Origin of the sequence: Martinezella rhizogenes (genome assembly GCF_000799715.1) — a bacterium.
GTDB classification, from domain to species: Bacteria; Pseudomonadota; Alphaproteobacteria; order Rhizobiales; family Rhizobiaceae; genus Rhizobium; species Rhizobium rhizogenes_C.
On sequence record NZ_JUHG01000014.1, the window covers coordinates 167,868 to 551,963 of the forward strand.

Here is a 384,096-nt window from a genome sequence, read left to right on the forward strand (position 1 = left end):
TCGACGTCGACCATCAGGACTTTCATGCCGCGCGAATCTCCCAATCGACGGAAAGGCAGGTGGAAGGTGCCGTCGTTTCCCGTCGTGTTCAAGGGCGCAGGCCGCTCTTTTTTCCTGGCCGCGATCCATGTAAGCCTTGGGGTTACCAATGAACTTCGCGGGCGAGGGGGCCGATCATGCGTGTCATTTATTCGGAAGATCACAAGCTGAGGGACGCCAAGACCGAGCTGCATGACGGCCAGCTGGTGACGCCCTTCGAAGCGCCGTTCCGCGCCGAATGGATTCTGGCAGCGGTGAAGGAAGCGGGCTTTGCCGATGTCGTGGCGCCGGAGGCGCATGGGCTGGAGACAGCCCGCAAGGTCCATGATCCCGCCTATCTCGATTTTCTGGGCGCGGTCTGGGGTCGCTGGGTCGCGGCCGGCTACAAGGGCGAGGCGATCGCTAATTCCTTTCCGGTGCGCCGCACCAGCCAGCGCGTGCCGGAAAACATCGTCGGCATGATCGGCCACTATGCCAATGCCGCCGATACCTCGATCAGCAAGGGCTCCTATGAAGCGGCAATCGCCTCGATGCGCTGCGCGCTGACGGGCGCCGATTGGCTGCATGCCGGCCATCGCTTCGCCTTCGCGCTCTGCCGCCCGCCCGGTCATCACGCCGGCTTTGATCTTTTCGGCGGCTATTGCTTCATCAACAACGCCGCTGTCGCGGCGCAGCGGTTGCGCGATCATGGGGCGAAGAAGGTGGCTGTCCTCGATGTCGATTTCCATCATGGCAATGGCACGCAGGACATCTTCTACCGGCGCGGCGATGTCTTCACCGCTTCGCTGCACGGCGACCCCATCCACGCCTTTCCCTATTTCCTCGGCCATGCCGACGAGAAGGGTGAAGGCGAAGGGCTCGGCGCCAACCGCAATTATCCGATGCCGCGCGGCACGCCCTGGAACGTCTGGTCGGAAGCGCTTGCCGATGCGCTCGCCCGCATCAAGGCGTTCGGCGCGGAGGCGATCGTGCTGTCGCTGGGCGTCGACACTTTCGAGCGCGACCCGATCTCCTTCTTCAAGCTGACTTCCGACGATTTTACCCGCATCGGCCAGCTTGTTGCCGGCGCCGGTCTGCCGGTGGTCACCTGCATGGAGGGCGGCTATGGCGTGCCGGAGATCGGGCTGAATGTTGCCAATGTGTTGAAGGGCCTCGAAGCCTAAGATGTGCCTATCAGGGCTGCTGATCCAACCGATTAAAAGTTTGAATTTGCGCCGCCATCGCTTGCCGTCTACAAGCCGCGCAGGATGGAGGCGACCATGGACCAGAAGATGATCGAGAGCGGCACGGATGGTGGCGCGGTACTGATGCCGCATCCCGATGTGCCGGCGTCTTCGGGCGGCGTTGGCGCGGGCGTTCTCATGTGCCTGCTGTCCATGTGCTGCATCCAGTTTGGTGCGGCCCTGTCGTCCTCCGCTATTGCCACTTATGGGCCGTCCGGCGCGACATGGCTGCGGCTATCCTTCGCCGCGATCGCTCTGGCGATCATCGTCCGGCCGAAGGTCATGCGCTACAGCCGTGCGCAGTGGCTCGGCGCGCTGACGCTCGGCACGGTGTCCGCACTGATGACGCTTTCCTTCTTCTCGGCGATCGAACGCATCCCCTTGGGCCTCGCCGTCGCTATTGATTTCCTCGGGCCGCTGTTGGTGGCGACCCTCGGCTTTGGCCTGAGCCGCCAGCTTGCCTGGCCGCTGATCGCCGGTATCGGCGTGCTCCTGCTCGCCTATGACGGTGAGGGGTGGGTCGGCAATCTCTCGGGCATATTGTTTGCCTGTGGCGCGGGCACCGGCTGGGCCTGCTATATCCTGCTGACGAAGAAGGTCGGTAGCGTTTTTGCCGGCTTCGAGGGTCTGTCGATGTCGCTCATCATCGCCGCCATTGTCGCGACACCCTTCGGCTTTGCCGCAGCCGTTCCGCATTTGACCGGCTACGGCCTCATCGAAATGGCGGGCCTTGCGCTGCTCGTGCCGCTTTTGCCCTATGCGCTGGAAATGGTGGCGCTGCGACGCATGCCGACATCCTCCTTCGGCATCCTCATGAGCCTGGAACCGGCAATCGGCGCCTTCGCCGGCTTCGTCATCCTGACGCAGCCGCTGACCCCCTCGCAGATGTTCGGCACGGCGCTGGTCGTCGCTGCCAGCATTGGTGCGACGGTGTTTGTTGCCAAGGGTTAATTGGTAGCTGTCGTCTGGCAATCGGCTGTCGATATGCCGCACCTCTGGCACCCCCCTCTGTCACTGTCGTGACATCTCCCCCACAAGGGGGGAGATCGTTGGGAGGATGCCGCGTGTTCTGCTTAAAACAATCAGCTTCGATTTCAGCAGATCCGATGCCAGCTTGAGGCGAGAAATTCCTGCGAGTTACCAATCTCCCCCCTTGTGGGGGAGATGTCACGAAGTGACAGAGGGGGGCGAACACTCTCCGCAAACTCGAAGTGAGACTTTGCCTCATTCACCCTGCCGCGCCGGATCATCCATCGCCGGATTGTAGAACAGCGACAAGGTCAGGCTCTTGGCGATACGCTCGGCCGTTGCCATGAACCAGGCCTTGGCCTCGTCCGTCGAAGCTATGTCATCAAGCGTCTGAGAAAATAGTGTCAGCCATTCCGGAAACAGATCGGGCGCGATACCCTGGACGCCGACATGCGCCTGCACCGGCTTGCCGCCATAGGCGCCGTTCTTGAAGGCGATGGAGGACCAGAAGCGTTTCATCTTTTCCATATGCTCCGGCCAGCGGCCGGCAAGGCGGCCGTCGAAGACCGGGCCGAGCCGGGGATGCGCCTGGATGCGGCCGTAGAAGGTCTCGACCAGCCGGTCGATAAAGGCGGCGTCGATACCGATGCGCGTCATCTCGGCCTCCGCCCTTTCGCGGATGCCGGCCAGATGGGCGGCGCGGCCTTGTAGGTCATTGTCCATGTCATGCTCCTGGCCCCGTCGCACGCAACTTTTTCTGCGGCAATGGGCTTGTGTCGGCTCCTATGTACGCCATTTCCCCACGCAACCAAGACGTCATGTCGTCGTTGCGGCGATCTGTCAAAGTCGTCTCGTCGATTTCATCCCGAAATGGCATTCCCTTCTTCTGGATCATGCCTTTACGCTTGACCCACGCATTCGGCCACTTTAGATTAGAATAATTCTAAAGATGGAGATTTTGATGTTGCTCGGTTTCTTCCGCTCGCCGAAGCGGTCCTTTGCCTCTTTGTCCGAACAGGAAATTCTCGCAGTCGCCATTGCCGCCGAAGAGGACGACGCACGCATCTTTCTCGCCTATGCCGATATCCTAAGAGCCCAGTACCCCGACTCCGCCAAGGTGTTCGAGGATATGGCCGAGGTCGAGGATACCCATCGCAAGACGCTGATCGACATGCACCGCCGACGTTTCGGCGAGCGCATCCCGCTGATCCGGCGCGAACATGTCAGCGGCTTCTACGATCGCAAGCCCGACTGGCTGCGCAAGAACCTGTCGCTCGACGCTATCCGCCAGGAGGCGGAGGCGATGGAGCAGCAGGCCTATCATTTCTATGTCGAGGCGGCCAAGCAGATCTCCGATGCCTCGACGCGCCAGCTCCTTGGTGACCTCGCGCTCGCCGAGCAGGGACACGAAGAGGTCGCCCGCATGCTGGGCGACAAGCACACGCCGGAGAGCGTGAAGGTTGAGGAGGATGCACACGCTCACCGCCAGTTCGTGCTGACCTATGTGCAGCCGGGCCTTGCCGGCCTGATGGATGGTTCCGTCTCGACGCTGGCGCCGATCTTTGCGGCGGCCTTCGCAACCCAAAACACCTGGCAGACCTTCCTCGTCGGCCTGTCGGCCTCCGTCGGCGCCGGCATTTCCATGGGCTTCACGGAAGCCGCCCATGATGACGGCAAGATTTCCGGTCGCGGCTCGCCGATCAAGCGCGGGCTTGCCTGCGGCATCATGACGGCGCTCGGCGGTCTCGGCCATGCGCTACCCTATCTGATCCCGCATTTCTGGACGGCAACCATCATCGCCGCCATCGTCGTCTTCTTCGAGCTATGGGTGATCGCCTTCATCCAGAACAAATATATGGAGACGCCGTTCCTCCGAGCCGCCTTCCAGGTCGTGGTCGGCGGTTCGCTGGTGCTGGCGGCCGGCATATTGATCGGAAATGCCTGAGGCCGGTCGGGTCGTATATTCGCAATCACGAAATGTTAAAATTCGGAACGCTCCCCGCCGCCATCGGTTAGCTCCACGAGGCCGCTCTTGGCCTCGTTTGCAAAAATCCAAGGAGGATAGTCCAATGGCAAATCAAGGTGGAACCCACGAACAGCACGTCAAGGCGGGCCAGCAGAGCCACAAGAACATGGACAACACCACCAGGAATGCGTCGTCTTCCGGTTCTCGCGAGCAGCAGTCGAGCTCTTCGCGCGGCGGCACTCATGAGCAGCATGTCAAGGCTGGTCAACAGAGCCACAAGAACAGCTAGTTCGCCGACGACGATATCCATTTGTCCATGCCCAAGAGGCAGGGACCGTTCTGATGAAATTGCGGAAAGCAAAAAGGCCGGCACAGTGGCCGGCCTTTTGCATGAGTTTGGTTTTCGCGGCGCTTACTTGACCGAGCCGACCAGAATGTCGCTGCCGTTTTCGATGGTGACCCAGCGGCCGGCATTGAAGCTCGCCTGGCGCTTCAGGTAGGAATAGGGCGTCTTGTACCAGACCTTTACGTCGTCATCGAGATTGTCGAGAATGTAGTCGCCCTGCTTGGTGCGTAGCGTCAGCACGGCATGGCCTTCGCCGTCGGGCTTGCGAACAACGGTCATCAGGAGATTAGCGGCGGAAAAACCCTGCTGGATCAGAAGCTTGCGCTTCAGAAGCGCGAAATCCTCGCAGTCGCCCGCCGTCTTCGGATATTCCCAGTATTCTTCCTGACCGTAGACTTCCATGTCGGTAGCCGGGGTAATGGTTTTATTGACGCGCAGGTTCACCTGATTGACCAGCGTCCAGGTGGAGGCGGTGAGGTCGACGGGGCCGGTGTTGCGGGTCGGACCGCACTCGTCGGTGTGGCGCTCGCAAAATTCATAGTGCCCGATAGGCTGGGAGGTGACTGCGCCGATGGTCATCGATGCGGTCTTCTGCGGGGCCGGCATGGCCGACGATGACATGGCAACTATAGCCGCGAAGGCTACGAATACGCCCTTAATACGCACGCCCACTATCCTTGTATCGTCCCTGCATTTGTTAACAAATTGTTAATGTAGGGGGGTGCGTGAAGTCAATCGTTACTTAAGTGTTAACGCCGGAACCCGGTCATATGGTTAATTTCAGCACAATCAAAGGGATAGTTGCCACAATTGGATACGGCTTGTGGTTATCGATATGCAACGCGAATCCGACCCGGCGAGCGGACTGCTCACCGGGTTTGATCATCTCTATCTATCTGTTTTTATGAAATATTATGCAGCGCCAGCGTCTCTGCCGCGACCAGCATGCGCTCGATATCCTGCGGCCGGGACAGGCGATGATCGCCGTCGCGCACAAGTGTTAACACCACATCGTCGGCCGGCAGGTGCTCGACCAGTTTTAACGAATGGGCGAATGGCACGTCCTCGTCCTGCATGCCTTGCAGGATATGAACCGGGCAGCCGGTCTCGACGATGCCGGTCAAAACGCGATTGACGCGGCCATCCTCGATGAGGGCGCGGGTGAAGATGTTCGGTTCGGAACTATACTCCGAAGGCTCTTCGAAATAGCCGCGTTCGGCCAGCGACCTGCGCTCGGTGTCGGAAAGGTTCGGCTCGATAAGATCGATGGTGAAGTCCGGGGCGGGGGCGATCAGCACAAGGCCGTGGATGACGGGCGCCTTCTTCTGCTTGCGCAGTTCCTGGATCAGCCGGAGCGCGATCCAGCCGCCCATCGACGAGCCGACAAGGACGATACGCTTCGGCTTGGCGTGGTCGATGACGGCAAGCGCCTCCTCCAGCCAGCGCGAGATGGTGCCGTCGGTAAACTTGCCGCCGGATTGGCCGTGGCCCGAATAGTCGAAACGGATGCAGCCGAGCCCGAGCCGTTCGGCCAGCGCGTCAAGCTCCAGCGCCTTGGTGCCGCTCATGTCGGAGCGATAACCGGAGAGCCAGACGAAGGTGGCACCCTTCGCGCCCTTGCGAGCTTGGCGTTGCTGCATGGCGATCTGTCGATGATCATCGCCGGCGCCAACGGAAAGGAACGTCGGCTCAAGGCTGGCTAGTGCTTCGGACATCAAGAACTCCCGGAATTTTCCGCTCTTTAAAACAGATTCGCGCGCATGTGACCCCAAAAATTCTCTCGATTTTTACGAGCATCCTGTGCTATTCGAGCTTATTACTGTGTCCTTTGCGCATCTTGTGACTGCGCGACGTAGTAATGACGCGCGGGAGGTGATTTTTTCCTGGCGCCATGCTATTGACTTCAACACAGCTTTTACGACATTTCCGTCAGTTGCGCCGACGGGAGCGAGAAGCTGCAGCTATCCGTAACAATTCGTGGAGAATACGACCATTCGCAGACCCTTTAAAACTGATGCGCCCGTGAAGGATGGGCCGCGTTCCAACAGGGAAATTCGGGTTCTAAAAGTTCAGCTTATCGCTGCTGACGGCCAGAATTTGGGCGTCGTCCCGACCGACGAAGCATTGAGAATGGCAGAGGAGGCCGGTCTCGATCTCGTTGAGATTTCCCCCAATGCTGAAGCGCCTGTGTGCAAGATCCTCGATCTGGGCAAGCTGAAATATGCCAACCAGAAGAAGGCGGCCGAGGCACGCAAGAAGCAGAAGATCGTCGAAGTCAAAGAAATCAAGATGCGCCCGAACATCGACACCCATGACTATGAGGTGAAGATGAAGGCAATCGGTCGTTTCTTCGAAGAAGGCGACAAAGTGAAAGTGACCTTGAAGTTCCGTGGCCGCGAAATGGCTCACCAGGAACTCGGCATGAAGCTTCTCCAGCAGGTCAAGGAAGATACGGTTGAGATCGCCAAGGTCGAAGCCGAGCCCAAGCTCGAAGGCCGTCAGATGATGATGGTGCTTGCGCCGAAGTAAGGCGCTGGCAGGTTCAACAGGTCGGAGCCGTCCATTGGGCGGCTTTTTCCTTTTATGCCGTCAGATTGATGCTGTCATCGATCTGCAAAGATTCACGCGTCCGGCCCGTTGCACTCTAAGGCAACTGCGGTTATAAGCGCGCGTCCGAACTGACCGGCAGGGCATGCCGTGGCAGTTCAGAATGCTGGTGGGATGGTTCATCACCGTATCCACCGTTCAACAACAAACGCTCCGGCACCTTGTCGCAGCCCGGCCCAGCCGGATCTGTGGGAAGGGCTTTTGAACAAAGCGCGCCAGGAAGCATCGAAGGAGTAGCAAAATGCCCAAGATGAAGACGAAGTCCTCTGCCAAGAAGCGGTTCAAGATCACCGCGACCGGCAAGGTCAAGGCAGCCGCTGCTGGCAAGCGCCACGGCATGATCAAGCGTAGCAACAAGTTCATTCGCGACGCCCGCGGCACCATGGTTCTCGCAGAACCGGATGGTCGTAAGGTTATCAAGAACTACTTGCCGAACGGTCTCTAAGACTATTCGTAACGCTATAGACTAAGGAGATCATGAAATGGCACGCGTAAAAAGAGGCGTAACCTCGCACGCCAAGCATAAGAAGGTTCTGAAGCAGGCTCGTGGATTCTACGGCCGCCGCAAGAACACCATCCGGACCGCCAAGGCCGCTGTCGATCGTTCCAAGCAGTACGCTTATCGCGACCGCAAGGTTAACAAGCGCAACTTCCGCGCCCTCTGGATCCAGCGTATTAACGCTGCCGTCCGCGAACACGGCCTGACCTACGGCCGTTTCATCGACGGCCTCACCAAGGCTGGCATCGAAGTCGACCGTAAGGTTCTGTCCGACATGGCGATCCATGAGACGGAAGCTTTCGGCGCGCTCGTCGCTGCCTCGAAGAAGGCTCTTGATTACCTCAAGGAAGCCGGCACGAAGAACGAGTTCGAAGCAGCCGTTAACTAACGCCGCTTCGCACGTCTTTCGTAAATTCATTATGAAACCCGCGCTGGCGAAACCGGCGCGGGTTTTGTGTTTTGCAGCATACGCTTTTCCATCGTGTCAGGCGGTCCTGTCGGGCGGAACCCCGGGAAATGGATCGTGTATCGGGCGGCAAGTGCCAAGGTCCGCTTTCTTGGCGGCTTTTTGTCATTTGCCCGGTTGATTGGCCGCTTGCACATGGGTAGTGATCTGCAACGCTTCATCGTTGCCACAAGCATTCTGATGCGGGCGTTCTCCATTATTCCGCGGACTGAGCGGCGTTCCAAGCCCGCCGCCCGCAAGGCAGGACCAGATGACGGAACTCGTAACACTTGAAACCCAACTCATGGCCGAGGTGGCCGCAGCGACCGACGAGCAATCGATCGAAGCCGTCAGGGTGGCCGCGCTCGGCAAGAAGGGCTCGGTTTCGGAACTGCTGAAGACGCTGGGCTCTATGTCGCCGGAAGAGCGGCAGACGCGCGGTGCTGCGATCAACGCGCTGAAGAATTCGGTGTCTGACGCCATCAACGCCCGCAAGGGCGCGTTGAAGGATGCCGCCATCGACGCGAAGCTGAAGGCGGAGACCGTCGACGTCAGCCTGCCGGTGCGTTCCTCGCCCGCTGAACGCGGCCGCATCCATCCGATCAGCCAGATCGTCGATGAGATCACCGCGATCTTCGGCGACATGGGCTTCTCGATCGCCGAGGGACCGGATGTCGAGACTGACTATTATAATTTCACGGCGCTGAACTTCCCCGAAGGGCATCCGGCCCGCGAGATGCATGACACCTTCTTCTTCCAGCCGGACGAAAAGGGTGAGCGCAAGGTGCTGCGCACCCACACCTCGCCGGTGCAGATCCGCACCATGGAAGCGCAGAAGCCGCCGATCCGCATCATCATTCCCGGCAAGACCTATCGCCAGGACAGCGACGCCACGCATTCGCCGATGTTCCATCAGGTCGAGGGCCTGGTGATCGACAAGACGGCGAACGTCGGCAATATCCGCTGGGTGCTGGAAGAATTCTGCAAGACCTTCTTCGAGGTCGACAATGTGACGATGCGGTTCCGCCCGTCCTTCTTCCCCTTCACCGAGCCCTCCTTCGAGGTCGATATCCAGTGCGACCGCTCCGGCCCGATCGTCAAGTTCGGCGAGGGCACCGACTGGATGGAAATCCTCGGCTGCGGCATGGTGCATCCGAACGTGCTGCGCCATGGCGGCCTCGATCCGGATGAGTATCAGGGCTTTGCCTGGGGCATGGGCCTCGACCGCATCGCCATGCTGAAATACGGCATGCCCGACCTGCGCGACTTCTTCAACGCCGACGTCCGCTGGATGAACCATTACGGCTTCCGCCCGCTCGACATGCCGACGCTGTTCGGCGGTTTGAGCGCGTAAGCAAGGATCGATGACATGAAATTCACACTCTCCTGGCTGAAAGAGCACCTGGAAACGGACGCCACGCTCGACGAGATCTGCGCCCGCCTGACGATGATCGGGCTGGAGGTCGAGGATGTCGACGACAAGGCGGCTTTCAAGCCCTTCGTCATCGCCAAGGTTCTGTCCGCCGAAAAGCATCCGCAGGCCGATCGCCTGAAGGTGCTGATGGTCGATACTGGCACCGGTAAGCCGATCCAGGTCGTCTGCGGCGCGCCGAATGCGCGTGCGGGCCTCGTCGGTGCCTTCGCGGCGCCCGGCACCTATGTTCCTGGCATCGACGTGACGCTGGCGGTCGGCAACATCCGTGGCGTCGAAAGCCACGGCATGATGTGCTCCGAAAAGGAGCTGGAAATCTCCGACAGCCATGACGGCATCATCGACTTGCCCGATGACGCGCCCGTCGGCACCAGTTATGCCGCCTATGCCGGCCTCGACGATCCGATGATCGAGATCAACCTGACGCCGAACCGTCCCGATTGCACCGGGGTCTACGGCATCGCCCGCGATCTCGCCGCCTCCGGCCTCGGCACGCTGAAGCCGCGCGGCGTTCCGTCCTTCGCTGTCGAAGGCGAGACGCCTGTGGACGTGAAGATCGAATTGGACGACATGCGCCTCTGCCCCGGCTTCGCGCTTCGCCTAGTGCGCGGCGTCAAGAACGGCCCGAGCCCGAAATGGATGCAGCAGCGGCTGCAGGCGATCGGCCTTCGCCCGATCAGCGCGCTGGTCGACATCACCAATTATATGACCTTCGATCAGGGCCGGCCGATGCACGTCTTCGACGCCGCCAAGGTCAAAGGCAACCTCGTCGTTCGCCGCGCCAAGGACGGTGAGACCGTGCTGGCGCTCGATCAGCGCGAATACAAGCTTGGCCCGAACAATGTCGTCATCGCCGATGACAACGGCATCGAATCGATCGGCGGCATCATGGGCGGCGAGCATTCCGGCTGCGACGAGAACACCGTCGACGTGCTGATCGAATCCGCGCTCTGGGATCCGATGAACATCGCCAAGAGCGGCCGCGGCCTCGGCATCATCACCGATGCCCGCTACCGTTTCGAGCGCGGCGTCGATCCGGAATATATGGTTCCGGGCCTCGAGCGCACCACCGAGCTGGTACTCGCCTGCTGCGGCGGCACCGCCGCCAAGGCCAAGGTCGAGGGCTACAAGGGTTATGACGCCAAGATCGTCGATTTCCCCTTCTCCGAGGTCAAGCGCTTGACCGGCCTTGATGTCTCGACGGAAGAGGGCAGGTCGATCCTGACGAAGCTTGGCTTCTCGGTTTCCGGCTCCGGCGAGCGCGTCTCCGTCGCCGTTCCGCCCTGGCGCTCCGATGTCGACGGCAAGGCCGATCTGGTCGAAGAGATCATGCGTATCCATGGCGTCGACAATATCAAGCCGCAGCCGCTTAGCAGCCACGGCGCCGTCAACGGCAAGATCCTGACGACATTGCAGATCCGTACCCGTACCGCCAAGCGCGCGCTTGCCTCGCGCGGCATGCTGGAAGCCGTCACCTGGTCGTTCATCTCGGAAGATCAGGCCAAGCTCTTCGGCGGCGGCACCTCGGCGCTGAAGCTTGCGAACCCGATCGCCGCCGACATGTCCGACATGCGCCCGTCGCTGCTGCCGGGCCTGCTCTCGGCCGCCCAGCGCAATGCCGACAAGGGCTATGGCGACGTCGCGATCTTCGAAGTCTCCGGCACTTATGAGAACGACCGGCCGGAAGGCCAGCGCCGCGTTGCCGGCGGCATCCGTCGCGGCACGGCGACGCTCGCCGGTGCCGGCCGCATGTGGTCGAACGCCGCCAAGGGCGGCGGCAAGCCGGTCGATGTCTTCGACGCTAAGGCCGATGCGCTGGCGGTGCTCGAAGCCTGTGGTCTTCCAATGGGCAACATCCAGATCGAGCAGGGCGGTCCCGCCTGGTATCATCCGGGCCGCTCCGGCACGATCAAGATGGGTCCGAAGGTCGTGCTCGGCTATTTCGGCGAATTCCATCCGAAGACGCTGGAAGCCCTCGACGTCACCGGCGCGCTGGCCGGCTTCGAAGTCTATATCGACGCCATGCCGGAACCAAAGAAGAAGGCGACGCGCACCAAGCCCGCGTTGGAGCTTTCGCCCTTCCAGGCCGTCAAGCGCGACTTCGCCTTCGTGGTCGACAAGTCGGTGGAAGCCGGCGCCATTATCCGCGCCGCCACCGGCGCCGACCGCAAGCTGATCACCGGCGTCAACGTCTTCGATATTTTCGAGGGCGCATCGCTCGGCGAGGATAAGAAGTCGATCGCCATCGAGGTGCAGATCCAGCCGGCCGAGCGCACGCTGACCGATGAGGATTTCGAAGCGCTGACGCAGAAGATAGTCGCCAATGTGACGAAGACGACGGGTGGGGTTTTGCGGGGGTAAGACGCCCTATCCGTGATTGTTGAGTTCGCGGAGGGTGCGGCACCCCCCTCTGTCACTTTCGTGACATCTCCCCCACAAGGGGGGAGATTGGTAACTCGCAGCACACTTCTGCCTCAAGCAGACATCGAGTCTGCTGAAATTGCAGTCTATCGTCTTGCAAGGGACGAGCGGCAAACTCCCAACGATCTCCCCCCTTGTGGGGGAGATGTCACGAAGTGACAGAGGGGGGCATCAGAGGCTCGGCATAGACGGTGTATCCTTGAGATATCGGCTATGCCCACTCATCGATGCAAATGATAAACCTTATTCACCACGCTCCAGCGCCCGTCGATCTTCAGCAGTGATAGATAATCCGAAAACCGCATCCCGGCGAACTCGTCGACGACCTTGACGCTTGCCGCGTCTCCCTCGATGTCGATCAGCTCGATCTCCATCAGCGGTATTGTGTCGGGCGGCGCGCTGCCCTCCTCGACAATGGCTGCGATGAATTCGTCGCGGGTCATCCACTCCACCGCGCCCTGATAGTTGCCGATGATCGCCGCGCGTGGATGCAGCGCCTTGCGCAGCGCCGGCTCATTCGCGAATGCCATGCCATCGACATAGAGGTGAACAACCGCGCGGATTGCCTGCTCTTCCGACATCTCGTCATTCCTCGTTTGAGTATCCGGTAAAGTAACACGAACGGGCTGGGCTGGCAAAAAAGCGGCAGCACGATCTTGCTCAGTCCGCGTCTTTTTATTCCACGAAGACCCTGACACTCGCGGCGCGGCCGGCGGCGTCGATGACGGTCAGCGTCGAATAGCCGGCGCCGTCGGGCACCCATTGATTGGTGCGGCGGCGGGAGAGATCGGGCAGCGGCTTGCCGTTGGCGAGCCAGCGGAACGGCGCGCGGCCGCCCTGCAGCTTCAGCGCCAACGGCATGATCGAGCTGGCACCGCCATTGGCGCCGAGATCGACGCGCGCTCCCTCCGGCGGATAGACGATCTGTGGCGCCGGCTCGCGGGTCGAAGCCGACAGCAGGCCGGCCGCGGTGACGGAAAAGCGCCGCTGACTGATCGGCAGTTGGGTCGCGGAAATACGCACCGCGCCCATCGGGGGTGAGGGGAAGGGCGTGATAGCCACACCTGATTTGGCGAAGGCCTCGAACAGGATGGGTGCCGCAGAAACATAGCCCGCCAGTCCCGGTACGGCTCCGTTGTCGGGCCGGCCGACCCAGACGCCGAGCACATGCGCGCCATCATAACCGATCGACCAGGCATCACGATTGCCGTAGCTGGTGCCGGTCTTGTAGGCGATGCCGAGCTGCTTGCTGCCGCGCGGTGCAATGATGTCGGAGAGAATGTCGGTGATGTTCCAGGCCGCCACCGGCTCCATCAACGGCTGGTCCTCGATCGGCCCCGGCTGATCCTGAATGCCGTCGCCGATCCGCATCGGCTTGCCGCGATTGGCAAGGCCGGCATAGAGCTGCACCAGATCCTTGAGCGTGATGCCGACGCCGCCAAGGCCGATGGCAAGGCCCGGAGCCTCGTTCGGCGGCAGCACCGGCTTCACCTCGGCGCGACGGAAGCGCACCAGCAGCCGCGTTGGCCCGACAGCGTTGAGCAGGCGGATGGCGGGCACGTTGAGCGACAGTTGCAGCGCCTCGCGCACGCTGACATCACCCTGATAGGTCATGTCGAAATTGCGCGGACGATAGCCATAGAAGTCGGCGGGCCGATCCTCAATGATGGTTTCCTGGGCGACATACCCTTCTTCGAAAGCGAGACTGTAGATAAAGGGTTTCAGCGTCGAGCCGGGAGAGCGCAATACGCGGGTCATGTCGATCCAGCCGGAGCGGCTGGAATCGAAGTAATTGGCCGAGCCCACCTCGCCCACGATCTCGCCGGTCTTGACATCAGCCATGACCATGGCGACCGACACCTTCGGCCCAAGCCGCCGGGAGGCCTCGTCGGCGACGGCTTCCAGACCCTGCTGAACATCCCGGCGCAGCGTCGTGTGATGCTGGATGATATCAGGCTGCTTGCGCAGCGCGGTCTCAGCCAGATGCGCTGCATAGGCTGGCAATTGCCGCCGCCTGGCCGGAACCGGAACGAGGGCTGCCCGCTCCGCCTCGCCGTCGCCGACGACGTCGGCCACCGCCGCGCGGGCGAGCACACGCTTGCGCGCGGCTTCGGCGCTAGCGAGGTTGCGGTCGGGTCGGCGCTTTTCCGGCAGTTGCGGCAGGGCGACCAGCAGGGCCGCCTGCGCGATGCTCAGCTGTCGGGGCTCCTTGCCAAAATAGGCAAGGCTCGCGGCCCGCACGCCCTCCAGATTACCGCCATAGGGGGCATGCGTTAGGTAGAGGTCAAGAATCTGTTCTTTGCTGAGCCGCCGCTCGATCTGGATGGCGCGGGCGATCTGCAGTAGCTTGGCCGTCACCGATCGCTCGCTGCGCGGCTCGATCAGGCGCGCCACCTGCATGGAGAGCGTCGAGCCACCGGAGACGATGCGGCCGTGGGTGACGAGCTGGAGGAAGGCGCGGCCGAACGCCATCGGATCGACGCCGTGATGGTCGTAGAAGCGCCGGTCCTCATAGGCAACCAGCATGCGCAGGAATTGCGGATCGACGTCACCGACATCCGTCTTCAGCCGCCAGCGCCCCTCCGGCGTGGCGAAAGCGCGCAGCAACTCGCCATTGGCATCCAGCACCTCGGACGAGACGACACCGGCTCTGTCCAGCGGCGGCGGAAAGGCGCGGTCGGCGGCGACAAGGCCAAAGGTCAGCGCCGCCACCGAGAGGGTAGCTGCGCCAAGACCGATCGCAATTTTCCACCGCGCCTTCATGACCTCTTCTTATTGCTGTGCCGCCTGCACCTCCATGCGGCCCATCGCCGTGCGAGCCGAGAATTGCGGACGATACATGTCCTCGACGCTCGCGGCCGGATGGTCGTAGGTGCCGGGGGTAACGGCGCGCACCACATAGGCAAGGCTCAGATCGCGGCTGCCCCAGGATTCATCGAAGGCGGCAACGAAACGGTCGTTGCGGAACTCGACATGGGCCGGCTGCACCTCGCTCAGCCAATCGAAGTTCGATAGCTGCGCGCTGTTGACGATGCTCGGATTGTCGATCTCGAAACCGGCGGGCAGGAGATCAGTCACCAATATGCGCGACTGCCAGCTGTTGGCCCCGGTAACATGCAGCACCACGACATAGCGCTCGTTCTGCTGTGCCTCCGTAATATTCGCCTCCTCGCCATCGAGCGTGTAATATTTGCGCTCGATGGTGAAGCCGTTGCCGCCGGCCGGCAGTGGCGAAACCGGGGCTGCGACCGTGGTCACGGCGGCGGCCAAAGGCTGGCGGGTGGTGTTGGTGACGGTCAGCGGATGGCCGATCAGGGCGTCGCCGCTCATCTGCGCCATGTAGGTGCCGGTATGGGTCGCGCCGTTGACATCGAGCGTCAAGCCATCATCGCCATTCTGCAGCGCGCGGGCGGCAAGCAGCATCCAGGTCTGTTCCTGGGTGCTGGTATAGCGCTTGTTCTGCCATTCGTTGGCAACGACGGTCGACAGCTCCGGAACGATCGGAGGCACCGGGCGGCTTTCGGCCGCGAGCGCCAGCACGGCAGCACCATCACGCAGCGACGAGCCGTAATCAGAGCGGGCGAAGCTGACCTTGGTTACGAGCCCTTGCTGCGACATCTGCAGCGAGTCCACGAAGATGTTGCGCGAACGCTGGGCATCGCCGTAGAGCGCAAGGGCCGCCGCCAGATGCGCCTTGGACAACGGGGTCGGGAAGTCGTTCAGCATCGTATCGGCGTAGTAGCGTAGATCGCTGATCGAAGCCTTCTTGTTGCGGGCAAGCACATAGAGCGCATAGGCGATCTCGTTGCCGTTATCCTTGACGTTGGTGTTGGCGCTCAGCGCGTTCTGCAGGTTTTCCAATGCCTGCGCCATGGCCTGATCCGGCACGGTGTATTTCTGCTCGCGGGCACGCGTTAGGAAGTCCGTGACATAAGCGTCGAGCCAGAGATCGCCGGAACCCGGACCCCAGAGGCCGAAGCTGCCGGTGGAGGACTGGTAGGACATTTCGCGGTAAATCGCGTCCTGAACGCGCTGGCGAATTTCCTTGTCGTCGGCAAGGCCGTTCTTGATGGCCAGATCACTGAAATAGAGCAGCGGCATCGCGCTGCTGGCCGTCTGCTCGGCGCAGCCATAGGGATAGTGGCTGAGGCTCATCAGCAAGGCCGGCACATCGAAGGCGCCGGAGCGGCTGACATTGACGCTGACCGAAGCGCCGGGCAGCACGCTGTCGGCGAGCAGGTCGGCATTGACGGTCAGGCTCTTTCCGGGAGCCAGCGAGACGAGCCGCCGTTCGGTCACCGGCAATTGCGCCGGGCGAACGGGTAGATCGAGCGATTGATCGAGCGACAGTCCGGACGCGCCGGACAGGTTGATCGAAACCGTGCCGGCCCCCGGCTGTCCGCCGGTCAAGGGCAGGGTGATGTCGTATTTGCCGCCCGGCTGCAGATTGATCGTCTGCTGGGTGGCGCTGGCGTCGACGGTGACGGCCGCGTTGCCGGTAACCGCCAGTTTGTAGTCGCCGGCGGGTGCATCGGTATTGGCGATGTCGAGCCGCAGATTGGCCTTGTCCCCCGGAGCGAGGAACCTCGGCAGGCTGGCGGTAACGACAACCGGATCGCGGATGATGACGTCCTGCGTTGCATGCCCGACGCCTGCCTTCGACCAGGCAACCGCCATCAGGCGCGCCGTGCCGTTGAACTGCGGAATGTCGAAGCTGACATTGGCCTTGCCGTCGGCATCGAGTTTGACCGGGCCGGAGAAGAAGGCGACCAGCTTTTGTGTCGGCGGGCTCGCCCCCAGGCCGGCCTGTCCGCCGTCGCCGCCGGTGCGCAGCTTGCCGGTCGCACCGAGCGAGCCATCGATCAGACGACCGTAGATGTCGCGGATTTCAAGTCCGAGCTGGCGCTGGCCATAATACCACTCGTCCGGTGCCGGTGGCTCGTAGCGCGTCAGGTTGAGAATGCCGACATCGACGGCGGCAAGCGTCACATAGGCATCCTCGTTGGCGCCGGCTCCCGTCACCTGCACGGCAACGCTCAGAGGCTGGCGCGGCAGGACTTTTGGCGGCGCATCGAGCTTGACCTGCAGCTTGCGTTCGCCGGGATCGACTGCCGCCCATTTGATACCGATGGCGCGCATCGGCATGCGGCTTTCCTGCGCTTCGCCGGGACGAAAGAGGGTGGCGGTCAGATAGGTGCCGGCACCCCAATCGGCGGTGACGGGAATATCGACTTCGCCGCCGGTAGCGCCGATATCGGCATTGGCGACCGAAATCAGCGTTTCGGAACCCGCCGTCACCATCAACTGGCCGGCATAGCGCGAGGTCACCTTGAGCTTTGCCGTGTCGCCAATATGATAGCTGCTCTTGTCGAGCGAGACTTCCAGTGCATCCGGCGTTTCGGTCGAGGTCGAGGCGACGTACCAGCCGGCATTGAATTCGACGCTGGATTCCGGGCCGTTCGTATCGGCCGTGTCCACTTCCAGCCGGTAGCGGCCCCAGGTGACCGGCACGGAGATTTCCGCGCCGTCGGTGGTGGCGTTGACTGTGCCGGTGGCGACCTGCTTGGTCGAGGTGATGGGCTCGTATTTCCAGCTATTGCCGTCGCGATACCATTGATAGTCGCGCTCGACGCTGAGGAGCCTCCAGGTCAGGCCCTGCATGGCCTGCTTCTGGCCGTTCTGGTCGATTGCGATGACATGGAAGACGCCGAGGGAGTTCTCGCCGAGATCGCCGTCGAATTCCGGCTTGATGCCGATGCGCGGCCCGTCCGCCCTGACCGGCAGGGTCAGCGAGCGCTCGACGGCTCGGCCGCCGGCTTCCTGCATCCGCACGGTGATGTCGGCGTTGAGCAATTGCGTGGTCGAGGGCGTGTCGTTGACAGTGACGTCGAAGGTCGTCTTGCCGTCCTCATCCAGCGCCTGCAAGTCATCGAGCGGCAGCTGGGTGCTTTCGGCCTTGTTGTCGCTGCTGTCGCTATCGCTGTCGTCGCTGGCATTCTGCCCAGCACCCTCATCGGCAAGGCCGAACTGATAGCCCTTGTAGTCGTCGCTTTGGCGCGTCGGCTTCAGCGTTACGTCGCCTTCAAGGCTGAGGCCGGCGGCCGGTGCGCCATAGAGATAGCGTCCTTCGATATTGATCGGAGTCGGCTTGCCGACTTCGATCGCCTTGGCATCGCTCTTCATGTCGAATTCGGTGCGATCCGGCACGAAGTCGTCGACCAGGAAGGTCTGCGAGCCGATCGAGGAACCCTTCGGATCGGTATAGATATTCATCGTCCAGCTGCCGCGCATCGCCGTCTGTTGCAGTGGCAGGTCGACATTATAGCCGCCGAGCTTGCCGCCGTCGGTGACAACGCGGCGATCCTCGACACCGTCGGGGCGCAGGAAGACGAAGGTGAGTGGCAGGTTCTCTACCGCCACGGAGCTGATGTCACGCGCAAGTGCTGAGGCATGCACCGTCTCGCCGACGCGGTAGATGCCGCGTTCCGTCCAGGCGGTGAGGTCGATCGCGCCCGGTGCCGTGCGGCCCGCGACGCCGCGGTCGGAAAGATCGAAGCCGGCGCGGGTCATGTCGAGAAAGACGTAGTCCTGATCGCCGTTCTGGGCGGCAATGACGGCCGGCGTCATGCCCGCGGTGCCGCGCATCAGGCCGGCGCTGAAGATGGCGCGGCCATTCGCATCGGTCTTGGCGGTGCCGAGGATTTCGTTGTTCTTGGCAAGCAGCTGCAGCTCGACGCCGACGGTCGGCTTGGCGCTGCCGAGCGAGCGGGTGAAGACGTTCAGCCCGTCCGTGCCGGCATAGGTGGTGATGCCGATATCGGAAACCACGAACCATTGCGTCGCCTGCGAATCCCACTCCTGGCCGCTGCCGTTCGGTGCGACGGCGGTGAGCACGTAGACGCCGGGCTTACGCTGCGGCAGGGCTTCGTCGACCGGGAAGCTGGTGACGACATCCTTGTTGAGGTTCTGCTGGATCTCGATAGAACCCTGCCAGACCAGTTCGCCGCTGGTGTCCTGGATGGTCTGGGCGCCATAGCCGCTCATCTGCGTCAGGAATTGAGAATTGTTCAGCAGTTGCGCGATGTTGCGGTCGCCGATGCGGTAGAGCTTCAGATTGGCGGTGGTGGTGTTGACCGAAACGATCGGTATGCCGCGACGTGCGGTCGACGGCAGCACGAAATTGTCGCCGGTGAAGCGGATCGAAGCCGAGCGATCCTTGACGTAGACGTCGACATTGACCTGCGTGGCAAGATCCTCATCGACGGAGGAGGGCAGGCCGGGGCGCAGTGAAATCCTGTAGCGCTGGCCGAATTCGAGGCCCTCGACGCAAATCTGATTGTCCTTGGCGTCGACGCCCTTGGGCGCGGCACCATTGACGGTGACGAAAGGTGTGTAGTCGACGCCGCTCTTCACCAGCTTTTCTGAGAACTGCACGCAGGCGCGGGGCGAGGCATTGTCGTTATCCAGCGTGTTGCCGGAAACGCGGAAACCCTGGCGGGCGCGCAGATCGTCATAGGCGGCCTGGACTGCGGCGGAACTCGTGAGCGCGAGGCTCGCCTTGTAAGCGCTGAGCGCCTGGCGATAGTTCTGCGCATTTTTTAGCGACTCGGCCATGACGGCGAGCGCATCGGCGCGGCTCGAGGTCGTGCGGGAGAGCTGATAGCCATTGATGGCGGCGTAGGCAGCCTGTGTGGCGAGCGACGTGTCGTTGGTCGTCGTATTGGCGGCACGCGCCATCTCGACCCAGAGGTCGCCATTGTCTGGCGACAGCGACAATGCCCCCTGGAAAGCGTTCAACGCATTGTTGACATTGCCGGAGGTGATCTCGATGCGGCCGAGCGCGATCAAGCTCTCGACGCCCTGTCCCTTCAGGTTGGCGGCGAGCGTCAGCCGGCCTTTCGCATCGCTCGCGCTCTGGACGAAATCGTCGGAGAGGAAGGGAAGCGCGGGTGCCGCGCCGATATCCGGCTCGTTAGCGGCGGCCGTCTCGACGACCTTGCCGGCGATGGCGCCTGCCACTGTATTGAGCTGGTTGAAATCGGACTTCAGGAAGCACCACTTCACCTTTGGATTATAGGTGAAGGCCTTGCAGGATTTATCGCCGACGCAAGACGCCGAGCATTGGTCGAGCGTCACGTTCTGCTCGGTGCGCAGGTCGAAACCGTAGTAGTCGCCATCCTGCGTGGTGACCACTTGCCGCTTGGTGTCGGCAGCCCCCGCCGGCATCAAGGTGGTGAAAGTGGCGAGAAGAAAAGCGGAAAGCCCGATAAACGCGCGCATAGACATAAGTCCTCCCAACGCTGCCCGTTTTGATTGGCCGCACCATAAAATTTCGGGGTGGATTGTCAATCGAGAGTCGAGAAGTGAATGCGCGATTTACGACTATGACGATCTGTTTGGTGGGAATCTTGAGGGCGGCGAAATCGCTGTTTAGATCGTACTTTCCAACATTCCGATCCTAACCGCTTGCCTCGTACGGCCGTCGATGAAGCGAAAAAGAAAAAGACACCAGCCTGCAAGCCGATGCCTTTGTTGCGCCTATCGATTCCTCGACAAAGGCTCAGATATTCGTCATCGCCAGCGAGGCCTCGGTGTATCGTTTGCCGGCTATCTGTTCGAGCGGCATGATATCGCTCAGCGCCTCAACTTCGCCAGCCGAAAGCGTGATATCGGCGGCGGCCGCGTTCTGTTCGAGATGGTGCAGCTTGCGGGCGCCGGGGATTGGCACGATGTCGTCGCCCTGATGCAGGACCCAGACGAGCGCCAGCTGTGCTGCCGTCACGCCCTTGTCCTTGGCGAGGGATTCGAGCTTGGCGACGAGGGCGGCGTTGGCGTCGAAGTTCTCGCCCTGGAAACGCGGCAGGTTGCGGCGGAAATCGTCTGCTGAGAGATCGTCCACCTTGCCGATCGCACCGGTCAGGAAGCCACGGCCAAGCGGGCTATAGGGCACGAAGCCGATGCCGAGTTCGCGGCAGACGGCGAGCACCTCTTCTTCCGGGTCGCGGCTCCAGAGTGAATATTCGCTCTGCACGGCGGCGATCGGGTGGACCGCATGGGCGCGGCGGATGGTGGCGGCGCCGGCTTCGGAAAGGCCGAGCGCGCGCACCTTGCCCTCTTTCACCAGGTCTGTCATGGCGCCGACCGTGTCCTCGATCGGGACGTTCGGATCGACGCGGTGCTGGTAGAACAGGTCGATAACGTCAGTGCCGAGCCGTTTCAGCGAGGCCTCGGCCACCTCCTTCACATGTTTCGGCCGGCTGTCGACGCCGATCATCGATGCCAGGCCAGACTTGGTCGGATCGAGCTTGAAGCCAAATTTGGTGGCGATGACGACACGGTCGCGGACGGATTTCAGTGCCTGTCCCAGCAGGACCTCATTGTGGAAGGGACCGTAGGTCTCGGCGGTATCGAAGAAGGTGACGCCGAGATCGACGGCATGATGCAGCGTCTTCACCGATTCATTCTCGTCGGAAGCACCATAAGCGAAGCTCATGCCCATGCAGCCGAGGCCAACGGCGGAAACGGTGAGATCCTTGCCAAGCTTGCGGGTTTTCATTGTCATATTCCTCTTGGGCTTTGTTGCGATCGGGACCGACCAGGCTGGCCGTTCGTGTTGACGAGAGGAAGGTAGGCTTCTCGATAATGAATGAAAATCCGTGCAAATTATAACGGGCTGTTCTATTATTTAGATCAATGAACAGAACCCAGCTTTCTCAACTGGCGGTTCTCGCCGCTGTCGCCGCCCACCGCAGCTTCCGTGCCGCCGGCAAGGAACTGTCGATCGCGCCCTCCGCCGTCAGTCATGCCATCTCCAGCCTGGAAGAAAGCCTTGGCGTGCGGCTGCTTGCCCGCACCACTCGCAGTGTCCTGCCGACCGAGGAGGGCCGGACGCTGCTGGAGCGACTGGCGCCGGCTCTGGAGCAAATTGATATCGCGCTGGAGGATACGCTGGCCATGCGCGGCCGCCCGGCGGGCAATTTGCGCATCACCGCCCCGCGCTTCGCCTCCGATCTGCTGATGGCGCCGCGGCTCGGCGATTTCCTCAATACCTATCCCGACATCACGCTGGAGATCGCCAACGAGGATGGTTTCAGCGATATCGTCAGGGAAGGCTTCGATGCCGGCATCCGGCTGGAGGAGAGCGTGGAAGCGGATATGATCGCAGTGAAGGTGTCGCCGGACATCCGCACGGTCATCGCCGGCTCCCCAGCCTATTTCGAGAACAATCCGAAGCCGCTGCACCCTCGCGATCTCGTCCATCACCGCTGCATCAAGCGGCGTTTTACCGATGGTTCGATCTATCGCTGGGAGTTCGAGAAGGACGGCCGTGAGCTGATCGTCGCCGTCGACGGCCCCTTGATCGTCATCGAGGACCGGCTCGCGGTTCTGGCGGCGCTGAATGGCGCCGGCCTCTCCTATTTCTTCGACATAAGGGTGGCGCAGGAGCTGGCCGAGGGCCGCCTGATCCGTGTGCTCGAGGACTGGTGTCCGCCCTATTCCGGCTTCTGCATCTATTATCCCAGCCGACGCCAGATGCGCCCGGCGCTGAGAGCCTTCATCGATTTCTTCAAATATGCCGGGCCATGAGGTGAGCAGCGGGAAAATCCGCTGCTGACGGAATCGGGTGGCGGTTCGCGGTAAAAATCTCTGAACTGGCCGTATGAGCCGAGGACAAGGATTTCAGACGATGAAAAAGCCGGGATCGATGAAGGGCTTGGAGGAATTGGGCCGCGCCAGGCTATCGAAGAATTTCTTCTTTCGCGATTTCCTGCATTCGGAGATCGCCGATTTCTACCGCATTCCCAATATCCCCGACGATCCCGATCTGGCGATAGAGAGCGGCACTCGGCTCTGCGAAGAACTGCTGGAGCCGCTGGAAGCCACTTTCGGCCGGCTGCATATCCGCTCTGGCTATCGTGCACCTGATGTCAACGCCTTCGGCAACCGGAATGGGCTGAATTGCTCGACCAATCCTCACACCGCCGCGCATCACATCTGGGACATGCGCGATCTGGACGGCTGCATGGGCGCTGCCGTCTGTATCGTCGTGCCGTGGCTGATCGATCATTGTCGCGAGGAGGGCGATTGGCAAAAGCTGGCATGGTGGATCCACGATCACCTGCCCTACGCCTCGCTCTGCTTCTTCCCGAAATTATGGGCCTTCAACATCCAGTGGCATGAGCGGCCGATGCGGACCATCCAGAGCTATGTCAGCCCGCGCGGCATGCTGACCAAGAGGGGCATGGCGAACTGGGATGGCGATCATTCGGCTCTCTACGAAGGGCTGCCAAAGCTTAGAATTTGATGCGGTAACGAATGAGCCCATCGCTCTTGATGTAGCTGTCATAGAGCTTGCGGGCCGTGGCGTTGTCCTCTTCGGTGTGCCAATAGAGTCGCGCCCAGCCATTCCCCTTGCAAAGCGAAACGAGATCATCGAGCAGTGCCCGGCCGACACCCTGGCCTCGCACGCTTTCGTCGACGAACAGGTCTTCCAGATAGCATTCCGGCTCCCTGAGCCAGGTGCTCTCATGCGTCAGGCAAAGCGCGAAGCCCTTGACCTCACCATCGACCTCGGCAACGCGCATGAACATGGCGGACGCCGGATCGAATATCCGGCGCCATGTCATGTCGGTGATATCGGGCGCGAGGTCGACCCTGTAGAAGGCGAGATATCCGGCCCAGAGCTTGCGCCATCGGGTTTCGTCTTCAGGTCTGGCATCGCGCACGACTACGGTCATTGGTTCGTCCTTGCCTATTCGCCGGCCTTGTCGAGCAGGGCCACGGCCTCGTCGGAAAGCTTGAGCTTCGCCGAATTGATCAGCGCGTCAAGCTGGCCAAGGCTGGTGGCGCTGGCGATCGGGGCGGTGACGCCACGCTTGCGCAGGAGCCATGCGAGCGCGATTTCGGCCGGCTTGCCGCCGGTTTCGGCGGAAACCTTGTCGAGGGCTGCGAGAATGCGCAGGCCCTTGTCGTCGAGATAGGCCGCCACCCGGTTTTCGCGCGCCCGTCCCTCGGTATCGGCCTTGCTGCGGTATTTGCCGGTGAGGAAGCCGGCGGCGAGGCTGAAATAGGTGATGACGCCGATGTCTTGCCTGACGCAGAGATCGGCCAGCGGCCCTTCGAAGCTGTCGCGCGTGTAGAGGTTATATTCCGGCTGCAGCACGTCATAGCGTGGCAGACCTGCCTTGGCGGCGGCGTCGAGCGATGCCTGCAACTGCTCGGCATTGAGGTTGGAGCAGCCGACATGGCGGATCTTGCCCTGTTCCTTCAGCTTGGCATAGGCGCCAAGCGATTCTTCATGCGGCGTTTCCGGGTCAGGCCAGTGCGACAGATAGAGGTCGATATGGTCGGTCTGCAACCGCTTCAGCGACGCCTCGACCGCCTGGACGATATAATCCGCCTTCAGGCCCTTCTTGCCCGGCCCCATCTCCGAGCCGACCTTGGTAATGATGATGGCCTTGTCGCGGGCAACGCGGCCCTGCTTCAGCCACTTGCCGATGATCTCCTCGGAATCGCCGCCCTTGTTGCCTGGAACCCAGCTCGAATAGACATCGGCCGTGTCGATCGTGTTGAAACCGGCGTCGAAGAAGGCGTCGAGCAGGGCATGGGAGGTTTTCTCATCGGCCGTCCAGCCGAAGACATTGCCGCCGAAAACGATGGGGGCGACCAAAAGATCGGTTCGTCCAAGCTTGCGCAGGCCCATGATACATCTCCAAATCACTTGAGCGGGAAGCCGGCGTCAGAGGCGCCAGCGGGAAGGACAAGGCAGGCTACCGCCACGGCCAGCGAAATTCCACTAACGATTTCTTTATTCGACGCCGGATCGCCGGTAGTGGCTGGGCGGCAATTCGTTGTATTTCGACCAGACGCGTCGCATGTGCCGCGGCGAGGCGAAGCCGGATTTTTCCGCCACGCGCTCCATGTCCATCCGCGAATTGGTGAGCACGTCGCGGGCAAGGGTGACGCGCATCAGATTGACATAGGCGGTCACCGATAGGCCGGCATGTTCCTGAAACAGCCGGGAAATATGCCGCGCGCTCATTGCGCCGATGCCGGCAAGTTCGGATAGCGACCAATTATAGGCGGGGTCCGCCATGATTGCATCCTGCACGCGATGGATGGCGGGATGGACATGGTTGCGGCCGCTGAGCCAGGGCGAAAGCTGCGGATCGGCGCCGGTGCGGCGCATGTAGACGACCATATGGCGGGCGATCGTCAGCGCTGTCATCGGTGAAGTGAGTTTCGAGGCGATATGCAGCATCAGGTCCGTGCCGGTGGAAATGCCGGCGCTGGAATAGCGCTCGCGATCCTCGACATAGAGCCGGTTGTCTAGAACCCGCGCGGTCGGGGCATATTGCCGGACTTCTTCGATGCAGGCCGCATGCGTCGTACAGGCATGGCCCTCGAGAAGGCCGGCGCGGGCGGCGAGCACAGCGCCGGAGCAGATGGTAACGAGGGTGATGCCGGGGCGTATGGCCGTCTTCAGCCATGCGGCGAGGGTCGAGAGCTCCGGCTCGACATCATCCGCGTCCAGTGGCGCCGTGACGCTGCCGGAGACGACGACATAGGCGCCGTCGGGAATGCGATCCGGCAGCGGCGACAGTTCGGCAAGCGTCAGTCCGACCGATGTCGTCTGCGTCGGCCGAGTGGCGATAAAGCGATAGTCGAACAGGACATCCTCCTGTTCGACATTGGCGCGGCGCAGAACCTCCATCGGCCCGGCGACATCCATCAGCAGCGTGTAGGGCGGCAGGACGACATAGACCGGAATGATGCGACGATGGAGGTGTCTGTCGCCTTGGTTCATGCAGCACTCCTGAGCGCCGTCGAGGCAAGCGCGTCTTCGACCGTCGCGATGCGGGCGAAGCGGTCGGCCAAAACCAGCTCTGTTCGCTTCTTGATGTCCTCGACGCTGAAAACCGTGCCCGACGCATGCGTCATCGGGAAGGTCAGTGTCGCCTCGGTGACGTAATCGACGTCATAGCCGAGATCGGAGGCATGGCGCGTCGTCGTCTCGCAGCATTGCTCGGTGCGGATGCCGGAAACGATCAGCTTGCGGATGCCGTTTTCCACCAGCCAGACATCGAGGCCGGAGCCGACGAGCGCGGAATGGCGGTGCTTGTGGAAGATGGCGTCGGCCTTGAGCGTGATTTCCTCAAGCTTGCGGACATAGCCGCTCTTCAGGCTGAAATGTTCGTCGCCATCGCCTTCGACATGGAAGATCTGCACGACGGGAATGCCGCGCGCCTTCGCCCCGTCGATCAGCACCTGCAGGCGGTTGGTAAAAGCGGGCAGGTCGTCCGTTTGCCAATAGGGACGCTGGCGAAAGGATTCCTGGACATCGATAACCAGCAGGGCGGTGTCGGTATGGGACATTTTTGTATCTCCTGTGTTTGAAGGATAACCGAGATTAAACGCCAATAGATAGCCATGAAAGCCAAGCGCGGGACAAAATTAGGACAAATCCGGCCATTTATGCCTTCAGACTTTTCGAATGTTTTTGGTGTTGCGCCGCGCCAGGCCGTTGCACCACCCGTAACGGCCGAATAAGGTCTGCCCCGGTTTCATCCGAGCGGTAACGGCTCTCTCGTTTCGCTCCGTCCAATAATGTCATGAGGATCCTAGCCGAAAGCCGCGTCGCGTTTGACGCCCTGCGGACCGTCGCTTCGGGATCATGTTCCAGGAGGAAAATCATGTTGCGTTTCGGAATCTTGTCGACCGCGAAGATCGGCCGCGATCTGGTCGTGCCCGCCATTCAGGATGCGGAGAATTGCGTGGTGACGGCAGTTGCCAGCCGCGATCTCGACCGCGCCCGGCAGATGGCGGATCGCTTCTCCGTGCCACATGCCTTCGGCTCCTACGAAGAGATGCTGGCCTCCGATAAGATCGATGCCGTCTATATTCCGCTGCCGACGTCGCAGCATGTCGAGTGGACGATCAAGGCGGCGGACGCCGGCAAGCATGTGCTCTGCGAAAAGCCGATCGCGTTGAAGGCAGACGAGATCGACAGCCTAATCGCCGCCCGCGACCGCAACAAGGTGGTCATCACTGAAGCCTACATGGTCACCTATGCGCCGGTCTGGCGCAAGGTGCGCTCGCTTCTGGCCGACGGCGCCGTCGGCCGTCTGCGCCATATCCAGGGCGCCTTCACCTATTTCAACCGCGATGCCGGCAATATGCGCAACATCCCGGCGCTCGGCGGCGGCGGCCTGCCCGATATCGGCGTCTATCCGACGATATCAGCCCGTTTCGTTACCGGCCGCGAACCGCTGCGCATCCAGGCGGTCACCGAGCGCGACCCGGAATTCGGCACGGACATCTATTCCAGCGTCAAGGCCGATTTCGGCGACTTCGACATGAGCTTCTATATCTCGACGCAGATGGCCAACCGCCAGATCATGGTCTTCCATGGCACGGAAGGTTTCATCGAGGTGAAGTCGCCCTTCAACGCCGATCGCTACGGCGCCGAAGAGCTGGAACTGACCAATCGCAGCCACACGGAATCGCAGATCTTCCGCTTCCCCGACAGCCGCCAGTACAGGCGCGAGGCGGAAGCCTTCGCCTCGGCCGCGCTCGGCAAGGAGGCCGAAGTCGTGTCGCTCGAAAGCTCCAAGCTCAACCAGAAGGTCATCGACGCCATCTATCGCGCCAGCGAAAAGGATGGCTGGGAACCGGTCTGAGCAGCTTTCCTAGGGATTTTGGCGGTGGCGGAAGACGAAGCGCGAATAGCCGAAGAAGCTGAAAGCCGTCGCCGCCGCTGATGCCAGGATCAATGCGATGATCGGCCGAAGCGTCGGCGCGGACATGAGCAAGGCGCTATAAAGCGCATAGTTCAGCAGCGCCGAGGTCAGGCCGACCGATCCGTAACGAAAGCCCTCGGCGGCCAGTGACCGGTTCGAATGTCCGAAGGTGAAGTTGCGATTGAGCACCCAGGTGGCAAGAAGCGCGCTCGGGATGGAGATCGCGCGTCCGCCGAACGGGCCGATCGCAGTGAAGCGCAGCAGCAAGAGCAGCACGCCGGCGTCGACGACAAAGCCGACGCTGCCGGCGATCAGGAAGCGAAACAGCTTCTTCATGCGGCCTTGGCCCTCTTCCTGCGACTGACCGGCTTTTCAAGGTCTTCCATGGAAACTGTCCCTTCGGCGCGTTTCTTGCGGGCTGCCGGCTTGGTCAGGCTCATATAGTGGATGCGAAGCTGCTCGGCTCGGGCGCGGGCGACGGAATCGAGGATCAGCCCGGCCGTAAACAGCATGAAGGAAATCATCATCAGCGCCATGGAGAGCACCCAGGTCGGCATGCGCAAGACCAGGCCAGTCTCGAAATATTCGACGAAGACCGGGATCATGAAGCCGATGCTCATTTCCATGGAGATAGCGCCCAGAATGCCGAAGAAGACGAACGGCCGCGTTTCCTTCATCAGCATCGCGAACATCCAGAGGATCTTGCCACCGTCGCGGAAGGTCGAAAGTTTGGAATGCGAGCCCTCCGGCCGGCGGCCGTAATCGAGTTCCAGCTCGCTGACCGGCAGCTTCAGCCGCGAGGCATGCACCGACATTTCCGTCTCGATCTCGAAGCCGCCCGATACGGCCGGGAAGCTCTTGACGAAGCGGCGGGAGAAGGCGCGGTAGCCGGAGAAGATGTCGGTGAAATCCGGACCGAAGATCGTGCGGTAAAGCCAGTTGAAGATGCGGTTGCCGAAAGCATGGCCCTGGCGGCCCGCGTCGTCATGGACGCCACGGCGTGTGCCGACGACCATGTCGGAGCCTTCGGTCAGAAGCGTGCGGATCAGCTCTTCCGCATCGTCAGGCGCATAGGTGCCGTCGCCATCGGCCATGAGATAGATGTCGGCGTCGATATCGGCGAACATGCGGCGCACCACATGCCCCTTGCCCTGCCGGCGCTCGCGCACCACGGTTGCTCCCGCGAGCATGGCGTGTAGCGCCGTGGTGTCGGTGGAATTGTTGTCGTAGACATAAATGTCGGCCTGCGGCAGCGCCTTGCGAAAGCCGCGAACGACGTCGCCGATCGTGGCGGCTTCATTGTAGCAGGGCAGAAGGACGGCGATATTCAGCTTCTCGTTCCACATGGTCTCTGGCCAGTTCCTACGCGTGACTTTCACTTGGGGCCTAGAGCAATTCCAGGAAAAGTGTGCAGCGGTTTTCCGTCCGGAATTGCGTAAAAGCAAAAAGATAGAACGAGAACCTATCCTGTTGCGCGTTAATAAGACCCTAGGGCTGTGGGCGAAAAATGGCAGGTTGCGGCTTCCGGGGGAACATTCTCGTGATATTCGCGGCCGCATCGCCCCGCTTTACGCTTTCTTGATTGCCAGCGGTTAGCGTGGCGCCCCGGATGTCCTTCGAATACAGGGTTTTATCGAGATGGCGCAGACGCTGACAGTAACGCGCGGAGCGGCCGTTACGGCGCAAATGGAAGTATCGTCGCTCTGGTCACGGCCGAAGCTCGTCGCGCTGATCTACACTCTCTTTACCGTCATCGTGCTGCTGATCTTCAATCGCCACGCGATCGACTATGTCGGTCCCGACAATGACGACGCCATGCGCCTTGTCGAAGTGCGCGATTTCCTCGGCGGCCAGGGCTGGTTTGACATGATGCAGTACCGCCTCGGCCTTGCTGGCGGCACACTGATGCACTGGTCGCGCTTCATCGACCTGCCGATCGCCAGTCTGATTGCCTTTTTCCGGCTGTTTCTCGCGCCGGAAAGCGCCGAGGCGGCGGCGCTCACCGTCTGGCCGCTGATGCTGGTGCTGCCGTTGATGGCCTTCATGGGTCTTGCCGGTCGCCAGATCGCCGGCATCGAGGGCATGCATTTTTCGCTGATCCTGACGACGCTCTTCGTGCTGACGTCGCGCCGCTTCCTGCCCGGCTCGATCGATCATGACAATGTGCAACTCGGCCTCGTCGCGCTCTCCGTCGCCATGCTGGCCGACGAGAGCTACCGTCCGCGCAATTTCGCCATTGCCGCCATTGCCCTTGCCGTCGCGCTCGGCATCGGCGCGGAGACGACGCCCTTCGTCGCCGTCGCCTGCATGGCGGTCGCGGGTCTATGGGCCTGGGATGGCGAGCTTTTCGCGCCTGCCGCCCGTGCCTTCGCCCTGACGCTGACGATCGCCGTCAGCGCCGCATTCTTCGCGCTGGTGCCGCCGCATCTCTATTCCACGGTGACCTGCGACAACCTCTCTCTCGGCTTCTACAGCATCATCGCTGTCGGTGGTGCTAGCCTGCTGCTGTCGGCGCTGTTTGCCAGCCGCCTGTCGCGGCCGTGGCGCCTGGCGGTGCTGGCGGCCAATGGGGCTGCCGTCTTCGCAACGACCCTGGTGATCGCGCCGGAATGCCTGCGCAATCCGCTCGCCGATCTCGACCCGATGCTGGTGCAGCTCTGGTTGAGCAAGGTGAGCGAGGCACAGTCGATCTTCTCGCTGGCGCAACACCAGCCGGAAACGCTCGGCGCCTTCTACGTTACCGCCTTGCTGGCGATCCTGCTTTGTGTTTTCCGCATGTTGCGCGGCGAGCATGCCCGGCTGCACGCGGTTCTTTTGGCCCTGGTCGCCGTCAACTGGATCATCGCGCTGGTGCAGGTGCGTGGGGCGGAGTTTTCCAATCTGCTCGCCATTCCGCCGCTTGCAATCCTGCTGGCTGAGCTTCGCCGCATCTCCGCCGCCAACACCAGGAATGTCCGCGCGGCCTTGCTCTATATTGTCGCCACGCTGCTCGCCGTACCGGCCGTCTGGGCCGTTGGCGGTGAACTGGTCAAAAATGGGATCACGAAAAGCTTTGCCGCCGTTCCGGACGAAGCGAAAGACTGCTATTCGAAACAGGCATTCGCGCCGATCGCTGGTCTCGCCCCCGGTGTCATCGCCGCGCCGTCGAACATGGGCTCACCGCTCCTGCGCTTCACGCAGCACCGCACGCTTTCCGGTCCCTATCACCGCGATCCGGATGGTATGTTGACCGAGCTGCATATCGGCCTTGCTGAGCCGAAGGAAGCGGAAGCCTTCCTGCGCGGCGCGCATGTGACGCTGCTTGCCTTCTGTCCTGGGGATCCGCAGACAGAGGAGGTTTCGGAATTGAAGCCGGAGGGGCTCTACGCCCAGCTCGGTAAGGGCCAGGTGCCCGCCTATCTGGAAGCGTTCCCAACGGCGGTGAAGTCGGACGTGCGGTTCTTCCGGTTCAAGCCGCTGGATTGAAGGGGCCGCTCAGGCCCGGCGGCGATACTCCAGCACGTCGAGCGTGATGAGATAGCCGACAAAGCCGAGATTGTAGCCGCCAAGCGCGATGAACAATGTCGTCAGCGGCGGCGGAACCATCGAGATGGCGACGGCTGCCATGAAGGCGACGCTCACCAGGGCCGCGCCCAGGATCGAGACGATCGCCGAGCGCTGCAGGCCGGCGGCAATTCCAATGATCGTGGCGGTTACGAATATCATCGCTCCACCTCCTCTTTACCAAGAACCAGTTTGCACAGAATTGCACGGGGATGGCTAAGAAAGGCTTTGTGGACAGGGTTAACGTTTGATGAAGCTCTATGGATCCCTACGTCTTGCCGGATATCCCAAGGGACGCTGTAGAACTTTCGATCTCCGCATTTCCGGAAACTTCGGATAAAAGGACCGCATGAGCAGCTTCTTTGAGAATGATTCGCCGTCGAATCTCGCGGAATATTCCGTCTCGGAATTGTCCGGATCGATCAAGCGCACCGTCGAGAGCGCTTTCGATCAGGTGCGTCTGCGCGGGGAAATCTCCGGCTATCGCGGGCCGCATTCCTCTGGCCATGCCTATTTTTCGCTGAAGGATGACCGCGCCCGCATTGATGCAGTGATCTGGAAAGGCAGTTTTTCCAAGCTGAAATTCCGCCCCGAGGAAGGAATGGAAGTCATCGCCACCGGCAAGGTGACGACTTTCCCCGGCTCCTCGAAATACCAGATCGTCATCGAAACGCTGGAACCCGCCGGTGCCGGCGCGCTGATGGCGCTGCTCGAAGAGCGCAAGCGCAAGCTTGGCGCCGCAGGCCTGTTCGATGCCGAGCGCAAGCGCCGGCTTCCGTTCATGCCCAAGGTGATCGGTGTCGTCACCTCGCCAACCGGCGCGGTCATCCGCGATATCCTGCACCGCATCTCCGATCGTTTCCCCGTGCATGTGCTGGTCTGGCCGGTAAAGGTGCAAGGGGAGGGGTCTGGCGACGAGGTAGCGAACGCCATCCGTGGTTTCAACGAATTTGCGCCCGGCGGCCCGCTGCCACGTCCGGATGTGTTGATCGTCGCCCGTGGCGGCGGCAGCCTGGAGGATCTCTGGAGCTTCAACGACGAAGCGGTGGTGCGCGCCGCAGCTGCAAGTGAAATCCCGCTGATCTCCGCCGTCGGCCACGAGACCGACTGGACGCTGATCGACTATGCCGCCGATGTCCGCGCGCCGACACCGACCGGGGCTGCTGAAATGGCCGTGCCGGTCAGGGCCGATCTGGAAGCGCAGCTCGCAAGCTTTGCCGCCCGCCTGCAGGGAGGCGTGAGCAGGCAGATGGATCAGCGCCGGCAGACGGTGCGCGCGCTGCTGCGCGCTCTTCCCTCGCTCGACCAGCTTCTGGCCCTGCCGCGCCGCCGCTTCGATGAGGCAGCTTCCGGCCTGGGTCGCGGGCTCGAGCTGAATACGCTCAACAAACGCCGCACCTTTGAACGCGCCGCCTCGCATCTGCGACCCGATGTCCTGTCGAGCCGCATCGTCGAGCGGCGGCAGATGTTGAGCGAGCGGATGACCCGCGCCGAACGCACCATCGAGCGGATGATCGACCGCGCCCGCGCCCGCATTGGTCGCGCCGACGCCGTCTTCGCGACGCTCCCCTCGCGGCTGGAGACACAGACCGGCCGCGCCCGCGACCTGCTCGGCAATCTCTCCCGTCGCACCGATACGGCGATCCGCCATCAGCTCGTGCGGGCGCGTGGAGAATTGGCGGCGCAGGAACGGGTGCTGCAATCGCTGTCTTACAAGAACGTGCTGAAGCGTGGCTACGCCGTCGTGCGTGACGATGCCGACCGGCCGGTTTCGCTGGCCGCGGCGCTTGCCACCGGCGTGGCAATCTCGATCGAGTTTGCCGACGGCCGGGTGGGCGCGGTCACCGGAGACGGTCCAGCCACTCCATCGTCCACAACACCCCCGGCAGGTGCGCTGCCGCAAAAGAAGCGAACCGCGAAACCGGCTGATCCCACGGATCCGGCCAAGCAGGGCAGTCTGTTCTGAAGCATATCCTGCTCGTCCGCGTGCGTCAGGGCGGCTCTTGCCGCCCTCTAGCTCCGTCCTTGCTTACGCCCACTCGCCCTTGCGCATGACCGGCACGATGGAGCCGTCCGGCTTGATGCCGTCGATGTCGACCTTGTTCGAGCCGATCATCCAGTCGATGTGGATCAGGCTGGAATTGCCGCCCTGGGCGGTGATCTGTTCCTGGCTGAGCGTCGCGCCATCAACGAAACATTTCGAATAGCACTGGCCGAGCGCGATGTGGCAGGAGGCGTTTTCGTCGAACAGCGTGTTGTAGAACAGGATGCCGCTGGCCGAGATCGGCGAGGAGTGCGGCACCAGCGCCACTTCGCCGAGCCGGCGTGCGCCTTCGTCGGTGTCGAGCACCTTGTTCAGCACTTCCTCGCCGCGCGTCGCCTTGGCCTCGACAATGCGGCCGCCTTCGAAGCGAACCTGGATATTATCGATCAGCGTGCCCTGATGCGATAGCGGCTTGGTCGAGGAGACATGGCCTTCGACGCGCAGCGCATGCGGCGTCGTGAAGACCTCTTCCGTCGGGATGTTCGGATTGCAGGTGATACCGTTCTTGGCGGTTGAAGCGCCGCCATGCCACTCATGGCCATCGGCAAGGCCGACCTTCAGGTCGGTACCCGGCCCCTGGAAATGCAGCGTGGCGAAGCGCTGTCCGTTCATCCACTCCGACCGCTTGCGCAGGTTGGCATTGTGCTCGGCCCAGGCGGCGACCGGATCTTCGACATCGACGCGCGAAGCCGAGAAGATCGCCTTGGCAAGCTTGGCGACGGCAATCGCTTCCGGATCGTCCGGGAAGACCAGCTTGGCCCAGGAGGGGTTGGGGTAGGAGACGATGTTCCAGTTGATGTCGAAATTGGAGATCTTCTCCAGCGCCGGCTTATAGGCGGCCGAATTGGCGCGATTGGCGCGGGCTACCTTGGCCGGGTCCTGGCCGGAGAGCAGCATCGGATTGTCGCCGGAAATGGCGAGCCGCGCGGTATTGTTGGCGAAGGCCTTGCCCATGCCTTCATAGAGCCAGCTCGCCGCGCGATCGAAGCTCTCGTCATGGCCGTATTCGTAGCGGGCGAGCGTGGTTTCTTCGTCCGCGTAAAAGGTGGAGACGAGCCCTGCGCCGGCCTTATAGGCTTCGCGCGTGATCAGCCGCACCAGCGGCATCGCCGCGACCGGCGCGGTGATCAGCAGATCCTGGCCAGCCTGTAGCTGCAACCCGACCTTCACGGCCACTTCGGCAAGCTTTTCCAGTTTGGCGGTATCGACGGGATGATGGTTGGAGGCTGACGTCATGGTAAAACCTGCGTGCTTGATATCGGAAAACGGTCCTCAGACTTAGACCGGTTTGCGGCGAAAATGAAGGCGGTTTGTCTGCTGAAGCGAATGATCAGGCAATCAGCGGCGCGGCATTGGCCTTCAAAACCTTGAGCGCGTCCTGTGGGGTCAGCCGCACCTGCAAGCCACGTTGGCCGCCATTGATATAGACGTAGGCTTCCGTCATCGCCTGCGCCTCGATCGCAGTCGGCACGATCTTCTTCTGGCCGAAGGGGCTGATGCCGCCGACATGATAGCCTGTCAGCCGCTCGGCATCGGCGGGCTTCATCATGCCAGCCGATTTTCCGCCGAAAGCGGCGGCGAGCTTCTTCATGCTGACCTCGTGATCAGAAGGCACGACCACGCAAACCGGCTTGCCATCCACCTCCGCCATCAGCGTCTTCAACACCCGATGCGGCTCCTCGCCCAAGGCTTCCGCCGCCTGCATGCCGACCCGCTCGGCATTGGGATCGTAATCATAGGCGTGAACCGTGAAGGCGACTTTGGCCTGGGTCAGCACTTGCGTGGCGCGGGTGGTTTTGGACATGAGCTGGCCTCTAGGCAGCGGTGCCGAACGCACCCGCATAAATCTCTGGCTTAAAACCGATCAGCAATTTTCCATCCGCTTCCAGCACCGGACGCTTGATCATCGAAGGCTGAGCCAGCATCAGGGCGACGGCCTTGTCCCTGGTGAGGTCGGCGCGGTCTGCCTCGGGCAGAGCCCTGAAAGTGGTTCCGGCGCGGTTGAGCACGATGTCCCAGCCGGCTTCCGCCGTCCAGCGTTCCAGATGGTCCCTGTCGATGCCGACGGCTTTGTAATCATGGAAATCATAGGCGATGCCGTGGCTCTCGAGCCAGGTCCGCGCCTTCTTCATCGTGTCGCAATTCTTGATGCCGTAAATGGTGATGGTCATATCGGTTCCGTCTCTTGCTATAGGCTATCGCTTAGCACGCGAGCGGAGGTGGACGAAAGTCCGCAGGGCGGCACAACGGCTCGCTGTCCCGTTGCGGTCGCTATCGAAACCCCTATAAATATGCATCATGCATATTTGTGGCCCGGAACTTTGGCATGACCGTTGATAGAGAGACATTACGGCTGGAGAACATCTTTGGCGCCCTGAGCCTGGCTCTGGTCGACAAGATGGAAAAGGCCTTTGCCGATGAAACCGGCCTCGGTCCCAGCGCCATTGCGGCCATCATCCAGATCGGCACCGAGCCGGGGCTGACGATCGACACGCTGCGCCGGATGATTGCGCTTTCTCATTCCGCCACTGTGCGTCTGGTCGATCAGCTCGTCATCGAAAAACTGGTGCTGCGAGCCGGTGGCGTGGAGGGCGACAAGCGTGCCAAGTCGCTACAATTGACCGAGGCTGGCAGCGCTCTCTTCCATAAGAGCCTCGCCGCCCGCCGCGCTGTCATCCATCGCGCATTCGCAACATTGGATGCGGAAGAGACGCGAGAGCTGGGCCGGTTGGCGGAAAAGCTTCTGCCGACTTTGGTCGATCTCGGTGCGGACCAGGATGTGGTCTGCCGCGTCTGCGACCAGGGGGTCTGCGATCAGGAGCGTTGTCCGATCACCTTCATGAGCTGAAGCCCCCGATTCATTTGGCTTGACATTCATTTCATATGTATGCACGCTGCATACATATATTCGTATCAAGCGGAAAGATCTCTATTCCGCAAAGGATGCTCGGGAAACATCGCCTGCATCAATCTGATCGGAGGCATGACCATGACGGGAAATCGGACATTCCCCGAAGAGACGACATGGCTTGACCGGCCGCGTCTCGCCGCAGCGCTCGACACGATCCGTAATGTCGGCGAGCTTTTCCGCCAGGCGACCGTCATTGCCTTCACCATGCGGTGCAAGGTCATCGACGACCGCTGAGGCGCCTCAGTCTTCCAGCGTTCCGGGCTTGCGGGCCGCCGCACTCGGGCTGTCGCAGCCCATCTTCATCAGGTCGCCGCGGCGGCGGACCAGGCGGTCGGAGACGCGGGTGACGATGAGGCCGGCTTGCGGGGCATGAACGTCGATCGTCCCGTTCGGCATGCCGGGCGCGGTGATGATCGTCGCCAGCAGATCGCCTTCCTCGACGCGCTCGCCGATATTGCGATGGAAGAGCACGGTGCCGGCCTGCGGCGCGCGGATCATCTCGACATTGTCGAGCGGCACAGCCGGCCCCGTAAAGGCGGAGAGGGCAACGCTGTCGTCCCGGACCGCGCCACGGGCGGCAAGGAAGCGCCAGAGCCCTTCGGCATCTTTCTTCGCCATTTCCGGGTAGACATCGCGCGTACCGCGCAGCTCGACGGTGACCGACAGCTTGCCTGACAGTTGCGTTTTCTTCTCACCGGGCACCTCGTATTTCCAGGCAAAGCTGACGGCTTCCTCGAAGGCCGAACTTTCGCCGTCCGACAGGAGCACGGCGTCCATGTCCAGTGCCGCCGCCAGATCGGCGGCCTCCGGCCAGAAGGCATCGTCGATATAGGCGTATTGCAGGGATTCATCGTCGCAATGCAGGTCGATCACCAGATCGGCCCCGAGCGCCATGTGGATCAGCTGCCGCTTCAGCCGGTCGACGGCGGAATAACGCTCCAGGTTTGCGATCAGCAGATGCCGATCGCGCAACGAGATCAGCGGGAAATCGCGGTTGAAATTGGCGCGAGAGCCCAGGTCGAAGCGACCCTGCATCTCGCCGAAATGCGATTGTGCCGCACCGATCGGATTGGCGTGCGGGACGACGGTGATATCGCTCAGAAGCGCGCCGTCCGCTTCGGCCTGCCGCAGCTGCTCGCAAAGGAAATGGACAAGCGCCGTGCCCGGAAGCTCGCCGGCATGCAGTGCCGCCTGGATATAGATCTTCGAAGCATCCGGATTGCTGCCTTTGAAATGCAGCACCGGCAGCCGCCATGAGACCCCCGTGGTATCGCCCTCGAGAACGATTTCGGTGATGTTCATGCGCCTGTCTCCCAGCTGTGATTGTCGCAGGTCCATACCAAGCCGTGGCCGCCTCGCGCAATGATTATCGGGCGACAATGAGGGGGCAGGATCAAAGGCTCCGGCTTCGCGAAGCCTTCGGCGCTATGCGTTGCTGGTCTTGCGCAGGTAAAAGCAGATCGCAAGGCTGAGCAGGACGGCGCCGCCACCGAGGAAGAAGGGTGCCGTATAGCCGAAGTGATCGGCAAGCACGCCGGCGATCGGGCCGGTGCCTCCGAGCGCCACATCGAGGAACATCGAGTAGAGACCAAGCGCCACGCCGCGGTTCTGCGGTGGAATGCGCGCCATCGCCTCGTTGCCGAGTGCCGGGAAGACCGGCGCGAAGCCGGCGCCGGCAAGGGCCGCGCCGATGATCGCAACCGTGGGTGTGGGAGCGAGGGCAAGCGTCAGCAGGCCGACGATTTCCAGCACCAGCGAAATACGCGCCAGCGGCAGGCCGCCGAAACGGGCGACGGCTTGCGCCAGTCCGAGGCGGATACCCATGAAGGCGAGACCAAAGGCGCTCAATGCCAGCGAAGCTCCGTCCCAGCCGCGATTATGGAAAAACAGGGCGACGAAGGCCATGACGACGCCGAAGCCGCTGGAGGCCAGCGCCAGCGCCACGCCGTAAGGCAGGATGCGGCCGAGCACCTGGCCGGTACCGATGCCCTTTTCCCTGATGCCGGGCACGGGTGGCCGGGTCTGCGCCAGCATCAGGCCGGCAATCGCCAGGCCGATTGTCACAGCACCTATGGCGAAGAAACCGTATTGCCCCTCCAGCCAGGCGCCGAAGGGGGCCGCAAGCGCGATGCCGCCATAGGTGGCGATGCCGTTCCACGAGATGATGCGCACGGTTTCGCGCGAACCCATCAGGCCGATCGCCCAGGTGATCGCCGCCGTGCTGACCAGGCTTTCGCCGATACCGAGCGCCAGGCGTCCGGCAAGCAGCAGCGACAGGCTCGCCGCCGGAATATCCGTCACAAGCGCCGATGCCAGCGTCAGGGTGCCGCAAAGCCCATAGGCGAAAAAGCCGAGGAAGACCGACCTGCGTGGCCCATACTGGTCGCACAACCGGCCGACCTGCGCGCGGCTGACGATGGTCGCCACATATTGCGTGCTGATGGCGATGCCGGCCCAGACGACGCCGAAGCCGAGGCCGCTATCGACATGGGTCGGCAGCACGGCAAGCGGCAGGCCGATGGCCAGATAGCCAAAGAAGGTCAGCGCGACGATGGAGATAAGGGTCAGCGCCGAATTGGACTGGATGGTCTGAGAGGCAGTGTTCACGAGATATCGCCTGCGGGCACCGGCCAGGCGGTGTCCATGCTGTTTGCCACGACGGGTCGGGGTTCATACCGGATGGAAATGGCAGCGATGCCACTGCCAATTGGTATCAGGCAAAAGCGGGTCCGGTCAATGGAAGTGCTGCTATGCAGCAAAAGCCATTGACGGGATTAGGTGATTGTGTTGCCGGCGCTTCACATCGTCAAAACCACGCTTGCCGTCGTCCGCCCGGCCTCCAGATCGGCATGGGCGATGGCCGCATCCTTGAGCGTATATTCCGCGCCGATCGGATTGATCAGGCCGGCCTGCAGCTCTGTCATGAGGATCTCCGCGCCTTGCCGGTAGAGATCGGGATCGTTGGCATAGACCAGTACGCTCGGGCGCGAAAGCGCGATGGCGCGGGGAGCGGTAAGCTCCTCGATCTGGACCGGCGGAATGGGGCCTGCGGGCTGTCCGAGGCTGGCGACCATGCCGAAGGCGCGCACGGTGGCGAGCGTCTGCGACAGCATGGCGCCGCCGATGCCGTCTATGGCGAAATGCACGCCCCGGCGGTCGGCGATGCGGCGGGTTTCCTCCACCCAGTCCTCGGATGTGTGCAGCAGAACGGTATCGGCGCCGGCCTCATAGGCAAACTCCGCCTTGGCTTCCGAGCCGACGGTGGCGATAACGTTCGCGCCGAGCCGCTTGGCCCAGCGGGTGACGATCTGCCCGACGCCGCCGGCGGCCGCGTGCACCAGGATCCATTCGCCAGGCTGCACGGGATGGACTTTGTGCAGCAGCATCTGGGCGGTGAGCCCGCGCAGCATCGTGCTACCGGCAAGCCGCTCGCTGACGCCATCGGGCAGCTTTATCAGCCGCGAGGCGGGCAGGGTACGCATCTCGGCATAGCTGCCAAGCGGGTGGCCGACATAGGCGACGCGATCGCCGACCTTCAGGTCTTCGACGCCTGAGCCGATCGCGTCCACGATGCCCGCGCCTTCGAAGCCGAGAATGGTCTGGCCGGGTGGGCGTGGGTAAAGACCCGAGCGAATATAGATATCGACGAAATTGACGCCGGAAATGCTTTGGCGAATGCGGGCCAGGCCGGGACCCGGTTCGCTGATGGGGAGATCAACGAGCTGCATCGTCTCGGGGCCGCCGGGGCTGTTCATGGCAATGGCTAGGGGCATAGAAATAGTCTCCTTTCAGACGCAGTTTTGATCACAAAGCTGCGTCTGAATAAATTCGGTATGAGCTCACCATATCTGTGCAATAATGCACAGATGATCGATTGGCAGGACCTTCTTCATTTTGCCTCTCTGGCGCGGAGCGGCTCGCTCTCGGCGGCGGCACGCGAGCTTGGTGTTGACCATGCCACCGTCGGCCGGCGCATCGCCGCGCTGGAGCGCACACTCGACCTTCGCCTGATCGATCGCCGGCCGCGCACCTCGCCGCTGACGGCCGACGGCCGGGCGATTGCCGAGCTGGTGACCGGCATGGAAGAGAATGTCGAGGCGATCAGGCGTTATTCGAAAAGCGCCGTCGCAGGGCTTTCCGCCGCCGTCAAGATCAGCGCGCCGCCCTCCATCGCCTCCCATCTGATTGCCCCGAAGGCAGTTGGCTTTCGTGCCGAGCATCCAGACATCACGCTGACCATCGCCGGCGTGACGAGGCGCGCGGCGCTGGATCACGGCGAAGCCGACATCGCCGTGCGGATGACGCGCCCCGAGGAGAGCGATCTTCTGGTGCGGCGCATCGGCGTCATGCGGTTCGGGCTCTACGCGACGCCTGAGATTGCGGCAGCGCCGGAGGAGGGTTGGGTCTTCATCGGCTATGACGCGGCGCTGGAGCATCTGACGCAGCAGACCTGGCTGCGTAGCCTGCTGGCCGGCCGCCCAATCGTCTTCCGCGCCGGCGACATTTTCGGCCAGTTGGGAGCCGCACGCGCTGGTCTCGGCGTCGTGGCGCTTCCCGCTTTCCTGGGTGATGGCGAAACGGCCCTCACGCGTTTGCCAACGGCCATTCCATCGCCGACGCGCGACCTCTGGCTGGTGACCTACCCTGATCTCCGCCGCTCGCCCGCCATCCGGGCGGTAATGGATTTCGTCAGCGAAACGATCGGCAGAAGCTGCCCGCTTCGAGATGCGGACGCGGCCGGGTAGGGCGATGGTTCGCGCCTTTTGTTTTCCTGTTGCAGCCCATTGGCGAATCTCTACACATGGTCGGATTGACGGTTCCATGATCGGTGGTCGATGACGAAGCTCAGTGGCTGGCCCGCAATCAACAAAGCCGATGTTATTGCGGGCATATCGGTGGCCGGCCTGATGCTGCCGGAGGCTGTCGCCTATGCCGGCATTGCCGGCCTGCCGCCGCATCGGGCCATTCTCGCCGGTATCGCCGGCTGTCTCGTCTACGCGATCTTCGGGCGCAGTCGCTTCGCGATCGTCTCGCCGACATCGTCCTCCGCCGCCATTCTGGCCGCCACGCTGGCGATCGTGCCGGGAGACGCCACGGTCAAGGCTGGCCTTGCGACCGTCGCCGTCGCCCTTGCAGGCATTCTCTTCGTCATCGCCGCGGCGCTGCGCCTTGGTGGTATCACCGGCTTCATCTCGCGTCCGGTGCTGCGTGGTTTCGCGCTGGGACTGGCGATCACCATCATCCTGCATCAGCTGCCGATTCTCGTCGGCGCCTCCGTGCAGGGCTCCAATATCTTCAGCTATGCCTCGGCCCTGTTTGCGGCAATCCCACAATGGAATCCGGTGAGCGTCGCGGTCGGTGTCGTGGCGCTCGCCGCTCTGCTGCTGCTTAAGCGCCTGCCGGGCATTCCCGGCGCCTTCCTTGTGCTGGCGGCTGGCATTCTCAGCTCTTTCGTCTTCGACCTTGCCGGTTATGGCGTCAAGCTTGTCGGGACGATCGAGGTCCTGCCGCAGTGGCCGTCGCTGCCCGATGCTGGCTGGGTGGCCTATTCGCGGCTGGCGCAATTCACCGTGCCGCTTGTGCTTATCCTCTTTGCCGAATCCTGGGGGACGATGCGGGCCTTGGCGCTGCGCTATGGCGACACGCTTTCGGTCAATCGCGAACTGGGGGCGCTCGGCTTTGCCAATATCGCCAGCGCCGTCGTTCAGGGCATGCCGGTCGCCGCCGGTTTTTCCGCCGGTTTTGCCAGCGAAGCGGCGGGATCGAAGACGCGTGGTACGGCAGTCTTCGCCGCCATCGGGCTTGCCATCCTGATTGCCTGCGCCGGGCCACTGGTGGCGCGGTTGCCGGAGCCGGTGCTTGCCGCCGTGGTGATCGCGGCGTTGACGCACGCGCTCGATCCCAGCCCGATCCTGCGCCTCAGGCGGCTCCATCGCGATTTCTACGTTGCGCTCGGCGCCACGGCCGGCGTGCTGATTTTCGGCGTCCTTAACGGCATGCTGCTGGCGATCGCGCTGTCGCTAGCGGCGATGATGCATCGTCTGGCCTCGCCCTATATCGCCCGGCTCGGGCGGCTTGGAAGCAGCCACAATTTCGTTGACCTCAGCCGTCATCAGGAGGCATCGGAAACACCCGGCGTCGCCATCTGGCGCCCCGGCGAGCCGCTGTTTTTCGGCAATGCCGATACGATATTCGGTGAGATCCTCTCCCGTAGCCGGGGAGAGGCGGGGATCAGCGCTGTCGTCCTCAGCCTCGAGGAGAGCTCCGACCTCGACAGCACCGCACTCGATGCGCTGATGGAATTCGACGGCGCCATGCGCGTCGCCGGCATCCGCCTGCAATTCGCCCGTGTCCATGACCGCGTCCGCGATCTCATGATAACGGCCGGCATGGCGGAGGTCGACGGTCGTTGCAGCTTCAGCGTCGACGACGCGATTGCGGTGATCGGGCCGGCAGCAAAGAGCAGCGCGTCTCAGTCCGATAGCAGCCAGTAGCAAAGATGCTCGTGTTTGGCCTTGCCCCGCAGGCTGTTGACGAGCACGAAATCCCGGACGGTCCATGAGACCGGCCTTTCGAGCCTCACTTCCGGAATAAGGTGGCCCTGGTAGAGCAAGGTCATGTGCGGTTCGAATTTTTCTCCATGATCATTGGCAAATCCGGTGAGCTGCATGGCTTCATCCAGCTCGCGATGGAGTGCCTTCAGCTCCGCATTTCCTTCCCTGTTCCAGAGAACCAGCGGGCGATTGTCGCCACCTCCAAAGCTGACCGCCCGGTCAAACTCCACCTGGAAGGACCGTTTCCTGACGGTCGATGCTGCCTGCATCGCCGCAAACGCCGCTTCTTCTGGCAGGCCGCGATAGGAGCCGATCCTATAAAGCGAGATATGAGACAGATCCGGGCGTCGCGGCTTTGCCGAAAAGCCGTATTGTGTTCGCAAGTCGCTTGCGAGCTCGAAGCTCAGCGCAGCGGTGCCTGGATCGGGCAGGACTGCGAAATAAAGAGCCTCCACATGCGCTGGACCGGTTTCGGATTGCCCGTTTCGCGGTCGGCCGAGATTGAACGAAAGTTGCCCACTATTCTTCATGAGATTGCTTCAAAGCCATAGAGCCTTGCCTCGTCCTGTTTCCGTAAATTGCAAATATCCTACGATCGCCGCGTCGCAAGCTCAAGAACAAATAGAGAACAAATTAATCGACAATGGTGGAATGCGAGGCTAAGCTCTTTCCCACGCAAGAATCGGGTTGAACTTGGCCGTCCGAAGCACGATTCTCATGGCCAAGTGGAAACATGGAGATTCCGCCATGAGCGATGCACAGCAGTATTATCTGATCTTCGAAACCGCGGGCGGCTTCTGCGGGATCGCCTGGAACGATATCGGCGTCACGCGCTTCCAGCTGCCGACGAAAGACGCCGGCTCGACCGAGCGTCTTCTGCTGCGGCGTCTGTCCGATGCCCGGCCGGGCACGCCGACGCCGGAGATGGCTGACGCGGTCGGTGCCGTGAAGCGCTATTTCGCGGGCGAGGAAATCGATTTTTCCGGCGTGAAGCTGGATCTTGGCGAACAGGATGCCTTCTTCAACCAGATTTACGCCGCCGCGCGTGAAATCGCATGGGGCAATACAACGACCTATGGCGCGCTGGCAAAGCAGCTCGGCGCGGGACCGGAAGCCGCCCGCGATGTCGGTCAGGCCATGGCGCGGAACCCCGTGGCGCTGATCATCCCCTGCCATCGCGTGCTTGCCGCCGGCGGCAAGATCGGCGGCTTCTCGGCGCCCGGCGGCTCGACCGCCAAGGCCCGCATGCTGGAGCTTGAAGGCGTCCAGCTCGCGCCGCCGAAACCCGTGCAGCAGTCACTGGGGTTTTAGGTGGGAGGTCGAAGGTCGGGCATCAGCGCTCGGGCTGCGACCGTTCGATGCCCGGTATCCTGCCAATCTGCTCGGCGAGGAAATCGACTAATAGCCGGACCCGGGCAATTGCGGCGCGCTCGGGAACGATCAGCATGCTGAGCGGAACCGGTGGTAGTGCATAATCCGGCAGAATCGCCACGAGCCGGCCGCTCGCCAGGAGATCGTCGACGAGCCAGTGATGGGTGGGGGCGATGCCACGTCCGGCGACGAGGGCCTCGCGTGCCGCAAGTCCGTGGTCGACCCGGAACCGCCCGCCGAAAGGCACCAGGTGGCGTTTGCCATCAAGGCCTTCCAGAACAAGCGTATCGCTGCCCGCTATGTTCGACATCCGGATGCCCTCATGACCGGACAGGTCCTGCGGAATGGCAGGTGTCCCCCGCGCCGCCAGATAGGCGGGTGCGGCGGCCAGCAGGCGCCGGCTCTGGCCAAGCGCTCGCAGCTTCATGGTGCTGTCGGTAAGTGGACCGAGGCGCAACGCGATGTCCACGCCCTCCTCTACGAGATCAACGCGCTCGTCGGTGAGGCGGAGATCGACCGCGATCTCGGGATAGCGATCCTGAAAGGCGAAGATCAGCCGGCTGGCTTGCAGGACACCGAAGGCGGCCGTGCAGGATATCCGGATCGTGCCGGCCGGCGCGCCGCGCGTGCTGCGTGCCTCATCGCCGGCCTGTTCGACAAGGCGCAGGATCTGGATGCTGTCGGCATAGTAGCGGCTGCCTTCATCCGTCATGGTGACGCGCCGGGTGGTTCTCGAGAGCAGGGGGACGCCGACCGCCTCCTCGAGCTCCCGCAGATGCCGCGTCACCGTCGACTGGCCTATTCCGAGCTCGCGCGCCACCGCGGACAGGCTGGCGCGCTCCGCCACGCGGACGAAGGTTCGCATGCGCTCCAGCGTGATATCTGATTTATCCATTTTTCGGCATAATATTATACATTGTCGACATATAGCGGATCATTCCGGCGATGACTAGCTTGTGGGACCATCTTCCATCGTAAAGGATCACAGCTCATGAAAGTTCTGCTTGTTTTCGCCCATCCCGAGCCGCGCTCGCTCAACGGCGCGTTGCGCGACATCGCCATCAAGGAGTTGGAAGCCCAGGGCCATGAGGTGCGGGTGTCGGACCTCTATGCCGACGGCTGGAAATCAGAAGTCGACCGTGATGATTTTCCCTCTTTGGCGCCGGACGCTCGCCTTATAGCGGTCGCGGCGTCCAAGAGTGCATTTGATGCCGACACGCTGACCGACGATGTCAAAGCCGAGATTGAGAAGCTCCTCTGGGCGGATACGCTGATCCTGCAATTCCCTCTCTGGTGGTTCTCCTTGCCGGCCATCCTGAAGGGTTGGGTCGAGCGGGTCTTTGCCTACGGCTTCGCCTATGGCGTCGGCGAACACAGCGACAAGCGCTGGGGCGACCGTTACGGGGAAGGTACGCTTGTGGGCAAGCGCGCCATGCTGATCGTCACCGCCGGCGGCTGGGAGGAGCATTACGCTCCCCGCGGAGTTAATGGAGCAATCGACGACTTGCTGTTCCCGATCAATCACGGGATTCTCTACTACCCCGGCTACGATGTGTTGCCGCCATTCGTTGCCTACCGGGTCGATCGTCTCGACGAGAGCGGCTTCGAGGCCAATGCGGAGCGACTGCGTGAGCGGATGCGGACACTCGGAACGACGCCACCCATCCCCTATCGGCAACAGAATGGCGGCGACTATTTGATCCCGACCATGCAGCTCCGCCCGGAACTGGGCGAGGCCGCCGCGACCGGCTTAGCCATGCATTTGAAGGACGAGGCGGCGGCTGATTAGCCAGAGACCGATCCTTCTCGGCTGATGCCGCTCACTCAGGCATAACGATGCGGATCGGGCGGGTTCCGATTGGAGCGCCGGTTGCGCGATCGATGGTGACAGGATCGATCTCGTTCCCGGTCTCGGCATCGAGGAACCGGGTGACACCGTCCGCGTTGCGGTGTTTTCGCCCCCAGGCGCCGATCGCGAACAAGACCGGCAGGAAGTCGAGGCCCGCTTCGGTCAGTACGTACTCATCGCGCGGTGGGCGCTCCGAATAGCGCCGTTTCTCCAGCAGCCCATCCTCGGTCAGTGCCGCAAGCCGCCTGGTCAGGATGGTCGGCGCGATGCTGAGGCTCCTGCGGAATTCATCGAAGCGGGTGAGCCCGGTATGGGCATCCCGCAGGATCAGCATGCTCCATGCATCCCCCACCAATGCAAGGCTGCGGGCAATCAGACATGGCTGGTTTGAAAGATTCTGCATGTTAGTATCTTTTTGATAGTGACTTAGTTTCGAAATGATAGTAACTTAGTTTTCATCAATGTTCCACGACAAAAATGAAAGCTGAGACAAATGAGCAATAAAGAACGCGGCGTCGCCCTGGTCACGGGCGCTTCCTCCGGCATTGGGCTGGTGACCGCACGAGCGCTGCAGCGCAATGGCTACCGGGTATTCGGAACCAGCCGTAAGCCGATGGCCGACACCTCGGATGGCGTGATCATGCTGGTGTGCGACGTCACCGACGACAGGTCCGTGCAGAACGTGGTCGACGATGTCATCAGCCGCGCGGGACGGATCGATCTTCTCGTCAACAATGCCGGGATCGGACTGCTGGGCGGTGCCGAGGAGTCCTCCACTGCACAGGTAAAGGCTCTATTCGACGTGAATGTTTTCGGTGTCGTGCGCGTGACGAATGCTGTTCTGCCGGTCATGAGACGTCAGCGAAAGGGCAGGATCATCAACATGAGCTCCGTTCTCGGGCTCATCCCTGCTCCTTTTAATGCCTTCTATGCGTCCACCAAGCACGCGATCGAAGGCTATTCGGAATCGCTCGATCATGAGGTCCGCACGCAAGGCATCCGCATCGTACTGGTGGAGCCTGGTATCACCCGTACCTCCTTTGAAGAGAATCTTACTCGCGTGGATCAGCAACTTCCGGTATATGAAGCCGTTCGTGTCGATGCTGAGAAGCTGATGCGTGAGATCGTCGAGACGGGGGATGCGCCCGAGATTGTTGCCGACATCGTGGTCAAGGCGGCCAACGCGACGGTGCCGAAACGGCGCTATACCGCTGGAAAGGCGGCTGGCCAGATCCGCTTCATACGCCGCTTCTTGCCCGAGTCATTCGTCGACAAAAATCTTCGGAAATTCAACAAACTTCCCGCCTGAGCCGCTGGCGCCGAAACCTTAGAAAAAGAAAGTCAGTACCATGAAGGCATTCCTCATCGATCGCTATGCGAAAGGTGCTGCTCTGCGGGTTGGCGAAGTCCCCGAGCCGCAGTTGCTGGACAACGACGTCCTGATCCAGATCCATGCTTCCAGCGTCAACCCGCTGGATGCCAAGATCAGGGACGGCGAGTTCAAGCTCATCTTGCCATACAGCCTTCCGCTGATCCTCGGCAATGACGCGGCGGGCGTCGTGGTCCGGGTCGGGTCCAGGGTCCGTGGTTTCAAGCCGGGCGACGAAGTCTATGCGCGTCCCGCCAAGGACCGCATTGGCACCTTCGCGGAGTTCATCGCGATGAACGAGGCCGACGTCGCGATGAAGCCGAAAAACCTGACGATGGAGGAGGCGGCGTCGATGCCGCTCGTCGCCCTGACCGCCTGGCAGGCGCTTGTCGAGCGGGCAAAGCTGAAGAAGGGGCAGAAGGTTCTGATCCATGCCGGCTCGGGCGGCGTCGGGGTGATCGCCATCCAGCTTGCCAAGCATCTCGGCGCGACCGTGGCGACGACCACGAGCACCGCCAATGTCGATCTCGTCAAAAGCCTCGGAGCGGATGTCGTCGTCGACTACAAGAAGGACGATTTCGAAAATGTCCTGCAGGGCTATGACGTCGTGCTGAACAGTCTCGGCAAGGACACGCTGGAAAAATCACTGCGCGTTCTGAAGCCCGGCGGAAAGCTCATCTCGATCTCCGGTCCGCCGGATCCGGAATTTGCCAGGGAAAACGGTTTCGGCTGGCTGCTTCAGCAGGTCATGCGCTTGCTGAGCTTCAGCATCCGCAGGAAATCGAAACGTCATGACGTCAGCTATTCCTTCCTCTTCATGACGGCGAATGGCGGACAACTCGCGCAGATCGCATCGCTGATCGAGGCAGGGGCCATACGGCCCGTCATCGATCGGGTGTTCCCGTTCGAGAAGACCAACGAGGCGCTGGCTTACGTCGAGACCGGTCGCGCCAAGGGCAAGGTCGTGATTGCCGTGAAGTAAAGTGTGACGTAGCTGGAACGTTCCGGGACTTCGCTTTGGAGACCCGGAACGTCTCGCCGTCAGCACGGCGAGCGGTGACCTCCATGAACCTCCGGCGCCAGATTATTGGCGCAAATCGGCCATCTCGTATAGCGGCCGGATTTCGATCTCGCTCGGTCCCGGCATGGGGTTGGGGCAGCGCTTCACCCAAGCGATCGCCTCGTCCATGTCCTTGACCTCCCAGAGCCAGAAACCGGCGACCAGATCGCGGGTCGCGGCGAAAGGTCCGTCGATGACCGTGCGGCCGGGACCATCGAAGGCAACACGCTTGCCATGCGACGAGGGCTTGAGGCCGTCGGCGGCAACCAGGATGCCGGCATTGCGAAGCTCATCGTTAAACCTGCCCATCGCCGCCATCATCTCCATGGTCTCAGGCGTGGGGTTAAAACCCTTTTCGCTGTCGTCGGTAGCCTTCACCAGAACCATCACACGCATTGTCCGTCTCCTTGTTTGAATCGGCCTCATCGGCCTGGTATCGGAACGACGAACGGGGTTTTCGGAAACCGACATTGTATTGAAAATTTTTCGCGATCGGGGCCTCTATCGACGCTGTGTACCGGCGTGAGCAGCGATGGCCGCAATGATTTCGTCCCAATCCCCAGGATGAATTTCATGGCCGCCGCCCTCGAGACGAAGAAATTTCGCGCCTTCGACGGTTTCCGCCAGTAATTCCCCATGCTCGATCGGGAAGATCGGGTCCGCCGTACCGTGGACGATGAGAAACGGCGCGGCCAACTCGCTGAGCTTGTTCTTCCAGGTATCGCCACCTTTCAGCATGAAATGATTGGTCGCACTGACGAAGTTTCGAGCGCGCTTGACGTCACGTTCGACAAGATTGCGGGCACCTGCCTCGTCATGGGGGTGCGCCGTACCGGCAATCATCCGCGTATCCTTGACGATGAAGTCGATGACCTGAGCGCTGTCGGTCCAATCGATGCTCTCGCCCGCTGCCGCATGTTCCATATAGCTATCGCTGGTCTGCGGTAGGGCGGAGGTGTCAACGCCGATCGGCGTGGTGGAGATCAGCGTCAGCGTTCTTACCCGCGCTGGATGGGCAAGGGTGGCGATCTGCGCGATCATCCCGCCCAGCGACATGCCGACCAGATGGGCGCTGTCGATGCCGTAGGCGTCGAGCACGCGGATTGCATCCTCGGCCATGTCGTCCATCGTATAGGAAGAGCTGCGCGGCTCGTAGAAGGTTGAAAGGCCGGTGTCGCGATTGTCATAGCGGATGACATAGCGGCCTTGGGCTGCGAGCTGCCGGCAAAATGCCTCCGGCCACCACAGCATCGAGGCCATGGCGCCCATGACAAGCAGAATGGGCTGGTGGCTCGGGTTGCCAAAAACCTGCGTGGCAATCTCCACGCCGTCAGCCATGATGATGCGTTCATTCATCCGATGCTTCCTCCCCTTGCAAATATCCGATTGCATTTTGCAACTGGTTTTGTTATTGCATAACTGATCTTGTTTTGCAATCGGTTTCCCGGAGAGATTGACAATCGTTGAAGCTGCCCCATCAACCAAGTGACCGAGACAGAACCAAGTGAGGGTGGAGATGTTGAATCGTGCTGACTTCTATGACGCGGAATTAAAGCGGCATAACGGGCATTTGCGCGCCGCCGCCAGCGTTGGCGTGCGTGACCGCGTGCTCGATATCGGTTGCGGGGCGGGACAATCGACGCGTGAGGCCGCGCGTGTCGCGGTGGAAGGCGACGCGATCGGCGTGGATACGTCCGCGGAGATGCTCGAGGTTGCGCGGCAACGTTCCGAAGAAGCGGGGTTGCGAAATATTGCGTTTGAAGAGGGGGATGCCCAGCACCACGCATTTCCTACTGCCCACTTCGATCTCTGCATCAGCCGGTTTGGCGTGATGTTCTTTGCCGATCCGGCGGCGGCGTTTGCCAATGTCGCCCGCGCGATGCGTCAAGGTGCGCGTCTTGCATGGATGGTGTGGCAGGGTCAGGAGCGCAACGAGTGGTCTGGCGCCATTCGGCGAGCCTTGGCCCCGGGAACCGCGATTTCTGCGAATGCTCTCACGCCGTTTTCGCTTGGCGATCCGACCATCGCTACAAAACTTCTGAGTAGGGCCGGCTTTGTTTCGATCGATTTTATCGATGTGCGCGAACCGGTCTTCTATGGGCCGGACGTCGATGGGGCGTTTGACGCGCTCATGGAGCTCTATCTTGTGAAAGACGCGCTCGCGCGAACCGATGAAGCACCTGACAAGGCAATGCAGCGGCTGCGCGATCTACTGGAGACCCATATGACCCCGGAGGGCGTATTCTTTGACTCGCGCGCGTGGATTGTGACCGCTCAGCGCTGACAGGGTGGCTGACATCAGATGCCCCGGATGAGCCTGAATCGTTCCCGCTCGATTATTTTGGACGTGCTCTAACGCTTTGTTATTATCCTGCTTTGGAACCAATGACGCGCGAAACTGTTCATATATAACCTTGATACGACGCTGATGTCGTGCCCGGCCTGCTGGGTAAGCGGCGCTCTTGAGGAGTATCTCATCATGAAGATTTCGTCCGGATTTCGTTCAGTCACGGTTGCCGTCATCGCCGCCGCGGGAATTAGCTTTGCCAGCGCCGCGCATGCCGACAGCGGTACGATCCGTTTCGCCGTTTATAAGGCCGCCTTCTTCGTCGGCGGCTCCGGAGGCGAGGGCACGCTGACCTTCCATGGTCGCCGATACCCTGTCTCGATCGGCGGTATCTCGGGCGGCCTCGCCTTCGGGGCCTCCAAGACCTATTTCCAAGGCACCGTGCGCCACATTCGCCGCGCCCAGGATGTGACGGGGATTTACGGCGCAGCGGGCGGCGGCGGCGCGGTCGGCAAAGGGGCTCAGATGATCGTCATGACCAATGACAAGGGTGCCCAACTCGAACTCACAGGCAGGCAGGTAGGCCTGCAGGTCAACGCCGATATTAGCGGTATGAGCATCAGGGTGAAATAAGGGCGCCACGCCCTTCATTCTTCTTCCTCGGATGGGCCTGATTTGCTGAATTGAGCGATTGGGCACGTCCGGGAAAGGCACCCAGAGAGTGCCCTTCGCCCTCTATTCCCACTCGATCATGCCTGGCGGCCTCGGCGTCGCGGGCGCCTCCCCACCGGCGGTGGCGAACAGGTTTCGTAGTCGTCTCCCAAAACTGAGTGGGGAGCGCCACGACCAGAATGTTTCAACGCGTCACGGAAGCGCAGAAATGCTCCATCTCTTTGTTTTTACGCAATTCCGGACAGAAAACCGCAGCGCAGTTTTCCTGGAATTTCTCTAGATTTCCTTTTTCTTCGGCGTGAACATGGCTGACCATTCCTGCAGCGCGGCGGCGGCCGAGGCGTAGTCGAGCCTGGAGATTGCCTCACGTACGATTTCGAATTTTTCTCCACCCGCTTGGGAGCCGAGCATCTGTTCCAGCACCTCAAACACACGCCGAGCTTGCAGTTGGCGGCGTTCTATCAGGCTGTGCAATTCAATCGTCAGGCTCGCGACTGAAGCAATGTCCACGGCCGTATCTACGCGCGCAGTGGCGGTTGGCGCTGTCGGCAGGCCGAGACTGGCGATGGCCTCAAAGGCAGGGCGCAGCGCCTCGGCCAAGGACGTCAGCAAAGAGGGTTCGGGCGGTGGAACCGGACGGGCCAGTCGCTCCTCCAGGATCGAGGCCCGGGTCGCGACCTCGGCTAGCCCCAGCGTTGCGGAGACGCCTTTCAGCGTGTGCGCGAGGATACGACCCTGTTCGAAATCGCCATTCTCCATATGGCGGCGCAAGATGGGCACGACATCGGCAAACTTTCGGCCAAAATCGACGATCAGTTTGCGCAGCAGCGCCTCCCTGCTGTTCACCCTGACAAGGGCCGCCTCGAGATCAAAGGGCGGCAGTGCCGACGGCAGCCCGCCCAAAGACGGAATGACGATTTCTTGCGCGGACGCTGTATTGGCGAGTGGTTGCTCAGCCGTCACCAACGGCAGTCTGATCCAACGGCTCAACACGGTTAGCAGCTGTGTTGGATCGACAGGTTTGGATATGTGGTCGTTCATGCCCGCCGCCAGGCAGTTCTGGCGTTCGGCCTCGTAAGCATGCGCGGTCATGGCGATGATCGGCAGCGAACCATCCGGTAGGCAGGCGCGTATCTCTTGCGTTGCATCAATGCCACCAAGTTCCGGCATTTGGATATCCATCAGCACGGCATCATAGCGATTGCCTGCCTCCAGCACCTTTCGCACGGCGATCAAGCCGTTCTCGGCTGTATCGACTGTAAGCCCACCGTCGGTCAGGATGATCTGGGCCAATTCGAGATTGATCTCATTGTCCTCGACCAGCAGCACGCGCGCGCCCCGCAGCGCTGGAGCAATCATCGGCGTGTGCTCACTGGCGTTCCTGGACGGCACTTGGTTCGTATGGGCGAATATCCACATCAGCATGTCGAACAGGGAGGAGGCGTCGACCGGCTTGGACAGGAAGCCATCGATACCGAGCGTTTCGGCTTCACCGACCGCCTGCTCCCGTCCGTAGGCGGAGATCATGACGATGCGCGGCCAGTCTTCACTTGGCAGGATGGATTGAAGCACCTTGATTGCTTCCATGCCGTTCATGCCCGGCATCTTCCAGTCGAGCAGCACCAGATCGAAGGGGCGGTGTTCGGCAATGGCGCTGTTGATCGCTGCAAGCCCTTCCTGCGCGGAGGCCGCTAGTTCCGGGGTAATCGACCAGGTCTGGCAAAAGCCTTGAAGAATTTCCCGTGAACCCTCGTTGTCGTCGACCACCAAGACACGCAGATTGGCGAACGCGTCCGACTTTCGGTCGACTGTGGGCCGGTGGCTTTCACCTTCCTCCAGCACCACGGTGAAGGTGAAAGTACTGCCGTGGCCCTCTTTGCTCTCCACTGAAATGTCACCATCCATGAGAGTGACGAGTTGACGACTGATGGCAAGCCCCAGTCCCGTACCGCCGAAGCGTCGCGTGGTGGAACTGTCAGCCTGGGTAAAGCTATCGAACAGTCGCGAAATCTGTTCAGACGACATGCCGAGACCGGTATCGCGCACCGCGCCCTCAATCACGCAACGGCCATCCACGCGCTCGCGTAAGGTGAGTTCAAGGGTAACCTCACCGCTGCTGGTGAACTTTATGGCGTTGCTGACGAGGTTTAGCACCACCTGGCTCAGTCGCAACTCGTCGCCGCGCAACATGGCTGGGATCGCCGGGTCCACCTGCCAGCGGATGGCGATGCCTTTCTCCTGCGCCTTCAACGTGGAAATTTCCATGGCGCGTTCGATCATGGCCCGGGGGGCAAAAGACGTTTTTTCCAACGCCATCTTGCCGGCCTCAATCTTGGAGAAATCCAGGATGTCACTGAGCAGGCTCAGCAACCGGTCGCTCGCGCCGCGGATCTTGGTGATGTAATCGTGCTGCCGTGCTGTGAGTTCCGTTCGACCGAGAAGATGGCTGAAGCCGAGAATGGCATTCATCGGCGTACGGATCTCGTGGCTCATATTGGCCAGGAAGAGGCTCTTGGCCGCGTTGGCTTGCTCGGCCTCGTGGGTGCGGATTTCGAGCGTCTCGTTTTGCAAGGCGAGGGCACTGCCCATATTTTCGATGCGCTCGAAGGCGTTGACCAGCTTGTTGCTGAGCCAAACCAGCACGGTGGTCTGGAAAACAACGATGCCCGCATGCAGCACCACCCGGTTGATGTCCGCGTCATTGACGAAGACTGCGGCTGGTACGGTGAAATTCAGCATCAAATGGTGCAGGGCAATGGCGGTGGCCGCCAGCAACAGGCTACGTGCATCGAACCAGGCGATCACGAGGGCCAGCGTGGCGAAGAAATACATATGCATGTCCATCTGCCAGCTCAGGCCGGATGTCAGATAGACCAGTAGCGCCGGCTCGCCCATCATCGCAACTGAGCTCAGATGGCGTGTGACCGGAGCACTGCCCTTGAAATGCCAGGACAAATGCGTGGTGGCCGCAAGCAGCCCGGCCAGCAGAACCGGCATGAGAATGGGTTTGCCGACATAGAGCGCTATGGCGGCGACGAGCGGGACGTGAAGCCAGAGCAGCGGAACAAGAAATCGTCCGAAACCAGTGCGCAGACGAGCGATTTCATTCATCAGATTGCCCCCTTGCCACTATCGATGAGACCAAGACAGCTACGTTGCGTCGGCGCGTCGAGTACCAGCCAGGCGCCGGCAGCATAGAGCGCGGCGGCAAGGTCCTCCGGTTCGTCAAGGCGGCGTTCGCCCTCGGGCGCACGGCGCACGACGATGATATTGGGCAATGCGCCGCTTTCGATTATCCGCCCACCGGCAGTCGCGGCCAGGGAGACCATCCGGTCCTCCTTCCACCACGGCGGTCCGATGACAGTCATCTGGGCGTCGGGCGTCGGATTGCCGTAGGTCATGGCACCGATACCGAAGGCACTGACAAGCAGCAGTGCCAAAGCCGGCAACATCGCCATCAATCCACCGTTTTCGGAGCAAGTCCCAGATGTCATGAGTTATCCGTTGAGCGTCGATAAAGTAATCTAATAAACAACATTCTAAATAATACGAAGCTAAGCGAACGTCTATTGGATTGGATCAGATTTCGGGTAAGTTTATCGATCGAAGATTTGAAAATACCAGCTGATTGACAGTTTAGTCCTTTGGATTAGCCTTTTGGAGGCGATGATTTGACCGATACCGTGATGTCGCTCTCATCAAAAGCTGTTTCCGGGGTTTCGACGAGTTTTTCAGCCTCGATCAGAAGGTAGTCCATCTGTTTTCTGAGTTCGACGAATTGTGTGATCTGCGTGGCAAAGGACGGGTTCTTGCGCGGATCATAGAAGCTTGCGATTGTTTCGCCGCGCGTCCGTCGTGCCTCTTCCAGAGCTTCCTTCAGCATTTTCAATTTGTACTTTGCCGCAAAATATAGCTGCATCGTCCCGATCAATGGCAGAGTTTTGTGGAGCATCGGCATTCCTCCCGTCGATTGCGTAACGGCGTCGGCATATTCAAACGAATTTGCTCGGCCTGTTGCTTTGGGGAGATGACGCGCATGTCGCTAAAGAGCGACTTAACATCGGGATATTGGGCAGGGCTATCATTGAAGACATATTTTTTCAAAATCTAGAAGGGTTGAATCTTGGCCATATGGAAGGAAATCAGCCGTGTTCACGCAAATACCCGAAGAGGTTTTTGACCGACTTGCCATGAGCAGTTTGGCTCTTGGGTTTCGAGGACAATCACAGAAGCGCCGTCGTCCTTTGCTGACGATGACTCGCTCAATAGTTGATCGAGAGACTATCAGTGACCGCAAACGGATAGTTTGCTCAATGTTTCAGGAATGTGGAATTTTTGCGGATTTTTGTAACCAAACCTATTGTCATGAGCACCAAACTGGCGCCCCGGACGATGAAAGGAACAGTCACCGTTCAAGCTGGCAAGATGTGGTCACTGAAAAAGCCTGCTTTAAAAAGTGTCGTCGCTCTTGGGGAATGCCAGAGCGACAGTCGCTGGTCACGTTTCTGCTCAAGGCGCATGCGGATCAGATGGCGCATTTTGCCAAGGCGGATCCAGCCCACGTCGCTGCCTAGAACCTGTCGAGATTCAATAAGCCCTTCTCCTTCAGGAGAGAGGCTGGGATGGACATGCCGACACAGCTGAAGTCGAGACAATCTATCCCGACTTCATCATTCCCTTCGACTTTTCGAAAAGTATGCCTTGTAGAGAGGGATGACGAGGCTCGATAAGCAGCCGGTTTTTTCCCGACGGTCGCTCGAGATCCTCTGCATCCCCCGCTTAAATCAGCCTGCGGTGCTCGGCACCGGCGTGTTGAGCAGCTGCTGCTCCCACAGGAACGCGATGCCGCTACCGGCGACATGCTGCTTGAGCACGTCCGTCAATTCTGCGGCGTGTTCGGTCCGGGCCCAGTCTCGCTGCCATTCGGACGCCAACGCCAGCCAGGTCATCATGTTCGCGCCAGCCGCGATCATGCGCTGGATAGCGACCTCATGGGCCTCGACCGAAGTCCCGCCCGAAGCGTCGGTGATGACAGTCACATCCCAGCCTTCGCCGAGAGCCTGGATAACCGGCATCGCGACGCATATCTCGGTCCAAAGGCCCGCGATGATCAGCTGCTTGCGGCCCGTCGCCTTGACCGCGTCCACGACCTTCTGATCCTCCCAGGTGTTGATGAATGTCCGGTCGATCACCTCCTGGCCGGGGAACACGTCGGTAATTTGCGGAAAGAGGAGACCACCCCGATCGGCGATCACGCTCGTCAAGATGGTGGGAACACCGAATGCCTTGGCGGCCTTCGCCAGGGCGGTCGAATTGTTGACTACCGCCTGTGGGTCGTGGCTGTTCAGATTGGCGAGCTGGTAGGGTTGGTGGTCGATAAGAACGAGTACGGAGTCTTCGGGACGAAGAAGCGAAGCAAGGCCGTTACGAAAGGTCATTATTGTTACATCCTTTGCTGCCGTTGTGAGCGGCATTGGTTTTGCGGGAGACATGCGCCAGGGGCGACGTTGCCTGGAACCAGTATTGCTGTTCCTATTCGAGATGCGGTAGCACTCTTCCATGACAAGCTGTGTCGCGGAAAGGGGAACGCCAAATGGACATCGAAGAGCTACAGACGTTCGTGGAAGTTGCTGATGCTGGTGGAGTTTCGCCCGCTGCGCTCCGGCTCGGCGTCTCCAAGTCGATCGTCAGTCGCCGGCTCTTCCGGCTTGAAGCGGAACTTGGTGTCCAGCTTCTTGCACGGACCACCCGGGGCGCCGCCCTCACGGAAGCAGGGGCCACGTTCCGAGATTATGCAGCGAGAGTCTGCGCCGAGATCGACGTGGCCAAGGAAACGATCCTACCCGCCGGTGATCTTCGTGGCCGCTTACGGGTTGCCGTGCCGCTTTCTTTCGGCTCAACTCACTTCGCTCCCATCCTCGCGGAAATGGCTCGCCGCCACCCCCAGCTCCAAATCCACACATGCTACAGTGATCGTTTCGTCGATCTCATCACAGAGGGTTATGATTGTGCGATACGGGTTGGCTATCTTCAGGACTCCAACCTGATCGCAAGACGCGTCGGACCAATCTATGGGAAGTTCGTCGCGAGCCCGGACTACATCAAGGCGCATGGGTCGCCCGAGACGCCGGAGGAACTCGTCGCTCATGAGGCTCTCATGCAGGGTACCGAAGCCTGGCAACTCATGGATGGCGACAAGATCATCACGGTTCGCCCGCAGGGGCGCTTCAAGGCCGACAACGGCACAGCTCTAGTTGCCGCCGCGACAGCAGGACTCGGGATCGCCTATCTCCCCGATTGCCTCACCCATGAGTATGTAGCCTCTGGAGCGCTTGTGCCGGTCATGACACGTTATCCTCCACCTCCGGCGGGTGCCTATGTTATCCGCCCGCCAGGTCAGCATCCCGCACGGAAGATACGGGTCCTCACCGAATTGCTGATTGAGTATTGCGAACCGGCGCCGCACCTCGCGGGTGTCGATCGCTAAGACACGAACGGCGCGAGATCTACATCGGGCTGCGTAGTTGATACAGCGGTACGCTCGAGACAGCGCCATCGGCGACATGCCGCGCGTTAGTCGTGCAATATGGACAGTCCCGCGAGAAGCGGCGCGTAGGCGGCGAGCCTGCTGGAGACGAACTCCGTGAAGAGCCGGACGCGCTTCGTCTTGCGTGTTTCCCCCTGCGTGAGAAGCCAGACCGGTCCATACAGGTGTAGCTCGGTACCTGGCACCCTCTCCAATAGGGGATCGGCATCTCCGACGAAACACGGCAGCGCCGTGATGCCGATACCTTGCCGTACGGCAGCGATCTGCGCTGCGAAATCTGTGGTTCTGAAGGGAGCTCCCGTGGTGTGAACCTCTCCCTCGCGGGTCCAGTCCGGTACTCTATGACCGCTTATAGCTATCAACCTGCGATTTGGCTTGCCCGCACGCGACTCGGCCGGGCGATCGCGGGACATGTAGAAGCCGCCGAACAGCTCCGGTCCCTTCAGGCCGTGAAGATTGAGCGGCAGGGTTTTGCGGTCGTAGACGACGCGGATGGCCACGTCGGCCTCTCGGTTGGTCAGATTTGCCAGCTCGCCGGACGGCAGGATTTCCATCTCGATACCCGGATGCAGGCGCACGAAATCGGCGAAGTCCGGCATGAGCAGGTGTGCTGCAAGGGGTGGCGGCAGCGTCACGCGCAGAAGCCCACGCACGCTCTGGTCGCGGCCGAAGATGCGCGTCTCCAGCTGATGCGAGGATGCTTCCATCCGGATCGCGAGCTCGAGGACCTCCTCGCCCGCAGCCGTCAGGCGATAGCCCGAAGGCAGCTTTTCGAACATCTGCGCCCCGAGGCGTTCCTCGAGCTGTGCGATGCGTCGCAGCACGGTCGAATGATACACCCCGAGGCCCTTGGCGGCGGCCCGCACCGAGCCTCCGCGCGCCACGGCAAGAAAGTAGCGAATGTCATCCCAGTCGATCATGGTGCAATCCGGCACCACGCGGTGCGCCTTCCAGAGCGGAATCTACCGCATCGTACCGCAATACGGGCGGTCATCAAAGCGTATGTCGACGGGCACGGCCGAATTCCATACGGCGGACACCGATCGTCGCGGCTAGCGTCAGTCGTCCAGCCGGATCGATTTTGCACCACCGATGTGCGCGCTTCCGCACTCAATGCCTGACCCCGGCGAACCTATGTTGAGGTTCTCGGGGGCGTCCCCGAACGACCAAAGACAGAGTCTGATAGGAGAAGTCATGGGAAAGCTTGAAGGTAAGGTTGCAGTTATCACGGGTGGATCGAGCGGCATGGCGCTGGCCAGCGCCAAGCGGTTCGTTGAAGAAGGCGCCTATGTTTTCATCACGGGCCGGAGACAGGAGGCGCTGGACGAGGCCGTCAAGCTGATCGGCCGGAACGTGACCGGCGTGCGCGGCGACGCGGCCAATCTCGACGACCTCGACCGCCTGTTCGATACGGTCAAGCGGGAAAAGGGCAAGATCGACATCCTGTACGCGAGCGCCGGCACGGGCGAAGCCGTCCCACTGGGCGAGATTACCGAGCAGCATTTCGATGCGACCTTCGGCCTGAATACGCGCGGCACGCTGTTTACGGTTCAAAAGGCGTTGCCGCTGTTCAACGATGGCGGATCGATTTTCATGACCGGGTCGGTTGCTTCGATCAAAGGTTTTCCGGGTTACAGCGTGTATGCGGCGAGCAAGGCGACGTTGCACGCATTCGCACGCGGGTGGCTCAACGAATTGAAGGGCAGGAATATCCGGGTGAACGTGCTGCACCCGGGGCCGATCGCCACACCGATGCAGGATCAAGTCCTCACCGAGGAGGCAAAGCAGATGTTCGAATCCCTGATCCCGCGCGGAAAGATGGGTCGTCCTGAGGAAATTGCGGCGGTCGCGCTGTTTCTTGCTTCGGACGACTCGAGCTTCGTGAATGGGGTGGAGTTGTCTGTCGACGGCGGCTTCTCGGCCATCTGAATTCGCGCCGGATCGCCACACAACGAAACCGATAACCCGGCGCCGTTGAGGGCCGGGGAATCAATCTCAACACGGATCGGAGAAGTATTATGAGCTATGCGATTGTAGGATTCGGGAAGATAGGCCAGGCCCTGGCCCTCGCCTTCGCCCGTAAAAACATCGAGGTGGCCGTCGCGAGCCGGCGGCCGCCCGAGGCGTTGGCGCCGCAGGCTCGGGCGATTGGACCCACGGTCGTCGCCAAGTCGCTGCGGGATGCACTCGAGGCCGACACAATCATCTTGGCGGTCCCGTTCGGGGAGCATCGCGAGGTTGCGAAGGCCCTGCCGAGCTGGAAAGGCAAGACGGTCATCGATGCGACGAACGCGTTAGTTCCGCTTGAGGAGCTGGACGGCCTCCTGTCCTCCGCCTTCGTCGCGAAGGCGTTCACCGACGCCAAGCTCGTGAAAGGTTTCAATCACTTGATTGCGGCTACCTTGGCTACCGATCCGGTCGTCGAGGGTGGGCACCGGGTCGTCTTTCTGTCGAGCGACGACGAGGACGCGATCGCTCCCGTGGCGGCCTTGGCCAAACAACTCGGCTTCGCACCCGTCAAGCTGGGAAAGTTCAACGAGGGTGGCGCGCTGGTGCACGCACGCGGCCGCATTTGGGGCCAGCTCATCTTCCAGGATTTGTTCAAGAAGGAGCAGTAATCGATCCACGACCGTGTAATCGACGCCGAGAACTGGTCGCGCGCTAACCTCCTAGAGCAGCGCGTGACCGAATATTTGAAGGCTCCACGGGACCCCCCTTCATTCCCACTCGATCGTACCGGGTGGCTTCGACGTCACGTCATAAACAACGCGGTTGATGCCGCGGACTTCGTTGATGATGCGGGTTGCGGCGCGGCCGAGGAATTCCATGTCGTAGTGGTAGAAGTCGGCGGTCATGCCGTCGACGGAAGTGACGGCGCGCAGGGCGCAGACGAATTCATAGGTGCGGCCGTCGCCCATGACGCCGACGGTCTGGACCGGCAGCAACACAGCGAAGGCCTGCCAGATGGCGTCGTAGAGGCCAGCCTTGCGGATTTCGTCGAGATAGATGGCGTCGGCTTCGCGCAGGATCTCCAGCTTTTCGCGGGTGATGCCGCCGGGGCAGCGGATGGCAAGGCCGGGGCCGGGGAAGGGGTGGCGGCCGATGAAGCTGTCGGGCAGGCCGAGCTCCTTGCCGAGCGCGCGCACCTCATCCTTGAACAGTTCGCGCAGCGGCTCGACGAGCTGCATCTTCATGCGCTCCGGCAGGCCGCCGACATTGTGATGCGACTTGATGGTGACCGAGGGGCCGCCGGTGAAGGAAACGCTTTCGATGACATCGGGGTAGAGCGTGCCCTGGCCGAGGAAATCGGCGCCGCCGAGCTTCTTTGCCTCGTCTTCGAAAGTCTCGATGAAGAGACGGCCGATGATCTTGCGCTTTGTCTCGGGGTCGCTGACGCCTTCGAGCTCGCCAATGAAGCGCTCGGAAGCGTCGACATGCAGCAGATGCAGATTGTAATGCTCGCGGAACATGGCGACGACATTGGCCGCCTCGTCCTTGCGCATCAGGCCGTGGTCGACGAGGATGCAGGTCAGCTGGTCGCCGACCGCTTCGTGGATCAGCAGGGCCGCGACGGAGGAATCAACGCCGCCGGAGAGCGCGCAGATGACGCGCTTGTCGCCGATCTGGTCGCGGATCGCCTGCACCGCCTTGGCGCGGTAGGCCGACATCGACCAGTCGCCCTTGATCCCTGCGATGTTGTGAATGAAGTTGCCGATCAGCTTGGCGCCATCGGGCGTATGCACAACTTCCGGATGGAACTGTACGCCGTAGTATTTGCGCTTCTCGTCGGCGATGAAGGCATAGGGTGCGTTCGAGGACGTCGCGACGACTTCGAAACCATCGGGCAGCGCAGTGACGCGGTCGCCGTGGCTCATCCACACCTGATGACGCGAACCGGAGGACCAGAGGCCCTCGAACAGCGCGCAATCGGTGTTGACGTCGAGGAAGGCGCGGCCGAATTCACGGTGGTGGCCACTTTCGACCTTGCCGCCGAGCTGCATGCACATGGTTTGCTGGCCGTAGCAGATGCCGAACACCGGCACACCGCTGTCGAAAATGATCTGCGGCGCCCTGGGCGAGCCTTCGTCCACGGTCGAGGCCGGGCTGCCGGAAAGTATCACGGCCTTCGGCTGTAGCCGCTCAAAACCGGCTTCGGCGGACTGGAAGGGGACGATTTCGCAATAGACGCCCGCTTCGCGCACGCGCCGTGCGATGAGCTGCGTCACCTGGCTGCCAAAATCGACAATGAGAACGGTATCGGGCTGTGCTGTCTGGGTCATGGCGAGCCTTTAATGAAAAGCGCTTTCGCTGGCAATCGGGCAAATCGCGGCGAAGCCGAATTTATTGTCCCGATTGTCCTATCTTTTAGCTGCTTCCGGTCCTTTAGAACCAGAATACGCCGTCTTCAAGGGCGGTGAACAGACCGTCGACGGCATTGGAAAGCTTGCGGTCGATGATATGCAGATATTCCGTCCAGTCGGAAATGTGCTGCAGGTCGACCTTGCCGTCGGAAATGCCGCGCAGCCCGATCAGCGGCCGGCCAAAGGCCTGGCAGGCGCGCAACACGGCATAGGTCTCCATCTCCACCATATCGGCGGCGATCCGGCCATATGCCTCCGCGCCGGAAATGATGTTGCCGCCGGTCGAAAGGCTCGCCTCCGGAACGCCGGGAATGCGCAGCGGCAATTCGATGGTTGCGGGCAGGTCGAGAAAGGGCGTGCGGCCTTTTTCGAAACCGAGCGGTGACGCATCCATGTCGCGATAGGAAACGGAGGTCGCTTGATAGACTTCCGTCTGCTCCAGTCTGGCGGAGCCGGCCGAGCCCAGCGATACCACGAGGTCGGGGAGGTCGTCCTGTGCCTGGAGTTGGGCCAGCGTGCGCGTCAGGACAACGGCCGCCTCGACGGGGCCGACGCCGGTGATCAGCGGTTCGAAGCGGGATCGTAGGAAAGGTCCGTATTCGGCCTCGGCGGCCATCACGAACAGGATCGATTTTCCCGATACGCGCTTCAGTTCGAATGTCATCCGGTAATTCCCTCCCGGCCCCGGATAACCATCATCGTCCCGGTCATCGAGGCAATCAGCTTGGCTGGTCCGTCGCCGATGGCATAACCGCGCCCGTCGGCGACGATGATGGTATTGCCAGGCTTGGTCACTTCGCCGCGAAATAGAAAGCGCTCTCCGCGCCCCGGCGACATCAGATTGACCTTGAATTCGATGGTGAGGATCGAGGCTGTCGAGTCGATGAGGCTATAGGCCGCGAAACCGCAGGCCGAATCCAGTGCCGCCGAGATGATCCCGGCATGCAGGATGCCGTGCTGCTGCGTCAGCTTGACGTCGAATGGCAGCTCGATCTCGACCATGCCATGCTCGACGCGCGTCAGTTCAGCGCCGATGGTCGCCATCGCCGCCTGCCGCTCGAAACTCGTCCTGATGCGCGCCCGATAGTCGCCGCTGTTTTCCCCGGTCATGCTGTTCCCCTTCGCAGGTGCGAAGTTGGCATGGCAAGGTCGTTTGGACAAGGGTCATCCGATGGAAATCGATCTTGGGAAATGATGCATCTACGACATTGTTTTTCCATGATGCTCGGTTTTCGGTATGTTCATCGGAGAATTCGAGATGGAGCTTAGATGGCGACGATCCTGCAATCGACCAAAGCTTACGAAAGCTGGATGCGGGCGCAACTCGGCGCCGATCTGGTGGAAGCTGATCTCGCCAGGAAGTACAAGAAGATGAAAAGCGGTGGCTTCGTCTTCCTGCGCGCCACCTATTGGCGCTGGGCCGAAACCATCCTCGATATCTGCCCCGATCTTGCGGATGCTCCGCAAGTGCTGGCGATTGGCGACACGCATCTGGAGAATTTCGGCACCTGGCGCGACGAGGAGGGGCGGCTGGTCTGGGGCGTCAACGATTTCGACGATGCCGCCACCATGCCCTACGCGCTCGATCTGGTGCGGCTGGCGGCGAGCGCGATCCTGGCGCGTGACAATGCCGGCCCAACGCCGCGTGTCATCGCCGATGCCATCCTGGGCGGCTATCGGCGTGGCATGCAGAAGCCCTCGGCGGTCATTCTCGAGCGCGATTATAAGTGGTTGCGCAACGAGGTGATCTTGTCGAACACTGAGCGCAAGGCATTCTGGGACAAATTTCGCGATCTGCCGCCGACGACCAGACAGGTGCCGGAACCCTATCTCGACGCGCTGCGTCGGTCGTTGCCGGACCCGACACTGACCTTCGTCCCCAAGCCGCGCACCGCCGGCACCGGCAGCCTCGGCCGTCCGCGTTTCGTCGCCGATGTCGAATGGCGCGGCGGGCCGGTGCTGCGCGAGGTCAAGGCGTTGGCTCAATCCGCCTGGTCGCTCTGCCACAATCCATCGGACACGGCGATCCATACGGGCGTCATCGCCGCCGGCCGGACGCGTGCTCCCGATCCGCGCTATCATGTGACCGGCAAACTATTGGTTCGCCGCCTGTCGCCGAACAGCCGTAAGATCGAAGTCATCGGTGATGCGCGGATCCTGCTGTCACCCGATATGCTCGACCTGATGGGTTTTGAGATCGCCAATTGCCAGGCCGATGACGCCGCGCGTATTCCGGGAGTTTTGGCCGATCTCGACAAGCGTGGTGCTGATTGGCTTAGGGCATCCGCCAAGGCGGCCGCGGCGGCGATTGGCGTGGAGCAGGCGGAGTTTGCGAAGCGGTGGTGAGCTGGAGTCTCGGGTGCGAGTTTGCCGCGCAGCTTGAAACTCCTACCTCCGCACCTCTCAGCCACGCCCAATACGCACAATATGCTGATCCCAGGCCACATCACTGTGCTGCCCCAAAAACTCCCCGCGATAAGACGACACCGCAAACCCATGCGCCGCCGGCGCGATGCCGGCTGCATCCGCTACGCTCTCGACCTTCAGCACCGCCCCGGTCTTCGCGTCCAGCGTCACCGACGTGCCCTCGACCGGTGATGTCACGCCGACGAGGTTTTCGGCGCGGTTGACGGCGATGGCGCCGACATAGTTGCCGAGCGCACGGGTGGTGTCGTCGGGCAGGTGGACGAAGGTCAGATCTTCGCCCTTGGCGAAATGGCCGACGAGCGGCGGTAGGTCGTTGCGGCGGCCTTCATACTGGCAGGCGAACCAGACGCGGCCGGTGGCGTCGATATCGACATGCCGGGTGGAGACCTTTGCATATTGCGGCGGCAGGGCGTGCTTTTCGATCAGCCGGCCAGTTGCCGCGTCGATCAGCGTCAGTGACGGCTCCATATGGTCGAGGTTGAGCTTGGTGCGGCCGAAATCCGGATGCGTCTCGATGCCGCCATTGGCGACGATCAAAAGCTTGCCGTCGTCGGACACAGTCATGTCGTGCGGCCCGGTGCCGTAGGTCTCGTATTCGCCGATGCGGATGAAGCGGTTGCGGGCGTCGTAGATGCCGATCATGCCCTTGTTGTCGTCGAAGTCGTTCTCGCTGGCATAGAGCAGCTTGCCGTCAGGCGAAAACGTGCCGTGGCCGTAGAAATGCCGGCCCTCGCGCGCGGTGATGACGATCGGCTCGCCCTTGTTCGAGGGATCGAAGATCATCGCATAGGTGCCGGGGCGGCGGGCGAAGGCGACGGTCTTGCCGGTCGCCTTTGAAAAGGCCATGCCGTGGGCGCGGGCGGGCAGCGCCACCCGGTCGATGATCTCGCCGCGCTCGGTGACTGTCGCGACAGCAAAGGAGCCGTCAGCGGCGCGCATACCGGAGGCATAGACCGCGTCAGCCCGCTCCAGCGCCATCAGCGCGCCGGGTTTCAGGGCTGCCAGGAAGGTCAGCCCCGCCGCCTTGACGAAGGCCCTGCGGTCGATCAGCACGCTCCGCATCGCCATCAATCCCCGTCGGCGAAGGAGAAGCCGGCGGAAAGGCCGATCGCACCGCCGTAATTATCGCTGAAGCCGGTGGTGAGGTCGCGGGTCTCGGAAAGCAGCGTGTCGATCTTGGCACGATCGGCGTCGCTCGCGATCGCCGCTTCGATATCGGGATTGACGGTCGGCGCGGTGGCGATCAGCTTGTCGAGCAGTGCGTCGATCTTGCCGGCCATGTCGCGCTTGTCGGCGGGCAGGAGGTCGGCCATGCCGGCCTTTTCCCAGAGCGCCTTCAGCCCTTCGAGATTGCCGGTGAGCGAGGTCCAGGTGTTGCCAGAGCGCCAGTAGATTGCCATTTTCGGCCGTGCTGCCGCCGGGTCGCCCTTGTAGAAGGTTTCCAGCCGCTGGTCGCGGACGTTGGCGGCGCCATGGACGAGGATGCCGAGCAGTGCCGTCACCGCCTCCTTGTTGTCCATAAACTCTTCGCTGTCCTTGCCCGGATTCTTCCAGGATTTCTGCACGCCGTTCGGATCGTCCCATTCATCGGCGATTTCCTTGGCGGTATTCTCGATATTGCCGGCAACGGCGGCGCCATAGCGGCAGCGGAAGCCCTGCTTCTCGGAGCTGAGAACGCTGGAGCCATTGCCGTAAAGCACATATTCCAGCGCCGTCAGGCTCATCAGCGCCACGCTCTTGCCGGCGACGGCCTCGACGGTGGTGTCATGCTCGTCGGCCTTGGCAATCAGCGCCTGCACCTGCTTGAGGCCGACGCCCTTGCGGTCGGGATAGAAGAGGATGTGCTCGAAGCGGTTCTTCTCGATGATCGGCCCTGTCTGAACGATCTCGATGCGCGACCAGCTCTTGATCGTGTCGCCGAAAGCGGACTGCGCGGCTGAAAGGCTTGCGGCGGACGGATCGGCGCAGAGCGCCTTCATCGCCGTCGTCATCTTCGAGGCGCTGTCATGCACCGCGTGGTAGCCGGGGCGGATGACGTCGTCGATCGCCTTCCGCATCACTGCCGGCACGGCCGCCTCGTTCAGCCCGGCGCCGTTGGTCGTTGCCTCCTGAGCGCCGGCCGGCAACGCCGTAAGGCTGAGAAGGAGGCTTGCGGCAAGCGGCTTGGCAAGGGATGTCCAGGGGCGCATCAGAGAGACTCCAGAAAATTGATGAGAGCTTGCCTGTCGTCCTGCGGCAGGTTTGCGAAGGTATTGCGGGCTTTCTCCGCCTCTCCCCCATGCCAGAGGATGGCTTCGGTCAATGTTCGGGCGCGGCCGTCATGCAGGAAGGCTTGCCGGCCGCTCACCGTCTGCGTCAGGCCTATACCCCAGAGTGGCGGCGTGCGCCAATCGCGGCCGGATGCCACACCCACCGGCTGGCCGTCTGAGAGACTGTCGCCCATGTCGTGCAGCAGGAAATCGGAATAGGGCCAGATCAGCTGGAAGGCCTGGGCCTTGTCCTTGCCGTCGCTGCCCTTGAGGTCGTCGCGGGTGACGAATTTCGGCGTATGGCAGGCGGGACAGCCGGATTGATAGAACACGTCCTTGCCGTGCAGCACATCGGGAAAGCTCGCCTTGCGGCGGGCGGGTACGGCGAGGTTCTCGGAATAGAAGGTGACAAGATCGAGGATCGGCCCCGGCGCTTCCGTATCGCCGAGGCGCTTCTGCACGCCGGTCGGCATGGCGAGGCATTTCGGCTGCCTGACCGTGCAATCGCCTTGAGGGTTCGGCCGGTCGGGGGTGGAAATGCCGATATCGGCGGAGAAGGCGCTGGCCACCTGATCGCGCACGCTTGCATTCTGCGCCTTCCAGCCGAAACGGCCGAGCGCGAGTTCGCCGGTGCGGTGATCGCGGACGATGGCGGCACGGCCGCGAATGCCGTCACCGTCTTTGTCGTCCGGATCGGCATGGGCAAGGATATCGGCTTCCGGAATGGCTTCGATCAGGCCAAGGCCGATCATCGGCGGCGCGATGCGCGCCGAGATCGTCGTCGTTTCGTCGAGCGGGCCATAGGCAAGGTCGGCCACGATATAATGCGGCTTGCGCAGCGTAACGGTCTCGCCGCCCGAAAGGGTCACCGTCTCCTCGGTGTAGGTAACGGCAACCTTGCCCTCGGCGGCAAGGCCGGGCACGGCGAGATCCTGCAATTGAGCGCCATAGGTGGCGTCGGGGAAGTTGATCGCCTTGAAATCCCGAAGTGCCTGCTCCTCCTCCGGCGTGATCGCCGGCCGCGCCAGGCGCAGCACCATCGATGTGGCGGCGGCGCCTGCCGTCTCCGGCGGATGGCCGCGGCCGTCGCGGATATGACAGCTCTGGCAGGAACGGGCGTTGAACAACGGGCCTAGCCCGTCGGAGGCCTGCGTTGAGGAGGGGGCGGACACCCAGAGCTTGCGGAAAAGCGCATTGCCGAGATGGAAATTCTCTTCGCGCTCTAGGCCGAGACTGGCCGAGGGCTGCGAGAAGATATTGCGGCTGACGGGAGCGATCGTCGTGGTCGCGCCGCTCTCCATCGCCTCATAGGGCTCGGCCTTGGAGAAATCCGTGGTCGGCCGGGTGATGTCCTGCACCCGTTTCAGCAGTTCGGGCGAAAGATCGGTGCGGACGGCCGGAAAATTCAGAATTTCCGCAGCGGCCAGGTTAATGGAAAAAACCAAAAAACCCGCGACGAAGGCGGGCAGGAGGACGCGACGAGCCGGGATGCGGGTCATGAGTGTCGGAGCGGCAGCGCTTGAGACGCTGCCGCTCTCCCCTACTTACTTCTTGAAGACAGCGTTAGGATTATCCAGGCTGTCCGAACCTTCAAGCTTGATCGTGCCGAGATCGAGGGCGGCGACGACACGCTGAATGCTCTTCGTCTGGTCGAGCAGGCCGTCGATCGCCTTCTGGACGGTAGCGTTGCCGACCGTGTTGCCTTCGCCGATCATCTGGTCGTACTTCTCGACCGTTTCGCCGAGATGAACCATGGCCTTCATGGCATCGAGCGTGGCGTTGAGCTTGGTTTCGACTTCCTTGTCGAGCGCCTTGTCCTTGGCGGCGACCAGGTCGTGCAGCGACGCGCCCTTCAGCTTCTTGCCGTCGATGCGCGTATAGTTGCCGTTATAGGCGGCAGCGATACCGATGGCGTCGTTGTTGTGCGAGTTGTAGGTATTGTCCGAGAAGCAATCATGCTCTTCTTCCGGATCATGCAGCAGCAGGCCGAGCTTCATGCGCTCGCCGGCAAGTTCGCCATAGGAGAGCGAGCCCATGCCGGTCAGGATGGCGGCAAGGCCAGCCTTCGGATCGGCTTCGACATGCTTGGTGGCTTCGCCATCCGGCGTCCACTTTTCGGTCATTTCCTGCAGGTCGGAGACGAGCAGCGTCGAGGCAGACTTCAGATATTCGGCGCGGCGGTCGCAATTGCCGTGCGTGCAATTCTTCAGATCGTAGTCGGTGGCGGGACGTTCGCCGGCGCCGGGACCGGTGCCATGCAGGTCCTGGCCCCAGAGCAGGAATTCGATGGCGTGATAGCCGGTCGCGACATTGGCTTCGACGCCGCCGGCCTGATGCAGCGTGCCCGACAGGAATTCCGGCGTCAGATGCGAGGCGTCGACATCCTTGCCGTTGATCTTGATCGTCTTGTTGGCGATGACATTGGCGACATAAAGCGAATTCTCGTCGCTCTCGGTGCCGTAGGAGGCGTCGACATAGTCGATCAGGCCTTCGTCGAGCGGCCAGGAGTTCACCTTGCCTTCCCAATCGTCGACGATTGGATTGCCGAAGCGGTAGACTTCCGACTGCTGGTAGGGAACGCGCGCCTTGATCCAGGCGGCCTGGGCAGCCTTCAGCGTCTTGTCGCTGGGATTGGCGAGCAGGGCATCGATGGCCTTGTCCAGCACCTTCGCCGTGATCAGCGAGTCTTCATATTTGGCATGCGCGACTTCGGCGTAATGCTTGATGATGGCGGCCGGTTCAGGAGCCTTGGCGAGCGCCGGAAGGGCCGATGCAGCGACGGCTAGCGCCAAAGCGGCGGCTAAATTGATTTTCAATGTCATGTTCCCTCTCCTATGACGGCTGGGGCACCGTCAAAAACTTGGCGACTGGTGTCATGTATTAAAAATAAACTGGTGTCAAACGCTCTAGTTTGTGACGATTTTCGAAGATAGGAAATTACCGATTTAGGTCTCGCCAATGGAATAGATTTGCTTGAAAAAGCGGCAGATACAGTTCAAAAAATAGGCAAGTTGAGTCCAATCGAGTCTTCAAGCCCTCCATGCATCGCCATTTCAAGCATTTCATCCACCGTCATGAGCCGGAAGGCCACTGGCACGGACATCTGAAATCCGGCATCGGCGCGGTTACGGGCATGATCGCGGTTGGCGGTCTGACGATTGCAACCGGCATTCCGCTGCTGATCGCACCCTTCGGCGCGACGGCCGTCCTGATCTTCGGCCAGCCGAACAGCCCGCTGGCGCAACCGGCCAATGTCCTTGGCGGCTATCTTCTGGCGGCGCTGGTCGGCAGCCTTGCCATGGCGCTGTTTCCGGGTCTCTGGTGGGCGGCGGCCATCGCGGTTGGTCTGGCCATCGCCGGCATGCTGATGTTGCGGGTGACGCATCCGCCGGCGGGTGCCGTGCCGCTGGTGGCACTCGGCTCGCATCTGTCAGCCTGGACGCTGTTTATGGTGGTCGGCCTCGGCGGATTGCTGCTGATCGCCATCGCCGTGCTGCATCATCTCATCCCGCCGAAGCAGCAATATCCGCTGCGGGCGGAATAAACTTCCTTACTGCTTGCGCTGCAGGCGGCAGAAGAAGAAGCCGTCGGTGTCGGTCGATGCCGGTGTCAGCGTGATGGTCTTGCCATCCGACGAGAGCGGCTTCGGCGCTTCGTTACCGAACAGTTTTTCCCAGGAACTCAGCGCCTCGACCACCTCGAACTCCGGATTGTTGGCGGCGAAGCGGTTGACCTGCGTCTCGTTTTCGTCCGGCAGGACCGAGCAGGTGACATAGAGCAACGCGCCGCCGGGGCGAACGAATTCACCGGCCTGCGCCAGCGCTTCCTGCTGCTGGCTGATGCGCTCATCAAGGTTCTTCTGCGTCAGCCGCCATTTTGTATCGGGGCGCCGGCGCCAGGTGCCGGTGCCGGTGCAGGGCGCATCGACCAGCACCTTGTCGAATTTGCCGCGCAGGGCCAGCAGGGCGTTGCGTTCGTCGTGAACCTGGACATTGCGCGTGCCGGCGCGCTTCAATCGCTCGATGATCGGCGCCAGCCTCCGGCGATCGGTGTCATAGGCGTGGACCTGGCCCTTATTGTGCATTGCCGCCGACATGGCGAGCGTCTTGCCGCCGCCGCCAGCGCAATAATCGAGCACCTGGTCGCCCTCTTGGGGCAAGACGAGATCGGCAACGATTTGGGAGCCCTCATCCTGAACCTCGAACCAGCCCTTCTGGAAGGAGAGCTCGGCGGTGACGTTCGGCAGGCGCGATGCGCCTTCGCCGGCGGGAATGCGGATGCCGTTGCGGGCGATCTTCGAGGCCTGGGCTCCGGCGCGCTCGAGCGCCTTGACCGCCTTGTCGCGGCTGGACTTCAGCGCGTTGGCGCGCAGATCAAGCGTCGGCCGCTCGGCTAGCGCCTGTGCTTCGGCCAGCCAGCTATCGCCGAAAGCCTGCTGGAAGGAATGTTCGACCCATTCGGGGATATCGCCCTGGATATGGCGGGGGGCGTCGTCGAGCTTGCGGGCGGCAAACGCAGCCAGCGCCTCGGTGCTCGGTGCTTCCGGCGCGAATTTGTCGCCATCGAGTTCGGCGGCCAGCGCCTCGGGTGTCAGACCCCATTGGCGGAAGAGGACGGCATGGGCGAGTGCGGATGGGGTGTCGTCGCCCATCAACCAGGCATGTGACAGCCGCATGCGCAGGGCGTCATAGACGATATTGCCGATCGCGGCGCGGTCGCCGGACCCGGCGAAGCGATGGGCAAGTCCCCAATCCTTCAGGGCGTCGGCCACCGGTCGCTTGCGCGTTTCGATATCGGCAAGAACTTCGATGGCACCCTGCAGCCGGCCGCCCAAACGCATTCACTACTCTCCTGCTTGGCACACGGCTCCGAAAATCACGATCGATCGTCGGAAACGCTCATGTGCCTATCATGATGTCGCTGGCACCTCATCAATCCGCACGAATATATAGCACATGGCGGCAGATTATTGAGACGTCTCAACCGCGTGGTAGCCGCGATTGACGGAGAGAGCAAGCATTACGCCAAAACGCCGGATCGTTACCGGCGAATTCGCGGATTACCTGGAAGCGACGATTTCATAGCAGACCTTGGCCGTGCCGGAGGAAACCATGCCGATATCCTGTGCGGCTGCACGGGAGAGATCGAGTACCCGGCCCCGAATGAAAGGTCCGCGATCGTTGATGCGAACGACGACGCTGCGGCCGTTATTGCGGTTGGTGACCTTCAGGCGTGTGCCGAAAGCAAGCGAGCGATGAGCGGCAGTAAGACGTGCGGAACTCATGCGTTCCCCGGAAGCAGTCTTGGTGGTTCCGCCGTACCATGATGCGCCCCCGCATCCCGTTGCTGCAAATGCGTCCGTAGAGAGGATAGCAAAAGAGGCGGATATAGTTGCGGCGATCGCAATAGCACGATTGATTTTCTTCAAACCGATTTTTCCCTCAAGCAATTGAACTTGCGCCAGTAGGCGGCGAGGGCTTAAGCCGGGCCAAAAATGGCAAAAAAGTGCCACTGCCGATCACGGAGTGTTACAGTCTGTAACATTCGTGATTCATCGCGATTACTATGACAAGATGCCGGAAAATCGTTTCTTGGAAAAAAGCTAATGGAATCAGTTAAAAACAGAACAAATTTTCTCGACCCTCTGGTGTGATGCGAAAGATCACGAAAATCGGAAAAATAATTTTCCGACTTTGCCATAATCGCTGCCGCATTTGTGCAATTTTAGAGATCGTTAACCATAAATATGGAGAAAATTGAACTAGGCCGTGTGGCTTAGTAGGAATTTTCATGCGAAATGGCTGCGGTAACCAAGGCTTCGTTTAGCCGCGCCAGCGCCTGGAAGCCCAGAGTTCGGCGAGCGACATGCGGTATTCCGGGTAGCGGAAAAGGAAGCCGAGGGAGCGTAGTTTTGCGTTCGAAACGCGCTTGTTCTCGCCATAGAACGAACGCGCCATCGGGGTCAGTTCCGCCGTCTCGAAAGGCTGCTCCGGTGGTGGCTCGACGCCCATCAGGCGGGCTGCTTCGACAATGATATCCTGCGGCGCGGCCGGTTCGTCGTCGGTGACATTATAGATGCCGCCGAGATGGCGGTCGGAGAGGAACTTGGCGCAGGCGCCGATGTCCTCGACACGGATGCGATTGAACACCTGATTGACCTTGATCAGCCGTCGCGCCGTACCCTTTTCCAGATTGCAGAAGGCGTTGCGGCCGGGACCATAGATGCCGGCAAGCCGAAGCACGGCGACCGGAATGCCAAGCCGGACGCCGACGCGCAGCCAGCCGTCCTCCGCTTCGACGCGCTCGACCGAGCGGCTGGAAACCGGATGCAGCGACGTCTCCTCGTTGATCCACGCACCCTTATGATCGCCATAGACGCCGACCGTCGAAAGGTATCCAACCCATTCGAGCTTCGGCATCAGCGTGGCGACATCGAGATGCGCCAGTCTGAGCAGCGGATCGCCGGCCGTACCCGGAGCGATCGATTGAATAAGGTGCGTGGCGGATTTCATCGCCTCGGCAAGCGCCGGCTCGAGCGTCTCGCCGTCGAAGACGAAGGCTTCCACGCCTTGGCTGGCGAGTAGATCTGCCTTGTCCGCCGAGCGGGTCGTGCCGGTGATGCGGACACCGGAGCCGGCGAAGGTCTTGGCGATAGCGGTTCCCGAATAGCCGCAGCCGAAAATCATCACATGCATCACGCCACTCCCGCCAGTTTCCATTCGGCACGGACATCCGCGTCCGGCTCGTCGGTTCTTTCTGCCGCAAAAGCGAGGAATTCGCCAGCCGTCATCAGCCGCGACAGCGCCCAAACGGCCATACCGCGCACGACGGGCGAGGTGTCGCCGGAGAGACGACAGCAGGCGTCGATCAAGGTGCGATCATCGGAATTGCCGGCGGCGATCAGCACGTTGCGGACGAAGCGGTCGCGGCCGATGCGCTTGACTGGTGAGCCGCTGAAGAAGGCGCGGAAGGCGGCATCGTCGAGATCAAGCAGAAAGGCGATCGACGGTTCCTTCAGGTCTTCGCGGGCGACGAGCTTCATCTCCGATGCTGAGCTGGCGAACTTGTTCCAGGGGCAGGCGGCAAGACAATCGTCACAGCCATAGATGCGATTGCCGATCAACGGCCGGAGCAGTGGATCGATCGGCCCCTTATGCTCTATGGTGAGATAGGAGATGCAGCGGCGCGCGTCGAGCTGATAGGGCGCCGGAAAGGCCGCCGTCGGACAGACATCGAGACAGGCTCGGCAGGAGCCGCAATGGTCGATTTCGGCCTGGTCCGGCTCCAGATCGGCGGTGGTGAACATCGAGCCGAGAAACAGCCAGGAGCCATGCGTGCGGCTGACGAGATTGGTGTGCTTGCCCTGCCAGCCGAGCCCCGCAGCGGCGGCCAGGGGCTTTTCCATGACCGGTGCTGTATCGACAAAGACCTTGACGTCTTCCTGCGAGCGCGCCGCAAAGCGGGTGGCGATCTCCTTCAGCCGGCCCTTGATGACGTCATGATAGTCGCGGTTGCGAGCGTAGACGGAGATGGCCGCCTTATCCGGTTTCTCCAGAATGCCGCGTGGGTCTTCCTCGGGGCCGTAATTCAGGCCGAAGACAGCGATGGAGCGCACATCGCTCCAGAGCATGCGCGGATCGCCGCGGCGTTCGCGGGTCTCTTCCATCCACGCCATGGTGCCGTGGTAGCCCTGCTTGAGGAACTGGTCGAGCCTGCCGCTGGCTTCGGGAATGGCATCCGGACTGGTGATGCGACAGAGATCGAAGCCCTGAGCTCGTGCTTCGTCACGCAGAAAGGCGGTCAACGCCTGCCGCCGCCCGCTTTCCTTTTCCGCTGTACGGTCTTCGGGCATGGCGAGCCCTCGTCAGAAATCCAGATCGGCGTAGTGCGATACCGGGGTGATGGCGCGCACGCGCTCCGCCAGGATCGGGCGGAAGGACGGGCGCGATTTCATCCGCTGGTACCATTCTTTGACAACGGGCGATTCCGCCCAGTCGATTTCGCCGAGATAATCGAGAACGGAAATCGAGGCCGCCGCCGCGAGATCCGCATAGCTCATCCGGTCGCCGGCGAGCCATTGTCTGGAACCCGCGAGCCAGGAGAGATATTTCATGTGTTGGCGGATATTGCCGCGCGCCATGCGCATCAGCTTGGAATCGGGCGCACCGCCACCCTGATCGGCGGTCATCTGCAGCTTATAGACCCGCTCGCGCACCAACGGCCGCGTCACGTCCTGCTCCATCTTCTGCATGAACCATTCCGTCAGCCGGCGGATTTCGGCGCGCTGGAACGGATCTTCGGCCAGAAGCCGGCGGTCGCGCTTCAGCACGCCATGGGTCTCGTCGAGATATTCGGAAATCACGGTCGCGCCGCAGAGCGCCCGCATGCTGTCGTCAACATAGACCGGCAGGGTGCCGGCCGGGTTGAGCGCCAGGAAGTCGCGTCGCTTTTCCCACGTCTGTTCCTCGATCAGTTCCGTCTGATAGCCGTATTCGGTCAGGATCAGACGGACGAACCGTGACGGAGATGACATGGAGTGATGATACAGCGTCGGCATTGATACTCGGGCTTTTGTGATTGATGCTTATAGGCGGTTCGGGTTCGTCATGATTGCGACCCTAGTCATGCGTCATCGGTTGAAGCTATAGGAGCTTGGCCTAGTTAACACAAGCGAATCGGGCCGCCCCGCCGTTTGACAAAGGACACAATATGGCTGAACAAATTATTATCGCGCTGGTTTTGGGCCTCGTGGAAGGCCTTACGGAGTTTATTCCCGTCTCCTCCACGGGTCATTTGATATTGATTGGACATTTTCTCGGCTTCAAATCCGCAGGCACTTTCGAAGTTCTCATCCAGCTCGGTGCGATTCTCGCCATCTTGCTCGTCTATTTCAATCGCCTCGTCCAAATCGCCAAGGCCTTGCCGGTCAGCGTCAAGGCGCGGCATTTCGTGCTGGCCGTCCTCTTCGGTTTTCTGCCGGCGGCGGTCATCGGCGCGCTCGCGCATGATTTCATCAAGGGCGTGCTGTTCGAGACGCCTATCCTCATCTGTATCTCGCTGATTCTCGGCGGTATCGTCCTGCTCGTCATCGACAGGATCGAGTTCAAGCCGAAATATACCAGCGCCTACGATTTCTCGTGGCCGATGGCGATCAAGATCGGCTTCTTCCAGTGCCTGGCGATGATCCCCGGTACTTCGCGTTCCGGCTCAACGATCGTCGGTGCCCTGCTGCTCGGCGCGGATAAGCGCTCGGCCGCCGAGTTTTCCTTCTTCCTCGCCATGCCGACCATGGTCGGCGCCTTCACGCTGGATCTGTGGAAAAGCCGCAACGATCTCACCATGGCCGACGGCCAGCTGATCGTCATCGGTTTCGTCGCCGCCTTCATCACGGCGCTGTTCGTGGTCCGGGCATTGCTCGATTTCGTCTCGCGCCGCGGCTACGCCCCCTTCGCATGGTGGCGTATCGGCGTCGGCGCTCTCGGACTGATCGGCCTTGGCTACCAGCACATGATCGGCTGAAGCGGCCGGCAAGTCGACATAATGAAGACAATTGAGGCCGGTGAGAACCGGCCTTTTTCATGCTCGATCAGTTCGAGGATGAAGCGTCGATGGAGCCCGTCGTGCAGGGATCGACGCCATAGGTCGGCGTGCATTCACCCTTGACCGAAGCGATGCTGCCACGGGCCATGAACGAACCCGCGAGGATCACCAGTGCCGCGCACGCAAACAGAAGCGCGATAGACTTACCCATCGAAAAATGCCTTTCCGCAGAAGTAGAGCGCGCCACGACGTGGCTCCTTGGGTGAGCCTCTGGACGCGCGGTTGTGTTAGTCAGTGACGTGACCAATAGCAATAAATGTTCATGTTAAATTTGACGTTAATGCTACTATTTTTGAGGTGCGTCTTTTCGGCAACGCCAGGCTGTGAGTTAAGCCGGCGCGCGCGCTACCCAGAAGATCATCAGCAGAGCTGAAGAAACGAAAAACGCCGTCCGGTCGAAACCAGACGGCGCTCGAATGTCTCGAACGATGGAAGCGTCAGGCGGCCTTGCCGGAACCGGTGAACTGGCCCTGCGGGCGATAGCGCACCAGATAGGACGGCAGTACGGAGACGAGGAGCGTCGGCAGCAGGCCGATGCCCTTCAGCGTCCGTCCCTCGGCTTCGGCTTCCTTGGAGACGATATTGTCGCTCTTCAGCAGCGTGACCTGGTCGGAGGTGATCGGCGGCGTGATCAGCGGCACCAGCGACGCGACCGAGCCGATCAGCGAGGCCAGCCCGAAGGGGATGGAGACCAGCGGCTTCTTGCGATTGATAACCGCAAGCGTGGTCTCGAGACATTCGCGGAAAGACAGCACTTCCGGACCGCCGAGTTCGTAGATCGTGCCGGCCTTCAGCTTGCCGTCGACCCCACGGGCGACTGCCTCGGCAACATCCTCGACATAAACAGGCTGGAATTTCGTCTTGCCGCCGCCGATCAGCGGCAGGAAGGGTGCCGAGCGCGACATGTCGGCGAATTTGTTGAAGAAGCCGTCTTCCGGTCCGAAGACGATCGACGGCCGCAGGATAACAGCATCCGGCTTGATCGAGAGAATGGCGGCTTCGGCGCGGCCCTTGGTGCGGGCATAGGCCGAGGGCGAATTGGCGTTTGCGCCGAGAGCGGAGACATGCGTCAGCGAAGCGCCGACGCCGCGCGCGGCTTCAGCGATGGCCTTGGCGCCGAATTCCTGCACGGCGTCGAAGGTGTTGCGGCCGCTTTCAGCGAGAATGCCGACGCAGTTGACCACATGCTGCGCGCCTTCGACGGCGCGGTCGATGGAGTTGCGGTAGCGCAGGTTGGCCTGCACGATCGAAATCTGGCCAAGATTGCCCTGCGGCTGCAGGAAGCCCGCAAGATCGGGACGACGAACGGCAACACGGATGCGGTAGCCGCGCTTGGCGAGCGCGCGCACGACATGCCGCCCGATGAAGCCTGATCCTCCGAACACGGTTACGAGTGGCGGAAGGTTGGACAGGGTCATGGCAGGCTCCTCGAAAGGCTTAGATGGGGCTGATCTGGTTTCGTCTTAGCCGATCCGAGGGCCGAGGTGAAGTGCCATCGCGCCGCATCGTCGAGCTGCTTTTTGAATGCGTCAGACGCCTTCGACGACGACCATTTCCGCGTCCGCCACTTCCTGGCGGATTTTGGCGGCGATCTGGTATTCCGGCGAGTTGTAGCAATCGACGGCATGTTGCAGCGACGGGAATTCAATGACGACGTTGCGGCTGCGCGCCTGGCCTTCCAGCGGCGTGAAAGCACCGCCGCGCGCCAGGAAATTCGCGCCATATTGCTCGAAAGCCGGCTTGGCGGCGGCAACATAGTCCTTGTAGCGTTCGAGGTCGCGAACATCCACGCGAGCGATCCAGTATCCCTTTGCCATGTTCGGCCTCCTGTATCTTGGAATTAGAGTGCGGCATCCATTTCCGAGAGAATGGCCCGGGCAGCCTCCCTCGGGTCTGCGGCCTTGACGATCGGTCGTGCCACCACGAGATGGCTCGATCCGGCCCTGATGCCCTCGGCCGGCGTCATCACGCGCTTCTGGTCGCCCTTGTCGCTGCCCGCTGGGCGGATGCCGGGGGTGACCAGCGCCATATCCGGGCCGATGATCTTGCGCACGGCCGAGGCTTCCTCGGCCGAGCAGACGATGCCGCCCATGCCGGCGAGAAGCGCCTGTTCGGCGCGCTTCAGCACCAGCGTATGCGGGTCGTATTCGTATCCGGCGGCGATCAGGTCCTCCTCGTCCATCGAGGTCAGCACGGTGACACCGAGCAGGCAGAGGTCGGAGCCCTTGGCTGCCGCAACGGCCGCTTTCATCGCCTTCGGATAGGCGTGCAGCGTCAGCATCGACATGCCCATCTTGACGATGTTCTCGACGCCGGAGGCGACGGTGTTGTCGATATCGAGCAGCTTCATGTCGAGGAAGATCTTCTTGCCGTCCTTGGCAAGGTCGCGGGCAAATTCCAGCCCGCCGGCAAAGGCCAGCTGATAGCCGATCTTGTAATAGAGAATATCGTCGCCGAGGGCGCTAACGACCTTTTCGGCCTCCTGAAGGTTTGGAACATCCAGTCCAACGATCAAGCGGTCGCGCGCGGTCATCTCAAGCCCATCCCTGCCAATTTTCCATAGGCGTCCAGTCGCATGAGACGGCGCGCTTCGCAAGATCGAATGCGAAAAGATTGCCGCCGCCGGGCGGTTGATCGCCCTGGCGTGCGATCGGCTTGCCCTCGAGGTGGCATTTCAGCAGCGTGCCGACGCCGCCATGGCCGACAAAGGCGATGGGCACGCGTGGGTCATGCCGCGCCAGAACGGCGTCCACCTCGGAGACGATCCGCGTCTGCGCATCGATGGCGCGCTCCCATCCTTTGAAGCTCTCGTTGGGATGCGCGAAAAACCAGTCCGCCGCCTTTTCGAATTCCGGTGGGGCGAGAAAGCCGGTGGCGCTGCGGTCGTTCTCATGCGTGGCTTCGATGATCTCCACCGCTGCGCCGCTCGCCGTCGCCAGGGCCTCGGCGGTCTCGATCGCCTTGCGCTCGGCGCTGGAAACGATCAGGCCGAGCTTGCCGGCCCAGGGACGAGTCGCCGCCAGCTGTGCCCGCGCCGCGCCGATCTCGGACAGGCCCCATTCCGGTACGGGAACGTTGGGATCGATGCGGACCTGCGGGTGGGTGATATAGAGAGCGAACATCGGCGGCGTGATCCCATGCTGAATGGAAGGCTTCGGAGCCGAAATATGCTCTATCGGAAGGCAATGGCAAGATGGCGTTTGAAAGCCGAACTCAGCCGCGCCGATAGATCCAGAGCTGCGCCGGCGGGATGTTGCGGACGATGAAGTCGAAATGCTGGATGTGGTAGCGATCAGGCCGGGCGATGATCGGCGAGACCGGGCCGTAGGAAATCTGCACCACGGGCCGGCCGGGCGGCATGCGGTCCAGCAGGCTTTCGAGCAGGGCGACACGCTCCTTCATCGGGAAGTTCAGCAGCGGAATGCCGGAAATGACGGAATCGAATGTCTGGCCGCGCAACACGCCGAGCGTCGTGTCGAGATCGAAGGCATCGCCGTTGATGAAGTTGACGCCGGCATAACGGCGGACGAGGTGATTGTAGAAGTCGGTGGAATATTCGATGGCGACGAGATTCTGCGGCTCGACGCCGTGCGCTAGGATCGCCTTGGTGATCGCGCCGGTTCCGGGGCCGAGTTCCAGCACCGGCAGACCGGACTGCAGGTTGATGACGCTCGCCATCTTGCGGGCGGTGATCGAGGATGTCGGGACGATGGAACCGACGGTCTTCGGACCCTGCATCATGCCCTTGAAGAAACGGATTTCCTCGTCGAATTTCTTGCCAAGCCGTTCCTTGAGACGCAGCGCCATGCTCTCCCCCATCAGTTTCTGCAGTTGCGACTTACATATCGCTTGTTTCTAATCTTGCAATGCTGTGACGCAATAACAAAAGAAAATGTCGCAATCAACGCGCGTTAAAATAAAAGCGCCCTTCCCGTGTCCATGACAACGCGGGAAGGGCGCTTTGGTTTCGCTAGACGCGCATCGGCATCAAGACATAAAGGGCGTCGTCGCCGGCCGTATCGCGGATGAGCGTCGGCGAGCCGGCATCGGCAAGCAGGAAGATCGCGGCGTCGCCGGACAGCTGCGCGGTGATGTCGAGCAAGTATTTGGCATTGAAGCCGATTTCCATCGCATCGGTGTCATAGCCGACGGCGACTTCTTCCGTCGCACTTCCGGAGTCCGGATTGTTGACCGTCAGCAGCAGCTGACCGTCCGACAGCGCCAGCTTCACGGCGCGGCCACGCTCCGACGAGATGGTGGAGACGCGGTCGACGGCCTGCGCGAAGGACTGGCAATCGACGCGCATTTCCTTGTCGTTGTTGGTCGGGATGACGCGCTGATAATCGGGGAAGGTGCCGTCGATCAGTTTCGAGGTCATGACGATCGAGCCGATCGTCGTGCGGATCTTCGCGTCCGACACTTCGACGGTGACGATGACATCCGGGCTGTCGACTAGCTTCTGCAACTCGCCGACCGTCTTGCGCGGGATGATGATGCCCGGCATGCCTTCCGAACCGGAGGGCGCGCTGACATCGGCGCGCGCGAGACGGTGACCGTCGGTGGCAACTGCCCTGAGTTTCAGGTCGCCTTCGCTTTCGATCGTGTGGAAAAAGATGCCGTTCAGATAATAGCGCGTCTCTTCGGTGGATATCGCGAATTGCGTCCGGTCGATCAGCATCTTCAGGTCCGCTGCCTTCAGCTTGAAGGAATGGCTGAAGCTGCCGGCGGTGAGATCCGGGAAATCGGATTCCGGCAGGCATTGCAGCGAGAATTTCGAGCGTCCGGAGGCAACCGTCATCGAGCCGCCGTCGGGATTGGTGGCGAGAAGTACTTCCGAACCATCAGGCAGCTTACGCACGATGTCGTAGAGCAGATGCGCCGGAACGGTGGTGGCGCCGGCCTGCTCGACATTGGCGGGGGTCGCCTCGGTGATTTCCAGATCAAGGTCGGTCGCCTTCATGTCGAGGTTGGCGCCCTCGGCCTTCAGCAACACGTTGGACAGGATCGGGATCGTGTTGCGACGCTCGACCACGCGATGGACGTGGTTCAGCGACTTCAGGAGGTTCGACCGCTCAATTGTAATACGCATGGATGCTACCGCTTTCGACCGTGACTGCCCGGGCGGTCCGACTCGCCCGAAGGATATGGTTCCGAGCGGCCCCGAAGGGATCGCCCCGAAGATTGGACGGGCAAAATGACAGAACTCCGCATGCGAATGCAAGAGGCATCGGGATATGCAGCACGTCATTTCAGTAAATGATGGGCAAAGCTCACAGGATTTGCTGTGCACTTGCCGTTAGGCGGCACCTCGCCCATAAAGGCGATGAATCCAAGGCGAATTCAGGACAGGCATGAACGAAGAACATTCCAGCGGCGGAGCGCGCAGCTTCCGCTTGCATAACCACACGGTTCCCGCCCGTCCGCTCGAGCCGGCGCTCTATCTTGTCGCGACCCCGATCGGCAATCTCGGCGATATCACGCTCAGGGCACTGGAAACCCTGGCGGGCGCCGATGTGCTTGCCTGCGAGGATACGCGCGTCACCCGCGTCCTGCTCGATCGCTACGGCATCCAGAACAGGCCCTATGCCTATCATGAGTACAATGCCGATGAGGTCGGGCCGCGATTGCTGCAGGCGCTGGAAGCCGGCCGCTCGGTGGCGCTGGTCTCCGATGCCGGCACGCCGCTGGTCTCCGATCCCGGCTACCGGCTGGCGCAGCAGGCGATCGAGGCGGGATATCGGGTCGTGCCCATTCCCGGCGCTTCGGCGCCGCTTGCGGCACTCGTCGGCTCTGGCCTGCCCAACGACGCCTTCCTTTTCGCCGGCTTCCTGCCCACCAAGGACAAGGGCAAGCGCGACCGGCTGACGGAACTTGCCGCCGTCCCAGCCACGCTGATCTTCTTTGAATCGCCGCATCGCATCGCCGCGACACTTTCCGCCGCCGCCGATGTGCTCGGCGCGGAACGCCCGGCCGCCGTCGGCCGCGAACTGACCAAGACCTTCGAGGAATTCCGTCGCGGTACGCTCGCCGAACTCGCGGCATTTTATGAGACGGTCGATAACGTCAAGGGCGAGATCGTCTGGTTGGCCGGCCCACCGATGGAAGTCGTCACGCCGGAGGCCGATATCGAGGCCATGCTCCGCGATCTCTCCAAGACCTTGCCGACCGCTAAGGCTGCGGCGGAAGCCGCGCGCCTGACCGGCCTGCCGCGCAAGGACCTCTATCAGCGTCTGCTCGACATGAAGGGGCAGGCCGAGTGAAACGATATGGCCTGGCAATTGCGTCGGCAGAGGCTATGTCGTTCAGTTCTAGCGAACTAGAAGGTTCAAGCTTGGTTCAAAGACTATATTGAGCCTATGTTTTCAAGTTTTTGGGATTTGCCAATTCACTGAGGAATGGTCTTCGATGCCCGAAAAGAAGCCGTATATTATAGATGAGATAACCAAGAAGCAGGTATTTATATATCCTGCTGTAGGTTTGCTGGTTATTATTTTATCTGTATCACTTTTCGAACTTCCGGAGTGGCTAATCATATCATTATTAATTGGATATGCTGTTATGCTTCAGTCCTTGATAAAGGACAAATATTTTTCATCCAGTTGGGTGAAGCCCAAAGAAGATAACCAACCGAATAAAAATACCCGAGCTGATAGCGAGCAGAATGGTCGCCATAGCGAATGACGAATTTGATCCGCTATGATCGGTGAGACCGGTGGAAAGCTGAAGCGGCAAAAGGCCTGGCGGCGCGGCCATGTCTCCGAATATCTTGCCGCTGCATTCTTACTGCTCAAAGGCTATCGCATTCTCGCGATCCGCCACCGCACCAAGCTTGGCGAAATCGATATCATCGCCCGCAAGGGCGATCTCGCCGTCTTCGTCGAGGTCAAGGCCCGGCGCGGCGAGCAGGAGGCGGTCGACGCCGTCTCCTTTTCCGCGCAAAAACGCATCCGCGCCGCGAGCGACCTCTGGATCGCCCGCCAGCCGGACTTTGCGCTGCTATCGCAACGCTATGACATCGTCGCCATCCTGCCCGGCCGCTGGCCCCGGCATTTTCAGGATGCTTTTTGAGGCTGGTATCACGGAGCCGTCATAAAACGTGCCTATTGCCGGGCGATCCGCGCTGGTGCCACTCCAAAGCATAGGCGCCTTATCTCATCTCGACAGGCCTCGTCATGATCCACAGCACCGTTTCCGCCTTCGCCGTTCCTTCGCAAGAGAAGCGTCAGAGCTTCATTTCGCTGGAAAAGACCCTCGATATTCACGCCGCGACGCTGGCCTCGATTGCCTGCATGAACACGGTGCGCGTCAGTGGCGGGACCGGTCAGGGGCGGCCGCTTGCTTTCCCCTTCACCGTGGCGGCGTGGAATCTGGAGCGCTGCCTTTTCCCGATCGAATCCGCCGCCAAGCTGGAGGCGACCGCCGCACCGCTGGTGCTGCTCTCGGAAATGGATGAAGGCATGGCGCGCACCGGGCAGGGCGACCCGACCGCCATCGTCGCCGGCGAACTGGGCATGAACTACGCCTATGGCGTCGAATTCCTCGAACTCAGCCTCGGCTCCGAGATCGAACGTTCCTTCTGCAAGGACGATGTCAACGAGAAGGGTTTTCATGGCAACGCGCTGATGGCCTCGACGGAGCTGAAGGACGTCTTCCTGTTCCGCCTGCCGGGCGAGGCCGTCTGGTTCAAGGACAGCAACGAGCAGCCGCGCGTCGGCGAGCGCTGCGCCATTGGCGCTGTCGTCGAGACCGAAGCCGGTCCTTTTGTCGCCGTTTCTGTGCATCTCGAAAGTGTTGCCACCGTCGCCTATCGCGAGCGCCAGATGGCGGCGCTGATCGATGCCGTCGAGGCCTATGCCCCCGGCCTGCCGATCCTGATTGGCGGCGACCTCAACACCGGCAATCATACCGGCGGCGATTTCAGGACGGATACTCTTTTCGCGATGACGGAGGGTCGTGGCTTCGAATGCCATGGCGGGCCGCTCGACCAGACGAGCACGCGCCCGAGCCTCATCACCCGCTTTCCCGACCGCACCATGAAACTCGACTGGTTCCTGAGCCGTGGCCTGAAGATCGGTGAGAGCCATCTGGTCTCCTCGCTGAATGGAGACGGCAAGCCGTTGTCCGATCATGACATGATCGTCTGCACCATCGAGGGTTTTGCGGCCTAAGTCTCGCAACCGTTAAAATGCACCACTTTTCCTGAACCGCGCCGTTACCTTTTCCATGCCATGAAGGCCGAGACGCGCATGGAATTGGGGGATTGCATGGTCTTGAAATTGATGTTGGCGAGCATGGCGGCCTTCACTGCCCGTGCCGTACCGGTCGTCGCGGCATTGCCGCAGTCGAAAAACTTCGTCGCTGGTGCCGCCGGCGAGATGGAGATGAAACTATCGCCGATCGAACCGTCCTGGGTCGTGGCCGGCGCGCCCGTCGCCCGCCTTGCCGAGCACTCTCGCGGGCAGGACGACGCCGCGCTGACGGCGCTGTGGGATTGCACGGCGGGCGAGTTTCACTGGCATTTCGGTTGGGACGAAACGGTGATGATCCTCGAAGGCGAAGTGCATATCACCACCGAGGACGGCGTCGAACGCCTGCTTTGCGCCGGTGACGTCGCCTATTTTGCCGGGGGCACATGGGCGACATGGCGCATCGACCGCTATGTGCGCAAGGTCGCCTTCTGTCGCAAGCCTTTCCCGAAGTCGCTGACCATGGCCTACCGCCTGCGCAATCTTGTGCGGCAGGGCGGCGCGCAAGGGATCGCCGCCTGATCTCTTCAATAGCCGTTGCGTTTGATAGCCGGGCGACCTAAATCTGTCGGCGAATTCGAGCGAGGGCAAATCATGGCGAAGATCAAGAATGTTGCGGTCCAGATGGACCATGTGCAGGGCATCAGCATCGCGGGCGACTCGACGTTCGCCATGAGCCTGGAGGCCCAGAATCGCGGCTACAAGCTCTTCCACTACACGCCCGAGCGCCTCAGCATGCGCGACGGCACGATCTATGCCTCGGTCGAGCCGATGATCCTGCGCGACGTCAAGGGCGATCATTTCGAACTCGGCGAACCGGAGCGCGTCGATCTGTCGACCATGGACGTCGTGCTGCTGCGCCAGGATCCGCCCTTCGACATGGCTTACATCACTTCGACGCATCTGCTCGAGCGCATTCACCCGAAGACGCTCGTCGTCAACGATCCGGCCTGGGTGCGCAACTCCCCGGAAAAGATTTTCGTCACCGAATTCGCCGACCTGATGCCGAAGACGCTGATCACCCGCGATGCCGGCGAGATCCGCCGTTTCCGCGAGGAGATGGGCGACATCATCCTGAAGCCGCTCTACGGCAATGGCGGCGCTGGTGTCTTCCATTCGACCCGCGACGACCGCAACCTGTCTTCGCTGCTCGAAATGTTCGGCCAGCTCTTCCGCGAACCCTTCATCGCCCAGCAATATCTGCCGGATGTTCGCAAGGGCGACAAGCGCATTATCCTCGTCGACGGCGAGCCGGTCGGCGCCATCAACCGTGTTCCGGCCGAGCATGACAGCCGCTCCAACATGCATGTCGGCGGCCGCGCCGAGGCGACGGAGTTGACGGCGCGCGAACAGGAAATCTGCGCCCGCATCGGCCCATCGCTGAAGGCACGCGGCTTCCTTCTCGTCGGCATCGACGTCATCGGCGACTATATGACGGAGATCAACGTGACGTCGCCGACCGGCATCCGCGAGGTCAAGCGCTTTGGCGGCGCCGATATCGCCAGCCTGCTCTGGGATGCGATCGAGGCCAAACGCGCCTGATTCGGCTTTTCGTCTCAGTTTGTTCTTATATTACAACTTGCTGTCGTAACGGCTCGCGCGATAGTAGGTTTGTTCGTTTATTGTTCTTGTTATATTCCTTTTTCCATGCAAGATTGCAACCGCAGCCTACCAAGGGATTGGGTTGCTAGTGTAAAAAGCTTGCGGCACAGGGGATAAAGCATGGTGGCGCGTGTCAGCACGGTTGCATTTCAGGGTATTGAGGGCGTTCCCGTCGAAGTGCAGGTGATGATCGCGCCCGGCAAGGTGCTGATGCACATCGTCGGCCTGCCGGACAAGGCCGTTGCCGAAAGTCGAGAGCGCGTGCAGGCGGCTTTGCATGCCTCGGGTCTGGCGCTGCCGCCAAAGAAGGTGACGGTCAATCTTGCCCCCGCCGATCTTCCCAAAGAGGGCAGCCACTTCGATCTTCCGATCGCGCTCGGGCTGATGGCGGCGTTGGGCGCCATTCCCGCGGATGCGCTGTCCGCCTATGCCGTCCTAGGCGAACTCAACCTCGATGGCACGATCGCGCCGGTCGCCGGCGCGCTGCCGGCCGCAATCGCCGCCAATGCCATGGGCAAGGGGCTGATCTGCCCGGCTGAAAGCGGTCCCGAAGCCGCCTGGGCCGGTGCCGAGATCGATATTCTCGCGCCGCGCAGCCTGATCGCGCTCGCCAATCATTTTCGCGGTACCCAGGTCTTGTCGCGGCCAGAACCCGCCATCCGCGCCACTCCTGCCAATTTTCCCGATCTTGCCGATATCAAGGGGCAGGAGAGCGCCAAGCGGGCGCTGGAGGTGGCGGCGGCCGGTGGGCATAATCTGCTTTTCGTCGGGCCACCCGGTTCCGGCAAGTCTATGCTGGCCTCGCGTCTGCCGTCGATCCTGCCGCCGCTGTCGACGGCGGAACTGCTCGAAGTGTCGATGATCCATTCGGTCGCCGGTCAGCTTTCCGGCGGCAAGCTCTCCGATCGCCGGCCCTATCGCACGCCGCATCATTCCGCCACCATGGCCGCATTGGTCGGCGGCGGCCACCGCGCCAGGCCCGGCGAAGCCTCGCTTGCCCATCACGGTGTTCTCTTCCTTGATGAGCTGCCGGAGTTTTCGCCACAGGCGCTGGACGCGCTGCGCCAGCCGCTGGAAACGGGCGAATGCATCATCGCCCGCGCCAATCACCGCGTTTCCTATCCCGCCAGCATCCAGCTCATTGCGGCGATGAACCCTTGTCGCTGCGGCATGGCCGGAGAGCCGGGTCACACTTGTGCCCGTGGCCCGCGTTGCGTCTCCGATTATCAGGGCCGCATATCCGGGCCACTGCTCGACCGCATCGATATCCGCATCGACGTGCCTGCCGTCTCCGCCGCCGATCTCATCCGGCCCGCAACGGCCGAAAAGAGCGCCGATGTCGCGCTGCGCGTTGCTCGCGCCCGCGAACGGCAGCGCGAACGCTTCGAGGCGGCTGGCCTGAAAGGCATCTCCACCAACGCCCGCTGCTCGACATCGATGATCGAGATCATCGCCGAGCCGGACGCGGCCGGCCTGCAATTGTTGCGCGATGCGGCCGAGAAGATGAAGTTCTCCGCCCGTGGCTATCATCGTGTGCTGAAGGTGGCACGCACGCTCGCCGATCTTGACGACAAGCAGATGGTGGGGCGGATCCATCTCGCCGAGGCTATTTCCTACCGCATCGCCGGAGAACGGCTGACGGCGGCGGCGTGAGGGCAAGTAGCTGAAACGACAAAGGGCGCCGTAGCGCCCTTCGGGTATTTGACGATTGTAGCTGGCCGTGTCAGCCACCCAGTCCCTCGAACAGCACCGTCGAAAGATAACGTTCTGCAAAGGAGGGGATGATGACAACGATGGTCTTGCCTTCGTTTTCAGGCCGCTGGCCGACCTTGATCGCAGCCGTCAGCGCAGCGCCGGAGGAGATGCCGACCGGCACGCCCTCGAGCCTGGCAACCAGGCGGGCCAGCTGGAAAGCTTCGTCATTGGTGACGGTGACGACTTCGTCATAGACGTGCGTGTCGAGGATCTTCGGGGCGAAGCCGGCGCCGATGCCTTGGATCTTGTGCGGGCCGGGATTGCCGCCGGACAGAACCGGTGAGTCGGCAGGCTCGACGGCGATGACCTTGATATCGGGGTTGCGGGCCTTCAACACCTGGCCGACGCCGGTGATCGTGCCGCCGGTGCCGATGCCGGAGACGAAGATGTCGACGTTGCCGTTCGTGTCGTTCCAGATTTCCTCGGCCGTCGTCTTGCGATGGATTTCCGGGTTGGCCGGGTTTTCGAACTGCTGCGGGATGACAGCGTCCGGCAGCGTCGAGGCCAGTTCCTCGGCCTTGGCGATGGCGCCCTTCATGCCCTTTGCCCCTTCGGTCAGCACCAGCTCGGCGCCGAGCAGCGCCAGCATCTTGCGGCGCTCGATCGACATGGTTTCCGGCATGGTGAGGATCAGCTTGTAACCCTTGGCGGCGGCGGCAAAGGCGAGTGCGATGCCAGTATTGCCGGAGGTCGGCTCGATCAGCACGCTCCTGCCGGGGGTGATCTTGCCCTGGGCTTCCAGGCTCTCGATCATGGCGACGCCGATACGATCCTTGACCGAGGCGATCGGGTTGAAGAACTCGAGCTTTGCCAAGAGGTTGGCCTTGACGCCCTTCTCCTTGGCCAGCTTGTCGAGACGCACGAGCGGCGTATCGCCGATGGTCTCGGTGATCGAGCCATAGACGCGGCCGCGGCCTGGTTTGCGGGTGTCGGACATGGGTAGCTCTCCCTTTATTGGAATTGTGAAGGCACAATAGGATCAAACGGCGGCGGAAACCAGAGTGATCCCACTCTGGGCTCCAGCGCCACTTGGGAAAAGAATCTCCCAAATGACGTCCTTGGGGAAGGTTTTTTTAAGCTGCTCAGGTGGCGATGAAGGCTGCCATGACGGCGGGGATAGCCGCGGCGATGGAAAATGCGCCGCTATCGGTGAGCAAGGCTGTGTGTCATGGTGATCTTCCTCTAGAGACAAGTGGTTGCTCTAACGCAGCATTCCAGTCTTTTCAAGCGGTTGTGCTGGGCGCTCGAATACACTACCAAAGGCTTAACCGCCTGCCGAACCACGTTGTCGAAACCATGCTGCAAAGGCCGCCATGTCCTCCGCATTGCTCCTGATCGACCTTCAGAACGCCATCCTGACCGGTCTTGGCACGCCAGCGCGTCAGCCGGCGATCGACGCCGCTCTGGAGACAGTCGTGGCAAAGCTCGCCGCATTGAAGCGCGAGGCCCGCGCCGCCGGCATTCCCTCCTTCATCGTCCAGCATGATGGCCATGGGACCCATCGCCTGGCCAAGCGCGGCGAGGGCTGGCAGTTGCGCCGCGAAATTGCGCCGGAGGCCGGCGATGCCGTAGTTCACAAGGCGAGTTCGGATTCCTTCTTCGAGACGGATCTCGAGCAGCGCCTGCGCGCTCGCGGCATCACCCATCTCGTCATCGGCGGCTGCATGACGCAATTCTGCGTCGACACCACGGCCCGACGGGCCGTCTCCCTCGGCTTCGATGTGACCTTGATCAGCGACGGTCATACGACCGCCGATATGGGCCAGCTCTCGTTCGAGGCGATTGTCTCCCATCACAATATGCTGCTTGACGGCTTCGACGCCGGGCCGCATGAAATCAAGCTTGTCCCGACGGCCCAAATCGCCTTCTGACAATCTCCCAGCCGGAGCCCCGATGCCGCATCTGACCAGCATGATCGCCTTTTCCCTGATCGCCCTCGGCATGGTGCTGACGCCGGGGCCGAACATGATCTATTTGATATCGCGATCGATCTCGCAGGGGCCGGCAGCCGGGCTGATTTCGCTTGGCGGCGTCGCCTGCGGCTTTGTCTTCTACATGCTGTCCGCCGCCCTCGGCATTACCGCCTTCGTCTTTGCCGTGCCCTTTGCCTATGACGCGCTTCGTCTTGCAGGTGCCGCCTATCTCGTCTGGCTTGCCTGGAATGCGCTGAAGCCTGGTGGCCGCTCCGCCTTTCAGGTGCGCGAACTACCGAAGGACAGTAAGCGCCGGCTCTTCACTATGGGCTTGGTGACCAGCCTGTTGAACCCGAAAGTGGCAATCCTCTATCTGTCGCTTCTGCCGCAATTCATCGACCCCGCCGCCGGCAGCGTCTTCACCCAGTCTCTCGCCCTCGGTTTCACGCAGATCGTTATCAGCGTGACATTCAACGCCATCTTCGCGCTGACGGCCGGCTCCATCGCGATCTTCTTCGCCCAGCGTCCGGCCTTCATGCTGGTGCAGCGCTGGCTGATGGGTACTGTGCTGGCCGGCCTCGCCGTGCGCATGGCAGTCGAGGCGCAACGGTAATGCGGACGGTTCCGCAGAAACTCGTTGTGGGGCTGCTCTGCCTCGCCTCTTTCTGCGGTTCCGCGTCAATGGCTATGACGGCAGATGGGGCGACACAGACGATCGTCTTCCTGCGTCACGGCGAAAAGCCGGCGGCCGGCCTCGGTCAGCTCAGTTGCCAGGGGCTCAATCGCGCTCTGGCGCTGCCGCCGGTGCTCACCCGTCTCTTTGGCAAGCCGGCCGCGATCTTCGCGCCCGATCCGTCGAAGCAAAAGGACGATTCAGGCATTTCCTATGATTATGTCCAGCCGCTTGCGACCATCGAGCCGACCGCCATTGCTCTCGGCTTACCGGTCGACACCAGCTTTGGTTATGACGATGTCGACGGCCTGAAGGCGGCGTTGGAAAAGCCGGACTATCGCGGAAAGCTCGTCTTCGTCGCCTGGGAGCATAAGCAGATCGTCGATGTCGCCCGCGAGTTGATGGCCGACAATGGCGGTGATGCCAAGGTGGTGCCGAAATGGCATGGCAAGGATTTCGATGGGCTCTATGTCCTGCGCATTACGCGCAACGGCTCATCGTCAAATACCGCCTTCGAGCGGCTGACCGAAGGCCTCGATGGCCAATCGGAAAGCTGCCCTATCCCGGCGAAGTAGGATCAGAAAACCGGCCGCATGAAGCTGCGCTCATAGCTGAGGATGCAGCGCGTCTCTTCCGCATAGGCAAAGGCGGCTTGGCATTCGGCGTCCTCGGCCATGCGCTGCCGGTAGGTCTCGTAGTCGGCAAGGCTCGAGAAGCTGAAGAGCGCCAGCGCGATGTTGTTGGCGCCCTCATGCGGCATGAAATAGCCGTGATGCGTGCCGCCCAGCCGATTGACGAGTGGGATCCAGAGCTTGGCGTAATGTTCGAATTCAGCGAGCTTGTAGGGATCGATCGTATAGCGGAGATAGCAGGTGATCATTCGATGGTTCCCTTGGAAAGATCAGCGCTTTTAGGACGCGGCAGCGGGATCGTCCAGCCGAGGTTCATGCCTGCCGCAGCAGCCAGGATGATTACCGCGCCGATGATTTGCGCCACGCCAAGCACATGGCCGAAGGCGAAGCGGTCGACGACGATGGCGGCGATCGGGTAGATGAAGGACAGCGCGCCGGTCAGGTGGGTCGGCAGCTTCTGGATGGCGCCATACAGCAGCACATACATCAGTCCGGTATGGACTATGCCCATCGTCGCCAGAATGGACCATCCGCCGGCATCTTGCGGCAAGGCAGAGAAATCCGTGAAGGGTGCGAGCATCAGGATGCCGGTCGAGACCTGGATCAGCGCGATCAGATGGGGCGGCGTGCCTTTCAGCCATTTGGCGGCGATGGCCGCCAGCGCATAGAAGAAGGCGGCACTGAGCGAGAGCAGGATGCCGGTGAGATAGCTGCCCGCAGCGCCTGTCTGCGCGGATTTGCCTTCGACGATGACAATCATGCCGGCAAAGGCGAGGCCCAGCCAGAAAAGCTTGGTGAGCGTGATCTTCTCGCCGAGAAACAGCGCGCCGAGGCCGAGCAGCATGAAAGGCTGGGTGTTGTAGACGGTGGTGGCGATCGAGATGGAAGCATGCGAATAGGCGGCGAATAGCAGCAGCCAGTTGAGGACGATGGCGATGCCGCCGCCAACCGCGATTGCGAACGTCCGCAGGCTGAGGATGCCGGGACGCAGGAGGCCCATGGTGCCACAGATGACGAGAAGCGTCAGCGCGCCGATCAGGCAGCGCCAGAAAACGACGCCGGTGACAGGCTGCCCCGACATCAGCACGAACCAGCCGATCGTCCCCGAAATCAGCATTGCCGCCGTCATTTCCGCTGTGCCGCGTCTTATCTCGTTCATTGTCCGGGCTCCCCTTTGTTGAGCCTGATAATATTGCCGCCAGCGCGCATATGATATAGGTTTGATAAAGATTTTTGGCCTGTGGTCCTAATTATATGAGGTGATGATATGGGTTTGCCTAATACGGCTATGGAGCTCGATGCGATCGACCAGCGGATGCTGGAGGCGCTCGCGCGCAATGCCCGGATTTCGTTGAAGGAGCTGGCGGAAGCGGCGGGCTTGTCCTCGCCGAGTGCCGCCGAACGCGTGCGGCGGCTGGAGGAGCGCGGCGTCATCGCGGCGTTCACGGTGGATATCGCGCCGGAAGCAATCGGCTATCCCTTGCAGGCGATCGTCCGCATCCGGCCGCTGCCCGGCCAATTGCATGTGGTCGAGCGGATCATCCAGCAGACCCCGGAGTTCATCGAATGCGACAAGGTCACCGGCGACGACTGTTTCATCGGCCGCCTGGTGGTGCGCTCGATGGGCGACCTTGACGGTATCCTCGACAAGATTACCGAACGTGCCGAAACCAATACGGCAATGATCAAGGCAACTCCCGTCAAACGTCGGCTGCCGCCGCTTTCGCGCTAAAACTCTCCCATTACACGCCGGTCGAGCCGAAGCCGCCGGCGCCCCGCGCCGTGTCGCTGACTTCGGTGATTTCGGCGACACGGACTTGCGTGACCGGCGCGATCACCACCTGGGCGATGCGCATGCCGCGCGTGATCTCGAATGGTTCCTCGCCGAGGTTGATCAGCAGCACCTTCACTTCGCCGCGATAGTCGCTGTCAATCGTGCCGGGAGTGTTGAGGCAGGTGATGCCATGCTTGAAGGCGAGACCGGAACGTGGGCGGATCTGGGCCTCGAAACCCTCGGGGATCTCAAAGATGAAGCCGGTTGGAACCAGAGCTCGCTTGCCGGGAGCGATCGTCAGTGTCTCGCCGTCTTCGATGGCCGCGCGCAGGTCCATGCCGGCTGCGCCCTTGGTCTCATAGGCGGGTAGGTCGAGGCCCTGGCCATGGGCAAGGCGGATGAGGTTCAGCGTCGGGCGCGTATCGGTGTGAATGGTCATACGGCATTAGTTTGCGCGTGAGCGCCCAAGGTCAATTGCAATCCGGCCTCCGAAACGCTAGATACGCCGCAATTCACAGGATTCACACGCATGGCCGAAAGTCTCGCCGAGGCGGTCTCCCGCCGCCGCACATTCGCTATTATCGCTCACCCGGACGCGGGCAAGACGACGCTCACCGAAAAGCTGCTGCTGTTCGGCGGCGCCATTCAGCTTGCCGGTGAGGTCAAGGCGAAGAAGGATCGTATCCAGACGCGCTCCGACTGGATGAAGATCGAGCGCGAACGCGGCATCTCGGTCGTGACCTCGGTCATGACCTTCGAATATGAAGGCAATGTCTTCAACATTCTCGACACGCCCGGCCACGAAGACTTCGCCGACGACACCTATCGCACGCTGACAGCCGTCGACGCCGCCGTCATGGTCATCGATGCGGCCAAGGGTATCGAGCCTCGGACGCTGAAGCTGTTCGAAGTCTGCCGCATGCGCGACATTCCGATCATCACTTTCATCAACAAGATGGACCGCGAAAGCCGCGATCCCTTCGAGATTCTCGATGAAGTGGAAGAAAAGCTGGCGCTGGATACGGCGCCGATCACCTGGCCGATCGGCCGGGCAAAGAGCTTCTGCGGCTCCTATCATCTGGCCGACAACACCGTGCGCGGTTCCGACAGGGAAATCGAACCGACCCGTGTCAACGGCCCGCGGAGCGTCGCCGACAGGCTGCCGGAAAACGAGCGGCAAGCCTTCATCGACGAAACGGAGCTGGCGATCGAAGCCTGTCGTCCCTTCGACCGGGCATCTTTCCTTGAAGGGCACATGACGCCTGTCTTCTTCGGCTCGGCGCTGCGCAACTACGGTGTCCGCGATCTCATCAACGCGCTCGGCGAGTTCGCGCCGCCGCCGCGCGATCAGGTCGCCGATATCAGGACGGTTCACGCCACCGACGACAAGATGACGGCTTTCGTCTTCAAGATCCAGGCCAACATGGACCCGAACCATCGCGACCGCATCGCCTTTGCCCGCATCTGCTCCGGCAAGCTCGAGCGCGGCATGAAGGCGCGGCTGTCACGCACCGGCAAGCAGCTCGGCCTGACCGCGCCGCAATTTTTCTTCGCCTCGCAGCGCCAGCTCGCCGACACCGCCTATGCCGGCGACGTGGTCGGTATTCCGAACCACGGGACGCTCCGCATCGGCGACACGCTGACCGAGGGTGAATCCCTCGTGTTCCAGGGTGTACCGAACTTCTCGCCGGAAATCCTGCGCCGCGTCCGTCTCGAAGACGCGATGAAGGCAAAGAAGCTGAAGGAAGCCTTGCAGCAGATGGCGGAAGAAGGCGTCGTGCAGCTCTTCTCTCCGGAAGACGGCTCGCCCGCCATCGTCGGTGTCGTTGGCGCGCTGCAGCTCGACGTCTTGAAAGAGCGGTTGATGGGGGAATACGGCCTGCCGGTCTCCTTCGAAATGTCTCGCTTCTCCGTCTGCCGCTGGATCTCGGCGGAGCAGCCTGCCGACCTCGACAAGTTCCTCACCGCCCGTCGCGGCGACATCGCCCGCGACCTCGACGGCGACCCGGTCTTCCTCGCCCAGGACGGCTTCTCGCTGCGCTACGAGTCAGAACGTTATCCGGCTATCAAAATGGTCGCGATCAAGGAATATCACGCCTTCAAGGCGGCGTGATATTCGGGCATTTGTCAGCAAAGGCCACGGGCGGTCGGCTTGTGGCCTATCGCGGGTTCCGGAGCGGCCGCAAGAATTCTTCTGATATGGTGGCTAATTTTCCTTTTCGCTTGGCGGATTGGTCCCGGCGAGATTTCGGCGCATGCGCAGCAGATATTCGGCCCGATTGAACGGATCGGCGCCCGAACGCCGCCGCGACCGCTGTGGACCAGTCACTGGAGCATAGTGATCAAAGGAAGATTCCATGGTCCCTAGGCCGCTTGTCAGCCCTGGCACTTGTTGTTGGATGCTCTGGATCATCACGGACGCTATGGTGCCTTCCAGTCGGACAACATCGTTGGCCACCGTGGAATCCTTTGTTGATGCGCCGGATTTCGCAAGCAAGGTGAGCAAGCCGTTCAACGTCGCCGCGGGAGCTTCGATGTAAAAACGGTCGACCGGCTCACATACGACGGTTTGTGCGGCCGACAGAGCAGTTGCCAGCACCAGAGGTGTCAACTGCCGAAAATCAGCGGCAGTGCTCGTCGGCGAACTCTGCCGGGCCGCGGTCATAGCCACATGGCAATCAATAACCTGCCAGCCGCAGATGCCCTGTTTAAGCGTTTCAAATACGGTTTCCTCGACCGCCCGATAAAAGCTTGCGGGCATCTGACCTACGTCCACTTCCAGCGCGAAGCTGTTGCTCGCCCCTGCCGGCCGCGGTTCGACACGCAGCCCGACTGTCGCGATAAATGGATTTGGGTCCTTGAATATGATTTCGAGGCCAGTGCCAGTTCCAACGAGCCTCTCCACGCAGATGACCGTGCTTTCCTCAAAGGTCGCCTCGAGACCGAAGTCCGTCAGTAGGGTTGATTGGATGACTTCCTTTTGCACCTCGCCATAAAGTGACACGAAGACTTCGTTTACCTCCTCGTTCCTGCGCAGGTTGATCAAGGGGTCCTGTTCGGCCAGCTGGTTCAGTGCCAGCCAGAGCGCAGCATGATCGGAGGGCCGCCGGGCTAGGACGCGGGTTTCGAGGGTGGGCGGAGCAAAATTAGCATGAGCAACTGAAAGTAGGTCGGTTCCCACCGCGTCGCCGATCCGCGCGCCGCCGAGCCCGCTTATGCGGGCGATCTGCCCGGCGCGGACACTGGCAACGCTATGAATCCGGCCGGCCCCGAAAACATGGATTCCGGTCACCCTTGCCGGGCCTTTGGGCAAACGCAGATATTGCCGGAGCTGGATCGTGCCGGATGCCAGGCAGATATAAGACAGCTTTTCGCCGCCCCATCCACGCTCGATCTTGAAGATTTTTCCGACAACCGGACCGTCCGGGTCGAGGCGGCGATGGGGGAGCATCGTCGCAATGGCCGATGTCACGGCAGCCACGCCAACGCCGGTCGTCGCCGCTCCTGCGAATGCCGGATGCACCAGGCCTCTAGCGACCTGATCAGCCAAGGAGCGCTGAAACCTTTCGGTGGTCAGGCGATCAGGGGCCTGGACATAGTCGCCCAGCAGCGCGTCGTCATTTTCCGCCAGTGCTTCGCATAGGGCCGTGAAAAGCGGTTCACGTCCCAGGTCGAATGCCTCCACCCGAGCAAGCTTGCTGCCGGCATCGATGACGGACGACATGGCAATGGGCCGAACCGGCAATTGGGTGGCAATGGCCCCCAGCACGTCATCATAGCGCGCGCCGAGACGATCAACCTTGTTGATGAAGAACAGGAATGGAACGGCAAGACGTCGCAGCGCCCGCACCAGCACACGCGTCTGTGCTTGTACGCCTTCAACCGCCGAAACAACGACCACGGCGGCGTCCAGCAATCCAAGTACCCGCTCGACCTCGGCGATGAAGTCAGGGTGACCGGGCGTGTCGATCAGATTAACGACCGTATCGCCGATGGTAAAAGACACCACCGCGGCCCTGATCGTGATGCCACGTTGCCGTTCGAGTTCGAGACTATCCGTTTGCGTGCTGCCGGTATCGACACTGCCGAGCTTGTCGATGACGCCGGCGTCAAAAAGCAGTCGTTCGGTAAGGCTAGTCTTGCCTGCGTCTACATGGGCCAGGATGCCCAGATTCAAAGTGCGCATGAACCCTCAGCTTCTCAGAATTTCGAATGTGATTTTCGTGAGAAGTGAATCGGCGCATTGGAACCTCTACATGCTGATAGCTATGGCCTGATGCGGAACCCTCTGCGGTTTTACAGAGGCGCGGGCCAAACTCTAAAGGCGTATCCGAAGGTATGTCAACAAGGCCATAGTGCTGCGTTGATGGTGAACGCTATCCGTCATCAGGGAATATCACGCCGTCAAGGCGGCGTGATATTGGGGACTATGGAGCGGGAGCCCCTGGCTTCGGCTCTCAGATCGCGCTGGCCTTTGCGACGCCGTCAAGCTGCGTCAGTGCATCATCCGGCAAGTTGATCTCGGGTGCTTTCAGGTTCTCCCGCAGATGGGCGACGGACGAGGTGCCTGGGATGAGCAGGATGTTGGGTGCGCGGCGAAGCAACCAGGCGAGCGCGACCTGCATGGGGGTGGCGCCGAGGCGTTCGGCAACGTCGGAGAGGGTCGACGACTGCAACGGGCTGAACCCGCCGAGCGGGAAGAACGGCACATAGGCAGTGCCCTCGCGGGCAAGCGCGTCGATTAGGGCGTCATCATCGCGGTGCGCCAGATTGTAGAAGTTCTGCACGCAAACGATATCGCAGATCTTGCGGCCGTCGGCGATCTGCGTCGGCGTGACGTTGCTAAGCCCTATATGGCGCACCAGGCCCTTTTGCTGGAGCTCGGCAAGCACCGTCAGGGGCGCTTCCAGCGACCCTTCGACCGGACCATGCACATCCAGCATGCTGCGAAGATTGACGACCTCAAGCACGTCGAGGCCGAGATTGCGCAGGTTGTCATGCACGGCCTGCGTCAATTCCTCGCGCGACATCGCCGGGATCCATGACCCGTCCGTTCCTCGGCGGGCGCTGATCTTGGTGACGATGACAAGATCGTCAGGATAGGGGTGGAGCGCCTCGCGGATGATTTCATTGGTGACGTGCGGGCCGTAGAAGTCGCTGGTGTCGATATGGTTCACGCCGCTTGCAACAGCCTCCCTGAGGACGGCTACCGCCGCGTCGCGATCCCGAGGCGGTCCGAACACGCCGGGCCCGGCAAGCTGCATGGCTCCATAACCGAGCCGCTTCACGGTGCGATCGCCAAGGGTGAATGTTCCGGAGTGGTCGATGCTTGACATGGGATATCTCCTTTTTAGCTTCCCTTCAGAAATAGGCGTTGTTGGCTTGCGTGATAATCCGGTACAATCCGCACAGGCTGTGCGGAGTGACGAACAGTGAAGATCGATCTGCTGGACATGAGCGCATTCGTTGCCGTGGCGCGTGCCAAGGGCTTTCGCGAGGGCGCGCGCCTGAGCGGCAAAAGCCCCTCGGGCTTGAGCGAGGCGGTTCGCCGCCTTGAGGCCGAGCTTGGCGTACGTTTGCTCAATCGGACGACACGCAGCGTCGTGCCGACCGAGGCGGGAGAGCGATTGCTGGAAAGGCTCGGCCCCGCGCTGTCGGAGGTGGAGGCGGCGTTCGATGTGGTGAACGGTTTCCGTGACAAACCGGCGGGAACCTTGCGGTTGAACGTGCCGATCAGTGCTGCGCGGCTTGTGCTGCCTGACATCGTCCCGCGCTTTCTCGCCGCCTATCCCGATATCCAACTGGAGATCCTTGCGGAGGACAGCTTCGTCGATGTGCTCGCAGTGGGCTGCGATGCCGGCATCCGATATGACGAGAGGTTGGAGCAGGACATGATCGCCATACCGATCGGGCCGCGCACCCAGCGCTTCGCGACCGCCGCTTCGCGCTCATACCTCGACCGCCATGGCAGGCCGGAGCATCCGAGCGAGCTGATCGATCACGCCTGTCTTCGTGGTCGCTTTTCCAGCGGCCTGATGCCGCCCTGGGAATTCGAGCGCGATGGCGAAATCGTGCGGATCACGCCCGCAGGCCCGCTTGTCGTCAGCATCGGCGGCGCGACCGATCTTGTCGTGGACGCCGCGATCGGCGGCACCGGCATCGTGTATATTTTCGAGGAATGGTTGCGCCCGTATCTCGATAGCGGCGCGCTCGAGCCCGTGCTCGAACCATGGTGGCAGTCCTTTTCCGGGCCGTTTCTCTATTACCCCGGGCGGCGCCTTGTGCCCGCTCCGCTCAGGGCATTCATCGATTTCATAACCGTATCGGCCAAGCCGCCGAACATTCTCGCTCCGGAAAGGGGAAATCATGGTCCGCGAAAATGAGATCCGCGAAAACGAGGTGGCGATCGAACCGCCGGCCGCGAACGATGCCGGGCTTGTCTTCATCGGCCGCATCTCGACGCCATGGACGTCACGCATGGAAACACCGCGCCAGGGGCGGCATGACGGGCCGCTTTGCCGCATCGAGATATTCGAACCCTGGGTGCCGGCGCTGAAGGGCGTGGAGGCTTTCGAGCGGCTGGAAATTCTCTATTGGCTGGATCGCTCGCGCCGCGATCTCGTGCTGCAAAGCCCCGCCAGCAGCGGCAAGGTGCACGGTACGTTTTCGCTGCGCTCGCCGGTGCGGCCAAACCCGATCGGCACCTCCATCGTCAAGCTGGAAGCAGTGGAGGGAGCTGCCCTGCTCGTGCGCGGCCTCGATTGCCTCGACGGCACGCCGCTTCTGGACCTGAAGCCGGACCGGAGCCTGTTCAAGCCGATCGCGCCGCCGCAGCCTGGCGATTTCCAGACCGGCGACGAGGGAACGGCGCATTATTGCCAAAAGCGTGAAACTTAATCGACAGCGACCATGACGTCAGCCGGTTGCGTGCACTCCGACTGAGCCACAAGAAACCTTATTCCCCGCGCGGAAAGCGCTGGTTCTCCTCCAGCACATTGAGGTCCATATGGTTGCGCATGTAGCGTTCGGAGGCCTTTTGCAGCGGCTGGTAGTCCCAGGGATAATAGGCGCCGTTGCGCAGTGCCGCATAGACCACCCATCGCCGCGCCTGGCTTTCGCGCACGGCGGCGTCGAAGGCGGCGAGGTTCCAGCGCCGCATCGCCTGCGCGGTCAGCCGCGCCAGGATGTCCGCATGTGCAGGATCGTCGGCGAGATTGGTCAGTTCCTTCGGATCGGCTTCGAGATTGAAGAGCAAAGGCGGGTCCTTGTCGCAGAGCACCAGCTTGTAATGGCCATCACGCAGGCCGACGAGCGGCGCTTCGGAGCCTTCTGCCGCATATTCCATCGGAACCGGTCCACGGCTTCCCGTGCCAAGGGCGAGGGGAGCCAGGTCCTCACCATCGGTCCATTGGCGGAGCGAGGCGATATCGATGCCGGCAAGGCCAGCCAGCGTCGGCGTCACGTCGAGCGTCGAGACCGGTTGGTCGATGCGTCTTGCTTTCCATCCGGGGGCGGCAATCATCAGCGGCACGCGGGCCGAACCCTCGAAGAAATTCATCTTGAACCATAGCCCGCGTTCTCCAAGCATATCGCCATGGTCGGAGACGAAGAGCACGATGGTGTTGTCGGCCATGCGGCCGCGCTCCAGCGTATCGAGGATTTCGCCGATCTTCTCGTCGACATAGGAGATATTGGCGAAGTAGCCGCGCCGCGCCCGGCGGACTTGTTCGGGCGTGATGTCGAAGGCGGCGTGATCGCTCGCTTTCATCAAGCGTTGCGAATGCTGGTCCTGCTGGTCGAAGGGGATTTCGCCGATCTCGGGGTCGAGCGCCGGGCAGTCCTCGTAGAGATCCCAGAAGCGACGACGTGCGACATAGGGGTCGTGTGGATGGGTGAAGCTGACGGTCAGACACCAGGGCCGCTCGTCATGGCCGCGCGACAGGTCGAGCAGCTTGCGGGTGGCATGATAGGCGACCTCGTCGTCATATTCCATCTGGTTGGTGATCTCGGCGACGCCGGCGCCGGTGACCGAGCCGAGATTGTGATACCACCAGTCGATGCGTTCGCCGGGCTTGGTATAGTCCGGCGTCCAGCCGAAATCGGCCGGATAGATATCCGTGGTCAGTCGCTCCTCGAAGCCGTGCATCTGGTCCGGCCCGACGAAATGCATCTTGCCGGAAAGCGCCGTCTGATAGCCGGCAGCGCGCAGATGATGGGCGAAGGTCGGGATATCGGAGGCGAATTCGGCGGCATTGTCATAGACGCGGGTACGGCTCGGCAATTGCCCGGACATGAAGGAGGCTCGCGCCGGTGCGCAGAGCGGGCTTGCCGTATAGCTGTTGGCAAAGCGCACGGAGCGTTCCGCCAGCGCTCTCAGCACGGGTGCATGGAGAAAATCGGCCGGGCCGTCGGGAAACAGGGTTCCATTGAACTGATCGACCATCAGGATCAGGATATTCGGACGCGTCATGTTGGAATTCCTCGGGCGGGATTGGAGGCCGAAAGAGGTCTTGGCGATTCTCTCTTACTATTTGCTGATTTTATTGAACATCAGTAGCATCGCGCCTGTAAAGCTTGCTTTTTTCGATGGATGCCAAAAGGAATTTTTATGGCTGATCGGCCAGTGGATCTTGGATGGCTACGGATTTTCGTCGAGGTGGCACGTTCAGGCAGCCTGTCGTCCGCGGCGGCGAGCCTTGGATTGAGCCAGCCGGCTGTCAGCTATCAGATCCGGCGGATCGAGGAGCAGATAGGCGTCACCCTGTTTTATCGTCAGCATCGCGGTGTCGAACTGTCGCCGGAAGGTCGGCGCCTGTTGGAGATCGCCGAAAAGGCGGTCGGCGGCGTCGATTCCTTGGTGCGCAGTTTTCGCGCCGAAGCGGAACGCCCCATGGTGCGGCTCCGAACCGACTATGCCTTCTCAGCATTGTGGTTGATTCCGCGCATGCATCGGTTTCGTTTGGCCTATCCGGAGTTGGATATCCAGATCGTCGCGACGCAACGACAGGAGCGCGGTCCGTCGGGTGGCGGCGATGTCGCCGTCGTCTTCGGCACGCGTCAGGAGTTTGGCCCCGAAGCGGTGCTGCTATTGCCCGAGAAGGTGGCGCCGATCTGTGCGCAGGGCTTCGTCGACAAATACGGTCCCTTCATTGACCCGAGCAGTCTAGCGCGGGCAACGCTCATACATCTGGACACAGAGACACCGTCGCCCTGGTTCGACTGGAAGAGCTATTTCGCCGAGCTCGGCATCAGCCGCGACACTTACGCCGGCCGTGGCGATCTGCGGTTCAACACCTATTCGCTGGCGGTGCAGGCGGCGATCGGCGAGCAGGGGTTGGCGCTCGGCTGGATGGGGCTGGTGGATCAGTTGCTGGCCGGGCGCATGCTGGTAACCGCCGGTCCGATGCTGGAGGCACCGGATCGCGGTTACTGGCTTCTGCCGCCGAAGTCGCCGGGCATGCATGCCGCCCGGCTGACGGAGTGGCTGCTCACGGAACCAGCCGCAAAGTCACCTGATTGACCGGCGGCTTCGCCTCTTCCGTCAAGTCCTTCAGAAAATCATTGCACCAGCGTGCGACATCATATTCCAGCAAATGATCCATCATGCCCCGCCAACGCTGCTGCCGTTCTTCCAGCGACATGGTGAGCCCGCGCGCCATGGCATTGGCGGTTGCCTCGATGTCGTAGGGATTGACGAGCAACGCGCCTTTCAGCTCACGCGCGGCGCCGGCGAAACGCGATAGCACCAGCACGCCGGGATCATCCGGGTCCTGTGCTGCCACATATTCCTTGGCGACGAGGTTCATGCCGTCACGCAGCGGCGTCACCAGGCCGATCCTGCCCAACCGATAAAGGCCGGCCAGCACCGGGCGGCTGATCGAGCGGTTGATATAGCGGATCGGCACCCAGTCGACCGTGCCGATCGCGCCGTTGACGCGACCCGCCTGCTCCGCGACCGCCTGTTGCATCGCCTCGTATTCCGGCACCTCGGAGCGCGATTTCGGGGTAACCTGCAGATAGGTCACGCGGTTCTGATAGGCCGGATTATCGCCGATGAAGCGCTCGAAAGCCTCGATGCGTTGAGTGATCCCCTTGGAGTAATCGAGCCGGTCGACGCCGATGATCAGGTCGCGGCCCTCGATGCTCTGCCGGGCCTTGCGCACCATGCTGTGGCTTGCCGCCTTGCGGGCGAATTCCGCGAAGGCGGCGGTCTCGATGCCGATCGAATAGGCCCCGCCGCGAAACGCCCGGCCATGGGCGCTGTAGAGGCCGGGGCCGATCTCGTCGCCGATTTCCTCTCGCTTGAGGCAGCTGGCAAAGTTTTCGAGGTCGTGGTCGGTCTGGAATCCGAGAAGATCATAGGCAGAGAGACTGCGCATGATCTCCTGATGCACCGGCATGATGGCGAGCACGTCGGCCGGCGGCCATGGAATGTGCAGGAAGAAGCCGATGCGGTTCTTCAGGCCCATCTGTCTGAGCTCGGCGGCCAGCGGAATGAGATGATAATCATGCACCCAGATGACGTCGTCCGGCTGGACCAACGGCGCGAGGCGATGGGCAAAGAAGCGGTTGACGCGAAAATACCCGTCCATCTCCTTGCGGCCATATTCGGCAAGATCCAGCCGGTAATGACAGATCGGCCAGAGCACGCGGTTGGCGAAGCCCTGGTAATATTCCTCGACATCGGTCTGGGTGAGGTCGGTCAGGGCATAGGTGATATTGCCGTGGTCCGTCATCACCAGCGGCTCCGGCTCCTTGTCGCCACTGGAATTGCCGGACCAGCCCATCCAGATGCCGCCATGCTCTTCAAGTGCCGCCCGCAGGGCCACGGCCAGGCCCCCGGCGGCGTTGCCTTTTTTGTCGGGAACGGAGACGCGGTTGGAAATCACAATGAGACGGCTCACGGGCGGTCCTTTCAAGTCTAATACGGCAGGGTGGCAGCGAAGCTGCCTATGCCGCGAGGGACGCGAGTATCTCTCTCAAACGCGCGGGCGAGGAAATGGATGCACGCGCAACGGTCTTGCCGTTTGGCGGGCCGATGCGCACGGACTGGCCGCCAAGGCGGTTGGCGGCGGCAAACATGGTTTCGTCGGTAACATCGTCGCCGATCGTAAGCGGTTTTCGCCCGATAAAGGGCTGCTCGTCGAGAAAGGCTTCGACGGCATGTCCCTTGCTGGCGCGCGCCGGGCAGATCTCGACCACCGATTTGCCGTGCTGCAGAGTCCAGTCCGGGCCGGCCTCTTGCAGATAGCGCTGCATCGCCTCGGCAATCTCGGCCTCACGCTCTGGAGCCTGTCGATAATGAACCGCGACCGCGGCTCCCTTGTCTTCGACGAGCGCACCGGGCCAAGCTTCGGCCTCTGTCGCAATCGCAGCCTTCATCTCCTGAAAGGCATGCGGGATCAACGCACGCCGCATTCGTTCCGCCGCATCGCGCCGTTCAGCGCCGTGGAGGCCCGCGACCGGAAAATGGAAAGGAGCAAACAGGGGATCGACAAAGGCCACCGAACGGCCGGTCACCAGCGCCAGAGCGCCGCCGAGCTTACGGGACAGCGCGTGAAGGGCGAAGGGCAGGGACGGAGGAACGACAATCGCCTCCGGTGTTTCGGCGAGATCGAGCAACGTGCCGTCGATGTCGAGAAACAGCGCCCATTGGTCAGGATACAATGAGAGTGCGGTAAGCGCCGGTTCTTTCGTCGGCGCCGGTTCGGCTTCGCCCTGTTCGGGCTGTTCCTGGTAAGTCATACAGGGTTAGCTAAGGCGCTCTTCCCGTTCGGCAAGTAAAAAAACGACCAAACAGCGAAGTTAACGCCTGAAGCTACAGTCGGGAGCGGCGCAAAATCGGCAATTTCTAGACACAAAAAAGGGTCGCGCGAAGCGACCCTTCCATGAGTTTTGGCCCGTAACTGGCCTGAAGCGTAGACCGCTTCCGGAAGGCTCTGATCAGAGCGAGGGCTGCCTCGCTACACTCACAACCATTTCCATGCCTGATACGAGGACCGAAATCTCACTAGACATTGGATCACCTTCCTTTCGTTACGTTGATAATAAGCTTAACGTAGCTCAAATTTCACCGGATGCAAGAGTGCTGGGTGGAAGAAGTATTTCACTCTTCGTTTCGCATTGAAACGCGGTGACCCATTTGGTTTCGATGTGAACCGGGTGCTTCTCCCGGAGAGCGCCGTTCACAAAAGAAAAATGCTGCGACGCAAAAATGTGATCGGACGGTGCGTTAAATATCTGTCATCTTGATGATCGAAGCCTCCGGAAATTAACAGTTTATTACCCATTGCGCTGAACAATCGTCCTTAGATTTGACATTCTCCCGCGAGACAGGAAGCCAGCGGGAAATTGGAGCAAAAGACATATGTGTCGCTGGGCAGCCTATCGTGGAGACCCCCTCTATCTGGAGGAGCTTGTGTCTTCACCTGCCCACTCCCTGATCGAACAATCTCATTGCGCCACACGCGCCAAGACGGCGACCAACGGCGATGGTTTCGGTATCGCCTGGTATGGCGACAGGCCGGAGCCGGGCCGCTATCGCGACATCCTGCCGGCCTGGTCCGACTGCAATCTCAAGAGCTTGGCGCGGCAGATCCGCTCGCCGCTCTTTCTCGCCCATGTCCGCGCCGCGACCGGCGGCGGCACGCGGCGCGACAATTGCCACCCTTTCGTGCATGAAAACTGGGCCTTCCAGCACAACGGCCAGATTTCCAACTTCGATCGGTTGCGCCGGCCGATGGAAGCCATGCTCGACGATCCCCTGTTTCAGGCGCGTAGCGGTACGACGGATTCGGAACTGATGTTCCTGCTGGCATTACAGTTCGGCCTTGTGACCAACCCAGTTACGGCGATCTCTGAAATGATCAGCTTCATCGAAGGCCTGTCAGTCCACACGATCGGTTCGGCGCTGGTGCGCTTCACGGCTGCCTTTTCCGATGGGAAGTCGCTGCATGCGGTGCGCTATGCCACCGACCGCAAGGCGCCGACGCTCTATGCCTCACCTGTCGGGTCAGGCTATTGCCTGGTGTCCGAGCCGTTGAACGACGATGTCGATGCCTGGACGGAAATTCCGGATGGAAGCGCCGTTTTGATTGACGACATAGGCGTACACGTCACGCCCTTCCAGCCGGAAAAGAGCGCCTCGGCCGCGCCCAGGACGGCCACCGCTATCCCTGCCTGAACTGCTCGGCGATCAATGCCGCCAGTCGTGCCGCCACCTCGTCCTTGTCGAGATCAGGCCATTGCTCCACGCCGTCATGGCGGATGAGTTTTACGCGGTTACGCGTGCCGCCCATGATGCCGGTAGAAGGCGAGACATCGTTGGCGACGATGATGTCGGCGCCCTTACGTTCCAGTTTAGCCTTGGCGTTGCTCTCCACATCCTGCGTTTCCGCGGCAAAGCCGATGACGAGCTTCGGCCGCTGCGTGTGATGTCCCACGGTCTTCAGGATGTCGGGATTTTCGGTGAGCGCCAACGTCGGGATGGATTCGCCCGGATGCTTCTTGATTTTCTGGTCGGAGGCGGAAGCGACTTTCCAGTCGGCAACGGCGGCGACCATCACGGCGATATCGGCCGGAAGGGCTGAGAGCACGGCATCGCGCATCTCGTCCGCCCGCTCGACATGGACGACGTGCATGCCCGTTGGATCGGGAATCGTGACAGGGCCGGAAACGAGGGTGACATCGGCGCCAAGGGCCGCCAGCGCCGAGGCGATGGCATGGCCCTGCCGGCCCGACGAGCGGTTGGCGATATAGCGCACCGGGTCGATCGGCTCATGCGTTGGACCGGAGGTGACCACGGCTTTGCGGCCGGCAAGTGGCCTTGCACCATTATCCAGCCGCATCTCGACGGCCGCGACGATCTCCAGCGGCTCGGCCATGCGGCCAGCGCCGGCCTCCTTGCTTTCCGCCATCTCGCCGACCATCGGGCCGACAAAGCGGATGCCGTCGCCCCGCAATATCTCGACATTGCGCTTCGTTGCCGCATGCACCCACATTTTCGGGTTCATCGCGGGCGCCACAAGCACGGGCCGGTCGGTGGCGAGCAATATGGTCGAGGCAAGATCGTCCGCCAGCCCATTCGCCATCTTCGCCAGCAGATCGGCGGTCGCCGGCGCGATCAACACCAGGTCGCAGTCGCGTGCCAGCCTGATATGGCCGACATCCTGCTCGTCCTGCCGTGAGAATAGGTCGGTGAAGACATGGTCGGCCGCCAGCGCGCCGACGGCAAGCGGCGTGACGAATTGCTGGGCGCCTTCGGTCATGACCGGACGGACAGCAGCGCCGCGCTCGCGCAGCCGCCGGATGAGGTCGAGGCTCTTATAGGCCGCGATACCACCGGAAATGATCAGAAGAATGCGTTTTCCCGCGAGAACCATGACCCGAACCCGTCGCTTGTTTTTATGGCTGTGAGCCTAAGCCTTTGGCGCACAATAGGCAATCGCCGGCGCGACGATCCGCTTGCTTGGGCAGGGATCGTCGCGCCACAAAAGCGGTCAGGTCCGGGTGATCGACACGCCGCCATCGACCAGCGAGGCCGTGCCGGTGACAAAGCTCGCATCATCGGAGGCGAGGTAGAGGACCGAGTGGGCAATTTCTTCGGGGCGGGAGACTCGCTTCAGCGCATGCAGATTGGTCACGAAAGCCTGCTTGTCGGGTGTGTCGTTCATCTCGCGATACATGTCCGTGTCGACCGCGCCCGGCAGTATGGCATTGACACGCACATTCTGCGGGCCGAATTCGGCAGCGAGTGTCTGTGTCAGTCCGATCAGGCCGGATTTGCTGGCGGCGTAGGCAGCAACGCCTGGGAAGCCTACGGTGTGGCCGACGAAGGTCGAGGTGAAGACGACCGAGCCACCACCGTGCTTGATCATTTCACCGATCTGATGCTTGGCGGCCAGGAACGATGCGGTGAGGTTGATCGCCAGTGCTTCGGCAAAGCCTGCCTCTGAAACCTCGGTGCTGGGGCCGGCTTCACCGAGCGTGCCGGCATTGTTGAAGGCGATGTCGAGCCTGCCGTAGCGCTCGACCGCAAGCGCGACCAGCGCCTTGTGATAATCTTCCGAGCGGACATCGCCGGCCAATGCGGCTGCGTCACCGCCGGCGGCCTTGATATCCGCGACAAGGCTTTCCAGTTCGGCTCCACGGCGAGCGCCGACGATAACTTTGGCGCCTTCAGCGGCGAAGAGCTTTGCGGTGGCGCGGCCGATGCCGGAGCTGGCGCCGGTGACGATTGCGACTTTTCCATTCAAGCGGCTCATTGTCTTATCTCCTATGGGTGAGGACGTGTTCGTTGTTTCGTCCGATGCACGGAAGATGGTCTTTTTCGATCGTTCGGATTAGTCTTCAAATCATGGAACTCGAATTCGGGATTGCCGAACGATGCTCAAGATTGAAGGACTTACCGCTTTTGTAGCGATTGCCGAAGCGGGATCGATCAGCGAGGCCGCGCGCCGCCTGCGCCTGTCGAAATCCGTGGTCAGCGAGCGGCTGGCGGAGATGGAGAAGACGCTGGGTGCGACGCTGCTGCATCGCACGACGCGTAAGCTGACGCTGACGGAGGACGGCCTCGTATTTCTAGAGCGGGCGACGCGGATCGTGCGTGAGGTACGCGAGGCCGCGGCCGACCTCGCCGAACGGCGTGGCACGCTGGCCGGACCGCTGCGGATCGCTGCGCCCGTCACCTTCGGCCGCATGCATCTCGGCCCGGCGCTCTATCCCTTCCTGGCCGCCCATCCCGAGATCGAACTGACGCTTGATCTCGATGACCGCCGGGTGGATGCTGCTTCCGATGGATACGACGCGATCATCCGTCATGGGCTGATTGCCGATTCCCGTCTCGTCGCCTGGCCGCTAGCCCGCAGCCGCCGGCTTCTCGTCGCTTCGCCTGGCTATCTGAGGCAATACGGCATGCCTGCCTCGCCATCCGATCTCGAGAACCACAGGGGAATCTTCTATACCAATCGCGGTGTCGCCGATTGGCGTTTCCAGGGGCTGGAGGGTGCCGTCGTCGTCAGGGGGAAGCTGGCGCTCGGCATCAACAATGGCGATGTCTCCCGCGATGCGGCGATCGCGGGGCTGGGCATCGCGCTACTGCCGGCCTTCATCGCCGGTCCGTCCGTCAACGAGGGGCTGCTTGTCGAAATCGATGTCGGCTACCGGCCGGAACCCGAATTCGTCTTCATGGCGCATCCGGAGGGTCGCAATCCCTCCGCAAAGCTGCGCGCCATCGCCGATCACCTGAAAAAGGCATTCGGCGATCCACCCTATTGGGACCTTGTTGGATAGTCAGGCGATTAGGCTCATCAGATTGGCCGCGACCGGCGAGCGTTGCGCCTTCAGCACCGCGAGCCCGAGTCGTGCCACCAGCGGCGGTCCATCGATCGGGCGGTAGGTCACGCCATCGAGCTTGATCTGGGCGATCGATGCGGGAACGATGGAGACGCCGAGATTGGCGGCAACGAGATTGACGACCGAGGGGATCTGCGGCGCTTCCTGCGTCACCAAGAGCTCGAAGCCGGCGTCGCGGCAGGCGGCGGCGATATCGTCATAGAGGCTCAGCCCCACCATGCGCGGGAAGAGGATGAAGGGCTCGTGCGCAAGCGCTGCGATCGGCACGCGGTCCTTCGCGGCGAGGGGGTGATGGGCGGGCAGGGCGATCAGCATCGGCTCGTCGTCGAAGCGCTTGAGGCGGACATTGCGCGGATCTTCCAGGCCGGGACGGATGAAGGCGGCGTCGATCTCGCCGCGCATCAGCCGCTCTGTCAGCGCATTGGTGTTCATCTCCGTCAGCGACAGGCGCACCTGCGGCCAGCGGTTACGGAATTCGCGGATGGTCGAGGTGACGATCGTGTTGAAGGCGGAGGACGCGGTAAAGCCGAGCGACAGCCGGCCGATCTCACCGCGATTGGCGCGCTGGGCGGCAAGCTTTGCCTTCTCCGCCGCATCCACGGCCAGCTTGGCCTCGACGCGAAAAGCCTCGCCCGCCGCCGTCAGCTCCGCCCCATGCGGGACACGATGAAACAGCGCCGCGCCCACTTCGTTTTCGAGGTCGCGGATCTGCTGGCTGAGCGGCGGCTGGCCGATGCCAAGCTTGGCGGCGGCGCGAGTGAAGTTACCTTCCTCCGCCAGCGCCAGAAAATAGCGGATATGACGCAGCTCCATCGTTATCTCCAAAACATATTGAAATCGTCTGTTCCATATATTGGACTAATGATGTCGGCTTGGCTAGATTTGGGGGTAAGAAAGGTTGTGTGCCCTCATGTCTCGCGCCGTCCAGACGGAAGATCTTGTCATCTCCGAAGTTCCCTCCCGCCCCGAATTGAAACTTGTCGATACCGAGCCGCATTCCGAGGCCCGGCAATTCCTGACGCGCGGTACGCCCGCATTCAGGCGTGCGACCATCGCTCTGTTTCTCTCCGGTTTCGCGACATTCTCGCTGCTCTATTGCGTGCAGCCGCTGATGCCGATCTTCGCCGAGGATTTCGGCGTGACGCCGGCGGCAAGCTCGCTGTCGCTGTCGCTCTCGACCGGTTTTCTCGCCTTTGCGATCTTCTGCGCCGCCGCCGTGTCCGAAAGCCTCGGCCGCCGCAGCCTGATGTTCATTTCGCTGCTGGGCGCGGCTCTTTGCACCATTGCCTGCGCCGTTGCGCCAAACTGGCAGACATTGCTGGTGTTCCGTGCGCTGGAAGGATTCCTCCTCGGCGGCGTGCCTGCGGTCGCCATGACCTATCTCGCCGAAGAGATCGATCCGCGCGGCCTTGGCGGCGCCATGGGCCTCTATATCGCCGGCAACGCCTTCGGTGGCATGGCCGGCCGCGTGGTCACGGGTACGATCGCCGAACTCTTCACCTGGCGTCCGGCGCTTGCCGCCGTCGGCGTGCTCGGGCTGATCGCCGCCACCGGCTTCCTGTTCCTGCTGCCGCCGTCACGCAATTTCACCCAGCGCAAGGGCTTCGACGCCGCCTTCCATATCCGGGCCTGGGCCGGCCATTTCCGCAATCCGGCGCTGCCACTGCTCTTTGCCATCGGCTTCCTGGTTATGGGCTCCTTCGTCACGGTCTATAACTATGCCGGTTTCCGGCTGGTTGCCGATCCCTATGATCTCAACCAGACTGAACTTGGTCTGATCTTCACCGCCTATCTCTTCGGGATCGTCGCCTCCTGGGCGGCGGGTGTCCTGGGCGATCGCATCGGCCATTTCGTCGTGCTGCCCGCCGGCGTGCTGGTGACTGCGCTTGGCGCTGCCGTCACGCTCGCCACGCCGCTGCCGCTGGTCATTCTCGGCATCATCCTCGTGACCATCGGCTTCTTCGTCACCCATTCCGTTGCCAGCGCCCTGGTCGGTCGGCTGGCAAGTGGGGCCAAGGGCCACGCCTCGTCGCTCTATCTGCTGGCTTACTATTTGGGCTCCAGCATAGCCGGCTCGGTCGGCGGCTATTTCTGGCTTGCCGATGGCTGGTCGGCTGTGGTTGCCTTCATCCTCGCCATGCTGGCCGCCTGCCTCGTCAGCGCCTTTGCGGTGGCAAGACTGGCTCGCCGGTAGAGAACAGGGTTTAGAGGTTCACCATGATCCGCATCGATCATCTCGATCATCTGGTGCTGACGGTCGCCAGCATCGAGGAAAGCTGCACCTTCTACACTCGCGTCCTCGGCATGGGCGTGGAAACTTTTGGCGAGGGCCGCAAGGCGCTGACCTTCGGCAATCAGAAGATCAATCTGCATCGGGCAGGACATGAATTCGAGCCGAAGGCCAAGCGCCCGACGCCGGGGTCCGCCGATCTCTGCTTCATCAGCGAGACGCCGCTGGATGACGTGATTGCCCACCTGACAGCAGAGAGTGTCGGCATCGAAGAAGGCCCGGTCCATCGCACCGGCGCAACTGGCCCGATCCTCTCGGTCTATTTCCGCGATCCGGACGATAATCTGATCGAGGTTTCCAATTCCCTCGCTGCAAGCGACGGGCTCTAGGCCGTCTCCCAGTCTTCGAAGCGCAAATTTTTGACGCGCTGAAATTCCCGCACATTATGCGTTATCAGGATCAGATCGCGGGCCACCGCCTGACCCGCTATGAGTACGTCATAGGCGCCGATCGGTGTGCCGAGGATGGCAAGCACCGCCCGAATCTCCCCGGCCTTGCGCGCATCCTCCCTGTCGAAATCCAGTGTCTCGAATTGCAGGGCATCGACACGCGCAAGATTGTCGGCAACGCGTTGACCTTTATAGGCGCCGTAAAACAACTCGTGCGCAACGATCGCCGGAATGGCGAAATCCTGGGGTTTGTGTTTGCGGATCTCGGCTACGAAGCCGGAATGGCCCTTCATCACAGCGATGACGGCGTTGCTGTCGAGCAGATATTTCACTTGAAGATATCCAGCTCGGGGCGCTCTTGCTCGACCGGCTGTTCAGTCGCCGCCTCGGCAAAATCCTGATCGACGGGACCTGTGACCGCTTCCAGCCAGTCCCAATCCTCGACGATCGGCTCCAGAATGATCGCCTGTCCCTGCCGCCGAATGCGCACCGCATCCGTATCGAATCGGAATTCCTTCGGCAAACGCACGGCCTGCGAGCGGCCGGACCAGAAGATTTTTGCAGTGTCCATGCCATAGCTCCTTTTGAGATATAGCATTGATATATAGCAATTGGGCGATCATTTCAATATGACGTTTCTATCGCCCCGACTTCACCGCCAGCCAGATGACATGCCGCGCGCCGCTCTTGCCGTTGGCGCGGGTGTTGATCTCTTCGGCGGTAAAGCCGGTGTCGCGCAGCCGCCGGGTGAAATCCCGGTCGGGGCCGGATGACCAGACAGCAAGGATGCCGCCGGGGCGCAGCGCGTCGTGGGCGGCCTTCAGGCCCTTGAAGTCGTAGAGGCCGTCATTGGCCTCGTGGGTAATGCCATCGGGGCCGTTGTCAACATCGAGCAGAATAGCGTCGTAGGCTGCCTTGCTGGCACGGATGAGCGGACGGACATCGCCCTCGTGGATGGCGACGCGGGGATCGTCGAGGCAATTGTCGAAGACTGCGGCCATCGGCCCGCGTGCCCAGGCGACGACAGCCGGAACCAGCTCCGCAACGGTGACCTTGGCATCCCCGCCCAATTCACCAAGGGCGGCACGCAGGGTAAAGCCCATGCCGAGGCCGCCGATCAGGATATGCGGTGCGGCTCGGCCTTGGATTTTTTCGCAGGAAAGCGTGGCAAGCGCCCGCTCCGAGCCACTGAGACGACTGTTCATCAGCTCGTTGGAGCCGAGCATGATCGAAAACTCCTGGCCGCGCTGCTTCAGGCGCAGCTCACCGCCGCCATTGGGAATTTTCGCGGTATCAAGCAGGGTCCAGGGGATCACGGGCAACTCTCAGAGAGGGGAGGATTTGCCCGCGATCATAGACTGTCGGTGCCAGGAAAGACAGTCGCCCTCATCCGAGACGGATATAGGGCACATCTTTCTTCGCGACTTCATCCAGCGCCTCCTCATAGCCGGCATCGGCATAGCGCATGACGCCGAGCGCCGTGTCGTTGGTGAGCGCATGGTCGAGCCGCTCGTCGGCCTCGAGGGTGCCGTCGGCAACGACGGTGACGCCGCAGCTGGTCATATAGCCGGCATAGCCGCCGCCGCCGGAATGGACGACGACCAGATCGGCCATCGACGAGCACAGCATCATGGCGTCGATCAGCGGCCAGTCGGCGATGGCGTCGGAGCCATCCTTCATCCGCTCGGTCATGATGTTCGGATGCGCCATGGCGCCGGCGTCGAGATGGTCACGCGAGAAGGCGACCGGTCCCTTGAGTTCGCCGCTTGCCACCAGCTCGTTGACCCGGCGCGCGAGGTCCGTGCGTTCGCCGTGCCCGAGCCAGGCGATGCGCGCCGGCAGGCCCTCGAAGGGCACATGCTCGCGGGCAAGCCTGATCCAGTTGGTGATGATCTTGTTGTCCGGGAACATTTCGAGCAGCAGATCGTCGATGCGGGCGATATCGCTTTCCTCGCCCGACAGCGCCATCCAGCGGAAGGGGCCGATGGCACGGGCGAACAGAGGCCTGAGATAGGCTTCGGTGAAGATCGGGATATCGAAGGCATTGGCGACGCCGCCTTCCTTCGCCTGGGTGCGGATCAGATTGCCATTGTCGAAGACTTCAGAGCCTTGTCTCTGGAAATCCAGCATGGCTTTGACATGCTCGACGATCGAGGCGCGGCTCGCGGTCATCAACTGGCCCTGGCCGTCATCGCGCAGGTCCTTGACCTGGGCAAGGCTCATGCCCTTCGGCACATAGCCGTAGACCAGATCATGCGCCGAGGTCTGGTCGGTGACGATATCGGGCACGATGCCGCGCCGGGCGATTTCCGGATAGATCTCCGCCGCATTGCCGACGAGGCCGACCGAGAGCGCCCGCTTTTCCTTCACAGCCGCGTCGATCATCGCCAGCGCCGCATCGAGGTTTGGCGCGATTTCCTGGAGATAGCCGATCTCCTGACGCTTTTTCGCTCGCTCCGCATCGATATCGACGCAGAGGATAGCGGCCCCCGCCATGCGGCCCGCCAGCGGCTGTGCGCCGCCCATGCCGCCGAGACCGGCGGTCAGCACGAAACGGCCAAGGAGGTCGCCGCCGAAGCGGCGCTCGGCGATGCGCATGAAAATCTCATAGGTGCCCTGGATGACGCCCTGGCTGCCGATATATTGCCAGGCGCCGGCCGTCAGCCCGCCCCAGCAGATCAGGCCCTTGCGCTGCAGCTCGTAAAAGACTTCCGCCTTTGCCCATTGCCCGACGATGTTGCAATTGGCCATGATCACCAGCGGCGCCTTCGCATGGGTGCGAACGAGGCCGATCGGCTTGCCGGACTGGATCAGCAGCGTCTGATCCTCTTCCATCTCGGTCAACGCCTTGACGATGCCTTTGTGTGCCGCCCAGTTGCGCGCCGCCTTGCCGAGCGCTGCATAGACAATGAGATTGTCCGGGTCCTCGCCGACGGAGAGCACGTTTTCCAGCAGCCGCAGCAGCGCTTCCTGCCGCCAGCCCTTGGCGCGCAGCACCGGGCCGCCCGGAATGGGGAATTTCGGATGACGTGGATTGGCTTTCGGCATGGAATTCCCTTCCCTGATTATTGTTATTTCGGCGGCAGGCCTTCGACGAAGTCCAGCGCGGCAAGTAGCAGCCGTTTGCGCAGCATGTCGTTGCCGTAGGCTTCCGGTCCGGCGCGCACCCAGCCCTGCATCTTCCGTGGGCCTAACAGCATGGGCTTGATATCAGGCAGCTCCAGCGCCCAGGCGTCGTTGCCCTTGCCGAGGCGCACCAGCATTCCGTCTTCGCGCGCGCCGCAGAGCAGATGGCCGTTGAGCAGAAAGGCCCAGCCGCCGAACATCGCCTTTTCGCTGAGCCCGGGCCTTTGCCCAAGATCCTCTCTCAACAACTCCTCAAGACCTGCATCGCGGGCCATCTGCGCCTCCTGATGTCAGCTCTTCTTGCCGGCGAGCGCGTATTTGGCGATCTCGATGCCCATGGCCTTTTCGACCGAGGGATAGACCGAGGGATCGAGGACGCTGGCCGAGAGTGGGATGATGTCCATCGGCACATGCAGGATGAAGACATGCATGCCCTCATGCAGCTGTCCGACACTCAGGGGTTCGCCCTCCGGCGACAGCGTGGTGATGACCGAGGGGAATGTCGCCAGGCGCCTACCGTCGCTGTCTTCGACAGCCATGTATTCGTTCATCACATGCATGGTGACGGCTTTCTCTCCGGTGCCGACCGTGATGGTGCCGATATCGAAGGCTTCCTTGGTGTAGACGACATCCTTCTTGGCGATAATGCCCTCGGCAAGGATATGCCCGTCGGTCGTCTTGCAGATTGCGTCGATGACGGCGCTGCCGCCCTTCTTTTCGGCGTCGATGATCGCTTCGCCAAGCGCTAGCGCCATGGAAATGCCGCCGAGCGCCGCATGCGTGCGGATATAGGAGGCGCGCAACGGATTGCGGCAGGAGGCGATGAAGCCGCCGGACTGGTCGGAGGCGGCGCGCAGGATCGGCGAGATCTTCGCCGTCGCTCCCTTCACCACCAGCTCGATATAGCGGTTTTCGGCGCGGTTGCCGCCGACGGCGGTCTGGATCATCTGTTCGGGCGAACCGGCCATGCCGATCGAGCCCATGTCGCCGGTCGGATGCGCGCGGATGTCGCCGACTGCGTCCACGACCTTGGTGCCGAGAATGGCCGAGGGCAGCCAGCCGTTCAACGTCGAGGACTTGCCATTCTGACCGATGATCAGGCCGGAAAGCTTTTCGCCAAGTTCGTCCTGCAGCAGCTGCACGGCCTTCACATAGTCGATGCCCTGCATTTCCCAGGGGGTCGTGGAGGCCGGTGCCCCGATGGCCGCTGCCGTCGCGATCCAGTCATTGTCATCGAGCTCGTCGATCGACACCAGCTCCGGCTTGCCAACATTGACGGCGGCGTAGCCGAGCATGCGGCCATGATCGGCCCAGCCGCCGCCGCCGGCCGCATAAACCGAGCCGCCCTTGACGGCTGCTTCCACATCCTTGGCTACGAGTATGCGTCCCATCTGGCTACTCCTGGCTGGTTTTCTGTAAGGTCTTGTCCATGTCGCGCACCGCTTCGAACAATACGGCGGCGCCCATGGCGATATCGTCGTTTTCGGCCCATTCATCGGCGCAATGGCTGCGGCCTTCCTTGCAGGGCACGAAGATCATGGCGGCCGGCGCCACCTTGGCAACCCAGGCGGTGTCGTGCCCGGCACCGGACGCCATGCGGCGGTGCTTGGCCCCGACCGTTTCGCAGGCACGCTCCAGTGTCTCGAGCAGGCCGGCATCGCCCGGCGTCGGGAAATTGTCGGAGACGCGGACGGGCGGCTTGATCGTTACGCCATAAGCCGTAGCTATCTTTTGTACCGCACCCTCGATCCAGGCCAGGAATTGCTCCATGTCCCCACGGATCTCCGCGCGGCCGTCGATCAGCAGCACAACCTTGGACGGAACGACGTTGGCGGCGTTCGGCTCGATGCGGAATTCGCCGACGGTTGCGGCAAAATGGCCCGGCGTCTTCGCCTGCTCCGTCGCTCGCTGCCTGATGTCGAGCACCAGTTGCGAGGCGGCCACCAGCGCATCGGCGCGCCGTCCCATCGGCGTGGTGCCGGCATGGTCGGCGCGGCCTTCGACGGTGATTTCGATGCGGGTAATGCCGGCAATGGCGGTGACGATGCCGATATCCTTGTTCTCGGCTTCGAGGATAGGTCCTTGCTCGATATGAAGTTCGAGGAAGCCTGCAAGATCGGGCCGCTTCTGCGCGAGCAATGTCGCCGGGTCGCCGCCGACCTCGGCGATGCCTTGCGCGAGGTTGCGGTCGCCGCTCGTGCGCGTCAGCCAAGCCTCCGGCAATTGCCCGGTCATCCCGCGGCTGCCAATGCAGGAGACGCCGAAGATGCTGACTTCCTCGGCGAGGAAATCGACGATCTCCAGATCATGATCCAGCTGAATGTCCTGATCCTTCAGGGAACGTGCGACTTCCAGCGCCGCGATCGTGCCGGCAATGCCGTCGAAGCGGCCGCCATCCGGCACAGTATCGGAATGCGAGCCGATCAGGATCGTGCCGAGGCCGGGCTTTGCGCCAGCGCGCCGGCCGATCAGATTGCCGGCGGCGTCCATGCGGGTTTCCAGCCCCGCCGCCTTCATCCGTGCGTCAATGTAGGCGCGACCGTCCAGAAACAGCGGCGAGAAAGCACGGCGGGTCCAAAGGTGATCCGGTTCGGTGATCTTCGCCAGCGCGTCGATATCCTCGGCGATGCGATCGGCGTTGACGGGCAGGTTGCGCTTCGGTTGGTTCATCAGGCAGTCTCTCCAGCGATGCTCTGGCCAGCAATAATCTGGCGGGGAAGCGGGCGAACGAATTTGCCGCTGCCCGGCTCGGCCAGCACTTTGTTCTTGTCAGCAATCTGTTTGCCTCTGAGATAGGTGGCGGACACCGTCCAGGGCAGACGGATGCCATTATAAGGGCTCCAACCGACGATATTGTTACCGCTCGAAGCGGCGTCATAGATGGTTTCGCGCGGTTCCAGTACGACGATATCGGCGTCCTTGCCCGGCGTCAGGGCGCCCTTGATATGGTCGAGACGAAAGTGCTTAGCCGGATTCTCCGCCATCAGCTTCGCCGCCCAGGTCAGCGACACGCCGCGTTCCAGCGCGCCCTTGACGAAGAGCGGCACCATGACTTCCAGCCCCGGCACGCCGGAGGCATTGGCCAGCATGTCCGGATTGGTCTTGCGGTTTTCCGACCAGCTGACGTGGTCTGTCGAGACCAGCCAGACATTGCCTTCCGCCACCTTGCGCCACAGCGTTTCGACTTCGGCGCGTGGGCGGATCGGCGGATTGATCTTCGCCTTGCCGCCGAGGCGTTTGACGTCGTTTTCCTCGTCCAGCGTCAGGTAATGGATGCAGCATTCCACCGTCGCCTCGAAACCATCGCGGCGATAGGCGCGGGCGATGTCGTAGCCGCGACCGAGCGAGCAATGCACCACATGCGCGGGGCAACCGGTATTGGCGCCGGTCTCGAAGATCGTGTGCATGGCGAGCAGTTCGGTGATCGGCGGACGGGAAAGGCCGTGGGCGCGATAATCGGTGATGCCGCTGGCCTTTACCTGCTCCATGTAGGTTCGAACCGCCTCGTCATCCTCATTGTGCACGCCCGCCGTCAGACCGGTCGGGGCAATCGCCGCAAAGCAGGCGTCGAGCAAGGCGGGGGGAATGCGCGGGAAACGCTTCGGGTCGGTGCCGAAGGTTGAGAATTTGAAGGCGGCAACGCCGGCCTCGACCATCTCTCGAATACGCGCCGGGCCTTCTTCCGGGTCGATCGTGCCATAGAGCGCGAAGTCGACGCGGGCTTGTGGCGATGCATGATCGACCTTCTTCTTCACGGCTGCGGCCGAGCAAACGAGATTGCCTTCGTCATAGGGCATGTCGACAATGGTGGTGACGCCGCCGGCCGCTGCCGAGCGCGTCGACCAGATGAAGTCTTCCTGGTCCTTCTGGGAGAGCGAATGCACCTGCGCGTCGATAGCGCCGGGCAGGATCAGTGCTTTCCCGAGCAGATGCCGCTCACGCGCTTGCGGCGGCACGCCGATGCCGATCTCCGCGATCTTGCCGTCGCGCACGGCGACATAGCCCTGCTCCACGATACGAACCGGCAGAACCACGGTGCCCTGCAGAACGAGATCGAAGTCAGCCATATCCAGTTTCTCCGTTCAGATTGTCACCGTATCGCGATAAAGCCGCTCTTCGATCCGTTCCAGCGAGCCTAGTGCGAAGAAATCATCATAGGCGAGGATCGGCTGATGGGCGATCATCTCGGAGACGAAGGCTTCGGAGCCAAGCTCCTCCTCGATCGCCTCGACTTCGGCCGAAAGCGGCCGGTCGACCTCATAGAAGTCGGCATGCTTGCGCACGACGTCGTAGAGCATGCGAGCCACGCCTTCCGGTTTGTCGCCAAGAATGTCCATCGCCTGCGCCGAGAGCAGGGCCTCCAGCGCGGCGAGGCGCTTTAGCGCCCGCATCTGCCGATCGAAGCGCTCAATGACCAGCGGCAGGAAAGCGGCCTCGTCCTCCATGCCGCCGGCGACCACCAACGACTGGGCCGAGACCGGATTGGACATGGACAGCACGCGCGAAAAGATCTCGCCGGCAAGCTTGATGATCGGGCCGAAGCCGGTGGCGATCTTGCCCTCCGGCACCAGATTGACCGGCAGGCCGCGCCGCTGGCCGTTGCCAAGCAGGACGCAGTGGTTGAAGGCGTTTCGCGCCGCATGCGCCATGCAGATGACGGCGGCCTCGAGCAGGATAGTGACGTCGAGCGGCAGCGAGCCGCCGGAGGTCATCACGCGTCCATCGACGATGACGGGATTGTCGTCGGAGCGGCCGGTTGCCGCCAATATCTTGTGGCCGGCGGTCAGGAGATTCTCGATTACCGCGCCGTAGACCTGACCGATCATGCGCAGGCTCAACGGGTCCTGCACATGGGTTGCTACAGGCCAGGGCCATTCGTCGGAGGCGTTGCAGAGCCATGCGCCGATCAGGGCTTCCCGCGCGGTGCCAACATGGCGCACCGCATACCAGGGATCGCGCGAAGCGCCGAGCGCGCCTGCCGCCATCATGCTGGTTGCCAGCAGCACCCGGATCGAGGAGGCGGCATTACGGGTAGTTTCGGCGGCGGCGGCAAAACTCACGGCGTTGATGCTGAGCGAGGCCAGGCTGTCGCGCGGCAGCATCTTCACCGGATCGATGCCGGCTGCGGTGAAGGCCTCAGCTGCCTGCATGCGCCGGCCGCGATAGACGGCCTCACCGACCCCGGTCAGCACCGCGCCGATCTGGCCCATCAGGCCGATATCGGCGCAGCCGATCGAGCCGGTGCGGCGGACGACGGGGATAACATCCGTGTGCAGAAGCTGGAGATAGGCGTCGATCAGGCCCGGCGAGCAGCCGACCTTGCCGGTCAGCGCCGTATTGACGCGGATCGCCATGGCATTGCGCACGACGGACATGGAAAAGGGAGCTCCGGTGCCAAAATGATGCGCGCGCACCAGGCCGAGATTGAAGGTGTCGAGGTCTTCCGGCGACCACTCCACATCCTTCATCGCCCCGACGCCGGTGGTCGAGCCATAGACAGGCATGCCGGACTGGATGGTGCTTTCGAGAACTTCGCGCGCCGCCTGCACCCGCGCCATGCCGCTTTCCGATGCCGTGGGCATCGCGACGCCAGCGCCGATCCGCACCAGATCGCTGAACCCCAGGGGATGCCCGGTGAGTTCGATGCCGGCTTTCTGGCGCTCCATCTTCGCTGTTCTCCTTTTCCGCAAAACTATGCGATCACGATCGCGAATGGGATATCCCAAATAGCGAACACCTGTCATGACGCGTATAAAAAAGCACACGCAAAACATGCTACGGCACGGTCAAGGACACATTATAGCTGAAAGCGGGCGTGCGGGATTGACCAACAGGTTCCGCAACCGTTTTCATATCGAAACATCCGTCCAATCTCAGAAGATCATCAAGATGAAAATTCCGGAACTCGCTTTCACCACAACGAATTGGGATGAGGTTCCCGCCACCAGGCACGAGGGCGAAAGCGGCCATGCGCTCTGGCGGACATTGAATATCGGCGACATCCGCGTCCGGGTTGTCGAATACACGCCCGGCTATGTCGCCGACCACTGGTGCGATCGCGGTCACGTTATCTACGTGCTCGAGGGAGAATTGATCTCGGAGCTGAAGGACGGGCGGGTCTCGGTCCTGACGAAGGGCATGGGCTATCAGGTGTCCGATTTCGGCGACGCCGCGCATCGCTCGTCGACAAAGACAGGCGCCAAGCTGTTCATCGTCGACTAGTGCATAGGTTCAGGGCGACTTAAGCCGACAGCAAGCCGCAGCAGCCCCCAAGTCCGGGGCTGCTGAAACAGGTCAGCTCAGGTGCCAGGCCAGATAGAGCAGCGAGAGCGCGATGATCCAGAGCGCCAGGCGGCCCGACCGGCTGTGCTTGGCCTCCGCCTTGCCGATCGCCTCTGCGGTCTGCGGGTCGAAACGCACGCCGTTTTCACTCATATGCAGCAGTTCGTGGTGGAATTTCTCGGTCTTGGCGGCGATTTCGGGAATAGCCTCCGCAAGCTTCACGGCTGCTTTCAAACCGTCCTTGAGGTCGGTTACGATGCGCTTGGGTCCGAGATTGGTGCGGATCCAGTCGCCAACGACAGGCTCGGACGCCTTCCACATGTTGAAGCGCGGATTGAGCATGCGCGACACGCCCTCGACCACGACCATGGTCTTTTGCAGCATCACCAGCTCCGGCCGCGTCTCCATGTCGAAGAGTTCGGTCACTTCAAAGAGCAGCGTCAGCAGCTTGCCCATCGAGATCGTCTCGGCCGGCTGACCGTGGATCGGCTCGCCGATGGCGCGGATGGCCTGCGCGAAGCTCTCGGTATTATGATGCGCCGGCACGTAGCCGGCCTCGAAATGCACTTCGGCCACGCGGATATAGTCGCGGGTGATGAAGCCATAGAGAATTTCGGCGAGGAAGCGGCGTTCTTTCTTCCCGAGCCGTCCGACGATGCCCATGTCGACGGCAACGATCATGCCGGTCGCATCGACGAAGAGATTGCCGGGATGCATATCGGCATGGAAGAAGCCGTCGCGTAGCGTATGGCGCAGGAACGACTGGATCAGCGTGTCGGCAAGCGTATTGAGGTCGTGGCCAGCGGCCTTCAGGCCCTCGATGTCGGACATCTTGACGCCGTCGATCCACTCCATGGTGATGACGTCGCGGCCGGTGCGTTCCCAGTCGACCTTGGGGACGCGGAAGCCCGGATCTTTCTCGGTATTTTCGGCGATCTCGGAAAGGGCCGCCGCCTCGAGCCGCAGATCCATCTCGACCTTGGTCGTCTGTTCCAGTGTCTGCGTCACCTCGACCGGCCTCAGCCGGCGGCTGGACCGCAGGAAGCGCTCCTGCAGATGGGCGACGAGATACATCGCCTGGATATCATTGCCGAAGCGCTGGCGCACGCCGGGGCGGATCACCTTGACGGCCACACGCTTGCGGCCCTCCGGTGTTTCGACTTCCGCCGGATGCACCTGGGCGATGGAGGCGGCCGCAATTGGTTCGCTAAAGCTTACATATAGATCGTCGAGCTTGCGGCCGAGCGAACCCTCGATCGATGCCTTTGCCGCCGCTTGCGGAAAGAATGCCATGCGGTCCTGCAGCTGCGACAGATCGTTGGCCATGTCGACACCGACGACATCGGGCCGTGTCGCGAGGAACTGACCGATCTTCACATAGGAAGGCCCGAGACGCTCGACGGCCTTGGCGAGCCGGTCGCTGCGCGCCTGGCTCTTGGCGCGCTTGCGGGCAAACATGCCGACGAAGGATTTGGCAAGGCTGACGGACGGCGGCAGACCTTCCGAGGGAAGCGAAATAACGACGCCTTCGCGCACCAGCACCCAGCCGACCCGGAGAAGGCTGAAATATGCGTTGAAACCACTCATCGTGTCTCAAGATCTCGCGGGATGCCAACCGAAAACCGCATCATATTCTTCGGTATCATGCGTCAGAGCTTCCAGCCGGAGTGCAAGGCGGCAATGCCGCCGGTGTAATTGGTGAAGTTCACACGCGAAAAGCCGGCCTCGCGGATCATCGTCGCGAAATCCTGCTGGTTCGGGAATTTACGAATCGATTCCACCAGATATTGATAGGGCTCCGCGTCACCGGTGATCGCTTTGCCGAATTGCGGAATGGCATTGAAGGACCAGGCCTCGTAGACGCGATCGAGCAGCGGCAGGTCGACCTCGGAAAATTCCAGCACCAGCAGCCGGCCGCCGCGCTTCAGTACGCGGTGAGCTTCCTTCAGCGCCACATCGATGCGCGGCACGTTGCGGATGCCGAAGGCGATCGTATAGGCGTCGAAGGAGTTGGGCTCGAAAGGCAGTTCCTCGGCATTAGCCTCGATGAAGGTGAGGTTGTCGGTCAGCTTCTTCTTCGCCGCGCGCTCCGCGCCGACACCGAGCATCGAGCCGTTGATGTCGAGCACGGTCGCATGCGCCAGCCGGTTCGAAGCTTCGACGATACGAAAGGCGATGTCGCCCGTGCCGCCGGCGACATCGAGGACCTTGTAGCTCGGATCCTTGCGCGGGTTGAGCGCCGAGATCATCGCATCCTTCCAGGCCCGGTGCAGGCCCATGGACATGACGTCGTTCATGATGTCGTAGCGCTTGGCAACCTTGTGAAACACCTCGTTGACGAGGCCCTGCTTCTCGCCATCGGCGACCTCGCGGAAGCCATAGGATGTTTCCATGCCGCCATCGGCGGAGGTGCGGCTTTCTGCCATCAGCTCAACTCCAATACATAATTCAGCGGCGGACCATGGCGAAATCGCGTTTGCCACGCTATCTCATCAGCCAGATCACCGGCCGCGATGCCCTTGGGCTATAGCCCAGATCATAAGCGGTTGAAACATAAAGATGGATAGAGATGCCGGAATTACCAGAGGTCGAAACCGTCAGGCGCGGGCTTGCTCCTTCCATGGAAGGGGCGCTGCTTGCCGAGCTGGAACTGCGGCGCAGCGATCTGCGCTTTCCCTTTCCGGCCGAGTTTTCCCGCCTCGCCTCCGGCCGCGGCATCACGTCGCTGTCGCGCCGTGCAAAATATCTGCTGATCGATCTCGATGACGGCATGACGATCATCGCGCATCTCGGCATGTCCGGTTCGTTCCGCGTCGAAACCGGTGCGGTCGCCGAGACGCCGGGTGAATTCCATCATCCGCGCTCCAAGGACGAGAAGCACGATCACGTCATCTTCCATCTGACGGGTGCCAACGGACCCGCGCGCGTCATCTACAACGATCCCCGCCGCTTCGGCTTTATGGATATTGCCAGGCGCGCCGATCTCGCCAGCCACCCGTCTTTCCGCGATCTCGGCCCGGAGCCGACCGGCAATACACTGAGCGCCGATTATCTGGCCGGGCGCTTCTTGGGCAAGGCGCAGCCGTTGAAGAGCGCGCTGCTCGACCAGAAGAACATCGCCGGCCTTGGCAATATATATGTGTGCGAGGCCCTATGGCGCTCGCATCTGTCGCCGGTGCGCGCCGCCGGCACTTTGGTCACCAAGGCCGGCATCCCGAGCGAGGAATTGCTCCGGTTGGTCGAGGCGATCCGCGAGGTCATCGCCGATGCGATCGCCGCCGGCGGCTCGTCCTTGCGCGACCATATCCAGACGGATGGTTCGCTCGGCTATTTCCAGCATTCCTTTTCCGTCTACGATCGCGAGGCCAAGCCTTGCGGCACGCTCGGCTGCGGCGGTACGGTCGCCCGCATCGTCCAGGCGGGCCGCTCTTCTTTCTATTGCGCTTCCTGCCAGACCTAATCGACCAGAACGGATTGAACGGAGGAGAGACACATGGCCTATGAAACCCTCATCGTCGAAACGCATGGAGCAGTCGGTCTTATCCGGTTGAACCGGCCCCAGGCACTGAATGCGTTGAATTCGACGGTATTGGCCGAGTTGAAAGAGGCCTATGCCGCCTTTCATGCCGATGAAGCCATCGGCGCGATCGTGCTCACCGGCTCGGAAAAGGCCTTTGCCGCCGGCGCCGACATCAAGGAGATGCAGCCGCTCGACTTCGCCGATGTCTACAAGGGCGATTTCATCGGCGGCTGGGACGAGATCGCCAGAGCGCGCAAGCCCGTTATCGCCGCCGTCGGCGGCTTTGCGCTCGGCGGCGGCTGCGAACTCGCCATGATGTGCGATTTCATCATTGCCGCCGATACGGCGAAGTTCGGCCAGCCGGAGATCACGCTTGGCGTCATCCCCGGCATGGGCGGTTCGCAGCGTCTGACGCGCGCTGTCGGCAAGGCCAAGGCCATGGACATGGTTCTGACCGGCCGGATGATGGATGCGGTCGAAGCGGAGCGCTCTGGCCTGGTCTCCCGCATCGTGCCGGCCGACAAGCTGATCGATGAGGCGCTTGCCGCTGCCGCCAAGATCGCCTCGCTGTCGCGCCCCTCTGTGCTGATGGCCAAGGAGGCCGTCAACCGGGCGCTGGAGACGACGCTCCAAGAGGGGTTGCGCTTCGAGCGCCGGCTGTTCCACAGCCTGTTTGCGACCGAGGATCAGAAGGAAGGCATGGCGGCTTTCATCGAGAAGCGTAAACCCGTCTTCAAGAACAGATGAAGGCGAGATTCCGGAATTGCGCGGGTTCAGCAAGAATCCGCGTTGACGTCGTCGCGCATTCCGGCTATATGCCCGCCACAGTTTGGAAAGCCGATCTGGTTTTCCGCAATTGCTCCCGCATTGCTGGATGAAGTGGCCGCAGGGCCCGCGCTGCACTGACGGAGTTATGTTCGAATTCTAAGAGAGGCATACATGGCCAATACCAGCTCGGCGAAAAAAGCGACCCGCAAGATCGCCCGCCGCACCGAAGTCAACAAGGCTCGTCGCTCGCGCGTTCGCACTTTCGTCCGCCAGGTCGAAGAAGCTATCGCATCGGGTGACGCTACCCTGGCGAAGGAAGCTTTCCTCGCCGTGCAGCCGGAACTGGCTCGCGCAGCCACCAAGGGCGTCCTGCATGCCAACACCGCTTCTCGCAAGGTTTCGCGTCTTGCCAAGCGTGTAAAGGCGCTTTCGGCTCCGACCGCGTAATATTTCGTTAAAGATTCAGTCGTTAGACTTAAGCCCGGCCTTTGTGCCGGGCTTTTTGGATTCTGCCAAATCGCTTCATATTGCTAAAATGTAGCCGGCTGACCATGTCAATGACGTGACAGAAATATACATTTAAAAACAGTTGGTTACGGCAGGTTGTCCCAACGCCATGTGATCAGTGTGATAGGTTGCCGGCTCACGAGTGAGTCAAGGGATTTTTTATTTTTTTTGTTTTTAAACCCCAGGGAATCGCATTGAACGGGAATCTCCTTGATTCAAAAGCGATTCTTTTTTGACGGGCTTGTGACAGTCAAAAACGGCCTCCCGAGTCAATGGCCGCCTCTTAATTTTGTGTAAAATTCATCGTTGATATCCGGCCTCGATCCTGCCTAAATGGCTTTCAACAAGGGGCGCGGACATCACCTTCAACGGCTTCGGCGAACACTGCCACTAAAGGCGGCGTAGGTGGTTTTTGTCTCTTGTGACGGAGCGGTTCAGTTCCGTTTTTTCAAACAGTTGACGAGTTGAGATCGCAAGCGGCAACGCTGGCGAAATGAGAAAGCTTGTCTGTCCTTTGCAGTCTAAGTCCCAAGCGTGACTGTAGGGGAGGGGAGAAAAATTGACAGCCGTTTTGGCGCAGCCGGTAGGAATACGAGGACCGAACGACTGCTCCAGATAAAGATGCCAGGCCGAAAGCAACTCAAGCAGTCGTTTTCGCCAAGGCATTTGTGTCAGGTCCGTTTGGCTGGACCCGGCTGATGAACCGGTATGCGGCGAAGCTCACAACAACGAGCGCGACTGTTATGCCATGGCGTAGACCCAAGGGCGGCGGCGGAATTTCCGCCCTATAAAAAGAAACTGTGGAAGGCGGCATTATGCAAATAAATACGAGGACGGCGGGTGCGTTGGAAAATGGGGACAATGCACCGCAGGCGTTCAGTGCGGTTTGCCTTGAAGCGGCGGGGGAAAAAGGGGAGATGCAGCATAACGTATTGTTCGAGCGTGTCAGTGCACGCTTGAAGGCTCAGGTCGGTCCGGATGTTTATGCCAGTTGGTTTGCACGGCTTAAGCTTCATTCGGTATCGAAGAGCGTCGTTAGGCTGACCGTTCCGACAACATTTCTGAAGTCCTGGATCAACAATCGTTATCTTGATCTCATCACTAGCCTGTTTCAGGCGGAGGACGCGGAAGTCCTGAAGGTTGAAATTCTGGTTCGCACGGCGACCCGCCACGCTGCAAAGCCCAGCGTGGATGTGCAGGTTGTCGTTCCCGACTCGACCGCGGTAGCGCCAATCCGTCGCACGACGGCCCAGCCTGCCGGTCACGTCGTGGCGCATGCCGTGAGCGCGGCTGCCGCTGCCCGGCCCGCGACGATGGGCTCGCCGCTGTTCGGTTCGCCGCTCGATTCCCGCTTCACCTTCGACACCTATGTCGAGGGCAGCTCGAACCGGGTAAGCCTTGCCGCCGCCAAGACCATCGCGGAGGCTGGCTCCGGCGCGGTGCGGTTCAATCCGCTCTTCGTTCACTCGACAGTCGGTCTCGGCAAGACGCATCTTTTGCAGGCGATCGCCAACGCAGCCGTGCAGAACCCGCGCAACCTGCGTGTTGTCTATCTGACCGCGGAATATTTCATGTGGCGCTTCGCCACCGCCATTCGCGACAATGATGCGCTGACGCTGAAGGATTCGCTGCGCAACATCGACCTTCTGATCATTGACGACATGCAGTTCCTGCAGGGCAAGATGATCCAGCACGAGTTCTGCCATCTGCTCAATATGCTGCTCGACAGCGCCAAGCAGGTCGTCGTTGCCGCCGACCGTGCGCCTTGGGAGCTGGAATCGCTCGATCCGCGCGTGCGCTCACGTCTTCAGGGCGGCGTCGCCATCGAAGTCGAGGCGCCGGACTACGAGATGCGTCTCGAAATCCTCAAGCGCCGCCTGGAAGCTGCCCGCCTGGAAGATCCGTCGCTGGAAATCCCGGCTGAACTCCTCTCGCATGTCGCCCGCAACGTCACGGCAAGCGGTCGTGAGCTGGAAGGCGCGTTCAACCAGCTGATCTTCCGCCGCTCTTTCGAGCCGAACCTGACGGTCGAGCGCGTCGACGAATTGCTTGCCCATCTGGTCGGCTCCGGCGAACCGCGCCGTGTCCGTATCGAGGACATCCAGCGCATCGTCGCGCGTCACTACAATGTCTCGCGCCAGGAGCTGGTTTCTAACCGTCGCACCCGGGTTATCGTCAAGCCGCGCCAGATCGCGATGTATCTGGCAAAGACGCTGACACCGCGCTCCTTCCCGGAGATCGGTCGTCGCTTCGGCGGTCGTGACCACACGACGGTGCTACATGCGGTGCGCAAGATCGAGGAGCTGATTTCGGGCGATACCAAGCTGTCGCATGAGATCGAGCTGCTGAAGCGCCTGATCAACGAATAGTTCGCGATCCTCTTTGCGTTTTATCAACGGCCGGCTTCATCGCCGGCCGTTTTGCTTTATTCTATAAATATCTGAAATACTGAGTCGGATGCCCGGCTTCCGGCGGCCGGCGGCGCCAATGGGGAGCGTATCGATGGGCTTTGACAGAATTGCCGTTCTCGGTCTCGGCAAGGTCGGGCGGCTTGCCGCCACATTGCTTCATGAAAGCGGTTTTGTCGTCACCGGTGTCGATGCGCGTCTGCCTGCCGACACTCTGCCCTTTGCCTGCGAAACGGGCGATGTCTCCGATCCGGCGCTGATCGGCAACCTCTTTTCCCGCGTCGATGCGGTGCTCTCCTGCCTGCCCTTTCATCTGAACGCCGCGCTGGCGCAACTGGCCCATGACGCCGGTATCCACTATTTCGACCTGACAGAGGACGTGCCGACCACGAATGGCATCATAGAGCTTTCAAAGAGCGCTCGCGGGCTGATGGCACCGCAATGCGGCCTGGCGCCCGGTTTTATTGGCATCGTCGGCGCAAGCCTTGCCGATGGCTTCGATCGTTGCCGCTCGATCCGCATGCGCGTCGGTGCGCTGCCGCAGAATCCGACGGGCTTGCTGGGCTATGCCTTCAACTGGTCGCCGGAGGGCGTGGTCAACGAATATCTGAACGATTGCGAGGTCATCGAGGGTGGCGTGCGCAAGCTGGTTTCGCCGATGGAATGGCACGAGACGCTCTATGTCAACGGCGTCAAGCTCGAAGCCTTCACCACCTCGGGTGGTCTTGGCACCATGTGCGCCACTATGCTCGGCCGCGTGGAAAACCTCGACTACAAGACTATCCGCTATCCCGGCCACATGGAGCTGATGAATTTTTTCTTCCACGAGCTGCTGATGCGCGATCGCCGCAAGCTTGCCGGCGAGATCCTGACCGAGGCGAAGCCGCCAGTCGATGACGATGTCGTCTATGTCCATGTCTCTGCGGAAGGCACGATCAACGGCAATCTGCGCCGCAAGGAGTTCGTGCGCGCCTATTATCCGATCGAGATTGCCGGCGAGAGCCGCACCGCTATCTCCTGGACCACCTCGGCTTCGGTCGTCGCGGTCATCGAACTGGTGCGCGCCGGCCGGCTGCCCTCGACCGGCTTTCTGCATCAGGAGCATATTCCGCTCGACATGTTTCTGGAGACCAGGACCGGCAGCCTGTTCAAGGGCGGTGCCACCCATCTCGGGTGATACGCCTATACGGGCGGCGTTGTGCGCGAAACCTCGGAAAACAGCCAGGTGCGGAAGGCGACGATGGCTGGCCGCTCCAATGCCGCCGGCGGATAGACCAGATGGTAGGCTAGCGTGCTTGCAAGCCCAATGGGGAAGGGTGCGACGAGCGTTCCGTCAACCAGCTCCTGTTCGATGAAGGAGCGGCGCATCAGCGCTATGCCGAGCCCCGCTTTCATGGCGTGGTAGGCGCCCATGCCGTCGGTGAAGATCGGACCTCGTGTGGCGTCGACTTTCGTCGCGCCCGCCGCCTCCAGCCAGAGTTGCCAGTCGCGGCGATAGACGTCGTGGATCAAAGTAAGGCCAGCCAAAGTATCGGCTGTCGGTGACGGGCCAAGGGCGGCGGCAATCTCGGGGGTGCACACCGGCACGTATTGGTCATCGAGCAACCGCTCGCTCGCCAGACCCTCATAGGCGCCGAGCCCATGGCGAATGGCGATGTCGATGCCGTCGCGCTGGAAATCCATCGTCCGATACGAGGCGCTGATGCGCAGATCGATGTCGGGATGTGCCTGCTCGAAACGCAGGAGCCGCGGCACCAGCCAATGCGTGGCGAAGCCGGCCGTGCAGGTGACGGTCAGCACCGTATCGCGCGCCCGCATCGTCAATGCCGTCGTTGCTTCACGTATCAGGCGGAAGGCCGTGCGCATCGTCGCGAAATAATCGGCACCCTCGGCCGTCAATGCCAGGCTGCGCGCGCGGCGCTCGAAAAGCCGGACCCCGAGCGCGGTCTCGAGATCGCGCACCTGCAGGCTGACGGCGCCGGGTGTAACATGCAGCTCCCTGGCGGCGAGCGTCATGCTCAGATGTCGGGCCGAAGATTCGAAGGCGCGTAACGCCGAAAGGGAGGGCAGTTGATCCATAACGATTGAGTTCAGCTAAACTATTGAGTGAGAAAGACTCGCTTGCAAGAGCGCTCTGATCGCGAGATAATTCCATGAATTTCGAGAGTTGGCAAGAAAAGGCATGCAAGCCACAATCGAGAATAACTCAATAGCCTTATGACGGGAGAAATGTCATGGCGCAGAAATCGATGGGCGCGGCGGAGTGGGGCATGCTGCTGGGGTTATCGGTCCTCTGGGGCGGCTCCTTCCTATTCAATGGCATCCTGGTGCGCGAACTGCCACCCTTCACCATCGTCACCGCGCGTGTCGCCTTGGCGGCGGTCGCCCTGCATGTCATCGTCCGGATAACCGGGCAGGCGATGCCGCGCGACCGTCAGGCCTGGGCCGCCTTCTTCGGCATGGGCTTCCTCAACAATGTCATTCCCTTCCTGCTGATCGTCTGGGGCCAAACGCATATCGCCAGCGGCCTCGCCTCGATCCTCAATGCCACGACACCGCTTTTTGCGGTCGTGGTGGCGCATTTCCTGACGGCGGACGAGAAGATGACCCGCAATCGCCTGATCGGTGTTATCGTCGGTTTCGCCGGCGTGGCGCTGATGATCGGCCCATCGGTGCTGAGCAGTCTCGGTTCGAACGTGCTGGCGCAGCTTGCGGTGCTAGGCGCTGCCTTCACCTATTCGCTCGCCGGCATTTTCGGTCGGCGCTTCCGCCGCATGGGCCTGGCGCCGATCATCCCGGCGGCCGGGCAGGTGACGGCCTCGACCATCCTGCTGCTGCCGGTCGCCCTCTTCGTCGATCACCCGTGGACGCTGGCAATGCCCTCGACCGAAACTTGGGCGGCGCTGGCAGGCCTGGCGATCCTTTCGACGGCAATCGCCTATGTCCTGTTCTTCCGCATTCTGGCGACGGCGGGCGCCACCAACCTGATGCTGGTCACCTTCCTCATCCCCGTCAGCGCCATCCTGCTCGGCGCACTGTTTCTCGGTGAGCAATTGCAGCTGAAGCACTTCATCGGCATGGCAATGATCGCCGTCGGCCTTGCGGCAATCGACGGGCGGTTACTTACCCTCTCCTTGAGGGGGAGGGTCGGCACGTAGTGCCGGGGTGGGGTGATTCTTTGTTTAGGTGAGCTGCGAAATCGGTGAGGCCACCCCCACCCGCCGCTAAGCGGCGACCTCCCCCTCCCTCAAGGGGAGGGGATTAACGCGCCAGATCAGCAACCACGGAATCGAGGATGAGCATCCCCGCCGGCGTACAGCGCAGACGGGAGTTGCCGAGGCGCTCGATGAAGCCGTGTTCCAGCAGGAATTCCTCGCGCGCCTGATCCGGCTCACGGCCGGACAGCTGCTGCCAGCGGACGAGATCGATCCCCTCTTTCAGGCGCAAGCCCATCAGCAGCAATTCGTCGGCCTGTTCGTCGTCGCCGAGCATTTCCTGATCGGCTATGCCGTGGCCATCACGCTCGACCAGTTCCAGCCAGGTTTCCGGCTTGCGCTCGGTGGCGGTCGCGAGTTTCTTCGGGCCGAGGGTCAGGCGGCCATGGGCGCCCGGACCGATGCCGGCATAGTCGCCATAGCGCCAGTAGGTGAGGTTGTGGCGGCTCTCCGCGCCTGGACGGGCGTGGTTGGAGACTTCGTAGGCCGGCATGCCCTCGCGCTCGGTGATTTCCTGCGTCGCCTCGTAGAGCAGCGCCGACTGGTCGCCATCCGGGACGATCAGCTTGCCGGCCTTGTGCAGGCCGAAGAAGGGCGTGCCTTCCTCGATGGTGAGCTGATAGAGCGAGAGATGATCGACGGCATAGGAGATCGCTTCCTTCAGCTCACGCTCCCATTCCTCGACAGTCTGGTTCGGACGGGCATAGATGAGGTCGAAGGACATGCGCGGGAAGATGTCGCGCGCCAGCTTGATCGCCTTCAGCGCGTCGGCGACATTGTGCAGCCGGCCCAGGAATTTCAGATCGCGGTCGTTCAGCGCCTGCACGCCCATCGACACGCGGTTGACGCCGGCGGCGCGATAGCCGCGGAAGCGCTCGGCCTCGACGCTGGAGGGATTGGCCTCCATGGTGATCTCGATACCATCTGGCACATGCCAGTGCTTGGCGATGCCATCGAGAACGGCGGCGACCGTCTCGGGCTTCATCAGCGACGGTGTGCCGCCGCCGAGAAAAATGCTGGTCACCGTCTTCGGGCCGCCGATTGCCCGCATCGACGCCATCTCCTTCAGGAAAGCGGCTGTGAAGCGCTCCTGATCGACCGGCTGATGGCGGACATGGCTGTTGAAATCGCAATAGGGGCATTTGGCCGCGCAGAAGGGCCAATGCACATAGACGCCGAAGCCGGGTTCACCGGTATCGGGCAGCAATTGCGCCTCACGCGTCATGTCTTGCGGTTCCATGATGTCCACAGGCTTGAGCTTACGCCTCCAGACAGGTTTCGACAAAGAGCTTGAAGGCCCGGGCACGGTGCGAGAGCGCCTGCGGTTCGCCCGGCTTCCAGCCATGCTTCTCTTCGGCGCCCATCTCGCCGAAGGTCGTCTCATACCCCTTGGGCTGGAAGATGGGGTCATAGCCGAAGCCTTGGCTGCCGCGCGGCGGCCAGGCAACGGTGCCCTCGACCTCACCGCGGAAGAGCTCGGTATGTCCGTCCGGCCAGGCGAGGCAGAGCACACTGACGAAGCGTGCCGTGCGGCTTTCCGGTGTGGTGGCGCCTACCTTTTCGAGTGCGGTCTCGACCTTCTGCATCGCCATGACGAAATCGCGGGTACCGTCAGCCGTTTCCGCCCAGTTGGCGGTATAGACGCCGGGATCGCCACCGAGCGCGTCGATCACCAGACCGGAATCGTCGGACAAGGCCGGCAGGCCGGAGGCATTGGCCGAGGCCAGCGCCTTGATCGTCGCATTTTCCTCGAAGGTCGTGCCGGTCTCGTCCGGCTCGATGAAATTGAGGTCGGCGGCCGATGTGGCGGTAAAGCCGAACGAGCCGATGAGATCCTGAATTTCACGGATCTTGCCGGCATTGTGGCTGGCGACGACGATGGTCTTGGTATCGAGCTTGCGCATATCCTGTCCTGTCAGATGCCCCAGATCCGGGGTTCGGCGCATTCCAGGCTGTTGCCGGCCGGGTCGCGGAAATAGATCGAGCGGCCGCCGTTCGGCCAGTGAAAATCAGCTTCAATAGTGACGCTGGCGGCCTTCAGTCTCTCCGCCATCGCCTCGATATCGTTGCCGGCGATCCGGAAGCAGACGTGACCATGCCCCTTCGTGCCATGCGGCGGCACGGGCAGGGCACCCGGCTCCGGCGGCTTTAGCGTCTCGGCCGGATTGAAAATCAACAGCACACCCGGCCCACAGCGATAAAAGACATGTCGGTTACCGCCGCGCGAGATCTTCTCAAGCCCGAGGATGCCGCCATAAAAGGTCTCCACCGCGTCGAGATCATCGGCATAAAGAGCCGTTTCGAGAACACCTTCCAGCGACGGGTTCATCGGTTGGCCGCCTTTCCAGTCAGGTGATCGCCTGCTTCTGCAGCTCCACCAGCTCTGCGATGCCGTTCTTGGCGAGATGCATCAGGGTGGAAAATTCCTCTTCGCTGAAGGGCGTGCCTTCCGCGGTTCCCTGGATCTCGACGATGCCGCCCTTGCCGGTCATGACGAAGTTGGCGTCGGTCTCGGCGGATGAATCCTCGAGATAGTCGAGGTCGATCACCGGCTGGCTGGCGAAGATACCGCAGGAAATGGCGGCGATATGATCCTTGAGCACACGCTCGACCTTGATCATGTTGCGGCTTTCCATCCACTTCAGGCAGTCGTAGAGAGCGATCCAGGCGCCGGTAATCGAGGCTGTGCGCGTGCCGCCATCGGCCTGGATGACGTCGCAGTCGATGGTGATCTGACGTTCACCAAGCTCCTTCAGGTCAACGACGGCGCGCAGCGACCGGCCGATGAGACGCTGGATTTCCTGGGTGCGGCCGCCCTGCTTGCCGACGGCGGCTTCGCGCTTCATGCGTTCGCCCGTGGCGCGCGGTAGCATGCCGTACTCGGCGGTGACCCAGCCCTTGCCGCTGTTGCGCAGCCATGGCGGCGTCTTTTCTTCCAGGCTTGCCGTGCAGAGCACATGCGTATCGCCGAACTTGACCAGGCACGAGCCTTCCGCATGCTTGGAAAAATTGCGCTCGAACGATACCTTGCGCATCTGATCGGTTTTTCTGCCTGAAGGCCGCATTCTACTCTCCTGAACGTTTATCGACCGCTTCTACGATCCACCGGCGGCTTTTGCAAAGGAAAAGCAGGCTGAAAGGCCCGGATATGACGGTGTTGGCATTTTTCCCTTTTGCCAATGCTAACTGAATGATTATATTTTAACGGAGGTTCAACAGAAGGGGTCTGACAGCGAAATGGGGTTCACGACATCGTCGGTTACGGATGCCATTGCAGCGCTGGACGAACGCTCGAAAGAAATTTTCCGTCGCATCGTCGAAGGCTATCTTGAAAATGGCGAGCCGCTCGGCTCGCGCAATCTTTCGCGCCTGCTGCCGATGTCGCTGTCGCCGGCCTCCGTGCGCAACGTCATGAGCGATCTGGAAGAGCTTGGCCTGATCTATTCGCCGCATATCAGCGCCGGCCGCCTGCCGACGCAGGTGGGCCTGCGTTTCTTCGTCGATGCCTTCATGCAGGTCGGCGATCTCTCGGCCGAGGACCGCGCCACCATCGACCGGCAGGTGCGTGGCAGCAATCGCGACCAGCCGATGGAATCGGTGATGACCGAGGCGAGCCGCATGCTCTCGGGCATTTCGCGCGGTGCCGGGCTGGTGATCACCTCGAAGAACGACCCGATATTGAAGCATGTGGAATTCATCCGCCTGGAGCCGACCAAGGCGCTTGCCGTGCTCGTCGGCGATCATGACCAGGTGGAAAACCGCATTATTGAGCTGCCGGCCGGCATCACCTCGTCGCAGTTGACGGAAGCCGCGAATTTCCTCAACGCCCACATGACCGGCCAGACCCTGCCGGATCTGCGCAAGCAGTTGCTGACCCTCAAGGAGAGCGTGCGCCACGAACTTGATACGCTGTCGCATGAACTGGTCGAGCGCGGCATCGCCGTCTGGTCCGGTGGCGAGGATGAGGGCAAGCCGACGCAGTTGATTGTGCGCGGCCGCGCCAATCTGCTCGCCGAAGTGGGCGGCGCCGAGGATCTCGACCGGCTGCGCCTGCTGTTCGACGACCTTGAAAAGAAGGACAGCCTGATCGAGATCCTAAACCTGGCCGAAAGCGGGCCGGGCGTACGCATCTTCATCGGCTCGGAAAACAAGCTTTTCTCGCTCTCCGGCTCGTCGCTGATCGTCGCGCCCTATCGCGATGACGACGACCGCATCATCGGCGCCGTCGGCGTCATCGGTCCGACACGGCTGAATTATGCCCGCATCGTGCCGATGGTGGACTATACCGCCCAGCTGTTTTCAAGGATGTCCCGGCCTGGGCTTTAACGGAAAGCGCCTAGTCGGGAAGCAAGGTTCCCGATCCACCCATTTCCGCCGGCATGTCCTTTTGCTTTGGCAGGCCGTCCCTCAGGTGCAACACAGTGTTTTCGTAGTTGACATGAAACGCCGGCTGAAAGTCGAATGTCGGAATGATGGCGGCGTAGACGTCGGTTACACCCCACAAAGGATGCTCGGTCAGCAGATGACCGCCGCAGGTCGTGCACCATTTGCGCACACTCGTTTCGCTTCTCTGGTAACTGCCGACATGATCGGCACCCTTGGAGACGTGGACGGCGTTCGGTGGCCAGAGCGAGAAGGCGTTGATCGGCCCCGCCGACCATTCCCGGCAGGAGTCGCAATGGCAATAGCCCATTGCCACCGGTTCACCACTGACTGCGATTTCCACCGCGCCACAGAAACATTTGCCCGAATGGGATTTGTTGTTGGACATGGATCATACCTCCCGCTGCGTTGAAAAGGCACTAATTATACCGGGAAAGGACCGCAGAGAGTAGAGGCCTCAACGCGGGAGGCGTTCTCACCCGACTGGTATTCGTACAAATACGGCTGGATTGCCGGGAATCGGCTGTTCTTCGCGACAAAGCCTTGATTTTTTCCGGCCAAACCTCGATATCGGGCACATTCAAAAGACAAACAATTCGGAGACCGTCATGATCGACGAAACAACGAAAACCGGACCTGACGCCACGGCGGCCGACCTCGAGCAAGATGTCGCGGAAACCGTGGAAACGACGGCTGAATCTCAAGAGCCGGATCCGGTCGAGCTGCTGAAGGCCGAAAATAGCGATTTGCGCGATCGCTACCTGCGCCTTGCCGCCGACATGGACAATCTACGTCGTCGTACCGAGCGCGACGTCAAGGATGCCAAGTCCTATTCCGTCGCCGGCTTTGCCCGCGACATGCTTGCCGTGTCGGACAATCTGCGCCGCACGCTGGACGCCATTCCGGCGGAACTCCGCGACGATGCCGGCCTGAAGACGCTGATCGAAGGCGTGGAGATGACCGAGCGTTCCATGCTGTCGGCGCTGGAGCGCCATGGCGTGCGCCAGATCGAGCCGGTCGGCCAGAAGTTCGATCCCAACTTCCATCAGGCGATGTTCGAAGTGCCGAACCCGGAAGTGCCGAACAATACCGTCGTGCAGGTGGTGCAGGCCGGCTTTGTCATCGGCGAGCGTGTTCTGCGCCCGGCCATGGTCGGCGTCGCCAAGGGCGGCCCGAAGGTCGCCGAGATTTCCGAGCCGGGTGCCAACAGCCCGTTCGACGAAAAAGACGCCTGAGTTTCAAAAGACATATCAAAACAGCAAGGGCCGGATGATCTTCCATCATCCGGCCCTTGCTGTTTAGCGTTCTGAATTCCGCTCACGCGGCGTTGGATGCCTGTTCCTCGTTGAGGAAGGCGTAGATCGCCGAGGCGGAATCCGTGGCCCGCAGCTTGGCGACGAGATCCTGGTCGCGCAGGACGCGCGCAATGCGCGACAGCGCCTTGAGATGGTCAGCGCCGGCGCCCTCGGGGGCGAGCAGCAGGAAGACGAGATCGACGGGCTGGTCATCCAGCGCCTCGAAATCGACGGATGCTTCCAGGCGCGCGAAAATGCCGATGATGGACTTGATGCTATTGAGCTTGCCGTGCGGGATGGCAATGCCGTTGCCGACGCCGGTGGAGCCCAGGCGCTCGCGCTGCAGCACGACGTCGAAGATTTCGCGTTCGGGCAGTCCGGTCAACTTGGAGGCCTTGGCTGCCAGCTCCTGAAGCAGTTGTTTCTTGGAATTTGCCCTCAAGGCGGGGATGATCGCATCTTGGTGCAGCAAATCTGCCAATGCCATTCTCTTTATCCTTCGTGTCGCCGAGATCCGATGACGGAGGAGCGGCGGCGGCCTGACATGGTGCAGGGCCGCCACTCATCTTCTTTCCTCAGCTTTTGATATTGGCTGCGTCGATCCAGCCAATGTTGCCGTCCTGACGACGGTAAACGATGTTCAAATGTTCCTTGCCGGGGCTGCGGAAGAGCAGCAACGGCTCGTCGGTCATATCGAGCGCCATCACGGCGGTCGCGACCGACATGGTCTTTAGCTGTTTCGTGCTTTCGGCGACGATCGCCGGCGCGAAATCGGCCGCAATTTCCTCGTCGTCATCCGACATGCCGTCCATGACTGTATAGGCGACTTCGATATGCCCATTCCCATGGCTGCCGGCCTGATGATCCTTCAGTTTGCGCTTATAGCGGCGCAGGCGCTTCTCGATGCGTGCGGACGCCGCGTCAAACGCCAGTTGCGGGTCCATCGCTTCTCCGGCGGCATGCAGAACGACGCCACTGTCGAGATGAAGCTTGCAATCGGCTGCGAAGCGGGAACTGGATTTCTGTACCGTCACATGGCCTGAATACCCCCCGTCGAAGTATTTCGTCACGGCCATACCGATCTGGTCTTCAATCCGCTGGCGGAAGGAGTCACCAATTTCCATATGTTTACCGGAGACACGCACACTCATGGAGTTTCCCTTCTTGTCGTGGTTATTGCGCGTACCAGTTTACGCCAAGCCTCAAGCTCATCCAAGCACTTCACGCGGTCAAAGACAAATTGCGTTTATCAGGCGCCTTTTAGGATGATGGGGATAAGTTCATGACGGCGCCGTGCTGCACCGATTGCGGCGGGCTTCTAGCCCCGCCATATTGGAAAGTCAACTGCGTCTTAACGGTCCGTTAGGGAGTCTGCAATCTTGGCTTGAATTTGGACAATCGCTAAAAGTTGGCGACTTTCGCAATTGCACGCTTCTCCCGGCGGCGCTGCACGGACGAGGGGATGTTCATCGCCTCGCGGTATTTTGCAACTGTCCGGCGAGCTAGCTCTATGCCGCCCTTCTTCAGTGTGTCGACGATATCATCATCGGAAAGCACGGTCTCCGGACTTTCGCGCGAGATCAGCAGGCGGATCTTGTGACGCACCGCTTCGGCGGAATGGCTATCGCCGCCTTCGACGGCGCTGATCGAGACGGTGAAGAAATATTTGAGCTCGAACAGGCCGCGCGGCGTCAGCATGTATTTGTTCGAGGTCACGCGGCTCACGGTCGACTCGTGCATCTTGATGGCATCCGCCACGGTCTTCAGATTGAGCGGCCGCAGATGATCGACACCGTGTATCAGGAAAGCGTCCTGTTGCCGGACAATCTCGCTCGCCACCTTCATGATCGTCTTGGCGCGCTGATCCAGGCTGCGGGTCAGCCAATTGGCGTTCTGCAGACATTCCGACAGGAAGGCATGGTCCTGGCTCGTCTTGGTAACGGAGGCGAAATAGGACTGGTTGACGAGAACGCGGGGCAGCGTGTCGGGGTTGAGTTCCACCAGCCAGCTCCCGTCGGAGGCGGCGCGTACGACGATATCGGGCGTAATCGCCTCGGATATGCCGGTCTCGAAGCCGCTGCCGGGCTTGGGATTCAGCTGGCGGATTTCCCCCATCATGTCGAGCAGGTCTTCCTCGTCGACGCCGCAGAGACGCTTCAGTGTCGCGAAATCGCGGCGGGCAAGAAGCTCGAGGTTCTGGATCAGCCGTTCCATGGCCGGATCGAAACGATCCCTTTGCCGGAGCTGGATCGCCAGGCACTCGCTGAGGGAGCGGGCGAAGACACCGGGAGGGTCGAGCTGCTGCAATACGCCAAGCACGCGCTCGACATCACCCACTGTCGTGCCGAGGCGCTCCGCGATCTCGCGCAGGTCAACCTGCAGATAGCCGCAGTCGTCGAGTTGGTCGACAAAATGCTGGGCGATCAGCCGATCGGCCATGACGGGCAGGGAAAAGGGGATCTGTTCGTTGAGGTGGTCGCGCAGCGAGACCTGGCCGGCGACGAAATCGTCGAGATCGTAGCTTTCGCCGGCCTCGCCGCCAGGCATGGATTTCCACTGGCTCAAGAGCTCGGGCGCATCGGCGCGCTGCGGGGCGGCGTCGTCGACATTGCTGAAATTGGTGTCGAGCTCATCGTTCAGCCGGTCGGCATGACCGGTATTCTCGCTCTCGTACCAATCGCTCTTCAGGTCGCCGCTGTTGCGGTCGGAACTGTCGTCGCCACGGTTTTCGTCCGTGGCGTCGTAGCGCTCATCCTTGGTCCCGCGGTCGTTGTTGCTGCCTATATCCTCGTCATTTGACGTAAATTCGAGCAGTGGATTCTTTTCGACTTCCTGGGCGATGAACTGGGTGAGCTCAAAATGCGTCATCTGCAGCAACTGGATGGATTGCATCAGTTGCGGTGTCATCACCAGGCTTTGGCTTTGGCGCAGGAAAAGATTGGCCGATAATGCCATGGCGGACGCGGGACTCCCCTTGATCTTTTCGAAAGTCCGCGTTTTTTTAGAAAAAAAGCCGCAAACTTCCAACTGGCCCAAAAATTGCTTTTTTATTGGGTTTGGTCAAGCGGAACTGTCGCGGGAAGATGAATTTCCGGAGCGCTCAGCCGTTTGGCAACGCGAGAATACGCTCCGGTCCAGTCCTAGCCTATCAAAGGCTGAAATTATCGCCAAGATAGAGTTTGCGTACTTCTGGATTGCTGACGATATCGTTGGCCCTGCCATGCGTCAGCACTTCGCCGGCATGGATGATGTAGGCACGGTCGATCAGGCCAAGCGTTTCGCGGACGTTATGGTCCGTGATCAGTACGCCGATACCGCGCGCGGTCAGATGATGCACGAGATTCTGGATATCGGCGACCGAGATCGGGTCGACGCCGGCAAAGGGTTCGTCGAGCAGCATGAAGGTCGGATCGGTCGCCAGTGCGCGGGCAATTTCCAGACGCCGCCGCTCACCACCGGACAGCGCGATCGCCGGCACCGTGCGCAAATTGCGGATGTGGAATTCCTCAAGCAGTTCGTCGATCTTGTGTTCCCGCTTCTTCTTGTCCTTTTCGTGGACTTCGAGCACGGCGCGGATGTTCTCTTCCACCGTCAGGCCACGAAAGATCGAGGCTTCCTGTGGCAGATAACCGACGCCAAGACGGGCGCGACGATACATCGGCATCGAGGTGACATTGTTGCCGTCGATCTCGATGGTGCCCTCATCGACGGGCACCAGCCCTGTGATCATGTAGAAACAGGTCGTCTTGCCAGCGCCGTTCGGCCCCAGCAGGCCGACAGCCTCGCCACGCCGCACGACAAGCGAGACGCCGTTGACGACGCGGCGCCTACCGTAGGTTTTGGTGAGGCCACGCGCGATCAGGGTACCCTGATAACGCGCCTTATCGGCGGTCGGTGAACCGGATGCCGCGGTGGGCAACCCGGTCGTGCCGGGTAAGGGGGAGGTTGTCGATGTCGTCACGAGCTGGCCAGAATCAATTCTTTTTTTGCTGTTGCTGCTGCACTTGCTGCGACTTCGGATCGAGCTGAATCTGGACGCGGCCACCGCAGGCATCCAGTTGCGCTTCGCCCGTCGCCATGTGCACGGTCAGCTGGCAGCCGGTAAAAACATTCGGCCCATCGGTCAAAACGACCTTCTGGCCCTTGAGGACTGCAAGCTGGTTGGTCATGTCGAAGGAGCCGTCATCCGCTGTCGCCGTCTGTGTGCCGGAGACGAGGTAGACTTTGTTGGTGACCAGAATGTGGTCGATGTTGGCGTCGCCGGAGACCAGCGACTGGTTCTGTTCCTTGGCGGCTTTTGCGACCGGATTGTCGGCCGCCGTCTTGGCGTCGGCGTCGGTGGGCTGCTTCTTCTTGTAGAAGACAGTCATCTTGCCGGCCTGCATCGTCGTCGTGCCCTGGACAACCTTGACGTTGCCGGTAAAGACCGCCTGGCTCTCCGCGTCATGGATTTCCAGCTTGTCGCTTTCGATCTGAATCGGCTGATCGCTGGAAAGGGCGAGGCCGGGCATCTTGCTCGTCGTTGTCTGGGCGTCGGCTGCGGCTGCCGCAAAAAACGCCAGCGCACTGAGCGCGCACATAAGACCAGCCTTGCGCAGGTCGGAGTTAAAAAGTGAGTGTCGCCAATCGTTTGTCATGAACCGCCCGGCCGTTGTTCGCTAGCTTTGTTGTGGAGTGTGGTCGGATCAATATTCATCCGAACCTGCCCATCGAATTCGATTACGCTCCCCTTATCCGTCATCTTGATCGACTGCGCAACAACCGACATGCCGCCTCTGTAGATTGCAACCTGATCCTGGCTGGAGAGGTCGCCTTTCTTGACATCGAGGAAGGCGGTTCGAAATTCCGCGCGCAAACCATTGTCCATCAGGATGGTAAAGGGGTCGGTGAGTTTCAGTGTGTCGGCCTGGCGGTCGAAATCCGCGCTCTCCGCCGTCACATGCGCGATCACGTCGTTGTTGACCGGCATGGAGGCCTTGATGGACTTGAGCGTGATCATGTTCGGATTTTTGATATCCTGCAGAGCCTTCTCGGCGAGCATGGAATAATTGATGCCGTCCTTGTTGCGGCCGGCAATCGCCGGACGTTCCATCACGACCTTGCCGTCTTCTATCCTCGCACCCTCGATCTGGATATTTTCCGGCAGATAGGCGCGCACCAGCGAAACGGCGATGAAGATCAACGAGACGATCAGCGCGGCCAGCGGGAGGAATATCTTCAGCTTCCGCACGCGCGTGGAATGAAAGATCGCGTCCTTATACGCGTTCCTTTCCAGCTCGGAGCCGATTGCCTGGCCGGTGGTCTCGATAGTATTGAGCATGCAATAGGTCCGTGTTCTCTGATCCGGAAAACCACATTGGGTTATGCACAGACTGTGCCAACAAGCCCGCCGGATCGTTTCGCATTATTGCATTGGCTTGCCAATATGGATTTTTTTCTGCGCCTGATGAAATTTAGCAGAAAAACATAATGGGTGCCTGTTTCATCGGATCGGGTGGCGCCCTATCTGACGAAGCACTGGACAAAAGTCCCGATATATAATTTCGAAAAACGTGGCCAGCATACTCACGAAGGATTGCGCCCGTTTCAAGGTATCATATATCCGGTTGTAGCATGCCCAGTTTACAACAAGGGGAGAGATAAGGCGTCATGGACAGTTCTGCAATCGCAGACAGGCGGCAATTGCGCCGCAAGCTTGGTTTTTGGCGCATCATCGCCGTTCTTCTCCTGGTGGCACTTGGTTTTGCTCTGTATCGTTTCTTTGCTGCCGACTTGCCGGATGCACGCGGGCCGCAGATCGCCCGGGTCACTATTTCCGGCATCATCCGCGATGATGACGATCTTTTGGAGCGGCTGAAGAAGATCAAGGACAATGATCAGGTCAAGGCGCTGATCGTGTCGATCTCGTCGACCGGCGGCACGACCTATGGTGGCGAACGGATCTTCAAGGCCATCCGCGCCGTCGCCGCCAAGAAGCCTGTCGTCTCCGATATACGCACCGTGGCGGCGTCCGCCGGCTATATGATCGCCACTGCGGGCGACGACATCGTCGCGGGCGACACCTCGATCACCGGTTCGATCGGCGTCATCTTCCAGTATCCGCAGGCGAAAGACCTGCTCGACAAGCTCGGCGTCTCGCTGGAAGACATCAAGTCGTCGCCGATGAAGGCCGAGCCGTCGCCTTTTCATCCGCCGAGCGAAGATGCCAAAAACATGATCCGAAGCATGGTGATGGACAGCTACGGCTGGTTCGTCGATCTTGTCGCCGATCGCCGCAAGCTGCCGCGCGAGGAGGTGCTGAAGCTTGCCGACGGCAGCATTTTCACCGGTCGTCAGGCGTTGCAGAACAAGCTGATCGATACGCTCGGCGGCGAGGACGAAATCCGTGCCTATCTTGATACGCGCAAGGTCAAGAAAGACCTGCGGATCGTCGATTGGAAGGCCGAGGACAAAACTTCGTCCTTCTTTTGGCCGGCCGCTGCTTCCCGGTTGCTAAATCTCTTCGGTTATGATGATTTTGTGAAGGGAGAGGATCTCCAGAAAATAATGACCGAGAAGTTGTTTCTTGACGGCCTGCTTTCTGTTTGGCAGGGTGCAGCCAATTGATAAATCAATGATTTAAGGGGGCAAACCGTGATCAAGTCGGAATTGGTGCAGATTGTTGCGGCTCGTAACCCGCATCTCTATCACCGCGACGTCGAAAATATCGTCAACGCTGTCCTCGACGAGATCACAGATGCGCTCGCCGCCGGTAACCGGGTGGAGCTACGCGGCTTCGGCGCTTTCTCCGTCAAGAACCGTCCTTCGCGCTCCGGTCGCAACCCACGCACCGGCGACACCGTGTTCGTCGAGGAAAAATGGGTTCCGTTCTTCAAGACGGGCAAGGAGCTGCGTGAACGCCTCAATCCTGGCGCTGGCGACGAAGACGACGACGACAGCTAACAGTCGCTTCCGACCGAAATCCCCCATGGTTATCCATGGTGGACATCATCGTGCCGCAACCTGGCGGCACTTGAACTCAGCCCAGTCTTTCTTATTCTGCGGCTAGAGGCGATACGAGTGCGTTGCACGAAGGCGTCGGGATACAGGAGCGTGCGCAATGACCAAGAAGATCATCAATTTGCTGATATTGCTGCCGCTCGGCATCATCCTGATTGTCTTCTGCGTCGCCAACCGGCAAGCCTCCACGCTTGCTCTCAATCCGTTCAGGCCCGAGGACCAGGTGCTGTCGCTGCACGCACCGCTTTTCGTGCTGCTATTTGTCGCACTGATCCTCGGCATGGTGGTTGGCGCGGCAGTCACCTGGGTCAATCAGGGTAAATACCGCAAGCGTGCCCGCAATCAGTCGCGCGAAGCCGTGCGCTGGCAGGCGGAGGCAGATAAGCATCGCAGCCGCGCCGAGCAGATCGCCGGCCAACTTCCCTCGAAGTGATTATTCACTTCTGAGCTGCATGTCCTTGTAGTCGCCCTCCGGCGATGCGCCATCGCCGACGATTTCGAAGCCGATGGCGCGGTAGAAGGCGATAGCACGCGTATTTCTCACCAGGCATTTCAGCCGGTAGCGCCGCCTGGGCCATTCCGGCAGGGCGGAAAGCAATGCCCTGCCGGCGCCGCTGCCCTGAAACGCCGGCAGAATATAGAGCATATGGATGAAATTATCCGGTTCCCATAGCGTCAGGAAGCCGGCAATCATCCCATGCTCGTCCTCGCAGACGAGAATGCGCTCGCCTTGCGTATGCGCGGCGAAATCCTCCCGATGGAATCGCACGGGATCGACCCAGATAAAGGTCTGGCGGCGCACGCCGAGATAGATCTCGGCGAGACTGTCCGTGTCCTGCTCGCGTGCCGGTCGAATGGTCCAGTGGCTTGTCTCAGACATCATGAGCGATCTTCAAGAGAGCAGGGCGATGCCCGCAATCAGGCGCTGGCCTGGCCATTGATGGCGGCGGTGAAGTCGGTGAAAAACTGCTGCGCCAGTTTCTTGGCGCTGGAATCGACCAGCCGCGAACCGAGCTGGGCGATCTTGCCGCCAACCTGGGCTTTCGCCGCATATTGCAGGATCGTCTCGTCGCCGTCCTCCTTGAGAACCACATCCGCCCCGCCCTTGGCAAAACCGGCAATGCCGCCCTTTCCTTCTCCGGAGATCGTATAGCTCTCCGGCGCGTTAATGTTGGAGAGCGTCACTTCGCCATTGAAGGAGGCGGAGACCGGGCCGATCTTCAATTTCACCGTTGCTGTCAGCTGGGTCGGCGAAATTCTCTCCAGGCTCTGGCAGCCGGGAATGCATTGCTTGAGAATGTCAGGGTCGTTCAGCGCGGCCCACACCGCATCCCGCGGCGCGGCAATCCGTTCTTCGCCGGTCATATCCATGCGCAATCCTCCCAATCTGACATTTTGTCCCGGGATCATCGCAGATCGGAAAGCGCTTTGCCAAGTGGCGGCCAGATGCTATTTGCACGCACATATCAATTTTGAGACAAGCATGGTGAAACACAGGGAAAGCCGGCCCGGCCAGAGAGCCGCGGGCGGCGCGAGCGCAAAATCCCCAAGGGATGCCAGGCGTGACACGCCGATCAAGGCCGGCAAGCCACCGGCAAAGCCCGCACGCGATACCGGCCCAAGGCCGGCGGCGGTTGCGCGCGACCGTGGCGAGCGAATGGCGGAGCCGCGCGATACGGCGCCTGTTCTGGCAGCACCGGAACGCCCGATGATCGCCCGCAGCGGCGAGCGTCCGGTCGAGCGCGTGCCCGTCATCCTCGAATCGATGGGCGCCGGCGATTTCCACCTGATCGACACCGGCAACGGGCTGAAGCTCGAGCAATATGGTCCTTACCGCATCGTGCGGCCCGAGGCGCAGGCGCTGTGGCAGCCGTCGCTTCCTGCCCATATCTGGGACAATGCCGATTCGATCTTCACCGGTGACACTGATGAGGACGGCATGGGCCGCTGGCGGTTTCCGCGCGAGGTGCTCGGCGAAACCTGGCCACTGAAATTGCTCGGCGTCGATTTCCTTGGCCGCTTCACCGCCTTTCGCCATGTCGGCGTCTTCCCGGAGCAGATCGTCCACTGGGCCTGGATGAAACAGCAGGTCGAAGCTGCGAACCGGCCGCTGAAGGTGCTGAACCTCTTTGGCTATACCGGCGTTGCCTCGCTGGTCGCCGCCGCTGCCGGCGCCGAGGTCACCCATGTCGACGCCTCGAAGAAGGCGATCGGCTGGGCGCGGGAAAACCAGGCGCTCGGCCGCATGGAAAAGCTGCCGATCCGCTGGATCTGCGAAGACGCCATGAAGTTCATCCTGCGTGAGGAACGGCGTGGCAACACATACGACATCATCCTCACCGACCCGCCGAAATTCGGCCGTGGCCCGAACGGCGAGGTCTGGCATCTCTTCGAGCACCTGCCGTTGATGCTCGATATCTGCCGCGAGATCCTGTCGCCTAGGGCGCTTGGCCTGGTGCTGACGGCCTATTCCATCCGCGCCAGCTTCTATTCGATCCATGAGCTGATGCGCGAAACGATGCGCGGCGCTGGCGGCGTCGTCGAATCCGGCGAACTGGTCATCCGCGAGGCCGGCCTTGACGGCAAAACGCCGGGCAGGGCGCTTTCCACATCTCTCTTCAGCCGCTGGGTGCCGAAATGAACCAGGACTACAGAAACGACGGCCCCCGCAAGGTCGGACAGGTCAAGGAGGTCACCTCGCTTGCCAATCCGATCATCAAGGACATCAAGGCGCTGACCAACAAGAAGTCGCGTGAGGAAAGCGGTGCTTTCCTGGCGGAAGGCTTGAAGCTGGTCATCGATGCGCTCGAACTCGGCTGGACCATCCGCACGCTGGTTTACGCCAAGGCCGCCAAGGGCAAGCCGCTGGTCGAGCAAGTCGCCGCCAAGACCGTCGCCGCCGGCGGGCTGGTACTCGAAGTCAGCGAAAAGGTCATTGCCTCCATCACCCGTCGTGACAATCCGCAGATGGTAGTCGGCATCTTCGATCAGCGTTGGCGGCCGCTTAGGGACGTCAGGCCGAAAGCCGGCGAGACCTGGGTGGCGCTCGATCGTGTGCGCGATCCCGGCAATCTCGGCACCATCATCCGCACGGCCGATGCAGCCGGCGCGTCGGGCGTGATCCTTGTCGGCGAGACGACCGATCCCTTTTCGCTGGAAACCGTGCGCGCCACCATGGGCTCGGTCTTCGCCGTTCCCGTCGTCAAGGCGACGCCGGAAGAGTTTCTGGCTTGGAAGAAGACGGCCGGTGTCGCCGTCGTTGCCACGCATCTGGCCGGCGCGGTCGACTACCGCACGATCGATTACAAGAAGAAGCCCGTCGTGCTCCTGATGGGCAACGAGCAGTCCGGCCTGCCGGATGCCCTGGCGAAGGAGGCCGATGCGCTTGCCCGCATCCCGCAGGCCGGCCGCGCCGACAGCCTCAACCTGGCAGTGGCGACGGCGGTGATGCTGTTCGAAGCCCGCCGCCATCTTCTCACCCTCAGCGAGACACGATGACCGACAGCGAGATAAACAAACAGGCCGCCGCCAAGCCCGCATTGTTTTCCCGGCCCCTGCCGATCCTGATTTTCATCGTCATCGCCGTCATCCTTGATCAGGCCGTGAAGATCATGGTCGATCACTGGCTGCCGCTGCAGGAGATGGTGCCGGTCATTCCGATGCTGGCGCTCTACCGCACTTACAATCTCGGCGTCGCCTTCTCGATGCTGTCGGGCATGGATGGCTGGTTCATCGTCGGCATGCGGCTCGTCATCGTCGCCTTCGTGATCTGGCTGTGGCGGCGTACGCCCAGCCATCGCTGGCTCGCCCATCTCGGTTTTGCCCTGATCATCGCTGGCGCGCTCGGCAACCTGATCGACCGGTTTCTCTACGGCCATGTGATCGACTACGTTCTCTTCCACACGGAAACATGGTCCTTCGCGGTCTTCAATCTCGCCGACAGCTTCATCACCATTGGGGCCGGCTGCGTCATTCTGGACGAGCTTCTCTCGCCAAAAAAGGCAGACGCTTAAAATTCTAGCGAATCCCTGAAGGCATCGGGAAGAGTGCGCGTGTTAGCAAACGGGCATGAGCACTCTGGCAAACCTGCAGGAAAAGCTTGTCGCCGCCGTCACCGACGACCAAACCGGGCCGCGTGAACGGCCGGTCATCGACGCGCCTCGCCTGGACGCCGATCCGATCGGGATTTTGACGCCAGTTGAACAGGACATATCCGCTCCCCCCTTTTTTTCTCAATGGCTGCAACGCAATTGGCTGAACGGCGGCGGCCTGCTCGCCGGTGTGGCGCTGCTGTTGGTCGGCTATGCCGGAGGCCTGCTGGCGCTTGCCGGCCTGCTGGGCCTGATGGCCCTGGCAATCGTAGTTGCTGGCGTCGCTGCGAAGCGGAAGACCGGTCGCAAGACCATAGCCGACGTACCGCCGCTCAGCGAGCACGAGCATGACCGCCTGTGGGAGAGCAATGAGAGCACCAGCCTGTTCGCCACCATCCATGATGCGCTCGGCGATATCACGGTCACGCGCTGCATCGAGCGCCGCATCATCCATGCCAACGCGACGTTCCGCAGGCTGACCGGCAAGGCCAACCCGGAGGGCCTGACGCTGGAAGAAGCCGGGCTCGTCTTTCGCGCGGTCACGGCATCGCAGCGCCAGGACGCCGAGATTTCCACGCCGGAAGGCCCGCGCATCTTTGCCTGGCACGATGTCATGTTTCGCGATCCGGTCTCGGGCAGGCTCAGCATCCAAAGCGTCGCCCGTGACGTGACCGAGGAGCGGCAGGCCGCGCGCCTGCGCGAGGATGCACGGCTGAAGGCCGAGTACAATAGTGCAGCCAAATCGCGGCTGCTTGCCACCGTCAGCCACGAGATCCGCACGCCCCTGTCGGGCATTCTCGGCATGAACCATCTGCTGGCTCAGACGCCGCTGACGCTGGAGCAGGCCAATTACCTGACCGGCATCCGCCAGTCCGGCAATGCGCTGGTACAGCTGGTCGAAGATCTCCTGGATTTCTCGACGATCGAAGTCGGCCGCTTTCAGCTTCGACCGCGCGCCGAGGCGCTGCGGCCGCTGCTCGAAGGTGTCGTCGAAATGCTCGCCCATCGCGCCCACGAGAAGGGCATCGAGATTGCCGCTACGGTTTCGGCCGATGTTCCCGAGACCATGGAATTCGATCCGGCCCGGCTGCGTCAGGTCCTGTTCAACGTCATCGGCAATGCCGTGAAGTTCACCCAGGCGGGCGGCGTGCTCATTCGCGCCGGCCTTGATGGCGGCGATCTGTTGATCTCGGTCAGGGATAGTGGACCGGGCATGACCGGGGAGGAGCAGGCGCGCATCTTCGGCGAGTTCGAACAGGCCGGCAATGTGCTGGACAGAAGCGCCGGCACGGGGCTCGGGCTTGCGATCTCCGCCCGCATCCTGCGCGAATTCGGTGGCGCGCTGAGCGTCGCCAGCGAGCGGGGCGACGGCAGCGAATTCACCATCCGCTTTCCCGTGTCCCTGGTCACTGGTGAGGATGCGCCCGACAGGCGGGACGATCTGCTCAAGAGATCCCGCATCCTGCTGCTGGCGCCGGAAGGGGCGGCAAGTACGGCGATCGCTCAGACCATCCGCACGCTCGGTGGCCACTGCCGCCTGATCGGTCCGGACGACGTCGGAAACCTTTCCCAATCCGCGCCCGAGGGCGAAGACGGGCCATTGACGGATCTGATCGTCGATCATCGCATGGCGCCATGGTATTTCCGTGAGGGAAACGAATTGTCTGCCTCCGGCCTGCGCAAGATCTTCCTCGTCAATCCGGAGGAGCGCAACACGCATCCGCTTGATCTTTTCGACGCCTGGCTGATCCGGCCGCTGCGCGAGCAATCGCTGATCGATGTTTTGAGCGGCCGCATGCGCGGCATGGAGAAGCGGGATGCCCTGATCGACAATCCGCCCGGTTTCGGTCTGATAACGCCGGAAGCAACGGATATGTCCTTTAATGTCCTGCTCGGCGAGGACGATCCCGTTAATGCCATGCTGGTGCGTGCCATGCTCGCCAAGGCCGGACACAAGGTTCGCCTCGTCGAGGATTTCACCGGCCTGCTTGCCCGCATGGAAAAGGGCGAGAACCGGCCCGATATCATCGTCACCGATCTCACCATGCCCGGCGGCGACGGCGTGACGGTGCTTGCGCAATTGCGGGCGCAGGAGCGCCGGGCCGGTCTTTCGCCTCTGCCCGTGATCGTGCTGACCGCGGACAGCCGCGACGCCATACGTCGTCAGGTGCTGCTGGCTGGAGCCGATGCCGTCATTGTCAAGCCGGTCGATCCGCAGCGCCTCATCGGCACGGTGCAAAACCTGTCGAAGATCGCTCTCGAACGCGCCTGGACCGAATAATCTGATTGCGAATCAACGTTTCTCTTCCTTCGCTTATTTAAGTTAAATCTTACCCTAAAGCCGCGTGGCGCTATTCGATGAACGTCCCCGGAAGTTGGGGACTTCCCGCTTATTAGATATTTGCAACAGGCACGCTTCTTGCTTTTCGCGAGGCGCCATGTCACTTTCCTGTCGCAAGAATTTGCTTTATGGCGCTATATCAACCTGCAGAAGGGGGGAGGCGTCATGTCCATCGAAATTTTGAATCGCGAAGCTCAGGGCGAAATGGTTCAGTCTTCAAAGGCGACGATCGCACCGGTTGCAAGCGATGTGTTCGGTCGCATCGGAAATCTAGAAACCCGCCTTGCTCGCACGGCGCGGGAAATTGACGCCGCTCAGGCCGTTCGCTATCGCGTTTTCGTCGAGGAGATGAACGCGCAGTTGCCGGCTGACGCCATGCGTCGCCAGCGCGACGTCGATAGCTATGATTCGATCTGCGACCATTTGCTGGTGCTCGACCAGTCGCTGGAAGGCGATACGGAAGACCAGATCGTCGGCACCTACCGTCTGTTGCGGCAGGAAGTGGCCATGGCGAATGGCGGCTTTTACTCCTCGTCGGAATTCGACATCGGCGCGCTTATGGCCCGCCATCCCGACAAGCAGTTCATGGAACTCGGCCGCTCCTGCGTGCTGCCGGCCTATCGCAACAAGCGCACCGTCGAACTGCTGTGGCAGGGGAACTGGGCCTATGCGGTGAAGCATGGCATGGGCGCCATGTTCGGTTGCGCCTCTTTCCCCGGCGTTCGTCCGGAGCAGCATGCGCTGGCCCTGTCGTTCCTTTATCACAACGTCGTCGCCAAGGACGAATGGACCGTCGGCGCGTTGCCGTCGCTCGCGCGCACCATGGACCTGATGCCGGTCGAGGCTATCAATTCCAAGAAGGCGCTGATGGCGCTGCCGCCCTTGATCAAGGGTTACTTGCGCCTCGGCGCCATGGTCGGCTCCGACGCTGTCGTCGACCATGCCTTCAACACGACGGACGTGCTGATCGTCCTGCCGATCGCCAGCATTTCGGATCGCTACGTCAACTACTACGGTGCAGCGACCGGCCGGTTCGCGAGCTGATCGGCGCAAGCCTCACCCGCTCGGTAACCGCCGAACATCAGGGAATAGCGAAAATATCGATTTCATCCGTGATACCGCGGAGCGAGACGTGATGGGACACCGGCTTCAGGTCATGCATCGTCAGGAATTCGGCGGCGCGGGGATTGTCGAGTACCGAGCCGGTCGCGAATATTTCGCGCGATGTCGCCAAATGCTGCACGCGAGAGGCGATGTTGACCGTCTGTCCAAAATAGTCCTGCCGCTCGTTCAGACTGACCGCGATGCACGGCCCCTCGTGGATTCCGATTTTTAGAAGCAGGTCGTCGTTGCCGCGTTCGCTATTCAGCGTGATCATGGCCTCTCGCATCCGCATGGCCGCGACCAATGCCCGGTCCGGAGTGGGGAAGGTTGCCATGACAGCGTCGCCAATGGTTTTCACGACCGCGCCTGCTTCAGCGCCTACGATCTCGTGCAGGATGCTGAAATGGGTTCTGACCAGATCGAAAGCGGCGAGGTCGCCGACCCTTTCGTACAGCTCCGTCGAACCGCGCAGGTCGGTGAAGAGAAAGGTGAGGCTGGTGATCTTCAGCCGCTGGTTCACGTCGATCGTATCCGTGCGATAGATATCGCGGAAGGTCTGGTTGGAGAGCAGTTGCTTGGCGGTCAGGAATGGGCGGCGGCGGCTGAGAAGGGCATGAAGCGCGTCGTTGGCCACGCAGATTGATGGCAGCGCGCGGACCTCCGTGTGATTCTCCATCAGGATGCGTAGGGGTCCGGGGCGTAGGGTGATGGGTTCGCCGTGCCGATGCAGGCGGTCGAAGACGAGCGAAACGGTCTGCCGCTCTTTCGACGGCTCGCCTTTGACATCGAGGAATTGCGCCGCGTGGGTAACCGGCTCGAAGATGATGACGAACTCCGCCGGCAATTGCAGCGATACGACGGCTTTCTCTCCGGCGGGCAGCTCCAGCGACTCTAGTATGAACTCGTCGACCTTCGCCTCATAACCCTCATCTGGAAGATCGACACCGGAACCCCAATAGATCTGGCGAAAATATTCGAGGGGCGGCAGCTCGTGCGGATTGTGTGCTTCGATGTGGCGCACGCGGGGACTGATGGTAAAGGTGACCTCGACCATCTCATCGAGCGTCGGCTCATAGCCGGCCGCGCAAAGCGCGCAGCTATAGGTATCGCTCTGTACTGTTTTCAGCGAGGTATTGGCGTCCAGCACTCCACCGCAACCGGGGCAGAGAACATTCCACGATATCTCGAACAGGCCGAGGCGGGATGCATGCAGGAAGGCATTGATGGTTTGCTCTTCGTCGAAGTCGTTTTCGGCTGCGAAGGCAAGGGCGTTCACGCGGTTGAGCTTGCGGTCGGGTGCCTCAAGGACGAGCCGCTCGATAGCGTCGACAATATCTGGCCGCGCTGAATGGCGCAGCACTCCGAACAGGGACCGAGCCTCACTCATCCATCTATTCTACACCGAATTGAGGCGGCGGCCATCGTCTTTCTTTGACCGCCGGCCCTCCGATGTGGGTTCCCGGCTACGACCCAGCGCCATAGGCGGCAATCGCCGCCATATTGACGATGTCCGAATCCTTCGCGCCCATCGAGGTGATCTGCACCGGCTTGTCGAGGCCGACGAGCAGCGGGCCGATGACGGTGGAGCCACCGAGTTCCTGCAGCATCTTGGTGGAGATCGCGGCGGAGTGGAAGGCCGGCATGACAAGCACATTGGCGGGACCGGAGAGGCGGGAAAAGGGATACTGGCTCTCCATGATCTTGCGGTTCAGCGCGACGTCGGCGGCCATTTCGCCATCGAACTCGAAATTGACATAGCGCTTGTCGAGGATGCTGACGGCTTCTCGCACCCGCTCGGAGCGTTCGCCCGAGGGATGGCCGAAAGTGGAATAGGCGAGCATGGCGACGCGTGGTTCATAGCCCATGCGCCGGGCGAAGCCGGCGGCCTCCTCGGCGATGTCGGCCAGTTCCTCGGCCGTTGGCATGTCGTGCACGGCGGTATCAGCGACGATGACGGTGCGGCCGCGCGCAAGCACCAGCGACACGCCGACGACCCGGTGCCCCGGCTTGGCGTCAATGCAGCGGCGCACGTCCTCGAGTGCTGTCGAATAATTACGCGTCACTCCGGTCACCATGCCGTCGGCATCACCGAGCGCCACCATGCAGGCGGCGAAGTGATTGCGGTCGTTGTGGATCAGGCGCGTCACATCGCGGTGCAGATAGCCTTTGCGCTGCAGCCGGGCATAGAGATAGTCGATATAGGCATCCACCCGCTTGGAAATGCGGGCATTGACGATTTCGAGGCCGGGCCGGTTGAGATCGATCCCGGCGCGCTCGGCGGTAGCGTGGATCAGGTCCTCGCGACCGAGCAGGATGGCGGTGCCCAGCTCCTGGTTGGCATAGGATAGCGCGGCGCGCATGACCTGTTCTTCTTCCGCTTCGGCAAAGACGATGCGCTTTGGATGCCGGCGGACGCGTTCGTAAAGTTGCGCCAGCGTCGAGGCGATCGGGTCGCGCCGGGCCGAGAGTTCGCGCGCATAGGCGGCCATGTCGGGTATGGCGCGACGGGCGACGCCGCTCTCGATCGCCGCTTGCGCCACGGCAACCGGGATTGCCGAGATCAGACGCGGATCGAAGGGTACGGGGATGATGTATTGCGCGCCGAAGCGCGGTCTCGCACCCTGGTAGGCGGCGACCACATCGTCCGGTACGTCTTCGCGGGCGAGGTTCGCCAAGGCCCTGACAGCGGCAATCTTCATTTCATCGTTGATCGTCGAGGCGCGGACATCAAGCGCGCCGCGGAAGATGTAGGGGAAGCCGAGGACGTTGTTGACCTGGTTCGGATAGTCCGAGCGCCCGGTTGCCATGATGGCATCGTCGCGGATGCGGGCGACTTCCTCCGGCGTGATTTCCGGATCGGGATTGGCCATGGCGAAGATGATCGGCCTGTCGGCCATGGAACGGATCATCTCGGCGGAGAAGGCACCCTTCTGCGACAGGCCGAGAACGACATCGGCGCCCTGCATCGCTTCTTCCAGTGTCCGCTTGTCGGTTTTCACCGCATGCGCCGATTTCCACTGGTTCATGCCTTCGCTGCGGCCCTGATAGATCACGCCCTTGGTGTCGCAGAGCACGACGTTTTCCGGATTGAAGCCCATCGCCTTGATCAGCTCGACGCAGGCGATCGCTGCGGCACCCGCGCCATTGCAAACGAGCTTGGTGGTCTTGAGGTCACGGCCGGTCAGTTCCAGCGCGTTGATCAGGCCGGCGGCGGCGATGATGGCGGTGCCGTGCTGGTCGTCGTGGAAGACGGGGATATCCATCAGTTCGCGCAGGCGCTGTTCGATGATGAAGCAGTCGGGCGCCTTGATGTCCTCGAGGTTGATGCCGCCGAAGGAGGGGCCGAGATAGCGCACGCAATTGATGAACTCGTCGACATTTTCGGTGTCGATTTCGAGATCGATCGAATCGACGTCGGCAAAGCGCTTGAAGAGAACGGCCTTGCCTTCCATGACCGGCTTGGAGGCAAGCGCCCCCAGATTGCCAAGGCCGAGGATGGCAGTGCCGTTGGAGATGACGGCCACCATATTGCCGCGCGCCGTATAGTCGTAGGCTGTCGCCGGATCGGCGGCGATCGCCTTCACGGGAACGGCGACACCGGGCGAATAGGCGAGCGAAAGATCGCGCTGCGTCGCCATCGGTTTTGTCGGGTTGATCTCAAGCTTGCCGGGGCGGCCCTGCTTGTGGAAGTCGAGTGCTTCCTGATCGGTGATCCCCGTTCCCGGACGCGGCGTGCTGTTGGTGTCAGGCATGTTTCCTCCAAACCTCCTGTGGGCGACCGGTTCCTCTTGCCCGATAGCTGTTGTCTTCTATAGCGGCACGCGGATAGGGTGACACCTCATTTTTGGGAAAAACTGCACATCCGTGAATGAACGAATAATGACCAGCGTCGATGCTTTCTCGGCCGCCGAGCTTGCCTCGGAGGAAAGTCGTGCCTCCGCGACTCCGATGATGGAGCAATTTATCGAGATCAAGGCGAACAATCCCGGTTCGCTGTTGTTCTATCGCATGGGCGACTTCTACGAGCTGTTCTTCGAGGACGCCGTCGATGCCTCGCGGGCGCTTGGCATCACGCTCACCAAGCGCGGCCAGCATATGGGCCAGGATATTCCGATGTGCGGCGTGCCGGTGCATGCCGCCGATGATTATCTGCAAAAGCTGATCTCGCGGGGCTTCCGCGTTGCCGTCTGTGAGCAGATCGAGGATCCGGCCGAGGCGAAGAAGCGCGGTGGCAAGTCGGTGGTCCGGCGCGACGTCGTCCGTCTGGTAACGCCGGGGACGATTACCGAAGAAAAGCTGCTTTCGCCCTCGGAATCCAACTATCTGATGGCGCTCACCCGCATTCGCGGCGGCACGGAGCCGCAGCTGGCACTCGCCTGGATCGATATCTCGACCGGTGTCTTCCGGTTGGCGGAGACAGAGGCGTCGCGGCTGCTCGCCGATATCCTGCGCATCGATCCGCGCGAGTTGATCCTGCCGGACACGATGTTCCACGATCCGGATCTGAAGCCGGTTTTCGACGTGCTTGGCCGCGTGGCGGTGCCGCAGCCGGCGGTCCTCTTCGACAGCGCCAGTGCCGAGGGCCGTATTACCCGCTATTTCGGCGTTTCGACGCTGGATGGTTTCGGCACGTTCACCCGCGCCGAGCTTGCCGCCGCTTCGGCAGCGGTTGCCTATGTCGAAAAGACCCAGATCGCCGAGCGGCCGCCGCTTGGAATGCCGGAGCGCGAAAGTGGCGCCTCGACCCTGTTTATCGATCCAGCCACCCGTGCCAATCTGGAACTGGTGCGCACGCTTTCCGGCGACCGCAATGGTTCCCTTCTGAAGGCCATCGACCGCACGGTGACCGGCGGGGGTGCGCGCCTGCTGGCCGAGCGGCTGATGTCGCCGCTCACCGACCCCGCGCGCGTCAACGAAAGGTTGGATTCGATCGGCTTCCTCGTCGAAGAGCCGTCGCTTTGCAGCGATCTGCGCACGGCGCTGAAACATGTGCCCGACATGCCGCGCGCATTGTCGCGCCTGGCGCTCGACCGTGGCGGCCCGCGCGATCTCTGGGCGATCCGCCAGGGTCTCGGTGCCGCCGCCGATATAGCCCGTATGCTGGGCTCAGCACTTCTGCCGGAAGAGCTGGAAGCGGCCCTTGCCGGGCTTCGCTCTCTGCCCGCCGATCTTGAAGCTCTGCTTGCCGAAATGCTCGCCGATGAACTGCCCTTGCTGAAGCGCGACGGCGGTTTCCTGCGGGAGGGGGCGAATGTCGAGCTGGACGAGGTGCGGGCGCTTCGCGACCAGTCGCGCCGGGTCATCGCCGGGCTGCAACTGCAATATGCCGAGGAAACCGGCATCAAGTCGCTGAAGATCAAGCACAACAATGTGCTCGGTTATTTCATCGAGGTCACCGCCGGCAATGCCGGGCCGATGATCGACAGTGCCGAGGCCAAGGCGCGGTTCATCCACCGCCAGACCATGGCCAATGCCATGCGCTTCACCACGACTGAGCTTGCCGATCTTGAAAGCCGCATCGCCAATGCCGCCGACAAGGCGCTGACCATCGAGCTGGCAGCCTTCGACCGCATGGTTGCAGCCGTCGTCGCCGAGGCCGAGGCGATCAAGGCCGGCGCCCGCGCACTATCGGTGATCGATGTTGCCGCCGGGCTGGCATTGCTGGCAGAGGAGCAGGCCTATTGTCGGCCTGTGGTCGATGCCAGCCGGATGTTCGCCATCGAAGGCGGCCGCCATCCGGTGGTCGAGCAGGCGTTGCGCCGGCAGGCGGGCGGTCCCTTCGTCGCCAATAATTGCGACCTGTCACCGACATCAGATGGCAAGGACGGAGCGATCTGGCTGCTGACCGGCCCGAACATGGGCGGTAAATCGACCTTTCTGCGCCAGAACGCGCTGATCGCCATTCTCGCCCAGATGGGCTCCTTCGTGCCCGCTGCTTCCGCCCATATCGGCATTGTCGACCGGCTGTTCTCGCGCGTTGGCGCGTCCGACGATCTGGCGCGCGGCCGCTCCACCTTCATGGTCGAAATGGTCGAGACTGCGGCGATCCTCAATCAGGCGACCGACCGCTCGCTGGTCATTCTCGACGAGATCGGCCGTGGCACCGCCACGTTCGATGGTCTCTCGATTGCCTGGGCGTCGGTCGAGCATCTGCATGAGGCCAATCGTTGCCGAGGTCTGTTCGCCACGCATTTCCATGAGCTGACCGTGCTGTCGGAAAAGCTCGAGCGGCTCTCCAATGCCACCATGCGCGTCAAGGAATGGGACGGCGATGTCATCTTCCTGCATGAGGTCGGGCCGGGTGCGGCCGACCGTTCCTACGGCATCCAGGTGGCGCGGCTCGCCGGCCTGCCGGCCTCGGTGGTGGCGCGCGCCCGCGACGTTCTGACGCGTCTGGAGGATGCCGACCGCAAGAATCCGGCAAGCCAGCTCATCGATGATCTGCCGCTCTTCCAGGTCGCGGTTCGCCGCGAGGAGGCGGGCGGCAAGCGCGGGCCGTCCAAGGTCGAGGAGGCGCTGAAAGTGCTCGATCTTGACGATTTGACGCCGCGCGCAGCCCTCGATGCGCTATACGAACTGAAAAAGACCCTGAACAAGGCCGGCTGATAACAGGCGATTTCCAAGGATAATCCGATGCATATCGAACATCTTCTTGCCGAGGTCCGCGTTCTCGCCGACCGCTTTTCGCCGATTGCGGCGCGCGGCAAGATCTGCGGCGAGGGGGAGGCACCGGACTGTGAGTCCGACCGTGGGCTTCTCAACATCGCTTTGTCCTGCAGCCGGATTTCCGATATTACATCGGCAATCGCCAAGGCGGGCTATTGGGAATGCGAGCGCGAAATGGTGACGCAGATTGGTGCCCAATCGCGAAACATATTGCATAGCATAAACGAGTTGAGACGCTCGCTTGTGGTGCCGCAGCCCTAAAACCGCCGATTTCTGCGTCGACAGCCGTCATTCTTCGTCAACCTTGACCCGATAGAACTCCCCGAAAGCGCTGGTTCGGGAAATTTGGCTCCAAGCCGGATTATGGGATTCGGGCGTAGAATGCCTGTGTCAATCGCCGGGCAAAGAGGCTATAGCGCATGCAGACGAAAAGACAGGCGCGCCGGCAATTGGCCGCGGTCACTGAACAGGATTCCGGTCGGCCGAGCATGGTTAAGCATGACATCGATTTCTCCGTCGTTCTCGACGTCCCCGCGCTGAGAGCGGAATGCGAGACCCTCGCCAAACGTCATGAAGACAAGAAGGACGAGCGTTCGGCCCTTCTCGCTCTGCTGAAGAAGGCAAGCCAGGAAGGTCGTCAAAACGCGCGCCGCCTGCTCTCGGAGGAAGGCGGCGGGCTTGATTGCGCGCACCGGATTTCCTGGCTGCAAGATCAGATCATCACCGTTCTCTACGACTTCACGGTCAGCCACCTCTATCCGAAGCAGAAGGGCTGCTTCACTGTGACTGCCGTCGGCGGCTATGGCCGCGACACGCTGGCGCCGGGCTCGGACATCGACCTTCTCTTCCTTTTCCAGCCGAAGCCGGCGGAGGAGACGCACAAGGCGGTCGAGTTCATCCTCTATATGCTCTGGGACATGGGTTTCAAGGTCGGCCACGCCACGCGCACCGTCGAGGAGTGCATACGCGAGGCGAAGTCCGACATGACGATACGCACCGCCATCCTCGAGACGCGCTATATCTGCGGTAACGAGCCCCTGGCGCACGAACTGGAGACGCGGTTCGACAAGGAAATCGTCACCAATACCGGCCCGGAATTCATTGCCGCCAAGCTTGCCGAGCGCGACGAGCGCCACCGTAAGGCCGGCGACACCCGCTATCTGGTCGAGCCCAACGTCAAGGAAGGCAAGGGCGGCCTGCGCGATCTGCACACGCTGTTCTGGATCTCCAAATATTACTACCACGTCCGCGATCCGGTCGAACTGGTGAAGCTCGGCGTGCTCTCGAAGCAGGAATACCGCCTCTTCGAAAAGGCCGAGGATTTTCTCTGGGCCGTGCGTTGCCACATGCATTTCCTGACGGGAAAGGCCGAAGAGCGGCTGTCCTTCGACATCCAGCGGGAGATTGCCGAGGCGCTCGGCTATCACGCCCGGCCCGGTCTTTCCGCCGTCGAACGCTTCATGAAGCACTATTTCCTCGTCGCCAAGGATGTCGGCGATCTCACCCGCATCCTCTGCGCAGCACTTGAGGACCAGCAGGCCAAGGCGACGCCGGGGCTTACCGGCGTCATCAGCCGGTTTGCCCATCGCTCGCGCAAGATCCCCGGCACGATCGAGTTCGTCGAGGATCGCGGCCGCATCGCGCTTGCCAATCCAGACGTTTTTAAGCGCGATCCGGTAAGCCTGATCCGCCTGTTCTTCGTCGCCGATATCAACGGGCTGGAATTCCATCCCGATGCGCTGAAGCGCGTCACCCGTTCGCTCGGCCTGATCGACAATGATCTACGCGAGAACGAGGAGGCGAACCGGCTTTTCCTCTCTATCCTCACCTCCAAGCGCGATCCCGCACTGATTCTCCGCCGCATGAACGAAGCAGGCGTGCTTGGCCGCTTCATTCCGGAATTCGGCAAGATCGTCTCGATGATGCAGTTCAACATGTATCATCACTATACGGTGGACGAGCATCTGATCCGCGCCGTCGAGGTGCTGTCGGAGATCGACAAGGGCAAGGCGGAGGATATTCATCCGCTGACCAACAAGCTGATGCCAGGCATCGAGGACCGCGACGCGCTCTATGTCGCCGTGCTGCTGCACGACATCGCCAAGGGCCGCGAGGAGGATCACTCGGAAGCTGGCGCCAAGGTGGCGCGCAAGCTTTGCCCGCGCTTCGGCCTGTCGCCGAAGCAGACCGAGCTGGTCGTCTGGCTGATCGCGGAACACCTGACCATGTCGATGGTCGCCCAGACCCGCGACCTCACCGACCGCAAGACCATCATCGATTTCGCCGACCGGGTACAGTCGCTCGACCGGTTGAAGATGCTGCTGATCCTGACCGTCTGCGATATCCGCGCCGTCGGTCCCGGCGTCTGGAACGGCTGGAAGGGGCAGTTGCTGCGTACGCTCTATTACGAGACCGAACTGCTCTTGGCCGGTGGCTTCTCGGAAGTATCACGCAAGGAGCGGGCGGAAGCCGCCGCCAAGGCGCTCGAAGCCGCGCTGGATGATTGGGGTCAGAAAGCCCGCAAGGCCTATGTCAAGCTGCACTACCAGCCCTATCTCCTGTCCGTGCCGCTGGAAGATCAGATCCGCCATACGCGCTTCATCCGCCAGACCGACAAATCGGGCCAGGTTCTGGCAACCATGGTGCGCACCGACAGCTTCCACGCCATCACCGAAATTACCGTGCTGTCGCCCGACCATCCGCGCCTCCTGACCGTCATCGCCGGCGCCTGTGCCGCGGCCGGCGCCAACATCGTCGACGCGCAGATTTTCACGACGGCGGATGGCCGCGCGCTCGACACCATCCATGTCAGCCGTGAGTTCACCGATGATGCGGACGAACTGCGCCGCGCCGGGACTATCGGCAGGATGATCGAGGACGTGCTGGCTGGCCGAAAGCGCCTGCCGGAAGTCATCGCCACCCGCACGAAAAATCGCCGCAAGAACAAGGCTTTCGTCATCCCGCCATCGGTGACGATCTCCAACAGCCTGTCCAACAAGTTCACCGTCATCGAGGTCGAATGCCTCGACCGAACCGGTCTCTTGTCGGAAATCACATCGGTTCTTTCGGATCTGTCGCTCGACATCCACTCGGCGCGGATCACCACCTTCGGCGAGAAGGTCATCGATAGTTTCTACGTGACCGATCTCGTCGGGCAGAAGATCTCCAACGAAAACAAGCGAGCCAATATTACCGCGCGCCTGAAGCCGGTGATGGCGGGTGAAGAGGACGAGATGCGCGAGCGCATGCCGTCCGGCATGATCGCGCCCGCCTCCACGCGGTCGCTCAATGCCGAAAAGCCCAATACCGAAAAGAAAGCCGGTTCAGCCGCATGAGCCTCGTCAAGAAATTCATCACCGTCGGTGGCGCGACGCTCGGCAGCCGCATCTTCGGTTTCGCCCGCGAAACACTGATGGCCGCCGCCCTCGGTACGGGGCCGATGGCCGACGTCTTCTATGCCGCATTCCGCTTTCCGAACCTGTTCCGCCGTCTTTTCGCCGAGGGTGCCTTCAATGCCGCCTTCGTGCCGCTGTTTGCCAAGGAGATCGAGGCGAACGGTATCGAGGGCGCCAAGCGCTTTTCCGAGGAAGTCTTCGGCGTTCTCTTTTCCGTGCTGTTCCTGATCACCGTCGTCATGGAACTGTGCATGCCGCTGATCGTGCGCTGGATCATCGCACCGGGCTTTGCCGACGATCCGGACAAATTCTCGATCACGGTGCGCCTGGCGGCCGTGATGTTCCCCTATCTCATGTGCATGTCGCTGACGGCGATGATGAGCGGCATGCTGAATTCGCTGCATCATTTCTTTGCCGCCGCCGTTGCGCCCGTCTTCCTCAACGTGGTGATGATCGGAGCGCTGTTCTATTCGCTCTATTTCGGCGCCGTGCCGCTGGAAACCGCCTGGTACCTGTCCTGGGGCGTGCTCGCCGCCGGCATCCTGCAATTGCTCGTCGTCTATATCGGCGTGCGCTATGCCGGCATCAACATCGGCTTCCGCTGGCCGCACTTCACGCCGAATGTGAAGCGTCTGTTGATCCTCGCCATTCCCGCCGCCGTCACTGGCGGCATTACCCAGATCAACCAGATGATCGGCCAGGCGATCGCCTCCAGCCGCGAGGGCGCGATCGCCGCCCTGCAATATGCCGATCGCATCTATCAGCTGCCGCTCGGCGTCGTCGGCGTCGCCGTCGGTGTGGTGCTGCTGCCGGAGCTGGCGCGTTCCTTGAAGTCAGGCCATCTGAAGGAGGCCGGCAATCTGCAGAACCGCTCGATCGAGTTCGTGCTGTTCCTGACCTTGCCGGCCGCCATGGCGCTCTGGGTGCTCTCGGATGATATCATTCGCGTTCTCTACGAACGCCGTGCCTTCCATCAGGAAAATACCCTGATCGTCGGCTCGATTCTGGCGATCTACGGCCTCGGCCTGCCGGCCTTCGTGCTGATCAAGGCGTTGCAGCCGGGCTTCTATGCCCGCGAGGATACCAAGACCCCGATGCGCTTCTCCGGTGTCGCGGTCGCCACCAACTGCGCGATCGCGCTCAGCCTCTTCCCGTACATGGGCGCGCCCGGCATCGCCGTGGCCGAAGCGACGGCCGGCTGGATCAGCACGGTGCTATTGTTCACGACGCTGTTGCGTCGGGGTCATCTGACCTGGGAATGGGCGCTTGCCCGTCGCACCGCGCTGCTGCTCGTTTCAGCTGGCGTCATGACGGTCATGGTCGTCTATCTCCAGCATCGCTGGGAGCCATGGCTCGCCTCGGGCGCGTCGCTGTTGACCAAGGTCAGCACGCTCGGCCTTTTGATCGGAATTTCCATGCTGGTCTACTTCGCTGTCGCCTTCCTGATTGGCGGCGCCGACATCGGGATGATCCGCCGCAACATCAAACGCAAGCCGCGGACACCGGCGCCGGATGCGGAAGTGGTGAACGGGGAATAGGCATGCCCCTTCGCCCCGCTCCTGAGCTTGCCGAAGGGGCGGGGAGAAGGTGGGTTGGAGCGATCGAACGGAGTGAGATTGCGACAAGTCGGATGAGGGGCTTTCGCGGGTGTCGCCGCGAAAATAAGCTTTGCCGACTCCGCCATCGTTTCGGCTGGGCAGGATAGCCTGCCGACGCCGAGCTTTTGTGCCTGGCCCCTAACCCTAGCCCTCTCCCCGCAAGCGGGGCGAGGGGACGATTTCGCCAAACGCGGAGCCCATGCATGCCCCAATCCCTCTTCCTCATTACCCTCATCGTCGATGACTACGATCGCGCCAAGGCCTTCTATTGCGATTGCCTCGGCTTCGACTGCCTACAGGATGAAGTGCAGCCCGAGGGCAAGCGTTGGCTCGTGGTGAAGCCGAAGGGTGGTGATGGTGCGGCGTTGCTGCTGGCGCAAGCCGCCGATGACGGACAGCGGGCGGCCATCGGCAATCAGGCCGGCGGCCGTGTCGGCTTCTTCCTCAAGACCGACGATTTTGCCCGCGATCACGCCGCGATGGTCGCAAAAGGCGTCCGTTTTCTCGAGGAGCCGCGCCATGAGGCCTACGGCACTGTCGCGGTCTTTGCGGACCCCTACGGCAACACCTGGGATCTGATCCAGCATTCTTCCTGAGTTCCCGCCACATATCCTCTTGATCCCCGCCTGTCCGCCGTGCATAAGCCCGCCGAACACCAAGGGTCGAGCGCGAGCTTGCCCGGGCCCTCCACCAGCCTTTTGAGGACGACATGACTGAATTCAAGCCGCTCGTATTTTCCGGCGTCCAGCCGACCGGCAATCTCCATCTTGGCAACTATCTCGGCGCGATCCGCAAGTTCGTGGCGCTGCAGGAAAACAACGATTGCATGTATTGCGTTGTCGACATGCATGCGCTCACCGCCCAGCTCGTGCATGAGGACATGCAGAGCCAGACGCGGTCGATCACCGCTGCGTTTCTTGCCGCCGGCATCGATCCGGAAAAGCATATCGTCTTCAATCAGTCGACCGTGCCTCAGCATGCCGAACTCGCCTGGATCTTTAATTGCGTCGCCCGCATCGGCTGGATGAACCGCATGACGCAGTTCAAGGACAAGGCCGGCAAGGACCGTGAGCAGGCCTCCCTCGGCCTCTACGCCTATCCGAGCCTGATGGCCGCCGATATTCTCCTTTATCGCGCCACGCATGTGCCTGTCGGAGACGACCAGAAGCAGCATCTGGAACTGACCCGCGACATCGCCATGAAGTTCAACCTGGATTTCATGGAACACATACGCCGCTCGGGCTACGGCATCGACATCACGGTCGGCGACGAGCCGGTGCATGCCTATTTCCCGATGGTGGAGCCGCTGATCGACGGCCCGGCGCCGCGCGTCATGTCCTTGCGTGACGGCACCAAGAAGATGTCGAAGTCGGATGCCTCCGATCTATCGCGCATCAACCTGCTCGACGACGAAGAAAACATCTCGAAGAAGATCCGCAAGGCCAAGACCGATCCGGACGGTTTGCCGAGCGAGATCGCTGGCCTCTCCAACCGCCCGGAAGCCGACAATCTCGTCGGCATCTATGCCGCCCTTGCCGACAAGTCGAAGGCGGACGTGCTCTCGGAATTCGGCGGCCAGCAGTTCTCCGTCTTCAAGCCGGCCCTGGTCGATCTCGCCGTGCAAGTCCTCTCGCCGATCACCGGCGAGATGCGCCGCCTGATGGCTGATCCGGGTCATATCGATGGGATCCTGCGCGACGGCGGTGCCCGCGCTCGTGCCCGTGCAGATGTGACGATGAACCAGGTCCGCGATATCGTCGGCTTCATCTACTGACCATCTCATGACGGCAGCCCCCGTTGAAAAACGGGGGCTTGCAAAACGCCTCCTTCAGGTGGCAGAGTCGTCGCATGGTATCAAAACGTCTCTCACGGCTCGAAGGTCACCGCCGCAAGTTCATGGCGGTCATTGATGGCACGCCTGAATGCCAGCGAGCCGTCCATTATGCCGGTCGGCGGGCCAAGAATTCCAATGGCGGCCTTGTGCTTCTCTATGTGATCCCCGAGGGCGATTTCCAGCAATGGCTTGGAGTCGAGGAGATCATGCGTGCGGAAGCGCGCGAGGAGGCCGAGGCGACGACGGCGAAGGCGGCGCAGATCGTGCGCGAGAATATCGGCATCGATCCGGAGATCGTCATCCGCGAAGGCTCGGCCGCCGACGAGATCAATGCGATGATCGAGGAAGACAGGGATATAGCGCTTCTCGTTCTGGCCGCCGGCTCCGCCAAGGAAGGACCGGGACCGCTGGTGTCCTCGATCGCGGGACGCGCTGCCGCCTTTCCGATCCCGGTGACGGTGCTGCCGGATACGTTGACGAATGAGGAAATCGACGCGCTGAGTTGAGTTGGCAAGGGCTATTTCTTGAGGCCTGGTCTCTTGATTAGAGCGGTCAAAAAGCCTATCTTCTTTTGAAATATTCTAAAGTCGGCGCAGGGCTTTCGGCCCGCCGCATGGAGATCAAGATGTTCATTCAGACCGAAGCGACGCCGAACCCCGCGACCCTGAAATTCCTGCCGGGCAAGGTGGTGATGGAAAGCGGCACAGCCGAATTCCGCAGTGCCGACGAGGCGGAAGTCTCGCCGCTTGCCGCTCGCCTGTTCGATATTACTGGCGTCAGCGGCGTCTATTTCGGCTACGATTTCATCTCCGTCTCCAAGGACGACCAGGAATGGCAGCATCTGAAGCCAGCCATCCTCGGCTCGATCATGGAGCATTTCATGTCCGGCAAGCCGGTCATGGGTGCAACGTCGGTTCTCTCCGAAGCGCAGGATGCCAGTGGCGAGTTCTTCGATGAGGGTGACGAGACGATCGTGCTGACCATCAAGGAATTGCTGGAGACCCGTGTTCGTCCGGCCGTGGCCCAGGATGGCGGCGACATCACCTTCCGCGGCTTCCGGGATGGCAAGGTCTACCTCAACATGAAGGGATCCTGCGCCGGTTGCCCGTCGTCCACGGCGACGTTGAAGCATGGCATCCAGAACTTGCTGCGCCATTTCGTTCCGGAAGTTCAGGAAGTCGAAGCCGTCTAATCTTCGCATTTCGGAAAAATAAACATGATTGTACTGGCGCTCGACACGGCAGGTGTGGATTGCGCTGCCGCGGTGTATGATAGCGGCAGTGATTCTGTGATTGGGGAGGTCACGGAGACGATCGGGCGGGGGCATGCCGAGCATTTGATGGATGTTGTCGACGCGGCGCTGGCGAAAGCCGGAATAGCGCTTGCAGCGGTCGAACGCATCGTCGTGACCGTCGGCCCCGGTTCCTTCACCGGCATCCGCATCGGCGTTGCCGCCGCTCGCGGTTTCGCGCTCTCCCTCGATATTCCCGCCATCGGCGTCACGACCCTTGAGGTTATGGCTGCCAACGCGCGGGAGCAGAATCCGGGTCAATCGGTTCTGGCCGCCATCGACGCCAAGCGCGAGGAGATTTATCTCCAGTCCTTCGACGCCGATGGCTGTCCGCTGGATGAAGCCCGTGCCGTGACGATCGACGAAGCGCGGGCAATCGCCGGCGCCTTCGATGGTATCGTCACCGGCACGGCCGTCGCCCGGCTCAGCGAAGCGCCGCCCGCGGAGCGGCCCGACGCATTTCCGATTGCCGTCGTTGCCCGGCTGGGCGCTGCCAAACCTGTCAGCGACAAGCCGAAACCGCTTTATCTTCGCGGACCCGATGCCAGACCGCAGGCCGGGTACGCTGTTGCCAGGCTATAGACATGCTCGAATCCTATCTGACCTTGAAAGCCGAATATGAAATCGTCCCGATGCAGCTGCGGGATTGCGTCGAAGTGGCTGCCCTGCATGGCGAGCGGTTTGCGCGGGTCTGGGACGATGCCGAGTTCGAGAATCTGCTGTCGCAGGACACGACCTTCGGCTTCGTTGCCCGGCAGACCAACGCCATCCTGAAAAAGACGCTTCCGGGCTTCGTGCTGGCGCGGCATATGGCTGACGAGGCCGAGATCCTGACGATTGCCGTTAGCGCCAAGCTTGGCCGCACCGGCCTCGGGTGGCGGCTGATGCAGGCGGCGCTGCGCGAGGCGCGTAATCGCGGCGGCGAAACCATGTTTCTCGAGGTCGACGGCGTCAATCAGCCGGCCGTCGGGCTCTACCGCAAGCTCGGTTTCGAGACGGTCGGCGAGCGCAAGGCCTATTATGTCGATGAAAACGGCGCGAAATCGACGGCGCTTGTCATGCGGCGCGTTCTTCGCTAGTCCGTTGTCATAGACGAAGTGACCGAAGACCGTATTTGATGATCGATCCCGTAAAATCTCTGGAAGAGCTTTGCGCCGAGCGCGGCATGCGCATGACGGAGCAGCGCCGGGTCATTGCTCGTATCATCGAGGATTCCGGGGATCATCCCGATGTCGAGGAGCTGCACCGCCGCTCCGTCAAGGTGGATGCGAAGATCTCGATTTCGACGGTCTATCGCACGGTGAAGCTTTTCGAGGATGCCGGCCTTCTCGCCCGCCATGATTTCCGTGACGGCCGCTCGCGTTACGAGACCGTGCCGGAAGAGCATCATGATCACCTGATCGACCTGAAGAGCGGCGAGGTGATCGAGTTCCACTCGCCGGAGATCGAGGCGCTGCAGGAGCGCATTGCCCGCGAACATGGTTTCAAGCTCGTCGACCACCGGCTGGAGCTCTATGGTATCCCGCTGAAGAAGGACGAACGCTGAGGTGATGACTGCCGTGCCGGAGCGAATGATTTGGTGACCTGGCTGCGCGTCGGCTGTGCCGTCATCGTCATCTTTGCCGTCAGTCTCGTCATGCTGCCGCTGCAGATCCTCTGCCTGCGCTTCGACTGGAAGCTCAGGCGCTATCTGCCGCGCTACTGGCACCGTATCGTCTGCTATTGGCTCGGCGTCCGCATCCACATCGTCGGAAAACTGGAAAGCCGTCGGCCCTTGATGCTGGCCGCCAACCATTCGTCCTGGCTGGATATTCTCGTGCTGTCCGCCGTTGCCGACGTCGCCTTCATCGCCAAATCGGAAGTGCGGGACTGGCCAATCTTCGGCCAGTTCGCTGAATGGCAGAAGAGCGTCTTCATTGAGCGCGAGCAGAAGCGCAAAACCGGCGATCAGGTGAACGAAATCGCCGAGCGCATGGCCAATGGCGAGATCATGGTGCTGTTTCCCGAAGGCACGACCTCGGATGGCAACCGCCTGTTGGAGGTCAAATCCTCGCTGTTTGGCGCCGCTGCCGCCGCTCTGCCGAAAACACCGGATGCCGTCGTGCATGTGCAGCCGGTAGCTGTCGCCTATACCCGCATCCACGGCATCGCCATGGGCCGCTACTATCGCCCGATCGCCGCCTGGCCAGGTGATATCGAGCTGGTGCCGCACCTGAAGGATATCGTCGCCTGTGGCGCCATCGATGTCGATGTCTGCTTCGGCGAATCCGTGGAGTATCGCGCCGACACCAAGCGCAAGGACGTCAGCGCCACTGTCGCGCGGCGCATCCGCACCATGCTCGCAAGCCGGCTGCTAGGTCGCGAGATTGCCTGATATCCGGGCGATTTCAACTTTTTCATTTTCTCTTGGAGCAAAAGCCACTACATAGCGGCCATGACCAAGGACAGCTTAACTCTCGACGCCCCGGAGCCGAACGCCCTGCAGCTCGGCCCCCGTGATGGCTCCAACAGCCGCAAGGTTTTCATCAAGACCTACGGCTGTCAGATGAACGTCTATGACTCCTCGCGGATGAGCGATGCGCTTGCCCGCGACGGCTATGAGCCGACCGAGGACATGGAAGAGGCCGATCTGGTCCTGCTGAACACCTGTCATATCCGCGAGAAGGCCGCCGAAAAGGTCTATTCCGCGCTCGGTCGCCTGCGCGACATGAAAAAGCGCAAGGCCGCCGACGGTCGCGAGATGATGATCGGCGTCACCGGCTGCGTCGCCCAGGCCGAGGGCGAGGAAATTCTTCGTCGTGCGCCCGCCGTCGATGTCGTCATCGGCCCGCAGACCTATCACCGCCTGCCGGACGCGCTGCGCCGCGCCAAGGAAGGCCACCGGGTTGTGGATACGGAATATGCGCTTGAGGATAAGTTCGAACATCTGCCGACGCCCGAGAGATCGAAAATCCGCGCTCGCGGTGTTACCGCGTTCCTGACGGTGCAGGAAGGCTGCGACAAGTTCTGCACTTTTTGCGTTGTACCCTATACGCGCGGCTCCGAAGTCTCCCGTTCGGTCGCCCAGATCGTCGAAGAGGCTGAAAAACTTGTGGATGGCGGAGTGCGCGAAATCACGCTGCTTGGCCAGAATGTCAACGCCTGGCACGGCGCCGGACCTAATGGCGAGGCCTGGAGCCTTGGCGATCTGCTCTATCGGCTGTCGGACATTCCGGGTCTTGCCCGGCTGCGCTACACCACCAGCCACCCGCGCGACATGGACGACCGGCTGATATCGGCGCACCGCGACTTGCGCACACTGATGCCCTATCTGCACCTGCCGGTACAGTCCGGCTCCGACCGGATTCTGAAGGCGATGAACCGGCGGCATACAGCCGCCGAATATCTTGCCCTGATCGAGAAAATCCGCGCTGCAAGGCCGGATATCGCCATTTCCGGCGATTTCATCGTCGGTTTCCCGGGGGAGACAGAACAGGATTTTGCGGATACAATCTGTCTGGTGGAGGAGGTGAACTATGCGCAAGCCTTCTCGTTCAAATATTCGACCCGTCCGGGAACGCCCGGTGCGGAGCTGAAGGACCAGGTGCCGGAAGAGATCAAGGCGGAACGGCTTGAACGGTTGCAGGCGTTGCTATTGAAGCAGCAGCACGCTTTCGCGGATGCCTGTGTCGGCAAGGTGGTCGATGTGCTCCTGGAAAAGCCTGGCCGGATGCCGGGACAGTTGATAGGTCGCTCTCCCTGGCTTCAGTCTGTGAATATTGATGCAAAAGCATCGCAAATCGGTGACATTATAAACGTACGAATCACCGGGACCAGCACCAACAGCCTTTTTGCTGAATTGCTCTAGGTTTCGGACCGGCACAAGGAGCCACACCGCTTGAACGGACAGGAATTGGTTTCTTCATCATCGCGCCAGCCCCGCATCGCGAGCGACGCCAATCACTTCATCCTGACGTTCGAGAACAATCGGTTCGCCAGTGAACTTTTCGGACAGTTCGATCAGAACCTGAAGCTACTGGAGGAGCGTCTGGGTATAGACGCCCGCGCCCGCGGCAATTCCGTCGTCATCACCGGCGATGTCTCGGCCACCAACCAGGCGCGCCGCACCCTCGATTATCTCTATGACAAGCTGCAGAAAGGTGGGAATGTGGAGCGCTCCGACGTGGAAGGGGCAATCCGTATGGCGGTTGCCGCCGACGACCAGCTGACGTTGCCGACCATGGAGAAAAAAGCCAAGTTGACGATGGCGCAGATTTCGACGCGCAAGAAGACGATCATTGCGCGTACCCCGACACAGGATGCCTATATGCGGGCGCTGGAGCGTTCCGAGATGGTCTTCGGCGTCGGTCCCGCCGGCACCGGCAAGACTTATCTCGCCGTCGCCCACGCCTGCCAGCTTCTGGAGCGTGGCGCCGTCGAGAAGATCATCCTGTCCCGCCCGGCGGTCGAAGCCGGCGAGCGCCTCGGCTTCCTGCCCGGCGACATGAAGGACAAGGTCGATCCCTATCTCCGTCCGCTCTATGACGCGCTCTATGACATGATGCCGGCCGACAAGGTCGAGCGCGCCATCACCGCCGGCGTTATCGAAATCGCGCCGCTCGCCTTCATGCGCGGTCGTACGCTCGCCAACGCCGTCGTCATCCTCGACGAGGCGCAGAACACCACGGCGATGCAGATGAAGATGTTCCTGACTCGTCTCGGCGACAATGGACGAATGATCATCACCGGCGACCCGAGCCAGGTCGACCTGCCGCGCGGTGTCAAGTCCGGCCTGGTAGAGGCCCTGGATCTGCTGACCGGCGTCGAGGGTATCACCATCGTCCGCTTCAGGGACGTAGACGTCGTTCGCCATCCGCTGGTGGCGCGCATCGTCAGGGCCTATGATGCGACCTATGCCGTCCCCGCTGTGGGCGGTGGCGGTGAGGTCGATCCGCAGATCTGATGGCCGATCTCGATATACAGATCGGCGTCGAGGAGGGCGACTGGCCCTCCGAAGACGTCTTGCAGGCTTTGGCCGAGCGCGTTCTTGGCGCGGCGGCGGCTTATCTCAGAAAAAATGAGAAGCAGCCTTTTCCGAAGACGGCGCTGGAAGTGTCGCTCGTCTTTACCGACGATGCCTCCATCCGAGAGATCAATGCGGAGTGGCGCAAGCAGGACAAGGCGACCAATGTCTTGTCTTTCCCCGCTTTTCCGCTGGTTCCCGGCGGCAAGCCCGGCCCGATGCTCGGCGATATCATTGTCGCCAGGGAGACGGTTGAGCGCGAGGCGGTTGAGCTGGAAAAGAGTTTTGACGACCATCTGACGCATTTGATGGTGCATGGTTTCTTGCATCTCTTCGGCTACGACCATATGAATAATAGCGAAGCCGAAAGAATGGAGGGGCTGGAGACTCGCATTTTGGCGAAGCTTAGCCTATCTGATCCCTATGCGGGGCAGGACCCCATTTGACTTGAACCCTGTCTGATCAGGAACAATGAGCGACTTTACGACAAGACCGGCCTCCGAGGCCAAAGACGGCGCCGACTCCGCCTCCTCCGATGAGGCAGGCAGTAGTAGCAACGGCAAACGATCGCAATCTTCCTTCTGGGCACGCGCAGCGCGCATTCTACGTCCGGCTCAAGGGTCAGCACGACTGCGCGAGGATCTCGCCGACGCGTTGATTGCCGGCGCAACGGATGACGATGCCTTTTCACCGGACGAGCGGGCGATGCTGCACAACATCCTCCGCTTCCGCGAAGTGCGGGTCGAGGACGTCATGGTGCCGCGCGCCGATATCGAGGCGGTCGACCAGAACATCACCATCGGCGAGCTGATGATCCTCTTCGAGGAGAGCGGCCGCTCGCGCATGCCGGTCTATGCCGAAACGCTGGATGACCCGCGCGGCATGGTGCATATCCGCGACCTCCTGTCCTACGTCGCCAAGCAGGCGCGCAACAAGCGCCGCGCCGGTAATGGCAAGACTGCCGCCGCATCCGCATCGGCTACAAGCCCGGCCGAAAAGCCGGCGCGCTCGACCAAACCGAATTTCGACCTTTCACGCGTCGATCTCCAGAAGACGCTGGCGGAAGCCGGCATCATCAGGAAGATCCTGTTCGTGCCGCCCTCGATGCTTGCCTCGGATCTTCTGCGGCGCATGCAGGTCAACCGCACGCAGATGGCGCTCGTCATCGACGAATACGGCGGCACCGACGGCCTCGCATCGCATGAAGACATCGTCGAAATGGTCGTCGGCGATATCGATGACGAACATGACGACGACGAGGTGATGTTCAAGCGCGTCTCCGAAGACGTCTTTGTCGCCGATGCCCGTGTCGAACTGGAGGAGATCGCCGCGGCGATCGGCTCCGATTTCGATATCAGCGAGCAGGTGGACGAAGTGGATACGCTGGGCGGTCTGATCTTCTCCGCGCTCGGCCGCATCCCGGTGCGTGGCGAGGTCGTTCAGGCGCTGCCGGGCTTCGAGTTCCATATTCTCGATGCCGATCCGCGCCGCATCAAAAAGGTGCGCATCACCCGCAAGCGTCACGCCGCGCGTCGCCGTCCGGCCAAGGCGGACGGTGAGGGAAGCGGGCTCGACCGCGATCTGCCGTCGCCGGATGCTCTTTCCGAGGGATCTTCGGCCGAACGGAATGCCGCCAGCCAATAGAGCGGTTCAGCGCTTCATGGAATCGCTTCGCCGCTCTATTCTTTTGTTTGACGCAATTCCGGACGGAAAATGGCTACACACTTTTCCTGGAATTGTTTCAGGCGGCGCTTCAACAGGACAAATCGCTGCTTTTTTGAAAGACTGCGGCCAATTGATTCGCAGTTTTGACGGAGCGCGCGCATGGAACGGCTTTCGGGCAAGGTGATCCTCGTCTGGGGTTTCAAACGCGCATTGCTTGCCATTCTCGCCGGAGCCATCGGCGTCCTGGCGCTGCCGCCCTTCGGCTTCTTCGCGGCGATGTTCGTATCCTTCACATTGCTCGTCTGGCTGCTGGATGGTGCCGCTGCCGGCCCTGACAGCGGTTTTCTCGGCCGTCTGTGGCCTGCTTTTACCACCGGCTGGCTGTTCGGCTTCGGCTATTTCGTCGCCGGTCTCTGGTGGCTCGGCCATGCGCTTCTGATCGATGCCGATCAATTCGCCTGGGCACTGCCGCTGGCGATCCTCGGACTGCCTGCCTTCCTGGCGATTTTTTACGGTGTGGCGGCGGCGCTTTCCCGCCTGCTCTGGTCCGATGGCATGGGACGTATTGCCGCACTCGCCTTTAGTTTTGGTCTATTGGAATGGCTGCGCAGCTTCCTTTTCACCGGCTTTCCCTGGAATGCCATCGGTTATGGCGCCATGCCCATACCGATGATGATGCAATCGGTGCATGTAATCGGCGTGCTCGGCGTCACCGCGCTTGCGGTCTTCGTTTTCGCCGTCCCGGCCCTGCTCGGAACGCGTCAGGGCCGGATGTTGGGGATTGGGATTGCCGTACTCATCGCCGCGGAGCATTTCGGCTACGGCTACTACGCGCTCAACCTGCCGGTGCCGCCAGCGGTGGCCGGCAAGACGGCTCCGGTGGTGCGCATCGTGCAACCTGCGATCGACCAGGAAGCCAAGATGGATACGGCGGCCGATCGCAACGCCATCTTCGACAAGCACCTTTCGCTTTCAGTTCAGCCGCCGGCGAATGGCGGCAAGCGGCCCGATATCATTGTCTGGCCGGAAACCGCTATCCCTTTCATTCTGACCGATAATCAGGACGCGCTCACCCGCATTGCCGACCAGCTCGACGACGACCAGATCCTGATCACAGGCGCGGTTCGGGTCGAGGATATGGGGCCGGGTGTCGAGCCGCGTTATTACAATTCCGTCTATGTCATCGACGGTCGCGGCCAGATCATCGGCGCTTCCGACAAGACCCATCTCGTTCCTTTCGGCGAATATGTACCCTTCGAGAATATCCTCAGCTATCTCGGCATCCAGAATGTCGTCGAGCTGCCGGGCGGCTTCTCAGCCGCCGCGAGCCGGCAATTGCTGACGCTGCCTGATGGCATCAAGCTCTATCCGCTGATCTGCTATGAAATCATCTTTCCGAACGAGATGACGCCGGAAATCCGGCAAGCGGACGCCATTCTGAATGTCACGAACGATGCGTGGTTCGGAGATACGCCCGGTCCCTACCAGCATTTCCTGCAGGCGCGGGTGAGGGCGGTCGAGCAGGGGCTGCCGCTGATTCGCAGCGCCAATACCGGCGTTTCGGCCTATGTTGACGCTCACGGACGTTTGATTTCCGGTATCGATTTTAATGAGCAAGGATTCGTCGATGCCACTTTGAGTGGCGCAACCGTATCGCGAATCGACGATAGCGTACGAAAGGCCTATTTCTGGTTGATCATCGGCATACTCGGCATGATCGCTGTGATTTCACGCATGGGTTTTATTTCAAGGTCGAATTGACCAAAAAACCCTAAAATTGCATAGTGCTTGCCGTACGCCATTTTGTACGTAAACTAGAAGTCGGGTGGGCGTCGGCTGCAACGTGGCGTTAATAGGGGCGGTTAAGGGCACCGGGTGGCAGGACCTGTATTCAACCTATGTTAGGGTAAACTAATGATTGAGAATAAAAAGAAGCCGAACCCGATCGACATTCATGTCGGTAGCCGCATTCGCCTTCGCCGCACCATGTTGGGCATGAGCCAGGAAAAGCTCGGCGAGAGCCTCGGAATTACGTTCCAGCAGATCCAGAAATACGAAAAGGGCACCAACCGCGTTGGCGCCAGCCGCCTTCAGAATATTTCAAGCATTCTTAATGTCCCCGTTTCCTTCTTTTTCGAAGATGCTCCGGGCGATCACACGACGACCGCCGGCGGCTTGGCCGAGGCCTCCAGCTCCAACTATGTGGTTGATTTCCTGTCTTCCTCTGAAGGGCTACAGCTCAACCGCGCTTTCGTGAAGATTTCCGACGGCAAGGTCCGCCGCAAGGTGGTTGAACTCGTCAAGGCGCTCGCGGCCGAGGCCGACGCGGAGTAAGTATTTCGCGGCAGCGCCATAGCGATAAAGTCAAAAGGCGGTCATTTGGGCCGCCTTTTGCATGTTTGGCGGAAAAATTTATCGCCTTCGCCGGGATATAAAGATATATTTATGTCCTTCTGTGGCTTGTTTTTCGAGCCCGACACGAATATCAAAAGAGAAGATTTGTTCTTTGAGGGGAATCCCGCATGCGCGCGAATTATCTGTTTACCAGCGAGTCTGTTGCCGAAGGTCACCCGGATAAAGTTTGTGACCGTATCTCCGATGAAATCGTTGATCTGGTTTACCGCGAAGCCGCAAAGACCGGTATCAACCCGTGGGGCGTGCGCATTGCCTGCGAGACCCTTGCCACCACCAACCGTGTCGTCATCGCCGGCGAAGTTCGCCTGCCGCCGAGCCTGATGAAGAAGGACAAGGACGGCAACGACGTCATCAATCCCTCGAAGTTCAAGGCTGCCGCTCGCCGCGCCATCAAGGATATCGGCTACGAGCAGGACGGCTTCCACTGGAAGAAGGCGCGCATCGACGTACTCCTGCATTCGCAGTCCGCCGACATCGCCCAGGGCGTCGACAGCGCCTCCGACCAGCAGGGTGACGAGGGTGCTGGCGACCAGGGCATCATGTTTGGCTATGCCTGCCGCGAAACCCCGGATCTCATGCCGGCGCCGATCTACTATTCGCACAAGATCCTGCAATTGCTCGCGACCGCCCGCAAGAAGGGCGACGGCGACGTTGCCAAGCTCGGCCCGGATGCCAAGAGCCAGGTGACCGTCCGCTACGTCGACGGCAAGCCGTTCGAGGCAACCTCGATCGTGCTGTCCACCCAGCATCTCGATGAGAGCTGGGATTCGAACAAGGTTCGCGCCGTCGTCGAGCCCTACATCCGCGAAGCCCTCGGCGAGCTGAAGATTGCGTCGGATTGCAAGTGGTACATCAATCCGACCGGCAAGTTCGTCATCGGCGGTCCGGATGGTGATGCGGGCCTGACCGGCCGCAAGATCATCGTCGACACCTACGGCGGCGCTGCGCCGCATGGCGGCGGCGCCTTCTCCGGCAAGGACACGACCAAGGTCGACCGTTCCGCCGCCTATGCCGCGCGCTATCTGGCAAAGAACGTCGTTGCCGCCGGTCTCTCCGACCGTTGCACGATCCAGCTTTCCTATGCCATCGGCGTTGCCCAGCCGTTGTCGATCTATGTCGACCTGCACGGCACCGGCAACGGCGTTACCGAAGATCAGGTTGAAGAAGCGATCCGCAAGAACATGGATCTTTCGCCGACCGGTATTCGTCGCCATCTCGACCTCAACAAGCCGATCTACGCCAAGACCTCGGCCTATGGCCATTTCGGCCGCAAGGCCGGCCGTGACGGCTCGTTCTCCTGGGAGCGCACGGACCTCGTCAAGGCGCTGAAGGAATCGGTGAAGATCCGGGAAGCTGCATGATCGATACGGAGCGTCGCTCACGGGCGACGGAAGCATTCTTCGGCCGGCGCAAGGGTAAAGCCTTGCGCGGCCAGCAGGCCGAAAAGCTTGAAACACTGCTGCCGCGGTATCTCGTCGACCTTTCCACGCCTGCGCCTCGGCCGCTGAATGACCTGTTTCCGGCGCCGACCGAGCGTCTGCGCCTGGAAATCGGTTTCGGCGGCGGCGAGCACCTGATCCATAGGGCACTCGAGCATCCGACGACCGGCTTCATCGGCGTCGAGCCGTTCGTCAATTCCATGCAGAAGCTGCTAGCCAGCATCGACGAGACCGGCGCCAGCAATATCCGCGTCTATAACGACGATGCGACGCAACTGCTGGACTGGTTGCCGGACGCCTGTTTCGACCAGATCGATCTGCTCTATCCCGATCCCTGGCCGAAGAAGAAGCACTGGAAGCGTCGGTTTGTCTCGCAGGTGAACCTCGAACGTTTCCATCGCGTCCTGAAACCCGGCGCGCGCTTCTGCTTTGCCTCCGACATCGACACCTATGTCAACTGGACGCTGCAGCATTGCCACGCCCATGGCGGCTTCGAATGGACGGCCGAAAACGCCGCCGACTGGCTGACACCCTACGAGGGCTGGCCGAGCACGCGCTATGAGGCGAAAGCCCGGCGCGAGGGGCGGTCTTCCGCCTATCTGACATTCAAGAGAGTTTAAGCGGCCGTTTCGGGGTTGTTGGAGATTGATCTCCAGACATTCAGGCTTCTCGTGCCGCATCGGGCCTGACGCAGCCCTGCCGGGCTGCGTGCATCGAAGTCGCGGCGATTTCGCTCCGCCGCCTCGTCCTCCCGGCGCTTAATGCAGGCTGACCGTCTTCAACTCGTCCTCGGCTGCCTTGTAAAAGGTGCTGGACCGGTTGTCGGTCAGAAGGATCGGGGTGCCGTCGGCGCCGAAGAGCGCCCAGAGGTCGACATCGGGATCGATATCGGACGGCGCTTCAGGGAAGCAACGGGACACTTCTTCGGAGCGTATTTTTCGAATATAGGCAACCTCACCGCTGCCCAGATGGGCAAGTTCGGATTGGGTCAGGCGGGCAGTGGCTTCTCTCATAAGCATGTTCGTACCTCCAGTATGAGGGACCAACGGCAATCAGCCGTTGTCCTACTGTGAGACCGAAATGTTAATTTTCTTTACCATACGCGCCGGCTCCGGCCGAATGAGGTCGACGGAGAGCAGTCCGTTCTTCAAAACGGCGCCAAGCACCTGCATGCCGTCGGCCAAAACGAAGACGCGCTGGAACTGGCGAGCCGCAATGCCGCGATAGAGATAATCGCGTTCTTCCTGCTCCACCTGCCGGCCGCGGATGAGAAGCTGGTTTTCTTCCGTGGTGATGTCAAGCTCGTCCTCGGAGAAGCCGGCAACCGCAAGCGTGATGCGCAGGCGTTCGGGCTCGCCCGAAACACGATCGGGGCGCATGCGTTCGATATTGTAGGGGGGATAACCATCGCTGGCCTTGGAAATCCGCTCCAGCGTCTTTTCCATGGTATCGAAGCCCAGAAGAAGAGGGCTGGCAAAAGGCGTCGTCCGGCTCATCGTCAAGTCCTTGGTAGCAAGCGACCTTTCCGGACCTGATCTTCAGCACCCGGTTGCGGTTAATATGGGGGCATGAGGAGGGGAGTGCAAGACAGTCCGGTTTCGCACCTGCGAAATCAGTTTCGCTCTGGAAACGTCAGGCGCCATCCCATCCATGTGGCTGCTTGACAAAGCGCCGGCGGGCTCGCATCAAGTCCTGCCGATCTGCACCGGAGGGAAGCCACAGACATGACCGAGCCCAGAAAAATCATCATCGATACCGATCCCGGCCAGGATGACGCCGCCGCTATATTGCTCGCCTTCGGAAGCCGCAAGGAGCTCGACGTGCTCGGCATTACGACGGTCGCCGGCAATGTGCCGCTGGCGCTGACGAGCCGCAATGCCCGCATCGTCTGCGAGCTCTGCAATCGCCGCGACGTCAAGGTCTTTGCCGGCGCCGATGCGCCGATCAAGCGCAAGCTGGTCACTGCTGAGCATGTGCACGGCAAGACCGGCCTCGACGGTCCCGAACTGCCCGAACCGACCATGGTGCTCCAGCCGGGCCACGCCGTCGATTTCATCATCGAAACGCTGCGCAACGAGCCGGAGGGCACCGTCACGCTCTGCACGCTCGGCCCGCTCACCAATATCGCGCTTGCCTTCCAGAAGGCACCCGATGTCGTTGGCCGCGTGCGCGAGCTGGTGATGATGGGCGGCGGTTTCTTCGAGGGTGGCAACATCACGCCGGCCGCCGAGTTCAACATCTATGTCGACCCGGAAGCCGCCGACGTCGTCTTCCGCTCCGGCGTGCCCATCGTCATGATGCCGCTCGACGTTACCCATCAGCTTCTCACCCGCAAGGATCGCGTCGCGCGCATCGCCGCCATCGGCTCTGCGCCGGCCAAGGCCATGGTCGAGATGCTAGAATTTTTCGAACGTTTCGACATCGAGAAATACGGCTCCGACGGCGGTCCGCTGCACGACCCGACCGTTGTTGCCTATCTGCTGAAGCCAGAGCTCTTCAAGGGTCGTGACTGCAATGTCGAGATCGAAATCACCTCCGAACTGACGGTCGGCATGACCGTGGTCGATTGGTGGCACGTGACCGACCGCAAGCGTAACGCCAAGGTCATGCGCGACGTCGATGCCGACGGCTTCTTCGCGCTGCTGACGGAGCGTTTCGCGCGCATCTGACATTTGCGCGAACTAGTTCAATGCGAAAGGCCGCCGGGATGAACCGGCGGCCTTTCGCATTTCTCTTTAGTCGGATCAGAATTCTTCCCAGTCGTCCCGAGCCAGCGCATTGGCGCCTTGCGTCTGAGACTGCGCCCTTCGGGCCGGCGGGGCGGGACGCCGGGCAGGTGCGGGTGCGCGCATCTGCTGGGCCGTGGCACGCAGCGTTGCGGCATTGTCCTGCGTGCCATGCGACGTGCTGAAGCGGGCGACAAGCGCTCTCAGCGTCTGGGCTTCATCGTTCAGCGTCACGCTGGCGGCGGTGGTTTCCTCCACCATCGCCGCGTTCTGCTGCGTCACCTGGTCCATCTGGTTGACCGCCGAGTTGATTTCCTTCAGCCCGATTGCCTGCTCGCTGGCCGAAGCCGAGATCTGGCGGATGAGGCCGTTGATCTCCATCACCTGCTCGGCGATCTTGTGCAGCGCATTGCCGGTGTGGCCGACAAGATCGACACCTTCCTTCACCTGACCGGCCGAGGTGTTGATCAGGGTCTTGATTTCCTTGGCGGCGTTGGCGGATCTCTGCGCCAGTTCACGCACCTCCTGCGCCACGACCGCAAAGCCCCTGCCGGCGTCGCCGGCGCGGGCGGCTTCGACGCCGGCGTTCAGTGCCAGAAGGTTGGTCTGGAAGGCGATCTCGTCGATGACGCTGATGATGCGCGAGACCTCCTGCGACGATTGCTCGATGCCTCGCATGGAGGCGATCGCCTTTTGGACGATTTCGCCGGAGCGTCCGGCATCTTCCGACGCCGCATTGACGCTGCTGGCCGCCGTGCGGGCATTCTCGGCGCTGGAATTGACCTGGGCGGTCAGCTGGTTGAGCGCGGCCGCGGTCTCTTCCAGGCTTGCCGCCTGCTGTTCGGTGCGCCGGGCAAGGTCGGAGGCGCTGTTGCTGATTTCGCCGGTGCCATTGCCGATATTGCCGACGCTGAGGTTCATCGTGTGCACGGTCTCTTCGAGGCTGGCGAGGGCTTCGTTGAAATCCTGCTTCAGGCTGGCATATTCACCCGGAAACTCCTCGGCAATGCGATGGCCGAGATTGCCCCTGGAAAGCTCCGCCAGGCTCTGGCCGAGAATGGTGACGATGCGCCGCTGCAGCGCCACGCTTTCGCCGCGCTCAGTCTCCGAGCGAGAGCGCTCGCCTTCGGCGGCGCGGCGCTGGTCGTCGGCCTCTGTTTCCAATCGCTTCGCATCGGCAAGCCCAAAGCGGAAGCCCTCGAGCGCCTTGGCGACCGAGCCGATCTCGTCTGTGCCAGTCTGGCCCTCGACCGGTTCGCCATAGTTGCCGGCGCTGAGGCTGTTGACGCTGGCAACCAATCCGCCGAGCGGCTTCTGCACGAAGCTGCGGACTGCGGCATAGAGGGCCAGCATGACGGCGGTGAGCACCAGAATGCCGCCAATGATCATCATGTAGGTCTGATCACGCACGGGTGCTTCGATCGCGCTATGCGGCACATCGACGAGAACGACCCAGGTGGCGTTGAGGCCCGGCACGGCGAAGGGATAGACCACCCGGTCGAATGCCTCCCCACCGCTGTCGGCAAGGTTCTTCAACAGGCCCGCCGTCGACGAGGTCAGCGCGGCCTTGATGACGTCGGCGCCGTCGCCGTTATAATCCTTCATCAGCAATTCCTTGCTCGGCGCCACCAGCCACTTGTTGTCCTGGGAGACCAAGAGGACACGACCCGAGCCGAAGGGATGCAGGTTCTGCAGCTTGGTGGACAGCGATGCGAGTGAAATATCGACGCCGGAAACGCCGACCAGCTTGCCGCCGGACATGACCGGATAGGCGATCGAGCTCATGGTCGTCGGAACCTCGGTGCCCTCGGCCATATAGGGCGGCGTGATCGCGCCCTTGCCGCTGTCGGCGGCGAGCTTCCACCATGCGGCGGTGTAGTCGTTGTCGAAGGTGGAGTACTGGATGCCGCCGTCCTTGGTCTTCGACCAATAGGGCGTGAATGCACCCTTGTCGTTGACGCCTTCGTCCTTGTTGCCGGCAAGCTCCGTCGTCTTGCCGTCGAATGTGCCGAGCTGCTCGCAGAACCAGCTGCCGAAGGCGAAGGCGTTCTGCTCGACATTGGCCTTGAGGATATTGATGATGCCCTTGCGATCGAAGGTGTGGCCCTCGTGGCCACGGCCGATCACGGCGGCCATCGAGCGGGCGGCGCTGGCAAGTTCGCCGACATTGGCGGCGATCTCGTTGGAGATGGACTTGGCCTCGCTATTGGCCTGGTCCATCGTCAGCGTCTGGACGCGATCGCGTGTCTGGGAAATCAGCAGGAAATTGGAGACGAACAGAACGAGCGCAATCGCCAACCCTGTGACCAGGATGAGCTTGGCCGCAAGCGACTTCATACGAAAGATGGACATCATTTCCTCGGGAGCGATGCGCCGGATGCACATTATCCGGATGCAAGGTCGGCACAGGATGGCCCTGTCATGGGGCCGCCGGGAGGGCGTCTGCCGCCGTTTAACCAAGATACACGGCAGACGAGAGGAGAATGATGGTGAAGCGCAAAAATTTAATTAACTTGTCTCGCTGAAGCAGCCGTTTTCAGGCGGAATCGCCTGCAACCGGGATGCTCTCGGAATGATGGCTCTCAAAGACGCGCGGCGACTTCGCTTGCAACCGGAATGGCAGGCTGCGCGCCGGGCTTCAGGCAGGCGAGTGAACCGGCGACGGCGGCGCGGCGCAGGCTTGTATGGAAATCCAGACCCTGGTCGAGGCTGGCGGCGAAATAGCCGCAGAACGTATCGCCGGCGCCGACGGTATCGACCGGCTCGATGACGAGGCCCTTGGCGCGCGAAAGCTCGCCATCGCGAATGGCGATGACGCCGTCGCCGCCGAGCGTGACGATGAATGTCTGCCCGGTCTCGGCATGCAGGCGGATAAGGGCCGCCTCACGATCGCCGGCCGACATATTGTCCTGACCGGCCAGCAGCTCGAATTCGGTTTCGTTGGCGATGACGATGTCGGCGAGACGCCCGAGGCGCGCTGCTTCGGGAATGAGCGGTGCGAGATTGAGAACCGTGCGAACGCCCTTGGCCTTTGCGGCAGTCAGTGCCGTTTCGACGGCCGCGACCGGGATTTCGAATTGCAGCATCAGCGTATCGCTAGCACTCAGCGCGTCGACGACGGCGGTCGCATCTTCGGCCGTCTTCGTGCCGTTGGCGCCGGGGACGACGGCGATCATGTTCTCGCCGTCACCGCCGACCAGGATCAGTGCTGTGCCGGTCGGCTCGGAAACGTGAGCCACGGTGGAAAGGTCGGTGCCGGCAGCGTCGAGCAGGGCAAGGGCAGGCTCGGCGAAGCCATCATTGCCGACGGCGCCGGTCAGGCGCACTGTCGAACCGGCACGACGCGCCGCCAGCGCCTGATTGGCGCCCTTGCCGCCGGCGGCTGTGGAAAAGCCGTTGCCGGCCACCGTCTCGCCCGGCTTCGGCAGACGGTCGGTGGTGGCGATGAGGTCCATGTTTATGGAGCCGAAAATGGTGATCATGGGATGTCCTGCCCTGCTTGCTGGTCTTGCACACTCCCATCCAAGAATTGCTTCATCCTTTGGCAGGGCACGCATTGATTTGGCGCGACACTGCCCGAAGGGGTCAGTCCTCGTCAACCACTCTTAGCTTGAGTTGGCCGGTGCGATTGTCGATCGGTTTCGCCCGGTCCTCGACGGTGGGCTTTGCCGGCTCGGCGGCGGTCTCGAATTCCAGCGCTTCTATCCGCTCGCCACGCCGCGCCAGCTTGTCGGCGGAGGTGACGATCATGTCGACATCCTTCTGCGCCATGGCGAAATGCCCCTGCAGCTTGCGCACCCGCTCGTCGAGGCGCGAGAGATCGTCCATCAGATGCGCCACTTCACCCTGGATCACATGCGCCTGCTCGCGCATGCGCTGATCCTTCAGCACCGCCTGGATGACCTGGATCGACAGCATCAGCAGCGACGGCGAGACGATGACGATGCGCGAACGCTGTGCCTTCTGCACGATCGCTTCGAAATTCTCGTGAATTTCGGCAAAGATCGATTCAGAGGGAACGAAGAGGAAGGCGGTGTCCTGCGTCTCGCCCTGGATGAGATATTTCTCTGCGATATCGCGGATATGCACTTCGAGATCCCGGCGGAATTGCTGCGCGGCGACCTTGCCATGCTCTGCGCCTGTTGCGGTGGCGTTGCGGATGGCGTTCCAGGCTTCCAGCGGAAACTTGGCATCGATGACGAGCGGCGGTGAGCCGTTCGGCATGCGGATGGTGCAGTCCGGGCGCGAGCCGTTCGACAACGTTGGCTGGAAGGCATAAGCGCCCATCGGCAACCCATCGGCGATGATCGTCTCCATCCGCGCTTGGCCGAAGGCGCCGCGCGTCTGCTTGTTGGAGAGAATTGCTTGAAGCCCGACGACATCCTTGGCCAGCGACTGGATATTGGTCTGCGCCGCATCGATGACGGCCAGCCGCTCCTGCAGGCGGCGCAGGTTCTCATGGGTCGAGCGCGTCTGTTCGCCGATCGTCGCCGTCACCCGCTGCGACATGCCGTCCAGACGCTGACCAATGGCCTGATTGAGCTCCGCCTGTCGCGAGCCGAACACCTCGGTCATGGCGGCAAGCCGCCCCTGCATCTCCGCCTGCGCCCTGAGGATCGCCGCCATATTGTGCTCGGCATCCTCGGCCCGCAGCATATCCTCCTCCGACTGCCGCCTTCTGCCGTTGATGACAAGAACGATCACGATGATCAGAAGCAGGATGGTGAGGCCGGCCAGAGCCGGGACTGCGGGAATGGCTTGGCCGAGCAGGGTAAAGGACATGATATCGTATATACTCGTGGAACTCTTGCCGGCACCATAACAAAAACGCGAAGAATATCCAGATCAAAACGTGAACAAAATTTCGGGACATCTTTGTCGACCCGGAGCCGCAATCGTTGAAAAAACACGCTTCGACTGCCAACTAGATAATTCCATCGCACCAAAAGATGCGTTATGGGAAACGTCATGACGATCAAGCCACTCATCATTTTGCCCGATCCGCTGCTCCGCCAGGCCTCCAAGCCCATCGAGCGCGTCGATACCGAAATTCTGCGCCTTGCCGACGACATGCTGGACACCATGTACGACGCGCCGGGCATCGGCCTTGCCGCCGTCCAGATTGGCGTTGCCCGCCGCATGCTGGTGATCGACGTCGCGCGTGAAGGCGAGGACAAGCAGCCGCTGGTCTTCATCAATCCCGAGGTCGTCGCCTCGTCGGATGAGCGTTCGGTCTATGAGGAAGGCTGCCTCTCCATTCCGGATTATTACGCCGAAGTCGAACGCCCGGCCCGCGTCACGGTCAAGCATATCGATCGCGACGGCAAGGAACAGGTCATCGAAGCCGACGGTCTGCTCGCCACCTGCCTGCAGCACGAGATCGACCACCTGAACGGCGTGCTGTTCATTGATCATATCTCGCGTCTGAAACGCGAGATGGTGATCAAGAAGTTCACTAAGGCGGCCAAGTCGAAGGTGCTCTGAGCAGTTACCATTGAAAGATGCGCCTGATGTGCCTATGATATCATTGATATCAAATGGAGGTGCCGATGGCCGATATCTTAATCAGAGATGTATCCGAAAACTTGAAGCGAGAACTTAGCGACGAGGCGAAGCGAGCCGGTCGTAGCCTTTCGGAGGAAATTAAGGTTCAAGTTCGGAAGGGCCTCAATGTCACGCGATCGGAAAATAGTACGAAGGCTGCTTCCACGCTAAACCAGTTACGCTCCGCCTTTGCCGGCTTTGCACTAAGCGATGAGGAGCATCGCGAACTCATGTCTGTCACAGATGAGGCTCGCCGCAGAGAGGCGGAGCGCCGAGGTTCCGAATGATTGTTCTTGACACGAACGTGGTTTCGGAGATCACGAAGGCGAATTTATCTCCGAACATTGGCGAATGGTTTGAGCGGCAGGATATGGAGAGTCTCTATCTTTGCTCTCCGATTTTAATGGAATTGTCCTATGGGGCGGAAAAAGTGTTGCCGAGGGATCGTTCGGAACGATTTTTCGAAGGTTTCGACTATCTTATGAGGCATCAATTTGCGGGCCGCATTTTGCAGCTTGATCAAGACAGCGCGCTGCTGACGGGCCGCATTCGCGCCCGTCGCGAACGGATCGGCCACCAGATTTCCGTTCAGGATGCCATGATCGCTGCCGTCTGTTTAATCCATGGCGCGACACTGGCGACCCGGAACATAAAAGATTTCCAGGGGCTTGATATCAGGCTCGTAAACCCGTTTGAAGGCGGCTCAGCATGATCCCAAAAAGTGTGAAGCGGTTTTTGGACAGGATCATGCCAAACTAGATACCTCTTAGCCGGACGGATCGTATGTCGCTCAGCATCATCTTTATGGGAACGCCCGAATTTTCCGTGCCGACGTTGCGGTCGCTGATCGATGCGGGTCATAAGATCCGCGCCGTCTATACGCAGCCGCCGCGTCCCGGCGGGCGGCGTGGGCTCGATCTGCAAAAGTCGCCGGTACATCAGGCGGCGGAGCTGCTGGGTCTGCCGGTATTCACGCCGGTCAATTTCAAGGATCCGGACGAGCGCCAGCGTTTTCGCGAGCTCGATGCCGATGTCGCCGTGGTTGTCGCCTACGGCCTGCTGCTGCCCGAGGCGATCCTCACCGGCACGCGGCTCGGCTGCTACAATGGCCATGCCTCGCTATTGCCGCGCTGGCGTGGGGCCGCTCCCATCCAGCGGGCAATCATGGCCGGCGACAAGAAGACCGGCATGATGGTGATGAAGATGGATAAGGGCCTCGATACCGGCCCGGTCGCCCTGACCCGCGAAATTGAGATCAGCGACACCATGACTGCCGGCGAGCTGCATGACAAGCTCATGCTCACTGGCGCCAAGGCCATGGCCGAGGCAATGAACAAGCTAGAATATAACGAGCTGTCGCTGACCGAGCAGCCCGCCGAGGGCGTCGTCTACGCCGCCAAGATCGACAAGGGCGAGACCCGTATTGATTTCAGTAAGCCGGCCGCCGATGTTCACAATCATATTCGCGGCCTGTCGCCCTTTCCCGGCGCCTGGTTCGAAGCCGAGATCGCCGGCAAGCCGGAGCGTGTGAAGGTGCTTGGCTCCGAACTCGCCGAGGGCGAGGGCGCGTCTGGTGAAGCGCTGACCGATGATTTGGTGATTGCCTGCAACTCCGGTGCTATCAGGCTGACGAAGTTGCAGAAAGCCGGCGGCAAGCCACTGGCTGCGGCCGATTTCTTACGCGGCACGCCAATTGCGGCGGGCACGATACTGGCGACGGGATCGGTCTGATGCCGCGTTACCGCATGACCGTCGAATATGACGGTGTCCCCTATGTCGGTTGGCAACGTCAGAACAATGGTCCTTCCGTGCAGGGCGCGATCGAGCGCGCCATCCTGTCGTTGACGGGTGAGACGGTTTCCGTTCGCGGCGCTGGACGCACCGATTCCGGCGTGCATGCCGTGGGCCAGGTTACCCATGCCGACCTCTCCAAGGAATGGAAGCCGCACACGCTGCGCAATGCGCTGAATGCCCATCTGCGAAAAGCCGGAGACCGCGTTGCCATTCTGAATGTGACGGAAGTCAATGCCAGCTTCGACGCCCGTTTCTCGGCGATCCGCCGGCACTATCTCTATCGCATCATCGTCCGCCGCGCGCCGCTGGCGCTGGAGGCCGGGCGGGCCTGGTGGGTGGCGAAGGATATGGATCATCAGGTCATGCACGCGGCGGCACAGACCCTGGTCGGTCGGCATGATTTCACGACGTTCCGATCGGTACATTGCCAGGCGAACAGCCCTGTGCGCACGCTCGACCGGCTGGATGTGACCCGCAATGGCGAGCTGATCGAGATCCGCGCCACCGCGCAGAGCTTCCTGCACAACCAGATCCGCTCCTTTGCCGGAACGTTGAAGCTCGCAGGCGAGGGCAAGTGGACGCCGGACGATGTGCGGGCCGCATTGGACGCGCGTGACCGCAAGGCCTGCGGCCCAGTCGCGCCGCCTAACGGGCTTTATTTCATGCAGGTGGATTATCGCGATGATGCCGGTTCCGCGCCGCCGATCCTTGACGACGAATCCGACGATTCATGAGGTGCCCGTCCAGGTTTGTGTGGAGCGATACATTATGTCGCGCGCATACTTGTCACGACACAATCGATGGCTTATAGGCCTCCCCGGGAGGATCGACAGCCGAATGATATGAGGTTTGCGATGTCCAGTAATCCCAAAAGCATCAACACGCGCGCCGAACGCTCTCCCACCATTGAGATGAGCCGGCGGCAACTTCTTGGATCCGCAGCCGCCAGCGCCGCTGTTTTTAGCCTTCCCGCGCTGCCCAGCTGGGCTGCTCCTGCCGAGAGGGCAGTGGATGTCCTGCTGATTGGCGGCGGCATCATGAGCGCGACGCTCGGTGTTCTCCTGACCGAGCTGGAGCCTTCCTGGACGATCGAAATGATCGAGCGGCTCGACGATGTCGCATTGGAAAGCTCCAACGGCTGGAACAATGCCGGGACCGGCCATTCGGCTTTGGCCGAACTCAACTACACGCCCCAAGACGAGAACGGCACTGTCCATATCAGCAAGGCGGTCGAGATCAACGAATCCTTCCAGATCTCCCGCCAGTTCTTCGCCCATCAGGTGAATGTGGGCGTTCTGAAAAACCCGCGTTCATTTATCAATTCCACGCCCCATATGAGCTTTGTCTGGGGCGACAAGAATACGGACTTCCTGGAGAAGCGTCATCAGGCGCTGAAGGCAAGTCCGCTCTTTTCCGGCATGAAATTCTCGCGCGATCATGACGAGATCGCGAAATGGGTTCCGCTGATGATGGAAGGACGCGACCGCTCACAGAACATCGCGGCGACTTGGTGCCCACTGGGAACCGACGTGAATTTCGGCGAGATCACCCGGCAATATGTCACGCATCTCAAGAGCCAGCGGACCTTCCAGCTGCACACCTCTTCGGAAGTAAAGGAGATTGCGCGCAACGAGGACGGCACCTGGCGCGTCACCTATGCGGATACCAAGGACGGTTCCAGCAAGGGTGCGATCGACGCCAAGTTCCTGTTCGTCGGTGCCGGTGGCGCCGCCCTGCCGTTGCTCCAGATGTCGGGCATTCCCGAAGGCGACGACTATGCCGGTTTCCCGGTTGGTGGGTCGTTCCTCGTCTGCGATAATCCCGATGTGACAAGCCTGCATCTGGCAAAGGCCTATGGCCAGGCGTCAACCGGTGCGCCGCCCATGTCCGTGCCGCATCTCGACACGCGCATGCTGGACGGAAAGCGGGTGGTTCTGTTCGGACCCTTCGCCACCTTCTCCACCAAGTTCCTGAAAGAGGGATCTTATCTCGACCTCCCGGCTTCGGTGACGCTCGATAATATCTGGCCGATGATCCGGGTGGCCCTGGACGAGTTCAGCCTCGTGGAATACCTCGCAGGCCAGCTGATGCTGTCCGACGAGGACCGTCTGACGGCGCTGCGCGAATATTTCCCGAAGGCCGAAGCAAAGGATTGGCGCCTGTGGCAGGCCGGTCAGCGCGTCCAGATCATCAAGCGCGACGAGGAAAAAGGTGGCGTCCTGAAGCTCGGGACCGAAATCGTTGCATCGAAAGACGGCAGCATCGCCGCATTGCTCGGCGCTTCGCCCGGAGCATCCACCGCGCCGCCCATCATGCTCGATCTGCTCAAGAAGGTTTTTGCCGATCGGCTCGCGACGCCCGAATGGCAGGAAAAGATCCACAAGATCGTTCCGAGCTATGGCGTGAAACTGAACGAGACCCCGCAGGTGCTTGCCGAGGAATGGGCCGCGACGGCCGATCGGCTGCAACTGGCTATCGCCCCGCCGGCCATCGATCCGTCCGCGCTTGCAAAGCCCGACGGGACGAGCATCCCGAAGGGCGCAGTCAAGCAAGTTCCGGATATGGCGCTCTAACTTATTGTCTCTACGCAATCCCGAACGGAAAACCGCTACGCACTTTTCCTGGAATTGCTCTAATTGTGCTCCGGCACGCAAGACCGGCTCTGATATGTATGCGGAGCCGGTTTGCGGCCGAATGTTGGTGCGGATCGAACAGCTAGCCCGGCGGATAGACGCCGAGGAAACGCTGCAGGAAGTCGGTCAGCAGCATGGTCGGGATGAGCAGCACCAGCGTCAAGGTGCCGATGAAGAGCGGATGCGTGCCGCAGATCATCCTGAGGACGCGGGCAAGGGAAAAGACGATCGCCATCATCAGCGCCAGCCATAGAATGGCCACCAGCCCGCTGGAGCCGGGGATGAAGGCGAGCAGTGCGATCAGCAGCGCATTGAGATAGGATGTCGGCAGGGCGAGCCAGTTGACGACGACAACGACGGGCGCGAATTTGTCGCCGAAGCGAAAGATCATTAACAGCACGCCGGCGAGCACGACCGGTGTCAGCCAGCTTGCCGCCTCGACCAGCGCCAGGCGAAGGAAGAAGGCCATGCCGGTCGAGGTTTCCGGTGGCATGGCGGTGAGATAGGCCTGCCGCCACCAGAGCCATGAAATGCCGATCGACGGTAGGCTCCAGAGGATCGCCCAGAAGGATCGCAGCATTCCACGGTCCGATATGTCGAGATATTGGAAGCCGCGCGCGTCCATTCGCAGCAGAAGCCACAGGCCCGCCAGATAATATTGGACTTCCTTAAAGCTCGGCATTCGCAAACCAGCGCTGGATGAAGGTCCCGTAGATCTCGGTCAGGGTTTCAAGATCCGCTACGGCCACCCGCTCATCGACCATGTGCATGGTCTGGCCGACAAGGCCGAATTCCACCACTGGGCAATAGTCCTTGATATAGCGCGCATCCGAGGTGCCGCCGGTCGTCGAAAGCTTCGGCGTCTGGCCGGTGATGTTTTCGATCGCCGAGGAGAGCGACGCGATCAGTGCGTTGTTGCGCGTCAGGAAGACCTGGCTTGGACGTTCGGACCAGGTGATATCGTATTTAGTCGGCTTACGACCGGGGCGGAGTGTCTGGTCGGCCGCGGCGGCATCGAGACGCGCGAGGATTTCCGCCTTCAGGGCCTCGACGGTCCAGGTGTCGTTGAAGCGGATGTTGAAGGCGGCGGTCGCCTTGGCCGCGATGACGTTGGTGGCGGTATTGCCGACATCGATCGTCGTCACTTCGAGATTCGACGGCTGGAAGTTGTCGGTGCCGGCGTCGAAGGGCGGGTCGAGCAGCGCTTCGGTCAACTTGACGATGCTGCGCACCGGATTGTCGGCGAGGTGCGGGTAGGCGGCATGGCCCTGCACGCCGTGAACGGTGATGAAGCCGGAGATCGAGCCGCGACGGCCGATCTTGATCATGTCGCCGAGCTGATCGGGATTGGTCGGCTCCCCGACGAGCGAAGCGTCCCATTGCTCGCCGCGTTCGGCCGCCCATTGCAGCAGCTTGACCGTGCCGTTGATCGCCGGGCCTTCCTCGTCGCCGGTGATCAGGAAGGAGATGGAGCCGGCCGGTGGCCCATGCTTCTCGATATGGCGGGCGACGGCGGCGGCAAAGCAGGCGATGCCGCCCTTCATGTCGACCGCGCCGCGGCCAAACAGTTCGCCGCCGTCGATGTCGGCGGCAAAGGGCGGATGGCTCCAGGAATCGGCGTCGCCGACGGGCACGACGTCGGTGTGACCGGCGAACATCAGATGCGGCCCCTCGGTGCCGAGACGGGCATAGAGGTTCTCGATATCGGGCGTGCCCGCCTCGCTGGCCGTCATGCGCTCGACCTTGAAGCCGAGCGGCAGTAGCATGTCGGCGAGCGCGGTGAGCGCCCCGCCTTCGGCCGGCGTTACGGAAGCGCAGCGGATCAGGGTTTGCAAATTGGCGACGGGATCGGTGGCGGTCATCGGAGGCTACTTATCCGGGGAGAGATGGCAAGGCGATGGCGAGGCTATGGCAACTGATGGGCGATTATTGTCTGAAAATTGCCGCCGTAGTTCCAGCAGATCATATGGGGCTGTTAGCAAGCCGGGGAAGGGGAGCGCGACCCGGAAGGCGCGCTCCCGGAACCATATCAATCGCGCAGCAGCTCGTTGATACCGGTCTTGGAGCGGGTCTTTTCATCGACGCGCTTGACGATGACGGCGCAATAGAGACTCGGAGCCGGCTGGCCATTTGCCATGATATTGCCGTTCGGCAGCGCACCGGCAACGACGACGGAGTAGGGCGGCACTTCGCCATAGGTGATCTCGCCGGTGGCGCGATCGACGATCTTGGTCGACTTGCCGATGAAGACGCCCATGCCGAGGACCGAGCCTTCGCGGATGATGCAGCCTTCGACCACTTCCGAGCGGGCACCGATGAAGCAATTGTCCTCGATGATCGTTGGGCCGGCCTGCATTGGTTCCAGCACGCCACCGATGCCGACGCCGCCGGAAAGATGCACATGCTTGCCGATCTGTGCGCAGGAGCCGACGGTCGCCCAGGTGTCGACCATGGTGCCTTCGCCGACATAGGCGCCGAGATTGACGAAGGACGGCATCAGGATGGCGTTCGGAGCGATATAGGCGGAGCGGCGGACGACGGCGTTCGGCACGGCGCGGAAACCTGCTTCGCGGAAGCGGTTCTCGCCCCAGCCCTCGAACTTCGACGGCACCTTGTCCCACCAGGTCGAGCCGTCGGGGCCACCGTCGACGACCTGCATGTCGTTCAGACGGAAGGAGAGCAGCACGGCTTTCTTGAGCCACTGGTTGACGGTCCAGTTGCCGTCGGAACCACGCTCGGCCACGCGCACCTTGCCGCTGTCGAGCAGGTTCAGCGCCGTTTCAACAGCGTCGCGAACTTCGCCGCGCGTCGAGACGTTCACATTGTCGCGATTTTCAAAGGCCGCCTCGATGGCGTTTTCGAGAGAGGCGAGATCGGTGGCGCTCATGAGAATTCCTTAAACTTCAATGGCTATCGTTGCGATCGGAAGAGGGTCCGCAGATACGGTCGATTGGTCCTACAGCATAGGCCCGAAAAATGGAATGATTTTTCGGTGCGGATTAAGCTTGGATTCAAGGCGTTAGAGGGGCATATGCGATGCTCGGTTGCTTGCGCTGCGGTGTATGGTGACCCTTGAAGGATCGATCGAAAGGCATGGGAAATGAGCAAGGCGAAAAATGGCAGGCTGAGGCGCAAGGATGGGGTGTGGGATCCCTTGAAGACGAGTTCGGCCGACAAGCAGCGGGCTGAGTCCGTTCCGAAGACGCCGCAGTCGATGTCGCCTTCCTATCGTCTCGCCTATGCCGACGAGGATTTTCTCTGCCGCGAGGAGTTGCGGCCGATCCGCCTTCAGCTCGAACTCCTGAAGACCGAGATGTCTCTCACCGAGCGCGGTATCAAATCGACGGTGGTGATGTTCGGTGGCGCGCGTATTCCGGCGCCGGGCGCCAGCGCCTGGGCCGCGCGCAACGATGTGCAGCGCGCCAATCTCGAGGCAGCCTCCGTCTATTACGAGGAAGCGCGCAAGTTCGCCCGGCTATGCTCGCGCTATTCCGCCGGCTTCGATTTTCATGAGTATGTCGTGGTCACCGGCGGTGGCCCCGGCGTCATGGAAGCCGGCAATCGTGGTGCATCGGAAGAGGGTGCTCCCTCCATCGGCCTCAACATCGTACTGCCGCACGAACAGGCGCCGAATGTCTACGTGACGCCGGAGCTCAGCTTCAATTTCCACTATTTCGCGATCCGCAAGATGCATTTCATGGTGCGCGCCAAGGCGATCGCTGTGTTTCCGGGCGGGTTCGGCACGCTGGACGAGCTGTTCGAATGCCTGACGCTGATCCAGACCGGCCGCATGGAGCATTTGCCGCTGATCCTGTTTGGCGAAAAGTTCTGGCGCGACATCATCAACTTCGATGCACTCGCCGAATTTGGCACCATCGCGCCCGACGACGTCAAGCTGATCAGCTTCGTCGATACGGCAGAGGACGCCTGGAAGATCGTCTCGGATTTCTACGAGCACGACAACGGACACTGACAAGAAAAGCCCACCTTACGGCGGGCTTTTCATTCAACAATCAATCATACCCGATGGGATATTCAGAGCAGTGGGCGGTCCGGCATGTCGTCCAGTGAGATCACGCCGTCATGGTTGCGGTCCATGCGGTCGAAGAACTTGTTGGCGGCGTCTTCGGCTTCCTGTTTGCTGATCTGACCGTTTTCGTCCTTGTCGACGCGGTGGAACAGCATCATGCCACGCATAAGTCCGGCTTCATGCATGAAGCGGCCGTGATGTCCGTGACGGCGCGGGCCATTGTCACCCTTGTTGTCGTCGTTCTGAGCCTGGTCGCCTTTGGCCTGATCGTTCTGGGCCTGATTGTTGGCCTGATCGTCGTTGGTCTTTGCGTGTGCGGCCTTCCATTCCTTGATGCGCTCTTGGCGATAGGTGCGCACCTCGCCAGGGGTGATCTGGCCATCGTGATTGGTATCGATCTGATCGAAGATCTTGTCGACGCCGGCCTTGACCTCATCCTTGGTGACCTTCGTATCGCCAGGCTGGCCGAACTGCTTCAGCATGCGCACATAGGCGATCTCAGGCGAAAAGCGCGGACCATCGCGGCCGTCCTTGCCGTCGTGGCCGCGTTGCGCGGCAAAGCTACCTTGCGCGGCAGCACCGACCAGAAGAGCTGCGGAAAGGCCCGCCAGAAGAAGTTTTTTCCCGTTCATCGTTTTTCCTTTCGTGTCGAGGAATGGTCAAACGATACGGCTGGCGGTCGGAAACGACCAATTAAACATCTGTAAGGCGGATGAAACTTTCGTAACCCCGCCCTAATGAACGGTTAAATCAACGCCTTGAGGAAGGCCGTGAGATCGTCGGTCACATAGTCGATGTGCTCGTCCTCGCCGGTGGTCTTCTCCCACCATTCGACGACGGTGCCCTCGAGGTTTTGCGGCACGAGCAGGACCGTCTTCATGCCGAGCGCCTTCGGCACGGTCAAATTGCGCGGCAGGTCCTCGAACATGACGGCATTTCTCGTGTCCACCCGATTAAGGCTCATGAACTTGTCATAGGTGCTGCCGGCCGGTTTCGGCACGTAGTCGGCGGCGACGATATCGAAGATATCGTCGAAGTGATCGAGGATGCCGAGCGCGCCAGCGGTCGCCTGTGCATGGCTGACGCTGCCATTGGTGAAGATGAACTTGCGCCCCGGCAGCGCCTTGATGGCGGCGGCCAGCTCCGGCTGCGGCATCAGCGCCGAATAGTCGATCGCATGCGCCTTCTCCAGGAAGTCGTTGGGATCGATGCGATGATGGATCATCAGCCCCTGCAATGTCGTGCCGTGCTCGAGATAATACTGCTTTTGCAGCTTACGCGCCTCGTCCCGCTCCATCTGCAGGAGCGCGGAAACATAGGCCGTCATGTTCTTGTCGATCTGCGCGAACAGATCGACATGATGCGGGTAGAGCGTATTGTCGAGATCGAATACCCAGTCGCGGATATCGGAGAAATCGGCGGGCGTGGGCTGCGTCTTTGTCTGGGTCATGCCGGCCTTATGGCATGCGGTAGCACCCCAGGAAAAGCAAAATATGATTCCGGCATAGAGGGGCAAGATTGCGGACATTGCCGGGCATTTCAATGCAGGCTATGGTTTTGCAGATTGATTTTTGGGACTTTGCGCTAGTTGTCAGCTGGAAGAGGAGCCCCTGTTTCCCAAGATACAAGGGGTAGAATGCGCCCGGTAGGGCTTTTGTGGAGGGGAACAATATGAGTCAGGTGGAAAAGGCGGAAGAGTTCGCGCGGTTGCACAAGAAGGGCGATCCGCTGATCCTCTTCAACATATGGGATGCCGGTTCCGCCAAGGCGGTGACCGAGGCGGGCGCAAAGGCGCTGGCGACGGGAAGCTGGTCGGTCGCCGCGGCCAATGGTTTCGGTGACGGCGAGGCCGTGCCGCTGTCGCTGCTGGCGGTCACCACCCGCCTGATTTCGGTGACGAGCCACCTGCCGCTCTCCGTCGATTTCGAGGGCGGCTATGCCGCGGAACCCGACGCTGTTGCCACCAATGTCGAAAAGATCATGGATCACGGCGCCATCGGCATCAATTTCGAGGATCAGGTGATCGGCGGCCGCGGCGTTCACCCGATCGAGACGCAGGCGGCCCGCATCCGCGCCATCCGCGAGATGACCACGCGGCGGGAAATGCCGTTCTTCATCAACGCCCGCACCGATCTGTTCCTGCAGGAAAGCGATACAGCGCACCACCAGCTGCTGCTCGACGAGGCCTACCGCCGCGCCGATGCCTTTGCCGAAGCCGGCGCCAGTGGCTTTTTCGCGCCGGGGCTAGTCGATGCGGAGTTGATCGAAGCGCTCTGCGATCGCTCGCCCCTGCCGGTCAACATCATGGTGCGCCCGGCAACCCCTGACAATATCACCATGGCCGGCCTCGGCGTCAGCCGCATCAGCTACGGCCCAGCGCCCTACCGCACAGTGATGGGAATGCTGAAGAGCGAGGCCGAAGCCGTTTATCAGCACGACTGATCAGCCGGTCGGCGCTCCACATAGATGATTGCGAAGCATCCGTTTCCTATCAGGGAACGATCAGCGTGCCGGCGCCGTGCTCGGTGAAGATTTCGAGCAGCACGGAATGGGCGGTCTTGCCGTTGAGGATGACGACGCCCTGGACGCCGGCCTTGATGGCGTCGATGCAGGTCTCGACCTTCGGGATCATGCCGCCGGAAATCGTGCCGTCGGCGATCAGCGCATGCGCTTGGGCGACGGAGAGTTCCTTGATCAGCTGGCCCTGCTTGTCGAGCACGCCCGGAACGTCGGTAAGGAAGAGCAGGCGGGTGGCGCTGAGCGCACCCGCGATCGCGCCGGCAAAGGTGTCGGCATTGATGTTATAAGTGGCGCCGTCGCGGCCGGGAGCCACCGGGGCGATGACGGGGATCATTTCCGATTTCGCGAGCAGGTCGAGCAGGGTGCGGTCGACTTCGACCACTTCGCCGACGAAGCCGAGATCGAGCACGCGCTCGATGTTGGAATCCGGATCCTTGATGGTCTTGTGCGCCTTTTCGGCGAAGACCATGTTGCCGTCCTTGCCGCAAAGGCCGATCGCCCATTCGCCGGTCTGGTTGATCAGCGCGACGATTTCCTTGTTGATCGAGCCGGCAAGCACCATTTCGACGATCTCGACCGTCTTTTGGTCGGTGACGCGCAGCCCGCCTTCGAATTTCGATTCGATGCCCATCTTGGTCAGCATGGCGCCGATCTGCGGGCCGCCGCCGTGGACGACGATCGGGTTGACGCCCGATTGTTTCAGGAGTGCGATATCGGCGGCAAATGCTTTGCCAAGCTCGGCATTGCCCATGGCATGGCCACCGTATTTCACCACGATGGTCTTGTTTTCATAACGCTGCATGTAGGGCAGGGCCTTGGCAAGCAGGCTGGCCTGGAGTTCGCTTTGGGCTTCGGACATGGGGTACCCCGTGGAATTGTTCGCGGCCTTTTATCTCAAGTTTTTGACAGAGGGAATAATGATGACAAGATTAGTTTCTATTGCGTCACATCGCCTCTGTCGCGTTTTCTTTCCCGAGCGGGCCTGCCGGGGCCGAACGGGGGCCGCAAGACAGTGCAGGGAGAGGGATGGCGGATTGACAGGTGCATGGAAGAGTTGGAAGCTGACTCAATTCAGGCCGTTTGTCACGCCTATGTTAAAGGACTGAATGAGCAGGAGCTTGCCGAGCAATATGCGGTACCTTTGAATACCATGCGTACCTGGCTGCGCCGAAGCCTGATTAGACTGAGAGAGTGCTTGGACCGATGAGTTCGTCCGATCAAAGCAAGGGAGGCCGCTCCCGCGATGAAGTCCTGGCCGGAGAATATGTGCTCGGCGTGTTGTCATTGGAGGATCGGCAGAAGGTGGAGCGGCGCATGCGCAGCGATCGCCAGTTCGCCGCCATCGTCAGCCGCTGGGAGCAGAATCTTTCCGGCTTCAACGACGATTACGAGATGGTCGCGCCGGTGGCCCCGGTTTTCCCCAGGATTGAGAAACGCGTGTTTGTAAATGGCGCTTTCGGCGCCCATCTGTGGAATTCGTTATTGCTCTGGCGCTCGATCGGCTTTGGCGCGATGTTTCTCGTCGCCGGTGTCCTCGTGTTCACCGTCACCAACAATGCCTCGCAGCCGTCGCCGGGCAAGCAGCTCACCGCTGCCCTGACCGCGCAAAACAACCCGGTCAATCTGCTGACAAATTATGATGCTGCCAGCGGTCGATTGAAGGTGGCGCCGGTCGCCGCCGGCCAGCCTCAGGAAAAATCACTGGAACTCTGGCTGATCCGTGGCAGCGATCCGGCCGAGGCGCTTGGCATCCTGCCGCAGACCGGCGAGGGCGAGATCGTCTTGCCGTCAGAGCTTCACGGCAAGCTCACGGAAGGTGCGATCATCGCCGTCAGCGTCGAACCCTTTGGCGGCTCGCCCACCGGCAAGCCCACAGGGAACGTCATCGCCTCCGGCACGATCCATCTGCCCTGAAAGATTTTTTCCAGGATAAAGGCGCAGCCATTGCCTGAATGGCCGAACTGCGACTGCATCCCGTCCGAAATTCAGATCGCGATGCCGACCGTCAGCCTGATCGCCTGGCGCACATCCTCAAGGCCCTCGCCCTTTTCCGAGGAGGTAACTAGGATGCCGGGATAGGCGGCGGGGCGCTTGCGGATTTTTTCGGCGGTGTCGGCCAGCAGCTTCGGCAGGCCCGCTTCCTTGATCTTGTCGGTCTTGGTCAGCACGATCTGATAGGAAACGGCGGCCTTGTCGAGCAGGTTCAGGACATCCTCGTCGTTCTTCTTGATGCCGTGGCGGCTGTCGATCAGCACATAGACGCGCTTCAGCGTCGTGCGTCCGCGCAGATAGTCGAACACCAGTTTCGTCCAGGCATCCACCTGTTCCTTCGGGGCCTCGGCATAGCCGTAGCCGGGCATGTCCACCAGGGCCATCGGTGGCAGGTCGCCAGCCTCGCCGGAAAAACCGTCGGGAACGAAGTAGTTGAGTTCTTGCGTGCGGCCCGGCGTATTCGACGTGCGCGCCAGACCCTTGTGGCCGACTAGCGCATTGATCAGCGACGACTTGCCGACATTTGAGCGTCCGGCGAAGGCCACTTCCAAAGGCCCTTCCGGCGGCAGGAATTTCATCGCCGGCACGCCGCGAATGAAGATCCACGGGCGCCCGAAAAGCGGCTTGTCGTCTTTTATCGTCTGTTCTGCCATGCTGCTTCAGTCTTCCGGTTCAATTGGTTGACTGGCTTCGGGGTTTTGCCGCCGAAAGTCAAGTTTTGATCGGTATATGGGATGAGGCTCAAAAGAAAAGCCCCGCGAAAGCGGGGCTTTTTTCGTCATTTCGATGGTTCCGGTTTTCGTTTGAAGACGCCCTTCAGATTGTCGAAGAGTTCCACCTTCACGCCATGGCGCTTCATGATGAGCGCCTGCTGGATCACCGAGAGCGTGTTGTTCCAGGCCCAGTAGATCACCAGACCGGCCGGGAAGCTGGCCAGCATGAACATGAATACCAGCGGCATCCAGGTGAAGATCATCGCCTGGGTCGGGTCCGGCGGTGTCGGGTTCATGCGCATCTGCAGGAACATGGTGATGCCCATGATCAGCGGCCAGACGCCGAGATGCAGGATCGTCGGAGCCGTAAACGGCAGCAGGCCGAAGAGGTTGACGATCGAGGTCGGATCGGGAGCGGAGAGGTCCTGGATCCAGCCGAAGAATGGTGCGTGACGCATCTCGATGGTGATATAGATCACCTTGTAGAGCGAGAAGAAGATCGGGATCTGCAGGAGCACCGGCCAGCAGCCGGCGATCGGGTTGATCTTTTCTTCCTTGTAGAGCTGCATGGTTGCCTGTTGCAGCCCCATGCGGTCGTCGCCGAACTTGGCCTTCAGCTCTTCCATCTTCGGCTGCATGCGCTTCATGTTTGCCATCGAAGCGTATTGCTTGCTGGCGAGCGGGAAGAACAGCCCCTTGACGACGATGGTCGTGCACAGGATGGCGACGCCGAAGTTACCGAAGTAGCGGAAGAAGAAATCCATCAGCTTGAACATCGGCTTGGTGATGAAATAGAACCAGCCCCAGTCGATCAGGCGGTCGAATTTCGGGATCGAATAGCTCGTCTCGTAGCGGTCGATGACCGGCACTTCCTTGGCGCCGGCGAAGACGAGGCTCTTCAGTTCCTGCGACTGGCCGGGGGCGACGGTGACGGCATCCTGCTTGTAGTCGGCCTGATAGCGCGGCTGGCCATCGGCGAAATGCGAGAAGTGCGCGTCATAGGCTCCCGACTGCGGCGGCACGATCGTGGCAGCCCAGTATTTGTCGGTGATGCCGAGCCAGCCACCGGTCGCCTTCGCCGGATTGACGGCTTCTTTCTCGGCGGCGGTATACTTGGTCTCGATCAGGCCATCGTCGCCGATGACGCCGATGAAGCCTTCATGCAGGACGTATGCCGACGGCGTGGTCGGCTTGTTGTAGCGGGTCACGCGACCATAGCTCGACAATGACACCGGCGCCTGACCGCCATTGGCGATCTTGTCGGTGATCGTGAACATATAGCGTTCGTCGACCGAGATGGTGCGGGTGAAGATGACACCCTTGTCGTTGGTATAGGAGAGCGTCACCGGCGTGCTGTCGGTCAGCTTGTTGCCGCTCGCAAGCGTCCACAGGGTCGAGGGGCCGGGAACGGCACCAGTCGTGTCGCTGCCGACATAGCCGAGCTCGGTGAAATAGCCGTCCTTGGTGTCGGCCGGGCTGAACAGCGTGATGATCGGGCTGCTCTTGTCGACCGTGTCATGGTAGGCCTTGAGCTGCAGATCGTCGAAGCGGGCACCTTCCAGATTGATGGAGCCGGAGAGCGCGGGCGTGTCGATGATGACGCGCGAGGCGGCCGACTTGGCAACCGATTGGTCGTGGGTCAGCGTCGTCGGCGCACTCTGGCCGCTCGATGGCAGCGCGCCGTCGACGGCGGCGCCAGCGGCTGGAGCCTGCGTCGTCTGGGCCTGCTGCGTCTGCTGCTGCGCCTTGGCGACGAGATCGGCCTTACGCTGCGCCTCGAGGCGCGGGTTCATGTAGAAAAACTGCCAGGCGAGAACAATCAGCACAGACAGGGCAATTGCTATGAAGTAATTGCGTTTGTTTTCCATCATACTTTCCTGGAGCGGTCCGTCTCCGGCCGGCGGGGTTTCGGCCTGGTTTCGATCCGGTGGGCGAGTTCGCTCGCCAGTTTTTCGAAAGGTGCGGTCAGTACATCGCGCCGCGCGACAACCACATAGTCGTGTCCGGGCTGCATTGCAAACCCGGCATGAAGCCGCAGAGCCTCTTTCAGCCTGCGCCGCATGCGGTTGCGTTCCACCGCGTTGCCATGTTTTTTGGTAACGGTAAAACCGACGCGAGGTTCGGCGTCAGTGAGCTTGCGGTCCAGCACTTCGATGAGGAAGAGACTTCCCCTGCGTTTTTCGCCCTGGCGGACAGCAAGAAACTGCGGCCGGCTTTTCAGCCGCCCGACAGTCTGTTTTGATCGTTCATTCGTCAATTCGCCCGCCATCTTCTCGGGCATTCCGGCCCTTAGGCCGAAAGACGCTTGCGACCGCGGGCACGGCGGGCGGAAAGAACCTTGCGGCCGCCAGCGGTTGCCATGCGCGCACGGAAACCGTGGCGACGCTTGCGAACAAGCTTGGATGGTTGGTAAGTACGCTTCATTATTTAAACACCGCGGAGTGCGGCCCTTCTTGAGCTTTGCTTTAAAAGCAAGGAGCGTTGTTGATTATGACGAACGGACTTGGCCCGCAAAAGCAGGCTCCATGACCGGACGTGCGCGGCTTATACGGATCATGGCTCCGGAAGTCAATTATACCGCCGCAGATTCCTGAAAATCCGCCTCTTGGGGCAAAGTGCTGCTTGCCTCGCTGGCGCGCCGCGGCGTGCAGTTCCGGATAGATGGTAGTTTCGTATTTTATAATATTAAAAATGTTACTTTTAAATATATACTAAGTACACGAAAGTGTTTCTAAATTTATATTAAAAATAGCGCAATATAACATTAATGATTTTAGTGGATATTTAGGGGTAAGCGCGGAAAGCCCAAGTTTTTGAGGGGTGGTTTCCGCTTCCAGGAGGCATGTCGTTGAAGATTCGTGGCAAGATTAATCTGCTTGTGTGTGTGATGGCCAGTGCCGCGCTTTTGATCGGCGGCACCGCTCTTTATGCCGTGCATCAATATGAGCGGCAGATGCGGGTCTATGAGCAGGCGGCAAGCCGCGCCTATATGGGCGAGCATCTGAACCGTGTCGTGACCGCCGTCGTTATGGAAGCACGCGGTATCTATGCCTCCGCCACCGCCAAGGATGCCAAGGGCTTCGCCGATGGATTGATGAAGGATCTCGACGAAATCGACAGCACATTTACCGCCTGGTCGCCAAAGGTTCCTGAAGAACAGAAGGCGGAATTCGCCAAATTGCAGGGTCGGGCTCAGGAGTTCCGCACATTCCGGTCGGAGACCGTGAGGCTCGCTCTGTCGGACGGACCGGACGCCGCCAGCAAGCAGGGCAACAATGATGCCAACCGTGCCAACCGCAAGGCCTTCCAGGCCGAGATCGATACCGTCGTGCAGGCCGACAAGGCCGAGCTCGCGACGGTCGGCGCTGAAATCGACGCTTTCCACAAAACGGTCCTTTGGGCTGTGCTCGGCATCACGGTGTTGGGCATCGCCGCAGGTGCCGGTCTCGGCGCCTATATCGGTGCTGTGCATTTGAGCCGCCCGATCCGCAAGGTGACGGAAACCATCAAGCAAGTGGCGGACGGCAATTTTGATGTCGAGGTTCCCTTTGGCGGGCGCGCGGACGAAATCGGAGAGATGGCGGCCGCCGTCGATATCTTCAAGCAGAACGGCAAGGCCGTACGACGCATGAATGCCGAGGAAACGACGATGCGCGCCCGCAACGATGATCTGCAGTCCGACATGTCGATCGTCGTTGCGGCGGCGGCGGCCGGCGATTTCAGCCGTCGCATCGACAAGGACTACGAGGACGCCAACCTCAATCGCTTCGCCGGCAATATCAACGAACTCCTTGCAAGCGTCGATATCGGCACCAGCGAGGTCCGCCGCGTTATCGCGAGCCTTGCGGACGGCGATCTGACCCAGACCATGCAGGGTGAATTCCAGGGCGCCTTCGCCGAGCTGCAGCAGAACGTCAACGCCACGCTCATGACCCTGAAGAGCACCATGCGCGAGGTGCGCGAAACGACCGGTTCTATCAACGCCAATACCAGCGAACTGGGGCATGCCAGCGACGACCTGTCGCGGCGCACCGAACAGCAGGCCGCCGCCCTGGAAGAGACCTCGGCAGCGCTCGACGAGATCACCGCCGTGGTGCAAAGCTCCACCGAACGGGCGCGGGAAGCCAGCGTCATGGTGACGGAAGCCAAGGAAGACGCCGCCCGTTCCGGCACGGTGGTGCGCAATGCCGTCGACGCCATGGTACGTATCGAGCAGGCGTCGGGCGAGATCAGCCAGATCATCGGCGTCATCGACGAGATCGCCTTCCAGACCAACCTGCTGGCGTTGAATGCCGGTGTTGAAGCGGCCCGTGCCGGCGATGCCGGGAAGGGTTTCGCTGTTGTCGCTCAGGAAGTGCGTGAACTGGCGCAACGCTCGGCCACGGCCGCCAAGGATATCAAGGCGCTGATCAGCAAATCCGGCGGTGAGGTGCAGGTGGGCGTCAAGCTGGTTCAGGCGACCGGAGAGGCGCTGGCGGCTATCGAGTCGCGCGTCTTGAAGATCAACGATCATATTCATTCAATCGCAACGGCCGCCCGCGAACAGGCGACTGGGCTGACCGAGGTCAACAAGGCCGTCAACCAGATGGACGAGGTAACGCAGCGCAACGCCGCCATGGTCGAGGAAACCTCGGCCGCCACCCATCGTCTCTCGGCGGAAGCGGACGGCCTTGTTCGCCTTGTCGCCCGCTTTAAGGTCGACGCGGGTTCAGCATCCGCACCGGTGTCGGCACGCACCGAGACCCATCGCGCCGTGGCATCGCCGGCGCATCGCATGATCGGCAAGATCGCCAGCGCTTTCGGCGGCGGCTCGGCGGCGGCATAGGAGTTTTGATGCATCAGGGCAAGAGCTGGAAGGTCGCGCGAATGCGCCTCTTCCGCTCCTGCAGCGGCCTATCTCTTGCCGCCTGTGACGGAAGCGATTGGAAAACGCACCGCAATCCCCTATGATCTATTCTTGATATGTCGTCATTACAGCGCCGCGCGTCAAATATGATGCGCAAAGGACGCTGTAACACCTTAAGACTGCTGCATAATTCCTTAAATCGACTCCGATTTAAGGAATTATGCAGCAGATCGCTTTGCAGCAAAGCGGGACAGCGGAAATGGATAGTGGGCAGGATAGGGACCTCGGCGCGGCCAACAAGGCTGAGGCGCATGGTCTCGCCCGTTTCTGCCGGCCCACAGGCATTTTCGGCGGCCTATCAGGCAAGCTCCTGATCCTCACCGTCTTTTTCATCCTGCTCGCCGAGGTGCTGATCTTCGTGCCGTCGGTCGCCAATATGCGGCTGCGCTGGCTGGAAGACCGGCTGAACACCGCCGCGGCCGCCGCCACAGTCATCGACGGCCTGCAGCCATCCGAGCTGCCTCGCGCGCTTCAGAAGGAAACGCTGATGGCGACCGGCACGCGCGCCATCGTGCTGCGCAAGGACGGGACGTCGCGGCTGCTCGCGACCGCCGAGATGCCGGCCTCCGTCGATGAACAATATGATCTGAGCAATGTCTCGCTGCCGACCGCGATGCGCGATGCGCTGGACACGCTGCTGTTCGGCGGCAACCGGATTATCCGCGTCTTCGGCCCGGTCGGCGGCGATGCCGGCACCGGCATCGAGGTAGTGTTGAAGGACACGCGCTTGCGCAACGCCATGCTCGCCTATTCCGGCAGCGTCTTCCTGATGTCGATCCTGATTTCGCTGTTCACCGCGACGCTGATCTTTTTTGCCATCAACCGCATGATGATCCGCCCGATCCGTCGGCTGACAGACAGCATGCAAGCCTATTCCGACGATCCGGAGGATCCGAGCCGGGTGCTTACGCCGGACAAAGGGCGCGACGAGCTCGCCGTCGCCGGCCGTCATCTCGCCTCCATGCAGTCGCAACTGCAAAAGACGCTGAAGCAGCAGAAGAACCTCGCCGCGCTCGGCCTTGCCGTGTCGAAGATCAATCACGATATGCGCAACATCCTGTCGGCGGCACAACTGATGTCAGACCGGCTGGTCGATGTCGACGACCCCATGGTCAAGCGCTTCGCACCGAAGCTTTTGCGCACCATCGACCGTGCCGTCGGCTACACGACAGAGGTCCTCTCCTACGGCCAGACCTCCGAATCAGCGCCGCGCCGTCGGCGGGTGCTTCTGCATGAGCTGGTCGACGAGGTGCGCGATATCCTGGCGATCGATCCCGAGGGTGGCATCGAATTCCTCGAGCAGGTGAGCCAGGATCTGGTCGTCGATGCCGACAGCGAGCAACTGTTCCGTGTCATCCACAATCTCTGCCGCAACGCCCACCAGGCGCTGGTTGCCTTCGGTGATGCCGAACCCGACAGTGTTCGCCGCATTACAGTTTCGGCACATCGCATCGGCAGCGTCGTTGGCATCACCGTCGACGACACAGGCCCGGGCATGCCGCAGAAGGCGCGGGAAAACCTCTTCACCGCCTTCCGTGGCTCCGCGCGCTCCGGCGGCACTGGCCTTGGGCTGGCGATTGCCCGCGAACTGGTGCTGGCCCATGGCGGCACCATTGCGCTGGTGGAAAAACCTGCCGCCGGCACACAGTTCCGCATCGAAATACCGGACCGCCCGGTTTCGCTCGACGATTACCGCAGCCGCAGCGCCCACGAAAGCTGAGGTTTTTCAGCTTCTTCGCCTCCGTTTCTGTGAAAATCGCGATCTTTTTCAGAAACCCACTTGCATTCCCCGGAAGGACGCTTTAGAGAACCGCCACGCCAACGGTTTACTCCGTTTGGATACGCACCCGTAGCTCAGCTGGATAGAGCACCAGACTACGAATCTGGGGGTCGGGCGTTCGAATCGCTCCGGGTGCGCCATTTCTTTTTTCTCTACATTATGCCAGTGGCTTCCAAAGCATCCCCGATGTCATCGGGATGTATTGCTTATCCTTCGGCGGTCTTTCGCCACGGGCCTAATCCCGTTGCGGTCACGGCGAGACCAATGACCGTTGCCACTACGGGCACGAGCAGCGCCAATCGCAGGGCCTCGAGGCGCGCATCGGGCGCGGTTTCCGCGCCGAGCGCCAGAACACCGACGGCGCTTGCCGCCGACAGTCCGAGTGCCGCGCCGAATTGAAAGGCCGTGTTCACGAGGCCGCTGGCCAGGCCCTGCTCGCTTTCGTCGATCCCGTCCGTTGCCAGAATGGTCAGCGGACCGTAGGCGAGCGAGAATGCCAGGCCAAGCAGGATCATCGAGGGAAACATTGCCGCATAGGTCCAGTCGAGGCTCACCCGCAGGAACCAGGCGTAGGAAAATGCCGCCAGCAGCACCCCGCCGAAGATGACCTTGATATTGCCGAAGCGATTGACCAGCCATGGCGTTACTGTCGGAGCGAGGATAGCGTCGGCGCCGATGGCCAGTAGTGCAAGGCTTGTTTGCAGCGATGTCCAGCCCATCAGCTCCTGCAGGTAGAGCGACACCAGAAACTGGAAGCCGAAGAAGGAACCGGCGAAGAACAAGGCGCTGAGATTGGCGCGGACGAGCGAGCGCGAGCGCAGGATACCTAGCCTGACCAGCGGCATTGCGACCTTCCTCTGGATGGCGATAAAGGCAATCCAGAGGATTGCGCTCGCGGCAAAGGCGACAAGCGTCCAGTCCAGGCCGTCCTTGGGGTTTTCGAGCCGTATCACGCCATAGGCGGCGGATAGCATCGCGCCGGCGAGGATGATGGCGCCCAGCATATCGAAGCGCTGGCTATAGTCTCTTTGATGGTCGTCGGCGACGAGGCGCGGCGTCAGGATGAAAATGAGGCTGGCAAGAATGACCGGTGCGAAAAACACCCAGCGCCAGTCGATGGCGGCAAGCAGGCCGCCCGCAACAAGCCCCAGCGAAAAGCCTCCGGCAGCCGTGCCGGCGTAAATGAGCACCGCCTTGTTGCGCTGTGGTCCCTCCGGGAAGTTCGTCATGATCAGCGCAAGGCCGGCCGGCGTCATGAAGGCCGAGGCGATGCCGGTGACGAAGCGCGCCGTCAGCAACATCCAGCCTTCGGTGGCGAAACCGCCGAGGCCGGAGAAGGCGATGAACACGGCAAGCGCGGAGAGAAATACCCGCCGCTTGCCGAAAATGTCGGCCGCGCGGCCGCCGAGCAGCATGAAGCCGGCATAGCCGAGCACATAGGAGCTGACGACGGCACTGAGCGTCGTGGTCGAGAGGCCCAACTCAGCGCGGATTGCCGGCAAGGCCACGTTCAGCATCGCGACATCGATGCCTTCGAGGAAAATCGCTCCGCACAGAACGAGCAGGGCGCCTCTTGCCCCCGCGCTCATGGGCGCTTGCGAACTCGAGGTGTGAGATAGGGTCGACATGGGTGTATGCCCTCACGTTTGATGGTTTGGTATGAAAATGGCAGGTCAATTACTAAAATGCCTGTCAGTTACTTCTTGTAACCATCATTGAGGTAAGGCATATTCCACAGCCATGGAAGAAGGCACTTTAAACTCACCAAGTGATTGCTGCAGCACCGATGGGGACTACGATGTCCTCCAGTGGGATCAGCGCGAGGGCTGCGAGGTGCGGCAGATCCTCGACAGGATCGCCGACAAATGGTCGCTGCTGGTCATTGCCCTGCTTGAAAAGCGCACGCTGCGGTTCACGGAGCTGAAGAAGAGCATCGATGGCATCAGCCAGCGGATGCTGACCAATACTCTGCGCCATCTGGAGCGTGATGGCATCGTCGAACGCACGGTGTTTCCAGTGGTACCGCCACGCGTCGAATACAGGCTGACGTCGCTCGGCTGCACCTTGCACGAGACGATACAGTCGCTGGTCAACTGGACGGAAAACAACCAGCGGGAAATCATCGCCGCCCGCCTCCGCTATGACACACGCGATCGCTGATCGCGATTTCGGTATGCCAGGGTCGACCTCAAGCCTCATCCGCTTTTAAAAGATGTTTTCGAACTTTCTTGTCGCAGGACTGAAAGGTCTCGTCTCAATCTTGGGCTGGCAGCCTTTGCCGCGGCCATTGCAGACAATTGGCGTTTCAAGAAGCACATTCCAGCCGTGCCCGATCAAAATATAGAGTGCGCCATTGCTATATGGCGCGAGCCGACCGGGCGCGCCGTTATCTGTATGGTATTGCATAGATATAGCCAGTTTACTTCGATGAGAACCTAAATGGCACAGGAGATTCTTGTTGGCCTAACGAACAGGCACCATTCCGTTGCAAGATAATAGGCTTCCATCTTTTTGGAGGTTTTTAGGCCAGTACTTCCACGTCGCATTTTTCGAATGAGATAGGGGCTATTCATCCGAAATCTGTCGTGCGGCGGCGAGGTTACTTGTTGATATGCCTGTGCTTAAGGGGGCGTGCGATGGAGCGTTGGTTGTTGATTTCCAACTGCAACACATATGGGCTTGCGCGTTCATTGCAGTTGTTGAGCAACAGCTTTGAGCTCGATTGCGTGGATGTGTGGCAATTCAAGAAGAATATGCAGGATTACACGGAAAAAATTCCGAAATACGACAGGGTGATCATAAATCCCATAGCCGAACTGATGGGGTATGATTTTTCATCGGTGGAAAATTTGTACAAGATTCCGAACCTGGAGTTCGATGCCTACCATCCGGATTTTTGTTTCACCACGGCGAGAGGTGAGCGTATCTATAAGCCGTTGGCCGCCAATCAGTCGATGATTGTTCTCTCGGCCTTCAAGGCGGGTCTGAGTATAGAGAAGACCCGAAAGCTGTTTCGCCGCGATATATATGAGCAATGTGGTTTCTTCTCGCGCTGGGAACCGGCGAGAGACAGGCTCATCTCAAGCTTCGCCGCTTTCGGGATGGATATAACGAACCCGTTCAGGCGCTGGTCGCGCGGCGAGAGTTTCATGCATAGCCTGGCACATCCCAAGGCGCGCCCCATTCTCGACGTCGCTCGTACATTTCTCAGGAACCACGGCATCGAGACCAACAAGATGGATCTGGTGCCTTTCGATACCATCGTGGATGGCGCATGCCTTCCAGTCTATCCCGAGATAGGCGAGATCTTCGGGGTCGGCGGTTCCTACATGTTTAAACTGCCTGGCGAGTATAGGCTTATCTCGCTGGAGAAGTTTATTGAGCTCAGCTTTGAGGCTTACTCAAGCTTCGAGGTGGATGAGATCACGGTCGAGCCTGGCTTTCTCACGCGTTTCAACCGCGTAAAACAGGTCATAGCGGAGACAGATGCATGAGCAATCCATATTCCACGATCAATGATTATCAGTTGTGGCGCAGGTCCGTTGCACGCGTGGAAACGCATATGTTCGATCCTATCGTCAATCCAAGGTTCAAGATCGACAAGACCGTGAAAGTCGCAACGGCCGGCAGTTGTTTCGCGCAACATATTTCGCGTCAGATTCAACGGATCGGCTTTCATTATTTCATTTCCGAAAAGGGTGAAGGCTTACCCGAAGCGGAAAGATCCAAGCGAAATTTCGGTGTCTTCTCAGCGCGCTACGGGAATATTTATACCGCCCAGCAGTTGCTTCAGCTTTTTGATGAGGTCTTCGAGGGCCGCGAACCCGTCGAGAAAGCGTGGTTACGCAAGGACAATAAGTTCGTCGATCCTTACCGTCCGCAGATCGAGCCGGATGGGTACGACACCCCGGAAGCAGTCATTGAAGCACGTCGTTCACATCTCGCGGCCGTACGGTCGGTATTCCTCGATTCCGATATTCTGGTCTTCACGCTGGGCCTGACGGAATCGTGGAGATCAAAGGCGGATGGATCGGTCTTCCCTCTTGCGCCGGGCGTAACCGCCGGATCGTTCGATCCTGATCGATATGAATTCGTCAACTTCGGCGTGGATGAAGTCGATCGCCATCTGTCCCTGTTCCTGAAGAAATTGAAGGGCGTCAATCCTCGGGTAAAAGTACTTCTCACCGTTTCTCCGGTGCCTCTGGTGGCGACCTATGAAAACCGCAATGTCCTGGTTTCGACGACCTACAGCAAAGCCGTTTTGCGGGTGGTGGCCGAGCAGATGCTATCGCGTTTTGACTGGGTCGACTATTTCCCCTCATACGAGATCATTACCGGCAGCTATGCCGGAGGCCTCTATTACGAGGACGATTATCGCGAGGTAAATCATCTCGGGGTGGCCCATGTGATGCGGTGTTTTGTCAGGAACTACGTCTCGCAGCCCAGCAACAAGGCCGAGCCTAAAGTCGAGATGCTGCCGCCGCCCGAGATAGAAGAATATCAAGCCGTGGTCTGCGACGAACGAGAGATCGAGATGTTGCGCCCCTGAAGCGCCCGGAGCCGGATGCCGGCTTTATCGAGGGGTGCCTAGAAAGCATTTTCCGTTTCCGCGCAGCGGCATCTGCGGCGAGGAACCGCGAGAAGAGCGCTTGGCACGACCAGGCTGATCCGCAGCCTGTTCAGGTGTGGTTGCTTGCCAGATGAATACCATTGGGAGCCTGTCGTGGAAGCATGGTTGATTATCTCGAACGCTCAGACGCATGGACTTGCAAACTCCATGAGGTTGCTGAGCAATGATTTGCGGATCGATCACGCCGATATCTGGACCTTCCGGGGGGCTCTGGACAAATTCGCGGAAACCATTCCTACCTATGACAGGGTGGTCATCCATCCTCATTTGGAGCAGGGATACTATGATTTCTCATCCGTACAAAAACTGAGCCGGATTCCCTCCATAAAATTTGATGCCTATCATCCGGACATCTGCTTTGTTAACGTGCGAGGACAGCTCCTCAACGGGCCGATCGGCGCTTATCAATCGATGATCGTGCTGGCTGCCTTCCAGGCGGGAATGAGCCCCGAGAGAACCCGAACTTTGTTTCGGCGCGACATATTTGAGCGAAGTGGATTTTTTTCCCGCTGGGAGGGTGAGCGGAAACAGCTCCTGGAAAGCTTTGCCGCGCACGGGCTGGATATGTCGGGGCCTTTCAGAGCCTGGTCGCGGCGCGAGAGCTTCATGTACGGCATCGATCTTTCGAAGGCTCGCCCGATCCATGATATTGCGCAGGCCTTCCTGCAGCAGTGCGGAATAGAGACAAATCGAACCGATATTATACCAGCTGACGTCATGATGATCGGATCCTGTTTTCCGGTATATCCGGAAGTGGCCGAGGTGTTAGGAGTTGAAGGCTCTTATATGTTCAAGCCGCATCGGGAATATAAACTCCTTTCGCTGGAAAAATTTATAGGAGAAAGTTTCGCCATATATGCGAAATATTCTCTCGAGGAGATCGCGCTGGATTCTCGTTTTGCCCAACGCTTTGATCTGGTCAGATCTGTGATAGCGGAGGAAGGGTTACAATAGATGCATGGTTTTCGCATCCCGCTGAATGGCAGTGTTGAACACAGCGGCGCGTTGTAACCCCGGAATGAGGTAAGTCGGTGATTGGGATGAGCCGCTGGCGGCGATTTCCCCGTCTATGAGAGGCTTTGCGCAATCTCTGGTTTTAGATCCGTAGCCATCACCACAAGTCTGTCACGGAAGTTTGCAATTAGGTTCATGCGCCTGAAATAATCACCCCGCAAACAGCCTCCCTAACACGCGAGGCTGTCCATGAACCGTAAGAATGTACTTCTGATCGTCGTCGATCAGTGGCGGGCCGATTTCATCCCGCATCTTTTGCGCGCCGACGGGCATGAGGCGTTTCTGAAGACGCCGAACCTGGATCGGCTTTGCCGCGAGGGTGTGACCTTCCGCAATCATGTGACGACCTGCGTGCCTTGCGGTCCGGCTCGCGCCAGCCTTCTGACCGGCCTTTACCTGATGAATCACCGCGCCGTGCAGAACACGGTGCCGCTCGACAGCAGGCATTTCAATCTCGCCAAGGCGCTGCGCGGCGTCGGCTACGATCCGGCGCTGGTGGGCTATACCACGACCGTGCCGGACCCGCGCACGACCTCCATCAACGATCCGCGCTTTCTGGCTCTCGGCGACATGATGGACGGCTTCCATTCGGTAGGTGCCTTCGAGCCGAACATGGAAGGCTATTTCGGCTGGGTGGCGCAGCAGGGCTTCGATCTGCCGGAACACCACCCCGATGTCTGGCTGCCGGAAGGTGAGGATGCCGTGAAGGGCGCGACCGATCGCCCCTCGCGCATTCCGCATGAATATTCCGATTCCACCTATTTCACCGAGCGGGCGCTGACCTATCTCAAGGGCCGCGCCGGCAAGCCGTTCTTCCTGCATCTCGGCTATTATCGCCCCCATCCGCCTTTCGTCGCCTCCGCGCCCTATCACGACATGTATCGCCCGGAAGACATGCCGGCGCCGATCCGCGCCACCAGCCCCGAAACGGAGGCCGCGCAACATCCCCTGATGAAGTTCTATATCGACAGCATCCGCCGCGGTTCCTTCTTCCAGGGAGCCGAAGGATCGGGGGCGACGCTGGACGAGGCCGATATCCGCCAGATGCGCGCCACCTATTGCGGTCTGATCAGCGAGATCGACGATTGTCTCGGCCAGGTCTTTGACTATCTGGATGGCACCGGCCAGTGGGACGACACGCTGATCATCTTCACCAGCGACCACGGCGAGCAGCTCGGCGATCATCATCTGCTCGGCAAGATTGGCTATAACGACGAAAGCTTCCGCATTCCGCTGGTCATCAAGAATGCCGGACCGAATGCGCGGCCCGGTGCGATCGAGACCGCTTTCACCGAAAGCATCGACGTCATGCCGACCATTCTCGATTGGCTCGGCGGTGATATCCCGCGCGCCTGCGACGGCGAAACGCTCGTGCCCTTCCTCGCCGGCAAGCGGCCGGATGATTGGCGCACGGAGCTGCACTACGAATACGACTTCCGCGACGTATTCTATTCCGAACCGCAGGCAGTCCTGGGCCTGGACCAGAATGATTGCAGCCTCTGTGTCGTCCAGGACGAGCGCTACAAATACGTCCATTTCGCCGCCCTGCCGCCGTTGTTCTTCGATCTCGAGCGCGATCCCAACGAATTCGTCAATCTCGCCGGCGATCCGGACTACGCGGCGCTGGTGCGCGACTATGCGCAGAAAGCTTTGTCCTGGCGGCTCAGACATGCCGACCGGACGCTGACCCATTATCGCTCCGGCCCCGAGGGCCTGACCGCCCGCGACCGATAACGACAACCGAAACCCGATTTTCAGGAGGTATTTTCATGGTCAATATTACCCGTCGTGGCGCGCTCGGCATGGCGACCGCCGCCGCCGGCTCGCTGATCCTGCCGCGCTTCTCGATCGCTCAGGCCGACAATCGTCCGTCGATCACCATCGCCGTGCAGAAGATTTCCAACACCAACACGCTGGATACGCTGCGCGAGCAGTCGAATGTCGGCCAGCGCATCTTCAATTCGTCGCTGTGGGAAGGGTTGATCGGCCTCAACTGGCTGAACGGCCTGACCGCCCGCCCGGAACTCGCCACGGAATGGCGCCGCATCGACGACAAGACCGTCGAGCTGAAGCTGCGCCAGGGCGTCAAGTTCCACAACGGCGCGGAACTGACCGCTGAAGACGTCGTCTTTTCCTTCAGCAAGGAGCGCATGTTTGGCGACACGCAGCCGAACGCCGGCAAGACGATCTACGTCAACGACACCAATCCGATCCGCAATCAGGGCAAGGACCTGCCGCCGGAAGTGCCGGCGACCGCCCGGCGCATCTGGCCGGCGCTGCAGGGCGTCGAGATCGTCGACAAGTACACGGTCCGTTTCGTCAACGGTTCGTCCGACGTCACCATGGAAGGCCGCCTTTCGGTTGCCGCCAGCGCGATTGCCAGCCGCCGCGGTTGGGAAGACGCCAAGAGCTATCTCGATTGGGCCCGCGCGCCGATCACTACCGGCCCCTACCGCGTCGCCGACTTCAAGCCGGACACCTATCTGATCTACGAAGCTCATGACGAATACTGGGGCGGCCGTCCGCCGCTGAAGCGGATCCGCTTCGTCGAGGTTCCGGAAGTCGCCTCGCGCGTCAACGGCCTGCTATCGGGCGAATATCAGTTCGCCTGCGACATCCCACCGGACCAGATCGGGGGTATCGAGAAGAATGCCGCGTTCGAAGTTCAGGGTGGCACGATCCCCAATCATCGCGAGACAGTCTTCGACAAGAACCATCCGCAGCTTGTCGATCCGCGTATCCGTCGCGCCTTCACCCACGCCATCGACCGCCAGGCGATCGTCGAATCGCTTTGGGCCGGCCGCACCAGGGTTCCCGCCGGCCTGCAGTGGGATTTCTATGGCGACATGTTCGTCAAGGGTTGGTCTGTTCCGGAATATAATCCGGACATGGCGCGCCAGCTTCTCAAGGAAGCCAACTACAAGGGCGACGCGATCCCCTATCGCCTGCTCGACAACTACTACACCAACCAGACGGCAACGGCGCAGATCCTGGTGGAGATGTGGAACCAGGTCGGCCTGAATGTCGAGATCGCCGTCAAGGAGAACTGGCAGGCGATCCTTGAAAAGACCCCGACGCGGGCCGTTCGCGACTGGTCGAGCTCGGCGAGCTTCAACGATCCGGTCTCCTCCATCATCGCCAATCACGGGCCGAACGGCCAGCAGCAGCAGATCGGCGAATGGACCAATGCCGAGATGAACACGCTCTCGACCTTCCTTGAAACCAGCACCGACCGCGCCAAGCGCCACGACGCCTTCGCCCGCATGCTGCAGATCTGCGAGCGCGAAGACCCGGCCTACACGGTCCTGCATCAGAACGCCGTATTCACCGGCAAGCCGAAGGCGCTGAAGTGGAAGGCCGCGTCGGCCTTCGCAATGGACTTCCGTCCCGGCAACTGGGCCTGATTCGACGAAACGGACCGGAGGCCACACCTCCGGTCCGTTTTCATTCGTTCGTGTGGACGAAGGAGGCAGCAATGTCCCTGGTGGAAATCTCCAATTTAACGGTCGCCTTCAACGGCACGCGGGTTTTGCACGGCATCGATCTGGCGATCGAGAACGGCGAGGCCGTTGGTCTGGTCGGCGAATCCGGTTGCGGCAAGTCGGTGACCTGGCTTGCGGCCCTTGGTCTTCTGCCGCGCAAGGCGACCGTCGGTGGCAGCGTCCGTCTCGGCGACCGGCAGCTTGTCGGCGCACCGCGCACCACGCTCGAGAGCGTACGCGGCAGCCGCATCGCCATGATCTTCCAGGATCCGTCCAGTTCGCTCAACCCCGTCATCCGTGCCGGCCGGCAGATCGCCGAAGCCGTCGAGTTGCATCGTGGGCTGACGGGCAAGGCGGCGCGCTTCGAGGCGATCCGGCTGATGGAGTTGGTGGGCATTCCCGACGCCATCAGGCGCTTCGACAATTTTCCGCATGAATTTTCCGGCGGCCAGAACCAGCGGCTGATGATCGCCATGGCGTTGTCGGGCAATCCCGACCTGCTAGTGGCCGACGAGCCGACGACCGCGCTCGACGCCACCATCCAGGCGCAGATCCTCGACCTTTTGATCTCGATCCGCGCCGAGACCGGCATGGCCATTGTCTTCATCAGCCATGATCTCGGGGCCGTGTCGCAGGTCTGCGAGCGCGTCTGCGTCATGTATGCCGGCCGTGTCGTGGAAATGTGCTCGACGGAGGCGCTGTTCCTCGAACCGCGCCACCCCTATACGCGTGGCCTGTTCGACGCCATTCCACGTCTTGACGGCGGCCGCGAACGCATGGCGCCGATCCCGGGCACGGTGCCGCAGCCGGGCCGCTTGCCGGGTGGCTGCGCCTTCGCGCCGCGCTGCGGCCGGACCTCCGAGCTCTGTCACAACAGCCTGCCGCAACTGGTGGATCTCGGTAGTGATCGTGCAGCCGCCTGCTTCCATCCGATCGGTGACGGCGCGACCGCGGCAGTCCCGAATGTCGTTCAGGCCAGGCAGGGAGCGACGGTAGCGTGAGTACGGATCCCCTCATCGAGGCCAGCGACCTTACCAAAACCTATTTCTCCCGCCGTGGCCTGCTCGGCCGGCCGACTGCCGTGCATGCCGTCGACGGCGTTTCGCTCACCGTCGCGCCGGGCACCACGCTCGGCATCGTCGGCGAATCCGGCTCGGGAAAATCCACCACGGGCCGGCTGCTGCTTGGCCTGGAGGCGCCGTCGGCCGGTCATGTCCGCTTCGACGGCGAGCCGATGCCTGCCCTGGAGACGGCTGAATGGCGGAAGTATCGGGCGCGCATGCAGCTTGTCTTCCAGGACCCGCTTGCCGCCCTCGACCGGCGCCTGACCATCGGCGCGCAGATCGGCGAACCGCTGGCGATCCACAATATTGGCACGCAAGCCGAGCGCCGCGAACGCGTCATGACGCTGCTGCAGGCTGTCGGCCTGCGCCGCGACCAGGAGACGAGCTATCCGCACGAGCTCTCCGGCGGCCAGCGCCAGCGTATCGTCATCGCCCGCGCCATTGCCAGCGATCCGCAATTGCTGGTTTGCGACGAGCCGGTCTCGGCGCTCGACGTTTCGATCCAGGCGCAAGTCGTCAACCTGCTGCGCGACCTGCAGGAGACGCGCGGCATCACCATGGTCTTCATCAGTCACGACCTGAAAGTGGTGCGCAACATCTCGGATCGCGTCGCTGTGATGTATCTTGGCCGGATCGTAGAGGAATCATCCTCGGACGAGATCTTCAGCGCTCCGCTGCATCCCTATACCAGGGCGCTGGTGTCGAGCGTGCCCGTGCCGGGAACGGCGCTGAAGGACCGTATCGTGCTGCAGGGCGAGCCGCCGAATCCGGCCGCGCGCCCCGCCGGTTGTGCTTTCCATCCGCGCTGCGCCGTCGCCATCGCGCGCTGCCGCTCGGAAACCCCGGCGCTCTTGGCGATCGGCTCCGGGCGCAAGGCAGCCTGTCATCTCGTCGGTGGCGATCAGCCCGCCGGCGTCGCGAACATCGGGTCTGCCGAAACCCTCGTTGAAGCCGCTCCCACCCAGACATCAGCGAGCCCGTGATCCCATGTTCCGCTTCCTTCTCTTCAAGATATTCCGTGCGCTGATGACCATTATGCTGGTCGTCACCTTTGCCTTCATCGTGCTGCGCATGTCGGGCGATCCGGCCGTCATCATTCTGGGGCCGGACGCGCCGCCGCAGGCGATCGAGGCGTTCCGTCACGCCTGGGGTCTCGATCAGCCACTCTGGGATCAGTATCTGCGCTATTTCGGCGCCATCGCGCGCGGCGATCTCGGCGTGTCCATGCGGGACGGTCAGTCGGCCATCCTTCTGGTCATGGAACGCATCCCGGCGACGCTGGAGCTGACCGTTCCGGCGCTGATCCTCAAGCTCGTCCTTGGCATCTCCATCGGTGTCTACGCGGCGCTGCACCGTGAAACCCTGCTCGACCGCGTGGTCATGGCGGGCGCCGTCATCGGCTTTACCATGCCGAGCTTCGTTCTCGGCCTCGTGTTGGTGCTGATCTTCGCCGTCGAGCTCGACTGGCTGCCGTCCGGTGGCCAGGATACATGGATGCATGCCATCCTGCCGATCATCGCCATGAGTGTCGGCGGCATCGGCATTCTTGCCCGCTTCTCGCGCAGCGCCATGATCGAGATCCTGGGCCAGCCCTATATCCGCACGGCGAGCGCCAAGGGCATGCCATGGCGGAAGGTCGTCTGGCGGCACGCGCTGCCGAATGCGGCAATCCCGATCGTCACCATCGCCGGTTTCATGGTCGGCTCGCTGATTGCAGGCGCCGTGGTGGTGGAATCGCTGTTCTCATGGCCGGGCGTTGGGCGTCTGCTGGTGGTCTCCGTCGCAAACCGCGATCTCGCCGTCGTGCAATGTATTCTTTTGATGGTGGCGGCCTGCATGGTGCTGTCCAATTTCACCGTCGATATTCTCTACGGCTACCTCGATCCGCGCCTGCGGACCACGACTGCGAAAGGCTGAGCGATGGCGAACATCTCCATTCCTGGTATCGCCACGGGCGAGCGCAAGCAGCAAAAGAAGGGCCTGCCCATTATCGTCACCATCGGCCTCGTCTGGATCGCGGCGATGATCGTCATCGCCGTGACGGCGGACTGGATCCGACCCTTCAACATCACCGCCTTCGATCTGAAGAACCGCCTGGCGCTGCCTGGCGATCCCAAGCATTTCCTCGGCACCGACGAGCTCGGCCGCGACGTGCTCTCGCGTCTGATCGACAGTATCCGCATCTCGCTTTTGATCGCCTTCGGCGCAACAATGATCTCGGCCTTCGTCGGCACGCTACTCGGCTTCCTCGCCGCCTATTTCCGGGGGATCGTCGAGCACATCGTCCTGATGCTGGCGGATTTCCAGGCGGCCATGCCCTTCCTGATCATGTCGCTCGCCGTGCTCGCCTTTTTCGGCAGTTCGCTGCCGCTGCTGATATGCCTGATGGGCTTCTACGGCTGGGAACGCTACACCCGCATCGCTCGTGGTCTCGCGATCTCTGCCAGCAAGCAAGGCTATGCCTCGGCCGTGACACAGCTCGGCGCCAGCCCGATGCGGGTTTACCTGAACCACATCCTGCCGAACATCGCTTCGACGCTGATCGTCTCGATGACGCTGACCTTCCCGGAGGTCATCCTGATGGAAAGCAGCCTGTCCTTCCTCGGTCTCGGCGTGCAGCCGCCGATGACCAGCCTTGGTAACATGGTCGGTTATGGGCGCGAATATCTCACCCGCGCGCCCTGGATCATGCTGACGCCGTCGGTGGTCATCATGCTGACCACGCTCTCGATCAGCATCGTCGGCGATTGGTTGCGAGACAAGCTCGATCCAACCCTATCGTGATCTAGACGCCGGTCTTTTTCGTTTCCTCGCCGTGGGTCGCCTTCAGAGGAATCTCCGGCAGGAACAGCAGCGCAATCAGCGCCAGTGCCACGATGACCGTTCCGGTGGCGAAGGTCATGGCGATGGCGTGGCGGTAAAGTGCTATCGCCGCGGCATGGGCTTCCGGCGAGGCTGTAGCGAGCTGCTTTAGGCCGCTTTCGGTCAGCGACGACATGTCCAGGCTGCCGGAGGCGCCAGTCGCCTGTTGCACGCGATAGGCAAGGATCGCGCCGGAGCCGGTGACGCCGATCAGGCCGCCGAGCGAGCGGAAGAAGGCAAGCGTCGCCGTGCCGACACCGCGGTGGGCAAGGGGCAGGGCGTTCTGTACCGCGACCGTCATCGTCGGCATCACCAGCCCGAGCCCCAGGCCAAGTGCAAAGATCGAGGGTTCGATGATGGCGAACCCCTGGCTTTCTGCGGCGGCCCAGGCAAGCACGGCGAAGGCTGTGGTTGCAAGGCCAAGGCCCACAAGCTGGGCCGGCTTGTAGCGGCCGGAACGTTGTAGAAGCACACGTCCGTTAAACATCGAGGAGATGACAAAGCCGACCATCAGCGGTCCGGTCAGAAGGCCGGATTGCGAGGGGCTGGCGCCCATCACCATCTGAAAGAACAGCGGAAAGAACAGGCTCGCGCCGAGCATGCCCATGAAGGTCAGGGCGAGCACGATGCAGGCGACGACGAACAGACGGTTGCGGAAGAGATCGGGTGGCAGAACCGGCTCCGGTTCGCGGCGGACATGGAAAACGAAGAGGACGGTTAGGATGAGGGAGGTAGCCGACAGGCCGAGGATCTCAGGCGAATTCCAGGCCCATTCGTTGCCGCCAAGCGCGAGCACCAGCAGGAAGCCGGTGGTGCAGGCAGTCAAGAGTGCTGCGCCGAGATAGTCGATGCGGCGGCTGCGCGCCTGATGCGGCCGCTTCAGGGCGCGGCCGATCATGACGAGGGCGACCGCGCCGATCGGCAGGTTGACGTAGAAGATCCAGTGCCAGGAGAGCAGATCGGTGATGACGCCGCCGACGACCGGGCCGATGACGCTGCAGACAGCGAAGACGGCGGCGATCGAGCCCTGGTTGCGGCCGCGCCTGGCCGGTGGCACCAGATCGCCGATGATGATCTGCGCGAGCGGCATCAGACCCCCGGCGCCAATGCCCTGGATGGCGCGGAAGATAATGAGCTGGGGTAGCGTCTGCGCCATGCCGCTTAGGATGGAGCCGAGCAGGAAGATCAGGATCGCCGTGTAGATCATCGGCTTGCGGCCATATTGGTCGCTGAGCTTGCCGTAGAGCGGCATGGTGCTGGTCGAGGCCAGCACATAGGCGCTGACCACCCAGGAGAGATGTGTGACGCCGCCAAGATCGCTGACGATGCGCGGCAGGGCGGTGGCGACGATGCTCTGGTCGATAGCGGCAAGGCCGAGCACGATCATCAGGCCGAGGATGACGGCGCGGATTTCGCGCCGGTCGGGCGCGTTGCTTCCGGTCGGTGTCGGCTGAGAAGCGGCTTGTTGCACCTGCGCGGTCATTGTCCGATCTCTCCAAGCGGGCCTACGGCGGCGCGGATCGCGCTACGCGCTTCCGGCGACAGTTTTGCGAGTTCGGAGGCGAGCCAATCGGTCCGCCTTTGCTTGATCCTCTTGATCAGGGTCCGCCCCTTCTCGGTGGCGATCAGGCCATTGCGTCGCTTGTCTTGCGGATCGGGCGCGGCACGGGCGACGAGACCCTCGCGTTCCATGGCCTTGATATGCCCCGATATCGTCGGTCCACGCAGCTTTTCCAGCCGGGCCAGCTCGGCGACGCCGATGCCTGGTTGCCGGACGATAGCGACGAGAAGAAGCGCCTGCAGCGGCGAAATGCCGGGGTCGTCGGTCTCGCGCCGCAGTTGCCGGTGAAGGCGATGCAGGGCCGGGCGCAGTGCTTCGGCGAGTGCCATAGCCTCTTCGATATCGTAGGCGCGCCCGGTTTCGTGCATGCGTTCATATCCCATAGATAGGTAGGCTTCCTATCTATATAGATACTACGCTGTTCAAGCTTGCGCAAGCGGTCGAATCTTGCGGAACCTTTTTCAATCATTGCGCGTTTTCCGGTGTCGTTGGGACTTGAGAGGAGAATGACCGTGAGGAGATTATTGTCGGCGGTGTCAGCCACCGCCTTGAGTGTTTTGCTTGCCGTTTCGTCCATCGATCCGGCAGCAGCGGGGCCAATCCAACCTATTCCGCAGCCATTGGTCTTGCAGACAAGTGCGGCCTTGCAGACGACCGGCGTGACCGAGGTGCAATATCGGCATCACCGGCCGCGCTATCGTCCGCATTACCGGCCTCATCATCGCCCATACTATCGCCCTGGTTATCATCGCCCGGGCTATTGGCATGGCCATCGCGGCTATCGTTACGGACGCCCCGGCTATCGCCGATACAATGATGGCTGGTGGTATCCGATGGCGGCCTTTACCGCGGGCGCGATTATCGGCGGTGCCGTAGCCCGCCCATCCTATGGGAGTGCGCATGCTCGCTGGTGCGCCAACCGGTATCGGTCGTATCGCGCCTCCGACAACACCTATCAGCCGACCAATGGTCCACGCCGGCAGTGCGTTGTGCGGTGATTGCGCATAGAAAACCCTCTCTCCGTTTTGGCGGGGAGAGGGGCGAATATCACGCCACAGCCGACGCCGGCATCTTCAATCCCGTCAACTGTTCCGATACCTCCCAAAGCCGCCGCCAAATGGCTTTGTTCCGGGCAGAGGGCGCGATCTTGGCACGCACGGGTGGGCCTTTCAGCTCATAGAAGCCATTCGGACCATACATGCCGCCGCCTTCGGCCTCGGGTGAGGTGGCGGCGAACAGTGTCGGCAAGGCGCCGGCCTCCGCCGAATGCGAGAGGATCGGCTCTATCGCCTTGCTAAGCAGCTCAAGCCAGCCCGGCCTGTTCCGACCCATGCGAGGGCCGGTGCTTTGCAGGCCGGTGATCGCGAAGCCGGGATGGGCCGCCGTGCTCGTGAGGTTCCAACCCTCGGCGCGGGCGATCCGGTCGAGTTCGAGGCTGAACATCAGCGTCGCCAGCTTCGACTGGCAATAGGCGCGCCATGAGCCGTAGCTCTTCACCCATTGCAGATCGTCAAAATTGATCTTGCCGCTGCGATGCGCCAGGCTGCTGACGGTGACGATGCGCGGGCTCCCGGCGGCAAGGAGATTGGGCAGCAGTCGCATGGTCAGGGCGAAGTGACCGATATAGTTCGCACCCATCTGCATCTCGAAGCCGTCCTCGGTCTCATGCCGGTCCGGAATGGCCATGACGCCGGCATTGTTGATGAGCAGGTCGATCCGGGGTGCGGATGCGGCGATGCGCGTGGCGGTGCGGGCGACGGAAACGAGGCTGGCGAGATCGAGCGGCTCGAAAGCGACGTCGGCGCCGGGTGTCGTGGCACGAATCTCGGCCAGCACCTCCGCGCCTTTCCTTTCGTTGCGCGAAGCGATGATTACCCTGGCACCGGCGCCCGCTAGCGCCTTGGCGGCTTCGTAGCCGATGCCGCTGGTGGCGCCGGTGATGACGGCGGTACGGCCGGTCTGCGAGGGAATGTCTTTCACGGTCCAGTCGGGCATTGCGAGTCTCCAAGGAAAAGGGTTGGCTATTTCCGTACCGGATTAATTATTGCACTAAACGCAAAAATACAATAGTTAAAAAAATGCATTGATTATGAAGCGCTGTTATGGTTTGCATGCCGCCAATATCAGCGGTGGGTTCGTTGCCGCGCCTTCGAATTGCCACGCTGTTCGTGGCGTGATCACGCCACAATTTGTATTACTGGCCGCAGATGGGACTAACGGAATGACGACAAAGACGACATGCTCCGATTTCGTGCAGTTCTTCCGCTCCTGGGTGAGCGACCCCATGCGCGTGGCGGCGATCGCGCCGTCCGGCGAACGACTGGCGCGGCTAATGACGCGGGAGATCGAGCCGCTCGACGGTCCGGTCCTAGAGCTTGGTCCTGGCACCGGCGTCTTCACGCGCGCATTGCTGGCGCGCGGCGTCTCCGAATGCGATTTGACCCTGATCGAATTCGGCGAGGAATTCGTCGCTCCGTTGCGCGGCCGTTTTCCCAGTGCGCGCGTCGTACAGATGGATGCGGCGCAGCTCGGCCAATGTGGCCTGTTTGCCGCTGCGCCATTCGGCGCTGTTGTCAGCGGCCTGCCGCTGCTTTCCATGCCTCCGGAGAAGATCACCGCGATCGTCGGCGGCGCATTCGCGACGATGAAGCCCGGCGGCTCCTTCTATCAGTTCACCTACGGTCCGCGCTGTCCGGTGCCGCGCTCGATCCTCGATCGGCTCGGCCTGAAGGCGACGCGCGTCGGTGGCACGGTGCGGAACATTCCGCCGGCGGGCGTCTATCGGATATCGCGTGGAAAACCGTCGGAGCTCTCGATTGATGGTTCCGAATATCGTAGCACGAACGAGAATGCCGGAATTGCCGCCTATGCGGCCGACACCGGAGCGGTCGACGTGGGGCGGCCGGAAGCGGGTGCATAGCGGGGGGACTTCATGGCGGATGTTCAGGAGATTGATGGTGCGGTGAAGGAAGGGCGGCGCGAACGTAAGCGCCGCCAGACGCGGGAGCGCATCCAGGCGGCGGCGCTCGCCCTCTTTCTCGAGCGCGGCTTCGACGGCACGACAATCGAGGACATCACCGAGGCCGCCGACGTCTCCAAGCGCAGCTTCTTCGATTATTTTCCGAGCAAGGAAGAGGTAGTCTCCGCCTGGCAGGACAATTTCGCCGACGAACTGGCCGACGCCGTTGCCGCGCAGCCCAAGGACGCGTCGATCGTTGCGGTCATCGAAGGCGCACTGACGTCGGCGCTGCTTGCCGCCCTGGCCGATCCCCAGAGCCTCGCTATTGGTGATCTGATCCACAATACGCCGGTGCTGAGCGCCCGCCATCAGTTGAAATATACCAAGCTCGAGACGAAATTGACGGATGCGCTGTATGCCCGGTCCGGCGGCGGCGAGGAGGAATTGCTCCGCCTGCGCCTGCTATCGGCGATCGTCGTCAGCACTGTGCGCATCGGTGGCGAGCGCTGGAACGAAAGGCCGCAGGATCTATCCTCGCAGGCGTTTGCCCAGGATTTATTCAGGGAACTCTGGGCTACCCTGGCCGATCTCGGCGCGCTGGTCGAGCAACGCTCCTCCCGTCGCTGATCTCGGACGAAGGTATCCGAGGCATCGAAGAAAGCCGCAGAACTTGTGCTGCAGCTCATTGCATCGGAAAACCCGCCGACCCATCTTCTGTTAGGCCGCGACGTCATCAGCCTCGTTTGCTCGACGCATGCAACCGCGCCTCGGCTTCCACGGATTTCGAATAAGCTCAACGATATTACAGGGACGAAAATCATGTCAGATTTCAATGCAGCCAAGTCCGGTCAATTCAAGATCGGTGGCGATCTCAGCGTCAATCGCCTCGGCTTCGGCGCCATGCGCGTCACCGGTTACGGTATCTGGGGCGAGCCGGATGATCATGACGAATCCATCCGCACCCTCAAGCGCCTGCCGGAACTCGGCATCGATTTCATCGACACGGCCGACTCCTACGGCCCCGATGTCTCAGAACGCCTGATCAAGGAAGCGCTCTATCCCTACGACACGAAGGTGGTTATCGCCACAAAGGGCGGCCTGACGCGCACCGGTCCCGGCGAATGGATTCCCGTGGGGCGTCCGGAATATCTCATCCAGCAGGCGCATAAGAGCCTGCGCAATCTCGGCCTCGAGCAGATCGATCTCTGGCAGCTTCACCGCATCGATCCCAAGGTGCCGGCGGCCGAACAGTTCGACGCCATCAAGTCGCTACAGGACGCCAAGATCATCCGCCATGCCGGCCTCAGCGAAGTGTCGGTCGCCGACATCGAGGCCGCCTCGAAGTATTTCAAGGTGGCGACGGTGCAGAACCGCTATAACCTCATCGACCGCACCAGCGAGGACGTCCTCGACTATTGCGAAAAGCATAATATCGGCTTCATCCCCTGGTTCCCGTTGGCATCGGGCGAACTCGCCAAGGAAGGCTCCCTTCTCGACACCATCGCCAAGAAGCACGGCGCTGCCCCGAGCCAGATAGCACTTGCCTGGGTCCTGAAGCGCAGCCTCGTCATGCTGCCGATCCCGGGCACATCGAAGGTCAAGCATCTCGAGGAGAATACGGCGGCCGTCAACATCACCCTGTCCGACGAAGAGTTTTCGGCGCTGGATGCCGAGGGCAAGAAGGCATTCGCGGCTGCTTGAGCTGATATCATCGCTCTTCTGCGATTCGACGACGGAGGGCGCCTGCACTGGCGTCCTCCATTACCCAGGATGCGGTCGGATGATGATCGCATCCCGAAAATGACGGATCGCGATCATGTGAATCCTTTTCATTGGCACTTTACGACTGTAAAATAGGCGGAAGAACACCGGAAACGCTCATGATATGCGGTGTTCGCGGTGATTGCGGTGAGGGGCATTGCGTTTTTTGCATTGCTGCATTGCGGAAGATGGTCTGTTCAGATCCGCCTTGGGGTTATATCCACTCCCTTGAAGGCAGCGCACTCCTCCTCCCAGCGCGCCTTCGTCGATTGGCAACACTCCTCCTCCCAGTTGCCAATCCGGATCAAGAGCCCGATGCATCCTCCTCCCGCATCGGGCTCTTTCTATTTTCCACGCCCCCACACGAGTTTCACCTTTGGCCCCGGCGACCGTTGCCTCTTTGCCTCGCTGCCATGAATTAGCGCCGACTCACATGGGATGGAGCCGCGACGCGGCTTGCGCCGTGATCCTTCATGCGTAGAGTGGCGGCCACTTTAGGCTTGCGACGATGAGGTTTGGCGTGATGCAGCGTATGGAAGATGCCGGCCAATGGGGGAAGACGGTCTTCCGGGCTATCGCCATTGTCGCGACGCTCTCCCTGACAGCTTGCGGCCGGCCGATTGGCGTCATGCAGCCGATCGTGGGAAATGTTCCGGGCACCACCAAAGTCGACGTGATGGTCGCCACCACCCGACTGCCGGACAAGGATCCGGCGATCCTGTTTTCCGGAGAGCGCGGTGCGGCGCTGAAGGTTGATGCCGTCAGCATCTCGATCCCGCCGGAAGCCAATCGCAAGGTTGGCCAGGTGCAGTGGCCGAGCAAATTGCCCGGCAATCCCCTGAAGAATTTCGTCACCACCGCCGTCCAGCCGCTGCCGACCGAGGCCGACGTTCATGCCTGGCTGCGCCCGCATCTGCCGAAGAGCAAACGGGTCCTGATCTTCGTACACGGCTTCAACAACAGCTATGAGGACGCCGTCTACCGCTTCGCGCAGATCGTCCATGATTCCCATGCCGATGTCGCGCCGATCGTTTTCACCTGGCCGTCTCGCGCCAGCATTTTCGATTACGCCTACGACAAGGAAAGCACCAACTATTCCCGCGATGCGCTCGAAGAGATGCTGCACCGCGCCGCTTCCGATCCCAGGGTCGGCGATATCACTGTCATGGCGCATTCCATGGGCACCTGGCTTGCGGTGGAAGCTCTCCGGCAGATGGCGATCCGCGACGGTCGCGTCGCGCCGAAGATCACCAACGTTATTCTCGCCTCTCCCGACCTCGACGTCGATGTTTTCGGCCAGCAATTCGCCGCCCTCGGCAAGGACAAGCCGCATTTTACCCTGTTCGTCTCGCGTGACGACCGGGCGCTGTCCTTGTCGCGCCGAATTTCCGGCAATGTCGATCGTCTCGGTCAGATCGACCCGACCGCCGAACCCTATCGTACCGAGCTGGAAAAACAGGGCATCACCGTGCTCGACCTCACCAAGCTGAAGACTGGCGATTCACTCAACCATGGCAAATTCGCCGAAAGCCCGGAAGTGGTGCGGCTGATCGGCGACCGGCTGATCGCGGGCCAGACCATCACCGATTCCGATGTCGGCATTGGTGACGCGGTCGGTGCGGTCGCCCTCGGCGCGGCACAGACGGTCGGCAGTGCAGCGAGCGCTGCCGTTAGCGCGCCGATCGCCATCTTCGATCCGCGCACCCGCCGGAACTATGGCGAACAGTTGCGACGTGTCGGCGCTTCCGCCGGCAACACCGTCGGCTCCGTCGGCGACAGCATGACAACGACGGGCGAGAATGTCGGCGCGGCGATCGGCCAATAGGGCCCGCCCGCCACGCCTTCGAAAAACACCGTAGCCACCTCCCGTGATCTGATATATCACAGAGTCGCGCCCTGACGTGCATTGCGGCGCTCTGCGGACGGACTTGAGGAATGGACGAAAACAAGCGGACGGTCGTTGTCGTTGGCGCCGGGATCATTGGCGCGGCGATCGCCTTTGAATTGCAGCGGCGTGGCCGGCAGGTGACGCTGGTCGACAAGGACGAGCCGGGCGAGGGCGCCTCCTTCGGCAACATGGCGAGCATTGCGCTCGATTTCGCCGCCGGTTCCGGCCCGTCCACCTGGGCGAAAATTCCCCGCTGGCTGCTGGACCCGGAAGGCCCGGTTTGGCTGAGACCCTCCTATGCGCTGAAAATGCTACCCTGGTTCCTGCGCTTCATCGCGGCCGGCCGCCCGTCGCGATTGAAAGAGATCGAGGATGCCGGCATGAGCCTGTCGCGCCATGCTCTCGGTGATTTCAGGGCAATGCTCGATAGCCTCGGCGCCCCGGAACTGATGACGGAGGAAGGGTGCCTCGCGATCTACGAGACCGAATCCGAATTTGCTGGTGACCGCGCCCATATCGAGCTGCTGCGGCATTACGGTCTGGAACACAAAATTCTCTCCGGCGCGGAAATCCGCGATTACGAGCCGGCGCTCTCGCCTGGTATCGCCAAGGCGGTGCTGCTGCCGGACAACAAGTCGATCCGCAATCCCCATCAGCTTGTCCTCAAGCTTGTGGAGGCCGCAAAAGCCCTCGGTGCCACCTTTGCCTCCGGTTCGGTCCGAACCGTCGAGCGGCAGGCGAAGGGCGTCGTGACGGTGCTTCTCGAAGACGGGCGGCGGCTGGAGGCCAATGATGTGGTGCTTGCCGCCGGTGTCCGCACGCGGTTCATCGCCTCGGCGCTTGGCGAGCCGATCCCGCTCGAAACCGAGCGCGGCTATCATACGCAGATCATGAAGCCCGGCATCGCCATGCGCTATTCGATCATCTGGCCGCATCGCGCCTTCATGGTGACGCCGACGGCCGGCGGCATCCGCGTCGGCGGCAATGTCGAGCTGGCGGGCCTCGATGCGCCCCCGGATTTCCGCCGTCCGCGCATCCTTGTCCGCCACGCCCAGAGGGTGCTGCCCGGCCTGCAGGTGGAGGACGCCAAGGATTGGATGGGCCATCGCCCAGCACTCCCTGACACAATCCCGATCATCTCGCCGTCATCCCGTGTTTCCGGCGTCTGGTACGCCACCGGCCACGGCCATCTCGGGCTCACTTTTTCGGCGACGACAGCGCGGTTGATGGCCGATATGATGACCGGCATCGCACCGCAGGTCGACATGACCCCGTTCCGCATCAATCGCTACTAGGGCGATGTCCGAAACCGAGAAGGCCGCTGTGCTGATCATCGGCCAGAATATTCGCATCGACGGCGGCGTCGCCCGCCACGTCTGATTGGAGTTACCGAGATGAGATGGAAGCGCACGATCCAGTTGCTGGATGTCCATTGCGAGGGCGAGATCGGCAGGGTCGCCATCGGCGGCGTGCCGAAGATCCCCGGCAATACGATCGCCGAGCAATTGCATTGGCTGAACACAGATCCGAAAGGCGAGGAACTGCGCCGCTTCCTGGTGCTGGAGCCGCGCGGGGCGCCGATCGGCTCGGTCAACCTGCTGCTGCCGGCAAGGCACCCTGACGCCAATGCCGCCTTCATCATCCTGCAGCCGGATCAGGCGCATGCGAGCTCCGGCTCCAACTCCATCTGCGTGACCACGGCATTGCTCGAATCTGGCATCGTCGAGATGAAGGAGCCGGAAACGGTGGTGACGCTCGAAACCGCCGCCGGGTTGGTGCGGGCAACCGCCACTTGCCGCGACGGCCGTTGCGAGAAGGTCCGCCTCACCATGGTGCCGTCTTTCGTGCATGAGCTGGATGTCGAGATCGATACGCCGCAATGGGGCAGGATCAAGCTCGATCTCTGCTATGGCGGCATCTTCTATGCGCTGGTCGATGTTGGCCAGATCGGTCTCACGATCGAAAAGGCCAATGCCGCGTCGCTGGTACAGGCTGGCATGGTCCTCAAGGAGCTGGTCAACCGTACGGTCCCGGTCGTCCATCCGGAAATCCCGGCAATCTCCGGTGTCGCCTATGTGATGTTTAGGGATGTCGATGCTGATGGCGCCATCCGCACCTGCACGACCATGTGGCCCGGCCGCGCCGACCGCTCACCCTGCGGCACCGGCAACTCCGCCAACCTGGCGACGCTGCACGCCCGCGGCAAGGCCAGGGTCGGAGATGTCTTCAAATCCCGCTCGATCATCGGCTCGGAATTCGAGGTCGGCCTGCAGGCGGAGACCGAAGTCGCCGGCAAACCCGCCATCATCCCCACCATCACCGGCCGCGGTTTCACCTTCGGCCTGAGCCAGGTGGCGCTCGATCCGTTCGATCCGATGGCGAATGGCTTTGCGTTGACGGATGTCTGGGGACCGTTGGCGGGGGAGATCTAAAAACTATCCCGGATAGATCACGCCCTTGCGCAAGATGATATTCCCATAAAGCCTTGGCTCGCTGGTCTGCACCAGCGCATGCGTCTGCTTGACCCGCTCATAGAAGTCCGCCGGCAGCAGCGGCACGACCTTGATGTCGGGGACATGGTGGGCGCAGACTTCGATCATCTCGGCATGGACAGGATCGACGGCGTCGCGGTCTTGCCTGACCGTCGCGCGGAAAATCGCCTGCGGCACGAAATCGTCGATCGGCAGGACGCTGAGTATGGCGTCAAGCACCCGCACGACGCCATGGCCGTCGAGACGGATCAGGCGGCGGGCGTGTTCGAGGCCCGGATAATTGCCGTCCACGAGGGCGATTTCGTCGCCATGGCCCATGGCGCGCAACGTCGCCAACAGCTCGGGGCTCAATAGCGGGTCAATGCCCTTCAGCATGCTCTATCTCCTTGAAGAGGATGTTTTGGTCGATGAGGTAGCGCGCGAAGATCGGCAGGCTGGCGCCGCCGATGGCGCGCGCCTGCGGACCCACCGCCCCTTCGATAATTTCGGGCATGACGACGCCCTGCAGGTCGAGCTCGGCCGCCGCCGTGATGGTGGCGCGCACGATCCGTTCGCGCACCCAGTCGGGAAAGCCGCCGTCGATGACGGCCGCGCTGAAGTCGATGACGGAGGCAGCGGCGACGATCGCCTGCGCCAGCGCCTTGGCCGTATCCTGGATCCAGATCTCCAACGGCTCTCCGAAGTCGATCCAGTTATCCGCCGAATACCAGAGCGGCCGCGGATCGAAACCATGATCGCGCAGCAGATTTTCGAGCACGAAGATCGAGGCGATCTCGAGCAGCTGCTGGGTTTCGCCGTTGCGCCCGCGCACGGGCAGGGGGCCGAGCGCGCCTGCCGTTCCAGTCCGCCCGACGAAGATCGAAGAGTTCAGAACGATGCCGCCGCCGAGGAAGGAGCCGATGAAGAAATAGACGAAATCCGGATAGTGCGGGCCGACGCCGAAGACGAGTTCCGCGCCGCAGGCGCTGGTGGCATCGTTCTGCAGATAGACGGGATAGGGCACGCGGGCCGCGATTTCTGCTTGCAGGTCGACGCCACGCCAGACCTCCATTGCTCCATTGGGAGCGCCGACCTCCTCCGCCCAGTTCCAGAGTTCGAATGGAGCGGCGATGCCGACCCCGGCAAGCCGGAGGCGCTCTTTGCCGCTGAGGCGCGTTTCTAGCTCCTGAATGCCGGAGGTGACGAAGGACAGGATGTCCTGCGGTAGCGGATAGGGATAGATCTGATGGAGCTGCATCCTGATACCGCCGACGAAATCCATCAATACGAGGTCGGCGCTGCGCCTGCCGATCTTGACGCCGAACGAGAGCACCGCATCCGGATTGAGCCGCATCGGAATGGAAGGCTGGCCGACGCGCCCGCGTACCGGTTCGCCGCGCGACAGCAACCCATCCTTCTCCAGCGCCCGCATGATGACGGAGACGGTTTGCGCCGACAGGCCGCTGCGCCGGGCGATGTCGGCTTTCGACAGCGCGCCGTGGCGGCGCACGAGCGACAGCACCAGCCGTTCGTTATGCGCGCGGACGCGAACCTGATTCGCACCCCCGCTGGGGTCGAGAATCAAGGGTGATGTCGGCGTTTCCTCATGGTCTTGCAGGGGAGACATTGGCCCGCTCCTTCCATCATGGCCATGCCCTATTTTTCATCAAAATGCCACATCAGATTAATAATTCAATCGGATTTATTTATTGACAGGGCGAAATCTTTAGGGTCAGATATGTCCCGTCGAGGATGTGCGCATGACCTTGGAGGCGGTCCAGCGGGAAGAAATCTAAACGGACATGGCACGTCTTGAACCGGACTCGAGTGCGAGCCGGAGTGGCCGGGGATCCCGGTTTTTCAAATCTTGGGAGGATTGAATGAAGAAATCTGTTATTTCCGCAGCAGTCGCCGCTCTGGCGATCGGCGTCGCCTTTGCCGCGCCGGCCAAGGCTGCCGATGTTTCCGCCTGCCTGATCACCAAAACCGATACCAACCCCTTCTTCGTCAAGATGAAGGAAGGCGCGACGGCCAAGGCCAAGGAACTCGGCGTGACGCTGAAGTCCTACGCCGGCAAGATCGACGGTGACAGCGAAAGCCAGGTCGCCGCCATCGAAAGCTGCATCGCCAGCGGTGCCAAGGGCATTCTGATCACCGCTTCCGACACCAAGGGCATCGTTTCTTCGGTCAAGAAGGCACGCGACGCCGGCCTGCTGGTCATCGCGCTCGACACGCCGCTGGAACCGGCTGACGCTGCCGACGCGACCTTCGCCACCGACAACCTTCTCGCCGGCAAGCTGATCGGCGAATGGGCCAACAAGACGCTCGGCGACAAGGCCAAGGACGCCAAGATCGGCTTCCTCGACCTGACGCCGTCGCAGCCTTCCGTCGACGTGCTGCGCGACCAGGGCTTCATGATCGGCTTCGGCATCGACCCGAAGGACCCGAACAAGATCGGTGACGAAACCGATCCGCGCATCGTCGGCCATGACGTTACCAACGGCAACGAGGAAGGTGGCCGCAAGGCCATGGAAAACCTCCTGCAGAAGGATTCCAGCATCAACGTCATCCACACGATCAACGAACCGGCTGCTGTCGGCGCCTATCAGGCTCTGAAGGCCGTCGGCTTGGAAAAGCAGGTCTTGATCGTGTCCGTTGACGGCGGTTGCCCGGGCGTCAAGTCCGTCAAGGAAGGCGTGATCGGCGCCACGTCACAGCAATATCCGCTGATGATGGCAGCCCTCGGCGTCGAGGCGATCAAGAAGTTCGCCGATACCGGCGAAAAGCCGAAGCCGACCGAAGGCAAGTCCTTCTTCGACACCGGCGTCTCGCTGGTAACCGACAAGCCGGTTTCCGGCCTGAAGTCGATCGACACCAAGGAAGGCACTGCGAAGTGCTGGGGCTAAGCCTCATCTGAATTTGGCGTGATCCAATCCGAGAGCCGCTTCACATTTTTCGCTGAAGCGGTCCTTCGGGTCGCGACCATGCCTTCCTGACATCAACGCCGGCCGGACCTCAGATCCGGCCGGTTTCAACACCCGGCGGTTTCCGCGTATAGTTCGGCGCGGCAGCGGAGGAATACAATGACCGGAGCACAGGAATTCGAGCGTGTTCTCGACGGCAGCGACAAGAATGTCGCCTCGTTCGAGCACCAGGATGTCTCTCTTCTCAAACGCATGCAGCATTTCTTGCATTCGACGCCGGCCGCCGTGCCGTTGATCGTATTGGTGATGGCAATCATCATCTTCGGCTTTGCCATCGGTGGACGATTCTTCTCCGCCTACACTCTGACACTGATCCTTCAGCAGATCGCCATCGTCGGCATTCTTGCGGCGGCGCAGACGCTAGTCATCCTGACCGCGGGTATCGATCTGTCGATCGGCGTGATCATGGTCATTTCCTCCGTCGTCATGGGCAACGTCGCCGTCACTTACGGCCTGCCGACACCAGTCGCCATTATCGCCGGCATGGCCGCGGGCGGCCTCTGTGGGCTGCTCAATGGTTTCCTCGTCGCCAACATGAAGCTGCCGCCATTCATCGTGACGCTGGGCACTTGGAATATCGTCATGGCGACGAATTTCATCTATTCCGCCAATGAGACCATCCGCGACACCGATGTTGATGAAAAGGCGCCGCTTTTGCACCTCTTCGCGGTCAGCTTCCGGCTCGGCGGCGCGGTGCTCACCCTCGGCGTCATCGCCATGGTGCTGCTGGTGTTGGTCTTATGGTATATTCTCAATCACACCGCCTGGGGCCGGCATGTTTATGCTGTCGGCGATGATCCGGAAGCGGCGAAATTGTCGGGTATCCAGACCAAGAAGGTGCTGCTCGCGGTCTACGGCGTTTCGGGACTGATCGCGGCCTTTGCCGCCTGGGTTTCGATCGGCCGCAACGGTTCGGTTTCACCGTCTTCGGCGGTGACGGACTTCAATCTTCAGGCAATTACCGCGACCGTGATCGGCGGCATCTCGCTCTTCGGTGGCCGTGGCTCGATCCTCGGCACGCTCTTCGGCGCGATGATCGTCGGCGTCGTCTCCATGGGCCTCAACATGCTCGGAGCCGATCCGCAGTGGAAGGTCCTCCTGACCGGCGTGCTGATCATCGGCGCCGTCGCGATCGATCAATGGATCAGAAAGGTATCGGCATGACCACGACTGGCGAACCCCTTCTCACCGCGCGTGGCCTCGTCAAGCGCTATGGGCGCGTGACCGCGCTCGACAATGCCGATTTCGATCTCTATCCCGGCGAAATCCTTGCCGTCATCGGCGACAACGGCGCCGGAAAATCCTCGCTGATCAAGGCGATTTCCGGTGCGGTCACACCCGATGAGGGCGAGATCAAGCTGGAAGGCAAAGCTGTCAATTTCAGGTCGCCGATGGAAGCGCGCGAGGCCGGCATCGAAACGGTCTACCAGAACCTGGCGCTGTCGCCGGCGCTCTCGATCGCGGACAACATGTTCCTCGGTCGCGAGATTCGCAAGCCAGGCGTCCTCGGCTCCGTGTTCCGCATGCTCGACCGGCCGGCAATGGAAAAACGCGCCCGCGACAAGCTCACCGAACTTGGCCTGATGACCATTCAGAACATCAACCAGGCGGTGGAAACGCTCTCCGGTGGCCAGCGTCAGGGCGTGGCGGTGGCGCGTGCCGCCGCCTTCGGGTCCAAGGTCGTCATCATGGATGAACCGACGGCGGCTCTCGGCGTCAAGGAAAGCCGCAAGGTGCTGGAGCTGATCCTCGACGTGCGCTCACGCGGCTTGCCGATCGTGTTGATCTCGCACAATATGCCGCATGTCTTCGAGGTGGCGGATCGTATCCATATCCACCGTCTCGGACGTCGGCTGACCGTGATCAACCCCAAGGAATACACCATGTCCGATGCCGTCGCCTTCATGACCGGCGCCAAGGCTCCGCCGGAGACCGTCGCCGCATGAGTTCCACGCTCGAGAACATCGCCGGCGAGATCATCGCGCGCGCCGGCGATACAAAACGGTTCCTGGTGGCCATCGCAGGCCCGCCGGGCGCCGGAAAATCGACCTTGGCCGACAAGGTGGCCGAGGCACTGAGGGCCAAGGGTGAAAGCGCCGAGGTCCTGCCGATGGACGGCTTCCACATGGACAATGCCGTCCTGATCGAAAAAGGCCTGCTGAAGCGCAAGGGCGTGCCGGAAAGCTTCGACGTGCGCGCCTTTCTCGATATCGTCAGGGCGGTGCGCGCGGCCGATCAGGAAGTACTGGTCCCGGTCTTCGACCGTTCGCGCGAGCTTGCCATTGCCTCGGCCCGCATCGTCTCGCCCCATCACCGTTTCATCCTCATCGAAGGCAACTACCTGCTGCTGAGCCAGGGAAAATGGGCGGAACTGGAGGGCATGTTCGACTATTCGATCATGCTCGCGCCCCCCATGGAAGTGCTGGAGCAGCGGCTCTGGGAGCGCTGGAAGGGCTATGAACTCGACGATGAGGCCGCCCGCGAGAAGGTCTACGGCAATGATCTGCCCAATGGCCGCCTGATTCTGGAAAACCGTCGCCCGGCCGACGCCACCGTCGATATCGTGCAGGGCTGAGCCCCGCTATCATTTCCTCGGCATCGGCGATTGTTTTGCGATAGCGGTTGGTGCTATCGAAGCGCGATACCAAAAAGCATGATCCCGAAAAGTGTGAAGCGGTTTTCGGACAAGATCATGCACACATTTCCAGAGGTTCGTGCCCATGCAAAAGCTCACCATCCGCCGCCCTGACGACTGGCATCTGCACCTGCGCGATGGCGCCATGCTGGAAGGCGTGATCGGCGACACATCAAGGCATTTCGCCCGCGCCATCATCATGCCGAACCTGGTGCCGCCGGTCGTCACCACGGCCGATGCCACCGCCTATCGCGAGCGCATCCTGAAGGCACTTCCTGCCGGCGACCGCTTCCAGCCGCTGATGACGCTTTACCTCACCGAGCACACCAATCCCGGCGATGTCGAAGAGGGCAAGAAGAGCGGCCTCATCACCGCCGTCAAACTCTATCCGGCGGGTGCGACGACCAATTCGCATGGCGGCGTTCGCAACCTGGATAAGGCGATGCCGACGCTGGAGCGCATGGCGAAGATCGGGCTGCCGCTCTGCGTCCATGGCGAGGTGACGACGCCGGAGGTGGATATTTTCGACCGCGAGGCTGTCTTCATCGAAACCGTGCTCGATCCGCTGCGCCAGCGCCTGCCGGAGCTGAAGGTCACCATGGAGCATGTGACGACCTCGGACGGTGTCGACTACATCAAGTCGGCCAAGGCCAATCTCGCCGGCTCCATCACCACGCATCACCTGATCATCAACCGCAACGCCATCCTCGTCGGCGGCATTCGCCCACATTATTACTGCCTGCCGGTCGCCAAGCGCGAAAGCCATCGCCTGGCGCTGCGCGCGGCTGCGACCAGCGGCGATGCCAGGTTCTTCCTTGGCACCGATTCCGCCCCGCATGTCGATCCGCTGAAGGAATGCGCCTGTGGCTGCGCCGGCATCTATACGTCGATTAACACCATGAGCTGCCTGGCGCATGTCTTCGAACAGGACGGCGTGCTGGAGAAGCTTGAGGCCTTCGCCTCGCTGAACGGCCCGGCCTGGTATGGATTGGCGCCAAACGAGGACCGGATCACGCTCATCCGCCGCGTGGAATCGGTGGCTTTCCCGGAAAAGATCGAAACCGGGGCGGGCACCGTTACCGTGTTTGACCCTATGTTCCCGCTGCATTGGGACGTCGAAGGCTGAGCCGTCGCTCCTTGCGGTACGATCCTCTAAAAGAGAGCCCGCACGAAGGCGCAGGATGCCAGCAGGGACGCTGCCGTGCGCAGGTGGTTCCATCTCGTCCATTCACTGAGATAGGTCGCCCATAGCTCGGCTGCTTCAGCCGTGCGGCCATCGACCTTGTCCAGTGCGTCGTTCAAGGGAACATTGAAGACGATCGTCGAAAGAAATGTGGTGACAACATAGAGCACCGCGCCGGTAAGCATCAGAACGCTGACGCCGCCCCGCCAATGCACGATCGCCATCACCGCGATGAACACCGACAAAGCGAGGGTCAGCAGAAACACTGCCATGAAGGGCGAGCGCAGGATCGTCGTGTTGATCGACTGCATGGCGGCGATGCCCTGTTCGGCGGGGAGCCGGGCAAAGGCCTGCATGATGAAGGTCGAGAACGCAAAGAAAATACCGGCGATGAGGCCACTGCCGAGCGCAGCCGCGATGAGAGCGATATTCGTGATCGGCACCATGAAGCTCCTCCTCTTCAAAACGTGATGATTCTCTTATACCTGCGACCCACGTTTCGGAGAAGCCGGTGGCGGCATAGCCGGGGATAGGGCTGCTGCCGAGAACGAACGCGTGCAAATCCCCTGAACCGTCTGGAAACCTCTGGCGCTAGCTGCTATTGCCGCAGGGACGTCCCAGGAGCCAAGGAGACCCGCATGACCCAGATGACATTTTCCGACCGCGCCGTGATGGCCGAACTGGTGGCGAAGATGCTTTGGGAGATCAAGGCGGTGCACTTCAGCGCCGATAAGCCCTATAAGCTCGCCTCCGGCATGGCGAGCCCGGTCTATATCGACTGCCGCAAACTCATTTCCTATCCGCGCGTCCGCTCGACGGTGATGGATTTCGCCGCCAGCCTCATTATGCGTGACGCCGGCTTCGAGCAGTTCGATTGTGTCGCCGGTGGCGAGACGGCGGGCATCCCCTTTGCCGCCTTCCTCGCCGAACGCCTGAACCTGCCGATGATCTATGTCCGCAAGCAGCCGAAGGGCCATGGCCGCAATTCGCAGATCGAAGGGCATATGCCCGAGGGTGCCCGCGTGCTGGTTATCGAGGACCTGACGACGGCCGGCGGCAGCATGTTCACCTTCATCGACGCGATCCGCGCCGCCGGCGGTATCGTCGAGCACGGCATGGCGCTGTTTTACTACGGCATCTTCCCCGAGGCCGAGGCGCGGTTTGAGAACGGCAAGGTCCGGCTGCATCATATCGCCACCTGGCGCAACGTGCTCGCCGTCGCCAAGGAACAGAAGCTGTTCGACGACAAGACGCTCGAGGAAGTGGAAGCTTTCCTCAATGCACCGCTCGCCTGGTCCGGCCGAAACGGCGGCGTGGCGGAACTGGCAACAAAGTGACGCTTTGCTTTTGCCAAGAATTTATCTAATCGATTTACGGAACTAGACCGATAGACGTGCTCTCCAGGAGGCCGGAATGATATTGTGCTGTGGCGAAGCTTTGATCGACATGTTGCCGCGTGAGACGACGTTGGGTGAGAAGGCCTTCGCGCCCTATGCCGGCGGTGCGATCTTCAACACCGCGATTGCGCTTGGCCGTCTCGGCGTGCCGACGGGTTTCTTCACCGGCATTGCCGACGACATGATGGGCGAGATCCTGCGCGAGACGCTTGCAGCCGCCAAAGTGGACTACAGCTATTGCGCCATCGCTCCCCGCCCGAGCACGATCGCTTTCGTCAAGCTGGTCAATGGCCAGGCGACCTATGCCTTCTACGACGAAGGCTCCGCCGGCCGGATGATCACCGAGGCCGACTTGCCGACGCTCGGCGATGATTGCGAGGCTCTGCATTTCGGCGCCATCAGCCTGATCCCCGATCCGTGCGGCGCGACCTACGAGGCGCTGATGAAGCGCGAATATCAAAGTCGGGTGATCTCGCTCGACCCGAACATCCGTCCGGGCTTCATCAAGGACAAGGCCGCGCATTTGGGCCGCATCAGCCGCATGGCCGCCATGTCCGATATCCTGAAATTCTCCGACGAGGACCTGGAATGGTTCGGCATCCCCGGAAATCATGACGAACTCGCCGCCCATTGGCTGAACCAGGGCGCCAAGCTGGTGGTCGTCACCAAGGGCGCCGAGGGAGCGACCGGCTACACCAAGTCGTTGAAGGTCTCGGTCCCGAGCGAACGCGTCACCGTGGTCGACACGGTCGGCGCGGGGGATACGTTCGATGCAGGTATTCTGGCGTCGTTGAAGATGAACGATCTGCTGACCAAGGCGCAGGTTGCTTCGCTGAACGAGAAAGCGCTGCGGGATGCGCTGGCGCTTGGCGCCAAGGCCGCGGCTGTGACGGTGTCGCGTGCTGGGGCCAACCCGCCTTGGGCGCGTGAGATCGGTCTGTAATTTACCCTCCCCTTGAGGGGGAGGGTCGGCACGCAGTGCCGGGGTGGGGTGGATCCTTTAGCGTTCTGACGCGGAGAGCCGTCGTCAACCCCCACCCGCCGCTTCGCGGCGACCTCCCCCTCAAGGGGGAGGTGAATGAGCGCCTTACTTCTCCAGTTTAGCCAGCGCAGCGACCAGCCCCTGTGTCGAGGAATCATGGCCGGCGGCGCTTTCCTTGCCTTCGACGACCGGCAGCAGGCCGGTTGCCAGTTCCTTGCCGAGTTCGACACCCCACTGGTCGAAGGAGTTGATGCGGAAGAGCACACCTTCGACGAAGACGCGGTGTTCATAAAGCGCGATCAGGCGGCCGAGGGCAAATGGCGTCAGCTTGTCGTAGACGAAGGTGATCGACGGGCGGTTGCCGGTGAAGACGCGGTGCGGCGCGATGAAGTCGGCCTTCTTATCGTCCATGCCCTTGGAGGTGAGCTGAGCCTTGGCCTCCTCGAAGGTGCGGCCCTTCATCAGGGCTTCCGACTGCGCCAGGCAGTTAGCGATTAGCAGCTCGTGCTGGTGACGCAGGTCGGGTTCGAAACCGTTGGCGGCGATCATGAATTCGGCCGGGATGATGCTCGTGCCCTGATGGATCAGCTGGTAGAAAGCGTGCTGGCCGTTGGTGCCGGGCTCGCCCCAGACGACCGGGCCGGAATTGCCCTCGACCGGCGTGCCGTCGATGGTGACGCCCTTGCCATTCGATTCCATGTCGAGCTGCTGCAGATAGGCCGGGAAGCGCGACAGGCGCTGGTCGTAGGGCAGGATGGCGCGCGTCGTGTAGCCGAGGACGTTGCGATGGTAGAAGCCGATGAGGCCGAGCAGCATCGGCAGGTTTTCCTTGAACGGCGCCTTGCGGAAATGGTTGTCCATCGCATGCGCGCCGTCGAGGAACTTGCCGAAATTCTCCGGACCGACGGCGATCATCAGCGGCAGGCCGATGGCCGACCAGATCGAATAGCGGCCGCCGACCCAGTCCCAGAAGCCGAAGACGCGCTCGCCGTCGATGCCGAAGGCGGCGACCTTGTCGAGCGCCGTCGAAACAGCGGCGAAGTGATGCTGAACGGCAGCTTCGCCGAGCGCCTTGGCAATGAAGGCGCGCGCCGTCTGGGCGTTGGTCATCGTCTCGATGGTGGTGAAGGTCTTGGACGCGATGATGAACAGCGTCGTTTCCGGCGAGACCAGCTTGAGGATATCGGCAATATGGGCGCCGTCGATATTCGAGACGAAGTGCGAACGCGGACCGTCGTGGAAGGGCGCGAGCGCCAGCGTCGCCATGACCGGGCCGAGATCGGAGCCGCCGATGCCGATGTTGATGACGTCGGTGATCGCCTTGCCGGTGGCGCCCTTCAGCGTGCCGGAGCGGATGCCGTCGGCGAACTTGCCCATGGCGGCGAGCACGCCGTTGACGTCTGGCATGACGTCCTTGCCGTCGACGAGCACCGGCGTATTGGAGCGGTTACGCAGGGCTGTGTGCAGAACGGCGCGATCTTCGGTGAAATTGATGGCAACGCCGGAGAACATTTCCTCGCGCTTGGCGGCGACGCCGCGCTCGGTCGCGAGCTTTTCGAGAAGCGCCAGGATCTCGTCGTTCACGGCAGTCTTCGAATAGTCCATCAGCAGATCGTCGAACGAGGCGCTGAAGCGGGAGAAGCGTTTGGGATCGGCGGCGAAGGCGGCGCGGATATCGGTGGCCTTGCTGGCCGCTGCGGTGCTCTTCAGTTGGTCGACGAGGGCGTTCATGGGGGCTCCTTGCGGTTCGCGCCGCTTGCCGTCTGACGAGGGCAGGGCACTCTGGTGTTTGGTCGCGGAAACTATTCTTTATCTAGGGCGTAAATCAAGTTCACCTATCCGGCAAAACGAAAAAAGCCGCTCGCGGATGAAGGCGAGCGGCTTTCCGAATGACATGAAATTATGTCAGCCGCGCAATTCCTTGCGCAGGATCTTGCCGACATTCGATTTCGGTAGTTCGGTGCGGAATTCGATGAAGCGCGGCCGCTTGTAGTTGGTGAGGTTTGCGATGCAATGCGCCTTGACGTCGGCCTCGGTCAGAGCCGGGTCCTTCTTGACAACGAAGAGCTTGACGGCCTCGCCGGAATGCTCGTCCGGCACGCCGATCGCGGCCGCTTCCAGAATGCCCGGATGCATGGCCGCGACTTCCTCGATCTCGTTCGGATAGACGTTGAAGCCCGAGACCAGGATCATGTCCTTCTTGCGGTCGACGATCTTGGTATAGCCGCGTTCGTCCATGAAGCCCATGTCGCCGCTGCGGAAAAAGCCATCCGGCGTCATCACCCTGGCGGTTTCAGCCGGCTGCTTCCAATAGCCGGCCATGACCTGCGGCCCGCGGATGCAGATTTCGCCGACCTCGCCGAGCGGCAGGGAATTGCCGTTCTCGTCGCGAATGTCGAAATCGGTGCCGCTGAGCGGCAGGCCGATCGTGCCGGTGAAGTCCGAGCTGTCGAAGCGGTTGGCGCTGGCGACCGGCGATGTCTCGGAAAGGCCGTAGCCCTCGGTGATCCAGGCGCCGGTCATCTTCTGCCAGCGTTCGGCCACGGGGCGCTGTACCGCCATGCCGCCCGCCAGCGTGCTGGTCTGCGACAGGTCGAGCTTGGCGAATTCCGGATTGTTCATCAGCGCGTTGAACAGCGTGTTGAGGCCGGGGAACATGTCGAACTTGTATTTGCCGAGCTCCTTGATGAAGGCCGGAATGTCGCGCGGGTTGGCAATCAGCACATTATGCGAGCCGAGCGACACGCCCATCAGCGAATTCACCGTCAGCGCGAAGATGTGATAGAGCGGCAGCGCGCAGACGAAGTTCAGCGCCTCGGGCCGCTTCTTAACGATGTAGGCGGATGCCAGCCAGAGCTGCAATTGCAGTTGGTTGGCGAGCAGGTTGGCGTGTGTCAGGATCGCGCCCTTGGCCACGCCGGTCGTGCCGCCGGTATATTGCAGGAAGGCGATGTCACTGCTGGTGAGTTCGGCCGGTTTCAGCGACAGTCGTGCACCCGCTGCAAGGACTGTTGCAAAGCTATGATGGCCGGGGATGGACCAGGCCGGAACCAGCTTCTTTACCTTGCGCACGATGAGATTGACGATATGGCCCTTGACGCCGAGCATGTCGCCGAGGGCGGTGACGACGACGTGGCGCACATCGGTATGCGTGAGCACCTGCTCGACCGTATGCGCGAAGTTTTCCAGCACGAAGATCGCCTTGGCGCCGCAATCGCGCAACTGGTGTTCGAGCTCGCGCGGCGTGTAGAGCGGATTGACGTTGACGACGACGAAGCCGGCGCGGAGAATGCCGTAGACGGCGATCGGGTTCTGCAGCACGTTCGGCATCATGACGGCGACGCGATCACCTTTTTGCAGGCCAAGGCTCTGCAGCCAGGCGCCGATCTTGCGCGTTTGGATGTCGAGATCGCGATAGGTGATCGACTTGCCCATGCTGGTGAAAGCGGGGCGGTCGGCATAGCGCGCGCAGCTTTCCTCCAGAAGCTCGGCGAGCGATGCATGCTCCAGTGGCGGCAAGTCGGCCGGCACTATGTCGGGATAGGAGGCGAGCCAGATCTTGTTGACCACCGGTCCATCCGAAGGAGCGGAAACTGAATTCATGCGTACTTCCTCCCTGACGCATCCAACGCCCCACCGTCGGCAAACGGCGGCTTTCTAGCGTGTCACTGTCCGGTTGAAAAGTCTCCCGCTTTTCGCACCGTCACAGCCTTTCCTCTCACCCCACGGCTGAGAGCTATGAGAAAAGTTATACTAACTTTGACGTAAACGTCAACAATCGCGAGACGTTAATCCTTTTTTGACAATTTTGAAAAAAGGACTGGAACTTTTGCCGGAAGAGCGCGTTAATGCGTCGTGGGCGAGAACCCATCGGAGCATCGTGCAGCCTTCAGAAAACGGCGGTGATCGGACGCTCCAACCTATGTTACGCGTATCCAAAGGGAGGTGCGCACATGCATAAAGAGAGTGCCGATACCATGAGCCGTGACCTCTATGTCAAGGATATGTCGATGCTGGTCGCCTGTGACCGGGTCGAGGGGTCCAAGGTGTTCGGTTCGGATGGCAGGCAGATCGGTCATATCGAGCGCCTGATGCTGGAAAAGAGCGATGGACGCATCGCCTTTATCATCCTGAGCTTCGGCGGCTTCTTCGGCATCGGCCAGGAACACTATCGGGTGCCGTGGGAAAAGCTGCGCTTTGACGCCCGCATTGACGGCTATCGCATCAACATGACGAAGAGAGACGTCGAAAAAGCCTGCCGTTTCCTGGGCAAGGACGATACTGGCGTCCAGAAGGACAATGGCCATAAGAGCCACGACTATTTCGGCGTGCCACCCTACTGGATGTAGGCATCGAGATAGTTAACCCGGACAGGCCCTGCTTGCGCGGGGTTTTTGGTATGTCTGGGCCTATTGAAATCGCCCGTGCCTTTGCACCACTTCGATCTTGTAACCATCGGGATCGGTGACGAAGAAGAACAGGCCGAAGAGTTTTCCATCGCGATTGAGTTCGGTGATCTTGCCGGGATTCAGCCCAAGCAAGGAAAACCGGACATGTTCGTCTCGCAGCTCGTCGACGGAAATGGCGAGATGGCCATAGCCTTCGCCGAGCGCATAGGGTTCGACCCGGCCTTGATTGACCGTCAGCTCCAGCTCGAAGCCGATCTCGGCATTGCTCATATAGATCAGCGTGAAGGTGGGGAATGCTACGCGGTCGGCGATCTCGAGCCCAAAGGCCTTGCCGTAGAAATCGACAGAGCGTGCCTCCTCGAGAACACGGATCATCGAATGAATCATCTTAGCCATCGGCACCTCCATGGATCGTCTGAACATCGCGCCGAAGCCAATGCCATCCGCTGTCGGCCAAGGCAAGCGGCGTGTACATCGTATATCGACATTCGAAAAGTAACTTCAGGGCTTCTGAATTTCGATCCATCTGGGTAGACTTCCGGGTGTCTTGGCAACCAGCCCGGCGGGCGCCGACGAAAGTTCCTGGGGAGGAAATCCATGTACTACGCAATCCTGGCCTATCATGAAGAGGGCATTGTCGAATCCTGGAGCAAGGAGGAGGATGCAGCGCTCATGACCGAGCTGCTGGAGATCAATGACCGTCTGGTGGCGGAAAAGTCGCTCGGCCCGGCGGCACGCCTCGGTCCCACCCATGGCGCCGTCACCTTGCGAGGGAAGGGGGCGGGGCTGGTCATCGACGGTCCGTTCGCGGAAACCAAAGAGCAGTTGCTCGGATTCTACGTGGTGGATTTTCCAACGCTCGATGCCGCGGTCGCGGCGGCGCGCGACTTGCGCCGCGTCAATCCGACCGCCGTCTATGAAATCAGGCCGATCTCGCTTTATCTACCCGGAGCGCCGTTAAGTTCAGGGGAAGGCGGTTAACAAGGCCTTCGGCATCGTCAGCCGCCGTGCGAAGTGGCAATTGCATTGCCCTTACTGCTCCCGCACGCCGATCTTCCGCGTCACGCTATGCTCGATCAGTTCCATGCCGTCATAGATCAGTACCGCCATCAGGCCGACGATCAGGCCGCCTTGCAGGATGAAGGCGGTGTTGTCGTTGATCAGGCCGGCGATGATGACTTCGCCCAACCCCTTGGCGGCGACCGTCGAGCCGATCGTTGCCGTGCCGATGTTGATGACCGTGGCAATCTTCAATCCCTCGATGATCAGCGGCAAAGCGAGCGGCAGCTCGACGCGGAACAGCCGCTGCCAACCGTTCATGCCCATGCCGTCGGCGGCGTCGAGCACCGTCGCCGGCACCTGTTGCAGCCCGGCGACGGTATTTTCGAAGATCGGCAGCAGCGCGTAGAGAAAAAGCGCGATCAGCGTCGGCACCGCGCCGAAGCCGGTGGTGGAGATGGCGAGCGCCAGCACAGCGACCGGCGGAAAGGTCTGGCCGGCATTGGCGATCGCCCGCGACAGTGGCAGGAAATCGGCGCCGCTCTTGCGGGTGACGAAGATGCCGCCGAGCACGGCAAGGATGCCGCTGGCGGCGATCGAGGTGAGGATCAGCTCCATATGGCTGAGGGCGAGGGCCGGCAGGCTGTTCTGCGTATAAATCGGCGACGCGCCGAATTTGGTGAGCGGCGCCAGGATCGGGATCAGCCATTCCGGCCGGAACAGCAGCACCAAAAGAAGCGCCAGCGCCAACAGCCGGAAGAGATTGGCGGCGAGGAACCTCATGCTTTGCGGCCCAGCTCGATCAGATGCTGCATGGAGATCGAGCCGACCGGCACCTTGCTGTCGTCCTCGACCGCCGCCTCGTCGGCACCCTGCCAGATCATCTCGGCCAGCGCGTCGCGCAGGTTGAGGGTTTGCGGCAGGCTATGGCCGAGGCCCGGCCGTGGCGGCTGCATGCTTCCCTTCAGCGGCAGCAGCGACATCAGCTTCAGTGCCCGGTCGGAAGTACCCGTCAGTTGCTGGACAAAAGGGTCGGCTGGCTCGGTCAGGATCTTCTCCGGTTCCGAACATTGCAGCAGCTTGCCTTCGCTCATGACGGCGATTTGGTCGCCGAGATGAAAAGCCTCGTCCATGTCGTGGGTGACGAGGATGACGGTCGTGCCGAACTGCTTCTGGATCGCCAGCAGATCGTCCTGCGCCTTGCCCCGGATGACCGGATCGAGCGCGCCGAAAGGTTCGTCCATCAAGAGCAGTTCCGGTTCGGCGGCAAGCGCGCGGGCGACGCCGACGCGCTGTTGCTGGCCGCCGGAGAGCTGGCTCGGATATTTGGTGGCGAACGTGCCGGGGTCGAGATGGAAGAGATTGAGCAGCTCCTCGACGCGCCGGTTGATGCGCGCCCTGTCCCAATCGAGCAATTCGGGAACGGTGGCGATATTCTGCGCCACCGTGCGGTGCGGAAACAGGCCGTGGCCCTGGATGGCATAGCCGATGCGGCGTCGAAGCTCGGTTGCCGGCACGTCCATCACATCCCGGCCGCCGACGGAAATATGTCCCTCCGAGATCGGCACCAGCCGGTTGATCATCCGCATCAGCGTCGATTTGCCGGAGCCGGAGGTGCCGACGATAACGGTAATCGTGCCCTTTTCCATGCTCATGCTGACATTGTCGACCACGGTGGTGTTGCCGTAGCGCTTGGTCACGCCCTTAAGCTCGATCATGGCGGTCATGCGCGTTGTCCCCGGATGCTATCGATGACCGCATCGAGGATGACGGCCGATGAGAAGGCGAGAAAGACCGTCGGCACGGCGCCGAGCAGCACGAGGTCATTGGCCGTCTGGCCGATGCCCTGGAAGATGAAGATGCCGAAACCACCACCACCGATCAGCGCCGCAACGGTGACGAGGCCGATCGCCTGCACCAGCACGATGCGGATGCCGGTGAGGATCACCGGAAAGGCAAGCGGCAGGTCGATACGGGTGAGGATCTGTCGACGTGTCAGCCCCATGCCGGTGGCGGCGTCGCGCACGGAGGGATCGACGCCGGCAAGGCCGACCACCGTATTGGCGACGATCGGCAGCAGCGAATAGATCACCAGCGCCACCAGCGCCGGTGCGGTGCCGATGCCTCTGACACCGATCGCTGCGGCAAAGGGGACGTTGGCGGCGATATAGCCAAGCGGCAGCATCAAAATGCCGAACAGCGCCAGGCTCGGAATGGTCTGCACGAGGCTTAGGGCTCGCAGTACGACGGTGCGAAGCCTCGGCTGCCAATAGCAGAAAATACCGAGCGGCACGGCGAGCAGGATGGCGATGGCGACGGAGCCGAGAGACAGGAAGACATGGCCGAGCGCTTCGCTCCAGAACTTGTCGGCATTGTTGGCGTATTCCTTCATGATCGAAAGATTGTTGAGCAGTTCGGATTTGAAGACGATGCCAAGGAGCACCGCATAAAGGACAAGCGACGCGACCCTGAGCCATGGTGATAGCCGCAGCTTCACCAGCGCATCCGAGATCACCAGGCCGATGACAGCGAGCAGCACCCAGAAGGCGCCACCCGGCGTGATGCGAGCCACGGTGCTGCCGGCGGGCGTCGCCGTCGTCGAGACGAGGCCGAGCGTGACGATGAGGAAGGCGATGGTGAGCGTGGCGATCCCAAGACGAGCAAGCTGGCTGCGCAGGAAGAGGGCGGCAAGGGCGGTGGCGACGAGAAGGGCCAGAAGCGCCAGTGCGCTCGGCTGGGGGAGGAGCTGTATCAGCATTTGCGGCTTGCCGGCTGCGATGCGGTTTGCCTTGACGATGATGAACGGCATCAGGGTCACGGCCAGCGCGCCACCGGCCACCAGCACCACTCCGAGACGGTCCACCCTGCGGGCCGCGAGCGCATCTTCCATCAGGCAAGCTCCGTCGGGGGCATGATCCCAAAAAGTGTGAAGCGGTTTTTGGACAAGATCATGCCCATCCAATATCCCTGCGGCTCCACTCTATCAAAGCGGAGCCGCCTGGGTAGTCTCCGTAAGCTCCTACTTCAGGAAGCCATTGTCCTTGAGGTAGGATTCGGCGACGGCCTTGGCCGGCTCGCCATCGACCTGGATACGGCCGTTGAGCTTGCGCAGCACGTCGGCGGTCAGGCCCTTGAAGATCGGGGCGAGAACCTCCTCTATCTTCGGATTGGCCTTCAACACGGCTTCGCGGACGATCGGGGTCGGCGCGTAGACCGGCTGCACGCTCTTGTCGTCTTCGAGAACCGTCAGTTCAGCCGCCTCGATCGCGCCGTCGGTGCCGTAGACCATGGCGGTGTTGACGCCGTTGGTCTGGTCGGCAGCCGCCTTGATCGTCGCCGCCGTGTCGCCGCCGGAGAGCACGATTTCCTGGTCGGGCTTCAGTTGGAAGCTGTAGGTTGTCTGGAAGGCTGGCAGTGCCGCCGGCGAGTTGACGAACTCTGAGGAAGCCGCAATCTTCGCGGGACCGCCGCCGGCAACCCACTTGCCGAAATCGGACATGGTCTTGAGCTTGGCCGGGCCGGCAACATCGTTGCGAACGGCAATCGCCCAGGTGTTGTTGGCGGGTGACGGCGTCAGCCAGACGATCTTGTTGGCGTCATAGTCGAGCTTCTTTGCCAGATCATAGCCCTGCTGCAGGTTCTTCCAGGCCGCATCGTCGGCCTTGTTGAAGAAGAAGCCGGCATTGCCGGTATATTCGGCATAGATGTCGATCTCGCCGGCGGTGATCGCCTTGCGCACGACCGGCGTGGTGCCGAGCGCGATGCGGTCCTGTGCCTTGATGCCATTGGCATTGAGCGCGGCCAGGATGATGTTGCCGAGCAGCGTGCCTTCCGTGTCGATCTTCGACGAGACCACGACGTCGGCGGCGCTGGCGCCGCTGGCAAGGAGTGCCGCGAGCGTGGCGGCGAGTGCGAGCTTCTTGAACATGATGTTTCCCTTTGTACCCCGTTGAATCATTATGTCGCGCATCCGCTCGGTCTCAGGGCCGGTCTCGGACACGCAATCTGTAGCCGCGGGCCGAAGAACCGCGGGCGAAGTCCTATCTGCGTTCGGGAAATAGCGCTCGCCGTCGAAAAATCGATGCTACGCCAGTCCTCCACCTGCAGTCGCGGCGCGATTATGACGAGGGTGCCCGGCATAAGCGCGAAAATTGATTTCTTTTTTCGGGGGTAAGCGCGTTTGTTTTTGTTCCCCTTACCCGTTTGACGCTGTTCCGATCTCCTTTTGATTGTGGGACCGGTTGGACGACTCGCCAACGATAGCCGCTACCCCATGGCTTTGGGATATCTTTTTTTAAGAACACATCATATCGTCGCGCCATCTTGGCCGGCCGCGTGGGCCGTTCTGAAAGGAGCGTGGGCTTGTATCTCGGGGCATTGTTCATCGCCGATACGGTCTTCTCGATCGGCTCGGTCCGGGAGACGGCCCGCCGACTGTCGCTGTCGGCCTCGACCGTATCTGGGGCGCTCAGGCGGCTGGAGACGGATCTGGCGATGAAGCTCGTCGAGCGCGCCTCCGGAGAGCTTGCCACCTTGCTCGCCAGCGCGAAGGTGAAGAAGGGGCTGCAGCCGATTCTCGCCGGCATGCGGGCGCTGTCAGCCCTGACGAAGGAGCCGCCGGCACCGGAGGACTATGCCCAATGGGCCGCCCGCCTGCCGTTGAAGATTGCCACCATCGAGCGTTTCCTCGAGGTCGCCGATCAGGGCAGCATCAATCGCGCCGCCCGCCGCCTGCGCCTCGGTCAGCCGCAGCTTTCGCTACAGATCGCCAATCTGGAGGATCTGTTCGGCTGCCGTCTGTTCGAGCGGCAGGCGCAGGGCTCGATGCTGACGGAGGCGGGCCGCGAGATCCATGCCATTCTCGCTGGCATTGCCGAGGCCTGGGACGAGATGAAGGCGACCTCGGACGAGCGGTTCCAGCGGGTGGCCCGCGCCGTGCGTATCGGCTCGATCATCCCGACCGGCTCGGAAAGCTGGGTGGCTCGCTCGCTTGCCAGCCTGGTGGCGCGCTGGAACAGCAGCGGCAATCGCAACATGCTGTCCTTGATGCTGATGACCGCTGACGACCTGCGCGAGGCGCTGAGATCCGGCCGTATCGATGTCGCCATCGTCGATTCCGTCTTCGGCCTCGACGCTTTCGATCACATGGAACTGCTGGCGACCGACATGGTGGCGATCGCGCCGCCCGATAGCAAAGAGCAGACAGTGGCGGCATTGGTGGACAATCATCCGCTCTGCGTGCCGAGCCCACGCACCGGCATCGGCAACGCGGCCATGGCCTTCGGCTATGACAGCGGCGACCGCCGTCGGTTTCGCGGCCGCGACATTACCTCGGCCGACTCGCTGCCCGTCATCGTCGACCTCGTCGCCAATCACGGCTACGTCTCATTTCTCGGCCGCGTCAGCGCCATGCCGATCGCCGACAAGGTCCGCATCGTCGATCCGGATGAGGTTCTGCCGCTGTCCTATTATCTCGCCCATAACGGCCGAAAAGCCTCGGTCGATGCCTGCCGGCTGATCCGGCAAGCGGTGCGGGAACTGGTGGCGGAATGAAGCCTGCCTCATGTTCTTTGAATGGCATCGCCATCCGGCTGACCTACCTGCGATCTGGAACCATGCCGTCTCCTCAAACGTTATTCTTTTGCCCGCGTGAATGCGGGAAATGATGCAATCCTCGGGCCGGCGCGGTGTCGCCGGTCTGGCGGATTGTGTTTAAGGAGACGTGTCATGAGGATTATCGCAACGGCGCTGCTGGCGCTGGGTATCCTCGCTCTGCCGGTGACCAATGCCGACGCGCATCGCCGCCATTATCATCACTGGCATCAGCGCCACGGCCCCAGCGTGATGATCGCGCCCGGCTTCTTCGGCGTCTATGTCGGCCCGAGCTACGGTCATCGCTATTATTACCGCGACCGCTATTGGCGCGGCGATGACTGGGAATACCGTCGTTGGCATCGCCACTATTGGCGCGATCGCTATTACGACCCGTGGGATTGATTGCGCGGGCGGATCGCCGGCGCAGCGAGCGGGAAGGATGATATGAAAAACGGCGCCGGAGGGCGCCGTTGAGGTGCGCTGAGATCGGCGATCAGGCCGGGTTCAGCACATGCACCGCGCGTGCGGCCATCAGGTCCTTCACCTTCTCCCCATAGGCGGCCATATGCGCTGCCGCTGCATGCGCCTTCAGCGCCGCCAGGCTTTCCCATTTTTCAACGACGACAAAGGTGTCCGGCCCAAAAGCCGGATCGGCACCCTCGACATCCACCACGGCGGTATACTCGATGCAGCCGTCTTCGGCATGCACCGCCGGAACATTCGCCTGAAAGGCTTCCAGCACTTCGGCACGCTTGCCGGGCTTGGCGGTGAGGATGGCGAGAACGTGGATCATGGTGTTTCCCTTGGATGAATTGGGTGATGCTGGCGTGAGGAATGCAAGGTGGGGCCGATTCAGCGGCGGGCTTGAGGAGTATCACAAATCGGCAAATGTGGAACGCTTGACTTCATTTTTGCAGAAACGCAATTTCCCATTCTGGCGCGAGGTGTGTGTCTGCCAATTATTTGAGAGGGAAGAAATGAGGCGTAAAATCTTACTCGGCGGGGTGCGCCAGTAAATTGACGTGCAAGATACCAATTCGTTTTTCAAACCAAATCTAAGTGGGGATTTTCATCATGAAATATACTGGGCAGATTGCGGCTGCTGTTGTTGCCGTCACTTCCTTGTCGAGCTGCGTTACTATGTCTCCCGATGGAGTAAAGCGATTCGAATTTAGCAAAATCGCCGTGAGTGGCGAGCGGACTCAACAAGGAACCGCTTGGCTGATTAAGCCTAATTGCACGATGGACAGTATGCCTAACATCCGTGCCCTTGAAGGTCCCAAGCATGGCAAGTTTGTAGTTGTCCATGAGGATCTGTTCCCCACTAGCGCCGCCGGTGATTACAGAAAGTGCAGAACGGTTAAGGTGCTCGGTGCGGTGGGATATTATACATCGGATAAAGGGTATATTGGCCAAGACAGGATGGTCGCACGTGTGTCCTATGCGAACGGCCGGGTTGAAGACACGGTGCTCACTATTAAAGTGGTCAAATAGGAGCGGTCTGATTGGCGGAGTACGAGGGTTCTCCGCCTAGGACACAAGACAGAGTTCGTATGTCTCAAGAGCATACCAGAGCGATTGAACCAGACGAGTTAGGCCTGGCAACGTCTCATGAAAAGCTATCAATCCGGTGAATTGGTGGAAGGTGCTATTGGAAAAAATGGTGCCGCTTGCAGGACTCGAACCTGCGACCCCATCATTACGAATGATGTGCTCTACCACCTGAGCTAAAGCGGCATTCAAGGGGCGTTCGGTTCGGCCCCGCGATTTGCATGGCGCTGATACAGTCAATGCGATCAGATTTCAAGCGTTCAAATCGCCAATTGGCAAAAAAGCGGCCGGCCCGTGAAAAGCCGGCCGCTTTTGTGATGGTATCAGAGCGCCAGCCGGGCGCGTGCCTGGCGGTATTCGGTCTCCAGCCGGTCGACGAGTGTTGCCACCGGTTCGACGGCCTTGACGGCGCCGATGCCCTGGCCGGAGCCCCAGATATCCTTCCAGGCCTTGGCGCCCGTGGTCGCCGTTTCGAAATCCATTTTCGAGGGATCGGCCTCGGGCAGATTGTCCGGGTCCATGCCGGCGGCGAGGATCGAGGGCTTGAGGTAGTTGCCGTGTATGCCGGTGAAGAAGTTGGAATAGACGATGTCAGCGGCGGCCCCTTCGACGATCGCCTGCTTGTAGGCGTCTGCCGCGCGTGCCTCCTGAGTGGCGATGAAGGGCGAGCCGATATAGGCCATGTCCGCGCCCATCGCCTGGGCCGCCAGGATCGCGCCGCCATTGGCGATGGCGCCGGCGAGTAGCAGCGGTCCGTCGAACCATTTGCGGATTTCCTGCACGAGCGCGAAGGGCGAGAGCTGGCCGGCATGGCCGCCGGCGCCCGTCGCCACGGCGATCAGCCCATCCGCGCCCTTACGGATCGCCGAATTGGCATGGCGGTTGTTGATGATGTCATGCAGCACGATGCCGCCATAGGAATGCACGGCTGCATTGACCTCCGGCACCGCGCCAAGCGAGGAGATGACGATCGGCACCTTGTATTTCACGCAGAGCATCAGGTCGTGCTCCAGCCGCTTGTTCGACGTATGGACGATCTGGTTGACCGCGAAAGGCGCGGATGGCCGCTCCGGATGGGCGGCGTCATGGGCAGCGAGATCCTCGGTGATCATGGCGAGCCACTCGTCGAGCTGGCTTTCCGGCCGGGCATTCAGTGCCGGAAACGCGCCGACGACGCCGGCCTTGCACTGCGCCAGGGTCAGCGCTGGATGCGAGATGATGAAGAGGGGTGAAGCCACGACCGGCAGCCGCAGGCGCTCGGTCAGGATTGCGGGAAGAGCCATGAACATCATCCATCTTTGACGTTTACGAAAACGTCAAACAGATAACAGATGTCTGTTTGGAGGGGAAGATGGGGCGAAGCGTGGCTTGCTTGTAGGCAATAACGGCCGCTCGTTTTCGCGATCGGAGCTTCCTCAAGCTGCCGACTGTCCCACCCCATTTGTGTCGTCTTTGCCGTTTATCCCCGCCGGAGTGTCCGCGGGTGATTTGCGGAGACTTGCACATTGTCAGGCGGGGCGTTACCGAATTTGGTTAGCCAATGGTAAAGAAAATGGTCATCTTGCCAGTAGAGTATGCGGGCGTATCGCGAGTGAGAGTAAAGGACCGGATGTGAGCGGACTAGAAACGGCTATCAGAAACGCCTTGGAGCGATCCGATCGCGCCAATCCGGAAATTCGGGCCCGTGTCTATCAGTCGGCGCGACAGGCACTGGAAGCCGGGCTTCGCAAGCAGGACATTACCGACATCACGATCGTCTCGGCCCAGCGCCAGCGCCTGGAAGAGACGATCCGGGCGATCGAGAGCGAGGAGCGCGCCCATCCGCCGCAGACGCCAGCAGCTGTCGAGCCGGAAGCATCCCACATCCCCTCAGTGACGTCGCCGCAGCAAGCCCAGCAGCAGCCGGTGCAGCAGGAGCCTGCGATGAGCGTGCGTGGCGAGACGCGCGACCACCATCCGGTTGCCGCACCGGCCCCCGTTGCCTCTGAACCCCGCGCGCCGGAAGGCGATTTCGGCGATATGCACGCCGGTCCGGCCGATCATCTCGGCGCCGACAGCGATGTGCGGCAGGCCACGTCCGCGCCGGTGGCGACACGGTCGATGAATTTCAAGCCGGAGCGCGCCGCCGTTCGCCGCAAGCCGCGCAAGTTCTTCTCGCGCCTGCTGGTCTTCTGCATCCTGCTCGCCTGCCTTGGCGTCGGCGCCTGGTGGGTCAAGACCTCGGGCGTGTTCATGACGGCGGCGCAGCGCGATACCAGCGTCCCCAACCCCCCGGCGCATGTCGATTCCCAGGATTTCGACGGCAGCGGCAGTGACGAGGACGCGTCCAGCGATGATGACAATAGCGGCCCCGTCAATCCGGGCCTGGCGGTCATCGATCCGCAGAACAGCTTCTCCGAGGAGTGGATCGAGATCCTGAAGCCGACCGACGCCGCGAAAGTCGTCAGCGGCGCGCAGGCCAAGGCCGAGAACGTCTCGGAAAACGAAGGTCCGGCGGTGCGGCTGACCTCCGCGAGCGACGGTCAGGACGGTAACGTCGCCGTCGAGGTGCCGGCCAGCGTGCTGCAGCAATTGGCCGGCAAGTCGTCGACCGTCGCGCTCACGCTGCAATCGACGTCGGACACGCCGACGCAGATTACGGTGGAATGCAATTTCGGCTCGCTCGGCACCTGCGGACGTCATCGCTTCAACGTCACCCGGCAGAAGACCGACGCCCTGTTCCAGGTTCGCTACGATCGGTCGCTGTCGCCCACGGCATCAGGCCGTCTGATTATCAACAGCGATCTTGACGGCAAGGGGCGCGGCGTCAACGTCTACGCAATCCGCGTTCTTCCCGGGCAATAAGGTCAGCACAAAAGGCGCAGATCCTTTATTTGAGGATCTGCGGGCCGGAGCCGAGGATCTTGCCGTCGATCTCGCCGATCGCCTTTAGGTCCTTGCCGTCATAGTCGAGCGTCAAGAGCAGATGGCGGATGAGGTTGAGGCGGGCGCGGCGCTTGTCGTTGGCGCGGATCACCGTCCAGGGCGCATAATCCGTATGCGTGTCCTTCAGCATGCGGTCGCGCTTTTCGCTGTAGTCTTTCCATTTCGTCAGAGCCGCGATGTCCATGGAGGAAAGCTTCCAGACCGCGCGCGGATCGTGACGCCGATCATGAAAGCGCTTGATCTGCATTTCTCGGCCGATATCGAGATAGAATTTGAAGAACAGGATGCCGTCCTGGACGATCAGCCTCTCCATTCGCGGTGCCTGCTTCAGGAATTGCTCGTATTGCTTCGGCGTACAGAAGCCCATGACCGGCTCGACGCCGGCGCGGTTGTACCAGGAGCGGTCGAAGAGGACGAACTCGCCGGCCGTCGGAAATTGCGCGACGTAGCGCTGGAAATACCATTGCCCCGCCTCGCGGTCGGTCGGCTTGGTCAGCGCCACGACACGCGCGAGACGAGGGTTCATATGCGCCGAGGTCGCCGCGATCGAGCCGCCCTTGCCGGCGGCGTCACGCCCCTCGAACAGCGCCATCACCCGCTTGCCGGTCGCCTGTAGCCAGAATTGCACCTTGATGAGCTCTATCTGCAGCTTTTCCAGCTCTTCCAGATAGTCTTCGTCCTTCAGCTTCTTCTTGTAGGGATAGCCGCCGGAGGCGAGCGCCTCGTCGTCGACCCAGGCCGGCAGGATGGGGTCATCGACATCGAAAATGCGCGTCTTGCCGTGGATGTCCAATTCCACCGCGCGGCTTTCCACTTCCTCTGCCATGCGCTCCGCTCCTCCGCGATTGGCGACATCTGAGCCATGTTTGCCGGTACGGCAAAAAAAGCCTCACGGGCAAGGTGGGGCATTTGTCCAGCATTTTCAAGCCATTTGCCGATACCCTACTTCGCCGGCTACATTTATTATCGTAAGCTGAAGGCTTCTGTGGATAGAGCCGTAAACTTCTGTCATGAATCCCCACTAAGACGAGGAGTCTTGGATTTCGCGATGGCAGACGAAGGGATGGGTGCGCTTGCAAGACGAATGGGCATTCATCAGGAAGCTGGGGGCACGGTTGCGGCAGGAGGCCGCCATCCTGATTCTGGCGACGCTGATCGCCGTCCTGGCGCTCATCGAGGGCATCAACACCGCCGTCGTCTTCTGGATCTGGATGGTTGCCGTGATCGTGGCGCTGACCCGTTCGCCCCTGGTCGAAAAGGTTGAACCACCATCGCCCGCCGTGCCAGCGCCGACCGATCCGGATGCTTTGCTGCGCACCGTCTCCGCCGGCCTTGCCGCGCTCGACATGCCGGCGCTGATCGTCGACCGCGAGGCATCCGTCGTGGCGCAGAACCCCGCCGCCGAAAAGGCGTTCGGCGCCTTTCCGCTCAATGCCCATATCTCCGCCAAGCTGCGCTCTCCCGGCGTGCTCGATATGATACGCGAGACGATCACCACCAACGCGCCGAACCAGATCGAACATTCCGAGCGGCTGCCATCCGAACGCGTCTATGTCGTCCGCATCGCGCCGATCGATCTTCGGGAAACCGCGGTCGAGCCGGGTACGCTCTTCGTGCTGTCCTTCCGCGATATTTCGGAGCTCCGTCATATCGACCGCATGCGCTCCGACTTCGTCGCCAATGCCAGTCATGAGCTGCGCACGCCGCTCGCCTCGCTTCGCGGTTTCATCGAGACCATCCAGGGGCCTGCCAAGGCGGATCCGAAGGCGCAGCAGCGCTTTCTTGGCATCATGTTCGATCAGACGACGCGCATGAGCCGGCTGGTCGATGATCTCCTGTCTCTGTCGCGGCTCGAGCTGAAATCGCATCTCGCGCCGGACCAGAAGGTCGATCTCGTGCCCTTGCTCGGCCATGTCCGCGATGCGCTCCTGCCGCTCGCCGGCGATCTTGACGTCACCATCAACCTGCATCTGCCGCCCGGCAAGGTGGAGGTGCTGGGCGATCGCGACGAGCTGGTGCAGGTCTTCGAAAACCTGATCGAGAACGCCTGCAAATACGGTCAGGAAGGTAAGATGGTCGAGGTTTCGCTCCTGAACGAGCCGGGCCAGGCCGTCGAGGTCATCGTCTCCGACAAGGGGCCTGGCATTCCGGCCGAACATGTGCCGCGCCTGACCGAACGCTTCTATCGCGTCAATGTCGAGGACAGCCGCTCGAAAAAAGGCACCGGTCTCGGGCTTGCCATCGTCAAGCATATTCTGACCCGTCACCGCGCGCGGCTGATCGTCAAGTCCGAAGTCGGAAAAGGAACGGACTTTACCGTCCGCTTCTGAAGGCCTCTGTGAACCGACAATTTTGAGCGCAGTATAACCCATGAATTTCAAGGGATTACACTGTCATAATTGTTTCACTCGCCTGACATAAAAGGGCGGTGCTTTGACAGCTAAAAAAGAGATGCTGAAACGGCGGACGTTCCGTTCGCCGTCGCGCTCTTCAAAGTCCGTCAGGGAGGATTCACCATGAATGCGTTGAAACTGTCTATCGTCGCGCTGGTTGCTTCGGTCGCCTTCGCCGGGGCCGCCACGGCCCGCGATCAGATTCAGATTTCCGGTTCCTCCACGGTATTTCCCTATGCCAAGATCGTCGCCGAGACTTTTGGCGAGACCTTTACGAACTACAAGACGCCGGTTGTCGAATCCGGCGGCTCCGGCGCCGGCCTGAAGGAATTCTGCAAGGGCGTTGGCCCTGAGACCATCGACATCGCCAATTCCTCGCGCCCGATCAAGGGCAGCGAACTCGACGCTTGCAAGGCGGCCGGCGTTGCCGATATCCAGCAGGTCAAGATCGGCTATGACGGCATCGTCTTCGCCTTCGACAAGAGCAATCCCGACATCAAATTCGTGCCCACCGACCTCTACAGGGCACTCGCCGCTAAAGTCGTCATCAATGGCAAGCTGGTCGCCAATCCCTATAAGAAATGGTCCGAGATCAATCCGGCCCTGCCGGATTTCGACATCTCCGCTTACATTCCGGGTGAAAAGCACGGCACGCGTGAGGTCTTCGAGGAGAAAGTGCTCGCTGCTGGCTGCAAGGATTCCGGCGCGCTCGACGTCATCAAGGCAGCAGTGCCGGATGCCGGCAAGCAGGCCGAGACGTGCATCGCGGTCCGCAAGGATGGTGTCGCGGTCGATATCGACGGCGATTATCCTGAGACGCTCGCGCGCATCAATGCCAACAAGCATGGCGTCGGCGTCTTTGGCCTCTATTTCTATCAGAACAATGCCGACAAGCTGAAGGTTGCGACCGTTGGTGGTATCGTGCCGTCGGGCCAGACCATCGCCGATGGCACCTATCCGGTGTCGCGGCCGCTGTTCTTCTACGTCAAGAAGGCGCATCTCGGCGTCATTCCGGGCCTGAAGGAATATGTCGACTTCTTCACCAGCGATCAGATGATCGGACCCGACAGCCCCTTGGCCGAATATGGTCTGGTGCCGGCGCCGGATGCCGAGCGCGACCAGATCCGCAAGGACGTCGCGGACGGGAAGATCATGTGATCGCATAAGGACTGCCCGCCGGCGCGGTCACCCGCGCCGGCGTTTACCGGGAAATAGGCCGGGAAATAGGCCGGGGAATGGGCCGGGGAATGGGCCAGGGAATGGGCCAGGGAATGGGAATGAGTGTGTCACTGCTGCTGCTGTGCCTGTCGATCATCGGCGCCTCCGCCTTCGTGCTGGGGCGGACGAAAGCGGCTGCGCTGTCGGGCGGCAGATCCTCGGCTATGCATTCGCGGCTCGGTTATCACGGTGCCTATGCCGCCATCTGGGCAATCTTGCCGGCGCTGGCGCTGATTTGCGCCTGGCTCGTCATCAGCCCGCAGCTGATCGACAATTTCGTGGTCAAATCCTTTCCCGATGACGTGAAAACCTTGCCGAAAGCCGAGCTCGACCTCAGCTACGGCATGGTGCGCAGCATCGCCCACGGCATGCGCCTGCTCGATAATCAGGAACTTGCCACGGTCGCCGGCGGATCGGCCGATCTCCAGCTGATGCTGGCGCAGAAGGGTATACCGCTCGCGGTCCGGCCGACGGGCTATATGATCGACGCCGCCAATAAGTATAACGACATGCGCCATGTGAGCCGTGTCGTCATGTCGGTCGCGGCTATCATTCTGTCCATCCTCTGCGCCCTTTACGGTCTGCGCGCCATCGCGCCGCGTTTTCGCGCCCGCAATCGGGTGGAGCAGGTCATTCTTGGCGGCCTGATCGTCGCCTCGTCGATCGCCGTTCTGACGACGCTCGGCATCGCAGCCTCGATGCTGTCTGAGGCGGCCCGCTTCTTCAACATGGTTCCCGCCGCCGAATTCTTCTTCGGCACCGTCTGGGACCCGCGTTTCACTGGCGCCGGCACGCAAACGTCAGGCACGTTCGGCTTCATTCCGCTCCTGGCCGGCACGCTCTACATTAGCCTTGTCGCCATGTTGGTCGCGGTTCCCGTCGGATTGTTCGCCGCCATCTACATGGCCGAATATGCCTCGGCTCGCGTGCGCTCCCTCGCCAAGCCGATGCTTGAAGTGCTGGCCGGTATTCCGACCATCGTCTACGGCTTCTTCGCGCTCGTGACCGTCGGGCCTTTCCTGCGTGACCTTTCCGCCGAGATCAACGGCCTGCTGACAGGCAATTACGCAAGCTTCATCGAGGCGCAGAGTGTCCTGACCGCCGGCTTCGTCATGGGTGTCATGCTGATCCCTTATGTGTCCTCGCTCTCCGACGACATCATCATGGCGGTGCCGCGCTCGCTGCGCGACGGCTCGCTCGGCCTCGGTGCGACGCGATCGGAAACGGTCAAGCGCGTCCTGCTCCCGGCAGCACTTCCGGGCATTGTCGGCGCGCTGCTGATGGCCGCTTCCCGCGCGCTCGGCGAGACGATGATCGTCGTGCTCGCCGCCGGCGTCGCCGCCCGCATGCAGTTCAACCCCTTCGAGCCGATGACGACGGTCACCGTGAAGATCGTCAACCAGTTGACTGGCGACCTCGAATTCACCTCGCCGCAGACATTGGTCGCATTCGCACTCGGCATCACGCTCTTCTGCCTGACGCTCTGCCTCAACGTCTATGCGCTCTACATCGTCCGACGCTACAGGGAGCAATACGAATGAGCGATGTCGTATCTTCCGTAAAGCCACCGATCCCGCGCGGACTGACGTCGGGCGCACCGGCGCGGCGCGATATCGGCATCAAGCGCCGTTATGCCGCCGAGCGCCGGTTCCGTGCCTATGGCATCGCCGCCGTTATCTTCGGCCTTGTCTTCCTCGTCGCCCTGGTCTCGTCAGTGGTGCGTCATGGCTATACCGCCTTCGTGCAGACCTCGATCACGCTGCCGATCGAATTCACCGAGCAGGTGATCGATCCCGCCCGCAAGCGCGCCAGTGATCCGAAGGTGCTGATCGCGGCCAATTATCCGGTTCTTGTCCGCGATGCGCTGGCAAAGGCGCTCGGCATCGATCCCGCCAATCGCGCGCTTGTTCGCGAGGCGACGGCGATGGTGTCGGACAATGCGCGGATCGTGCTGCGCGACAAGGTCATGGCCGATCCCTCCATCATCGGGAAAACGGTGAGGATCACCTTTCTCGCCGACGCCAATATTGATTCCGCTAACAAGGGGCAGATTGACCTGACGGCGAATGAGGCGGACCGCAAGGTCTCCGACCGGCAGCTTGGCTGGATGAAGCAGCTTGCCGCCAGCGGCGCGCTCCACAAGGCATTCAACAGCGGCCTGTTCCTGTCGGGCAATTCCAGCCGTCCGGAAGCAGCCGGCCTTGGCGTCGCGCTGATCGGCTCGCTCTATCTGATGCTGACCGTGCTGGTGCTGGCATTGCCGGTCGGCGTCGCCGCCTCGATCTATCTCGAGGAATTCGCGCCGAAGAACCGGCTGACGGATCTGATCGAGGTCAATATCAACAATCTCGCCGCCGTGCCGTCGATCGTCTACGGCCTGCTCGGCCTTTCGGTGTTCATCAATGTCATGGGCCTGCCACGTTCGGCCTCGCTGGTCGGTGGGCTGGTGCTCAGCCTGATGACGCTGCCGATGATCATCATCGCCACGCGCTCGGCGCTGCGCGCCGTGCCGCCGTCGATCCGCAGCGCAGCACTTGGCCTTGGCGCCTCGCGGATGCAGGTGGTGTTCCACCATGTCCTGCCGCTCGCCATGCCAGGCATTCTGACCGGCACGATCCTTGGGCTGGCGCATGCGCTGGGCGAAACCGCGCCGCTGCTCTTGATCGGCATGGTCGCCTTCGTCGCCAATTATCCGACGTCGCCGCTCGATCCGGCGACCGCACTGCCGGTGCAGATCTACATGTGGGCCAGCGAAGCCGAGCGCGCCTTTGTCGAGCGAACCTCCGGGGCCATTATCGTCCTGCTCTTCTTCCTTGTTGCGATGAACATCGGGGCCATCCTGCTGCGTCGTCGCTTCGAGCGGCGCTGGTAGAGGGAGAAGACGGAATGAACATGATGACGGAAGCCGCAAGCGAGAAGGCGCTGGCCAGGAAGATGATGACGATCCCCTACAAGATGATCGGCCAGGACGTCTCGGTCTATTACGGCGACAAGCGCGCGCTGTTCGGCGTCGACCTGAACATCCGCGCCAATACGGTCACCGCGCTGATCGGCCCTTCCGGCTGCGGCAAGTCCACCTTCCTGCGTTGCCTCAACCGTATGAACGACACGATCGACACCTGCCGCGTCACCGGCAAGATCACGCTCGACGATCAGGATGTCTATGACACCGCCATCGATGTGGTGGAACTGCGCGCCCGCGTCGGCATGGTGTTCCAGAAGCCCAATCCCTTCCCGAAATCGATCTACGAGAACGTGGCCTATGGCCCGCGTATCCATGGGCTGCATCGCTCCAAGGCCGATCTCGACCATATCGTCGAAACCAGCCTGCAGAAGGCCGGCCTCTGGGGTGAGGTGAAGGATCGGCTGCAGGAAGCCGGCACCAGCCTGTCTGGCGGCCAGCAGCAGCGTCTCTGCATCGCCCGCGCCGTTGCCGTCAGTCCGGAAGTCATACTCATGGACGAGCCGTGCTCGGCGCTCGATCCCATCGCCACGGCCAAGGTCGAGGAACTGATTCACGATATCAGGGAAAACTTCACGATCGTCATCGTGACGCATTCCATGCAGCAGGCCGCCCGCGTCTCGCAACGCACCGCAATGTTTCACCTCGGCCATTTGGTCGAGGAGAACGATACCGATAAGATGTTCACCAATCCCGACGATTTCCGCACGCAGGATTACATCATGGGCCGTTTTGGTTGATGATATCCCGCGCGCGGCTCCCTTCACACGTTTCACACTGAGGATAGCAAAATGGTCTCCACTCACATTCTCTCTGCCTATGACGAAGACCTGAAGTTCCTGACGCGCCGCATTGCCGAAATGGGCGGTTTGGCGGAGCAGATGGTCAGCGACAGCGTTCGCGCATTGGTCCAAAGCGACACTGCTCTTGCGCAAAAGGTCATCTCCGACGACGTCGTCCTCGACCACGCCGAACGCGAAGTCGGCGACAAGGCGATCGTTACCATCGCTCGTCGTCAGCCGATGGCCGCCGACCTGCGCGAGATCATGGGGTCGATCCGCATTGCTTCCGATCTGGAGCGTGTCGGCGACCTCGGCAAGAACACCGCCAAGCGTGTCATCGCCGTGCAGGGCACAGGCGTTCCGCGGAAGCTTGCCCGCGGCATCGAACATCTCTCCGAACTGGCGCTTAGCCAGCTCAAGGAAGTGCTCGACGTCTACACGACCCGTTCGCCCGACAAGGCCGTGTCGATCCGCGAGCGCGACGAGGAAATCGACGCGATGTACACCTCGCTCTTCCGCGAGATGCTGACCTACATGATGGAAGATCCGCGCAACATCACCACCTGCACGCATCTTCTCTTCTGCGCCAAGAACATCGAGCGCATCGGCGACCATGCCACCAACATCGCCGAGACGATCTATTACATGGCGACCGGCAGCCAGCCCGAAGGCGAGCGCCCGAAAGATGATACCGCCAACACCGTCGGTGCGGTGACGGAATAACGAAGACGCCAAGAGAAGGAGACCAGAGACACATGGTTCCGAGAGTTGCTGTTGTAGAAGACGAGGAAGCGCTCAGCGTTCTGCTGCGCTATAATCTCGAGGCGGAAGGCTTCGAGGTCGACACGATCCTGAGAGGCGATGAAGCCGAGCTTCGCCTCCAGGAACGCATCCCCGATCTTCTGATCCTCGATTGGATGCTCCCCGGCGTGTCCGGTATCGAACTCTGCCGCCGGCTGCGTATGCGGCCGGAGACGGAGCGCTTGCCGATCATCATGCTCACCGCCCGCGGCGAGGAAAGCGAGCGCGTGCGCGGCCTTTCCACCGGCGCGGACGATTATGTCGTCAAGCCGTTCTCGACGCCGGAGCTGATGGCTCGCGTCAAGGCGATGCTGCGCCGCGCCCGTCCGGAGGTTCTCTCCACGGTGTTGCGCTGTGGCGATATCGAATTGGACCGCGAGACCCATCGCGTTCACCGCAAGAGCCGCGAAGTGCGGTTGGGGCCGACGGAATTCCGCCTGCTGGAATTCCTGATGGCTTCGCCGAGCCGCGTCTTCTCGCGGTCGCAACTCCTCGACGGTGTCTGGGGACATGACATCTATGTCGACGAACGCACCGTCGACGTCCATGTCGGACGCCTGCGCAAGGCGCTAAACTTCTCCAATATGCAGGATGTCATCCGCACCGTTCGCGGCGCGGGTTATTCCATGGAAGCCTGAGCGGGAAACCGGTCAGTCATCCAACATAGCGGCGGAAACAGAAAACGGGCCTTTCGGCCCGTTTCTTTTGTCTCAGCTATCGGGCATTTCAGCCGCGCGGTTGAGCCGCCGGCCGGCGCCGTTCATGCACCGGCTGATAGGCCAGACGCTGATGGTAGCCACAATATGGCGATGCATCCGGGCTGTCATTGCCGCAGAAGTGGAAATCATCCTTCAGCGGATCGCCGACCGGCCACTTGCAGGTGCGCTCGGTGAGCTCCGTCAGGCCGAGGCGGCGTGAAATCGGAACGACCACATTGGCGGCCGGACGATATTCGATCTGGTTGACCGTATCGATCTCGACCTCTTCCTTGAGCATCGTCGCGCCCTGCTGACGGGTAACCGTGCGGGTCGTGACGCGCGAGGCGTAATTCGGTGCGCGCGGCGCCGAAGTGTTGCGCTTCTGCGCTCGGGCGGCTGTCGCCGTGCCACCGGCCTTCGCTCGGCCCGGCAGGCTCAAGCGATGCACCTTGCCGATAACAGCGTTACGGCTGACACCACCGAGCTGCGCCGCGATCTGGCTCGCGCTCAAACCCTCGGACCACAGCTTCTTCAGCTTTTCGACGCGTTCGTCTGTCCAATTCATGCCCTGTCTCCGCTGTCGCGTTTCCGATGGCAGAATCCTTCACCATTGCCTCAGATGGGGTCGAGGCCCGAAACGCTTGAAAATTGTGGTGACTAGTTCCGCCGCATGCAGTCTAGTAATTAGGTTTCAACCTAGTGTGAGGCTGACTCCGTGACAAGAGTCGCATGAATCCTGGGGAATCGATTTCGGGGTTTTCCCCAACTTGCTTGTCTAAGCGTGGCATTTTTGCAATATTAGCAATTGAAGACATACCTCTCGCCGAGAGGCGCTCTGCCGCGCCTGCGAAATTGCCTGTTTTGTTGACATTGCGGTGCAAAACATCAATAGTGCCCCAGCCGCCGCAAGGCGGCATTTTTGATTTTTCCGGGCCCGTTTCACTTGAAGGAAACGATTGGCCCTAAAGGTTGTGATCGAGGAGATACGGGCCATGGCTGAAACCGCGCCGCTTTACGACACCTATATGCGTGCCCCGCTGCGGTTTGAGCGAGGAGAGGGCGTATGGCTGTTCACGGAGACCGGCGAGCGTTATCTCGATTTCGCCGCCGGCGTTGCGGTGAATTCGCTTGGCCATGCGCATCCCCATCTGGTTGCGGAGCTGAAGGCACAGGCCGACAAGGTCTGGCACCTGTCGAACCTCTATGAGGTGCCGGGCCAGGAGAAGCTGTCGAAGCGCCTGACGGAAGCCACCTTCGCCGACAAGGTGTTCTTCACCAATTCCGGCGCCGAGGCACTGGAATGCGCGATCAAGACGGCGCGGCGCTACCAGTTCTCCAAGGGTCATCCCGAGAAATTCCATATCATTACCTTCGAAGGCGCCTTCCACGGCCGCACGATCGCGACGATCGCCGCCGGCGGCCAGGAGAAATATCTCGAAGGTTTCGGTCCCAAGGCGCCCGGCTTCGATCAGGTGCCTTTCGGCGATCTCGACGCCGTGCGCGCCGTGATTACCGATGCGACGGCCGCCATCCTCATCGAACCCGTGCAGGGTGAGGGCGGTATCCGCCCGGCGACCAATGAATTTATGCGCGGCTTGCGCCAGATTTGCGACGAGCACGGCCTGCTTCTGATCCTCGACGAGGTCCAGTGCGGCGTTGGCCGTACCGGCAAGCTCTTCGCCCATGAATGGGCCGGCATCCGGCCTGATATCATGGCAGTGGCCAAGGGCATCGGCGGCGGCTTTCCGCTCGGCGCCTGCCTTGCGACGGCGGAAGCCGCTTCGGGCATGAAGGCTGGCACGCATGGGTCGACCTATGGCGGCAATCCGCTCGCCATGGCAGTCGGCAATGCCGTGCTCGATATCGTGCTGGCAGACGGCTTCCTCGAACATGTGCGCGACATCACCCTGGTGTTCCGTCAGGGCCTCGCCTCGCTTCAGGATCGTTTCCCCGATATCATTGAGGATATTCGTGGCGAGGGCCTGATGATGGGCATCAAGGCCGCTATTCCGCAGGCGGAGCTGCTGCAGGCGATCCGCGCGGAGCATATGCTGGGCGTGCCGGCTGGCGACAACGTTATCCGTTTGCTGCCGCCACTGGTGGTGACCGCAGAGGAAGCGCGCGAAGGCATTGCCCGCATCGAACGCGCTGCAGAATCCGTGCGCGCTGCTCGCGTCAAAAAGTCGGCTTAAATCCAGCGCCCGCTGTCGGGGCGTTTTTGCCCCACGCGGGCGTTGTTGTTTTCTAGAGTACAGGTAGGAACATGGCTTCTCCGAAACACTTTCTCGATCTCTCGGCCGTCGCGGCTGCCGATCTGCGCAGCATCATCGACGATGCCATCGTGCGAAAGCGGGCGCTGAAGGCCGGGACGGCCGACAAGCCGCTTGCCGGCAAGATGCTGGCGATGATTTTCGAGAAGCCGTCCACCCGCACCCGCGTTTCTTTTGACGTCGGCATGCGCCAGCTCGGCGGCGAGACGCTGTTCCTGTCGGGCACCGAAATGCAGCTCGGCCGCGCCGAGACGATCGGCGATACCGCGAAGGTGCTGTCGCGCTATGTCGACGCGATCATGATCCGCACGACCGAGCATTCGCGCTTGCTGGAGCTGGCCGAACACGCGACCGTGCCGGTCATCAACGCGCTCACCGACGACACGCATCCCTGCCAGATCATGGCCGACATCATGACCTTCGAGGAGCATCGCGGCCCGATCAAGGGCAAGACCATCGCCTGGACCGGCGACGGCAACAACGTGCTCCATTCGCTGATCGAGGGGGCCGCACGCTTCGACTATCGCATGAACATGGCCGTACCCCTTGGTTCCGAGCCAAAGGATCACTATTTGAACTGGGCCCGCAACGAGGGCGCCGAAATCATGCTCTCGCATGATGCCGACCGTGCGGTCGCTGGCGTCGATTGCGTGGTAACCGATACCTGGGTTTCCATGAATCAGGAACACCGGGCCCGCGGTCACAACGTCTTCCAGCCCTATCAGGTCAACGCGGCTTTGATGGCACAGGCCGGCAAGGACGCCTTGTTCATGCATTGCCTGCCCGCGCATCGTGGGGAGGAAGTGACGGACGACGTGATCGATGGTCCGCAATCCGTTGTTTTCGATGAGGCGGAAAACCGCCTTCATGCGCAAAAGTCGATTCTTGCTTGGTGCCTGGGCGCAATCTGAGGATATAGAACCGCGTTAATGTCGCGGGCGCAGTAGGAGTAAAGCAATGGCGGAAAGTGCAGCCTCGCTGGGTCAATTCGATTTTGCCGGCGATGATCATGTCGTTCCTTTCCAGGTCGATGGTCTTGATGTGCGCGGCCGCGCCGTGCAGCTTGGACCTCTGCTGGATGGGATTCTTGCCCGGCACAATTATCCGGCCCCCGTTGCCCGGCTGCTGGCCGAGGCCGTGGTGCTGACTGTATTGCTCGGCACCTCGCTGAAGTTCGAGGGCAAGTTCACCGTGCAGACCAAGGGCGACGGACCTGTCGATCTTCTGGTCGCCGATTTCTCGACGCCGGAAAATGTCCGCGCCTATGCCCGTTTCGATGAGGAGGCACTGGCAAAGGCCGTGGCCGCCGGCGAGACCGAGCCGGAACAGTTGCTCGGCGAGGGCGTGCTCGCCTTCACCATCGATCAAGGTCGCTACAGCCAGCCCTATCAGGGGATCGTGCCACTTGATGGCGCCTCGCTCGAAGAGATCGCTGGGACCTATTTCCGCCAGTCGGAGCAAATCCCGACCCGCGTCCGTCTGGGCGCTGCCGAACTGTTTGACCGCGACGAGGCGGGCAAGCCGCGCCATCGCTGGCGGGCGGGCGGCCTGATCGCGCAGTTCCTTCCGGAAGCGCTGGAGCGCATGCGTCAGCCGGATCTTCACGGCGGCGACGGCGATAGCAATCCGCGCCATCACGTCGAGGACGATGCCTGGGAGGAAGCCCGGTCACTGGTCGAGACCATCGATGCCGACGAGCTGACCGATCCGCAGGTCGGCACCGAACGTCTGCTGTTCCGTCTCTTCCATGAGCGCGGCGTGCGCGTATACGAGCCGAAGGCAGTCTTCGACCGGTGCACCTGTTCGCGCGACAAGCTGAAGGGCGTATTGCAGGGCTTTTCCGCCGAGGAAATCGAAGCAAGCCTGGAGAATGGCGAAATCGCCGTCACCTGCGAGTTCTGCTCGACGACCTATCGGTTTGAAGCTTCCGAGGTAAAGGACGCCTGATCGGGCTCAGTTCAGCGTCCGCAGCAGATTGGGCGTATCCAGCGAGAAGGCGGGGATCTTGACGTGAAAGAGCTCCCCGTCATCCGTCTCCATCTGATAATGGCCGAACATCATGCCCGATGGCGTGTCGAGCGGGCAGCCTGACGAATATTCGTAGGTATCGCCGGGGCTAAGCCGCGGCTGCTCGCCGACGACGCCAGGTCCGGTCACCTCGTCGACCAGCCCGTTCTGATCGGTGATGTGCCAATAGCGGGTCACCAGCCGGACATTGTGGGTGGAATGGTTGGAAATGACGATGCGATAACCCCAGACATAGCGGTCGTCATCCGGATCGGATTGCTCCTCCAGATAAAACGGTTCGACGACGACTTCGATATCCCGTGTTAGAGCGCGATACATGCCTGACACCTTGGTCACTACTCCGAAACGCCGTGCGTTCCAATAAACGCACATCGGACGCTCCAGCATTTTAAGTCTAGGGCATCTTCTCCGCTTTCCATGATCCCACGAAAGCGGGACATTTAGCGGTATCCTATACACAACCTGTTCCGTCAAGGAACGGATCGGTGAAAACCCCTATAACGGGTAAATGATACGACTTTTCAGGGACTAAGGCTAGTTCCAAGGGCTAATCGGCCTTGGCCGAAGCTATCGGGCACGCCTGTTGCCAAGGCATGCCGCCCCGCCCGGACGAGATCCGGGCGGGTTGGATGACAAAACTCAGGCCGAAACCTGCTCCAGAGCGCGGGCGAAATCCTCGACCAGATCGTCGCCATCCTCGATGCCGGCGGAGAAGCGCACGGTGCCCGGCGAAATGCCGAGTTCGGCGCGGGCCTCGTCGGTGAGGTTCTTGTGCGTGGTGGTGGCCGGATGGGTGATCAGGCTCTTGCTATCGCCGAGATTGTTGGAGATTCTCACGATCTCCAGCGCATTCTGCAGCTTGAAGGCCGCTTCCTTGCCGCCCTTCAATTCGAAGGCCACCAACGTCGATCCGCCTGTCATCTGCTTGGCGATGATATCGGCCTGCGGGTGGTCCTTGCGGCCGGGATAGATCACCTTGGCGACCTTGCCCTGTTCGGCGAGGAAATCGGCGATCTTGGCGGCATTCGCCGTTTGTTGTGCGACCCGCAGCGGCAGCGTCTCGATGCCCTTCAGAAGCGTCCAGGCGGTAAACGGCGACATGGCCGGTCCGGTATGGCGGAAATAATCCTGCAGGTTCTCGTCGATCCACTGCTTGTCGGAGAGGATGACGCCGCCGAGCGAGCGGCCCTGGCCGTCGATATGCTTGGTGGCGGAGTAGACGACGATATGGGCACCGAGCTCCAGCGGCTTCTGGAACAGCGGCGTCGCGAAGACGTTGTCGACCACGACCTTGGCGCCGATCTGGTTGGCGAGCTTGGCAACGGCGGCAATGTCCACCACTTCCAGCGTCGGGTTGGTCGGGCTTTCCAGGAAGAACACCTTGGTTGTGGGACGGATGGCCTTTTCCCAGTTCTCGATGAAGCGGCCGTCGACCAGCGTGCACTCGATGCCGTATTTCGGCGCCAGTGTTTCGACCACCCAACGGCAGGAGCCGAACAGCGCGCGGGCAGCGACGATATGGTCGCCGGCCTTCAGCTGGCAGAGAATGGCGGCGGTGACGGCGGCCATGCCCGAAGCCGTGGCGCGAGCATCTTCCGCGCCTTCCAGCGCGCACATGCGCTTTTCGAACATGTCATTGGTCGGGCTGCCGTAACGGGCATAGATGAAACCGTCGGTCTCGCCCTTGAAGCGCGCCTCGGCGGCTTCCGATGTGTCGTAGACAAAGCCCTGGGTCAGATAGATCGCTTCGGATGTTTCGCCGAATTGCGAGCGGAGCGTTCCGCTGTGAACGAGTTGGGTTGCGGGGCGCCAAGTCTTGCTCATGCCATCACCACTTTCAAAACAAAAAAACCGGCCGCAATTGCAGACCGGTTTCAACCCGGTCTTTTTAGCCACTTATTTAACGTGGCTGCAAGCCGACCGGCCAAATCACCACGGGATAAGTTGCAATACTGCTGTTGACCGCTTGCGTCAATTCCCCGAGTTTGGTTTTGTCCGCGACAAATTATTGCCCGCGCATCCGTCAGGATGCGCAAAGGTCGCAGTAACATTTTGAATCGGCCTATAACCCTGCAAGTCGAAAATCCACTTGCAGGGTTATAGGCTGGGGAAGAGGCATGATGGCTCGCAATACTGGAATTTTGGCTGATCGCGCCATTGCCGCGCTCTTCGAAGCGGGGCGGCTGACGAGCGAACGGGAACTGGACGTCGATCAGATCCAGCCGGCGAGCCTTGACCTTCGCCTCGGCGCGCATGCCTTCCGCGTCCGCGCCAGCTTCATGCCCGGCCCGTCGCATCTGGTTGCCGACAAGCTCGACCGGCTGAAGCTGCATGTCATCGATCTTTCCGAAGGTGCCGTGCTGGAAACCGGCTGCGTCTATATCGTGCCGCTGATGGAGCGCCTCGACCTGCCGGCCGACATGTCGGCGTCGGCCAATCCGAAAAGCTCGACCGGCCGCCTCGATATCTTCACCCGCGTTATCACCGACCGGGCGCAGGAGTTCGACAAGATCCCGGCCGGCTATTCCGGTCCGCTCTATCTGGAAATCAGCCCGCGCACCTTCCCGATTGTCGTTCGTCGTGGCTCGCGCCTGTCGCAGATCCGTTTCCGGGTCGGCAAGGCGCTGCTGAACGAGCCGGAACTGATGGCGCTGCATGCCAGCGAAACGCTGGTTGCCAGCAAGCAGCCGAACGTCAACGGTGGCGGCATCGCGCTGTCGATCGACCTTGCCGGCGACAAGGAAGGCCTGATCGGCTATCGCGGCAAGCACCACACCGCCGTCGTCGATGTCGACAAGAAGGCGCAGCACGATATCTTCGATTTCTGGGAGCCGCTCTATAGCCGTGGCCGCACTGAGCTGATCCTCGATCCCGACGAGTTCTATATCCTCGTGTCGCGCGAAGCCGTGCATGTACCGCCGCATTATGCCGCCGAGATGACGCCCTTCGATCCCCTGGTTGGCGAATTCCGCGTCCATTATGCCGGCTTCTTCGACCCAGGCTTCGGCCATGCGCCAGCCGGCGGTCGTGGCAGTCGTGCCGTGCTGGAAGTGCGCAGCCACGAAGTGCCCTTCATCCTCGAAGACGGCCAGATTGTCGGCCGCCTGGTCTACGAACACATGCTGGAACAGCCCACCAGCCTTTACGGCTCGGGCGTCGGCTCGAACTATCAGGCGCAGGGTCTGAAGCTGTCGAAGCACTTCCGGCTGTGATTGGCCTTCTGCCGGCCTTGACAGAGGCCGGCAACTGTTGGACATCTCCGGATATCAGGCGGGTGTAGCTCAATGGTAGAGCAGCAGCTTCCCAAGCTGAATACGAGGGTTCGATTCCCTTCACCCGCTCCAAGTTCACGACAGACGCGAAATTTCTGGTTTCAGACGCTTGGCAACGTAGAGCCGAATGCGACGGTCAGACGCTGCCCCAATAAAACCTTTGTTTGTTCAGGTTAGTGCCAGACAACCATGACAGAAGGTCGTCCCTAACCGGAACGGACCAGATGCTCAACTTTGCGTCATTCTACAGACTGAAGGCGATCTTCACGCGCGGCGTGCTGCGGATCTCCCGCCGCACGAAGGTGCCGCGCGGCACGACGATCATCTGGAAGGATGGCAGTGTCCGCATCGGTACGAAGGCTTTTATCCGCAATGGCGTCGTCATCGACGCACAGCGTGGCAGCATCGCGATCGGCGATCATGCCTCCCTCAATGACTACGTCATTCTGCTGGGACGCGGTGGGATTACTATCGGCAGCGACGTGCGGATTGCCGCCCATGCGATGGTCGTGTCGTTCGATCACAATTTCGATGATCCGACGCAGCTCATCCGCATGCAGGGTGTGACCAAGAAGCCCGTCGTCATCGAGGACGATGTCTGGATCGGCGCCGGAGCGAAGATCCTCGGCGGCTCGCACATCGCCAAGGGCTGTGTCATCGGCGCGAATGCCGTCGTCAAGGGAAAGACCGTGCCCTATGGCATCTATGTCGGCTCTCCCGCGCGCCTGATCAGGCGGCGAGGGGACAAGCGCCAAGGCGACAAGAGCAAGGGCATCCCCGCAAAACTCGAATTGCTTCCACGCCCCAAGCGGATTGCGGATCATTAGGCAAAGTTGCCCTTGCATCCGATGATATTGCCATGCCGATCCGGGACTTTCCCGTTTGCGGCACGGCGCGATATTCCCCCTTCGGCATGACTCTGTTACACCGGTCTTGAAATCAGCAAGCTGAACACCCGACCGGAGGCCCGATCATCCTTATGCGCGTTTGCCTTTCGTCGTTGATATCCGCTGTGAAATCCGTGACGGGCGCAGCGCTGATGGCAGCCTCCTGCGCCATGCCTGTTGCCGCGCAGCAAGCGCCGCCGCCGTCCGGCTTGCCGGTCCTCTTTGATGCGCGCGAACGCCTGCCGAAACCGGATCTTTCCACGCTGGTCAGGCTGCGCTTTCTTACCTCCGTCGACTTCCCGCCCTTCAATTTCGCCGATCAGAACGGCAAGCTCTCGGGCTTCCATGTCGATCTCGCCCGCGAGATCTGCGATGAGCTCGGCATTTCGGATAAATGCCAGATCCAGGCACTGCCCTTCGAGGAGTTGCAGACCGCGCTTTCGGCGTCGCAGGGGGACGCGGTGATCGCCGGCGTCGCGGTGACGCCGGAGCTGCGCAAGACTTTTGCCTTCTCACGCCCCTTCCTGATGCTGCCCGCCCGGTTCGTGCGCAATCTCAAGGCGCCGATCGACGGCCGTACGGCGACGGCCCTTGTGGGCCATTCGGTCGGCGTGGTCAGGGGCACGACGCATGAGGCGATGCTCTCGGCCTTCTTTCCGGCGATCAAGCCGGTGCCCTTCGACGACAAGGCTGCGCTTCTGGCGGCCGTCAAGGACGGCAAGGTCGAAGCCGCCTTTGCAGATGGATTGCAATTGTCCTTCTGGGTGTCGTCGCCCTCGGCCGAAAAATGCTGCGCCTTGTTCGACGGCCCTTACCTCTCGCAGCAATTCCTTGGCGAGGGCATGACCATCATGCTGCGCGAGCAGGACGCCGACCTGACGGCCGCGATCAACCATGCCCTGGCGACCCTGTCGCGCAACGGCCGGCTGCAGGAAATCTATCTGCGTTATTTCCCCTACGGGCTCTACTGACCGAGCCCTTCAGCCCTTGCGATAGCGGGCGATGGCGCTGCGCTCGATGGCGGCACAGGTGAGCTTGCCGAGATCAAGCCGATCGCGCAATAGGCTCAAGAGGCGCAGTTCTTCGGCCTTCACCGAGAAGTCGGCGGAGGCGACCTCGACGGCAAGCGCATAGGCGGTGTCGTAAAGCCGTGGTGGCAAGGTATCGCGCACGGTTTCCAGCACGATGTCGAGTCCCTCGCTGCCGGCCAGAAGCTTGGCGCAATCGCGCGAAACTTCGATCAGTTTTTCGTCATCGAAGCCCTTGAAGACGGGCAGCGCATGGATCAGCTCGCCGATCCGGCCCAATTCCCGGTCGTTCATCGTCCGGTCGACGGCGGATGCAATGACCATGACGTAGATCAGGGCCTCTTGGACGGAAAGCGGCTTGTTCATAATGAAGCAAAATCCTTTGAAACTGGCGGCACACTAGAAAGTCCTGTTTGTCATGACAAGAGCCGGTGGCGGAAGCGTGGCGTCAGATCGGATTAAGCGGGTCTTCCTTGGCAGGCGCTGGCGCGAGTGTCGATTTTCGGCCCTTGCGCGGGTCGTCGCCATAAATGCCGCGCTTCTGCTGCTTCGCCTGTTCCGCAACGGCCGCCAACGGCGATCCAGCCTCCGGCTCCGCCCAGCCGAAGCGCACGAGCCATTCGCTGAGATCGATGCGGACATAGCGGCAGTTTCCCGTTACCGTGCCTTGCCAGGTCTGGCTCGGCAGGTCGCAATCGATGATCCGGCCGCGCAGATACATGCGGAAAGCCGTGCGCGCCGCCGTCCCGCAAGGCCAGCTCTTGCCATCAGACCCGGCGCACATGCGACCGACATCGGTCGGAATGATGCCGGAAAGCTGCACGCTCCTGTTGCCGACTGTCAGCATGCCGGCTCGGTCCGAAGACGGCCGTATCAGCTCCACGGGTTCCATCCCTCCGGCTTGCTTCTGGTCATCGCTTGGCGTTTGGCTGCCGCCCGGCGACGCCTGTTGTGAGGACGGTACCATAGGCGCCGTCCGGTGGGCCGCGGCCGCGGCTGCCCTGTCGGCCTGGTCGGCGGGTGCCGGGGGCGGCGATGCTTGCTTTGGTTTCGTTTGCTCCGTCTCGGCCTTCTGGGGTGGAGGCTGGTCCGCAGTGGCTTGTGTCGAAGAAGATTGCTCCGGTTCAGCCGTTTTTATCTCGGGCGCGGTTGCCGGGGCCGTTTCGGATTGTGTCGGCTGAGCAGTCGGCGTGGCCTGCGGCTCCGTCGCTGGCTTTGTCGCGGGCGACTTGTCCTGATCGGCAGGCGCCACGGCTGCGTCCTTTGCGACATTCTCCGCTGTCGGGGATGGCACCACCGCAGGCGTGGATGTCGAGGGTGTGGCGGGCGGCTCGCTCTTGGTCGTGGTTGGAGCCGCTGTCTCAGCCGTGATAGTTGCTGCCGGAGCGACCGTGCCGGCCGTTATGGGCAATGCCTTTTTGGGTGCTGTATCCGTCAGCGTCTGTGCCGGCGTGACATCGGCTTGCGCTATCTCGATCGGCGCCAGTTTCGGCGCTGCCGCTGCGGCTGGCTGATTTTCCGCTTCGGTCTTGCTCGTTGTGCGACCCGGTAGGTGGAAACCGTGTTCGTTCACCTGCACGGCAACCAGGGTCAGCCATGAACCGACCACGGCACCTGCCACACCTGCAAGCCAAATATCACGACGCATAGCGGGAAAACTTTCCTATTGGCTGGCCCAAATGATCCGGGCGATCCATTCCACATCCGCAAGATCAAAGCTGCGATTGGGATGTTCGGGGTTGAGCGACAGCAGTTCGATCGATTTTGCGCTCTGCCGCAGCAGCACCTTGGCCATGACCTCGCCCTCGCGGGTCTTCACCACCACGCGGTCGTTGCGCCGGATCTGCGCACCCGGCTCGACGATCAGCACGTCGCCGTCGCGATAGAGCGGCAGCATGCTTTCGCCCTGAACCTCCAGTGCATAGACGCCGCCCTTCTGCCCCGGTGCTGCCGGAAACTCCACCATGTCCCAGCCCTGGCCGGCCGGAAAGCCGCCATCGTCGAAAAAGCCGCCGGCGCCGGCCTGCGCGAAGCCGAGCAGCGGAATGGAGCTAGAGGCATAATCCGCGCTGCCGTTGCCTCTCTCCGTTGGGCGCAGGATGCCGAGAAACTGCTCCATGCTGGCCCCGGTCGCGCCCAATACCTTGGCGATCGATTCCGTCGAGGGCCAGCGCAGGCGTCCGTCCTGGCTCAACCGCTTCGATTTGTTAAAGGATGTGGGATCGAGGCCAGCGCGCCGGGCAAGGCCGGATGGCGTCAAGGCATAGCGTTCGGCAAGCTTGTCGATCGCGCTCCATATCTGCTCATGTGACAGCATCGCCGCTCAGCACCCGTGCGCCGGATATCCGGCGTTTGATCTTTAAGGAAAGGTTAACCGAGGCTTTTTTGCGAGTAAAGGCCGGGGTAGGAATAAGGTCCTTTATCCCCTTGCTTTTGCTCCTGGTTCCGAAGCTGTCAGGTTTTCTGCGGCAGCGCCTTGTTGCCGGGTTCCTCGTTCTGGAATTCCTTGGCCATGCCCATGAAGCCGCGCATGAATTTCTGCATGATGCCGAGCGTGCGGTCGACATCGGCGTCGCTCGGCAATGTCGATCCGCTGCTCGAGGCCGCGGTCTTTTCCAGCTTGGTGACACGGTCGGAGAGACGGTCGAGTTCGTCGTCATAGGCGGCGCGTTCGTCGGCGGCCATGCGGCAGACCAAATTGCCGCTTTGGTCCTGGCAGATCGACATCGCGCCGGTCTGCTTGTCGAGGCGGATGAAATGATCGCCGCTGCGCTCGAGCTGGAAGCGTGTTGCGTCCGGCTCGGCGGCGTGGCTTGGTACGGCAAGAAGAAGAGTGGCGGGCAGGAGCAGGGCTGCGAGGCCCGTTACGATTTCCTTCGTCATGTCATCCTCCGGATTTTCTGCGTTAAAACCCTAAATCCACCACGGAAACCGTGGACATCGGCTGATGTTTTCGTGCAAAGCCCTATCAGAACATGTTTACACGGGGATGATGACCGCGATGCCAGTGGTTTACAAGATCGTGCCAGATACGCTCTGGCAGCAAACCAGACAAACCGGCGTTTTTCATGGCGCGTCGATCGACCTGACTGACGGCTTCATCCATTTGTCGACGGCGAAGCAATCGAAAGAGACGGCGGCGCGGTACTTTGCCGGCCAGCAAGGCCTGTTGCTGGTGGCGATCGACAGCGATGCTCTCGGTGAGAAGCTGGTGTTCGAGCCTTCGCGCGGCGGCGATCTCTTCCCGCATCTTTATGCAACGCTCCCACTTTCGGCCGTGCTTTGGGAAAAGCCGCTGCCGATCGGCCCCGATGGCGTGCATGTCTTTCCGGAGACCTCAGAATGATCGGCGCTTTTCGTGACCTTAGCCGGCGTGGCCTCTTCCTGCTTGATCCGGAAACGGCGCATGGCATGTCCATTGCCGCTCTGAAGTCCGGCCTCGTGCCTGCTTGCCGGGTAAGCAACGATCCGCGCTTGCGCCAGACCGTGGCCGGACTCGACTTCGCCAATCCGCTCGGCATGGCCGCCGGCTACGACAAGAATGCCGAAGTGCCCGAGGCACTGCTAAAACTCGGCTTCGGCTTTACGGAGATCGGTACGGTGACGCCGAAGGCGCAGCCCGGCAATCCGCGCCCGCGCATCTTCCGCCTGGTCGAGGACGAGGGCGTCATCAACCGCCTCGGCTTCAACAATGAGGGCCACGAGGCCGCTCTCCGGCGCCTTCAGCCCATCCGTGGGACGGGCATCATCGGCGTCAATATCGGTGCCAACAAGGATAGTGCCGACCGGATCGCCGATTACGTCGCCGGCATCCGCCGCTTCTATTCGGTGGCGCGCTATTTCACCGCCAATATCTCCTCGCCCAACACGCCGGGCCTGCGCGACCTGCAGGGACGCGAAAGCCTGTCGGTGCTGCTCTCGGCGGTGCTTGCCGCGCGTGACGAAGAAGCCGCCAAGGCCGGCAAAAAGATCCCGGTCTTCCTGAAGATCGCACCGGACTTGACTGAAGAGGGCATGGACGACATCGCCGCCGAAGTTTTGGCGCATTCGCTCGATGGGCTGATCGTCTCCAACACCACGTTGGCGCGCGATGGCCTGAAGGATCAGGCGCAGGCCAAGGAAGCCGGTGGCCTCTCGGGCAAGCCGGTGTTCGAAAGGTCGACCGCCGTGCTCGCCAAGATGCGCCGCCGCGTTGGTGCCGCCCTGCCGATCATCGGCGTCGGTGGAGTCTCCTCGGCGGAAACGGCGCTGGAGAAGATTAAAGCCGGCGCCGATTTGGTGCAGCTCTATTCCTGCATGGTCTATGAGGGGCCGGGCCTGCCGGGCCGCGTCGTTGCCGGCCTGTCGAAGCTGCTCGACCGCGAACGCGTCGCCTCGATCCGCGAGCTGCGTGACAGCAAGCTTGATTACTGGGCCGATCGGAACGTCTGATCGACCCGCTTTTTCAGGCCGATGATTAGGAAAATACCACGGAACAGCAGGAAGGCGTTCATGGCCAGCCACAGGCCGTGATTGCTGAAGGCTGGCACGAGGACGGCCAGCGCAACGAGGTAGCCAACAAAGGATAGCAGCATGCGGTTGCGCATGGCGCTCGACCATGTGGCGCCGATGTACACGCCGTCCATCAGGAAGGCGAGCGCACCCGTCAGCCCAGATATGGCGGCCCAGGGCATATAGGCCCCGGCGGCGGCGCGTACCTCTTCGGACGTGGTCAGCAGGCGGATCAGCGCCGGCCCGGCCGCAAAGAAGAATAGGGCGGCGGCAAAGGCCAGCCCGAAGGACCAGAGGCCGGTCAGCTTCAGCCCACGCTCGAAAGCCGGGCGATAATTGGCGCCGATCGCGCGCCCGGTGATCTGCTCGGCGGCATTGGCCAGCCCGTCCAGATAATAGGCGGATAGCAGCAGGAAGTTCATCACCACCGCGTTGGCGGCAAGGGTGATGGAGCCGAAGCTGTTGCCGATGCGGGTCATCAGCGTGAAGGCGCCGAGCAGCACGAAGGTGCGGATGAGGATGTCGCGGTTGAGCGCGAAGAGCTGCTTGAGCTTGGCGGGCGACAGCAGCTCGGCGCGGCTGGGCCGTGGTTCACCGGAGAAGCTTTTGAGCACGATGGCAAGGCCGGTAAGCGTGCCGGCTGCCTCGCCGATCAGCGTGCCCCAGGCGACTCCCGTCACACCCCAGCCAAGCCAGAGGCCGAGCACCAGGGCGAGGATGATGTTGACGCCGTTGATGACCGTTTGCAGTAGCAGGCCGATGCGGCCCTGGCCGCGCCCGAGTACGAAACCGAGAATGGCGTAATTGGCAAGAGCCATCGGGCCGGCCAGCATGCGGATCGAGAAATAGGTGCGTGTCGCCTCGGCAACGCCGCCCTCCGGCCCCATCAGCTTGATGCCGAGCCAGAGCAGGACGGGTGACAACAGGACGATCAGGCTGCCGCACGCAAGCGCCGAGAGCAGCGCCCGCCAGAAAATCGCCTGCTGCTCATGCTGGTCATGGCGGCCAAAGGCTTGCGCCGTGAGGCCGGTGGTCGAGGCGCGCAGGAAGTTGAAGCTCGAGAAGATAAGATCGAAGAGCATGGCGCCGATCGCCAGGCCCGCCAGCGCGTCCGGCTGGCCGAGTTGCCCGACGACAGCCGTGCCGACAATGCCGAGCAATGGCGTCGTGATGAAGCCGAGCGTCATCGGAAGGGCGATGGACAGCACCAGCCGGTGCGTCACGTCAAAGGGTAGGACCCTGCCGCCGCGCTCTTGTTGATCCATCTCCGGTCGGCCTCTCCTCAATTCGAGGAGAGCACCATGGACCAGTAGGGCCTGCCACCGGAAGAGGGGGTATAGGCGAGAGCGACGCCGAGACCATCATATTTGCCGAGCATGTTGTGCAAATGCTTCGGAGAGTTGATCCAGGCCGTTACGGCTGCATCGACGCCCTTCTGTCCCTCGGCGATGTTCTCGGCGGCCGGCAGCGTGACACCGCTTGCCTTGACGCGCTTGCCGAAATCGTCACCAATGCCGATCAGGTGCTCCATCTTGCCGGCATCGGCCATGCGCCGGGCCTGATAGACGGCTGCCGAGCTGGCGGCGGTATCGATCTTCAGCGGCGGCAATCCGTTTTTGGCGCGCAAGGCATTGACGAGCGGCAGCGCGGAGGCGGTCTGGTCGCTGGCCGGTATGTTGGAGAGATGGCTCGGCGACGTAGCGCAACTCGCGACGATGGCGGCGAGCGCAAGGCCGGTGAGACGCAGCGCATGGCGCCGCGCGAAAGACGGAGTTTTTGGGATCATATCAACGACGGTAGTTGAAAAGGCGCAGGAGGATGAAAAGCGGGATGACGAGCGTGGCGCCAAGCACCAGGTAATCGCCGAATTCGCCGAGTGCGGCAAAGCCGCTGTGCCAGAGATCCAGCAGGAAGCGGCGGACGCCATAAAGGAAGTCGAGTGGCCGCCAGCCGAAGAACTTCATCGTGAAGCCGACGATCAGCGACACGATGATAAGCTTCACCAGCGTGCGGCCGGGCGAGTCGCCGAGGAACTTGTTCATCTGATCGGACATGCTGACGTCTCCATAATGCCTGTAGAGCGGTCCTGAGATAGGGTTGCGACCCGGAACTCGCAAGCACTTTTGCCTCAGCGCTCACCTGAAACAGGTGCCTGCCTGAAATAGGACTTGAGTTTTTTTGTGGCCGCGTCCAAAGGCGGAGGTCAAATAGGATCAAATCCATGCTGCCGAGCCAGCTTTCCTCCGGCGACGTCATTGCCGACCGTCGTGCCGACTATGCGAAGATGCTCGCCGAAGGCGGCGAACCTGCCAGCGCTGCCGAGCTGATGGAGCAGGCGCTGGAGCTGGTGCCCGGCTGGGCCGCCGGCTGGTTCAATCTCGCGACCTATCGTGAAAAGGCGGGAAATGTGCAAGGCGCTGTCGACGCGCTCAACAAGGTCCTGATACTCGACGAAGACGATGTCTTCGGTGCGCGGTTGAAGCTCGCGGTTCTGGGAGCTGCCGAGCTGCCCGAACAGCCGCCGAGCCGCTATGTCGAACGGCTGTTCGACGATTACGCCGACCGGTTCGAGACATCGCTGGTCGAAAAGCTTGGCTATAGCGTGCCGCAGAAACTCTCGGCCCTGATCGCCGAAACGGCCGATATGCCGGCGCATTTCCAGCTCGCCATCGATCTCGGCTGCGGCACCGGCCTGTTCGGTCCGGAAATCCGCGCGAAGGTCGACCGGCTGGAAGGGTTCGATTTGTCGAAGGGCATGCTTGCCAAGGCAGAGGACAAGGGCGTTTACGATCATCTCGCCCAGGCCGACCTGTCGCTGGCGCCGCCCCTGTCCGGCATGTTCGACGGAGTGCTGGCGCCGGCCCGCGCGGACCTGGTCACCGCCGCCGACGTGCTGATGTATCTCGGCAATCTTGAAAGTGTGATGGTGATTGTCGCGGAGCTGGCCGCTCCCGGCGCCGTGTTCGCTTTTTCGGTCGAGGATGCACAGGAGGCGGACGGTTATCTCTTGCGGGATTCGCTGCGCTTTGCCCATTCGGAGGCCTATGTGAGGACGCTTCTGGCCGCTCACGGCTTCGTCGTCTACAATCTGGCCCGCAGCGTCATTCGCAAGGATGGCGGAAAACCGGTGCACGGCATTCTGTTCGTTACGCGGAAATCCGCCTGACGGATCGAATCTTGCAAAATTCGAATAGGTCAGCATTCCTTACATATTCCGCTTGATTGTCGGCCCCGCTTTCCGCAGAATCCCTGGAAAATAAAGGGAAAGTATCATGGCGAGCCTGAAGAGCGCTTTCGGCGTCTGGAACACCTCCGCTACGCGGCATTCGCTTGTCGAGGATATCCAGGGCATATTGTCCGGCAGCCTGATATCGTCGCTCGGGCTCTTCTGCCTGTCGAGCGCCGGACTTTTGACGGGCAGCACGGCGGGCATCGCCTTTTTGCTGCACTACGCGATCGGCGTGAATTTCGGCCTGGCCTTTTTCGTCGTCAACCTGCCGTTCTTCTATCTGTCCTGGAGGCAGCTCGGCCGCGCCTTCACCATCAAGACCTTCATCGCCATCGCGCTGACCTCGCTGCTGACGAACCTGCAGCCGCGGCTGTTCGAAATCGCTCATATCAACGCCTTCTGGTCGGCGCTGCTCGGCGGTGTCCTGCTTGGCTTCGGGCTGCTCGCACTCTATCGCCACCGCGCCAGCCTGGGCGGTGTCGGCATATTGGGCATCTATCTTCAGGAGAGGTTCGGGATACGCGCCGGTCTTGTCCAGCTTGCGGTCGACATGTGCGTGCTCGCGGTCGCCTTTACGGTGGCCACGCCGTTCGTGGTCATCTGCTCGGTGCTGGGCGCGGTCGCGCTCAACCTCTTCGTGGCGATCAACCATCGGTCGGATCGCTACATCGCCTTTTAGATCGGCGGAAGCTTATTGTTTGCGGGTTGTGTCGGAGTCCGCGATGGCGGCTTCGTGATACCAGCTGTCGAAATCGACCACGGCGACGCGCGGGCCGATGTCGGGATTAAGGTTCACATGGCTCCGCTGACCGGCGGGAATAGTCCGGGCCTTGATCGGAAACTGAAAAATCTTTGCCGTTTCGTGCAGTGGGCTGATGGCCATTACGATGTCTCTCCCTTTTGATGCTCAAGCGGGTGCGCTTCAAGAGACAGCTTATATATAGCAGAGTTGAAGCCCATTTTTCAGGTGTTTGCATAAAAAAAATGCAAAACGTTGAAATTATGGGCAATTTTGAGGTTTTATCGCTGCGGATCGTGGGTTTTGTCGCCAAATTGCTGCGCTGCTTCGAATCTGGTGCGCTGCGACAAGTTGTCAGCCATTTGCCTGCAAATAGTTCAGGATTTTGAGAGAATCGGACGCATGGCGGTCGAAAGCCGGCCCGATTTGACTCGGAACTGCATGTTTTTCTCGAATTGAGCGCCGCGATGGTGGAATCTGGCATGTCACATGCATGGCGTTGGTCAGCCGTTTGTAGTGAAAATTTTTGGGCGGGCGCGCCTTCGATTTTTTCTGCTTCGCCTGATTAACTCTATGAGGTGCGTAATGACTAAATTTAAGCTCGAGTATATCTGGCTCGACGGGTATACCCCAGTACCGAACCTGCGTGGCAAGACACAGGTCAAGGAATTCACCGATTTCCCGACGCTCGAGCAGCTCCCGCTCTGGGGTTTTGACGGTTCGTCGACGCTGCAGGCCGAAGGCCGCAGTTCGGATTGCGTGCTGAAGCCTGTTGCCATTTACCCGGACCCGGCTCGCACCAACGGCGCACTGGTCATGTGCGAAGTCATGATGCCGGACGGCGTCACGCCGCATCCGTCCAACAGCCGCGCGACCATCCTTGACGATGAAGGCGCATGGTTCGGCTTCGAGCAGGAATACTTCTTCTATAAGGACGGCCGTCCGCTCGGCTTCCCGGAAGCCGGCTACCCGGCTCCCCAGGGCCCGTATTACACCGGCGTCGGCTACAGCAATGTCGGCGATATCGCTCGCGAGATCGTCGAAGAGCATCTCGACCTTTGCCTGGAAGCCGGCATCAACCACGAAGGCATCAACGCCGAAGTGGCCAAGGGCCAGTGGGAATTCCAGATTTTCGGTAAGGGCTCCAAGCGCGCCGCCGACCAGATCTGGATGGCCCGCTACCTGTTGCAGCGCCTGACGGAAAAGTACGGCATCGACATCGAGTTCCATTGCAAGCCGCTCGGCGATACCGACTGGAATGGCTCGGGCATGCACTGCAACTTCTCGACCACGTTCATGCGCGAAGTTGGCGGCAAGGCCTATTTCGAAGCGCTGATGGCTCAGTTCGACAAGAACCTCGACGATCATATCGCCGTCTACGGCCCAGACAACGACAAGCGTCTGACCGGCAAGCACGAAACGGCTCCGTGGAACAAGTTCAGCTACGGCGTTGCCGACCGCGGTGCTTCGATCCGCGTTCCGCATTCCTTCGTGAAGAACGACTACAAGGGCTACCTCGAAGATCGTCGCCCGAACTCGCAGGGCGACCCCTACCAGATCGCTTCGCAGGTTCTGAAGACCATCTCGGAAGTCTCCACGGAAGGCTTCGCTTCGGCTGCTGCCTAAGTGTTTTCGGCCTCGGTTCGCCGACATCGACACAAATAAAAAAGCGCGGGATTTCGATCCCGCGCTTTTTGCTTTTGGAGACTGCCCTCAGGCGGCTTTGCTTGCCGCATCGATCGGATGCTGCGCGCGGAAGCCGACGGCAAGCCGGTTCCAGACGTTGATCGTGCCGATCGCAACAGTGATCTTGACGATCTCCTCTTCGCTGAAATGCTGCTTCAGCACTTCGAAATCCGCATCCGGCGCGCCGGTTTCGGCAATCTTGGTCACCGCATCGACCCAGCCGAGCAAAGCGCGTTCGCGGGCGTCATAAACAGGCGATTCCCGCCAGACGCACATCAGGTTGATCCATTGTTCGCTGAGGCCGTCGTGGCGGGATTCCTTGACATGCATGTCGACGCAATAGGCGCAGCCATTGATCTGCGAAGCGCGCAGCTTGATCAGGTGAATGAAGCGGCGCTCCAGGCCGCAGGTCTGGACGAAGTTTTCCAGCGCCGTGACGGCTTTGTAGGAGTCCGGCGAGGCTTTGGCGAAGTTGAAGCGGGGATGCATGGTTCTCTCCTTGGGTTTTCGATCTATCGGTTGGTTCTGCGTTCATTGAGGGCAAGGAAGGCGCAGCCTCTTGCCGCGATGGAGCCGTCGTCATTCTCCGCGAGGTCGGCCAGAATGTCGGCGATAGCGGTTTTGGCCAGTTCGGCGCGGTAGACCCTTTCGGCGGCCAGCATCGCCGCGCTGATGCCGCAGGGTTTCGTGAAATATTTGCCCGGCAGCGGGTTCGGCCCACGCTGACGAATCTCGGCGCAGCGAAAGGCGGGCGCTGGTCCTTCGACCGCAAGGACAATATCGAGGAGGCTGATATCTTCCGGCAGGCGCGCCAGCCGGTAGCCGCCCTTGGGGCCGGGCACAGTGTCGACAATGCCGGCGCCGGAGAGCGCCTGCAGATGCTTCAAGAGATAACTCACAGACACCCCATGAAACTCGGCAATCGCCGCCGCCGAAAGCACGCCGCCTTCGGACAATCCGGCGAGCACTGCAACGCTGTGTATCGCTTGTTCCACGCCTTCGCCGAGTTTCATCACCTTGCCCTTTTTCTATCGTGGATATTTTTTATCCGCGATTATCGTGTGCGTCAAGCCTCTTCTTTTTCGTGGATTTCTCGCTACTTTCGCAACGTGGACCAGATCGATTCCGAGAGCTGTCTTGCCTTGCCTGCCCCCTTTATCCGCTGGTTCGCGGAAAAGGGCTGGCAGCCGCGCGCGCATCAGCTCGAACTATTGGCCCGCGCAGAGGCCGGCGAGAGCACGCTGTTGATCGCTCCGACGGGCGCGGGTAAGACGCTGGCTGGCTTCCTGCCGTCGCTCACGGACCTGACACGCCGGGGCAAGATCCCGCCCGGTTCTGCTTTCACCGGTATCCACACGCTCTACATCTCGCCGCTGAAGGCGCTGGCGGTTGATATCGAGCGCAATCTGATGAGGCCGGTCACGGAAATGGGCCTGCCGGTCTCCGTTGAAAACCGGACCGGCGATACGCCGAGCGGCAAGCGCCAGCGCCAGAAACTCAATCCGCCTGATATCCTGCTGACGACGCCCGAGCAGGTGGCGCTGCTGCTTGCCAATCGCGAGGCCGAGCGTTTCTTCAAGGACCTGAAATACATCATCCTCGACGAGCTGCATTCACTGGTGACGTCGAAGCGCGGCCACATGCTGTCGCTCGGTCTCGCCCGCATCCGCAAGTTGGCGCCGTGCGTGCAAACCATTGGTCTTTCCGCTACCGTCGCCGAGCCGATGGATTTGCAGAAATGGCTGGTGGCGCAGGAGGAGGGGACTGAGCGGCATGCCGGGCTGGTCATGGTCGAGGGCGGCGCCAAGCCCGATATCTCGATCCTTGCGACCGACGAACGCATCCCCTGGTCCGGCCATTCCGCCAAATATGCCATCCCTGATATCTATCGCGAGCTGAAGGAGCATCAAACGACGCTTCTCTTCGTCAACACGCGCTCGCAGGCGGAAATGCTGTTTCAGGAGCTGTGGTCGGCCAATGACGACAATCTGCCGATCGCGCTGCATCACGGCTCGCTCGATGTCGGACAGCGCCGCAAGGTCGAGGCCGCCATGGCCGCCAACCGGCTGCGCGCCGTCGTCGCCACCTCGACGCTCGATCTCGGCATTGACTGGGGCGATGTCGATCTCGTTATCCATGTCGGCGCGCCGAAGGGGGCGAGCCGCCTTGCACAGCGCATCGGCCGCGCCAATCACCGCATGGATGAGCCTTCCAAAGCAATCCTCGTGCCCGCCAATCGTTTCGAGGTGATGGAATGCCAGGCGGCGCTCGACGCGAATTACGTGGGCGCGCAGGACACGCCGCCGGTCGGCGCCGGCGCGCTCGACGTGCTTGCCCAGCATATTCTCGGCATGGCCTGCGCCGAGCCGTTCGACATGCTGGAACTCTATGACGAGGTCTGCAGCGCTTCGCCCTATGCTGATCTTTCCTGGGAGACCTTCGAGCGCATCGTCGATTTCGTTGCCACCGGCGGCTATGCGCTACGCACCTACGAGCGCTATGCCCGCATCCGCAAGACGCCGGAGGGGCGCTGGCGGGTCTCCAACCCGCAGGTGGCGCAGCAATATCGCCTGAACCTCGGCACCATCGTCGAAGAGGCGATGCTGAATATCCGCATGGTGAAGCGTAATGCCCTCGGCTCGCTCGGCCGAGGCGGGGCGTCTCTCGGCAAGGTCGAGGAATATTTTCTCGAGCAGCTTTCGCCCGGCGACACGTTTCTCTTTTCCGGCAAGGTGCTGCGCTTCGAAGGCATTCGCGAGAATGAATGCCTGGCCTCGCAGGCCTTCTCCATGGACCCGAAAATCCCGTCTTATGCCGGCGGAAAGTTTCCGCTGTCGACCTATCTCGCCGATCAGGTGCGCTCGATGATCGCCGATCCAGATCGATGGCGTCGCTTGCCGGATCAGGTGCGCGACTGGCTGGAAATTCAAAAAGAAAAGTCGATGCTGCCGAAGCGCGACGAGTTGCTGATCGAGACCTTTCCGCGCGGCAGCCGCGCCTACATGGTCGCCTATCCCTTCGAAGGTCGCCTGGCGCACCAGACGCTCGGCATGTTGCTGACGCGGCGGCTGGAGCGGGCAGGGGCAAAGCCGATGGGCTTCGTCGCCACTGATTATTCGCTCGGCATCTGGGGGCTTGAGGACTTGGGCGTGATGATCGCCAACGGCCACCTCAGCCTTTCCGATCTCTTCGACGAGGACATGCTCGGCGACGATCTCGAGGCGTGGCTCGATGAATCTTTCCTGCTGAAGCGCACCTTCCGCAATTGTGCCGTGATTGCCGGCTTGATCGAGCGTCGTCATCCCGGCAAGGAAAAGACCGGCCGGCAGGTGACGGTGTCGGCCGACCTGATCTATGACGTGCTGCGCAGCCATGAGCCCGACCATATCCTGATGCAGGCGACACGGCAGGATGCGGCGACGGGACTTTTGGATATCGGCCGTCTTGGGGATATGCTGAAGCGAATCAAGGGCCATATCACCCACCGGGCGCTGGACCACATCTCGCCGCTCGCCGTGCCGGTGATGCTTGAAATCGGCAAGGTGCCGGTGCCGGGCGAGGCCCACGATGTCCTCTTGGCCGAAGCGGCGGATGATCTGATCCGCGAGGCGATGGAATAAAGCATGGATCATGCGAAACGAGTGATGAAGGTAGACTAAAGGTGATGAACCGGCTGGCGCTAGCGCGAGAGATGAATGGCCAGGCGACCGGTGCGGCGCCCGCATCGGGCGTAGAGACCGCCGTTCACGGTGTCGCTGCCGTCTGCGATCCGCTCGGCGCGCTCTATCTGCCGGATGCCGGCATTCTCGTCGTCTCCGATCTGCATCTGGAAAAAGGTGCGGCCTTCGCGCGGCGCGGCATGTTGCTGCCGCCTTACGATACGCTGGCGACGCTGACGGTGCTTGCCGCCGTCATCTCCCGCTACGACCCGAAGCTCGTCGTCTCGCTCGGCGATAACTTTCACGACCGCGTCGGCTCGCAGCATCTGCCGGAGGAATTTCGCAGCCTGATCGTCACCATGGCGCGCGGCCGCGAATGGATCTGGATCAACGGCAATCACGATCCGGATGGCACCGTCGATCTGCCCGGCCAATCCGTCGATGAAATGCATTATGGCGGGCTGACCTTCCGCCACGAGCCGAAGGGCGGCCCACAGGCTGGGGAGATCGCCGGCCACCTGCATCCCTCCGCGACGGTTCGCCGTCGCGAGAAATCCGTCCGCCGCCCGTGCTTCGCCACCGACCGCGCCCGCCTGCTGATGCCGGCTTTCGGCGTCATGACCGGTGGGCTGGACCTGCGCCACAAAGCCATGACCGGCCTGTTTGACCGGGAAAGCCTCATCGCCCATCTACTCGGCCGCGACCGGATCTATTCGGTGCGCTTCGGCAATCTCTCGGCCTAGACCGCTTTCGCAGGCTCATAGCGCAGGATTACCGCCCCAGTCTTCAGCGGCGTGGAGTCGATGAGCTTCATCGGCCGCTGCTCCGCTGCCGGCTTGAAATGCGGATTGCCGGCGCCGAGAACGACGGGGACGAGGCAGATGCGGATCTCGTCCACCAATCCCGCCTTCAGCAATACATCCGTCACCTCGGCACTGCCGAAGACGAACATGGTCTTGCCCGGCTCTGCTTTCAGTATCCTGACTTCGGCGGCGATGTCGGAAACGACGCGGGTATTGTTCCACTCCGCCTTGTCCATCGTCCGCGAGGCGGCGATCTTGGCAATGCCATTCATATAGGCGGAAATATCGGGTGTTTCCGTCGCGCTCGGCCAGTAAGCCGCCATGCCCTCGTAGGTCTTGCGGCCGAAGATCAGGAGATCGCCTTCCTGACCGAGATCGGTCGCATAGCGCTCCAGCTCGTCTCCCCAGGCGAGCATGTGGAAATCCAGATCCCAGGGCTTCGTTCCCTCGAAATATCCGTCGAGCGTCATAAGGTTCCAGACAACAAGCTTTCTCATCGATTTCCTCCTTGGTGATAACCGCATCATAATCAAAACTGGTTGCTAAAAGCAAGCGGTTGAAAGCTAGATCGACTGATGGCAAAATGCAAGCAGTTTTTTGGAGATCTTTATGGACGCACCTCATCGCTCTGGCTGCCCGATCAATCTGACGCTCGAAATCCTCGGCGACCGCTGGAGCCTGATCATCATCCGCGACATCATGTTCGGCAATCGCCGGCATTTTCGCGAGCTTTTGCATAACTCGCAGGAGGGCATTGCCTCCAACATCCTGGCTGATCGGCTGAAGCGGCTGGTGGAGCGCGGGCTTCTGACCCGCGACGACGATCCAACCCACAAGCAGAAGGCCATCTACAGCCTCACCGAAATGGCGATCGACCTCGTGCCGCTCTTCGCCCATATGGGCGCCTGGGGTCGCAAGCATCTGCCAGTCTCGGAAGAGCTGTCGATCCGTGCCGAGCTGTTGGAGGATGGCGGGCCGGCGCTCTGGGAGGATTTCATGGAGGAGTTGAGGGCAAGGCACCTGGGCAAGGTGCTGCCGCCGGGCACACCGTCGGTGCTTGGGCGGCTGACGGAGGCCTATCTGGAGGTGGTGGCGCGGAAGAGTGCTTGATGCGGCTGTAGGGCGTGAGGGGGGTATCAGAGGTGCGGCATAAACGAGGTTTCTGTTCAAGCTTCCAAAAGAAGCTCAGCTCTTCCGGAACACGAAACTCGCCGTCCATCCGGTGATCACCGCCAGCAACACCGAAAACGCGCCATAGGCGATTGGCTGTCCGTGCGCCGCGTCGGTGATGGTTTGCTCTATGCCGGTCTTGATGACGCGCAGCGGCAGGGATTTTTCGCTGAGGAACTTGCCGCTCTTGAAGAGATAGGCGCGCACCGTATGCACGCCATTCGGCACGTTGGCCGGAAGCCTCAGCGTTGCCTTGAACAGGCTGGAGCTGACGAAGCGTACGCCGGCCGGATCGCTTTCATAAAGGCCGCCGGATTGCTGCAGCCGCCGGAAGGCTTGCCGGAATTCCGGCACATCGGCGCCGCTGCCGACAAAGCCTACCGGGATGAGCGGAATATGGTCCGTACCGATACCGCGATCGTTCAGCTCGAGCGGCGCGGTGATGTTGTCGACGGCTCGCGTGCTCGACAGCGAATAGGCCTGCGGCACATGCTCGAAGGTCATCGAGCGGGTGTTGACCCAGATGCCGAAGACACGCTCCTTCTTGCGCACGGTGGCATTTTCGCGCGGCCCTTCCAGCACGACGACGATATCGTATTGGCCGATCGCCAGAAGAAGCTGGTCGGTATTGCCGAGTGCGCCGAAGATCGTCAGGTCCGCGCCGGTGAAATCGGAGGTGATGGCGATTTCGCTGGTCGAAGTGCCGATCTCCATCGTCTCGCGCGCCGTGGTGGAGGTGGTCGGCTGGTCGAGCAGCACCTGTGCTTCAGCGTTGAATGGCGCAAGCAGGAGGCCGGCTGCGAGGATCAGGGCATAACGTCTCATCGGCCCGACCCTTCGAGCACGACCGAATAGATATCGGCGGGCGTGACCACCAGCGCGATCGCCAGGCGCAGGCCAACCGCAAGCACCAGCAGGCCAAGCAAGGCGCGCAGCTGTTCGCCGCGCAGCTTCTGGCCGACGCGCACGCCGTATTGCGCGCCGATAACGCCAGCCACCATCAGCAGGAAGGCGAGCACGATATCGACGGAATAGTTGGTCGCCGCCTGGACGATGGTGGTGTAGGCGGTGACGAAGATGATCTGGAACAGCGAGGTGCCGACCACGACATTGGTCGGGATGCGCAGCAGGTAGATCATCGCCGGCACCATGATGAAGCCGCCGCCGACACCCATGACCGACGTCAGGATGCCGATGCCGAATCCGAGGCCGATCACCGGGATGACGCTCAGATAGATCTTCGATTTCTTGAAGCGCATCTTCAGAGGCAGTCGGTGCACCCAGCTATGATGCCCCGGTCGGCGGGGCGCCGCCGGCTCGTTGCGGGCGGCGCGGCGCATCGCGTTCAGGCTTTCCCACAGCATCAGCCCGCCGATCGTGCCGAGGAAGACGACATAGAGCAGCGAGATGAAGAGATCGAGCTGGCCGAGGCGCCGGAGCAGCGAGAAGATCCAGATGCCAAGAGTGGCCCCCGAAAGACCGCCGATCAGAAGCACGCCGCCGAGTTTCATATCCAGCGTGCCGCGCCGGAAATGCGTGATGGCGCCAGAGATCGACGAGGCGACGACCTGGTTGGCGCCGGTGGCAACGGCGACGACGGGCGGGATGTTGTAGAAGATCAGAAGCGGCGTGATCAGAAAGCCACCGCCGACGCCGAACATGCCGGAGAGAAACCCTACGGCTGCGCCCATGCCGAGAATAATGAAGATATTCACGGACAGTTCTGCGATCGGCAGATAGATCGTCACGGTCTGATCCCAGTTGCAGACATCCGGACGCAAACGAGCGGACGCCTATGGATAATTCCCCATTAAACACAGGAGCCTAATCTGAAATGATTGCCAGAGCCTTAGGAAAAGCGCTGACGTCTCTCCGCTTTTGCAGTCTTCATCCCAGCTTAGCGTGGCTTTTTTCGCGATTGTGTGACGGTTTCCATCAGGATGCAAAGCCGGCGTAAAGCCGCTATAGGCCTTTTTGTCGTCACAGGCGTGTTGCTAGAATTGGTCGAACACGCACAAGTTTAACACATGAGGGATTCGGTTGCGAAAACTTGCTATTTCGATCTTGGTTGCCGCCATGGGTGTCGCATCGGTCGCCGCCGCGCAAGCGGATCGGTCTGTGATGATCGCCAAGCAGTATGGGATCGCAACCGGCCTTGCCGCCAATTGCCCGAACCTGACCCTCAACGAGAGCAAGGTGGACGCATTTCTGGATGCCGAGGGAATTCACAGGGTCGACCGCGTCGAGGGCGCGCCATTTCACGAGACCGTCATCGAGGCAATCAAATCCGCCGACGACATGATCAGGCAATCGCCGGCCGGAAAGAAAAACGACAGCAAGGGCAAGCAGACTTTCGCCTGCAAGACGCTGCTTGAGGTCATGCATCGCAACGACAGCGTGCTCAAGGGCTTCCTTGATCCGAAATAAGGCTTTCAGCCTGGAGCATCCCGCGCTCGGATGAGTGCGCGACGCTCTAGTTGTTGCGGGCCAGCAGTTCCTTGACGACCTTGTCGCTCACCCGGCCGTCCTGCGGCAGGCCGACCGATTTCTGGAAGCTCTTCAGCGCGGCAACCGTCTTCTCGCCCATGGAGCCATCAGGCGCACCGGCGTCGAAGCCGTTGTTGTTGAGGATCGCCTGGATGTTGCGGATGGCCTTTTTCATGTCGACCGAAGCGGTGTTGACGCCCTTGCCGGTCGTCCATTCCTCGGGGATGTTGGTGCCATTGGCCCCTGCGTCCATCGGTTGGGCTTTCCAGAGGTCAACCTTGGCGCGGGCGCCTTCAAGCGCGTCCGGCTTCATGGCGTTCGCCACTTCGTCGCGCTTCTGTGCTGCGTCCTTGTCACCACCCTTGGCGGCGATCGCGAACCATTTGTAGGATTCCTGCAGGTCCTGCGTCACGCCGTTTCCGCGTGCATAGAGGATGGCAAGGTTGAACTGGCTGTCGGAGATACCGAGATTGGCGGCCTTGATGAACCAGTTCGCCGCCGTCGGATAATCCTGCGGGCCTGCGGTACCTGACGCATCGAGGACGGCGAGGTTGTGCATGGCGCTGGCATTGCCCTGATTGGCGGCCTGCTCGTAATAGCTCTTGGCCTTGGCCAGATCGCGGTCGAGGCCGTTGCCCTTCTCGTACATGCTGGCAAGCCGGTACTGCGCCGGCGCGTAACCCTTGTCGGCGGCAAGCTGATACCAGCTCGCGGCTTGCTTGAGGTCGGCAGTCACGCCTCGGCCATCCGTGTAGCGCGCGCCGATCTCGAAGACAGCGACCGGATCACCGGACTTGGCAGCGGCGACCAGCGTCGGCGGCTGGATGCCTTCGGGCACGGTGATAGCGGCGGATGCGGGAGCTGCTGCGGCCGGGGCATCGGCGGGGACGAAGGCTGTGGTCTGCTGGATGGGTGCAGCACTGCCGGCCGGCGTCAGCGCCTCGCTGGTCTGGTTGCCGTCAAGCGGCGCTGCGGTGGTCAGGTGATCGCTCGCAGGCGCGACAGCCGGGGAGGGCTGTGCCGTTCCGGTGGTGCTGTCGGTTGAGGCTTGCGTCGCCGGTGCCTGGCTGGCCGGCGCGCTCGCTGTCGCCTGAGCGTTCGATGTCGGCGTTTGGGCGGCGTCGGTCGTCGAGGTGTGTACGGAGATCTCGGTCGGTGCCTTCTGGCCGCGCGTCAGCGTGTTGACCAGCGGGAAGGCCATGATGGCGAGCAGGGCGGCACCGACGGCAAGCAGGATCGGCCGGCGGAAGCGCGAGAATGTGCCGCGCTTCTTGTCGTCGCTCTTGGCGGCGGGAGCCGAACGCTGCGTCTGGTCCACTTCCATCGCGGCGGCCTGTGCTGCGCGACGGGCGGCGGCGATATAGTCCGCGCGTTCGTTTTCGCTCGGCTGCTTGGCATTGCCGCTGCGCGCCGCATTTTGGCTGGCGCGCACGCGCTCCAGGATCTTCTTGATATCGGGCGCGCCCGAGCCCGGCTCGATGAGTTCGTTCGCTTCTTCCGTCGGCATCATGTCGATCGGATCGATCGACGGCGCCGGCTCGATCACGGGCCGGTCGGGCGTGAAGATCGGTTCTGCCTTTTCGGGCGTGAAAAAGCGTTTGCCGAGGCTGGCGAGCAGACCGGGTTTCACGCCGTCTTTCTTCGCTGCAGCCTTGATCTCGGCCTTGGTCGCGGCGTCGATCGCCTGTGCGACCGCGGTCTCTCCGGATAGCTGGGACTCCGCCGGGGCGATAGTGCGGATGATCGGACCCGCCTGCTGCTGTGCAGCCAACGGCGGCTTTATCGGTGGTGCTTCGGCTTCTGCAAAAATGTCATTCTCGAAGCTGGCAACGGGCATGGGAGGCGCCGGCCGGCGATGTTCCATATGATCCAGCCGGTCGGCGATCTGGAGCAGAGTGTCGTGCAGCGCCTCGAAGGTGCGGTGCGTACGCTCGTCGCTGCTGCGGCTGAGGTCTTCGAGATGGCGAAGATCCTCGGCGAGCGCCGTCATCGCCGACATGTCGGAGGCATGTGCGCCGTTGCCGAAGTTGCCTTCGCGCGAATAGGCCTCGACGACCGCTTCCGCCGCGTGGCGGGCCGCCTCGATGACATATTCGTCATTGGTCGTCATGTAATCTTCGATGGCGCTCATGCGCCGGTCGAAATCGACAGGCAGATGGTCGGTGCCGGGGCGGGGTTCGTTCATCAGCAATGTCGAGAGATGGGCGATCTGCTCTTCGAGATGGCGCAGCGCCAGCGTATCGGTCGGCGGCGCGGCGGTGCTGACCTCCAGACGCGCGGCGATATCGGAGAGGCGGCCTTCCAGCCGGCGAACTGCACCGTCATCCAGCCCGGCCACGGACTGTACCGGATGGGACTCCATCTCGTCGATGCGTCGCGCCAGATAGTCCAGCCGTTCAGCCAGCACATGATCGACCGAACCGTGGTCGAGCGCATCGATCTTGCGCGAGATGTCGGCGAGGTAGTTGACGAGTTCCGGCTGCGGCACCGCTTTCTGCGAGCGCTCCATCAGGTGGGAGAGCTGGTCCAGGCGTTCTTCCAGCCGAGCGACGGTCTTGCTGTTGCCGAGGTCGTCGATGCGCATGGTCAGCGCTTCGAGGCGGTTGGAGAGATCGTCGGACGGCTGTTGGCGCGCGGTATCGCGGCTCATCGCGTCGATCTGGTCGGCGATGCCACCGATGCGGCCTTCGAGCCGCTGCATGGCCTGATCCTGCGGCTGCATCATGCCGCCGAGGCCTTCCATGGCGGTGGCGATCGTCAGCAGCTTGTTTTCCAGCGCCCGAACAGCGGGGCTGTCGCTCATGCTGCCGAGATGTTGCTTGATGTCATCGAGGCGATAGGCGAGCGACACCACTTCGTCCTGCAGGCCGGCGGTATCGATCGCCTGAACCTGGCGCTCGACGTGGTGCAGGGACTCTTCGCGGGCAAGTCCATCCATCAGCGAGCGCAGTTCGTCGAACTCCGCCTTCAGGCCGGTGGTCTCCGGCTGGCCCGGATGCACGGCCAGCTGGCTGATGCTGTCGGCAAGCCGTGCCATGTCCTCGCGTACATCGGCGGCGAAATGCTTGTCTTCGGTATTGTCACGGATGTCGCGGAGTTCCGCGCGGAGCGCGCTGACCTCGCGGGTAACGCTTTCGGCAATATCGCGCTTCAGGTCCTGGCGCAGGTTGACCAGTGCCTGGGCGATATCGACCGAGCTTTCGGCGGCGGGCCGCAGTGCCGAGGGCAGCGGCTGACGCGAAGCGGTGTTATCGGCGACGCGCCGGCCAAGCGGCGGCTCGGCTATGGCGCTGTCGTCACGGCGAGGATGCATGCGCTCGCGGCTCGCTTCCAGCACACGCTGCCTTTGGCGGATTTCGGCGAGAGGATCGGAGCGCAGTTCGGCTTCGGCGCGCTCCGGACGGAGAGGACGTTCATAGGGGCGGCTTGCATAGGTTTCGCGTTCGGCACGCGGCGCCCGCTCCGGGAGGGGTGCATGGTCCGGCATGGCGCGGCGTTCTGGCACTGCGCCATAGCCGCCCGCAACACGCTGGCGCGTATCCTGCGCGGCAGCCGTGCCCATCAGGCCCTCGATGCGTGCTTCCAGTCCTTCGATGGTGCGACTGAGCGCATCCAGCGACGTCCAGTCGCCCGTACCGGTAGGATTTGATCGCGATCCGCTCATCTTTTGCTCGCCTCGACCCTGCTTTGGGCCTTCTTGCTGTGCGGGAGGGCGACTTGGCGTTCTTAGCGCAAGACCGCATCCCACCGTTCGGAAAGGGATGATTTAGTAGGCTTTCCTCAGATCGAGCCACGAAACGGCGCTTCCCAGAACCATATTGATGAAGGAAGCGCGAAGCATCGCTGCTCATCCCGCACAATCTATGAAACGTGGTAAACAACCCGTTAAGTTTTGCCGGAATCTTAACCTTTTATTTCGGCCTTGTTATTGAATATGTTCATGTTCTTATAAATGTGACGGTGGCCAAACCGGACAAATCCTGCCTTTATTCCCGATGTTCCGGTATCGACCGTGGCTTCATTGCTCAGTTTAAAAAATCGCGCCGTCACTCAAATTTGACGTTTACGCAAACGTCAATATTTTGTAAGACTAGCTCAAAGGCCGGAATACGAGGTCCGGCACCGAATTGGAGGAATTCGAAAAATGCCAGTCTACAAGGCCCCAGTGACCGATACGCTCTTCGTCCTGAACGACGTACTTGGGCTGGAACGCTACAACAATCTGCCGGGCTTTGCCGAGGCCAGCCCAGACATGATCGAAGCGATCGTCGGCGAGGCGGCCAAGCTGGCCGAAGAGGTGCTTTTCCCGCTCAATTATTCCGGCGATCAGGAAGGCTGCGTGCGCCACGACGACGCCACGGTCTCGACGCCGAAGGGTTTCAAGCAAGGGTATCAGGCCTATTGCGAAGGCGGCTGGATCGGTCTTGCCGTGCCGGAAGAGTTCGGCGGCCAGGGGCTTCCCTATACGCTGCACGCCGCCGTCGGCGAATATACCTCCGCCGCCAACATGTCGCTGATGATGTATCCCGGCCTGACGCAGGGCGCGATCGCCGCGATCCTCGTGCATGGAACCGACGAGCAGAAGCGAACCTACCTGCCGAAGATGGTCGAGGGTACATGGTCTGGCACCATGAACCTCACCGAGCCGCATTGCGGCACCGATCTCGGCCTGCTGCGCACCAAGGCGGTGCCTCAAGGTGACGGCAGCTACAAGATTTCCGGCCAGAAGATCTTCATTTCCGCCGGCGAACACGACATGACCGGCAATATCGTCCATCTGGTGCTGGCTCGCATCGAAGGCGCGCCGGAAGGCACCAAGGGCATCTCGCTGTTCATCGTGCCGAAATTCATGGTGAAGGAAGATGGCTCGCTCGGCGCCCGCAACCCGGTCTCTTGCGGCGCGATCGAGCACAAGATGGGCATTCACGGCAACGCCACCTGCGTCATGAACTATGACGAGGCGACCGGCTTCCTCATCGGCGCCGAGAACAGGGGCCTTAACGCCATGTTCGTGATGATGAACGAAGCCCGCCTCGGCGTCGGCCTGCAAGGCTTGTCCATTGCGGAGATCGCCTACCAGAACGCCGCCGCCTATGCCCGCGACCGCATTCAGGGCCGCTCGCTCTCCGGCCCGAAGGCACCGGACAAGAAGGCCGATCCGATCATCGTCCATCCCGATATTCGCCGCACGCTGATGACCATCCGCGCCTTCAACGAGGCCGGCCGTGCCTTCCTGCTGTGGACGGCACTGAAGTCCGACATCGCTCATCGCTCTGAGGACGAGAAGGAGCGGCAGGCGGCCGACGATATCCTTGGTCTCGCAACGCCGATCCTCAAGGGCGTTCTGACCGACAAGGGCTTCGATCATGCCGTTATGGCGCAGCAGGTCTTCGGCGGCCATGGCTATATCGAAGAGCATGGCATGAGCCAGTATGTTCGCGATGCCCGCATCACCATGATCTATGAGGGTGCCAATGGCATCCAGGCGCTCGATCTCGTCGGCCGCAAGCTGGCGCTGAATGGCGGCCGCGCCGTCATGGCCCTGTTCAAGGAAATCGGCGACTTCTGCGAGGAGAACCGCAACGACGAGCAGCTGGGTTTCTTCACCAAGCACCTGAAAAAGGGCTTGAACGACGCCCAGGCCGCGACCATGTGGTTCATGCAGAACGCCATGGCCAAGCCCGACAATGCCGGTGCCGGCTCGACAGACTACATGCACCTCTTCGGCCTCGTTGTCCTCGGCTATATGTGGGCGAAGATGGCAAAGGCGGCGCAGGATGGCCTTGCAAGCGGCGATACCGCGCGCGAGGATTTTCTGAAGAACAAGCTTGTCACGGCGCGGTTCTACATGGAGCGCATCTTGCCGGAAACGGCACTGCGCAAGGCCCGCATCGAGGCTGGCGCCGACACGATGATGGAACTGGCGGCGGAAGCCTTCTGAACAGAACGGCGGCTTACCGCCGCAGGGAGATGAGACATGACTGAGGTTTTCATTTACGACCATGTTCGCACGCCGCGCGGGCGCGGCAAGAAGGATGGATCGCTGCACGAAGTGCCGTCCGTCCGTCTGGCCGCCAAGACGCTGGAGGCGATCCGCGATCGCAACGGGCTCGATACCGGAACGGTTGACGACATCATCATGGGTTGCGTCGATCCGGTCATGGAAGCCGGTGCCGTCATCCCGAGGAGCGCTGCCTTCGAAGCGGGCTACTCGACCAAGGCGCCCGGCATGCAGATCTCGCGCTTCTGCGCCTCCGGCCTCGATGCCGTGAATTTCGGCGCGGCGAAGATCGCGCAAGGGGCTGACGATATCGTCATCGCCGGTGGTGTCGAGAGCATGTCGCGCGTTGGTCTCGGCATGTCCGGCGGCGCCTGGTTCATGGATCCCTCGGTGAACTTTCCGGCCTATTTCATGCCGCAGGGCGTCTCCGCCGATCTGATCGCCACCAAATACGGCTTCTCCCGCGATGACGTCGACGCCTATGCGGTGGAGAGCCAGAAGCGGGCGGCCAATGCCTGGGAGAAGGGCTACTTCAAGAATTCCGTCGTGCCGGTGAAGGATATCAACGGCCTGACGATCCTCGACCGGGACGAGCATATGCGTCCCGGCACGGACATGCAGGCACTGGCCTCGCTCAACCCGTCCTTCCAGATGCCCGGCGAGATGGGCGGCTTCGAAGCCGTCGGCATCCAGGCGCATCCGGAAATCGAACGCATCAACTACGTCCATCACGCCGGCAATTCCTCGGGGATCGTCGATGGCGCTGCTGCCGTCTTGCTCGGCTCCAAGGCCGGTGGCGATAGCATGGGGCTGAAGCCGCGCGGCCGCATCAAGGCCTTCGCCAATATCGGCTCCGACCCGGCGTTGATGCTGACCGGCCCGGTCGACGTCACCGAGAAGCTGTTGAAGCGCACCGGCATGTCGCTGGCCGATATCGATCTGTTCGAGCTCAACGAAGCCTTCGCCGCCGTCGTGCTGCGCTACATGCAGGCTTTCGAGATTCCGCATGACAAGATCAACGTCAACGGCGGCGCCATCGCCATGGGCCATCCGCTGGGTGCCACCGGCGCGATGATCCTCGGCACGGTGCTGGACGAGCTCGAACGCCGCGATCTGAACGTGGCGCTGGTCACGCTCTGCATCGGCGCCGGCATGGGCACGGCCACGATCGTCGAACGCGTCTGAGGGAGGAGAAAGCAATGGCTTACACAAATTTCACCATCGAGACCGACGCAGACGGCATCGCGCTCGTCACCTGGGACATGCCCGGCAAGTCGATGAACGTCTTCACCGCCGAGGTGATGGACGAGCTGAATGCCATCATCGACGCGACCGTTGCCGATGCGGCGGTCAAGGGCGTGGTCTTTACCTCCGGCAAGTCTTCTTTTTCCGGCGGCGCTGATCTCTCAATGATCAAGTCGATGTTCTCCTTCTATCAGGATGAGAAGGCGAAGGAGCCGGCCGGTGCCGCGCAGAAGCTGTTCGATCTTGTCGGCCGCATGACCGGCCTGTTCCGCAAGTTGGAAACTTGCGGCAAGCCGTGGGTCTCGGCCATCAACGGCACCTGCATGGGCGGCGCGTTTGAGCTGTCGCTCGCCTGCCACGGCCGCGTCGCCTCGAGCGCCAAAAGCGTCAAGATCGCGCTGCCCGAGGTCAAGGTCGGCATCTTCCCCGGCGCCGGCGGCACGCAGCGTGTGTCGCGGCTGACCGACGCGCAATCGGCCCTGCAGATGATGACCACCGGCCAGTCGCTGACGGCGGTGCGCGCCAAGGCGATGAACCTGGTACATCAGGTGGTCGAGCCGGATCAGCTGATCCCGGCCGCCAAGCAGATGATCAAGGACGGGCTGAAGCCTGTGGCGCCCTGGGACGAAAAGGGCTTCAAGGCGCCCGGCGGCGGCATCTGGACACCGGTTGCCGCGCAGCTCTGGCCGGCGGCTCCAGCCATCCTGCGCCGCGAGACATCGGGCAATTACCCGGCGGCACTCGCCATTCTCAAATGCGTCTATGAGGGCCTGCAGGTGCCCTTCGACACCGGCCTCAAGATCGAGCAGCGCTATTTCACCCAGGTGCTGCAGACCACCGAAGCCTATTCGATGATCCGCTCGCTGTTCATCTCCATGCAGGAACTCGGCAAGGGCGCCCGCCGCCCGGCCGGACAGCCGAAGACGGTGCTGAAGAAAGTCGGCGTCGTCGGCGCTGGCTTCATGGGTGCCTCCATCGCCTATGTCACCGCCGCCGCCGGTATCCCGGTCACGCTGATCGACCGCGATATGGAAGCAGCGGAGAAGGGCAAGAGCGTCGGCGAAGGTCTGGTGAAGGATGCAATAGGTAAGGGAAGACTGACGCAGGAAGACGGCGCGGCGCTGCTTGCCCGCATCACGCCGTCTGCCAGCTACGCCGATCTCAGCGATGCCGATCTCGTCATCGAAGCGGTGTTTGAGGATCGCGACGTCAAGAAGGCGGTCATCGAAGCGGTCGAAGCCGTGCTGCCGGCCGGGGCCATCTTTGCCTCCAACACCTCGACGCTGCCGATCTCCGGCCTTGCGAAGAACTCCAAGCGTCCGGCTGATTTCATCGGCGTCCATTTCTTCTCGCCGGTCGAGAAGATGATGCTGACCGAAGTCATCCTCGGCAAGGAAACGGGCGACCGTGCCCTGGCTGTTGCGCTGGATTACGTTGCCGCCATCAAGAAGACGCCGATCGTCGTCAACGATACCCGCGGCTTCTTCGTCAACCGCTGCGTCTTCCGCTATATCCATGAAGCCTATGACATGCTGATCGAAGGTGTGCCCGCGACCATGATCGAAAACGCCGCCAAGATGGCAGGCATGCCGGTCGGCCCGCTGGCGCTCAACGACGAAGTCGCCATCGACCTGTCGCTGAAGATCCTCAAGGCGACCGTCGCCGATCTCGGCGAGAAAGCCGTCGACCCGCGTCACATGCAGCTGGTCAGCGGTCTGGTGGAGGGCGAGGGGCGCCTGGGCCGGAAGAACTCCAAGGGCTTCTACGACTATCCGCCGAAGCCGGCTAAGAAGTCGCTATGGCCGGGCCTGAAGGACCTCTATCCGCAGAAGAAGGCGGATGAGATCGACGTCAACGTGTTGAAGCAGCGTTTCCTCGCCACCATCGCGCTGGAAGCCGCCCGCACCATGGAGGAAGGAATCGTCACCGATCCGCGCGAAGCTGATGTTGGCTCCATCCTCGGCTTCGGTTTCGCCCCTTATACCGGCGGCGCGCTCTCCTACATCGATGGCATGGGCGTCAAGGCCTTCGTAAATCTCTGCGAAACGCTGGCCAAAGCCTACGGTCCGCATTTCACGCCGACAGCGCTGCTCAAGGATATGGCAGGCAAGGGCGAGACGTTTTACGGACGGTTTGACCCGTATGGCGTGAAGACGGCGGCCTGATGGTCGATTTCTCCAGGGCATAATAACGGGCCGTTCCTGTCGGGGACGGCCCTTTTTATTTGCCCGGCAACCTATGCTGAAGTCGCCATCTTCTCCCACCCCGCTCTCAAGGCCAGTACGCCGCTGCCGACCAGCAGCAGGATGCCGACCGCGTAGATGTCGGTGGTTTCCGTATACCCCACGGCCTTTGATAGAAACCCGGCCAGGATGGCGGGGAGGCTGAAGGCGAGGTAGCTCTGGATATAGTAGGCCGAGAGCAGGCCGGCGCGTTCGTCGGGCTTGGCGAGCGGCATGATGCTGCGCACGGCGGCGACGAAATTGGTGCCAAGGCCGGCGCCGGCGATCAGCGTGCCGACGATAAGAATCGGCACTTGAGCTGTATGCACGCCGGCAACGATGGTGAGAATGCCGAGCGTCATGGTGGGTATCCCGAACGTCAGCGACGTTGCTGCAGGTTTTTTGCGCAGCAAGAATACAGTCGTTGCAGCGCTGATCGTCAGTGCGGCAACCACTGAGCCACCGACGAGGGGCGCGGTGCTGCCTGTCGTGGTACTCACCAGTGATGGGATTAGCGAGAGATAAAAGCCGGCCAGGGCCCAGACGGCGATATTGATCGGCGTTAGCGCCAGCAGCGTCCGGCGAGCTTGAGGTGGTATGGTCACGTCGGGCTTGAGCGAGGCGAGAAGGCCGGCCCTGCGGCGGGTCGTTTCCGGTATCATCCAGATCAGGGCGGCCTGCACAACAAGAAGGACGAGCACGATGGCATAGACGAGGAACATCGGTGCGGGTGCATATTGCACCAGGGCACTGGTGCCGAGCGCACCAATCGCCATGCCCGCCAGCGGCGCGATGCTATTGGTGACCGAGCCCTTGGCTGGATCGAGATCGACGAGGGCGGCGCCGATGGAGCTTGCGGCAGCACCCGTGGCGAGGCCTTGCACGACGCGCGCGGCAATCAGCCAATTCGGCCCGTCGGCCATTAAAAACAGCACCATCGCCACCATATTGAGGAGGAGCGAGGCGAAGATCACCGGCCGGCGCCCGAGGTGATCGGAGATCGAGCCGACGATCAGCAATGCGGCGAGGAGAGCAAAGGCATAGACGGCGAAGATCACCGTGATCAGCACCGGCGAAAAGGCGAAGGCCTGCTGATAGATGCGGTAGAGCGGCGTCGGCGCGGAGGAGGCGGCAAAGAAGGTAGCGCTGGTGGCGGCATAAAAGAGCGGTGCTAACCGTCTGCCGAGCGGGTTCTGCGAATTGGCGGTGGATTCGATCGTGGTCATCGACTATATCCTGCCTTAAAGCTAAAAAGTTGCGTTAGGTACATGTAGTGTTTTGTGCAGCTAAAAACAAATAATTTGCGTTAGTGGAGTGTCTTTTTGTACGCCACCGGCAGCAAAGGGAAAGATTGGCATAGATCATGGGTTCCAGGGAAAATCCGCGCCCCGGCGGGCGCAGCGCCAGGGTTCAGGCCGCGGTGCACCAAGCGGTTCGCGATATGCTGGCCACGATGGACCGTGCAGAGGTGACGATCCCGCTGATTGCGCAACGCGCCAATGTGACGCCATCGACGATTTATCGCCGCTGGGGCGATCTGCAGGAGCTTCTGGCCGACGTCGCCGCCTCGCGCCTGCAGCCAGAGACGGAACCGGCGGAGATCGGTAGCGTTCGCATGGACCTGCAGGCATGGGCTGAGCAATATGCCGACGAAATGTCCTCCGGCGCTGGGCGTGAGATGATCCGCGATATCCTCTCCGTACCCGACACGGCCAATGCGGAAAAGTGCAGCGGTTATACGCAGCAGCAATTGCGCGTCCTCATCGCCCGGGCGCAGAAGCGGGGCGAGCCATTTCCGACGCTTACCGAACTGATGGATTACGTCATCTCGCCGATCATGTACCGCATCCTCTTCGAGCAGCCGCCGAGCTGCGATTGTGTTCGCGGGCTGATCTCGCGGGTGATGCCGGAAGGTGCGGCGAAATCCTGAAACAGCGCCCGGCGCTAGCCGAATCACCCCGAAACGCGACGACGCGTTTCCTCAGCTTAATTGCGTTACCCGCAACTGACGAACAAGCAACCTGGCGATCACACTTAAAAATTGCTTAAATTGAACAATTTCCATGGGATATACGGACGCGCGTTAAGTATCGCGCCATTTCGCTATTGAAAAATAATACAAAAGATGATGCTAATAGTTGCCGATGAATTCAACGGCAACGCGAAGGGGACTAGTCAATGCTTAATGAATTCAAGGCATTTATCGCCAAAGGCAATGTCATGGATCTCGCGGTCGGCGTGATCATCGGCGGTGCTTTCGGTGGCATCGTAAAATCATTGGTCGACGATATCATCATGCCGATCGTCGGCGCTATTTTCGGCGGCTTCGATTTCTCGAATTACTTCGTTGGCCTCTCCTCCGCCGTCAATGCACCGACGCTGGCCGGGGCTCGTGCGCAAGGCGCGGTTCTTGCCTATGGTAGCTTCATCACCGTTCTCATCAACTTCCTGATCCTCGCCTGGATTATCTTCCTGATGGTCAAGGGCGTGAACGCGCTGCGCAGCCAGGTCGAGCGCAAGAACGAAACGGTCGCCGAGGCAGCACCGCCGCCGGCCGATGTTCAGCTGCTCACCGAAATCCGCGATCTTCTCGCCAAGCGCTAAGACGTTTTTCGCAGCTCAGTTTTCTAAGCCTCGGCCTCGCAAGGGCCGGGGCTTTTCATTCATCACGGAAATCGATCGGTCGCTAAGGCAAAGTCATGGGATTTGTCCGGCGTTCTGCTTTATGAAAGCGAAAACCGGAGATTTTGCATGTCGATCTTGAATAGCCTCAGCCCGCGCGCGCTCGCCGCACCCGAAAGTGGGATCGTGGAAGTCGTGAATTATGCCCGTGGCCGCGACGGCCTGCTGCCGCTCTGGGTCGGCGAGGGCGATTTGCCGACGCCGGATTTCATCAATCGCGCCGCCATGGCCTCGCTCAACGCCGGCGAAACCTTCTACACTTGGCAACGCGGTATTCCGGAGCTGCGTCAGGCGCTGTCCGATTATTACGCCCGGCATTTCGACGTCTCCCTGCCGATGGAGCATTTTTATGTCACCGGCTCCGGCATGCAGGCGATCCAGCTCTCGGTGCAGGCGATCACCTCGCCCGGCGATGAGATGATCTACCTGTCGCCTGCCTGGCCGAATATCGCGGCCGCGCTTGAGATCGCCGGCGCCCGCTCGGTCGGCGTGCCGCTGCAATTCGAGAATGGTAAGTGGACGCTTGATCTCGAGCGGCTGAAGGCGGCGATCACGCCAAGGACCAAGGGTCTGTTCATCAATACGCCGTCGAACCCGACCGGCTGGACGGCGACGCACAAGGACCTTTCCGATATCCTGGCGCTTGCCCGTGAGCACGGTCTCTGGATCATGGCCGACGAGATCTACGCGCTTTACTATTATGCCGGTGGCCGAGCGCCCTCCTTCCTCGACGTCAAGGAAGCCGACGACAAGATCATGTTCGTCAATTCCTTCTCGAAGAACTGGTCGATGACCGGCTGGCGCGTCGGCTGGATCGTGGCGCCCGCCGAAATTGGCCAGGTAATGGAAAACCTCGTGCAATACTCGACGTCGGGCGTGGCGCAGTTCATGCAGAAGGGTGCGGTCGCAGCATTGAACGAGGGCGATGATTTCGTCCGTTCCAACATCGCCAAGGCCACTCGCTCGCGCGACATCCTCTGCGATGCGCTGCTCGCCACCAACCGCATCCAGACGCTGAAGCCGGATGGAGCGCTCTATTCCTTTCTGAAGATCGACGGCGTCACCGACAGCCGCAAGACAGCCCTCGATATCGTCGACAAGACCGGCGTTGGCCTCGCGCCGGGAACAGCCTTCGGCCAGGGCGGCGAACTCTTCCTGCGCGCCTGCTTCCTGCGCGATCCGGCACAGGTGACCGATGCCGCGGAGCGGTTGAGCCGGTATGTTTTGAGTTTGTGACGGCAAGGTTTGGCCCGACGATGAAGGAGGTTCTTGGCGGGAGGGAAGCTCCGAATATGCCGGACCTCCGCCACCCCCTCTGTCACTTCGTGACATCTCCCCCACAGGGGTGGAGATTAATAACTCGCAGCACTCCATCGTACCAAACCGACATCCCATCTGCTGAGACTGAGTTAATGGCTTTTGCAGAAACGAGCGGCATACTCCCAACGATCTCCACCCTTGTGGGGGAGATGTCAGCGTAGCTGACAGAGGGGGGTGAACACTCTCCGCAAATTCCAAGGTTTCCGACAGGATTCGCGCGTTACAGCCCAGGTCACTAAAATCCCACCAATCCCGGAAAACCCTCCCTAACCATAGGAACAAACTTCCCCTCCCAGCGGCTCGTACAGCGCGCGCTTTTAATCAAATCGCACGAATGCAACCCTCATATATCCCTTGCTTAAGACTTGGCGGGGACGCGAAGAATGACGGTGTTGGTGACGGGTGGTGCCGGTTATATCGGTAGCCATATGGTCTGGAAATTGCTGGATGCCGGCGAGGACGTCGTGGTCGTCGACCGCCTGTCCACCGGCTTTCGCTGGGCTGTCCCATCGGCCGCACGCTTCTATCTGGGCGACGTTGCCGATGAAGCCCTGTTGCAGACGATCTTTGCCGAAAACGATATCGAGGCCATTATTCATTTTGCCGGTTCCTCGATCGTGCCGGCCTCGATCGAAGACCCGCTTGGCTATTACGAAAACAATACCGGCAAGACGCGCATCCTGATGAGCGCGGCGATCAGGGCCGGCATTCGTCATTTCGTCTTTTCGTCCACCGCCGCCGTCTATGGCTCGCAGCCCACCGATGAGCCGGTGAAGGAAGGCGTGCCCTTGCTGCCGGAAACGCCCTATGGCCAGTCCAAGCTGATGTCGGAGCTGATGCTGCGCGATGCCGCCACCGCTTACGATTTCCGCTATGTGGCGCTGCGCTATTTCAACGTCGCCGGCGCCGATCCGCAGGGCAGGGCTGGCCAGTCGACCGATGGCGCCACCCATCTGGTCAAGGTTGCCTGCGAGGCCGCACTTGGTCGCCGCCGTCAGGTGGAGATCTACGGCACCGATTATCCGACGCATGATGGTACTGGCGTGCGCGACTATATCCACGTCTCCGATCTCGTCGACGCGCATCTGATGGCGCTCCGGCATCTGCGGGATGGCGGTCGTCCGCTTGTCGCCAATTGCGGCTATGGTGTCGGCTATTCTGTACTGGACGTGCTGAACATGGTCATGCGCGTCCACGGCCGTGCCTTCCGGATCCACATGGCGCCACGCCGGCCGGGCGATGCCGCCAGCGTTGTTGCCGACGCCATGCTCGCCCATCGCGAGCTGGGCTGGACGCCTAAGTATAATTGCATGGAGACGATCGTGCGCTCGTCGCTGGAATGGGAGCTGCAGCTCGCCGACAGGTCGGGTTTCGATGCCAGCGGCTTACGCAAGGTCTTCGCGGCACCCAGTCTCTGACATCGGATATTCAAGCCGATCCGTGGCCGAGAAAGGCCGGCGCATTGCGGTTCACCGCTTCCATCAGAAAATCGATGACGGTGCGCACGCGCGGCGACTGGCGCAGGTCGCGATGGCAGGTGATCCAGTAGTGACGCTTCAGGTCGAGGTCCCCAGGCAGCACCATCTGTAGATCAGGATGCCGGCAGGCGATGAAGAAGGGCAACACGCAGAGCCCCAGCCCGTTCTTTGTCGCCGTCAATTGCGCAAAGATGCTGGAACTCTGGAATTGCGGCTTGATGCGCGGATGGATGTCGCCGAGATAGTCGAGGCCGGGCGCGAAGATCATGTCTTCGATATAGCCGATAAAGGCATGGTCCGGCAGATCGTTGCGGCTCTCGACCGGCGGATGGCTGGCAAGATAATCCCGTGACCCATAGACCTGCAGATGATAGTCGGTCAGTTTCTCGGTGAAGTAGGGGCCGGCTTTCGGCGGGTCGAGCACGACGACGATATCGGCTTCCTTGCGCGACAGCGACATGATCTGCTGGATCGTCACCAGTTCCAGCGAGATGTTCGGATAGCGCGCGGTGAACTCCGGCAGCATGGTGGTGAAGAAGAAATTGGAAATACCTTCCGGCGCGCTGATGCGCACCACGCCGCGCTGCGCCGCCGAGCCGACCGTCAGGTCTGCCCGCAAGCGCTCGGTTTCCTGCTCCATTCGCTCGGCCGTGTCGATGAAGCGCTGGCCCATGCCGGTCAGCACATAACCGCGCGGATTGCGCTCGAAGAGCTTGACCTTCAAGGCGAATTCCAGCCGGTCGATGCGGCGCGAGACGGTCGCATGACTGCTGCGCAATTGCCGCGCGGCGGTCGAAAGTTGCCCCGTCCTCGCCACGGCCAGGAAGAACTGCAGGTCGTCCCAGGTGAAATGCGGCGCGCTTTTCATGTCTCCCCTTCTGTTCAAAAATGAACAGACCTTGTTTGGAATTAGTTCCAAACTCCCCTTGCGTCAACGCGCGATTTCCGTGATCTTGAATGATAGGAAAGTCGTTTTGAGGAGAACGGCTCGCCAAATTTGAACAGATTCATGCTTGCCAAATCTCTGGGAGGAGAGGATATGCGAAAGAGTCTCATTGCATCCCTGGCACTTCTGCTTGCATCCGGCACCGCGGCCTTCGCCGATGGCGCGTCGGACGGCGTGGTGAAGATCGGTATCCTGAACGACCAGTCGGGCGTTTATGCCGACTTCGGCGGAAAATCTTCGGTGGAGGCGGCCAAGATGGCTGCTGAGGATTTCGGCGGCAAGGTGCTCGGCGTGCCGATCGAGATCGTCAATGCCGACCACCAGAACAAGCCGGACATCGCCTCCAATATCGCCCGCCAATGGTATGACCAGGATAAGGTCGACGCCATCATGGAGCTGACGACCTCTTCCGTCGCGCTGGCCGTGCAGGCGATCGCCAAGGAAAAGAAAAAGATCGACATCGTCACGGGTGCCGCGACCACCGATCTCACCGGCAAGCAATGCTCGCCCTATGGCTTCCACTGGGCCTATGACACGCATGCGCTGGCCGTCGGCACCGGCGGCGCGCTGGTCAAGCAGGGCGGCGACACCTGGTTCTTCCTGACCGCCGACTATGCATTCGGCTATTCGCTGGAACAGCAGACCGGAGATTACGTCAAGGCAAGCGGCGGCAAGATCCTCGGCTCGGTGCGTCATCCGCTGTCGACCAATGATTTCTCGTCCTTCCTGCTACAGGCGCAATCGTCGGGCGCCAAGGTCATCGGCCTTGCCAATGCCGGCCTCGACACGGCGAATGCCATCAAGCAGGCGTCGGAATTCGGCATCACCCAGAGCGGCCAGCATCTGGCGGCGCTGCTCTTCACGCTCGCCGAAGTCAACGGCCTCGGCCTGCAGGCGGCTCAGGGGCTGACGCTGACCGAGGGCTATTACTGGAACCTCGATGACAAGAGCCGCGAATTCGGCAAGCGCTTCTTCGCCCGCACCGGCAAGATGCCGAACATGATCCACACCGGCACCTATTCCGCCGTGCTGCAATATCTGAAGGCCGTGCAGAAGGCCGGCACCGACGACACCGAAGCGGTCGCCAAGGAATTGCATGAAATGCCGGTCGATGACGTCTTCGGTCGTGGTGGCACCGTTGGCCCCAACGGCCGCATGATCCACGACATGTATCTCCTTCAGGTCAAGAAGCCCGAGGAGAGCAAGGAGCCGTGGGACTACTACAACGTGCTGGCAACCATTCCCGGCAAGGAAGCCTATATCGATCCCGCCAAGAGCGGCTGCAATCTGGTCAAGCCATGACCGCGCGGACAACCTGATGGCCATGCCTGCAACAGAGCAACAGGAAGTGCCACGGGTGGTCTTGTCCGCCCGTGGCCTCCGCCGCGATTTCGGCGGCTTCACGGCTGTCAAGAATGTCGATCTCGACGTGCATGATGCCAGCGTCCATGCCCTCATCGGCCCGAACGGCGCCGGCAAGACGACGGTGTTCAACCTGCTCACCAAATTCCTGCAGCCGACGCATGGAACGATCACCCTGCTTGGCACGGATATCACCAGGACGAGGCCGGATAAGGTGGCGCGCATGGGGTTGGTGCGCTCTTTCCAGATTTCGGCCGTCTTTCCGCATCTGACCGTGCTCGACAATGTCCGCGTCGCCTTGCAGCGGCCAAACAATCTTGCGCATCAATTCTGGCTCCCGGTCTCTGCATTGGCGAGCCTTGACGACCGCGCCGAGCAATTGCTTGCCGCGGTCGGCCTGACCAAGGAGCGCGATACCATCGCCGCCGACCTCTCCTATGGCCGCAAGCGTGTGCTGGAAATCGCGACGACGCTCGCGCTCGATCCCAAGGTGCTGCTGCTCGACGAGCCGATGGCCGGTATGGGACTGGAGGATGTCAACACCGTCTCCGCCATTATCCGCGAAGTGGCGCGCACCCGCGCGGTGCTGATGGTCGAGCACAATCTCTCCGTCGTCGCCAATATCTGCCACCATGTCACCGTGTTGCAGCGCGGAGAAATTCTCGCCGCCGGCGATTACGCCAAGGTCAGCCAGGACCCGCGCGTCCGCGAGGCCTATATGGGCACGGAGGATTGACGATGGCGGCGCTGCTCGAAGTCCAGGGTCTCAATGCCTGGTATGGCGAAAGCCACATATTGCACGGCGTCGACATGAAGGTCGCCGAGGGCGAGACCATCACTATTCTTGGCCGCAACGGCGTCGGCAAGACGACGACGCTGCGTACCATTGTCGGCATCGTCCGGGCGCGCAAAGGCAAGATCGCCTTCGCCGGCGCCGACATGATGCAGGTGCCGCTGCACAAGACTGCCCACAAGGGCATCGGCTTCGTGCCGGAGGAGCGCGGCATCTTCTCGACGCTCACTGTTCATGAAAACCTGATGCTGCCGCCGGTCGTGGCCGCGGGCGGCATGACGGTGGACGAGATTTTCGAGCTGTTTCCCAATCTGCACGAGCGCCGCAACAGCCCCGGCACCAAGCTCTCCGGCGGCGAGCAGCAGATGCTCGCCATGGCCCGTATCCTGCGCACCGGTGTGCGCATGCTGCTGCTCGACGAGCCGACGGAGGGGCTGGCGCCGGTCATCGTCCAGCGCATCGGCGAGGTGCTGAGAAAGCTCAGGGAGCGCGGCATGACCATTCTTCTGGTCGAGCAGAACTTCCGCTTCGCCAGCCGCATTGCCGATCGCTTCTATCTGATGGATCATGGCCAGATGGTCGCGGAATTTCCGGTCGGTGAACTGCCGGAGCGGATGGACATGCTGCACAAGGTTCTGGGGGTTTGACGCCATGACCACGATATTCGGCATTCCGCTTCAGGCGCTTCTCGGGCAGTTGTTGATCGGTCTGATCAACGGTTCCTTCTATGCGCTCTTGAGCCTCGGGCTCGCGATCATCTTCGGCATGCTCCGGGTGATCAATTTCGCCCATGGCGCCTTCTATATGCTCGGCGCCTTCACCGCCTATCTGCTGCTCGCCTATGCCGGCATTGGCTACTGGCCGGCGCTGGTGCTGGCGCCGCTGATCGTCGGCCTGTTCGGCGCCGTGGTCGAGCGGCTGTGCCTGCGGCAGCTCTATACGATCGATCCGCTCTACGGCCTGCTCTTCACCTTCGGCATGGCGCTGACCATCGAGGGCACGTTCCGTTATCTCTATGGTTCTTCGGGCCAGCCCTATGCGGTGCCGGCGGCATTGGCGGGAGCGCAGAATGTCGGTTTCATGTTCCTGCCGGTCTATCGCGGCTGGGTGGTCATCGCCTCGCTCGTGGTCTGTATCGGCACATGGCTGTTGATTGAGAAGACCAAGCTCGGTGCCTATCTGCGGGCCGCGACGGAGAATTCGATACTCGTGCAGGTCTTCGGCGTGAATGTACCGGTACTGCTGACGCTGACCTACGGCTTCGGCGTGGCCCTCGCCGCCTTTGCAGGCGTGCTGGCCGCACCCATCTATCAGGTCTCGCCGCTGATGGGGTCGAACATGATCATCATCGTCTTTGCCGTCGTGGTCGTCGGCGGCATGGGCTCGATCATGGGCGCCATCGTCACCGGCTATATGCTCGGCGTTGCCGAGGGCCTGACCAAGGTCTTCTATCCGGAAGCCTCCAACATCGTCATCTTCGTGATCATGGCGATCGTGCTGCTTCTCAGGCCCGCGGGCCTCTTTGGCCGGGATGTGTGAAATGACCGATATCACCTCGCCCAAATCCAGCACACGCCCGGTATTGACAGTGCAAAAGCTGCTGCTGGTCGCCGGCCTCGTGGTTCTGATCTGGGTGCCATTCTTCATCTACCCGATCTTCGTCATGAAGGTGCTGTGCTTCGCGTTGTTTGCCTGCGCCTTCAACCTGCTGCTCGGCTATACCGGCCTGCTGTCCTTCGGCCATGCCACCTTCTTCGGCGGCGCGGCCTATTTCACGGCGCATGCGGTGAAGGAATGGGGCCTGCCGCCGGAACTCGGCATATTGATCGGTGTCGCCGGGGCTGCGCTGCTCGGCCTGATCATGGGCTTCGTCGCCATCCGCCGTCAGGGCATCTATTTCTCGATGATCACGCTCGCGCTCTCCTACATGTTCTATTTCTTCTGCCTGCAGGCGGAGTTCACCCAGGGCGAGGACGGCATCCAGTCGGTGCCGCGCGGCTATCTCTTCGGCGTTCTCGATCTGAATAACGCGTTCAACATGTATTATTTCGTGCTGGCCGTGTTCATTATCGGCGTGCTGATCATTTGGCGCTTCATCAATTCGCCCTTCGGCATGATCCTCAAATCGATCCGGGAAAACGAGCAGCGGGCGATTTCGCTCGGCTATTCCGTGGCGCGCTACAAGCTTGGCGCCTTCGTCATGTCGGCGGCGCTCGCCGGGCTCGCCGGCGCGGTCAAGGCGCTGGTCTTCCAGTTCGCGACGCTCACCGACGTCGCCTGGCAGATGTCCGGCGAGGTGATCTTGATGACCCTGCTCGGCGGCATCGGCACCCTGATCGGCCCGCTGTTCGGCGCCGGTCTGGTGGCGACGCTGGAAAACTATCTCGCCACCTCGGATTTCCCCGTCACCATTATCACCGGCATCGTCTTCATGGTCTGTGTCCTGCTCTTCCGCCGTGGCATTATCGGCGAGTTCTATGCCTCGCGGCTGGGACGGAAGCTGGGGTTTGAGTACCGGCGGTGACTGTTTGCCTTTCCTTCCCCTGCTCGCGGGGAGAAGGTGCCCGAAGGGCGGATGAGGGGATGACTGAGTTTTGAACATGGATCGCTACGACTACATCATCATCGGCGCCGGCAGTGCCGGCTGCGTGCTTGCCAACCGGTTGTCCGCCGATCGCAACAACAGGGTACTGCTGCTGGAGGCGGGCGGCAGAGATAATTATCACTGGATTCACATCCCGGTCGGCTATCTCTATTGCATCAACAATCCCCGCACTGACTGGTGTTTCACCACGACGCCGGAAGCGGGACTGAACGGCCGCGCGCTGAACTATCCGCGCGGCAAGGTGTTGGGCGGCTGCTCCTCGATCAACGGCATGATCTATATGCGCGGCCAGGCACGCGACTACGATCTCTGGCGGCAGCTCGGTTGCGCCGGCTGGGGCTGGGACGATGTGTTGCCCTATTTCGTGAAGTCCGAGGACCACTACAGGGGCAAGGACGAGATGCATGGCGCCGGCGGCGAATGGCGGGTGGAGAAGGCCCGCGTGCGCTGGGCCGTGCTCGACGCCTTCCAGGCGGCGGCGCGGGAGGCCGGCATTCCCGAGACGGCGGATTTCAATCGTGGCAACAATGAAGGCTCCGGCTATTTCGACGTCAACCAGCGCTCCGGCATCCGTTGGAACACGGCCAAGGCCTTCCTCCGACCGGCACTGAAACAGGGTAATCTCACCGTGCTGACGAAGGCGCAGGTGCGCCGCCTCATCATCGAGGGTGATGCCGTTACCGGCGTCGAATTCCAGCATGACGGGGTGGCGAAGCGCGCCTATGCGACCAGGGAGACTGTTCTGTCCGCCGGGTCGATCGGCTCGCCGCAGATCCTCGAACTCTCCGGCATCGGCCGTGGCGAGGTGTTGAGCGAGGCTGGCATCGAGGTAGTGCGCGAGGTCAAGGCGGTCGGCGAGAACCTTCAGGATCACCTGCAACTGCGCATGGCCTACAAGGTGACGGGCGTACCGACCTTGAACGAGAAGGCGACGTCGATGTTCGGCAAGGCGGCGATCGGGCTCGAATATCTCGTCCGTCGCTCCGGGCCGATGGCGATGGCGCCGAGCCAGCTCGGCATCTTCACCCGCTCCGGTCCCGACAAGGAAACGCCGGACCTGCAATATCATGTCCAGCCGGTCTCGCTCGACAAGTTCGGTGATCCGGTCCACCCCTTTCCGGCGATCACCGCCAGCGTTTGCAATCTGAGGCCGGAGAGCCGGGGCTCGGTGCATATCCGGAGCCCGGATTTCGCCACGCAGCCGGCGATCAGCCCAAACTACCTCTCGGCATCGCGCGACCGCGAAATCGCCGTCCGCTCCATTCGACTGACGCGGCGGATCGTGGCACAGCCGTCTTTCGCCAGGTTCCGGCCGGAAGAGTTCAAGCCCGGCCCCTCCTATCAGACCGATGCCGATCTCGATCGCGCCGTCGGCGATATCGGCACGACGATCTTTCATCCGGTTGGTACCTGCCGCATGGGTAGCGATCCGCAAAGCGTGGTCGACCCGCGCCTGCGGTTCAGGGCGCTGGCAAGGCTTCGGATCGCCGACGCCTCGGTGATGCCGTCGATCACGTCGGGTAATACCAATTCGCCGACCATTATGATTGCCGAAAAAGCCGCCGAGATGATCCTTGCCGACAACCGCTGAGCGCCTATTGATTAGGGAAGCAAGGATACGGAGTTTTAGAATGCAGAGCATAGACGAAGTCATCATCGAGCGCCGGGGATCGGCCGGTCTCATCCGCCTCAACCGGCCGCAGGCGCTGAACAGCCTGACACTGCCGATGATCCGGGCGATCGCGTCGGCGCTGGATGATTTCGCCACCGATCCCTCTGTCGCCAGCGTTATCATCAAGGGAGAGGGCGAGCGGGCCTTCTGCGCCGGCGGCGATATCCGCCTGCTGCATCAGAGCGGCAAGGAAAAATCGGATGGCGCCGAGACCTTCTGGCGCGAGGAGTTTCTCCTCAACCACGCCATCGCCCATTATCCCAAGCCCTATGTGGCGCTGATGGACGGTATCACCATGGGCGGCGGCGTCGGTCTCTCGGCACATGGCAGCCACCGCGTCGTCACCGAGCGCACGCGGCTTGCCATGCCGGAGACCGGCATCGGCTATTTCCCCGATGTCGGTGCAACGTGGCTGCTGTCGCACATGCCCGGCGAAACCGGTACCTGGATGGGCCTGATCGGCCTTGCCGTCAACGCCGCTGATGCTCTCCATGCCGGGTTGGCCGATCACGCTGTTACGTCTTCGGACTTGCAGGTCCTGGTTGAGGCGATTGCGGCGCTGCCTGCCACAGCATCCCCGACGGATGTGCATAGGGCAATTGCGGGCTTGACGCTCGACACCGGGGCAAGCCATTTGGCCACCGGCCAGGACATGATCGACCGGGCGTTCGCCTATGATACCGTCGAGGATATCCTGCGAGCTCTGGCGCAAGAGCCTGACGAGTTCGCCGCCGAGACAGCCGAGGCGATCCGCACCCGCTCGCCGACCAGCCTGAAATTGACTCTGCGCTTGCTGCGGGTCGGGCGGGTGAGCGCAAGCCTTGCCGAGTGCCTGAACCGTGAACTCGGCGCCTGCCTCGGCATATTGTATAATCCGGACTTCTACGAAGGCGTCCGCGCCGCCGTCATCGACAAGGATCGCAATCCGAAATGGTCGCCGGCAAGCCTTGCCGATGTCGAGGACGCCGCCATCGAACGCTTCTTCGTGCCGGCGCAACCGCCGCTTTTCGCATAACGAGGATCATGGGAGGAGAGCATCATGACACGGATCGCATTCATCGGGCTCGGCAATATGGGCGGCCCCATGGCCGCCAATCTGGTCAAGGCCGGCCACGCCGTCATCGGCTTCGACCTCTCGCATGACATGCTGAAGGCGGCGGAGGCGACGGGCGTCAAGGCGGCGAATGTGTTGACCGAGGCATTAGCGGACGCAGAAGCCGTCATCACCATGCTGCCGAAGGGTCAGCATGTGCTTACCGTCTGGACCGATATCCTGCGCTCGGTGCCGAAGGGCACCTTGCTGATCGACAGCTCCACTATCGATGTCGATAGCGCCCGCAAGGCGCATGCCATGGCCGGCGATGCCGGTTGCCTGTCGCTCGACGCGCCGGTCTCCGGCGGCACGGGTGGTGCTGCGGCGGGAACGCTGACCTTCATGGCTGGCGGTTCGTCAGAGAGCTTTGCGGCTGCCGAGCCGCTTTTGGACGTCATGGGAAAGAAGATCGTCCATTGCGGCGAGGCCGGGGCCGGCCAGGCGGCGAAGATCTGCAACAACATGATCCTCGGCATTTCGATGATCGGCGTCTGCGAGGCCTTCGTTCTCGGCGAAAAGCTTGGACTCTCGCATCAGGCGTTGTTCGACGTCGCTTCGACCTCGTCGGGCCAATGCTGGTCGATCAACACCTATTGCCCGGTGCCGGGTCCGGTGCCGACGTCACCCGCCAACAACGACTACAAACCCGGCTTTGCGGCGGCGCTGATGTTGAAGGATCTGCGCCTGTCGCAGGAAGCCGCCCTGTCGAGCGGCGCATCGACGCCGCTCGGAGCCGAGGCGGCGCAACTCTTCGCTCTGTTCGAAAAACAGGGCAATGGCGGCCGTGACTTCTCGGCGATCATCGAGATGTTCCGGGAGCTAGCCTAACCTCACCGCCACATGCCGCGCATCCGCGCCCCGACATCGACGCGCACCTGTCGCGCCTGGATCGCGGCGGGACTGTCTGATCGCGCCTGCGGCCAGCCGCAGACCTCGAAGAATTGTAAGAGCGTCACCGGAATGAAGCGGGTGCGCGAGGCAAAGACATGCCGGTCGCCCTGCGCATGCTGGCCGTAAGTGAAGAAACGCTGCGGGATGACGAGATCAAGGCCGTCCTTGGCGCGCGTCATCGCGACATAGAGCAACCGTCGCTCCTCCTCGATCTCGGCGGATGATCCGACAGCAAGGTCGGCCGGGATGCAGCCATCGACCGCATTGAGGAGGAAGACCTTCGTCCATTCCTGACCCTTGGCGGAATGGATGGTCGAGAGGATGAGATAGTCCTCGTCGAGCAAGGGCACGCCTGCCTGGTCGCTGGTGGCGTCGGGCGGATCGAGCGTCAGTTCGGTGAGGAAGCGTTCGCGTGAGCCGTAGCCGCCGGCGATCTGCTCGAGCTGGATCAGGTCCGCCAGCCGCGTCGAGGCGTCCTCATGTGCCCGTTCCAGATGCGGTTCGTACCATTGCCGCACAAGGCCGATTTCCGCCGGCCATCCGGCCTTGCCGCTCTTCAGCTCCTGCATGGTCGCAACGAAGCTCGTCCAGTCCTCGCCCGAGCGCGGTGGTGCCGGAAGCTCGCCAAGGGCGGCAATCGGACTGGCTTCCTCGCCGATATGGTCAAGCACGCGCTGGGCGGTCGAGGGGCCGACGCCGGGAAGCAGCTGCATCAGCCGGAAGCCGGCAACGCGATCGCGCGGGTTCTGGGCGAAGCGAAGCGCGGCCAGCATGTCCTTGACATGGGCGCTGTCGAGAAACTTCAGCCCGCCGAATTTGACGAAGGGAATGTTGCGGCGGGTCAGCTCGATTTCCAGCGGTCCGCTATGACTTGAGGTGCGGAACAGCACGGCCTGCTGCTTCAGCTTGGCGCCGCTCTCGCGGTTTTCCAGCACCTGGTCGGCGACAAAGCGCGCCTGATCAGCCTCGTCGCGCACCGTCACCAGCCGTGGACGCTCGGCGCTTTGCCGCTCCGTCCGCAGGTTCTTGGTGAAACGCTCCGAGGCAAGGTCGATCACCGCGTTGGCGGCGGCAAGGATCGGCTGCGTCGAGCGGTAGTTACGGTCGAGCGTGACGATATTGGCTGATGGCGTGAAGGCAGTGGGGAAATCGAGAATGTTGCGCACCGTCGCTGCGCGGAAGGAATAGATCGACTGCGCATCGTCGCCAACCACGGTCAGCCCTTGGCCATCGGGCTTCAGCGCCAGCAGGATCGACGATTGCAGCCGGTTGGTATCCTGATATTCGTCGACCAATACATGGTCGAAACGGCCGCCAATATCCTCCGCGATCAGCGGTTCGTGCAGCATATGCGCCCAATAGAGTAGTAGATCGTCGTAATCGAGAACGTTCTGCGCCTGCTTGGCCTCGACATAGGCGGCGAAGAGGTCGCGCAGTTGTTTGTCCCAGGTGGCGCACCAGGGGAAGAAATCGCGCAGCATCTCTTCGAGCGGCGCTTCCGAATTGACGGCGCGGGAATAGATGGCAAGGCACGTCCCCTTGGTCGGGAAACGGCTTTCCAGCTTGGAGAAGCCGAGATCGTGACGAATGAGGTTCATCAGGTCGGCGCTGTCCTCGCGATCGTGGATCGTGAAGGCCGGGTCAAGGCCAATCTGCTCCGCGTAATCCCTGAGAAGCCGCGCGCCGATGCCGTGGAACGTGCCGGTCCAGGCAAGCGCATCGGCCATGATACCGGCATTGGCGCCCAGCACTTCGCGGCAGATGCGCTCGACGCGGCGGCCCATTTCGGCGGCGGCCCGGCGGGAAAAGGTCATCAGCAGGATACGGCGGGGATCGGCGCCCTTGACGATCAGATGGGCGACGCGGTGGGCAAGCGTGTTGGTCTTGCCGGAGCCGGCACCGGCGATCACCAGCAGCGGTCCGGCAATATGGCTGCCTTCGACCGTCGTGCCGTGCTCAACCGCCTGCCGCTGCTCCGGGTTCAGCTTTTCCAGATAGGCAGCGGTCATGGGCTCTCCTGAAGGCTTTGCACGGCAGGCGCACGAACGAGGAATCGGTAGCGAATCACGATCGCAATCATATCCGAATGTTCGATGAATGTTCCCAATTGCCCAAAACTGTCAAGTTCGGCCGGTTTTACACGCCGATGTGACCTTCCCGCCAAAGAACTACTTCAGATTTAATGAATGCCTGCTCGAAAACAGCCTTTTGCGTACTTATGTAACATTTATGACAGTCAAGTTTCGGAGCGCATAAGTGAGGGTTCCCGAGCATGAACGAGACAATCGCCACCGGATTGCGCCAGCCTGGAGGGCCGGTTGCCCTGCCGGACGGTCGCGTCGCGCTTGTGGAGATGGGCGATAGCCGTCGTTGTCTGACCGTGATTGTCGCCAACGGGACGCCCCGTGAAATCTGCCGGCCCGGCGGCCGGCCAAGCGGTCTTGCTGTCGACGGCGACAATTGTTTCTGGGTTGCGGGTGGGCCGGAAAACTCCCTGGTTCGCCTCTCTCCGGAGGGCCGGACCCTACAGGTGATCGAGGGCGGCAAGGACGGCCCGTTCCTCTATCCGAACGATCTTGCCTTCGGCCCGGACGGCCTGCTCTATATGACTGATTCCGGTATCCGCATCTCCGATCTGCTCGAAGGCGCCGATATCAATCCGGATTTCTTCCAGGCACCCTACAATGGCCGCGTCTATCAGATCGACCCGGGGGAGGGCCGCGTGCTGCGGGTGCTTGCGACCGGCTTGCTCCATGCCAGCGGCATCGCCTTCGGGCCGGACGGGCGGCTTTATTACAGCGAGACCCTGACCGGGAAAATCCATCGTCAGGTCGTCGGCGCGCGGCAGGAATTGTTTGCACAGGTGATACCCGCACCCGCTGTCACGGCGCTGCGCGGCCCCGCCGGAATGGCCTTCGATCGGGATGGCGTGCTTTATTGCGCGCTCTATGGGCTTGGCGAGGTCTGCCTGATCGATCCCGCCGGAAAGAGTACCGGCCGGATCCGCACCAACGGCATGCGACCGGGCAACGTCGCCTTCACGCCCGATGGCAAATATGTGCTCATTAGCGAGCAGGAAAACGGTGCCTTGGAAAGAATAGTGGCGCCGCATCCGGGGCTGCCGCTGCATATGCCGTCCATCTAGCATATCGGTCCGAAGGCCGCTTGGACATGCCCGGTGGCCGGGCATGTCCTCTTTCATGTCGATCCGCTACTTATTCGGCGGCCGGGATCTGCTTATTGTCCTTGCCGGCCTTGCCGTCTGCCGGTGCCGCGTCGTTGGCGGCGGGCTTGGCATGGCGACGGCGCCAGTCGCCGAGGAAGAGCAGGATCGGCGCAGCGATGAAGATCGACGAGGCACCAGCGACAAGTATGCCGAACACCATCGGGATCGCGAAGCTGGAGACGGCGCTGCCGCCCCAGATCGCCATCGGCACAAGCGCCAGGAAGGCGGTGGCGTTGGTATAGAGGCTTCGCGCCAGGGTCTCGTTGATCGACTTGTCGATGATATCTCGCAGCGGCATCGACTTGTAGAGCCGCATGTTTTCACGCATACGGTCATAGACCACGACCTTGTCGTTCACCGAATATCCCACAAGCGTCAGGATCGCGGCGATGGCCGTCAGGTTGAAATCGAGGCCGGTGATCGCGAAGAAGCCGATCGCCTTGGTGACGTCGAGTACCAGCGTGACGATGGCGCCGACCGCGAACGGCCATTCGAACCGCACCCAGATGTAGACGAGCATCGCCAGGCTGGCGATCACGACCGACAGGATGCCCGCCCAGGCAAGCTCGCCCGAGACCTTCGGACCGATGACATCGGTGCCTTCAATGGTCGCGGCTGGGTCGATCTTGGTGATTTCTGCCTTGAGCTTGGTCACCGCGGCTGTCTGCGCCTCTTCGCCGCCGTCCTGGCGCTGGGCGCGGACAAGGATACTGTTGTTGTCGCCGAAAGACTGCAGTGAGATTTCGCCGAGGCCGAGCGTGTTCAGGCCCTCGCGGAAGGTTGCCAAATCGGCCGCGTCCTTGGTCTTGACCGACATCTGGATGCCGCCGCGGAAATCGACGCCGTAGTTGAGGCCCGGATGGATGAACAGTACCACCGAGGCGATCGACAGGATCGCCGAGACGGTGACGCCAAAGAAGCGGGCCTTCATGAAGTGAATGTGCTTGTCATAGGGGCTGAAGGGGATCAGCGGCCTGATGTTGAGCACCTTCAGCTTGCGGCGACGGGTGATGGCGATCATCACGACGCGCACGAAGGCGACGGAGGTGAACATCGAGATAATGAGGCCGAGACCCATGGTCACGGCAAAGCCGCGAACCGGGCCGGAGCCGAAGTAGAATAGGATGGCGGCCGCGATCAGGGCCGTCATGTTGCCGTCGATAATCGTTGAATAGGCCTTCCTGAAGCCGTTATCGATGGCGGCGAAGGCGGTGCGGCCCTTGCGGGTTTCTTCGCGGATACGCTCGTTGATAAGAACGTTGGCATCAACCGCAAGGCCGATACCGAGGACGATGCCGGCGATGCCGGGCAGCGTCAGCGTGGCGCCGACCAGCGTCAGGGCCGAGAAGGTCAGGATCGTGTGGATGAGCAGTGCAACATTGGCGAGGATCCCCCAGGTGCCGTAGAGCACGAAGATGAAGGCGGCAACCAGGACGAAGCCTACCAGGCCGCTATAGATGCCCTTCTGGATCGCATCGGCGCCGAGGTCGGCGCCGACGGTGCGTTCTTCGATGACCGTCAGCTTGGCCGGAAGCGCACCGGCGCGCAGCAGGGCTGCAAGCGTCGTGGCGCTATCGGCGGTGAAATTGCCGGAGATCTGGCCCGAACCGCCGGTGATCGGCTCACGGATATTCGGCGCGCTCAGCACCTTGTTGTCGAGCACGATGGCGAAAGGCTTACCGACATTCTCGCGGGTGATTTCCGCAAAGCGGTTGGCGCCGGCACTATCGAAGCGGAAGGTGACCAGCGGCTCATGCGTGTTCGGATCGAAGCTGACGCGGGCGTCGGTCAGGCGGTCGCCGGACAGTTCGATACGATCGAGCACCGGATAGCTTTGGCCCTGGTCGTCCTTGAGGATCGTGACGCCGGGGCCGGGATTGTTCGGATCGACATTGTCCGCAAGCAGATGGAAGGACATCTTCGCGGTCGAGCCAAGCAACTCGCGCAGGCGCGAAGGGTCCTGTGCGCCTGGAAGCTGCACGAGAACGCGGTTGGGGCCGACCCGCTGGATGGTCGGTTCGGCGACGCCCACCTGGTCGACGCGCTTGCGGATGACTTCCAGGCTCTGCTGGACGGCGGAATCGACGTTGCTGGCGATGCCGGCCCTCGAGAAGGACATGGTGATCGCGCCGCCATTGGGAGCGATCGTCAGGTCGGACTGGCCGGCAGAAAGACCGGATGTGATCGTGTTGGCAAGTGTCTGCAACTGGGTCACCGCATCGCCGCTCTGTGTCGGATCGGTGAGCGTTACGATGATCTGGTCGCCGTTACGGACGATCGAGCGGGTCAGGATGTTCTTGTCGCGCAGGACGCGACGCGAATCCTGCTGCAACGATTGCAGCCGGCCATTGGTCAGATCCTTCTCGTCGACTTCGAGGACGAGATAGGAGCCGCCGCGAAGGTCGAGGCCGAGCGGTACCTGGGTATGCGGCAGCCAGTTTGGGATTTTGCCGAGGGTCGACTGCGGAAGTACGTTCGGCAAGGCAACGAGAAAGCCAAGCACGATGATCACCGAGTAGAGTGCCACCAGCCATCGTGAAGTGCGCATGGGTATTATCCTTGGAGATACGCTGATGCCAGCGGCGGGGCCACTGGCGGACGTAGGTCATGTTGGGGATGCGCCGACGGGCGCGTTAACCGGTCAGACGAAGCTGGCCGGCGGCGCGCGGGCGAGATAGGCGCGGAATGTAAAGATTTCCGGTCGCGTGACGTCGCCGCGATCGCGCGGCTGCCACGGGTCGATGAGACGTCCGAAGGACGGAATGGCCGCGAGCGTTACCGGCCCGATATCGTGCCAGGTGGCTTTCGGCAGAGCCGTGCGGTCGGCGACCACAATGCCACGCAACGGATCGCGCTGGGCGATATAAAGCGGTTGGCTGTCCCTGCCGGAGGAAAAGGCTTCCGCATCCGCCCGCGCGGCAAGATTGATGCCGCCGCCGAGCGCCAGTCCGAGATAGGCGAAGAAAGCGACAAACAAGGAGGCGATCACACGCGTTCCGGCGTGGGGCGTCCTTTCATCGTACTCTTCGCTGTCGGCTGCGCCGAATTCGAACGGGTTCAACGGTTATAAAGGCCTTCATTCCTTTGCCGGAGCGGATTCCGGCGCTTCGGTCATGATATCAGGACGCTCCGCGTCTTCATAGTGCGGCCTGTCATGATGCACTTGCGCCAGCCGGTCAACCATGCCCAGCGCGATTTCCCGCTCTCCCATGATGACGGTATCGGCACCATATTGCTTCAGTACGTCGATTTCGGCGTCGGAATGGGCTCGGGCAACGATCAGGATCGACGGGTTTATGGCGCGCGCCTGTTCTGCCGCGCTGCAGGCTTCGAAAGTGTTCGGAATGGCGATGACCAGGCTGCGGGCCTCGGCGATATTGGCATATCCCAGGGTCTTCGCCGAGGCTGCATTGCCGTAGATCGTCTCGATCCCCGCCTGTTTCAGCTCGGCGATGCGCTTCTCGGCATCCTCGATGACCACGAAGGGCGTTCCGGAGGATTTGAGATTTTCCCCGACGATGCTGCCGACGCGGCCGTAACCGATCAGGATGGCATGGCCGGTGAGCGTAACCGTGCGCTCCTCCTCATCGACGGTGACGGGAGCGGGCTGTTCGGCGGCGAGCTGAGCCTCACTTGCCGAGGGTTGTTCAGCCTGCGCGGCAGGCTCGACCACCTCTGGTACTTCGCTCGGGCGCTTGCCGTCCAGTCTCCTTCGCAGCCAGTCGCAACCGAAAAAGACAAGCGGGTTGAGAATGATCGAGATGATCGCGCCGCCGAGGATCAGGTCGCGGCCTTCGCTTGGCAATAGGCCGAGTTCGACGCCGAGGGCCGCGAGGATGAAGGAGAATTCGCCGATCTGCGCCAGACTGGCCGAGATGATCAATGCCGTACTCATCGGCTTGCGGAAGGCGAGTACGATGACGAAGGAGGCGACCGATTTACCGATGACGATGATGAACACGGTCGCCAGCAGCGGCAGCGGATTGTCGATCAGGATGTTGGGATCGAACAGCATGCCGACCGAGACGAAGAACAGCACGGCGAAAGCATCGCGCAGCGGCAGGCTTTCCTGTGCTGCCCGATGGCTGAGCTCGCTTTCCGACAGGATCATGCCGGCGAAGAAGGCGCCGAGCGCCAGCGACACGCCGAAGAGTTTTGCAGCCCCGAAGGCGACGCCGAGCGCGATGGCCAGCACGCCGAGCCGGAAGAGCTCGCGAGAGCCGGTATGGGCGATGCGGTGCAAGATCCAGGGAATGACCCGCCGGCCGACGACCAGCATCAGCCCGACGAAGGCGGCGACCTTGAGGAGCGTCATGCCGATGATGCCGGTGATGCCCATATCGAGGCCGAACAACCGGTTGATGCCCGCCGACAGTGGCTCGACCGTGCCATGGCCGTCGCCGGAAATGCTGGCGGCGGCGGGAATGAGGACGAGGGCCAGCACCATGGCCAGATCTTCGACGATCAGCCATCCCACAGCGATCTTGCCGCGCTCGGTTTCGACCAGTCGCCGTTCCTGCAGGGCTTTCAACAGAACAACCGTCGAAGCAACGGAGAGCGCGAGGCCGAAAACCAGGCTGCCGCCGAGCGGCCAGCCCATCAGCGCGCCGAGCCCCCAGCCGAGCAGGGTGGCAAAGCCGATCTGGACGATCGCGCCGGGAACCGCGATGCCGCGCACCGACAACAGGTCTTTCAGCGAAAAATGCAGGCCGACGCCGAACATCAGGAGGACGACGCCGATCTCCGCCAGCTCCGGCGCAAGGTTCTGATCAGCGACGAAGCCCGGCGTATGCGGGCCTGCCAGCACGCCGGCGATGAGATAGCCCACCAGAGGAGGCAGTTTGAAACGATTGGCAATGGCGCCGAAGATGAATGCCAGCACAAGGCCCATGACGATGGTCGAAATCAAAGGCGTGTCGTGTGGCATGAGCCATTCTCCTCGATACTGGAAATCCCGCGCAATTTATGACATATTTGGCTTATGTTGACCAATATGGGTGGTTTTTGATTGTGAATCAAGGCGGTAAACCAATGATTCTCACCCCCGCGCTCTGCCGCGCCGCGCGTGGGTTGCTGGACTGGACGCAGTCGGACATTGCCGAAAGAGCCGGCGTGTCACGAAGCACTATACGTGACTATGAGGGCGGCCATCATGATATTCACCGGGCAACGGAGGCGCAATTGCGCCTCGCCTTCGAAGAGGGAGGCGTCGTCTTCGCGGAAATGCCGGAGCTTGGCTGGGGCGTCTGTCCACGTCGCGCCCCGAACCAGGGTGAGGGCCAGAATTAGGGATTAGGCGCCAGGCAGGCTGGTGAAACGCGATAGGCGTAGATCGTCTTGCCCTTCTTATAGCCGAATTCGGGCGACCAGCTCTTGATCAGTTCCGCTCGACCGACCGTGCAATCGAGCGGCGCGTCGTCGACATAGAGCACATCGGCGGTCGTATTCGAGGGCAGCGAGAAGTTCTGCTCGTAATAGCTCTTCGGGAAGCCGCCGAAGTTGCGGGCATGGATGCGATAGGCCTGGCCCTTCAGCGTATAGAACAAGTCACCGAGAATATCCCGGTCGCTGGAGACAATGTCGGGCAAATTCGCCTTGGCGGCGATATCGGCGACTTCCAGGCTGATGGCGCTGCGCCCGACATAGCGCTTCATCACCAGATCGCCGTTCGGCAGCTTGATGTCATAGGCAAGGACGGTCAGCACCGGCAGCAGGAAGGCAACGACGGCGCCGATGATCAGCGAAACGACGAGGCCTTTCTTCGTCAGGCGATACAGAATCCAGACGGCGAGGATGGTGCCGGCGGCATAGGCGGCGACGGCCCAGTTGGCATAGGCTTTGGCGAACAGTGCCTGCAACGTAATCATGAGGACGACCGGGACCGACAGCCAGAAGAGCAGTTTTTCCCTGTCGTCGCTTTGCCCGCGGATCATCCGCCAGGCGGCCCAGAGCATGGCGTAGAAGATGACGGGGCCGACGACGCCAAATTGCGCGCCGAGGAAGCCGAGGCCGCCGAGCAGGTGTTGTAGCAGCCCTCCGCCATTACCTCCGCCATTCCACCGGGCGATGCTCTCGGTATGCCGCACCGTCGCCGCGTCATGGGCGAAGTTCCACCAGAGGTTCGGGAAAACAACGATGGCGCCGACGATGGCAGCGATGATCACGTCGCGCCAGGCAATGCGCGCCGAACGCAAGGTCAGCATGACGATGCCGACGCCCGGCAGCAGGAAAAGCACCGAATATTTCGTCAGGAAGGCAATGCCGAGGCTGGCGCCGAGGATCAGCGCCTCGAGGACGGACGAGCGCCGGGTGAGGCCGAGAAAGGCCCATATGGCAATGGTGATGAACAGGATCTGGATCGTATCGGTCGATACCAGCACCGCCGACAGCGAGGCGGCGGGCAGGGTAATGAAGATGACGCCGACCCAGGGTGCGATCTCTTCTCCCGTATCCTCGGTAAACAGCCGCCGCGTCGTCAGCATCAGCATCAGTGCCGTGGCGAGATGGAAAAGCGGCGCGGAGACGCGGATCCAGAAGGTCGAGTCCGATCCCGATATCGTATTGAAGAAACGGATCACCCAGGCGATCATCGGCGGCTTGGAATAATAGCCGAAATCGAGGTTCTGCCCCCAGAACCAGTATTGCGCCTCGTCGACGAACAGATCCGTCCTGTTGAAGACGAGCATGATCACGCGCCAAAACGTGACGCCGAAGATGATGGTGAGAGCAAGCCGCAGCGAAAGTCTCTGGTGGCTTGTTGCAGAGTGGGTCGTATCGGACATTAAAAGGTCGATCTCGGTGCCGGGTAGTGAGGCTTCATACGGAACTATCGAGCTCGACGCCAGCTCCCGACACTAGGGAAAGACGACGGAAAGCGCGGCGTGATGCCGCGCTCATAGGACCCTTTCATAAGAGATTTGTGTCGCTTACGGGATCGGGAAGAAGTTTTCAGAGCACTCGCGGAGAGGTCTTCACGCGCACCTGTTCGAGGCGGCTCAGAAATGTGAAGGCGGCAAGCGTCATGCCGGCGGTCAACAGGGCAGTCAAACCAAGAACAATCATTGCTCTCTCCACGTCGACATCGAAGGTGTCTCTACTTGCAAGATTAAAGCATGAAGCTTGCCCGTGACTTGCGGCCGGCCCCGGTTTTACTCCGATTGGCCGGTGAGCGAAATTGAATCGGGAACAGTTCAAATTAAAACGGAGAAGCGAGCGGTGGCTATTAACCTTCAAGCAAGGAATTAACCATAAACATGGAGCCTGCACGTCGGAATGGGAAAATTGTTACTCGTTCTCACCAGGCATGAAGCCGCCCCGTCGTACCGGGCCAGATCCGGTATCAATCTCATCAAACAGGTCCGGGAACAGACTTTGATGAACGAGCGAGCTTCAGTGTGCCCCGATCGATGGATCGACGGCGACGTGCGCCCTTTCTCGTCCTCTCATCGCATCTGAACCCGATCATAAGCGGTTTTCGCCGGGGCTCTTTGCGTCCGGCAGTTCGGCAGGGGCAATTTTGGCGCAGGATTCGCCGTCAGATCAGGCAGGGCGGGCGCAGGCGGGAAGCCTTCGCGATCGGCTGCGTTTTGCGGGGCTCGCCGCCGAGCAATGCGAGATCGTGCGCCGCAACCGGCCGATGCTCGAGACCCATTTGAAAGCCGGCCTGCGCGATCTCTTTCACCGTTTCCAGACTTTTCCCGATGCCGCCCGCAATTTTGCCAGCGAGAGCCAGCTTGAACGGCTGCAGGATCTGCAGTCCTCGCACTGGGACGTGCTGACCGATGCCCGCTTCGACAGTCTCTATGCCGAGCGTGTCAAGGTTCTCTCCGACAGCGAAAGCAAGATGGGGCTCGACCCGCGCTGGCACGTTGCCGGCCATGGCGTGGTCCTGGAGCATATTCTGGCCGGTATCGTCGGAGAGATCGGCGGCCGGGCCGTTTTGCCCGGAACCAAGCGCCGTGCCCGTGAGCTGAGCGAACTGGTCAAGGTCGCCGTTCGCCTCGTCATGGTCGATGTCGAAATTGCAGTATCGCTGCGCTTCAACGAATTGCGCCTCAATCACCAGCGCGCGCTGGCCGATCAGCGGGCCACCGATCAGGCCGAGGCGGCTGATCTCTTCGCCGATGTCATCCAGGGCCTTGCCGAGCGCGATCTTACCGTCCGCATGCCGGCCGATGCCCCTCCGGCCTACGCCGAATTGGTGGAAGCGCTGAACGCCGCGCTAGACGATATCCAACAGCAGTTTACGGCACTGTCCGGCGGTGTGCAGGCGGCCGAAGCGGCGACGAATGCCATCGCTCGTGATTCCCGGTCCCTCGCTCACGATTCCACGGAGCAATCCAAGGGGCTCGCCACCTCGGCGAGGCAGCTCGCCGATCTCGCCGATCAGGTTCGCGGCAATGCGACGAGCACCCGGTCGGCCGAGCGCGCCGCCGCCTCCACGCGCGTTGCAGTCGAAGACAGCGGTCAGGTTGTCGGCCAGGCCATCTCCGCCATGGCAGATATCGAGACTTCGGCTGAAAAGATCGGCCAGATCATCGGCGTCATCGACGAGATCGCTTTCCAGACCAACCTCCTGGCCCTCAACGCCGGTATCGAAGCGGCGCGTGCCGGCGATAGCGGCCGTGGTTTCGCGGTCGTTGCCCAGGAAGTCCGCGCGCTTGCCCAACGCTCCGCTGACGCCGCCCGAGAGATCAAGGTGTTGGTGACGGGCACCAAGGCACAGGTCGACGCCGGCGTGCGGATGGTCGGTCGCACACAGGAGGCGATCGGCAGCATCGTCCGTCAGGTGACCGATATCAACGACGCTATCTCCGGCATCGCCGCCGCCACCGACGAACAGGCCGCGGGCCTGCGCAGCGTGACGGTCGAGATCGGCAGCCTCAGCGAACGCGCTTCTTCTGCCGGCAGCCTCGCCGGTCGTTCGCAGGAGGGCGCCGATCACCTTCAAGACACCATCCTCGACCTCGGCCGCACGATCCGAGAATTCCGCCTTGAACGCGAACGGCGCCATGCGGTGGCGCCACGTTCAGCGGTCGGCGCGCAACGCTTCCCGGTCCCTCGGCACGACGACGTCTACGCCCGGCGTGAGCAGGACGAGGCTGTCGAATTCGACTTTCCGCCTCGCAGGGCAGCGATTGGGGGCGAGCGGAATGCTTATTGACCACTCTATTTCATGCGCATGCGGGCCGTGGAGCCCAATTTCAGGCAACAAGGATTGAAGCGATGGCGAGCAGGAAAGGCGAAAAGACAGTCAGTCTGGCCGCGGTGCTGGACCTCAACGAGGCCTCGGCGCTTCGCGGCAAGCTGATGGGGCTGCGCGGCAGCAATGTCGCGATCGATGCCTCCAGCGTCGAAAGGATCGGCGCTTTGTGCATTCAGGTCATCATGGCCGCCGCCAAGACTTGGGATGAAGACAAGCTGTCCTTCACCTTTTCGAAGGTGTCGGATGCATTTCAAAAAACGATGCAGATGATCGGTATCGACATCGATCACCTGCTTGCCAAGGAGATCCGGCAATGAAGAAAAAAGTGCTGACCGTGGACGATTCACGGACCATTCGAAACATGCTTCTCGTCACCCTCAACAATGCCGGCTTCGAGACCATTCAAGCCGAAGATGGCGTCGAAGGTCTCGAGATCCTCGAGGAAGCCAATCCTGATGTCATCGTCACTGACATCAACATGCCGCGCCTTGACGGCTTCGGCTTTATCGAGGGCGTGCGCCGCAACGACAAGTATCGCGCCATCCCGATCCTGGTCCTGACGACCGAAAGCGATGCCGAGAAGAAGAACCGTGCCCGCCAGGCCGGTGCGACGGGCTGGATCGTCAAGCCTTTCGACCCCGCCAAGCTGATCGATGCCATCGAGCGTGTAACCGCTTAAACAGGATCCGTCCCTCATGGATATGAACGAAATCAAAGAGATTTTCTTCCAGGAGTGCGAGGAGCAGCTCGCCGAACTGGAGTCCGGTCTCCTGAAATTGAATGACGGCGACCGTGACCCGGAAACCGTCAATGCCGTCTTCCGCGCCGTTCATTCCATCAAGGGTGGGGCAGGGGCCTTCGGTCTCGACGACCTCGTCTCTTTCGCCCATGTCTTCGAGACGACGCTCGATTGCGTTCGGTCCAACAAGCTGGAGCCGACCCAGGATGTCCTGAAGGTCATGCTCAAGGCCGCCGACGTGCTGGCGGATCTGACCAATGTCGCCCGCGACGGCGGCAGCGTCGATCCAACCCGCAGCAGGGGACTGGTCAAGGAACTGGAGGCGCTGGCCCACGGCGAATTGCCCACGTCGTCCGCCGCCAGTGAACCCGCCCCGAAGCAGGTGAAGCCAAGGGCCCCGGTCAGCGTCGCGCCCGCTCCGGTGGATGATAGCGGTTTCCAGCCGATCCCCTTCAGCTTCGACGATGATTTCGGCGCTGACGACGTGTCCGTGGCCGTGCCGGAATACCAGGTCAGCTTCAAGCCGCGCGCCGATCTCTACGCCAAGGGCAATGATGCGACGTTGCTGCTGCGCGATCTCGCGCGAATCGGTGAGTTGAGTGTCCACTGCGACATGGAAGCCTTGCCGGGCCTGGACGAAATCGACGCTGAAGGCGCCTATTTCGCCTGGACGATCTCGGTCCGGACGGACAAGGGTGAAGATGCCATCCGCACTGTCTTCGAATTCGCCGAGTGGGATTGCGAGCTCGATGTCAGGCGGATCGAGGATGCCGCCGCCTCCAAGGGTGACGACGAGCTGCCCATGGTGCCGGTGCCCTTCGATCTCTCCGCTCTCGATGATGATAGTGCCGGGCAGACCGCGCAAGCTGTCGAAGAAGCACCGAACGATGCGGCCGCCGCCGTTGCCGCCGCCGAGACGGCAACCAATATCGCGCAACTCGCCGCCGCCCGCGTCGAAAAGAAAGAAGCCGCGGCAGCCGCCGCTGCTGCTGCCAGTGCCGCCACGCAGAACAACGCCGCCGCGGCCGGCGTCGGCCAGACCATCCGCGTCGATCTCGACCGCGTCGACCGCCTGATCAACCTCGTCGGCGAACTGGTTATCAACCAGGCGATGTTGTCGCAGAGCGTCATCGAGAATGACAATAACGGTACGTCCTCGATCAATATGGGTCTCGAGGAGCTGCAGCAGCTCACCCGCGAGATCCAGGACAGCGTCATGGCGATCCGCGCGCAGCCGGTGAAGCCGGTCTTCCAGCGCATGTCGCGCATCGTCCGCGAAATCGCCGACATGACCGGCAAGTCGATCCGTCTGATCACCGAGGGTGAAAACACCGAAGTCGACAAGACGGTCATCGACAAGCTGGCCGAGCCATTGACCCACATGATCCGCAACGCGGTCGACCATGGCGTCGAGACCCCGGAAAAGCGCGCGGCACTCGGCAAGAACCCGGAGGGCACGGTTCGCCTGACGGCAAAGCATCGCTCCGGCCGCATCCTGATCGAACTGGCCGACGACGGCGCCGGCATCAACCGCGAGAAGGTCCGCCAGAAGGCGATCGACAACGATCTGATCGCCGCAGACGCCAATCTTTCCGACGAGGAAATCGACAACCTGATCTTCCTGCCGGGCTTTTCGACCGCCGACAAGATCTCTGACATTTCCGGCCGTGGCGTCGGCATGGACGTGGTCAAGCGCTCGATCCAGGCGCTCGGCGGCCGCATCAACATCAGCTCCAAGCCGGGACATGGCTCGGTCTTCACCATGAGCCTGCCGCTGACGCTCGCCGTCCTCGACGGCATGGTGGTAACGGTGGCCGGCCAGACGCTGGTCGTGCCGCTGACCGCGATCGTCGAGACCCTGCAGCCGGAAGCCGCCGCCATCCATTCTTTCGGCGCCAACCACCGCCTGATCTCGATCCGCAACAGCTTCTGCCCGCTGGTGGATGTCGGGCGCATCCTGAATTTCCGCGCCACCCAGGCTGATCCGGTCGAAGGTGTCGCGTTGTTGGTGGAATCCGAAGGCGGCGGACAGCGCGCCCTGATGGTCGACGCCATCCAGGGCCAGCGCCAGGTCGTCATCAAGAGCCTCGAAGCAAACTACACGCATGTCCCCGGCATCGCAGCTGCGACCATCCTCGGTGACGGGCGCGTCGCGCTCATCCTCGATGTCGATGCCGTGGTCGGCGCCTCGCGCGGCCAGTCGCTGAAGGCTGAAATGTCCTACGCAGCGGTGGGTTGAGCCTATGTCCTACGCGATCAAGAGCCTGACCCAGGGTGCCCGAGAGCTGATCGCCTTCCGAATCGGCGATCAGGAGTTCTGCGTCGACATCATGTCCGTCCGCGAAATTCGCGGCTGGACGCCGGCAACCGCCATGCCGCATGCGCCGGCATACATGCTCGGTGTGATCAATCTGCGCGGCGCGGTGCTGCCGATCGTCGACCTCTCGGCCCGGCTCGGCATGAAGCGCGCCGAGCCGACCGTGCGGCATGTGATCATCGTCGCGCAGGTCAAGCGCCAGGTCGCCGGTCTCTTGGTCGACGGCGTGTCGGATATCCTCACGGTCGCTGACGACACGATCCAGCCAACGCCGGAAGTCTCTTCCGACCATGAGCGGCAGTTCGCGCGCGGCGTCCTGGCGATCGACCGCCGGATGATCTGTCTCCTCGAACTCGAAACCCTGTTCCCCGAACACGAAAGCCAGGCCGCATGAGCGTGATGGGAGCAACAGATCTGAGAGCATCCCCGGACGAAGTTCTGGCCAGCGGTGAATATCCGCTGACCCGCCGCGACCTCACCGAGATTGCCGCCATGATCTATTCGGACGCCGGTATCTCTCTCAACGAGACCAAGGCTTCGCTGGTCTATTCGCGGCTGTCCAAGCATATCCGCACACTGGGCCTGCCGGGCTTCCGCGACTATTGCCAGCTGGTTTCCGCGCCGGCGGGGGCCGTCCAGCGGCGCGAGATGCTGTCGCACCTGACCACCAATTTCACCCGCTTCTTTCGCGAGAATCATCATTTCGACCATCTGCGCGACGAGGTGCTGCCCGGTCTTCTGGCGCGCGCCAAGGCCGGCGGCCGCGTCCGCATCTGGTCGGCGGCCTGTTCCGACGGACAGGAGCCCTACTCCATCGCACTCACGGTTCTGTCGCTGGCGCCGAACGCGGCGGACCTCGATTTCAGGATCCTGGCAACGGATATCGATCCGAAGATCCTCGGCCTCGCCCGCGTGGGCGCCTATGACGAAGCCGCGCTCGAAACCGTCTCGCCCGCCATGCGCAAGCAATGGTTCCAGGAGGTGGAGATCCAGGGGCGCCGCAAGTTCCAGATCGACGATCGCGTCAAGCGGCTGATCACCTATAACGAACTGAACCTCCTGGCGCAGTGGCCATTCAAGGGCAGCTTCGACGTCATCTTCTGCCGTAACGTCGTCATCTATTTCGACGAGCCAACGCAAACGAAAATCTGGTCGCGTTTCGCCGGGCAGCTGCAAGACAACGGCCATCTCTATATCGGCCATTCCGAGCGGGTCGCCGGCGACGCCAAGCACCTTTTCGACAATATCGGCATCACCACCTATCGCCATATCGGCAAGCATGCGGGGAGAAAACCATGATCGCTCCCGCCCGCGTCCTCGTCGTCGACGACTCGCCCACCATGCGCGGCCTGATCACAGCCGTCCTGCGCTCTGATCCGGAGGTCGACGTCATCGGCCAGGCCGGGGACGCGATGGAAGCACGCGCCGCGATCAAGGCGCTCAATCCCGACGTCGTGACGCTCGATATCGAGATGCCGAACATGAACGGCCTCGACTTCCTCGAAAAGATCATGACGCTCAGGCCCATGCCGGTCATCATGGTCTCGACCATGACGCATCGCGGCGCCGAGGCGACGCTCGCCGCCCTTGAGATCGGCGCGTTCGATTGCGTCGGCAAGCCGGTCCCAGGCGAGCCGCGCCCCTTCGGCGATCTGGCGGAAAAGGTGAAGGCGGCGGCCCGCTCGCAGCGGCAATTCGTCAAGCCTTCCGCCAGCCATGTCCCGCCGCCCGCGGTCGCGGATTTCCGCGTCGGCCGCAAGATCGTGGCGATCGGCTCGTCCACCGGCGGTGTCGAGGCCCTGATCGCGGTGCTCCAGAAATTCCCGGCCAATTGCCCGCCGACGGTCATCACCCAGCATATGCCGCCGAGTTTCACCCGCAGTTTCGCCGAGCGCCTCAACCGTCTCTGCGCCCCCGTGGTGCAGGAGGCGAGCGACGGCGCGCGGCTGGAGATCGGCAAGATCTATCTGGCCCCTGGCGGCGAAAGGCATCTGCAGGTGGCCAGCGCCTCGGCGCCGCATTGCCGGCTGGTCGAGGGTGGGCCGGTCAACGGCCATCGCCCTTCCGTCGACGCGCTGTTCGATTCGGTGGCCGAGCTTGCCGGCCGCAATGCCGTGGGCGTGATCCTGACCGGCATGGGGCGCGATGGCGCCGCCGGTCTTCTCAAGATGCGCCATGCCGGCGCGCGCACCATCGGTCAGAACGAAAAGACCTGCGTGGTCTATGGAATGCCGAGGGTCGCATTCGAGCTCGGCGCAGTCGAACAGCAGTTTCCGCTGAACGCCATTGGCGAGGAAATATTGAAAGTAACAGCCGCCCGAAAGGAAGGGAGCGAATAATGTCTCTAGCGGAAAAAATCAAAGTTCTAATCGTCGACGATCAGGTCACCAGTCGCCTGTTGCTAAGCGACGCGCTGACGCAATTGGGCTTCAAGCAGATCACTGCCGCCGGCGACGGTGAGCAGGGCATGAAGATCATGCAGCAGCAGCCGCATCATCTGGTGATCTCGGACTTCAACATGCCGAAGATGGATGGTCTCGGCCTGTTGCAGGCCGTGCGCACCAATCCGGCAACGAAGAAGGCCGCCTTCATCATCCTGACAGCGCAGGGCGATCGTGCCCTGGTGCAGAAGGCAGCCGCGCTTGGCGCCAACAATGTTCTCGCCAAGCCCTTTACCATCGAAAAGATGAAGGCTGCGATCGAGGCCGTGTTCGGAGCACTGAAATGATCCTTGAGGCCGCTGCCCGTCGCGTGCACATCATTCAGGGCGAGTATAAGGTCATCGGCGATCCCGAAGTGGTGCTGGCGACCATTCTCGGCTCGTGCGTGGCGGCATGCTTGCGCGATCCGGTGGCTGGTGTTGGCGGCATGAACCATTTCCTGCTGCCGGGAATGGCGTCCTCGCCGACGAGCGGCGGCGACGCCACGCGCTACGGCGTGCATCTGATGGAACTGCTGATCAACGGTCTTCTGAAGCAGGGCGCGCGCCGCGACCGGCTGGAGGCGAAGGTTTTTGGCGGCGCGAAGACAATTGCCACCTTCTCCAATGTTGGCGAACAGAACGCGGCCTTTGCCATGCAGTTCCTGCGGGATGAAGGCATCCCGGTGGTCGGCTCCAGTACGGGCGGCGAGCATGGACGCAAGGTGGAATACTGGCCTGTTTCCGGCCGTGCGCGGCAATATCCGCTAACCGGCGCCGAGACGCAGAAGACCGTGGCCCTGGAACAGCGCCCCGTTGCAGCCCCGAAGCCCGCCGACAATGCGATCGAATTTTTCTGATCAGCGAGGACGACCCGATGACCAATATCCAGCGCGCCAATATGACGGCCATGCAGGAGGCGCTTCCCGCCATCCTGTTGCGGATCGTGGCGGAATTGCACGATATCGCCTATCTGATCGAGCGTATCGAGCCGCAACTGCTCGATCTCAGCGGCGTCAACGTGCTGGAATCGCCTGATGCGATGAAGGTCATGCAGGGCATCGACCTCGCCGTGCAGAAGACGCGCGGCATTGCCGAGTTTATCGACACCATCACCGGCGACATGCCGGATGGCTGGATGGTCGATGTCGCGACGGCGCTGAGTCTGGTCAAGCTCACCGAGATGCAGAAGGCGCTCGGCGGCAGCGGCCGTCATGGTCATTCCCAGCCTCTCGCCAAGGCCGCCGGCGACTTCGATTTCTTCTGACCGCAACCGCTGATACCCGCCGTTGTTTTTCCTATAGTTTTTTAAATAGTTTTACCCGCTTTCCTTCGTTCTTCCTGCCGGACGAAACGCTCGCACAAGTTTCGATTCCTATCTTCGCTGCAGGGCACAAAGCCATCAGGTCTTTGACGAATCGTGCGAGAACAGAATGAATCTGTTAAATCAATTAGTTCCCTTGTTCAGGAATCTGCAGAATCTCGGGAGGACGCGGTTGCTGACTCTCGCCGGCGTGGGCATTTTGTCCGTGGCGTTGGTCCTGTTTGCAGCCCTCTACGTCAACAAGCCCGCTCAGGAGACACTTTATGTCGGCCTGGATGCGACCGATCTCAATCAGATCAGCATTGCGCTTGCCGAAGCCAACATCAACTTCCAGGTGGGCACGGATGGCACCAGCCTGACCGTGCCGACAGGCATGACCGGCAAGGCCCGCGCGCTTCTCGCCGAGCGCGGCCTGCCGAACAGCACCAATGCCGGCTATGAACTGTTCGACAATGTCGGCTCGCTCGGCCTGACCTCCTTCATGCAGGAAGTGACCCGTGTCCGCGCGCTCGAAGGCGAAATCGGCCGCACGATCACCTCGATTTCGGGCATCAGCGCGGCGCGCGTCCACATTGTCATGCAGGATGTCGGCAACTTCCGGAAGGCGGATCAGAAGCCGACGGCCTCTGTCATGATCCGGGCCAATGCCGAAGCGGCGCGCAAGGCAGCCCAGGCCATCCGCCATCTCGTCGCCTCTGCCGTTCCTGGTCTGGAGGTTGACGATGTCACGATTCTTGACTCCACCGGGCAGTTGCTCGCCTCCGGTGACGATCAAAGCAATGGTGCGCTGAACCGCAATCTTGGTATCGTGCAGAATGTCCAGAGCGAAGTCGCATCGAATATCGACAAGGCCCTGGCGCCCTTCCTCGGCATGGACAATTTCCGCTCCAGCGTGACGGCCCAGCTCAATACCGACAGCCAGCAGGTACAGGAAACCACCTTCGACCCGGAGTCGAAGGTCGAGCGTTCGGTGCGCACCACCAAGGAAGCGCAGAAGTCGCAACAGCGCCAGTCGGACACGGCGGCAACCGTCGAACAGAACATTCCGCAAGCCGCGCCCCAGGCCGGCGGCAACGGGCCGACATCGAACGACCAGACCGACAAGCGCGAAGAGCAGACCAACTACGAAATCAACAGCAAGACGATCGCAACGACCCGCAACAGCTACAAGATTGAGAAGCTGTCGGTCGCCGTGGTGGTCAACAAGGGCCGTATCGCCCAGATGGTCGGGCAACCGGCCGATCCGGCTAAGGTCGACGCCTATATCGCCGAGATGCAGAAGATCGTCGCAACCGCCGCCGGCGTCGATCCCAGCCGCGGCGACGTGGTCACCGTCAATGCGATGGATTTCCTCGACACCCAGCTGCTCGACGACAACGCCTCGGGTCTCAACATCATGGATGTGCTGAGCCGCAACATCGCCGGCATCATCAATTCGCTCGCCTTCGTCGCGGTGGCCGTCCTTATCATCTGGATGGGCTTCCGCCCACTGATCCGCTCGCTTGGCGGCGGAGCCAACGGCACCGCCCTGCCGGATGCGGCCGGCCTGGAATTGCCGGACTTCGCGCCCGGCGCGGTCGGCGGACCCGGTGCCGCGCTGATGGACGGTTTCGGTTCGGATTTCGGCTTCGACAGCACCGACGACCTGCTGACGATGGGCGAGGACAGCGGCACCTTCAATCGCCGCGTCAAGGAAGGGCCGGAGCGTCGCCTCTCGCGCATGGTGGAGATCAGCGAGGAGCGCGCCGCCAAGATCCTCAGAAAATGGGCTGTCGACAAGGCCGCTTGAGAACAAGGCCGCCTGAGAACAAGACCGGGAGAGATCCCGGTCTTTTCGCATGAATGGCCCGGTCCTTTCGCATGAATGGATAGTATGCCGCCGCGCCATTGCAATCCTGGATTTCGCGAATATTTGCTGCAAGCCAACGTCACGAAATCAGGCTGTATGAGGTGTTGGCAAGCAAGCCTGAGACCGGAAATTTCATTGCTGGGTAGAAAGAATCGACTTACAGTCGGCTCACCTGTCCGCAACAGCGCCGAATCGGCGCGAATCGGGCTGTGAAATCCACGCTTGGTGAATTCAGAGATTGAAGACGCCGGGATGCGGGGAAATCAGTCTATGGTTTGTTGATTGTGTTTTGGCGATTCGCGTCAATGCAATTGCCGAAGTGGAATTCATGTTAGCGCCCACGCGCCGCGCGAATGCCTATGAGGAATAGCTGTAATTTAAGTTGGCGCGGATACCTCTCTGAAAATCGATGTCGGTTTTCGAAGTTATGCGCCGGGTCCAGACCGAGCAATGCTTTCGTTGACGTCTGATCGTCTGACAGTGGCAGGAAACGCAGAAAATGGACATGCAGATATCGCAAGCGAGCAAGAGCGATAAGGATGCGCGAGCAGCCGCTCCTTCCAACGCCATGTCGCGCGATCAGCTCATTCTGCAACTGACTGCCGTCGCCGGCCCCGCCTATCTCCAGCCCGGTTTGCGTGTACTGACGGATTATGTCGGCGCCGCCTATTATCTTCTGGCGCGCTGCGATCTCATCCAGGAGAGCGGGCTCGATTTCGTCGTATCCTCGGATTGGCCCTTCGATCTCGTCCGGCGCCTGGCTTCAGAACTCACGAGCGGTTATGGCCGTGCCGGCGAGCTGGAAAAATCCATGTCGCTGTTCCAGCCGAATTTTGCCTTCCTGCCCGATGATGTCGAGCTGCCGGAAGGCGTCAGCCGTCATTATTGCGCGCTGACCTTCAATGTCGGGCGCACGCGGTTCTCGCTGATGCTGCTGGCTCGCGACAGCCTGTTGCTGTCCCCCGAGCGGCTGCGCGATGTCGGGCTGCTGGCGGGTTATTTCGCCAGCTTCAGCCGTAGCGTGGAAGGCAAGCTGGAGCGCGATTTTGATCTGACCGAGCGCGAACTGGAATGCCTGTTCTGGATTGCCGAAGGCAAGACCAGCGACGAGATCGCCATGATCCTCGGTATCTCGCGCAATACCATCAACAACTACATCACCAGCGTCATGCGCAAGACCGCGACGAAAACGCGGTCGGAAGCGATCGCTTTTGCCGTCAGAAACAACCTCGTTTGAAGGCCCATTGAATGCGATATCAGCCGGATAGGACGACGGACACGCCGGGCCAGACGAAACTTACCCGTTCGAATCGGATATCCGGCCGCTCCGATCTCTTCCCGAAGCTGGTGTCGATGCAGAAGTTGATCGACGCGCAGAATTTTGCCGTCTATCGCGTCAACGGTTCCGGCTTGCCGAGCAAGCAGCGCCTGGTCTGCGAACTGGAGAACTGGGGCTCGGCCAATCCTGTCATGAACAAGGCTTTCGTCGAGGCCTATGGCGAGGCGATGATCGAACATATCGAGAAATCGCTGCTGCCGCTGATGTGGAACGGCCGCGACAGTGACAGCACGGCCGAGACGCCGGATTTTGCCGCTTTCACCCAGCGCCTGAAACCGCATCTCCTGCCTTTCGCCGGCGTCGCCTTCCCGGTGCGCCTGGGTTCGGTCGGCAATGGCTATATCGTCTTCACCGCGAAGTTCATGGACGTTGCAAGCGACATGATCGTCGAGCTGCATGGCCGCAGCTGCCAGATCATGATGGAGCTTTTGTCGCTGGATGAGCGCCGCTCGCCGGCCGCCGAAGCACTGAGCGATCGCGAGATCGCCTGTCTGCAACTGGCCGGCGATGGCCGAATCAGCGAGGAGATCGCCGAAAAGCTCGGTTTGTCGGTGCATACCGTCAACGCCTATCTCGGCTCGGCGACGATCAAGCTCGACAGCGTCAATCGCATCCAGGCGATCGCGAAGGCGATCCGCTTCGGTTACATCAGCTGACACCGACGCTCCTCAGCGGATCTTCATCGTTCGATCGGGATTGTTCGAGCCTTGCCTACGCCGCTTGCGTCGCGTCACCGATCGCATAGCGGGCGTCTTTGAGGCTGCGGGCGAGAAGTGCCGTATTCTCATCCGGGTCGGCGGATGCTTTCTCGAAGGCGATATGGTTGATCTCGATGCCGGCGTGATGGTCGGCAAGCGCGAGCTTGGCGTAGATGGTGACGCCGCGCGGCTTGATTTCGAGGTCGATCGTGACCTCGGCCGGGCCGCTCCAATCGAGCTTGTAATCGCCGCCGAGCCCGAAATTGACGATGCCGGGAAGAAAATAGAGCTCGGCGGCCGAAGCGACGAGATCCGCGAGATTGCCGTAGCGTTCGAATCGCAGCAGCGAAATCAGATCGGCGGCGTCGAGGAGCCGCAATTCGCTGGCGACCGGGCTGATGGCCTCAGCGAGAATGCGTTCACGTTGAGCAGAGTAGGGGCATTTTTTCATTTAATTTATCGTACCCGTGTTCTATTCGACTGTGCGTAGATCCGATGGATTAGCTCTGCGACGGCCTTGTAAAATACTGACGGGATGACACTATCGACCGAGACTTGCGCAAACATGGAGCGCGCGAGTGGCGGATCTTCGAAAATCGGGATGCCATTTGCCTCGGCGATCTCCCTGATTTTCAGCGCGATGAGATCCTGGCCCTTGGCAACGACCACGGGCGCATCGCCTTCCTCGCGGACATAGCGCAGCGCCACGGCGAAATGGGTCGGATTGGCGATGATCAGGGTTGCGCGCGGCACCTGCTTTATCATGCGCCGGCGGGCGCGATCGCGGGCAACCGAGCGCTGGCGCGACTTGACGATCGGATCGCCCTGCGACTGCTTGTACTCGTCCTTGATCTCCTGCTTGGTCATCTTCAGCTGGTCGAACCAATGGTGGCGGCTCCACGCCACGTCGGCGATGCCGACGACGGCGGTGGCCAGCAGTACGATGGTCAGGATTCGCTGGACGATGGTCGACAACCGTACGAAAATCGTCTGCGGATCGGAAGCGAGCGAGTCGATCGCGTGGAAGAACTGGCCGCGCAGCACGAAGTACATGATGATGCCGACCACCACGATCTTGGCGAGTGACTTGCCGAATTCCACGAGGCCCGATGTGCTGAAGAGGCGGTTCCAGCCGGAAACAGGCGATATGCGCGAAAATTTCGGCTGTATGCGGTCGAGAACCGGTGTCGGCAGGTTCTGGAACATTGATGAGCCAATGCCGAAGATGAAGAAAAGAACGATGGCGGGCAGCAACAGATTGCCGACTTCCCAGCCGATACGGGTAAATAGCGAAAGGGCGTCCGTTCCCGTTTCGAGCTGCCACTGATCCGGCTTCTCGAAGAGGTCGCGCAGCACTTCGCCCATGCGCCCCACACGCTCCGGCAGGAAGAAGGTGACGTAGATGACCGTTGCCAGCATGGAAGCAAAGATCGTGGCTTCCCTGGAGTGGGGCACATTGCCCTTGTCCATCGTGTCTCGGAGTTTTTTCTCCGTCGGTTTCTCTGTTTTACTGTCCTTGTCTTCGTCAGCCAAAGCAGCCGCCCTTCGCGAAACGGAAAGAGGCCGCGCAACATGCGCGGCCCTGTTTTGAACAGTCTAGGACGATTCAGGTGAGTCGCGCTGAACTTACGCGGCTTTCTCCACAGGTGTCATGTCCTTGGCCTTGAGCTCGATCTGACCGGAATTGGCGAGCCGGATGGCTTCCTGCGCGATGGCGCGCCGGGCAACGGCGATTTCACGCGCATTGACGCCGTTGCTGGGCACCTGCAGATCGGATTCGATCATGCGGCGCTGGCGCGGGCTGATCGATGCGAGGACGGTTTCCCGGATATCCATGGTCGAGCCGCGCAGTGCCATGGTGATGATATCCGAGGCGATGTCGTTGAGCAGCAGAACGCGGCTCTGTTGCGGCATGAGCATGAGGTCGTCGAAGAGGAAGATCTTCGGCCGCACCTTGTCGACCGATTCCTTGCTCAGCGTTTCGAGCGACGTCAGCAGCGTATCGACCTGCGGCTTGTCGAGCTCGTTCATCAGATCCGCGACCTTGGTCGAGCCGGAGGCGTTACGCTCAGCCTCGATTTCGACCATCAGTCCCTGGACCCGGTTCTCGATGATCTGCGCCGCTTTCGGGCTGACATCCTTGAGATTGACCGTGCGGTTCATGATGTCGGCGCGCTGCGCCTCCGGCAACTGCAACAGAATCTTGGCGCCGAAGGAGGATGGCATCATCGACAGCATATAGGCGATGGTTTGCGGATGTTCGCGCAGGAAGAACTTGGCGACGAAGGTCGGGTCCGCTTCGCCGAGGCGATCCCAGATCGAGGCCTCAAAGGCCTGGAAGGCCGTGCGCCGGCCGAGCAGGCTGTCGACCTCATCGGGTGTCAACCCCTCCTCGAGGATGCTCTCGATCGCCTTGGCATTGTCCATCAGGCCGGCGCCCTCGGTGAAGAGATCCTCGAATTCCGCCACGAGCTGCGCCAGTTCGTCGGGCGGAATGAGCCGCAGCGATTGCGCCGACGCAATGATGAGCTGCAATTCATGCTGCGTGAAATATTTCAGCAGCCGTCCCGCCACCTGTTTTCCCATGGCAAGGAGAACGGCTGCGGCCTTCTCGGCCTGAGACAACGGTTTCTCGGCAAGGGCGCCGCTGAAATCGTCAAAGTCCATCATGGTCTTCATCTCCGTCCCGAACAGGGAGTGGGCTTATTCTGAAAAGAAATCAGGCTTTCATTGCCCGATCCCGAAATGATCTTCGGGAATAGTATGCAAAATCAAATAAATGGAGCGAAATGACTCATTTCGCCCTAGTGTTGGACAGCTCGATCAGCTTGATGCCGAACCGGGTATCATCATGCTCCAGTACGGTAATCTCGCCCCGGCCGATGCAGCGGCCGTTCACGGTGATTTCGACGGGTTCGCCGATCTTCTTGTCGAGGGCGATAATCGCGCCTTCGGTCAGGTTCATCAGGCCGGAAACCTGCATGCGGCTGCTGCCGAGCACAATCTGGACGTCGATCGGGATATCCATGATCAGGTCGAGATTGGCGCTCAGCGCGCTGCCGGGAGCGGCCGGTTCGGCAAAGGCGGAGGGGCCGCCGAAATTGCCGGCGCCGAAGGCGGAGCTTGCGTCGTCGCCGAATTCATCGCCGAAGGCCGAAAGACTGGTGGTCGGCTCGGCGCCGAACGCATCGAGATCGAAATCCGGCGCGTCGCCGTCGGTGTCCTTCTTCAGGACGCCACGCAGGCCATCGATGGCCTCGTCCAATGCGGCGTCGCTGCTTGCGATTTCCAGCGAATCCTCGCTGCTTTTCTGTGTCGTCTTCGTAGCCATGAAATCACTATTCCAGTTGAAACTTGCCTCAGGCTGCCGTGGGCGCGGGCCGCACCCGACGGCCGGTCAATTCATCAGGTGTCGAAGAAGCTCGTCGTCGGAATTCACGGTGTCCTTGACGCGCACCGTGTAGTTCTCGCCAGAGCGGCCGAATTCGCAGACATAAAGGTCCTTGCTGTTGGCGCTGACCTCGACCTGGACGTCGCTGGTATCCATGAAGGGAATGACATCACCGACGGCGAGCCTGGAGATCGTGTCGAGCGTCAGCGATTGCAGCCGGATGCGGGCTTCCAGCGTCACCTGCGAGCGGCGCACCTGCTCGTTGAGTTGCTCCGCCCATGCGCCCGTCGAGGAGGATGGGTTCTTCGCCCGCGGCGCGCTGACCACGGTGCGCAGCAGCTCGTACTGCGGAACGATGACGACGATTTCCGAAACGGTCTTGCCGAGTGAGATCGTCATCGCGATGGCGGCGGCGAAATCGTCGGTCTGGCCGGCAACCGGCTTCGGACGATCCTCGATATTGTAGGGCGGATCCAGATAGGGTTCGAAGCCGCCGGTCGCGTTGACGGCCGAACGCAGCACGTTGGCGATCTTGTCGAACACCATGATGGATAGGTCGAGCTCGATCACCGAAAGCGGTCGCGCGGCGGGGGAGTCGATCGTCTCGGGCTGGGCGCCGAGCATATGTTCCATCAAGGTCATGACGAAGCCCGCGCCGCAGCCGAGCAGGAAGTTCTGCGACCAGTTGCGCAGGGAGCCGTTCACCAGGACGCAATTGCCGCCGATGCCGGCGACAAGCTCGCTCATCAGGCCCGACCGGCAGCCGGCATAGCCGACGGAGACATCCAGGCCGGTTTCGCTCTTGATGATGTCGGGAAGGAATTCGGCATAGACTTGGCCGAAGGCCGTACCCAGCCTTGCGAGCGTCGTCTGGTCGCCAAGGCCACCAGTCAGCTTGGCGAAGAGGACAGGATCCAGCGTCTGTTTTGGGTGGGTGGATTGTTGGCTCATGATCGTCAGGCCGCCTTGCTCTCACCGCCGGGGTTCATCATTTCCTGCTCGACCGCGTCGATGGACGGCCGCTCGTAGGAGGAGATCGTCTTGCGGCCATATTCCAGCGCCACCTGCGGCACGGAGCCGTTCATGTAGGCGAGCAGCGTCTGCTTCACGATCACATAGAGACGATGCTGCTTGTTGCGCACGATCTTGATCTGCGACACCAGCGGCGCGCAGACGGAGTAGGACAGGATGATGCCGAGGAAGGTGCCGACCAGCGCCGACCCGATCAGGTGTCCGAGCACCTCAGGCGATTCGTTGATGTGGCTCATCGCCTTGATGACGCCGAGGACGGCGGCGACGATGCCGATGGCCGGGAAGGAATCGCCCATGATCGTGATCGCATGATAGGGCTTCATCTTGTCGTGCTGGATGGTGTTGATTTCCTCGTCCATCAGCGCCTCGATCTCGTGCGAGCGGGCATTGCCGATGATGATAAGGCGGACGTAATCGCAGATGAAGGCCGTCAGGTCCCGGTTCTTCAAGACCGTCGGGGCGGCCTGGAAGATCACGGATTCCTCCGGATTGTCGATATGGGCTTCGATCTCGTTGCGCGACTTGGTGCGCAGGTCCCGCATCAGTGCGTAGAGCACGCCGAGAGTGTCGAGATAGTCGCGCTCCTTGGGAACCGCGTGCCGGAAAGCTTCGCCCAGCGCCTTGCCGGAATCCTTCAGGACCTTCATCGGATTGGCCATGATGAAGCCGCCGATGCCGGCGCCCGCGATGATGACAAATTCGAACGGCTGGAACAGCGCGTTCACATCCCCGCCCATCGCCATGAAGCTGCCAATGATGCAGCCGCAGGTCACTACAAATCCGATAATAATATTCATCGCCGGTCCACACCTGAACATTGCTTCGTGAAATCAAGTAGGAGACCTGCCTTGCGTGAGGCTGTTCGGCGCGCTTTGTCGCGGGGCCTTTTGTCGTGTCAGCCTCGCACAAGCCAATGTCGGCACAGTAGCGGCTAAGGGCATCTATGCCCGGCTAACGACATGTCGGAGCGCCCTGGGCGTTTCCTTATCCCGTTATTCTCCAATGTCCGGAGGGCGTTGAAAATGCAGTCTGGTATCTATGTGGCGCTGTCATCGCAGATGGCGCTCGAGCGGCGTCTGACGACGGTTGCCGACAACATGGCCAATGTGAACACGACCGGTTTCCGTGGCACCGAGGTCAAGTTCAATCAGGTCCTCAGCAACACCGAGAACAAGCTCAACGCCAAGGTCGCCTTCGTCTCGCAGGGCAACGACTATCTCTCCACCGACAATGGCGAACTGCAGAACACCGGCAATCTTCTCGATTTCGCCGTCAAGGGCGAAGCCTGGTTCGGCCTCAATACGCCAGCCGGCCTGGTGCTGACGCGCGACGGCCGCTTTACGATGACGGACAGCGGCGCGCTGGTCTCGGCACGCGGCTATCCCGTCCTCGATCCTGGCGGTGCGCCAATCCAGCTCGATGCGACCGGCGGCGCGCCGACCGTCTCCTCGAATGGCACGATCACGCAGAACGACAAGCAGGTCGGTCAGATCGGGCTTTATACCTCCGACGTCAGCAAGGGCTTCCTGCGCTACAGCAATAGCGGCGTGCTGCCGACCGACACGCCGCAACCGGTGATCGACCGCTCCAATATTGGCGTCGCCCAGGGCTATCTCGAAAATTCCAACGTCAACGGCCTGCGGGAAATGACCGAACTGATCGAGGTCAGCCGCGCCTTCGACAACATCACCTCGCTCACCAACAGCAGCGAAAGCACGCTCTCGGAGGCGATCAAGACCCTCGGCGGCAGTCAGTAAGAGGGGCGGATCATGTTCGAGGACGGGATGCCGGCGAGCGCGTTATCGCCGAAGCTTTCGCATATGGCCGCGCTGGCGGAGCAATATGCGCTGGCGGAAAACGCGGTTGCCCATGGCGGCCATGTGCGCACCATCGCGGCCGGGCATTACACAGTCGCCGGTCTCTCCAGGCATGTGCGCCTCGGCGAATTCGTCGCCCATCGTTCCGCGACCGGCATCCATCTCGGCGAGGTCGTGCGCGTCGAACCGGAATTGACCTATGTCTGCCCGATCGAGCCGGGCGAGCCGATCGGCATCCATGATACCGTCATCCGCAAGGGCGCCTTTCGCATCGCGCCGTCGGAAAGCTGGTGCGGGCGCACGATCAATTCGCTGGGCGAGCCGATCGATGGCCTGGGGCCGCTGACGGCGGGCACGCACCCGCGTTCGATTTCGAATACCGCGCCGCCCTCCATGACGCGAAAACGCGTCGATACCGGCTTCAAGACCGGCGTGCGTGCCATCGACATCTTCTCGCCGCTCTGCCTCGGCCAGCGTCTCGGCATCTTCGCCGGCTCGGGCGTCGGCAAATCGACGCTGCTGTCGATGCTCGCCCGTGCCAATGCCTTCGACAAGGTGGTGATCGCGCTGGTCGGCGAACGCGGCCGTGAAGTCCGTGAATTCATCGAGGATACGCTCGGTTCCCATATGCAGAAGTCGGTTGCTGTCGTTGCGACCAGCGACGAGAGCCCGATGCTGCGCAAGATGGCGCCACTGTCGGCGATCACCATCGCCGAGCATTTCCGCGACCAGGGGGACAATGTGCTTTTGATCGTCGACAGCGTCACCCGCTTTGCCCACGCCATCCGCGAGGTTGCGACCGCATCCGGCGAGCCGCCGATCGCGCGCGGCTACCCGGCTTCCGTCTTCACCGAGCTGCCGCGTCTTCTCGAGCGGGCGGGACCGGGACCGGAAGGCACGGGCACGATCACCGCGATCATTTCCATCCTCGTTGATGGCGACAATCACAACGACCCGATCGCCGATTCCACCCGCGGCATTCTTGACGGCCACATCGTCCTGCAGCGCTCTCTCGCGGAGGAGGGACGCTATCCGCCGATCGACCCGCTGGCCTCGGTGTCGCGCCTGGCGCGCAAGGCCTGGACGCCGGATCAGGAAAAGCTGGTGTCGCGCCTGAAGGCACTCGTGCACCGTTATGAGGAAACGCGCGACCTGCGTTTGATCGGCGGATACCGCCAGGGCGCCGACGCGGATCTCGACATCGCCGTCCGCCAGGTGCCGATCATCTATGAAATCCTGAAGCAGACCCCCGGCGAGCGGCCCTCCGCCGACGCCTTCACCGATCTGGCGACCGCCCTGAAGAACGGCGCGGTCGCAACCACACCGGCAAAGAGAGGCTGACGTGAGAGAATCCGACGCAGACGAGCCGGTCGCTCCGCTAAAGCCGGCGAAAAGGCGGACCGTCACGGACAGGGCGCTGGCCTGCACTGGCCTGGTACTGGCCGGCATATCGGCCTTCTTCCCCTGGTATGTATTTTTGAACCCGGACAAATTCGGCATTCAGGTCGCAGAAGGTGACCGGACGCGGGATCTGCCGAACTGGCCGGGGCGCGAGGTCGTCAGTGTCTCCCCCCTTGCCATGGTCAACAAGAATCCGGGCGAGCCGAAGGATATGATCCCCGATCCGCTGACGACGGCGACGGTCAGCAATGTCGGGCGCGAGGACGACAAGGGGCCACCGGCGGAAGATCAGCCGTTCCCCGGCAAGTCGCCCTTCCATCTGCTGCACGTCGCAAACGGCCGGGCGCTGATCGAGGACGACAATGGCATGTTCGTCGTGCGCATCGGCTCGCTCCTGCCCGATAACAGCCGACTGGCGACCATCGAGCAGCGGGACGGAAAATGGGTGATCGTCACCTCCACCGGCGATGTCTACGGCCATGAATGAATGCCCGAAATTGCCCACGTACCGGGCCTTGTAAAGACTTCTGTAAGAACGCGTTCCCCGCAAGTCCCACGCAAGATTATCCCTCTAATGTCCCTGGTGTAAGAACGGAGAGAAGCCCATGCAACCCATTCAACTCTTTGACCTGGCCTCGCGGCAAGCCGAGTGGCTTCAGACGCGCCAGGAGGTTGTTGCCGGCAATATCGCCAATGCCAATACCCCGAAGTTCCGCGCCAAGGACGTAACGCCGTTCCAGGCCATTCTCGACAACCAGAATGTCGGCATGGCGAAGACCAATCCGGCGCATTTTTCGGGCAGCGAATTCAGCGAGAGCGGCGACATCAATGTCGAGGAATCGTCGCTCAACCAGGAAATTGGTGTCCAGGAGTCGGGCAATACCGTCGCCCTGGAAAACGAACTCGCCAAGTCCGGCGATATCAAGCGCCAATACAGTTTGAACACCGCACTCGTCAGCTCCTTTCATCGCATGATGTTGATGACCGTAAAACAATAGATGAAGTGAAGATGTCATGGACCCCTTATCTGCCGCATTGAAGATTGCGGGCTCCGGCCTGGAGGCTCAATCGACCCGCCTGCGCGTCGTCTCCGAAAATATCGCCAATGCCCGTTCGACGGGCGATACGCCCGGTGCAGATCCCTACCGGCGCAAGACGGTGACCTTCGGCGCCGAACTCGATCGGGCCAACGGCGTGACCACGGTCGGGGTGAAGAAGATGGGCGAGGATACCGGCAAGTTCGTCGAGGAATACGATCCGGACAATCCGGCGGCGGACCCGAAGGGCTACGTCAAGATGCCCAACGTCAACATCCTTGTCGAAATGGCCGACATGCGCGAGGCCAATCGTTCCTACGAGGCCAATCTGCAGACGGTCAGGCAGGCACGCGACCTCATCTCTTCCACCATCGATCTTTTGAAGAATTCATAATGATTGACGCTATCAAGAATGTCTCCTCCCTCTCGGCCACCCGCGGTCTTGGCGGCATTGCCACGGATCTAAGTTCCACCGTATCCAACGCGATCGCGTCGACGCCGGAAACGGCAATCGGAAGCGCCGCCGCCGGCAGCTTCGCCTCGGTCATGTCCGATGTGGCGAAGAATACGGTCAGCACGCTGAAGGAAGCCGAAAACGCCTCCTTTGCCGGCATCAAGGGCACGATGAGCACCCGCGAAGTGGTCGATAAGGTCATGCAGGCGGATCAGACGCTGCAGACGGCGATCGCGCTGCGCGACAAGATGGTCTCAGCCTTCCTCGATATTACGAAAATGCAGATCTAGGGCGGGTTGCTCCGCTCCAACTATGTGACTTGGCGTGTTCCTGTTCCAAAGCCGCTTGGCGGCTTCCGGGATCACGCTCCAGCTCGAAGGACGAAAACATGAGAGCGCTCGCAATTGCCGCGACGGGCATGGACGCCCAGCAGACCAATCTCGAAGTGATCGCGAACAATATCGCGAACATCAATACCACGGGCTACAAGCGGTCCCGCGCCGAGTTCTCGGACCTTCTGTACCAGACCGAGCGCGCCAAGGGCATCGCCAACCGGCCGAACCAGGCTGTGGTGCCGGAAGGCGCCAATATCGGCCTCGGTGTCCAGACGACGGCCGTGCGCAACATCCAGATCCAGGGTGAACTGTCGCAGACGCAGAACGATCTCGACGTCGCACTCGTTGGCCGCGGCTGGTTCCAGATCCAGATGCCGGATGGCACGACCGCCTATACGCGCGCCGGCTCGTTCAACAAGAGCGATACCGGCCAGATCGTCACGGCGGACGGCAACGTACTCCAGCCGGGCATCACCATCCCGAACAATGCCAGCAACCTCGTCATCAACGAGTCCGGCCAGGTTTCGGCAACGATCGGCACGGCGACCACGCCGACCGTTCTCGGCCAGTTGCAGATCGCCAATTTCGTCAACGAGGCGGGCCTGCAGCCGATGGGCAGCAACCTCTTTACCCAGACGCCGGCGTCCGGCGATCCAGTCGTCTCCGATCCGAACGAGAACGGCTTTGCCTACATGAAGCAGAACTACCTGGAATCGTCGAACGTCGATCCGGTCAAGGAAATCACCGACCTGATCAGCGCGCAGCGCGCCTACGAGATGAATTCCAAGGTCATCACCACCGCAGACGACATGGCGCAGATCGTCAGCAAAAACCTGAAGTAACAGAGGGACGGGCCGAACATGAGGTTTCGCCGGATGAAAAGCTTAGCAATGGCCTGGTTCGCCGCAGCGGGGCTGTCCGTCATGTTCGCGCCGGTTTTCTCCGCCGGCGCAACGGGTGTCGATGGAACGAGCATGGGCACCGCGGTAGTGCCGACCGAGGTAATCTATCCCGGCGATATCATCGGCAGCGGCCAGCTTGAAGAGGTCGAGGTCACCAATCCGAACCTGACCGGCGACTACGCCAGGGCGATCCGGGACGTGACGGGCAGGGTCTCCAAGCGCACGCTTCTGCCCGGCCGCACCATCTCGATTTCCGCCTTGCGCCAGCCCTTTGCGGTGATACGCGGTTCGAACGCACGACTGGTGATGAGCATGGGCAGCATGACGATCACCGCGGCCGGGACGCCCCTGGACGACGGCGCGGTCGGCGACAGCGTGCGCGCCCGTAATCTGGATTCCGGCATCATCGTCAACGGCACTGTCCTCGAAAACGGCACGATCCGCGTGGTCTCGAAATGAGAAGTCTTCGTTATTTTCTCGCGGTCCTGATGGCATTGCCTAGCCTGATCGTCTCCGATCCGGCCCTGGCGATGCAATCGCGCATCAAGGATATCGCCTCGCTGCAGGCTGGCCGCGACAACCAGCTGATTGGCTACGGCCTGATCGTCGGTCTGCAAGGGTCTGGCGACGGCTTGCGGTCCTCGCCATTCACCGAACAGTCCATGCGCGCGATGCTGCAGAATCTCGGCATTTCGACACAGGGCGGCCAGTCGGCGGCCAAGAATACCGCCGCCGTGATGGTGACGGCCAACCTGCCGCCCTTCGCCAGTCCCGGCAGCCGCATCGACGTCACGGTCAGTTCGCTGGGCGACGCCACCTCGCTTCGCGGCGGCACGCTGATCATGACCTCGCTTAGCGGCGCCGACGGGCAGATTTATGCTGTGGCGCAGGGCTCGGTCATCGTCTCGGGCTTCCAGGCGCAAGGGGCGGCCGCCAGTGTCACCGAGGGCACCACCACCGCCGGCCGCGTGCCCGGCGGCGCCATCATCGAACGCGAGCTGCCATCGCGTTTCAAGGACTCGGTCAACCTTGTCCTGCAGCTGCGCAATCCGGACTTCTCCACCTCGGTCCGCATTGCCGATACCGTCAATGCCTGGGCGACCTCGCGCTTCGGTGCGCCGATCGCCGAGGCGAAGGATTCGCAGGAGGTCGCGCTCAGCAAGCCGAAGATGGCGGACCTGACGCGGCTGATGGCGGATATCGAAAATCTCGACGTCCAGACCGATACGCCGGCCAAGGTCGTCATCAATGAGCGCACCGGAACGATCGTCATCGGCGCCGATGTCCGTGTCTCGCCGGTCGCCGTCAGCTACGGCACCCTGACGGTCCAGGTCAGCGAAAATCCGCAGGTGATCCAGCCGGAGCCGTTCTCCGACGGCCAGACGGCCATCCAGGACCAGACGGACATCACCGCGACCAAGAGCGGCGGCGGCGTTGCCCTGCTTCAGGGACCTGACCTGAAGACGCTGGTTTCGGGGCTGAACAATATCGGCGTCAAGCCGGACGGCATCATCGCCATCCTGCAAGGCATCAAATCGGCCGGCGCCCTGCAAGCGGAGCTCGTGCTGCAATGACATCGATCACTATCGCCCGAAATGTGCTGACCTCTTTCTCCGCGGCCGTGGCCGCCCTGCTTTTGTCTGTCTGCGCCGTGGCCGCGCAGGAAGCGCCGAAGCCGGTCGTCGATCCGGCCTCCAGCCAGGACGAGATCCGGCAGTTCTGCACCAATATCGCCGATCCGGCCCGCGACCAGCGCTATCTGCTGCAGAAGCAGGAGCTTGAAAAGCTGCAGGCCGACGTCGACCAGCGCATCGCCACCATGGACAAGCGCAAGGCTGAGTATGAAGACTGGCTGAAGCGTCGCGACGACTTCCTGAAGACCGCCGATACCGGTCTGGTCGACGTCTACAAGAACATGAAGCCCGATGCGGCGGCGGCGAGCCTTGACGGGGTCAAGGTCACCATCGCGGCGGCGATCATCATGAAACTCTCGCCGCGCCAGGCGAGCCTCGTTTTGGCGGAGATGGATGTGCAGAAGGCGGCAGCCGTCACCAACATCATGGCCAGCGCGTCCGATCCGAATACATCGAAGTCGAAGGACCCTTCATGAACATGCGTCTTACGGCCACTTGCGCGATCGTCGCCTTCCTTGCTGGCTGCCAGTCGCCGCAGGCTCTCAAGGAAATCGGCAGGGCGCCCGCCATGAGCCCCATCGGCAGCGGCCTGCAATATGCGCAGACGCCGCAGATGTCGCAATATCCGAAGCGTCCGCACCAGGTCGCGCAGGGCTATTCGCTCTGGAACGATTCGCAGGCAGCGCTGTTCAAGGACGCGCGCGCGCTGAACGTCGGTGACATCTTGACCGTCACGATCCAGATCAACGACAAGGCGGACTGGGATAACGAGACCAATCGTAGCCGCACGAACAAGAGCGACATGAATTGGGATATCTCGGCCAAGATTTTTGGCTGGAAGCCCGCCACCAACGCCGATGCAACCTCGGGCTCGGACACGAGCACCGACGGCAAGGGCAAGATGAAGCGTTCCGAGCAGCTCAACCTGCTGGTGGCTGGTGTCGTGACCGGTATTCTCGAGAACGGCAACCTGATGATCAGCGGCTCCCAGGAAGTCCGTGTGAACCAGGAAATCCGTATCCTCAACGTCGCCGGCATCGTACGGCCACAGGACGTCACCGCGGAAAACACGATTTCCTACGACAAGATCGCCGAGGCGCGCATTTCCTACGGTGGCCGTGGCCGCCTGATGGAAGTTCAGCAGCCGCCGGTCGGTCAACAGGCGGTCGATCTGCTGTCGCCGCTCTGACGGTCGCACAGCACACGGCATTTTTGAAACGGGCGGGTAACAGACATGGCAGAAGCCGCAGACGCATCGGCAAACAGCAAGGGATCGCCGCTGGTCATGACGATCGTCGGACTGCTCGCCCTGACCGTCCTTGGCGGCGGCGGCGGTTGGTTTCTCGGCACCGTGGTCGCGCCGAAGATCAAGGCGGCGGCATCAGCCGTGCAGGCTTCCGCGTCGGCGACCGATGGTGAGAAGCAGGCGATAGGGCCGATCGAAACGAGCAATATCATCCAGCTTGATCCGATCATCACCAATCTCGGCTATCCCTCGCAGAACTGGATCAGGCTGGAAATCGCGCTGGTCTTCAAAGGCCAGCCGGACGCGCAACTGGCCCAGGCTATCCACGAAGATATCCTGACCTATGTCCGCACTGTGTCGCTGCAGCAGATCGAAGGCCCGCGCGGCCTACAATATCTTCGGGATGACCTACAGGAACGTGTTGACCTGCGCTCTGAAGGACGCGTATCGAAAGTCATGTTCAGGACTTTCGTGATCGAATGATTCGATTATTACTTGTTTCAGCTACTTTAGTATTTGCTATATTGTCGCCTGAACTGGCGATGGCGCAGCAATTGTCGCAACAAATTCCGACGGATCTCCTGAACGCTCCGGTGAATGGATCGGTTGCGGCCTGGATCATTCGCACCTTCGGGCTGCTGACGATCCTGTCGATCGCGCCCGGTATCCTCATCATGGTGACGAGCTTTCCGCGCTTCATCATCGCGTTTTCGATCCTGCGGTCGGGCATGGGCCTTGCGACCACGCCGTCGAACATGATCCTGCTCAGCCTGGCGCTGTTCATGACCTTCTACGTCATGTCGCCGACCTTCGATCAGGCCTGGAAGGATGGCGCGCAGCCGTTGCTTGCCAATCAGATTTCGGAGGCGGATGCCGTTATGCGCATCGCCGAGCCTTTCCGTACCTTCATGGCGAACAATACGCGCGACAAGGACATCAAGCTCTTCGTCGACCTGGCGCAGGAGCGCGGGCAGACGGTGGTGATCGACAACAAGATCGACTACCGCGTCCTGATCCCCGCCTTCATGATCTCCGAGATTCGTCGTGGCTTTGAAATCGGCTTCCTGGTCGTGCTGCCATTTCTGGTCATCGACCTGATCGTTTCGACCATCGTCATGGCCATGGGCATGATGATGTTGCCGCCGACATCGATCTCGCTGCCCTTCAAGATCCTGTTCTTCGTGCTGATCGATGGCTGGAATCTGCTGGTCGGCAGTCTCGTGCGCTCTTTCCATTGATAGCTTAAGCCGGCGGACAAAAGCGGGCATGAGTGAGTCATCGGGGCAATGCCCGATGACCTGACGTTCCTATTCGGCGGCGATCGCCGCCGCATTCCCGTCCTCGACCAGGAATGGTTCGATACGAGCCGGCAGCGCCGGCACATCCATGTGATCCGGAGCGAGGCCCTGCCTGGCGCGCTCGACCATCATCCCGTAAGCCGTCTCCAGGTGGCTGGTGAAGCGTTCGGCGTCGAAGAGCGGCATGATATAGCGATTGGCGGCCAGCACGTCCTTGAGCCTGGCTGCGCGCTCCGGCTGCCCAGCCAGCTCCACCGCCATGTCCTCATAGGCCTTGACATCGGCGGCGACCAGTTCCGGCACGCCGATGGCGTTGAGCAGGCTTTCGCTGACGCGCGAGGCAAAGTTCGTACCCTTCATCGTCAGCACCGGCAGGCCGCCCCAGAGCTGCTCAGAGGTCGTCGTATGGCCGTTGACCGGGAAGGTATCGAGACCGAGATCGGCAAGCTGCTGGCGATCGATGTGGTCCTCGTAGCGAATACGGGTCGTGAAGACGACGCGCTTGCGGTTGACACCGCGTGCCTCGAGCCGCGCCCACAGATTGGCTTCGGCGCGCGGGCCGTTGCACAGCAGCCAGAGCACGCTGTTCTTCGTGCGTTTCAGGATATCGCACCAGACGTCGACCATCTGCGAGGTGATCTTGCGGTTGCCGTTGAACGAGGCGAAGACGAAGGCATTTTCCGGCAGCCCGTGTTGCGCGCGGGTCGTCGGCCGTGGCTTCGGACGATAGATCGGGTCGTTCGCCTGATAGCTTTCGGGCAGGCGGCAGAGCTTCTCGTGGAAATGCGGCTTGGAGTGATCCGGCAGCACGTAGGGATCGCCGATGATATAGTCGAGATCGATATTGACGGTGGAACCGGGAAAGCCGAGCCATGCCGTCTGGATCGGTGCGGCCATATGGTTGAGGATGCGCGCGCGGCTATCCTTGGTGTGTCCCTTGAGGTCGACGAGAATATCGATGCCACGGGCGCGGATGACCTCGGCCGCCGCCTGATCGGAGAGGCTGCGGATATCGACCATGGTCCCCCATTTCGAATAATCGAACTCCTCCTCACGCTGCGACGCCAATGACGAATGATCGAAAAGAGTGATCTCGAACCGGTTCCTGTCGTGCAGCTCCAGTATCCGTTGGAGGAGCTTCATGGTCGCGTGACCCGGCCAGAAGTCCGCCGAGAGATAGCCGATCCGGATCTTGTCGGCCCATGCATGCGGCGCCTTGCGACGGGCCTCGGCATGTCCGGCGGGCAGCGGCACCGTGTCGTGGATGGCGAATTTGTTGATCGCTTCATCGCCGCACCAGTGGAGATGGAAGAAGGGGTTATCCGGGGTGACGTAGTCAAGATTGCCCGCGGCGAGTGCCGTCTTGATCGGCGCCATATGTTTGTCGACGATGGCGAGATCGGACACCTCGCGTGCGAAGATCAGGTAAAGCGTGCGGAAGACGATATTGTCGGGATGGTTCTTGAACAGCGTGGCAACGATGTGCCGGTTGCCTTCGTCGTAGAGGTTGTCCGTCAGCAGTTTCGCGGCCAACAGCCTGTGCCTGAGCTCCGGTCCGTCGACCAGTACGGTTTTGAAGCCGGTCAACAGCTCCTTCTGCTGGCGGCCCAGGAAAATGCGGACGAGGGCATAGGCCAGCTCCGGGTCCTTGAAAGCCAGCGGCAGGATCAGGCTGCCGATCGATAGCGCCTGGTCCTCGTTGCCGCAATCGGCGTGGAGCAACAGGGCTTCGCGCAGATAGTCCTCGCGATAGGGCTTTTGTCTGCCCGCAAGTTCGTAAGCCTTCGCGGCGTCCGATTTGAAGCCGAGTTTCAGCAGCGTCTTTGCCAGCAGCGCGTAGGTCTTGGGGGATGTATCGCTATTGAGCAGTTCGTTCAATGTTTCGAGCGCGCGCGTATACTGCCCCTTCTGGTAGAGATTGGAGGCTGTCACAAAGGTGTTTTTCATAGTCACGAGCGAGAACTCCGAGCGAAACGTTGAACAGGCGCCGGCTGGAGGCCGAGGACCGTCATCATGGATTCGCCGGATCATCGCGCGCGTAGCTTGCCTGAAACCGAAGCGGCGGTTGAACCGCGCGTTTACGCGCTGTTAGCTACGTTGAGGACATCCATCGCCGCTCCCCCCGGATTTAAGGAATTCGCAAGCAATGGATGCGAGCTTACTCGTGACATGACGGGTTTGGCCCCCTAGGAAATGGGGCCGAGGAGCATGAAGCCGCTCCGTCATCGCCGGTATTTGAAGTCCGGTATGTCCTCCTTTTGTATTCAGTTTTCGGGGACACACTCATGACCAGCATTAACACAAACAATTCCGCTATGGCTGCCCTGCAGACACTGCGTAGCATCAACAGCAATCTGGAGAATACGCAGAACGCCGTTTCGTCCGGCCTGCGCATCTCCAAGGCTTCCGACAACGCCGCCTATTGGTCGATTTCTACCTCCATGAAGTCCGACGACAGTGCCCTTGGCGCTGTTTCGGATGCTCTCGGCCTTGGTGCCGCAAAGGTTGACACGGCATCCACCGCTGTCACCAGCGCCATCGACGTCGTCGGCCAGATCAAGGACAAGCTTGTCACCGCCATGGAAGGCTCGGTCGACAAGGACGCGGTCCAGGAAGAAATCGGCCAGCTTCAGGCACAGCTGCAGAGCGTTGCGCAGTCCGCTTCGTTCAACGGCGAAAACTGGGTCATGGCTGCCGGCGGCGACTCCGCTTCGGTCGTTTCCTCGTTCATCCGTGGCACCAACGGCACCGTCTCGGTCAGCACGACCTCCTACGCGTTCGACTCCGGCGCAACCGGCAACGTTCTGTTCGGTTCGAACTCCGGCACGATCGATACTGCTTCCGGTATTCTCGGCACCAAGACCGGCTCTTACTCGGTGTTCAGCCTGGATATCTCCAGCATGACCTCGGGCCAGATCTCCAGCGCCCTGAACATGGTTCAGACTGCTCTGAACTCGTTGACCAGCATGGGTTCGAAGCTCGGCTCGATCTCCAGCCGTATCGACCTGCAGACAAGCTTTGCTTCCTCGCTCTCCGACTCGATCCAGTCGGGCGTTGGCAAGCTGGTCGATGCCGACATGGAAGAAGAGTCCAGCAAGCTCTCCGCTCTGCAGACGCAGCAGCAGCTGGCTATCCAGTCGCTCTCGATCGCCAACTCTTCGACCCAGTCGATCCTGTCGCTCTTCCGTTAAGAAGTAGGATTGGCGTTCCACGCCAGCCGAAATTCCTGAACAATAAGTTAACCGCGCCTTCCTAAGGCGCGGTTTTTTTTATATTTTTTGCTGTTTCATGGTTCAGATTTTCTTAACTATATTGCTGTTTTCTAGAGCCATTGAAACGGCGAGTTAACCATAACCAACTGGGGTTAACAGGCATGATGCTGAATGCCGTTACCGGTTTTTAGGTCCGGAATGTCCCTTATTTAACCACTGCCAAAGGGGCAAAGATTATGACGAGCATCCTTACCAACAACGCCGCAATGGGCGCCCTGCAGACGCTGCGCGGCATCAACAGCAACCTGCAGGACACGCAGAATGCTGTTTCGTCCGGCCTGCGCATCTCCAAGGCTTCCGACAACGCAGCCTACTGGTCGATTTCGACTTCGATGAAGTCCGACAACAGCGCCATTGGCGCCGTTTCCGACGCCCTCGGTCTCGGCGCCGCCAAGGTCGACACGGCCACCACCGCCGTCACCAGCGCTCTCGATATCGTCAGCCAGATCAAGTCCAAGCTCGTCACCGCCATGGAAGATTCGGTTGACAAGTCCTCTGTCCAGGAAGAAATCGGCCAGCTTCAGGCACAGCTGCAGAGCGTCGCGCAGTCCGCTTCGTTCAACGGCGAAAACTGGGTCGTGGCTGCCGGCGGTGACTCCGCTTCGGTCGTTTCCTCGTTCATCCGGGGCACCAACGGCACCGTTTCGGTCAGCACGACCTCCTACGCGTTCAACTCCGGCGCAACCGGCAACGTTCTGTTCGGTGCGAACTCCGGCACGATCGACACCACATCCGGCATTCTCGGCACGGCAACCGGTTCCTACTCGGTCTTCAGCCTGGATATCACCGGCATGACTGGTGGTCAGGTCTCCACCGCCCTCGACATGGTTCAGTCCGCTCTGAACGCCATGACCAGCATGGGTTCGCGCCTCGGCTCGATTTCGACCCGCATCGACCTGCAGACGAACTTTGCTTCCTCGCTCTCCGACTCGATCGAATCGGGCGTTGGCAAGCTGGTCGATGCCGACATGGAAGAAGAGTCCAGCAAGCTTTCGGCTCTGCAGACGCAGCAGCAGCTGGCCGTACAGTCGCTCTCGATCGCCAACTCTTCGAGCCAGTCGATCCTGACGCTCTTCCGTTAAGACGAAGGACCGGCGCTTCCGCGCCGGTGGCAATTCCCGAGCAACAAATTCACCGCGCCTTCCCAAGGGCGCGGTCTATTTTTTTGAGGTGTTCCGTAGCGCGGCGACGAAAGCATCGAATAGCTTGCGCATCGCCACCTGCTTATAGGGGTAGATGCTAGGGCTATCCATGTTGTGCACCACCATCGCCACGTCGAGCTCGAACACCAGCAGGCGCCCGTCGGGGAGCTCCGCGCAGTCGATACCGAAATAATCGAGCCCTATGCGGCGATAAAGCGCATCGAAACTGTCCTTGTGGCGGATTGCGAAATCGGTGTCGAAATTCTCCATCCACGCCTGTTCGGCCGCGCGCTTTTCCGGGCTCTCCGCCATGCCGGCGCTGAGATAGTGCACCATCCAATGTTCGGATAACGCCATGTGGCTGGCGAAAGCCTTGCCCTGGATGAAGACGACCCGCTGCTTGTTGTATAAGCCGTCCGTGCCACGGAAATCGATGAAGGGCGCGACGTAGATCTCCGGAGCCGGCTGTGTTTGAAGCCAGGTGGACAATCCCGAGGGGTCGGCAATGCGTTCCATTCCATGGCCGGCATGGGTGCTGATCGGCCGAACGACAAGCGGAAAAGTAAGTCCTGGCGCACATTTATAGAGCTGCTTCTTCCCCGAACCGACGGCGAGAAGCTCCTCGCGCGGCACGCGATGGGTGCTGGGCGACAGAATGGAGGGCTCATCGGTCAGCATGGCGCTGACGCCATCGCGCGTCAGCCGGCTGACCAGCTCCGGATCGTTGTTCATGATCGGGCCGTCGAAATCGGCCAGCAGCGCCCGCATCCGCGCGAGCACGGGGGCATTCTCGGTGGATTCGCCGATCGCCATGAAGGCGACGTCGTGTGCCGGCAAATCGCCAAGCTCGGTCGTCTCGGCATCCACATAATGCATCCAGAGAACGCAGTCGCTGTCGACCAGCAGGAAATCCAGCGGCGTGTTCGCCATGAAGTCGCCCGGCGTCACAAAGGCCAGCAATCGCGGTCCCTGCCCATTTCCATGAACCACGCAGAAATCCCGGCGCAGCTCCACGGCGCTCCGGAACATCTGGCGAGCCTCATCGGCGCGGCCCATGGTTTGCAGGACCGTTGCCAGGTCGAACAAGGCCGCGGCATCGCTGGCGTCCGTGCGGATGCGTTGCGTCAGCTCGTTCAACATCGGTGCGACGTCGCCGCCGGCATAGATGAGCGAGACGATCTTCTGCATTCCGATGATTCGGCTGGAGTTTTCGGCGATATCGGGGTTGTGGTCCGCAACGAGGCGGCGTGTCATCGGCATGGGAGAAAATCCTGTCGGGAACCGAGTTTCAAGACGCCCTGGATCAGAGCGTCGATATCCGTCTGCCGCGTGCGGTGGTTCACGATTGCCGCGCGGATAGCCGGTTGTCCGTTGATATGGGTCAGGGACGGAGCGACGCGTCCCTCGGCGTGGAGATGTTCGACGATCCGGGCGTTGATCTCCGCCGGTACATCGCCAGCAGGGCCTATATAGGCAAAGCAGACGATGTTGAGGGCGACCGGAGCGAGCAGCCGCAAAGCGGGTTCCCGCTCGATCCTACGGGCCAGATCGCGCGCAAGGGTGCAATTGGACGCCATCGAATCCGCCAGCGCCTTGATGCCGTAGGTCTTCAGGGTGAACCAGGTCTTGAGTGCGCGAAACCCGCGCGACAGGTCGGGGCCATGGTCGCAAGGCCACCAGTCGCCGCCCGCCAACCCGGTGGCCGCGCGGCTGAGATAGGCAGCCTCCGAGGCGAATGTCTGGCGCTGCCAGGTGCTGTCGCGTACGAGGAGAAAGCCGGCGTCGTAAGGCACCTGGCCCCATTTGTGGAAATCGAATGCGAGCGAATCGCAAGACTCTATGCCCGTGAACAGATGCGCTAGATCATCGCAAAGGATGCCCAGCGCGCCCAATGCGCCGTCGACGTGGAAATGCAGATCATGGGCATCGGCAACGCGCCGCAAGGCGATAAGATCGTCGACGGCGCCGGTATTCACCGTTCCCGCCGTGCCGACGAGCAGGAAGGGCGCATGTCCCTCTTGCTTGTCGCGAATGATGGCGCGCTCGAGAGCTTCGATATCGATCTGACCGGCTGCATTGACCGGAATGCGCCTGAGATGATCGCTGCCGATGCCCGACATCTCGACGGCGCGGGGCACGCAGCCATGCACTTCACTCGATGCATAGGCCATGAGCCGCGGTTCGCCGGATAGCCCCTTCGCGCGGACGCCATTGCCGAGTTTTCTCGTCTTTGCGAGCAGTAGCGCGACAAAATTGGCCTGCGAGGCGCCGGTCAAAAAGACCCCGCCGGCGGTATCTGGAAACGAGAATATCTGTTGCGTCCACCGGATGATCTGGCGCTCGACCTCGATAGGCATATGATCGCGCCCGCCGAGATTGGCGTTCAATCCACCCGCCAGCATTTCCGCCAGCATGCCGGCGACCGTTCCGCCGCCCTGTACCCAGCCCATGAACCCCGAATGGATATTGCCGCTGCCATAGGGAAGGATATTGTCGCGAAATACTGCGTGGACGTCGGCAAGATCGGTCGCGTCGACAGGCAGGGGCGCATCGAAGAGCGCGCGCGCCGACGGTGGCGCCGGTTGCCAGACGGGCTTTTCAGAGAGCGTTTCCAGATGGTCGAGCATGTCGTCGAGCATCCGGTGGCCTTGCCGGCGCAGGGCCTGCCAGTCGTCGGGGTCGAGGCTCGTCCGTTGGCGAGGATCCTCCCCCGACAATCCGCCGCCTTGCAAATCCAACATCTCGACTCCGCGCCTTACTGACTATGCCTGTAATCTTACGCCGCCGAAGATGGCGCGAAGCTGACCTGAATGGCGCCTCCGCCGGCAATCCGTCCGCTCGGTATTGGATGGCTTCCCGACGGCAGGCATATACACGGTGGGGTTCGTTAACTTTTCGGCGGCGCGTTAACTTTTTATTAAGCCTGATGCTGTCATTTGCGACTAACGCAACGGTTGGTTAACCTCTCCTAAGAGCCGGTTAACAGGCATGACGCTGATTGCCGTTCCCGGCCGCAGACCGGAATGTCCCTTCCCATTTTAGCCACAAGGGGCACCCTTCGATGACCAGCATCCTGACCAATGACGCGGCAATGTCCGCCCTCCAGACTCTGCGCTCGATCAGCACCAACCTGGAGGATACCCAAAACCGTGTTTCCTCCGGCTATCGCGTCGCCAAGGCATCGGACAACGCCGCCTACTGGTCGATCGCGACCACCATGCGTTCCGACAATAGCGCGCTCTCCGCCGTCTCCGATGCGCTCGGCCTCGGCGCCGCCAAGGTCGATACCGCCTATACGGCCATGGACAATTCCATCACCATCGTCCAGCAGATCAAGGACAAGCTTGTCGCGGCAACGGAAAACAGCGTCGACAAGGCCGACGTCCAGGAGGAAGTCTCGCAGCTTCAGCAGCAGCTCGAGAGCATTGCGCAGTCCGCATCCTTCTCCGGACAGAACTGGATGATCGCCGCCGACGGCGCGTCCGCGTCGGTCGTATCGTCCTTTGTCCGCAACAATGATGGTTCGGTCGCGGTCAACAGCACCAGCTACTCGTTCGACACGGGATCGGCGGGCAACGTCATGTTCGGTGCCGACGCCAGCGGCACGATCGACACGACGTCCGGCATCCTCGGCACGAAGCAGGACATCAACGGCACATCATACTCCGTCTTCAGCCTCGACATCACCAATATGACCAGCGGCGATATCGCCCAGGCGATGAACCTGGTGCAATCGGCTCTCAACACGATGACCAGCACCGCGTCGCAGCTCGGCTCCCTGTCGACCCGCATCGACCTGCAGACGAGCTTTGTCTCGGCGCTCAGCGATACGATCGATTCCGGCGTCGGCAAGCTTGTCGATGCCAATATGGAAGAAGAATCGAGCAAACTGACAGCATTGCAGACGCAGCAGCAACTGGCCATCCAGTCGCTGCAGATCGCCAATAGCAGCGCGCAGAACGTTCTGGCGCTCTTTAAGTAAGCCTTGACCGAAGCTTGCGTCGCGATCATGCGGCGGCATTTCTCTCTTGCCGCCGCCCATAAGCTTTTGCTAACCCTGCTGGGTAACTGATTTGCAATATCTGCGCAGAGTCTGGTGTCCGATCGATTTGGTTGGAACCGTTTCAAGACTCTGCTTGAGCGACGGGCCGCGTGGGGATCAATCCCGCTGGCGGGCATGAGGCCGATCGTTGCTGCCGGTTTGGTCCGGTTTGCCAGTCCCAATGGAATTACGGGTTTTCAGATGAGCAATGTGACGACGAACCGCGCCACCTCGGCGGCGCTGACTGTGTTGCGTGGAGTCAACAAAGATCTTGGCGTCGTGCAGCAGCAGGTTACATCCGGTTTCCGCGTGGGAAGCGCAAGCGACGATCCGACCTATTGGTCGATGGCGACGACCATGCGCTCGGACCAGAGCAGCCTTTCCACCATCACCGACGCGCTCGGTCTTGGCGCCTCGAAAGTCGACACTGCCTCCACCGCCATGGACACGGTTGTCAGCATCGTAAGCCAGATCCGGGCCAAGCTGATATCGGCACAGGAGTCAGGCACGGAGAAGAGCGCGGTCAATACCGATATTCAGCAGCTCAAGGATCAGCTGCAATCGGTGACGCAATCCGCTTCCTTCTCCGGCGAGAACTGGCTCTATAACACCAGCACGCAGGCGGACACCCAAAAATCGGTGATCAGCAATTTCACACGCGGCGCGAGTGGCCAGGTCAGCCTTGTGTCGATCAACTACGATAGTTCTCAAAGCCTGATGATCGACACCGCCGACGCGAGCCGTGGACTGCTGACGAAGAATATCGATGCCAGCACACTGGGCGGCACCTCTACCGCCCGCAACTACTATCTCCTGGCTGCCGATTCGGGCACGCCACCAGCTGATGGCACCGAGATCTCCATTTCCGACAACACGACGGATGACGAGTTGACCGACATGATCAACGTTACCAACTCGATTTTGACGTCGGTGACGTCAGCGGATTCGACGCTGGGCGCGATGAAGTCGCGCATCGACGATCAGTCGGATTACATCTCCAAGCTTAGCGACGGTATCAAGACCAGTGTTGGCGACCTCGTCGATACCAATATGGAGGAAGCGTCGGCACGCCAAAGCGCGCTGCAGACGGCGCAGCAGATGGGCATCCAGTCGCTGTCGATTGCCAACACCATGGCGAGCAAGGTGCTGATCCTCCTGCAGTCGAGCTGATCTTCGCATTGGCGCGGCGGGGATCGCCGCGCTCGCCGCATTCATCCTCGCACAAGTTTGACCTCCTACGGTTCCTCGCAATGGCAGGGTCGCGCTATTTCCCGGAGACGTTTGGCGTCGCGCTGGGAGGGTGAGGCCGCAGGACGGAAACCGGAAGCGTGATGATCGACGTTTTGAGCATGAGAATTCAACGGGCCTGTCGAGGCATCCACTCGCGGCTTTCGGCCGGCAAAGGCGAGGGAATGTTCTCATGAGCCCGACGCTCTCCCGCTATCTCAAGGATTTCAGTGCGGAATTGCCCCCGTCCGCCGCTCTGCCGGATTTGATTTTCGACGAGACGCCGGCTTTCCTCGACAGCCCCGTGGAGCCGCCGGTGGATATCGAGGCCGAGCGCCGCGACGCCTATGCGCAGGGACATGAGGCCGCGACGCGGGAATCGTTGCTGAGGCATCAGCAGGCGATCGAGGTGATGGTCGAAGCCCACCGAGGCGAGATGGACACACTTCGCGCTCGATACGAGGAACAGGCCGCTGAAAAGATCGCCGCCGGCATGACGCAGATCGCCACCATGTTAGGGCAGACGGTCAGCGCCGAGGCCGCCGCCGTGCTCGCGCCAATCACGACGGAAGCGCTGACGGCCAGGGCCGTCGCCGATCTTGCCGATCTGGTGGCCGCATCCATTCTCGATGGCGCCGTCGGCCCGGTGACCGTCAGCGGCCCCCGTCATCTCTTCGATATCCTCCATGCCCGTCTGGACGATCATGGCGACTTGCTGCGCCATGTCGAGGCCGACGATGTCGATCTCACCGTGACGATCGGCGAGAGCGTCCTCGTGACCCGCATGTCCGCCTGGGCCGCTAGCCTGAGAGAGATATTGAAATGATTGATGGCGATCAAAATCAAGGCAAGCACGAGATCATCATCGTCAAGCGGCATGGTGCCAACGAGCAGGAAGGCGGTCATGGCGGCGCGTGGAAGATCGCCTATGCCGACTTCATGACGGCGATGATGGCCTTCTTCCTGGTCATGTGGCTGGTGAATGCCGCAAACGAGGAAACCAAGGCCTCGGTCGCCTCCTATTTCAACCCGATCAAGCTCGCCGACGAAAAGCCGACCGAGAAGGGGCTGAAGAAACCTGTCGACCAGGCCGATGGGCTGAAGAAAGAAGCGAAGTCGCAGACCGAGGAAACCAATCCGAACAACGGCAAGTCGGCCAAGACCGGTGAGGATCAGACCTCGACCTCGGGCGATCAGACCAGCTATTCCGAAGCTGATTTCTTCGAAAATCCCTATTCGGTCCTGGCGGAAATCGCCCAGCAGGTCGGTCAGCAGGCCAATGTCAGCGCCAAGGGCGAGGGCGGCGCCGCCCAGTCTGGCCCTGCCACGGGAGCTGATGGTGGCCAGGCCTATCGCGATCCTTTCGATCCGGATTTCTGGACCAAGCAGGTTCAGGTTTCCAGCGCGTCGAAGAAGGCGAATGAAGAGCAGGCCGCCAAATCCGATCAGGCGTCGAAGGGTGAGGTGATCGCCCTTTCCAAGGCGACAGCTGCCGATTCCGGCGAGCCGACCGACAAGCCCCAGACGCCGGAAGACCAGCCGGCGCTGAGCGACCAGCGGCAGAAGGGGCAGGGCGTTGATGAAAAAAGCGCTTCGGCAGCCCAGGGCAAGGATATCGCGTCGGCCAAGGAGCAGCAGCAGAGCGCCAAGGAGCTGCAGCAGGCGATCAAGGCTGAGATCAGCGGTGTTGCCGGCCAATTGGCCGAGGGCGTTCAGGTGGCATCGGCCGAGGGTGGTCTTCTCGTGACGATTTCCGACCAGTCCAACGATCCGATGTTCAACATCGGCTCGGCCGTTCCGCGCCGGGAAATGGTGCTGGCGATGGCGAAGATCGGCAAGATCCTGGCCGACCGCAAGGGCATAATCCTGATCCGCGGCCATACTGATGGCCGCCCCTACATGGTCGGCGGCCGCAACGACAATTGGCGTCTTTCGCTCGATCGCGCCCAGAGCGCCTATTACATGCTCACCAGTACCGGGCTGGACGAGAAGCGGATCGAACAGGTTTCCGGCTTCGCCGACCGCCGCCTGAAGCTGCCCAACGATCCCTTCAACGACGCCAACCGCCGCATCGAGATTCTGATCGAGGATGCCACGAACCAGTCAGGTGGCAATCAGAGTCCGACGACGCCGGGTGCCGGCAAACCGGGCCAGGGCAAGCAAACCCAGGGCAAACAGGGATAGTTCATGGCGCGCATTCAGCATCGTCATCGCCTCGCGCTCGCGTTCACCCTCGGCATGCTCATGCCGGGAGGGCTTCGCGCCGAGAACCAGGATGGCCTGCCGCCTTACAAGATATTGCGCTCGCTGGAATTCATCCAGGATTCCGTGGTGGCGGGCGATAGTTCGGCCGGCGAGATGCAGCGTTTCATGCTGTCGACTATCGACGAGCGCCTGCGCAACGCCGACAAGTCCGTGTTCGACGATAGCCGCAACGTCGACGCCGCGCTGATCTACGCGATGAGCGGCGGCAATCCGGCAACGCTGGAATATCTGATGTCGCGCGACGTCAATGGCAATTTCGACAATCGTGTCGCCGACGTTTTGCGCAAATATCTGAACGGCAAGGGACTGCTGGTGGTCAACACGCTTGCCGATATCGCCAGGGAATATCGGGACAAGAAGATCGGCCCCTATCTTTCGCTTGTCGCCGCCAATGTCATGTCCGCCAAGAACCCCGCGGAAGCCCTGAAGCTTTACGACTGGGCGCGCCTGACGTCGCCTGGCACCATTGTCGAGGAATCGGCCTTGCGCCGCTCCCTGGCGCTGAGCGCCGACGCCGGCATGGTGCCGCAGGGACTTGGCTATGCGGCGCGCTACACGCGGCGCTTCCTGCACTCGCCCTATGCCAGCCAGTTCGCCGATCTCTTCGTCCAGCTCGTCGTCGATCATGACGCTGATGTCAAGCAGCAGGACATCATCGATATCCTGTCTTTCATGGATCCCCCTCGGCAACGCGAAGTCTATCTGCGCATGGCGCGCCGCGCAGCCATCGCCGGCAAGGCGGATCTTGCCGCGCTGGCTTCCGGCCGCGCCCAAGCCATCGCCAATGACGGCAGCGATGCCTTCAGCGCGCTGGCGGGCTTCTATGGCGGCGTTGCCGGGGTGTCGACACCCGATATGGGAATGGCGATCCGCAAGATAGACCAGATGCCGGCCGGTGAATTGAACCAGCAGGACCGCGCGCTGCGCGAAGCTGCCAGGATGGTGGCGGACGAAATTCTGCGCGCTCCCGACCCGGCAAGCCTGAAGCAAGGCTCGCCACTTAATCTGCCTAATCAAGAACATACTGAACACGATGCTGCTGTGACGAACCAATCCGGGGCCCAATTCCCCGGCACGGCGGGTGTTGAGGCGGGAGCCGCGGTGAATGCGGCTCGCACCCCGGAGGAAGGAAGGCAGGAGGCCGATCCTTCGTTCAATACATTCGTCACGACGAGCCGCTCGAAGCTTGATGCCATCGACGGCCTGTTGAAAGCAGGAAAGTAATTGATCATGCAGGACATCGGTATTTCCAGTGCCCCGTCCGGGGCCGATCTCATTGCTGTCGCCAAGGGTGGACGTTCGGCGAAGCAGGATGACGGCGCCGGCAAAGGGTTCCAGGATGCGCTGACCAGCTCGCTCGGCAACGGAAGCAGGTCCGGCGCGAATGCCAATGGCGATGCGGGCATGGTTGAGACGGGCGCCGATGCCGATATCAACGCGGATGGGGGCGCCACCCAGCCCGCCGATCTCGCGATAATCGTTTCCGCCACGGGGGATATCCTTGATACCGGAGCCGAGATGATCGATCCGTCCCTGGCGAACCTTGCCAATCCCGCAACGCTGGCCAAGGGCGCCAAGCCGCCGGCCGGCGCCAAGTTTCCGCAGGAAGCGAGTGCGGCCAATCTCTCCAAATCGCTGATGGATCTTCAACAGGCAGTCTCCGTCGACACCGCACCAGCCGATGCGACCAAGACGATTGGCGATGCGGATACGGCGCAGCCCCAGATCCAGGCTGCGGATCAGCTCGATGATCTCGCCCAGCAATTGGCGGAAGTTGTCGTCGACCATCCGTCTGCGGAGACCGACGGTGACGGGAAGACGGCGCCCGTCAAGCCGGGAAAAACGCCGCCGGTTACCGATGATGGTAAGTCTCTGCCGACGCAGAACGTCCAAACGGGCAATGCCGCATCGGACGTCCTGTCACTCTTGAATGCGCAACAAGCAGTCGTCCCGGTCGCGCCACAGAGCACGGCGGCTGCCTTGACGGGTGCCGACGTGAAGATGCAAGTGGAGCCGGATAAGTCTTTGCCGAAGCTTGCCAATGTGGCATCGAAGGATGCGTCTGTTGATGCCGACGATACCATGGCGGCACTTCCGCGGACCGGCGACGATACCGTCGCGGCGGCGCAGACCTTCCGGCTGGTGCGCGCCGATGGGCGCGGTGGCTCGCTCGATATGTCGATCAGCAAGGGCAGCGATGATGCGGCGCAGGCCGACATCACCACATCAGGCAGCGGCAATGCGCAGACGGTCACGGTGCTTGATTCCCGCCGCTATCTCGGTCTTGCGGCCAATTCCAATGCGGCGCTCGTCACCTCCGCTCTTGGTGGAAACAAGGATTGGTCGGGGGCGATGCAGCCGGGCTCGGCGCTCGCCAATGCGGCGAGCTGGACGAGCACCGGCAAGGTCGTCAACACACTGAAGATTCAGCTGAACCCCGATAACCTCGGCGAAGTCACCGCGACCATGCGACTTTCGGGCGATCAATTGAGCGTCGATCTCAAGGTGCGGACGGGTGAGGCTTACCGGCAGCTCCACGCCGATCAGAGCCATATGGTCGATGCATTGCGCGCCCAAGGCTATCAGGTCGACAGCATCACCGTCACCATGGCCGCGAGCGGCGACCAGTCATCGGATGGCAACAAGCAGTCCGGCTTCCAGGGGCAGTCCCAGCAGCAATCCTTAATGAATCAGGGGCAGGGTGGGGACGCGCGGCCAAAGGGGCAGAACTATTCGGGGCAGCAGGCAAATGGCAATGACGGCAATCGCAGTTCAGGCGAACGCGGCATGGATGAGAGCGCTGCTAGCTACGCTCAGCGCCTGCGCTCTGGCGACGTTTACCTTTGATGCTCTTGCATCTGGGAATGCGGCATCGCCAGACAACGGCGCCGCTGGCCTTTGCGAACGGGAGATCCAGTCGGCGGCGGCGAAATACGGGATACCGGAAGGGATCCTCTATTCGGTCGGCCTGACGGAGACGGGGCGCAAGGGATCGCTCTATCCTTACGCACTCAATATCGAGGGCCGTCCGTTTTTCCCGGGGTCCCAAAACGCTGCCTTGCAGACCTTCGCGGCGGCAAAACAGAGCGGCGCAAAGTTGATCGACATCGGCTGCATGCAGATCAATCAGTATTTTCACGGAGAGAATTTCACATCCGTCGCCGCCATGTTTGATCCGCACAGCAATGTGGAATACGCGGCGAAGTTCCTTCGCGACCTCCATGACAGGCATGAGACCTGGACGATGGCGGTAGCTCGATACCATGCCGGCCCGAACAACAACCCCGCCCAGAAGGTGTATGTCTGCCGCGTCATCGCCAATCTGGTTGCTACCGGCTATGGAAAATGGACGTCCAACGCGGCAAACTTTTGCCAAAATTGAACAACCTATAGATTGTATGTCGCCACATTGTCGCCATAGCTATCCGCCTTCGCATGGTTGACAGCGGGCAGTCGAAGTGAATGACGTATATTCGTAATATGCTAACTAACAATTTTTTATTGGTGTAAAACCAAGGTGACCCACTATATCTAGTGCAAATCGCCCCCTAAATCTTAATCAATTATTAATTCCCGTCACTCATTTCCGACAGTTGTTCGTGATTCGCCCGATTCGTACCCATAGGTGATCGAAACACCACACTGATTCGGAGGCGGACGAATGATCGTAGTGGTTGATGAGCGCGAGCTCGTTAAGGACGGCTATACTTCTCTTTTTGGGCGGGAAGGTATCCCGTCGACGGGGTTTGATCCCCGGGAATTCGGCGAATGGGTTGTGACGGCCGCGGATGGCGATATTGCCGCGGTCGAGGCATTCCTGATCGGACAAGGTCAGCACGTGCACGAACTGCCTCGAGCAATTCGTGACCGCTCGGCTGCGCCGGTCATCGCCGTCAGTGATCAACCCTCGCTGGAATCGACGCTTGCGCTCTTTGACTGCGGCGTCGACGATGTCGTGCGTAAGCCGGTGCATCCTCGAGAAATCCTGGCCCGTGCGGCTGCGATCCGTCGCAGGCTGAAGGCGATCTCCAACTTCACCGACATTGGTCCTATCAGGGTCTTCTCGGATGGCCGTGACCCGGAGGTCAACGGCGAGGTCTTCGCATTGCCACGGCGCGAGCGGCGCATCCTGGAATATCTGATTTCCAATCGTGGTCGCCGTGTGACCAAGACGCAGATCTTCAATGCGATCTACGGCATCTTCGACGAAGAGGTCGAAGAGAATGTCGTCGAAAGCCACATCTCCAAGCTGCGCAAGAAGTTGCGCAAGAGGCTCGGTTTCGATCCGGTCGATTCCAAGCGCTTCCTCGGCTACTGCATCGATTGGAGTTGATGCTTCTACCGAGACCTGGCGCGATAGCGCCCTGGACCTAGCAAAGAGCTCGAGAAATCTCCCGATTCTCGGGCTTTTTCACGACCGCGAACTCCGGGCGCGGCGTCCGGCTCAAAATGTAAGTTAATTCTTACCATTGCCGCGCGCTTCACGCGTTCCGGCGTGTGCATGGAAAAATCCGGAAAGCTGTTTCATGACGATCGGCTTTTCCTCTTTTCAGACAGCTTCACGCAAGGCCCGGTCCCTACTCTCAGCCTATGAGGAATAACGAGGATTCCAGATGAGCATTTTCGGCAGCATGAAAACCGCGATCTCAGGGATGAATGCCCAGGCGAACCGTCTGGGGACTGTTTCTGACAATATCGCCAACTCCAGTACGACTGGCTACAAGCAAGCGTCGACGAGCTTCTCGTCCCTCGTGCTGCCGTCTTCCAGCGGCAACTACAATTCCGGTGGCGTCGAGACGACGGTTCGCTATGCGATCTCGCAGCAGGGCAATGTCACCGCCACCACGTCGAGCACCGACCTCGCAATTCAGGGCAACGGCTTCTTCGTCGTTCAGAGCTCGTCAGGACAAACGTTTCTGACCCGCGCCGGCGATTTCTCGGCCGACGCTTCGGGTAATCTCGTCAACGCCGCCGGCTTCACCCTAATGGGCTATTCCAGCGCCTCCGGCGCGCCGTCGGTGGTCGTCAATGGCTTTGAGGGCATGGTGCCGGTCAATGTCACGCCGAGCGGCACGAACACTGTCGCGACCTCGAGCGGCAGCATGTCTGGCAACCTCAACTCCAATGCCACTGCCGTCGACGGGACCAGTGGCTCTCTGCCCTCGGCGAATACATCTCCGGTGACCACTGACACCAGCAAGAGTTCGATCACCGGCTACGACAACCAGGGCAACAAGGTGGTCTTCGACGTCTATTACACCAAGACGTCGGACGATAACTGGGAAGTTGCGGTCTACAATCATGCGGACGCTGCATCGGGCGATACCCCTTTCCCCTACGGCGGCGATGGTCTGCTCGGCAGCACGGCCCTGACCTTCGATCAGAACGGCGCCATGACGTCTGACGGAGCGCTCGATGTCGCGTTCGGAGATGATACGCCGCAACAGAGTATCGCGATGGATTTCTCGGGCTTTACCCAGGTCGCCACCGACTTTACCGCCACGGGCAAGATGAATGGCCAGGCACCCAACCCGGTGACGAGCGTGACGATCGCCAAGGATGGTACGGTCAGCGCGGTCTATAAGGACGGCTCCAACAAGGAACTCTACCGCGTTCCGCTGGCCACGGTGGCAAGCCCCGACAGTCTGACGCTGGAAAGCGGCAACGTCTACTCGGCCAACGGCGAGTCCGGTGTGACGGTCACTGGTTGGCCGCAGAGCGGAGGCCTGGGCTACATTCAGTCCGGCGCGCTGGAAGAATCCAACGTCGACCTCGCCACCGAGCTGACGAACATGATCACTGCGCAGAAGAGCTACACCGCAAATTCCAAGGTGTTCCAGGCCGGTTCCGACCTTCTGGACGTTCTCGTCAACCTGCAGCGTTAAACACGATAGGGTACCGGGTCAGTCATGTCGCTCACTACAGCTCTCAACAACGCGCAAGCGATATTCAACAACAGCGGCACGCAAAGCAGTGTCGTGTCGAACAATATCGCCAATGCCGGCAATACGGATTATTCCCGTCGCCAGGCGATGCTGACGACCGACATGTCCGGCGCACAGGTCGTGACGATCGCCCGCGCCAACGAGCCGGCCCTGCAGAAAGCGTTCCTCTCCAGCACGTCGTCGGATGCCGCGCAGCAGGCTCTGTTGAAAGCTTACGAAAGCCTAAAATCCGGAACGCTCGGCGGCAATGACAACGAGATTTCGGCCGCGACCTATCTGTCTACATTCCAGACGGCGATGCAGACCTATGCCAGTTCGCCGTCCAGCACGACGGCGGCGCAATCGGCGATCAATGCCGCCCAGAGCCTCGCAACGTCCCTGAACAACGCCACCACGGCCGTTCAGAGCGTTCGCGCCGACGCCGACAAGCAGATTGCGTCGGATGTCGACACGCTGAACGGCCTGCTGAAACAGTTCCAGACGGCGAATGATGCGGTCACCAGCGCGACCGCGACGGCGGGCTCCACCTCAACGGCGCTGTCCGATGCGCTCGACCAGCGCGATTCGGTACTGAAGCAGATTTCGCAGATCGTCGGGGTCACGACCGTGACGCGCGACAACAACGATGTGGCGCTTTACACCACCGGTGGCGCAACGCTGTTCGAGACGGTGCCGCGTGCGGTGACCTTCACCCCGACCATGTCCTACGTGGCGGGCACCGCCGGCAACAACGTCTATATAGACGGGGTCGCGGTGGCAGCGGGCGATGGGGCGAGCACGACGGCGCAGGGCAGCCTTCAGGCGGCGCTCCAGGTTCGCGACGAGGTCGCTCCGACTTACCAGATGCAGCTTGATGAAATCGCGCGCGGCCTGGTGACAACATTTGCGGAGACGAACCAGACCGACGCTACCAAGGCGCCCGGCCTGTTCACCTGGAGCGACGGCACCGTTCCGGCGAGCGGCACCGTCGTCACCGGCATGGCTGGTTCGATCGCGGTCAATCCGGCGCTACTGACCACCTCTACCCAGACCGGCGATCCGACACTCCTGCGCGATGGCGGCATCAACGGTGCGGACTATGTGGTCAATGCCACGGGGGGCAGCGGTTATTCCGATCTGCTCGACGCGTATATCACCGGCATGAACACGAAGATGGACTTCGATGCGACCGCCGGTTCCGATACCAGCTCCAGCATCATGGATTATGCGTCTTCTTCCATCGGCTGGCTTGAAGGCCAACGTAGTACTGCAACCACAGCGGCGGAAAACACCTCGGCGGCGCTGTCGCGTTCGTCGACCGCTTACTCGAACGAGACTGGCGTCAACCTCGATGAGGAGCTGACCCTGATGATGGATATCGAGCAGTCCTACAAGGCGGGAACGAAGATATTGAACGCCGTCAACGAGATGCTTCAATCGGTACTGGATATTGCGAGCTAAGCCATGAAACTTTCTTTCATTTCGAGCACAGCCATTCAGAATTCGATGCGCCAGACGATCCGTCAGGCGCAGAATGAGATGACGGATGCCTCGACCGAGGCGACGACCGGCGTCTATGCCGACATCGGCGTCTCGCTCGGCAGTGGTACCGCGAGCAGCGTCAATCTCACGCGGGATGTGACGCGCATCGATTCCATTCTCAGCAGCAATTCGGTCGTCAACCAGCGGATGACTTCCTCGCAGACGGCGCTCAGCGACATGTCCTCCCAGGCCCAGAAATTCATGGACCAGCTCGTGGCGCTGCGCGGCAACAATGACGGCAGCAGCGTGCAATTGACGCAGCAGACGGCGACCGCGACGCTTTCGAGCTTCGTTGCCGATGCCAACACCATGGTCAACGGTGAATATCTCTTCGCCGGCACCAATACCGACGTTCAGCCGATGACCGACAATTCTTCGACAGCGAATGCTGCGGTCCAGCAAGCCTTGAGCGATTATGCAAGTGCTCAGGGCGTCGCAATCAGCGATCTGACGGGCGATCAGATGAAGGATTTCATCACGACCGTTGCCGAGCCGATGGTCACATCGGACAGCAGCTGGTCGGACTGGTCGAGCGCGTCGGATCAGAACATGTCGAGCCGCATCAGCAATTCCGAGGTCATCGAATCCTCGACCAATGCCAACGCCACCGGCATGCGCTACCTGGCGCTTTCCACCACCATCGCCAATGCATTGATGGGACAGGGTTTGAGCCAGGGCGCGCTGAACGCGGTCACGGACCAGGCGACCAGCTATGCGCGCCAGGCGATCGACGGGCTCAACGATCAGGCGAGCAAGCTCGGCCTGTCGCAATCGCGCCTGACGGATGCCAACACGTCGCTGAACGCCCAGAAAACCATCATCAATACCAATATCGGCGATCTGACAGGGGTCGATCCTTACGAGGCGTCGACCAAGGTCAACAGTCTCGAGACTCAGCTCGAGACCGCTTACACCATCGTCTCCAAGATCCAGCAGCTAAGCCTTGTAAATTACCTTTGATGATCAAAGGGATGGAATGACCAAGAAGGATGCATGAATGTATCAGTTCTCATATGCGGAAGTCATGCAGGATGCAGTGGCCGACGCCAAGGAGCGAGAACGTCAGGTTCTGGACCGGTCGATTACTCTTCTCGCCGCAGCCCGTGACAAGGAGAAATACGGCCGCGAGGCGATCGAGGCGCTGTTCTACACAAGACGCGTCTGGGTTAGCTTCATCGAGGATCTGAAAAGTCCGGACAACCAGCTTAACGTCGAACTGCGCGCCAATCTCATCTCCATCGCACTTTGGATCCTGAAGGAATGCGACAGGATCCGGAGGCGCCAGTCGGAGAATTATCAAGGCATCATCGATGTCACCACCATCATCAGGGATGGACTTAAATGAAAAGTACGCTTCGCATATCGCTTAAAGCCGGGGAAAAAATCTTCATCAACGGGGCCGTGCTGCGCGTTGACCGCAAGGTTGCCCTGGAATTCCTGAATGATGTGACCTTCCTGCTCGAGAACCATGTTCTCCAGCCGGAGGAGGCGACAACGCCGCTGCGCCAGCTCTATTTCATCGCGCAGATGATCCTCATCAATCCGGAAGGCAAGGAGCAATCGACGGCGATGTTTCGCAAGTCGATCGTCATGTTGGTCTCGTGCTTCCGTCACGAGGAAGTGCTCGCCGAGCTGAAGCGCATCGACGGCCTCGTCGCCACTGGCCGTGCTTTCGACGCGCTGAAGGCGATCCGTGGCCTCTACGCAATTGAGGACACGATCCTGAACAATCAGGAAATGCCGGCAGCAACCATCGAGCATATTCGTCGGGAGATCGCACCGTGGCGGTAGATGCAATTACCAGCACCACCAGTGCCAGCACCGCTTCGAGCACCGCGGCAGCGGCATCGGCGAGCGCCAGCCTGAACTACAACGACTTTCTCAAGCTTCTCATCGCACAGATGAAGACGCAGGATCCGACCGATCCGATGGATGCCACCCAGCAGATTTCGCAGCTCGCCAGCTTCTCTCAGGTCGAGCAGCAGATTCAGACGAACTCGCACCTGGAAACGGTGTTGCAGAACCAATGGATTTCGCAGGCGTCGGATTACATCGGCAAGGAGATCATGAGTGCCGACGGCACCGTCACCGGCACCATCAAGGAGGTAACCGTCTACTCGGACGGTATCATCGCGCAAACCGAAGCGGGCGACAAGGTCCTGTTGCAGTCCGGCGTCACCGTAGCGCCGGCGGGTACCACGATTGTCGCGCCGACGACGACGAGCGATACTACCACCACTGATTCGTCGGACACCAGCTCATGATGAGCTGACTGAACTAGGGGACAAAGAGGCCATGAACGAAGCCGATGCATTGGATATCTTCCAGGCAGCCATCTGGACGGTGCTTGTCGCCTCCGGCCCGGCCGTTCTCGCCGCGATGGTCGTCGGTCTAGTCATCGCCCTGATCCAGGCGCTGACCCAGGTGCAGGAGGCCACGTTGACCTTCGTGCCGAAGATCGTCGCCGTCATGGTAACGGTCGGGATCAGCGCGCCCTTCGTCGGCTCGCAGATCTCGATCTTCACCAATCTGGTCTTCTCCCGTATCCAGTCGGGATTCTGATTCCAGAGCGACCTTTGGGAAAAGATCACGCCAAGCGACTTGCGCGGAGCCATTCTCGCGCAAGCTTCGCCTTCTACTGATCGGTTCGAATAGGGCAGGCGGTTCAGCCGTTTGCCTCCTCTCATGAAGAGACGGAATCGGTCGATGGCGCAACCACCCGCACTAGCACTTCCCAAAGTGAATCCCAGCGTCCGCGATATCGGGTTTGCCCTCGGTATCATGGGCATCCTCTGCGTGCTGTTCCTGCCGATCCCGCCGTTCCTCATCGATATGGGCCTGGCTTTTTCAATCGCGCTCTCTGTGCTGATCCTGATGGTGGCGCTTTGGATCAAGAAGCCGCTGGAATTCTCGTCCTTCCCGACCATCCTTTTGATCGCCACCATGATCCGTCTATCGCTGAACATTGCGACGACGCGCGTCATCCTTTCGCACGGCTATGAGGGTCACGACGCGGCGGGCGGGGTCATCGCGGGCTTCGCCAGCCTGGTCATGTCCGGCGATTTCGTCATCGGTCTGATCGTCTTCCTGATCCTGATCACCATCAATTTCATCGTCATCACCAAGGGCGCGACGCGTATCGCCGAAGTCGGCGCGCGTTTCACCCTGGATGCCATCCCCGGCAAGCAGATGGCGATCGACGCCGATCTCTCGGCCGGCCTGATCGACGAGAAGGAAGCGCAGCGGCGACGCAAGGAACTGGAGGAGGAAAGCTCCTTCTTCGGCGCGATGGACGGTGCCTCGAAATTCGTGCGCGGCGATGCCGTCGCCGGCCTGCTCATCACCTGCATCAACATTTTCGGCGGCATCATCATCGGCTATTTCCGCCACGGCATGGAGATCGGCCAGGCGGCGGATGTCTTCGTCAAGCTTTCCGTCGGTGACGGTCTGGTGTCGCAGATGCCGGCGCTCATCGTCTCGCTCGCCGCCGGTCTCCTCGTCTCGCGCGGCGGCACCGCCGGCTCCACCGATCAGGCTGTCATGGATCAGCTGAGCGGCTATCCGCGCGCTCTTGCCGTGTCGGCGGTCCTCATGGGCATCCTGGCCGTCATGCCGGGCATGCCGTTCTTCCCCTTCATCGCTCTCTGCGGCCTGCTGGCGTCCGGTGCGTGGTTCATTCCGCGTCAGGTCGCGGCTGAAAACAAGCTGCTCCGTGACGCGGAAGAAAAGAAGGTGATGCAGACGAAGGAAATGGAAAAGGACTCGGTCAAGTCGGTCCTGAAGACCTCGGAAATAGAACTGGCGCTCGGTAAGATCGTCTCGACCCGCCTGCTCGGCGCCCATCAGGAGCTGGCCTTCCGTGTCGGCAAGATGCGCAAGAAATTTGCGACGCAATACGGCTTTGTCGTGCCGGAAATCAAGGTGACCGACGACATCGCCATTGCCGACAAATCCTATCAGATCCGCATCCACGGCACGACGATCGCCTCCAACACCCTGCGCGTCGGCGAGGTGCTCGTGGTCACCGGCTCGGGCCGCAAGCCGACCGTTCCCGGCGACGAGATCCGCGAGCCCGCCTTCGGCATGCCCGCCGTCTCCGTCCTCGAAGCCTTCACCGAGGATCTGAAGCGCGAGGGCTTCCAGCCGATCGACAATGTCTCCGTTGTGCTGACCCATATGAGCGAGGTCATCCGCAACAACCTGCCGGCGCTTCTCTCCTATAAGGACGTGAAGATCCTGATCGATCGCCTCGACCCGGAATACAAGAAGCTCGCCGACGAAATCTGCTCGTCGCACATGTCCTATTCCGGCCTGCAGGCGGTGCTCAAGCTTCTGCTCGCTGAGCGCGTCTCGATCCGCAACCTGCATCTCATTCTCGAAGCCGTGGCCGAACTCGCGCCGCATGTGCGCAAGACGGAGCAGATTGTCGAGCATGTACGCATACGCATGTCGCAGCAGCTCTGCGGTGACCTGGCGGACAATGGCGTGTTGCGGGTACTGCGCCTTGGCAGCAAATGGGACCTGATCTTCCATCAGGCGCTGAAGCGCGACCAGAAGGGCGAGATCGTCGAGTTCGACATCGATCCACGCAGCCTGGAGGAGTTCAGCGAGCAGGCGGGCAAAGTTATCCGTGAATACATGGACCGCGGCATGCCCTTCGTCCTTGTCACGTCGCCGGAAACGCGCTCCTATGTGCGCATGATCATCGAACGCCTGTTCGCGACCCTTCCGGTCTTGTCGCATGTGGAATTGGCCAAGGGGATCGAGATCAAGATTCTAGGTTCCATTTCATGATATCCGACCCCCAGGGCACCATTCTGGCGTTGTTTCTCGCCTTCTGCCGCATTGGCGGTTGTGTAATGGTGCTTCCGGGGTTCTCGTCTGGCCGCGTGCCGCCGCAGATCCGGTTGCTGCTTTCGGCGGCCCTGTCGATGGCGATCCTGCCGCTGCTCTGGAATACGATCTATCCGCAGGTGTCCAAGAGCAGCGCTACCTATATCAGCCTGATTTTCACCGAGGCGGTGATCGGCCTGATGTACGGCATGATGGCGCGGCTCTATACGCTCGGGCTGCAATTCGCCGGCACTGTTATTTCGATGCTGATCGGCTTCAACGCGCCGGGGGGCATGGATATCATCGAGGACTCCAACGAGACGTCGCTCACCAGCATGATCAGCTTCTGCGGGCTGATGATATTGTTCGTCCTGGATTTCCATCATTACGTCCTGCAGGCGCTGGTCGAGTCATATTCCGTCATTCCCTTCGGAGGCCATATCGATGTGCGCGCCTCGCTGGTGTCGGTGACGGACACGCTGGCGACCACCTTTTTCATCATGCTGCGGCTGGCGAGCCCCTTCCTGCTCTATGGATTGATGTTTCAGATCTCGATCGGCTTCATCAACAAGCTGGCGCCGCAGATCCCGATCTACTTCATTTCCACGCCCTATCTGCTGATGGGCGGGCTGTTCATGCTCTATCTCAGCATCGCGACGATGATCAGCCAGTTTTCCGGCGCCTTCCTTAGCGTCTTCAACGGGCATTAGCGGCCATGGCGGAGAAGAGCCGGTCCGAAAAACTGAAGCGCCTCGTCGCCGTGCAGCGTCACCTCGAGCGGATCGCGGAAAACGAGCTTGCCGATACCACCCGGCAGCGCGCTGAGGTCAGCGATTCGATGGAGAAGGTGATTGACGCGATCAGCTCGGCCGATCCGGTGCATGCGATATTTTCGATGCAGTATGCCCAGCGTTACGGCCGCCTGACGCTCAGGGACCAGCAGCTTGAGGGCATCCAGTCGCTGATCGAAATGAAGGTCCTGCAGGAGCGCACCAAGGCGGAGCGGCTGGAAGAGCATATGAAGGATGCACGCGAGCTCGAAACGCGCGAAGCGGACGACAATGCCGTCTACGATATCATCGATCAGCGCTTTGCCGATACCACGCCAGCCTCCAGCAAGGTTCAAAAACCATAATCATTTCCATCTTGGAACAGGATGGCGGTTCGTTGGCTCGACCCTGGCTCCAACCGTTCGATTCGGCATGACCCATTCGGTGGCTGCTTTACGCATCCATGGATCATGCGACAGTGAAAGGAAACGTGACGTGGCTATTTCGCCTCCGAGTGATTTGGTGCTGGATGTCGTCCAGGCCGCCAGTCCGGCCGATGTTCAGGCGGCTCAGGAGAAACTCGCTGCCAACAGGGCCGCCTTCGCCGCCACCAGCCTGGCAGAAAACGGCAATGGCTTCGGCTCGACCGTGGACGCGCTCAACAGCGCCGCGACGCAGGCGGGCCTCAGCAACGCCAATACCCATGGCGGGGTGACGAAAGTGCCGCAGGTCTATCGCAAGTTCGAGGCCATGGTGCTGCAGAACTTCGTGAAGAACATGCTGCCCAACAGCGAGACGCTGTACGGCAAGGGCTCCACCGGCGAAATCTGGAAGGGCATGATGGCCGAGCAGATGGGCAATACGCTCGCCAAGAACGGCGGCGTCGGCATCGCCGAGAAGATGTATCAGGATCAGGTCTCCAAGATGCGCAATACCGGCGCCATCAACTCGGCGACCAATGAGAACGACAAGAAGATGGCGCTGAGCGCCGTTGCCGATTTTCAGCGCAAGACGCTCGCCGCCTCCGAAACCAACGGCGACTGCGATACCACGGTCACCAATCAAGACGCGTTGACATCCAAGAAAGCATGAGTTGGGGGAAGACATGGAAGTAATTTCGAACGACTACCGGATCAAGTCGGTCCTCGGCCGCCTGGAACTGATCATCGACAATGAGAACAACCGGATCGGCAGCGATCCTGAATTCGATCTCAAGGTCTCGAACGCACATAAGAGCCGCTGCCTTTACGAGCTGTCGATGCTGTTTCGCGATACCAATCCGGCCGAATTGGCCGTCACCCATATCGAGCAGCTGCATGGGTTGAAGAAGAAGCTGACCTTGAACGCGCGACGTGTTGAGGCCCATCTCGAGGCCGTGCGCGCGGTCGCCGATATCCTGAAGAATGCGGTGCAGAACGCCGATGCGGACGGCACCTATTCGCAGGAACAATTTCGTGTCCGCGAGGCCGGATGATCAAGCTCGTCCTCACCGGTCTGTGGGTCTGCGTCGTGACATTGGCTTCGGTCTATGTCTCGGTACAGACGGCGACGGCGCCCGCGATCAGTCCTGACGACGCCAAGAAGGCGCAGCAGGAGTTCGTCAAGGGTGAAACGATCAATGTGCCCGTCATCGCCGGTGGCCAGGTGATCGGCTATTTTCTCACCCGCATCTCCTTCATGATGGACAAAGGCAAGGCGGCTGCGTTGCAGACGCCTTTGTCGGCCCTGACGACCGACGAGCTCTATTCGCTGCTGGTGGGCAACAAGGCGATCGACATCGCCCATGTCGAGACCTTCAATGTCGCCGCCTTTCGCGACGAGATCAAAAAGAACATGAATGAGCGGCTCGGCGGCGATTATGTCGGCGACGTGCTGGTCGAACAGCTTGATTATCTCTCGAAGAACGAAATCGGCAATGGCGAGGGTTCCGGCAAGAGAACCGCCAAGCCCGTGAAGATCGTCCAGGGCGATTCGCCATCGGACGCACCGCCGAAGCCGGCGCATTAGGCTTTGTTCGAGCCGATTGATCCGGTTGTTCCGATCAAGGGGCGGCCGGGTTCGACGATGGGCTGAAACAGCATTAACGCCCCCTTACTTTTCCTTCGCAATTGCAATCGATTTTTCTAACGGAAGCTTGGGGCGGCCTTGTTATAAGCTCTCCCAGCGACGTTTCCCATGTCCTCGACGGACAGGTGGTTGAGATCCGCGTCGCAAATTTGCCGGCGCTGGGCGTATCAAGCGTCCGAGGCAGGAGGTCGTTCGTGAATCTGGTCGCAAATTTTGCCGTGCACGCATCGCGTCGAATGATTTTCGACCTGCCGGTCTGCGATCTCGGTTGGGAAGATACGCTCGCCTTCATCAACGAACTGGCCTCCCATCCCACCGGCCAGACCGTGATTTCCTTCGTCAATGCCCACAACATGCTGATGATGCTGCGCGACGACGACTATCGTGATGTCCTGGCGCAAAATCTCGTTCTGCCCGATGGCGTCGGCCTGGATATCGCCTCGCGGATTGCCCATGGCGATCCCTTTCCCGCCAATCTGAACGGCACGGATTTCGTGCCGGCGCTGTTGACCTTCATGGATCGACCGAAGCGTATCGGCCTCGTCGGTGGCCGCCGCCATGTCATCGAGAAGGCCGCGGAAAATTTCCGCAAGCATGCGCCCTGGCATGAATTCATCGTCATTGCCGACGGTTTTTTCGGTGAAGCGGGGAATGATCTGGTGACGGCGGAGATCAGCAGTCTAGATATCGACGTGCTGATCGTCGGCATGGGAACCCCGCTGCAGGAAAAATGGGTTGCCGACCATATCAGGCCGCAGCATGCCCGGCTGGTGATGACTGTCGGCGCCCTGTTCGATTTCATTTCCGGCACCGTGCCGCGCGCGCCGGCCCTGGTGCGGGCCACGCGCTTTGAATGGGCCTATCGCCTGGCACAGGAGCCGGGCCGGCTGTGGCGGCGCTATATGCTCGGCGTACCGCTCTTCCTCTACCAGGTCGTCCGACACCAGTTCGGCCGCAAGCAGCGCATCTTGCGTGCCGGCGAGCAACAGCCCGAATCCCCGTCGCAGCTTCCTGCGCGAGACAGGCTCGCCGGTTGATCTACCTCTCGGGTAGTCGTTAACCTTTTCTTTGCTATGAAAATTTAGAATGGGTTAACCATCTGCATCGGTCGCTGACCATGCGTGAGAGATAACCCGCCATGTTCGACAACAAGGCCAGAACCAGACCTCATCCTGTCGAGACGGAAGCCCTGGAGGCTTCCGGCAGAGCGGCCCGTCATGCCTATCTCGACCGTGGCGAGGATGGCTATCTGATCGCAGCAAATCTCCATCCGGTCGATCGCCATGCCATGAGCGACGCGCAATTGCTGGCGATCATCCAGAAGATGCTGGATGGCGATCCTTATCCGGTCTCGAGGCAGGCCAAATCCGAGGCGGTGGAAGCCGAAGAGCCGCAGCCACTGCCCGACCGCATTCGCGATATCCTGCGAAACCGCGGCGCCGTCGATGAAGCTATCGCGGACAGGGAGCAGGCGTCGACCACCCATGAACCTCCTGCGGTCCGCCGCTCCGAAGGGACCGAGGTCGTTCCGCCGCCTCCCGTCGATCCACCGGTCGTTTCAACCATCACGCCTATGCCGCATCGTCGCTGGGCATTCGGGCTCGGCTCCATCGTCTTCGTTGTCGTTGCTTCTTTGGCGGGCGCCTTCGTTCCGACGATGCTTGCCTCGCCGCCACGCTATATGTCGCAGACTGTCCTGCGGGTAGAGGGGCAGGGGCTTCTGGACGTTGCGGCCAAACGCATCGTCGCTCCGTCCCTGCTCTCCGATCTGGTCGCCAGATTGAAGCTGGACCGCGATCCGGAATTTACCGGCGGCCGGGCCGGCGCCTTCGGCGTTGCCATGGACTTGCTGTCCGGCAATGGCAACGCATCCGACGCGCCATCGCGCGCGCAGGCCGCTCTTCGCAAGGACATTGCCGTCACCGCCGATGCGCGGGACGGCACTTTGCATCTCACGGTAACCACGGGCGATCCACTGAGATCGGCCGAGATCGCCAACCGCCTGGCCGATGTGACGATCTATGATGCCATGGTTGCGCAAGGTGCGGGTCTCACCGGCAAAAGCAGTGCAGCCGCCGACCGGAGCCTCAAAAACCTCGATCAGGCAAAGACCGCGCTCGCCAATTTCAAGGCGCAGTACGGCGATGACAAGATCGTGGCGGCTTGGGATCTGCAAGCGCAGCGGCAGCGGCTGGATGGCGAGATCAAGGCTTCCGAGGCGGCGGTGTTGAGCGCGAAAGCCCGTGCGTCGGCCGCCAGATCCGCAACCCCGGCCACAGTCATGAGCGGCGCGCTGCCGGGCGATCTGTCATCCGCCGGTCTCGATGATCTGCGTAGCCGCTACAGCGCCGCCAAAATCGTCCTGTCCCAGCTTTCCACGCAACTCGGCCCGCGCCATCCTCGTTTGCTGGCGCAGCAGGCGACGGTCGATAGTCTTGCCGTCGATATTCGCAATCAATTGCAGCGCCTGATCGCCAGCAGCGATGCTGCCTTGAAGGCGGCGCTTGAGGATCAGGCGGCACTTTCCGCGCGAATGAAGGCTCTTGGCCAGAGGACCGTCGATGTCGACATGGCGCGCCTTACCCGGCTGCAGGATGATGTGGCGGTAGCACAAGGCCGTTATGACGCCGACCTGCAAAACGTCGATACCGCTCCACCCGAGGTCGCGCCGCCAATCACCGTCCTTGCCCCGGCCACGGCCGCAAAGGCGCCGCTCGACGACGATCTCGCCGGCAACCAAATCGCAGGTTTCCTGATCGGCCTCGTCGCAGCATTTTGCCTGGTGTTCCTCAGAAAATGGGTTGGCGGGGAGCCGCTTTCGCAAGATCACACGGCCGGATCGATCGCTACGCCGGAGCCGCTTTTGGATTACAGCGCCGAACCGATCTCAGGCCTCCCGCAACCGCGTTTCGACGAGGCCATTCCCGTTGCCGTTGATCAGCCCATCGTCGCGGACGAACTCTCGCAGATCCAGCGGGAATTGGCGCTGCTGCGTGCGAAGGTGGAAACTTATGCCGCACACCGGCGGACCGGGCGCAGCTGATTTCTCCTTGCAATTACCGCTTTCAGATATCATAGGGCGTTCGTAGGCAAATCTGCCGGGCCGACGGCTTGTAGATTGCCGCCGAACTATATCGGGAGAGACGCGTGACGACTGTGATCGACGGCAAGCAGGTGGCGGCTTCGGTGATCGAGGCGGTGAAGACGGCGACGTCCGCGCTGGAGAGTGAGACCGGAACGAAGGCCGGTCTTGCGGTGGTGATTGTCGGTGACGATCCGGCCAGCCACAGCTATGTGAGCTCGAAGAGCAGGATGGCCAAGGAATGCGGCTTCAACTCCATCCAGCACACACTGCCGGCCGAGACGACGCAGGAAGCATTGGCAAGTCTCGTCCAGTCGCTGAACGACGACGCCTCCATCCACGGCATCCTGGTGCAGCTGCCGCTGCCGCAGCATTTGAACTCGGAGCCGATCATCCAGTCGATCCGGCCGGAGAAGGATGTCGATGGACTGCATGTGGTCAATGCCGGCAAGCTTGCCACTGGCGATCTGGCAACCGGCCTGATTTCCTGCACGCCGGCTGGTGCGATGCTTCTGGTGCGCCGCGTCCATGGCGAGGACCTGTCGGGACTGAATGCCGTCGTCATCGGCCGCTCCAATCTGTTCGGCAAGCCGATGGCGCAATTGCTGCTCAACGCCAATGCGACGGTGACGACGGCACACTCCCGCACCAAGGACTTGGCCATGGTCGCTCGCACCGCCGATATTCTGGTGGCGGCGGTCGGCCGTCCTGAGATGGTCAAGGCGGACTGGATCAAGCCGGGCGCGACGGTGATCGATGTCGGCATCAACCGGATTGCCGCCCCTGAGCGCGGCGAGGGCCGGACCCGTCTGGTCGGCGATGTCGCCTTTGCCGAAGCGTCTGACGTTGCCGCCGTGATCAC

376 protein-coding genes, 3 tRNA genes, 1 pseudogene and 1 riboswitch (1 of these 381 cut by a window edge) are annotated in these 384,096 nt (G+C 61.3%); of the genes and pseudogenes, 225 read left to right on the top strand and 155 right to left on the bottom strand.

The features are described from left to right. On the bottom strand, positions 1-26 hold the 5' end (the start) of the coding sequence (locus tag EX00_RS18305) for an HAD family hydrolase (RefSeq protein WP_047460879.1). Its footprint begins 580 nt before the window's first position; 26 of the gene's 606 nt are visible here — the first part of the coding sequence; the start codon lies at positions 24-26; its stop codon lies beyond the left edge, outside the window. Positions 27-176: 150 nt separating this feature from the next. Between EX00_RS18305 and EX00_RS18310 the strand changes: the two genes are divergently transcribed. After that, positions 177-1,202: a histone deacetylase family protein gene (locus tag EX00_RS18310; RefSeq protein ID WP_047460880.1), complete on the top strand. Its 1,026-nt coding sequence runs from the start codon at positions 177-179 to the stop codon at positions 1,200-1,202. Positions 1,203-1,298: 96 nt separating this feature from the next. Then, entirely contained in the window at positions 1,299-2,213 is a 915-nt protein-coding gene (locus EX00_RS18315; RefSeq protein ID WP_047460883.1) for an EamA family transporter, read from the top strand. A gap of 273 nt (positions 2,214-2,486) precedes the next feature. On the opposite strand, the gene EX00_RS18320 is transcribed toward EX00_RS18315, so the two are convergent. After that, a complete protein-coding gene (locus EX00_RS18320) occupies positions 2,487-2,954 on the bottom strand; it encodes a group III truncated hemoglobin (protein WP_047460886.1) in 468 nt (155 codons plus the stop codon). Positions 2,955-3,192: 238 nt separating this feature from the next. On the opposite strand from EX00_RS18320, the gene mbfA reads away from it, so the two are divergent. Both mbfA and EX00_RS18330 read left to right on the top strand, forming a co-directional pair. Next, a complete protein-coding gene (gene mbfA, locus EX00_RS18325; RefSeq protein WP_047460888.1) occupies positions 3,193-4,176 on the top strand; it encodes an iron exporter MbfA in 984 nt (327 codons plus the stop codon). Positions 4,177-4,300: 124 nt separating this feature from the next. Beyond that, positions 4,301-4,486 carry a hypothetical protein gene (locus tag EX00_RS18330; protein WP_047460891.1) on the top strand — a complete coding sequence of 62 codons (186 nt, stop codon included), beginning with the start codon at positions 4,301-4,303 and terminating at the stop codon, positions 4,484-4,486. 123 nt (positions 4,487-4,609) lie between these two features. On the opposite strand, the gene EX00_RS18335 is transcribed toward EX00_RS18330, so the two are convergent. Both EX00_RS18335 and EX00_RS18340 read right to left on the bottom strand, forming a co-directional pair. Continuing rightward, complete coding sequence (locus EX00_RS18335; RefSeq protein ID WP_047460893.1) at positions 4,610-5,209, bottom strand: transglutaminase-like cysteine peptidase; 600 nt, start codon at positions 5,207-5,209, stop codon at positions 4,610-4,612. A gap of 236 nt (positions 5,210-5,445) precedes the next feature. After that, a complete protein-coding gene (locus EX00_RS18340) occupies positions 5,446-6,258 on the bottom strand; it encodes an alpha/beta hydrolase (protein ID WP_047460896.1) in 813 nt (270 codons plus the stop codon). Between the two features lie 277 nt (positions 6,259-6,535). Here EX00_RS18340 and infC point away from each other — a divergent pair, with 277 nt between their 5' ends. The 6 genes from infC (at position 6,536) to pheT (ending at position 11,887) form a co-directional block, all read left to right on the top strand. After that, positions 6,536-7,072: a translation initiation factor IF-3 gene (gene infC, locus EX00_RS18345; protein WP_202903740.1), complete on the top strand. Its 537-nt coding sequence runs from the start codon at positions 6,536-6,538 to the stop codon at positions 7,070-7,072. A gap of 319 nt (positions 7,073-7,391) precedes the next feature. Continuing rightward, positions 7,392-7,595: a 50S ribosomal protein L35 gene (gene rpmI, locus EX00_RS18350; RefSeq protein ID WP_003544621.1), complete on the top strand. Its 204-nt coding sequence runs from the start codon at positions 7,392-7,394 to the stop codon at positions 7,593-7,595. 37 nt (positions 7,596-7,632) lie between these two features. Next, positions 7,633-8,037: a 50S ribosomal protein L20 gene (rplT, locus tag EX00_RS18355; protein WP_047460905.1), complete on the top strand. Its 405-nt coding sequence runs from the start codon at positions 7,633-7,635 to the stop codon at positions 8,035-8,037. Positions 8,038-8,172: 135 nt separating this feature from the next. Continuing rightward, on the top strand, positions 8,173-8,388 hold the full coding sequence (locus tag EX00_RS31130) for a hypothetical protein (RefSeq protein ID WP_162184548.1): 216 nt from the start codon (positions 8,173-8,175) through the stop codon (positions 8,386-8,388). After that, positions 8,366-9,448, top strand: a complete 1,083-nt coding sequence (gene pheS, locus EX00_RS18360; RefSeq protein ID WP_047460908.1) for a phenylalanine--tRNA ligase subunit alpha — start codon at positions 8,366-8,368, stop codon at positions 9,446-9,448. Before EX00_RS31130 ends, pheS begins: the two co-directional genes overlap by 23 nt. Before the next feature lie 15 nt (positions 9,449-9,463). After that, positions 9,464-11,887, top strand: coding sequence for a phenylalanine--tRNA ligase subunit beta (gene pheT / locus EX00_RS18365; protein WP_047460910.1), 2,424 nt, complete (start codon positions 9,464-9,466; stop codon positions 11,885-11,887). Between the two features lie 281 nt (positions 11,888-12,168). Here pheT and EX00_RS18370 read toward each other — a convergent pair whose 3' ends face one another. The 4 genes from EX00_RS18370 to EX00_RS18385 all read right to left on the bottom strand — a co-directional run bounded on the left by EX00_RS18370 (position 12,169) and on the right by EX00_RS18385 (position 21,503). Next, complete coding sequence (locus tag EX00_RS18370) at positions 12,169-12,528, bottom strand: nuclear transport factor 2 family protein (protein ID WP_047460913.1); 360 nt, start codon at positions 12,526-12,528, stop codon at positions 12,169-12,171. A gap of 94 nt (positions 12,529-12,622) precedes the next feature. Beyond that, positions 12,623-14,710: a penicillin-binding protein 1C gene (gene pbpC / locus EX00_RS18375; protein ID WP_047460916.1), complete on the bottom strand. Its 2,088-nt coding sequence runs from the start codon at positions 14,708-14,710 to the stop codon at positions 12,623-12,625. Positions 14,711-14,719: 9 nt separating this feature from the next. Further along, on the bottom strand, positions 14,720-20,233 hold the full coding sequence (locus EX00_RS18380) for an alpha-2-macroglobulin family protein (RefSeq protein WP_047460919.1): 5,514 nt from the start codon (positions 20,231-20,233) through the stop codon (positions 14,720-14,722). A gap of 274 nt (positions 20,234-20,507) precedes the next feature. Further along, the gene (locus EX00_RS18385) at positions 20,508-21,503 is read right to left on the bottom strand and encodes an aldo/keto reductase (RefSeq protein ID WP_047460922.1); all 996 of its coding nucleotides are present in this window, start codon (positions 21,501-21,503) and stop codon (positions 20,508-20,510) included. Between the two features lie 137 nt (positions 21,504-21,640). Here EX00_RS18385 and EX00_RS18390 point away from each other — a divergent pair, with 137 nt between their 5' ends. Both EX00_RS18390 and EX00_RS18395 read left to right on the top strand, forming a co-directional pair. Continuing rightward, positions 21,641-22,534, top strand: a complete 894-nt coding sequence (locus EX00_RS18390; RefSeq protein WP_047460925.1) for a LysR family transcriptional regulator — start codon at positions 21,641-21,643, stop codon at positions 22,532-22,534. 100 nt (positions 22,535-22,634) lie between these two features. After that, positions 22,635-23,252 (top strand): hypothetical protein, encoded by a 618-nt coding sequence (locus EX00_RS18395; RefSeq protein ID WP_047460927.1) that lies wholly within the window; start codon positions 22,635-22,637, stop codon positions 23,250-23,252. Here EX00_RS18395 and EX00_RS18400 read toward each other — a convergent pair. The 4 genes from EX00_RS18400 to EX00_RS18415 form a co-directional block, all read right to left on the bottom strand. Beyond that, complete coding sequence (locus EX00_RS18400; RefSeq protein ID WP_047460930.1) at positions 23,242-23,685, bottom strand: GNAT family N-acetyltransferase; 444 nt, start codon at positions 23,683-23,685, stop codon at positions 23,242-23,244. The two genes, EX00_RS18395 and EX00_RS18400, sit on opposite strands and share 11 nt — an antisense overlap. 14 nt (positions 23,686-23,699) lie before the next feature. Continuing rightward, positions 23,700-24,650, bottom strand: coding sequence for an aldo/keto reductase (locus tag EX00_RS18405; protein ID WP_047460931.1), 951 nt, complete (start codon positions 24,648-24,650; stop codon positions 23,700-23,702). Positions 24,651-24,755: 105 nt separating this feature from the next. Beyond that, complete coding sequence (locus tag EX00_RS18410; protein WP_047460934.1) at positions 24,756-25,754, bottom strand: GlxA family transcriptional regulator; 999 nt, start codon at positions 25,752-25,754, stop codon at positions 24,756-24,758. Further along, positions 25,751-26,323 (bottom strand): cysteine hydrolase family protein, encoded by a 573-nt coding sequence (locus EX00_RS18415; protein WP_047460937.1) that lies wholly within the window; start codon positions 26,321-26,323, stop codon positions 25,751-25,753. The genes EX00_RS18410 and EX00_RS18415 overlap by 4 nt, the downstream gene beginning before the upstream one ends. A gap of 317 nt (positions 26,324-26,640) precedes the next feature. On the opposite strand from EX00_RS18415, the gene EX00_RS18425 reads away from it, so the two are divergent. After that, the gene (locus EX00_RS18425; protein ID WP_047460944.1) at positions 26,641-27,627 is read left to right on the top strand and encodes a Gfo/Idh/MocA family protein; all 987 of its coding nucleotides are present in this window, start codon (positions 26,641-26,643) and stop codon (positions 27,625-27,627) included. Positions 27,628-27,636: 9 nt separating this feature from the next. On the opposite strand, the gene EX00_RS18430 is transcribed toward EX00_RS18425, so the two are convergent. Next, positions 27,637-28,023, bottom strand: coding sequence for a GtrA family protein (locus EX00_RS18430; protein ID WP_047460946.1), 387 nt, complete (start codon positions 28,021-28,023; stop codon positions 27,637-27,639). Continuing rightward, a complete protein-coding gene (locus EX00_RS18435; RefSeq protein ID WP_047460948.1) occupies positions 28,020-29,033 on the bottom strand; it encodes a glycosyltransferase in 1,014 nt (337 codons plus the stop codon). The genes EX00_RS18430 and EX00_RS18435 overlap by 4 nt, the downstream gene beginning before the upstream one ends. Positions 29,034-29,325: 292 nt before the next feature. Here EX00_RS18435 and EX00_RS18445 point away from each other — a divergent pair, with 292 nt between their 5' ends. After that, positions 29,326-31,152 carry a hypothetical protein gene (locus EX00_RS18445; RefSeq protein ID WP_047460954.1) on the top strand — a complete coding sequence of 609 codons (1,827 nt, stop codon included), beginning with the start codon at positions 29,326-29,328 and terminating at the stop codon, positions 31,150-31,152. Positions 31,153-31,161: 9 nt separating this feature from the next. Here EX00_RS18445 and EX00_RS18450 read toward each other — a convergent pair whose 3' ends face one another. Next, positions 31,162-31,392 carry a hypothetical protein gene (locus EX00_RS18450; protein ID WP_047460957.1) on the bottom strand — a complete coding sequence of 77 codons (231 nt, stop codon included), beginning with the start codon at positions 31,390-31,392 and terminating at the stop codon, positions 31,162-31,164. Between the two features lie 187 nt (positions 31,393-31,579). Between EX00_RS18450 and xseA the strand changes: the two genes are divergently transcribed. Continuing rightward, on the top strand, positions 31,580-33,196 hold the full coding sequence (xseA, locus tag EX00_RS18455; RefSeq protein ID WP_047460960.1) for an exodeoxyribonuclease VII large subunit: 1,617 nt from the start codon (positions 31,580-31,582) through the stop codon (positions 33,194-33,196). Between the two features lie 63 nt (positions 33,197-33,259). On the opposite strand, the gene EX00_RS18460 is transcribed toward xseA, so the two are convergent. The 3 genes from EX00_RS18460 to EX00_RS18470 all read right to left on the bottom strand — a co-directional run bounded on the left by EX00_RS18460 (position 33,260) and on the right by EX00_RS18470 (position 35,445). Continuing rightward, a complete protein-coding gene (locus tag EX00_RS18460; RefSeq protein ID WP_047460962.1) occupies positions 33,260-34,510 on the bottom strand; it encodes an aminopeptidase in 1,251 nt (416 codons plus the stop codon). Between the two features lie 94 nt (positions 34,511-34,604). Continuing rightward, positions 34,605-35,078, bottom strand: coding sequence for a Cys-tRNA(Pro) deacylase (gene ybaK / locus EX00_RS18465; protein WP_047461843.1), 474 nt, complete (start codon positions 35,076-35,078; stop codon positions 34,605-34,607). 10 nt (positions 35,079-35,088) lie between these two features. After that, positions 35,089-35,445, bottom strand: coding sequence for an ArsC family reductase (locus EX00_RS18470; RefSeq protein ID WP_047460964.1), 357 nt, complete (start codon positions 35,443-35,445; stop codon positions 35,089-35,091). A 155-nt stretch (positions 35,446-35,600) separates the two neighbouring features. On the opposite strand from EX00_RS18470, the gene EX00_RS18475 reads away from it, so the two are divergent. Beyond that, positions 35,601-36,122 carry a MarR family winged helix-turn-helix transcriptional regulator gene (locus EX00_RS18475; protein WP_047460968.1) on the top strand — a complete coding sequence of 174 codons (522 nt, stop codon included), beginning with the start codon at positions 35,601-35,603 and terminating at the stop codon, positions 36,120-36,122. A 141-nt stretch (positions 36,123-36,263) separates the two neighbouring features. Further along, positions 36,264-36,419: a hypothetical protein gene (locus EX00_RS31640; RefSeq protein WP_162184549.1), complete on the top strand. Its 156-nt coding sequence runs from the start codon at positions 36,264-36,266 to the stop codon at positions 36,417-36,419. A gap of 6 nt (positions 36,420-36,425) precedes the next feature. On the opposite strand, the gene EX00_RS18480 is transcribed toward EX00_RS31640, so the two are convergent. The 3 genes from EX00_RS18480 to EX00_RS18490 all read right to left on the bottom strand — a co-directional run bounded on the left by EX00_RS18480 (position 36,426) and on the right by EX00_RS18490 (position 39,958). Beyond that, the gene (locus tag EX00_RS18480) at positions 36,426-37,487 is read right to left on the bottom strand and encodes a succinylglutamate desuccinylase/aspartoacylase domain-containing protein (RefSeq protein WP_047460970.1); all 1,062 of its coding nucleotides are present in this window, start codon (positions 37,485-37,487) and stop codon (positions 36,426-36,428) included. A 123-nt stretch (positions 37,488-37,610) separates the two neighbouring features. Then, positions 37,611-38,792, bottom strand: a complete 1,182-nt coding sequence (locus EX00_RS18485) for an MFS transporter (RefSeq protein ID WP_047460972.1) — start codon at positions 38,790-38,792, stop codon at positions 37,611-37,613. A gap of 191 nt (positions 38,793-38,983) precedes the next feature. Beyond that, entirely contained in the window at positions 38,984-39,958 is a 975-nt protein-coding gene (locus EX00_RS18490; protein ID WP_047460974.1) for a quinone oxidoreductase family protein, read from the bottom strand. 60 nt (positions 39,959-40,018) lie between these two features. Between EX00_RS18490 and EX00_RS18495 the strand changes: the two genes are divergently transcribed. Together EX00_RS18495 and EX00_RS18500 are read left to right on the top strand one after the other, a co-directional pair. After that, complete coding sequence (locus EX00_RS18495; protein ID WP_234709053.1) at positions 40,019-40,930, top strand: LysR family transcriptional regulator; 912 nt, start codon at positions 40,019-40,021, stop codon at positions 40,928-40,930. Positions 40,931-41,020: 90 nt separating this feature from the next. Then, positions 41,021-42,679, top strand: coding sequence for a SulP family inorganic anion transporter (locus EX00_RS18500; protein ID WP_047460979.1), 1,659 nt, complete (start codon positions 41,021-41,023; stop codon positions 42,677-42,679). On the opposite strand, the gene EX00_RS18505 is transcribed toward EX00_RS18500, so the two are convergent. After that, positions 42,658-43,269, bottom strand: a complete 612-nt coding sequence (locus EX00_RS18505; RefSeq protein ID WP_047460980.1) for a 2'-5' RNA ligase family protein — start codon at positions 43,267-43,269, stop codon at positions 42,658-42,660. The two genes, EX00_RS18500 and EX00_RS18505, sit on opposite strands and share 22 nt — an antisense overlap. Positions 43,270-43,486: 217 nt before the next feature. Here EX00_RS18505 and EX00_RS18510 point away from each other — a divergent pair, with 217 nt between their 5' ends. After that, complete coding sequence (locus EX00_RS18510; protein ID WP_047460982.1) at positions 43,487-44,050, top strand: methylated-DNA--[protein]-cysteine S-methyltransferase; 564 nt, start codon at positions 43,487-43,489, stop codon at positions 44,048-44,050. A gap of 22 nt (positions 44,051-44,072) precedes the next feature. Here EX00_RS18510 and EX00_RS18515 read toward each other — a convergent pair whose 3' ends face one another. Continuing rightward, the gene (locus EX00_RS18515) at positions 44,073-45,005 is read right to left on the bottom strand and encodes a LysR family transcriptional regulator (RefSeq protein WP_047460985.1); all 933 of its coding nucleotides are present in this window, start codon (positions 45,003-45,005) and stop codon (positions 44,073-44,075) included. 96 nt (positions 45,006-45,101) lie between these two features. Between EX00_RS18515 and EX00_RS18520 the strand changes: the two genes are divergently transcribed. After that, positions 45,102-45,899, top strand: a complete 798-nt coding sequence (locus EX00_RS18520; RefSeq protein WP_047460988.1) for an NAD(P)H-dependent oxidoreductase — start codon at positions 45,102-45,104, stop codon at positions 45,897-45,899. 31 nt (positions 45,900-45,930) lie between these two features. Here EX00_RS18520 and EX00_RS18525 read toward each other — a convergent pair whose 3' ends face one another. Continuing rightward, entirely contained in the window at positions 45,931-46,362 is a 432-nt protein-coding gene (locus EX00_RS18525; protein WP_047460990.1) for a winged helix-turn-helix transcriptional regulator, read from the bottom strand. A gap of 90 nt (positions 46,363-46,452) precedes the next feature. On the opposite strand from EX00_RS18525, the gene EX00_RS18530 reads away from it, so the two are divergent. Continuing rightward, positions 46,453-47,268 (top strand): oxidoreductase, encoded by an 816-nt coding sequence (locus EX00_RS18530; protein WP_047460992.1) that lies wholly within the window; start codon positions 46,453-46,455, stop codon positions 47,266-47,268. A gap of 40 nt (positions 47,269-47,308) precedes the next feature. Further along, a complete protein-coding gene (locus tag EX00_RS18535; RefSeq protein ID WP_047460995.1) occupies positions 47,309-48,310 on the top strand; it encodes an NADP-dependent oxidoreductase in 1,002 nt (333 codons plus the stop codon). Between the two features lie 102 nt (positions 48,311-48,412). Here EX00_RS18535 and EX00_RS18540 read toward each other — a convergent pair whose 3' ends face one another. Then, positions 48,413-48,784: a YciI family protein gene (locus tag EX00_RS18540; RefSeq protein ID WP_047460996.1), complete on the bottom strand. Its 372-nt coding sequence runs from the start codon at positions 48,782-48,784 to the stop codon at positions 48,413-48,415. Between the two features lie 105 nt (positions 48,785-48,889). Beyond that, positions 48,890-49,744 (bottom strand): alpha/beta fold hydrolase, encoded by an 855-nt coding sequence (locus tag EX00_RS18545; protein WP_047460999.1) that lies wholly within the window; start codon positions 49,742-49,744, stop codon positions 48,890-48,892. A gap of 160 nt (positions 49,745-49,904) precedes the next feature. Here EX00_RS18545 and EX00_RS18550 point away from each other — a divergent pair, with 160 nt between their 5' ends. Continuing rightward, positions 49,905-50,672 carry a class I SAM-dependent methyltransferase gene (locus EX00_RS18550; protein ID WP_047461001.1) on the top strand — a complete coding sequence of 256 codons (768 nt, stop codon included), beginning with the start codon at positions 49,905-49,907 and terminating at the stop codon, positions 50,670-50,672. Between the two features lie 195 nt (positions 50,673-50,867). Continuing rightward, entirely contained in the window at positions 50,868-51,308 is a 441-nt protein-coding gene (locus EX00_RS18555; protein WP_047461004.1) for a lipid-binding SYLF domain-containing protein, read from the top strand. 315 nt (positions 51,309-51,623) lie between these two features. Here the strand turns inward: EX00_RS18555 and EX00_RS18560 are convergent, their stop codons facing one another. The 3 genes from EX00_RS18560 to EX00_RS18570 all read right to left on the bottom strand — a co-directional run bounded on the left by EX00_RS18560 (position 51,624) and on the right by EX00_RS18570 (position 55,305). Further along, positions 51,624-54,458: a response regulator gene (locus EX00_RS18560; RefSeq protein ID WP_047461006.1), complete on the bottom strand. Its 2,835-nt coding sequence runs from the start codon at positions 54,456-54,458 to the stop codon at positions 51,624-51,626. Beyond that, the gene (locus EX00_RS18565; protein WP_047461009.1) at positions 54,458-54,841 is read right to left on the bottom strand and encodes a hypothetical protein; all 384 of its coding nucleotides are present in this window, start codon (positions 54,839-54,841) and stop codon (positions 54,458-54,460) included. Before EX00_RS18565 ends, EX00_RS18560 begins: the two co-directional genes overlap by 1 nt. A gap of 155 nt (positions 54,842-54,996) precedes the next feature. Then, positions 54,997-55,305 carry a hypothetical protein gene (locus EX00_RS18570; protein ID WP_155294089.1) on the bottom strand — a complete coding sequence of 103 codons (309 nt, stop codon included), beginning with the start codon at positions 55,303-55,305 and terminating at the stop codon, positions 54,997-54,999. A gap of 190 nt (positions 55,306-55,495) precedes the next feature. Between EX00_RS18570 and EX00_RS31485 the strand changes: the two genes are divergently transcribed. Further along, positions 55,496-55,921 carry a hypothetical protein gene (locus EX00_RS31485; protein WP_155294090.1) on the top strand — a complete coding sequence of 142 codons (426 nt, stop codon included), beginning with the start codon at positions 55,496-55,498 and terminating at the stop codon, positions 55,919-55,921. A 210-nt stretch (positions 55,922-56,131) separates the two neighbouring features. Here EX00_RS31485 and EX00_RS18575 read toward each other — a convergent pair whose 3' ends face one another. Then, positions 56,132-56,785 carry a hydrolase gene (locus tag EX00_RS18575; protein WP_047461012.1) on the bottom strand — a complete coding sequence of 218 codons (654 nt, stop codon included), beginning with the start codon at positions 56,783-56,785 and terminating at the stop codon, positions 56,132-56,134. 155 nt (positions 56,786-56,940) lie between these two features. Between EX00_RS18575 and EX00_RS18580 the strand changes: the two genes are divergently transcribed. Further along, entirely contained in the window at positions 56,941-57,834 is an 894-nt protein-coding gene (locus tag EX00_RS18580; protein WP_047461015.1) for a LysR family transcriptional regulator, read from the top strand. A gap of 86 nt (positions 57,835-57,920) precedes the next feature. On the opposite strand, the gene EX00_RS18585 is transcribed toward EX00_RS18580, so the two are convergent. Beyond that, entirely contained in the window at positions 57,921-58,814 is an 894-nt protein-coding gene (locus EX00_RS18585; protein ID WP_047461018.1) for a LysR family transcriptional regulator, read from the bottom strand. A 274-nt stretch (positions 58,815-59,088) separates the two neighbouring features. Here EX00_RS18585 and EX00_RS18590 point away from each other — a divergent pair, with 274 nt between their 5' ends. Together EX00_RS18590 and EX00_RS18595 are read left to right on the top strand one after the other, a co-directional pair. Next, entirely contained in the window at positions 59,089-59,823 is a 735-nt protein-coding gene (locus tag EX00_RS18590; protein WP_047461021.1) for an SDR family NAD(P)-dependent oxidoreductase, read from the top strand. Positions 59,824-59,912: 89 nt separating this feature from the next. Next, positions 59,913-60,512, top strand: coding sequence for an NADPH-dependent F420 reductase (locus EX00_RS18595; RefSeq protein ID WP_047461024.1), 600 nt, complete (start codon positions 59,913-59,915; stop codon positions 60,510-60,512). 99 nt (positions 60,513-60,611) lie between these two features. On the opposite strand, the gene guaA is transcribed toward EX00_RS18595, so the two are convergent. The 3 genes from guaA to EX00_RS18610 form a co-directional block, all read right to left on the bottom strand. Continuing rightward, a complete protein-coding gene (gene guaA, locus EX00_RS18600) occupies positions 60,612-62,174 on the bottom strand; it encodes a glutamine-hydrolyzing GMP synthase (RefSeq protein WP_047461027.1) in 1,563 nt (520 codons plus the stop codon). Between the two features lie 103 nt (positions 62,175-62,277). Further along, complete coding sequence (locus tag EX00_RS18605; RefSeq protein ID WP_047461030.1) at positions 62,278-62,919, bottom strand: 5'-methylthioadenosine/S-adenosylhomocysteine nucleosidase; 642 nt, start codon at positions 62,917-62,919, stop codon at positions 62,278-62,280. Next, entirely contained in the window at positions 62,916-63,365 is a 450-nt protein-coding gene (locus EX00_RS18610) for a PaaI family thioesterase (RefSeq protein ID WP_047461033.1), read from the bottom strand. Before EX00_RS18610 ends, EX00_RS18605 begins: the two co-directional genes overlap by 4 nt. A gap of 159 nt (positions 63,366-63,524) precedes the next feature. On the opposite strand from EX00_RS18610, the gene EX00_RS18615 reads away from it, so the two are divergent. Further along, the gene (locus EX00_RS18615; protein ID WP_047461035.1) at positions 63,525-64,601 is read left to right on the top strand and encodes a DUF2252 family protein; all 1,077 of its coding nucleotides are present in this window, start codon (positions 63,525-63,527) and stop codon (positions 64,599-64,601) included. A 57-nt stretch (positions 64,602-64,658) separates the two neighbouring features. On the opposite strand, the gene EX00_RS18620 is transcribed toward EX00_RS18615, so the two are convergent. The 4 genes from EX00_RS18620 to EX00_RS18635 are packed head-to-tail and all read right to left on the bottom strand — an operon-like array spanning position 64,659 to position 69,753. Next, positions 64,659-65,744, bottom strand: coding sequence for a DUF1513 domain-containing protein (locus EX00_RS18620; protein ID WP_047461852.1), 1,086 nt, complete (start codon positions 65,742-65,744; stop codon positions 64,659-64,661). A 5-nt stretch (positions 65,745-65,749) separates the two neighbouring features. Beyond that, on the bottom strand, positions 65,750-66,871 hold the full coding sequence (locus EX00_RS18625; protein ID WP_047461038.1) for an imelysin family protein: 1,122 nt from the start codon (positions 66,869-66,871) through the stop codon (positions 65,750-65,752). After that, positions 66,871-68,430 (bottom strand): di-heme oxidoreductase family protein, encoded by a 1,560-nt coding sequence (locus tag EX00_RS18630; protein WP_047461040.1) that lies wholly within the window; start codon positions 68,428-68,430, stop codon positions 66,871-66,873. The genes EX00_RS18625 and EX00_RS18630 overlap by 1 nt, the downstream gene beginning before the upstream one ends. Before the next feature lie 45 nt (positions 68,431-68,475). Further along, positions 68,476-69,753, bottom strand: coding sequence for an imelysin family protein (locus EX00_RS18635; RefSeq protein WP_047461043.1), 1,278 nt, complete (start codon positions 69,751-69,753; stop codon positions 68,476-68,478). Between the two features lie 218 nt (positions 69,754-69,971). Between EX00_RS18635 and EX00_RS18640 the strand changes: the two genes are divergently transcribed. Further along, positions 69,972-70,475, top strand: coding sequence for an HPP family protein (locus EX00_RS18640; protein ID WP_047461047.1), 504 nt, complete (start codon positions 69,972-69,974; stop codon positions 70,473-70,475). A 6-nt stretch (positions 70,476-70,481) separates the two neighbouring features. Here the strand turns inward: EX00_RS18640 and EX00_RS18645 are convergent, their stop codons facing one another. The 5 genes from EX00_RS18645 to EX00_RS18665 form a co-directional block, all read right to left on the bottom strand. Next, complete coding sequence (locus EX00_RS18645) at positions 70,482-71,771, bottom strand: RsmB/NOP family class I SAM-dependent RNA methyltransferase (protein WP_047461051.1); 1,290 nt, start codon at positions 71,769-71,771, stop codon at positions 70,482-70,484. 219 nt (positions 71,772-71,990) lie between these two features. After that, on the bottom strand, positions 71,991-72,359 hold the full coding sequence (locus EX00_RS18650) for a septal ring lytic transglycosylase RlpA family protein (RefSeq protein ID WP_047461054.1): 369 nt from the start codon (positions 72,357-72,359) through the stop codon (positions 71,991-71,993). Positions 72,360-72,753: 394 nt separating this feature from the next. Continuing rightward, complete coding sequence (locus EX00_RS18655; protein ID WP_047461056.1) at positions 72,754-73,626, bottom strand: SDR family oxidoreductase; 873 nt, start codon at positions 73,624-73,626, stop codon at positions 72,754-72,756. Next, positions 73,626-74,783 carry a tRNA epoxyqueuosine(34) reductase QueG gene (gene queG, locus EX00_RS18660; RefSeq protein WP_047461059.1) on the bottom strand — a complete coding sequence of 386 codons (1,158 nt, stop codon included), beginning with the start codon at positions 74,781-74,783 and terminating at the stop codon, positions 73,626-73,628. The genes EX00_RS18655 and queG overlap by 1 nt, the downstream gene beginning before the upstream one ends. 12 nt (positions 74,784-74,795) lie before the next feature. Beyond that, entirely contained in the window at positions 74,796-75,488 is a 693-nt protein-coding gene (locus EX00_RS18665; RefSeq protein WP_047461061.1) for a glutathione S-transferase family protein, read from the bottom strand. A 152-nt stretch (positions 75,489-75,640) separates the two neighbouring features. On the opposite strand from EX00_RS18665, the gene EX00_RS18670 reads away from it, so the two are divergent. Then, on the top strand, positions 75,641-76,450 hold the full coding sequence (locus tag EX00_RS18670; protein ID WP_047461064.1) for an undecaprenyl-diphosphate phosphatase: 810 nt from the start codon (positions 75,641-75,643) through the stop codon (positions 76,448-76,450). A gap of 67 nt (positions 76,451-76,517) precedes the next feature. Here EX00_RS18670 and EX00_RS31760 read toward each other — a convergent pair whose 3' ends face one another. The 7 genes from EX00_RS31760 to dnaN form a co-directional block, all read right to left on the bottom strand. After that, complete coding sequence (locus EX00_RS31760; protein WP_007702841.1) at positions 76,518-76,682, bottom strand: hypothetical protein; 165 nt, start codon at positions 76,680-76,682, stop codon at positions 76,518-76,520. 286 nt (positions 76,683-76,968) lie between these two features. Beyond that, a complete protein-coding gene (locus EX00_RS18680; protein ID WP_047461067.1) occupies positions 76,969-77,949 on the bottom strand; it encodes a complex I NDUFA9 subunit family protein in 981 nt (326 codons plus the stop codon). Between the two features lie 111 nt (positions 77,950-78,060). After that, on the bottom strand, positions 78,061-78,348 hold the full coding sequence (locus EX00_RS18685; RefSeq protein WP_047461070.1) for a DUF1330 domain-containing protein: 288 nt from the start codon (positions 78,346-78,348) through the stop codon (positions 78,061-78,063). 23 nt (positions 78,349-78,371) lie between these two features. Then, positions 78,372-79,064, bottom strand: a complete 693-nt coding sequence (gene pyrF / locus EX00_RS18690) for an orotidine-5'-phosphate decarboxylase (protein WP_047461074.1) — start codon at positions 79,062-79,064, stop codon at positions 78,372-78,374. A gap of 1 nt (position 79,065) precedes the next feature. After that, positions 79,066-79,653, bottom strand: a complete 588-nt coding sequence (locus EX00_RS18695) for a histidine phosphatase family protein (protein WP_047461076.1) — start codon at positions 79,651-79,653, stop codon at positions 79,066-79,068. 91 nt (positions 79,654-79,744) lie between these two features. Then, positions 79,745-80,338 (bottom strand): phospholipid N-methyltransferase PmtA, encoded by a 594-nt coding sequence (gene pmtA, locus EX00_RS18700; RefSeq protein WP_047461079.1) that lies wholly within the window; start codon positions 80,336-80,338, stop codon positions 79,745-79,747. 163 nt (positions 80,339-80,501) lie between these two features. Next, positions 80,502-81,620: a DNA polymerase III subunit beta gene (gene dnaN, locus EX00_RS18705; protein ID WP_007702819.1), complete on the bottom strand. Its 1,119-nt coding sequence runs from the start codon at positions 81,618-81,620 to the stop codon at positions 80,502-80,504. A gap of 262 nt (positions 81,621-81,882) precedes the next feature. Here dnaN and rsmI point away from each other — a divergent pair, with 262 nt between their 5' ends. The 7 genes from rsmI to EX00_RS18740 all read left to right on the top strand — a co-directional run bounded on the left by rsmI (position 81,883) and on the right by EX00_RS18740 (position 88,032). After that, entirely contained in the window at positions 81,883-82,791 is a 909-nt protein-coding gene (rsmI, locus tag EX00_RS18710; protein WP_047461081.1) for a 16S rRNA (cytidine(1402)-2'-O)-methyltransferase, read from the top strand. Between the two features lie 145 nt (positions 82,792-82,936). Beyond that, on the top strand, positions 82,937-83,212 hold the full coding sequence (locus EX00_RS18715; RefSeq protein WP_047461084.1) for a hypothetical protein: 276 nt from the start codon (positions 82,937-82,939) through the stop codon (positions 83,210-83,212). A gap of 15 nt (positions 83,213-83,227) precedes the next feature. After that, positions 83,228-83,599, top strand: coding sequence for a YraN family protein (locus EX00_RS18720; protein WP_047461087.1), 372 nt, complete (start codon positions 83,228-83,230; stop codon positions 83,597-83,599). Positions 83,600-83,703: 104 nt separating this feature from the next. Continuing rightward, positions 83,704-84,699: an endonuclease/exonuclease/phosphatase family protein gene (locus EX00_RS18725; RefSeq protein ID WP_047461089.1), complete on the top strand. Its 996-nt coding sequence runs from the start codon at positions 83,704-83,706 to the stop codon at positions 84,697-84,699. Between the two features lie 96 nt (positions 84,700-84,795). After that, the gene (locus tag EX00_RS18730) at positions 84,796-85,299 is read left to right on the top strand and encodes a cupin domain-containing protein (RefSeq protein ID WP_202903733.1); all 504 of its coding nucleotides are present in this window, start codon (positions 84,796-84,798) and stop codon (positions 85,297-85,299) included. 72 nt (positions 85,300-85,371) lie between these two features. Then, positions 85,372-86,319 carry a glutathione synthase gene (gene gshB, locus EX00_RS18735; RefSeq protein ID WP_047461091.1) on the top strand — a complete coding sequence of 316 codons (948 nt, stop codon included), beginning with the start codon at positions 85,372-85,374 and terminating at the stop codon, positions 86,317-86,319. Positions 86,320-86,499: 180 nt separating this feature from the next. Further along, positions 86,500-88,032 carry a YifB family Mg chelatase-like AAA ATPase gene (locus EX00_RS18740; RefSeq protein WP_047461093.1) on the top strand — a complete coding sequence of 511 codons (1,533 nt, stop codon included), beginning with the start codon at positions 86,500-86,502 and terminating at the stop codon, positions 88,030-88,032. Positions 88,033-88,102: 70 nt separating this feature from the next. Here the strand turns inward: EX00_RS18740 and cysK are convergent, their stop codons facing one another. Further along, positions 88,103-89,071: a cysteine synthase A gene (gene cysK, locus EX00_RS18745; protein ID WP_047461097.1), complete on the bottom strand. Its 969-nt coding sequence runs from the start codon at positions 89,069-89,071 to the stop codon at positions 88,103-88,105. 376 nt (positions 89,072-89,447) lie between these two features. Here cysK and EX00_RS18750 point away from each other — a divergent pair, with 376 nt between their 5' ends. From EX00_RS18750 to EX00_RS18760, 3 genes are all read left to right on the top strand, one after another. Beyond that, positions 89,448-90,005 carry a cysteine hydrolase family protein gene (locus tag EX00_RS18750; RefSeq protein WP_047461100.1) on the top strand — a complete coding sequence of 186 codons (558 nt, stop codon included), beginning with the start codon at positions 89,448-89,450 and terminating at the stop codon, positions 90,003-90,005. A 22-nt stretch (positions 90,006-90,027) separates the two neighbouring features. Next, on the top strand, positions 90,028-90,660 hold the full coding sequence (locus EX00_RS18755; protein ID WP_047461102.1) for a LysE family translocator: 633 nt from the start codon (positions 90,028-90,030) through the stop codon (positions 90,658-90,660). 68 nt (positions 90,661-90,728) lie between these two features. Continuing rightward, the gene (locus EX00_RS18760) at positions 90,729-91,295 is read left to right on the top strand and encodes a hypothetical protein (protein WP_234709054.1); all 567 of its coding nucleotides are present in this window, start codon (positions 90,729-90,731) and stop codon (positions 91,293-91,295) included. A gap of 2 nt (positions 91,296-91,297) precedes the next feature. On the opposite strand, the gene EX00_RS18765 is transcribed toward EX00_RS18760, so the two are convergent. After that, a complete protein-coding gene (locus EX00_RS18765; protein WP_047461109.1) occupies positions 91,298-91,600 on the bottom strand; it encodes an NIPSNAP family protein in 303 nt (100 codons plus the stop codon). After that, positions 91,597-92,511: a DMT family transporter gene (locus tag EX00_RS18770; protein ID WP_047461112.1), complete on the bottom strand. Its 915-nt coding sequence runs from the start codon at positions 92,509-92,511 to the stop codon at positions 91,597-91,599. The genes EX00_RS18765 and EX00_RS18770 overlap by 4 nt, the downstream gene beginning before the upstream one ends. A gap of 108 nt (positions 92,512-92,619) precedes the next feature. On the opposite strand from EX00_RS18770, the gene EX00_RS18775 reads away from it, so the two are divergent. Beyond that, positions 92,620-93,084, top strand: coding sequence for an Lrp/AsnC family transcriptional regulator (locus EX00_RS18775; RefSeq protein ID WP_047461115.1), 465 nt, complete (start codon positions 92,620-92,622; stop codon positions 93,082-93,084). A 10-nt stretch (positions 93,085-93,094) separates the two neighbouring features. On the opposite strand, the gene dut is transcribed toward EX00_RS18775, so the two are convergent. Continuing rightward, entirely contained in the window at positions 93,095-93,565 is a 471-nt protein-coding gene (gene dut / locus EX00_RS18780; RefSeq protein WP_047461119.1) for a dUTP diphosphatase, read from the bottom strand. Positions 93,566-93,655: 90 nt separating this feature from the next. On the opposite strand from dut, the gene EX00_RS18785 reads away from it, so the two are divergent. Continuing rightward, positions 93,656-95,239 (top strand): peptide chain release factor 3, encoded by a 1,584-nt coding sequence (locus EX00_RS18785; RefSeq protein WP_047461121.1) that lies wholly within the window; start codon positions 93,656-93,658, stop codon positions 95,237-95,239. A gap of 93 nt (positions 95,240-95,332) precedes the next feature. Here the strand turns inward: EX00_RS18785 and EX00_RS18790 are convergent, their stop codons facing one another. Together EX00_RS18790 and EX00_RS18795 are read right to left on the bottom strand one after the other, a co-directional pair. Further along, positions 95,333-97,312, bottom strand: a complete 1,980-nt coding sequence (locus EX00_RS18790) for an elongation factor G (protein WP_047461124.1) — start codon at positions 97,310-97,312, stop codon at positions 95,333-95,335. Between the two features lie 271 nt (positions 97,313-97,583). Continuing rightward, entirely contained in the window at positions 97,584-98,462 is an 879-nt protein-coding gene (locus tag EX00_RS18795; protein ID WP_047461127.1) for an aldo/keto reductase family oxidoreductase, read from the bottom strand. Positions 98,463-98,558: 96 nt separating this feature from the next. Here EX00_RS18795 and EX00_RS18800 point away from each other — a divergent pair, with 96 nt between their 5' ends. Both EX00_RS18800 and tsaA read left to right on the top strand, forming a co-directional pair. Continuing rightward, positions 98,559-99,509, top strand: a complete 951-nt coding sequence (locus tag EX00_RS18800; protein ID WP_047461130.1) for a LysR family transcriptional regulator — start codon at positions 98,559-98,561, stop codon at positions 99,507-99,509. Next, entirely contained in the window at positions 99,493-100,023 is a 531-nt protein-coding gene (gene tsaA / locus EX00_RS18805; RefSeq protein ID WP_047461133.1) for a tRNA (N6-threonylcarbamoyladenosine(37)-N6)-methyltransferase TrmO, read from the top strand. Before EX00_RS18800 ends, tsaA begins: the two co-directional genes overlap by 17 nt. A 58-nt stretch (positions 100,024-100,081) precedes the next feature. Here tsaA and betC read toward each other — a convergent pair whose 3' ends face one another. Next, complete coding sequence (betC, locus tag EX00_RS18810; protein ID WP_047461136.1) at positions 100,082-101,596, bottom strand: choline-sulfatase; 1,515 nt, start codon at positions 101,594-101,596, stop codon at positions 100,082-100,084. A 138-nt stretch (positions 101,597-101,734) separates the two neighbouring features. Between betC and EX00_RS18815 the strand changes: the two genes are divergently transcribed. Continuing rightward, positions 101,735-102,646, top strand: a complete 912-nt coding sequence (locus EX00_RS18815) for a choline sulfate utilization transcriptional regulator (RefSeq protein WP_047461138.1) — start codon at positions 101,735-101,737, stop codon at positions 102,644-102,646. Here EX00_RS18815 and otsA read toward each other — a convergent pair. Then, positions 102,615-104,030, bottom strand: coding sequence for an alpha,alpha-trehalose-phosphate synthase (UDP-forming) (gene otsA / locus EX00_RS18820; protein WP_047461139.1), 1,416 nt, complete (start codon positions 104,028-104,030; stop codon positions 102,615-102,617). The two genes, EX00_RS18815 and otsA, sit on opposite strands and share 32 nt — an antisense overlap. A gap of 46 nt (positions 104,031-104,076) precedes the next feature. Then, positions 104,077-104,871 (bottom strand): trehalose-phosphatase, encoded by a 795-nt coding sequence (gene otsB / locus EX00_RS18825; protein ID WP_047461142.1) that lies wholly within the window; start codon positions 104,869-104,871, stop codon positions 104,077-104,079. 622 nt (positions 104,872-105,493) lie between these two features. Here otsB and EX00_RS18830 point away from each other — a divergent pair. After that, positions 105,494-106,309, top strand: coding sequence for a class II glutamine amidotransferase (locus EX00_RS18830; RefSeq protein WP_047461145.1), 816 nt, complete (start codon positions 105,494-105,496; stop codon positions 106,307-106,309). Here the strand turns inward: EX00_RS18830 and coaBC are convergent. Together coaBC and EX00_RS18840 are read right to left on the bottom strand one after the other, a co-directional pair. After that, positions 106,296-107,507, bottom strand: coding sequence for a bifunctional phosphopantothenoylcysteine decarboxylase/phosphopantothenate--cysteine ligase CoaBC (gene coaBC / locus EX00_RS18835; RefSeq protein WP_047461148.1), 1,212 nt, complete (start codon positions 107,505-107,507; stop codon positions 106,296-106,298). The two genes, EX00_RS18830 and coaBC, sit on opposite strands and share 14 nt — an antisense overlap. A 117-nt stretch (positions 107,508-107,624) precedes the next feature. Then, entirely contained in the window at positions 107,625-108,389 is a 765-nt protein-coding gene (locus tag EX00_RS18840) for an SDR family oxidoreductase (RefSeq protein WP_047461151.1), read from the bottom strand. Positions 108,390-108,510: 121 nt separating this feature from the next. Here EX00_RS18840 and EX00_RS18845 point away from each other — a divergent pair, with 121 nt between their 5' ends. Beyond that, positions 108,511-109,416 (top strand): LysR family transcriptional regulator, encoded by a 906-nt coding sequence (locus tag EX00_RS18845; protein ID WP_047461153.1) that lies wholly within the window; start codon positions 108,511-108,513, stop codon positions 109,414-109,416. On the opposite strand, the gene EX00_RS18850 is transcribed toward EX00_RS18845, so the two are convergent. Beyond that, positions 109,417-110,292, bottom strand: coding sequence for a LysR family transcriptional regulator (locus tag EX00_RS18850; RefSeq protein ID WP_047461155.1), 876 nt, complete (start codon positions 110,290-110,292; stop codon positions 109,417-109,419). A gap of 97 nt (positions 110,293-110,389) precedes the next feature. On the opposite strand from EX00_RS18850, the gene EX00_RS18855 reads away from it, so the two are divergent. Continuing rightward, entirely contained in the window at positions 110,390-111,673 is a 1,284-nt protein-coding gene (locus tag EX00_RS18855) for an MFS transporter (RefSeq protein ID WP_047461158.1), read from the top strand. Positions 111,674-111,696: 23 nt separating this feature from the next. After that, on the top strand, positions 111,697-112,098 hold the full coding sequence (locus EX00_RS18860; RefSeq protein ID WP_047461160.1) for a VOC family protein: 402 nt from the start codon (positions 111,697-111,699) through the stop codon (positions 112,096-112,098). On the opposite strand, the gene EX00_RS18865 is transcribed toward EX00_RS18860, so the two are convergent. The 9 genes from EX00_RS18865 to EX00_RS18905 all read right to left on the bottom strand — a co-directional run bounded on the left by EX00_RS18865 (position 112,095) and on the right by EX00_RS18905 (position 120,950). Then, positions 112,095-112,490 carry a type II toxin-antitoxin system VapC family toxin gene (locus EX00_RS18865; protein ID WP_047461162.1) on the bottom strand — a complete coding sequence of 132 codons (396 nt, stop codon included), beginning with the start codon at positions 112,488-112,490 and terminating at the stop codon, positions 112,095-112,097. The genes EX00_RS18860 and EX00_RS18865 overlap by 4 nt on opposite strands. Then, positions 112,487-112,729 carry an AbrB/MazE/SpoVT family DNA-binding domain-containing protein gene (locus tag EX00_RS18870; protein WP_047461165.1) on the bottom strand — a complete coding sequence of 81 codons (243 nt, stop codon included), beginning with the start codon at positions 112,727-112,729 and terminating at the stop codon, positions 112,487-112,489. The genes EX00_RS18865 and EX00_RS18870 overlap by 4 nt, the downstream gene beginning before the upstream one ends. A 67-nt stretch (positions 112,730-112,796) precedes the next feature. Further along, positions 112,797-113,474, bottom strand: a complete 678-nt coding sequence (locus tag EX00_RS18875; RefSeq protein WP_047461168.1) for a spermidine synthase — start codon at positions 113,472-113,474, stop codon at positions 112,797-112,799. Between the two features lie 70 nt (positions 113,475-113,544). Then, on the bottom strand, positions 113,545-115,206 hold the full coding sequence (locus tag EX00_RS18880) for a urocanate hydratase (protein ID WP_047461171.1): 1,662 nt from the start codon (positions 115,204-115,206) through the stop codon (positions 113,545-113,547). Between the two features lie 23 nt (positions 115,207-115,229). Continuing rightward, a complete protein-coding gene (locus EX00_RS18885) occupies positions 115,230-115,559 on the bottom strand; it encodes a TfoX/Sxy family protein (RefSeq protein WP_047461174.1) in 330 nt (109 codons plus the stop codon). A 15-nt stretch (positions 115,560-115,574) separates the two neighbouring features. Continuing rightward, complete coding sequence (locus EX00_RS18890) at positions 115,575-116,675, bottom strand: DUF917 domain-containing protein (RefSeq protein ID WP_047461177.1); 1,101 nt, start codon at positions 116,673-116,675, stop codon at positions 115,575-115,577. A gap of 4 nt (positions 116,676-116,679) precedes the next feature. Beyond that, positions 116,680-117,954, bottom strand: coding sequence for a Zn-dependent hydrolase (locus EX00_RS18895; RefSeq protein ID WP_047461180.1), 1,275 nt, complete (start codon positions 117,952-117,954; stop codon positions 116,680-116,682). After that, positions 117,954-119,351, bottom strand: a complete 1,398-nt coding sequence (locus EX00_RS18900; RefSeq protein WP_047461182.1) for a dihydroorotase — start codon at positions 119,349-119,351, stop codon at positions 117,954-117,956. The genes EX00_RS18895 and EX00_RS18900 overlap by 1 nt, the downstream gene beginning before the upstream one ends. A gap of 15 nt (positions 119,352-119,366) precedes the next feature. Further along, a complete protein-coding gene (locus tag EX00_RS18905) occupies positions 119,367-120,950 on the bottom strand; it encodes an aromatic amino acid lyase (RefSeq protein ID WP_047461189.1) in 1,584 nt (527 codons plus the stop codon). 223 nt (positions 120,951-121,173) lie between these two features. Between EX00_RS18905 and EX00_RS18910 the strand changes: the two genes are divergently transcribed. Beyond that, the gene (locus EX00_RS18910) at positions 121,174-121,506 is read left to right on the top strand and encodes a DHCW motif cupin fold protein (protein ID WP_047461858.1); all 333 of its coding nucleotides are present in this window, start codon (positions 121,174-121,176) and stop codon (positions 121,504-121,506) included. Between the two features lie 72 nt (positions 121,507-121,578). Here the strand turns inward: EX00_RS18910 and ubiB are convergent, their stop codons facing one another. Further along, positions 121,579-123,153, bottom strand: a complete 1,575-nt coding sequence (ubiB, locus tag EX00_RS18915) for a 2-polyprenylphenol 6-hydroxylase (RefSeq protein ID WP_047461195.1) — start codon at positions 123,151-123,153, stop codon at positions 121,579-121,581. A gap of 62 nt (positions 123,154-123,215) precedes the next feature. Then, positions 123,216-123,992, bottom strand: coding sequence for a bifunctional demethylmenaquinone methyltransferase/2-methoxy-6-polyprenyl-1,4-benzoquinol methylase UbiE (gene ubiE, locus EX00_RS18920; protein WP_047461198.1), 777 nt, complete (start codon positions 123,990-123,992; stop codon positions 123,216-123,218). A 143-nt stretch (positions 123,993-124,135) separates the two neighbouring features. Here ubiE and mutM point away from each other — a divergent pair, with 143 nt between their 5' ends. The 5 genes from mutM to EX00_RS18945 all read left to right on the top strand — a co-directional run bounded on the left by mutM (position 124,136) and on the right by EX00_RS18945 (position 129,946). Continuing rightward, complete coding sequence (gene mutM, locus EX00_RS18925; protein ID WP_047461201.1) at positions 124,136-125,026, top strand: bifunctional DNA-formamidopyrimidine glycosylase/DNA-(apurinic or apyrimidinic site) lyase; 891 nt, start codon at positions 124,136-124,138, stop codon at positions 125,024-125,026. A gap of 33 nt (positions 125,027-125,059) precedes the next feature. Beyond that, the gene (locus EX00_RS18930) at positions 125,060-125,833 is read left to right on the top strand and encodes an enoyl-CoA hydratase (RefSeq protein ID WP_047461204.1); all 774 of its coding nucleotides are present in this window, start codon (positions 125,060-125,062) and stop codon (positions 125,831-125,833) included. A gap of 192 nt (positions 125,834-126,025) precedes the next feature. Next, positions 126,026-126,301: a 30S ribosomal protein S20 gene (gene rpsT / locus EX00_RS18935; protein ID WP_047461206.1), complete on the top strand. Its 276-nt coding sequence runs from the start codon at positions 126,026-126,028 to the stop codon at positions 126,299-126,301. 875 nt (positions 126,302-127,176) lie between these two features. Then, complete coding sequence (gene dnaA, locus EX00_RS18940; protein ID WP_047461213.1) at positions 127,177-128,730, top strand: chromosomal replication initiator protein DnaA; 1,554 nt, start codon at positions 127,177-127,179, stop codon at positions 128,728-128,730. A gap of 133 nt (positions 128,731-128,863) precedes the next feature. Next, positions 128,864-129,946 (top strand): saccharopine dehydrogenase family protein, encoded by a 1,083-nt coding sequence (locus tag EX00_RS18945; protein WP_047461215.1) that lies wholly within the window; start codon positions 128,864-128,866, stop codon positions 129,944-129,946. Between the two features lie 5 nt (positions 129,947-129,951). Here the strand turns inward: EX00_RS18945 and gcvA are convergent, their stop codons facing one another. Next, positions 129,952-130,848 (bottom strand): transcriptional regulator GcvA, encoded by an 897-nt coding sequence (gcvA, locus tag EX00_RS18950; protein WP_047461217.1) that lies wholly within the window; start codon positions 130,846-130,848, stop codon positions 129,952-129,954. A gap of 155 nt (positions 130,849-131,003) precedes the next feature. Here gcvA and EX00_RS18955 point away from each other — a divergent pair, with 155 nt between their 5' ends. Beyond that, positions 131,004-131,927 carry a DMT family transporter gene (locus EX00_RS18955; protein ID WP_047461218.1) on the top strand — a complete coding sequence of 308 codons (924 nt, stop codon included), beginning with the start codon at positions 131,004-131,006 and terminating at the stop codon, positions 131,925-131,927. A gap of 103 nt (positions 131,928-132,030) precedes the next feature. Here EX00_RS18955 and hemW read toward each other — a convergent pair whose 3' ends face one another. The 4 genes from hemW to rph are packed head-to-tail and all read right to left on the bottom strand — an operon-like array spanning position 132,031 to position 135,049. Continuing rightward, entirely contained in the window at positions 132,031-133,224 is a 1,194-nt protein-coding gene (gene hemW, locus EX00_RS18960; RefSeq protein ID WP_234709055.1) for a radical SAM family heme chaperone HemW, read from the bottom strand. Between the two features lie 19 nt (positions 133,225-133,243). After that, positions 133,244-133,888, bottom strand: coding sequence for an RdgB/HAM1 family non-canonical purine NTP pyrophosphatase (rdgB, locus tag EX00_RS18965; protein WP_047461220.1), 645 nt, complete (start codon positions 133,886-133,888; stop codon positions 133,244-133,246). A gap of 11 nt (positions 133,889-133,899) precedes the next feature. Next, on the bottom strand, positions 133,900-134,313 hold the full coding sequence (locus EX00_RS18970; RefSeq protein ID WP_047461224.1) for a VOC family protein: 414 nt from the start codon (positions 134,311-134,313) through the stop codon (positions 133,900-133,902). Positions 134,314-134,332: 19 nt separating this feature from the next. Next, on the bottom strand, positions 134,333-135,049 hold the full coding sequence (gene rph, locus EX00_RS18975) for a ribonuclease PH (RefSeq protein WP_047461227.1): 717 nt from the start codon (positions 135,047-135,049) through the stop codon (positions 134,333-134,335). Between the two features lie 172 nt (positions 135,050-135,221). Between rph and hrcA the strand changes: the two genes are divergently transcribed. Continuing rightward, a complete protein-coding gene (gene hrcA / locus EX00_RS18980; RefSeq protein WP_047461230.1) occupies positions 135,222-136,310 on the top strand; it encodes a heat-inducible transcriptional repressor HrcA in 1,089 nt (362 codons plus the stop codon). 10 nt (positions 136,311-136,320) lie between these two features. Here hrcA and EX00_RS18985 read toward each other — a convergent pair whose 3' ends face one another. Next, positions 136,321-136,755, bottom strand: a complete 435-nt coding sequence (locus EX00_RS18985) for a GFA family protein (protein ID WP_047461233.1) — start codon at positions 136,753-136,755, stop codon at positions 136,321-136,323. A gap of 220 nt (positions 136,756-136,975) precedes the next feature. Here EX00_RS18985 and grpE point away from each other — a divergent pair, with 220 nt between their 5' ends. Then, positions 136,976-137,602, top strand: a complete 627-nt coding sequence (gene grpE, locus EX00_RS18990; protein ID WP_047461236.1) for a nucleotide exchange factor GrpE — start codon at positions 136,976-136,978, stop codon at positions 137,600-137,602. Between the two features lie 82 nt (positions 137,603-137,684). Here grpE and ptsN read toward each other — a convergent pair whose 3' ends face one another. The 6 genes from ptsN to lptC all read right to left on the bottom strand — a co-directional run bounded on the left by ptsN (position 137,685) and on the right by lptC (position 142,982). After that, the gene (ptsN, locus tag EX00_RS18995) at positions 137,685-138,149 is read right to left on the bottom strand and encodes a PTS IIA-like nitrogen regulatory protein PtsN (protein WP_007695322.1); all 465 of its coding nucleotides are present in this window, start codon (positions 138,147-138,149) and stop codon (positions 137,685-137,687) included. A gap of 88 nt (positions 138,150-138,237) precedes the next feature. After that, complete coding sequence (gene hpf / locus EX00_RS19000) at positions 138,238-138,813, bottom strand: ribosome hibernation-promoting factor, HPF/YfiA family (RefSeq protein WP_047461240.1); 576 nt, start codon at positions 138,811-138,813, stop codon at positions 138,238-138,240. A gap of 250 nt (positions 138,814-139,063) precedes the next feature. Then, complete coding sequence (gene rpoN / locus EX00_RS19005) at positions 139,064-140,617, bottom strand: RNA polymerase factor sigma-54 (RefSeq protein ID WP_047461242.1); 1,554 nt, start codon at positions 140,615-140,617, stop codon at positions 139,064-139,066. Between the two features lie 193 nt (positions 140,618-140,810). Then, a complete protein-coding gene (gene lptB, locus EX00_RS19010) occupies positions 140,811-141,581 on the bottom strand; it encodes an LPS export ABC transporter ATP-binding protein (RefSeq protein WP_052210795.1) in 771 nt (256 codons plus the stop codon). A gap of 55 nt (positions 141,582-141,636) precedes the next feature. Further along, positions 141,637-142,299 carry an LptA/OstA family protein gene (locus EX00_RS19015; RefSeq protein WP_047461247.1) on the bottom strand — a complete coding sequence of 221 codons (663 nt, stop codon included), beginning with the start codon at positions 142,297-142,299 and terminating at the stop codon, positions 141,637-141,639. After that, complete coding sequence (gene lptC / locus EX00_RS19020; RefSeq protein WP_047461248.1) at positions 142,296-142,982, bottom strand: LPS export ABC transporter periplasmic protein LptC; 687 nt, start codon at positions 142,980-142,982, stop codon at positions 142,296-142,298. The genes EX00_RS19015 and lptC overlap by 4 nt, the downstream gene beginning before the upstream one ends. Positions 142,983-143,311: 329 nt before the next feature. On the opposite strand from lptC, the gene sppA reads away from it, so the two are divergent. The 3 genes from sppA (at position 143,312) to EX00_RS19035 (ending at position 145,094) form a co-directional block, all read left to right on the top strand. Further along, on the top strand, positions 143,312-144,268 hold the full coding sequence (gene sppA / locus EX00_RS19025; RefSeq protein ID WP_047461255.1) for a signal peptide peptidase SppA: 957 nt from the start codon (positions 143,312-143,314) through the stop codon (positions 144,266-144,268). 27 nt (positions 144,269-144,295) lie between these two features. Next, positions 144,296-144,604 (top strand): integration host factor subunit beta, encoded by a 309-nt coding sequence (locus EX00_RS19030; protein ID WP_047461258.1) that lies wholly within the window; start codon positions 144,296-144,298, stop codon positions 144,602-144,604. A gap of 157 nt (positions 144,605-144,761) precedes the next feature. Next, complete coding sequence (locus EX00_RS19035) at positions 144,762-145,094, top strand: lipopolysaccharide assembly protein LapA domain-containing protein (RefSeq protein ID WP_047461261.1); 333 nt, start codon at positions 144,762-144,764, stop codon at positions 145,092-145,094. Here the strand turns inward: EX00_RS19035 and EX00_RS19040 are convergent, their stop codons facing one another. Then, positions 145,095-145,544 carry a GNAT family N-acetyltransferase gene (locus EX00_RS19040; RefSeq protein ID WP_047461265.1) on the bottom strand — a complete coding sequence of 150 codons (450 nt, stop codon included), beginning with the start codon at positions 145,542-145,544 and terminating at the stop codon, positions 145,095-145,097. It lies immediately after the preceding gene. Positions 145,545-145,579: 35 nt separating this feature from the next. Continuing rightward, entirely contained in the window at positions 145,580-146,032 is a 453-nt protein-coding gene (locus EX00_RS19045; protein WP_047461268.1) for an SRPBCC family protein, read from the bottom strand. 115 nt (positions 146,033-146,147) lie between these two features. Here EX00_RS19045 and EX00_RS19050 point away from each other — a divergent pair, with 115 nt between their 5' ends. From EX00_RS19050 to olsB, 5 genes are all read left to right on the top strand, one after another. Next, entirely contained in the window at positions 146,148-147,302 is a 1,155-nt protein-coding gene (locus EX00_RS19050; RefSeq protein WP_404944026.1) for a class I SAM-dependent methyltransferase, read from the top strand. Further along, complete coding sequence (locus EX00_RS19055; RefSeq protein WP_047461273.1) at positions 147,299-148,159, top strand: TrmH family RNA methyltransferase; 861 nt, start codon at positions 147,299-147,301, stop codon at positions 148,157-148,159. Before EX00_RS19050 ends, EX00_RS19055 begins: the two co-directional genes overlap by 4 nt. Beyond that, positions 148,156-148,674 (top strand): signal peptidase II, encoded by a 519-nt coding sequence (gene lspA / locus EX00_RS19060; RefSeq protein ID WP_047461276.1) that lies wholly within the window; start codon positions 148,156-148,158, stop codon positions 148,672-148,674. The genes EX00_RS19055 and lspA overlap by 4 nt, the downstream gene beginning before the upstream one ends. A gap of 55 nt (positions 148,675-148,729) precedes the next feature. Next, complete coding sequence (locus EX00_RS19065; protein ID WP_047461279.1) at positions 148,730-151,033, top strand: ATP-binding protein; 2,304 nt, start codon at positions 148,730-148,732, stop codon at positions 151,031-151,033. Between the two features lie 225 nt (positions 151,034-151,258). After that, a complete protein-coding gene (gene olsB, locus EX00_RS19070) occupies positions 151,259-152,137 on the top strand; it encodes a l-ornithine N(alpha)-acyltransferase (protein ID WP_047461869.1) in 879 nt (292 codons plus the stop codon). A 37-nt stretch (positions 152,138-152,174) separates the two neighbouring features. Here the strand turns inward: olsB and EX00_RS19075 are convergent, their stop codons facing one another. Continuing rightward, complete coding sequence (locus EX00_RS19075; RefSeq protein ID WP_047461282.1) at positions 152,175-153,584, bottom strand: adenylate/guanylate cyclase domain-containing protein; 1,410 nt, start codon at positions 153,582-153,584, stop codon at positions 152,175-152,177. 76 nt (positions 153,585-153,660) lie between these two features. Beyond that, entirely contained in the window at positions 153,661-155,949 is a 2,289-nt protein-coding gene (locus tag EX00_RS19080; protein WP_047461290.1) for an NADP-dependent malic enzyme, read from the bottom strand. Positions 155,950-156,061: 112 nt separating this feature from the next. On the opposite strand from EX00_RS19080, the gene mutS reads away from it, so the two are divergent. The 20 genes from mutS (at position 156,062) to trmB (ending at position 178,122) form a co-directional block, all read left to right on the top strand. Further along, positions 156,062-158,803 (top strand): DNA mismatch repair protein MutS, encoded by a 2,742-nt coding sequence (mutS, locus tag EX00_RS19085; protein ID WP_047461293.1) that lies wholly within the window; start codon positions 156,062-156,064, stop codon positions 158,801-158,803. 27 nt (positions 158,804-158,830) lie between these two features. Beyond that, on the top strand, positions 158,831-159,124 hold the full coding sequence (locus tag EX00_RS19090; RefSeq protein ID WP_047461299.1) for a hypothetical protein: 294 nt from the start codon (positions 158,831-158,833) through the stop codon (positions 159,122-159,124). A 158-nt stretch (positions 159,125-159,282) separates the two neighbouring features. Then, positions 159,283-162,198 carry a [protein-PII] uridylyltransferase gene (locus tag EX00_RS19095; protein ID WP_047461307.1) on the top strand — a complete coding sequence of 972 codons (2,916 nt, stop codon included), beginning with the start codon at positions 159,283-159,285 and terminating at the stop codon, positions 162,196-162,198. After that, positions 162,195-163,796, top strand: coding sequence for a murein biosynthesis integral membrane protein MurJ (gene murJ / locus EX00_RS19100; protein WP_047461310.1), 1,602 nt, complete (start codon positions 162,195-162,197; stop codon positions 163,794-163,796). Before EX00_RS19095 ends, murJ begins: the two co-directional genes overlap by 4 nt. Before the next feature lie 263 nt (positions 163,797-164,059). Then, the gene (locus EX00_RS19105; RefSeq protein ID WP_047461313.1) at positions 164,060-164,452 is read left to right on the top strand and encodes a VOC family protein; all 393 of its coding nucleotides are present in this window, start codon (positions 164,060-164,062) and stop codon (positions 164,450-164,452) included. A 113-nt stretch (positions 164,453-164,565) separates the two neighbouring features. Beyond that, on the top strand, positions 164,566-165,630 hold the full coding sequence (gene trpS, locus EX00_RS19110) for a tryptophan--tRNA ligase (protein WP_047461317.1): 1,065 nt from the start codon (positions 164,566-164,568) through the stop codon (positions 165,628-165,630). Between the two features lie 74 nt (positions 165,631-165,704). Continuing rightward, a complete protein-coding gene (locus EX00_RS19115) occupies positions 165,705-166,196 on the top strand; it encodes a universal stress protein (protein WP_047461320.1) in 492 nt (163 codons plus the stop codon). 119 nt (positions 166,197-166,315) lie between these two features. After that, a complete protein-coding gene (locus EX00_RS19120) occupies positions 166,316-166,882 on the top strand; it encodes a NifU family protein (protein ID WP_047461322.1) in 567 nt (188 codons plus the stop codon). A 24-nt stretch (positions 166,883-166,906) separates the two neighbouring features. Then, positions 166,907-167,563 (top strand): tRNA (adenosine(37)-N6)-threonylcarbamoyltransferase complex dimerization subunit type 1 TsaB, encoded by a 657-nt coding sequence (gene tsaB / locus EX00_RS19125; RefSeq protein WP_047461325.1) that lies wholly within the window; start codon positions 166,907-166,909, stop codon positions 167,561-167,563. A 2-nt stretch (positions 167,564-167,565) separates the two neighbouring features. Beyond that, the gene (locus EX00_RS19130) at positions 167,566-168,060 is read left to right on the top strand and encodes a GNAT family N-acetyltransferase (protein ID WP_047461327.1); all 495 of its coding nucleotides are present in this window, start codon (positions 167,566-167,568) and stop codon (positions 168,058-168,060) included. A gap of 38 nt (positions 168,061-168,098) precedes the next feature. Continuing rightward, positions 168,099-168,527 carry a Fur family transcriptional regulator gene (locus tag EX00_RS19135; RefSeq protein ID WP_047461328.1) on the top strand — a complete coding sequence of 143 codons (429 nt, stop codon included), beginning with the start codon at positions 168,099-168,101 and terminating at the stop codon, positions 168,525-168,527. Between the two features lie 30 nt (positions 168,528-168,557). Beyond that, a complete protein-coding gene (gene olsA, locus EX00_RS19140) occupies positions 168,558-169,355 on the top strand; it encodes a lyso-ornithine lipid O-acyltransferase (protein ID WP_047461330.1) in 798 nt (265 codons plus the stop codon). A gap of 60 nt (positions 169,356-169,415) precedes the next feature. Then, positions 169,416-170,828, top strand: a complete 1,413-nt coding sequence (gene miaB, locus EX00_RS19145) for a tRNA (N6-isopentenyl adenosine(37)-C2)-methylthiotransferase MiaB (RefSeq protein ID WP_047461332.1) — start codon at positions 169,416-169,418, stop codon at positions 170,826-170,828. A 30-nt stretch (positions 170,829-170,858) separates the two neighbouring features. Further along, positions 170,859-171,923: a PhoH family protein gene (locus EX00_RS19150; protein ID WP_047461335.1), complete on the top strand. Its 1,065-nt coding sequence runs from the start codon at positions 170,859-170,861 to the stop codon at positions 171,921-171,923. Beyond that, entirely contained in the window at positions 171,923-172,429 is a 507-nt protein-coding gene (ybeY, locus tag EX00_RS19155; protein ID WP_047461339.1) for an rRNA maturation RNase YbeY, read from the top strand. The genes EX00_RS19150 and ybeY overlap by 1 nt, the downstream gene beginning before the upstream one ends. Before the next feature lie 25 nt (positions 172,430-172,454). Next, positions 172,455-173,627 carry a hemolysin family protein gene (locus EX00_RS19160; protein WP_047461340.1) on the top strand — a complete coding sequence of 391 codons (1,173 nt, stop codon included), beginning with the start codon at positions 172,455-172,457 and terminating at the stop codon, positions 173,625-173,627. Positions 173,628-173,807: 180 nt separating this feature from the next. Then, complete coding sequence (gene lnt, locus EX00_RS19165) at positions 173,808-175,409, top strand: apolipoprotein N-acyltransferase (protein WP_047461342.1); 1,602 nt, start codon at positions 173,808-173,810, stop codon at positions 175,407-175,409. Between the two features lie 153 nt (positions 175,410-175,562). Continuing rightward, positions 175,563-175,982 (top strand): helix-turn-helix domain-containing protein, encoded by a 420-nt coding sequence (locus EX00_RS19170; RefSeq protein ID WP_007695410.1) that lies wholly within the window; start codon positions 175,563-175,565, stop codon positions 175,980-175,982. A gap of 188 nt (positions 175,983-176,170) precedes the next feature. Continuing rightward, positions 176,171-177,424 carry a methionine adenosyltransferase gene (metK, locus tag EX00_RS19175; protein ID WP_047461344.1) on the top strand — a complete coding sequence of 418 codons (1,254 nt, stop codon included), beginning with the start codon at positions 176,171-176,173 and terminating at the stop codon, positions 177,422-177,424. Continuing rightward, positions 177,421-178,122 (top strand): tRNA (guanine(46)-N(7))-methyltransferase TrmB, encoded by a 702-nt coding sequence (gene trmB / locus EX00_RS19180; protein WP_047461346.1) that lies wholly within the window; start codon positions 177,421-177,423, stop codon positions 178,120-178,122. Before metK ends, trmB begins: the two co-directional genes overlap by 4 nt. Before the next feature lie 138 nt (positions 178,123-178,260). On the opposite strand, the gene EX00_RS19185 is transcribed toward trmB, so the two are convergent. Together EX00_RS19185 and EX00_RS19190 are read right to left on the bottom strand one after the other, a co-directional pair. Then, entirely contained in the window at positions 178,261-178,521 is a 261-nt protein-coding gene (locus tag EX00_RS19185) for a BQ00720 family protein (RefSeq protein ID WP_007695413.1), read from the bottom strand. A gap of 45 nt (positions 178,522-178,566) precedes the next feature. Next, on the bottom strand, positions 178,567-178,998 hold the full coding sequence (locus EX00_RS19190) for an Hsp20 family protein (protein WP_047461348.1): 432 nt from the start codon (positions 178,996-178,998) through the stop codon (positions 178,567-178,569). 228 nt (positions 178,999-179,226) lie between these two features. On the opposite strand from EX00_RS19190, the gene EX00_RS19195 reads away from it, so the two are divergent. Further along, positions 179,227-180,171: a nucleoside hydrolase gene (locus EX00_RS19195; RefSeq protein WP_047461350.1), complete on the top strand. Its 945-nt coding sequence runs from the start codon at positions 179,227-179,229 to the stop codon at positions 180,169-180,171. A gap of 75 nt (positions 180,172-180,246) precedes the next feature. Here the strand turns inward: EX00_RS19195 and EX00_RS19200 are convergent, their stop codons facing one another. The 3 genes from EX00_RS19200 to EX00_RS19210 all read right to left on the bottom strand — a co-directional run bounded on the left by EX00_RS19200 (position 180,247) and on the right by EX00_RS19210 (position 185,010). Then, a complete protein-coding gene (locus EX00_RS19200) occupies positions 180,247-182,580 on the bottom strand; it encodes a methyl-accepting chemotaxis protein (RefSeq protein ID WP_047461872.1) in 2,334 nt (777 codons plus the stop codon). Between the two features lie 230 nt (positions 182,581-182,810). Continuing rightward, on the bottom strand, positions 182,811-183,710 hold the full coding sequence (locus tag EX00_RS19205; protein ID WP_047461352.1) for a ribokinase: 900 nt from the start codon (positions 183,708-183,710) through the stop codon (positions 182,811-182,813). A gap of 103 nt (positions 183,711-183,813) precedes the next feature. Further along, on the bottom strand, positions 183,814-185,010 hold the full coding sequence (locus tag EX00_RS19210) for a DNA recombination protein RmuC (protein WP_047461354.1): 1,197 nt from the start codon (positions 185,008-185,010) through the stop codon (positions 183,814-183,816). A 186-nt stretch (positions 185,011-185,196) separates the two neighbouring features. Between EX00_RS19210 and def the strand changes: the two genes are divergently transcribed. The 6 genes from def to mqo all read left to right on the top strand — a co-directional run bounded on the left by def (position 185,197) and on the right by mqo (position 190,139). After that, entirely contained in the window at positions 185,197-185,712 is a 516-nt protein-coding gene (gene def / locus EX00_RS19215; RefSeq protein WP_047461356.1) for a peptide deformylase, read from the top strand. 65 nt (positions 185,713-185,777) lie between these two features. Beyond that, complete coding sequence (locus EX00_RS30825) at positions 185,778-186,059, top strand: FitA-like ribbon-helix-helix domain-containing protein (RefSeq protein WP_155294091.1); 282 nt, start codon at positions 185,778-185,780, stop codon at positions 186,057-186,059. Beyond that, the gene (locus EX00_RS19225) at positions 186,056-186,484 is read left to right on the top strand and encodes a type II toxin-antitoxin system VapC family toxin (RefSeq protein WP_047461357.1); all 429 of its coding nucleotides are present in this window, start codon (positions 186,056-186,058) and stop codon (positions 186,482-186,484) included. Before EX00_RS30825 ends, EX00_RS19225 begins: the two co-directional genes overlap by 4 nt. A gap of 71 nt (positions 186,485-186,555) precedes the next feature. Next, on the top strand, positions 186,556-187,503 hold the full coding sequence (gene fmt, locus EX00_RS19230) for a methionyl-tRNA formyltransferase (RefSeq protein ID WP_047461358.1): 948 nt from the start codon (positions 186,556-186,558) through the stop codon (positions 187,501-187,503). Beyond that, complete coding sequence (gene truA, locus EX00_RS19235; protein ID WP_047461359.1) at positions 187,503-188,300, top strand: tRNA pseudouridine(38-40) synthase TruA; 798 nt, start codon at positions 187,503-187,505, stop codon at positions 188,298-188,300. Before fmt ends, truA begins: the two co-directional genes overlap by 1 nt. 120 nt (positions 188,301-188,420) lie before the next feature. Then, on the top strand, positions 188,421-190,139 hold the full coding sequence (gene mqo, locus EX00_RS19240; RefSeq protein ID WP_047461360.1) for a malate dehydrogenase (quinone): 1,719 nt from the start codon (positions 188,421-188,423) through the stop codon (positions 190,137-190,139). Positions 190,140-190,281: 142 nt separating this feature from the next. Here mqo and EX00_RS19245 read toward each other — a convergent pair whose 3' ends face one another. From EX00_RS19245 to dapD, 3 genes are all read right to left on the bottom strand, one after another. Continuing rightward, entirely contained in the window at positions 190,282-190,881 is a 600-nt protein-coding gene (locus EX00_RS19245; protein ID WP_047461361.1) for a hypothetical protein, read from the bottom strand. Continuing rightward, entirely contained in the window at positions 190,868-192,061 is a 1,194-nt protein-coding gene (gene dapE, locus EX00_RS19250; RefSeq protein ID WP_047461363.1) for a succinyl-diaminopimelate desuccinylase, read from the bottom strand. The genes EX00_RS19245 and dapE overlap by 14 nt, the downstream gene beginning before the upstream one ends. A 167-nt stretch (positions 192,062-192,228) precedes the next feature. After that, entirely contained in the window at positions 192,229-193,086 is an 858-nt protein-coding gene (gene dapD, locus EX00_RS19255; RefSeq protein WP_047461364.1) for a 2,3,4,5-tetrahydropyridine-2,6-dicarboxylate N-succinyltransferase, read from the bottom strand. Positions 193,087-193,299: 213 nt separating this feature from the next. On the opposite strand from dapD, the gene EX00_RS19260 reads away from it, so the two are divergent. Further along, positions 193,300-194,172 carry an LOG family protein gene (locus tag EX00_RS19260; protein WP_047461365.1) on the top strand — a complete coding sequence of 291 codons (873 nt, stop codon included), beginning with the start codon at positions 193,300-193,302 and terminating at the stop codon, positions 194,170-194,172. A gap of 62 nt (positions 194,173-194,234) precedes the next feature. On the opposite strand, the gene EX00_RS19265 is transcribed toward EX00_RS19260, so the two are convergent. Both EX00_RS19265 and EX00_RS19270 read right to left on the bottom strand, forming a co-directional pair. Further along, positions 194,235-194,861 carry an EF-hand domain-containing protein gene (locus EX00_RS19265; RefSeq protein WP_047461366.1) on the bottom strand — a complete coding sequence of 209 codons (627 nt, stop codon included), beginning with the start codon at positions 194,859-194,861 and terminating at the stop codon, positions 194,235-194,237. Between the two features lie 113 nt (positions 194,862-194,974). Continuing rightward, positions 194,975-195,679 carry a pyrimidine 5'-nucleotidase gene (locus EX00_RS19270; RefSeq protein WP_047461877.1) on the bottom strand — a complete coding sequence of 235 codons (705 nt, stop codon included), beginning with the start codon at positions 195,677-195,679 and terminating at the stop codon, positions 194,975-194,977. Between the two features lie 221 nt (positions 195,680-195,900). Here EX00_RS19270 and EX00_RS19275 point away from each other — a divergent pair, with 221 nt between their 5' ends. Beyond that, on the top strand, positions 195,901-196,671 hold the full coding sequence (locus tag EX00_RS19275; RefSeq protein WP_047461367.1) for an isocitrate lyase/PEP mutase family protein: 771 nt from the start codon (positions 195,901-195,903) through the stop codon (positions 196,669-196,671). Between the two features lie 49 nt (positions 196,672-196,720). On the opposite strand, the gene argB is transcribed toward EX00_RS19275, so the two are convergent. Beyond that, complete coding sequence (argB, locus tag EX00_RS19280) at positions 196,721-197,608, bottom strand: acetylglutamate kinase (protein WP_007695451.1); 888 nt, start codon at positions 197,606-197,608, stop codon at positions 196,721-196,723. A gap of 150 nt (positions 197,609-197,758) precedes the next feature. Between argB and EX00_RS32020 the strand changes: the two are divergent. Both EX00_RS32020 and EX00_RS19290 read left to right on the top strand, forming a co-directional pair. After that, positions 197,759-197,956 (top strand): annotated as a pseudogene (locus EX00_RS32020) (sigma factor-like helix-turn-helix DNA-binding protein); the annotation flags it as partial. Further along, positions 197,953-198,663: an anti-sigma factor gene (locus tag EX00_RS19290; protein WP_047461369.1), complete on the top strand. Its 711-nt coding sequence runs from the start codon at positions 197,953-197,955 to the stop codon at positions 198,661-198,663. The pseudogene EX00_RS32020 and the gene EX00_RS19290, both read left to right, overlap by 4 nt. 71 nt (positions 198,664-198,734) lie before the next feature. Here EX00_RS19290 and yihA read toward each other — a convergent pair whose 3' ends face one another. The 4 genes from yihA to rpmH all read right to left on the bottom strand — a co-directional run bounded on the left by yihA (position 198,735) and on the right by rpmH (position 201,878). After that, positions 198,735-199,394: a ribosome biogenesis GTP-binding protein YihA/YsxC gene (gene yihA, locus EX00_RS19295; RefSeq protein WP_047461371.1), complete on the bottom strand. Its 660-nt coding sequence runs from the start codon at positions 199,392-199,394 to the stop codon at positions 198,735-198,737. Positions 199,395-199,519: 125 nt separating this feature from the next. After that, a complete protein-coding gene (gene yidC, locus EX00_RS19300; protein ID WP_047461373.1) occupies positions 199,520-201,322 on the bottom strand; it encodes a membrane protein insertase YidC in 1,803 nt (600 codons plus the stop codon). Next, the gene (rnpA, locus tag EX00_RS19305) at positions 201,322-201,723 is read right to left on the bottom strand and encodes a ribonuclease P protein component (RefSeq protein WP_047461375.1); all 402 of its coding nucleotides are present in this window, start codon (positions 201,721-201,723) and stop codon (positions 201,322-201,324) included. Before rnpA ends, yidC begins: the two co-directional genes overlap by 1 nt. A 20-nt stretch (positions 201,724-201,743) precedes the next feature. Next, positions 201,744-201,878 (bottom strand): 50S ribosomal protein L34, encoded by a 135-nt coding sequence (gene rpmH, locus EX00_RS31135; protein WP_046794124.1) that lies wholly within the window; start codon positions 201,876-201,878, stop codon positions 201,744-201,746. Between the two features lie 424 nt (positions 201,879-202,302). Here rpmH and EX00_RS19310 point away from each other — a divergent pair, with 424 nt between their 5' ends. From EX00_RS19310 to EX00_RS19320, 3 genes are all read left to right on the top strand, one after another. Next, the gene (locus EX00_RS19310) at positions 202,303-204,279 is read left to right on the top strand and encodes a HAMP domain-containing methyl-accepting chemotaxis protein (protein WP_047461883.1); all 1,977 of its coding nucleotides are present in this window, start codon (positions 202,303-202,305) and stop codon (positions 204,277-204,279) included. Positions 204,280-204,559: 280 nt separating this feature from the next. Then, the gene (locus EX00_RS19315) at positions 204,560-206,080 is read left to right on the top strand and encodes a sensor histidine kinase (protein ID WP_047461886.1); all 1,521 of its coding nucleotides are present in this window, start codon (positions 204,560-204,562) and stop codon (positions 206,078-206,080) included. 123 nt (positions 206,081-206,203) lie between these two features. Continuing rightward, a tRNA-Arg gene (locus tag EX00_RS19320) sits at positions 206,204-206,280 on the top strand. 66 nt (positions 206,281-206,346) lie between these two features. Here EX00_RS19320 and EX00_RS19325 read toward each other — a convergent pair. Next, positions 206,347-207,729: an MFS transporter gene (locus EX00_RS19325; protein WP_234709057.1), complete on the bottom strand. Its 1,383-nt coding sequence runs from the start codon at positions 207,727-207,729 to the stop codon at positions 206,347-206,349. A 151-nt stretch (positions 207,730-207,880) separates the two neighbouring features. On the opposite strand from EX00_RS19325, the gene EX00_RS19330 reads away from it, so the two are divergent. The 10 genes from EX00_RS19330 to EX00_RS19380 all read left to right on the top strand — a co-directional run bounded on the left by EX00_RS19330 (position 207,881) and on the right by EX00_RS19380 (position 219,114). Further along, positions 207,881-208,300, top strand: coding sequence for a winged helix-turn-helix transcriptional regulator (locus EX00_RS19330; protein ID WP_047461379.1), 420 nt, complete (start codon positions 207,881-207,883; stop codon positions 208,298-208,300). Between the two features lie 476 nt (positions 208,301-208,776). Next, positions 208,777-209,634, top strand: a complete 858-nt coding sequence (locus EX00_RS19340; RefSeq protein WP_047461382.1) for a WcbI family polysaccharide biosynthesis putative acetyltransferase — start codon at positions 208,777-208,779, stop codon at positions 209,632-209,634. Next, complete coding sequence (locus EX00_RS19345) at positions 209,631-210,689, top strand: GSCFA domain-containing protein (protein ID WP_047461384.1); 1,059 nt, start codon at positions 209,631-209,633, stop codon at positions 210,687-210,689. The genes EX00_RS19340 and EX00_RS19345 overlap by 4 nt, the downstream gene beginning before the upstream one ends. Before the next feature lie 174 nt (positions 210,690-210,863). Then, positions 210,864-211,724, top strand: coding sequence for a WcbI family polysaccharide biosynthesis putative acetyltransferase (locus EX00_RS19350; RefSeq protein WP_047461386.1), 861 nt, complete (start codon positions 210,864-210,866; stop codon positions 211,722-211,724). A 249-nt stretch (positions 211,725-211,973) separates the two neighbouring features. Further along, positions 211,974-213,518: a phosphoric/sulfuric ester hydrolase PehA gene (pehA, locus tag EX00_RS19355; RefSeq protein ID WP_047461389.1), complete on the top strand. Its 1,545-nt coding sequence runs from the start codon at positions 211,974-211,976 to the stop codon at positions 213,516-213,518. Between the two features lie 35 nt (positions 213,519-213,553). Then, a complete protein-coding gene (locus EX00_RS19360; protein ID WP_047461390.1) occupies positions 213,554-215,188 on the top strand; it encodes an ABC transporter substrate-binding protein in 1,635 nt (544 codons plus the stop codon). Positions 215,189-215,259: 71 nt separating this feature from the next. Continuing rightward, the gene (locus EX00_RS19365) at positions 215,260-216,267 is read left to right on the top strand and encodes an ABC transporter ATP-binding protein (protein WP_047461393.1); all 1,008 of its coding nucleotides are present in this window, start codon (positions 215,260-215,262) and stop codon (positions 216,265-216,267) included. After that, positions 216,264-217,313, top strand: a complete 1,050-nt coding sequence (locus tag EX00_RS19370; protein WP_047461396.1) for an ABC transporter ATP-binding protein — start codon at positions 216,264-216,266, stop codon at positions 217,311-217,313. Before EX00_RS19365 ends, EX00_RS19370 begins: the two co-directional genes overlap by 4 nt. A gap of 4 nt (positions 217,314-217,317) precedes the next feature. After that, entirely contained in the window at positions 217,318-218,247 is a 930-nt protein-coding gene (locus EX00_RS19375) for an ABC transporter permease (RefSeq protein ID WP_047461398.1), read from the top strand. Between the two features lie 3 nt (positions 218,248-218,250). Next, positions 218,251-219,114 (top strand): ABC transporter permease, encoded by an 864-nt coding sequence (locus EX00_RS19380; RefSeq protein ID WP_047461400.1) that lies wholly within the window; start codon positions 218,251-218,253, stop codon positions 219,112-219,114. Position 219,115: 1 nt separating this feature from the next. Here the strand turns inward: EX00_RS19380 and EX00_RS19385 are convergent, their stop codons facing one another. Both EX00_RS19385 and EX00_RS19390 read right to left on the bottom strand, forming a co-directional pair. Continuing rightward, complete coding sequence (locus EX00_RS19385; RefSeq protein ID WP_047461403.1) at positions 219,116-220,675, bottom strand: MDR family MFS transporter; 1,560 nt, start codon at positions 220,673-220,675, stop codon at positions 219,116-219,118. After that, positions 220,672-221,121 (bottom strand): MarR family winged helix-turn-helix transcriptional regulator, encoded by a 450-nt coding sequence (locus tag EX00_RS19390; protein WP_047461889.1) that lies wholly within the window; start codon positions 221,119-221,121, stop codon positions 220,672-220,674. Before EX00_RS19390 ends, EX00_RS19385 begins: the two co-directional genes overlap by 4 nt. A 138-nt stretch (positions 221,122-221,259) precedes the next feature. Here EX00_RS19390 and EX00_RS19395 point away from each other — a divergent pair, with 138 nt between their 5' ends. Then, the gene (locus EX00_RS19395; RefSeq protein ID WP_047461405.1) at positions 221,260-221,751 is read left to right on the top strand and encodes a BA14K family protein; all 492 of its coding nucleotides are present in this window, start codon (positions 221,260-221,262) and stop codon (positions 221,749-221,751) included. A gap of 49 nt (positions 221,752-221,800) precedes the next feature. Here EX00_RS19395 and EX00_RS19400 read toward each other — a convergent pair whose 3' ends face one another. Beyond that, the gene (locus EX00_RS19400; RefSeq protein WP_047461408.1) at positions 221,801-222,748 is read right to left on the bottom strand and encodes an SDR family oxidoreductase; all 948 of its coding nucleotides are present in this window, start codon (positions 222,746-222,748) and stop codon (positions 221,801-221,803) included. Positions 222,749-222,974: 226 nt separating this feature from the next. On the opposite strand from EX00_RS19400, the gene EX00_RS19405 reads away from it, so the two are divergent. The 6 genes from EX00_RS19405 (at position 222,975) to EX00_RS19430 (ending at position 229,793) form a co-directional block, all read left to right on the top strand. After that, entirely contained in the window at positions 222,975-223,673 is a 699-nt protein-coding gene (locus EX00_RS19405) for a class I SAM-dependent methyltransferase (protein WP_047461410.1), read from the top strand. A 12-nt stretch (positions 223,674-223,685) separates the two neighbouring features. Then, positions 223,686-224,339 (top strand): TetR family transcriptional regulator, encoded by a 654-nt coding sequence (locus tag EX00_RS19410; protein ID WP_047461412.1) that lies wholly within the window; start codon positions 223,686-223,688, stop codon positions 224,337-224,339. Between the two features lie 192 nt (positions 224,340-224,531). Beyond that, positions 224,532-225,413 (top strand): aldo/keto reductase, encoded by an 882-nt coding sequence (locus EX00_RS19415; RefSeq protein WP_047461892.1) that lies wholly within the window; start codon positions 224,532-224,534, stop codon positions 225,411-225,413. Positions 225,414-225,996: 583 nt separating this feature from the next. Continuing rightward, positions 225,997-227,298: an alpha/beta hydrolase gene (locus tag EX00_RS19420; RefSeq protein ID WP_047461416.1), complete on the top strand. Its 1,302-nt coding sequence runs from the start codon at positions 225,997-225,999 to the stop codon at positions 227,296-227,298. A 110-nt stretch (positions 227,299-227,408) separates the two neighbouring features. Continuing rightward, the gene (locus EX00_RS19425) at positions 227,409-228,656 is read left to right on the top strand and encodes an NAD(P)/FAD-dependent oxidoreductase (protein ID WP_047461418.1); all 1,248 of its coding nucleotides are present in this window, start codon (positions 227,409-227,411) and stop codon (positions 228,654-228,656) included. Between the two features lie 99 nt (positions 228,657-228,755). Beyond that, positions 228,756-229,793: a 4-hydroxyproline epimerase gene (locus tag EX00_RS19430; protein WP_047461421.1), complete on the top strand. Its 1,038-nt coding sequence runs from the start codon at positions 228,756-228,758 to the stop codon at positions 229,791-229,793. Positions 229,794-229,796: 3 nt separating this feature from the next. Here the strand turns inward: EX00_RS19430 and EX00_RS19435 are convergent, their stop codons facing one another. Together EX00_RS19435 and EX00_RS19440 are read right to left on the bottom strand one after the other, a co-directional pair. Continuing rightward, positions 229,797-230,228, bottom strand: coding sequence for an RbsD/FucU family protein (locus tag EX00_RS19435; RefSeq protein WP_047461424.1), 432 nt, complete (start codon positions 230,226-230,228; stop codon positions 229,797-229,799). Further along, positions 230,212-231,459, bottom strand: a complete 1,248-nt coding sequence (locus tag EX00_RS19440) for an ROK family transcriptional regulator (RefSeq protein ID WP_047461427.1) — start codon at positions 231,457-231,459, stop codon at positions 230,212-230,214. The genes EX00_RS19435 and EX00_RS19440 overlap by 17 nt, the downstream gene beginning before the upstream one ends. Positions 231,460-231,712: 253 nt before the next feature. Here EX00_RS19440 and EX00_RS19445 point away from each other — a divergent pair, with 253 nt between their 5' ends. The 5 genes from EX00_RS19445 to pyrC all read left to right on the top strand — a co-directional run bounded on the left by EX00_RS19445 (position 231,713) and on the right by pyrC (position 236,577). Further along, positions 231,713-232,738 carry a sugar ABC transporter substrate-binding protein gene (locus EX00_RS19445; protein WP_047461428.1) on the top strand — a complete coding sequence of 342 codons (1,026 nt, stop codon included), beginning with the start codon at positions 231,713-231,715 and terminating at the stop codon, positions 232,736-232,738. Positions 232,739-232,915: 177 nt separating this feature from the next. Further along, on the top strand, positions 232,916-233,980 hold the full coding sequence (locus tag EX00_RS19450; protein WP_047461430.1) for an ABC transporter permease: 1,065 nt from the start codon (positions 232,916-232,918) through the stop codon (positions 233,978-233,980). Next, positions 233,956-234,762, top strand: coding sequence for an ATP-binding cassette domain-containing protein (locus EX00_RS19455; RefSeq protein WP_202903735.1), 807 nt, complete (start codon positions 233,956-233,958; stop codon positions 234,760-234,762). Before EX00_RS19450 ends, EX00_RS19455 begins: the two co-directional genes overlap by 25 nt. Then, positions 234,759-235,391 (top strand): nucleoside triphosphate hydrolase, encoded by a 633-nt coding sequence (locus EX00_RS19460; protein WP_047461433.1) that lies wholly within the window; start codon positions 234,759-234,761, stop codon positions 235,389-235,391. Before EX00_RS19455 ends, EX00_RS19460 begins: the two co-directional genes overlap by 4 nt. A gap of 145 nt (positions 235,392-235,536) precedes the next feature. Then, a complete protein-coding gene (gene pyrC / locus EX00_RS19465) occupies positions 235,537-236,577 on the top strand; it encodes a dihydroorotase (RefSeq protein WP_047461434.1) in 1,041 nt (346 codons plus the stop codon). 26 nt (positions 236,578-236,603) lie between these two features. Here pyrC and EX00_RS19470 read toward each other — a convergent pair whose 3' ends face one another. After that, positions 236,604-237,080 carry an anthrone oxygenase family protein gene (locus tag EX00_RS19470; RefSeq protein WP_047461437.1) on the bottom strand — a complete coding sequence of 159 codons (477 nt, stop codon included), beginning with the start codon at positions 237,078-237,080 and terminating at the stop codon, positions 236,604-236,606. 192 nt (positions 237,081-237,272) lie between these two features. Here EX00_RS19470 and EX00_RS19475 point away from each other — a divergent pair, with 192 nt between their 5' ends. Together EX00_RS19475 and EX00_RS19480 are read left to right on the top strand one after the other, a co-directional pair. Then, a complete protein-coding gene (locus EX00_RS19475) occupies positions 237,273-237,971 on the top strand; it encodes an orotate phosphoribosyltransferase (protein ID WP_047461440.1) in 699 nt (232 codons plus the stop codon). 76 nt (positions 237,972-238,047) lie between these two features. Beyond that, a complete protein-coding gene (locus EX00_RS19480; protein ID WP_047461442.1) occupies positions 238,048-238,974 on the top strand; it encodes a carbohydrate kinase family protein in 927 nt (308 codons plus the stop codon). Positions 238,975-239,118: 144 nt separating this feature from the next. On the opposite strand, the gene pgi is transcribed toward EX00_RS19480, so the two are convergent. Next, a complete protein-coding gene (gene pgi / locus EX00_RS19485) occupies positions 239,119-240,744 on the bottom strand; it encodes a glucose-6-phosphate isomerase (protein ID WP_047461445.1) in 1,626 nt (541 codons plus the stop codon). 174 nt (positions 240,745-240,918) lie between these two features. Next, entirely contained in the window at positions 240,919-242,616 is a 1,698-nt protein-coding gene (locus EX00_RS19490; protein ID WP_047461448.1) for a long-chain fatty acid--CoA ligase, read from the bottom strand. Positions 242,617-242,966: 350 nt separating this feature from the next. Between EX00_RS19490 and EX00_RS19495 the strand changes: the two genes are divergently transcribed. Further along, a complete protein-coding gene (locus EX00_RS19495; protein ID WP_047461451.1) occupies positions 242,967-243,362 on the top strand; it encodes a PRC-barrel domain-containing protein in 396 nt (131 codons plus the stop codon). 60 nt (positions 243,363-243,422) lie between these two features. On the opposite strand, the gene EX00_RS19500 is transcribed toward EX00_RS19495, so the two are convergent. Next, positions 243,423-243,818 carry a VOC family protein gene (locus tag EX00_RS19500; protein ID WP_047461454.1) on the bottom strand — a complete coding sequence of 132 codons (396 nt, stop codon included), beginning with the start codon at positions 243,816-243,818 and terminating at the stop codon, positions 243,423-243,425. Between the two features lie 201 nt (positions 243,819-244,019). On the opposite strand from EX00_RS19500, the gene EX00_RS19505 reads away from it, so the two are divergent. Further along, positions 244,020-244,403 (top strand): YciI family protein, encoded by a 384-nt coding sequence (locus EX00_RS19505; RefSeq protein ID WP_047461457.1) that lies wholly within the window; start codon positions 244,020-244,022, stop codon positions 244,401-244,403. Positions 244,404-244,454: 51 nt separating this feature from the next. On the opposite strand, the gene EX00_RS19510 is transcribed toward EX00_RS19505, so the two are convergent. The 4 genes from EX00_RS19510 to osmF all read right to left on the bottom strand — a co-directional run bounded on the left by EX00_RS19510 (position 244,455) and on the right by osmF (position 248,349). After that, positions 244,455-245,204, bottom strand: a complete 750-nt coding sequence (locus EX00_RS19510) for an ABC transporter permease (RefSeq protein ID WP_047461461.1) — start codon at positions 245,202-245,204, stop codon at positions 244,455-244,457. Beyond that, positions 245,201-246,148, bottom strand: a complete 948-nt coding sequence (locus EX00_RS19515) for an ABC transporter ATP-binding protein (protein WP_047461464.1) — start codon at positions 246,146-246,148, stop codon at positions 245,201-245,203. Before EX00_RS19515 ends, EX00_RS19510 begins: the two co-directional genes overlap by 4 nt. Next, positions 246,145-247,311 carry an ABC transporter permease gene (locus tag EX00_RS19520; RefSeq protein ID WP_047461467.1) on the bottom strand — a complete coding sequence of 389 codons (1,167 nt, stop codon included), beginning with the start codon at positions 247,309-247,311 and terminating at the stop codon, positions 246,145-246,147. The genes EX00_RS19515 and EX00_RS19520 overlap by 4 nt, the downstream gene beginning before the upstream one ends. Positions 247,312-247,440: 129 nt before the next feature. Beyond that, on the bottom strand, positions 247,441-248,349 hold the full coding sequence (gene osmF, locus EX00_RS19525; RefSeq protein ID WP_047461470.1) for a glycine betaine ABC transporter substrate-binding protein OsmF: 909 nt from the start codon (positions 248,347-248,349) through the stop codon (positions 247,441-247,443). A 434-nt stretch (positions 248,350-248,783) separates the two neighbouring features. Here osmF and EX00_RS19530 point away from each other — a divergent pair, with 434 nt between their 5' ends. Both EX00_RS19530 and EX00_RS19535 read left to right on the top strand, forming a co-directional pair. Beyond that, positions 248,784-249,974 carry a LysR family transcriptional regulator gene (locus EX00_RS19530; RefSeq protein ID WP_047461474.1) on the top strand — a complete coding sequence of 397 codons (1,191 nt, stop codon included), beginning with the start codon at positions 248,784-248,786 and terminating at the stop codon, positions 249,972-249,974. 174 nt (positions 249,975-250,148) lie between these two features. Beyond that, on the top strand, positions 250,149-250,418 hold the full coding sequence (locus EX00_RS19535) for a hypothetical protein (RefSeq protein WP_047461477.1): 270 nt from the start codon (positions 250,149-250,151) through the stop codon (positions 250,416-250,418). Between the two features lie 91 nt (positions 250,419-250,509). Here the strand turns inward: EX00_RS19535 and EX00_RS19540 are convergent, their stop codons facing one another. Continuing rightward, positions 250,510-250,809: a putative quinol monooxygenase gene (locus EX00_RS19540; protein ID WP_034520190.1), complete on the bottom strand. Its 300-nt coding sequence runs from the start codon at positions 250,807-250,809 to the stop codon at positions 250,510-250,512. 281 nt (positions 250,810-251,090) lie between these two features. Between EX00_RS19540 and EX00_RS19550 the strand changes: the two genes are divergently transcribed. After that, positions 251,091-251,510: a hypothetical protein gene (locus tag EX00_RS19550; protein ID WP_047461485.1), complete on the top strand. Its 420-nt coding sequence runs from the start codon at positions 251,091-251,093 to the stop codon at positions 251,508-251,510. Positions 251,511-251,677: 167 nt separating this feature from the next. On the opposite strand, the gene EX00_RS19555 is transcribed toward EX00_RS19550, so the two are convergent. Together EX00_RS19555 and EX00_RS19560 are read right to left on the bottom strand one after the other, a co-directional pair. Then, positions 251,678-251,753, bottom strand: a tRNA-Thr gene (locus EX00_RS19555). A gap of 137 nt (positions 251,754-251,890) precedes the next feature. Then, positions 251,891-252,850, bottom strand: coding sequence for an NAD(P)H-dependent flavin oxidoreductase (locus EX00_RS19560; RefSeq protein WP_047461487.1), 960 nt, complete (start codon positions 252,848-252,850; stop codon positions 251,891-251,893). A gap of 328 nt (positions 252,851-253,178) precedes the next feature. Between EX00_RS19560 and EX00_RS19565 the strand changes: the two genes are divergently transcribed. Next, positions 253,179-254,411, top strand: a complete 1,233-nt coding sequence (locus EX00_RS19565) for a hypothetical protein (RefSeq protein WP_047461490.1) — start codon at positions 253,179-253,181, stop codon at positions 254,409-254,411. A gap of 25 nt (positions 254,412-254,436) precedes the next feature. Here EX00_RS19565 and ppk2 read toward each other — a convergent pair whose 3' ends face one another. Then, positions 254,437-255,318 carry a polyphosphate kinase 2 gene (ppk2, locus tag EX00_RS19570; protein ID WP_047461493.1) on the bottom strand — a complete coding sequence of 294 codons (882 nt, stop codon included), beginning with the start codon at positions 255,316-255,318 and terminating at the stop codon, positions 254,437-254,439. 247 nt (positions 255,319-255,565) lie between these two features. On the opposite strand from ppk2, the gene phoR reads away from it, so the two are divergent. From phoR to phoB, 7 genes are all read left to right on the top strand, one after another. Then, complete coding sequence (gene phoR / locus EX00_RS19575) at positions 255,566-256,822, top strand: phosphate regulon sensor histidine kinase PhoR (RefSeq protein ID WP_202903736.1); 1,257 nt, start codon at positions 255,566-255,568, stop codon at positions 256,820-256,822. Between the two features lie 186 nt (positions 256,823-257,008). Continuing rightward, a complete protein-coding gene (locus EX00_RS19580; protein ID WP_047461495.1) occupies positions 257,009-258,043 on the top strand; it encodes a PstS family phosphate ABC transporter substrate-binding protein in 1,035 nt (344 codons plus the stop codon). A 119-nt stretch (positions 258,044-258,162) separates the two neighbouring features. Next, on the top strand, positions 258,163-259,644 hold the full coding sequence (gene pstC, locus EX00_RS19585; RefSeq protein WP_047461498.1) for a phosphate ABC transporter permease subunit PstC: 1,482 nt from the start codon (positions 258,163-258,165) through the stop codon (positions 259,642-259,644). Next, positions 259,641-260,975 (top strand): phosphate ABC transporter permease PstA, encoded by a 1,335-nt coding sequence (gene pstA, locus EX00_RS19590; RefSeq protein WP_047461501.1) that lies wholly within the window; start codon positions 259,641-259,643, stop codon positions 260,973-260,975. The genes pstC and pstA overlap by 4 nt, the downstream gene beginning before the upstream one ends. A 14-nt stretch (positions 260,976-260,989) precedes the next feature. Continuing rightward, positions 260,990-261,805, top strand: coding sequence for a phosphate ABC transporter ATP-binding protein PstB (pstB, locus tag EX00_RS19595; protein WP_047461503.1), 816 nt, complete (start codon positions 260,990-260,992; stop codon positions 261,803-261,805). A gap of 51 nt (positions 261,806-261,856) precedes the next feature. Further along, entirely contained in the window at positions 261,857-262,570 is a 714-nt protein-coding gene (gene phoU / locus EX00_RS19600) for a phosphate signaling complex protein PhoU (RefSeq protein WP_047461506.1), read from the top strand. A 32-nt stretch (positions 262,571-262,602) separates the two neighbouring features. After that, on the top strand, positions 262,603-263,286 hold the full coding sequence (gene phoB, locus EX00_RS19605) for a phosphate regulon transcriptional regulator PhoB (protein WP_007695571.1): 684 nt from the start codon (positions 262,603-262,605) through the stop codon (positions 263,284-263,286). An 88-nt stretch (positions 263,287-263,374) separates the two neighbouring features. Here phoB and EX00_RS19610 read toward each other — a convergent pair whose 3' ends face one another. After that, complete coding sequence (locus tag EX00_RS19610) at positions 263,375-263,911, bottom strand: GcrA family cell cycle regulator (protein WP_047461509.1); 537 nt, start codon at positions 263,909-263,911, stop codon at positions 263,375-263,377. A gap of 427 nt (positions 263,912-264,338) precedes the next feature. Between EX00_RS19610 and EX00_RS19615 the strand changes: the two genes are divergently transcribed. The 3 genes from EX00_RS19615 (at position 264,339) to EX00_RS19625 (ending at position 267,563) form a co-directional block, all read left to right on the top strand. Further along, positions 264,339-265,538, top strand: a complete 1,200-nt coding sequence (locus tag EX00_RS19615; protein WP_047461512.1) for an aspartate aminotransferase family protein — start codon at positions 264,339-264,341, stop codon at positions 265,536-265,538. Positions 265,539-265,609: 71 nt separating this feature from the next. Then, positions 265,610-266,527, top strand: a complete 918-nt coding sequence (gene argF / locus EX00_RS19620) for an ornithine carbamoyltransferase (protein ID WP_047461515.1) — start codon at positions 265,610-265,612, stop codon at positions 266,525-266,527. A 46-nt stretch (positions 266,528-266,573) separates the two neighbouring features. Beyond that, on the top strand, positions 266,574-267,563 hold the full coding sequence (locus EX00_RS19625; RefSeq protein WP_047461518.1) for an Hsp33 family molecular chaperone: 990 nt from the start codon (positions 266,574-266,576) through the stop codon (positions 267,561-267,563). Positions 267,564-267,569: 6 nt separating this feature from the next. On the opposite strand, the gene apaG is transcribed toward EX00_RS19625, so the two are convergent. Continuing rightward, positions 267,570-267,962, bottom strand: a complete 393-nt coding sequence (gene apaG / locus EX00_RS19630) for a Co2+/Mg2+ efflux protein ApaG (protein ID WP_047461521.1) — start codon at positions 267,960-267,962, stop codon at positions 267,570-267,572. 321 nt (positions 267,963-268,283) lie between these two features. After that, positions 268,284-269,468 carry an O-succinylhomoserine sulfhydrylase gene (locus tag EX00_RS19635; protein WP_047461524.1) on the bottom strand — a complete coding sequence of 395 codons (1,185 nt, stop codon included), beginning with the start codon at positions 269,466-269,468 and terminating at the stop codon, positions 268,284-268,286. Between the two features lie 43 nt (positions 269,469-269,511). Further along, positions 269,512-269,590: riboswitch (SAM riboswitch) on the bottom strand. A gap of 171 nt (positions 269,591-269,761) precedes the next feature. Here EX00_RS19635 and EX00_RS19640 point away from each other — a divergent pair. The 4 genes from EX00_RS19640 to EX00_RS19655 all read left to right on the top strand — a co-directional run bounded on the left by EX00_RS19640 (position 269,762) and on the right by EX00_RS19655 (position 272,774). Continuing rightward, positions 269,762-270,856 (top strand): 2'-deoxycytidine 5'-triphosphate deaminase, encoded by a 1,095-nt coding sequence (locus EX00_RS19640; protein ID WP_047461527.1) that lies wholly within the window; start codon positions 269,762-269,764, stop codon positions 270,854-270,856. A gap of 58 nt (positions 270,857-270,914) precedes the next feature. Continuing rightward, positions 270,915-270,988, top strand: a tRNA-Gly gene (locus EX00_RS19645). A gap of 152 nt (positions 270,989-271,140) precedes the next feature. Beyond that, positions 271,141-271,743, top strand: a complete 603-nt coding sequence (locus EX00_RS19650) for an acyltransferase (protein ID WP_047461529.1) — start codon at positions 271,141-271,143, stop codon at positions 271,741-271,743. A 212-nt stretch (positions 271,744-271,955) separates the two neighbouring features. Further along, positions 271,956-272,774, top strand: a complete 819-nt coding sequence (locus tag EX00_RS19655; protein ID WP_234709061.1) for a transporter substrate-binding domain-containing protein — start codon at positions 271,956-271,958, stop codon at positions 272,772-272,774. A gap of 9 nt (positions 272,775-272,783) precedes the next feature. On the opposite strand, the gene EX00_RS19660 is transcribed toward EX00_RS19655, so the two are convergent. From EX00_RS19660 to EX00_RS19675, 4 genes are all read right to left on the bottom strand, one after another. Then, positions 272,784-273,197 (bottom strand): tellurite resistance TerB family protein, encoded by a 414-nt coding sequence (locus EX00_RS19660; protein ID WP_047461535.1) that lies wholly within the window; start codon positions 273,195-273,197, stop codon positions 272,784-272,786. A gap of 82 nt (positions 273,198-273,279) precedes the next feature. Next, positions 273,280-274,479, bottom strand: a complete 1,200-nt coding sequence (locus tag EX00_RS19665) for a thermonuclease family protein (RefSeq protein WP_047461538.1) — start codon at positions 274,477-274,479, stop codon at positions 273,280-273,282. 15 nt (positions 274,480-274,494) lie between these two features. Further along, entirely contained in the window at positions 274,495-275,148 is a 654-nt protein-coding gene (locus EX00_RS19670) for a S24 family peptidase (RefSeq protein WP_047461540.1), read from the bottom strand. A 137-nt stretch (positions 275,149-275,285) separates the two neighbouring features. Further along, positions 275,286-275,714 (bottom strand): hypothetical protein, encoded by a 429-nt coding sequence (locus EX00_RS19675; RefSeq protein ID WP_047461542.1) that lies wholly within the window; start codon positions 275,712-275,714, stop codon positions 275,286-275,288. Between the two features lie 106 nt (positions 275,715-275,820). Here EX00_RS19675 and EX00_RS19680 point away from each other — a divergent pair, with 106 nt between their 5' ends. Both EX00_RS19680 and EX00_RS19685 read left to right on the top strand, forming a co-directional pair. Next, complete coding sequence (locus tag EX00_RS19680; RefSeq protein ID WP_047461545.1) at positions 275,821-276,177, top strand: DUF952 domain-containing protein; 357 nt, start codon at positions 275,821-275,823, stop codon at positions 276,175-276,177. Next, on the top strand, positions 276,174-277,262 hold the full coding sequence (locus EX00_RS19685; RefSeq protein WP_047461549.1) for a quinone-dependent dihydroorotate dehydrogenase: 1,089 nt from the start codon (positions 276,174-276,176) through the stop codon (positions 277,260-277,262). The genes EX00_RS19680 and EX00_RS19685 overlap by 4 nt, the downstream gene beginning before the upstream one ends. Here the strand turns inward: EX00_RS19685 and EX00_RS19690 are convergent. Genes EX00_RS19690 through EX00_RS19700 form a run of 3 tightly spaced genes read right to left on the bottom strand, consistent with a single transcriptional unit; the run spans position 277,238 to position 279,376 of the window. Then, entirely contained in the window at positions 277,238-278,587 is a 1,350-nt protein-coding gene (locus EX00_RS19690) for an MATE family efflux transporter (RefSeq protein ID WP_047461552.1), read from the bottom strand. The genes EX00_RS19685 and EX00_RS19690 overlap by 25 nt on opposite strands. 17 nt (positions 278,588-278,604) lie before the next feature. Further along, a complete protein-coding gene (locus EX00_RS19695; protein WP_047461555.1) occupies positions 278,605-279,108 on the bottom strand; it encodes a CAP domain-containing protein in 504 nt (167 codons plus the stop codon). 1 nt (position 279,109) lies between these two features. Then, positions 279,110-279,376: a DUF6460 domain-containing protein gene (locus EX00_RS19700; RefSeq protein WP_007695617.1), complete on the bottom strand. Its 267-nt coding sequence runs from the start codon at positions 279,374-279,376 to the stop codon at positions 279,110-279,112. A 167-nt stretch (positions 279,377-279,543) separates the two neighbouring features. On the opposite strand from EX00_RS19700, the gene EX00_RS19705 reads away from it, so the two are divergent. Further along, positions 279,544-280,488, top strand: coding sequence for a class I SAM-dependent DNA methyltransferase (locus EX00_RS19705; RefSeq protein ID WP_047461558.1), 945 nt, complete (start codon positions 279,544-279,546; stop codon positions 280,486-280,488). A 106-nt stretch (positions 280,489-280,594) separates the two neighbouring features. Next, positions 280,595-281,230, top strand: a complete 636-nt coding sequence (locus EX00_RS19710) for a DUF6198 family protein (RefSeq protein WP_047461561.1) — start codon at positions 280,595-280,597, stop codon at positions 281,228-281,230. A gap of 12 nt (positions 281,231-281,242) precedes the next feature. Here EX00_RS19710 and EX00_RS19715 read toward each other — a convergent pair whose 3' ends face one another. Continuing rightward, complete coding sequence (locus EX00_RS19715) at positions 281,243-281,434, bottom strand: DUF2735 domain-containing protein (protein ID WP_007695622.1); 192 nt, start codon at positions 281,432-281,434, stop codon at positions 281,243-281,245. 101 nt (positions 281,435-281,535) lie between these two features. Between EX00_RS19715 and EX00_RS31490 the strand changes: the two genes are divergently transcribed. Further along, positions 281,536-281,679: a hypothetical protein gene (locus EX00_RS31490; RefSeq protein ID WP_155294092.1), complete on the top strand. Its 144-nt coding sequence runs from the start codon at positions 281,536-281,538 to the stop codon at positions 281,677-281,679. Positions 281,680-281,875: 196 nt separating this feature from the next. Then, the gene (locus EX00_RS19720) at positions 281,876-282,916 is read left to right on the top strand and encodes a glutamine synthetase beta-grasp domain-containing protein (protein ID WP_047461564.1); all 1,041 of its coding nucleotides are present in this window, start codon (positions 281,876-281,878) and stop codon (positions 282,914-282,916) included. Between the two features lie 87 nt (positions 282,917-283,003). Here EX00_RS19720 and EX00_RS19725 read toward each other — a convergent pair whose 3' ends face one another. Both EX00_RS19725 and EX00_RS19730 read right to left on the bottom strand, forming a co-directional pair. Then, positions 283,004-283,465: a carboxymuconolactone decarboxylase family protein gene (locus tag EX00_RS19725; RefSeq protein ID WP_047461568.1), complete on the bottom strand. Its 462-nt coding sequence runs from the start codon at positions 283,463-283,465 to the stop codon at positions 283,004-283,006. A gap of 23 nt (positions 283,466-283,488) precedes the next feature. After that, the gene (locus EX00_RS19730; protein ID WP_047461572.1) at positions 283,489-283,989 is read right to left on the bottom strand and encodes an RrF2 family transcriptional regulator; all 501 of its coding nucleotides are present in this window, start codon (positions 283,987-283,989) and stop codon (positions 283,489-283,491) included. A gap of 96 nt (positions 283,990-284,085) precedes the next feature. Between EX00_RS19730 and EX00_RS19735 the strand changes: the two genes are divergently transcribed. Both EX00_RS19735 and pdeM read left to right on the top strand, forming a co-directional pair. After that, positions 284,086-286,596 (top strand): ligase-associated DNA damage response DEXH box helicase, encoded by a 2,511-nt coding sequence (locus EX00_RS19735; protein ID WP_047461576.1) that lies wholly within the window; start codon positions 284,086-284,088, stop codon positions 286,594-286,596. 44 nt (positions 286,597-286,640) lie between these two features. Next, positions 286,641-287,378 (top strand): ligase-associated DNA damage response endonuclease PdeM, encoded by a 738-nt coding sequence (pdeM, locus tag EX00_RS19740; RefSeq protein WP_047461580.1) that lies wholly within the window; start codon positions 286,641-286,643, stop codon positions 287,376-287,378. On the opposite strand, the gene EX00_RS19745 is transcribed toward pdeM, so the two are convergent. Next, on the bottom strand, positions 287,375-287,935 hold the full coding sequence (locus EX00_RS19745; protein WP_047461583.1) for a dihydrofolate reductase family protein: 561 nt from the start codon (positions 287,933-287,935) through the stop codon (positions 287,375-287,377). The genes pdeM and EX00_RS19745 overlap by 4 nt on opposite strands. A gap of 112 nt (positions 287,936-288,047) precedes the next feature. On the opposite strand from EX00_RS19745, the gene EX00_RS19750 reads away from it, so the two are divergent. Continuing rightward, positions 288,048-288,548 (top strand): winged helix-turn-helix transcriptional regulator, encoded by a 501-nt coding sequence (locus EX00_RS19750; RefSeq protein WP_047461585.1) that lies wholly within the window; start codon positions 288,048-288,050, stop codon positions 288,546-288,548. A gap of 75 nt (positions 288,549-288,623) precedes the next feature. On the opposite strand, the gene EX00_RS19755 is transcribed toward EX00_RS19750, so the two are convergent. After that, entirely contained in the window at positions 288,624-289,433 is an 810-nt protein-coding gene (locus tag EX00_RS19755; protein WP_047461588.1) for a TIGR02186 family protein, read from the bottom strand. After that, positions 289,430-290,356 carry a sulfite exporter TauE/SafE family protein gene (locus tag EX00_RS19760; RefSeq protein WP_047461901.1) on the bottom strand — a complete coding sequence of 309 codons (927 nt, stop codon included), beginning with the start codon at positions 290,354-290,356 and terminating at the stop codon, positions 289,430-289,432. The genes EX00_RS19755 and EX00_RS19760 overlap by 4 nt, the downstream gene beginning before the upstream one ends. A gap of 292 nt (positions 290,357-290,648) precedes the next feature. On the opposite strand from EX00_RS19760, the gene EX00_RS19765 reads away from it, so the two are divergent. Next, positions 290,649-291,035: a hypothetical protein gene (locus EX00_RS19765; protein ID WP_234709058.1), complete on the top strand. Its 387-nt coding sequence runs from the start codon at positions 290,649-290,651 to the stop codon at positions 291,033-291,035. 46 nt (positions 291,036-291,081) lie between these two features. Here the strand turns inward: EX00_RS19765 and EX00_RS19770 are convergent, their stop codons facing one another. After that, complete coding sequence (locus EX00_RS19770; protein ID WP_047461591.1) at positions 291,082-294,759, bottom strand: peptidoglycan-binding protein; 3,678 nt, start codon at positions 294,757-294,759, stop codon at positions 291,082-291,084. Between the two features lie 480 nt (positions 294,760-295,239). Between EX00_RS19770 and EX00_RS19775 the strand changes: the two genes are divergently transcribed. Genes EX00_RS19775 through EX00_RS19785 form a run of 3 tightly spaced genes read left to right on the top strand, consistent with a single transcriptional unit; the run spans position 295,240 to position 300,506 of the window. Further along, positions 295,240-297,036, top strand: coding sequence for an acyl-CoA dehydrogenase C-terminal domain-containing protein (locus EX00_RS19775; RefSeq protein WP_047461594.1), 1,797 nt, complete (start codon positions 295,240-295,242; stop codon positions 297,034-297,036). A gap of 36 nt (positions 297,037-297,072) precedes the next feature. After that, positions 297,073-298,281 carry an acetyl-CoA C-acetyltransferase gene (locus tag EX00_RS19780; protein WP_047461596.1) on the top strand — a complete coding sequence of 403 codons (1,209 nt, stop codon included), beginning with the start codon at positions 297,073-297,075 and terminating at the stop codon, positions 298,279-298,281. Between the two features lie 14 nt (positions 298,282-298,295). Then, positions 298,296-300,506, top strand: a complete 2,211-nt coding sequence (locus EX00_RS19785; protein ID WP_047461600.1) for a 3-hydroxyacyl-CoA dehydrogenase NAD-binding domain-containing protein — start codon at positions 298,296-298,298, stop codon at positions 300,504-300,506. A gap of 71 nt (positions 300,507-300,577) precedes the next feature. On the opposite strand, the gene EX00_RS19790 is transcribed toward EX00_RS19785, so the two are convergent. Next, entirely contained in the window at positions 300,578-301,789 is a 1,212-nt protein-coding gene (locus EX00_RS19790; protein ID WP_047461603.1) for an MFS transporter, read from the bottom strand. Positions 301,790-301,926: 137 nt separating this feature from the next. On the opposite strand from EX00_RS19790, the gene EX00_RS19795 reads away from it, so the two are divergent. The 4 genes from EX00_RS19795 (at position 301,927) to galE (ending at position 305,983) form a co-directional block, all read left to right on the top strand. Beyond that, positions 301,927-302,493 carry a TetR/AcrR family transcriptional regulator gene (locus tag EX00_RS19795; protein WP_047461606.1) on the top strand — a complete coding sequence of 189 codons (567 nt, stop codon included), beginning with the start codon at positions 301,927-301,929 and terminating at the stop codon, positions 302,491-302,493. Positions 302,494-302,741: 248 nt separating this feature from the next. Further along, on the top strand, positions 302,742-303,167 hold the full coding sequence (gene mscL, locus EX00_RS19800) for a large conductance mechanosensitive channel protein MscL (RefSeq protein WP_047461608.1): 426 nt from the start codon (positions 302,742-302,744) through the stop codon (positions 303,165-303,167). A 147-nt stretch (positions 303,168-303,314) separates the two neighbouring features. Next, on the top strand, positions 303,315-304,481 hold the full coding sequence (locus tag EX00_RS19805; RefSeq protein WP_047461610.1) for a pyridoxal phosphate-dependent aminotransferase: 1,167 nt from the start codon (positions 303,315-303,317) through the stop codon (positions 304,479-304,481). Between the two features lie 467 nt (positions 304,482-304,948). Next, positions 304,949-305,983: a UDP-glucose 4-epimerase GalE gene (gene galE, locus EX00_RS19810; RefSeq protein ID WP_047461613.1), complete on the top strand. Its 1,035-nt coding sequence runs from the start codon at positions 304,949-304,951 to the stop codon at positions 305,981-305,983. 10 nt (positions 305,984-305,993) lie between these two features. Here the strand turns inward: galE and EX00_RS19815 are convergent, their stop codons facing one another. Then, positions 305,994-306,911 carry a LysR family transcriptional regulator gene (locus tag EX00_RS19815; protein WP_047461615.1) on the bottom strand — a complete coding sequence of 306 codons (918 nt, stop codon included), beginning with the start codon at positions 306,909-306,911 and terminating at the stop codon, positions 305,994-305,996. Positions 306,912-307,082: 171 nt separating this feature from the next. On the opposite strand from EX00_RS19815, the gene EX00_RS19820 reads away from it, so the two are divergent. The 8 genes from EX00_RS19820 (at position 307,083) to mmsB (ending at position 315,342) form a co-directional block, all read left to right on the top strand. Continuing rightward, positions 307,083-308,291 carry an ABC transporter substrate-binding protein gene (locus EX00_RS19820; RefSeq protein ID WP_047461617.1) on the top strand — a complete coding sequence of 403 codons (1,209 nt, stop codon included), beginning with the start codon at positions 307,083-307,085 and terminating at the stop codon, positions 308,289-308,291. A gap of 16 nt (positions 308,292-308,307) precedes the next feature. Next, complete coding sequence (locus EX00_RS19825) at positions 308,308-309,087, top strand: ABC transporter ATP-binding protein (protein ID WP_047461620.1); 780 nt, start codon at positions 308,308-308,310, stop codon at positions 309,085-309,087. 2 nt (positions 309,088-309,089) lie between these two features. Continuing rightward, the gene (locus EX00_RS19830) at positions 309,090-309,791 is read left to right on the top strand and encodes an ABC transporter ATP-binding protein (RefSeq protein ID WP_047461623.1); all 702 of its coding nucleotides are present in this window, start codon (positions 309,090-309,092) and stop codon (positions 309,789-309,791) included. 4 nt (positions 309,792-309,795) lie between these two features. Then, positions 309,796-310,683: a branched-chain amino acid ABC transporter permease gene (locus tag EX00_RS19835; RefSeq protein WP_047461626.1), complete on the top strand. Its 888-nt coding sequence runs from the start codon at positions 309,796-309,798 to the stop codon at positions 310,681-310,683. A gap of 1 nt (position 310,684) precedes the next feature. Next, complete coding sequence (locus EX00_RS19840) at positions 310,685-311,668, top strand: branched-chain amino acid ABC transporter permease (RefSeq protein ID WP_047461629.1); 984 nt, start codon at positions 310,685-310,687, stop codon at positions 311,666-311,668. Positions 311,669-311,744: 76 nt separating this feature from the next. Further along, on the top strand, positions 311,745-313,340 hold the full coding sequence (locus EX00_RS19845; protein ID WP_047461631.1) for a GMC family oxidoreductase: 1,596 nt from the start codon (positions 311,745-311,747) through the stop codon (positions 313,338-313,340). 40 nt (positions 313,341-313,380) lie between these two features. Then, positions 313,381-314,436, top strand: coding sequence for an enoyl-CoA hydratase/isomerase family protein (locus EX00_RS19850; RefSeq protein ID WP_047461634.1), 1,056 nt, complete (start codon positions 313,381-313,383; stop codon positions 314,434-314,436). Between the two features lie 24 nt (positions 314,437-314,460). Continuing rightward, positions 314,461-315,342 carry a 3-hydroxyisobutyrate dehydrogenase gene (gene mmsB, locus EX00_RS19855; RefSeq protein ID WP_047461636.1) on the top strand — a complete coding sequence of 294 codons (882 nt, stop codon included), beginning with the start codon at positions 314,461-314,463 and terminating at the stop codon, positions 315,340-315,342. Between the two features lie 2 nt (positions 315,343-315,344). On the opposite strand, the gene EX00_RS19860 is transcribed toward mmsB, so the two are convergent. After that, positions 315,345-317,414 carry an ATP-dependent helicase gene (locus EX00_RS19860; protein WP_047461638.1) on the bottom strand — a complete coding sequence of 690 codons (2,070 nt, stop codon included), beginning with the start codon at positions 317,412-317,414 and terminating at the stop codon, positions 315,345-315,347. Positions 317,415-317,677: 263 nt separating this feature from the next. Here EX00_RS19860 and EX00_RS19865 point away from each other — a divergent pair, with 263 nt between their 5' ends. Further along, positions 317,678-318,550 (top strand): SMP-30/gluconolactonase/LRE family protein, encoded by an 873-nt coding sequence (locus EX00_RS19865; protein WP_047461641.1) that lies wholly within the window; start codon positions 317,678-317,680, stop codon positions 318,548-318,550. A gap of 70 nt (positions 318,551-318,620) precedes the next feature. Here EX00_RS19865 and secD read toward each other — a convergent pair whose 3' ends face one another. From secD to EX00_RS19880, 3 genes are all read right to left on the bottom strand, one after another. After that, positions 318,621-321,179, bottom strand: a complete 2,559-nt coding sequence (gene secD / locus EX00_RS19870; RefSeq protein WP_047461643.1) for a protein translocase subunit SecD — start codon at positions 321,177-321,179, stop codon at positions 318,621-318,623. Between the two features lie 93 nt (positions 321,180-321,272). Continuing rightward, positions 321,273-321,692 carry a hypothetical protein gene (locus tag EX00_RS19875; protein WP_047461645.1) on the bottom strand — a complete coding sequence of 140 codons (420 nt, stop codon included), beginning with the start codon at positions 321,690-321,692 and terminating at the stop codon, positions 321,273-321,275. Between the two features lie 15 nt (positions 321,693-321,707). Further along, positions 321,708-323,558 (bottom strand): cation:proton antiporter domain-containing protein, encoded by a 1,851-nt coding sequence (locus EX00_RS19880; RefSeq protein ID WP_047461647.1) that lies wholly within the window; start codon positions 323,556-323,558, stop codon positions 321,708-321,710. A gap of 38 nt (positions 323,559-323,596) precedes the next feature. On the opposite strand from EX00_RS19880, the gene EX00_RS19885 reads away from it, so the two are divergent. Beyond that, the gene (locus tag EX00_RS19885; protein WP_052210798.1) at positions 323,597-323,920 is read left to right on the top strand and encodes a helix-turn-helix domain-containing protein; all 324 of its coding nucleotides are present in this window, start codon (positions 323,597-323,599) and stop codon (positions 323,918-323,920) included. Here EX00_RS19885 and EX00_RS19890 read toward each other — a convergent pair. Continuing rightward, a complete protein-coding gene (locus tag EX00_RS19890; RefSeq protein ID WP_047461650.1) occupies positions 323,917-325,413 on the bottom strand; it encodes an ArnT family glycosyltransferase in 1,497 nt (498 codons plus the stop codon). The two genes, EX00_RS19885 and EX00_RS19890, sit on opposite strands and share 4 nt — an antisense overlap. A gap of 734 nt (positions 325,414-326,147) precedes the next feature. On the opposite strand from EX00_RS19890, the gene EX00_RS19895 reads away from it, so the two are divergent. The 13 genes from EX00_RS19895 (at position 326,148) to visR (ending at position 338,479) form a co-directional block, all read left to right on the top strand. Then, positions 326,148-327,794, top strand: a complete 1,647-nt coding sequence (locus tag EX00_RS19895; RefSeq protein ID WP_047461653.1) for a globin-coupled sensor protein — start codon at positions 326,148-326,150, stop codon at positions 327,792-327,794. 62 nt (positions 327,795-327,856) lie between these two features. After that, positions 327,857-328,153 carry an STAS domain-containing protein gene (locus tag EX00_RS19900; protein ID WP_047461656.1) on the top strand — a complete coding sequence of 99 codons (297 nt, stop codon included), beginning with the start codon at positions 327,857-327,859 and terminating at the stop codon, positions 328,151-328,153. After that, positions 328,150-328,515 (top strand): chemotaxis response regulator CheY1, encoded by a 366-nt coding sequence (gene cheY1, locus EX00_RS19905; protein ID WP_047461659.1) that lies wholly within the window; start codon positions 328,150-328,152, stop codon positions 328,513-328,515. Before EX00_RS19900 ends, cheY1 begins: the two co-directional genes overlap by 4 nt. Positions 328,516-328,531: 16 nt before the next feature. Further along, positions 328,532-330,814 carry a chemotaxis protein CheA gene (locus EX00_RS19910; RefSeq protein ID WP_047461661.1) on the top strand — a complete coding sequence of 761 codons (2,283 nt, stop codon included), beginning with the start codon at positions 328,532-328,534 and terminating at the stop codon, positions 330,812-330,814. Between the two features lie 4 nt (positions 330,815-330,818). Beyond that, positions 330,819-331,286 carry a chemotaxis protein CheW gene (locus EX00_RS19915; protein ID WP_047461664.1) on the top strand — a complete coding sequence of 156 codons (468 nt, stop codon included), beginning with the start codon at positions 330,819-330,821 and terminating at the stop codon, positions 331,284-331,286. Next, positions 331,283-332,191 (top strand): protein-glutamate O-methyltransferase CheR, encoded by a 909-nt coding sequence (gene cheR, locus EX00_RS19920; protein ID WP_047461667.1) that lies wholly within the window; start codon positions 331,283-331,285, stop codon positions 332,189-332,191. The genes EX00_RS19915 and cheR overlap by 4 nt, the downstream gene beginning before the upstream one ends. Further along, positions 332,188-333,231, top strand: coding sequence for a protein-glutamate O-methylesterase CheB (cheB, locus tag EX00_RS19925; protein ID WP_047461670.1), 1,044 nt, complete (start codon positions 332,188-332,190; stop codon positions 333,229-333,231). The genes cheR and cheB overlap by 4 nt, the downstream gene beginning before the upstream one ends. After that, positions 333,231-333,620, top strand: coding sequence for a response regulator (locus EX00_RS19930; RefSeq protein ID WP_047461673.1), 390 nt, complete (start codon positions 333,231-333,233; stop codon positions 333,618-333,620). Before cheB ends, EX00_RS19930 begins: the two co-directional genes overlap by 1 nt. Beyond that, on the top strand, positions 333,617-334,171 hold the full coding sequence (gene cheD, locus EX00_RS19935) for a chemoreceptor glutamine deamidase CheD (protein WP_047461676.1): 555 nt from the start codon (positions 333,617-333,619) through the stop codon (positions 334,169-334,171). Before EX00_RS19930 ends, cheD begins: the two co-directional genes overlap by 4 nt. Before the next feature lie 17 nt (positions 334,172-334,188). After that, positions 334,189-334,578, top strand: coding sequence for a chemotaxis protein CheT (gene cheT, locus EX00_RS19940; RefSeq protein WP_047461679.1), 390 nt, complete (start codon positions 334,189-334,191; stop codon positions 334,576-334,578). Positions 334,579-334,744: 166 nt separating this feature from the next. Beyond that, a complete protein-coding gene (gene fliF / locus EX00_RS19945; protein WP_047461682.1) occupies positions 334,745-336,424 on the top strand; it encodes a flagellar basal-body MS-ring/collar protein FliF in 1,680 nt (559 codons plus the stop codon). A 559-nt stretch (positions 336,425-336,983) separates the two neighbouring features. Beyond that, complete coding sequence (gene visN, locus EX00_RS19950; protein ID WP_047461685.1) at positions 336,984-337,721, top strand: transcriptional regulator VisN; 738 nt, start codon at positions 336,984-336,986, stop codon at positions 337,719-337,721. Positions 337,722-337,732: 11 nt separating this feature from the next. Then, positions 337,733-338,479: a transcriptional regulator VisR gene (gene visR, locus EX00_RS19955; protein WP_047461687.1), complete on the top strand. Its 747-nt coding sequence runs from the start codon at positions 337,733-337,735 to the stop codon at positions 338,477-338,479. 55 nt (positions 338,480-338,534) lie between these two features. On the opposite strand, the gene EX00_RS19960 is transcribed toward visR, so the two are convergent. The 6 genes from EX00_RS19960 to motA form a co-directional block, all read right to left on the bottom strand. Beyond that, positions 338,535-338,972 carry a hypothetical protein gene (locus tag EX00_RS19960; protein ID WP_047461690.1) on the bottom strand — a complete coding sequence of 146 codons (438 nt, stop codon included), beginning with the start codon at positions 338,970-338,972 and terminating at the stop codon, positions 338,535-338,537. Between the two features lie 5 nt (positions 338,973-338,977). Then, positions 338,978-340,054 carry a flagellar biosynthesis protein FlhB gene (gene flhB / locus EX00_RS19965; protein ID WP_047461693.1) on the bottom strand — a complete coding sequence of 359 codons (1,077 nt, stop codon included), beginning with the start codon at positions 340,052-340,054 and terminating at the stop codon, positions 338,978-338,980. Positions 340,055-340,147: 93 nt separating this feature from the next. Then, complete coding sequence (fliG, locus tag EX00_RS19970) at positions 340,148-341,191, bottom strand: flagellar motor switch protein FliG (protein ID WP_047461696.1); 1,044 nt, start codon at positions 341,189-341,191, stop codon at positions 340,148-340,150. A 124-nt stretch (positions 341,192-341,315) separates the two neighbouring features. Then, positions 341,316-341,852, bottom strand: coding sequence for a flagellar motor switch protein FliN (fliN, locus tag EX00_RS19975; protein WP_047461698.1), 537 nt, complete (start codon positions 341,850-341,852; stop codon positions 341,316-341,318). A 66-nt stretch (positions 341,853-341,918) separates the two neighbouring features. Next, positions 341,919-342,866: a FliM/FliN family flagellar motor switch protein gene (locus tag EX00_RS19980; RefSeq protein WP_404944027.1), complete on the bottom strand. Its 948-nt coding sequence runs from the start codon at positions 342,864-342,866 to the stop codon at positions 341,919-341,921. Between the two features lie 2 nt (positions 342,867-342,868). Next, the gene (motA, locus tag EX00_RS19985) at positions 342,869-343,741 is read right to left on the bottom strand and encodes a flagellar motor stator protein MotA (RefSeq protein WP_047461703.1); all 873 of its coding nucleotides are present in this window, start codon (positions 343,739-343,741) and stop codon (positions 342,869-342,871) included. Between the two features lie 225 nt (positions 343,742-343,966). On the opposite strand from motA, the gene flgF reads away from it, so the two are divergent. From flgF to fliP, 13 genes are all read left to right on the top strand, one after another. Further along, the gene (gene flgF, locus EX00_RS19990) at positions 343,967-344,701 is read left to right on the top strand and encodes a flagellar basal-body rod protein FlgF (protein ID WP_047461706.1); all 735 of its coding nucleotides are present in this window, start codon (positions 343,967-343,969) and stop codon (positions 344,699-344,701) included. A 12-nt stretch (positions 344,702-344,713) separates the two neighbouring features. Next, positions 344,714-346,102, top strand: coding sequence for a flagellar protein export ATPase FliI (gene fliI / locus EX00_RS19995; RefSeq protein ID WP_047461708.1), 1,389 nt, complete (start codon positions 344,714-344,716; stop codon positions 346,100-346,102). A gap of 1 nt (position 346,103) precedes the next feature. Then, positions 346,104-346,649 carry a hypothetical protein gene (locus tag EX00_RS20000; RefSeq protein WP_047461710.1) on the top strand — a complete coding sequence of 182 codons (546 nt, stop codon included), beginning with the start codon at positions 346,104-346,106 and terminating at the stop codon, positions 346,647-346,649. A gap of 118 nt (positions 346,650-346,767) precedes the next feature. Next, positions 346,768-347,160 (top strand): flagellar basal body rod protein FlgB, encoded by a 393-nt coding sequence (gene flgB, locus EX00_RS20005; RefSeq protein ID WP_047461713.1) that lies wholly within the window; start codon positions 346,768-346,770, stop codon positions 347,158-347,160. 16 nt (positions 347,161-347,176) lie between these two features. Continuing rightward, entirely contained in the window at positions 347,177-347,593 is a 417-nt protein-coding gene (gene flgC / locus EX00_RS20010) for a flagellar basal body rod protein FlgC (protein WP_047461715.1), read from the top strand. Next, positions 347,593-347,943: a flagellar hook-basal body complex protein FliE gene (fliE, locus tag EX00_RS20015; RefSeq protein ID WP_047461719.1), complete on the top strand. Its 351-nt coding sequence runs from the start codon at positions 347,593-347,595 to the stop codon at positions 347,941-347,943. Before flgC ends, fliE begins: the two co-directional genes overlap by 1 nt. A gap of 98 nt (positions 347,944-348,041) precedes the next feature. Continuing rightward, positions 348,042-348,830 carry a flagellar basal-body rod protein FlgG gene (gene flgG / locus EX00_RS20020; protein WP_047461721.1) on the top strand — a complete coding sequence of 263 codons (789 nt, stop codon included), beginning with the start codon at positions 348,042-348,044 and terminating at the stop codon, positions 348,828-348,830. A 33-nt stretch (positions 348,831-348,863) separates the two neighbouring features. Continuing rightward, a complete protein-coding gene (flgA, locus tag EX00_RS20025; RefSeq protein ID WP_404944024.1) occupies positions 348,864-349,349 on the top strand; it encodes a flagellar basal body P-ring formation chaperone FlgA in 486 nt (161 codons plus the stop codon). Next, positions 349,346-350,464, top strand: coding sequence for a flagellar basal body P-ring protein FlgI (locus EX00_RS20030; RefSeq protein WP_047461726.1), 1,119 nt, complete (start codon positions 349,346-349,348; stop codon positions 350,462-350,464). Before flgA ends, EX00_RS20030 begins: the two co-directional genes overlap by 4 nt. Next, the gene (locus EX00_RS20035; protein ID WP_047461730.1) at positions 350,461-351,000 is read left to right on the top strand and encodes a MotE family protein; all 540 of its coding nucleotides are present in this window, start codon (positions 350,461-350,463) and stop codon (positions 350,998-351,000) included. Before EX00_RS20030 ends, EX00_RS20035 begins: the two co-directional genes overlap by 4 nt. Next, complete coding sequence (gene flgH, locus EX00_RS20040) at positions 350,997-351,713, top strand: flagellar basal body L-ring protein FlgH (protein WP_047461732.1); 717 nt, start codon at positions 350,997-350,999, stop codon at positions 351,711-351,713. The genes EX00_RS20035 and flgH overlap by 4 nt, the downstream gene beginning before the upstream one ends. Before the next feature lie 45 nt (positions 351,714-351,758). After that, the gene (locus tag EX00_RS20045) at positions 351,759-352,253 is read left to right on the top strand and encodes a flagellar basal body-associated FliL family protein (protein WP_047461736.1); all 495 of its coding nucleotides are present in this window, start codon (positions 351,759-351,761) and stop codon (positions 352,251-352,253) included. Further along, positions 352,250-353,008, top strand: a complete 759-nt coding sequence (gene fliP, locus EX00_RS20050; RefSeq protein WP_047461739.1) for a flagellar type III secretion system pore protein FliP — start codon at positions 352,250-352,252, stop codon at positions 353,006-353,008. The genes EX00_RS20045 and fliP overlap by 4 nt, the downstream gene beginning before the upstream one ends. A gap of 69 nt (positions 353,009-353,077) precedes the next feature. On the opposite strand, the gene EX00_RS20055 is transcribed toward fliP, so the two are convergent. Further along, positions 353,078-355,021 carry an O-linked N-acetylglucosamine transferase, SPINDLY family protein gene (locus EX00_RS20055; protein ID WP_155294094.1) on the bottom strand — a complete coding sequence of 648 codons (1,944 nt, stop codon included), beginning with the start codon at positions 355,019-355,021 and terminating at the stop codon, positions 353,078-353,080. Between the two features lie 332 nt (positions 355,022-355,353). Here EX00_RS20055 and EX00_RS20060 point away from each other — a divergent pair, with 332 nt between their 5' ends. Together EX00_RS20060 and EX00_RS20065 are read left to right on the top strand one after the other, a co-directional pair. After that, entirely contained in the window at positions 355,354-356,259 is a 906-nt protein-coding gene (locus EX00_RS20060; protein ID WP_047461744.1) for a flagellin N-terminal helical domain-containing protein, read from the top strand. Between the two features lie 257 nt (positions 356,260-356,516). Then, positions 356,517-357,422, top strand: a complete 906-nt coding sequence (locus tag EX00_RS20065) for a flagellin N-terminal helical domain-containing protein (RefSeq protein ID WP_047461747.1) — start codon at positions 356,517-356,519, stop codon at positions 357,420-357,422. A gap of 75 nt (positions 357,423-357,497) precedes the next feature. Here EX00_RS20065 and EX00_RS20070 read toward each other — a convergent pair whose 3' ends face one another. Next, positions 357,498-358,742: an ATP-grasp domain-containing protein gene (locus EX00_RS20070; RefSeq protein ID WP_047461750.1), complete on the bottom strand. Its 1,245-nt coding sequence runs from the start codon at positions 358,740-358,742 to the stop codon at positions 357,498-357,500. Next, a complete protein-coding gene (locus EX00_RS20075; RefSeq protein WP_047461751.1) occupies positions 358,733-360,223 on the bottom strand; it encodes a pyridoxal phosphate-dependent decarboxylase family protein in 1,491 nt (496 codons plus the stop codon). The genes EX00_RS20070 and EX00_RS20075 overlap by 10 nt, the downstream gene beginning before the upstream one ends. Before the next feature lie 320 nt (positions 360,224-360,543). Between EX00_RS20075 and EX00_RS20080 the strand changes: the two genes are divergently transcribed. The 24 genes from EX00_RS20080 to folD form a co-directional block, all read left to right on the top strand. Then, positions 360,544-361,464, top strand: coding sequence for a flagellin N-terminal helical domain-containing protein (locus EX00_RS20080; protein ID WP_047461752.1), 921 nt, complete (start codon positions 360,544-360,546; stop codon positions 361,462-361,464). Positions 361,465-361,725: 261 nt separating this feature from the next. Beyond that, complete coding sequence (locus EX00_RS20085) at positions 361,726-362,694, top strand: flagellin N-terminal helical domain-containing protein (RefSeq protein WP_047461754.1); 969 nt, start codon at positions 361,726-361,728, stop codon at positions 362,692-362,694. 250 nt (positions 362,695-362,944) lie between these two features. Then, positions 362,945-363,577 (top strand): hypothetical protein, encoded by a 633-nt coding sequence (locus EX00_RS20090; protein ID WP_047461757.1) that lies wholly within the window; start codon positions 362,945-362,947, stop codon positions 363,575-363,577. Continuing rightward, the gene (locus EX00_RS20095; RefSeq protein WP_047461759.1) at positions 363,574-364,935 is read left to right on the top strand and encodes a MotB family protein; all 1,362 of its coding nucleotides are present in this window, start codon (positions 363,574-363,576) and stop codon (positions 364,933-364,935) included. The genes EX00_RS20090 and EX00_RS20095 overlap by 4 nt, the downstream gene beginning before the upstream one ends. A 3-nt stretch (positions 364,936-364,938) precedes the next feature. After that, the gene (motC, locus tag EX00_RS20100; RefSeq protein WP_047461761.1) at positions 364,939-366,240 is read left to right on the top strand and encodes a chemotaxis protein MotC; all 1,302 of its coding nucleotides are present in this window, start codon (positions 364,939-364,941) and stop codon (positions 366,238-366,240) included. 6 nt (positions 366,241-366,246) lie between these two features. Beyond that, entirely contained in the window at positions 366,247-367,863 is a 1,617-nt protein-coding gene (locus EX00_RS20105; RefSeq protein WP_047461909.1) for a flagellar hook-length control protein FliK, read from the top strand. Next, a complete protein-coding gene (locus tag EX00_RS20110) occupies positions 367,808-368,398 on the top strand; it encodes a lytic transglycosylase domain-containing protein (RefSeq protein ID WP_047461763.1) in 591 nt (196 codons plus the stop codon). Before EX00_RS20105 ends, EX00_RS20110 begins: the two co-directional genes overlap by 56 nt. Positions 368,399-368,677: 279 nt before the next feature. Beyond that, entirely contained in the window at positions 368,678-369,349 is a 672-nt protein-coding gene (rem, locus tag EX00_RS20115; RefSeq protein WP_047461765.1) for a transcriptional activator Rem, read from the top strand. A 280-nt stretch (positions 369,350-369,629) separates the two neighbouring features. Beyond that, complete coding sequence (locus EX00_RS20120) at positions 369,630-370,901, top strand: flagellar hook protein FlgE (protein ID WP_047461767.1); 1,272 nt, start codon at positions 369,630-369,632, stop codon at positions 370,899-370,901. 24 nt (positions 370,902-370,925) lie between these two features. After that, the gene (gene flgK / locus EX00_RS20125; RefSeq protein WP_047461768.1) at positions 370,926-372,401 is read left to right on the top strand and encodes a flagellar hook-associated protein FlgK; all 1,476 of its coding nucleotides are present in this window, start codon (positions 370,926-370,928) and stop codon (positions 372,399-372,401) included. Positions 372,402-372,404: 3 nt separating this feature from the next. Next, positions 372,405-373,442, top strand: a complete 1,038-nt coding sequence (locus EX00_RS20130) for a flagellar hook-associated family protein (RefSeq protein WP_047461770.1) — start codon at positions 372,405-372,407, stop codon at positions 373,440-373,442. A gap of 37 nt (positions 373,443-373,479) precedes the next feature. Next, complete coding sequence (gene flaF / locus EX00_RS20135; RefSeq protein ID WP_007700180.1) at positions 373,480-373,827, top strand: flagellar biosynthesis regulator FlaF; 348 nt, start codon at positions 373,480-373,482, stop codon at positions 373,825-373,827. Beyond that, on the top strand, positions 373,824-374,273 hold the full coding sequence (gene flbT, locus EX00_RS20140; protein ID WP_047461773.1) for a flagellar biosynthesis repressor FlbT: 450 nt from the start codon (positions 373,824-373,826) through the stop codon (positions 374,271-374,273). The genes flaF and flbT overlap by 4 nt, the downstream gene beginning before the upstream one ends. Continuing rightward, complete coding sequence (flgD, locus tag EX00_RS20145) at positions 374,264-374,746, top strand: flagellar hook assembly protein FlgD (RefSeq protein WP_047461774.1); 483 nt, start codon at positions 374,264-374,266, stop codon at positions 374,744-374,746. The genes flbT and flgD overlap by 10 nt, the downstream gene beginning before the upstream one ends. A gap of 31 nt (positions 374,747-374,777) precedes the next feature. Further along, on the top strand, positions 374,778-375,044 hold the full coding sequence (gene fliQ, locus EX00_RS20150; protein WP_007700174.1) for a flagellar biosynthesis protein FliQ: 267 nt from the start codon (positions 374,778-374,780) through the stop codon (positions 375,042-375,044). Positions 375,045-375,188: 144 nt separating this feature from the next. After that, the gene (gene flhA, locus EX00_RS20155; protein ID WP_047461776.1) at positions 375,189-377,276 is read left to right on the top strand and encodes a flagellar biosynthesis protein FlhA; all 2,088 of its coding nucleotides are present in this window, start codon (positions 375,189-375,191) and stop codon (positions 377,274-377,276) included. Then, positions 377,273-378,025 (top strand): flagellar biosynthetic protein FliR, encoded by a 753-nt coding sequence (gene fliR, locus EX00_RS20160; protein WP_047461778.1) that lies wholly within the window; start codon positions 377,273-377,275, stop codon positions 378,023-378,025. The genes flhA and fliR overlap by 4 nt, the downstream gene beginning before the upstream one ends. A 5-nt stretch (positions 378,026-378,030) precedes the next feature. Beyond that, positions 378,031-378,450 carry a hypothetical protein gene (locus EX00_RS20165; RefSeq protein WP_047461780.1) on the top strand — a complete coding sequence of 140 codons (420 nt, stop codon included), beginning with the start codon at positions 378,031-378,033 and terminating at the stop codon, positions 378,448-378,450. Between the two features lie 130 nt (positions 378,451-378,580). Further along, entirely contained in the window at positions 378,581-379,177 is a 597-nt protein-coding gene (locus EX00_RS20170; RefSeq protein ID WP_047461782.1) for a rod-binding protein, read from the top strand. Between the two features lie 13 nt (positions 379,178-379,190). Then, positions 379,191-379,559, top strand: a complete 369-nt coding sequence (locus EX00_RS20175; protein ID WP_047461784.1) for a hypothetical protein — start codon at positions 379,191-379,193, stop codon at positions 379,557-379,559. Then, a complete protein-coding gene (locus EX00_RS20180; protein ID WP_047461786.1) occupies positions 379,556-380,092 on the top strand; it encodes a hypothetical protein in 537 nt (178 codons plus the stop codon). The genes EX00_RS20175 and EX00_RS20180 overlap by 4 nt, the downstream gene beginning before the upstream one ends. A 254-nt stretch (positions 380,093-380,346) precedes the next feature. Next, the gene (locus EX00_RS20185; RefSeq protein WP_047461788.1) at positions 380,347-381,189 is read left to right on the top strand and encodes a WecB/TagA/CpsF family glycosyltransferase; all 843 of its coding nucleotides are present in this window, start codon (positions 380,347-380,349) and stop codon (positions 381,187-381,189) included. 101 nt (positions 381,190-381,290) lie between these two features. Next, positions 381,291-383,195, top strand: coding sequence for a GumC domain-containing protein (locus tag EX00_RS20190; protein WP_047461789.1), 1,905 nt, complete (start codon positions 381,291-381,293; stop codon positions 383,193-383,195). Between the two features lie 104 nt (positions 383,196-383,299). Further along, the coding region (folD, locus tag EX00_RS20195; protein WP_047461792.1) for a bifunctional methylenetetrahydrofolate dehydrogenase/methenyltetrahydrofolate cyclohydrolase FolD at positions 383,300-384,096 on the top strand (797 nt) is incomplete at its 3' end.

Bases quoted from the DNA above. Each gene is read 5' to 3' on its own strand.
- EX00_RS18310 (WP_047460880.1), top strand. From the start codon at position 177: ATGCGTGTCATTTATTCGGAAGATCACAAGCTGAGGGACGCCAAGACC.
- EX00_RS18315 (WP_047460883.1), top strand. From the start codon at position 1,299: ATGGACCAGAAGATGATCGAGAGCGGCACGGATGGTGGCGCGGTACTG.
- EX00_RS18320 (WP_047460886.1), bottom strand. From the start codon at position 2,954: ATGGACAATGACCTACAAGGCCGCGCCGCCCATCTGGCCGGCATCCGC.
- mbfA (WP_047460888.1), top strand. From the start codon at position 3,193: ATGTTGCTCGGTTTCTTCCGCTCGCCGAAGCGGTCCTTTGCCTCTTTG.
- EX00_RS18330 (WP_047460891.1), top strand. From the start codon at position 4,301: ATGGCAAATCAAGGTGGAACCCACGAACAGCACGTCAAGGCGGGCCAG.
- EX00_RS18340 (WP_047460896.1), bottom strand. From the start codon at position 6,258: ATGTCCGAAGCACTAGCCAGCCTTGAGCCGACGTTCCTTTCCGTTGGC.
- rpmI (WP_003544621.1), top strand. From the start codon at position 7,392: ATGCCCAAGATGAAGACGAAGTCCTCTGCCAAGAAGCGGTTCAAGATC.
- rplT (WP_047460905.1), top strand. From the start codon at position 7,633: ATGGCACGCGTAAAAAGAGGCGTAACCTCGCACGCCAAGCATAAGAAG.
- pheS (WP_047460908.1), top strand. From the start codon at position 8,366: ATGACGGAACTCGTAACACTTGAAACCCAACTCATGGCCGAGGTGGCC.
- pheT (WP_047460910.1), top strand. From the start codon at position 9,464: ATGAAATTCACACTCTCCTGGCTGAAAGAGCACCTGGAAACGGACGCC.
- EX00_RS18370 (WP_047460913.1), bottom strand. From the start codon at position 12,528: ATGTCGGAAGAGCAGGCAATCCGCGCGGTTGTTCACCTCTATGTCGAT.
- pbpC (WP_047460916.1), bottom strand. From the start codon at position 14,710: ATGAAGGCGCGGTGGAAAATTGCGATCGGTCTTGGCGCAGCTACCCTC.
- EX00_RS18380 (WP_047460919.1), bottom strand. From the start codon at position 20,233: ATGTCTATGCGCGCGTTTATCGGGCTTTCCGCTTTTCTTCTCGCCACT.
- EX00_RS18385 (WP_047460922.1), bottom strand. From the start codon at position 21,503: ATGAAAACCCGCAAGCTTGGCAAGGATCTCACCGTTTCCGCCGTTGGC.
- EX00_RS18390 (WP_047460925.1), top strand. From the start codon at position 21,641: ATGAACAGAACCCAGCTTTCTCAACTGGCGGTTCTCGCCGCTGTCGCC.
- EX00_RS18395 (WP_047460927.1), top strand. From the start codon at position 22,635: ATGAAAAAGCCGGGATCGATGAAGGGCTTGGAGGAATTGGGCCGCGCC.
- EX00_RS18400 (WP_047460930.1), bottom strand. From the start codon at position 23,685: ATGACCGTAGTCGTGCGCGATGCCAGACCTGAAGACGAAACCCGATGG.
- EX00_RS18405 (WP_047460931.1), bottom strand. From the start codon at position 24,650: ATGGGCCTGCGCAAGCTTGGACGAACCGATCTTTTGGTCGCCCCCATC.
- EX00_RS18410 (WP_047460934.1), bottom strand. From the start codon at position 25,754: ATGAACCAAGGCGACAGACACCTCCATCGTCGCATCATTCCGGTCTAT.
- EX00_RS18415 (WP_047460937.1), bottom strand. From the start codon at position 26,323: ATGTCCCATACCGACACCGCCCTGCTGGTTATCGATGTCCAGGAATCC.
- EX00_RS18425 (WP_047460944.1), top strand. From the start codon at position 26,641: ATGTTGCGTTTCGGAATCTTGTCGACCGCGAAGATCGGCCGCGATCTG.
- EX00_RS18430 (WP_047460946.1), bottom strand. From the start codon at position 28,023: ATGAAGAAGCTGTTTCGCTTCCTGATCGCCGGCAGCGTCGGCTTTGTC.
- EX00_RS18435 (WP_047460948.1), bottom strand. From the start codon at position 29,033: ATGTGGAACGAGAAGCTGAATATCGCCGTCCTTCTGCCCTGCTACAAT.
- EX00_RS18445 (WP_047460954.1), top strand. From the start codon at position 29,326: ATGGCGCAGACGCTGACAGTAACGCGCGGAGCGGCCGTTACGGCGCAA.
- EX00_RS18450 (WP_047460957.1), bottom strand. From the start codon at position 31,392: ATGATATTCGTAACCGCCACGATCATTGGAATTGCCGCCGGCCTGCAG.
- xseA (WP_047460960.1), top strand. From the start codon at position 31,580: ATGAGCAGCTTCTTTGAGAATGATTCGCCGTCGAATCTCGCGGAATAT.
- EX00_RS18460 (WP_047460962.1), bottom strand. From the start codon at position 34,510: ATGACGTCAGCCTCCAACCATCATCCCGTCGATACCGCCAAACTGGAA.
- ybaK (WP_047461843.1), bottom strand. From the start codon at position 35,078: ATGTCCAAAACCACCCGCGCCACGCAAGTGCTGACCCAGGCCAAAGTC.
- EX00_RS18470 (WP_047460964.1), bottom strand. From the start codon at position 35,445: ATGACCATCACCATTTACGGCATCAAGAATTGCGACACGATGAAGAAG.
- EX00_RS18475 (WP_047460968.1), top strand. From the start codon at position 35,601: ATGACCGTTGATAGAGAGACATTACGGCTGGAGAACATCTTTGGCGCC.
- EX00_RS31640 (WP_162184549.1), top strand. From the start codon at position 36,264: ATGACGGGAAATCGGACATTCCCCGAAGAGACGACATGGCTTGACCGG.
- EX00_RS18480 (WP_047460970.1), bottom strand. From the start codon at position 37,487: ATGAACATCACCGAAATCGTTCTCGAGGGCGATACCACGGGGGTCTCA.
- EX00_RS18490 (WP_047460974.1), bottom strand. From the start codon at position 39,958: ATGCCCCTAGCCATTGCCATGAACAGCCCCGGCGGCCCCGAGACGATG.
- EX00_RS18495 (WP_234709053.1), top strand. From the start codon at position 40,019: ATGAGCTCACCATATCTGTGCAATAATGCACAGATGATCGATTGGCAG.
- EX00_RS18500 (WP_047460979.1), top strand. From the start codon at position 41,021: ATGACGAAGCTCAGTGGCTGGCCCGCAATCAACAAAGCCGATGTTATT.
- EX00_RS18505 (WP_047460980.1), bottom strand. From the start codon at position 43,269: ATGAAGAATAGTGGGCAACTTTCGTTCAATCTCGGCCGACCGCGAAAC.
- EX00_RS18510 (WP_047460982.1), top strand. From the start codon at position 43,487: ATGAGCGATGCACAGCAGTATTATCTGATCTTCGAAACCGCGGGCGGC.
- EX00_RS18515 (WP_047460985.1), bottom strand. From the start codon at position 45,005: ATGGATAAATCAGATATCACGCTGGAGCGCATGCGAACCTTCGTCCGC.
- EX00_RS18520 (WP_047460988.1), top strand. From the start codon at position 45,102: ATGAAAGTTCTGCTTGTTTTCGCCCATCCCGAGCCGCGCTCGCTCAAC.
- EX00_RS18525 (WP_047460990.1), bottom strand. From the start codon at position 46,362: ATGCAGAATCTTTCAAACCAGCCATGTCTGATTGCCCGCAGCCTTGCA.
- EX00_RS18530 (WP_047460992.1), top strand. From the start codon at position 46,453: ATGAGCAATAAAGAACGCGGCGTCGCCCTGGTCACGGGCGCTTCCTCC.
- EX00_RS18535 (WP_047460995.1), top strand. From the start codon at position 47,309: ATGAAGGCATTCCTCATCGATCGCTATGCGAAAGGTGCTGCTCTGCGG.
- EX00_RS18540 (WP_047460996.1), bottom strand. From the start codon at position 48,784: ATGCGTGTGATGGTTCTGGTGAAGGCTACCGACGACAGCGAAAAGGGT.
- EX00_RS18545 (WP_047460999.1), bottom strand. From the start codon at position 49,744: ATGAATGAACGCATCATCATGGCTGACGGCGTGGAGATTGCCACGCAG.
- EX00_RS18550 (WP_047461001.1), top strand. From the start codon at position 49,905: ATGTTGAATCGTGCTGACTTCTATGACGCGGAATTAAAGCGGCATAAC.
- EX00_RS18555 (WP_047461004.1), top strand. From the start codon at position 50,868: ATGAAGATTTCGTCCGGATTTCGTTCAGTCACGGTTGCCGTCATCGCC.
- EX00_RS18560 (WP_047461006.1), bottom strand. From the start codon at position 54,458: ATGAATGAAATCGCTCGTCTGCGCACTGGTTTCGGACGATTTCTTGTT.
- EX00_RS18565 (WP_047461009.1), bottom strand. From the start codon at position 54,841: ATGACATCTGGGACTTGCTCCGAAAACGGTGGATTGATGGCGATGTTG.
- EX00_RS18570 (WP_155294089.1), bottom strand. From the start codon at position 55,305: ATGCCGATGCTCCACAAAACTCTGCCATTGATCGGGACGATGCAGCTA.
- EX00_RS18575 (WP_047461012.1), bottom strand. From the start codon at position 56,785: ATGACCTTTCGTAACGGCCTTGCTTCGCTTCTTCGTCCCGAAGACTCC.
- EX00_RS18580 (WP_047461015.1), top strand. From the start codon at position 56,941: ATGGACATCGAAGAGCTACAGACGTTCGTGGAAGTTGCTGATGCTGGT.
- EX00_RS18585 (WP_047461018.1), bottom strand. From the start codon at position 58,814: ATGATCGACTGGGATGACATTCGCTACTTTCTTGCCGTGGCGCGCGGA.
- EX00_RS18590 (WP_047461021.1), top strand. From the start codon at position 59,089: ATGGGAAAGCTTGAAGGTAAGGTTGCAGTTATCACGGGTGGATCGAGC.
- EX00_RS18595 (WP_047461024.1), top strand. From the start codon at position 59,913: ATGAGCTATGCGATTGTAGGATTCGGGAAGATAGGCCAGGCCCTGGCC.
- guaA (WP_047461027.1), bottom strand. From the start codon at position 62,174: ATGACCCAGACAGCACAGCCCGATACCGTTCTCATTGTCGATTTTGGC.
- EX00_RS18605 (WP_047461030.1), bottom strand. From the start codon at position 62,919: ATGACATTCGAACTGAAGCGCGTATCGGGAAAATCGATCCTGTTCGTG.
- EX00_RS18610 (WP_047461033.1), bottom strand. From the start codon at position 63,365: ATGACCGGGGAAAACAGCGGCGACTATCGGGCGCGCATCAGGACGAGT.
- EX00_RS18615 (WP_047461035.1), top strand. From the start codon at position 63,525: ATGGCGACGATCCTGCAATCGACCAAAGCTTACGAAAGCTGGATGCGG.
- EX00_RS18620 (WP_047461852.1), bottom strand. From the start codon at position 65,744: ATGCGGAGCGTGCTGATCGACCGCAGGGCCTTCGTCAAGGCGGCGGGG.
- EX00_RS18625 (WP_047461038.1), bottom strand. From the start codon at position 66,871: ATGCGCCCCTGGACATCCCTTGCCAAGCCGCTTGCCGCAAGCCTCCTT.
- EX00_RS18630 (WP_047461040.1), bottom strand. From the start codon at position 68,430: ATGACCCGCATCCCGGCTCGTCGCGTCCTCCTGCCCGCCTTCGTCGCG.
- EX00_RS18635 (WP_047461043.1), bottom strand. From the start codon at position 69,753: ATGACATTGAAAATCAATTTAGCCGCCGCTTTGGCGCTAGCCGTCGCT.
- EX00_RS18640 (WP_047461047.1), top strand. From the start codon at position 69,972: ATGCATCGCCATTTCAAGCATTTCATCCACCGTCATGAGCCGGAAGGC.
- EX00_RS18645 (WP_047461051.1), bottom strand. From the start codon at position 71,771: ATGCGTTTGGGCGGCCGGCTGCAGGGTGCCATCGAAGTTCTTGCCGAT.
- EX00_RS18655 (WP_047461056.1), bottom strand. From the start codon at position 73,626: ATGCATGTGATGATTTTCGGCTGCGGCTATTCGGGAACCGCTATCGCC.
- queG (WP_047461059.1), bottom strand. From the start codon at position 74,783: ATGCCCGAAGACCGTACAGCGGAAAAGGAAAGCGGGCGGCGGCAGGCG.
- EX00_RS18665 (WP_047461061.1), bottom strand. From the start codon at position 75,488: ATGCCGACGCTGTATCATCACTCCATGTCATCTCCGTCACGGTTCGTC.
- EX00_RS18670 (WP_047461064.1), top strand. From the start codon at position 75,641: ATGGCTGAACAAATTATTATCGCGCTGGTTTTGGGCCTCGTGGAAGGC.
- EX00_RS31760 (WP_007702841.1), bottom strand. From the start codon at position 76,682: ATGGGTAAGTCTATCGCGCTTCTGTTTGCGTGCGCGGCACTGGTGATC.
- EX00_RS18680 (WP_047461067.1), bottom strand. From the start codon at position 77,949: ATGACCCTGTCCAACCTTCCGCCACTCGTAACCGTGTTCGGAGGATCA.
- EX00_RS18685 (WP_047461070.1), bottom strand. From the start codon at position 78,348: ATGGCAAAGGGATACTGGATCGCTCGCGTGGATGTTCGCGACCTCGAA.
- pyrF (WP_047461074.1), bottom strand. From the start codon at position 79,064: ATGACCGCGCGCGACCGCTTGATCGTTGGACTGGATGTTCCAAACCTT.
- EX00_RS18695 (WP_047461076.1), bottom strand. From the start codon at position 79,653: ATGTTCGCTCTCTATATCACCCACCCGCAGGTCCGCATCGATCCCAAC.
- pmtA (WP_047461079.1), bottom strand. From the start codon at position 80,338: ATGGCGCTGCGTCTCAAGGAACGGCTTGGCAAGAAATTCGACGAGGAA.
- dnaN (WP_007702819.1), bottom strand. From the start codon at position 81,620: ATGCGTATTACAATTGAGCGGTCGAACCTCCTGAAGTCGCTGAACCAC.
- rsmI (WP_047461081.1), top strand. From the start codon at position 81,883: ATGAACGAAGAACATTCCAGCGGCGGAGCGCGCAGCTTCCGCTTGCAT.
- EX00_RS18715 (WP_047461084.1), top strand. From the start codon at position 82,937: ATGCCCGAAAAGAAGCCGTATATTATAGATGAGATAACCAAGAAGCAG.
- EX00_RS18720 (WP_047461087.1), top strand. From the start codon at position 83,228: ATGATCGGTGAGACCGGTGGAAAGCTGAAGCGGCAAAAGGCCTGGCGG.
- EX00_RS18725 (WP_047461089.1), top strand. From the start codon at position 83,704: ATGATCCACAGCACCGTTTCCGCCTTCGCCGTTCCTTCGCAAGAGAAG.
- EX00_RS18730 (WP_202903733.1), top strand. From the start codon at position 84,796: ATGGTCTTGAAATTGATGTTGGCGAGCATGGCGGCCTTCACTGCCCGT.
- gshB (WP_047461091.1), top strand. From the start codon at position 85,372: ATGGCGAAGATCAAGAATGTTGCGGTCCAGATGGACCATGTGCAGGGC.
- EX00_RS18740 (WP_047461093.1), top strand. From the start codon at position 86,500: ATGGTGGCGCGTGTCAGCACGGTTGCATTTCAGGGTATTGAGGGCGTT.
- cysK (WP_047461097.1), bottom strand. From the start codon at position 89,071: ATGTCCGACACCCGCAAACCAGGCCGCGGCCGCGTCTATGGCTCGATC.
- EX00_RS18750 (WP_047461100.1), top strand. From the start codon at position 89,448: ATGTCCTCCGCATTGCTCCTGATCGACCTTCAGAACGCCATCCTGACC.
- EX00_RS18755 (WP_047461102.1), top strand. From the start codon at position 90,028: ATGCCGCATCTGACCAGCATGATCGCCTTTTCCCTGATCGCCCTCGGC.
- EX00_RS18760 (WP_234709054.1), top strand. From the start codon at position 90,729: ATGGCTATGACGGCAGATGGGGCGACACAGACGATCGTCTTCCTGCGT.
- EX00_RS18765 (WP_047461109.1), bottom strand. From the start codon at position 91,600: ATGATCACCTGCTATCTCCGCTATACGATCGATCCCTACAAGCTCGCT.
- EX00_RS18770 (WP_047461112.1), bottom strand. From the start codon at position 92,511: ATGAACGAGATAAGACGCGGCACAGCGGAAATGACGGCGGCAATGCTG.
- EX00_RS18775 (WP_047461115.1), top strand. From the start codon at position 92,620: ATGGGTTTGCCTAATACGGCTATGGAGCTCGATGCGATCGACCAGCGG.
- dut (WP_047461119.1), bottom strand. From the start codon at position 93,565: ATGACCATTCACACCGATACGCGCCCGACGCTGAACCTCATCCGCCTT.
- EX00_RS18785 (WP_047461121.1), top strand. From the start codon at position 93,656: ATGGCCGAAAGTCTCGCCGAGGCGGTCTCCCGCCGCCGCACATTCGCT.
- EX00_RS18790 (WP_047461124.1), bottom strand. From the start codon at position 97,312: ATGCGCACTTTGAATCTGGGCATCCTGGCCCATGTAGACGCAGGCAAG.
- EX00_RS18795 (WP_047461127.1), bottom strand. From the start codon at position 98,462: ATGTCAAGCATCGACCACTCCGGAACATTCACCCTTGGCGATCGCACC.
- tsaA (WP_047461133.1), top strand. From the start codon at position 99,493: ATGGTCCGCGAAAATGAGATCCGCGAAAACGAGGTGGCGATCGAACCG.
- betC (WP_047461136.1), bottom strand. From the start codon at position 101,596: ATGACGCGTCCGAATATCCTGATCCTGATGGTCGATCAGTTCAATGGA.
- EX00_RS18815 (WP_047461138.1), top strand. From the start codon at position 101,735: ATGGCTGATCGGCCAGTGGATCTTGGATGGCTACGGATTTTCGTCGAG.
- otsB (WP_047461142.1), bottom strand. From the start codon at position 104,871: ATGACTTACCAGGAACAGCCCGAACAGGGCGAAGCCGAACCGGCGCCG.
- EX00_RS18830 (WP_047461145.1), top strand. From the start codon at position 105,494: ATGTGTCGCTGGGCAGCCTATCGTGGAGACCCCCTCTATCTGGAGGAG.
- coaBC (WP_047461148.1), bottom strand. From the start codon at position 107,507: ATGGTTCTCGCGGGAAAACGCATTCTTCTGATCATTTCCGGTGGTATC.
- EX00_RS18840 (WP_047461151.1), bottom strand. From the start codon at position 108,389: ATGAGCCGCTTGAATGGAAAAGTCGCAATCGTCACCGGCGCCAGCTCC.
- EX00_RS18845 (WP_047461153.1), top strand. From the start codon at position 108,511: ATGCTCAAGATTGAAGGACTTACCGCTTTTGTAGCGATTGCCGAAGCG.
- EX00_RS18850 (WP_047461155.1), bottom strand. From the start codon at position 110,292: ATGGAGCTGCGTCATATCCGCTATTTTCTGGCGCTGGCGGAGGAAGGT.
- EX00_RS18855 (WP_047461158.1), top strand. From the start codon at position 110,390: ATGTCTCGCGCCGTCCAGACGGAAGATCTTGTCATCTCCGAAGTTCCC.
- EX00_RS18860 (WP_047461160.1), top strand. From the start codon at position 111,697: ATGATCCGCATCGATCATCTCGATCATCTGGTGCTGACGGTCGCCAGC.
- EX00_RS18870 (WP_047461165.1), bottom strand. From the start codon at position 112,729: ATGGACACTGCAAAAATCTTCTGGTCCGGCCGCTCGCAGGCCGTGCGT.
- EX00_RS18880 (WP_047461171.1), bottom strand. From the start codon at position 115,206: ATGCCGAAAGCCAATCCACGTCATCCGAAATTCCCCATTCCGGGCGGC.
- EX00_RS18885 (WP_047461174.1), bottom strand. From the start codon at position 115,559: ATGGCCCGCGATGCAGGTCTTGAGGAGTTGTTGAGAGAGGATCTTGGG.
- EX00_RS18890 (WP_047461177.1), bottom strand. From the start codon at position 116,675: ATGGGACGCATACTCGTAGCCAAGGATGTGGAAGCAGCCGTCAAGGGC.
- EX00_RS18895 (WP_047461180.1), bottom strand. From the start codon at position 117,954: ATGAACCAACCGAAGCGCAACCTGCCCGTCAACGCCGATCGCATCGCC.
- EX00_RS18900 (WP_047461182.1), bottom strand. From the start codon at position 119,351: ATGGCTGACTTCGATCTCGTTCTGCAGGGCACCGTGGTTCTGCCGGTT.
- EX00_RS18905 (WP_047461189.1), bottom strand. From the start codon at position 120,950: ATGGAGCGCCAGAAAGCCGGCATCGAACTCACCGGGCATCCCCTGGGG.
- EX00_RS18910 (WP_047461858.1), top strand. From the start codon at position 121,174: ATGAAAATTCCGGAACTCGCTTTCACCACAACGAATTGGGATGAGGTT.
- ubiB (WP_047461195.1), bottom strand. From the start codon at position 123,153: ATGAGTGGTTTCAACGCATATTTCAGCCTTCTCCGGGTCGGCTGGGTG.
- ubiE (WP_047461198.1), bottom strand. From the start codon at position 123,992: ATGGCAGAAAGCCGCACCTCCGCCGATGGCGGCATGGAAACATCCTAT.
- mutM (WP_047461201.1), top strand. From the start codon at position 124,136: ATGCCGGAATTACCAGAGGTCGAAACCGTCAGGCGCGGGCTTGCTCCT.
- EX00_RS18930 (WP_047461204.1), top strand. From the start codon at position 125,060: ATGGCCTATGAAACCCTCATCGTCGAAACGCATGGAGCAGTCGGTCTT.
- rpsT (WP_047461206.1), top strand. From the start codon at position 126,026: ATGGCCAATACCAGCTCGGCGAAAAAAGCGACCCGCAAGATCGCCCGC.
- dnaA (WP_047461213.1), top strand. From the start codon at position 127,177: ATGCAAATAAATACGAGGACGGCGGGTGCGTTGGAAAATGGGGACAAT.
- EX00_RS18945 (WP_047461215.1), top strand. From the start codon at position 128,864: ATGGGCTTTGACAGAATTGCCGTTCTCGGTCTCGGCAAGGTCGGGCGG.
- gcvA (WP_047461217.1), bottom strand. From the start codon at position 130,848: ATGGATCAACTGCCCTCCCTTTCGGCGTTACGCGCCTTCGAATCTTCG.
- EX00_RS18955 (WP_047461218.1), top strand. From the start codon at position 131,004: ATGGCGCAGAAATCGATGGGCGCGGCGGAGTGGGGCATGCTGCTGGGG.
- hemW (WP_234709055.1), bottom strand. From the start codon at position 133,224: ATGGAACCGCAAGACATGACGCGTGAGGCGCAATTGCTGCCCGATACC.
- rdgB (WP_047461220.1), bottom strand. From the start codon at position 133,888: ATGCGCAAGCTCGATACCAAGACCATCGTCGTCGCCAGCCACAATGCC.
- EX00_RS18970 (WP_047461224.1), bottom strand. From the start codon at position 134,313: ATGAACCCGTCGCTGGAAGGTGTTCTCGAAACGGCTCTTTATGCCGAT.
- rph (WP_047461227.1), bottom strand. From the start codon at position 135,049: ATGCGGCCTTCAGGCAGAAAAACCGATCAGATGCGCAAGGTATCGTTC.
- hrcA (WP_047461230.1), top strand. From the start codon at position 135,222: ATGGGGTTCACGACATCGTCGGTTACGGATGCCATTGCAGCGCTGGAC.
- EX00_RS18985 (WP_047461233.1), bottom strand. From the start codon at position 136,755: ATGTCCAACAACAAATCCCATTCGGGCAAATGTTTCTGTGGCGCGGTG.
- grpE (WP_047461236.1), top strand. From the start codon at position 136,976: ATGATCGACGAAACAACGAAAACCGGACCTGACGCCACGGCGGCCGAC.
- ptsN (WP_007695322.1), bottom strand. From the start codon at position 138,149: ATGGCATTGGCAGATTTGCTGCACCAAGATGCGATCATCCCCGCCTTG.
- hpf (WP_047461240.1), bottom strand. From the start codon at position 138,813: ATGAGTGTGCGTGTCTCCGGTAAACATATGGAAATTGGTGACTCCTTC.
- rpoN (WP_047461242.1), bottom strand. From the start codon at position 140,617: ATGGCATTATCGGCCAATCTTTTCCTGCGCCAAAGCCAAAGCCTGGTG.
- EX00_RS19015 (WP_047461247.1), bottom strand. From the start codon at position 142,299: ATGACAAACGATTGGCGACACTCACTTTTTAACTCCGACCTGCGCAAG.
- lptC (WP_047461248.1), bottom strand. From the start codon at position 142,982: ATGCTCAATACTATCGAGACCACCGGCCAGGCAATCGGCTCCGAGCTG.
- sppA (WP_047461255.1), top strand. From the start codon at position 143,312: ATGGACAGTTCTGCAATCGCAGACAGGCGGCAATTGCGCCGCAAGCTT.
- EX00_RS19035 (WP_047461261.1), top strand. From the start codon at position 144,762: ATGACCAAGAAGATCATCAATTTGCTGATATTGCTGCCGCTCGGCATC.
- EX00_RS19040 (WP_047461265.1), bottom strand. From the start codon at position 145,544: ATGATGTCTGAGACAAGCCACTGGACCATTCGACCGGCACGCGAGCAG.
- EX00_RS19045 (WP_047461268.1), bottom strand. From the start codon at position 146,032: ATGGATATGACCGGCGAAGAACGGATTGCCGCGCCGCGGGATGCGGTG.
- EX00_RS19055 (WP_047461273.1), top strand. From the start codon at position 147,299: ATGAACCAGGACTACAGAAACGACGGCCCCCGCAAGGTCGGACAGGTC.
- lspA (WP_047461276.1), top strand. From the start codon at position 148,156: ATGACCGACAGCGAGATAAACAAACAGGCCGCCGCCAAGCCCGCATTG.
- EX00_RS19065 (WP_047461279.1), top strand. From the start codon at position 148,730: ATGAGCACTCTGGCAAACCTGCAGGAAAAGCTTGTCGCCGCCGTCACC.
- olsB (WP_047461869.1), top strand. From the start codon at position 151,259: ATGTCCATCGAAATTTTGAATCGCGAAGCTCAGGGCGAAATGGTTCAG.
- EX00_RS19075 (WP_047461282.1), bottom strand. From the start codon at position 153,584: ATGAGTGAGGCTCGGTCCCTGTTCGGAGTGCTGCGCCATTCAGCGCGG.
- EX00_RS19080 (WP_047461290.1), bottom strand. From the start codon at position 155,949: ATGCCTGACACCAACAGCACGCCGCGTCCGGGAACGGGGATCACCGAT.
- EX00_RS19090 (WP_047461299.1), top strand. From the start codon at position 158,831: ATGCATATCGAACATCTTCTTGCCGAGGTCCGCGTTCTCGCCGACCGC.
- EX00_RS19095 (WP_047461307.1), top strand. From the start codon at position 159,283: ATGCAGACGAAAAGACAGGCGCGCCGGCAATTGGCCGCGGTCACTGAA.
- murJ (WP_047461310.1), top strand. From the start codon at position 162,195: ATGAGCCTCGTCAAGAAATTCATCACCGTCGGTGGCGCGACGCTCGGC.
- EX00_RS19105 (WP_047461313.1), top strand. From the start codon at position 164,060: ATGCCCCAATCCCTCTTCCTCATTACCCTCATCGTCGATGACTACGAT.
- trpS (WP_047461317.1), top strand. From the start codon at position 164,566: ATGACTGAATTCAAGCCGCTCGTATTTTCCGGCGTCCAGCCGACCGGC.
- EX00_RS19115 (WP_047461320.1), top strand. From the start codon at position 165,705: ATGGTATCAAAACGTCTCTCACGGCTCGAAGGTCACCGCCGCAAGTTC.
- EX00_RS19120 (WP_047461322.1), top strand. From the start codon at position 166,316: ATGTTCATTCAGACCGAAGCGACGCCGAACCCCGCGACCCTGAAATTC.
- tsaB (WP_047461325.1), top strand. From the start codon at position 166,907: ATGATTGTACTGGCGCTCGACACGGCAGGTGTGGATTGCGCTGCCGCG.
- EX00_RS19130 (WP_047461327.1), top strand. From the start codon at position 167,566: ATGCTCGAATCCTATCTGACCTTGAAAGCCGAATATGAAATCGTCCCG.
- EX00_RS19135 (WP_047461328.1), top strand. From the start codon at position 168,099: ATGATCGATCCCGTAAAATCTCTGGAAGAGCTTTGCGCCGAGCGCGGC.
- miaB (WP_047461332.1), top strand. From the start codon at position 169,416: ATGACCAAGGACAGCTTAACTCTCGACGCCCCGGAGCCGAACGCCCTG.
- ybeY (WP_047461339.1), top strand. From the start codon at position 171,923: ATGGCCGATCTCGATATACAGATCGGCGTCGAGGAGGGCGACTGGCCC.
- EX00_RS19160 (WP_047461340.1), top strand. From the start codon at position 172,455: ATGAGCGACTTTACGACAAGACCGGCCTCCGAGGCCAAAGACGGCGCC.
- lnt (WP_047461342.1), top strand. From the start codon at position 173,808: ATGGAACGGCTTTCGGGCAAGGTGATCCTCGTCTGGGGTTTCAAACGC.
- EX00_RS19170 (WP_007695410.1), top strand. From the start codon at position 175,563: ATGATTGAGAATAAAAAGAAGCCGAACCCGATCGACATTCATGTCGGT.
- metK (WP_047461344.1), top strand. From the start codon at position 176,171: ATGCGCGCGAATTATCTGTTTACCAGCGAGTCTGTTGCCGAAGGTCAC.
- trmB (WP_047461346.1), top strand. From the start codon at position 177,421: ATGATCGATACGGAGCGTCGCTCACGGGCGACGGAAGCATTCTTCGGC.
- EX00_RS19185 (WP_007695413.1), bottom strand. From the start codon at position 178,521: ATGCTTATGAGAGAAGCCACTGCCCGCCTGACCCAATCCGAACTTGCC.
- EX00_RS19190 (WP_047461348.1), bottom strand. From the start codon at position 178,998: ATGAGCCGGACGACGCCTTTTGCCAGCCCTCTTCTTCTGGGCTTCGAT.
- EX00_RS19195 (WP_047461350.1), top strand. From the start codon at position 179,227: ATGACCGAGCCCAGAAAAATCATCATCGATACCGATCCCGGCCAGGAT.
- EX00_RS19200 (WP_047461872.1), bottom strand. From the start codon at position 182,580: ATGTCCATCTTTCGTATGAAGTCGCTTGCGGCCAAGCTCATCCTGGTC.
- EX00_RS19205 (WP_047461352.1), bottom strand. From the start codon at position 183,710: ATGATCACCATTTTCGGCTCCATAAACATGGACCTCATCGCCACCACC.
- EX00_RS19210 (WP_047461354.1), bottom strand. From the start codon at position 185,010: ATGTCCTTTACCCTGCTCGGCCAAGCCATTCCCGCAGTCCCGGCTCTG.
- def (WP_047461356.1), top strand. From the start codon at position 185,197: ATGACGATCAAGCCACTCATCATTTTGCCCGATCCGCTGCTCCGCCAG.
- EX00_RS30825 (WP_155294091.1), top strand. From the start codon at position 185,778: ATGGCCGATATCTTAATCAGAGATGTATCCGAAAACTTGAAGCGAGAA.
- EX00_RS19225 (WP_047461357.1), top strand. From the start codon at position 186,056: ATGATTGTTCTTGACACGAACGTGGTTTCGGAGATCACGAAGGCGAAT.
- fmt (WP_047461358.1), top strand. From the start codon at position 186,556: ATGTCGCTCAGCATCATCTTTATGGGAACGCCCGAATTTTCCGTGCCG.
- truA (WP_047461359.1), top strand. From the start codon at position 187,503: ATGCCGCGTTACCGCATGACCGTCGAATATGACGGTGTCCCCTATGTC.
- mqo (WP_047461360.1), top strand. From the start codon at position 188,421: ATGTCCAGTAATCCCAAAAGCATCAACACGCGCGCCGAACGCTCTCCC.
- EX00_RS19245 (WP_047461361.1), bottom strand. From the start codon at position 190,881: ATGCCGAGCTTTAAGGAAGTCCAATATTATCTGGCGGGCCTGTGGCTT.
- dapE (WP_047461363.1), bottom strand. From the start codon at position 192,061: ATGACCGCCACCGATCCCGTCGCCAATTTGCAAACCCTGATCCGCTGC.
- dapD (WP_047461364.1), bottom strand. From the start codon at position 193,086: ATGAGCGCCACCGATCTCGCCTCTCTCGAAAACGCCATCGAGGCGGCC.
- EX00_RS19260 (WP_047461365.1), top strand. From the start codon at position 193,300: ATGAGCAAGGCGAAAAATGGCAGGCTGAGGCGCAAGGATGGGGTGTGG.
- EX00_RS19265 (WP_047461366.1), bottom strand. From the start codon at position 194,861: ATGAACGGGAAAAAACTTCTTCTGGCGGGCCTTTCCGCAGCTCTTCTG.
- EX00_RS19270 (WP_047461877.1), bottom strand. From the start codon at position 195,679: ATGACCCAGACAAAGACGCAGCCCACGCCCGCCGATTTCTCCGATATC.
- EX00_RS19275 (WP_047461367.1), top strand. From the start codon at position 195,901: ATGAGTCAGGTGGAAAAGGCGGAAGAGTTCGCGCGGTTGCACAAGAAG.
- argB (WP_007695451.1), bottom strand. From the start codon at position 197,608: ATGTCCGAAGCCCAAAGCGAACTCCAGGCCAGCCTGCTTGCCAAGGCC.
- EX00_RS19290 (WP_047461369.1), top strand. From the start codon at position 197,953: ATGAGTTCGTCCGATCAAAGCAAGGGAGGCCGCTCCCGCGATGAAGTC.
- yihA (WP_047461371.1), bottom strand. From the start codon at position 199,394: ATGGCAGAACAGACGATAAAAGACGACAAGCCGCTTTTCGGGCGCCCG.
- yidC (WP_047461373.1), bottom strand. From the start codon at position 201,322: ATGGAAAACAAACGCAATTACTTCATAGCAATTGCCCTGTCTGTGCTG.
- rnpA (WP_047461375.1), bottom strand. From the start codon at position 201,723: ATGGCGGGCGAATTGACGAATGAACGATCAAAACAGACTGTCGGGCGG.
- rpmH (WP_046794124.1), bottom strand. From the start codon at position 201,878: ATGAAGCGTACTTACCAACCATCCAAGCTTGTTCGCAAGCGTCGCCAC.
- EX00_RS19315 (WP_047461886.1), top strand. From the start codon at position 204,560: ATGGATAGTGGGCAGGATAGGGACCTCGGCGCGGCCAACAAGGCTGAG.
- EX00_RS19325 (WP_234709057.1), bottom strand. From the start codon at position 207,729: ATGAGCGCGGGGGCAAGAGGCGCCCTGCTCGTTCTGTGCGGAGCGATT.
- EX00_RS19330 (WP_047461379.1), top strand. From the start codon at position 207,881: ATGGAAGAAGGCACTTTAAACTCACCAAGTGATTGCTGCAGCACCGAT.
- EX00_RS19340 (WP_047461382.1), top strand. From the start codon at position 208,777: ATGGAGCGTTGGTTGTTGATTTCCAACTGCAACACATATGGGCTTGCG.
- EX00_RS19345 (WP_047461384.1), top strand. From the start codon at position 209,631: ATGAGCAATCCATATTCCACGATCAATGATTATCAGTTGTGGCGCAGG.
- pehA (WP_047461389.1), top strand. From the start codon at position 211,974: ATGAACCGTAAGAATGTACTTCTGATCGTCGTCGATCAGTGGCGGGCC.
- EX00_RS19360 (WP_047461390.1), top strand. From the start codon at position 213,554: ATGGTCAATATTACCCGTCGTGGCGCGCTCGGCATGGCGACCGCCGCC.
- EX00_RS19365 (WP_047461393.1), top strand. From the start codon at position 215,260: ATGTCCCTGGTGGAAATCTCCAATTTAACGGTCGCCTTCAACGGCACG.
- EX00_RS19375 (WP_047461398.1), top strand. From the start codon at position 217,318: ATGTTCCGCTTCCTTCTCTTCAAGATATTCCGTGCGCTGATGACCATT.
- EX00_RS19380 (WP_047461400.1), top strand. From the start codon at position 218,251: ATGGCGAACATCTCCATTCCTGGTATCGCCACGGGCGAGCGCAAGCAG.
- EX00_RS19385 (WP_047461403.1), bottom strand. From the start codon at position 220,675: ATGACCGCGCAGGTGCAACAAGCCGCTTCTCAGCCGACACCGACCGGA.
- EX00_RS19390 (WP_047461889.1), bottom strand. From the start codon at position 221,121: ATGCACGAAACCGGGCGCGCCTACGATATCGAAGAGGCTATGGCACTC.
- EX00_RS19395 (WP_047461405.1), top strand. From the start codon at position 221,260: ATGACCGTGAGGAGATTATTGTCGGCGGTGTCAGCCACCGCCTTGAGT.
- EX00_RS19400 (WP_047461408.1), bottom strand. From the start codon at position 222,748: ATGCCCGACTGGACCGTGAAAGACATTCCCTCGCAGACCGGCCGTACC.
- EX00_RS19405 (WP_047461410.1), top strand. From the start codon at position 222,975: ATGACGACAAAGACGACATGCTCCGATTTCGTGCAGTTCTTCCGCTCC.
- EX00_RS19410 (WP_047461412.1), top strand. From the start codon at position 223,686: ATGGCGGATGTTCAGGAGATTGATGGTGCGGTGAAGGAAGGGCGGCGC.
- EX00_RS19415 (WP_047461892.1), top strand. From the start codon at position 224,532: ATGTCAGATTTCAATGCAGCCAAGTCCGGTCAATTCAAGATCGGTGGC.
- EX00_RS19420 (WP_047461416.1), top strand. From the start codon at position 225,997: ATGCAGCGTATGGAAGATGCCGGCCAATGGGGGAAGACGGTCTTCCGG.
- EX00_RS19425 (WP_047461418.1), top strand. From the start codon at position 227,409: ATGGACGAAAACAAGCGGACGGTCGTTGTCGTTGGCGCCGGGATCATT.
- EX00_RS19430 (WP_047461421.1), top strand. From the start codon at position 228,756: ATGAGATGGAAGCGCACGATCCAGTTGCTGGATGTCCATTGCGAGGGC.
- EX00_RS19435 (WP_047461424.1), bottom strand. From the start codon at position 230,228: ATGCTGAAGGGCATTGACCCGCTATTGAGCCCCGAGCTGTTGGCGACG.
- EX00_RS19440 (WP_047461427.1), bottom strand. From the start codon at position 231,459: ATGTCTCCCCTGCAAGACCATGAGGAAACGCCGACATCACCCTTGATT.
- EX00_RS19445 (WP_047461428.1), top strand. From the start codon at position 231,713: ATGAAGAAATCTGTTATTTCCGCAGCAGTCGCCGCTCTGGCGATCGGC.
- EX00_RS19450 (WP_047461430.1), top strand. From the start codon at position 232,916: ATGACCGGAGCACAGGAATTCGAGCGTGTTCTCGACGGCAGCGACAAG.
- EX00_RS19455 (WP_202903735.1), top strand. From the start codon at position 233,956: ATGGATCAGAAAGGTATCGGCATGACCACGACTGGCGAACCCCTTCTC.
- EX00_RS19460 (WP_047461433.1), top strand. From the start codon at position 234,759: ATGAGTTCCACGCTCGAGAACATCGCCGGCGAGATCATCGCGCGCGCC.
- pyrC (WP_047461434.1), top strand. From the start codon at position 235,537: ATGCAAAAGCTCACCATCCGCCGCCCTGACGACTGGCATCTGCACCTG.
- EX00_RS19470 (WP_047461437.1), bottom strand. From the start codon at position 237,080: ATGGTGCCGATCACGAATATCGCTCTCATCGCGGCTGCGCTCGGCAGT.
- EX00_RS19475 (WP_047461440.1), top strand. From the start codon at position 237,273: ATGACCCAGATGACATTTTCCGACCGCGCCGTGATGGCCGAACTGGTG.
- EX00_RS19480 (WP_047461442.1), top strand. From the start codon at position 238,048: ATGATATTGTGCTGTGGCGAAGCTTTGATCGACATGTTGCCGCGTGAG.
- pgi (WP_047461445.1), bottom strand. From the start codon at position 240,744: ATGAACGCCCTCGTCGACCAACTGAAGAGCACCGCAGCGGCCAGCAAG.
- EX00_RS19490 (WP_047461448.1), bottom strand. From the start codon at position 242,616: ATGAATTCAGTTTCCGCTCCTTCGGATGGACCGGTGGTCAACAAGATC.
- EX00_RS19495 (WP_047461451.1), top strand. From the start codon at position 242,967: ATGCATAAAGAGAGTGCCGATACCATGAGCCGTGACCTCTATGTCAAG.
- EX00_RS19500 (WP_047461454.1), bottom strand. From the start codon at position 243,818: ATGGCTAAGATGATTCATTCGATGATCCGTGTTCTCGAGGAGGCACGC.
- EX00_RS19505 (WP_047461457.1), top strand. From the start codon at position 244,020: ATGTACTACGCAATCCTGGCCTATCATGAAGAGGGCATTGTCGAATCC.
- EX00_RS19510 (WP_047461461.1), bottom strand. From the start codon at position 245,204: ATGAGGTTCCTCGCCGCCAATCTCTTCCGGCTGTTGGCGCTGGCGCTT.
- EX00_RS19515 (WP_047461464.1), bottom strand. From the start codon at position 246,148: ATGACCGCCATGATCGAGCTTAAGGGCGTGACCAAGCGCTACGGCAAC.
- EX00_RS19520 (WP_047461467.1), bottom strand. From the start codon at position 247,311: ATGGAAGATGCGCTCGCGGCCCGCAGGGTGGACCGTCTCGGAGTGGTG.
- osmF (WP_047461470.1), bottom strand. From the start codon at position 248,349: ATGTTCAAGAAGCTCGCACTCGCCGCCACGCTCGCGGCACTCCTTGCC.
- EX00_RS19535 (WP_047461477.1), top strand. From the start codon at position 250,149: ATGAGGATTATCGCAACGGCGCTGCTGGCGCTGGGTATCCTCGCTCTG.
- EX00_RS19540 (WP_034520190.1), bottom strand. From the start codon at position 250,809: ATGATCCACGTTCTCGCCATCCTCACCGCCAAGCCCGGCAAGCGTGCC.
- EX00_RS19550 (WP_047461485.1), top strand. From the start codon at position 251,091: ATGAAATATACTGGGCAGATTGCGGCTGCTGTTGTTGCCGTCACTTCC.
- EX00_RS19560 (WP_047461487.1), bottom strand. From the start codon at position 252,850: ATGGCTCTTCCCGCAATCCTGACCGAGCGCCTGCGGCTGCCGGTCGTG.
- ppk2 (WP_047461493.1), bottom strand. From the start codon at position 255,318: ATGGCAGAGGAAGTGGAAAGCCGCGCGGTGGAATTGGACATCCACGGC.
- EX00_RS19580 (WP_047461495.1), top strand. From the start codon at position 257,009: ATGAATGCGTTGAAACTGTCTATCGTCGCGCTGGTTGCTTCGGTCGCC.
- pstC (WP_047461498.1), top strand. From the start codon at position 258,163: ATGAGTGTGTCACTGCTGCTGCTGTGCCTGTCGATCATCGGCGCCTCC.
- pstA (WP_047461501.1), top strand. From the start codon at position 259,641: ATGAGCGATGTCGTATCTTCCGTAAAGCCACCGATCCCGCGCGGACTG.
- pstB (WP_047461503.1), top strand. From the start codon at position 260,990: ATGAACATGATGACGGAAGCCGCAAGCGAGAAGGCGCTGGCCAGGAAG.
- phoU (WP_047461506.1), top strand. From the start codon at position 261,857: ATGGTCTCCACTCACATTCTCTCTGCCTATGACGAAGACCTGAAGTTC.
- phoB (WP_007695571.1), top strand. From the start codon at position 262,603: ATGGTTCCGAGAGTTGCTGTTGTAGAAGACGAGGAAGCGCTCAGCGTT.
- EX00_RS19610 (WP_047461509.1), bottom strand. From the start codon at position 263,911: ATGAATTGGACAGACGAACGCGTCGAAAAGCTGAAGAAGCTGTGGTCC.
- EX00_RS19615 (WP_047461512.1), top strand. From the start codon at position 264,339: ATGGCTGAAACCGCGCCGCTTTACGACACCTATATGCGTGCCCCGCTG.
- argF (WP_047461515.1), top strand. From the start codon at position 265,610: ATGGCTTCTCCGAAACACTTTCTCGATCTCTCGGCCGTCGCGGCTGCC.
- EX00_RS19625 (WP_047461518.1), top strand. From the start codon at position 266,574: ATGGCGGAAAGTGCAGCCTCGCTGGGTCAATTCGATTTTGCCGGCGAT.
- apaG (WP_047461521.1), bottom strand. From the start codon at position 267,962: ATGTATCGCGCTCTAACACGGGATATCGAAGTCGTCGTCGAACCGTTT.
- EX00_RS19635 (WP_047461524.1), bottom strand. From the start codon at position 269,468: ATGAGCAAGACTTGGCGCCCCGCAACCCAACTCGTTCACAGCGGAACG.
- EX00_RS19640 (WP_047461527.1), top strand. From the start codon at position 269,762: ATGATGGCTCGCAATACTGGAATTTTGGCTGATCGCGCCATTGCCGCG.
- EX00_RS19650 (WP_047461529.1), top strand. From the start codon at position 271,141: ATGCTCAACTTTGCGTCATTCTACAGACTGAAGGCGATCTTCACGCGC.
- EX00_RS19655 (WP_234709061.1), top strand. From the start codon at position 271,956: ATGGCAGCCTCCTGCGCCATGCCTGTTGCCGCGCAGCAAGCGCCGCCG.
- EX00_RS19660 (WP_047461535.1), bottom strand. From the start codon at position 273,197: ATGAACAAGCCGCTTTCCGTCCAAGAGGCCCTGATCTACGTCATGGTC.
- EX00_RS19665 (WP_047461538.1), bottom strand. From the start codon at position 274,479: ATGCGTCGTGATATTTGGCTTGCAGGTGTGGCAGGTGCCGTGGTCGGT.
- EX00_RS19670 (WP_047461540.1), bottom strand. From the start codon at position 275,148: ATGCTGTCACATGAGCAGATATGGAGCGCGATCGACAAGCTTGCCGAA.
- EX00_RS19675 (WP_047461542.1), bottom strand. From the start codon at position 275,714: ATGACGAAGGAAATCGTAACGGGCCTCGCAGCCCTGCTCCTGCCCGCC.
- EX00_RS19680 (WP_047461545.1), top strand. From the start codon at position 275,821: ATGATGACCGCGATGCCAGTGGTTTACAAGATCGTGCCAGATACGCTC.
- EX00_RS19685 (WP_047461549.1), top strand. From the start codon at position 276,174: ATGATCGGCGCTTTTCGTGACCTTAGCCGGCGTGGCCTCTTCCTGCTT.
- EX00_RS19690 (WP_047461552.1), bottom strand. From the start codon at position 278,587: ATGGATCAACAAGAGCGCGGCGGCAGGGTCCTACCCTTTGACGTGACG.
- EX00_RS19695 (WP_047461555.1), bottom strand. From the start codon at position 279,108: ATGATCCCAAAAACTCCGTCTTTCGCGCGGCGCCATGCGCTGCGTCTC.
- EX00_RS19700 (WP_007695617.1), bottom strand. From the start codon at position 279,376: ATGTCCGATCAGATGAACAAGTTCCTCGGCGACTCGCCCGGCCGCACG.
- EX00_RS19705 (WP_047461558.1), top strand. From the start codon at position 279,544: ATGCTGCCGAGCCAGCTTTCCTCCGGCGACGTCATTGCCGACCGTCGT.
- EX00_RS19710 (WP_047461561.1), top strand. From the start codon at position 280,595: ATGGCGAGCCTGAAGAGCGCTTTCGGCGTCTGGAACACCTCCGCTACG.
- EX00_RS19715 (WP_007695622.1), bottom strand. From the start codon at position 281,434: ATGGCCATCAGCCCACTGCACGAAACGGCAAAGATTTTTCAGTTTCCG.
- EX00_RS31490 (WP_155294092.1), top strand. From the start codon at position 281,536: ATGCAAAACGTTGAAATTATGGGCAATTTTGAGGTTTTATCGCTGCGG.
- EX00_RS19720 (WP_047461564.1), top strand. From the start codon at position 281,876: ATGACTAAATTTAAGCTCGAGTATATCTGGCTCGACGGGTATACCCCA.
- EX00_RS19725 (WP_047461568.1), bottom strand. From the start codon at position 283,465: ATGCATCCCCGCTTCAACTTCGCCAAAGCCTCGCCGGACTCCTACAAA.
- EX00_RS19730 (WP_047461572.1), bottom strand. From the start codon at position 283,989: ATGAAACTCGGCGAAGGCGTGGAACAAGCGATACACAGCGTTGCAGTG.
- pdeM (WP_047461580.1), top strand. From the start codon at position 286,641: ATGAACCGGCTGGCGCTAGCGCGAGAGATGAATGGCCAGGCGACCGGT.
- EX00_RS19745 (WP_047461583.1), bottom strand. From the start codon at position 287,935: ATGAGAAAGCTTGTTGTCTGGAACCTTATGACGCTCGACGGATATTTC.
- EX00_RS19750 (WP_047461585.1), top strand. From the start codon at position 288,048: ATGGACGCACCTCATCGCTCTGGCTGCCCGATCAATCTGACGCTCGAA.
- EX00_RS19755 (WP_047461588.1), bottom strand. From the start codon at position 289,433: ATGAGACGTTATGCCCTGATCCTCGCAGCCGGCCTCCTGCTTGCGCCA.
- EX00_RS19770 (WP_047461591.1), bottom strand. From the start codon at position 294,759: ATGAGCGGATCGCGATCAAATCCTACCGGTACGGGCGACTGGACGTCG.
- EX00_RS19775 (WP_047461594.1), top strand. From the start codon at position 295,240: ATGCCAGTCTACAAGGCCCCAGTGACCGATACGCTCTTCGTCCTGAAC.
- EX00_RS19780 (WP_047461596.1), top strand. From the start codon at position 297,073: ATGACTGAGGTTTTCATTTACGACCATGTTCGCACGCCGCGCGGGCGC.
- EX00_RS19785 (WP_047461600.1), top strand. From the start codon at position 298,296: ATGGCTTACACAAATTTCACCATCGAGACCGACGCAGACGGCATCGCG.
- EX00_RS19790 (WP_047461603.1), bottom strand. From the start codon at position 301,789: ATGACCACGATCGAATCCACCGCCAATTCGCAGAACCCGCTCGGCAGA.
- EX00_RS19795 (WP_047461606.1), top strand. From the start codon at position 301,927: ATGGGTTCCAGGGAAAATCCGCGCCCCGGCGGGCGCAGCGCCAGGGTT.
- mscL (WP_047461608.1), top strand. From the start codon at position 302,742: ATGCTTAATGAATTCAAGGCATTTATCGCCAAAGGCAATGTCATGGAT.
- EX00_RS19805 (WP_047461610.1), top strand. From the start codon at position 303,315: ATGTCGATCTTGAATAGCCTCAGCCCGCGCGCGCTCGCCGCACCCGAA.
- galE (WP_047461613.1), top strand. From the start codon at position 304,949: ATGACGGTGTTGGTGACGGGTGGTGCCGGTTATATCGGTAGCCATATG.
- EX00_RS19815 (WP_047461615.1), bottom strand. From the start codon at position 306,911: ATGAAAAGCGCGCCGCATTTCACCTGGGACGACCTGCAGTTCTTCCTG.
- EX00_RS19820 (WP_047461617.1), top strand. From the start codon at position 307,083: ATGCGAAAGAGTCTCATTGCATCCCTGGCACTTCTGCTTGCATCCGGC.
- EX00_RS19825 (WP_047461620.1), top strand. From the start codon at position 308,308: ATGGCCATGCCTGCAACAGAGCAACAGGAAGTGCCACGGGTGGTCTTG.
- EX00_RS19830 (WP_047461623.1), top strand. From the start codon at position 309,090: ATGGCGGCGCTGCTCGAAGTCCAGGGTCTCAATGCCTGGTATGGCGAA.
- EX00_RS19835 (WP_047461626.1), top strand. From the start codon at position 309,796: ATGACCACGATATTCGGCATTCCGCTTCAGGCGCTTCTCGGGCAGTTG.
- EX00_RS19840 (WP_047461629.1), top strand. From the start codon at position 310,685: ATGACCGATATCACCTCGCCCAAATCCAGCACACGCCCGGTATTGACA.
- EX00_RS19845 (WP_047461631.1), top strand. From the start codon at position 311,745: ATGGATCGCTACGACTACATCATCATCGGCGCCGGCAGTGCCGGCTGC.
- EX00_RS19850 (WP_047461634.1), top strand. From the start codon at position 313,381: ATGCAGAGCATAGACGAAGTCATCATCGAGCGCCGGGGATCGGCCGGT.
- mmsB (WP_047461636.1), top strand. From the start codon at position 314,461: ATGACACGGATCGCATTCATCGGGCTCGGCAATATGGGCGGCCCCATG.
- EX00_RS19860 (WP_047461638.1), bottom strand. From the start codon at position 317,414: ATGACCGCTGCCTATCTGGAAAAGCTGAACCCGGAGCAGCGGCAGGCG.
- EX00_RS19865 (WP_047461641.1), top strand. From the start codon at position 317,678: ATGAACGAGACAATCGCCACCGGATTGCGCCAGCCTGGAGGGCCGGTT.
- secD (WP_047461643.1), bottom strand. From the start codon at position 321,179: ATGCGCACTTCACGATGGCTGGTGGCACTCTACTCGGTGATCATCGTG.
- EX00_RS19880 (WP_047461647.1), bottom strand. From the start codon at position 323,558: ATGCCACACGACACGCCTTTGATTTCGACCATCGTCATGGGCCTTGTG.
- EX00_RS19885 (WP_052210798.1), top strand. From the start codon at position 323,597: ATGACATATTTGGCTTATGTTGACCAATATGGGTGGTTTTTGATTGTG.
- EX00_RS19890 (WP_047461650.1), bottom strand. From the start codon at position 325,413: ATGTCCGATACGACCCACTCTGCAACAAGCCACCAGAGACTTTCGCTG.
- EX00_RS19900 (WP_047461656.1), top strand. From the start codon at position 327,857: ATGGCGAGCAGGAAAGGCGAAAAGACAGTCAGTCTGGCCGCGGTGCTG.
- cheY1 (WP_047461659.1), top strand. From the start codon at position 328,150: ATGAAGAAAAAAGTGCTGACCGTGGACGATTCACGGACCATTCGAAAC.
- EX00_RS19910 (WP_047461661.1), top strand. From the start codon at position 328,532: ATGGATATGAACGAAATCAAAGAGATTTTCTTCCAGGAGTGCGAGGAG.
- EX00_RS19915 (WP_047461664.1), top strand. From the start codon at position 330,819: ATGTCCTACGCGATCAAGAGCCTGACCCAGGGTGCCCGAGAGCTGATC.
- cheR (WP_047461667.1), top strand. From the start codon at position 331,283: ATGAGCGTGATGGGAGCAACAGATCTGAGAGCATCCCCGGACGAAGTT.
- cheB (WP_047461670.1), top strand. From the start codon at position 332,188: ATGATCGCTCCCGCCCGCGTCCTCGTCGTCGACGACTCGCCCACCATG.
- EX00_RS19930 (WP_047461673.1), top strand. From the start codon at position 333,231: ATGTCTCTAGCGGAAAAAATCAAAGTTCTAATCGTCGACGATCAGGTC.
- cheD (WP_047461676.1), top strand. From the start codon at position 333,617: ATGATCCTTGAGGCCGCTGCCCGTCGCGTGCACATCATTCAGGGCGAG.
- cheT (WP_047461679.1), top strand. From the start codon at position 334,189: ATGACCAATATCCAGCGCGCCAATATGACGGCCATGCAGGAGGCGCTT.
- fliF (WP_047461682.1), top strand. From the start codon at position 334,745: ATGAATCTGTTAAATCAATTAGTTCCCTTGTTCAGGAATCTGCAGAAT.
- visN (WP_047461685.1), top strand. From the start codon at position 336,984: ATGGACATGCAGATATCGCAAGCGAGCAAGAGCGATAAGGATGCGCGA.
- visR (WP_047461687.1), top strand. From the start codon at position 337,733: ATGCGATATCAGCCGGATAGGACGACGGACACGCCGGGCCAGACGAAA.
- EX00_RS19960 (WP_047461690.1), bottom strand. From the start codon at position 338,972: ATGAAAAAATGCCCCTACTCTGCTCAACGTGAACGCATTCTCGCTGAG.
- fliG (WP_047461696.1), bottom strand. From the start codon at position 341,191: ATGATGGACTTTGACGATTTCAGCGGCGCCCTTGCCGAGAAACCGTTG.
- fliN (WP_047461698.1), bottom strand. From the start codon at position 341,852: ATGGCTACGAAGACGACACAGAAAAGCAGCGAGGATTCGCTGGAAATC.
- motA (WP_047461703.1), bottom strand. From the start codon at position 343,741: ATGAATATTATTATCGGATTTGTAGTGACCTGCGGCTGCATCATTGGC.
- flgF (WP_047461706.1), top strand. From the start codon at position 343,967: ATGCAGTCTGGTATCTATGTGGCGCTGTCATCGCAGATGGCGCTCGAG.
- fliI (WP_047461708.1), top strand. From the start codon at position 344,714: ATGTTCGAGGACGGGATGCCGGCGAGCGCGTTATCGCCGAAGCTTTCG.
- flgB (WP_047461713.1), top strand. From the start codon at position 346,768: ATGCAACCCATTCAACTCTTTGACCTGGCCTCGCGGCAAGCCGAGTGG.
- flgC (WP_047461715.1), top strand. From the start codon at position 347,177: ATGGACCCCTTATCTGCCGCATTGAAGATTGCGGGCTCCGGCCTGGAG.
- fliE (WP_047461719.1), top strand. From the start codon at position 347,593: ATGATTGACGCTATCAAGAATGTCTCCTCCCTCTCGGCCACCCGCGGT.
- flgG (WP_047461721.1), top strand. From the start codon at position 348,042: ATGAGAGCGCTCGCAATTGCCGCGACGGGCATGGACGCCCAGCAGACC.
- flgA (WP_404944024.1), top strand. From the start codon at position 348,864: ATGAAAAGCTTAGCAATGGCCTGGTTCGCCGCAGCGGGGCTGTCCGTC.
- EX00_RS20030 (WP_047461726.1), top strand. From the start codon at position 349,346: ATGAGAAGTCTTCGTTATTTTCTCGCGGTCCTGATGGCATTGCCTAGC.
- EX00_RS20035 (WP_047461730.1), top strand. From the start codon at position 350,461: ATGACATCGATCACTATCGCCCGAAATGTGCTGACCTCTTTCTCCGCG.
- flgH (WP_047461732.1), top strand. From the start codon at position 350,997: ATGAACATGCGTCTTACGGCCACTTGCGCGATCGTCGCCTTCCTTGCT.
- EX00_RS20045 (WP_047461736.1), top strand. From the start codon at position 351,759: ATGGCAGAAGCCGCAGACGCATCGGCAAACAGCAAGGGATCGCCGCTG.
- fliP (WP_047461739.1), top strand. From the start codon at position 352,250: ATGATTCGATTATTACTTGTTTCAGCTACTTTAGTATTTGCTATATTG.
- EX00_RS20060 (WP_047461744.1), top strand. From the start codon at position 355,354: ATGACCAGCATTAACACAAACAATTCCGCTATGGCTGCCCTGCAGACA.
- EX00_RS20065 (WP_047461747.1), top strand. From the start codon at position 356,517: ATGACGAGCATCCTTACCAACAACGCCGCAATGGGCGCCCTGCAGACG.
- EX00_RS20070 (WP_047461750.1), bottom strand. From the start codon at position 358,742: ATGCCGATGACACGCCGCCTCGTTGCGGACCACAACCCCGATATCGCC.
- EX00_RS20075 (WP_047461751.1), bottom strand. From the start codon at position 360,223: ATGTTGGATTTGCAAGGCGGCGGATTGTCGGGGGAGGATCCTCGCCAA.
- EX00_RS20080 (WP_047461752.1), top strand. From the start codon at position 360,544: ATGACCAGCATCCTGACCAATGACGCGGCAATGTCCGCCCTCCAGACT.
- EX00_RS20085 (WP_047461754.1), top strand. From the start codon at position 361,726: ATGAGCAATGTGACGACGAACCGCGCCACCTCGGCGGCGCTGACTGTG.
- EX00_RS20090 (WP_047461757.1), top strand. From the start codon at position 362,945: ATGAGCCCGACGCTCTCCCGCTATCTCAAGGATTTCAGTGCGGAATTG.
- EX00_RS20095 (WP_047461759.1), top strand. From the start codon at position 363,574: ATGATTGATGGCGATCAAAATCAAGGCAAGCACGAGATCATCATCGTC.
- motC (WP_047461761.1), top strand. From the start codon at position 364,939: ATGGCGCGCATTCAGCATCGTCATCGCCTCGCGCTCGCGTTCACCCTC.
- EX00_RS20105 (WP_047461909.1), top strand. From the start codon at position 366,247: ATGCAGGACATCGGTATTTCCAGTGCCCCGTCCGGGGCCGATCTCATT.
- EX00_RS20110 (WP_047461763.1), top strand. From the start codon at position 367,808: ATGAGAGCGCTGCTAGCTACGCTCAGCGCCTGCGCTCTGGCGACGTTT.
- rem (WP_047461765.1), top strand. From the start codon at position 368,678: ATGATCGTAGTGGTTGATGAGCGCGAGCTCGTTAAGGACGGCTATACT.
- EX00_RS20120 (WP_047461767.1), top strand. From the start codon at position 369,630: ATGAGCATTTTCGGCAGCATGAAAACCGCGATCTCAGGGATGAATGCC.
- flgK (WP_047461768.1), top strand. From the start codon at position 370,926: ATGTCGCTCACTACAGCTCTCAACAACGCGCAAGCGATATTCAACAAC.
- EX00_RS20130 (WP_047461770.1), top strand. From the start codon at position 372,405: ATGAAACTTTCTTTCATTTCGAGCACAGCCATTCAGAATTCGATGCGC.
- flaF (WP_007700180.1), top strand. From the start codon at position 373,480: ATGTATCAGTTCTCATATGCGGAAGTCATGCAGGATGCAGTGGCCGAC.
- flbT (WP_047461773.1), top strand. From the start codon at position 373,824: ATGAAAAGTACGCTTCGCATATCGCTTAAAGCCGGGGAAAAAATCTTC.
- fliQ (WP_007700174.1), top strand. From the start codon at position 374,778: ATGAACGAAGCCGATGCATTGGATATCTTCCAGGCAGCCATCTGGACG.
- flhA (WP_047461776.1), top strand. From the start codon at position 375,189: ATGGCGCAACCACCCGCACTAGCACTTCCCAAAGTGAATCCCAGCGTC.
- fliR (WP_047461778.1), top strand. From the start codon at position 377,273: ATGATATCCGACCCCCAGGGCACCATTCTGGCGTTGTTTCTCGCCTTC.
- EX00_RS20165 (WP_047461780.1), top strand. From the start codon at position 378,031: ATGGCGGAGAAGAGCCGGTCCGAAAAACTGAAGCGCCTCGTCGCCGTG.
- EX00_RS20175 (WP_047461784.1), top strand. From the start codon at position 379,191: ATGGAAGTAATTTCGAACGACTACCGGATCAAGTCGGTCCTCGGCCGC.
- EX00_RS20180 (WP_047461786.1), top strand. From the start codon at position 379,556: ATGATCAAGCTCGTCCTCACCGGTCTGTGGGTCTGCGTCGTGACATTG.
- EX00_RS20190 (WP_047461789.1), top strand. From the start codon at position 381,291: ATGTTCGACAACAAGGCCAGAACCAGACCTCATCCTGTCGAGACGGAA.